The sequence below is a fragment of the Anaerospora hongkongensis genome (genome assembly GCF_004339805.1).
GTDB classification, from domain to species: domain Bacteria; phylum Bacillota; class Negativicutes; order Sporomusales; family DSM-15969; genus Anaerospora; species Anaerospora hongkongensis.
This window is the reverse complement of sequence record NZ_SLUI01000001.1, coordinates 115,344-454,948: the sequence shown is the minus strand read 5'-3', so window position 1 is coordinate 454,948 and position 339,605 is coordinate 115,344. Positions and strand designations below refer to the sequence as shown.

Below are 339,605 nucleotides of genomic sequence, written 5' to 3'. Positions count from 1 at the left end.
GAGGCAATGTACTTAATGGTCGCATTCGCAACACTTGTTGTGCTCATCATAAAACAGAAATAACCGCTCCCACGCCATGGTTTGCGGTTATTTCTTAATAACGTAATCCGGGCTAACCGTTCGGTTAGACAGCCTGTGGGGCTGGCGTGTTAGAGCACGTCAGTCCTTTTCTTATATTATACCCATAGATTGTAAAATATGCAATCGGTCGATGAAAATCCGGCCTTACTTTCCAAAGGTTATTAAAAGCCTCCGGATTTCGGAACGGCCTTTTGACTGTAATTGTAGCCCTTTCAGGCAATTGCACGTCTATAAATCCTGTTCAGTAACAGAGGCAATTGATTGGTCATCGGCAGCTGTAGGCTTTACCTCTAACAGTTGGATGTCATCTTCTTCGCTGAGGGAGATAGAACTTGCAGCATTCATATATGCATCATCCGCTTTGGTTCCTGTGACAAAATTTCCGGTAGCTTGTTTATTGACGAAAACTCGGTATGTGGGCATAATGACCTCCTTGTACGATCAAATTAGCGATGTTTAAAAAAATAACCGGCTATTCAGCCAGTTAAGTGGGTGGATGGAGGAGGAAATGTACAATTACAGTTTTTCCCCGCAGGGAAGGCTGTATGCATCAACCGTTCCGGTAAATAATGGCTGAGCGTCTATTTGTTTTTTGCCTGGGCAATTTCTACCCGGTTTATCGCCTGCGGTGGTTCTTCAAGCCAATTATTGGCAATCATTAAATTAGCGCCATCCTCAGCGTAGAGGCCAATTTCCGCTAAAAGGCGGGCATAGTTGATCGTCAAATCGAGACGCTGGCTTGTTGACATAGATAGCCCATAATTGCCGATTCCTGCCGCGATCATCATTGTTGCATGAAAGAGAATGAGTTTGTCCGAGAAGGGAGCAGTTGTCGAAGGTAAAATCATGGTGGTAATGGGGTCTAGTGCAGGCAGCTCACTGTTTTTTTATGAGGCGGAAAATAAATTAACATGGTTACTGGCAATCTCTTTTCCGCGCAATAAATAATCCCGGACTGTCTGGGAAGTCACTACCTGGGAGAAGGCGGTCATCAAGGCTTCGCCAATGATATTGGCTTGCAAGTTAGAAAAAAGATTACCAATTTCAATAACATTCAGCAGTCTTTTTTTCCCAAACAAGCTGCCTAAATAGCTGGCGTCCTTGACAAATTCAACTTCTTTATCAGGAGGAATATAGGGGGAGCGGATATAGATTCCTTTTGCTAGCATACAGCTAGTTACTTTATTATCTATTTCTACTGTGGCATAGAGACAGTTTTGATAAAATTTCCGGATATCCTCTCGGGCAGCAAGCGATACGGATAAGGAATAAGCTGCCAGACCCAGGCGGGCCATATGCTTTAAGTAGTATAAATAAAAAGCATCTAAAAAGATTCGAGGTGCATGCAGATTGACATCTTCCTGAGTAAAGCCCTGGGGAATGGGGAACTTTGCTTCCGAGAGGATTAGCGTAATCGTTTTAATATTGTTTTCAGCAACACGCAAACCAGTTTGAACGATACTTTTAATATCTTCATCTTCGATATTCTGGAGGAAATGTGACAGAAGACAAATTGCTAAACTGTCATTTTGATATTGAGTCCATAAGCTGCCAATTTCTGTTGAGGTTAGGGGGAGATGATTATGCAGTGTCATATTGTGCCCTCCGCTTCGTTCTTGTTAGCTATACTATTTGTACGAACTAATGAAATCTATACACTGATGAAAGCTTCCCTATAAATTGATTCATTCGGAGATATATCACTTTATTCTTAAGGGCATTTTAATAAAACAGCGCTAGTATAGTAAATAAGGCCATATGGTCTGCTGTAGTGAAAATGTGGTTAAGGAGGATTTATGGGATTGACGTCTAAGCAGCTTGAGCTGGCACTTACTGTTCCGGCAATTGTCGGCCTACTGCCGGCAACGCGGCAGGAGCTGGTTTTACATGCCGGAAAAGAAGCGGCTGCATTAATTGCAGCAGGATTAACGATTCATGAACAAAAAACGGCAATGGCAGTGGCCGATTTATTTTTGCAGTTCAGCCGGGAAGATCCAAATCATATCAAATGGAGTGAATTGATGGAGGCGGCTATTGAACGGGAGGATCAAGAGCGATATTTAAAATAATGCAAAACCCTATATTGTGCCGGAGCCATTTTCTAAAAAACAGCCTTCTCAATGGAAGGCTGTTTTTTATGCTAAGTTTTTCTAAAAAAATTCTAAAAGATGGCAGCTATAATTTGATTATCAGGTTAGACGAAAAGTGCGAAGGGGCGTAGCTGCAATAGCTATCAGGCTGCTTTCCCTCGTTGATATAGAATGGTTTTCGCCAAAAGGGGGTAGTACACGAGCGGGATTATTGTATACATAATTGACTAATCAGTCATTGTTGAGATAGATTGCATTCTAAATAAAAAGGAGAGATTCTCTATGAAGAGTATTGCCAAGAAAATCGTAATTTTTTCAATGATCGGCCTTATGCAAGTTGGTTTGGGAGCATCTGTTATTGAAGCATCTCCGCGGCACGATGACAAGCATCAGCGCTATGAACAGCGGGAGAGAGACCGCGACCGCGATCGTGACCACCGTATACGGGAAGAACAAAAGCGTCATGAGCGCGAAATGCAGCGACGGGAAAATGAACGGGAACAAGACTGGAAAGAGCGTCAGCAACGGGAAAAAGATCATCACGAGGAAGTGATGCGGACGCTTGGCGGGATTGCCATATTGGCGCTGATTTTAAGCAACAACTAGCAGAGAGGAACGTCTGTCTTTTAAGGCAGGCGTTTTTTACATATGGGGAGACGATTACAGCAAAAGCAGGCTGAGCAGCCTGCTTTTGACCTTGTGATTAGTCTTACTGTTTATCCGGGTTATCCGCATCATCATTCTTTTTAACCGGCTTCATTGCCGGAACGGCAGTTAGGTTAGGCCTGCGAAGGGCTGGGATTGAGGAAAACTGCTTAAGGTAGAATGCTGAGCCGAGGCCAAAAAGAAAAGCGGCTATCAAATTCGAAACCACGGTTCCTACTGATGCCGGCACTGTGCCAGGAACCCGGAATAATCCGGTTATGCCATAAATGAAAAACCAAACTGCGGCACTAAACACTAAGCCTTTAAAATATAAATTTTGGCTGGCAATCATAGGGATGAGAAAAGCGAATACCACTCCCAGAAAACCTGAAAATCCTAACTGTAAACCTAAAGCGACGATGTTTTCCAGCAGCGTAAATGGAGGCGTATGGCCAAAGAACATAATTCCGGCCCAGTCCACCATGCGAAGATGTGTAAACTGAAGGTAGCCAGAGATAAATGACCAGATATTCATGATAATTCCGCCAATGACGCCGGCAATAAATCCGCGTTCAAACCGATCTTGCAACGATAACACCACCTTTGCTGCTAATTAGTATTGTATGGTGTGGCAATTTTTATACGATTCGCAGTCTGCTTGTGGCTGTCGGGGAACTATACTATAATATATAGTTAAAGTCGGCTACTCATTGCTGATAAATAAGAAAAATAAGCAGGTGAAGCAAGTGGCAAATGCAGCTTGGGCGGACATCGTATTAAGCAATGGTGTGGTCTATACCGCTGATAAACAGGATCGTATTTATGAGGCGGTTGCAATACAAGGAAAAATAATAGTATTTGCCGGTAGTAATGACGAAGTACGGCAATATGTCGGCCCCCAAACCACAGTATACGATTTAGCAGGTAAAATGGTTATACCGGGTTTAATTGATACGCATATTCATCCGCCAGGCTTATCGCTGTTAGAACTATATGAGGTGCAGCTGGCGGATATTAGCACGTTAGAAGGGTATATGGAAGCGATTAAAGCCTTTTATAGTCGTAATCCGGCGGCTAAGGCCATTTATGGCAGAGGCTGGTCCTGGGATGCGTTGACTGGCCGGGAAGCAATCAAAGGGCCGCGCAAGGAATATCTTGATGAGGTTTCAACGGAAATTCCCATCATCCTCAGAGCAAGTGACGGGCATACGCTATGGGTCAATTCCAAAGCCCTGAGCAATAGCAGGATAACACCTGATACCGAGGTTCCTGTAGGCGGAATCATCGAGCTGGATGAAAGCAGCGGTGAAGTGTGGGGGACGTTGAAGGAAGGCGCTATGTGGCTTGTTCCATTGCCGTCTTATAGTCTGGAGCAGTACACTGAGGCACTGACTGGCTTTCAGAAGAAAATGCACAGCTTTGGGATTACGGGTATTTTGTGCATGGCCAGCCAGCTGTTCAAAATCTTGTTCACCGCTTTTGCCGATATGGAAAAGCGCGCCGAGCTGCAGCTCCACGTCCGGGGTGCAATGGCAGTCAATCAAGCAGATGATATTGATGAGCAGATCACCGCTATACATAACATCCGCAATCAGTATCAATCACCGCTTTTGCAGGTGATTTCTACGAAATTTTTTACTGACGGTGTTATTGAAGGCGGCACCAGTCATTTACTTGCGCCATATACGCCAAAGGCTGGCAAAGGACAGAACTACTACGGGGATTTCTTATGGGACATGGAGAAGCTGAAGCAAGCTTTTTATAGAGCTAACGCCGGCGGGCTGCAGATTCATGTGCATTCTACGGGCGACGGTTCTACCCGCAAAGTGCTGGATGCACTGGAGGCGGCTGCCGCTATGCTTCCCCCGGGAGATTACCGCAATATTATTACCCACTTGCAGCTTGTGGACAATAGTGATATTCCAAGATTTAAAGAGCTGCAGGTTATTGCCAGTGTTCAGCCTTACTGGCAGTTTAAAGGACCGAAATGGTGGCATAATGTAGACTACCAATATTTAGGGGAACGTGCTCAGGCCGAGTTCCCTTTACGATCGTTTTTTGATCAGGACGTTGTTGTGACTTCCTCTTCGGATTATCCCGCGACACGGGTGCCTAATCCGTTGTTGGCGATTGAAATCGGTGTTACCCGCAACCTGGCTAATGGCAGTTTTTATGGCGTGGAAGATATTGAACATATGGATGACGAGCGGTACTTGTTAAACAAGCCGGAACGGGCCACCGTACTGCAGATGCTGAAAAGCTTTACCAGTAACAGCGCGTATGCTTTGTTCATGGAAAATGAGACTGGGTCTATCGAGGCAGGCAAATTGGCTGATTTGGTAGTACTGGATCAGAATTTACTGGCAATCGATCCTATTCACATTGAAAAGGCGAATGTGGTTATGACGTTCTTTGGTGGTAAGGTCGTTTACGAACGCCCGTAATACAGAAAATACAAAACAAGGCATAAAGCGCCGGTCAAGGATGGGTGGCGCTTTATGCCTTGTTTCTTTATACTTTTTAATCGCGCTTTTCTTGTTTGATAGAGAGGATTCCCTCAAGTGCTGTCAGTTCTGCTATGATTTGCTCCATTTTACATTTATCGGGCAGCTTGATCGAAAGGGGGATTAGAATTTTTTTGTCTTCACAATCTTCAATATGAATCTGAATAATACTTACACCCAGAGATCCCAGCAATGATCCGACGTGGCCGATTTGTCCGGGCTTATCCTGTGATTTAATGACCAGATCATAGACAGAGGGTGTACTGCATCCGTAGAGTTTGTCAATTTGGGGCAGCACTTCTAATACAATAACAACGAGAATGCTGGTTGTAACTGCTCCGGTAAGCGCACCGACACCGATTGCCAAACCAACGCTTGCTACCACCCAGAGGCTGGCGGCAGTCGTTAGCCCTCTGATCATCGGACCTTCTTTCATGATAGCACCTGCGCCGAGAAAGCCGATGCCACTTACCACCTGCGCGGCCAGCCTGGCTGGGTCGGCATTGGTAAAACCCTGAACGCTTACATATAAGTTAACGGATAAGATGGCAACGAGGCAGGAACCAAGGCACACCAGGATGTGCGTGCGCAAACCTGCCGTTTTCCCCCTGTGCTGTCTTTCAAAACCAATAATTCCACCTAATAGTACAGCTATGATCAAGCGATAGATTGTCGTAAAATCATCAATCATCATTCCATATCTCCTCACTGTAGGTAACTGTTTTTAAGGAGCAGCCATGAACAATGTAGTAGACCAGCTCGCTGATATTAGTGGTCCGGTCGGCAACCCGTTCTATATAGCGGATAGCAACGTGATAATCCATAATCACTTCTTGTACCCAGGGATGCAGGGAGCCCAGGCACAGCATTTCTCGAAAAAGCAGTTTGTTCATTTTATCGACGGAAGAATCTTTTTCAATTGTTGATTTCGCAAGTTCAACGTCAATTTTATCATAGCTTTCCAGAGAGAGTTTTAACATTTCCAGCGTTTGATCCCTCATTGCAGATGTTGAACTAATGATTGTCTTTAAGCTGTCGGTATTTTGCTGGGACAATTTTTTTTGTACCAATTTCGCAATTTGATTGGCATAATCGCTGATTCTTTCCAGCTCCATTGCGATTTTTAAACTGCTGATGATAAAATTAATCTCATGGCGGGGGAACTCTCGGGAAGACAGTGTAGCCAGACAATACTCATTAATACCGTGATACATGGAGTCAACTAAGCGTTCTAACTGCCGGACTTCTGTTGCCAACTGGATATCGTTAGTTAGCAGCGCCTGAATCGATTTGTCTACTGCCAGCAGCGTTTTACTGCCTAAAATTAAAACAGCGCTTTTTAGCCAGGGAAGCTTTTTATGCATAATAAACGCGCTCCTTTATTAAAGTCGGTTTTTATTGATGAACTATACCCAAAGGAATATTGTCTTATTTTATAGTTTTTTCTGAATATTGACAGGCCTTTAGAGTCCTAACGGTGCCCTCCACTATAAAAATAAGCAGCAGAACGGGATAGAAAAAAACCGTATTGCTATATTATACTTCTTTAAGGGGGACTTTTGTGAAAAAAAGATAGCGTAAAGTAAATAAAAGCTCTATGCCTTGTAAGCATAGAGCTTTCATTGTTACCCTACATTAGATTAAGCCAAATAAACGGAATAGATTCTCATCGGCGAAGGGATCTACGCCGCCGAGACTTTCATTAATTCCGCCGACATGAGAAATACCGCATGAAGAAGTGTCTTGCTGGGGAACAGCTGATAGCATAATCATCACAATCCTTTCTGTATAATGAATACACTGGAGCCGAAAATAAAAAAACAAAACAAAGTTACAGTAATAAAATTCCGCATGTTTTATAATGTATATATTAACGACACTTTAGTTCAATGTCAATGGAAAAAACGAAAAAGCGGTGTCTCGAACTGGTTTTTTCAACCTATTTGAGACACCGCTTTTTCTCTAAACAGAAAATCGGAATGATTATGCTGGACTGGCCGCTAACAAGCGGTCAATACCTGTGGATCTTAACATTTGCAGGACAGAGCCGCTGGCACCTGTCATTGATATTGACTTATTTTTCCGCCGGCCTTCATATACCATGGCAGCAATCACACCAACACCGGCGGCATCAATGAAACGGGTTTGAGAAAAGTCAAGACAGATTTCCTGATTCGATGTGGTAAGAGCGTCAAATAGACTCTCTCTAAGATCATTTGAATTTAAAGCCAGGCATTCAAGACCAATCAGTATAATCAGCCTATGACCCTCTATCCTGGTATCAAGCATGCTGTCACCTCCAGCTTTATTGTACTGTACGAGCTTGTTTTTTTCCACACATACAGGATTTAGTCGACAAAATATAGGTAAAACTTAGCAGCTTTTTTTGGTATTCAAGAAGCCAATATGAATATACTGTATATTACCGATGTTATTTCATTGTTAAGAGGGAGGGTCGACAGTAATTATGGATCATCAGATTCAAGAATTATTAAGGAACTTAGTTATGCTCGGTTATAACTCTATTCAAGTACGCAATATTATTCAAGCGGCACTTGGTGATCGTGATATTGCTGACGTAAGCCATGCTGAACGCCATCAGCTGGTGAACACATTAGAGGAATATGTCCGGCGGGGCCAGGAATTTGTATTGAGTTACAGCAAGTAGCCTCTAAGATGTGGTACGGCATAGTTACGTAATTAGCAGGATAGGCTGTCTGTATGACGAATAAATAATAGTAAAATATGGATAGAAGAGGTATTAGAATGAATTTTGAAGATAGAAAGACAATTCATGGATTCCGCTTGCTCGATGAGCAGATGGTTAGTGAAGTGAATTCGAATGCAAAGCTTTTTGAGCATGAGAAAAGCGGTGCCCGTTTGTTGTTTTTAGAAAACGACGATGATAACAAAGTGTTTTCCGTGACATTTAGGACACCGCCGACAGATAGTACCGGTGTTGCGCATATCGTGGAACACTCTGTCTTGTGCGGATCCAGAAAATTTCCACTGAAGGAGCCTTTTGTGGAATTGGTGAAGGGCTCATTAAACACTTTTTTAAATGCTATGACTTATCCTGATAAAACGATGTATCCGGTAGCCAGCCGCAATGAAAAAGACTTCCGGAATTTAATGGATGTTTATTTGGATGCCGTTTTTTTTCCGAATATGCTAAAGGACCGGGAAATTTTAATGCAAGAAGGCTGGCATTATGAGCTGGATGATATCCAAGGTGAACTGACCTATAAAGGCGTAGTCTATAATGAAATGAAAGGCGTTTTTTCATCTCCTGATGCAATATTGGATCATAAGATCCTCGAAGTGCTCTTCCCGGATAATACGTATGGCTTTGAGTCAGGCGGAGACCCTGAAGTTGTGCCGGAGCTCTCCTTTGAACAGTTTTGCGAATTTCACAGCAAATACTATCATCCCTCCAATAGTTATATTTTCTTATATGGCAATATGGATATTGCCGATACCTTACAGTTTATTAATGAGGAATATCTAAGCAAGTTCACGAAACAATCCGTTCAGTCTGCTATTTGTCCTCAGCAGGCGTTTGCCAAGCCGGTTGACAAGGTTTTTCCTTATGCGGTTTCGTCAAATGAGCCGACAGATGAGAAAAGCATGCTTAGCTTAAACTTTGTTGTTGGCAGTGCTAATAATGCGCAGGCGTACCTGGCATTTCAAATGCTGGCCCATCTGCTGCTTGATACTCCGGCAGCTCCACTCAAGAAAGCCTTGATTGACGCTGGTGTCGGCAAGGAAGTTTTCGGCTACTTCACAGAAAGTTTGCTGCAGCCTACGTTCAGCATTATTGTTTCCGGGGCAAATCAAGATAAAAAAGATGAGTTTGTTGCTATTGTTAACAAAACTTTTCAGAGCCTGGTCAGAGAGGGGATTAACCCTAAATTAGCTGAGGCCTCTGTAAACAGTATTGAATTTAAGCTGCGTGAAGCGAACTACGGCGGCAGACCTAAAGGGCTGGCTTATAACATAAAGTGCATGGATAGCTGGCTGTATGATGCAGATCCTTTACTGCACCTGGCTTATGAGCCGACTCTGGCTAAAATAAGAGCCGGTTTGCAAGAAGGCTATTTCGAAGCTTTGCTTACGGAATACTTCTTGGAGAATCCCCATCAGGCGGTTGTTACCCTGGTGCCCCAGCCGGGTTTGGCTGAGGAGAAGGCAGAAGAAGGAAAGGCTGAGCTGGCTAAGTATAAACAAAGCCTAACAGAGCAGCAACTGCAAGCGATTATTGAGCAGACTAAAAAATTAAAACTGCGCCAAGAAACGCCTGATACAGAGGAAGCTCTGGCGGTGATACCGCTTTTAAAACTAACGGATCTGGAACCGAAGGCCGAAGTGCTGCCGATAGTGGAACAGGCAGTAGATAATATACCGTTGCTGTATCATCCTATTTTTACTAACCAAATTGCCTATGTCAACCTGCTGTTTGATACAAGGCAGGTACCCCAGGCTGACATACCGTATATTCACTTGCTGGCGGAAATGCTGGGCAAAATTAATACGAATAAAAATGACTATGGTGAGCTGGCAAATGAAATTAACCTGCATACGGGCGGTATCTTTTATGATGTTCTGGCGTATGCCGATAAAACTAGTGATGATGTGTATTTTCCCAAGTTCCGTATTCGCTCGAAAATGCTTGTGAACAAGCTGCCGCAAGCTTTGCAGCTGCTGGGAGAAGTGGCCGGAAGTTCAGCGTTTGACGATAAAAAACGTTTACGTGAAGTGATACTGCAGACAAAAGCAAACTGGGAAACCAGCTTATTCCGCCGGGGACAGCAGATTGCCGCCAGCCGGGTATTGTCTTACTTTTCGCCGTCCGCCAAATATAATGAAACGGGACTATTATCTTTTTATCAGTTCCTGACTGATCTGGAAAGAAATGTCGGTGCCCGTTTGGATGAAATTAGTGCGAAATTAGAACAGGTTGCCCGTTTGATCTTTAATAAAGATAATTTGCTGATCAGCTTAACGTGCGAAGAAGACGGCCTGCTGCAGTTCAAAAGTCAGCTGCAGGGATTAACTGGTCAACTGGGAAATCTGCCGTTTCAGGCAAATGCGTATCAATTTGAGTTTAGCAAATTAAACGAAGGCTTAATGACCTCCGGGAAGGTTCAATACGTAACAAAGGGGGCAAACTTTAGGCGCGAAGGCTTTGAGTATCAGGGCAGCCTTAAGGTGCTGGAAACCATTCTGCGGTATGAGTATCTTTGGAATCGCATTCGTGTTCAGGGCGGTGCTTATGGTGCGTTCGCCCAATTTGAACGGACGGGAAATATGGTGTTCGGTTCTTACCGTGATCCCAACTTAAAGGAGTCTTTACAGGTTTACGATGAAACGCCCCGCTTCTTACGTTCGTTTAACGTTAGCGACCGGGAAATGACAAAATATATTATTGGTACAATGAGCCAGCTGGACTCCCCCTTGACCCCGCAGATGAAGGGAGAACGGGCCACGATGCAGTACATCCGCAATATCACGCAAAGTGATGTCCAGCGGGAACGGGATGAAATTATTGCGACCAAACGGGAAACGATTCAAGGTATTGCCGATATGATCGAGCGTACGATGCAGCAAAATTATATTTGTGTTATGGGCAGTGAGCAAAAAATTAAAGCGAACAAAGAACTGTTCGGTAAATTAGTGGCGATGTTTGAATGACGCTGGATTCGATTCGCGGGCGCTTTGCACCTAGCCCGACGGGTGAAATGCATTTGGGGAATGCCTGGACCGCTTTGCTTGCCTGGCTGCATACACGCAGCCAGCAGGGGCGGATGGTGCTGAGAATTGAAGATCTTGATCCAGACCGTTCCCGCAAAGAGTTTGTAAAGCAGCTCCTGGAAGATATGGCCTGGTTAGGCCTGGATTGGGATGAGGGGCCGGATATCGGCGGGGACTATGGCCCCTATTGCCAGAGCGAACGCCGCGATTTATACGAAGCTGCGCTTAAGCGGCTTGAGGCGGCAAAACTTATCTATCCCTGCTATTGCACGCGGGCTGAACTGCATGCTGTGGCGTCAGCTCCCCATCTGGGCGAACAGGAATTTGTTTACCCGGGGACCTGCCGGCTGATGAGCAGCCAAGAGCAGGCCGAACGGGAAAAACAGCCGCGGCGAAGCTCGCTACGGTTGACTGTTCCTGATGAAGCAGTTTCTTTCCGTGATGGCCTGCAAGGGGAATACACCCAGAATGTTAGACCGAGCTGCGGCGATTTCGTGGTGCGCCGTTCGGATGGCGTTTTTGCCTATCAGCTCGCTGTTGTTGTTGATGATGGTTTAATGGCGATCAATCAGGTGCTGCGGGGAGCAGATTTACTGGCATCAACTCCGCGTCAGCTGCTGTTATATCAACTTCTGGGGCTTAAGGCGCCTGCGTTCATTCATGTGCCGCTGCTATTGGGGAAGGACGGCAGCCGCTTGTCTAAGCGGCACGGCAGCTTGTCCCTTGCCAGTATGCGCAGCAGGGGGGTTAAGGCGGATACGATTATCGGATACCTGGCATGGAAGGCAGGACAGATTGATACTTGGGAACCGCTATCTGCCCGGGAGGCAGTCAGCCTGTTTTCCCTGCAATCTATTCCTGCCATGCCGGTTGTGGTAGATGATGCTCCTTAATGGGCCGTAATGGTGACTGGCGTGCCAATGGGGATGACTCGGGCAATGGCAACAACATCACTGTTGTGCAGCCGAATGCACCCTTTAGAGACCATGCCGCCAATGGAAGCTGGATTATCGGTTCCGTGGATTCCGTACGTAGGTCTGTTAAGCCCCATCCAGATTGCCCCATAGGGGCCGCCGGGGTGTGGCATTATATTGACGATTCGAAAGTTGCCGGTCGGAGTAGGCGTGCCTTTTTTTCCGATGCCAACTGGACAAGTCATCACTACACGGCCGGAATGAGATAGCTGCAAACGCCTGGAGGCCAAAGAAATGGTTATTGCGTATGCCAAGTTTAATCACCTCTTCCTATTGTATTCAACAGCATGCTGAAATGCGAATTACTGCTTGATTTATGTGAACATAGGTATATTGGCAAAGCAGTTGACTCACAATATGAGCAGGAATATAATGTTAATAACACTGAAATGTGGGAAAAGGAGGATGCGACTTGGATAAGATTGCTGAAGCACTTCAATTAAATAACTGGGCAGTCGTAGGAGCAACCGACAACCGGGAGAAATATGGCTATAAAATCTTTAAGTTTATGAAAGAAAATGGTTTTAATGTCTATGCCGTTAATCCTGGTGTGACTGAAATTCTAGGTGAGAAATGTTATCCCACTCTTGGTGACTTACCAGTAAAACCAGATGCTGTTGATGTTGTTGTTCCACCGCGTGTTGGCGAACAGGTAATGCGTGATTGCGCCAAGCTGGGAATTTCCACAGTATGGCTTCAGCCAGGGGCAGATGCTGCTTCGGTTGTGCAAACCGGAGAACAGTTAAATTTAAATGTAATCCACAATTCATGCATAATGGTACAGGCTCGGTGTAATCGTATAGCACAGAAGGAAATTTAAATTGACAGGGGGAATCGTAATGGCAAATGTTCAAAGTGTAAGTGAAGCAACTTTTCAGGAAGAAGTAGTTGAATCGCAAAAACCGGTACTAGTTGACTTTTGGGCTCCTTGGTGCGGGTATTGCACAAAGCTTTCGCCCGTGATGGACGAGCTGGCTGATGAAGTAGGGGATAAACTGAAAATCGTAAAACTCAATGTTGATGAGAACCGTGCCCTAGCGCAAAAATACGGTGTTATGAGTCTTCCCACTATGGTTGTCTTTAAAGAAGGCGAAGCTGTTGAACGATTGATGGGGTATATGCCGAAGGCTGGCATTACCGCTAAAATTAATCCGCTGATCTAATGATAAGACGCGTACTCTCAGGAGTACGCGTCTTTATTAATTACTGCGCATATTTACCGGATGCCGGGAATAAAGAATAGCGTCGACTATTTCGTTAGCTATTTCCTATTCAAGCGGAGGATGGTGTATGAAGCAAAAACTGCCTAAGATCGTTCTTGTCGGCGCCCCCAATGTAGGGAAAAGCGTTATTTTTAATTATTTGACAGGTGCGTATGTCGTTGTTTCTAATTATCCCGGCACTACGGTCGATATTGCCAGAGGCCAGGCCAAGCTGAACGGCAGGATGTATGAAATTATTGATACGCCAGGCGTTTATTCCTTAAGTGCACTTACTGATGAAGAACGGGTGACACTGGACTTGCTGCGCACCGAGAAGCCGGATTTGGTGATTCATGTAATTGATGCGAAGAACATTCGGCGCATGCTCATGCTGACATTGCAGTTAATGGATGGCGGCTATCCTCTGCTGCTGGATCTGAATGTAATGGATGAGGCCGAGCAGCATGGTATTCACATTCAGATCAATAAACTGTCGGAGCTGCTGGGGGTACCGGTTGTAGCCACTGCGGCAGTCGGCAACAGAGGCATGAAGAACTTAAAACAGGCAATCAGCGGCTTTGTGCCGAGGGTGCCTGAGCCTTTGCTTTTCTCAGAGCAGCTGGAGAAGGCAGTTCAGCATATCGCAGGTAATTTGAACGCGGAAAAAGGGTTTGCTAAGAGACTGACCGCACTGCTGGTATTGCAGGGGGGGCGAGCTGCAGAACAGGTGCTGGCTGGTGAGCCTGAGGCCCAGGAAATCCGGCGATACCGGGAGGCGTTTCAGAACAAACTGGGAAAAGAACCTGCTTTGCTTCTGGCAATAGAGCGGCAGCATAAAATTGGTGAACTGCTCGAGCAGACTGTTACCTATGGTAAGAGCCGCCGCCAATGGCGGACAGATTTGCTAGACCGCCTTACCTGTGAACCGCTGACCGGCTTACCAATCTTGTGCATGGTCATGTATTTCGGACTATATCAGTTTGTGGGACTGTTTGGAGCAGGGGTATTGGTTGATTATCTGAATAATACGCTCTTTCTAAAAAATATTATGCCTGCAGCAGAGGCTGTGGTAAATCAATATGTTGGATGGGGCTGGCTCCAATCCTTTCTTATCGGTGAGTATGGCGTTTTTTCATTAGGCATTAGATATGCCGTTGCCATCATCCTGCCAATTGTAGGTACTTTTTTTATTGCTTTCGCTCTTTTGGAAGACTGTGGTTATTTACCCCGTCTGGCAATGCTGGTTGACCGGTTTTTTAAAGCCCTGGGTCTGAATGGACGTGCTATTATCCCGATCGCATTAGGCTTTGGCTGCGGAACTATGGCCGTTATGGTAACTCGTACGCTGGAAACCAGACGGGAAAGAATCATCACCACTTTTCTACTTGCCTTGACAATTCCCTGTTCTGCTCAGCTGGGAGTCGTTTTATCTTTATTGGCTCATAATGAAACAGCCCTGCTGATCTGGCTGGGGTATATAGTGGTTATTTTTGCGTTTTCCGGGTGGCTAAGTGCCAAACTTACCGGCAGTAACGGCAGTGCTTTTTATATGGAACTGCCGCCGCTCAGAGTGCCGGCAGCTGCAAATGTGATCAAGAAGGCCTATTCCCGGATGTTTTGGTACTTTGTTGAAATTCTGCCTGTTTTTGTAGCAACCAGCTGCCTGCTGTGGATCGGCGATAAGACAGGGCTGCTTGGCCGGTTGGTCGCCCGGGTCGAGCCTGTCATGAATTTTATCGGCTTGCCGCGTGAAGCGGCAGAGGCGTTTTTGCTGGGCTTTTTCCGCCGCGATTATGGAGCTGCAGGTTTGTACGATATGGTCACGAGCGGCCGTTTATCGGATTCACAGCTGGTTGTAGCCGCAGTAACGCTGACTCTTTTTATGCCTTGCGTTGCTCAATTTGCGGTGATGATAAAAGAAAGAGGGCTGGCAATTGCCGTTATTATGGGCATATTCATTACCGCAACAGCGGTAGCTTCCGGCTGGCTGGTGAACCAGGGGGTGATGCGGCTGTGGATGATGTAATGCCGCTTACCTTGCTCAAACGTGGGGATAAAGCGATTGTTGCTTCGCTGGAACCGTTGACTGCTGCACACTTTTCCAAGCTTAGTGCTTTTGGAATCCTGCCGGATGTTTTGGTGTGCGTTGTCCAAAGCTCGCCGGCGGTGATTTTACAAATTGATTACACAAAGGTAGCGTTGGACCGGAGGATCGCCCAGGGGATTATGGTAGTCAAACTAAGGAAATAGCAACATTTATCACTGGTAATTTTCAGTCGTCCAATGTAAAATACTAATGGAATAGTTATGATACAGGAGTTTACATGGGGAAAATAGCTTTTTCATTAGGTCCTTTACACGTATACTGGTACGGAATGATTCTGGCCCTGGCGGTCCTGGCGGCCATTGGCTGCGGGATGTGGCAGGCTCGTCTGCGCAGGCAGCCAACAGAGCGCATCTTGGATATTGCTTTGTTCGGCATTCCTCTGGCTATTATCTGTGCACGGCTGCAGTATATTGCTGCCAATTGGTCTTTATATGCCGGACAGCCGGGGGAAATGGTTTCTTTATGGCATGGCGGAGTTGCTGCCGGCGGAGCGGTTGTGGGGCTGCTTCTTACGCTTGGTTTATATAGTAAATGGGAAAAGATCAGCTTCTGGTACTGGGCGGATATACTGACTCCAGGCCTGGCCTTGGGGCAGGCTGTTGGCTGTCTGGCCAATCTTGCGAGTCAAGATGGCTTTGGGATGCCGACTAATCAGCCTTGGGGTGTCTATATTGATTTTCTCTGCCGGCCGGCAGGGTATGAGCAGTTTGACTTTTTTCAGCCGCTGTTTCTTTATGAAGCGTTCGGCGCCTTTTTATTTTTTGTGGCAGCTGCAATTATGGTTATATTTCAGGTTCGCTGCGGCACGTTCAGAACGGGAACCCTTTTTTTAGCATATTTGCTCTTTTGGGCTTCCATTCGGTTTGTGTTGGACGAGCTGGAGCTTAATCGGATTTTAGTAATTGGACAGTTAACGGCTGATCAAGTACTTAGCGTACTGGCAGTTGCAATCTGCCTGTGCCTGCTGTTCGTTAAATTGAAAAAATAGGAGTGAGTGTTTTGCCTTTACAGCGAGTAAAAAAAGTTCTTGAACAATATGAAGATTTAAAGATTGTGTTGTTTGACGATAGTACGCATACTGCTGAACTGGCAGCGCAAACCCTCGGAGTAACAGTGGGGCAGATCGCTAAGACTTTGGTATTTATGGCTGATGATTCTGCGATTGTAATCGTTACCTGCGGGGATAAAAGAGTGAATACTAGGCAGCTGGCGAAGGCGGTTGGCTGCAAGAAAATCAGATTTGCCGACAGTTTGACTGTTGAGGCTGTGACCGGCTTTGTTCCGGGAGGCGTTTCACCAGTAGGGCTGCTGGAAGAACTGCCTGTATATGTTGATCAGAGTTTATACGAATATGATATTGTTTACGCTGCCGCTGGCACAGCGAATTCCGCTTTGCCGATTAGACCGGCCCGTTTAAAGCAAATTACCGGTGCGCAGATTGTGGATGTTTGCAAATAATGTTTCGGCGCGATCGATAACGGAAGGAGATCTGAGATGAGAACTGTTTACCGGCGTTTGGCCATTATTGTTTGTTTGGCTCTTATGCTCGGACTGATTGCCATTTCCATAGCAGGCACAGAACCCAAGGTTGTTTCGGGGAAAATCAGTACGACAGGTCATGAGATTGCGGATGTTCCGGTTTTAAACTATCATAAAATTGATTATTTACAGCATGCTTTATCTTTATCTCCGGAGGAATTTGACAGCCAGATGGCTTATCTTGCGAATAATGGCTATCACACGATCAGCCCTGATCAGTTGATGGCCCATTTAAATTATGGCAAGCGGCTGCCCGACAAGCCTGTGGTCATTACGTTTGATGATGGCTATCTGGATAACTACACGCACGCTTATCCGATATTAAAAAAATATGGTTTTACAGCAACGATATTTGTCGTTACCGGTCTGATCGGGACAGATGAGCGCTTTATGAACTGGGATCAGGTACGGCAGATGCAGCAGGCGGGCTTTGTATTCGGCTCTCATACGGAAAATCATGTTGCCTTGGATCAGATCAGCATGGAACAGGCGAAAGTAGAACTGGCTAAGTCACGGCGGGTTATCAAGGAGCAGACAGGGCAAACGGCACGGTATTTTGCTTATCCTACCGGCGCTTATAATTTGCAAATTGAAGAGCTGGTACGCGAGGCTGGTTATCGTGCAGCTTTTACAATTCGCTATGGACAAGCAGGGCCGGATAGCGATCCTTATGCACTGGAGCGCATTCCGCTATTTAAAAGTGAGCAATCGTTCCGGAGTTTTTTCATTCGTCTGAATGGTGCTCCTGTTCTGGAAAGACTTGGTTTGATTCGTAATTAAACGTATAGGAAAAAAGTCCCGGAATTCTAGTTCTATAATCTTAACTTGAAAATATTTGAAAATTCTTCATGCAACTTGAAGGATTTTTTTTATTTTCCCAGAAATTAGAATTAAAGTGGTGAAAAGTGGTGTAAAGTGGTAGGTTATTTAAGCAAGGTGGTGATGAAGACGTGTTGATGGGCGAATATCTGCATACGATAGATGCCAAAGGACGTCTTATCCTGCCAGCTAAATTCAGAGAAGAATTAGGCGAAGCCTTTATTGTCACCAAGGGTTTAGATAACTGCCTGTTTGTATATGGGAAAGAAGAGTGGGCCATCCTAGAAGGAAAGCTCAAGCAGCTGCCGCTGGCTAAGCCGGAGGCCCGTGCTTTTGTGCGTTTTTTCTTTGCCGGTGCCGCTGAAGTGGAATGTGATAAACAGGGGCGGGTTTTACTGCCTACTAATTTACGGGATTATGCCCAGGTAGAAAAGGATGTTGTCGTCCTTGGGGTATCTAACCGGGTAGAAATCTGGAGTAAATCTGTCTGGGATCAATACAATGAACAAATTAGTCCAACGGTTGCCAGTATTGCAGAAAGTCTGGTTGATCTAGGAATTTAATGGAGTGAAAAACGTGGAATTTCATCACACCAGTGTGTTACTGGAAGAGAGTGTTGATGCTCTGATTACAAATGAAGCGGGCGTTTATATAGACTGTACCTTAGGGGGAGCGGGGCATTCGACTGCGATTGCTGCCCGTCTGTCAGCCAAGGGGCATCTGATCAGCATCGATCAGGACCCAGTGGCCATTGCTACGGGCAGAGAGCGACTAAAGCAGGCGGCCTGTACAGTTACCGTTGTTCATGATAACTTTCGCAACCTTGATGCAATTTTAAATTCGTTGGATATTGAGCACGTAGATGGCGTATTGTTTGACCTTGGCGTTTCTTCTTATCAGCTTGATACTGCGGAACGGGGTTTTTCTTATATGCAGGATGCTCCGCTGGATATGAGGATGGATCCACGGCAGGAATTGTCGGCTTATCAGGTAGTCAATAATTATTCTGAGCAGCAGCTGGCCAAAATTATTATTGATTATGGTGAGGAGCGCTGGGCCCGCCGCATAGTCCAGTTTATCTGTAAAGCCAGAGCTGTTAAACCAATTGAAACGACCGGGCAGCTTGTAGATGTGATAAAACAGGCGATTCCGGCTGGAGCGCGCCGGGAGGGTCCTCATCCGGCGAAACGAACATTTCAGGCGCTGCGCATAGAAGTCAATAATGAATTGGGGATATTGCGCAGTACCTTTGAGGCAGCGGCGAAGAGGCTGAATTTAGGCGGTAAATTATGTATCATTACCTTTCATTCGCTGGAAGACCGCATTGCCAAACAAACTTTGCAGGATTTGGCGAAGAAGTGTATTTGTCCGCCGCAATTGCCGATTTGTGTTTGCCAAAATAAGCCAACTGTTAAAGTTATGGGTAAGCCCGTCCTGCCGGCGGCAGAGGAAATTGAAAGTAATCCACGTGCCCGCAGTGCTAAACTGCGCGTGGCCTTGCGAGTATAAATTGACATGAATTGTTCTAATTTCCAGGGAGGGAAATAGATATGTTAGTAAGCAGAAAGCAAGATTGGATCGTTCAGGAAGAGATCGTTATCCCCTCACTTCCCGCCAAGTCCACGCCTAAGGTTAATAAAAATCTTCGCAGTAAGTGTCTTATTCTGGCGGCGACGCTTGCGGTTATGGCGATGGCGGTCACTTTACAGAGTGAATTTATTGTCCGTTCAGGCTATAACCTTGTTCAGCTAAAGGCCCAGGCAGCCAAATTGGAGAAAGAGAATGAAATTCTTCGCCTGGATGTTGCCAAGTTGAAGTCGCCGCAGCGTATTCAACAAATTGCTACCAGCCAATTGGGCATGGTTATGCCGCAAACAATGCTGTATGCCAGCAGTAACGGGCAGCCCTCCACCGAAGTTGTAACCGGACAGGGCAAGACCGTTGCTGAAAAGGTTGCCGGCATTTTTAAGGCGGGGACCGCGGAGGCAAGTAAGGGGCGCTAAATTCTTCGTAATGGGGGATGAATTATGGCGTCAGCTTCGCATGTCACTATTCGTAAACGAGTGACAGTTTTTTTACTGGTAGTAACCGTTGTAATAGGCGGCTTAATTTGCCGTCTGGGGTACCTTCAATTTTATAGGAGTGCGTGGTTAGCCGAGAATGCTACTGACCAACGGGTACGTGATATTCCCGTAGAGGCAAAACGCGGTATTATTTATGACCGGATGGGGCGTGAATTAGCAGTCAGCGTAAGCGCCGAGTCGGTGTATGCAATACCGGCTGAAATACGCAATCCAGAGGAAACAGCAGCCAAATTGGCTGCTATTTTGGCGTTAGACCCTAATAATCTGGCAGTAAAGTTGAAAAAACGGCAGGCTTTTACCTGGGTAAAGCGCAAGCTTGATGCCGAAACGGCACGGCAGGTAAAGCTGTTAAACCTGCCCGGTATTGGCCTTACCCAGGAAAGCCAGCGCCACTATCCGAACGATAATCTGGCGGCTCATATTTTAGGATTTACCGGAGTTGACAGTCAGGGCCTTGATGGTGTGGAAATGACATTTGACAGTTATCTTAAAGGCCGATCGGGAAGTATTGTGGTGGAATATGACGCAAGAGGCCGGGAAATTCCGCATGCCAATCATCGCTATGTACCGCCTGTAGACGGTCAGAATATTTATTTAACCATTGATTTGGTTATTCAGCAAATTGTGGAGCGTGAGCTGGAGCGCGTCATGAAAGAAACCCAGGCTCGGGCCGCTACGATTATTATCATGCAGCCCCAGACAGGGGAAATTCTGGCTTTGGCAAATAAGCCGGATTATAATCCGAATCGCTTCGCCGAATATGCTCCCAAATTATGGCGCAACAATGCAGTGTCTAATGCATACGAACCTGGATCAACCTTTAAAATCATCACAACGGCCGCTGCTTTGGGAGAACGGGTCGTTAAACTGGAGGACCGGTTCTTTGACCCCGGCTCGATTGAAGTACAGGGAAGAAATATTCATTGCTGGAAGCATGGTGGTCATGGCAGCCAAAGCTTTGTGGAAGTGGTACAAAATTCATGCAACGTAGGCTTTGTTACAGTTGGCTTGCGCCTGGGGACAGACCCGTTTTATCAATACATTGACAAATTTGGCTTTGGCAAGCATACCGGAATTGACTTGCCCGGCGAGGCTAAAGGGATTATGATTGATAAAGCGAAAGTGAAACCTATCAATATTGCTACCATGTCGATCGGTCAAAGCATTGCGGTAACACCAATTCAACTCGTTACGGCTGTTTCTGCTGTGGCGAGTGACGGCAAGCTCAACCGGCCGCAGATTGTTAGAGAAGTAAAAGATAAAAATGGTCAGTTGATTCGTGAATTCCAACCGGATGTTGTGCGGCAGGTCCTGGAAGAGGCTGTAGCAAAGCAAGAAAAAGGAGTTTTGGAAAAAGTTGTTGAAGAAGGATCTGGAAAAGGTGCTCAAGTTGAAGGTTACCGGGTGGCCGGTAAAACAGGTACAGCGCAAAAAGTGGGTGCCGGTGGTTATCTGCCCGATAAGTATGTAGCCTCTTTTGTGGGGTTTGCACCTGCTGATAATCCGCAGGTGGCGATGCTGGTAATTATTGATGAGCCGGTTGGACTGTATTATGGTGGTCAGATTGCCGCTCCGGTATTTGGTGCGGTAATGAAAGATGTATTGCCCTATATTAAGCTGACTCCGCAGATTATGATGGCAGCGAAAGATGGCAAGGAAATGCATGCCGAGGTTCCGCAGGTTATTAATTTACCGGTTGCCGAAGCAACGAAAGCGTTGCAGAAAGCAGGACTGACAGTTAGGCTGGAAGAGACCGGTGAAAGGGTGACCGATCAGATTCCCAAGCCGGGCAGCCGTGTGCCGAAGGGCACGAACGTATTGCTGTATACGGATAATTCCCGTTATTTAAGTGGTGAAGTTACGGTTCCTGATTGTGTGGGACTCTCGCTTACCGATGCGGCAAATGTTTTGACAGATGTAGGGTTAATGATCAGCCCGGCCGGTACCGGCAATAGCATCGTGCGCCAGGAGCCGGCGCCTGGCAGCAAAGTGGTGCCGGGAGTGTCTGTGCATGTTTTCTTCGAGTAGCTAAATGGGTTAAAAATGGTAAAACTGGTGATAATAGGTAAGAAAAGCGAGGGGGAACTGGTATGTCCAAGAATTTGACTCAATTGCTTGCTTTACTTCCCGGGGCCCAGGTTTCGGGGGAAGCAGCTCAAAAAATAGAAGGTATTACGGCGGATTCTCGTAAAGTAGCTCCAGGAACGTTATTTGTCTGCTTGCCGGGTGCCCGCGTTGACGGACACAATTTTATTGCACAAGCACATAAACTGGGCGCAGTTGCTGCTGTAGTCGAAAAAGATGTGCCTGTCCCGGCAGGAATGACCTTGATTAAGGTTGCTGACAGCCGTGAGGCTATGCAGGCAGTCGTTCCTTTCTTCTATGATTACCCTGGTCGTAAAATGCGGATGATCGGCGTAACCGGTACAAATGGAAAAACAACAACGACGCATCTAATCAGAAGTATTTTTATGGAAGCAGGCTATAAAGTCGGACTTATTGGCACGATTCATATCTTAATTGGTGACAGAATGCTGCCGGTACAGAATACCACACCGGATGTTGTTGACCTGCAAAGCACATTAGCAAAGATGGCAGACGAGGGGATTGATTATGTCATCATGGAGGTTTCCTCTCACGCCCTGGAGCTGGGGCGTACTGCAGGCTGTGAATTTGATGTCGGTGTATTTACTAACCTGACCCAGGATCATCTTGATTTTCATATTACCTTTGATAAATACCGTGATGCCAAAGCAAAGCTGTTTCGCCAGCTAGGCAATGAGTTGTCCGTGAAAGAGGGTAAGCATGCCGTCATTAATACCGATGACGCTTCTGCTCAAGCTCTGATTGACAACTGCAGCTGCCCTGTTTTGACCTATGGAACAGGCGAGACGGATACCATTAAAGCGCAGGATATTACCATCAAAGCCGACGGCGCCAGGTTTACCGTTCATGGTCCTTTTGGCCTTATGCCCCTGCAATTAAAAATTACCGGCATGTTTAATGTCTATAATACGCTGGCGGCAATCGGAACTGCCTTAGCAGAAGGAATTTCCGCTTCTCTTGTGAAAAAGGCGCTGGAGGAATTCCGTACCGTTGCCGGCCGCTTTGAACTGGTAGATGAAGGGCAGCCTTTTGCCGTTATTGTGGATTATGCTCATACGCCTGACGGGCTGGAGAACATTCTCAAAACAGCGCAGCAATTTGCGGAAAACCGCATTATTGTTGTCTTTGGCTGTGGTGGGGACCGAGATAAAACCAAACGTCCGATCATGGGACGCTTGGCTGCTCAGTATGGTGATGTGATTATCGCTACATCTGATAATCCCCGTACGGAAGACCCTGTTGCCATTCTTGCCGATATTGAGGCAGGCATCCGGCAGGGGTTGAAGGATGGCAAAGGGTATGAAGTGATTATTGATAGAAAACAGGCCATAGCCAAAGCACTGCAGCTTGCTGAGCCGCAGGATATTGTGATTATTGCCGGCAAAGGCCATGAAACCTATCAAATCTTAAAAGATAAGACAATTGACTTTGACGATCGCGAAGTAGCCCGTTCGGTTATTCGGGAGATGAGATAATGGCTGAGTTTACAATAGAGGAAATTCGTACAGCGACTGGTGGCAGTGTGCAAGGGGAGGCAGCGGGGGTTCAGTTTCAGGGGATCTGTACGGACACCCGAATGGTTCAGCCGGGCGATCTGTTTATTGCCTTAATTGGTGAACGGTTTGATGGGCATGAATTCGTAAAGCAGGCATTGGCAAAAGGCGCTGCCGGTGTGGTTATTAGCAATAAACCGGCTGAGATGCCTGCCGGAGCAGTTGCCGTTATGGTTGAGAATACGCTCAAAGCCCTGCAGGATATCGCTCAGTTTCATCGCCGCCGCTTTTCCATACCGGTTATAGCGATTACCGGTTCAAATGGCAAGACGACAACGAAGGATTTGACTGCGGCCATTCTGGCAAGCAAGCTGACCGTTCTCAAGACAGAAGCTAATTTTAATAATGAAATTGGGCTGCCCCGCACTTTGTTGCATTTAACGAAGGAGCACCAGGTGGCGGTTGTTGAAATGGGAATGCGTGGGTCCGGTGAGATTGCTGAATTGGCAGCAATTGCAGAACCCACTGCCGGTATTGTTACTAATGTCGGTGAAACACATATTGAGTTATTAGGATCGTTGGCTAATATTGCAGCTGCAAAAGCCGAATTGGTAGAAGCGGTGCCTTCACAGGGATTTGTTATTTTAAATGCTGATAATGCCTATGTAAAGGCAATGAGCAGCAAGGCTGCCGGGAAAGTTATTTTTTATGGGATTGAACAGCCGGCGGATATTCAGGCGGACCAGATTCAAGTAGAAGGTCTGTATACCACATTTACATGCCGCTGTTACGACGCAGCCTTTCCCGTAAAATTGCCAATGATTGGACTGCATAATGTTTATAATACGCTGGCTGCTGTAGCCGCCGCCTGGGAGTTGGGCTTAAGCGCTCAAGACATTCAAACAGGGCTTGACCGGTTTCAGCCGAGCTCGATGCGGCAGCAGATCGAACGCGTAGGAGAATACATTGTGATTAATGACGCTTATAATGCCAGTCCGCTCTCGATGTCCGGCGCAATTACTACACTGCAGCAGGTGGCCGCAGGCAGGTCTGTTGCCGTGTTGGGAGATATGCTGGAATTAGGGGATGTTGCAATTGAAGCTCATCAGAGAATTGGCCGGACGGCAGCTCAAAGCGGTGTCAATGCAGTTGTTACAGTCGGTGCTTTAGCTGAACATATCGTAATTGCAGCACGGGAAGCCGGTATAAAAGAAGCGATAGCGTGCCAAAACCACGAAGACGCCGCAATGGCATTACAGAAAATACTGCAGCCGGGAGATACAATTTTGCTGAAAGGCTCCCGAGGTATGAAAATGGAGAAAATTTTAGAAATGCTTGGTTAGTAGTTGGGGAGGTTTACCATGCAGGAGTTATTATACGCAGCAGGCTTAGCTTTTTTGATTGCACTACTTGCTGGTCCAATTGTCATACCGGTACTCAGAAGGCTTAAATTTGGCCAGAGCATCCGGCAGGAAGGGCCGGAGAGGCATCTGGCTAAGGCGGGTACCCCTACCATGGGGGGCGTGATTATTTTAACAGCGTTGTTAGTGCCGGTACTGTTGTTTGTCGGCAATGACCCGGAGGTTATTCTGGCCTTATTTGTCACCTTTGGCCATGGGGTGATTGGCTTTATTGATGATTTTATAAAAGTAGTACTGAAGCGTTCGCTGGGCTTAAAAGCAAGACAGAAACTCTTAGGTCAGATTATTATGGCAGTAGCTCTGGCCTATATTGCCACTACTTATTTTGGCCGTGGTACGGACTTATGGCTGCCGGTAATTGGCGTTACAGTTGATTTTGGCTACTTGTACTATATTTTGATTTTCCTGGTTTTAGTCGGCACAACCAATGCCGTAAATCTGACAGACGGCCTGGATGGCCTTGCTGCTGGTACAACGACGGTAGCTGCCACTGCTTATGCGGTAATCGCCATGGCGTTTGCCAAACCGCATTTGGCAATTTTCTGCGTTTCCCTTGCGGGAGCCACTCTTGGTTTTTTACGGTATAATGTGCATCCCGCTAAAGTGTTTATGGGAGATACCGGTTCGCTGGCGTTAGGCGGAGCGCTTGCCGCAGTGGCCGTATTGACGAAAACGGAGCTGTTGCTGGTGCTGGTCGGCGGAATATTTGTGTTAGAGGCGCTTTCCGTTATTATTCAGGTTATTTCTTTTAAAGCTACCGGTAAAAGGGTGTTCAAAATGAGTCCGATTCATCATCATTTTGAATTGTCCGGCTGGTCGGAAACAAAAGTTGTTACCGTATTTTGGTTTGTCGGTTCGTTGTTTGCCGTATTGGCATTAATTGTGTTAGTTACTAGCCGGTCAGGAGGAATGTAACATGGAATTTCGTAACAAAAAAGTTGTAGTGCTGGGAGCGGGGATCAGCGGCCGTTCGGTTGCTCAAGTACTGGCTGGCCGGGGAGCCTGTGTTACCCTAAATGATCGTAAAGCAATTGATATACAGAACGAAGAGTTTCAGCAATTGCAGCAGGCGGGAGTCAGCCTGATCTTTGGCCACCAGGAGGAAAGCTTGCTTGATGGCACTGATTACGTTGTACTTTCACCGGGAATTTCCATCTACATACCGTTGATTCAAGCTGCCCGCAGCCGCAATATTACTGTTATGAGTGAAATTGAGGTAGCGTATCAGTTGTGCAAAGCACCGGTTATTGCTGTTACGGGAACGAATGGTAAGACGACAACAACAACATTAATTGGCGAGATGATGAAGGCAGGCGGCAGAGCAGCTGTTGTTGGCGGCAACATCGGCCTTGCGCTGTCCCATGAAGTGATGGGAGTGGATGCAACCGGCATTGTTGTTGCGGAAATCTCCAGCTTTCAATTAGAAAGCATTATTGATTTTAAACCTCATATTGCTGCAGTTTTGAATATTACGCCTGATCATATCGACAGACATCGTACCATGGCTGAATATCAGAGTACCAAGGAACGAATTTTTGCAAATCAAGGCAAGGATGATTATCTAATTCTCAATTATGATGATCTTGCCGTCCGAGATATGGCAAATCGTACATTGTCGCAGGTTTTCTATTTTAGTGCCTGTCAGGAATTGCAAGAAGGAGCGTTTGTTAAGGATGGCTTACTGCAAATCAACTGGCAGGGCCAGCATTATCAGCTTTGCTCTGTCAAGGAAATGAAGCTGTTTGGCCGCCATAATGTAGAAAATGCCCTGGCTGCCTGCTGTGCTGCCTTACTAATGGGGATCAGCACGGAAGCGATGAATGCTGTTTTAAAGAACTTTACTGGAGTGGAGCATCGCATCGAGCCGGTAGGTACCGTGAACGGCGTTGCTTACTATAATGATTCTAAAGCAACGAATCCTGAATCTTCCATTAAGGCACTAGAGGCATTTGACGGTCACGTGGTGCTAATTGCTGGCGGGCGTGACAAAAATACGGACTTAACGCAATTCATGACTTTGATAAAGGAAAAGGTTGATCAGCTTATTTTAATAGGTGAAGCGCAGGAGCGGTTCGCAGCAAATGCTCATACCCATGGTATTTCTACTATTCATCGCGTGGATTCAATGGAAGAAGCTGTGCAGCTGGCTCACCGGATAGCCCGTGCTCCCCAGATTGTTCTTTTGTCACCGGCCTGTGCCAGCTATGACATGTTTGCCAACTATGAAGAGAGAGGGAGAGTTTTCAAACAATTAGTATGCCGTTTAGCGTAGGGGGGGAGAGCTTTGACGATTAAGCCAAAATCACCCGATTATATTCTAGTCTTTGCGGTTATGGGCTTGTTAGGGCTTGGCATTGTTATGGTATACAGTTCCAGTGCTGTCTCGGCAGCAGTTAACTTTGATGACAGCTACTATTTTTTGAAGAGACAGCTTATCTGGGCTTCCTTAGGCTTGTTTGCAATGTTTTTGACGATGAACATCGATTATCATACATGGCGTCCACTAGCAAAACCTGTTTTAATTACCACGCTTGTGCTGCTGATTATGGTTTTAATTCCGGGACTTGGCAAGGTAGTAAACGGGGCTCGCCGGTGGCTGGGGTTCGGTTCCGTTTATTTGCAGCCTTCTGAAATTGCTAAATTGGGAGTTGTTTTGTTTTATTCTGACAGTCTGGTTCGTCATCAGGAAAAGCTGACGAATTTTGTAAAAGGCCTAGCTCCTCAGTTAGCGATCTTAATGCTGGTTTTTGGTTTAATCTTAAAAGAGCCCGACTTAGGTACGGCGCTGGCCATTGGTGGAACGATTTTTATCCTGTTTTTTGCGGCAGGTGCGAAAATCAGTCACCTGGGTGGGTTGGGGGCGGTGGGAGTTGTCGGCATTATTGCCGCCATATTATTTGAACCTTATCGCTTGCGCCGGCTGCTGGCGTTCAGCGATCCCTGGTCGGATCCCCTCAATAGTGGTTATCATATTATTCAATCGTTATATGCGATCGGCTCAGGCGGTTTATTTGGCGTAGGGCTGGGCCGCAGCAGAGAGAAATTTCTGTATTTGCCTGAGCCGCATACCGATTTTATTTTTGCAATTTTAGCGGAGGAATTAGGCTTTATCGGGACGGCCACTGTGCTGGTTTTATTTTTCCTGTTTGCGTGGCGGGGCTTACGAGTAGCCATTGCTGCTCCCGATATATATGGCAGTATCCTGGCAACAGGCCTGACAACGATGATTATTTTGCAGGCGCTTATGAATATTGCTGTCGTTACAGCATCCATGCCAGTTACCGGCATACCGCTGCCTTTTATCAGTTTTGGCGGATCGGCATTGATTTTTACTATGGCAGGAGTAGGCGTACTCTTAAATATTTCACGATATGTCAGTATGAAATAGGGGGTACATATTTTGCGAGTTATTTTATCGGGCGGGGGAACAGGGGGACATATTTATCCCGCTGTTACCATAGCCAAGACTATTGCCGGCTTGGAAAAGTCGGATATTTTATTTGTTGGAACTAAGCAGGGCTTAGAAGCAGATCTTATCCCCAAAGAGGGTTTTCCCATTACTACAATTGAAGTGCGCGGCCTAGAACGGCGCCTGTCATGGGCGAATGTTGTCACTGTTTATAAAACAATGGGAAGCCTTTGGCATTCCAGGCGGATTATTAAGGAATTTAAACCGGATATTGTCATCGGTACAGGCGGATATGTGTGTGGACCTATATTGCTTGCGGCAAGTTTATCGGGAATTCCCACGATTATTCAGGAACAAAATGTCATACCGGGCATAACGAATAAAATTCTGGCTCATTTTGTTGATAAAATTGCTGTTGGTTATCCTGAGGCCGGCCGGTATTTTGCCAAGCCCGGCAAGGTAGTGGCAACAGGCAATCCTGTTCGCGCAGAAGTTGTAACAGCCAACAAGGCTGAGGGGTTGGCCCAGCTGGGGCTGGACCCGGAGAAACTTACCTTATTGGTAGCCGGAGGAAGTCGCGGTGCCCGCAGTATCAATACGGCGATGCTTGCGGTGCATAAACATTTTGGCGGACGATCGGACATACAAATCTTGCACGTTACCGGGCAGAGCGAGTATAATAGCTTAGTTGGCAATTTTCAACAGCAAAGTATAGATATTTCCAGTTTTGGTAATATTATCATTAGACCTTATTTGTATAATATGCCGTATGCCCTGGCAGCGGCAGATATAGCGGTATTTCGGGCGGGAGCAATCGGCCTGGCCGAATTGACGGCCCGTGGAATCCCGTCTATATTAATTCCCTATCCTTATGCTGCGGAAAACCACCAGGAATTTAATGCCCGCGTTCTAGCGGAACAGGGGGCGGCTGAGGTCATCCGGGATGCAGAGCTTACAGGTGAACGGCTGATAGCGGCGATTGAAGATCTGGTGAATAACCGGGCGAAGCTTCAGGCCATGGCTGATGCAAGCAGAAGGCTGGGGCGTCCACAGGCAGCAGAGGCAATAGCCCAGCTGGCCATTCAATTAAAATCCGGTGCAAAAAAGTAACAACTCGGGTTTAAGGTGCATACTATGAGATACGTTCCGGGTATGCGCGAGAAAGGGGAGAGTCTAGTTGTTGAACAATATAAAAAAAATTCACTTCGTAGGTATCGGAGGCGCTGGTATGAGTGCCATTGCCAAAGTCTTGCTGGCAATGGGATTCAGTGTTTCAGGGTCAGATATTTCTAAGTCAGAAACAACATACAAATTAGAACAACTTGGTGCAAGGGTTTGTGTCGGACACTGCAGTGAGAATATTCAAGATGCACAGGCAATTGTAGTCTCGACAGCCATCCCCGAAAGCAACGCAGAGTTGACAGCTGCCCGGGAACGCGGATTAACGGTATTCCATCGGGCCGATATTGTGGCGGCTATTATGGAAAATCGGGAAGGGATAGCAATCGCCGGTGCGCACGGAAAAACGACAACAACTTCCATGATTGCGATTATGCTGGAGAAAGCCGGTCTTGACCCTACAATACTTATCGGTGGAGAATTAGACTATCTTGGCGGCAACGCTAAAATGGGCAAAGGGAAGCATGTCGTTGCCGAAGCCGATGAAAGTGATGGATCTTTCTTAAAACTGTCTCCTAAAATTGCCATTGTTACCAATATTGAAAACGACCATATGGATTTTTATGAAACAATGGAAAATATTTTAAACACCTTTCAGAAATTTCTACATAAACTGCCTGTAGAAAACGGTCTTGCTATCTTGTGTTTTGATAATCCTTTTGTTAGGGATATGGCAGAACAATTAGACCGTAAGTATGTGTCCTATGCTGTTGACCACGAAGCGGAGTATACGGCCCGCAATATACGCATTAATGGATCGGAAACGATTTATGATGCGTACTGTGAGGGCCAGCTGCTGGGGTCAATCAGTTTGAATGTTCCCGGCAGGCATAATATTGCCAACTCTTTGGCTGCAATTGTAACAGGCGTGAAATTAGGCCTGTCGTTTGCCCAAATTGCTGATGGTTTGGCAGCTTTTCAGGGAGTAAAGCGGCGCTTTCAAACGAAAGGCCGGGCAAAGGGCGTTTGGATAGTGGATGACTATGCTCATCATCCTACGGAAATTGCCACTACACTTAGGGCAGCCAAGGATTTGAAACCCAAGCGGCTTATCTGTATTTTCCAGCCGCACCGCTACTCGCGGACTAAGTTTTTACGCCAAGAATTCGGAAGCGCCTTTGTTCCGGCGGACCACTTGATTCTTACCGATGTGTACTCCGCAGGTGAACAGCCCATCCCTGGCATTACAGGGGAAGTAATTAAAGATGAAGTTGAACGTCAAACATCACAGACCGTAACGTACATTCAGGATAAAAGTAAAATTTCGCGATATTTGTTAGAATTTGTTGAACCAGGTGATCTGGTGATGACAATGGGAGCTGGCGACATTTACCGTTCTGGTGAAGAATTGGTTGAAAAGCTGGCTCAGAATTAAGTATTTGGTCAAACCTTTCCAAGGTCTGACATTGCTGTGAAAGGGTGATTGTACTTTTCTAGGAGGGTTGACGATGGAGAAATTTATCGTCCAGGGAGAAGTACAACTAAACGGTACGGTAAAAATCAGTGGCGCCAAAAATGCTACATTGCCGATTATGGCTGCTACGCTTTTATGTACCGGTATAAGTGTAATTCATGATGTACCCAGGTTACGGGATATCAGTATTATGCAAGACATCATGACTCTTTTGGGAGCACGAATTAAACGGCAGGACAGTTCACTGATCATTGATACGACGAATGTAAATAAGGCTGAAATACCAGAACATTTAATGCGCGAAATGCGGGCATCGGTATTTCTGATGGGGCCCTTGTTAGGCAGATTCCGCAAGGTTCGTCTTTCTTACCCTGGGGGATGTGCGATTGGTCCCCGGCCAATTAATTTACATATTAAAGCGTTAGAGAAGATTGGTGCTACCGTTAGCGAGAGTTTCGGCTTTATTGAGGCAGAGGCGGAAGAGCTGGCAGGTGGTGAAATTCATTTTGATTTCCCCAGTGTCGGAGCTACTGAAAATGCAATGATGGCTGCCGTTTTAGCCAAAGGCACAACGATTATCCGTAATGCGGCAAGAGAACCGGAAATATGTGATTTGCAACAATTGCTGAGTAAAATGGGTGCAAAAATTTACGGTGCAGGCACAGACACAATTCGCATTGAGGGCGTAACAAAATTAAATGCCACTGAGCATACGGTTATTCCTGACCGTATTGAAGCAGGCACATTTCTGGTAGCCGGTGCAATGACCAAAGGGGACGTGACAGTCGAGAATGTTTGCCCTGAACATTTATTTCCGGTGATTGATAAGCTGCAGGAGTTGGGAGCATCTGTCGTTTGGGGAGCGAATAATATCCGGATTCGGGCAGGGGAACTGCGCGGCGTGGATATTAAGACACTGCCTCATCCGGGCTTTCCTACCGATCTGCAGGCACCGATGCTGTCGATGCTGGCTATTGCCAAAGGAACCAGTATTATTACCGAGACTATTTTTGAAAATCGTTTTAAGCATGTTGATGAGATGACCCGTATGGGGGCAAGAATCAAAGTAGAAGGACGTACCGCTGTCATACGAGGCGTGCAAAAGCTAACCGGTGCAGTGGTGGATGCTCCTGATTTGCGGGCCGGAGCAGCGCTTGTGTTAGCGGCGTTAACGGCAGAAGGCCTGTCGGAAATTGAACACGTGTACCACATAGACCGCGGTTACGAAGGTCTAGAGAATAAATTGCAACACTTGGGAGCATCCATCATTCGCCGCAAAAGTGAATAGGGGGAATTACCACCGTGAAAAACAAGAAAATTGCTGTACTAATGGGAGGACCTTCGACAGAACGTGAGGTTTCACTCAACACGGGCGGGGCTATTTTAGCAGCTCTTCAAGAAAAGGGTTACCAGGCAATTGCTATGGAACTCGCTCCGCTACAATTTGTAGAACAGATTAAAGCAGAAAACATTGACGTTGTATTCAATGCTGTTCACGGTAAGTTTGGAGAAGATGGTACAATTCAGGGAACGCTTGAGCTTCTGGGGATTCCTTATACGGGCTCTGGTATGTTGGCAAGTGCTGTCGCTATGGATAAAGTAATTTCCAAACGCTTGTTTATGGCTGACGGCATTCCGACTCCACGTTCGCTCTTCTTCGCGCGAACCACAGAAACAAAAGCGGTTCTGGCAGAAATAAGCCAACAGTTTTCCTTGCCTGTAGTTGTAAAAGCTGCCTCGCAGGGATCGAGCATAGGCGTCAGTATTGTAAGTGAGCAAGACTTATTGGAAGCTGCTGTAACAGAAGCATTTGGCTACAGCGAACAAATCGTTGTAGAAGAGTTTATTAAAGGAAAAGAACTTACTGTGGCAGTAATTGGCGATGAGAATGTGCAGGCTTTGCCGATCATCGAGATTGTTCCCCATTCGGGGCGCTATGATTACCGGTCAAAGTATACTAAGGGGTGCACAGATTATATCGTGCCGGCCCGATTAGAAAGCAAAGCTGCCGAACAAATTCAAAGCCTTGCAGTGAAGGCCTTTCAATTATTTGGCTGCCGTGGAGTGGCACGGGTCGACTTTATGATGGATGAAGCCGGTCAGCCTTATGTCCTGGAGATTAATACCATTCCCGGTATGACGGCTACGAGCCTTGTGCCGAAAGCCGCTGCTGCTATCGGGCTTTCGTTTCCGGATCTGTGCGAACGGATCCTCAAAATGGCAGGAAAGTGATAAAAAACAGGCAGAAGATAAAAACTGCCTGTTTTTTTTAGTTTTGCTTATGGTCAAGTTAGTGTATAATTACGACAGAAGGTTGACCACGAGGTGTTAAAAGTACATGCGAACAACCGATAATTTATGGTCAGGTAAGCAAGAACGCAAGTCTCTGCCGCCACGTCATTTTATGTATTTACTGTTGATTCTGGTTACTTTAGTTGCATCGTTTCTGTTTGTCAACTCTCCTTATTTTATTGTTGGCGGGGTGTTGGTAGAGGGAAATAAATATGTTTCGGTAGAAGAGGTTTACCGCATTGCCGGTATTCCTGAATCAGTTAATATTTTCCGGCTTAATACGGACGATATTAAACACCGTTTGACAAGTGATTTGCGCTTGTCAGATGTGGAGGTTTCAAGAAAGCTGCCGGCTTCTATTGTTATTCGCCTAAAGGAAAGACAACCTTTAGCGTATATCGCGAGCAGTTATGGTTTTGTAGAGGTGGATAAACAAGGCATTGTCCTTGCGGCTTTCCGTAATCTAAAACAGGTAAACGTTCCGTTAATTACGGGAATCCGCCTCGGCAATGTTTATGTGGGAGATCAAATCGAAAATAGCCAGATAAAAAGCATTTTAGCTTATTTGGCAGCACTTGACGAGGTGACAATTAATCAACTTTCGGAGATTAATATAAAATCACCGCAGCAGTTAGTGGCCTATACAACGGATTCGATTGCCATACGGATTGGCAGCAATGACAGAATGGAAGAAAAATCGAAACTGACACAGGCTATCATCCAGGAGATACATGATAAGCATTTAACAGTAGAGTATGTTGATCTGAATTATGCTTCTCCTTTTGTGAAATTGAAACAATAAGTGAAAGGGGCGAGACTATTGCTTCCTGTAAAGCAGGGTCAGATGGCAATTGCTTTGGTTTGTGTCGTGTTAGGCATTATGATTGCCGTGCAGTTCAGGACAACACAAGATATCCGGGCAAGTATACCGTTTCAACGCGTTGAGGATTTATCCCAGCGTCTTAATCAAACAGAGAAAGAGCGGGATGCGCTTTTAAAGGAAGTGCATCAACTCCGCCAGGCCACTGAAAAAGAGACAGTTTCGCGCGAAACCGAGACCTTGAAAATGGGTGCGGGGGTTGTTGCAATGCAGGGCGCGGGAATTATTGTAACGATTGATGACAGCAAGCGGCCTACCAAACCCGGGGAAAATCCTAATTTGTATCTGATTCATGATGATGATATTTTAAAGGTAATTAATGAGTTATGGGCAGCAGGTGCCGAAGCGATGGCCATTAATGAGCAGCGCCTGATAGCCAGCTCGGAAATACGTTGTGCCGGTCCCACCTTATCGGTAAATAATACCCGCTATTCACCGCCTTATGATATCCGGGCCATCGGTGATCCCCAAACACTGGAAACCGCTTTAAAGATGCGAGGCGGCGTAGTGGAAACATTGCAATTCTGGGGTATACAGGTGACTGTGAAAAAGCAGGATGAAGTGATTGTTCCCGCCTACAAAGGCACCTTCCGGTTTGAGTTTGCCAGTCCGGTCAAGGAGGGGGGAAAATAAGATGACATTGCCGATTATTGGACTTATTATTGGTGTTTTAATAGGAACCGTTTTTCCCATCAGTATTCCTGCAGAATATGCCAAATTCATGTCGGTAGCACTGCTGGCATCCCTTGACTCTGTTTTTGGCGGGCTGCGGGCCGGAATTGAAGAAAAGTTTGACAATACTATTTTTATTACCGGCTTCTTTACAAATGCTCTGCTGGCTGCAGGTCTGGTATATATCGGTGAGCGACTGGGCATCGATTTGTATTATGTGGCGCTGTTGGCCTTTGGGGTGCGTGTTTTTCAAAACCTTGCTATCATTCGTAGATATTTCCTTAAAAAATAAGATGAGGCCGATAACTTTCTTTTTTGAAAAGTTATCGGCCTTTTTTGGGTCTTTGGTCATATATTTATTGAAATCATCGCATTTTCTATGGAATAAAAAAGGGAAAATGCTACTTCTGTTGAAACATATGGAAAGAACATAATGTAGTGCTATGAGGAGCGGGCATGAAGAACCAGTATCTGTTTGCGACTGATGTGGGAACAAGCTCTATAAAGGTTATCGTCGGACAGGTAAAGCCTGATGGCTTGGTTACTGTCCTTGGTATAGGGACTGCACCTGCAGAGGGTTTTGTTAAAGGAGTTATTACTGATATACAAGCGCTGGCTAAATCAATTCGCCAAGCCCTGGACTGTGCGTCTGTTGCGACTAATGTTGCAATTGGGCCGGTGCATCTCGGGATAAGCGGTGATGCAGTCCGCTTTTATACCTGCCGTGGTAGTGTATCACCTGTGTTTCCTGAGAGGATATCCCAGGAGGATATCAATCGTGCTTTGCGCGCTGCTATCGTCACGGGAATACCGGAGGAATCGACTATTTTGCATACTGTACCAATCGGCTATTGGCTTGACGGAGTTAAAGTAGAGGATATGACTGCTCAGCACAAGGGTTCACGATTGGAAGTGGAGGTTTGTATTGCCGCTCTGGATAAACGCATTGAATTTCAATTGGAAAGAGCTTTGCAGGACAGAGAGGTAATGATTGCCGATATTCATGCTAACGCATTCGCAGCTTCCAATTTCAGTTCTGCAGCTAATCAATATATCGTAATAGACATGGGGGCTGGTACTACCGATTTAGCATTTTACAGTAAGCAGCATTTAGAAACTGCTGCCACTTTACTGCTCGGCGGCGATTATATTACGCATGATATTGCTCAGGGCGTAGGAGTCAGCCGGGCTCACGCCGAAGAAATAAAGCGTTATTATGCGAAATTGAATTCTGACCTTTATGGACAGGATGTTATACTTGATTGCAATGATTATGGCACAACGGACAAGCATGTTGCCTATGATTTTCTTCATCATATTGTAGAAAGCCGGGTCCAGGAAATTGTCGAGCTTGTTTATGAACAGGCTGCACCTGTGCTCCAAGGGCATGAAGAAATCATCCTTACCGGCGGCTGTTGTTACCTGCCAAGTCTTAAGGCACGTCTGGAATTGCTATTTGGTATTCCGGTGCGCCTGGCACCGCTTGAAGCTTTATTACCCGAATATGCTTTTTATACGAATACGGCAGTATATGGCCTGGTGGAATATGCGGCAACCCGTAAGCTGCCGCAAGATGTCCCAAATGAAAATGTACCGTCAGGTATGCTTGACAGCTTTTGGGAACGAGTTAAATCTTTCTTCTAATAACACAGCTAGACAATAAGGAGGAATATCCATGCTTGAATTTGATATGGATTTAGATCGCTTCGCAGCCATCAAAGTTATTGGTGTCGGCGGTGGCGGTAATAATGCCGTTAACCGGATGATTGCCGGAGGTCTTCAGGGAGTAGAGTTTTTAGCAGTAAATACAGATGCACAGGCTCTATTGCTGTCTCAGGCACCCAATCGTATTCAAATAGGCGGCAAGTTGACAAAAGGGCTCGGAGCTGGAGCTAACCCGGAAATCGGGGAAAAGGCAGCACAAGAGAGCCGTGAAGAGATTATTAAAGCATTGAAGGGTGCTGACATGGTATTTGTTACTGCTGGTATGGGGGGCGGTACTGGGACCGGTGCAGCGCCTGTTGTTGCCGAATGTGCAAAAGAAGTTGGTGCACTTACTGTTGGCGTAGTAACAAGACCTTTTGGTTTTGAAGGAAAACGCCGTCAGACCCAAGCTGAGCGGGGAATTGCCAAGCTAAAGGAAAAAGTGGACACGCTGATTACAATTCCCAATGATCGTTTGATGCAGGTTGTAGATAAAAGAACACCGATTATTGAAGCTTTCCGTATTGCCGATGATGTGCTCCGCCAAGGTGTACAGGGCATATCGGACTTAATTGCTGTTCCTGGCTTAATCAATCTGGACTTTGCTGACGTAAAAACAATTATGGTTGAACAAGGCTCGGCGTTGATGGGAATCGGTATTGCCACAGGCGATAACCGGGCAATGGCGGCTGCAGAAGCAGCTATTAAGAGTCCGCTGCTGGAAACATCCATTGAAGGGGCAAAAGGCGTTCTCCTAAATATTACCGGCGGATCGACGCTTGGCTTGTTTGAAGTAAATGAAGCGGCAGAAATTATTGCCCGCGCCGCAGATCCGGAAGCCAATATCATTTTTGGTGCAGTGATTGATGAAAAGTTTAGCGATGAAGTCCGGGTTACTGTAATTGCAACCGGGTTTGACCAGCAGCATCGTAAAGTTGTTGCGGAAAAAGTAGATACACCGGTAATTGAACGATTCAAAAAGCCGGATTTAGATATTCCCGCATGGATGCGCCGCTCATAAAAAGTACTTATATTGTTGAAAACCAGTCGATAAAAGACTGGTTTTTTTATTTTTTACTTCCATGAATTTACAATTTTTTGAAAATCAGCCTGTTATACTAGTACTAAAATTGCCTTGCTGGCCATACATTTTTATGTACGTCCCAGATGTAGTCAATATTACACTAGGCAGGTAATGATAATGGTTGTTTACGGAGATATCATTGTAGCAGTCAATATTGTCATGAATGCCATAATTTTATGGCTAACGGCATTAGCGGCGGGAACTACGGGAAAGGGATGGCGGATTGGAGCAGGCTCATTAGTTGGAGCCTTATATGTATTAATCAGTGTATTTTCTTACACGACAGTTTTTTATCATCCGCTCGTTAAAGGGATTGTATCAGTTATCATTGTTTATATTGCTTTCGGCTATTCGTCATTGCGAATGCTCTTTTTTCAGGTCGGCGTATTTTATCTTGTTTCTTTTATTCTTGGCGGTGCTGTTTTAGGGTGGCTGTATTTTTTGCAGCAGTATTCCCTGCCCTTGCTGAATACGACGCCTATTGCCGTACCGTGGCACTATTTAATCGGCGGGCTGATATTGGGAGTAAGCCTGATTGTATTGCTTGTCAGGCGGTGTTTAGGCCGAATGTACAGAAAGCAAACGATATATCCGGTGACGATTGAGTATGCCGGTAAGACTGTTACAACATCCGCCATGCTCGATACAGGAAATGGGCTGTATACCATCGTGGGGCATAAACCGGTCATGCTGGTTGAATATGCGGTGATTAACTGTTTGCTAAGTCAAATGGCGGCGGACTTCTTGCAGTGCTGTCAGGCGGAAAACTGGCTGGGTAATTTGCATGAATGCCAAGACAATGAATGGCTGGGCAGGGTGGAAATTGTCCCTTACCGGGCGGTGGGGACTAAGAGTATGCTGTTGGCCTTCAGGCCTGGCAGCCTGACCATAACAACCGATTCAGGCAGTTTGACTGTAGAACAGGTTGCTGTGGCAATTTACAGCGGCAGCTTATCTAATGATGGTACTTATCATGCGCTGTTGCATCCAGATTTGTTTCAGAGCGGCAAAGATATAGGGGAGGCGAATTTATGCGCTTAAATTGGCATATTATTAAACTTTATTTTAAATTAAAAGTGATCGCAGTATTGCAAGCGCTTGCTATATTGGAGCCGGATGAGGTCTTTTATGTTGGCAGCACCGAGATTCTTCCACCGCCCTTAAGCAATGATGAAGAAGCTTTTTTGATGATAAGACTTCAGAAAGGTGACAAGGCGGTCCGCAGCGTTTTTATCGAACGGAATCTCCGGTTAGTTGTGTATATTGCGCGGAAGTTTGAAAATACGGGTGTCGGGATTGAGGACTTAGTCAGCATCGGCACAATCGGGCTGATCAAGGCAGTGAATACGTTTGATCCTGTTAAGCGCATCAAGCTTGCCACTTACGCTTCCCGCTGTATTGAAAATGAAATATTAATGTATCTCAGACGCAATTCGAAAACCCGGGCAGAAGTATCCTTTGATGAACCGCTGAATATTGACTGGGATGGCAATGAGCTGCTATTGTCCGATGTCTTAGGGACAGAAAATGATATTATTTATAAATCCGTTGAAGAAGAAGTTGATAAAACACTGCTTCACACGGCCATGAATAAGTTATCGGGAAGAGAACGCCGTATCATGGAGCTGCGCTTTGGTTTAAATGAAGAGGGTGTGGAACGGACACAAAAAGAGGTTGCCGATATGCTGGGAATATCCCAGTCCTATATTTCCCGGCTGGAAAAACGGATTATCAAAAGGCTGCGTAAGGAAATTATCCGTATGGAATAAAGACAAAAATGGAGATGCTGAAAAGCATCTCCATTTTTGTCTTTATTCCGTATAAAACAGCACGCCAGTGGCAATAATTCTCATAGGTTATTAACTAACTATGGAAACTTATGGGAGGGTACAACATGATTGTAAATAAAGTTGAAATATGCGGTGTGAATACAGCAAAACTCCCGGTGCTTTCCGCCACAAAGATGCGCGAGTTGTTTGAGGTCATGCAGCGGGGAGAAATAGCAGCCCGTGAGCAGTTGATTTATAGCAATTTACGGCTCGTTTTGAGTGTAATTCAGCGCTTTAACAATCGTGGTGAATATGTGGATGACTTATTTCAAGTAGGCTGTATCGGGCTGATGAAAGCAATCGATAATTTCGATCTTTCGCAGAACGTCAAGTTTTCCACGTATGCAGTGCCGATGATTATTGGTGAAATCCGACGCTATCTTAGAGACAATAATCCAATTCGTGTTAGCCGCTCCATGCGGGATATTGCTTATAAGGCTCTGCAGGTAAGAGATTCTCTTGTCAGCAAATTCTCACGGGAACCATCGATTAACGAAATTGCGGCTGAGTTGAAATTACCGAGAGAAGAAATTATTTTTGCTCTGGATGCCATACAGGAGCCGATTTCTTTATTTGAGCCGATTTATCATGACGGAGGCGATCCGATCTTTGTTATGGATCAAATCAGTGATGATAAGAATTTGGACATGAATTGGCTGGAGGGAGTGGCAATTAAAGAGGCTCTCCGTAAACTCAGTGACCGGGAAAAGCATATTCTCACGCTGCGTTTCTTTGAAGGAAAAACACAAATGGAAGTGGCTGAGGAAATCGGAATTTCCCAGGCACAGGTATCGCGATTAGAAAAAGCCGCTTTAGGGCATATGAGAAAGCATATTTAACTTGAATTTTTTGAAGATTAGGGGATGCCAAATGAGGAAAAATTTACTTCGGTTAAGTATTGTATTGCTAATTGGATGTTTTATTATTGCCGGATGGGGCATGTTAATTTGGCAGGCCAGGCAGTCGGCCGCTGTTTCAATACCCAATGGAGATTTAATCCGCCTTCACGTTCTGGCAAACAGTGATAAGCCACAAGACCAGCAGTTAAAGTTAAAAGTGCGGGATGTCGTTATTGCTTATCTTGCGCCGTACTTAGGAAAAGCAGAAAGCACGGAAGAAGCTCGCAGCGTCATTCATTCCCGCAAAGCGGAGATTATTGCAGCTGCCCAGGCCGTGGTAAAGGAAAATGGTGCTGCCTATAGCGTTGATTTACAGGAAGGAATGTTTGAGTTTCCTGTAAAGGCATATGGCGATCTGGTGCTTCCAGCAGGAAAGTATGAGGCGGTGCGCATTTTGTTAGGTGATGCACAAGGAAAAAACTGGTGGTGCGTTTTGTTTCCTCCTTTATGCTTTATTGACGCTGCAAACGCTACTGCTGTTCCAGGCGTGAAAATGGAAAATGATAAAAAAGCGGACGCTGGCAAAGTAGAACTCCGGTGGAAATTTGTTGAGTGGCTGAATAACTAGTCACGTTTATCACTTGTCCCTCATATACTGTATCGAGGAACAGCAGGGGGGCGGAGTAATGCTTAAGACAAGCGATTTAAAACTGAAAGAGGTAGTTAACGTACTTGATGGCAAACGGCTTGGCGGTATTACGGATATCGAAATTGATATTGAAACAGGCCGGCTGACAGCTATTGTAGTACCTGGTCAAGGTAAATTCTTAGGATTATTCGGGAGAAATGAAGACATTGTCATTCCCTGGGAAAAAATAAACAAGATCGGTATGGATGTCATTTTAGTGGAAACGGCTTCTTTTACTGAATTGAAACACGACTAAAAAAAATCTGCTCACCCTATAATCGGGTAAGCAGATTTTTTTTTTGCTCTAACAGGAATTATACATTATATAGCGTATATTACATTGAGTAAATACAATATATTGTAATGATGTTGTTGTTAAGACAAGCCATTTCCATTATAGCAATAGAATCATTTTTGTGTAAAGGGGGATTTTGTCGAATGCGTTGTCCCTTTTGTTATTTTCCTGAGACCAAAGTGACGGACTCCCGGGGGGCCGATGAAGGCAATACGATTCGCCGCCGGCGCGAATGCCAACAATGCAATAAACGGTTTACTACATATGAAATGGTAGAAGAATTGCCGCTGATGGTCATAAAGAAAGATGGGCGCCGGGAGCTGTTTGATCGGAATAAGCTCATAAACGGATTATTAAGAGCTTGTGAGAAACGGTCAATTTCGGTAAGTGTGATAGAAGACCTTGTCACCAATGTAGAGCGAGAAATCCGCAATACCCTGGACCGGGAAGTCACGACGCAGCGGCTGGGAGAGACAGTCATGCGCCACCTAAAAGAAATTGATCAGGTAGCCTATGTACGGTTTGCTTCCGTATACCGCCAGTTTGCTGATATTCAAAACTTCATGCATGAACTGGAAGTACTGATGAAGCAGGTTAGCAAGCCGGAGCATTCTAAATGAAAAGCGAGGAGAACTAGATGTCAAGTACAATTAAAAAACGGGACGGTCGGGAAGCGTTCTTTGATGAAAGTAAAATAACAGAAGCTATTTTTAAAGCGGCTAAAGCAGTTGGCGGTGCGGATAAGCAGCTGGCAATGGAACTGACGCTGGATGTGCTGCGGTATCTGAAGCAAACCTGTACCAATGAAGCGATTACTGTCGAAGATGTCCAGGATGCTGTGGAAAAGGTATTGATTGAAAAAGGACATGCCAGAACGGCAAAGGCGTACATCCTGTACCGGGCGAAACGCACACAGATGCGGGAAGCTAAGTCGGACCTGATGGATACTGTGGCGGAAATTTTGGTGGAAACCAACAGGGAAAACGCCAATGTATCCAACTCACCCTCTGCTAAGATGCTGCAGATTGCCAGCGCTGCGAGCAAGGCGTACTACCTGAACCGTCTTATTCCGGAAAAAATGGCGCAGGCCCATACACGCGGCGATATTCATATTCATGATCTTGATTTTTATGGAAAAACGTTGACCTGCCTGCAGATCCCGTTAGGAAAGCTGCTGGCCAAAGGGTTTAATAACGGTCACGGTTTTATCCGGTCCCCGAAAAGGCCGGCATCATCAACGGCGCTAGCGGCTATTATTTTACAAAGCTCGCAAAACGATATGCATGGCGGGCAATCTTTTGCTTTTTTTGATTCCGATATGGCGCCTTATATGGCAAAAGCCAGCGACGAAGAAGTTTATCAGGCGATGGAAGCGTTGATTTATAATTTAAACAGCATGCATTCCCGGGCAGGGGCACAAGTTCCTTTCTCCAGCTTGAATTTAGGCACGGATACAAGCCCTGCCGGGCGGTCAGTCATAAAAAATGTACTGCTGGCCTACGAAAAAGGTTTGGGACGCGGCGAAAACCCGATTTTCCCCAATATTATTTTTCGGGTAAAAGAAGGGGTAAACTTAAATCCCGGTGATCCAAACTACGATTTGTTCAAGCTGGCAATCCGCGTGGCTGCGCAGCGGTTAAACCCGACGTTTGCCTTTATGGATTCTTCTTTTAATAAGCCTTACGGTGATCAAGTCGGCTATATGGGCTGCCGTACGCGGCTCATGGCAAACAAGTGCGGCCCGGAAGTTACTGATGGGCGGGGCAACCTTAGTTTTACAACCATCAACTTGCCCAGACTAGCCATAAAAGCAGAAAAAAACGTAATGAAGTTTTACCAAGGGCTTACGGAATTGATTGATTTGACTTGTGAGCAGCTCTATCACCGTTATCAAATTCAGGCCAAGCTCAAGGTTAAGGATATGCCTTTTGTGATGGGACAGGGGCTGTATCTTGATTCAGATAAGCTTGATCTTAATGATTCGATTGAAGAGGCGATTAAACATGGTTCGCTGTCAGTCGGGTTTATTGGCCTAGCGGAAACACTGATTGCTCTTACCGGGCAGCATCATGGACAAAGCGGCGACTCTCAGGCGCTGGGAGAAGAAATTGTTGCGTTCATGCGCAATATGATGGATAATGCCAGTGAAAAATACAACTTGAACTTTACACTGCTGGCCACTCCTGCAGAAGGCTTGTCCGGACGGTTTATAAAAATGGACCGTGCCGAATACGGCGCTATTACCGGAGTGACGGACAAGACATTCTATACCAATTCATTCCATATTCCAGTCAACTATGCCATCAGTGCGTACGATAAAATCCGCCTGGAAGGTGTTTACCATAAATATTGCAATGCCGGACATATCAGTTATGTTGAGTTTACGGCACCGCCGGTAAATAATCTGGGAGCGGTAGAGGATATTATCCGTTTTATGAAAGAGTGCGATTATGGTTATGCCGGGATCAATTTCCCGATTGATTTTTGTGATGGCTGTGGCTATTTGGGGGTTATCGACAGCGATGATTGCCCATCATGCGCGACTTCTTCCATCCGGAGAATTCGCCGGATTACCGGCTATCTTAGTACAGTTGAACGTTTTAACGATGCTAAGACAGATGAACTTAGGCAGCGAGTCTCGCATACGTAAAGGAGTGGGTTTAGATGCAGCTGAGGGTTGCCGGCATTACGCAGGAAAGTGTCGTCGATGGACCAGGCTTGCGTGTTGTTATCTTTACACAAGGCTGTCCCCATCATTGCCCGGGATGTCATAATCCCCAGACCCATGATCCAAATGGCGGGCACCTGAATACGATAGAACAAATTTTAACCGTAATAGAAAACTCACGGCTGATCAGGGGCGTTACGTTTTCCGGCGGCGAGCCGTTCTTACAGCCGAAACCGCTAACCTATTTAGCTAAGCAGATCCATAAGCGGGGACTTGATATTGTTACCTATACCGGCTTTCGTTTTGAAGAACTGCTTGCGCTTGGTCTCAGGCGTCCGGAAGTAAAAGAATTACTGCAGCATACCGATATTTTGATTGATGGACCTTATCAGGCTGCTGAGCGTGATTTGCGGCTTGCGTTTCGGGGGTCGCGCAATCAACGTCTGATTGATGTTCAGCGCTCATTAAGAGCTGGACGTGTCATTTTATGGGAAGATCCGGCAGCGAGAATTTGGGCGTAACTATTGCAAACAGCTCACCTAAGTGGGCTGTTTTTTATTTATGAGAATGAGCCGGGCAGGAAAAACTAGAAGTGCGTGTAAATTGTTAATGTGAATACAATTTGGAGTGATGTTGTTGTCCTGGAATATAAAAGAGAAGTTACAACAGGTATTAGCCCGCGAGCAGGGAACGATTTTGTATGCTCCCGGCGCGCGGAATGGATTTGCCCTGGTTTATCCCAATTCTTATCATGTGGGCATGTCGAATCTAGGCTTTCAAATTATTTATCAACAAATTAATAATCGCAGCGATACCGCATGTGAGCGTGTATTCTTACCTGATAAAAAACTGGAGCAGGAGTATGTCCGCACGAATACGCCGCTGTTGACGCTGGAAACGCAGCGTCCTTTATATGAATTTGGTCTCATTGGCGTGGCCATGACCTTTGAAATGGACTATTTTAATTTATTATCTATTCTGGAGCTTGGCAAAGTTCCCTTGCTGGCGGCAGACAGGGATGAAAGCGATCCCTTTGTTATTATGGGAGGCCCTTGTGCCACCTTTAACCCTGAGCCAATGGCAGAGTTTATTGATGCTTGCATCATAGGCGAAGGGGAAGAGGTCATCCATGAGCTGCTTGATGCCTATTACCGTGGCAAAGCAGAACAGTTATCCCGCGCCGAAATGCTGGCATCTTTTGCTAAGCTGGCTGGCGTATATGTTCCTAGTCTCTATCAGCCTGTTTATGGAGAAGACGGCATTATCGAAGAAATTATCGCCCATGAGGATGTACCTGTATGCGTTGGCCGGCGGTGGATTGCTGATTTGGATGCCTACCCGGCTCAAACGGTAATCGTAACGGCTGACACAGAATTTAAAGGACTGTATCTGGTGGAAGTAGCCAGAGGTTGTGGACGGCATTGCCGGTTTTGTATGGCAGGCTATTGCTTTCGCAGGCCCCGTTCACGATCGCTGCCTAAGCTGAAAAATGCTGTGGAAGCTGCAAAAGAATACGGGCTTAAAGTTGGCCTAATGGGAGCTGCGATCTCCGATTATCCTGAAATTGATGAGTTATGCCAGTATATTGTCAATGAAGGGCTGGGATTGTCGGTTGCCTCTTTGCGGGCCGATTCGCTGTCGCCGCTGCTGGTTGAGTCACTGGCCTCAAGCGGACTGAGGACCATTACGCTAGCGCCTGAGGCGGCAAGCGAAAAGATGAGGCTTGTTATTAATAAAGGGATAACCGATGAACATTTGTATGGGGCAATTGATTTGGCTGCTCAAGCCGGAATCATGAATGTCCGCTTATATATTATGGTGGGACTGCCGTATGAAGAGGAGCAGGATATTGAGGAAATTGTGGAGATGGCCTTGCGAGTCAAGCAGCATATGGAGCAGCAAGGCAGCAAAGGAACGCTGACATTGAGCATTAATCCTTTCATTCCCAAGCCGTTTACTCCGTTCCAATGGCTGCCGATGGCTGATGCCAAAATGGTTGAAAGGCGGCTGCAGTATATTCAGTCATCTTTAAAGGGGCATAAAAAAATCGAAGTGCTGATTGAGTCTCCCAAGGAAGCGTATATTCAAGGCATACTAGCTCGTGGAGACAGACGGGTCTCATCCCTGCTGCTGGCTGCGCATGGTTATGGCGGCGTAAAGGGCTGGAAAAAGGCACTGAAGGAAAGCGAGCTTGAAGAAGAATTTTATCTTTATCGTGAGCGCAAAACAGAAGAGGTTTTGCCGTGGCAAACCCTGGATATGGGCCTACATCACCGGTACCTTGCGACAGAACTGGAAAATGCGAGCTTACTGAAACAGACGGCATCTTGCAGGGAAGGCTGTAAACGCTGCGGGGTCTGCAAATAAAAGGGGGAGTGGAAATGGACCAGTTTGTTCTGCGCCGTGGCAAAAATAACATATGGTATGGAATATTTCCGTCCTTCGCCCGCTTAGGAATTAAGCATGGGGTGTCTACCAGACTGGGCGGTGTCAGCGGTACTCCGTTTGCTTCGCTCAATCTGGGACTGCATACTGGCGATAAGGCTGAGGATGTAGTAGTAAACCGCCAGCGTTTTTGTGAGGCAGTGGATGTCGACTACACAAAGGTTGTTACAGCTGAACAAGTTCACGGCGATGAAATTCGCATTGTCGGCCTGAATGAGGCCGGACGCGGAATGAAGAGCTACGTACAAGCCCTGCCCGGTACGGATGGTCTGATAACAAACTGTAAGGGACTGCCGCTGTTATTGCTGTTCGCCGATTGTGTACCTGTGCTGATTGCCGATCCTGTGCGCGGGGTAGTCGGTATCAGTCACGCCGGCTGGAAAGGAACAATGGCCAAAATTGCGGCAAAGACAGTTACAGCGATGCAAGCAAATTTCGGAACTAACCCCTCAGACTGCGTTGTTGCCATCGGGCCATCAATTGGCTCCTGCTGTTACCAAGTAGATGAGACAGTCGTCAATAAGCTTCAGTCAGGCTTTCGCGAGTGGCAGCGGTTTGTTACCAGCCAGCAAGATAAATGGCTGCTCGATTTATGGGAAGTAAACAGGCAGCAATTGCTGGATATTGGTGTCCGGCAAGAACAGATTAGTATCAGCGGTGTATGCACCGCGTGTAATACAGATGTCTTCTTTTCCTATCGGCAAGAAGGCGGTCAGACAGGTCGAATCGGAGCTATTATTACGCTTTAAAGGGAGAGAAGACAATGCCTGATAAGATTCTGGTTGTAGATGATGAATTGCATATCCGTGAATTGGTAAAGTTCAATTTAATGAAGGAAGGCTTTGAAGTTTCGGAAGCAGGCGATGGCCATGCGGCGGTAAAAATGGTCCGTACAGAAAAACCGGATTTGGTTATTCTCGATTTGATGCTGCCCGGCTTGGACGGCCTCGAGGTTTGCCGTTCTTTAAAGGGCAGAAGGGAAACGGCGGCGATTCCAATCATTATGCTGACAGCGAAGAGTGAGGAGATTGACAAAGTCATCGGTCTGGAATTAGGCGCCGATGACTATTTAACCAAACCGTTCAGCACGCGTGAACTGACTGCCAGAGTAAAGGCTGTTTTGCGGCGAAGCCATAAGGATACTTCACAGGTAGGGGAAATGGTAATTGGGGAACTGCGGTTAAACTTCAGTCGCTATGAGGCCTATTTGGGGAAAGAAAAGCTTGAATTGACGCCTAAGGAATATGAACTGATTAAACTGCTTTCCACGAATGTGGGCAAAGTTTTTACACGTGATCAATTATTGGAAAAAATCTGGGGCTATGAATATTTCGGTGATACCCGTACGGTTGATGTGCATGTTCGTCATTTGCGGGCCAAGCTGGCACAAGATACGGAAATTGCCGATGCCATTGAAACCGTGCGTGGAGTTGGCTACCGGTTTCGTGATATTTAACTAAATAAAACCGTCACATCGAGAATGAAAGAAGCAAATAGAAAAGCGCTGCTTACTTTAATTGGCAGGCGATATCTTCCCCAGATTTTAATCTGGGGAATTTTTTATATTCCGAAATACCAGGACAAATCTTAATGCAAAATTAACATAGAATTAACAATGCTCTTACGGGAGTATGGTATATTGCAATGGTAATGGTGCAATAGCGATTCCCTAGGGAGGGTAAAAATATGGAATATAAAATTCAAGTAAATAAATTGAAATTATATTATGGTGATTCACTGGCATTAAAAAAGATCTCGATGAATGTTGTGCAGAACAGCGTCTTAGCGCTGATTGGTCCGTCGGGGTGCGGGAAATCGACCTTTATCAAGACGATTAACCGGATGAATGATTTGATCGATAATGTAAAAATTGAAGGCGAGATTTTTATTGACGGCGTAAATATTTATCATCCTAATATTGATGTGGTCATGTTACGCAAAAGAATTGGTATGGTTTTTCAGCGGCCTAATCCCTTTCCAATGTCTATTTATGATAATATTGCCTACGGGCCACGCATACATGGCACAAGCAGCAAAGCGGTTCTTGATGATATTGTGGAAAAAAGCCTTACCGGCGCTGCACTATGGGGGGAAGTAAAAGATCGTCTTCATAGTTCGGCGATGGGATTATCAGGGGGACAGCAGCAGCGGTTGTGTATTGCCAGGCTGCTGGCAGTGGAACCGGAAGTCTTGCTTATGGATGAGCCTTGTTCGGCACTGGATCCGATATCGACGATGAAAATCGAAGAGTTAGTGACCGAACTGAAGAGCAAATATACCATTGTTATGGTTACGCATAACATGCAGCAAGCGGCACGGGTATCTGACTATACAGCTTTTTTTCTGAATGGTGAGTTAGTAGAGCACGATAAAACAGATGCTATTTTTACGAGACCTCAGGATCAACGAACAGAAGATTATATTACGGGCCGCTTTGGTTAGACAGGGGGAAATAGTATGACGACTAGACATAATTATGATCAAGAGCTGGAAGGCTTGCGGGGCGAAATTCTCAAAATGGGTGAAGCCGTTTCTGCTGCTATTAGTGATGCGGTTCAGTCCCTCGCAAAACAAAACGAGGAGCTGGCCCGCAAGGTCATTGCCAATGATGACATCATCGACAAAATGGAAATCGATATCGAAGATCACTGTATGGTACTCATTGCACGTCAGCAGCCTTTAGCCCGTGATCTCAGGGTTATCGGCACGGGAATGAAAATCGCTACTGATCTGGAGCGTATGGGAGACCATGCTTATGATATCGCCAATGTAACGCTCAGAATTGCAAATCAGCCGTTGTTAAAGCCCTTAGTCGATATTCCCCGCATGGCGGAAATGGCGCAAAAGATGCTGAACGACGCTTTACGCGCTTATGTCAATCTGGATACGCAGTTGGCCGAAGCAGTGTGCCATGCCGATGATGAAGTCGATTACCTGTACCAGCAGGTGTTTCGGGAGCTGCTCACCTATATGTTTGAAGATCCACGAACAATCAGCCAGGCAACCCAATTAATCTTTGTTGCCCGTTACCTGGAACGGGTTGCCGATCATGCCACAAACATTGCGGAATGGATTATTTATTTGGCAACTGGTCAACGCCTTCGAACCAAATAGCATAAAGCAGCACTGCCGGTTTAAAAAGCGGCAGTGCTGTTTTTATACTATTGACTGATAATTATTTCATGTTGGGTAATTAGTCTGAGAGGAAAATTTTGTTTATAGGCGAATATTCCATAAGATGGAGGGATTGCCATGTCTATTGCCCAACATATTGCCCAAATCAAGCAGAATATGGAACAAGCCAGTCTAATTCGGCAGCAGCGGAATTTAGAGATAAGGGCAGTTAAACTGGTTGCCGTTACAAAAAATCATGCACCTGAAATGATTCAAACAGCAATTGATGCCGGAATTAACGCAGTTGGTGAAAACCGGGTACAGGAAGCGTTAGCAAAGCAGCCTGTCTTAGGGCGTGAGCTGGAGTGGCACCTTATCGGCCATTTGCAGACCAATAAGGCGCGGCAGGCAGTACCGGCCTTTGATCTGATTCATTCAGTTGATAATGAGAAATTAGCCTTGGAAATAGATCGTGTTGCTGCAAAGTGCGGTAAAAGGCAGGATATTTTACTCCAAGTCAATGTGGCTGGTGAGGAGACGAAGTTTGGCATTGCTCCGGATCAGCTTCCGTCACTGGTGAATTTTGTTATCGGACTTGAACATGTGCAGCTTTGCGGTCTGATGACAATCGCTCCTTTTTATGAGAATACGGAATCGGTTCGACCGGTCTTCCGGGAAATGAACAACCTGTTTTTACAGTTGCGGGAAGCCCGGCTGCCGAACACGAGCATTCAATGGCTGTCCATGGGGATGACCCATGATTTTCAGATTGCTATCGAAGAAGGTGCAAACCTTGTTCGCATCGGTACAGGAATTTTTGGTTCACGTCAATAGCAGAGGGAGGAAAGACTATGAAATTTATGGAAAAAGTCTGGGGAAGTATTGGCTTATTTGAAACGGAAGTAGAAGAAGAAAAAACAAAACCTGTGGATGAGCCGGCGGCGGAAAATAAACTGAAAAAGTCAGCTGCAAGCAATATTGTGAATTTGCCGACAGCTCAGCAGCAAAAGCAAATCAAAGTAATGGTCGTGGAGCCCTTTTCCTTCGATGATGCCCAGCATGTGGCTGATCATTTAAAAAACAGAAAACCTGTTGTGGTGAACTTTGAAAACACAGACAAAGATGTAGCGAAACGCATGATTGATTTCATAAGTGGGACAACCTATGCTTTAGGAGGAAATATCCAAAAAATTGGGCATGATATTTTCCTATGTGCTCCTAATAATGTGGACGTAGCTTATAGTTCACGTGAAGAGGGAGTGGACAAGGCTTTCTTGCCATGGATTAACAAACCGTAAGTGATGCTCAGGAGGTCATATGTTTACTAATCAATACGTTGGATTTATCGGCGGTGGTGCAATTGCCGAAGCGTTAATTCGCGGGATTTTGCAGGCAGGTTTGTTACAGCCGGCGCAAATTCTGGTGAATGATGTTAATGAGAACAGGCGTGCATTCTTAGAGGCTTCTTATGGGGTGACAGCCATTGCCGATAGCCAGCTGCTTGCGGCGAAAGCCGATATTTTATTTCTAACTGTAAAACCAAATGTCGTAGAACCTTTATTAACCACAATTGCCAAGGCTATCTTACCGCAGACAATTGTCGTTTCCGTAGCAGCCGGAGTCCGGCTGGCCGCATTGGAGGAAAAACTACCCAATAATCCGATTATCCGGGTTATGCCCAATACGCCTGTGGCAGTTGGTGAAGGGATGTCAGTGCTTGCGCTCGGCAGCCGCTCCTGTTCGGAGCATGGGGAGAAGGCGGCAGCTTTATTTAATGCCGTTGGCAAGACGGTTATGGCTGGTGAAGAGTTAATGGATGCCGTAACGGGACTCTCCGGCAGTGGACCGGGCTATGCCTTTGTATTGATTGATGCACTGGCAGATGCTGGCGTAAGAGTAGGACTGCCGCGGCAGATGTCGATCCTGTTAGCCGCGCAGACATTGCTGGGTGCTGCGAAAATGGTGTTGGAAACAGGGGAGCATCCTGCCAAATTGCGCGATGCCGTCACGTCTCCCGGAGGAACGACAATAGCCGGCATTCATGTGATGGAACAACGGGGAGTAAGGGCTGCACTCAGTGATGCTGTAGCTGTTGCTTGTGAAAGGTCTCGTGAAATGGGGAAACGTAAGTGAGCGAAAGAGAAAAGATTATCCGATATTATCGCTCCAGCGGTGATGCAGAACTGGCTGCAAAGCTGATTGATCTGGCCGATAATGCCCTTCGCAGCCGGAAATACCGGGTTAGCGAATTTCTTGATCCTTATGGTTATAGTATTGCCGAAACGATTGCTGCCCATTATCCGGGACTTGCTTTACAGAGCGAGGGTGGATATAACGGAGCAGAAAGGGTACGTGTCGTTTTTGCCGAGCCTGATTTTCCCGGCAGGATAGATTTTGCCATCACTGCCCTGGCTGTTACCTGGGACGGCCGGCATCACCAGCTCGGGCACAGGGATATATTAGGGGCACTCATGAGTCTGGGCGTAAAAAGAGAACTGTTTGGCGATATTATTTTAAAAGGTGATAGCTGCCATATTATTGCCGATACAACAATAGCGACCTATATCACCCAGAATTTACTGAAAGTAGCTGCTGCGCCTGTAAGTATACAGGTAGTTGAACTAACGGCTATTGAACCGCGTGAAGAGAAGATGAAAGAGATCCGGTCAACGGTAGCTTCTCTCAGGCTCGATACGGTCGCAGCAGTCGGGTTTGGCATTTCGCGTACTAAAATGACTTCGGAAATAGAGGCAGACAAGGTGAAGGTCAATTGGCAGCAAGCGAAAAGCGCGTCGCAAACGGTTAAAGCAGGTGACATCATTTCTATGCGGGGGCGAGGCCGGGTAGAAGTATGCGAAATTATCGGACAGACTCGTAAAGGCAGGATCAGCCTCTTATTGAGGCGATTTTTGTAAGTCAGCATGCAGGGGAGGCAGGAGAAATGCTAACACCTTTAGATATCCATAATAAAGAGTTTAAGCGCAGTTTCCGGGGTTACAGTGAAGAAGAAGTCGATGAATTTCTAGATCGTGTTATAAAAGATTATGAGCAGTTGTACCGCGACAATATGGAATTGAAGGAAACGTTGGAGCGGATTAACAGCAAACTGGAACATTATCAGCACATGGAGAATACCTTGCATAATACGCTGGTTATTGCCCAGGAAACTGCTGAAGAAGTCAAGCTCAATGCCAAGAAAGAAAGCGAGCTGCTGATGAAGGAAGGCGAAATCAGGGCGCAAAAGCTGGTAGATGAGGCGACTCTTAAAGTACGGCGTGCTCTTAGCGAATACGATGACTTAAAGAAGCAAACCAGTGTGTATAGAACACGTATGCTGACGCTGATACAAGCGCAGATGGAAATGCTGAAGACAAGTCAGGAAGAGGAAAATTGACGGACTCGATTTGACTTCCTTTATCTGGCTCAGTATAATAAATAAGAGTATAGCAACGAAGAGTTATGAGGGAGCCAGTAGTTACAATATCTGTTCTACAGCGAGCCGGAGATTTGGTGGAAGTCCGGTGAACGTTTGCAGCGAATATCACTCCTGAACTGCAAGCTGAACTGCAAATTCGGCAGCCAGGCTTTGCCGGTAACGACCGTTATCCGTTACACGAGTGACTTTTGTCATTAGGGTGGTACCACGGGAACAAACCTCTCGTCCCTTACTAGGGATGAGAGGTATTTATTTTGGAGGTGTCTTTTTTGGATTATAGTAAAACCCTTAATCTGCCCCAGACTGAGTTTCCGATGCGGGCTAATTTGCCTGAACGGGAACCGCAAATGCTGTCTTACTGGTCTGATGAAAATATTTATGCAAAGAAAGTAGCGCGCAACCAAGGTAAAGCTAAATTTGTTCTACACGACGGACCGCCCTATGCGAATGGAAATATCCATATTGGAACCGCATTAAATAAAATTCTCAAGGATATCATTGTTAAGTATAAGTCGCTTCAGGGCTTCGAAGCGCCCTATGTGCCCGGCTGGGACACACACGGACTGCCGATCGAGCATGCGGCAATCAAGATTCTGGGACTTAACCGCCACGAGTTAAATCCGCTGGATTTACGCCGTGAGTGCAAACAGTATGCGTTGAAATGCCTGGATATGCAGCGGGAAGATTTTAAGCGGCTGGGTGTCAGCGGTGATTGGGAAAATCCTTATGTCACGCTGTACCCGGAATATGAAGCCAAACAAATAAAAGTTTTTGGTGAAATGGCTAAACAGGGCTATATCTATAAAGGACTTAAGTCGGTTTATTGGTGTACCTCTTGTGAGACTGCCCTGGCTGAAGCCGAAATTGAGTATGCTGAGAAAAAGTCCCACTCCATCTATGTTAAGTTTCCAGTGATTGATGACAAAGGCAATTTGCCGGTGGGAGTGAATCCTGAACAGGTTTTTGCCGTAATCTGGACGACGACCCCCTGGACAATGCCTGCTAATGTTGCGATTTGCGTTAATCCCGAGCTGGAGTATGTCTGGGTACAAGCCGGTCAGGAGATCTATCTGCTGGCTGCCGGTTTGGCGGAGTCTGTCATGAAGGCGGCGAAGATCGAGGAGTATACAATTCTAGCAAAACTAAAAGGCGCCGATCTGGAAGGAATGATTTTTTCTCATCCGTTCATTGAACGCGAGTCTCCTATTGTACTTGGCGATCATGTTACGCTGGAACAAGGGACGGGCTGCGTGCACACTGCCCCCGGACATGGCCAGGAAGACTTTGAAGTGGGCATGAAATACGGCTTGCCGATCATTAATCCGGTTGATCATGCGGGACGCTTCACCGCTGAAGGCGGCAAATTTGAGGGCCTCTTGGTGCATGACGCCAATGTTCCGGTCATTAAAGAACTGGCAGAACGGTCTATGCTGCTTGGCAAAGGTTCGGTCAAGCATCAATATGCTCACTGCTGGCGCTGCAAAAATCCGATTATCTACCGGGCAACTGAACAATGGTTTGCATCAGTCGATGGCTTCCGTGATGCTGCGCTGAAGGCAATTGAAGAAGTCCAGTGGATTCCCGAGTGGGGTGAAGAACGCATCCGGAATATGGTTCGTGACCGGCAGGATTGGTGCATATCGCGGCAGCGGGTGTGGGGACTTCCCATTCCGATTTTCTATTGCACAAAATGCAACGAGCACATTATCAATGATGCGACCATAACGGCCGTTTCCGATTTGTTTAAAGTGGAAGGCTCTGATGCCTGGTGGGCCAAATCAGCAGCGGAAATATTGCCTGCAGGCTTTAGCTGCCCGCATTGCAGTCACACAGAATTCCGCAAAGAAACGGATATTATGGATGTCTGGTTTGACAGCGGCTCAAGTCACGCTGCCGTATTGGAAACCAATCCTGCCCTTAAGTGGCCTGCTGATTTGTATTTAGAAGGCAGTGATCAGCATCGCGGCTGGTTCCAGTCTTCCCTCTTAACTTCAGTGGCTACCCGTGGGCGTGCGCCTTACAATGCCGTGCTTACCCATGGCTTCGTAGTTGACGGTGAAGGCCGCAAAATGTCCAAATCCGTGGGGAATACTATTTACCCCCAAGATGTAATCAAGCAATACGGAGCAGATATTCTGAGATTGTGGGTTGCTTCGGCGGATTACAAGGCGGATATCCGTATTTCCAATGATATTTTGAAACAAATGTCAGAGGTGTACCGTAAAATCCGCAATACTTTCCGGTATATCCTCGGTAACTTAGCCGATTTTAATCCGGGAACAGACCGGGTTTCCTATGATCGTCTGTTGGAAATTGACCGGTGGGCACTGCTTCGCCTGGAGCAGGTACGGGAAAAAGTAACACAGGCGTATGATGCCTATGAATTCCATACCTTATATCATACGGTACACAACTTTTGTGCAATTGATTTAAGCTCTATTTATCTGGATATTCTCAAAGACCGTGTTTATACGGCTAAACCCGATTCTGTCGAGCGGCGTGCCGCTCAGACGGCAATGTACGAGATACTGGATACACTGGTGCGGCTTGTTTCGCCTGTACTGACCTTCTCGGCGGAAGAGGTTTGGCAGCATATGCCGAAAGTGGCTGGAAATCCTGAAAGCATTCAATTGGCTGACTGGCCAGCGGCCCGCAGTGAATATTTAGATAAGCAGCTTGAGGACAAATGGAACAAATTATTAACTGTTCGCAGTGAGCTAACCAAGGCGCTGGAGCAGGCTCGCCGTACGAAAGTAATCGGACATTCACTTGATGCCGCAATTGCTATCTATGCTTCCGATGACGTTTATGAGCAACTGAATGCCCTGGGTGAAGAACTTGCTACACTTCTCATTGTTTCGAAGGCCAATGTGAAACAAGGGGTGCAGCAGGCTCCGGACAATGCCTACCGCTCCGCGGAATTGCCGCTGGCAGTAGTGGTAACTCCTGCGCAGGGAGAAAAATGTGAACGGTGCTGGATTTACAGTGATACAATTGGTGAAGACTCTGAGCATGGCACTTTATGTGAACGTTGTGCCGGCGTTCTTAAAGCGTAAATAGCAATCAAGCCGTTAAAAAGTTGTCATGACTTTTTAACGGCTTGATTTTTTTTGCCGGTAGCGGAGATACTAGGTGAAGTGGAGGCCGATTGCATGGATAAAGAGTTTAAGCAGGCTGAATTTATGGCTGTTCAGCTGGAAAAACTAGTCAGACAGCTGGAAGCGATGCGTGTAGCCCAATATATGGAACTCCTGGAAAAACCGGCCCGGCTGATTTTTATTAATTTTGTGGCGGGAATATCCCGGGGCTTAGGGATTGCAATAGGTGCAACGCTTGTGTTTGCGCTGATGATTGAAGGGCTCCGGCAGTTAATTCTGCTTAATATTCCCGGCATAGGGAATTTTATTGCCGATATCATTCGTATTGTTGAAAGCAAAAATGGTGGAACATTTTAGATTATTGACTGGGAGTGAGCAGCCTTTGAAGCAGGAAAAAGTAGAAGCGTTTGTTAAGCAGCTGCAAAATGAAAAAAAGAGATTGATGGAAGAAATTGACGCTCTCGAAGAAGGGGGACTGGGTGATACCCTCTCCTATTCGGTAGGTGAGCTTTCCGTGTATGACAATCATCCGGCAGATATCGGTGATGAGTTGTTTGAGCGCAGCAAAGACGTTGCGTTACGGGACAATGCTCATGTTTTGCTGGAAAAGGTAGAGGCCGCTCTTGCCAAAGCGGATAATGGTACGTATGGAGTATGTGAGGGATGCGGTGAGCATATTCCCCTTGAACGCTTAGAAGCAATGCCTTCGGCAGCACTGTGTATCCAGTGTCAGCAGGCGGCAGATGATGTCAGACCAATACCGCGTCCCCTGGAAGAGGCTATACTGGAGCCGCCTTTTCAACGGACATTTATGGATCAGAGTGAAACGGAAGCAGTAGGGTTTGACGGCGAAGATGCCTTGCAGGCTGTGCTGAAATTCGGCAGTTCTGATTCACCGCAGGATATTCCGGGGTCATATGATTACAAAGCTCTCTTTCCCAATAGTAATGAACATCAGGGCATTGTAGAGAAGACCGATGCCATTCCCCAAAATACTAACGCTGTTGAAAACAAAACCGAGCGCTAGCCGTGCTTGGTTTTGCGTTTCTTTGTAGGCCGATATATTTTGCTTTTGTGCAGTACCTGGCATTGCTATAATGAAAGTATGGTAATGAGGGAGGGAGCTTAGTGTCAGATCCGGCAACGACTAAATCTTATGTAGTGAAAATAGGCGTGTTAGCACTGGCTCTTGCCGCCTATTTTTATTTGCCGGGGATACAGGAATTTATCTCGAGTGGAGTAGCCTACCTGCGGCTTAGAAATTTTGAGGGTTTGCGGCAATTTATCCTCTCTTACGGTGTTTGGGCTCCTGTCACCAGTATTTCCTTAATGGCGATTCAATCCATGGTTCCATTTGTTCCGGGAATTGCCATTACCATTACAAATGCCTGGATATTTGGCTGGGAATTAGGCGCATGTTATTCCTGGATTGGCGCGCTGTTAGGGGCTACTATTGATTTTGGGATTGCCCGCTGGTATGGCAGGCCGGTGGTCGAGAGATTCATTAATGGAAAAATGCTGGATAAAGCAGATGGTTTTTTTAAAAAGAATGGTGTTTTAGCTGTGTTTATTACCCGCTTAACGCCAATTGTTCCTTTTAAGGTAATCAGTTATGGCGCAGGGCTGACCCAAATGCCGTTTAGCCGCTTTGCCGTCGCAACCGGAGTCGGACAGACACCTGCTATTGTTTTGTATTCCTTTATCGGGCAAAATCTAACCCGCAGCTTGCGGGCAACGGTCACAGTAACGTCTTTGCTTATGATATTGGGCATAACTGCCTATTATTATCGGGATAGACTGGAAAAATATTTTTTTTCTCAGAATGATGAGGAGTCGTAACGGGATAAAAAGTAGAATATCTGCGATATTAATAATGTCGTGAACAATATTTTTTTTATCACTGTTCATTGGCAGTTTATGTTATAATATAGTTAACAAAATATGGGGGGTGAATTAGCCAAATGTACATAATTAATAGCGACTGTATTAAGTGCGGCGCATGTGCTTCGGTTTGTCCCGTAGGTGCGATCTCCGAAGGTGATGCCCAATACAACATTGATGAACAGTGCATCGACTGTGGTTCATGCGCAGCTGTGTGCCCCGTAGGAGCCATCAGCCCCGGCGAATAAATAATAAGTCCAGCCTTATGCTGGACTTATTATTTTTTTGTGAGAGCGAAAATAACCGCCGTAAAGATAATGCTTGTCAGCTGGTTATGAGCAATGCTTAGAAATAGCGGAATTGAGGCATGTTATAGCAGTATGGATTACAAATAGGTGCGCGAAACTTTTTCTGCAGATTGGCTTTTTGTATCCAAAAAGCCGTTTGGATAGAGTAAAACATAAAGTTTAGGCGCAGCAGCGAGCTGCGCTTCTTTACGTTTGCAAAAATATTGAGTATCATGTAAATAATACCAGGAAAGCAGGTGAAAAAATTGAAAACAATTGCACTAATTGCTCATGACCGGAAGAAAGAAGAAATGGTATTATTTGTTGAAGAGCATTTGTCTGTTTTGCAAAAACACAAACTGGTGGCGACTGCTACTACCGGCAAACTCATTCGGGAAAAAACAGGCCTGGAAGTTACGACTTATTTATCCGGACCGCTGGGCGGAGATATGCAGATTGGGGCACTAATTGCCAGCCAAGCGATTGATTTTGTTATTTTCTTGCGTGATCCGCTGACAGCACAGCCTCATGAACCGGATATAACGGCGCTGCTGAGAGTGTGCGATGTTCATAATGTTCCTGTGGCTACTAATGCATGCTGCGGCCATATGCTGCTTGCAGGATTGCAGCAGGAAGCCCGCTAACCGAATTAGTTTTATTTTGGATGGGAGCGAAGATATGTGCCGATATTAATATTGGCAATGGCAGTTGTCGTCATTGATCAATGGTCTAAATATTATGTGCAAACGCATATGAGCCTGGGAATGTCTATTCCACTGATTCCTTCAGTTTTTCATTTAACTTATATTTTGAATCCAGGTGCGGCTTTTGGAATATTGGAAAACCAAAGGACATTTTTTGTAATCGTCGGTCTGCTGATGATTGGTGCCGTAGTGTATTTATACCCGCGTATTCCTGCTAACATGAGACTGCTCAGGCTAGGAACCGGCCTGATGATGGGCGGCGCCGTCGGCAATGTTATTGACCGGATTCAAACTGGTCATGTAGTAGATTTTTTTGATTTTCGTATCTGGCCAATATTCAATATTGCCGACATAGCGATTGTTGTTGGCGTGTCATGCATTATTTATACCTTGCTATTTATTGCTGAGAAAAAGGATGAGACAAATTGACCACGGAAAAGCAGTATTGTCTGCAGGTTTCAGAAACAGAAGAAAACCAACGGATTGATATTTATCTGGCACAGCATATGGGAATATCCCGTTCCCATGTGCAGAAAATCATAGCTGCAGGCCAGGTTTGGGTAAACGCGAAAATCGTAAAAGCTAATTATAAAATGGCCTGCAATGATTGTGTCAAAGTGATATTGCCTGAAGTGCAGCCAGCTGAAATCAAGGCTGAAGCCATTCCTTTGTCCGTTGTATATGAAGATAATCATATGATTATTATCAATAAACCGCGTGGTATGGTTGTTCATCCTGCGGCGGGAAACTACAGCGGGACACTGGTTAATGCGCTCTTGGAACACTGCCGGGATTTATCGGGCATTAACGGGGTAATTCGCCCGGGGATTGTTCATCGTCTGGATAAAGATACTTCCGGGGTGATGGTTGCCGCCAAAACTGACCAGGCGCATCTTAATCTGGCCTTGCAGATAAAAGATCGTCAGGCCAGTCGTAAATATATTGCTATCGTCCATGGCAACATTAAAGAAGAACAGGGTGTAATTAATGCGCCAATCGGCAGGCATCCTGTGGATAGAAAAAAAATGGCTGTTGTGTTTGCCAATAGTAAAACGGCAATTACCAACTTTAAGACAGTCGAACGGTTTGGCAATTATACGGTAGTAGAATGCAAGCTGGAAACGGGGCGTACTCATCAAATCCGGGTACATATGGCTCATATAGGTCATCCGGTTGTGGGCGATCCTAAATATGGACCGGAAAAGCAGCATTTCAGTATTAATGGGCAAGCGCTCCATTCTGCACAGCTATCGCTTTCCCATCCTGTTACCGGCGAGAAAATGTGTTTTTCTGCACCATTGCCGGCCGATATGGAAACGATTATTACCAGTTTACGAAGAGTCAAGTAAAGAGGGGAGAATGAAAGATGACGGTTTTTGCCGACAAAACGGTGATTATGGACGCTCAGGCTATTCGCAGGGCAATTATTCGTGTCGCGCACGAGATCATTGAAAAGAATAAAGGGGTTCAGGATGTGGTGCTGGTAGGTGTCAGGACCCGGGGCGTACCGTTAGCGGAGCGCTTAGCGGCCGAAATTGAAGGCATTGAGGGCATTCAGGTACCCGTAGGAATTTTGGATATTACCTTATACCGGGATGATCTATCCACGCTGGGGCATCAGCCGATTGTTCATGAAACACAGATTGCTGTAGATATTAATGGCAAAAAAATTATTCTGGTAGATGATGTCTTGTATACGGGCCGCACTGCGCGAGCGGCTCTTGATGCTATCGTTGATATTGGCCGTCCGGAAGTCATTCAATTGGCAGTCCTGGTTGACCGCGGTCATCGGGAATTGCCGATTCGTGCTGATTATGTCGGTAAGAATGTGCCAACATCACGCAAGGAAATTGTTAGTGTCCAATTAGCAGCTGTTGATAAGGCTGAGCAAGTTGTCATTAAAGAGATCGTAGAATAAAAGAAACCCGGTGTCACTTCACTTGGAAGGTGCACCGGGTTTTTTGCTAATATGATTCAGCTTTTCGCATAAGAATAAAGCGTTTTAATTAAATTGAGGGCAATGGACAGCATAATTAATATACCAAACAGCAATAAAAACTGATAGAAAACCTGTTCCGTTCTGGAGGCCCACGAGGTCCAGGAGTTTGCACTGCTGATGGTATAAGCGGTGGGGACTATTAAAGACTTTGTGACTTCCTGGGCTGGACCGAGCAGCAAAAAGGTAAGAACAGCTGCAAAGACGGCGTGGAGAAAACGTGCCACCATGTAAGGCCCCATACGAATGCCGGATTCAATAACAATACTTGCTACCTGTCCGTGAACGGATAAGCCGCTCCAGGCGATAATGGCACTGGCAATGGCAACTCTTTGCGCAAGCGGTGCATCTGCCTGGCTTGCTACCATGGAGCCAATATCCAGTTCGAATAAACCGCTTACCAAAGCGGGGGCCAGAGAGGTACTCAGCCCAATAAGGTGCAGCCAGAATGAAAAAAAGGCAGTGAATATGTCAGTTAAGCCAATGACGGAAATAATACGCAAGAATACGGAAAACAATATAATAAATCCGCCAATGAGTAAGATGGTATTCATTGACGTTTTGACGGAGTCTCCCAGTAATTGACCTAGCGAGCGTTTATCTTCCTGCCGGGCTTTATAGAGTGCCCGAAAAGCCCGGACGATAATATTCACCTGGTTTTTTTTCTGGCTGGTGATCTCCAGCTGATCGCGGCTTCGCCCGTGAAACCGAAAGATAATGCCAACTAAGAAGCTCGCAAGATAATGAGCAAGGGCAATGGTGGGACCCAGTTCTGGCATGGCAAACATACCGACTGCCACAGCGCCAAACATAAACAAGGGATCTGCGGTATTCGTAAAGGAGAGAAGGCGTTCTGCCTCCACGGCAGTGCATAGCTGGCTCTGGCGGAATTTACAGGTGATGACGGCGTCCATCGGATAGCCGGAAGCAAGGCCCATTGACATGGCAAAAGCTCCGACACCGGGAACATTAAAAATCGGACGCATCAACGGTTCCAGCAGTACTCCAATAAAGTGGACAATGCCAAAGCCCATTAAAATTTCGGATAGAATGAAAAAAGGGAGCAAAGAGGGGAAAACTACATTCCACCACAAATTCAGTCCCATAATGGCCGAGTCGAAAGCTTCTTTTGGATATTTGACCATTGCAACTGTGATAAATAAGATGCAAAAGGCCATACAATATGTTAGAAAGCGGGAACGGTAGTTTCTTCCCTTGCTCCAGCCACTCATAAAAATAATCTCCTCCTTTGCCAGGCGTCTGTTACTATATATATGAGGAGACAGAGGTAATATAACTACTTAAACAATTTCCAAAGGAGGGTATTATGAGACCCAAGATTGGTTTAGCTCTTGGTGCGGGAGGCCTTAGGGGGCTTGCGCATGTTGGCGTTTTACGCGTACTGGAACGGGAGAATATCCCGATTGACTATGTTGCCGGCTGCAGCATCGGCAGTTTGATTGGGGCCTTGCACTGCGCAGGTCTTGATTCGGAAACCATATATAAGCTCGCTAAGCACTTGAAGCGGCGGCACTGGATCGATTTTGTCATTCCGAAAATGGGGATCATATCGGGTGACCGCGTACTGGCAATGCTAAGGCTGCTGACAAAGCAAAAACAATTTGAAGAGTTAGCCACGCCGCTGGCGGTTATTGCCACAGATCTGGGCAATGGGAAGGAAGTGGTTTTTACCGAAGGTGATGTGGCAACTGCTGTTAGGGCAAGTGTGTCTGTTCCAGGAGTGTTTGTACCGTATCAGCTGGGAGATATTATGTATGTTGATGGAGCGGTACTCAATCCGACACCGATCGATATAGCCCGTAAGATGGGGGCGGATTTTGTCATTGCTGTCGATTTGGCGCACCGAGGCGAAACAGGCCCGATTACCAATCTGTTTGACGTTATTATCCAGGCTATCAATATTATGGAAAGGCAGATGTTTAAGCAGCGTCAGGAAGAATGCGACGTGCTGATCAGGCCCAATGTAGCCCATCTCTCACCAAGCTCATTTGAAGCTATTGACGAATGCGTCGCACTGGGAGAGCAGGCTGCAGAGGCACTATTACCGGAAATTAAACGGATTTTAGACGACAATATCAGGGAAGAAAGCTGGGAGAGTGCAGAAAGTCAAGACCACCAATTCGAAATTCAGGATTAGGATAACCTAAGGAATAGATATCACTGGCTACTGTATCTAAGGCAAGCATTTGCTGAAGCAGCGAGAGGCTGGCGGAATTTCGCCGCTGGCTGTCCAACGTTTTCGTTGTTTTGGTAATGAGAGGCAGCTGAGCATTCTGCTTCAGGTGACGCAGAATTTCCTGCCCTTTGCTGTTAAAGGCCAGGACCCTTGCATAAAGCGGACCAGCAGCATCAAAGTGTGCTAAAGCGTGCTTGGTGGTCCCCAGTAACGTGTGGACAGCAATGCGCTGCAGCCGTGTCCGGGTATAGCGCTTGCTTTTTATCGATGTCAGCAGTGTTTCCAGGCTGGTTGCCTGAAGAGCACAGGATTGAATTTTATAGTGCAGTCCTTCCGTAACTTCGGGGACTGCTTCCAGTTGACTCAGTGGAAGGGTGCGGAGCTTCGCTAATAACATATCACCGAAGAAATTAGCCGCTACAGGACCTTTTTGAATGTTGAGCTGGCGGTGAAGCACAGCGAGGCTGCTCTCGGGCAAGGCGGCCTTAATTTCGGGGATCAGTGCCTTGTGTGTTAGCAGGGCACTGCGGATGGCGGTGGCACTGGCAATCGGCCCAGAGATGACCGGCTGATGGTAGGCGGCTTGTTCACGGGCAACTGCAGCGGGAATCATCTCTGGCGCCCAGTGCCGTATAGCCCGGAGATACTCAATAGCCAGAATATTATTTGGCGTCAGCAAGAAATCTGACGCGAGTCCCGTTTGCGCGGCTACGGCATTGGATAAAGCTTTGGCATAAGGCAGTCCTGCTTGAATGCTGGTACGAAAGACTTCGGCAGTATCGGGCTGCCCGAATGCATTTGCAGCGGCAGACAGCCTTTCTAGATCAGCTTGTTCAGCGCCGAAGCAGAGATATTGGACACCCAGCGCTGCAAGCAGCCGTACGCTGCCTGTGGCAAAAAACTGAGCGCTGCGGACTGCAAAAGCAAAAGGCAGTTCGATGACAAGATCGACGCCTGAGGCCACGGCCATTTCGGCGCGGGACCATTTATCAAACATAGCGGCTTCGCCCCGCTGGACAAATTGGCCGCTCATGACAGCGATAACGTGGGTACAGTTGGTCAGTTCACGGGCTCTGTCAATATGAAAGGCATGTCCGTTATGAAATGGATTATATTCGGCAATAATACCAGTTAGTTTCATGGTTGCACCTGCTGTTTAATAAGTTTCATTTTCTGCTGAATAGACACATTTATCTATATTTTACAACATTTTGATAAAGCGGTAATACTTATTTTAAACGGAAGGGAAAATAATAGAAGTGTCGAAGATAAAATTTTGTAATAAACTATCGGATGTTTGTCTGACGAAGGAATAAGGGGGAAATACAGTTCATGAAAGTTTTAGTTGTCAACTGTGGAAGCTCGTCGATTAAATACCAGTTATTTAATATGAGTGACGAGAGTGTACTTGCCAAAGGGTTGGTAGAAAGAATTGGTCTGGAAGGAGCTGTCCTGACTCATCAGCCTGCTGGTAAAGATAAAGTGGTCATTACCGGTGATATCAGCAACCATAGTGTCGGGATTAAATTAGTGCTGGAAGCATTGGCTGATGCCAATCATGGTGTTATTGCCAGCATGAAGGAGATTGTAGCCGTAGGCCACCGCGTAGTCCATGGTGGTGAAAAGTTTGCCGACTCCGTATTAATTACTCCTGACGTTATGCGGGCGCTGGAAGAGTGCATTGAAATGGCTCCGCTCCACAATCCACCTAACATTCTGGGTATTAATGCCTGCGCAGAACTTATGCCTGGCGTTCCTCAAGTAGGGGTATTTGATACTGCCTTCCACCAGACAATGCCGAAAGCTGCTTTCCTCTATGGCCTTCCCTATGAAGCGTATGAAAAATACGGCGTCCGCCGTTATGGCTTCCATGGAACCTCACACAAATATGTGTCCCAAAGAGCAGCTGAAATGATGGGGCAGCATATGAGCAACCTGCGGATTATTACCTGCCATTTGGGCAACGGCTCCAGTTTGGCAGCGATTAAATATGGTAAAGCAATTGATACCAGCATGGGCTTTACTCCTTTAGAAGGTCTGGTTATGGGAACACGCTGCGGCGAAATTGATCCGGCAATCATTCCTTTTCTAATGAAGAAAGAAGGAATGTCTCCTGATCAAATGGATGAATATCTCAATAAAAAGTCGGGTGTACTCGGTATTTCCGGGGTTTCCAGTGACTTTAGGGATATTGAAGATGCAGCCGGTGAAGGAAATGAAAGAGCCCAGCTGGCATTAGATGTATTTGCCTATAAAGTACGCAAATATGTTGGCGGTTATGTAGCATCCATGGGTGGCGTTGATGCCATTGTTTTCACTGCCGGACTGGGTGAAAACTCCATTGAAATGCGGGATAAAATTTGTAATGGTCTGGAATACCTGGGAACGCGCATTGACCATACTAAAAATAACGTTCGTGGCAAAGCGCAGGAAATCAGCGTAGACGGAGCCAAGGTGAAAATCTTCGTTATTCCGACAAACGAAGAGCTGGTTATTGCCCGCGATACGAAAGCGATTTGCGGCAGCTTAATCTAGCTAAAACAAGGGCGGCATTTGCCGCCCTTTATTTTTGAAAATTTGTGTTGCTGCTCTTTATTTGGCGAAGCCTCGAATTTCTTGACAAACCATAATGGCGTGGCTATAATAGATTAAGGTCGAGGTGGAAAAAGATGAAAATAAATATTGCCCAGGCCAAACAGGAGATTGGCAGTACGTATCAGTTTCAATTTGCCGCTTGCAGTGACGAACTTGGCTTTGATGAGGATGTTCCGTGGAAAGGAAATGCCATTACCGTTGCAGGTCAACTAACAAATACCGGTCGTGTTCTAGAAGTTCAAGGTGTTATCAAGACATCCGGAACGTATAGCTGCGGTCGTTGTTTGGAACAGTTCTGCACCGATATTGAGGTTGCTTTTTCAGAGAATTATCTGGCAGCCGGTTCTGAGGCAGAAGGCGAAGATGCTCTTTTCTATGAGGGCGATGAAATTGATATTACTGATTTGGTTCGTGAAAGCATCTTGCTTGCCGAGCCGCTTAAAATTGTGTGTAAAGAAGAATGCAAAGGGTTATGTCCCGTTTGCGGCACAAATTTGAATGCAACCGCCTGTTCCTGCGACAGAGACTCTGTTGATCCTCGATTGGCAGTGCTTCAGAAACTGTTGCAAACGAAATCATAATCCGATATTACATGTCTTGCAATTGTCTTGTTAAGGAGGTGGATACTAATGGCAGTACCAAAGCGTAAAATGTCCAAGGCTCGTCGTGACAAACGTCGTGCTAACTGGAAATTGACTATTCCTGGTTTAGTTGAATGCACTCAATGCCACGAAAAGAAAATGCCTCATCGTGTATGTCCCGAGTGTGGGTATTATAAGGGCAAAGAAGTTGTGAAAGCAGCAGCTGAATAAAATGGCGTATGGTGAGCATGATAAGGGCGATTATATCCCTTACCAGCTCACTTTTTATTTTTTCGTGATTTGACTTGAATTTTTACTATCTGGTGTTATAATATTGATTAGCATTTGGTATTATTACTTGCTTATAAAAATAGGTGGTAGAGTTATGGCGCGAATCCAAAAGAAGATTAGGCAGGAACGGCTGAAGGAAAAACTACATAATAGCCCTTTTCTAACCGATGAAGAACTGGCGGTTTTTCTGGATGTCAGCGTTCAAACTATTCGTTTGGATCGCCTGGAATTAGGAATACCGGAACTGCGTGAGCGCGTTAAGGCTATGGCAGAAGAGGCACAGACCAAGTTGAAAGCGATTGCCAGCGGCGATGTTATTGGTGAGCTGATTGATTTGGATTTGGGGAAAAGCGGTATTTCGATTCTTACTGTAACACCGGAAATGGTTTTGGAAAAAACGAAAGTAGTAAGAGCTCACTACATTTATGCGCAAGCAAACTCTTTGGCACTTGCGGTTATTGACGCACCTGCGGCAGTCACCGGTGTTGCTAATATAAAATATAAGATTTCAGTACATCTGGGGGAAAAGTTAGTCGCAAAAGCAGAAGTAATGAAAAAACGGGGCAATAAATATTTTGTTTGGGTTAAAACTAGGAATGAAACGCAAGAAGTATTTCGGGCCAAGTTTATTATGGCGTCACTGGACTAACGAGGGGAGAATGTATGAAGATTGCTGTTGATGCAATGGGCGGCGATTTTGCACCTGAAGAGATTGTCTTAGGCGCAATTGAAGCTGTTAAGGAATACGATCTGGATGTCGTGCTTGTTGGCGATGAAAATAGAATTAATCCCTTACTGCAAAAGCAAGATGGGATTGTAAGCGATCGCATCAGTGTTTATCATGCGAGCCAAACCATCGATATGGATGAACATCCAGGCGTGTCGGTGCGTAAGAAAAAAGATGCGTCGATTGTTGTAGCAACGCGATTGGTTAAAGAAGGGGTATGTGATGCGGTAGTGGCGGCAGGCAGTACGGGCGCCGCGGTAGCGGCAGCCATGTTTGGCCTGGGGCGGATCAAGGGTGTAGCCCGGCCGACCATTGCTACGCCAATCCCCAATTTAACGGGGACGACGATTTTGCTTGACTCAGGAGCAAATGTTGACTGTAAACCCAAGCATCTTGTGCAAAGTGCGGTAATGGGTTCCATATACTCCGAATATGTGCTGGGGATAGCAAAGCCTAGAGTCGGTCTGCTAAATATCGGGGAAGAGGAAACCAAAGGAAACGAGCAGACGCTGACAACTTTCCCGCTATTAAAGCAGCTTACGACAATTAATTTTATCGGTAATGTTGAAGGCCGCGACATCCCGAAAGGTACGGTAGATGTCGTTGTTTGTGATGGTTTTGTCGGCAATGTGGTATTAAAGCTTGGCGAAGGACTTGCCAGTGCTATTATGCAGCTTATTAAAGAAGCGATAAAAGGCAGCGGGTTCTTGACAAAGATTGCTTCGCTGGCGGTTTTGCCGGCGCTCAAGGGCTTAAAGAAGAAGCTGGATTATGCCGAATACGGTGGAGCACCTTTGCTGGGTGTCGATGGTGGCTTTATTATCTGCCACGGCAGTTCCAAAGCAAAGGCAATCAAAAATGCCATCCGCGTAGCGCATGAAATAGTGGAACAAAAAGTGATAGAGCATATTCGAGACAGTATTGCTAAGGAGGGAATTGTTACCAATGACAACGAATGACAGAAGTGTCGGTATTTTAGGAATTGGCAGTTGTGTGCCGGATAAAATTCTTACCAACAAGGATTTAGAAGCAATCGTTGAGACATCTGACGACTGGATCGTTGACAGGACAGGCATACGGGAACGGCGTATTGCCGATGCTGCTACAGCTACCTCTGATCTTGCAACAGGTGCGGCGCAAAAAGCTTTGGCTGATGCCGGAGTTGACGCGGCTGATATTGATTTGATTATTGTAGCAACCGCTACTCCGGATATGTTTTTCCCTTCGGTAGCTTGTCTGGTACAAAATAATCTGAAGGCAACCAAAGCTGCTGCTTTTGATTTGGCGGCGGGCTGCTCAGGTTTTGTCTATGGACTTGTTACCGGCACTCAGTTTATTAAAGCAGGCCTGTACAAAAAGATTCTGGTCATTGGGGCCGAAACACTATCCAAAATACTGAACTGGGAAGACCGCAATACCTGTGTATTGTTTGGTGACGGAGCAGGCGCAGTAGTTCTGGGAGAAACGGCTCCAGGTTATGGTGTTCTAGGGGCCAACTTAGGGGCTGACGGCTCCGGCGGGGATCTGCTTAAGCTGCCGGCAGGGGGATCACGGTTGCCTGCTTCGGCTGAATCTGTCAGCCAAAAATTGCATTTTGTGCATATGGATGGGAATGAAGTTTTCAAATTTGCCATTAAAGTAATGGGTGAAGCGGCCAATGCGGCCCTGGCAAATGCCGGGCTGACTGCCGCTGATGTTGATTTACTTATTCCGCATCAAGCCAATATACGTATCATCCAATCAGCTGCAAAGCGGTTGAAGCTGCCCATGGAGAAGGTTTTTGTCAATGTCCATAAATACGGCAATACTTCTGCGGCCTCTATTCCTATTGCGCTTGAGGAAGCATTACATTCAGGTCAAATTAAACAAGATGACATACTTGTTTTAGTCGGGTTCGGTGCAGGATTAACATGGGCTTCTTGCGTCATAAAATGGTGCAAGGAGGATAAAACTATTGTTTAATAGCAAACTATGCCAATTATTGAATATTAAATATCCCATTTTACAAGGTGGAATGGCTTGGGTGGCTACAGCCGAGCTGGCTGCTGCCGTTTCGAATGCCGGTGGGTTAGGGGTAATCGGCGCCGGACATATGCCTGCAGACGTTTTACGCAATGAGATTCAAAAGACAAAAGCGATGACGACAAAACCTTTTGGTGTCAATATTATGCTGATGTCGCCTTTTGTCAAAGACGTTATGCAGGTTGTAATTGATGAACGGGTGCCTGTTGTGACAACCGGTGCCGGTAATCCGGGCGAATACATTCCCCGCCTGAAAGAAATTGGGGCCAAGGTCATTCCGGTCGTAGCTTCAGTTGCACTAGCTAAACGTTTAGAAAGAATTGGCGTAGATGCAATAATTGCAGAAGGAATGGAAAGCGGCGGCCACGTAGGTGAGGTTACAACCATGGCGTTAGTACCTCAAATTGTGGATGCCGTATCCGTACCCGTTATTGCTGCAGGTGGTATTGGTGATGCACGGGGAATTGTTGCTGCTTTTGCATTAGGCGCACAAGGCGTCCAAATCGGCACACGTTTTGTTGCATCCACCGAATGTATCGCACATCCTAACTATAAAGAAGCTATTTTACGGGCCAAAGAGCGCTCTACAGTTGTCACCGGCTTATCTACCGGGCATCCGGTACGGGTTATTGCCAATAAATTGACAAAAGAATTTTTCCGCATGGAAAAAGAAGGAGCTACGCCTGAGGAACTGGATAATCTGGGAGCAGGAAAGCTGAAAATAGCAGCCAGAGAGGGCGATGTGCAGCATGGCTCGGTTATGGTTGGTCAAGTAGCCGGTTTAGTTAATGATATTAAGCCAGTGGCAGACATTCTTGATGAAATTATTCAGGGTTTACCAAAGGTGATTACGGGTATCAATACCAATATTGATGCAAAGTGAGAGGGTGAAACTATGAGTCAAAAAGCATTTGTTTTTCCAGGTCAGGGATCACAAACAGTAGGAATGGGTAAAGAACTGTATGAACGCTTTGAATCGGCCAAGGCAGTATTTGATTCGGCAGATGAAGCGTTAGGGTTCTCGATAACAAAGCTGTGTTTTGAGGGGCCTGAAGAAGAATTACGCAAGACTTATAACACGCAGCCTGCTATTTTGACAATGAGTGTCGCTTGTTATCAGGTATTGAAAGAGCATGGCATTGAGCCGGATATTGTGGCCGGTCACAGTTTGGGTGAATACTCGGCCTTAGTAGCTGCAGGTTCACTTGAGTTTGCCGATGCTGTACGCTTAGTGCGCAAGCGGGGACAGTTTATGCAAGAAGCCGTTCCCCTTGGTGAAGGCAGTATGGCAGCAATTTTAGGGGTAGATCGTGATCTTGTTGTCGAAATATGTCAAAAAGCGCAACAGGAAGTCGGTGCTGTTCAGGCTGTTAATTTTAATTGCCCAGGACAAATCGTCATTGCCGGACAGGCCGCTGCTGTTGAAAAAGCGGTTGAGCTCTTAAAGGCAGCTGGGGCCAAACGGGCAGTTATGCTGCCGGTAAGCGCGCCCTTTCACAGTACCCTGATGCAGCCTGCAGCTCAACGTCTCGCAGTCGAACTTGACAAGATAACGGTTAAGGATGCCGCCATTCCTGTTGTAGCCAATATTAACGGTCAAATTATAAAAACAAGTGAAGAAATTAAGGCTTCGCTTGTTGAGCAAGCAGCTAATCCTGTTTTGTGGGAAGATTGTGTTGCTCAAATCGTCAATCAGGGGGCTTCGCAATTTGTTGAGGTCGGTCCGGGCAAGGTTCTTTGCGGCTTTACCAAGAAAATTGCGAAGGATGCAACGAATCTCAACGTAGAAGATCTAGCATCTTTACAAAAAACCCTTGATTATTTCAAGGAGGTTCGTTAAAATGCATTTAGACAGTAAGGTGGCAATTGTTACCGGAGCATCACGCGGTATCGGCCGAGCTGTGGCCTTTGCCTTAGCAAAGAGCGGTGCGAAGCTGGTTGTGAACTATGCCGGTAATGCCAAAGCCGCCCAGGAAGTCGTTGATACGATTGTTGCTCAAGGCGGTCAAGCTGTCGCCATCCAGGCTGATGTGGCGGATGCCGATGCGGTGGAATCGTTGGTAAAACAGGCGATTGAGCACTTTGGCCGCATTGACATATTGATCAATAATGCCGGCATCACCCGGGACACATTATTGATGCGCATGAAAGAATCTGACTGGGATGCAGTGATGAACACGAACCTAAAGGGAATTTTTCATTGTACCAAAGCAGTTTCGCGCGTTATGATTAAACAAAAGGCCGGCAAGATTATTAATATGACGTCGGTCGTCGGAATAACCGGCAATGCCGGGCAGGCTAATTATGCAGCTGCTAAGGCCGGTGTTATCGGTTTCACAAAATCAATGGCGAAAGAACTGGCTTCCCGTAACATTACGGTAAATGCAATTGCGCCGGGCTTTATTGCCACTGATATGACCGATGTTTTATCTGAGCAGGTTAAAAATGATTTGGCTCAAAGCATCCCGCTGGCTAAATTAGGAGCTCCGGAAGATGTTGCTAATGCGGTTGTTTTTTTAGCATCTGATTATGCGAACTATATTACTGGGCAGACTTTAAATGTTGACGGCGGTATGGTAATGTAAGAGTGAAAAGCTCATTTTTGGAAGGAGGTGAATTTGATGACCACTTTTGATAAAGTGAAAGAAATCGTAGTTGAACAGCTTGGCGTTGATGAAGCCGATGTAGCTATGGATTCCACGTTTATTGACGACCTTGGCGCCGACTCTCTGGATATCGTAGAGTTGATTATGGCTTTTGAAGAGGAATTTAACATTGAGATTCCTGATGAAATAGCTGAAAAGATCAAGACTGTTAGAGACGCTGTCGAATACATAGACAAAGAAAAGCAAGGCTAAACGCATTACCGTAAAAGAGAAAGTCCCGTGGAATTGTTTCGCGGGACTTTCTTAAAGGTAAGGGCTGCATTGAATGGAGGAGTTGTTCTTGAAACTTCCGGAATTGAAAATAGGTCATCTTGTGGCCAAAGTACCTATTATTCAAGGCGGGATGGCTATTAGAATATCCACTGCCCGTTTGGCCGCTGCTGTGGCGGAACAAGGGGGCATCGGTTTAATAGCTGCATCCGGTATGCCTTTTGATGAACTAAGGCACGAGATTCGTTTGGCACGCTCATTGACAAAAGGTATTATTGGCATTAACGCAATGGTTGCTGCCAGAGAGTTTGCCGGACTTGTCAGAACTGCAATTGAAGAAGGTATTGACCTGGTTGTAGCAGGTGCTGGTTTTTCTCGTGATATATTTGCTATTGGTAAAGAGTCAGGTACTCCCATCGTTCCCATTGTGTCATCTGCAAAGTTGGCAAGAATTTCCGAATCGTTAGGCGCTTCAGCCGTTATTGTTGAAGGTAAAGAAGCTGGTGGACATCTGGGTACTGATCAATCGGTCCGTACTTTACTGCCTGAGATTAAAAAGGCGGTGAAAATTCCGGTGATTGGTGCAGGCGGTGTAATCAGTGGACGAGATATTGTTGAACTTCTCTCTTTGGGCGCTGACGGCGTTCAGATGGGAACACGGTTTGCTGCTAGTGTCGAGTCTAATGCTGCTCCGGCCTTAAAAGAGTTTTACTTAAAGGCTAAGCCGGAAGATGTAGTTTTAATTAAGAGTCCGGTCGGTCTGCCTGGGCAAGCTGTAAAAAATCCTTTTGCTACGAAAATTCTTGAAGGTACTGCCCCGTTGCCTGATTCCTGTGATGCTTGTTTAAAACATTGCGAGCGCAACTTCTGCATTATTAAGGCACTTATTCGTGCGCAGCAGGGTGATGTGGAAACAGGCCTTGTTTTCACAGGCGAGTACATTCATAAAATAGATGAAATTCTTCCTGTAAAAGAAATTTTTTCCAGGCTTCTTAAAGAAGTGGAAGAGATAAAATAACCGCGAGGTGGAAAAAGTGAAGAAACGTGTTGTGATTACAGGACTTGGCGCAATTACTCCGATCGGAACCGGTAAGGATGAGTTCTGGAATGCCTTATTGGGCGGCAAGTCAGGTATTACTCGTATTACCCGTTTTGACCCAAGCGAATATGCTACGCAGATCGCTGGCGAAATAAAAGATTTCGAGCCAGGCAAATTCATGGACAAAAAAGAAGCCAAAAGAATGGATCGTTTTACTCAGCTTGCAGTTGCTGCGACAAAACTGGCTTTTGAAGATTCCGGTATGGATTTGGAAGCCGAAGATAAGAACCGGATTGGTACCTTGATTGGTACAGGCATTGGCGGAATGGATTCGCTTCACGATCAGTATAAAGTGCTGTTTGATAAGGGGCCGAACCGCATTAGTCCGTTCTTTGTTCCCATGATGATTGCCAATATGGCCGCAGGCCAGACTTCGATTACCTTTGGCCTGCAAGGACCCTGCAGCTGTGTGGTTACGGCTTGTGCCACAGGTACAAATGCAATTGGTGATGCCTTCAAAATTATTCAGCGCGGCGATGCCGATGTAATGGTAGCAGGTGGTACGGAGGCTGCAATTTCACCTAGCGCTGTTGCAGGCTTCTGTTCGATGAAAGCAATGTCTACCCGCAACGAAGAGCCTGAAAAGGCTTCCAGACCATTTGATAAAGACCGCAGCGGTTTTGTAATGGGCGAAGGCTCAGGAATCGTTATTCTCGAAGAGCTTGAGCATGCGCTTGCCAGAGGTGCCCAGATTTATGCCGAATTAGTGGGATATGGCAGCAATGCCGATTCCTATCACATTACTGCGCCTGCTCCTGAAGGGGTACAGGCGGCAAAATGCATGGCGATGGCATTAAAAGATGCCGGACTAACACCGGAGGACATTGATTATATTAATGCTCACGGTACTTCTACTCCGCTGAATGATAAAAATGAATCGTTGGCGATCAAGAGCTTATTTGGTGAGCATGCAGCAAAATTAGCGATTAGCTCCACCAAATCTATGACCGGTCATTTATTGGGAGCAGCTGGCGCTGTCGAATGTATTGCTACTGCCTTGACAATTTATACTGGTAAAGTTCATCCTACGATAAACTATGAAACTCCTGATCCTGAGCTTGATCTTGACTACGTACCGAATGTGGCGCGTGAGAAAACGGTTAATGCAGCACTTTCCAATTCCTTTGGCTTTGGCGGGCACAATGCGACTATTCTGTTGAAAAAATATGAAGTGTGATTGTGAACGGTAAAAAGGGAATTGATAAGCAGCGGCTTGCTCAGTTACAAGAGCTTTCTAGCATTTTGCAAATACCTTTTGGCAATTACGAGTTGCTGCACCAGGCGTTAATTCATACCTCTTTTGCTAATGAAAGCAAAGAGGCTGGCGTACAACATAATGAGCGATTAGAGTTTTTGGGAGATGCGGTGCTTGATCTGGTGGTTGGTGAGGTACTGTTTAAGCAATTTCCTCAACTTCCGGAGGGGGAGCTGACAAAGGCGAGGGCTCGCATTGTCTGCGAACCTACGCTGGCCAGCAGTGCTACCAAACTTTGCCTCGGCAGCTATTTGCTGCTTGGCAAAGGGGAAACTGCTTCGGGTGGACGTCGGCGGATATCCATTCTCGCTGATGCCTTTGAAGCAATTATTGGCGCTATTTATCTGGATAGCGGCTATGCCAATGCATACCGGTTTATTGTTGAGCACTTACAGGGAGAACTGAATCTGGTCAAAAGCGGTGAATATGCTAATGATCATAAAACCTTGCTGCAAGAGGTTATTCAGCGGCAGGGAGAGCAGAAAATTTCCTATGAAGTTGTCAATGAAGAAGGACCGGATCATGACAAAACGTTTATGGTAGCAGTTTGTGTGAATAGCAAGCTCTTAGGCTCAGGGCAAGGTAAGAGCAAGAAGGAAGCCGAACAGAATGCGGCCAAGCAGGCATTGGAAAAATTCAATGGATCGAATTAGCGGGAGTGGCTGATGCCACTCCTTTTTTATTAAGCGCATGTGCATAATTGTAAGTGCGGGACAGTAAGCTAATCATGCTCCTGCAAATTACTGGCAGCTGTTAGACGAGAAGGGGGATGAAGGGAATCAAACACTATATTATTCCGGTTTTTATTCCCCACTACGGTTGTACTCACCAGTGTATTTTTTGCAATCAGCAGAAAATTACCGGTGCTGCAACTCCGGTAGACGCCGGTTATGTACAGCAAACGATTGACCTGCATGTAGAGCGGATAACGGAACCCAGATATATTGAGGTTGCTTTTTATGGCGGCAGCTTTACAGCCTTGCCGATTAACGAGCAGCGGCAGTTGCTGCTGCCGGCTTATCAGGCTTGGCAGGGCGGCAAAGTCAATGGCATTCGCTTATCAACCCGGCCGGATTGCATAAGTGAGGAAATTATTGACAATCTGCTGGCATATCAGGTTACAGTTGTTGAGCTTGGCGTACAGTCGCTTGATGAACAGGTGCTTGCCAAAGCGCAACGGGGGCATACTGTTGACGATGTGACAAGCGCCGTGCACCTGTTAAGGGGGCGGCAAATTCCTTTTGGGATACAAATTATGCCGGGACTGCCGGGGGAAGATCAGCTTAGTCTTCTGGTTACAGCCAATAGAGCGGTAGCGCTCAAGCCGCACTTCGCCCGTTTGTATCCCACAATTGTTATTGATAAGACCGAATTAGCGACGCAGTACCGCCAAGGTCAGTACCAGCCGCTGACCTTGGAAAAGGCGATTCAACATACGGCATTTTTAAAGCTGTTTTTTGAGCAGCATTCCATACCGGTTATCCGTACCGGACTGCAGGCAACAGAAGAACTTGACAAGGGGACAACGGTACTGGCCGGCCCTTATCATCCTGCTTTTGGCGAGTTAGTGGATGGCTATTTGTTTTATCAGATGGGATTAAAAGCGCTGGAGGCGGCCAGGCCATCGACGGAGCCGATCATTATTCGTCATCATCGCCGGGATCATTCCAAGATCCGGGGGATTAGCAATTGCTATTTTACAAAGCTGCAGCAAGCTGCACAACGGCCGATCAAACTGCTGGAAGGAAACCTGCAGGAAGGGGAAATTTCCCTGGAGGAGGGCCTTTCGCAGCAAATTATTAGCCGAAAGATGTTATTTTTCACGTAAATGAAGATTAGCAGGAATTTTTAGGAAATGCGCTGAATATTGTATAGCATTAGCCCTGACCATCAAAGGAGGTTAAGTAATGGAAGTGCTTAAAGTATCAGCGCAATCCAATCCTAAATCTGTAGCAGGCGCGCTGGCTGCAGTGCTCAGAGAAAAAGGTACAGCAGAAGTGCAGGCAGTAGGCGCAGGGGCAGTTAACCAGGCTATTAAAGCAGTTGCCATCGCTCGCGGTTTCGTTGCTCCTAACGGTATTGATCTGATTGCAGTTCCTGCATTTGCTGAAATTAACATCGATGGCGAGGAACGCACGGCAATTCGGTTTATTGTTGAACCACGGTAACTATCAACTGTTCGGAAACCTGTTTGCTTTAAGCAAACGGGTTTTTTTATTGTAACCCTATGCAGGACGTGGTAAAATTTTATAGATAACATTGTATGTGGGGGAATCGGATTTGCTGCTGCGCAGATTAGAGACGTATGGCTTTAAATCTTTTGCTGAAAAAACGGAAGTGGAGTTTGGCTCTGGCATAACGGCAATTGTTGGACCTAACGGCAGCGGAAAAAGCAATATTTCCGATGCGATTCGCTGGGCCTTAGGGGAGCAAAGCATCCGTACTTTGCGGGGGACTAAGGCGGAAGATGTAATATTTGCAGGCAGTTCAAAGCGCAGATCACTTGGTGCTGCGGAGGTTTCACTGGTTTTTGATAATAGTGACAATCAGTTGCCGCTTGATTTTAACGAGGTGACGATCACCCGGCGGATTTTTCGCTCCGGCGATAGTGAATACTACATAAACAAATCGGCCTGCCGGCTGAAGGATATTCATGAGTTATTGGCAGATACCGGTCTTGGACGGGATTCCATGTCGGTTATTGGGCAAAATAAGGTAGATGAGGTATTAAACAGTAAGCCTGAGGAAAGACGGTCCTTCTTTGAAGAAGTAGCAGGAATAACGAAATATAAGCTGCGCAAGCGGGAAGCCCTGCGTAAAATGGAAGAGACCAGCGGTAATCTTAATCGCGTAGATGATTTAATGAGCGAAATCGAGTCGCAGTTGGAGCCTATGGCCCAAAATGCCGAACGTACCCGTACGTATAACAGTCTGCATCAGGAGCTTGTTGCTTATCAGGCTACTTTGCTGCTCAATAAGCTGACAAAAGCAGAGAAAATGATCACGAGTGCCCAGCTGGAAGAGGCGGAAATTACCGACCGGGAGCTCGCTGCTGCGGCTCAGTTAGCTGGAGCGGAAGCTGATAAAGAGCGATTGGCCAGTGAACTGCTGGCTGTCGATGATCGACTGACTAAAGTTGATGCAGAGATCGCAGCACGCAGCACGGAATTAGAGCGGGTAGAAGGGAAAAAAGCGGTTCTCGAGGAACGGATCCGTCAGTCTGAGAAAGCGGAAGAACGGCTAAACCAAGAGGCGGCACGGCTGATCGAACTGCAGCAAGAACTAAAGGAAAAGCTGCGGCAGGAAGAAATGAATGCCGCAGGCAAGGCTGAGGAAAAGAATCAGCTGGAAGAGCGTCTGGGTCAGCTGAATGCCAGCTATGCTGCAACAGCCGAAGCGGCTCAAGTGTTGGGCAGGCAGATTGAAGAAGGCAAAGAACGTACGTTTACCCAGCTGCAGCGCATTGCCAATGAACGCAATGAGCTGCGGGCCGCTGAACGTGACCAGGAGAGATTACTGCTGCGCAAGGCCACTCTGGAAAAAGAACAGGGCCAGTATGCCGCGCAGCTGAGTGAAACCAAACAAAGCAGCAAAAGCATAGAAGAAGAGCAGCAAAGGCTGAACAGCGGCAAGCAAGAACTGATTGAGGCTCTTCGGCAGGCGGACAAGCAGAAGCTTGCGCTCGATGCGATACTGCAGGAGACGGTAAAGGCAGAGCGAAGCATAACCGGACAATTGCAGGAGACGGCTTCGCGCTTAAAGATACTGACGCACATGCAGGAAGATTACGATGGATTTGGGCGTGGTATTAAGCAATTGCTGAAAGCGAGTACCCCCTGGCGCAATCAACTGTGTGGCGCGGTAGCCGAACTTTTTACCGTTAACGACCAGTATGTGGTTGCCATTGAAACGGCTTTAGGCGGTGCCTTGCAGCATATCATCACGGAAAATGAAGGAGCGGCGAAGGCTGCTATTGACTTTTTAAAGAACAATAAGCTTGGCCGGGCAACATTTTTACCGCTTACGACAATCAGGCCGTCCGCTCCCCGGGCGATGGAACTTGCTGCTGCCGAGCAGTCGGGAGCTGTTGGTTTAGCCGCTGACCTGGTCAGCTGTGATGCGAAATACAAACCAGTTCTTCAGTATTTGCTGGGCCGTACGATTGTGGCAACCAATATTGATACCGGACTGGAGATTGCCCGCAAATCATCCTTTTCGCTCAGAATTGTAACCTTAGATGGTCAACAGATTAATCCGGGAGGTTCATTGACAGGGGGGAGTGTCAATCGCCGCGAAAACAGTTTTTTGAGCCGCGGGAACGAGATTGATTCGCTACAACTCCGTCATGCTGAGCTAAGTAAAAAATACGAGGCCGTGCGAGCGGAGGAAGCTGAATTAAAAGGTAAAGTCCAGGAAGCAGAGATGCAAATCAGCTCCCTTGTACGGCAGCAGCGTGATGCGGATGTGCGGCAAGCAGAGCTGGCTGTGCAACTAGAGCGGTCAATTAGCGACAGCAACCGGATGCAGCAGGCAGTTATGACGCTGCAACAGGAACTAGCAGCTGTTGACAAAGAAAGTGAACAGCTGCAAAAGCGTCTGGCAGATCTCCAGCTAAGCGTACAGGTGCTTGAGACGGATGACTCAGACTACAAGGGGCAAGTGCAAGTATGGCAATTACAATTTAATGAGCTGCAGGCAGCGAAAGAGGCTGTGACAATTGAAGCAACTGAAATCAAAATCGCACTGGCCGGTTTGCAGCAGCAAATAGAAGCGCTGGTTGTTCAGTGCCGCGGGTATAATGAACAGCTGCTGCAATTGCAGCGCCAGCAGGAAGACTCAGCCAATGAGCTGACGAAAACCACAGTGGAAATTGCGTCAGCCGCACAAGAGATCGCTGTTCTGGGGACATTGCGAAATGAGGTTGCTGAGCAGAAAGCTGCCTATCAGACTGAGCGGCAGACTCTGTACGGCAATAAAATGAATATCTTATCGCTAGTGCAAAAGAATGAAAAGGATATCCGTGATTTCCGGCGCAAATACGGTGAGCTGCAGACCCGACTGCATGATATGCAGCTTATGATGACAAAATATCAATTCGAGGTTACGCACAGTCAGGAACAGCTGGAGCAATTCGGCTTGACTGAGGATGATGCCAAATTGCTATTGCGCTCAGGCTCTCATGAGGAAGTGGCCGCCTGCATCCGGCAGCTGGAAGGGCAGATCGCGGAATTGGGACCGGTTAACCCGGGAGCAGTGGAAGAATATGAGCGATTAGCGGAAAGACAGCGGTTCCTGCATACACAAAGCGAGGATCTGCGATCAGCCAGGGATTATCTCGTATCCATCATCCGTGATATTGATGCAACCATGTCAAAACAGTTTACTACGGCTTTTGCCGTCATTAATGAACGGTTCGGCGAAATATTTTCCCGTCTTTTTGGCGGGGGAACTGCCAGCCTGCAACTGCTGGAACCGGCGAACGTGCTGGAAACAGGTATTGATATACTGGTACAGCCGCCTGGTAAGAAACAGCAAAACCTGTCGCTCCTATCCGGAGGCGAGCGCGCTTTAACTGTTATTGCACTGTTGTTTTCTTTTCTTGCCTTTCGCCCTGCCCCATTCTGTGTAGTTGATGAGATTGATGCAGCCCTGGATGAAGCCAACGTTGAGCGCTTCAGCACCTTTTTGCGCGATTATGCCAAAGAGACGCAATTTATTGTTGTAACTCACCGTAAGGGAACCATGGAGGCCGCTGATGTCATGCAGGGAGTAACGATGGAGGAGTCGGGAATTTCCCGGCTGCTGTCCGTCAAATTTATGGATAAAGCTGTTTAGTCACATTAAGGAGGGTACAACTTGGGCTTTTTTGATAAACTCAAACAAGGATTAGAGAAAACCCGGAAAAGTTTTACAGAGAAAATTGAGCAATTAGTCACCGGGTATGCCAAAATTGATGATGAATTTTTGGAAGATCTGGAAGCGGTATTGCTGTCGGCTGATGTAGGTGTACAAACGACGAACAAGTTGATGGCTGATATCCGTTCCGGCATTAAAAATAAGGAAATAGAATCCCCGGAGCAGCTCCGGCCATTTCTCAAGCAGCGAATCAGTGCGCTGCTGGAAGGCGATTTAGCCGAGCCGCAGCTGGCAGATCAGCCGCCGACGGTAATTGTTGTTGTTGGCGTAAACGGTGTGGGGAAAACCACCACAATCGGTAAGCTCGGACAATACTATCACGGACAGGGGAAAAAAGTACTCTTTGCTGCTGGTGATACGTTCCGGGCGGCCGCGATTGATCAGCTGGATATCTGGGCAACCCGCATTGGGGCGGAAGTCATTAAACACAGCGAAGGCTCCGATCCGGCAGCAGTGGCTTATGATGCCGTACAGGCGGCGCGGGCCCGCAAGGCGGATGTCGTCATTATCGACACTGCTGGGCGGCTGCATACGAAAGCTAATTTGATGGAAGAACTGAAAAAAATACGCCGGGTGGTGTCGCGGGATATTCCCGAAGCGCCCCATGAAACGCTGCTGGTGCTTGATGCCACTACCGGTCAAAACGCAATTAACCAGGCGAAAATCTTTGGCAATGCCGTTCAATTATCGGGGGTTGTTTTGACGAAGCTTGATGGTACGGCTAAAGGCGGGGTGGTGATTGCCGTCAAAGCAGAACTGGGAATTCCGGTGAAATGGATTGGTGTCGGTGAAGGGGTAAATGATTTGCGGCCATTTGAGCCGCAAGAATTTGCCGAAGCTTTATTTGCTGACAAGTAAATATACTTGACAAGCATCAAGAAGTTCTTTATAATCATACCTGTAAAGTATTTTTGCTTGTCAGAGAAGGTTGGTAATTCATGCTGGATAAAATATTCCGCATCGGTCTGTTGTTCGATTTTTATGGCGCATTACTCACTGATAAGCAGCAATATTGTCTGGAAATGCATTATCTCCGTGATTTATCCTTATCGGAAATTGCCGATGAGTTAAACGTATCCCGCCAGGCAGTGCATGATATTTCGCGGCGTGCCGAACAAAGCCTGGAAGAGTATGAAGCAAAGCTGAAGCTGGTTGAGCGGCATCAGCGGGAACGGAATTTACTGCAAGAAATGCACGGTTTATTACATAGTCTGCCGCCAGAGGCGGCTAAACTATCGCAGATACATCTTACCCTCGAAAAACTGGAACAATTGCTGGATTAAGAAAGGCGGGTACGCATGGTTTTTGAAAGCTTGGCCGACAAGCTGCAGCAAACATTTAAAAAGCTGCGGGGACGGGGAAAATTATCGGAAAGCGACGTAAGTGAAGCACTGCGGGAAGTCCGCATGGCCTTGCTGGAAGCAGACGTCAATTTTAAGGTAGCCAAAGAGTTCGTTGCCCGCGTGAAAGAGCGTGCCGTAGGGCAGGAAGTTCTGGGAAGCCTGACTCCGGCTCAGCATGTTATAAAAATTGTTAATGATGAGCTAACGGAGCTGCTAGGCGGTACGCAGAGCCGGATTACTATTTCTTCCAGACCGCCAACCGTGATTATGCTGGTCGGCCTGCAAGGGGCCGGTAAAACTACAACAGCCGGTAAATTGGCCAATCTCCTGCGTAAGCAAAACAAAAAGCCCTTATTGGTAGCAGGTGATATTTACCGCCCTGCAGCAATCAAACAGCTGCAGGTTTTAGGTGAACAGTTAGATCTTCCGGTTTTTACCCTGGGGGATAAGGAAAGCCCTGTAACGATTGCGGAAAAAGCAATACAGCATGCAAATGCTTATGCCCGCGATGTCGTTATTATTGATACTGCCGGCCGTCTTCATATCAATGAAGAGCTAATGGATGAATTAAAATCTATTAAGAAGACGGTTAAGCCTCATGAAATCCTGTTAGTGGTAGATGCGATGACCGGGCAGGATGCTGTAAATGTAGCCGAGTCCTTTAATGAGGCTTTGGGCATTGACGGTGTAATCCTCACCAAGCTGGACGGCGACGCCCGCGGCGGTGCTGCCTTGTCGATTAAATCTGTTACCGGAAGACCGATTAAGTTCGCCGGTATGGGTGAAAAACTCGATGCTCTGGAAACATTCCATCCTGACCGGATGGCGTCCCGTATCCTGGGGATGGGAGATGTTCTCAGCCTTATTGAGAAAGCGCAGACATCCATCAACTTAGAACAAGCGCAGGAGATGGAAAAAAAGCTGCGAAAAGATTCGTTTACCCTTGACGATTTTCTCGATCAGCTGCAGCAGGTTCGCAAATTAGGGCCGCTGGATCAAATTCTTGGCATGCTGCCTGGGATGGGAAACCTGAAGAAGCTGCAAGGCATGGAATTTGATGAAAAAGAATTGAAGCGCGTTGAAGCCGTCATTCAATCGATGACCAAAAAGGAACGCCGTGATCCGTCCATTATTAATGGCAGCCGCCGTAAGCGTATTGCCAGCGGCAGTGGCACCAAAGTTCAGGATGTTAACAGGCTGCTTAAGCAATTTGTGGAAGCCCGCAAAATGATGAAAAAGTTTCAGGAAATGCAAAAGTCCGGCAAGAAACCCGGTGGTTTTAAATTGCCCTTCATGCGATAGGCAGGGCAGCTATTTTGTAAAGGAGGTGATTGTAAATGGCAGTTAAAATTCGTTTAATGCGTATGGGTGCTAAGAAAAGCCCGTTTTACCGTTTGGTTGTAGCTGATTCCCGTGCTCCTCGTGATGGTCGTTCCATCGAGACTTTGGGTCACTATGATTCAACTACTGAGCCCGCTGTAATCAAAATTGATGAAGAAAAAGCTATCAACTGGCTGCAAAAAGGTGCTCAACCTACTGATACTGTTAAATCTTTGCTCAGCAAAACCGGTATCATGAAAAAATGGGACGAACTGAAGCGTAATAAGAAAGAGGCGTAATAACTATGAAAGACTTAGTGGAAGTTATCGCCAAAGCTTTAGTAAAGAATCCGGAGCAAGTCAGTGTAACAGTTGTTGAAGAAGACAACTCTACTGTTCTTGAATTGCGGGTAGCTTCTGATGATATGGGAAAGATCATTGGCAAGCAAGGCCGGATCGCCAAAGCTGTCAGAACTGTAGTTAAGGCTGCGGCTACCCGTGAAAACAAGAAAGTGACAGTGGAAATTGTCTAAGAAGGTGGAGCGGACATGGATAATATGACCTTGAAATGCCCGGTAACTATTAAAGCAAAAGTGACGGAAGATCTGAAAGCGCGCTTGGCCGCTGAAATTCAGGATGGTATTAAGAAGGCTGACATTGAGTTGCAGCAAATTGAATTTCATGCTAAACGGGTTATGGCCGAACAGGCTAAACAGGATGCACAAGGACTTGTAGCTTTACGTCAGCAAATCGAAGAGGAAAAGCAGAAGCGCTTTGAATTTAAAAATCATATGACGGAAAAATTGAAAGAAACTGCGCAACTCGAGATTGGTGCTGAAATTGTTCAGGGAACTATGGAGCGTTTTATCACCGTGAGTGTTGGTGACGATTTGCATAAATTAATGGGCAGTGAGATTTTACTGGAAGACGGCAAAGTCATTGCCTTTCGCAGCTAATCGTGGCTGATAACCAAGTCATTATCGGAAAAATAGTTGCCCCGCACGGCGTGCGGGGTGACGTCCGTGTTATTCCGCTTACTGATTTTCCCGAACGGTTTCACCAGCTGGAAGCGGTGTATACTGATGACGGGGCCAAACTGACGGTGGAAAGTGCCCGTTTTCATAAGCAGTTTGTGTTGATTAAATTCCGCAGTATTCAAACCATGAATGATGCAGAGCAGCTGCGGGGTAAACTAATAAAGGTAAGACGTGAAGATGCAGTGGTATTGCCGGAAGGGCATTACTACTTTTTTGATATTATCGGCTTAGCGGTTTATACCGAATCCGGTGACTATTTAGGAGAAATAACGGATATTCTGCAAACAGGCAGCAACGATGTTTATATTGCTGAAAAAGCAAATGAAAAACCGTTGTTGATTCCAGCATTAAAAGAAGTAGTACGTCAAATTGATATTCCCGGGAAAAAAATAGTTGTAAAGCTCCAGGAAGAATGGGATGATGACAGTGAGAATTGACATTGTTTCCTTGTTTCCCGAAATGTTTGACGGCCCATTTGGACATAGCATTATTAAACGAGCCCGTGAAGCAGGAATCTTAGAAACGGTTGTTACAAATCCCCGGGACTATGCCAGAGATAAACACCGCATTGTTGATGATACTCCTTTTGGCGGAGGCGCGGGTATGGTTATGAAGCCTGATCCGCTGTTTTTTGCTGTTGAGGATATTATCGAAAAGAGCGGACGGGAGAAGAGAAAAATTCTCCTCATGTGCCCAGGCGGTGCAACCTTTACGCAGGATAAGGCAAAAGAGCTGGCTCAGTATGAACAGCTGATTTTACTGTGCGGTCATTACGAAGGTATTGATGAGCGCGTCCGGGAACATCTGGTTGATGAAGCATTGTCAATTGGAGATTTTGTGCTAACGGGTGGCGAGTTGCCGGCAATGATTGTGGTTGATGCGGTTGCCCGCATGCTGCCGGGAGTCTTAGGTGCTAGTGCTTCCGCCGAACAGGATTCTTTTTATGATGGGCTGCTTGAGCATCCTCACTATACAAGACCGCGCGACTTCCGCGGCTGGCAGGTTCCTGATATCTTAGTCAGCGGCGATCATGCCAAAATTGCCCGGTGGCGCCGCAAACAGTCGCTTAAAAATACGCTGCTGCGACGGCCTGATTTGCTCGAGTCAGCAACATTAGAGCCGCTCGATCAGCAATTGCTGGCAGAAATACGGGAAGAACAATTTGGAGGCTAACGTGTCGGCACGGTTATATATTGGATTAGTTCATTATCCTATTTATAATAAGCGAGAAGAGATCGTTACAACAGCAATCACTAATTTTGATATTCACGATATTGCCCGGACCGCCAGAACCTACGATGTGAAGAAATACTTTGTTATTCATCATATTGAGAGTCAGGTAAGTTTGGCGCAGGAAATTATTGATCATTGGCGTAAAGGATACGGTAGTCAGTATAATCCTGACCGGCGTGAGGCGTTCAGTATTCTGGAGACTTGTCCGTCTATCGCTCAAGCGGCAGCTGAAGTAGAACGATTGGAAGGTGCAGCACCTTTTATTGTCACAACTGACGCGAGAAAGTATGCCAATACGATTTCTTATCCGGCAATGCGGCAGGTCATTCAGCAAGGAGAACGACCAGTATTGCTATTGTTTGGTACTGGCTGGGGTATTGAACAGTCGGTAATGGAGCAATTCGATTATATTCTGGAGCCTATTTATGGGCCGGGAGATTATAATCATTTGCCTGTACGGTCTGCTGTAGCTATTATTCTCGACCGGCTTCAGGGGGAAGCCTGGTGGCAGAATTAGCTCAGGGCTTGTGCTCTTCTTAAGTATATGTTACAATAATTGACGTGTAATACGGATGGTCCGCTGCCTGCCGACAGGAGCTAGGTACGAACATCAAGTATAAGGAGGAAATATAGTGGATATTATCAGAGCTCTCGAACAAGAACAACTTCGTCAGGACATTCCTTCTTTCAGACCAGGAGACACCGTTCGTGTCCATGTAAAGGTCGTCGAAGGAAACCGCGAACGTATCCAGGTATTTGAAGGTGTTGTCATCAATCGGAAAAGTGGAGGCGTTCGGGAAACCTTTACTGTAAGACGCGTATCTTATAATGTTGGCGTTGAGCGTACATTCCCGGTTCACTCTCCGCGTATTGACAAAATTGAAGTAATGCGCAGAGGTATTGTACGCCGGGCTAAATTATACTATCTCCGTAACTTAACCGGTAAAGCTGCACGTATTAAAGAAAGACGTTAGTATCATAATAGGGACTGTATACAGTCCCTATTCTTCATTTGATAAGGAGGATTAATTTGAATAACAGTGCATTAGGCCAGGAAATTAAAGATTGGGTTATTTCCATTCTTATTGCCGTTGTGCTGGCCTTTTTTATCAGATACTTTATTGTTGAGCTTTATATGGTTGAAGGTCCTTCTATGCGTCCCACGCTGGTAAACAGTGAACGGCTGGTTGTCAATAAGTTTATCTATCATTTTAAACAGCCGGAAAGAGGAGATGTATTGGTCTTCAAGTATCCCCGGGATCCCAGTCGTGATTTTATTAAACGAGTCATTGCGGTTGCCGGTGATACGATTGAGCTTAAAGATGGACGGGTATTTCTCAATGGGCAGCTTTTAAATGAAACGTACATACTGGAAAAGACCCGTGGATCCTATCCGCTGGCTACCGTTCCGGAAGGGACGATCTTTGTTATGGGAGATAACCGGAATAACTCAGAAGACAGCCGGTTCCGCGATGTTGGATTTGTGCCGTTAGATATGGTTAAAGGGAAAGCGGTCATGGTTTTTTGGCCGATTGATCACATAAAAACCCTTCCTTAACTGCACACTAGTGAAATAAGCGTTAAGGGTGGAGGAAGCGTTCCGTGCATATAAATTGGTTTCCCGGCCATATGGCCAAAGCTCACCGCATGATCCGGGAGCATTTAAAACTTGTTGATGTGGTAGTAGAATTACTGGATGCACGTATCCCAATCAGTAGTGCAAACCCGGTAATTGATCAGGTTGTGGAACACAAGCCACGGATTGTGGCTTTGAATAAAGCCGATCTGGCGGAGCCGGAAGAGCTGGAAAAGTGGATACGTTATTTTCGCGGGCAAGGGTTTCAGGTTGTAGCATTAGAAGCCGTCAGCGGTAAAGGCGCTAAGATGCTGGTGAATCAGGTTGAGGCTGCAGCCAGTGCCAAGATAAAGGCCTGGGAAGCAAAAGGGATGCGGGCACGAGCGGTACGTGCGATGATTCTGGGGATTCCGAATGTGGGCAAATCTTCCTTAATTAATAAATTACTGGGGACTGCTACTGTACGAACCGCTGATAAGCCGGGCGTTACCCGTGGAAAGCAGTGGATCAAAATAGGCAGGAATCTCGAATTACTCGATACTCCCGGTGTCCTTTGGCCCAAGCTGGAAGATCAAGATGTAGCGTTTAAGCTGGCAGTTACAGGGGCTATTTCGGATGACGTATATGACATGGAAGATGTTATTGTTCGCTTGCTGATGCTGCTGCGTGAGCAGTATAGCGAGCGATTGATTGAACGATATAATCTCACAGCACCGCTCCCCGAGGATGCTGAAGCCTTATTGACGCTGATCGGTGAGCGCCGGGGATGCTTGCGGGGCGGCGGCATCGTTGATTTTGAAAAAGTGCGCCGGATTATTTTAAATGAATTCCGGGCAGGAAAGCTCGGCCAATTTACCCTGGATAAAGTAGATCCGATTGAGTGACAGACTGGCAGTTACTGCCAGTCTGTTTGTTTTTTTGCTCTGAAAAAGGATTTGCCGATTAAGCCAAGAATATAACTAACTTATAGTTGCCCAGGCCAAAAATGGAGGAAGAATTTGAATATTTCGAATCTAACTGTTAGTGAAGTTACCCGGTTGCTGCAGCAGCAAGAGTGTAGTGAAGAACTGATTCATCAATTAAAAGCTGATACGCGCAGTTCCATAGCTAAGCTGGTCAACCGCTGGCAGCAAAAAAGAGAACAAGCCGCTGCCGAACAAGAACGTATTCGTCAGTTATATGTTTTTGAACGTGAATTTTATGCGCAAGGCTACCAATATGTTGCCGGTGTAGATGAGGCAGGGCGGGGGCCGCTTGCCGGTCCGGTAGTTGTGGGGGCAGTCGTGCTTCCGGCTGAGTGTCAGATACCGGAGCTGAATGATTCCAAACAATTAACACCGGCGCGCCGGGAAGAGTTATATACCACAATTCATCAGATTGCCTTAGCCGTGGAATATGCGGTCATTGATGTCAATATCATTGATGAAATCAATATCTATCAGGCGACGGTCCAAGGAATGTATCAGGTCTTAAGCAGCCTTGCGCTGCAGCCGGAAGCCGCGCTGATTGATGCCGTTCCGCTGCGGAAATTATCCATTCCCTGCCAGTCGATCATTAATGGTGATGCACTTAGCGCTTCCATCGCAGCTGCTTCTATTATTGCTAAGGTTGAACGGGATCGATTGATGCTGGAGTATGATAAGCTATATCCGGAATACGGATTTGCCAAAAATAAAGGTTATGCCACAAAAGAACATCAGGCAGCACTGCAGCAAGTTGGCCCTTGTCCTATCCATCGCACGAGTTTTGAGCCGATAAAATCGATGCTGACAACAACGCAGGAACTAGCACTTTTTTAGTTATTACCGGTAGGGAGTGAGGGCTGCCAAAATGGAAACGGAAGATAAAAATATTCCGAAACCGAAACAAGCAGTAGCGGTGCGCTACAGGGAGGATAAGGACACGGCTCCCCGCATCGTAGCAAAAGGCACCGGTTTTACTGCCGAACAAATTATTAACACAGCAGTACAGCATTCAGTCCCGCTGTATCAGAACAGTACCATGGCAGGGATGCTGATGGCTGTCGAACTTGATAGAGAAATTCCCCCTGAATTATACAAGGTTGTTGCTGAAGTCTTGGCGTACATATTTCGCATTGATCAGCGACTAGGTCAACAAACCTATAGGAGGTAACAATGCGCCGGATTTTACTGGAAAATATCACTGCCGGTATGAAGCTTGCGAAGCCTTTATACAATGCTGACGGACAAATACTGCTCAATGCCGGAGTGGAACTGAAAGAACATTATTTGGCTCGCTTACAGGAATTGGACCTTACCTATGTGTATGTAGATGATGATTTAACAGCAGATATTGATATTCCGGATGTAGTCAGCGAAAAAGTCCGTATGGAAGCTGTCATGAATTCGAAAGCTATCCTGGAAAAGATCCGGGTGGGCAAAGGTGTGGATGCCACGCAGGCCAAACAGGTTACCAATATGCTGGTTGATGAGCTGAGTCTTAATGCGGGAATATTGCTGAACTTTATTGATATGCGTTCGAAAGCGGATTATCTATTCACTCATTCGGTCAATGTTTGTATTATTTCGATCATGACCGGAATCAGGCTGGGCTATGATGAACTGCGCCTGAGGGACTTAGGGATAGGCGCGCTGCTGCATGATGTAGGAAAAATAGAGATCTCAGCGGAGATCGTCAATAAAACAGGCCGTCTGACGGCTGCAGAAAATGAGGAAATAAAAAAACATCCTCAGCTGGGCTTTGAGATCCTTAGAAAGAATCCGGATATCAGCCTGTTATCTGCTCACTGTGCGTATCAGCATCATGAGCGGCTGGATGGCTGCGGCTATCCACGCGGCTTACAGGGAGAACAAATCCATCCTTTTGCACAAATTGTTGCGATTGCCGACGTATATGATGCCTTGGTATCCGATACTGCTTACCGAAAGGCGATACCGGTCTATGAAGCGCTAGCGATTATTCTCAAGGCAGGCGGGAGCTATTTTGATGCGGAGATTGTGGAAAAATTTGCGGAAAACATTGCGGCTTATCCGATAGGGACAGTTGTTAGATTGAATAATAATCAAATCGGAGTGGTTGTTGATATTTCCCGCGAATCGAAGCGTCAGCCGGTTGTACGCATCGTCATTGACGAACATAAACAAAGAGTAACGCAATTGCTGGAGATCGACCTGTCCAAACATCCGCAGCTCTATATTGCTGATGTAGTAGAACGGTAAAATTTACCTGAAATTGTCTAACCAACATCCTGATTTGGCAGGATGTTGGTTTTTTTTAGGGAATTATCACAAAAGGAGGCATAACTATGAATCATCTTAAACTGGGAGAACAAGGTGAAGATCTGGCTGTGGCTTTTCTGCAGCAGCAAGGCTATCAGCTGCTTGCCCGCCGGTTTCGCTGCAGGATCGGCGAGATTGATATTATCGTCAAAAAAAGTGGCATGATCGTGTTTGTAGAAGTAAAAACACGGCGATCTGTGCTTTTCGGCACTCCGGCTCAGGCTGTTAACCGAAAAAAGCAAGATAAAATTATTAATACTGCCTTGAATTATCTGAATTATACAAACAATACTCGTTTACCTATACGCTTTGATATCTTGGAAGTGATGATTGCAGGCGAAGGTAAGCCTGTATGCAATCATATAATAAATGCCTTTGGTCGATAAATAGAGCGCATAACGTCGTAAAGGAAGACTGGTGGGTTTTATGTTTGCACAAGTATTTGGGTCAACTATTTTAGGCTTAAATGGAATGCTGATTACCGTAGAAGTGGATATCTCCAATGGGATTCCCGGTCTCGATATTGTCGGGCTGCCTGATGCGTCCGTGCGTGAATCACGCGAACGCGTAAAGGCGGCAATAAATAATTCAGGATTTGAGTTCCCTACCAGGAGAATAACGGTTAATCTGGCTCCGGCAGATATAAAAAAAGACAGCTCCGGCCTTGATTTGCCAATTGCAATCGGCATATTAGCAGCCAGTGGACAAATACCGGCAGCCAGCTGTACCCGCACAGCGTTTGTTGCGGAATTGTCACTGGAAGGCAAGCTGCGGGGCGTTTCCGGCTTATTGTCGATGGCGATGAACAGCATTGCTAACGGGCTGGCTGAAATGATGGTGGCACCCGACAATGCAAAAGAGGCACTTATTGCAGGCAAATTTACGGTTTATGCGCCAGCCACGCTGGAACAGATTGTCAGCCATCTACGGGGAGAGAGCCGGCTTGCAGCCGTTGCAAACAACAGGGAAGTAGTGGAGGAGCAATGGCATAGTGAGGATTTCTCCGAGGTCCAGGGGCAGATGACTGCTAAACGGGCATTGGAGATTGCAGCCGCAGGCGGCCATAATGTATTGATGATCGGACCACCAGGTTCCGGCAAGACGATGCTGGCCCGGCGTATCACCACTATACTTCCCCCCATGATACGGCAGGAAGCTTTAGAAGTAACTAAAATATACAGCGCAGCGGGATTGTTTAAAAACCACAATATTATTACGATCCGGCCCTTCCGCAGTCCGCATCATACTGTTTCGCAGGCGGGTATGATTGGCGGCGGAACGATTCCCCGTCCAGGCGAGGTGACGCTAAGCCATAATGGCGTACTATTTTTGGACGAACTGCCGGAGTTTCCCCGGGCGGTTCTGGAGGTATTGAGGCAGCCGCTGGAAGACGGCGAAGTACACATATCACGTGTTAACGCATCCTTAGCCTATCCTGCGGAGTTCATGCTGATCGCCGCTATGAATCCCTGTCCGTGTGGCTATGCAACGGATACCGAAAAGCAGTGCACTTGCAGTCTGAATGAGATCCGCCGTTATATCAAAAAAATATCCGGTCCATTATTAGACCGGATTGATCTGCATGTCCATGTTCCGCGGCCAAGCTATACGGAGCTGACGGCAAGTATACCTGCGGAGAACTCAGCACAAATAGCAGAACGGGTAGCAGAGGCGCGCAAGATTCAACTGAAGCGGCTGGAAAAGTTCTCAATTGCCTGTAACGCCCAGATGGGACATAAGCATTTGAAAGCAACTTGCCAGCTTACTGACGAGGCACAATTACTATTGAAGCAGGCATTTACCAAAATGAATTTAAGTGCGCGCAGTTATGACCGGATGGTGAAAGTAGCCCGTACAATTGCTGACCTTGGTCATGCAGACAAGATAGATGCAGTTCATATTTCAGAAGCAATTAGTTTCCGGAATCATCTGCAGCCTTTATAGATTGGGAAGCGTAAAAGAGCCGACAAGGCTCTTTATTTATTGTACATGTCTATTTTATAAATACATCGGGCTAGGGAATAAAGGTCAACAGTGGTAGTTAGCATATGAGAGTTCTGGAAATATAGCTTTAGTTTTAAATGGATGCCGGCTGGATTGTCTGGATAGTTGGTACTGCTGGTGGAGCGTATATGCTGACAAAATAGAATAGAAACTATATAGGCTTACTAACCCCAAATCCCTGCGGCCTTCCCTAACGGATGGCTGCAGGGGATTTTGTTGTTGTTCCGTTCTGTTTTCCAGAATTAGTGAACTATTTTTTGCTTGTTAGATATTTCTAAAAAATTTCAAAAAAATGTTTAATATACTAAATTTGTGAATTACCTTATATAGAAAGGAGTATATAATTATGAAAAAAATCTTTGTTGGTGTTTTAGCCTTAGTAATGTTTTTGATTCCAGGACTTAATGTCTCCGCTGCCCATGCTTCAGATATTTCACCTCTGTATAGGTATTACAATTCGACAACCGGTGATCACTTCTATACGACAGATTTACGTGAACTCGGAAAGGGCAAGGATGGCTATAAGCGTGAGGGTATTGAGGGACGTGTTTTCACCCAACGTAGCCCTGGAACCGTTCCACTACATAGATACTGGAATGGCGGAATAGGAGATCATTTTTATACAACTGATTTAAAAGAACTTGGCAAGGGTAGGGATGGTTACGTATACGAGGGAGTTGAATGCTACGTTTACAGCAAACAACGTCAAGGAACGGTCCCTTTGTACAGATATTACAATAGTTCGACTAATGATCACTTCTATACTACCGATTTTCGTGAGCTTGGAAAGGGTAGGGGTGGCTATACATACGAAGGAATACAATGCTATGTTTTAAGATAATCGTTTCAATGTTGCCGCTCATCCTTCGGGTGGGCGGCTTTCTTATGACCAAAACTAAGCAAATAACACGAATATCGGCTTACTAGTGGCAGAGGAGGCTATGAAATGTTTGGGGTGATAATAGATTTTTTTTAGTTTATCTTTATGCGGACTTTGCGGCGATGGATATAGCATGTCGGACATGGAACAGACGGCGCATTATAAGAACTCAAATCCATATCTACCCTTACATACTAAATATTACATTGTCATTTCTAAATAAAAACAAAAGTTTGTGAAATATATTAAATTAGTACAAGAACTTAAAAAAGAGGAGGAGACTGATTGAAAAAAGTAGTTCGCAATATATTTATGGGGTTTCTTGGCACTACTATCGGATTATATATGATGGTAACACCTGCAGCAGTTTACGCAAAATCGCAACAGACTCCGAACACCGTTGGCAAGATAACTAATTTGACAGCGCAAAACAATCAATCTCCTTCAGTTAGCCAAGTCACGCAAGATCCGGTGGCTGTGGTTAAGGCTTCCGCAGGTAAGCTGGGGTTCAATGCCAAAAAGGATTCATTTTCCTTGGCTAGCAAATCTGCCAATCAGGCAGTTGTTTCTGTACGGCATGAAAAAAATATATATAATGTCACCCTTAAATTAAACAGTGCTAATTCTCAATGGGTCATCACGTCCGTTAATAAAGCGAAGGGTGCAGAATCCAATTCTTCAGCCAACAATAATGGTACTGTAAATAGCGGTAGCACCACTACAGGAACAACTAGTAGTACGAGTTCTGCCAATGTAGCCACTGCTGAGAAAAACGCAGTTGAATTGATGAATGCCGATCGTCGTGCAAACGGGTTGTCGGATCTAAAAGTGAGCTCTGCAGTGACTGCAGTCGCCCGCAGTCATGCCCAAGATATGGTTAACCGTAAATTTTTCTCGCATAGCAACCCGGATGGAAAAACACCTTCCGACCGTTTAAAAGCTGCCGGCATTTCTTATAGTGCCGTGGGTGAAAACATTGCGGAAAATACAAGTGTTCAGGCTGCGGAAACCGCTTTTATGAATAGCTCAGGTCACCGCGCCAATATATTGAATTCGAATTATACCACGGTAGGCATTGGCGTTGCTTATGACAGTGCGGGAAATGTGTACGTGGTTCAAGACTTTATCAAGTAAATCAATTTTTATCCAACCGCACCTACGGGGTGCGGTTTTTGTATTATATTACCACTTTACACCACAGGACATTTGTTCTAAAATGGGCATACTGAACATATGTTCTATATCGAGGTGGTAAATGTGTCAGATAAAAAATTCGTGGATGTAACAGCGGAGCATAGCCGGGACGGTAAAGTAAAGCCACTGTCAATAACGTGGGAAGACGGACGGGTGTACAGTATTGACAGGGTGCTGGATGTAAGAATGGCAGCAGCGCTTAAAGCCGGCGGCCAGGGCATACGCTACTCTTGCCGGGTCCATGGGCGGGAAGTATATCTTTTCTGCGATGAGGGTCGTTGGTTTATTGAAAGTTGAAGGTCACATTATTTAGATGTGGCCTTTTTATTCATATTCTGTTCGAGGAGGGATCGGATATGAGCCGCACTATTCTCCATGTCGACCTAAACAATTTCTATGCCTCCGTTGAATGCCTGTACAATCCGGAAATCCGCGAAAAACCGGTCATTGTCTGCGGCGATGCTGAAGCCCGCCATGGCATTGTGCTGGCCAAGAACGGCCCAGCAAAGGCACTCGGCGTTAAAACCGGCGATTTAATTTGGCAGGCTAAGCTAAAGTGCCCGGGCCTCATTGCAGTACCAGCCGACTTCCGAAAATACCTGCGTTTCTCCCGCCTGGCCAAAGCAATCTATGCTGACTATACCGATCGAGTCGAAGCATTTGGCGTTGACGAGTGCTGGCTGGACATTACCGGCACGGAGCAGCTTTTCGGCGATGGCGAAGCCGTGGCTAATAAAATCCGTCAGCGCTTCAGGGAAGAGTTAGGTCTCACGGCTTCAGTTGGCGTATCATGGAACAAGATCTTCGCCAAGCTCGGCAGTGATATGAAAAAGCCCGATGCAACCACAGTTATCACTAAAGAGAACTTCCGTGAAAAGGTGTGGCCGCTGCCGGTCAGAGAGTTGCTGTATGTTGGGCGATCTACACGCACGAAGCTGCAAAACCGGGCTGTACTCACCATCGGTGATTTGGCTAATCGCGATATACATAGCCTGCGTTTGCTCCTGGGCGTATGGGGAGAGACGCTATGGCACTTTGCAAACGGGCTTGATACGACGCCGGTGAAGTTTGTTGGCGAGGAAAGCGTAGTTAAGTCTGTTGGCAATAGCACCACTGCGGTTCGAGATCTGCAGAACTTTGAAGATGTAAAAATGATTGTTTATGTTTTAGCTGAAAGTATTGCAGCACGGCTTCGGGATCACGGGCTTAAGTGTACGACTGTGTCAATTAGCGTTCGTGACAAGGAGCTGCATTCGTTTGATCGGCAAGGTAAGTTGTCTGTACCGACGTTTCTTTCTGGGAATATTGCGACAAAGGCGCTGGAATTGTTTACGGCCAATTATCGGTGGGATAGGGCTATCCGGAGTATCGGCGTTAGGGGAGCCGATCTGGTGACTGCTGATGGGCATATTCAGCTTGATTTGTTTGATAGGGATAAGACGCAGATTGAGGGCTTGGAGTCTGCAATAGATAAGATAAGGCATCGGTTTGGACAGTATAGTCTGCAGCGCTGTACGATGCTGTTCGATCGAAAGTTGACCGGGTTTAACCCAAAGGATGAGCATGTGATTCATCCGATTTCTTATTTTAAGTAAAGGAAGAATCGGTAATGTTATGCACACAATCAAAAGGTAATTGATATAGAATATCCTAAATAACCTGCTAAAAGTATCATCCTCGTCTTCGGGCGGGGCAATCTCCTTCATACCCGCTTCGGCAGGTTATTAATTATTTGAAATAAGAATTAAAGAGTTTAGGAAGAGCTTTAGAATAAAAAACGCCAAATAGGCGGTTAAGTTTAAAAATGACTCATCACTCTGCAATGCGCATCAAACACATATGCTCTACTTTTCCTTGGGAGCAATTTTTATAATACAATTCTGTTTTAGCGCAGTCTGTGCAAATGTAGCTAACATTGTTGCAAATCAAAAAGGTCTACGCATAGGTGGTTACAAATCGAGCATGAAATTAACTTTCATATATTAGTGTAAAAGATAAAGGGGACAGAAGTATTAATATTAAACTACATCTCAATGATTCGATATATATTGCGTGATGCAACCGTTGCGGGATACAATATAACTATGATGTGCGGACTGTCGAAGGTGAAGCAGCGAAAGAACACTATAATTTTTATAGGGAGTGCAACTCATGAAACTTGTCATTATTGGCGGGGTGGCTGCAGGAACTTCGGCGGCCGCCAAAGCAAGACGGAATGACGAAGCAGCACAAATTACTATTTTTGATGCCGATCAGGATGTTTCATATTCGGGCTGTGGCTTGCCTTATTATATCGGTACGGATATTGAGGAACGGGAGCAGTTGGTTCCACGCAATGCGCGGTTTTTTAAGCAAAAATACAATGTGGATGTGTTGACTGGCCACCAGGTGCTGGCGATTGATTCTCAGGCCAAAACGCTGATCGTGGAGAACTTGGCGACCGGACAGCAGTTTAGCGATAACTACGATAAGCTGATTATCGCCACAGGGGCGCAGGCCGTGCGTCTGCCGATTGCAGGCAGCGACAAAGGTAATGTGTTTCTTTTGCGCAATGTGGTAAGCGCCGACCGCATCCGTCAGAAGGTATTGGCAGCCAAGCCAGAGACGGCGGTGGTGGTCGGTTCTGGATTTATCGGTATGGAAATGGCAGAGAATTTGACGGCTCGCGGTATCCGGGTGAGCGTGGTGGAAGTAGCGGAGCATGTCATGCCAGCGCTAGATGCAGATATGGCTGTATATGTGGCTGACTATTTACAGCAGCAAGGTGTTGAACTTATTGTTCAGGATGCTGTGACACACCTGGAGGGAACACCTTTAGTCAACAAGGTAGTGCTGAAAAGCGGCCGGGAATTGGCTGCTGATTTGGTTATTCTGGCGGCAGGTGTCCAACCGAATGTGGAGTTGGCCCGTCGGGCGGGTGTTGAGCTAGGGCCTACCGGTGCTATACAGGTTAATGAGCGGATGGAGACAAATATCGAGGACATATATGCCTGCGGCGACTGTGCGGAAAGTTACTCTCTCATTACCGGCAAACCTTTTTATCGTCCGCTAGGCTCAACGGCCAATAAGATGGGCCGTATTGCCGGTGATCAGGCATCCGGTGGAAATTTAACCTTCCGAGGCGGTCTGGGCACAGGTATTTTTAAAGTGTTTGACCTAGCAGTAGGCCAGACTGGATTGACGGAGAAAGAGGCTAAGCGAGAAGGTTATGAGGCCGTAGTTTGCCATATTATCAAGCCGGACAAGCCGGAATATTTTCATGGGCAGGAAATGGTCATTAAAGCGGTAGCTGACCGGGTGAGCGGCAGGGTGCTAGGGGCGCAGGTCATCGGAAAGGCTGGCGTAGACAAGCGGCTGGACGTACTGGTAACTGCTATTACCTTCGGGGCAAAGGCAGAGGATTTGTTCCATCTGGATTTGTCCTATGCGCCGCCTTTTGCCACAACTAAAGATCCGGTTATGTATGCTGGTATGGTGCTAACCAATGCGTTGGAGCGGCAACGGGGCCTAATTACGGCAGCCGAGCTTAAAACAAAACTGGAGCAAGGGGAAGCGGTGCAAGTGATCGATGCCCGCGCAGCCAAGCAGTATCAGGCTGGTCATGTAGCCGGAGCGCACAATTTGCCACAGGAACGCATCCGTGAAGAATTGGCAACGCTTAATCCGGCCGCTCTGACGGTCACCTATTGCAATAAAGGGGTGACTGGCAACGCCACGCAGAATATTTTACTGAATCACGGTTTCCAACAGGTTTTGAATTTGTCAGGCGGCTACAGCCAATATTCCAGGCAGTTCAAAATAAAAGAGGATGAAGATGATCGCGCCTAAATGCAATACAGCGAACGCCGGGAGGTTATCCCGGCGTTCGCTGTGTTTATTTAATCGGTGATTTTAGCTATTTATAAGGTCAACAGCAATTCATCCTTAATATCGGCAGCGCTCCAGGCAATGACGGCAAAGTGACCGTTAGCATGCTGATTGACCTTGTTAATCCATTCAATTTCATGACTGGCCTTGGCTGCCAACAGGCGGTTAGTCGTTCCGGTACGGTAGAGAGAGGCATTAATGACCCACCACTTGGTGGCAATGCCTGCCCGCTTTAAATCTTCCTCCAGGCGCAGTGATTCATATACTGGCGTGGCTTCGGCCAGGGTAATAATGATGACTTCAGTTTCAGCGGCATTGCGCAGCCGGGGCAGCAGTTTTTTCACCTCTTCGGGGATGTCTCCATGGGTACGCTCAATTTCCTTGTGGTAGCTTTGGGTGGCATCTAAAAGCAGCAAGGTGTGACCGGTCGGTGCGGTATCAATGACGACGATTTCGTCTTCCGCCTTTTCTACAATCTGGGCAAAGGCCCGAAAGACAGCAATTTCTTGGGTGCAGGGGGAGCGTAAATCTTCCTCTACATAGGCAACGTCTTCGGCAGACATGGTCTCACGAGCTTTTGCCAGGATTTCCTCCTGGTATTTTTTGAGTTCGGTTTGTTCATCAATACGGCTTGTAGTAATATTCGTGCTTTTGCTGATTACAAACTGTAGGTGGGCTGCCGGATCAGTCGTGGTAAGGTGGACATTTTTTCCCTTGGCAGCAAGGCCCAAGGCAATAGCTGCGGCCATGGTGGTTTTACCGACACCGCCTTTGCCCATAGTGAAGATTACTTTTTTATTGGAGCGGTAAAGGTCTTCAATCACGTCGCTGAGTTTCGGAATGGACTGGGATTGGATGACTTCGTCGCGCAGTGTAGCATGGTCTTGGGTAAGGAAGGCTCGGACGTTGTCGATACCGGTAATGTTATATGCCCTGAGTGGTATATGGTAGGTGGTAAGGGAGACTAAATCCGGGGGCATGGTGGCTAACGCCTGTTGTTGTTTGCGGTACAAGCTTTCCGAAATACTATCGTCATAGGCAGCTAATACACCGTTAATCACCATGGTCTGATTAGTAACACCAAGCTCGGCCAGTTCCTGGGAGGCCCGTGCCGCTTCTTTAAGTGGGGAGACTTCGGGTCTGGATACCAGGATGAGGGTAGTCTGGAGGCTGTCGGCCAGTGTTTCTACCGCTTGCTTATACATGGCCTTTTTGCTTTCCAGGCCAGCTAGCTGACCTAAGCAGGATGCGCCGTGTGTGTTCTCACTGATGAAGTTGCTCCAGGCGGAGGGCAGTTGCAGCATGCGCAAGGTATGACCGGTCGGTGCGGTATCAAAGAGAATGTGATCGTATTGCTGTGCTAATGCTGCATCCGTAATAAAACGGGAGAATTCGTTGAAAGCAGCTATTTCTACTGTGCAGGAACCCGAAAGCTGTTCTGCCATATGGGCGAGCACAGCCGCGGGGAGTTTGCCCTGATAAGGGGCAAGGACGCTTTCGCGATATTCGGCTGCCGCCTGGATAGGGTCTAAGTTGGCGACTACCAGACCAGGTACTTCCGGGATGGGAACACCCTGTCCGGTCAGTTCCCTGCTGAATACGTCCTGCAGGTTGGAAGCGGGATCGGTGCTGATGAGCAGTACTTTTTTGCCGCTATCAACCAGTGCGACGGCAGTGGCACATGCTGTTGAAGTCTTGCCGACACCGCCCTTACCGGTATAGAAAAGATATTTGGTTAAAGGAATGGTTTGGGGATTGAATAGGTTCATAGGCTTTTACCTCCGTCGGTTTACGAATGAGTCGCGTGAACTGTCAAGGACAGACAGATCAGCAGCAGTCTCCACCGCTGCAGCAGCAACCATCGTTTTCCGGTTTCGCTTTTTCTGTGGTAGAAGCTTCACTCAGCAGAGAAGCCGGTATTTGCAGCAGGTTGACAAAGTCCTCGTTGGCCGGGTAGCGGCCGGTGATAACAATTTCGCCGTCTACAACGGTAGCTGGGAGTTGCTCTATGCCATGTTCATTAATAAATTGGTTAATGACTGTATGATTGATAAATTCCATAGGGGCGTCGGTCAGGTTGAAGCGGTCTACGGTGATCCCGTTTTTCTTTAGGGTATTGAGCACCGTGGAAATTCTAAGCAGTTCGGGATCTATGCTGACGCCGCATAGGCCGGTGGGGCAGCACATGGCCGGTTCAAAAATTTGCATTTTTTTCATACATACATCGCTCCATTTCGTTAATTTTTTTTGCAGGCAGGCACTGGTGACAGGGCAAGTTGTGGCGAGTGCCGAGGCGGTCAACAGGTCAGCCGGAATATCGCCTCGGGTAATGGGGGTAAAGCCCCAGCGGGTGACAAAGGACTCGGCGGTGTTGGTTAAGAGATAGGCGGTCGTGGCTCCGGCCTGACGGGCTTGGCTAATTGCCTGTTTAAACAAGGCGTTGCCCAGCCCCCTTTTGCGCCATTCGCCGGTTACGGCTAGCGAGCGCAGCAGGACATTCTGGCCGGACAGTTCCAGGCCGATAACGCCGGTTATGCCATTCGCATCGGCTACTGTGAAGGCGGAAAGGTGTTCGGCCACACCTGCGGTGGGTAAGCCGCTATGCAGTAGAAGAGTTTCGATGGTGCCCAGGTCGTTTGGGCGAGCCGGGCGCAGGTAGTAGTCAACACCGGACTGGAGAGGCACAGCCGTCTTTTTTGCCCGGATGAAAGCGCTAATCAGCGTGCCGTTGAGCGCCTGCCGCTCTTCTGGTTGCAGGTCGGGAAGAAACTGTGCGCTCCACTCATCGGTAAAATCATAGACTCTGGTGATAACTACTTCCAGGTTGCTAAAGCCGGCTGTTGTCAGCTTGCTGCAATAATCCGCCTCGTTTAACGCTCCGGCGACACAGCCTGACCAAGCGGAGAGATTTTGCTGAACGCTGGACGGCAGTGGCCGGGTTAGCACGATGTCAGATATGGCTAGCCGACCGCCGGGCTTTAAGACCCGGTGGGCTTCGGCGAGCACTTGATCTTTATCGCCTGAGAGATTGATAACACAGTTGGAGATAATGACGTCAACGGAATGGTCAGGCAGAGGAATGGCTTCAATATGGCCCTTAATAAATTCGGCGTTGCTTGTACCGGTACGCTCTTGATTAACTCTGGCTACCGCCAGCATTTCATCAGTCATATCCAGACCATAGGCTTTCCCGTAGGGACCAACCCGTTTAGCGGAGAGCAGCACATCCAAGCCTGCGCCGCTGCCTAAGTCAAGTACGATTTCGCCAGCATAGAGGGGGGCCAGCGCGGTTGGGTTACCGCAACCGAAAGAAGATGCCACTAAATCTGCTGGTAGGCCGTCCAGTTCATTGATCCGGTAGAGGTTACCTGTTACTGGATTGCAGGAGCGGTCTGTGCTGCAGCAGCTTTTGGTTTCGGTGATGGCAGCCGCATATTTTTTCCGTACTTCTTCGCGAATGGCTTCCATTGCTTTTGCCTCCTAGATGTCGTTTCCGATTAGCACCAGCGGCCGGCAGGGATGGCTGCCAGTAACAATTCAAGGCTTTCCAGTATCTGACTCCGTTTGTCGGCTGGAAGGGCATTGTAGAATGTTTCGTAGAACTGAGTCATGCTGGTTTCGACTTGCATAAAGAGTTTATTACCTTCGTCAGTTAATGTGATGGTTACGGCCCGCCGATTGTCCGGGTCGATTGTTCTGCTTACTAAGTTGCTATTAACCAGAATATCGATATTGCGGCTCATGGTGCTCTTATCCACGCCCAGACGTTCGGAAAGGGTATTGAGCGAAGCCGCGCCTGCCCAGCCAATTTCCGTCAGGAGGTGGCATTGGGTTAAGGTGATACCGCAGCAGCTAGCTTCGCCTTTTGTCATGAGCTCCATTTTACGGGCTAGAAGCCTCATATCATGGCGTAAGGTTTTAATTTGTGATGTGTCGTTCATGATGAGTTCACCTCCATAATTTAATTGTATGCTACAATGGTTGTATTATGCAATTGAAAATTATAAGATGCAGCATGTTTTTGCGAAAAGTATTACAAAAGTATTTGTGGAGGCAATTTGTGTTGGTCTCGTCAAGGTTTTCAATGACATACAGGAACAATGAGCAATGGCTAAAGTGGTGTATTACTACTAGTAGTTAGGTAGGCAGCCGAGCATAAAAAGAAAATGGCCAAATAAAAATCCGCTCATTGATATGGGCGGATGAAAACAAGCAGGATACTATGTGTCCTAAGTTTAGTGAACTATATGATAAGCTATGACTCGGTTATCGTGCCACCATTCACATGAAGTACTTGCCCCGATACGTACCTAGAATCGTCACAGGCTAGATAGACATACGCCGGAGCTAATTCAAACGGCTGGCCCGCACGTTTCATCGGAACTTCTGCGCCAAAATTTTTAACCCGGTTAGCCGGAAATGAAGCGGGAATTAACGGTGTCCAAATTGGTCCGGGTGCCACGGCATTTACACGTATTTTTTCGGAAACTAAATTTAATGATAGTGATCGTGTGAAACTAACAATTGCTCCTTTCGTTGACGAGTAGTCGAGCAGTGTTTTTTCTCCTTGGTATGCTGTTACTGATGCCGTATTAATAATTGAACTATATGGGCTCATACAGGGAACGGCAGCCTTTACCATAAAGAAAAAAGAAAAAATGTTGGTTCGGAATGTTATTTCTAATTGTTCTTCAGTAATATCCATAATTGATGCCTGGGGAAACTGCACAGCATGGTTATTTACTAGTATATCTAACTGTCCAAAAGCTTTCATCGTTTCTTCTATAACATAAAACGATTGCCCTTCAGTACGAAGGTCGCCTGGTAAAAGAATGCACCGCTGCCCTAATTGGGAAATTCGCATTTTTGTTTCTTCGGCGTCACGATGTTCATTCAGATAGGGTATTGCTATATCGGCGCCTTCTTTAGCAAAAGCATAGGCTACCGCTCTTCCTATGCCACTGTCCCCACCAGTAATAATTGCAACTTTACCGCGTAATTTTCCGTTACCTTCATATTCGGGATTTTCTGATAGAGGACGGGGTTCCATCAGATATTCTAGACCTGGTTGACAATCTTGCTCTTGTGGTGGAAACGTGATTGGAATATCTTTGCACTTTTTTTCCTGTCCCCAGTAAGAAAATTTAGGATACATGCACTCACATCCTTAGTACTACTACTGTATCCTATTCGCATAGAGAAAAAAATGTTATATATTATGTGACTAGATTTGTTTTTATAGGTCTATTTGCTAGTCTTTCCTATGGTTCATCTTCCTGATCTTTAGCCAGTGGCTTGCTTGCGGCGGATTGTAAGTTTGGCGCAGTTGCGAATACAACTTTACCTTCCTGCCACAGCTGATAACCATAGATAAGGATAGCGAGCAAGGTAGTAATCAGTAATACTTGAAAATAGGATATATAAAATTGACAAACTCCGCGCTGAACCAACCAGTCGAGTATGAAAAAGATCAAGATAAAATCTAGAATGATATTAGTGGCAAGATAAGTCCAAAAGCGTCCATAGGTATACTTAAAAATCCAAATCGTGCCGATAAGGTAAGATCCATAAACGAATAACGGCATATTTACTAGTGGAAAGGCAGCTTCCATTATTGCCCACCAATGTAAGGTAATACCGGCCTCAAGGATGAAGGTGAAAACAACCATGCAAAATAAAGCAACTGGCATAAATCGCCTCATGTCTTCCCTTTTTAGAAAGAGTGTAGAAGCCCATGCGATTACAAAGCTTGCCCAGAACATAGTTTGATTGCTCAAAAGTTACTCATTTTAAAAACTTTATAGTCATTTCAGGGACGTATTTCATCTTAGTAGCGATTGGATCTTTAATAAAGTTTTCTTCGTCTGCAAGTATCTTTTCCACCGTGCTCTTTTCCATGATCACATACGGTTTAATAATACCAAACGGTGTGTGCAGCTCTGAGTAAAGTACTCCGCTTTCAAGTTCAGGAACAGTTGCTCCATTGAAGTGCAGGGTATATTCACCAATTGTACTTCCGTTTGAAGTAATACGCATCCCTATGTGATTCTTTCTGTTAGACAGAATTTTTTCGACAACGGAATATAGCGAGCTATGGTTTTTTATAAATGCCTCGAATGTGCGTTTATAAAAGGGCATGAGTTCTTCCTGCATGAGTTTGTCGGCTTCGGCCATATTTATCCCTCCATAAATTGATGCTTTTCTTTATTATAACTGGAACTAGATTAAATTTAGCGCACTATTTTACGGAAAACTCAGGCGATGTTTTCATAATGCAAAACTCTCAGTTTTGATTAGCTTTTATATACCTCGCTTAGGTTAATGATCATGGTCATTATTATCATTATTGGGTAAAGGTTTTGTTGCTGGCTGCGCTATAGAGTCATATCTGCTTACAGCGGCATTTTCTGTTCGACTAGCTCTAACAGTTTGTAGTATGTGGAGAATCACAACCCTGGCTATTGCTGCCATTGCAATATCACCGAGGAAAAAGTAAATAAAGTTCCAATCAAAATAGCTCATTATGCCAAAGTATAGGAATGATGGGCCGATAATAAAGCTTATGAAAGCTGATGATAAAGAAGAATTGATGATATAAGTTAACCAGCTACTGCTGTATTGATAAGAAAGCATTAACAGTATAGGAATTACAGAATAATCGAATGGAAATGGTGCAAGCTGAAATGGGAGTAATCCAATGTTGTATTGCCACCGAGCTGCTGATATGCCCCAAAGATCAAATAAAGTTGACATTACAGTCACAAAAGAGCCAAATAGTAAAATTTCAATCAATCTAGTCTTATCAACTAATTTCCACCAAATGGTATAGACAATAATTAGAAGGGCTACGATTCCCCACCACTGATAAGAAAATAATGATTGGTTTATGTAGTCGGAATAGGAAATATTCCATAGCTGGATTCTCAGTTGATGTATAGTCTCTACATTATTCAATGCTATTCCTCCTAAAAAATGTAATGCATTTGGCTTGAATAATTAAGCTGTATAGGTATTTTGCACAATCGGCACTGCAACAATACTAGATCAATCATAATTGAATTAGGAGGGAGATGCTGAAAGCATAACCATATTGCTATGGATAAGTCTTATTGCCCAGGCCACTAGCAATTCACACAGGACGGATCGTATCGAGTTGTCGCATTTGGTTACTTTGAACCCGAACGTTACACCTGGAGTTCTTGCTAATGTGCAGCGGATTAAGCCGGTAATAGCTAAGTTATTCGAACCATCAATTGCCGTTATATTTTAAAGAACCAGCGGTAATACATTCTAGAAATATATAACGTTAAGAGAAGCGTTACCCAAGTTAAATAGCCTGACCAATAGATATATTTGATAAGTTGAGTATATCTTTCGAGTATAAGTTCAATAGCTGTTAAAGCAGAAGAGCAGCTAAGGAAGTAGGCAATTTTAACCAGCTTGCTTTTATTTTCAGGATAGTAGACATTAAAAAAAGCACAAATAACAGGATAGGCCAAAAATTCAAAAGTAAAGCTGGCCCTATTTACAGCAGGGAAAAAACGTACAGGATATTCAATTAATCCCAGGCTAGCAACGACCAATCCTGAAATCCAAGTGAGAAATTGTTTAGAAAGAAAAGCGACTTGGGCATGACGTCTTTTATTGATAGGGATGAATTTCCAAAAGAGAAATGGAAAACCAATTGTAACAGAATATAAGATTATTTCTTCTAGAAACATAAAGAGTCCCTTCAGTAATTATTTTTCCGAAAGCTTCTTTAAATTCGTGACAACATAATATTTGTAAAAAATCCAAAATAAAAACCAATCCGAAAGATAGGAATACATCATATTCCACCAAAGATGATATTCAATTTTTGATAAATACCAATGAACGAATTCAAAGACTATTGCAAAGCCGGTCCACAAAAAGAAATAGAAAACTAGTTTGCCGATCGTTCGCTCAACAGGAAGCCATTGAATAAAAAAATAGGGAACGACTAGATAAATCCCAAAGGCATTTCCGAATAACGGAAATAATACTGGTCCAGAGTAGGACCACAGATTATAAAGGTATTGTATTAATGCCTCGACACCAAAAGATAGCCATGATGCAAATATAGATACAGGCAAGATCTCTCTCCAACGTTTTTTAGCGGCAAAGAAAAACCAAAAAAGCCAGGAAAGAACGAAACTAGTTAACCAAAACAAGAACATCACCTCAGCACTAGTGTATCCAACGAGTAGGACTTGGAGTCATAGAGTACGTGTGGCATATGGCAATAAAGGAGTACTAGTAGTTCAGCCCTTTTACAGAGTGTGCTTTTTCATTGTCTAGCTGGCTGGAAGCTAAGTCGTCATCAGTAAACGAGGTTTGCGATAGTCACAAAATCATAAAAAGTAGATAGGCTAAGGAATGAAAGTCAAGTGCCTTAATCAGCAAATGACCTTCCCGGTTTCCTTAGCCTAGAACAAATATATCGTTAATACATACGAATTATAACTAAATAATCGACGCTACTATCTTTTAAGAGAGTTAACGGTCGACCTGTTGACTTGTTAAGATTTTTTTCTGTCACCTTTAATACCTGGGAAACATATTATGTAATATAAGGGGGTGTTAATTGGTGCCAGACAGAATATGCAATCAGGGCGAACTTGGACTTACCGCTAGAGTAGAACGTTTAGAATTTGAAGTCGTAGAATTAGCAAGACAATTGAACGAGATTCAACGTCTAGTCCGTCAATTAATTGCAGCAGACAGTTGTAACAACTAATTTTATTATCGCCTATCAATATAACAGGTGCATTCACTCGTTTTTAACTCTTGCCCGGCAGTAGCGACTACCGGGCTTTTTGTTTTGCGATACTTCAATTGATTCAGCAGAGTGACTGCCAAAAGCCTGGTGTCCTAGAACAAAATTTCGTATGAAGATTTAAGTGTTTGCTTTAGTAGAATAGCAATTAATATTTTTATTTACCCCCTTTTTTTGAGAGGATAATTAATATTATTAGAGAATAATATTATCAAAGCTAATTTGAAAGATTTTAATGAGGTGCAGCCATGCAACGGTTTGGTTCAGAACATTATGTCCTTAATACGTCATCAACTAATATATGGAATGTTGAATCCAACTTGCGTAAAGCGCGTCGTAAGTCAGGATATGGTATACAGGAACTTTCAAAATTTGCGGGTATTCCGCGAAGCCGCCTTTATGCAATCGAAAATAAACAGACTGGGATAACGCTGTCAGAGATTGCGTTACTTGCTCAGTTTTTAGAAGCTGACGCAGAGTATATCAGGGATGGGTTGCTAGTGACCCATCATAATCGCTACTTACTAAAGAATAAAAAAAGCCCCGCTTGTAGCGGGGGCGGGAAGGTTAAGTCGCAGCAGTATCGATCATGAGCGATGGTCGTATATGGTTGTTTCTAATTTGCCGATTCTTTGTTCGAGATCATTAAGTATTGCGGCTAAATCCTTTTGAGCTCTGAGATTCTTTTTATTTTCTCTTCTTTCACAACGTTGAGATAACAATTCGGCACCAAATCCAATAATATGTCCCAAAATGGTAACGGCAATAGCTAAAAGTATTAAACCGTCAATCGCATCACATTTCATGAAAACACTAGCTCCTGTAATTTTTCTACAGTTTATGTTTGAGTAGGTTCTTTTGTTAAAGAAAGAGGAAGACAGCTTTTTAACAAGATAATAGCCGCCTTTCAATTAGGCGGCTATTATTTAATGATGCCGTACTTCAGCCTTATGGGTTAATGCCAAGTGTTCTTTTTGGCATAGAAGATACTCATTTTTATATTCTGGGGTTTGCGTACACCGGTGGCAGATGCACTCGATCTGATGAAGCCGGCGTTCGTCGAAAGTGGTGTTAGTGGTTTTAGCCAGTGTTAATTGCATTTCATACAGGTCTACACATTGTGGGTGTTTGCACATTGTACATGGAATTAACTCTTTCACAATAACCCCTCCCCTTTACATAGTTAAATTATAGCAAATATGTCGTATTTTTCTAGTAGATATTTGTATTTTTCTGGAAAATAATTGTGGAATATTGAGACGTCTTGAGGGCTGTCAATCGGTACAGCAGTGCATAGGGCAGCCCTATTTACGACAGGTTTAAACTAATTGTGAACAGGATACTAGTTTGACAGAATGCTTGTTTTTTGATATGGTATTAATAGTTTTATATCGATCAAACCGGTTGGACAGGAAACTGTTTTCAAGTCGTCTGGGTCACTCAGGGGGGAGGACCCAGACTTTTTGAAAGCAGTTTTCTTTTTTTCTGCGCATACAAAAGGAAGTGGCTGCAAAGAGTAGGGGAGTAAATGATAGGAAGGTGTTGACAGCAGTGTTACTAGTCGTGCAAATGTTGATCATATTAATAACAACTAAAATTGGTGGGGCGCTAAGCGTTAAATTAGGGCAGCCAGCCGTATTAGGCAAGCTTATTAGTGGCATTGTTATCGGTCCAGCAGTCCTGGGGTGGATTGCTCCGTCCGAAATGATTACGCAGCTTAGTGAGATCGGCGTGCTGCTTTTGATGTTTATTGCCGGTTTGGAAACAGATGTTGAGTCGCTTAAACAAAATCGCAATTCATCCATTGCTGTCGCGGTAGGTGGGGTTATAGCACCTCTTGTCTGTTTTTATCTGGCTGGCTTAATAATCGGTATGGAGCAAAGACATGCGCTATTTCTCGGCTTGTTATTTTCAGCGACCTCAGTCAGTATCTCTGCACAGACCCTTAAAGAGCTGGGGCAATTGAAAAGCAGAGAAAGTGCAACTATCTTAGGAGCAGCGGTACTGGATGATATTTTAGTCGTTATCGTGCTGGCAGTTATGATGAGTTCACTTACAGTGGCGCAAGTCAGTCTTAGCTTAATTATCGGCAAGAAACTATTGTTCTTCGCAGCAATTACTTTGCTTGGCTGGAAAGTGGTGCCGTGGATGCTAAGAATATTAGCTCCATTGCCGGTATCGGAAGCAGTTATAAGTGCAGCGCTAATTATTTGTTTTTCTTTTGCTTATCTGGCAGAATTTCTCGGTGTAGCAGGAATTATTGGGGCCTTTGCCGCTGGCCTGGCTATTTCACAAACGCAGTTTAAACAGCAGGTAGAGCACAAAATAGAACCTATCGCATATGCCTTTTTTGTCCCGGTATTCTTTGTGAGTATAGGCCTTTCTGTTTCGTTTGCCGGAGTGAATAATCAAATCGGCATTATCGCGGGACTTACAATCATTGCTATACTTACTAAGCTGGTTGGTTCAGGAATTGGCGCCAGATTAACAGGATTTCATAACCGCTCTTCGCTTGGTATTGGGGCTGGTATGATATCACGCGGTGAAGTTGCGCTAATCATTGCAGCGATTGGGCTGGAGGCAAATTTGCTGGAGGAAACGTTTTTTACAGCTAGTGTCCTGGTTGTAATCCTCACAACGCTAGTAACGCCTCCGCTGCTAAAAGTATTGTTTGCGCAAAAATAGTACATATTGCTATTCGGTTATGGGAATAAAATTAGTAAAGTATGATTCGTCTAACAGCTAAGCATAATATATGCGGAGGTGTTTTCTAAAATGGGTAGTTTAATCTGGTCCTTGCTTATTGGAGCTATAGCTGGCTGGGCAGCAGGTAAAATTATGAGTGGTCATGGATTCGGTATATGGGTAGACATGATTGTAGGGATTGTCGGAGCATTCATTGGCGGATTTGTGTTATCTTTATTTGGGTTTAATGCCTATGGTATGGTTGGACAACTGATCACCAGTATTCTTGGAGCTGTGATTCTGTTGTGGGTCGTCCGGATGTTCAGCAATAATCAAGCTAAGCCCTAGTAAGCGCAGATTGCGCTCGTTTCCTGCTTATAGAATAAAAAGCCTGCCCTGACGGCAGGTTTTTTTTGTCCTCGATTGACGAGGACTTTTCTTTTGCCGTTAATCAGGCAGTGAGCTTGCTAAATCTACGGTTATAGAGATTTAAGGAGTTGAATTATGAGTAAAAGCATATATTGTTTTAGGTTTGTTCATGATCAGATAGGGCTGTCAAATCATTAACTTGAAAGAGGCTGATAATATGAAAGGAATAGATGTAAGCTATCACAACGGCAAAATTAACTGGCAATCCGTTTTGGATGCCGAATGTGAATTTGTCATAATCCGGCTTGGCTACGGCAATCGTCATCTAGATCCTAAATTCATTGAAAATGTTAGGGAGGCATTGGCTGCTGGCTTGAAAATCGGCATTTATTACTACAGCTATGCTCTAAATGTGGATTCTGCCAGAGCGGAAGCCCAATTTGTTCAGGAAACGCTGCAGCAGGAGGGGATCGATCCGGAACTGGGTATTTGGTTTGACATGGAAGATGCGGATGGCTACAAGGAGCGTAACGGAATGCCGGACAAGGAAACGATTACGGCAATGTGCTCTGCCTTTATCTGCGAACTCAATAACAATGGGTATTCCTATGTCGGTATTTATGCTTCCTATTCATGGCTGACCGAAATAATTGATACGGCACAGCTGGCAGATTACGTACCGTATTGGAATGCTCAATGGGGAAGTTGTAATAATTTCACGCGTGCTAGAATGTGGCAGTATACCGATCGGTTGAAAATTGGTGGTCAGATCTTTGATGGAAATATTTATTATGAGTAATGGGTAACGCCATCTTTCGAAACTACTGGAAATGAAAGCTGATGCTGATAACTGAATATAGAGTACTTGAGCCTGCCATTATGGCGGGCTTTCGTTTTAAATATAGTATGACTTGGGTGAGGGGCAAATGAGGCTAATTGAAGGATTAGAGGCAATAGGATTGAGCCGGGATTTTACAAGAGTCTGGAGGATGTGATGCCTTAGAAAATGCTAACTGTAGTGAAAGATTGAAGGCTGTGCTGGGAAACCTAGTCAAGAGGTGATGAGAATGGCCAAAACGGTAGTTTTTGATTTTGATGGTGTAATTAATAGTTATACAAGCGGGTGGTGTGGAGTGGATGTTATTCCCGACCAGCCTGTTGAAGGAATCAAAGTTGCAATAGAAGAGATCCGCAGGAATTATAGAGTCGTTGTTGTGTCGACTCGCTGCTTTCAGGAAGGCCGGGCTGAGGCAGTTAAAGCTTGGTTGAATAAATACGGGATTACGGTTGATGATGTGCTGGCGTATAAGCCGCCGGCAATCGTATATATTGATGACCGGGCGTTAACATTTGATGGAAATACCAAAGATTTATTAGTTAAAATAAAGAAATTCAGGACATGGCAAAATAGATAGAAGCTTGATAGCAGGAGGGAAGCCAGCAGCTAGAGAAGTAAAGCTCCATAGTAAAGAATTCTCTTATTGTACTGAGGATATGGGAGGCTTAATGGTGCTGGTTGTAGTTGAAAATTGTGGGATTAAGCGAAAAATCGTAAAGGGGTTTAACCTCAAGTGTGAAAAATGCGGATCAGAAGAGGTTGAAATCATCAATCATCGCGCTTGTGAAATGGCAGGGGAATGTGGCAATCAAACGGTTGAGGCTCATTGCCTGATTTGTGACAGCACAGCACTTATACTAGAATGAGCTTACACAATAGTGATTGCTAAAAAAAGCATTCGCTATTATTTTTTATGTTTCCGAAGGCTGCAGCAGCCAAGGTCTTTAAACTTAATCGCGCTTAGGTAACAGAAATGGTATAATACAAGATTAAAGGAGGCAATATACAAAAAAATTCATTCGCAGCAGCAGACTGATGATTGACGTTGAAAATAATGAAACAGCGGAAGAGGTAATCATGGATTCCCTATTAGATTCAATATTTGATTCAGATTATAAGAACGTGAAACCGATTTACTCCATACAGGATGTAAAAGCAATATTCCCTACAGGCAAAGCCAATGCTGAGAACTGGTTGCTTCTCTCAACAAGTGGAAGCAATGGTGTATATACGACCTTAGACGATATTGAAGCCGGGGAGGGTCAAGGAATAACGGTACTAATTATTCAGCCGCGTTTGGTTTGTATATACCAGGGACATATTAAGATTGAAAAAGAAGACATTACGTATTTACGTAAATTAGTTTCTTCCACAATCCGGGCGATAGCCATCTCCCAGACCGGGAATGTGGAATAGAAAATATCCGGTATTTTTTGCAAGAAAAAAGCAGCTCATGTCAAGATGAGCTGCTTTTATTCATTACAGTATCAATGTCCACTTTCTGAGCAATTTTAATAAATTCTTCCATTGCCTTGGTAATATATTTGTTTTGTTTGTTATAAAAAAATACGCTGCGAAAAGTATGCGGGCTGTCTAATTTGTAGTAGTGCATGCTGGTATTGGGAGTCGCCTTCTGGGCAAGCGTATCACTGATAATTGTGGCCCCCAAACCATAACAGCAAACATTATAGGCTGTAGCCAGCTGATCTAATTCTAAGACAATCCTAGGGATAAGCTTATTTTCCAAAAAAATCTTTTCTGCACGCACCCGTGTATCGTTTCCGCTTCTTAAAAAAATAAATGGTTCCTGAGCAAAGAGGGATAATGGTACTGATTTCGTTGCTGGATTTAAGTGTTTTCCCTGGCGGATATCATCTATTGATAGTTGATATTCCCGGGCAGGTATATTGGAAGATAGTTTGGGAGGTACGGCGAGAAGTAAACACTCGCGACAGAATAAATGTTTTTCGTAAATCGTTTCATCTAAAGAATAATTATCAAGCACAAAATCAAGCGCTCCGGAAAATAGCTGCTCTTCTAAGTGGGCAGTGGTGGATTCTATGAGATTTACTTTAATAGCCGGATATTGATCTGTAAATGCTGTAATGATCGCCGGAAGAATAAAAGAAGCAAAAACATTGCTAGCCCCGATAGCCAGGCGCCCTATTTTTAATTGATTCAAGTTGTTAAGGTGGTTTGCAAAACGAGTTTCAATATCCATGATGCTTTCTATTGCTTTTATATACTCTATACCACCTTCTGTCAGGCGGATCGCTTTGCTGCTGCGATCAAACAGTAAGCAGCCAATGCGGCTTTCAATTTTTTTGATTGCGGCGCTCAGCGCCGGCTGGCTAATATACAAATTCTGTGCTGCTCTGGAAAAGCTTTTTTCTTTATAAACCTCGTAAACATATTCTTTGCCCTTAAACATAAAGTCTCCTATATAAACAAATGATTATATTATATATATTAATAGATATATTTGCTTATAGTATACGCTGAATTTATAATAAAGCAAACAGAGTCAACATTATTTTAGCTGAGGGATGAGAAATGAAAAAATCAATTGGAATTATTGGCGGAATGGGAGCAGCAGCTACTTGTGATTTATTTAATAAGATCATTACCCTGACAAATGCCAAATCGGACCAGGAGCATATTCATGTAGTGATAGATTGTAATACAAATATCCCGGATAGAACAAAAGCGATCATTGGCAAGGGGGAAGATCCTGTTCCTGAAATGGTGAGAAGCGGTATCCGTTTACAAGCGATGGGGGCGGAGGCCTTAGTAATGCCGTGTAATACTGCTCACTATTTTTATGATCGAATTACCCCCTTTTTTGATATTCCCTTACTTAATATGTTGAAATTAACAGCTCAGGAAATAAAGAGAAAAGGCATAGCTAAAATCGGCTTGCTGGCAACCGACGGAACAATTCAAGCAGGCGTTTATCATCAGGTACTGGCCGAGGTAGGAATTGATGTAGCCATACCGTCGTCTGCAGGGCAGGAGAGTGTAATGAATGTCATTTATCATGGGGTAAAGGCTTCGAATTGGAATATGGACCTTACGGATTTTTACAAAAGCTTGGATGATCTTTATGAGCAAGGGGCGGAAATTTTAATATTAGGCTGTACGGAACTGCCGGTAGCCTTTGACAGGTTTCATATCGACCAGCCGGCGATCGATCCTACCTTGGTATTAGCCGGGGCCGCAATTCAGTTTGCCAAGGACTCGTTAGGGCGAGAGGTTAGCTGATTTCATCGCAATTACGACAAAGAAGCCCGGTAGTTGTGCACCGGGCTTCTTTGTTGTTGGGCAGCTTGTTAAGATTTTTAATTTACGTGATCCACTAATGGTAGTATTGCATATATTATAGTATTGGCAGGCAAATAATTAGTTGAGGTGTGCCTTATGAAGGTAAGCAAAGGGAGCGTAAGAGTCAAGTACGATCAAGAAAAGGATGTTTTTCATATTACCGCCGATACTCCTCAGGGTACTCCTTTGGACCAGGTTATCGACGGCAGTATGATTCGCAAAATTAATTTTCCACCGCTACAGCTTCTGGCCTTAAAAATGCAAAAAAAACAAATGGAATAACAGTTGCAGCATGCTTGCACGGCTAATATTATTTTTGAGTTTGCTTATTCCTGATGAACAAAAGTGAAATAGAAAGATGAATTCCCGTTATTGTTAGCAGTATAATTCCAATTGCGGTAAGATCAATAAGCCATTTAAAGTTCAGGCCGTTTAGTTTTCCCTCATGAAGTTGTTTAGCGATCCCCAAGGGGCTTGTCGAGCGGTTTATACCATCAGAACGCTGGGACATATTTGAAGCACCTTCTATGCTGTGCGGCGGGTTGATTCGTGATTGTCCCACTAGCCATGGTTCTGCTAAAATTAAACCGGTTATAGCCTCAATAAGTAAAAAGACAGCTAATATAAGACCAACCCATTGATGGAGTTTTCGGACGGCGATATACATGAAACGATCCTCCTTGCGTAGACTGCTGGAGTTAGCTTTGCTTATAATCCGGATATTATACCAAGAGGAGGATAAAGCGTAGAAATTGGGAGGTATGAATTGTGTCGGATGAACAACGTGATATCATTAGTTCGTTTAAAAAACGATTAGAAAAATTGGAAATTCAGATAGCGGAAATTGATCGAAACGTTTCTGAGATTCTGCAAATTGTTCGCAGACGAGAAGAAGAAAACTGATAGTTGCTTTATTTCAGCTTCGCAATAGCGAAGCTTTTCTATTTGTGTCTAGTCTCTTTATTGTGCATATGATAATAGCAAACAATCCAGAAGGAGGCCGTTGCATGTTCGGCAGTTTCGGTAATCTGCATTGCGTTCATAACCATTCCAATCATACTATCTGCAGCCATAATCATTGTCATAGAGGAGGAATCGTTTTTCTCTTCATTATTGCGTTTTTATTGTTTTTTTGGTGCACGGATGATTGCTGCTTTGATTATTATTATTAAAAAAACAACAGCGAGAGCATTCCGATCCGCTCTCGCTGTTGCCGCCACTTCCCAGCACTGCTATGTCACCACACATAACAGCTCCCCTCATATAAGATACACTATTTTAATGTAAAAAGCAAATTCTCAAAGACAAAATTTTGGAAACTTTACTGCTCGAAGCTAGTTCTAGCTTTCCTGTTGAACGTATATATTTTTACAAGCAACTTAGGGAGGTCGGGAAAGTGTGGCTTGATGGATCCGATGTTCCGAAACTAGTCATAATTCTTGTCGGAATTATTGCCTTATGCATATATTGGCTGATGCATTCAGATCATGCGTAATTAAAATCGATTTTTGTAATTGTTGCCCGGCAGCTTGAACTGCCGGGTTTGCTTTTTTAAGTACTTGGCTTAGGGGCGATAAACAGCGAAAAATCTCTCTTATATAATAGAAGGAAACGTTAAATTTACGTTAATTTTTTATGCGTCTACTCTTTTCCATTTAAAGGTATTTTATGTTAAAATATAGAATGTTTTACAAAAAATGAGCTAGTGCTGGCATTTTGAACAATAGAAGGCATTGCGTCCGCCCACGCGCTGTGTTTGAATAGGCGCTGAGCATTCAAAGCACGGTTTACCTGTACGGTAAGCAACTTTGAGCTGGGCAAGGTAGCCGCCGGTAAGCTGATCTGCTTGAGAGTACGGAATATCATAAACCCCACCCAGCTGAACTGCTTGGCTCAATAATCTACGCAGGCAATGATAAACGGTACTCAGTTCGGCATCATTCATGTCTTTTACTTTACGGGTAGGCAGAATCCGACTGCAAAATAATGCTTCATTCGAATAGACATTGCCAATACCGGCAATGAGCTTTTGGTCCATGAGCAATGGTTTAATCATGCCTTTGCGTGATTTAAATAGCTTCAGAAAGTACGAGAGTGTGAATTCCGCAGATAACGGCTCAGGACCTAGCTGATTTACGTCTTCTATATCCTGCCAGTCGACAGTGGGAAATAAATGAATATAGCCTAAATTTATCTTAAAAAGCGTAAGTGCCTTGCCGGAGGCTAGATAAAATATCGTTGATGCCTGCTGCAGCCGAGGCTCATGGTCTTCCAGCAATTGCGCGTAGCCTTCCAGCATGAAGTGAATGGTTATCGTATGCTGATTTGACAGTGTGAATAGAATGATTTTAGCACGCCTGCCGACAGCAATAATTGTCTGTCCGGTAACAAGACGGACAAACTCATCGGGTTCTATATTCAAGTTTTTAGAACGGTTTAGGGCAATGCTGGTAATGGGAGTAGCAAGGACTGAGTTGCGCAAATGATGGCATACAGTTTCAATTTCCGGTATTTCTGGCAAATGCATCATTCCTTATTGCTTATTTTTGCTTAGTATGCACCTGATGAAAGAATAAAATAGAAATCCAATTGAAAATTAAGATAGTGAGGGTGTGGGAATATGGAGCAAACCGGGATGTTAGAGTGTTTCATGCGAACGGCAAAGTATATTCCGCAATTGGTTAGCGGCAAAGTCGGTATCGTGATCAGCAGTAAGGAAAAATGGCTATTGTCTCTCTCCATTCCAGAGATCGCGAATCAGGTTGTGGTGGGAGAGCCGATTAAAGAGGGCTCGGCTGTGTATCAGGCGATGAAGAAAAAGCAGCGTGTCGTAGTCGAAGTGGCAAAAGAAGTATACGGTATCCCTTATATTGCAATCAGCATGCCGATTGTGGATGAGAGCGGCTTGGTAATTGGTGCGGTTGCTGTTCACGAGTCACTGGAGCGCAAAGAGACGCTCCTTGCAGCCGCCGGGCAGCTGTCGAAATCAGCTGGAGCGCTGGCAGCCTCAACCCAATCCATATTAGCCCAGGCTGAAGAACTCGCTGCAAGTTGCAGTTTTCTAAAAAACTTAGCAACTCAAGCGAATAAAGAAGTAAGCGAGACGGATACTGTTGTAGACTTCATAAAAAATGTAGCGAAGCAAACAAATCTGCTGGGATTGAATGCTGCCATTGAAGCAGCCCGGGTAGGGGATCAAGGCCGGGGTTTTGGAGTCGTTGCCGATGAGGTGAGAAAATTGGCAATTGACAGTGCCGGTTCAGCTAGTCAAATAACGGCTACTTTAGGAAAGATCAATCAATCGATCCAAAAAATTGTTGCAGAGATTGAGCAAGTGGATTCTGTTTCTCAGCACCAGGCGGGTACCATTCAGCAATTAACGGCTCATACGCAGCAATTAACGGCGATGTCTGAGCAGCTTGCAAAACTAGCTGCCGATTTGAATAAGCAATAGCACCAAAACCTGCGCGCTGACGGCGGCAGGTTTTTAAGTTTCGTATGAGCAATGCAGGTTTCGAAATAAATATTTTAAACTGCTGTTTAATTGTGATACAATAATAGAAGTTTTGTTATCATTCGCCGATCACAATCAAAAAGCGAAGCTGTGAGTGGCGAAAGGAGGCATTTTTTTGCGACCGCCGAGAATTCTTTTTCTGACAGCACCAATAGGAGCAGGTCATACTCGCGCTGCACAAGCGGTAAATAAAGCCATAGGCCGCTTATATCCCGGGTGTGAAATGCGCATTGCCAATATATTTGATTTTTTTCACCCTGTAATCGGGAAAATGATTCTGGGAATCTATTTAAAAATACTCAGTGTAGTTCCTAGTCTGTACGGTTCCATGTATGGCTGGGGGAATGACAGCAGATGGGCATTAAAGACCCGGGAATTGATTAACTCTTATCTTGCCGGGAGGATGAGGCGTTTTATTACTGAGTACAATCCTACCGCTATTGTATGTACTCATGCTACGCCGGCAGGGATTGCATCCTGTCTCAGGAAAGATGGCAGTATTGATGCGCCTGTCTTAGCAGTCGTTACTGACTTTGTCGTACATAAATTGTGGATTTATCCGACCATTGATTATTATTATGTAGCCGGTCAGCCATTACGGGACTATTTAAATAGTAACGGTATTCCTTATAGTAAATCATTATCGACAGGAATTCCTGTAGACTCGGATTTTTTCTCTCAGCGTCACGCTAATGCTGATTCAACGCCTGCCTGCGGCTTAGCTGCAGATGTTCCCGTTATTCTTATTATGGGCGGCGGGGCAGGAGTATTGCCGATGGAAGAGATTATTATGGCCTGCCAGAATATTGAACGGCCGATTCAAATTATTGCTGTTGCCGGACAGAATAAAGCGTTGTTTAATCAGCTGACAGCCAGACAGAAGGATTTCAAGCAGAGTGTCCGTATTTTGGGATATGTGAATAATGTTCCTGAATTAATGGCAATGGCTCAAATTATCATTACCAAGCCGGGGGGCATGACCTCGGCAGAGGCCTTGTGTGCCGGTGTTCCCATGATAATTTACAAGCCGATTCCGGGGCAGGAAGAGGCCAACACCAGTTATTTGGTCAAACAGCAAGTTGCTGAACAGGTTGATTCCCTGGCTGAACTAGAGGCTTCGCTGAATCGTCTTCTCTCTGAAAAAACAGAAGCGCACAGTAGCCGGCGGCAGCGTTCGCTATTGCTATCCCGGCCGTTAGCAGCTGATGAAATTGCCAGTCATATCTTAAAGTTAACAAAAGGCGGTCAGGCTTAGTCTTGACCGATCTTTTTTTGACAGTTATAATACCAATAATTACAAAATCTGAATTGCGTTCAAAACTTGGAGGCAAGAATGAAGAACATACATCTGGCAGCTCTGCATATGGTGCCGGGAGTGGGGCATGCCCGTATGAAACGCTTAGTGGAGTATTTCGGCAACGCTGAACAAGCCTGGCTGGCCAGCAGGGATGAACTGATTCTTTCAGGATGTCTGGATGAGATGTTATGTAATAAAATATTGAATTGCCGGGAAAAGATAGATGTAAGTGCATTGGCAGAAGGCTGGGAGAAGAAAGGAATCGGTATTGTTTGCTTAGGGGAAGCTAGGTATCCTGTTTTACTGGCAAATACGTACAATCCACCTGCCATTTTATACTACCGGGGTACACTTCCTGCTGATGACAAACTGATTGCCATCGTGGGTGCTAGGCGGGCTACTGCTTATGGACGCAGTGTATGCAAAATGCTAGCCAGTCAGCTGGCTGCTGCAGGAGCAGGTGTTGTCAGCGGTGCGGCAAGGGGTATTGATTCAACGGCCCATATGGGAGCGCTAGAGAGCGGCTATACGATAGCGGTTCTTGGCAGTGGAGTTGATATTTGCTATCCACCCGAAAACATTCACCTGCTGGAGCGTATTGCAGAAAATGGAGCCCTCATTTCTGAATACCCGCCGGGGACCCTGCCACTGCCCCAATTTTTTCCGGCCCGGAATCGCATCATTAACGGACTTTCACGGGGCGTAGTTGTTGTCGAAGCGGCAGAGCGCAGCGGCTCCCTGATTACTGCAGATTTTGCCTTAGAGGAAGGCAGGGATGTTTTCGCCGTTCCTGGCAGCATTCTTTCGGCTACAAGCAAAGGAACACATTATTTAATTAAGCAAGGCGCTAAATTAATTGATTGTGCAACAGATATATTGGATGAATATGGCTGGAATGAAAGACCTAGCGCATGTAAGCCGCAATTACTGTCAGAAGACGAACAGGCTGTGCTTAATGCTCTTCATCCGGATTATCCAGTAGGAATCGATGAAATTCTTTGTCAAACCCAACTGCCGCTTCCTACTGTTACTCATATATTATTGCAACTGGAATTACAAGATTTAGCAATTGGATATGGCGGACAGCGATATATGCGGACCGCCAGGGAGGGAACCAGGTGAGCAAAACGCTCGTTGTAGTTGAGTCTCCGGCAAAAGCCAAAACAATAGAAAAGTTTTTAGGAAAAAACTATATTGTGCGAGCCTCTATGGGACATCTAAGGGATTTGCCCAAAAGTCAGTTCGGGGTTAATGTAGAACAAGACTTTGAGCCGAAATATATCAATATCCGCGGCAAAGGCGATCTGATTAAAGCCTTGAAAGAATCTGCTAAAACAGCAGACAAAGTATTTCTGGCAACTGACCCTGACCGGGAAGGGGAAGCGATTGCGTGGCATTTAGCGCATATACTTGCTATTGATCCGACCCGGGCTTGCCGTATTGAATTCAATGAAATAACTAAATCGGCTATCCAAAATGCTGTTAAGCATCCGCGTCCTTTGGATATGTCAAAAATTGATGCTCAACAGGGGCGACGGATTTTAGATCGTATTGTGGGGTATAAATTAAGTCCGCTCCTTTGGCGGAAGGTGAGAAAAGGTTTGAGTGCAGGCCGTGTACAATCGGTAGCAGTCAGGCTGATATGCGACCGCGAAAAAGAGATTCAGGCTTTTATTCCAGAAGAGTATTGGACTGTTACCGCTAAATTACGGGAAAAGCTGAAATCCCCTATCTTTGATGCCGAACTGGTCACAATTGAAGAGCAAAAAGCGCAAGTAGCAAATGAAGAGCAGGCCATGACGATTACAGCTCACTTAGAGGAAAGTGAGTTTACTGTAACCGAGGTTAAAAAAAGAGAGCGCCGCCGTAATCCAATACCGCCTTTCACTACGAGCAGCCTGCAACAGGATGCATCCCGCAAGCTGGGCTTTACTTCGCGGAAAACAATGATGCTGGCGCAGCAGTTGTATGAAGGTCTTGAAATTGGCAAAAGCGGACATGTTGGTTTAATCACGTATATCCGTACGGACTCAAACCGGGTTTCCGAATCGGCTCAAAGCGAGGCTCGTACGTTTATTACAGAAAAATACGGCTCCGAGTATCTTCCGGAAAAGGCACCTGTCTATACGTCCAAAAAAAATGCCCAGGATGCGCATGAAGCAATCCGGCCAACCAGTCTGACCTTGCCTCCGGATAGTGTGATCGGACATTTGTCTAAGGATCAATACAAGCTGTACTCGCTGATCTGGAGCCGGTTTATTGCCAGCCAAATGACTGCAGCAATTTATGATACGTTAACAATCGAGATTAAGGCTGGGCAGTATGGCCTCAGAGCAACAGGATCGCATCTTAAATTTGCTGGTTTCATGGTTGTTTATACGGAAAGTAGAGAAGGCGATGAACAGGATAAAGATGTTGATCTGCCCGAACTGACTGCAGGTCAAACTCTCAAAACATATAAAATTCTGCCAAAGCAGCATTTTACTCAGCCGCCACCCCGCTACACGGAGGCATCACTTGTCAAAATACTGGAAGAGAAGGGGATCGGGCGTCCCAGTACCTATGCGCCGATTATCGATACCATTGTTACCAGGGGATATGTAGAGAAGATCGAGAAGAAATTCCAACCGACAGAGCTTGGCTGTTTAGTGGTCGATTTATTAAAACAGTATTTTGAAAATATTGTCGACGTGGAATTCACAGCACATATGGAAGACCGGCTTGATGACGTTGCTGAAGGCGAAGTACCGTATAAGCAAGTACTGAAGGATTTTTATCAGCCTTTTGCGGAAACGTTGACGCATGCTGAAGCCGAGATTGGTCAAGTGGAATTGCCTGTCGAGGTTTCAGACGTCCAGTGTGAAGCTTGTGGACGCTTTATGGTAGTGAAGAAGGGGCGTTATGGCAGTTTTCTCGCTTGTCCCGGATTTCCGGCGTGCCGGAATACGAAGGCTATTGTAAAAGAAACCGGTGTTGCCTGTCCGAAATGCCAAGGTGCAATTATTGAGCGCCGGACGAAACGGGGAAAAGTTTTTTACGGCTGTCAACGCTATCCTGAGTGCGATTACGTGACCTGGGATACTCCTTTAAAAGAAGTATGCCAGACATGCGGCAGCTTTATGGTGCGGCGCGGGTTTAAAAAAGGCGGAGCCGCAAGCGTTTGTGGGAATCCGGCATGTCCGACCCAAGCGGCAAATGCTATCAAACCAGCTGCAACAGCAAAAACGACAAAAACTACGAAGACGGTAAAACCGGCTAAACGGAGGAGTAAGAGTGGCTAAAGTTACGGTTATTGGTGCCGGACTTGCAGGCAGTGAAGCCGCATGGCAGATTGCTGAGCGAGGCATTGAGGTCGATTTATATGAAATGCGACCTGTACATTCTACACCAGCTCATCACAGTGATTTATTTGCTGAGCTGGTTTGCAGCAATTCGCTGCGGGCCGCAAATGTAGAAAACGCAGTAGGCTTGCTGAAAGAAGAAATGCGGCAATTAAATTCGCTGATCTTAAAGGCAGCCGATTTAAATAGAGTTCCCGCGGGAGGGGCGCTGGCAGTAGACCGGGAGGGCTTCAGCCGGTATATTACCCAGATGCTGACAGCCCATCCCCGTGTTACGGTCCACCATGCTGAAGTAGCGGCAATTCCGGAGGAAGTTCCGGCTGTTATCGCCAGCGGGCCGCTGACATCTCCTGTACTTTCCGAAGCAATTGCCGAGCTGGCCGGTCATGATTATCTGTATTTTTATGATGCTGCTGCGCCTATTGTTGTGGGTGAATCGCTGAATATGGACAAGATTTATCGCGCTTCACGATATGGAAAAGGCGACGAAGACTATTTGAATTGTCCGATGACCAAGGAAGAATATGAACTGTTTTGGCATGAATTAGTTAACGCTGAGCGTACGGCCGTCAAGAACTTTGAAAAAGCAATATTCTTTGAAGGCTGTATGCCTGTTGAAGAAATGGCTTCGCGAGGTATTGATACATTGCGGTTTGGTCCATTGAAGCCGGTAGGTTTAAAACATCCGGTAACAGGAGAGACGCCGCACGCTGTTATCCAATTGCGGCAAGATAACTTTGCAGCGACACTTTACAATATAGTCGGTTTTCAAACTCACTTAAAATGGCCGGAACAAAAAAGAGTTTTTCAATTAATACCGGGTTTGAAAAAAGCGGAATTTGCCCGCTATGGTGTCATGCATCGGAATACTTATATCAACTCACCGCGGATTCTGCAGTCAACGTTAGAAACAAAAACTCGGTCGGGCTTGTTCTTTGCCGGTCAAATTACTGGAGTCGAAGGGTATGTGGAATCAGCAGCATCCGGCCTTGTGGCAGGAATCAATGCCGCTCGCTTAGCAATGCAGCAGCATCCCGTCGAGTTCCCGGCCGATACAGCTCACGGTGCGTTATGCCGGTATATTACCCAGGCATCTCCTGACGGATTTCAACCGATGAATATTAATTTTGGTCTGCTGCCGCCACTGGAGTACCGGGTAAAAGACAAAAAGCAAAAGAACGGTTTAATCGCCGAACGGGCATTAAGTTCATTAAAAAAATTAATAGAAAAATTAGACAACGGTATTGCGCAAAATTAATTGCTGTGCTACTATAAATAAATAAATTTAGTCCATATTTCGACAAAAAATGGATAAAATGAATGATATTAAGCATAACCTTGACAACTTTGTCGTATATTTGCAAGTAGAGAAGCGGGTTTCCCAGAGTACGATTCGCTATTACCGTTCTGATATAGAGCGGTTTGTTGCTTTTGCCCAAGAGCAGGGGGACGGTGATGTGTTACTTGGCAATGTTACGCAGATGTTGATCAGAAGTTATCATAGTGCAATGCACAGGCAAAATTATTCACACGCTACGATAAATCGCAGTTTGGCTGCCTTGCGGGCTTTTTTTCGCTACCTTTGCAAGCGCACTATCATTGCTGATAATCCCTGTGTAACTATGCGCTCCCTAAAAAATCAACAAACGATATCCGTTTTAACAGAAGCTGAAATTGACGGTTTGTTAAGGCTGCCTGACCAGAGCGATTTGGGCAGACGGGATTTAGCGGTGCTGGAATTGTTGTATGCCACCGGCATCAAAGCTCGTGAACTGGTTGGACTGTTGTTAGCTGATTTAGACTGTTTCGCGGGATGTGCTGTGGTTTCTGACAGTGAAGGCAGAAAGCGTGTTGTACCGATAGGGTCCAGCGCAATTGCCGCACTGGAACAATACGTCAGGCAGAGTCGTCCTCGATTGTACGGAAAACACACAGGAGCACCTCATGATTATGCTTTTGTAAATAGCAAAGGTAGCCCTTTAACTGACCGGAGTATTAGACGCATCCTCATGAACTACATTAAGATGCTTGCTTTGGAACAGTCCGTTAATCCTACTACTATTCGTCAAACCTTTGCGGTACATATGCTGAATAACGGCGCTGATGTTTGTTCGGTACAGGAGATATTGGGGCAAATAAATTTTTCACAGATTTTACCTTCCATCAACAAAGAGCGGGTTAGATCGGTTTACAAAAGCGCACATCCCCGTGCGTAGGAGGTGTTGTTTATGTTTCATGCTACGACGATCGTAGCAGTTCATCATCAAGGGAAAACCGCGATTGCCGGCGACGGACAGGTGACTTTTGGTGGAAATACAGTTATGAAGCATAATGCCAAAAAAGTTCGTCGTCTATATCATGGCAAGGTTTTAGCGGGCTTTGCCGGCTCAGTAGCCGACGCATTTACATTATTTGAGAAGTTTGAATCTAAGCTGGAAGAATTTAATGGCAATATGATGCGGGCTGCAGTAGAGCTTGCTAAAGACTGGCGGCTCGACCGCGTATTGCGCCGGCTGGAAGCATTGCTCATTGTAACCGATACTCAGCATTTACTGATCATCTCTGGCAACGGTGAGGTGATTGAACCTGATGATGGTGTTACCGCTATCGGCTCAGGGGGAGCTTACGCACTGGCAGCGGCCCGGGCTCTTGTGAGAAACTCGAATCTCCCTGCACCGGAAATTGCCCGTCAGGCGCTGGAAATCGCCTCTGAGATTTGTGTCTATACCAATTCGCATATTACAGTGGAAGAATTATAATGGCGAGGAGGGTGTGGCAATGGAATTAACTCCGAAACAAATTGTCGGTGAACTGAATAAATACATCGTCGGTCAGCACCAAGCTAAAAAATCGGTGGCGGTAGCACTGCGCAACCGCTGGCGGAGCAAGAAACTGCCGGCTGAACTGCAGGATGAAGTTATTCCTAAGAACATATTAATGATTGGGCCGACTGGAGTTGGCAAAACGGAAATTGCCAGGCGTCTCGCAAAACTAGTGAATGCTCCTTTCGTTAAAGTCGAGGCAACTAAATTTACTGAAATTGGCTATATAGGCCGTGATGTCGAATCAATGGTGCGTGATCTCGTTGAAACGGCAATTCGAATGGTTAAGTCGGAAAGCATGCTTGCCGTAAACGATAAAGCATATGAACTTGCGAATGAACGGATTCTGGAATGCTTAAAACCCTTGCCTAAAAAGGATTCAGTCCGCAATCCGTTTGAACTTTTGTTCTCTTCTACCATGAATCCACCCAAGGAAGAGCCGCCTGAACCGCAGCCGTTGATTGAAGACGAACGGCTGCAGCTCTTAAAACAGCTGCAAAATGGTGAGCTTGATGATGATTTAATTGAGATTATCGTCGAAGATAATGCTCAGCCTATGGCAGGGATGTTTGCCGGATCGGGCGTAGAAGAAATCGGCGCCAACATCCAGGATATGCTGGGGAATCTGCTGCCGAAGAAACAGAAGAAAAGAAAAGTAACTGTGGCCAATGCGCGTAAGATCTTTATCCAGGAAGAGGCGCAGAAGTTAATTGATATGGATGAGGTTATCGCTGCTGCTATTAAACAGGCTGAAAACTACGGGATAATTTTTCTCGATGAAATAGACAAAATTGCTGGTCGCGGGAAATCTAACGGACCAGATGTTTCGCGGGAAGGTGTTCAGCGAGACATCCTGCCGATTGTGGAAGGCTCCACAGTCGTAACGAAGTACGGACCGGTAAAAACAGATCATGTCCTGTTTATTGCCGCCGGTGCATTTCACATTTCAAAACCCTCAGACCTGATACCCGAGCTGCAAGGCCGCTTTCCGATACGGGTAGAATTGACGAATCTAAGTAAAGAGGATTTTCGTCAAATTCTTACAGAGCCGGCCAATGCGTTAATTAAACAGTATGTTAGCTTATTGGAAACTGAGAGTATAAAAATCAGCTTCACCGACGATGCTATTGATGAGCTAGCAGAAATTGCCTGCACAGTAAATACCCAGACGGAAAACATCGGGGCCCGCAGGCTGCATACCATCTTAGAAAAACTACTGGAAGATTTAGCTTTTGATGCTCCTGATCTAGAGGAGACATCAATAGTAATTAATCGTGATTATGTAAAAACTAAACTTGATCATATTGTAGTTAATCTAGACTTAAGTCATTACATATTATAATGGAGTTTGAAAGGCAGGAGTGATTGTAGTGTTAGCTTTGTTAGAACGTACTCGAAAAATTAATAAGATACTGCAAAAATCGGAGAATGTCGAATATGGTGAAATTTCCCGTGTGTTAAGTACGGTGATGAGCGCCAATGTTTATATTGTTGGTAAGGAGGGCGCCGTCCTGGGCTTTGCTCTATTGGACGATTTTGAATGTGATTTAATGCGTGACAAAGTTCTGCAGCAGGGAATTTTCCCCGAACGCTATGTAGACTGGCTGCTTAGAATCACCGAAACATCGCCGAACTTGCGCTTGGACAGCGGTAAATGTGCTTTCCAGGAGGGTACGGCTTGTATTTTCCAGGATAAGTTTACGACAATCGTCCCTATCCATGGCGGCGGACAGAGAATTGGTACATTGCTGGTAGCAAAGTTCCATGAAGAATTTACTGATGCTGACCTGATATTAGCCGAATACGGCTCAACCGTAGTCGGAATGGAAATATTGCGGGACCGCAGTGAAAAAATTGAAGAAGAGGCCCGCAAAAAAGCAACTGTTCAGGTTGCGCTGGGGACCTTATCTTACTCAGAACTGGAAGCTGTTATGCACATCTTAAATGAATTAGAAGGAAATGAAGGCTTGTTAGTAGCGAGTAAAATTGCTGATCGTGTAGGGATCACCCGTTCGGTAATCGTAAATGCGCTGCGCAAGTTTGAGAGTGCCGGGGTAATCGAGTCTAAGTCTTTAGGGATGAAAGGGACTTACATTAAAGTATTAAATGAACGCTTGCTCGAAGAACTGAAAAAACTGAAGAAATAACAATGTTAACAAAAACAACCACTCGACTGGAGTGGTTGTTTTTGTTATATTTTTAATGAGAAGAAAAAAATCATAAACTGGAAAAAGCGTAGAGGATTTTGTAGTTTTTTGTAGAATGTAGCCTAAAGCTTTTTACACAGTTTAAATTTTCAAGAAAATGCAGGGGGGGTTTTTCGTGATTCAGTCAATTACGGGGTCTGCGCAAGCTTATGTTTTGGAAAAAGCCCTTTCAGCCTCGTCACTGCGGCAAAAAACAATTAGTAACAATATAGCCAATGTTAATACTCCTAAATTTAAACGAAGTGAGGTTTTGTTTGAAGATATTCTTCAGCAAAAAATGTCTGGCTCCCAGCAGCTGGACTTGGCTAAAACAAATGAAAAACATATTTCAACTCAGTCGCAGGCTTTAGCGCCAACAATGCGCATGGTGGCGGATAATTCCTTTCGGACTGACGGTAATAATGTAGATATTGATATTGAAATGGCAAACATGGCTAAGAACAGCATTTATTATGATGCTCTGGCCCAGCAGCTCAGCCGATACTTTACTACATTAAAATCTGTTATTAAGGAAGGGAGAGGTTGAGGATGCGCATGTTTGGTGCGATTGATGCCGCTGCTTCAGGGCTAACTGCCGAAAGACTGAGGATGGATGTAATTTCCAATAATATTGCCAATGTCAATACTACCCGCACGACCGAAGGCGGACCTTATCGCCGGCAGATGGTAGTGTTTCAGCCCAGAGAAGGGCAAAGCGGGTTTTCACAATTGTTGTCGCAGCAAATGGAGGCCGGTAATGGAGTTCGCGTAGTGGGGATACAGAAAGATAATTCACCTACACGCAATGTTTATGATCCCCATCATCCCGATGCAAATCAAGATGGTTACGTAGAGATGCCGAATATTAACATCGTTTCGGAAATGGTGGATATGATAACGGCTACTCGTGCGTATGAGGCCAATGTTACAGCGGTCAATACCGCTAAAAGTATGGCTGCAAAAGCATTAGAAATTGGAAAATAGGGGGCTAGTTAAATGCGTGTTGATCCAATAAAATTAACGCCTGTTTCTTTTAGCGGCGGATTGGACAAGTCGTCGGAAGCTGCAGAAGCCGGCAAATCGTTTTCCGAAGTATTGTCAGAGGCTTTAGGCAATGTGAATAAGCTGCAAACCGAGTCCAAAGAGGCTTCAATGAAATTAGCAGCCGGACAGGTTGAAGACATATCGGAAGTGATGATTGCATCGGAAAAGGCTTCGATAGCACTTCAATTAACCATGCAGGTCAGGAATAAGGTAGTAGACGCTTACCAAGAAGTTATGCGTATGCAAGTGTAAATACTCCTATTACATAATCGGTAAGATTATTTGTAACTGAAAGGTTGGAGACCATGGCCGACTGGAAGGAACAGCTGCTGCGCGTATGGCGAAATGTTGGTAAAAGAGAAAGGTATATGATACTCGGTTCCGCAATATTGCTTTTTGTTGCTCTGTTAGCGTGGAGCTATTGGTGGGGCGGACGTCCGGATTATGTACCCTTGTTTACAAATATGGAAGCAAAAGATGCCGGCGAAGTTGTAGCTAAATTAAAAGAACTGAAAATTGACCATAAGATTGACACTAACGGCACAGCGATTTTAGTATCGGCTAAAGATGTTCACCGTGTGCGTTTAGAATTAGCGAGTCAAGGATTGCCGCGTGGGTATAAGGGCTTTGAGATATTTGATCAAAATAAGTTCGGCGTTACGGAATTCCAAAACAAAGTCTATTATTTGCAAGCGCTGCAAGGAGAACTGACCCGTACGATTGAACAAATGGCTGAAGTCGAAAAAGCTCGTGTACATATTGTGATGACGGAAGACAGCTTATATAAGAAGAATGAAAAACCGGCAACGGCTTCTGTTATGCTAAAGCTTCGTCCTTCTACGCAACTATCAAAAGAGCAGGTTAAAGGGATTGTTAATTTAGTGGCTCACAGCGTTCAAGGCCTAAAGCCGGAAAACGTTACCGTTGTTGATCAACTGGCTCGTGTGCTTAATAATGATCAAGCCGACACTCCACAAGCAGCTGGAGCGGCAACAGTAACGCAAATTGAACTTACGAAGAAAATGCAGGACGATATTCAAAAGAATGTCCAAACCCTGCTGGAACAAGTGTTAGGGCCAGGCAAGGCAGCGTCAAGGGTCAGTGTCGAATTAAACTTTGACCAGCGGATGCTGGACCGGCAGGTCTTTGAACCGGTTGTTGATGATAAAGGGATTGTCCGGAGTTCCCAGGAAGTGAATGAATCTTTTAAGGGAACATCAGGTGCACCAGGTGGTACGCCGGGGACAACTTCCAACATTCCGGGCTATGTTACTGCAAACAACGGACAGTCGAATTATGATAAAAAAGAAGTCACCCGCAATTATGAAATTAATGAAACAAAAGAAAAAGTAATCAGTTCTCCCGGTTCTATACGGCGTCTTACTGTAGCTGTTCTTGTTGACAACAATGTAACGAGAGCGCAGCAGGACAGCCTTACAAAAGTAGTCGCTTCCGCTGTAGGTCTTAATCCTGCCAGAGGAGATGCCATTTCCGTTGAAAGCATTCCGTTTAGCACGGAAATTGCTGATAAACAAAAAAGAGAAGAAGAGCTTTACGAGCAGCAGGCCCGGCAGAATCTGTGGATGAAAATTGCAGCTGTTGTTGGTGCTGTCGTACTGGTCTTGTACTTAATTCGTCTTTTTGCGCGCCGCAAACAGGAAGCACAAGAAGAGGAAGAACAGCTTGCCGCTGCTCTTTCGACTGTTGAGGAATTAGAAGAGCCGACCCAGAAAGAACTTTCGCAACAGGATAAAGAACGGGCGCAGCAGCGTGAAGTGATTGAAAAATTAGCAAAATCACGGCCGGATGATGCGGCTCAATTAATTAAGATGTGGCTGGCTGATGAATAATGACAGGGGAGGTGAGGTGCCGTGTACCAATCTAATGAACTGACAGGCAAGCAAAAAGCGGCTATCTTGTTGATTTCCCTTGGACCGGATATTTCTGCCCAGGTTTTTAAGCACCTGAAAGAAGAGGAAATAGAAAAGCTGACTCTGGAAATTGCCAATCAACGCAAGATACCACAAGAGCAAAAAGATAAGGTGTTATCTGAGTTTCATCAGATGTGTATTGCTAAAGACTACATTTCGTCAGGCGGTCTTGATTATGCGCGAGAAATCCTTGAGAAGGCGCTGGGGGCTGAAAAAGCGGTTTTAATTATTAACCGGCTTACATCGAGCCTGCAAATCAGACCTTTTGATTTCGCTCGTAAAACCGACCCTGGTCAACTGTTGAATTTTATTCAAAACGAACACCCTCAGACGATTGCTCTCATTATGGCTTACTTGCAGGCCGAACAATCGGCGGCGATTTTATCTGCTTTGCCGCCTGACCGGCAGGTAGATGTGGCAAAACGCATCGCTACAATGGATCGTACATCACCTGATGTAATTAAGGATGTTGAACGTATTCTGGAACGCAAGCTCTCGTCGCTTGTTACGCAGGACTTCACTGCTGCCGGCGGTGTAGATTCGATTGTTGAGGTCTTGAACAGAGTTGACCGTACAACCGAACGCACAATTATTGAAAATCTTGAAGTTCAGCATCCGGAGCTTGCGGAAGAAATCAAAAAACGGATGTTTGTATTCGAAGATATTGTGCTGCTTGATGATCGTTCGCTGCAACTGGTGCTGCGTGAAATTGAGTCGAAAGATCTGGCACTGGCGCTCAAAGCTTCTTCAAGTGAGGTTGCTGAGAAAATATACCGCAATATGTCCAAGCGGGCTTCCGAAATGCTGCGTGAAGAAATTGAATATATGGGACCAGTGCGCATTCGTGATGTAGAAGAAGCACAACAAAAAATTGTTAATGTAATACGCAAACTTGAAGAATCAGGTGAAATTATTGTTTCCCGCGGTAAAGGGGACGAGATAATTGCCTAAGATTATCAAAAAAAATGACATTAGTGATGCACCGATTCTCTGCATAACGGTATCAAGTCCGAATTGTGAAGAGCAAGTCGAATTACCGGTGGAAGAGATTGAAGCGGTGAATGAGTTTGATCAGGCTGCAGTCCAACAAGCCCAGACGATTCTTGCCAGTGCGCAAGAGGAGGCGGCTGCATGTCTGGCTGCAGCATCGCAAACTGCTCAATTGCAGCGCGAGGAAGCGCACAAAGAAGGACATCAGCAAGGATATGCTGAGGGACGGGAAGAAGGCCTTGAGGCTGGTTATAAGGAAGGTATGGATGCTGCCGTTCAGGAAATGCAGACAAAGCTGCAAGATGCTATTGCAAAAGCTGAACAAATTTTAGTCACTGCCGAGCAGCAGGCCAAAGATATTGTCATCGGCGCTGAACGGCATATCATTGATATCTCGATGGCTATGGTCAGTAAAATCCTGGCAAGAGAAATAGAGGAAAACCCAATGGTAGTATTGCCGATAGTCACAGCAGCCTTAAAGAAAGTTCGTGATCAGGAACAGATTGAAATCCGCGTTAACCCAGAGGAATATCACTTACTGTTGCAGGCGCGTAAAGACTTGCAATTAGTATTGGGGCGTGAGCAGGCCTTGCAAATTGTAGCAGATCAGACAATACCGGCAGGCGGCTGTATCATCGATACTGCCTATGGCAGTGTAGATGCCCGGATTGATACTCAGTTTGACACTTTGCGCAAAGCACTGGCAGAAGTAATACCATGAGTACAATCGACTTTAATAAGTATTTATCAATTATTAAGAATACTGCTTCTATGAAATTCAATGGGAAAATAACGCAAATTATTGGTTTGGTCATTGAATCGCAAGGGCCGAATGTTAATCTGGGGGAACTTTGCTATATTTATCCAAGATCGGGACAAGAGGCGATTCCTGCAGAAGTTGTGGGATTCCGGGAGGGAAGGGTTCTCCTCATGCCAATTGGTGAAATGCATGGCATTGGACCGGGCTGTGATGTTGTTGCTGCACAGCAGACCTTAAAAGTACCCGTAGGAATGCATTTGCTGGGCAGGATTTTAGATGGACTGGGCAACCCGATAGACGGGCGTGGCCCGCTGCTAAGCAATGCTACTTATCCGCTGAATGCAATGCCGCCGCCGCCGCTCAGCCGCCGCCGCATAACCGATAAGCTTTCAGTGGGTGTTAGAGCGATAGACAGCCTGCTTACGCTTGGCCGCGGTCAGCGTGTGGGAATTATGGCAGGCAGCGGAGTTGGAAAAAGCACCTTGCTGGGAATGATTGCCCGCAACACAGAAGCGGATATCAGTGTAATTGCCTTAGTTGGTGAACGTGGCAGGGAAGTACGTGAGTTTATTGAGCGAGACTTAGGAGAAGAAGGCTTGAAGCGCTCGGTAGTAATCGTAGCGACATCGGATCAGCCTGCTTTGGTCCGGCTTAAGGGTGCTTTAACGGCAACCTCCATTGCCGAGTATTTTCGCGATGAAGGCCTTGACGTTATGTTAATGATGGATTCGGTAACCCGCTTTGCTATGGCGCAGCGGGAAGTGGGCTTAACGGTTGGCGAACCGCCTGCGACCCGTGGCTACACACCGTCCGTTTTCGCTATGCTGCCGAAGCTTTTAGAACGGTCTGGAACCGGATCGCGAGGTTCCATTACAGGAATTTACACGGTTTTGGTAGACGGTGATGATATGAATGAACCGATTGCTGATGCTGTAAGGGGCATACTGGATGGGCATATCGTTCTATCCCGGGATCTTGCTGCACAAAATCACTATCCGGCAATTGATGTTCTAGCGAGTGTCAGCCGTGTTATGCTTGAAATTGTTGAGGAAAGCCACTGGCAGGCCGCGCAAAAGCTGCGGACTGTTTTGGCCACTTACCGGGAAGCCGAAGATTTAATCAATATCGGCGCATATGCCAAAGGCAGTAATGCCAATATCGATCAGGCAGTGAATTTAATTGGTGAAGCTAAGCAGTTTCTGCAGCAGCAAGTATATGAAAAAACAACGCTGCAGGCCACTATAGAACGTTTGCGGTCTGTTGTACAGTTCCAGTAATGGAGTTGGGTAAATGAAGCAGTTTAAATTTCAGCTGGAAACGTTATTGCGAATGAGGCGGTTGCAGCAGGAAGAAGCACAAATGCGGCTTGTCCAGGCAACCAGCCGGTACCAGATAGAGTTAACAGCTCTTGAGCGGCTCGAAAACGAGCAGAAAATGCAATTAGCTCAATTCCGGGCTGAGCAGAGTAAAAGGCAAACGATAGATACGCTTAAGAATTATTATTTTTACTTCGATAAACTCAATGTAAGCATTACTGTGCAGCAGGAACAGGTAGAAGCGGCCGATCAGCAGCGGTGTCACTGTCTTACTGAATTAGCGGCGGCAACTACTAAGCTTAAATTGGTAGAAAAGCTAAAGGAAAAACGATTAGCCGAATACAAAGCAGAAATGCTGCAACAAGATCAAAAATTGCTTGATGAACTTGGCATGCAAGTTTTCATGCGGAATCGGCAGGTGTGAGATGGATAGTATAAGCCGTGTTTTACAACGTATTGACGCAATTGAACAGCGCTTTAGTAAACCCACGCAAGCTACTGGCAATTTTCCGTCTGTCTTATCCCAGGCAGAGCAGAAGCATAAACCGGTAACTACAGGTCCGGGATCAGGAGAGATTGCCAAAATGGTACAGGTTGCCTCGCAAAAATATGGTGTTGATCCCAAGCTGGCGCTTGCAGTTGCCCAAACGGAATCAAATATGACTGCAGATGTGGTGTCTTCAGCCGGCGCAGTCGGCGTCATGCAGCTTATGCCGGATACGGCACGGGCGATGGGAGTGCGCAATGTCTATGATCCCCGTGAGAATATTGACGGAGGCGTGAAATATCTAAAACAAATGCTGACAACTTTTAATGGTGACATTGAAAAAGCGGTTGCAGCGTATAACGCCGGGCCGGGTGCGGTAACAAAGTATGCCGGCGTACCTCCGTATTCAGAAACCCAGGCCTATGTGGGGAAAGTACTCGCTTTATATAGTTAATGATAAGTAAGATAATACGAGTAAAGGAATTGCTATGGCTGAGAAAATAAAAAAAACACTACCTCCTGCTCCCAAACAAATCCTTCCACCTCCAAAACCGAAGGGGAAATTTAGTCTCTTAAAAGTAATCGTCATTTTACTGGCTCTTCTGGTAATTGGAGGCGCTGGCTTTGCCGCCGGAGTATATTTGAATGTTATTGATGTAAATAAGCTTGCAGCCAATTGGAAACTGCATCAATATCCAGTGATTGGTCAGTATTTTCCTGCTCCGCCGCAGACTAATTTTGAAACTGTCGACCTAACCGAGGCCGATTTAGAGCAGCCTGGCGAAGCTGTCCAACAAGTGCCGTCAACCCCGGTACAGACAAACCAGGTTACGAAGCCGGAGGTGATGGCACAGCCGGAGGTGCCGTTGACAAGCGAGGAATTGCAAAAGCTGGAAAAGATGAAGCAGCAGGAAGAGGCAAAACGGATAGGTAAACTGTCGCGTTTATATGGTACGATGAAGCCTGAAGAAGCCGTACCGATACTGAATCAGCTTGCCGATCAGGAAATACTTGCGATTTTCAGCAAAATGGAAGAAGAGCAAGTCGCTAAACTATTAGCGGGTATGGACAGTAATCGCGCTGCCAGATTAACGCAGGCTATGTTGAAAAACAAGCCTTTGTAAAAAGTTAGTTCAGCGAAAGGAGGTGAGAAAATGAATGAAATGAGTTTAGCCTTACCGCAAACCGATATGATGCCAAATGCTGCACTGCCAGCCAGCGGGAAAAATAGCAAAACCAGCCCGGGAAAAAAAGCCGGAGCCTTTGGAGCGATACTGGACTCTGCAACCGAAGCAGGGGGGGAGCCGGGAAAAGGCCAAGCTAAAAATACAGTCAATGATAATTTGGCTTTTTTAGCGCTTAATGGAATTGTCCTTGCTGCTTTGCCTGTAAATACACAGGATCAAGTAAACTGCGTACAGGAGACCGAGCTACCGGCTGCGATTGCACCTGTTAATTCCGGTGAGATGACTACTGCCGGGCAGACGGCAGCCGTTAATGCCTTTACTGACATCGGCGGCAATGAATCTAATGGTGCTGGCGAAACGTCAGTTGTACCTGGTTTTGTACAAACTGTGCCGATGCCTGCGGGCGTGCAAACATCCGCTGCCACCAATATGACGCAGCAAGTTTTGCCTGCTGCTCCGGAAGTGGCGGCTGTCAGCCAATCGGTTCAACCTGAAATGGCAGGGAATGAAGCGACTGTTTCTTCCCAGCAGACAGCTATTGTGAATGAGTTGCTTCGTGCCGATAAGGGCCAAGCTGCTGGAAATAGTAACGGTGATGAGCTGGCGGTACTTGCTGCTAAAGCAAATCCGGTAGTCGTTCAGACAATTCGAACAGCAACAGCTGAGGCGAATCCAGTGAAAAAGAATGAGGACACAAAAAAATCTCCAGCGAATGAATCTGCTGCTTTACTGCAAGACGATGGCCTGCAAAATATGGCTGCTGCAGTCACTGCAAAGGAAGCTGCAACGCCGGGCAAGGATGAGCAGCAGGATAAGCCGGCAGATGCAAAGCAAGCTGAACTGCCAGTTGGTTTGCTAGCTGATGATTCTTCTGCTGATTTTGGTAAAGTGGAGTCAGTTGTCAATAGGCAAGCAACCGTTGTTGACCATATTCAGCCTGTCAGTCTTGCTAAAGCGGTTGAAGCTGTAAGTGTTCAGCGTGATAGTGGCGTGTCTCAAGACCCTCATAATATTGCCGGTCAGATTGTTGAACAGGCCAGAATGATTAACCGGGTTAATAATTCAGAGATGGTAGTGAAACTGAAGCCGGAGCACCTGGGAGAACTGACGCTGAAGGTAACGGTTGAAAATGGTGCTGTTAGTGCATCTTTTCACTCCAATAACCAGGAAGTGCGGACTGTTATTGAAGCATCTTTGACGCAATTAAGGCAGGAATTATCCAATCAGGGCTTAAAAGTGGATAATGTTGGCGTCTATGCCGGACTCAACCAGTTTTTCTCTAATGACCAACAGCAGCAAACTGCTCAACAGCAGCAAATCAAATTAAAAAATCGACGGCAAGATGACAGCTTTATTGATGCAATTGAGGCGGCAGCTGTTTTGCCAGTCACTTCAGATGCAGGTGTAGATTACCGTATTTAAAAAGGAGGCGCAATTATGAGTACAACAGTAACCAATAATGAACAAGCGTTTAGAACTGCTTCTAATACCAGTTCGGTTAAATCAAATAAGTCTAATGACGCTCTAGGTAAAGACGATTTCTTAAAAATGCTTGTGACCCAGCTGCGTTACCAGGATCCGCTGCAGCCAATGGAAGATAAAGAGTTTATTGCCCAAATGGCGCAGTTTTCCAGTCTCGAGCAAATGCAGAATATGAATACTGCCATGATAACAACACAGGCGACGAACCTGATTGGCAAAGAAATACATTGGCTTGATGACCAGGGAACAGAAAAATCCGGTGTTGTTACAGCCGTTACGACATTTGAGGGTGTTTCAAAATTAATGGTTGGTGATGTTTCCGTAGGTATGGATAAAGTTTTTAAAGTCTCTGCAAAAGCATAGGTAGCGGAAATGGGAGACAATCGCATTTATTACCCGCAAACCCCTCTCATACAAACACCACAGGTCAATAAAAGCTCAGTAATCAAGCCGGGAGCTTCGGCCGCAAATTCGGGGAAATCCTTTACAGAGATACTGGAAAAACAGCTGAGCGGCGAAGTCAAATTTTCGCAGCATGCCTTACAGCGCCTGCAAAGCCGTAATATTAAGCTCGATGAGACTGCAATGGACAAACTCAGCGGTGCTGTGGATAAAGCAGCTCAAAAGGGTGCTAAAGAGTCGCTGATACTCATGAATAATTTAGCGCTGGTCGTTAGTGTGAAAAACCGGACCGTCATAACGGCAATGGATGAAGCCAGTATGAAAGAAAATGTGTTCACAAATATTGACAGTGCCGTAATTGTGTAAGGGCTGGACCTCTTGAGGAAGCCCAAACCGCGGAATGACTGATGCGGTAAAAAATCAAATGAAATTATAGGAGGTCGATTTATTATGATGCGTTCCCTATATGCAGGTGTTTCCGGCCTGCGCAACCATCAAACCCGGATGGATGTTATCGGCAATAATATCGCCAACGTAAATACAGTTGGTTATAAAGGCAGCCGTGTTACTTTTCAGGATGTGCTGAGCCAAACGGTGCGGGGAGCTTCAGCCGGTAATGGCGCTAGAGGCGGTACTAACCCGATGCAGGTGGGCTTGGGCATGGGGGTCGCCAGTATTGATACGCTCTTTACTGACGGCAGCTTCCAACCGACAGGCAAACCGACCGATCTTTCTATTCAGGGTGCCGGTTTCTTCATTCTTACTGATGGTACGAACCAAATGTATACACGTGCTGGTAACTTTGACTTTGATAATGAAGGTAATTATCTGGTACCGGGAACGGGCTATAGAGTTGCTGGCTGGGTGGCCGATGCTTCCGGTGTAGTCAATGCCAATGGTCCTGTCACCGGCATTCAAATTCCTGTTGGCATAACGATGGCAGCAAAAGTAAGCACACTGACGACTGGCAAGGGGAATTTATCCGCCGATGCTCCTGTAGGGACCACCGTTCAGGCGCCTACTGAGCTATATGATTCCTTGGGCATTGCTCATAAAATGAATACAACGTATTATAAAGTCGACAATACGACCTGGCTGTCTAAAACCACAGTTGCTGACGGTTCAATCTCAACAACCAGTCAGTGGCAGCAGATTTCCTTCAATACAGATGGTTCCTTTAAAGGGGCTGTTACAGTAAACCCACCCACAACTACAGCAACAGCACTGACCATTCCGAGCTTGCAAATGGATACCACTCCTAATGCGGTACATACCGCAAACCACACAATAATTGATGCCGATGGGACTCCTCATGCTGTCTCTATGACGTTCACAACAAATGCAGCAGGTAATGGCTGGACGTATAAGATTTCTGAATCAGGTGTAAAGAACCCCGTTGTTGTTGAAGGGACAATGGATTGGGATATTGCATCTGGCAAATACGTTGAAACTCCACATTCTACACCGCTCACCCCGGTGACAAGCCCGATTTCGGTTTCTGTTGGCGGTACAAATTATGATTTTGCGTTTACACCGACAGCACCGGGAACGTCCTTTACTGCCGCTCTTGCAGGCCCTACTTATACTGCAAAAACAACTCTGGATAATTTCGAAATAACACCGACAACCGGAGCAACTCCGATGTCAATTAAATCGGATTTAAGTGCGATCACCTCTTATGCCGGTGAATCTACAGTGCAAATGGCAAAAGATGGTTATGGTGCCGGTACGCTTGACTCCAAATACATTGACACGACCGGTGTCATTGTAGGAACATTCACAAATGGGCAAACCAAAGTTCTTGGGCAGGTGGCATTGGCTACCTTTAATAATCCTTCCGGGTTAAATAAGGTTGGTGATAATCTTTTCACTAAGTCTGTGAACTCAGGTGACGCAGAAATCGGTACTTCCGGTTCAGGCGGCAGAGGCACGTTTAACCCAGGGTCTCTCGAAATGTCGAATGTGGATTTGGCACAGGAATTCAGCAATATGATTATTACGCAGCGTGGTTTCCAGGCGAATTCGAAGATTATTACGACTACTGACCAAATGCTGGAGGAACTGGCTAATCTTAAACGCTAATTTTAAATAAGGAAGAGGGGGGAAATCCCCCCCTTCATCCGATTTTTATGGAGGCTACATGATGATTAAGTTGACTCGTCTCAAAAGTCCTGACGAATTCGTTTTGAATGCCGAATTAATAGAAACAATTGATGAAACTCCCGATACGGTAATCACCTTAACAAGCGGTAGAAAAATTATTGTCGAAGAGTCCATGGATGACGTCGTTCGCAGAATTATGGATTACCGCCGCGCTTTAAATCGGAATTTTCGCTGATAATCTCATTTTTATGTAAAATAAAATAGCGAAAAAAAGAGGATTATCAGCTTTTAGCGAGAACGTACAGGAAACGGATTTCGCAAAATAGATGCTGCATATGATCGAATACAAAGGGATGCGAGGTGTGGAAAGTGCCGGAAGGAGAAAAAAAGTTTCCCCTAATGCTGGTAGTCAGCCTGGTGGTTGTTGGTTTATTGCTCGCTGGCGGAATCTCTTATTTTATTGCAACAAAAATTGTTGCTGATAAAGGAGATAAAAAGGTAACTCGTGAACCAGGGGTATTTATCAAGCTTGGTGATGCCAAGGATGGCTTGGTGCTTAATATTGGCGGTGTCAATAGTGGCAGATACTTGAAAATAGGTTTGATTGTTGAACTGAAACCGGTCCAAAAAGAAGTTGCCAAAGAGGGCAAGATGCCATCTGCTGAAGAAATTAAAATATTAGATACCGCTGTCCATGTTTTGCGTTCACAAAAGATTGAGGATTTTGAACCAGGCAAGCAGGAAGCGCTAAAAGAAACACTGAAAAGTAGAATCAATGAAGCATTAGGGCAGGATCGTGTCTACGAAATCTACATTACTAACTTTGTTTTACAATAATTAAACATAGCTTCATTGTTATAGAATCAGTTATAATAAAATAGCAGCACGAAAGGGGGGACGGAAGTTTGGCAGGACCAGAAGTTTTATCACAGGCTGAGATTGATGATTTATTATCTGCGTTGTCTACGGGCGTAGTTTCAGCCGAGGAAATCAGGAGCGAGCAAAAACAGAAAAAAATTAAAATCTATGATTTCAAACGTCCTGATAAATTTTCCAAAGACCAAATTCGTACCCTTTATATGCTTCATGAGAACTTTGCTAGACTGTTGAATACTTATCTTTCGGCACACCTTCGCACATTGATTCATATTAATGTTGCTTCAGTTGACCAGTTGACATATGAAGAATTCATTCGTTCATTACCTAATCCCAGCGTGATTAATGTGTTTCAAATGAGGCCCTTAAAGGGAAATGCCATTCTGGAAATAAACCCGAATATTGTATTTTCCATTATTGACAGGCTTTTTGGCGGACCCGGTCTGCCGCCTGCTAAACCGCGTCCTTTGACTGATATTGAAGAAGCAATTACGCGCAGGGTCATCAACAAAGCCTTGGAATCTCTTCAGGAAGCCTGGAAACAGGTTGTGGCAATTGAGCCGCGTGCTGATGTCATTGAAACAAATCCTCAGTTTACCCAGATTGTGCCTCCCAATGATATGGTTGTTATCATTACGCTGCAAACGAAGATAGGCCAGGCTGAAGGATTGATCAATATCTGCATCCCTTATTTGGTTTTAGAACCAATTATGTCCAAGCTTACGACAACGTTCTGGGTTGCTTCCTCAATTGCGAAGCAGTCTTCTCAGGAAAATGTTGCTGCTTTGCAGCGTAAGCTGGAAAGAGCTCCTATTCCGGTTATTGTTGAGATGGGGCGGGTAACTGTGACTGTGCAGGAACTGCTGGAATTAGCAGTTGGTGATGTTATGCAGCTGGAGACCAAGGTAGAGGATGAGCTGAATATTATTATTGGCAGTAAAGAAAAATTCAAATGTAAGCCTGGGCTTGCAGGGCATAAACTGGCAATTCAAATTACCGAAGTGTTAGCAGGAGGAGATGAAAACGATGAATGACGGATTTCTCTCACAGGAAGAAATAGATGCATTGCTGCGAGGAGATCAACTGACATCTCCTGCTCAACCGGATTTGTCCGATATGGAGAAAGACGCACTAGGCGAGATTGGCAATATTTCGATGGGAAGTGCGGCTACCACTCTGTCCATACTTCTTGGCAGGCGGGTATCGATAACCACGCCCCGGGTTTCTATATCCAGTTTAAGTGAAATTCAGCAGCAATACCCAATTCCGTATCTGGTTATCGAAGTTGGTTATACCCAAGGAATTGTTGGCACTAATTTACTGGCCATGCGGGAACAAGATGCACTGATTATTGCCGACTTAATGATGGGTGGTGACGGAGCTAATCCACCGACTGAATTAAATGAATTGTACATGAGTGCCGTTGGCGAAGCAATGAATCAAATGATGGGTTCAACTGCTACATCAATGTCGACTGTCTTTAAGAAAAAAATTGATATTGCTCCACCGAAAGTGAATGTCATTGATTTTGCTGTTGATCCTTCCATTACTGGTACAATTCCGGCGGAAGAACCGATTGTTCGCGTCTCTTTCCGGATGGAAGTAGAGGATCTGATTGATAGTGAAATTATGCAGATCATCTCTGTAAATGTTGCGAAAGAAATGGTAGAAAGCTTGATGAATGCTGTTCAACCAGCTACCTCGCAAACAGCCGCTGCTGCTCCGGCACCTGCACCGGCCGCAAGGCCTGCAGCTGCTCAACCTCAGCCACAGAGAGAACCGGCTCCGGCTTATGGTCAGCCGCAAATTGCAGCGAAACCGCAGGCTCAGCCTAATGTACCCGTCCAGCCAGTGCAATTCGCTCCCTTGAAACCAACGGGACTGCCGGCTATTGATCCCAATATTTCTTTAATTATGGATGTTCCTTTGCAAGTCACGGTAGAGTTAGGGCGGACTCGTAAATTAATCCGCGAAATTTTGGAACTGTCCCCGGGATCGGTTGTCGAACTGGATAAATTAGCCGGAGAACCGGTAGATATTCTGGTTAACGGCAAGTTGATTGCCAAGGGTGAAGTGGTTGTTATTGATGAGAACTTTGGTGTCCGGGTAACTGATATTGTGAGCCCCATAGAACGCGCTAGTAATCTTCAGTAAAATAGAAGTTAAATTATCTGACAGGAGAGATTGATTAATGGCAATTCGAGTTTTGGTTGTGGACGATGCTGCTTTTATGAGAATGATGATTAAGGATATTCTGAGTAAGAATGGCTATGAAATAATTGGTGAAGCAGAAAATGGCTTAAAGGCTATTGAAAAGTTTCAGGAGCTTCGTCCTGATTTGACCACTATGGATATTACAATGCCAGAATTAGATGGTATCAGCGCCGTGAAGGAAATTAAGAAAATGGATCCTTCTGCCAAGGTTATTATGTGTAGCGCGATGGGGCAACAAGCGATGGTTATTGAAGCGATTCAATCTGGCGCCCGTGACTTTATCGTAAAGCCGTTCCAGCCTGACCGGGTATTGGAAGCGGTTCGTAAAGCAGTTGGCTAAGATGCTTAGACTTAAGCCTGTCGGACTGTGCCTGTTGCTGCTGCTGTTGTTTCTTGCTGTGGCAGGTGGACAGGTTTATGCCCAGGAACAGGAGTCTGGTTATCTCAAATATCAAGACCCTACACCGCCCGCTACTTCCATACTGTCAACAATTGCCTATATTTTTACGCTGTTGCTAGCATTTGCCGTTGTAATTGGCCTTGCCTATTTTACTTCCCGTGTTTTAGGACAGAAGCTGGGACAAGGAGCTGCTAGCAACAGCAGAGTTTTGACCACCGTACCATTAGGCACCAACCGGACATTACAAGTAGTTGAAATTGCCGGCAAGGTTCTTCTGCTCGGAGTGACAGAACAGAATATTACGTTATTGCAGGAAATATCGGATCCGGAAGAAATTACGAAACTCCGTAATGCGCCTAGCAGCTTTGCCGGTTCCGCTTTTGATCAGGTCTTTCAGCGACAGTTGACATCTTTGCAAGTAATGTCACAACGGTTTCCTGCGGCTTTCGGTTCTAACCGGCAGCCTGAATCTGAACAAGAACAAGAGAAGAGGTAGTGGCAGTGAAGAGGCTGTTGTACATACTAATTGCTGGCAGTTTTTTTTCCCTGCCAAGCCTTGCTGAAGCAGCGCCTTTGATACCAATACCTAACCTGAACATTGGTGTTGAAGCCGCAAATAATCCGCAAGACGTTGCGCTAAGCTTGCAGATATTACTTACGTTGACCGTTTTATCATTGGCACCTTCAATTTTAATAATGATGACTTCATTTACCAGAATTATTGTTGTTTTGTCTTTTTTGCGCAGTGCCCTCGGGACGCAGCAAATGCCTCCTAATCAGGTCCTGGTTGGCCTGGCGTTGTTTTTAACCTTCTATACCATGTCTCCTTATTGGGATGTGGTGAATACAAAAGCACTCCAGCCTTATCTGGCCAATACGATTACACAGGATGCCGCCATGACGGAAGCGATGAAACCTATGCGAGAGTTTATGCTGAAGCAAACCCGTGAAAATGATCTGGCATTGTTTGTTAATCTTTCCGAAATGGCAAGACCGAATACTCCCGAGGATATTCCTACAACAACGATTATTCCCGCATTTATGATTAGTGAACTAAAAACAGCTTTTCAGATCGGGTTTCTTATCTACATTCCCTTCATCGTTATTGACATGGTTGTTGCAAGCACATTGATGTCCATGGGGATGATGATGGTACCGCCAGTTATGATTTCCCTGCCTTTCAAAATATTGTTGTTTATTTTAGTGGATGGCTGGCATTTGCTTATTCGGTCACTTGTTACAAGCTTTAGTTAGAGGAGGTCTGTTATGTCCGGTGATCTAGCACTACAAGTCGGGCGTGACGCTCTGTATATGGTAATGCTGGTGTCAGCTCCGATGCTGGGATTTGGCCTGCTGGTCGGTGTCTTAGTCAGTATTTTTCAGGCGACGACCCAAATTCAGGAACAAACGTTAAGTTTTATTCCTAAAATTATTGCGGTATTTGTATCGATTTTAATATTTGGACCGTGGATGCTCAGTTTATTGGTAGATTATACGCGCAATATACTCGTTAGTTTGCCACAAATGATCCGCTAGACAGGTGGGCTACAGGTGGATATATATCAACTCTTATCTGGTCAATTAGGTTTTTTTCTTTTAATCTTTACACGAGTCAGTGGTATTTTTACGACGGCTCCTATTTTTGGCAGCCGTAATTTGCCTGTTTATGTAAAAGCAGGCGTATCGCTGCTAATTGCCTATATGGTAATGCCTATGGTGTACACACCGGCAGCTACCATTCCAGATCAATTTCTGCGATATGTTTTAGTCGTAGCTGGTGAATTTCTGCTGGGACTTATACTTGGATGGGTATGCTCTCTAATCTTTTCTGCCGTACAAATGGCCGGGCAGTTGCTGGACATGCAAATAGGTTTTGGGATTGTTAATGTTCTTGACCCGCAGTTTGGCCAGCAGATACCCTTAGTCGGCAATTTTAAATACATTCTTGCATTACTGACTTTTTTAGCAACGAATGGCCACCATGTTTTTTTATCCGCTTTATTTAATAGTTTTAAAATTGTGCCGGTAACAGGAGTTTCCTTTCATGCGTCTTTGAGTGAATTAATTATTGATATGGTATTCGCTATTTTTATTACTGCATTAAAAATTAGTTTGCCTGTATTGGTAGCAATTCTGCTAACGGATGTCGCGCTGGGAATCCTTGCTAAGACAATGCCGCAAATGAATATTTTTGTTGTAGGAGTACCGGGTAAGATATTTGTTGGTTTATTTATATTAGCCTTGGCATTCCCGTTTTATATTGCCTTTCTGGAGGTGGGATTTAATGCCATGTACAAAGATATATACCGTATACTCGGCAACTTCCAGTAAGACTGAAGAAAAAAAGACGCTGCGCTTTGATTTGCAGTTATTCAATCAGGAAAAAACAGAAGAGGCAACCCCCAAACGCAAAAGCGATGCAAGAAATAAGGGGCAAGTTGCAAAAAGTGTTGAAATTAACTCTGCTTTTATTATTTTAGCGGCCTTCTTGGCGTTAAAAGTAATCAGCCCATTAATTTATCTTGAATTATCCAATTACATGCGCTCCATGTTCTCTACGCTTTTCAGAAGTGATTTTACCATAACGGAAGCGCATGTTTTGTTTATAGATTTCGCTATTATTTTTTTAAAAGCGGCCTTGCCGGTTATGATGGTCATATTAATTATATCTCTTGCTGCTAACATGATCCAGGTTGGTTTCCATTTTACGCTGGAACCTATTATGCCTAAACTTGAAAAATTAAATCCCTTAACAGGATTTCAACGGCTATTCTCTAAGCGCTCTTTGGTAGAGCTGGTTAAGTCTTTTATTAAAATCGGCGTGGTTGGATATTTCATTTATCAGTTCATATTAAAAGAAACAATGGAGCTGCCAAAGCTGATTAACTTAGAGCTTATTGAATCGTTACAACTGGCCGGTGGTCTAATCCTTGAACTGGCTTTTCAGATTGGCGCGGTTATTTTAGTTCTGGCAGTAATTGATTATTTTTATCAGTGGTGGCAGCATAATGAAAGCTTAAAAATGTCAAAGCAGGAAATTAAAGAAGAGTTTAAGCAATCAGAAGGGAATCCCCAAATTAAAGGAAAAATTAAGGAACGCCAGCGAGCGATGGCAATGCAGCGTATGATGCAGGAAATTCCTAAAGCTAGTGTGGTGGTAACCAATCCTACTCATTATGCGGTTGCCTTGAAGTATGAGAAAGACATGGCGGCGCCTGTGGTAGTAGCGAAAGGCCAGGATTTTTTGGCACAGCGCATCAAAGAAGCCGCTAAAAAGCACGGTGTTGCAATTGTGGAGAATAAGCCGTTAGCACGCTCCCTATACAGTGCTACGGATATTGGTGAAGCTGTACCGCCTGAATTATATCAAGCTATTGCAGAAGTATTGGCGTATGTCTATCGCTTAAAAAAACGGTTGTCCTAATAGAAGGAGAGAATGATTATGGCTACTCGTACACCCGCATTTAGCAGTTTATTGAAGTATAGTGACATATTAGTAGCCGTTGCCATCATTACAATTGTTGTAATGATGATTATTCCATTACCGACTTTTTTATTGGATATTTTTCTTTCGTTTAACATAACATTTTCACTGATTATTGTGATGGTGGCAATTTATAATACAGAGCCACTGGATTTTTCTGTGTTTCCGTCGCTGCTGTTAATCACAACGTTATTTAGACTGGCGCTGAACGTTTCCTCTACTCGCTTGATTTTGTTGGAAGGCTATGCCGGAGAGGTAATTACGGCATTTGGCAATTTCGTTGTTGGCGGTAATGCCGTGGTTGGCTTTATCGTCTTTGTTATTTTGATTATTATTCAGTTTATCGTTATTACCAAGGGGGCAGAACGGGTAGCCGAGGTTGCTGCCCGCTTTACCCTGGATGCTATGCCCGGTAAACAAATGAGCATTGATGCTGATTTGAATGCCGGACTGATATCTGATTCGGAAGCGCGGCAAAGGCGGAAAAAGATCCAACGGGAAGCCGACTTTTATGGAGCAATGGATGGTGCCAGTAAATTCGTCAAAGGGGATGCAATCGCAGCCATTATTATCATCATCATTAATATTGTCGGCGGTTTTATCATTGGCATGGTACAGCGCAACATGGAACTGACGCAGGCGCTGCAAGCCTATACATTGCTGACGGTCGGCGAGGGGCTGGTTAATCAGATTCCTGCACTGTTGATTTCTACAGCTACCGGCTTAATGGTGACCAGGGCTGCTTCTGAGTCAAATTTAGGCCATGACATAACGGAACAGATTTTAACGAACCCGCGCATGTTCTTTATTGCAGGGGGAGTGTTGCTTCTGCTGGGTTTAGTACCGGGTTTGCCGGGCATTCCGTTCTTTACTCTGGGCTTAGCAGGTATTGGTATTGGCTATGTATTAAAAAGAACTGCCCAAAGTCAGGCCGATGAACAAGTTAACCAGATGGAACAAAAGGAAATGGAAGAAGTACGCAAGCCAGAGAATATTGTTGCGCTTTTGCAAGTGGACCCCATGGAACTGGAAATTGGTTATAGCTTAATTCCCATCGTTGATGTAAGCCAAGGTGGCGATTTACTTGACCGGGTTGTTATGATTAGGCGTCAGTGCGCCTTAGAGTTAGGTCTGATTGTGCCCACTATACGCATACGGGATAATATTCAACTAAAACCTAATATCTATGTTATCAAATTAAGAGGGGTAGAGATTGCCAAAGGCGAATTAATGCTTGACCATTATATGGCGATGAACCCTGGTACTGTATTTGATGAGGTTCAGGGAATTGCAACAGTGGAACCAGCATTTGGGCTGCCAGCCTTATGGATTCAGGAAAGCGTACGGGAACAGGCCGAGTTAAGCGGCTATACGGTAGTAGATCCTGTATCTGTTCTTGCTACCCATTTAACGGAAGTCATTAAATCTCATGCTGATGAAATTCTTGGACGCCAGGAAGTTCAGACCCTGGTTGATGCCGTTAAACAAAATAATCCGGCCGTTGTCGAGGAAGTAGTACCGTCCTTGCTGTCGCTTGGCGATATTCAGAAAGTATTAGCGAATCTGCTGCGCGAACGAATATCCATTCGAGATATGGTGACCATTATGGAAACGCTGGGAGACTATGCGTCTTTAACCAAAGATACAGAATTGTTAACAGAATATGTGCGGCATGGATTAGCCCGCCAGATTTCCCGGCAGCATGTCCAAAATAATACGCTGGTCTGCCTCACGGTAGATCCGCAGCTGGAAAACATGATTCATGGTGCGGTACAACGCACGGAGCAAGGTTCCTATGTGGCTCTCGAACCACAGGTTATGCAGGCTATTGTTGCCAGTTTGACAAACGAACTGCCAAAGTTGACTAATTTGGGGTATCAGCCCCTAGTATTAACCAGTCCGGCGGTGCGGATGCATTTTCGTAAATTAACAGAACGGGTTGCACCTAATCTTACTGTGCTTTCCTATGCAGAAATTGAACCTAAAATTGAAGTGCAGGCATTAGGGGTGGTGAAGTTATAGTATGAAGGTTAAGTATTTTACGGCACCGACTATGCAAGAAGCCGTTGCGCAGGTAAAAAATGATTTAGGCAGAGATGCTGTAATCCTGCACACCAGGCGTTTTAAAAAAGGCGGTATCTTTGGTTTTTTTGCTAAAGAAATGGTGGAAGTTATGGCTGCCGTGGAAAAGCCGGTGCCGGTAGTTGTTGAAAAACCCCTGCCAGTGCCACAGCGGGCAAGTAAAGAGGAAGAAACGAAAGCGGCGGTCGTCCAGCTTGAGCTTGCCAATATGCGCAAGCTGCTGGAACAGGTGCTGGCAAAAATACCGCAGGCGGAAAAGCAAGTATCGCCGCTGCTGGAACTATTGATAAAAAACGATGTTGATGCTGAAATCGCGGGGAACCTCCTTCGGGGATTGCCTGATGAAGTTTCCATTATTGGCAGCGATCAACATATTACCCGCAAGCTGTTACTTGATCGTATCACGAATTACTTGCAAAGAGTTGAGGGGATTACAATACCTGGCTCGGGGTGCAAGACGGTTGCGCTTATTGGACCTACCGGCGTTGGCAAGACAACAACAATCGCGAAACTGGCAGCAAATTTTGCCATAAAAGAGGGGCAGCGGGTAGCCTTGATTACCGCTGATACCTATCGTATAGCTGCGGTTGAGCAATTGAAAACGTATAGTGATATCATTGGCGTACCGATTGAAATTGTCTATTCGCCTGACGAATTAAAAGCAGCTTTGTACCGGCATCGTGATAAAAATCTGGTGTTAATTGATACTGCCGGGAGGAGTCCTCAAAGCCAGTATCAATTAGCAGAATTGCAATCCTTATTAGCAGTTGATCCTTATATAGAGACTCACCTTGTTTTAAGTGCAACGACAAAATACAGCGATTTGCTGGAGATTGTAAATAAATTCAGTGTCTGTTCACCGCAAAAAATTCTACTTACTAAAGTTGATGAAGCCTGCTATTTAGGGACAGTGTTGAATCTTTTATATCAATTTCCCACTGCTTTGTCGTATGTTACTACAGGTCAAAATGTTCCCGATGATATTGAACTGGCAAATGCGCATAAACTGGCAAATTTAATTCTGAGGGATTGACGATGCACGATCAAGCAGAGAAATTGAGACAAATGGTACAAAGCACACAGAATCAACCGAAAAGCGCCATCATTAAGCAGCAGACTGAATCGAGAGCCCGGGTCATTACCGTAACGAGCGGTAAGGGTGGCGTTGGTAAAACGAATTTTACGGTTAATCTCGCGTTAGCTTTGGCTTCATTAGGGCGGAAAGTACTTGTCATTGACGCTGATTTGGGGATGGCTAATGTCGATGTTGTTTTAGGCAGCTCGCCTAGATACAACATGCTGCACTTGCTGCAGGATGGCGTTAAAATTGAAGATATTATTGCTGATGGTCCGCAAGGCATAAAATTTATGTCCGGTGGCTCAGGGATTTATCATCTGGCGAATTTGAATCAAATGCAGCTGCAGCATATCATCAGTCAAGTTACGCAATGTGATAAATGGGCAGATATTATTTTAATTGACACTGGCGCGGGGTTGAGCCGCAATGTTTTAAATTTTGTTATAGCGGCTGATGAAGTGATCATTGTGACGACACCGGAACCTACTGCGATCACAGATGCATATGCGATGATGAAGGCCTATGCCGGACATGCTGGTACTGCGCCTTTACGGTTGGTTGTAAATCGGGTTGTGGAAATCGATGAGGGCCAGATGGTTGTTGATAAATTAATCAAGGTCTCCCAACGTTTTTTAGGAGTACCGATCAGCAGTTTAGGATTTATCTATGAAGACCGCAATATGATTAAAGCAGTCAAAAATCAGACTCCGGTTTTTATCCAATTCCCCAATACAATTTGTTCCCGTTGCATAGAGCATATTGCTCAGCGGCTGATATATGGAGAAAATATACCGCAATCTAAGGGAATTAAAGGATTTTTTAACAAGTTCTTAGAAATGATGTGGTAATACTGAATCGCTGAGGGAGGACGGGACTATCATTTCCCATACTATTTTCAAAGTTAATCAACGATTAAAAATAATATTGAATTCCAATGAGCAATATGGCAGCCGGATTGAAGAGATTATTGGCGATGAAATAGTAATTGCCATGCCTATGAGCAAGGGGTATCCGGTAATGCTTGCTCAGGGACAGTCTTTTACAGGGCAATTCATTATAGATGGAGCAGTATATCAGTTTACGTCAAAACTGCTTCGCAAAACAATTCATCCAATTCCCACATGGGTAGTTTGCCTGCCTCAGGAATTAAAAAAAGTTCAGCTCCGGTCGTTTGTACGGACGTCTGCAATGATTCCGGTACAATTTAAACTGCTTGCCCAGGATGAAGCGGGAGCGGCTGTTGATACGCCAACCTTTAACGTACAGACAAAAGATATTAGCGGTGGGGGGCTTCAGATTGTTGCTCGCCAAACCTTTGAGATTGGAGCAAAAGGACAGCTCATTATCGACATCCCCGGCAGTGACAGTTTTTTAGCAATCGGCGAAGTTGTACGCGTCGAGCAGCCACAGGCAGAAAACCCAATATTCTGGGTTGGCATTAAATTTATTGAAATTCAGGAAAGAGATCGCAGCAAACTGATTAAATACATATTTAAAAAACAATTGGAACAGCGTCAAAAAGGGGTTTAGTTTAGGATGGTGAACGATGACATGATTAATGTGCTGATTGTTGACGATTCTGCTTTCATGCGTAAGCTGTTGTCTGATCTATTTGCTGCCGAATCTGATTTTAAAGTTGTCGACACGGCACGCAATGGAAAAGATGCACTAGATAAAATTAAGCGGCTTAAGCCGGATTTAGTTACACTTGATGTTGAAATGCCGATTATGGATGGCATTAAAGCCTTAGGCCAAATTATGAAAGAAGTCCCTACGCCGGTTTTAATGATTAGCAGCTTGACCCGCGCCGGAGCAGAGGCTACTATGCAGGCACTGGCTTTAGGAGCAGTTGATTTTGTAGCAAAAACGTCGGGATCTATTTCCAGCATTAGTGAAATACGCAGTGAAATTATTGAAAAAGCAAGATCTGCTGTAAAAGCTAATGTTGCACAGCTCGTAAAACCTAAGACAAATACCGCGCTGCTGCCGCCTTTTCCCGTGGCTGGGCAAGGGGGAGCAGCAGGCGTTCAAAATGAGCAAATTATTGCAATTGGAACTTCTACAGGTGGTCCGCGAGCATTACAGGAGGTTCTGGTGCGCTTACCGGGTAATCTGCCTTGTGGTGTAGTAATTGTCCAGCATATGCCGCCAGGTTTTACCAAATCGTTGTCAGAGCGCCTGAATTCACTTGCTTCTTTGACTGTTAAAGAAGCAGAGCATAATGATGTAATTCGTCCGGGAATGGTTTTTATCGCGCCGGGTGACTATCATATGCTTTTCGAGCGGGAAGGTAATAAAACGGTGATAAAGCTTAACCAAAATCCACCTGTAGGCGGACATAGGCCTGCTGTAGATCCCATGATGGAGTCAGTCGCCCGAATCTATGGATCCCGAACCATTGGCGTAATTCTCACCGGCATGGGGCATGATGGCACAAAGGGAATGCAGGCTATAAAGAACCAGCGCGGTCACACAATTGCTGAAGATCATACAACGGCTGTCGTTTACGGCATGCCAAAATCAGCAATCGAATTAAATATAGTAGACCGGGTAGCGCCTCTTCCGAACATCGCGGAAGAAATTGTCAGGGCGGTAAAAAAATAATATAGGGAGGGTATTTTATGGATATCAACCAATATATGGGAATGTTTCTAGAAGAATCCCGCGAACATTTGCAAACCCTCAACCGTTGTGTGTTGGATCTGGAACATGATCCAAGTAATTTGCAGCTGCTGGATGAGATTTTTCGCAGTGCCCATACCATTAAGGGAATGTCGGCAACCATGGGATTTACTACAATTGCCGAACTAACCCATGAAATGGAAAATATTTTGGATCTTTTACGTAAATCCCAACTAACAGCCAATGAAGACATATTGAATACGTTATTTAAATGTATTGATACACTAGAGCAATTAGTGGAAAAGGTTGCAAGTAATAGTGATTCAGAAATTGATATAAAAGCACTGCTGAATAAAATTACCGCCTTGGCCAAAGGAGAGACAGTCGCTGCTCCTCCGGCGCCGGCCCTGCAAGACAAAGCAGCGGCTTTAGCTAGTACAATCACTTTTAGTGATACGGAAACAAATGTCATTCAGGCCGCCCAAAATCAAGGTATGCGTGCTTATGAAATTCAAGTTTCACTACGAACAGGCTGCCTGCTCAAATCGGCTAGAGCCTATATGGTGATGAATGCCCTGGAAGAACTGGGCGATGTGATCAAAAGTATTCCTGCTACGGAAGAGCTGGAAAAAGAAAACTTTGATCATAGCTTCCAGGTTGTTGCCGTAACTGGAGCAGAACCGGAAAAATTGGAACAAACCTTGCTGGCTATATCAGAAATTGATAAAGTTACCGTTCTACCTTGCTCATTGTCGATGAAAGTTCAACCGGCAAATGAGCAGACAGCAGTAGTCTTACCGGCAACTGCCAAGCCTGCAGCGGTGGAAAAGGCAGAGGAGAAGGACAAGCAGCCGGTTGTAAACTCAGCTGTGCCAGTTGAGAAGAAGTTAAAAGGTGGACAATCTGTCCGTGTTGATATTGATAAGTTGGATACCCTCTTAAACCTCGTAGGTGAACTAGTTATTAATAAAACCCGTCTGGAGCAAATCGGATTAACCCACCGGTTAGTTGACTTAGTGGAAACGATTGAGCAAATGGACCGGGTTACTACCGACCTGCAGGCTGTGGTCATGAAAGTGCGAATGGTTCCTGTGGGACAAGTATTTAACCGTTTTCCCCGTATGGTGCGTGACTTATCCCGGGATTTGAACAAAGAAGTTAACTTGATTATTCAGGGTGAAGAAACAGAGCTGGACCGCACCGTTATTGATGAGATTGGCGATCCACTGGTGCATTTACTGCGTAATGCTATCGACCATGGCATTGAGTCGCCTCAGGAAAGGCAGGCTAAGGGCAAACCGGCTATCGGCGAAATCCGGTTAATTGCCCGTCATGAAGGAAATAACGTGATCATCGTTGTTGAAGATGACGGTAAGGGAATAAATCCGGAGATCATTAAACAAAAAGCGGTGCAAAAAGGCCTTATCAGCCAAGCAGAAGCTGAAAAAATGGATGCTGCTGAGGCCGTAAGGTTAGTATTTGCAGCTGGATTTTCGACTGCCGATACCGTTACTGATGTATCAGGCCGTGGTGTTGGTATGGATGCTGTAAAGACTAAGATTGAATCGCTGGGCGGTATGGTAGATGTAGAAACAAAGGTTAATGAAGGCAGTAAATTTAAAATTCGTCTGCCGTTGACGCTTGCCATCATTCAGGCCTTGCTTGTTAAAGTATGCGAAGAAATTTATGCCATTCCATTAGGGTCGATTGACAGTACGATTAATATTCAATATCAAGATATAAAGACGATTCAAAGTCAAGAAGTTATTTTGCTTCGAGGTCAAATTATTCCCATTGTCCGCCTCTCTAATATGCTGAATGTGCCTGAAGCTTCTGTCCAGGCCAATGACGATTTGTTTGTTGTAATAGTGCATATGGGAGATCAACGAGCAGGAATTATCGTTGATACTTTAATCGGACAGCAGGAAATCGTAATTAAATCGTTAGGAAAATTGCTGGCAGGCATTAAAGTAATTGCTGGCGCAACTATTCTCGGAAATGGTCAAGTGGCGCTTATTCTGGATGTAGGATCACTGATGCAGTGAGGGAGGGATCGGTTATGACGGAAAAAACGTACTCGACAAACGAATTACAATTAGTTGTTTTTAAGCTGGGTAAGGAAGAATACGGCGTTAGTATTCTCCAGGTTCAGGAAATAAAGCGAATAACTGATATTACACGGGTCCCTCATACGCCTGACTACATAAAAGGGGTCATGAACCTGCGCGGGAGTGTACTGCCGGTTGTCGACTTAAAGAAACGCTTGAATTTGTCAGCTATGGAGTATACTGACGATACCCGGATTATTATTGTAAAAGTTGATGAGATTACGGTAGGCATCATTGTTGATGCCGTTTCAGAAGTATTAACAATTAACCAGGAAAGTATTGAACCGCCTCAGACTGTTGCTGGCGGCGGCATTACTCATTATTTAAGCGGTGTAGGCAAGTTGGATGATCGTCTGCTTATTTTACTTAATTTAGAGACCATTATCGGTTACAGCCAGGAAACTAGTAAATAATCAAATTGGATGAGGTGGAAACATTGGCCGAAGATATTTTGAAACTTTCATCGTTGCAATTGGATGCACTGCGAGAAATTGGCAATGTAGGAGCAGGTAATGCTGCTACTGCCCTATCCCAAATTATTAATCGCAAAATAGATATGACTGTACCACAAGTTTCTATTTTACCTCTCGGCGATGTTCCTGATGTTGTAGGGGGACCGGATGCAATGGTTGCCGGGGTATATCTGCGGGTTTTTGGGCCTGCTCCTGGCAGTATCTTGTTTTTGCTTCCCCGCGACAGTGCCTTCTATCTGGTTGACATGCTGATGGGACGAGGACAGGGGGCGACAACCTCTCTAAATTCTATGGATGAATCAGCATTGATGGAAATTGGCAATATCCTTGCCGGCGCATACTTAAATGCGTTATCTCATTTTACGAAACTTACGCTGCTGCCTTCTATCCCTGCTCTGGCGATTGATATGGCGGGTGCAATATTGAGTGTAATTCTAATTCAATTAGGTCAAATGGGCGATCATGCTCTAGTAATTGAAACAGAATTCACAACAGAAGCTGATGGTGTCAAAGGTCATTTCTTTCTTATTCCTGACCCCGGTTCACTAAGCACGATTTTGGCAGCAATAGGGGTGAAGGAATAATGACAGAATTAATTAAAGTTGGTATGGCCGATTATAAAGTTGGCCGCTATCCTGCCAGCTTAATTAGCTATGGGTTAGGGTCTTGTGTAGGAATTGCCTTATATGATTCTGTTACAAAAATAGGAGGCTTAGCTCATATTATGCTTCCTGACAGCAAACAGGCCCGCTCTACTGAGAATCCGGCAAAGTTTGCCGATACAGCTCTTCCTAAAATGCTGGATGATTTATTGAAATTAGGTGCTGGTAAAACTCGTTTAACGGCAAAAATTGCCGGTGGCGCTCAAATGTTTTCCTTCACAAATACGACTGATATTATGCGTGTCGGGGAACGCAATGCTGAAGCTGTTCGAGCGATTTTGAAACAGCTCGATATCCGGCTGCTTGCTGATGACACAGGTGGAAATTATGGGCGAACAGTGGAATTGAAATTGGATACAGGCGTCTTTCGTGTAAAGACTATAGATAAAGGGGAAAAGGAACTGTAGTAAGGAGGGGGTAGGATTGTTCAAACTCCGTGTAGCATTGTTCTTAGCGGTTATTGCTGGCTTATTAACATTTATTAGCGGTTTGGTGAATGATACTCGCCCAATAACAGCTTTATATCGTACAGGGATTTCTTTAGTCGTTTTTGGATGTGGTGGTTTTCTGCTTGGAGGAATGGCTCAAACGCTGCTGGCGCGAGCTGCAACCGATACAGCGCTAAAAGGTCAGAATATTGACGTTACCGATAAGCCTGCTTCCAATGAGCAACTTTCCACTGAGCTTGCGCAATCAGATGATGGATTTCGTCCTCTTACTTCTGATATGGTTAAGCGTGTATATCGATCAAGTTAGCGTTTATTAATCTGGGGGTTGCGTGAGAATGATCGAAAAGAACGAAAACCATTCTGCCGAATTAGCGAAATTATGGCTAGAATACCAGGAAACAAAAAAAGATACCGTCCGGGAAAAAATCATTGAAAATTACTTACCGCTTGTCAAGCTGGTTGCGGGCAGGGTTGCAATTAGTCTGCCGCAGCATGTTGACCGTGATGATCTCATTAGCAGCGGCTTCTTTGGTTTGCTTGATGCGATTGAAAGGTATGATCTTAGTCGCAATGTCAAGTTTGAAACCTACGCTGTGACCAGAATACGCGGCTCAATTTTGGATACGATCCGGTCACAGGACTGGCTGCCGGCAACGGTACGGCAAAAAGCCAGGCAATATGAACAAACGCTGGCTGAGTTAGAAAGCCGGCTGGGGCGGTCGGCAACAGATAGCGAAATATCTGAGGCATTAGGGATTTCGCTCGAACAACTGCATACGTTAATTAATCAACTAAATACAAGTACCTTGGTCCCTTTGGAGGATTTTATACAGTCGGAAACTATAGCAGGCAATGTTGCCAGCCCTTCTCAGAATATTGAAGTAGAAGAAGTAAAAAACAGCTTAATGAGAGCGATTGACAAGCTTCCAGAAAAGGAAAAATTAGTAGTAACTCTTTATTATTATGAGGAGTTAACCTTAAAAGAAATCAGTTTGATCCTCAAACTTTCTGAAGCGCGCATCTCTCAACTTCATACAAAAGCGATTTTTCGTTTGCGGGGTGCTTTATCCAGGATAAAGTCCAGCTTATTGTAGCTTTTATCTTACTAAAGAGACTAACATTCTCACAGTGTGAATAAAAACGGTATAGGCTTCACCTGCGTCCGGGAGGACTTGGTGCAAAGCCAAGTCTTTTTTCTAATAAAGGGGGGAGAAAAGTGGAAGATTTTGAACTGATTGCAGATGCCACTGACTCGATCAATGGTTATTTTGAAGTTGCTGTTAGCGATAGCGGTGTTTTCTTAAAAGTATTTCCTCCTAAGGGAGATGGGGAAGCAGTTAAAGAACCGGCAATTGTAACAGAACTGCATAACCGGGATATTAAAGACTATAATCTAACGTTAATTATGCGTACAGTTAAAGAGGCAGCTGGAGTGCCTGTTCAAGTTGCCCCGCCTCCTCAACCTGAGGCTGAGCCGGAAGTACAGGTCTTAGTATCCAGGGATCGTCTGGAAGCAAATTTAGTTATAATAGTGCCCAAAAGAAGCCGCCCTTTACTGCTTGAAGAGGTTTTGGACCGGATTCGGGAAGCCGGAGTAACGTATGGTCTTGACATGGATGCCGTCCAAAAAGCATTCCAGCGCCCCGGTTTACGAACAGTCTGTGCCAAGGGGTTAAGTCCGATAGATGGCAAAGATGCATATATTCAGTATCATGTGGATCTTGAAAATAAAGGTCGGCCGCTTGAGTTGGAGGATGGCCGTGTTGATCATAAAAATTTAAATACTTTTACAACCGTTCGGCAAGATGAGGTTATAGCTGAAAAAATACCTGTCGTTCCCGGAACTGCCGGAATTGATATATTGGGGCAGCCGATTGCCGCAAAACCGGGGAAAGATATTATGCTGCCGATAGGAAAAAATGTCCATGCCGTGGATAATACCAAAATAGTAGCTTCTATTGCCGGGCAGTTGATGATTGTTAATAACAAAATTAATGTGATTCCGGTGATTGAAGTAAAAGGTGACATTGATTTTTCAACAGGTAATATTGATTTTGTCGGTAACGTGATTATCCGAGGATCGGTTCAAGCCGGGTTTACTGTCAAAGCGGAAGGAAATGTCGAGGTATCGGGGACTGTCAGCGGTGGTACGGTTGAAGGGAAAAACGTTATTATCCGTATGGGAATCCAGGGGATGCAGCGTGGTTATGTTAAGGCAAGTGAAAATGTGGTTGCCAAGTTTATTGAAAATGCAACCGTTTATGCCGGCAAGGATATTGTAGTCAGTGAGGTTGTTCTGCATAGTAAGCTTTTTTCCGGCAAAAAGGCGTTGATAGAAGGGAAAAGAGGGCTCATTGCCGGTGGGCAGGTAATTGCCGGCGAAGAAATCCGGGCGAAAGTGGCCGGTACTCAACTGGCTGCTACCACTGACCTGGAAGTTGGCATCAATCCGATGCTGCGGGAAGAATATCAGACTCTACGGCAGGAAATTAAAAAAATCCAGCATAATCTGGAACAAACACAAAAGGCATTATTGATATTAAAAGCAATGGATCAAAGCAGTATGCCAAAAGAAAAACAGGAAATGCTGCTGAAGCTGACAAAAGCGCAGTTTCATCTTGTCGGCCAAACGGAAACCATTCGTAACCGGATAGCAGAGATTGAACTTGCTTTCGAAGAGATGCGTTACGGCAAAATTAAAATATTAGACGTTGTCTATCCAGGAGTAAAAATTGTCGTTGGATCTCATGTAAAACCGATTCGGGAAGTTATGCGGTTCGTAACTTTTTATGCAGAAGACGATGATGTGAAGGTAGGCCCTTACAAATAGATTCCGGTTAAGGAGTGGATCGAGTCCATGAATATACGGTCTATTGATTTGCAAGGCATGATTCCCCGTTCAACTGAGGCCAGCAAGGTACAGCAGCAGCATGATCACCAGCCAATTGTGCAGCAGCAGCAGGCAAGCGAGCAGCTGCAGCACCTTGCTGCAATCAGGCAGCAGCAAGTGCAGGAAATGGAAAAAACGGAGAAGAAGAAAGTGGATCGGGACAACAAAAAAGATCCGAAAGAGCAAAGGGAACATGCACATAAGCGCTCTTTCACGACAACGTCTGAGCAAAAAGAACAAATTGCTGACCCGGTGAGGGGAAAAAATATTGATATTATGACCTGAGGTGTTGGGAATGCTTACCGGCCTGATAATAGTTGTTGTCATATTTCTTTCTTTAGTTGCAGTAGCTGTGTATAAACGGGATATGGTAACGAAAATGTTTTCCTTACATGTTGATGACCAGGCAAATTTATTCCAGGCGCAGCTTGAACAAACGGCTGATAAAGTAGTTGCCAGGTTAGAAGAACAAATTGCCCATCTAGAGGTACTGCTCGAAGAAGCTGATCATAAAATTGCTCTTTTAGAACATAAAATTCAAACGGCAGATGAAGTGGTGAACCGAGCTGTTCAATTGCCGCTCAACGAGGTAAAGAGCTGGGAAAGCGGACCTAAGAAGGAAGAAGATCAAGATCTTGATGAGCTTCCTGGTTTGGACTTAACGGTTAACACTACACTATCTCCTAAACCGGAGACGATCAATAATGATAAAAAACGCTTGATTATCGCAATGACAGATCAAGGTTATAGTGTTACCGAGATTGCCAAAGCTACCGGTTTAGGCAAAGGCGAGATTATGTTATTGCTGCAATTGAATAAACGCTAAAAAAAACAATATACTATCACTGAATTGACAGATTTAATACTTGTTATATTTAGGGATTTATGTTACAATACCTTTTGGTGTTAAAACACACACGCATGCCAATTTTGTTGCTGTGCCGGTTCCCGGTTAAAACAAAAAATGCGGCTTGCGGCGGTAAATAACAGGAGGTGTATCCATGTCAGTAATTTCAATGAAACAGCTTTTGGAAGCCGGTGTTCATTTTGGACATCAAACCAGAAGATGGAATCCCAAAATGGCAACCTATATCTTCACAGAGCGTAATGGTATCTACATTATCGATCTGCAGAAGACCGTTAAAAAGGTAGAAGAGGCGTACAATTTCGTACGTGATCTTGCTGCCGAAGGACAAACTCTTCTCTTCGTCGGCACTAAGAAGCAAGCACAAGAAGCCGTCAAAGAAGAAGCACAACGCTGCGAAATGTTTTTTGTTAATGAAAGATGGCTAGGCGGCATGCTGACCAACTTCCAAACAATCCAAAAACGGATCAGCAGACTTCGTGAATTGGAAGATATGGAAGCGAAAGGCACATTTGACGTATTGCCGAAAAAAGAAGTTATAACCTTGCGCCATGAAATGGACAGGTTGCAAAAATTCTTAGGCGGCATTAAGAGTATGAATAAATTGCCTGGTGCTTTATTCGTAATTGACCCTCGCAAAGAGCGTATTGCTATTGCTGAAGCCCGTAAACTGGGTATTCCTATCGTTGCTATCGTGGATACAAATTGCGATCCCGATGAAATCGACTATGTAATCCCCGGCAATGATGATGCAATTCGTGCCGTTAAGCTGCTTACTGCCAAAGTTGCTGATGCTATTTTGGAAGGAAGACAAGGCGAGCAATTGGCTGAAGCTGAGTAATTAGTAGACATAAAGGTAAGGGGTAATTAATATGCTCCTTACCTTTACTAGTAGACAGGAGGAATTAACATGATAACAGCGGCTATGGTAAAAGAACTGCGCGAAACTACAGGCGCAGGCATGATGGATTGTAAAAAAGCATTAACTGAGACTAACGGAGATATGGAGAAAGCAGTGGACTTTCTGCGGGAAAAAGGTCTGGCAGCTGCTGCGAAGAAGGCTGGACGTGTTGCTGCTGAAGGCTTGGTTGAATCCTACATACATGGTGGCGGCCGGATCGGCGTATTGCTGGAAATTAACTGTGAAACCGACTTTGTTGCCAAAACTGATGGCTTTAAAGCATTAGCCCGCGATATTGCTATGCAGATTGCTGCTGCAAATCCGAGCTTCGTATCTCGCAGTGAAGTGCCTGCCAGTGTGGTAGAACACGAGCGCGAAGTATTCCGTGCACAAGCACTGAATGAAGGAAAACCTGCTCATATCGTTGAAAAAATGGTTGACGGCCGGGTTGAAAAGTATTACAAAGAAGTATGCTTGCTTGAACAATTGTTTATTAAAGATACCGATAAAACGATTACTCAATTAATTAATGAGAGCATTTCGAAAATCGGTGAAAATATCAATATTCGTCGCTTTACTCGTTATCAATTAGGCGAAGGCATCGAGAAAAAAAGCAATGATTTTGCTGCAGAAGTGATGGCTGCTGTTACTAAATAAGAGAACACCTTGTGTTCTCTTATTTTCTAAACAGCCTAATAAATTGATTTTATCCATATTATAGAACGGGGGCTTGTAGCTTGGGAGCCGCAAAATATAAACGGGTAGTATTAAAATTAAGTGGTGAAGCTCTGGCGGGTGACAAAGGGTATGGTATAGATCCGGAAATTGCGGATTCGATTGCCCGCCAAATTAAGGATGTGAGGGATACCGGCCTGGAGGTTGCAGTTGTCGTTGGCGGTGGCAATATCTGGCGGGGCTTAGCTGGAAGTGCAAAGGGGATGGACCGCGCCTCAGCAGACTATATGGGCATGCTGGCAACGGTTATGAATTCATTAGCCTTACAGGATGCGCTGGAAAACTGCGGTGTTGATACGAGGGTACAAACTGCAATCGAAATGCGGCAGGTAGCCGAACCCTATATTCGTCGCAGAGCCATGCGTCATCTAGAGAAGGGCCGGGTGGTAATTTTTGCAGCAGGTACCGGCAATCCGTATTTTTCTACCGATACAACGGCTGCTTTGCGCGCTGCCGAGATAGAGGCAGATGCCATATTAATGGCGAAAAAATTTGCCGATGGTGTGTACGATTGCGATCCTCGTCATAATCCTGATGCTGTAAAATTTACCGAATTAGATTATCTGGAAGTAATTAAGCGTGGCTTAGGGGTTATGGATTCTACGGCAACCACGTTATGTATGGATAATAATATTCCAATTGTTGTTTTTAGTATTGATGAAGTTGGTAATATTTTAAAAGCGGCGACTGGACAAAATATTGGTACTATTGTGGGAGGGGCTAAAAAATGACCGTTAAAGAAATACAAACTTTACACGAAGATAAAATGAGAAAAGCGATAGAAGCTCTCCGCAAAGAATGTGCTTCTATTCGTACCGGGCGAGCTACTCCATCGCTTCTCGATAAAATTATGGTTGATTACTATGGCACACCGTCACCAGTTAATCAGGTAGCAAACATATCAGTGCCTGAACCAAGGACGATTATCATTCAGCCTTGGGAAAAAAACATGCTTGCACCTATTGAAAAATCAATTCAAAAATCGGATTTAGGCCTTAGTCCGAATAGTGATGGTTCCGTAATTCGCCTGAATATTCCCCAGCTGACTCAAGAGCGGCGGACTGAATTGGTGAAAATGGTGCATAAAAAAGCGGAAGATTCTCGTGTTGCTGTTCGGAATCTTCGCCGGGACGCAAATGATGCAATCAAAAAGCTAGAAAAAGACAAAACCATTTCTGAAGATGAAGCTAAGAAATCTCAAGATGATATGCAGAAATTGACGGATAAATATATTAAAGAAGTCGATACTGTTATGGCTGCGAAAGAAAAAGAGATTATGGAAGTGTAGTTTTTTATGAATAGTGAACAGATGGTACAGCGTATTGATGCAGTAGGCCGTCCATTAATGGACGTTACTGCTGAGCTTAACAAAAACGGCTATCGTTACATTCTTAACTATACTCGCCCGCCTCGCATTACATTTTCGCTGGAAGAGGATATTCTTTATATTTTATGCCAGCGCATTGATGCGAACAATACATATCATTTGACTGTTGCGGCCAAAATGGGAAAGGAGGCTTGACTGTGTCCTATAAAATTAATGCTGAGTGTATCGCTTGCGGCAGTTGTGCAGCTACTTGTCCAGTTGGTGCCATAAGTGAAGGCAGCCCGATTTTCGTGATCAGCGAAGATTGTGTTGAATGCGGTGCCTGTGCGGCGGTTTGCCCTGTTGGTGCTATTACAGCTCCATAACTGAAACCCCCTTGCAAGAGGGGGTTTCAAAGTTTGGCTTGGAGGTTTTTAAGTCGTGTGGAAAAAATGGCTCGGTAAGCTTGGCGGAACAGAAGATAAGTCTCATTTGTATCAAGTTCTAAATGAAAAAAGAATTCCCAAGCATATCGCCATCATTATGGATGGTAATGGAAGATGGGCACAAAAACGGGGTATGCCGCGTGCCTTTGGCCACCGTGAAGGGGCAGAAACACTGAAAAAAATAGTTAGATTTTCTTCAGACATTGGAGTTGGAGCGCTTACTGCTTACGCCTTTTCCACGGAAAACTGGAAAAGACCTGCTGAAGAAGTTGGTTTACTCATGAAGCTGATTGCCGAATACCTGGACGGCAATATTGAAGAAATGCATCAGAATAATGTTCGGGTGCGATTCATTGGCAAGACGGAAGAATTGTCAGATGGCTTAAGGCATAAAATTGAAAAGGCCCAGACTCGCACTGCAAATAATACCGGACTGGTATTAAACTTGGCTGTAAACTATGGTGCCAGGACGGAAATTACGCGCGCTGTTCAGCTTATTGCCAGCCAAGTGCGGGATGGATTGATAAAACCGGAAGATATTACAGAGAATACCATACAACAGAATCTTTACACGGGTGACTTGCCTGATCCGGATCTTTTAATTCGACCGAGCGGGGATTTTAGGATTAGCAACTTCCTATTATGGCAATGTGCATATACTGAGTTTTGGTATACAGAAACAAACTGGCCTGATTTTACTCCCGAACTGCTCGTTCAAGCAATCATCGATTTCCAAAATAGGGAACGTAGATTTGGCGGACTGAAAAAGTAGAAGTAGGTGGCTTATGCTTGCAAAACGAATTGCAACAGCCTTGGTCGGCATACCTGTTGCCGTATATGTTATTAATTACGGACAATGGTTATTTGGGATAACAGTCAGCTTCTTGGCCTTGGCAGCATGGCATGAGTATTGTGTAATGGTAGGGCGGGGTGGGCACTATCCGTCCCGTTTGTTAGGATTCATTGGTGTAGCCCTCGTTTTGGGATGCGCATGGATCGGAAATTCACAAGAAACTGTAACTGTTATTACATTTATTACATTAATAGTCTTAGGAAAAACAGTATTTTCTTATGGCAAGTTTTCATTAGTAGATGCAGCATTTACCTTGCTTGGTTTCTTATATATTGCTTTGCCTTTCAGTCATTTACTGCTGCTGCGGTTCCTGGACCCTTCGCTGACCGGCGGCTCATCTGCAGGAATGTCTATGGGTGCACTGTTTTTGTGGATAGCATTTATTGGAACCTGGGCCAGTGATACGTTTGCTTATCTGGTTGGCTCTAAATTTGGCAAGGTTAAGTTATGTCCGGCTATTAGTCCCGGAAAAACCCGGGAAGGAGCTGTAGGCGGATTAATTGGCAGCATTTTGTCGGTAGTGATTTTCGGCTATATTTTTCATATTGAATTGATTCATTTATTTTTCATGGGATTATTTGTTGGCTTGGCAGCTCCGTTTGGTGATTTAGTGGAATCATCATTAAAACGCTTTTGTTGTGTTAAAGATTCAGGTAAACTATTGCCGGGACACGGCGGTGTCCTGGATCGATTTGATAGTATTATGTTTACAGTTCCGGCCGTATATTATTATATCCAATTCTTTTTAATACGGTAACGGTTAAAAGGAGTAGCTCATGCATCATATCGCAATATTGGGAAGCACAGGTTCGATTGGTACGCAGGCATTGGAGGTAATTGCTTATCATCCGGAGCTTTACCAGGTAACTGCTTTGGCTGCGCATCATAATGATCATTTATTGGAAGCGCAAATTGAAAAATTCAATCCCCAGATTGCCGTCTTGATTGATGATAAAGCGGCAGCCCGCCTCAAAAGCCGTTACAGAGGAGCAACCAGGATTCTTGCCGGTGAGGAGGGGCTGCTTGAGGCAGCCACACTTTCGGCATCAAATACTGTTCTTACTGCTATGGTGGGCGCTGCGGGAATTAAACCGACAATCGCTGCGATAGAAGCAGGCAAGAATATCGCACTAGCAAATAAAGAGACTCTGGTTGCGGCAGGAGAAATTGTTACTCGTCTGGCTAAGAAAAAAGGTATTCAATTACTGCCTGTCGATAGTGAACACAGCGCCTTAATGCAGTGTTTGCACGGTGAATCGGCCAAAACGGTCAAACGTCTGCTGATAACAGCATCCGGTGGTCCGTTCCGCGGGTATACGACAGAACAGTTAGCAACAATTACGGTTGAACAATGTCTGCGTCATCCAAACTGGTCAATGGGAAAGAAAATTACGGTTGATTCGGCAACCTTGGTTAATAAAGGTCTGGAAGTAATTGAAGCCAAGTGGCTTTTCGGCATTGAATATGACAATATCGATGTAGTGGTTCATCCCCAGAGTATCGTTCACTCCATGGTGGAATTCGTTGATGGCAGTACGATTGCTCAATTAGGAAAACCGGATATGAGGCTGCCTATCCAATATGCCTTTACCTATCCTGAGCGCCTATCTTCACCTGCTCCGGTAATGAACTGGACCCAGCTGACCAGTCTGGAGTTTATGGCGCCGGATACAAAGACATTTCGCGGTCTAGAGTTAGCTTATCATGTCGGCCGGTGCGGCGGAACGCTGCCATGTGTTTTTAACGCTGCCAATGAAATTGCCGTGAATGCGTTCCTAGCAGGAGAATTACCTTTTTTAGAGATCGTTACTGTCATTGAAAATACGGTTAGTCGGCATCAAAACGTGATAGCACCCTCATTACCGGCAATCTTCGCAGCCGATTTATGGGCGCGTGAGTATGCTCAAGAGCTTGTACTCGGTATGAAAGAGAAAATACATAGGTAGGTGATTGTATTGTCCACCACTGTAATAGCGACTATCTTTGTTTTCGGTCTCTTGGTTTTTGTTCACGAGTTAGGGCATTTTATGACTGCCAAAATGGTAGGAATGCGAGTAGATGAATTTGCTATCGGATTTGGTCCTAAAATCTTTAGCAGGCGATATGGAGAGACAGTTTATTCTCTCAGAATTATCCCTTTAGGCGGCTTCAATAAAATTGCCGGAATGGATCCTGATGAAGAGCAGGATGAACGCTCTTTCTCTGCAAAACCCATTTGGGCGCGAATGCTGGTCATTATTGCAGGCTCGGCAATGAATTTTGTGTTACCGGTACTGCTCTTCGTCATCGTTTTTTTAGGGTATGGCATTGAAATGCCCTCCGAACAGGCAATAGTAGGCAGTATTTTACCGGACAAACCGGCTGCTGCTGCCGGTTTATTGCCAGGTGACCGCATTAAGGCCGTTAATGGCTCGGCTGTTACTACTTGGCAGCAATTTGTTGCTACTATTCAGTCCAATGCGGGCAATCAGCTGACGATCAGCATAGAACGCAGTGGAACTGCCCGTTCAGTTACGTTAGTTCCCGAATATGATCAACGGGCGAACAGAGGGATTATCGGTGTTACACCGGAAATTATTATCAAACGCCCTGGCATTATTGAGGCAGTAAGCATAGCGGTGAAGCATACCTATACCGTTGCCGCCAGCATGCTGGCTGGTTTAGGGCAAATGGTAACCGGAAAAATTGAAGCAGATGTGGCTGGGCCAATCGGAGTTGCCCAAATGGCCGGACAGGTAGCACAAAGTGGCTTGATTCCTCTCCTGCAGTTCGCTGCTTTTTTGAGTATTAATCTGGGGTTGATTAATTTACTGCCAGTTCCTGTGCTGGATGGCGGACACGTTGTTACCTTAGCTGTAGAAGGAATACGCGGCAAGCCGTTAAACCGCAATAGCCTTCAGTTCGTACAAATGATTGGTTTTGCTCTGTTGATGTTATTATTTGTCTTAGCTACATTTAAAGACATTAGCAGACTGAAACTGTTTTAGGGTGAGAATATGGATCGAAAAAAAACCAGAACCATTCAAATCGGCAATAGGGGTATTGGATCGGATGCCCCTATTTCTGTCCAGTCAATGACAAATACCAAGACTGATAATGTAGAAGCGACAGTCAAGCAGATCCAGGCATTAGCTGCTGCAGGCTGTGATATTGTCCGTTTAGCTATTCCTGATATGGCAGCTGCCCAAGCTGTTGATAGGATTAAGCAGCTCGTTACCGTACCGCTGATTGCTGATATCCATTTCGACTACCGGTTGGCCTTGAGCTGCCTGGAGCGGGGAATTGATGGTCTGCGGCTGAATCCAGGCAATATCGGACAGGAAGAGCATGTAAAAAAAGTTGTTAAAGAAGCGCAAAAAAAGCGAATTCCTATTCGCATTGGTGTAAACGCCGGTTCTTTGGATAAAACTTTATTAGCAAAACATGGTGGACATCCTACGCCTGCTGCGATGGTGGAAAGTGCATTGCAGCATATTGCCATTTTGGAGAATCTTGATTTTTATGATATTAAAATTTCATTAAAAGCAAATGATGTTCCTACAACTATTGCGGCTTATCGATTGATGTCGGATACGAAGGATTATCCTTTGCATCTGGGAATTACTGAGGCCGGCACGGTAAACTCGGGGGTCATTAAATCGGCAGTAGGGATCGGCGCGCTGTTATCACAGGGAATTGGTGATACGATACGAGTTTCTCTTACCGGAGATCCGGTAGAAGAAGTGAAGGTTGCCAATGAGATTCTAAAATCATTGGGACTGCGTGAATATGGACCAACCCTTATCTCCTGCCCGACTTGCGGCAGGTGCAATATCGATCTGATTTCACTTGCTCATCAGGTGGAAGACCGTCTCAAAGGAGTAAAAAAACCAATAAAAGTAGCTGTAATGGGTTGTGTTGTGAATGGCCCGGGTGAGGCGAAAGAGGCGGATATCGGCATTGCCGGTGGTATGGGACAGGGTATCCTTTTTCGCAAGGGTGAGATCCTTCGCAAAGTACCGGAAGAGGAACTGGTAGCTGCGTTATTTGTGGAACTAGATAAGCTTATCGTGGAGGGAAGATAATTATGCGTGCTTCTTATTTATATGCGCCAACTTTGCGGGAGACTCCGGCTGAGGCGGAAGTTACCAGTCATCAGCTGATGCTTCGCGCCGGCATGATCCGTAAGGCGGCGGGGGGTTTTTATACATATTTGCCGTTAGCCCTGAAAGTATTAAAAAAGATTGAGACGATTGTCAGGGAAGAAATGGATGCCAAGGGCGGCCAGGAGTTATTAATGCCAATTGTTCAGCCTTCTGAACTCTGGGAAGAGACAGGACGGTGGGATGTTTACGGAGATGAAATGTTCCGTTTGAAGGATCGTCACGGACGAAACTTTTGTCTAGGGCCAACCCACGAAGAAATGATCACTACGGTGGCCAAAACTGACGTACGGTCTTATCGGCAGCTTCCGTTAATGTTATACCAGATCCAGAATAAATATCGCGATGAAATCCGTCCACGTTTTGGTTTGATGCGGGGACGCGAATTTATTATGAAAGACCTGTATTCGTTTGATCGCAATGAAGAAGGCTTACATGAAAGCTATACGAAAATGTATGATGCCTATACGACAATTTTTCAACGGTGCGGATTAACCTGCCGGCCTGTTGAGGCTGATTCCGGCGCCATTGGCGGCAGCGGTTCCCATGAGTTTATGGTTATAGCCGATTCAGGCGAAGATGCTATTGTGTACTGCTCGGAGTGTAACTATGCTGCTAATGTGGAAAAAGCGGAGCTATTGCCTTTAAAAGCGGCACCGGAAGATCTGAAACCAATAGCGGCGGTTGATACACCTCAGGCTAAAACTATTGCTGAGGTAACGGCCTTTTTACAGGTCAGTCCTGAGCGGCTGATCAAAACAGTTGCTTATCAGACCGAAAAAGAAGTTGTTTTGGCATTAGTTCGCGGTGACCACGAAGTAAATGAAATAAAGGTAAAAAATGAGTTGAACTGCCTGGTGCTGGAGTTAGCCACTGAGCAAACTATTAAAGAATTAGGAAGTTCAAGTGGCTTTATTGGACCTGTGGGCGTAAAAAATGTCACAATTATTGCCGATCATACGGTTATGGAACTGATCAATGCCGTTTGTGGTGCTAATAAACCGGATCAGCACCTGGTGAATGTAAATCCCAACCGCGATTTCACTGCTAATAAAGTTGCTGATATACGCCTCATTCAGGAAAACGATCCCTGCCCCCGGTGCGGACAGGCTGTAAAAAAGGCAAGAGGTATTGAAGTTGGACATATCTTCAAGCTTCGTACGAAATATAGTGCGGCCTTATCGGCTACCTTTCTTGATGAGAATGGCAGGGAACAGCCAATGGTCATGGGCTGTTATGGAATTGGTGTAAGCCGGACAATGGCAGCATCAATTGAACAAAATAATGATAAAGACGGAATTATCTGGCCTGTACCTATCGCTCCTTATCATGCAGTTATTGTCCCTATAAGCACGAAAGATGCAGAACAAATGAAACTTGCCGAAGAGTTCTATCTGGCTCTGAATAAAGCCGGAATTGAAACAGTGTTTGACGATCGCAATGAGCGTCCCGGTGTCAAATTCAAAGATGCTGATTTAATTGGCTATCCACTAAAAATTACAGTGGGCCCAAAAGTGATGAATGAAGGTGTTATTGAAGTTAAGTCGCGGCGCACAGGTGAAGTTCGCCTCATTAATAAAGAACATTACATTGAAGAGATTCGTACATTCTTAGCGCAGGTATAGGTAAAAGGAAAAAAGCGTGAGTTTACACGCTTTTTTCCTTTTTTATGGGACGTGCATTTCCTGAAGTCGGTATGTTACAATAGAGATTGTCCCGAATTGTGTAAAGGAGAGAAAGTCATGAAAAATTACTGTATTATACCTGAAAACCAGCAGAATTTTATGGCTTTTGTCCATGACTTGGAAATCGATAGGGCTCATAAGGCTGCACTCCAAAGTGCGAAAGTCAGCCGGGTATATGTTGATATAAATAAGAAAATCTGGAACATACATATTGCCTTTACGCAGCCAGTTCCGGAAAATATCATCAATCTTGCCGGGCAAATGCTCGCCAAGCAATGCGGGCTGAATAAAGTTGCTTTTATTGCCGCCAGACAATCAGTAGCGGAATACTTAAAATCTCATTGGACGGATTTTGTTGGTAAAATTGCTGGTGATAATCAAACTGTTCGCTGCTTGCTGGCAAGCGCACAATGGGATTTTAACGGTAAAGTGCTGGCAATTGAAACAGTTGGTGATTTATCGTCAGAAATGCTGACCGAACGGGGCATTCCAGAAATCATAGCCGCTACAATTTGGAATGAATGCGGACAACGTGTTACTGTTTCTTTTCAAAGCAGTAACGCTGACTTACCGCTCAACTGTGAGGCGGATTTATTAACTCCTGAATATCTGGAAGCATTGACGGAGAGCGCTGTTTCTGAGAACAAGGAAAAAGATGAAAATCCCCTGATTTTCGGCCGCAATATCAAGGATATGCCGCAAGTCATTTCCGCTGTCCAAGAAGAAGGGCGAAATATTGTCGTGGCAGGAGAACTGCTAAACTTTGAAATGAAGGAATTAAAGTCAGGGCGCTTTTTACTTACCTTCGACGTTGTAGATGCAACAGACGGCCTTAGCGGCAAAGCCTTTTTTGATACGCAGGAGCAGTCGAAAAAAGTCGCCGAAGCTCTTAAAGAAGGCATGCCAATTAAAGTAAAAGGCACTGTGCAGTATGATAAGTTTGCCAACGAATTGGTTTTATTTGCCGACAGCATGTACCGGACAGAGCGTCAGCCGGAGCGGATGGATACCAGTGAAATTCCGCGAGTGGAGCTTCATGCGCATACGCGCATGTCCAATATGGATTCTGTCGTGTCAGTAAAAAACCTGATAAAAACGGCAGCAAAATGGAAGCATCCAGCGGTTGCGATAACGGATCATGGTGTTGTGCAGGCATTTCCGGAAGCACAGGAAATAGCCAGCAAAGAGGGAATTAAAGTTATCTATGGCATGGAAGGCTATTTATTTGAAGACGATATTAATAAAGCTTATCATATCGTTATTTTAGCAAAAAACTCGATCGGCTTGCGAAATCTGTACCGCTTAGTTTCGATTTCCCATTTAAAATATTTTCACCGTACCCCGCGGATACCCAAAAATATATTGGCTGAGCACCGGGAAGGCTTGGTATTCGGTTCTGCCTGTGAAGCAGGGGAATTGATCCAGGCAATTGTAAACGGGGCAAGTGAAGAAGAATTAATGGAAGTTGCAGCATTTTATGATTATCTGGAGATACAGCCGACCGGAAATAATGAATTTATGCTGCGTAAGGGGCTTGTCGCCAACGAAGAGGAGTTGCGGCAAATTAACCATAAAGTTTGTGAGCTGGGAGAGAAATTAAATAAATTAGTAGTAGCAACCTGTGATGTTCATTTTATGAATGCTGGTGACAGTGTTTACCGGCAGATTTTGATGGCTGGCAAAGGTTTTGCCGATGCGGAGCATCAGCCGCCTTTATTTTTCCGTACGACAGAGGAAATGCTGACTGAATTTGCGTACTTGGGAAAGAAAAAAGCCTATGAGACGGTAGTGGAAAACACCCGGAAAATTAGCGAATTAATTGAAGTGTTTAAACCGATACCGGATGAATTGTATTCACCGAAAATACCGGGGGCCGAAGAAGCAATCCGGGATATGTCTTATGAAAAAGCGCGATCCTTATACGGTGAAGATCTGCCGGAAATCGTTTCGGCAAGATTGGAATATGAATTAAAGTCTATCATTAATAATGGCTTTGCGGTTTTATATTTCATTGCTCATAAACTGGTGAAAAAGTCGCTTGATGATGGTTATCTGGTTGGTTCACGGGGCTCCGTAGGTTCTTCATTTGTTGCAACGATGACCAGCATTACGGAAGTTAATCCGCTGCCACCGCACTGGCGTTGTCCTGAATGCAAACATAATGAATTTATTACTGATGGCACTTATGGCGGCGGGTTTGATTTACCGGATAAACAATGTCCTAAATGCAATAGCCCGTACATTAAAGACGGACATGACATACCTTTTGCCGTCTTTATGGGATTCCATGGAGATAAAGTACCTGATATTGATTTGAACTTCTCCGGAACCTATCAGCCGGTTGCCCATAAGTATACGGAAGAACTGTTTGGCAAGGATAATGTATTCCGCGCCGGTACAATAGCCACTATTGCCGAAAAAACCGCCTATGGGTACGTGAAAAACTACTTCAGTGAACGGGGGCTTACTGTTCGTAATGCCCATATCAATAAATTAATTGCCGGCTGTACCGGTGTTAAACGGACAACCGGCCAACATCCCGGCGGCATAATGGTAGTGCCCCGTGATATGGATGTACATCACTTCACGCCTATACAGCATCCGGCTGATGACAAAAATTCGTCTACGATTACGACACATTTTGACTATCATTCCATTAGCAGCCGTCTGGTCAAGCTTGATATTCTGGGCCATGACGATCCGACAGTCATTCGTATGCTGCAGGATGTCACGGGGCTTGATCCGCTGCAAATTCCTTTTGATGATCCGGAAACAATGAGTTTGTTTTCCTCAACTACAGCACTTAAACTGACTCCCAGCCAACTGGGAAGTACAGTAGGCACCTTTGGAATTCCCGAATTTGGTACCAAATTTGTCCGTCAAATGCTGGAAGACACCAAGCCGAAAACCTTTAGTGAATTGGTGCGGATCAGCGGTTTTTCCCATGGTACTGATGTCTGGTTAAACAACGCGCAGGATTTGATTAAGAATGGGACAGCCAAACTGTCGGAAGCTATATCGGCCCGGGATGACATTATGGTATATCTCATTCATAAAACGGTTGATCCTCAGCTTGCTTTTAAGATTATGGAGAGCGTCCGGAAGGGAAAAGGGGTTAAAAGCGAAGATGTGGAAAAAATTCGCTTGAAGAATGTACCGGAATGGTATATTGAGTCTTGTCAAAAAATTAAGTATATGTTTCCAAAGGCACATGCTGTCGCCTATGTTATGATGGCGGTTCGGATAGCTTGGTTTAAAATTCATCGCCCCTTGGCTTTTTATGCAGCCTATTTTACTGTCAGGGCAACAGAGTTTGATGCCCATTTGATCGTGCAAGGGGAAGCTGTTCAACGGGCAAAATTAACTGAGTTTGAACAAAAAGGCAATACATTGACAGCAAAGGAAAAAGGCTTGCAAACGATTCTTGAGATTGCGCTGGAGATGAATTTGCGGGGGTTTGTCTTTCATAAAGTTGATTTATACCATTCTGATGCCACTAAATTCCTGATTGTCGATAATGGCTTACTGCCGCCATTAGCCTCGCTGCAGGGGCTTGGTGATACGGCTGCGCATAATATTGTTCTGGCCCGGCAGGAACGGCCTTTTTTATCGGTAGAAGACTTGCGCAACCGATCGCGCATTTCCAAAACGGTAATCGAAATACTGAAGGAACATGGTTGTCTTGATCAACTGCCTGAAGACGATCAGATTATGCTGTTTGCCTAAAAAATACACTTTTCTGTTGTAATCGCCTGTATGCGGTGCTATACTAGAAGTAGTACAATTTTCCGCGTTTCACAAGAGTGGGTTTTACACCCACTCTTTCATCTTGGTGTGGCAGAGTTGCTTTACATATATGACCACTTCCAGATATAGGGTATAAGGTACTATAAGAATCGGTAACAATAATAGTAATTGGATTGACGGAGGTGTAAGCATGTCACGGGAACAAACAGAGAAGTTTGTGGAGAAGCTGGTGTTAGACATCACCAATGGCACTAACTTGGAATTGGTAGATGTAGAATATGTAAAAGAGCGTGATTGGTATTTGCGCGTGTTTTTAGACAAACCGGAAGGAATCGAGATGGATGACTGTCAATGGGTCAGTGAGCGACTGGAAGCTAAATTGGATGAATTAGATCCAATTAAAGAAAGTTACTATCTTGAAGTATCTTCTCCCGGATTAGACCGGGTATTGAAAAAAGAAAAGGACTTTATTCGTCATATCGGTGATGAAGTCGAAGTACATACTTTTGCACCAGTTGATGGTGTCAAAATGATGGTAGGTACGCTGAAGGGCCTGATGAATGATGGCGAAATCCATTTGGATATCGAAGGCCGGGATGTGGCCATACCAAGAGAAAAAGCCTCGCAAGTTAGATTACATCTTACATTTTAGATAGGAAAAATTGAATAGGGGGAATATGGGTGAACGCAGACTTCATGCAAGCGTTTGAACAATTGGGAAAGGAAAAAGGAATAGCGTCGGAAATTATTTTTGATGCTATTGAAGCAGCTTTAATTTCAGCTTATAAGCGGAATTTTGGCTCTGCACAAAATGTGCATGTTTCATTGGATAGACTTACCGGTGAAATTCATGTATATGCCCGCAAAACGGTAGTGGAAGAAGTAAAGGATTCCCGCTTGGAGATGTCTTTAAGTGAAGCACGGGCAATTGATCCGCGTTATGAGCTTGAAGACGTAGTCGAAGTGGAGGTTACTCCGAAAAATTTTGGCCGTATTGCTGCCCAAACTGCTAAGCAGGTCGTTGTCCAACGCATCCGCGAAGCTGAGCGGGGGATCATTTATGAGGAATTTTCTAACCGGGAAAGCGATATTGTAACAGGTATCGTTCAACGTATTGAGCAAAAAAACGTCTTTGTTGATCTGGGGAAAGCCGAGGCTATTCTTGCTCCGCTTGAGCAGATTCCAGGAGAAACGTACAAACACGGCGATCGTCTGAAAACATACATTATTGAAGTAAAAAAGACTACTAAGGGACCGCAAATCTTGGTGTCCCGCACTCATCCCGGACTTTTAAAGCGTCTTTTTGAATTGGAAGTTCCCGAAATCCATGATGGTGTCGTTGAACTGAAATCGGTTGCCCGCGAACCGGGACTGCGTTCTAAAATTGCTGTACACTCGCGTGATGAAAACGTAGATCCTGTTGGCGCCTGTGTCGGACATAAGGGAATGCGCGTTCAGACCATTGTTAATGAACTTAGAGGCGAAAAAATTGACATAGTAAAATGGAATGTTGACCCTGCTAAGTACATTGCAAATGCACTAAGCCCTGCTAAAGTCGTTTCCGTTGAGGCAAATGAAGCAGAAAAAATATCTAAAGTTATCGTTCCTGACTATCAATTGTCGCTGGCAATTGGAAAAGAAGGTCAAAATGCCCGTTTGGCGGCTAAATTGACAGGGTGGAAAATTGATATAAAAAGTGAGTCCCAAGCACAAGCCAACGATTAGGAGGGATTTAAATGAAGCAAAAGAAAATTCCTCAGCGTATGTGTGTTGGTTGTCAGGAAATGAAAAACAAAAAAGAATTAATACGGGTGGTCCGGGCTCCTGATGGTACAGTTTCTCTAGATCCTAGCGGCAAGAAGGCTGGACGCGGCGCGTATGTCTGTTCAACCGAGCAATGTTTTACAAAAGCCTATAAGGAAAAAAGGCTGGAACGAGCTTTAAAGCATGCTGTTGTGCCGGAAGTATACGAATCCATCCGTAATGGTCTTATTCAAAATGGATAGAAAAAAAATTGCCGATTTACTCGGCCTTGCACAAAAGGCAGGACGGATTGTTTCCGGAGAATTTGCAGTTGAAAAAGCAGTTCGATCGAAAAAAGCAAAAATAGTATTGCTCGCAACTGATGCATCAGTAAATAGCAAGAAAAGCTATCATGATTTAACCTCCTATTATGAGGTTCCGATATATGAAGTTCTTTCAAAACAAGAAATGGGTGAAGCAATCGGGAAGGTTCAGCGTGCTGCTATTGTTCTAACCGATGAAGGATTTAACCGGGCTCTTGTTAAGCTTCTGTCTGATGTTTGATTTGGGGAGATAGAAATTTGGGGGTGGATCAATGTCCAAACATAGAATATATGAATTAGCAAAAGATTATAGTACAACCAGTAAAGTGATTATAGATATATTGAGCCGCAATAGTATTACTGCCAAGAATCATATGAGCAGTGTCGACGATGATGCCAAGGTAGTTCTAGAGAGAACGTTTGCCCGTAAAACCGGTAATGAAGATCAGGGCGCGAAAGTTTCCAAACCTGTCGGAACAGATACAGCCGAGAAAGTCAATAGACCCATTCAGACAGGCGCCGATCATCCAGCCGCACACAATGCACAGCATCAATCAAAACCGCCTGTGCAGCGTGAAGGGCAAAATAACAGACCGCCCTACCAGCAGCAACACCAGGGGATGAACCAACAGCGTCCCCAGCAGCCGCAAGGGCAGAACAACAGACCGCCCTACCAGCAGCAGCAACACCAGGGGATGAACCAACAGCGTCCCCAGCAGCCGCAAGGGCAGAACAACAGACCGCCTTACCAGCAGCAGGGTATGAATCAACAGCGTCCCCAGCAGCCGTATGGCCAGAACAATAGACCGCCTTACCAGCAACAGGGGATGAACCAACAGCGTCCCCAGCAGCCGCAGGGGCAGAACAACAGACCGCCTTACCAGCAGCAGGGGATGAATCAACAGCGTCCCCAACAGCCGTATGGCCAGAACAATAGACCGCCTTACCAGCAGCAGGGGATGAATCAACAGCGTCCCCAGCAGCCGCAAGGGCAGAACAACAGACCGCCTTACCAGCAGCAGGGGATGAATCAACAACGTCCACAGCAGCCGCAGGGTCAGAACCGGCCAGCCTTTCAACAGCAATCCGGCAATAATCAACAGCGGTCCAACTTCTCTGGAAACCGGTCGGCGGGGCAGTCTTCACGGCCTCAGCAGGGACAACAGCAAAAGGGCAGACCGCAATATGGCCAGCAAAATAATCAAAACAGAAACCGCGGTAAAGACCAAGGCAGGCAGAATCAGCCTGGCCGGCAGCAGCCAGCGCAACAGCCCGTTCAACCGGCTAAACCAAAAGTAATAAAACTGGGCGGATCGCTGACTGTTAAAGAATTATCGGCCAAAATGGGCCGTGAAGTCAGTGAGATTATTAAGAAGTTAATGATGCTGGGCGTTATGGCTACCATTAATCAGGAAGTCGACATGGATACGGCCACTATTTTGGCAGAGGACTTTGGGATCATCGTGGAAGAGCTGCCGCCGGAAGAGGATCCTACCGAAATACCGGAAATCGAAGATGAAGCAGACACACTGGTACTTCGTCCACCTGTAGTAACGATTATGGGTCATGTGGATCACGGCAAAACATCTTTATTGGATGCTATCCGTCAGACAAGTGTTACTTCTCAGGAAGCTGGCGGTATTACACAGCACATCGGTGCTTACCAAGTCAACTATAAAAATAAAAAAATCGTATTTCTCGATACACCGGGTCACGAGGCGTTTACCGCTATGCGTGCAAGGGGAGCAAAAGTAACCGATATTGCTATTCTGGTAGTAGCGGCTGATGATGGTGTTATGCCACAGACGATTGAGGCTATCAATCATGCCAAATCAGCCAATGTACCGATTATTGTCGCGGTTAATAAAATGGACCGTCCCGGAGCAAATCCGGACCGTGTTAAACAACAATTGTCAGAACATGGTCTGATTTCAGAGGAATGGGGCGGGGAAACGATTATGGTGCCGGTTTCTGCTCAGCAAAAGACCGGTTTAAGTGATCTGCTTGAAATGGTTCTTCTCGTGGCTGAAATGCAGGAATTAAAGGCAAATCCGGAGCGCAGCGCTCTCGGAACTATTATTGAAGCTCAGCTCGATAAAGGGCGTGGACCGGTGGCCACTGTACTTGTTCAGAAAGGCACACTGCGCATTGGTGATACCATCATTGCCGGTACTGCCCATGGTAAAGTACGGGCAATGGTAAACGATAGAGGGGAAAAGGTGAAGAAAGCCGAACCCTCAATGCCAGTTGAGGTCCTGGGCTTATCCGATGTACCTCAGGCTGGTGATATCCTTGCCGTAACCGATGAAAAGACGGCAAGAGCAGTAGCTGAAAAACGCATCGCGAAAAAGAGAACCGACGAGATGCAGCAAATGCAGAAAGTCACTCTGGATGATATCTTTAAGCAAATTCAAGACGGAACACTGAAAGACTTGAATATTGTTATTAAGGCTGACGTGCAGGGGTCTATTGAAGCACTGCGTCAATCGCTGCTGGCATTAAAGAATAAGGAAGTTCGGGTAAATATCATTCATGCCGGCGTCGGTGCAATTAATGAATCAGATGTTATGCTTGCTTCCGCTTCCAATGCATTAATTATGGGCTTTAATGTTCGTCCTGATGCTAATGCGCGTAAGGCTGCCGAAAGCGAGAAGGTAGACCTTAAGACTTACCGGGTAATTTATGAAGCCATAAACGATGTGGAAGCAGCTATGACGGGTATGCTTGCACCCGAATATAAAGAAGTGATTCAAGGCCGCTTGGAAGTTCGTAAAGTGATTTCCATTCCGAAAGCTGTTGTTGCCGGATCTTATGTTTTGGAAGGCAAAATCACGAATTCGTCGCAAGTCCGTCTTATTCGCGATGGTGTTGTGGTGCATGAAGGAAAAATTGATGCTCTGCGCCGTTTCAAAGATGATGTAAAAGAGGTTGCTACCGGCTATGAATGCGGTCTATCAATAGAAAAATTCCGTGATATAAAAGAGGGAGATATTATTGAAGCATTCGCAATGGAAGTGGTTAAGCCTGGTAGTTAGTGCAAAATCGGAGGGGTTATAATGGGTCAGCTGCGAACAGAAAAAGTCCAGGAATTTATTAAGCAAGAAGTAAGTAAGATGATTCTAACTGACCTTAAAGATCCACGGATTGGTTTTGTGACTGTTACCAGGGTTGAAGCCACAGGGGATTTGCGTCAGGCAAAAGTATATATAAGCTTGTTCGGAAGTAAGGAACAAAAAGAAGATACCTGGCAAGGGTTGCAAAAAGCGCTCGGCTTTATCCGCGCAGAAGTTGGAAAACGCTTAAAGATCCGTCATTCGCCGGAATTGCTGCTGCAATTGGACGAATCGCTTGATCATAGCGTTCATATTCAAACGCTGCTGGATAAACTAAAGCAGGAAGAGGATCAATAGGCATGGAAATATCATTGCCGCAGGCAGCTGAAATGCTGCATAGTGCAAATACAATCGTGCTAACTGCACACGTACATCCTGACGGAGACTCATTGGGCTCCATGCTGGCTCTATATGCGGCATTGCAGGCAGATGGTAAGAAGGTATGCATGCTGCTTGATGATGTCGTTCCGGCAATGTATCATTTTTTACCAAATTGGAAAAAAATCAGTAAACCGGTCGATAATGACCGGTTTACTCCAGATTTACTTGTTGTATTGGATGCAAGTGATATTGAGCGGATTGGTAAAGTACAGAATATTGTTAAGGCGCCTATCCTTAACATGGATCATCATATATCAAACACTAAATTCGCAGATTACTACTATATTGACAGCAAAGTGGCGGCTACAGGTGAAATTATCCTTGCCCTGCTGAAACTAATGAAATCGAATGTTACAGCGGATATCGGAACCTGCCTGTATACTGCGATAGCGACTGACTGTGGTTTCTTCCGTTATGCCAATACATCAGCGGCTACTTTACGTGATGCGGCTGATTTGGTCGAAGCCGGTGCACAGCCGCAATGCATATCAGAAGCATTGGAGCAGCGGTCGATTGCCAATTTGATAACGCTGACAAAAGTGTTGCAAACAATTGAGACTCATCATGAAGGTAAAATTGCTACAATGACGATTCTGCCTGATTTACTGAGTGATCCTGATGAAAATACAGAAGGATTCATCAATTATGCCCGTTCAATTGAGGGGGTAGAAATTGCTATTTTATTCCGGGCAATTGACGAGCGGACGGTGCGCATCAGCTTCCGTTCGCACCGGGCGGATGTGAGTCAGGTGGCATTGAAGTTTGGCGGCGGTGGACATATTCGGGCTGCCGGCTGTACCGTTCATGATACGTTGGAAAACGCAATGGCGCAAGTATTGCCTGTTGCTGTTGCACAAATCAGGTGATGAAATGAATGGCATCATAAATGTTTTAAAACCGCCTGGGATGACATCACATGATGCAGTAGCTTATATTCGACGGACTTTTGCAATGAAAAAAGTAGGGCATGCCGGGACACTTGATCCGGCTGCGGCAGGCGTTTTGCCGGTGTTTTTAGGTTCTGCGACTCGACTGATCGAATATTCGACCGATGCAGCGAAAAGTTATCGGGTAGAAATTACATTTGGTTTTGAAACTGATACCGGTGATGATACCGGCAAAGTGACGCAGACCGGTCCGTGTGAAATCCCTGCCCGCCAGCGACTTGAAGAAGTGCTGGCGACTTTTATTGGATCGATTACGCAAATTCCTCCGATGTATTCAGCGATCAAGGTTGATGGGAAAAAAATGTATGAATTAGCTCGAGCTGGTATTTCTATTGAGCCGAAAGCACGTCAGGTTTTTATTCACGATATACGAATTTTGCAAGTACAGCAATCAAAGCTTTTGCTGGATGTGGACTGTTCAAAAGGAACGTATATTCGTTCGCTTTGCCAGGATATTGGCAGAAAACTCGGCTGCCCGGCTGTAATGAGCTTTTTAATTCGCACTAAAGTGGGAGATTTCACGCTGGAACAAGCAATTTCTGTTGAAGAGATTGGTCAGAAGAAAGAGTCGGTACTGCTGCCGATGGATTTTGCTGTTATGCATCTGCCGTTAGTCAGCCTTAAGCACGCTGAGTGTAAAAATCTTCAGCAGGGAAAAATGGTTTTTTATCAAGCGTGCCCAAGCACGTTAGTAAGGATTTATGACCCTAACGAGTGTTTAATTGGAATAGGACAGTATGACAGGACAACTTCGTTGCTAAAGCCGCTAAAAATATTGTCAGCTTATTCTAATAACCTATAGGTATGTGAGGAGAATGGTATGGAGCTGTTTACGGAACTCGCGGATATAAGCTTGCATCAAAATATTGCGATAGCTTTGGGGACCTTTGATGGCATCCACGCCGGACATCAGCAAATTATTGGACAGGCGGTACAACTGGCCAGGCAGTCATCCGGTACCAGCGTAGTGTTTACCTTTCGCAATCATCCTCTAAGCATAATTGATCCCGAACGTTGTCCGCCCTTTATTATGGCGGAAGAAGAAAAGGTAGAAGTTATTGCAGGCATGGGAGTCGATATTTTGATGTCCATACCTTTTGATGTAAAATTTCTACAGCTTATGCCTGATGAATTTATCCAGCTGCTAATACACTATTTCCGTCCCGCTCATGTAGTGGTTGGACCTAACTATACGTTTGGTTATCAGGGAAAAGGAAACCCCGAGATTTTGCGAAAAGCTGGAGCATCGTATCATTTTGATGTTCAGGTCCCTGAGGCAGTATTAGTTGATGATTCCCTGGTCAGCAGTACGCTGATCAGGCAGCTGATTGCGAGCGGAGACGTGCAGCAGGCGGCGAAGCTGCTTGGTCGTCCGTTTGTAATGGCTGGCATAGTAATGAGTGGCGATCAGCGGGGAAGACAACTGGGCTATCCGACAGCCAATATTCCTGTGCCGCCCGGGATGGTGATTCCGGCTGACGGTGTTTACGCCGTACAAGTTATGACAGGCAATACTTGGTTTAATGGATTAGCAAATGTCGGGGTAAATCCCACGTTTAACGGACAAAGCCGCAGGATAGAAGTGTTTATCTTAAACTTTAATGATGATCTGTACAATAAAAAGGTCCGGGTATCCTTTTTAGCCCGTCTCAGAGGTGAGGTAAAGTTTGCCGGCGCAGAGGCCTTAAAAGAACAGATTGCCCGTGATATTACTGAAGCACAGGTTTTTTTCTAAATTTGAAATAATAGCCATTAGAAACTTTACAGTAATTATTCCTTGTGGTAGAATAAATGAGTATGAAGATGCGCAGCATCTGACATGAACTGTAGCGAGGATTATCGACTCTCCGACGATCATCTTGGCTATAGGGATACAAGAGAAGGAGGTGACCGTCATGCTTACACCAGAACAAAAACAAATGCTGATTGAACAGTACCGTGTTCATGAAAATGATACCGGATCGCCGGAAGTGCAAATTGCAATTCTGACTGAACGTATTAATTACTTAACTGAGCATTTGAAAGAACACAAGAAAGATCATCACTCTCGTCGTGGTCTTTTGAAAATGGTTGGTCAACGTAGAGGTTTATTGAACTATCTTCGTGACAACGATTTAGAGCGTTATCGTACAATTCTTGAAAAACTGAACCTCAGAAAATAATGGAAAAGCGGGATATTCCCGCTTTTTTATTTATTTTCGGGTTAGGCAGAAAGAAAAAAGGGAATACTAAAAAAAATGTCGAAGTGTTAATCTTTGGTAGAAAAAGAAGAGTGTTTAAGAGGAGGAAGACCTGAATGCATACTTTCCAAATGCTATTGTCAGGCAGACCGTTAGTCATTGAAACGGGTAAATTAGCTAAGCAGGCCGGTGGTGCGGTGCTGGTTCGATATGGTGATACTGCAGTCTTAGTAACAGCTACAGCATCCGCTGAACCAAGAGAAGGAATTGATTTTTTCCCGTTAACGGTTGATTATGAAGAACGCTTGTACTCGGTTGGTAAAATTCCCGGTGGATTTATTAAGCGGGAAGGACGCCCCAGCGAAGCTGCAATACTCTCCGGGCGCTTGATTGACCGGCCTATTCGGCCCTTATTCGCTGATGGATTCCGCAATGATGTACAAGTTATCGCAACAGTTCTGTCAGTGGATCAAAACAATTCACCTGAAATCCCGGCAATGATTGGGGCTTCGTGTGCATTGTCCATATCGGACATTCCATTTAATGGTCCTATTGCCGGTGTAAGAGTTGGCCGTATTGACGGACAGCTGATTGTTAATCCGACAATAGAGGAACAAGCTAAAAGTGAAATGAATCTTGTTATCGCCGGTACGCGCGATGCGGTACTCATGGTTGAGGCAGGCGCTAATGAATTATCGGAAGCGATAGTCCTGGAAGCAATAACCTTTGGTCATGACGTAATCAAACAAATTGTTGCTTTCCAAGATGATATTGTGGCCCAGGTAGGCAAGCAAAAGCGGGAAATCAAACTGTATAAAATCCCTGCAGAGATTGATACTGCTGTTCGTGAGTATGCAACAGAAAAAATGCGTATTGCTGTCACGAATCCTGATAAATTAGCGAGAGAAGAACAAATTAAACAACTTAAAATAGAAGCAATGACTCATTTTGCAGAGCTTTTCCCGGAAAATGCAAAAGATATAAGCAATTGTCTGCAGAAAATTGTCAAAGAAACTGTTCGCAAAATGATTACTGTAGATAAAATTCGTCCCGATGGCCGCAAAGTAGACGAAGTTCGTCCTGTAAGCAGCGAAGTTGGGATATTAGCGCGTACACATGGTTCTGGCTTATTTACGCGTGGACAAACTCAGGTTTTAACGGTTACAACGCTGGGAGCCATTGGTGACGAACAAATTCTTGACGGTTTGGGTGTAGAAGAGTCAAAACGCTACATGCATCATTACAATTTCCCTTCCTACAGTGTTGGCGAAACCAGACCTTCCCGCGGACCCGGCAGACGGGAAATTGGCCATGGAGCATTGGCAGAGCGCGCATTAGTACCTGTACTGCCTTCCGAATCGGAGTTTCCCTACACGATCAGACTTGTTTCAGAAGTTCTTGAATCGAACGGATCAAGCTCAATGGGCAGTGTATGCGGCAGCACTCTTTCCCTTATGGACGCCGGGGTGCCGATAAAAGCACCGGTATCCGGTGTAGCTATGGGCCTAGTCAAAGATGGCGATTATTACACAATCTTAACTGACATACAGGGGATGGAAGATGCCCTGGGAGATATGGACTTTAAGGTAGCCGGAACGGAAAAGGGAATTACAGCTATCCAAATGGATATTAAGATAGCCGGGCTCACTAGAGAAATATTATCGGATGCCTTAGAACAGGCTCGGCTTGGCAGAGCGCATATTCTTGGGAAAATGCTTGCTGCAATTCGCGAACCGCGTAAGGAGTTATCGCCATTTGCACCTCGGATCATTACGATGGAAATTGATCCTGACAAAATTCGCGATGTTATTGGGCCAGGCGGTAAAACCATTAAGAAAATTATTGATGAAACAGGTGTCACCATTGATATTGAAGATGATGGCAAAGTTTTCATTGCAGCTGTTGACGGTGAAGCAGGTCAAAAGGCAGTTCGGATTATCCAAAACCTTACCCGGGATGTAGAAGTTGGTGCAATTTATCTGGGCAAAGTAACACGGTTGATGAATTTCGGCGCTTTTGTTGAAATTATTCCAGGAAAAGAAGGCCTTGTCCACATTTCCCAGCTTGCCCGTGAACGGGTTGCCAAAGTGGAAGATGTCGTAAAAATCGGTGATGAAATTATGGTTAAAGTCACGGAAATTGACCGGCAGGGTAGAGTTAACTTGTCCCGCAAGGAATTATTGAAAGAAGAGCCGCCGCGCGAAGCGGAATAGCCTAAAAAACATAAACCTTTTGGTTTATGTTTTTTTATTTTTCATGAAAGGAGGCACTCGCTAATATACTAGTAAAAATACATATTGGCGCAGAGGTGATAATATGCGTCTGCTAATAATCCGACGCTTTCCCCAGTGGTATGTTTTTTTTGCAGCCGGTGTTTTTCTTACGGTTGCAATGCTGTCCGGCATGCTTCAGCCTTATTTAGGAGAGCTGGTGCCCCCGGTAAAACCCCAGCCTATATCGCGTGGTAATACCAATAATCCTAAAATTGCCTTCGCTTGCAATGTTTTTTGGGGGGAGGAATTCTTGCCGGATATGCTTAATACGCTTGATCAGGAAAATAGCAAGATTACCTTCTTTATTGGTGGAAGCTGGGCAAAGCGCTATCCGGATATGCTGAAAGATATTGCCAGCCGCGGACATGAATTGGGAAATCATACGTATAGCCATCCGCATCCTAATAACTTGACTAAGCAACAGAATCAAGAACAAATTACTCGAACCGAGGAACTAGTCAAAGAACTGACCAGTGTAAAAACCACTTTATATGCTCCACCTTATGGTGAATATAATGACAATGTCCTGGCAGCTGCCGCTGATCTGGGATATACGACAATTATGTGGAGCATTGATACGATTGACTGGCAGCGACCGCCAGTAGAAGTGCTGAAGAATCGGGTATTAAAGAAAATCCACAATGGTGCTATCATATTAATGCATCCAACCGATCCCACAGCAAAAGCATTACCGGAATTAATTAAGGAGCTAAAAAGCAAAGGGTATACGATAACTACTGTAAGTGATATACTGAATTGATGTAAATAGGCATATGTATGTCTATTTTTTTATTGCTAAATTATCTTGTTTATGTTAACATGTTGACATAATGTTTATGGAGTAGGAAGGAGTTTGCTGTGCGTGACTATAAGAAACAACTCTCTGGGTTGCTTGTGGCGGTCATAGTAATGACGGCTATGTTACCCGCTGCTCCAGCTTATGCTTTTTCTTTGCAGGATTTGATGGGACAAACAAGTGGAACCAGCAGCCAAGGCTTTGTTGGACTGATTGGAACATTGATTGACAATCTGTTCGGTAAACTAGCCAATATTCTTCCTGCAGTACCGAGTAATACTGGAACTGGAGTCCAAACTCCGAAGCAGGGAAAAGAGATTGTTGGCTTTTATGCGGAATGGTGGGGCCAGGATACTTCCTCGTTTAATTCGTTAAAAGCAAATTCTGACGTTATTGGAACAATTGCTCCTTTTTGGACAACGCTGCAAAGTGATGGTTCTTTAACGAATCGCGGCGGCGATGACCATGCGTCAGTCGTGGATTTTGCACGTAAGAATAATGTATCGACCCTATTGCTTGTGAATAATGCCAAAGAATCCAATGGGCAAATACCAATTCATACGCTGTTGTCAAATCCGGATTTACGTACGCAAGCTATTGGCAATTTAGAGGCGTATATAAAACAATATAAACTTGATGGGGTTAATATTGATTTTGAAATGGTTCCAGCCGATGACAGGGATAACTTAACGGCGTTTATGAAAGAGCTTTCCAGCCGGTTAAAACCGCAGGGGTATCTAGTAACAATCGATGTTTTTCCTAAGCAGGATGAATCGAATGATGTTGCAGCTGCCTATGATTATGCCCAGTTGGCCCAATTCGCTGATAAGATCATGATTATGTCTTATGATAACCATGGGATGTGGAGTAAGGCCGGGCCAATAGCCGGTATTGACTGGGTGGAAAAAAACTTGAATTATGCGTTGAAGCTGATTCCTAAGAACAAACTGTATCTGGGTATTGCCGCATATGGCTATGAATGGTCAACTAAAGGCGTCAATTCACTGGAATATAGTGCCGTAATGGATTTAGCAAAGCAATATAATGCTGAAATAAAATGGGATGACGCTGCAAAATCTCCGCACTTTGCCTATCGAGATATGGATGGCATAGATCATCAGGTTTGGTTTGAAAATCAGGAAAGCCTGAAGTACAAACTTGATCTTGTCAATCGTTACGATATAGCTGGTGTAGCTATGTGGAAATTAGGAGAAGAAGATCCAGGATATTGGCCAGTCTTCAAAAATAAGCTTACCATTAAAAAATAATGAAATGAAAGTTCAGTGTCAGGAGGTAGCAATGGTGAATAATAAAAAAGTTCTTGCGATTGCGATGTTGGTATTTATGGCAATATCCATTTTGATCCCGACGCAAGTCTCTCATGCAGCTGCTCTGGATGAATTGGTAGGAAGCCTGGCCACATCAACCATGGCGGCATCTTCTGGCAATAATGCTGCAGACGGGGGATTCTTTTCTAATATATTTGGCCTGTTGTTTGATAAAATCTTGGGTCCAATTTTCAATATATTTGGCGGCGGCAAGAGTGATCCATCCACGCCAGGCAAGGTAAATCCTTTGCCTGATCCCGGAGCAAATCAGAACTTGGGTTCGCTCAAAGGAAAAACGATTGTTGTAGACCCCGGTCATGGCGGCAGTAATCCAGGTGCAGTAGCTAACGATACCCGTGAAGCGGATAACAATTTAGCCGTTGGCCTAAAAGTACGGGATAGATTGGTACAAGCTGGTGCAAAAGTTGTTATGACGCGCAGTTCAGACACAACGGTAGCTGCCGAAGGAAGTTCTTTAGGCGAAGAGCTGCAGGCCCGTCTGGATATGGCTCAAGCGAATAACGCCGATTTATTTGTCAGTGTTCATTCTAATAGCAATCCGGATACGTCAATTGCCGGTGCGATGACCTTTTATCCGAGTGGTAAATCGAGCGACTTGGCATTGGCAGTGCAAAACAATATTATTAAGCGGACAGGTGCTGTTGATAAAGGGACTTCGCCGGCTACTTTCTATGTTTTGCGTAATGCCTCTATGCCGAGTATTTTAGTAGAAATGGGATTTGTAACAAATACGGCGGAAGCGGCCCGCTTACAGGAAGATTCTTACCGTAATCAAATGGCACAGGGTATAGTGGAAGGGCTTGCTGCATATTTTAAATAGCAGCTGTTCTTTTACTGAAGATGGGCAGGGGCCGTTAGGCCTCTGTTTTTCTTCATTACGCAGCATTTCGCTCAATAGCACGGTTTTAACCAGCAGGATTTCTTAGATTGCGACAGAAATGTATTATTATATAGCAAAAAGGAGTATGACATGTATCATAAATCAGTATTACCTAATGGGATTCGGGTTGTAACAGAGGAAATTCCCTATGTAAAGTCGGTAACATTAGGTGTTTGGGTCGGCACCGGTTCACGCAGTGAACAACAACATAATCATGGCATTTCCCATTTTATCGAACATCTTCTGTTTAAAGGTACCACCACCCGCTCGGCAAAAGATATTGCCGAAATAGTAGATGAAGTAGGCGGCCAATTAAATGCTTTTACCGCAAAAGAGTATACGTGTTACTATATAAAAGTTGTTGACTCTCATATTGAGCTGGCAATGGATATTTTAAGCGACATGCTGCTCAATTCCCGGTTTGACCCTGAGGACATAGCCAGGGAACGGGAAGTGGTTTTGGAAGAAGTCAAAATGTATGAAGACTCACCGGATGAACTGGTACATGATATCCACCTTGACCGTAATTGGGCAGGTCATCCCCTGGGCCGGAATATTTTAGGCACAGTCGATTCCATAAACTCGTTTGACCGTACCTTGGTCCTGGATTATTACCGTGATTTTTATACACCTGATAATATGGTGATTGCAGCCGCCGGTAATTTATCACATGAAGCCCTGGTAGAGCTGACGAATCGTTTTTTCAGTAAATTAACCAGTAAAAAGGCAGCCGTTCGCCATCAGATACCTGCCTTAACTCCCACGCGCATATTTCAGGCAAAAGAAACAGAGCAGGTTAATTTGTGTCTGGGAACGGTCAGTGTAGCACAGAATGCTCCGGAAATTTATCCTGTCCACCTATTAAATAATATTTTAGGCGGGGGAATCAGCTCACGGCTTTTTCAGGCTATTCGTGAAGAACGGGGACTGGCGTACTCTGTGTATTCCTATCAGACCAACTATAGTGATGCGGGCCTTTTAACTGTCTATGCAGGTACAAGACCGACAAATACGGAGCAGGTCATTGAACTCATTCTCGCTGGCATCGGCGAATTAAAGCGCGAGGGAATTAGTGAAAAAGAACTGAAAAGAGCGAAAGAACAGATTAAAGGCAGCATGCTGCTGGGCTTAGAAAGCTCAAGCAGCAGAATGTCCCGTATTGGCAAAATGGAGATAACCTTAGGAAAATTTATCTCTCTTGATGAGGTTGTCGCAAAGATTGAGCAAGTAACAATACAAGATATACAGGAAATGGCTGAGCGATTATTCCGTCCGGAGACTTTTTGCTTTACCGCATTAGGGCCTATTGACGAGAGAGTGCTGCCTGCCGATAGGACCTTTTAAAGGAGAGAAGGAAAATAAAAAAGCGTGGATTTGAACAAATAAGCGGTTATGGTTATATTAGCCTGCCGGAACGCAAAACTGCAGCCAGCGCCGGTTACGATATTGCTGCAGCGGAAGATATTGTTTTGAAAGAAGGCCGTGTAACACTGGTACCTACAGGCCTGAAGGCCTACATGCAGGAGGATGAATACCTGGGTATTCATATCCGGTCAAGTATGGCAATTAAACACGGGCTGTCACTGATTAACGGTCAGGGAATTATTGATGCTGACTATTATAATAACAGCGATAATGAAGGACATATTATGATAGCGGTAATGAATCATGGCAAAACTGCTGTTAAAATTGATAAAGGCACACGCATTGCCCAAGGGATATTCGTTAACTATTTAAAAGCAGATGATGATCAAGCACAGTCCGTTCGTACTGGTGGAATGGGAAGTACCGGCAGATAGATAACATAGCATAGAGTAAGACCTGGTTGGAATACGCTATAAGGCCGTATTCCAGCCAGGTCTTTTCTGCTATTATATTCATATATTTTTTTGGCAGGCATATCTTTAAATAAGGAAATACGGAGGGATGTCCATGATTGCTGTTTTGGCATTGCTCTTATTGTTAATTGTGACGGCGGTGTCGCTTTGGCTCAGAATGGACAGATACCGCAACACACTGGAAGAATTGGCGCCCAAAGCATCCCCTCTGGCTTTAGCGCTGCAGGAGCTGGTTGCTACAGCTGGCGGCCTGTACCTATCAATTGTAATGTTAATATCTTTTTTGAAAATTGACTTACCTGCCAAAGTAACTCTTTATACGATTGCACTTGATCCTCTCGCATTACTCTCTATGGGGCTGGCTATTCTACAACCTTTCTTCTTTCGTTTATTGAATAAATAAGAAAAAGCAGGTGAAGCAAAATGCGTTTAAGCGATTTATCCGGTAAGGAAGTTATTAATCTGGGCGATGGTTCGCGATTGGGCGTAGTAGATGAGTGTGAATTAACCTTTGATGATCACACAGGCCGCATCCAGTCCCTTGTATTACCCGCCAAAGGAAGTATGTTTAGTTTTTTTAGTGAAAATCGTCACTCGACGATTCCCTGGACTGCAATTAAGCGGATTGGCGATGAGGTTATTATCGTTGATTTGAATAATGCTTATGATAGAATGTATAGTGCCTACCGCCGCGATCGACGGGAAAGTGAATATTAATTTTTCCCAGGGATAGACTAACATTAGTTTTTAATGTTAGGGGGAATTAATAGTGATGCAGCAAAATAATGAAACAAATCAAGCGAATGCGGTTATTACCAGCTATTCGGGCACTCAGCAAAGTGGCTCGGCAACAGCCAGCACGACAAATGCCTCTCAGGGAGCAAACCAATCGGGTGGAGGCGTTAAAGCAGTGATTGGCGTTTTTTCGGACAGGGATAGTGCCGAAAAAGCAGTGAGACAGCTTCGCAGCCAGGGTTTTAACACGGAAGAAATCAATATTATCTCTAAAGGACAAAATAATAGCGGGTCGAAAACTTATGAAGACGACATTACAGACGGTGCGTTGACCGGAGGAACTCTTGGCGGCATTGGCGGCTTGCTGGTAGGTGCCGGAGCGCTGGCAATTCCGGGAATTGGCCCGATCATTGCGGCAGGACCTATAGCAGCAGCTTTGAGCGGCGCAGTAGCGGGAAGTATTGCCGGGGGCTTGATTGACTGGGGGATTCCTGCAGAGACGAGCCAAAAATACGAACAGAGTGTGGCACAAGGCAACATCTTAGCTGTGATTCGCTCCGATGCTGCTAAGGTTCAGCAAGCGGCTCAAATTCTCAGGCAAAACGGTGCTTCCGATGTTGAAAGTCATACTTCTAAATAAATTATAAAATCCGGACATTTTTTGTCCGGATTTTTTTATGTCTGCAAAGCAGTAGCTGAAAACTCTGCCGGACAATCTGTCCTGCAGGATTTTTCTTACAAATAATGAATAACATTTACAAAGACAGGGGAGGGATACTATGGCTAATGAATATGCAGTTTTAGCGATTAATCCAGGGTCAACTTCCACAAAGATTGCCGTGTATAAAAATGAAAGCTGTCAGTTTGAGACGACTATTCGTCATACCAATGAAGAATTACAAAATTTTGCTAGAATTAATGACCAGTATGAGTTCCGGCTTGAGTTGATTGAGCAAACGCTGGCACAGCATAGCATCGCAGTAAAAGAATTAAGTGCTGTTGTAGGGCGGGGTGGACCGCTAAAGGCACTGGACAGCGGTACTTATATTGTAAACGAAATGATGTGTGAAGATTTGCGGATTGGCATACAAACGGAACATGCGTCTAATTTAGGTGGTTTGCTCGCTCGTGCTATTGCTGACCAGGCCGGAGTAGCTGCATTTATTGTTGACCCTGTAAGTGTTGATGAACTTCAGCCATTGGCTAGAATAAGCGGACTTCCTCAAATCAAGCGGCGCAGTTTATTTCACGCCCTCAATTTAAAGTCTGCTGCACATCGTGCGGCAAAGGAGCTAGGGCGGGATTATCATGAGTTAACACTGCTGCTGATCCATTTGGGCGGTGGAATTTCTGTCGGTGTTCAGCAGCGGGGGAAAATGATTGATGTTGCCAATCCCAATGAATCGGGACCGTTTTCTCCGGAAAGAGCCGGTGCTCTTCCTACGGGTGATCTAATAAAATTGTGTTATTCCGGTCAATATACATTGGACGAAATGAAGAAATTGATAAACGGTAATGCGGGACTGGTGGCTTATCTGGGGAGTAACGACGGACGGGAGATTGAACACCGGATAACAGCTGGTGATGAAAAAGCAGCGTTAATTTATGAGGCAATGGCCTATCAGGTGGCAAAGGAAGTCGGTGCAATGGCTGCTGTAGTTAATGGGAAGGCTGATGCGATCGTTCTTACTGGCGGGCTAGCCCATTCCAGGCTGCTGGTCGATTGGATTACGAAAAGAGTGCAGTTTATTGCCGGAGTGCTCGTCTATCCGGGAGAAGATGAGCTGCGTGCCCTGGTAGAAGGAACGCTCCGCGTGCTTAGAGGTGAGGAACCTGCTAAGCTTTATCAATAGGAGACTGCTATGAAGAAAAGGATACAACAACAACTATTATCGACGAAAAGAATTACAATTTTTGTTGGCGAATTCGGCAGTGGAAAAACAGAACTGGCCGTAAACTATGCTTTGTATTTACAAGCAAATGGTTATTCCACAGCTATTGTGGATATTGATATTATTAAGCCTTATTTTCGTACCAGAGAAAATCGTGATCTGCTGGAAGCTCAGGGGGTACAGGTTATTGCGCCTGAGTCCAGATTGGCTCATGCTGATCTGCCTGTTTTGCCGCAAAATTTATTTCCTGCGCTTCATGATTCGGCTAGGCAGGTCGTTATGGACGTTGGCGGAGGAGAGTCATCCATTGCATTGGGACAAATTAATGCACAGTTAACTGCTGCCGGTTATGAGGCGCTCCTTGTCGTTAATACCTGCCGTCCTTTTACAAAGACCCCGGAGGAGATTGTTGAGACAACCCGCCGTATTGAGCAGGCATCCAAGCTTAGGGTTACCGGATTGATCAGCAATACAAATCTAGCGGATGATACGAATGGAGAGTTGGTGCAAAAAGGGCTTGCCATTACAGAAGAGGCAGCCAGACTGTTACATGTAGCTGTACGGGCCGTAGTCGTACCCGAAGGCTTGTCCACAGACTTTGCGATACCTGTGTTTGTTTTAAAAAGATACACTCATTATCCATGGATGGAGTAAGCCTTGCTAGTTCAATTCAATTTCTGCTTTATTAATTGCGAAAGTGTGAGTTGTTCTTGCTGCAGCCGTGCCAATAGAATTTGCAGATCTTTTATTTTACCAGAAAAGAATACGCCGCCGTCTACATAAATTAACATACAAGCATCCCTCCTATAGTAGATGTATATGTGATTTATGATGAGATATTCAGGAGGATTTTATGAATACATTAGTTGAACAGCATGTACGGTCGGAGCAATTGTTTACTGGCCGTGTTATCAATGTACGCCGTGATACCGTTTTATTGCCCAATGGCAAGGAGGCTACCCGTGAGGTAGTGGAACACCCGGGCGCTGTTGCCGTTGTGCCGGTGCTGGATGATGGTCGCATTATTATGGTTAGCCAGTATCGCCATGCGGCCGGCAAGATTTTACTTGAAATACCTGCAGGGAAACTGGACAAAGGGGAGCAGCCAAAAGAGTGTGCGCTCCGTGAATTGGAAGAGGAAACTGGCTACCAGTGCCGGCATTTGCAAAAACTGGCGTCCGTTTATACGACTCCCGGCTTTTCCAATGAAGTTATTCATATTTATCTTGCCGAAGGCCTCATTCGCACCCAGCAGCGCCTTGATGAAGACGAATTTCTTAATATGGAGTGTTATACGAAAGAACAACTGCACAGTATGATAACAGATGGTTCGATCTGTGATAATAAAAGCATTACAGGCCTGTTATTGGCAGGAGTCTAGCAATGAAGTACTGTTTTGCTGATCTGCATATCCATGTTGGAGCAACAGAGGCAGGGAAGTGGGTTAAAATACCCACTTCCCGCCGTCTTACTGTCCGGAATATTTGCGAACACGCAGTCCGGCAAAAGGGGCTGGATATTGTCGGGATTGTTGATGCTATGTCACCGCTGGTCCTTGGCGATATCGCGCAGTTAGTAGCGGAAGGCAAGCTAAGGAGTCTGCCAGGCGGCGGCTATCAGTACAACCGGTCGCTTACCGTTCTGCTTGGTGCAGAGATTGAAACGGTTGAGCCACAGGGCAAAATGGCTCATACGCTGTTATTTCTACCGGATATGACTGCGATGCAAAATCTCGCATATTATATGAAAAAGTTTATTAAGAATATCAATTTGAGTACGCAAAACGCACATATGTCCTTAGCTCAGTTAGTGGAAATTGCTGCTCTTTTTGAAGCAATTATCATCCCTGCCCATGTTTTTACACCTTATAAGAGTATTTATGGTGCTTGCACTGAGCGCATCAGTGCGATGTTAACGGCTGCTGAGATGTGCAAGTTGTCAGCAGTGGAATTAGGCCTGAGTGCTGATAGTGAATTGGCTGATCGCATTGGAGAGCTGGCTCCCTATACTTTTCTTACAAATTCAGATGCTCACTCTTTAGATAAAATTGCACGGGAATATAATCTTTTCTTATTGCAAGAAGCGGATTTCGGTGAAGTTTATCAGGCTATCCTCAGGCAGGGTGGCAGAAAAGTCATTGCGAATTATGGCTTAGATCCCCGTTTAGGAAAATATCACCGGACGTTGTGTGAAAGCTGTGGTTTTACAGAGCAAACCGGAAGGCTAGAGTCAATTGACAAATGCATAAGTTGTGGCAGTCCGAAGATCGTTAGGGGAGTACTTGATAGAATCAATGCTATAGCCGATTATCGCATACCTATCCATCCTGATCATCGGGCACGCTATTATTATCAGGTACCTTTAGAGTTTATTTCCGGCTTAGGAAAAAAGGGAATGGAGAAATTGCTGGACGTGTTTGGCTCGGAAATGAATGTGCTTCACCGGGTGAGTGAACAAGAACTGATACAGGCAGTGGGAAGCAAAATAGCAGCCGGAATTGTCGCTGCCCGATCGGGTACTGCACAAATTCTTTCCGGCAGCGGCGGGATTTATGGAAAGATCATAAAAAATGTGGACAAATAAGGCATAGTGATATCTGAACCGGCATAGATTGGTAACAGGCTATATCGGGGAGGAACACGCATGCTCGGGTATTTACGGCAACATATTACCGATTACTTGAAAGCAAATATTGTTGCTTATTTCTTTATGATCCTGATTTTTATTATTGGCGTAGTTGCGGGCTCTTTAGCAGTCAAGACACTGCCAGATGAACAAAAGACAGAATTGCTGAGCTATCTGCATGTTTTTTTTCAAGGCCTGAGTACGGGCGCGGAAAATATGCAGGACGCCAAATTACTGAACAATGTGTTATTTAATAATGCCAAGACGATCGGACTGATCTGGCTGCTCGGATTTACGGTGATCGGTATACCCTTTATCTTATTTATTATTTTTACCCGGGGCTTTATTATTGGGTTTACCGTAGGCTTTCTGGTGAATGAATACATTATGAAGGGACTGGTCTTTTCCTTAGTCTCTGTTTTGCCTCATAATTTTTTTGCAATGCCTGCTTTACTGGCTGCCGGCGTTTCTGCAATTTCTTTTTCTCTCCTCCTGGTGAGACAGCGAGCACGCAAAACAAGTCTGTTTTATCAAACCCTCAGTTATACCCTGTTTTGCGGGATTAGTCTCTTGTTTATGTTGTTAGCCGGCTTTATTGAAGTTGTCATTTCGCCGGTATTTATGAAACTTTTGGCAGGTATTTTAATGAAAGAATGAAGGCTGAATAGAGATACGGCAAGGACTTGGCAAAAAGCCAAGTCTTTTTTATTTTTTCCAGTATTATGGAATAAACACGATAATTGGTGAATAAATATGTTATTAAGCGAAACCAAATAGGAAGTGGGAAGATGGTTACAATCGTTTCGGTTCGAGCAATTGCTAAAAAGACAAAAGTAGTAAGCCGGATCATCTTGCTGGCATTCATTGTATTGTATATCTTGCCCAAATTGGTTAGCCTTTTTTGGGACACGCAAAAAATGGATCAAAAGGCACCGGATCAGCACCTGTTAGAAAAGCCGCTTAGAGTTCAAATTTTAAATTCCTCCAAAATATTCGGCAGTTAACAAAAAAAGAATAGTTTTCGACAGGGAAACAAAGGAAATTGAATTTTTATGTGGAATAACAACCCACATACGACACCTGTGATGTAAACCGGAATTTGGTGATAAAAAAGGGTGGGTAGAAGGAAATGGAAAGTTACGTTAGTCAATTTATTAACTACCTTGCAGTAGAGCGCGGTTTAGCGCAAAATACGCTTGAATCCTATGGTCGCGATCTGCGTCAGTTTCAATCGTACTTGCAAAATAGTCAGATGGATATCCTAAAAGATTCTAGTCGTAATACCATTCTTACCTATTTGAACAACCTGCAGAGTAAGGGCAGGGCTGTATCAACCATTTCACGAAATTTAGCGGCGATTAAGTCTTTTTATCAGTATTTAGTCCGGGAACGGTACTTAGAGAAAGATCCAGCCGCTAATTTAGAGTCACCGAAATTAGAAAAAAAGCTGCCTAAGATTCTCACAATTGCTGAAGTCGAAGAATTACTCAAACAGCCAAATGCTTTTCTTCCGGCTGGACTGCGTGATAAGGCTATGCTGGAATTACTCTATGCCACGGGGATCCGTGTGTCGGAATTAATATCGTTAAACATTTCTGACGTAAATCTGGACATGGGCTATATAAAATGTTTTGGCAAAGGAGCTAAGGAACGAATTGTTCCATTAGGGTCAATTGCGGCTAAATGTGTCCAGGAATATATTAATAAAGGACGTTCTAAGCTTGTTCGTACTTATGATGAATCGGCTTTATTTGTTAACCATCATGGTAACCGGCTGACGCGTCAGGGTTTTTGGAAGATCATAAAAAAATACGCCCAGGAAGCAAATATTGTCAGGGAGATCACGCCTCATACTCTCAGACATTCTTTTGCTACGCATTTATTGGAGAATGGGGCGGATCTGCGTTCCGTACAGGAAATGCTTGGTCATGCCGACATTTCTACTACTCAGATTTACACGCATGTGACAAAAAATCGCCTAAAAGAAGTGTATGATAAAGCACATCCACGCGCATAATTAAATGGTAGAATACGATAGACAAGGAGCGGCGTCAGTCGATGTTTCAAAGAATTATTGTCCTTGTTATGGATAGTGTAGGGATAGGCGCATTGCCGGATGCCGGTCAGTACGGTGATGCTGGAGCCAATACCTTGGGAAATATTGCTCGCTCATTAGGCGGGCTTTTTTTGCCTGCTATGAACAAATTAGGATTAGGTGCTGTGGCTGAAATAGAAGGATTAAAACCAGTAGAGCAGGCTATGGGGTTTTACGGCAAAATGGCGGAAAAGTCTCACGCTAAGGACACCACAAGCGGACACTGGGAAATGGCAGGAGTGCCGATTTTCTCGCCTTTTCCTGTTTATCCTCATGGGTTTCCTAAGGAAGTAATTGAACAGTTTACCCGCTTAATTCACCGGCCAATACTCGGGAATAAAGTTGCCTCCGGAACAGAAATTATTGCTGAGCTTGGTGCCGAACATATGCGTACCGGGTACCCTATTGTGTATACCTCAGCTGACAGCGTCTTTCAAATAGCGGCACATGAGGAAATTATTCCCTTAGAAGAGCTTTATGAAATGTGCCGTATTGCCCGCGAACAAGTGTGTGTTGGAGAACATGCCGTAGGCCGGATTATAGCGAGGCCGTTTATCGGGGCGCCTGGTAATTTTACACGTACGGCGAATCGGCATGATTACAGCCTCGAGCCTGGCGGCACCACCGTTTTGGATTCCCTGAAAAAAGAAGGCTTTAGCGTTATTGGAATTGGCAAAATAGCCGATATTTATGCCCATCGGGGGATTACTAAATCGTACTCAAGTAAATCTAATGATAATGGCATGGTGATACTTTTGGATTTAGTTCGGTCCAATACCGGTGCCGGGTTGATTATGGCTAATTTAGTCGAATTTGACAGCTCCTTCGGTCATCGTAATGATGTTACAGGCTATGGGCGTGCTTTGGAGAGGCTTGATGGGCAGCTGGCCCTGCTGCTGGAGTCATTGCAGGAACAGGATTTGCTGATTATTACGGCCGATCACGGCTGTGATCCTACTTTTCCGGGAAGTGACCACACTCGGGAATATGTACCTTTGCTTGTCTTTTATCCGAACTGTTCCGGCGGTGCGCTGGGAGTCAGGGAAACTTTTGCCGATGTTGGACAAACTATTGCCGCAAATTTCTCGCTTGCTAAGCTTGATTATGGCAACAGTTTTTTACACCAGCTTGTGAGGTGATAAAATGCGCGCATTAGACATTATTGCGAAAAAGCGCGATGGTCACTGCCTAACGGACCAGGAAATACACTATTTTATTCGCGCTTATCAACAAGAAGAAATTCCTGATTACCAAATGTCTGCATGGCTCATGGCTGTTTTTCTCCGTGGAATGAACAGTGAAGAAACTTCTTCGTTAACCTTAGCCATGGCTGGGTCGGGTAAAACAGTTGATTTAAGCAGGGTAAGCGGGATAAAAGTAGATAAGCATAGTACAGGCGGTGTCGCAGATACGACGACCTTAATTCTGGCGCCGCTGGTAGCGGCTGCAGGTGTCCCAGTGGCCAAGATGTCAGGGCGGGGGCTGGGTTTTACCGGTGGTACAATTGACAAACTGGAGGCAATCCCAGGCTTTTGTGCTACTTTGACTGAGCACCAGTTTATTGCTAACCTGCTCCGGCATAATATTGCCGTAACCGGCCAGTCACAAGACATTGCACCGGCAGATGGCAAATTATATGCTTTGCGGGATGTAACGTCTACTATTGAAAGTATCCCGCTGATCGCGTCATCGATTATGAGTAAGAAAATCGCTGCCGGGGCGGATAAAATTGTGCTGGATGTTAAAGTAGGCCATGGCGCTTTTATGAAAGACCTAGAGCATGCTATTCAACTCGCGGAAGCGATGGTCCGGATTGGTGCGCTGGTTGGCAGAGAAACGATGGCGGTTTTAACCAGCATGGAACAGCCGTTGGGGCAGGCGGTCGGTAACAGCCTGGAAATTCGTGAGGCTATTGATGTATTGAGCGGGAAAGGACCGGAGGCACTCCGGGATGTGTGTTTGCTCTTAGGTGCGCACATGCTGGTGCTAGGCCAAAAAGCGGCAGATGTGGCAGCCGGAAAAGCCAAATTACATGAGCTGTTACAAAATGGTCAGGCCCTGATGAAGTTTACAGAATTCGTTTCAGCTCAAGGTGGAGATGCTCAAATCGTCCACCAGCCATCACGCTTGCCTCAGGCAGAATTTAGCCGGCATATTTATAGTTCCCGCTCAGGCTATGTTCAACATATTTATGCGGATCAAATTGGGTATTCCGCTATGCGGCTTGGTGCGGGGCGGGAGAAAAAAGAGGATACGATTGATTTGTCTGCAGGTATTATGCTGCATTGCCGGGTTGGCGATTATGTGGATCAGGCTCAGCCTATCGCTACCCTGTATGGCAGCCAGCAGGAAAAATTAACAAGCATGGTACATGATGTAGCAGCAGCTATCGCAGTTGCTGGTGAACCAATACAGCCACCGGCATTGGTTCTGGGAATTGTGGACAGCAATGGATATCAACCCCATAAGTGATAAAAACCAGCCAGTTTGGCTGGTTTTTTTATTTGATGTAATTACCAGTGTAAGGTGATATTGCGGCGGAAAAACTACTTAATAAATGTTTGAAAGGGGTGTTTAATAAAATGAGCCAACTGCGCCGTATCGCCTGGATGGTACTAGTAGCGCTGATTATTTCCTGTACGGGAAATGCATTTGTACTGGCTGCGGAACCAAAAGCATCGACACATTTGGAAACGACTGCCCAATCAGCAGTACTAATGGACGGCAATGGTACTGTCCTTTATGAAAAAGATCCGCACAAACCGCTTCCACCTGCCAGTGTAACCAAAATTATGACACTTTTGCTGGCAGTAGAAGCAGTTGAGCAAGGTCGTATTAAGTTAACGGATGATGTTTATACCAGTGAAAACTCCTGGCGCCAGGGTGGGTCTCAAATTTGGCTTGAACCAGGGGAAAAAATGACTGTCCGTGAAATGTTAACAGCGATCGCAGTGGTAAGCGCCAATGATGCCGCAGTAGCGATTATGGAACATATTTATGGCAGTGAACAAGCTGCTGTTGATGCCATGAATAAAAAAGCGGAAAGTCTCAATTTAAAAAATACTCATTATGCCAATGTAAATGGATTGCCTGCGGCAAACCATTTTATGAGTGCTTATGACGTGGCATTAATTGCTAAAGAGGCGGTTAAGCATCCGTTATATATGGAATTATGTGCTATTAAAGAATATTGGCTGCGGGATGGTAAGAATTGGCTGGTTAATACCAACAAGCTTCTATGGTGGTATAAAGGTGCAGATGGCTTGAAAACGGGCTGGACGGAAGAGGCTAAATATTGCTTTGTCGGTACGGCAAAACGGGATGGCCTGCGACTGATTTCCGTAGTTTTTGCAACTCCCGAGCCGCGTTCCCACTTGCGTGAAAGTATGAAGCTGCTGGACTGGGGCTATGCAAATTATACAGCTCTGCCAATTGTTGATAAAAATGCCGTGATTGAGCGTATAAAAATCAATAAGGGAGCCGAAAAAGAAATTCAGCTCGTTGCTGCTGACGATTTGGTTTTGTTGATTGGAAAAGGGCAGAATAAAAATATTCAAAAGAAAGTAATCGCCGAACCCTCAATCAACGCTCCCATCAATGAGGGTGAAAAATACGGTGAATTAGTCGTAACCAGAGATGGCAAGGAAATTGGCAAAGTCGATTTATTAGCAGAAAAAAATGTACCTAAAGCTGGTTTCTTTCAAATCTTTCAAACGATGATTTCCAATTTGTTTTCGATTACGCGCTGATCCATGAACTAAGTAGCGTGAGAATTTTTATTCTCACGCTACTTTTATGCTTCCATTAGCAGGAAAAAATTTCCTTATACAGAATAACCACATTATGTTAGTTTGGGAGGGATGAGTTTGAAGTTACTTACGGATATGAAGCAAGGCGTTTTATTAGTTCGTATTGAAGGTGAATTTGATATGCATGGCGCGGATGAATTCCGCCGTCAGGTCGATGATGCACTCGATGTGAGCGGCGTTAGGAATATTCTTCTCAATCTGGAAAATGTCTCTTTTATTGACAGTTCCGGATTAGGGGTAATTTTAGGCCGCTATAAACGAATTAGCACTGCTGGTGGACAGATGATGGCAGCTCATGTGCAGCCACAAGTAGCCCGTATCTTGGAAGTATCCGGCCTGTTTCGCATCATTGGACTTTGTGATACCGAAACTGAAGCGTTAAGCCGCTTTTAGGAGGACAGTAATGGGAATGAAAAATCACTTAAAAATGTCTTTTCCCAGTCTCGGGGAAAATGTCGGGATTGCACGTATTACTGCAGCTTCTTTTGCGGCGCAGCTGGATTTAACCTTAAATGAAATAGAGGACATTAAAGTTGCGATATCAGAAGCGGTTTCGAATGCTGTTATCCATGGCTATGCACAGACCAGCGGACAAGTTGAAGTGACGATGAACCTATATGAGGACAAGCTGGAATTTATTATTGTAGATCATGGCCACGGTATTGCAGACATTGACCAGGCTCGTCAGCCCGCTTATTCCAGTGATCCCGAACGAATGGGGTTAGGCTTTGTATTTATGGAATCCTTTATGGATCAGTTGGAGATTGAATCGGCTGTCGGTCAAGGAACCAAGGTGCGCTTGGTAAAAAACTTTGTAGCCAACAGTTCACATTAGGTGGGGATGTCATGCTAGGTGACGAAGAACTACGGGAACTTATCAAAAAGGCGCAGCAAGGTGACAAAGAAGCCAAAGAAGAGATTGTAGAACATAATATTAATTTAGTGCGTAGTATTGTACACCGCTTTACGAACCGAGGGTACGAGTGGGACGATCTGTTTCAGATTGGCTGCATCGGGTTGATAAAAGCCATAGAGCGCTTTGACTATAATTTTTGTGTCAAATTTTCTACCTATGCTGTTCCGATGATTATGGGGGAAATCAAACGATTTATGCGAGATGACAACCCCGTCAAAGTCAGCCGTCCACTGAAGGAATTAGCTTACAAGGTTCACCGGATGCAAGAGAAGTTGCAAGGGGTATTAGGACGTGAACCTACCATTACGGAGGTTTCCAAAGAATTAGCCCTGGCGCCGCAGGAAATTGTATCCGCCCTTGAGGCGATGCAGCCAACGGCCTCTTTATATGAGCAGGCCTTTCATGATGATGGAGATCCGATTCATCTGCTTGATCAGATTAAATGTTCCGATGATCCTAACAATACTTTTTTCGATAACTTAGCATTAAAAGAAGTGATGAGCAGATTGCCGGTTAAAGAGCAATTGGTTATTCAGCTGCGTTTTTTTGAAGATAAGACGCAGGCTGAAATTGCAGCCATCATTAATGTTTCGCAGGTCCAGGTATCGCGTATTGAAAAACAGGCGCTAAAGCTGATTCGTCAACTAATGGAGACCCCATAAAGGGGTCTTATTTTTTTGTGTCAGGGGCATACTAGCGTTGAGGTGAAATGCATGGCAGTAAGAAAATGCATATTTCTTTTGTTTATAACGCTTCTTACGCTGATCGGCAGTACTGCAGCCTGGCTGTACCTAGGGGAGAGTCCTAAAAAATCACCGATCAGGGCAAAACAAGTTTATCTACTGCCAATCGGTGAGAAATTTATTGTTCAGCAGCTGATTACGTGGCATAACGAGCGGGTGAATTGAGCAAAATAGGACTGAATCTCAATCATGAAAATCAAGGAGGCAGAACGAATGGGTGTTGTAAAAGTTATTGAATTGGTAGGAACATCCCGCCACAACTGGACAGACGCAGTGGATAATGCGGTAATGGAAGCTTCTAAAACTCTGGATGACATTCTTGGTGTTGAAGTAACTAATTTTACAGCCAATATCGATAATGGCCGTATCTCAGAATACAAAGCGGACTTGAAGGTTGCTTTCAGCGTTAACAATTAAGTGGTTTTAAAGAGTGCCCCAGGGGCACTCTTTTACTTTGGCAGGCAAATGAATTATTTTTGCAGCATTGGTAAAAATAAATCAGGGAGGTGGAATAGTGGCAGGCAATCAACAGCAAGATAAAGTGGAACAAGATTTCCAGAAACAGGTGGATCAGGCTACACCCAAGCCGCCAATTCTAAAAAATATTGTATGGGCTTTCGTTGTTGGTGGCTTAATTTGTACATTTGGTCAATTTATCATGAATACCTTTACTGATTTCGGATTGGCGAAAAAAGATGCTGCCGGTGCTACAGGCGCGGTACTTATTTTTTTGGCAGCCTTTTTTACCGGGTTAGGCATATATGATGAATTAGGCAAGCGGGCAGGAGCGGGTTCCATTGTCCCGATAACAGGTTTTGCAAATTCAATCGTTGCACCAGCTATGGAGTTTAAGCGGGAAGGCTATATTTTTGGGATTGGGGCGAAGATGTTTGTTATTGCAGGGCCTGTTTTGGTCTATGGCATGTTAACTGCTTTTATTATAGGACTTCTACACTGGTTATTGCACTGAGGAGCATGGAAATGAAAAAAAAATTAGGACTGCAAAGTATTCGCTTTGAACAACCCCCTGTCATTACGAGCACTGCGGCCATCGTAGGGCCGATGGAGGGAGAAGGTCTTCTAACCGGCTTTTTTGATTATGTGATGGAAGATAATATCCATAGTTACGCCAGCTGGGAAAAATGTGAATCGTATATGATTGAATGGGCTGTTCGCAAGGCGGTTGAAAAAGACAATAGTACGTTGGAAGATGTTGATTATATATTAGCTGGCGATTTGTTGAATCAATTAATGGCTACGCATTTTGCCATGCGGTCATTAGGGCGTCCGTTTTTAGGCTTATATGGGGCGTGTTCAACGTTAGCGGAAAGCTTGTTGATTGGCTCTACGCTTATTGACGGAGGGTTCGCTCAAAAGGTAGCGGTTGCAGTATCCAGTCACCATGATGCAGCAGAGCGGCAATATCGTTTTCCAACAGAAATGGGAGTGCAGCGGCCGCCAGGAGCACAATGGACTGTAACCGGGTCCGGTTCGGCAGTCGTAACTGCCAATGGCACCGGGCCGCGAGTAACGGCAGCTACTGTAGGCCGTGTTATTGACTTAGGGATTAAAGACCCTAATATTATGGGACCGGCAATGGCGCCGGCAGCTGTTGATACGTTGTGGAATCACCTGAATGATACCGGGCGAACACCAGATTATTATGACATGATTTATACCGGAGACTTGGGGAAAGTCGGGAAACAGCTGGTTGTTGATATGATGCAGCAAAAAGGGGTAGATGTATCGGCTAATTATGAAGACTGTGGCTGTATGATCTACCGCGAAGATCAGGATACACATTCGGGCGCCAGTGGGTGTGCCAGCTCAGGAATTGTCTTTGCCAGCTATCTTTACCCGCTGCTCCGGCAGGGAGACCTGAAAAAGATTTTGCTGATTGGAACAGGCAGCTTGCATAGCCCCACCTCCTATCAGCAAAAAGAATCCATTCCCTGTATTGCCCATGCGGTTTCAATTGAACAATGAAGGCGGTGTCTCCATGCAAATGTATCTGATGGCATTTTTAATTGGCGGATTGATTTGTGTTATCGGCCAATTATTAATGGATTTGACTCCTTTAACTCCTGCACATGTTTTAGTTTTATTTGTCGTCTTAGGTGGTGTATTAAGCGGTCTGGGTCTTTACCAGCCGCTTGTTGATTTGGCGGGAGCCGGTGCTTCGGTACCTCTGCCCGGCTTCGGCCATGCATTAGTTTCCGGAACAATTGAGGAAGTCGATAAAGTTGGTTTCCTGGGCATTTTCAGCGGAGCATTAAAAGCAACGGCAGTAGGCATAATGGCTGCTGTTATTTTTGGTTTTACCATGGCGTTGTTATTTAATCCCAAAGGATAGGGTGTCACATGCTGGCAGTTGATATGATTGGTTTAACCATGACCATATGTTTGATCGGGCTGCGTTATCCCCACCTGGTTTTGGGAGCAGCTATCATTCACGATATGGGCAGAGTCTTAATGGCACTTTTTTTGCACGGCAATATTGAGACAATTGTTGCAGCAGGGGCTTTTGGCACAGCGGATGTTAGTAATTTAAATTCTGTTTTAAAAAATGCCTTGATTGTCTTAAGCGGACCATTAGTTAATTACATGGTAAGCGCTACTGTCGGGGGCATTGAACGGGAGAGGACAGGTAATCTCCTCAATCCCTGTGCTGTTTTGACAAGCAGTTTTGCCGTAATTAATCTTAGAATGGCGATACTTTCTTTTCTGGTAAACATTTGGCACTTTTTTTAATAAGGAGGAATCGGTAGATGGCCAGACGTATTCAAGGCCGAGCTGATCAGACCGGCCAGCAGAATAATGAAACAGGCGGCGGACAAGATGATCAGAAAATTGTAATGCTATTGCAGGAAATAACCGAGCAGCTTAAACAACGACAAAACTGCCAGAGCCAGAACCAAAATCAACAAAATTCCAATCAGGCTACTGCGGGGCAAGCGCCACCCAACTCCTCAAATCAGTCCGGCGGTCAGTCCAATCAGTCCGATACGCAAGATACTCAGCAATCAGAGGTGATGCAGTCACAGGAATTGCAAAGCTTGTTTAGTCAGTTATTGCAAAATAACGCGCAAGAAAAAACTGCTCCTAAGCAAAATAAACAGCAAAATCAATCTCAGCAAGGGCAGGCAGGTAACAAACAGGGAACTGCAGCCGTGCAAACTGCTGCGCAGGTATTGGCGCAAGCTCAGTATGAACTGGCGAATGAGCTGGAAAACAGTTTAACAAAACTAAAGCAGGTCATCAGCGAAAGTGAAAAAATTGCTGATAAAATCAGCAATTTACTGGATCAAGAAAATACCAACAAATGATGAGGTGAAGATATGCCACAGCCAGTTAAAGTGGTTTTAATTACTGATGGTGACAGGTGTGCGCAGCATGCTGTTGAAAGCATTGCGAGTGAGCTAGGCTTACGATGTATCTCCGCTTCAGGTGGAAACCCAACTCCAATTTCGGGCGAAGAAATTGTTCATTTGTTAAAGGAAGTTCCCTATGATCCTGTTTTGGTTATGTTTGATGACAGGGGCAAACCCGGTAAAGCCCAGGGCGAGACTGCTATGGAATATGTAGCAAATCATCCTGATGTACAAGTTCTTGGCGCTGTGGCTGTTGCATCCAATACCACTGGTATTCAAGGTGTAAAGGTAGATGCGTGTGTTTGCGGCGATGGTGACCTCGTGGCCTCATCGGTCGATAAAAATGGCCGGGTAGGCGTACACAAGGAAGATGATGAAATGATCATAACCGGGGATACAGTAGATGTATTGAATGATATGGAAATCCCTTTTATTATTGGTGTTGGCGATATCGGCAAAATGAAAGAAGCAGACAGTATTGATAAAGGAGCTCCGGTAACGCGCAAAGCAATAGAAGAGGTTTTAAAACGGAGTGGCGTGCAATATGGCAGAAAAACGAAAAATTGACAAAGATATTGATAAAAATATTAATTATTTAAAGGATCTCCTGGGGATAGGAGAGACTTTTGATGTCATGTTTCGCGAATTTCGTATCGGGCATAAACGGGCAGCTTCTTTTACAATTAATGGCATGACGAATGATTTGTTAATTGCTGATTTGTTTACAGAAATGGTTGCCGTTGATCCTCAAGATTTATCAATGAATACGCTGCAAAAGCTGTTTTATACTAGGGCGGTTCACACGCAGACAAAACAGTTGGATGACATGAATGACGCAGTGACCAGCCTGTTGTCTGGTGAAATGCTGTTTTTCGTCGACGGAGCGGCTCAGGTGCTGGTGATTGATGCCAGGGCCTATCCGTCCCGGTCACCATCAGAGTCGAATATAGAAAAAGTTACCCGTGGTTCACGGGATTCTTTTGTTGAAACCATTGTTTTTAACACGGCACTGATCCGGCGGCGGCTGCGTGACCCTAATCTGCGCTGTGAAATTACCAAAGTCGGCATCCGGTCGCAAACCGATATTGCTGTTTGCTATATTAAAGATATTACGAATCCCAAGTTAGTAGAGACAGTGAAGAGACGGCTGAACAATATCGATATCGATGGTGTTCCAATGGCGGAAAAAGCAATTGAGGAATTTATCGTAGGCGGCAATAAGTGGAATCCCCTGCCGAAGGTGCGGTATACAGAACGGCCCGATGTAGCTGCAGTGCATCTCTTGGAAGGTCATGTTTGTCTTGTAGTTGATACATCCCCGGATATTATGATTTTGCCGACTACATTTTGGCACCACGTCCAGCACGTGGAAGAATACCGTCAAAATGTAATTACCGGTACATTTTTACGCTTGGTTCGTCTGGGAGCTGTTTTATTCTCTTTACTACTGCCGCCTGTCTGGCTGGCGTTAGTTTTACAACGGCAGCTGCTGCCGGAAACACTGGCATTCCTCGGTCCTCAGGACACAGGGATTATTCCATTAGGTTTGCAATTCCTGCTGGCCGAAATTGGCGTCGAGATGGTAAGAATGGCAACTGTGCATGTTCCTGCGGCACAGTCAACGGCACTTGGCTTTATTGGCGCATTTATGCTGGGTGATTTTGCTACAAAGGTTGGACTGTTTGGTAATGAAACGATTTTTTACACAGCAGTGTCAGTAGTTGGAACCTTTGCTACGCCAAGCGTTGAACTGGCTTTGGCGATGCGGTTTTTCCGCATTGTATTAATTGCGCTGGTTATGTTGTTTAAGCTGCCGGGTTTAATTGGTGGTCTGGCTGCGGTACTGTTGATTTTTGGATTTACAAAATCCTTCGGTGTATCCTATTTGTGGCCGGCGCTTCCTTTGAACCTTAAGGCAATGCGGGGCGTGCTATTCCGTCTGCCCATTCCGAGTAAACTGCTGCGGCCGGCAGCATTGAGGCCAAAGGATAATGACCGGCTGGAGATCATTCATAATAAAAGTAAGCAGGACAAGGATGACGAGGAATAATTACAAAGCGGACTCTCTACAGATACAACAACTGTAGAGAGTCCGCTTTGTGTTATCGTCCATAATAAAACTGACGGATTTGTCCCATGCTTTCATTGATTTTTGCCAGGTTTTCTTTAACAGAAGCCTTGTTTTCGGCATTTACAGCATCTTTTAACTGCTTAATATCGGAGTGAGTTTTAGTTAGCTCTCCTAAAATACCAACCTGCTCCATACTGGGCTTTACCTGCTGCCAGGTGCCTTGCAGTTCTTTTACCTTGGAAGCCGCCTTGCTCCAGTCTTTGTCATCAACATAGAAGCCCACATTACGAGCTGCATTCCCTACAGCTACAATATCGGCGAGAGGGGAGAGCTTAAAGGATTTTCCAATGTCGCTGATACTGCCCATGAATTTGCCGAGCGTTTCATAGGAACTGGTGAGTTCCCTGGCAGCAATTGCTTCGTTCAGCTTCTCGAGTGCTTCATCCGCTTCCTTAACGCCTTTCTTTTCACCTAACAACGGTTTTGCCTGCTGCCAGGTTGTCTGGAGAGTGGTCAGCCCTTGTTGGGCCTGATCCCATTTCTCGGTGGTAAAGCCTTCGAATATAACACCGGCAGTAGCTTCAAGATCGTATAGTTGGGTAGGTGGTGATTGAAACCGTTCCATTAAAGGGGGATTTGGTTTGGATTCTACCGGTTTACCGGTTGGACCTACTTCTGGCTTTGGTGCTGGTGTAAAAGCAGCACAACCACTAATCAGGGTTGACGCAAGAATAATCGTAATTGCTGACAGGAATTTGCGATGCAGCAAAAAAAATCGCCTCCTTTAAAACTTAGCTTTTGCCAGCTTTCGTGTATTTATTCTTTGGCGGAGATTTGCTTTTGCTTTTACCTGTATAATCCATTATAATGGATTATGGTAAAATATATGGCTGGAGGAACAGACATACGTGATAGGCTTAGACCCTGATATGATATTTCGCATACCTGCACTTTTGATTACGCTAACCGTTCATGAATATGCTCATGCCCGTATGGCGGTTGCCCTGGGCGATCCAACGCCGCGCGTCTTGGGCAGATTAACATTGAATCCGATCGCCCATCTTGATCCGGTAGGACTGATCATGATGTGGCTGTTTAAATTTGGCTGGGCCAAGCCTGTACCCATTAATCCCGGTAATTTTGCAAACGTTCGTCAAGGAACTATTTTGGTTTCGCTTGCCGGACCGGTTTCGAATATTTTACTGGCATTAGTGACAGCAATTGTTATTGTCCTGCTGTCTATATTTGATTTGGTTAAGGGCGAATGGCTTAAGGTTTTATGGCTTACCTACAGCTATAATATTGTGTTTGCTGTTTTCAATTTACTGCCATTACCGCCATTGGACGGATCTAAGGTAGTTGCCAGCTTACTGCCTGGCCGGCAGGCATATGCTTATGAACGGCTGGAGCCTTATGGTCCTTGGATATTGCTGGCACTTGTTTATTTAGGGGTCATCAGCGTCGTTACCAGACCGCTGGAATATGCATTATCCAGCTTTATTAATGGCATAATTAGACTCATTTTCTAAAAGGAGTAGATAGCAATGACGAAAGGTCGCATTTTTAGTGGCATGCAGCCATCCGGGAAATTTCATTTAGGCAATTACTTTGGTGCCTTGGAAAACTGGGTACGGTTGCAGCATGAATATGAGTGTTATTTTTCTATAGTCGATTTGCATGCCCTAACTTCATCGTACGAAGACACTAAAAAACTGCCTGAAAATATTCAAAATATGGCGCTTGATTGGCTGAGCGGGGGACTTGATCCAGAGAAAAATATTATTTTTGTGCAATCCCATGTAAAGGAACATGCTGAATTGCACTTACTGTTGTCGATGATTACGCCTTTGGGCTGGTTAGAACGTGTGCCAACTTACAAGGACAAGCTTCAGCAGCTTGGTCAGCTCAATACCTATGGATTTTTAGGTTATCCGGTTCTAATGACCGCAGATATTCTCCTTTACAAGGCTGATACTGTGCCGGTGGGAGAAGATCAGCTGCCCCATTTGGAGCTGGCCCGCGAAATGGTGCGGCGTTTTAATAATATGTATACGGACATTTTTCCTGAGCCTCAGGCTAGATTGAGTCAGGCAAAGCTCCTGCCGGGCATTGATGGCCGTAAAATGAGCAAATCCTATGGCAATGAAATTCCCTTTGCGGCCAGTCCTGATGAACTGCGGGCAAAAGTGCGCCTTATGGTTACAGACCCGCAGCGCGTAAAAAAGACCGATTGCGGTAATCCGGATGTTTGTACCGTGTTTGCCTTTCATAAAATATTCAATTCCGGTGAGGTGGCAGAAATTGATGCTCAGTGCCGCAGTGCTTCCATTGGCTGTGTAGACTGTAAGAAACGTCTGGCCGAACACATGGTTACTGCTCTTGCTGATAATCATGCCCGGCGTCAGGCTCTGGAAAACAACCCCGGCCGGATAAAAGAAATTCTTGTTTATGGCGCTGAACGGGCTCGGACAGTGGCAGCGGCTACGATGGCTGAAGTTCGGGATGCGATGCATTTATAACAGACATGTCTGATTATAAAATTAAGCTTGAAGTTTTTGAAGGACCGCTTGATTTGCTGATGCATCTCATTGAGAAGCATCAGCTGGACATTTATGATATTCCCATTGCCGTTATAACAGAGCAGTATCTCGATTATATCAGGCAAATGGAAGAATTTAATGTGGAAATCGCCAGCTCCTTTTTGGTTATGGCAGCAACCCTGCTGCAAATCAAATCCCGGATGCTGCTTCCCAAGCCTCCTAAAGCCGCTGAACTTGTTGAAGAAGAGGCAGATCCACGCCAGGAATTAGTGGATAAACTTTTGGAATACCGCAAGTTTAAGCAGGCGGCATCATTATTTGAAGATTTGGCGCGGCAGCGGGAACAAGTATTTACACGTCTGCCTCAACAGTTCCCTGCGGCATTTTCTTTGCCTGAGGGGCTGAGCTTGGATGACCTGCTGCGGGCGTTTACTGCGGTTTGGGAAAGCGCTGGTGATGATTACGCTCTGGTTGCCAGAGAAGAGATTAGCATCCAGGATAAGATGTATGATATTATTCATGTCCTCAGACAACGCGGCGGCCGTACCGAGTTTAGCCATACCATTATTCGATCAGGGATGAAGAATGAGGTGATTGCCGCTTTTTTGGCGCTTCTTGAGCTAATCCGTTTGAATCGTGTATGGATTAAGCAACAGGCCCCCTTTGAGCCCATTTATCTTATGCTGCGAGAGTGATATAGCGTGTTTTTTCAACATTTGAAAGGCCCTCTGGAGGCCTTGCTTTTTGCAAGTGGTGACCCGGTTCCTGGGGACCGGCTGGCGCAGATTTTAGAAGTTCCTGTAGGCCATGTAGAATCCATGATCGCTGAAATGCAGCAGGCTATGACCGCTGATGAGCGGGGATTAACTATTGTGGCAGTTGCAGGAGGGTACCAGCTGTGCACCAAGCCGCAGCTCGCGGATACGGTAGAAAAGCTGGCTGAAATTCAGGATAACCGGTTATCATCTGCAGCACTGGAGACCTTGGCGATTATTGCTTTTAAGCAGCCGATAACCAGGCAGGAGATAGAAAGCATCCGCGGTGTTAAGGTTGACAGGGTAGTCCATACATTAACAGAACGACAGCTTATTAAAGAAATAGGCCGCAAAGATGCAATTGGCCGTCCAATTCTTTATGGAACAACTACTGAGTTTTTAAAATGCTTTGGTTTAAAAACATTAAAAGAATTGCCTGATCTTGCCGGTTATTTGAATGTAATGGAAGAGCAGCAAGAGAAACAGCCCGATTAGGGCTGTTTTTTTGTATAATTTCCAGATAGTGGGTAACAATAAAAAAATGTCAATTTGCAGGTGGGAGGTAGGGCATGAGTAATTGGTTGATTATTCTTCTGGCTGGTTTTATTGTTGCTTATGCATTTTCCCGGATTGGCATTCACATCAATATTACTTACCAGCGTTCCGCATCGGATGATGATTTATGGGTTCGTATTTATCTGCTGCAGCGTTTTTTGGTATACAAGCTTCATGTACCGGTTATTGAAGTGACGGATAAAAGTAAAATGCCCTGGCTAAAATCCGAGCTGCATACGCATGACGAAAAAGTAGGTACTCACCCCAAGCGCGAGAGACGCTTTGTCATGCGTGTATTAAAAATTTACCTGCATCATCCTAAAAAATGGCGGTCGCTAATGCAAAAGTTCCGTCAATACCGGGATCTATACTATACGTTTGCCAATCAATTGGCCAAATCAGTGCATTGCGAAAGATTGAAATGTAAAATTACCTATGGTTCGGAAGATGCAGCGCAAACGGGGATAATGGTGGGAGCCTTTTGGGCAGTCAGCGGCCTGGCAATCAAGGTTTGCAAAAGTCATCTTGCTTTTCTGCGTCAGCCGGAAATTTACATCATTCCCTTATTTGGGAAAAACAGCTTTGATATTGATTTCCAGTGTATATTCAGACTTACTGTTGGTCATGTTATTATTGCCAGTCTAATATTACTAAATGTTAAATACAAGGGGGCGGCAGGAGATGGCTGAGCATCCGATTCAAGGTCTCATGAAAACTGCGATGGAAAGTATTAAAGATATGGTGGATGTCAATACCATTGTTGGCGATGCAGTAGAAACGCCTGATGGTACTGTCATTATTCCGATCTCGCGAGTGACTTTTGGCTTTGCAGCTGGCGGTGGCGGCGGCGAATTTGACGGCCAGGACAATGATAATGATCAAATGCCGGAGCAGGCTTTCGGTGGCGGCAGTGGTGCAGGTGTTAGTGTAAAACCGGTCGGTTTTTTGATTTGCTCCTCTGTCAGCGGAGTCCGCTTTATACCTGTTGAAGGTCATATTCTCTACGATCGTATACTGGATATGGTTCCTCAGGTACTTGATCGTCTGCAGCAAATGGTTAGTGGCTGTAAAAAGGCCGGCCAGGGTGATAAATTTGATGAACTGGCAAAAACCGCTGAAACGCAAGCCCAGGGTCAGTAAATTATTTTAACGAAATAAAAAACCCGCACACATGACTGTGCGGGTTTTTACATATTATATAGAAATGTTTATTTAGTGAATAGAATCAAGAGTCTCTTTGATTTTAGTTGCATGAAGAGCCTCGGATTCAGCAAAATGACGGTACATTTTTGAGACTTCCGGGTTGTTTATTTGGGATGCAAATGTTTGATAATCCCGTACCAATTCCTGCTTTTGTGTTAAGGTGCTCCGTAAAGCTGTTTTTACATCTAATGTTTCCAAATTTGTCACCTCCCTTTTATTATCGCCATTAGTATGCTCCTAAGTACTTTTTCTCATGTATGGAAGCTTTGACGAGAGGGAAAAACAAATATATAATAGTTATGTTCAGAAATGAATTCGGAAAGGGATAATTATGCTACATAAAATATGCAGATTTGTCACACTGTGCTTGTCTATCAACCTGATTAGCCCCGCTTTTGCCCAGGCGGCGCCAGGCTTACCTGATCTGACTGCTAAAACAGCAATTGTTATCGAGGCATCTACGGGCAAAGTGCTATATGAAAAACAAGCGGATGAAAGGCGCTATCCAGCCAGCACAACAAAGATAATGACGCTAATAACCGCACTGGAGCACGGAAATATCGAAGATGTCGTTACAACCAGTGCAACTGCGGCAAGTACGGAAGGCTCATCACTTTGGTTAGCTCCTGGAGAAAAATTAAAAATGCTGGATATGCTCTATGGGATCATGCTGATCTCCGGCAATGATGCTACTGTTGCCGTGGCAGAGCATATTTCCGGATCGGTTGGCAATTTTGCCAAATTAATGACGGAAAAGGCCCATGCGATAGGTGCTGTCAATTCCAACTTTGTGAATACAAGCGGTTTGCCTGATCCCAATCACTATAGTACAGCTCGTGATTTGGCGCGGATTACCGCTTACGGTTATAAGAATCCCCTCTTTTCACAGATTGTCGGTACAAGACATAAAGTAATTCCCTGGCCGGGAAAAGATCATGACCGAGATCTGTATAATGAAAACAGAATTTTGACACTAGTGGATGGCGGCAATGGTGTTAAGACTGGCTATACGGAAGCAGCGGGACGCTGTTTAGTGTCAGGTGCCAAACGGGATAATGTGCAGATTATCGCAGTCGTCCTTGATAGCGATCATATGTGGGATGATTCCATAGCACTGCTTGAATATGGCTTGAAGCAAATTAAAACAGTACCGATGTTCAATAAAGGAGATGTCCTGAAAACCGTTCAGGTTGCTAATGGGAAATCACAGGGAGTTCAACTTCTGATTAATGAGGATGTTAGTATTCCTGTTTCTGATAATGACCGGGAGGAATTTAAGACAATCATTGATGCTCCTGCGAAAGTAGAGGCGCCCGTCGCGCCGGGGCAGAAAATCGGAAAAGTCAGGATTTTGTACAAAGATAAAGAATATGCTTCCGTCGATTTGGTATCTGCCAATCCGGTTGAGAAGAAGTCTCTCTTTGGTTTCTTATGGGGATCGGTATGGAGCTTTTTTACGTTCGTTATTCGTAATTTTGCATAAGAAGGCTGTGAATTGACAATTCACAGCCTTCTCCCGTTCTAGCATAATGACTGCCATCATACCTTTCTTAAGGGGGGTTGGCAGTGATTAACATAGTTTGGTTGGCTTTTCTAGTTAGCGGCATTTGTTATGGTGGCTGGAACGGGCGTATTGAATTGATTACGCAGAGTGCAATTAGCGCCGCGGAAGGTGCAGTTGCACTGTCTTTTAAGTTAATTGGTGTCATGTGCCTATGGCTGGGAATTTTAAAGATTGCAGAAAAGGCCGGGATTGTTAGTTTCTTTTCGTGGCTGATTGGCCCTGTAATTCGCTGTTTGTTTCCTTCCGTTCCGAAAAATCATCCTGCTATCGGTGCGATAACCATGACAGTGAGTGCGAATATGCTGGGATTAGGCAATGCTGTAACTCCTTTTGGTATTAAAGCGATGCAAGAATTAAAAAAGTTAAATCAGGACAGGGATACGGCATCTGCAGCCATGTGCACATTATTGGCATTATGTACGACCGGATTTACCCTGGTGCCGGCAACCATTATTGCCATACGGTCAGCAGCAGGTTCGACGAATCCTACCGAAATAGTGGGGACTACCCTAATTGTCAGCTTATTGGCTACGGTCATTGCACTCCTCGCTGACCGGATCTGCCAACTGTTCGCGAAAAAACCGACGAGGAGGAGGCCTGGATGATGGAAATGCTGGGAGCGGTATCAGTCTGGATTATGCCGCTGTTAATTTTAGTCATTCCGGTAATCGGCTTTATCCGCAGAGTAAAGGTCTATGAGGCCTTTGTAGAAGGGGCCAGTGAAGGCTTTCATACAGCGGTAAGGATTATGCCGTTTTTAGTTGCAATGATGGTTGCTGTTAATGTATTTCGCATTTCTGGTGCCATGGATTTGTTTGTCGATAGTTTAGCGCCGCTGCTGAGCTATATCGGAGTCCCGCCAGAATTAGTACCGCTGGCGATTATGAGGCCATTATCAGGTACAGGAGCACTGGGGTTGACAACGGAATTATTACATACATACGGTCCGGATTCGATGACCGGCAAGATTGCATCTACCGTGCTGGGCAGTACAGATACAACTTTCTATATCCTGACGGTATATTTTGGTGCAGTTGGCATTCGTAATCCCCGGTACTCGGCTGCAGTAGGACTGCTGGGCGATTTAGCCGGATTTTTACTCTCTGTTTCCATTTGCTATTATGTTTTTCATGGGTAAGACCGGTAACAATTGTTACCAGTCTTATTTTTTTGCGATACAGTGACACTTAAGTGGCCTGCGAATACACTGTACAGTGTAAAACAAGGTGAAGTGGAGGGAAGTCCATGGTTAAGGTTGTTGTTATCGGTGGCGGCTGGGCAGGCTGTGCAGCTGCCATTTCTGCCGCAAAGGCTGGTGCCAGTGTAACACTGTTAGAGCGAACGGATTTATTGTTGGGGACCGGGCTTGTCGGTGGAATTTTTCGCAATAATGGCCGGTTTACGGCGGCTGAGGAAGCAATTGCAATGGGTGGAGGTGACTTGTTTGTTGCAATGGATGCTAATACCCGGCATAAGGGAGTGAATTTTCCGGGACATCAGCATGCTTCCTTGTACGATGTAACCACCATGGAACCTTTAGTGCGTAAAATATTGCAAAACTATAATATTGAAGTGCTGTTCCAAACCCGCGTGATTAACACAGTGAAGTTTGGTAAGCAGCTGCAGGCAGTCGTGATCGACGGGGATGAAGTTTTGCCAGGCGATGTATTTATTGATACAACTGGTTCAGCTGGACCCATGGGGAATTGTATTAAATACGGTAATGGCTGTTCCATGTGTGTTTTACGGTGTCCTTCCTTTGGACCGCGTGTCAGTGTCACAGCCAAGGCCGATATAAAAGAGATTATGGGCCAAAAAGCAGATGGCACTTTTGGTGCTATGAGCGGATCCTGTAAAGTAAATAAAGATTCTTTATCCCAAGAACTAAGAGAAAGGCTGGAAGAAACCGGTGTTGCTGTAATTCCCATTCCGGAAAGCTTAATAAAATCGGGTGGACTGGGGAAAAAGGCGTGTTCGCAGTATGCTTTAGCAGAATACGAGGCTAATATTGTACTTCTCGATACTGGTCACGCAAAGCTGATGAAGCCGTTCATGCCAATTGATGAATTGCGTATGATTCCCGGTCTCGAAAGAGCACGTTATGAAGACCCTTATTCGGGCGGCATGGGAAATTCAGTTAGATATTTGGGGATTGCACCTTGCGATGATTCCCTTAAAGTTGAAGGGGTTGAAAATCTTTTCTGCGGTGGTGAGAAAGCAGCGATTCTTGTCGGCCATACGGAGGCTGTTGTAACAGGTCTGCTTGCCGGCAATAATGCGGTGCGTCACTGCCTGGATATGCAATATCTTAAACTACCACGTTCGCTGGCTACCGGCGATTTTATTCAGCATGTACATGAGCAGATGGAAACGCTTGAAGGGATTCGGCTGAGATATACGTTCTCCGGCTCGGTCTATTTCGAAAGAATGAAGAAACATGAACTTTACTCTACGAACCGGGCAGAAATTCATGAACGGGTAGCGAATGCCGGGCTGACCGATATTTATAGCCGGTGTTTGGTTTAGGAGGGATAAGGATGATTAGCAAATTTGCTTCCCGGTGTATTGATATTAATACGGAATACTGCCCCTGTATGCTGGCCGAAACCAATCATTGCGTATTCTGCAGTCACTTAAAAGGTGAACAGGTATGCAATTGTAATTGGACTGGATCATGCATATTGTATGAAAAACAATGGAATTCTAAGAAGCAGGATTTGCCAGGCGAGGAAACGAAAGTACGTATTGAAATCGAGAGTCCGCTGACTGTAAAAACAGAAATAGGGAAGAATACGTATCGACTAGAATTTACCGTTACGCCTGAATTAGCCCAGGGACTTAATAAAGCAGGCTCTTTCGTCTTTATGCGCCGCGCAGGGGACCCGGAGTTTTATAACTTTCCGGTAGGGATAATGGGTGTCGAAGATACACTTGTGCAAGTCGTAATTGAAGCAATTGGGCCTAAATCGGTACGGCTTTTGACAGATGATACATGTTCGCAAATTATTGTTCGTGGGCCGTATGCAAATGGAATTTTTGGGCAGCCCTGGATTGACAATACCAAATCCAGTAAGGTAATATTAGTTGCTGGAGGATTAGGTCAGCCCCCTGCGATGCCGATTGCGCGAGCTCTGGTGAACAATGGTAATCAAGTGACTGCGCTGGTAGCACCAGGCAAAGTCGGCAGGGCCTTTATCGAGTCCGAATTGCGCGAGCTTGGTATAGAAGTAATTTCAATTCCTTCACTTCGTCAAAACGGACTGCCATTATTGCGGCAGATTTTTGCCAGTGAAGAGCGTCGTCCTGATTTAGTGGTCAGTGCGGGGCCGGATGAACAGCATTATGCGCTGATCGCCGCGATGCAGGCTGTGGATATCAATCTGCCAATGGCGGCAACAAACAATGCCACGATGTGCTGCGGTGAAGGTATATGCGGCAGCTGTGAAAAGCTTACCCGTGATAATAAACGGGTCAAAACTTGTAAAGTTCAAACTGACTTTACCGATTTTATTTGCGATTAATCTAAGTTAGGGGATTCGATATGCCGGAACGTTTGCAGAAAGTGATTAGTCAGGCGGGAATTGCCTCCCGAAGAGAATCTGAAGAATTAATTAAAGCTGGACGGGTTAAAGTAAATGGTGTTGTCGTTACGGAGCTGGGAACGAAAGTGGAGCCAACCCGCGACAAGGTTGCAGTGGATAACAAGCCTATTCGTACGGAGAAGTCGGTGTATATACTGCTCAATAAACCGCGGGGCATTGTAACAACGCTTCATGATCCTGAAGGTCGAAAGACGGTGGCCAGTTTGCTGCCGGATATTAGTGAGCGAATTTATCCTGTTGGCCGTTTGGATTACAATACCGAAGGGTTGCTCCTTATGACAAATGATGGAGAACTGACACATGCGCTCACCCATCCCAGTCACGAAATAGACAAAACCTACCGTGCCAAGGTATTGGGTAGACCGCCTGAGGAAAAGCTTGACCGCCTGCGTGCCGGTATTAAGCTGGAAGATGGGCTCACAGCACCCGCTAAAGTCAATGCGGTTGAGTATGATCGGGAAAAAGATCTTACAACCGTTGAAATTGTTATAACTGAAGGGCGTAATCGTCAAGTTCGCCGTATGTTTGAGGCTATTGGTCACCCAGTACGTCAATTAAAACGCGTCAAATTTGCCTTTTTGACTCTCGTGGGAGTACGCCGGGGTGCCTATCGCCACTTGGAAGCGGATGAAGTAGAAACCCTGAAAAATATTGCCCTGAAGAAATAATTTTTTCGTATAAGCCCTTACTCTCAGTGGAGATGAGGGCTTTTTCTGCGAATACTAATAAAGCTGTACTATTTTAATTAAAATATTAGGTGATGAAATGAAAAATATAATTGTCGTCGGTGGCGGTGCTGCCGGTATGATGGCTGCTTATCAAGCTGCTGGTGAGGGATCACATGTTATACTTCTGGAAAAGATGCCGTCACTTGGCCGCAAAGTATTAATTACCGGCAAAGGGCGCTGCAATATAACGAATGCCTGCGATACGCAGCAATTGATAAAAAATATGCCGGGAAATGGACGATTTTTGCATAGTGCCTACCGCGAATTTGACAATACGGATATGATTGGCTTCATTGAGCAATGGGGTGTTCAAACGAAAGTCGAGCGGGGCGGTCGTGTTTTTCCGGTCAGCGACAAAGCAAAAGATGTGATCGATGCTTTTGCTCGAGCATTGGCAAAAAAACAAGTAGAAGTGATTACTAACCAGCCTGTGAGGAAACTGCTTGTTGCGGATAATCAGGTTGTGGGCGTTGCTACCGATCACAAGCAATATCTGGCGGATGCGGTCATTTTGGCGACCGGTGGAGCATCTTATCCTGGCACCGGATCAAGTGGAGACGGGTATAAAATGGCTAAGGAACTGGGACATGCCATTATTCCGCTGAAACCTTCGCTGGTTCCTCTTGAGGTCACAGAAGACTGGATTAAGGAGCTGCAGGGACTTTCCCTGAAAAATGTTACCGCAACCGTACTGGTAGGCGGTAAAAAGCAAGCTGATGATTTTGGCGAGATGCTGTTTACTCATTATGGTTTATCGGGACCGATTATTCTTTCGCTGAGCAAGGTTGTTGCTGAAGCACTAAACGCGGGCAGTAAAGAAGTAATGCTGGAAATCAATCTCAAACCGGCCTTAAGTGAAGAAGTTCTTGATAAACGCATTCAGCGCGATTGGGAGAAGTTTAGCCGTAAGCAATTAAAAAACAGCCTGAATGAGTTACTGCCAACAAAATTGATCCCGGTTATCATTGATTTGGCGTTTCTCGATCCTGATAAATTTGTCAATCAAATAACGAAGAGTGAACGGGCCAGACTGCTAAGGCAGCTGCAGCATTTAACTTTTACAATTCAGCGCACCCGGCCGGTGAGTGAAGCGATTGTTACCGCTGGAGGTGTCAGTACTAAGGAAATTAATCCTGCCACCATGGAATCGAAACTGATTAAAAATCTTTACTTTGCTGGTGAAGTTATTGACATTGACGGCTACACCGGCGGTTATAATCTGCAGGCAGCTTTTTCTACCGGCTATGTTGCCGGTAAGGCGATTTCTGAGTGAAATAATCTCAATAGCGAAGGTGAATGTTAGATGCATAGAAGTTCAGAATGGGGAGAAAAATGGTTGATCCGTTTGATCCTGCTAGGTGTTTCTATCTTGTTGTTAGCACAAACTGCTATGTTTACCGAGGAAGCACGTCACTATTTATCCAGAGTGGACAGGCTGGAGGGGGAAAAGGTAGCTCTTGATTCTAATTTGTATGCAAATAACTCACTTACCATTTCAGAACGTACGGCAATAAGTAAGCAAATCCCGGCATTTCGGGAAAGCCGGACTTTAGTTGTTCGCATGATTAAACCCACTAGTGACAAGCGCGTTTTTGCCACCATCAATGGTGCTAAAATAAGTGATTTTTCCCGTGGAGAGGTTAATTTGACCGTTTATGACGGAGATTATGTTGAAATCGACTGCAGTGAGCTTAAAATTCCGGCTCAATTCGTTGTCAATGTGTCGGGAGGCAGCCTGTCGGCGCCTGTTGATGGCCTGCTGATTGAAACAGAAAACAATATTGGAACCATTGGGAAAATTAAGTTTAAATAAAAAACGGTATTAGGTAAAGGAATATACGAAACCGATCCGGAATATTTCAGTATGCCGATTGCCGGGTGGAAAGGAAGCATATGATTATTGTACTAAATGCTCCGACAGGTCAACAAATAAACACGGTATTGGATGAGCTTAAGCTTTTGGGAGTGGAAGGGCAGCGGGTAGCATGGTTTGACAAAACCGTGATTACCGCCGAAGGCGATGCTCTACAGCAGCAGGCTTCTTACTTCAGAGGGTTACCCGGAGTAGAAAATGTTCTATTCATAACGTCGCCTTTCAAACTGGTCAGCCGTCAATTTTCTTCGCATACCAGCATCGTTTCTGTGGGGGACGCAGCCTTTGGCAGCACAGCTATTCCAGTCATCGCTGGTCCCTGTGCGATCGAGAGTTACGAGCAGCTGTCAGTTACAGCAGCTGCAATTAAAAAAGCCGGAGCATGTATCCTGCGGGCGGGTACTTATAAGCCACGGACATCTCCTTACAGTTTTCAGGGACTGGAGCGGGAAGGACTCGCAATCTTACAGGCTGTCAGCAAAGAATGTGGTATACCTGTTGTATCGGAAGTGACTGATCCTCGCTTAGTTGAGGTGTTTTGTCAATCAGTTGACATATTGCAAATCGGTGCCCGTAATATGCAAAATTTCGCTTTACTAAAAGAAGTTGCCCAAAGTAAAAAAACGATTTTGTTAAAAAGAGGACCGGCATCAACCATTGAAGAATGGTTATTAGCTGCGGAATATATACTCGCTGGCGGAAATCCGCACATTATTTTATGCGAACGCGGCATTCGTACGTTTGAACCATATACGCGCAATACACTGGATTTAAACGCAGTTGCGCTGGCTAAAGAACTGAGTCATTTACCGGTTATTGTTGATCCAAGTCATGGGACAGGCCGGTGGAGTCTGGTGGGCCCCATGGCGAAGGCTGCTGTTGCTGCCGGAGCAGATGGCTTGGTAATCGAAGTACATCCCTGCCCGTCGGAAGCATTGTCTGATGGTCCCCAGTCACTGACACCGGAGCGGTTTACGGTATTAATGAGTGAACTGAAAATGCTGGCGAATGCGGTAAACAGGCAGATATAAACCGCAGGATATTGAGAAGAACCGGAGGAACGAATGAAAAAATTAATTATTGCAATTGACGGACCGGCTGGTGCGGGAAAAAGCACGGTTGCCCAGATTGTTGCCCGGCAGCTAAAGTATACGTATATTGATACCGGAGCAATGTACCGGGCTGTAACCTGGCAGGTGATGCAAAGCGATGTTGATGCCGGCGATGCTGAAGCAGTTCAGAAAATTGTATGTGCAATGCAAATCGGACTGCAGTACGTAAATGGTAAGATGCGGGTTACCGCCAATGGTGTAGACATAACAGAAGAAATCCGTCTCCCGGAAGTTTCTCGAGTGGTATCGGAAGTAGCAAAGCTTGCTGTAGTGCGTACAGCTATGCTTACTTTGCAACAGCAGATGGCGCTGCAAGGGGGAGTGGTTATGGATGGACGCGATATTGGTACGCATGTTTTACCCAATGCTGATCTCAAAATCTTTTTAACCGCCTCGATAGAAGAACGGGCGAAAAGAAGATGGCTTGAACTGGCAGAAAAAGGGGTCAGCGTTGAGTTAAAAGACTTGCAGGAGGAAATTTACCGGCGGGATAAAGCGGATTCAGAAAGAACTGTAGCACCCCTTGTGCAAGCAAAAGATGCAATTCTGCTGGATACAACCGAGTTGTCTATCGACGGAGCTGTAAATGCAATTCTAAGATTATGTGAGGAGAGGAGCAGAAGTGTATAACCTGGTTCGGGTTTTATTTTGGTTTATTTTTTCTGTTGTCTTTCGCTGGCGAATTGTCGGAATAGAGAATATACCTGCAGCTGGCGGGGCAATTGTAGCGGCGAATCATATCAGTAACTGGGATCCGCCGGTAATTGGGACTGCCGTTAATCGACCGATGCACTTTATGGCTAAAGAAGAATTGTTTAGAAATGCGATACTCAGGAACATAATCAGTAAGCTGGGCGCTTTTCCGGTTAAGCGGGGTGCAGCTGACCGCAATGCAATTCGGACAGCGATGAGCTTGCTGGAAGCAGGAAACCTGGTAGGCTTGTTTCCCGAGGGGACACGAAGCAAAAACGGGATGCTGGGTGAGCCGGAACAGGGCTTAGCCATGATTGCTATCAAAACGGGAGCTGTGGTAATTCCTACTGCGGTGATCGGTACCAATAAAGTGTTTAGTGCCAGCTGCTGGCTGCCACGCTTTGAAGTTCGTTTTGGCAAGCCGGTACCTGTTGTCCGGGGAAAAGCGACTAAAGAAGACATTGCTGAGTTAAGTAGTTTGATTATGAGAGAAATTGATGCGTTATTAAAACAAGCCTCGCCATTATAAATACAATTAATAAATAAAAAAACAGTGGTAAACGATGCCGCTGTTTTTTTATTTTGCATATTGTTTAACGGGTTCAAACGCGATATACTGAAAAATAAGAATAATAAGAAAATTAAGGAGGGGACGGTGAGAAATTCATAATTTGCAGTTCTGCATAGTTTTATTTTATGGAAAGGGGACGATCAAGTGAATTCAATTTGGTTACTTGTTACTTCGGTCTGTGTGTTCCTGCTGGCCTACCGGTATTATTCCGCTTTTATTGCGGCAAAAGTTCTGGCACTTAATGATTCTTATACAACTCCCGCTTATCGATGTGAAGACGGCCGGGAATTTGTTCCAACCAACAAATGGGTTTTATTTGGTCATCATTTTGCAGCAATCGCCGGTGCCGGACCACTGGTAGGGCCGGTTTTAGCGGCTCAGTATGGCTGGGGTCCCGGATTCGTATGGATTTTGCTTGGCTCTGTTTTTGCCGGTGCTGTACATGATTTTATCATTCTTTTTGCATCTGTCCGTCATAATGGTCAGTCTCTGGCAGTTATTGCCCGCCGGGAAGTTGGCACACTAACAGGCATTACGACATCACTTTCTATCCTCTTTATCATTATTGTCGCTCTTGCGGGGTTAGCAATCGTTGTGGTAAATGCGCTCTTTAAAAATTCCTGGGGTGTGTATACTATATTCATGACTATTCCGATTGCAATTGTCATAGGCCTTTATATGTTTAAAATTTCTCCCGGCTCAATCCGCTCCGGTTCTATTGTCGGCTTTATCCTGGTCATGCTTGCCGTTGTCACAGGCAATTATATTCCCAATTCCTCGCTTGCAGGCATTTTTACTTTGACGAAGGAGCAGTTATCGATTGCGCTGCCGTTATATGGTTTTATTGCTGCCGTACTACCTGTATGGTTATTGCTGGCTCCCCGTGATTATCTCAGTTCCTACATGAAAATCGGTACCGTGTTGGCGTTAGCATTAGGGATTATTATCGTTCAGCCGACCGTTAATGCCGGAATGACTCAGTTCATGAACGGGGGACCCATTATTCCCGGTCCGTGGTGGCCTTATGTCTTTATTACGATTGCTTGCGGTGCAATATCCGGCTTTCATTCCCTGATTAGTTCCGGCACCACACCGAAAATGCTTGAACTGGAAAGTCAGGCAAGGCTTATTGCCTATGGCGGAATGCTTACAGAAGGTTTTGTTGCCGTTATGGCATTAATATCGGCAGTTGTATTACTGCCGGGAGATTTCTTTGCCATCAATACTCCTGCAGCCGTTTTTGCCAAACTCAATATGCCAATTGTAGAATTAAATCAGCTTTCGGCACTTGTGGGAATGGATGTGGCGCATCGCCCGGGCGGAGCTGTATCGCTAGCTGTAGGGATGGCACATATCTTCTCCAGCATTGGCGGGATGAGCCACTTAATGAGTTACTGGTATCAATTTGCGATTATGTTCGAAGCCCTGTTTATTTTAACTACGATCGATGCCGGTACCCGCGTGGCCCGGTATATTCTGCAAGACATACTGGGCACTTATGTTTATGCACCATTGAAACAAACAAATTGGTGGCCGGGAATTCTGATTACAAGTGCACTTGTTACCTGGGCCTGGGGTTATCTGCTCTACAGTGGTGACGTTGCCAGTATTTGGCCGCTTTTTGGAGTTGCCAACCAGTTATTATCTGTTATTGCCTTGGCGTTAGGCACGACAATTATTCTTAAGGTCGCTCCGAAAAAATCCTATGCCTGGGTAACGGCCGCGCCGCTCGCTTTTTTAGCCGTAACCGTAATTACGGCTGGAATTCTCAATGTCGGGATGTTTTACCGGCGGGGAGACATGCTGGGAAATATTAACGGTACCGTGAGTATCGTTTTAATTGTTCTCGTCATCATTACGCTGCTTGATTCGTTTAGAGCCTGGAATCAATTGCTGAAGAAAGATAAGCCTGAGGGGATGAATACGGAAATTCAGCATGTATGCGTATATAATGATACGAAACCTAATATTCCAAGCTGAAAATAGGCAAAATGGGGAGAGAAGCACAGTGCTTCTCTCCTTTTTCCTGTAACTCAAAAGGAATTACTTGGGTTATCAGCGAATAATATACCAGAATTGAAATTTAGGAGGCCCGTTATGCAAATACATTTAGCTGAGCATCGCGGCTTTTGCTACGGGGTAAAACGTGCCATTGAAACAGTAGAGAAATGTATTGATTCAGGTGGTACTGCTCATACCTTAGGACCGATTATTCATAACCCGCAGATGGTTGCTGAATTAGCGAAAAAAGGAATATCTCCAGCTAACGATTTAGGAGAAATAGCTGAAGGTACTGTAATAATACGTTCCCATGGAGTGGGGCCGCGCATTTACCAGGATGCGGAGGCAAAAAACTTAACAATTGTTGATGCAACTTGTCCGCATGTAAAGAAAGCACAGCAAGCAGCTCATGAGTTAATGAAGGAGGGGTACCCGGTAATCGTAATCGGTGAGAAAGACCATCCGGAAGTGAAGAGCATTGTTTCCTGGACACAAGAAGAGGCATTTATCGTAGAGTCGGTAGAAGATGCCTGCCGGCTTCCCCTGTATGACCGGCTGGGTGTGGTTGTGCAGACGACATTTTCGGGGGAGCTGTTTGAGCAAATCCTGGCGGTAATACAACAAAAAGCCGCTGCTGTTGTAGTGAAGAGAACAATTTGTACCGCAACTGACCAGCGTCAGCAAGCTGCTGCCGCTCTGGCAAGTAAAGTGGACGTCATGGTAATTATCGGCGGGAAAAACAGCGCTAATACGACAAGGCTGGCCGATGTTTGCCGTCAGTCAGGCTGCCCGGTTTATCACATTGAGACCGCCAGTGAGTTACGGCCGGAGTGGTTTGCTAATATCCAGCATGTTGGTATTTCTGCGGGCGCTTCTACGCCCGATTGGATTATAGAGGAGGTAGTTCATAAAATGGAACAGTTTGATCAGTCAGTAGCAGCTTCTTTTCAGCAGCTTGAAAAGGGGAGTATCATTAAAGGAAAGGTAGTCAGCGTTCGTCCGGATGAAGTTTTTGTGGATATCGGTTACAAGGGTGAAGGTGTAGTTTCTTTGAAGGAACTGGCTTATCCCGTACCTGAGAGGGCGTCGGATATTGTTGCGGTTGGCCAGGAAATTGATGTATTGGTTCTCGCTACTGATAGTGCCGATGATACCGTGCAACTGTCAAAGTTACAAGCGGATAAAGTCATTGCCTGGAGTAACCTGGAAGAAGCCGAAAAAAATCACACGATTGTTGAGTGCAAGGTTACTGAAGTTGTGAAGGGCGGCCTGGCGGTCTCTGTGAACGGCATTCGCGGCTTTATACCGGCTTCTCAGGTTGCTTTGCGATTTGTCGAGGATTTGACTGGCTACCTGGGCCAGACGCTGGCGATTGTGCCGATCGAACTCGATGCCGAAAAGCAGCGCGTAGTGCTGTCACATCGTAAAGTTTTACAAGATGAACAGCAAAAGAAAGAGCAAGCCATTTTTGCTAAAATTAAGGCTGGGGATGTCATTCCCGGAATCGTACGTAGATTAGTTGATTTTGGCGCTTTTGTCGATATTGGTGGTGTTGAGGGCCTTATTCATATTTCTGATTTATCCTGGCACCGTGTAAAGTCACCGTCAGAGATTCTGCAGGTCGGTGATAAAATAGAAGTTTTCGTTTTGAAAGTTGATCCGGCTTCGAAAAAAATATCCCTTAGTTTAAAACAAATCCAGCAGGATCCTTGGCTGAGTCAAATTAAGAGTTTTACAGAAGGGCAGATTGTACCGGGAACGGTTGCAAAAACTACAAAATTTGGTGCCTTCGTTAAACTTGCCGATGGAGTGGAAGGCTTGGTCCATTTATCGGAGCTGGCTGACAGAAGAGTTGCCACAGCTGAAGAGGTTGTCCATGCAGGCCAAGCGCTTAATGTGAAAATCTTAAGTATAGACCGGGATAATAAACGGATATCGCTTAGTTTGATACAAGCTCTGGAAGAAGCAGAGCGGGCAGAATATCAAGACTATTTGGGGACACAGTCAAGCAGCGGGACGACTATAGGAGATAAACTTGGACATCTATTCGGCCGTAAATAATAAGGAGCTGAAAGGGTTGCGTCAGTCCCGGAAATCAGATCATCTGCACCATACATTGCAGTTACCGGACGGGCCTGGTAATGCGGGTTTTGCCGATGTTACATTAATTCATAATTGTCTACCGGATATTGCCTGGTCCGATATTGCCCTGGATACTTCTCTCGCTGGTATTGCGCTGACGCATCCTGTTATCATTAATGCTATAACCGGGGGAGCGGTAGATGTAACAGAAATTAACAGCAGTCTTGCCCAGGTTGCTAAATTAACCGGTGCGGCCATGGCAGTAGGATCACAATATTCCGCACTGGAAAATGACGCGGTGTGGGAATCGTACCAAATTGTGCGGCGCGTCAATCCCGAGGGAATCATTATTGCGAACTTAGGCGCTCATGCCAGCAGTGAACAAGCCCGAATTGCCATAGATATGATTGGTGCGGACGCATTGCAAATTCATTTAAATGCGGCTCAGGAAATTATTATGGCAGAAGGTGATCGCGATTTTTTCGGCTATCTTGATAACATTGCCCGGATCGCCAGTGAAGTGAATGTGCCGGTAATTGTGAAAGAAGTCGGATGCGGCATTGCGCGAGAAGCTGCTGCCCGGCTTGCCAGTACTGGTGTTCAAGCAATCGATGTGGGTGGCAGGGGTGGCACTAACTTTGTGGCAATAGAGGCTGCCCGCAGTCAGACCCAATTGCCGGAAGAAATGTTACAATGGGGCATTCCAACCGTTGTGAGTGCACTAGAGGCAGTGTCAGTCCTGCCTGCCTCTGTTCAACTCATTGTTTCAGGCGGCATTCGTTCACCGCTTGATATGATCAAATCGATGGCTTTTGGCGCCAGTGCCGTAGCCATAGCCGCACCGGTGCTGCGTATTGTTTGTCAGCAAGGAGTAGCGGCAGCAGTTGACTGGCTTCAAAATTTTCTCCACACCGGCAAGCGTTATATGATGCTTGTAGGAGCAAAAGATATAAAGGACTTGCAAACGGTACCGTTTATTATCGGCGGTAACAGCCGCGAGTGGCTTGAAACCCGAAAAATTGATATAACTCATTACGCGAATCGTAAAAAGCATGGTTGAGAAACCATGCTTTTTGCATTATTTTTATTTCGCAAGGGCAAGATAAACCAAGAAAGGTAGCAACCTAATCGAATATAAGAGGTGACAATCTTATGAGTATGCCGGTAGGAATGATTGTTTTATTGGTCGTAGGTGTACTGGTTTATTTTGGTATCGCCCAGCGTATTTTAGACCGGATGCGTTTAACAGACAAGCAGGCATTGCTTTTTATTGCTGCAATTGTTGTGGGAAGTTTTATTGATATTCCGCTAATGAGCAGCCCGGTGGAAGTAAGTATCAATGTGGGCGGGGCTTTACTGCCTGTATTGTTATCGCTCTGGCTGATTGTTAAAGCAGATGAAACAGCAGAACGTGTCCGGGCTGTTGGTGCGGCAGTTTTAGTAGCGGCAGCTGTATGGCTGGGCTCACGTTATCTGCCTTATGAGCCGGAGAACATGTTTCTAGATCCGAAGCTGATTTATGGCTTGTCAGCAGGTATCATTGCCTATTTGGCTGGGCGCTCCCGCCGCAGTGCTTTTATTGGCGGCGTTCTTGGGATTGTCCTCAGCGATATTGTGCATATGGTCACATTACTGAATGCGGGAATCCCCGGCCGGACAGATATTGGCGGGGCAGGGGCATTTGATGTTGTCATCATTGCAGGTATTGTTGCCGTTATGGTTGCTGAGCTAGTCGGCGAAACAAGAGAAAAGCTGCAAGGCGGACCTGTGCTTGGCCCTAATCGCCCAGAAGGATTATTTGAATTTAGTGAAGAATTGTCCGAAACGCGCAAGCAAAAAACCTCTTCTGAGAACGATGCAGAGCCGGATAATGCTGCCCAAAGCAGAGGTGAAAAAAATGACTAAGCGGCGGGTTGTAATTGCCATTTTGCTGGCCGTTTTGCTGAGCTGCTTTACCGGACTCGCTTATGCTCACGCGCAAAACGACGGCAGCTATTTTACAATCGTTGATGAAAATGGCGTAACTGTATATATAACCGGCTGGAGTGTAAAAGCGGGTGATCAGTTTCTTACCGATAAAAACGTCCGCTATGAAATTACATCGGTAGAGGGCGATATTGCTCACGCGAAAAAAATCGGTGAAGTAAACTTAGGGCAATATCTGCCGCCAGAGGAAGATCAGCCCGGATTATTCTCTTCACTGCTCAAGACAAGGATAGCAAAAGCGCAAGGCGGCAAAGTAGCTGTCTATCATACTCATTCTGATGAATCATACGTTCCTACCGACGGCAAGGAGAGCATCCTTGGAGCAGGCGGGATTTATAAGGTGGGCGATGCCTTTACGAAATCGCTTCAGTCCAAAGGCTTGGAAGTGATTCATTCTCAGGCTAAGCATGATCCTCATGACGACATGGCGTATGAGCGGTCGCGGCGTACCGCAATGGATCTGGTTAAACAGCAGCCTGCGGCGATTTTTGATATTCACCGTGATGCTGTGCCGCCACAGGTATATAAAGCGACGATTAACGGCGAAGATGTAACTAAGGTACAATTAGTTGTTGGAAAATACGGGCCCACTGGCAAGCAAATTGAAGACTATGCTTTGCAGATTAAAGCGGCATCCGATAAGCAGCACCCAGGACTGGTGAAAGGTATTTTCTTTGCCAAGGGCGGCGATTACAACCAGGACCTGCATCCGCGATCAATGCTGCTGGAAGTGGGCGCTCACACAAATGACCGGGCATCAGCCGAGCGTGGGGTGGCACTCTTTGCCGACGTAATCCCTACCGTATTAGGGACGAGCTCAGCAGCACCGACTGCGCAAAATGGTGCTGCCGATGTAGGAACAGCGGCTACGGGACCGTCAGGTGCCATGAAATCCATTGGCTGGATCGTAGGCTTGCTGGTAGTCGGAGTGGTGGCTTTCCTGTTTCTGAGCACAGGCAGTTTAAAAGAGGCCGGAGCAAAAGTGAAACAATTTACGTCTACGGAATTTGCCAACTTCCTTGCACCGAAAAAAAAGCAGCCAGAGCAAGTAAAGAATAACGAACCTCAAAAGCGGGAAGATCAGGACTAACGTGATTATTGTATATCAAGGCAGACAAAGCTATTTACCGCTTGCAGCCTGCAAGATGCATCTCAACCAACCGTTGGAATCGATAAGGGACTCAGGGGCTAAGGCGGCAGTGCCGTTAGCTGTTGTCGGAATCGATCAGGAAGGCAATACCGTTTGTTCATTGGTAAGTGGTAAGTACGGTGATATTTATAACCGTGCTATTGAAGGGATAGCAGAAATATTTGGCCTGGAAGTGGAACTGGTGAATGTAGACCATTCTATAGAACGCAGCCATTTTACAGGAAGCAGAAATTACCTAAGACATATGGCGGTACGCTACTGCCCGCAGCTGTGCAAAAACGAATGGATTACAGCAGCAATACGTTCAGCAATTAAGCAAAAATAGCACAGGCAAAGGGAGATGAGGCATGAATATTGTCTATTACTGCTTCGCAGGTGCACATGCCTCGGTAGTGGCATCGGCTATCCATTGTGGTATGCTTCCTATAGACCGGATTCCTACAGCACAAGAGTTTTTAAGTATTCCGTTTTATGACAGGACCCCGCCACAATTCATTGGTAAACCTTATTTAATGGGATGCGATGAAAAAAAACATCAAGTATATTTTATGGGAATGTGGAATCAGCGCGAAAAAATTACGAGTACCATCCAAAGTCTGCTGGATATAGCCGGATGGCAGCAATCGTCTTTTATTCTGCAGGATGCTTTTCCATTAATCAACTTTTCGACAAAGTGCGGCGGGTTGCTGTCAAAACGGTATAGTTTTACTCGCGTGGGCCGTTCGTTGACGATCTGGGGGATGCAGCGTCAATATCCGGAGTTTGTTAAACTGGTTCATAGCGTTAAAAATCGCTTAGAGTGATGTTTTATCACTCTTTTTCTTTATTTGCAGGAAAAATAAGAGAGAAACGGGAATATGTAGAAATAGGAGGGAGTTTGATTTTGACACAGTAGCTTATCGATCTCAGTTTTCTCATGGCAGTGAGTCTGTGGGGGCTGTATAGTATATACTAGTGAGGACCACGGAAAAACTATACTAGCTTAATTTTAAAGACATCCCGTAAGGGCTGAAGTAATGAATATGTATGTGCAAAGGTGATAAAAATGAGTAAACCACTTGTAGCCGTTGTTGGACGCCCCAATGTCGGTAAATCAACATTGTTTAACAGTATAGCCAAAAAGAAAGTATCGATTGTCGAAGATATGCCCGGTGTTACCCGAGATCGGATTTATATTGATGCCGAATGGCTTGACCAGGAATTTACGCTTGTTGATACAGGCGGCATTGAATTCGAAACAGGGGATGACCATATTTTGACCTCGATGCGCCATCAAGCCAGGCTGGCCATTCAGGAAGCTGATGTTATTCTGTTTGTCGTAGATGGAAAGACAGGCATAACAACCGGTGATGAAGAAGTAGCCGCTATTTTGCGGGGATCAGGCAAACCGGTCATTCTAGTAGTCAATAAAATTGACAGCTTAAAAAATGAGCATGATATTTATGAATTTTATAACCTGGGACTAGGCGATCCTATCGGCATTTCCGCGGTTAACCTGCTGAATATGGGCGACTTGCTGGATCTGGTTATCCAAAGCCTGCCCAAAGAATCTACGACGGAAACTAATGATGATGAGATCCGGGTGGCTGTTATTGGACGCCCTAATGTTGGCAAATCCTCGCTGGTTAATGCCCTTTTAGGCGAAGAGCGAGTGATTGTCAGTGATATTGCCGGGACAACCCGTGATGCTATCGATACCCGTTTCGTACGCGACGATACATCGTTTGTACTGATTGACACAGCCGGTATGCGGCGCAAAGCCAAAATTGAGCTCCCGGTAGAACGTTACAGCGTAATCCGGTCGCTCAGGGCAATTGATCGTGCCGATGTCGTTTTAATGGTCATCGATGCCGTAGACGGTGTGACTGAACAGGACAAAAAGATTGTTGGCTATGCCCATGAAGCCGGTAAAGGAACAATTATTGTTGTTAACAAATGGGATCTTGTAGAAAAGGATAGTAAAACATCGCTTCGCTACACCGATATCATCCGCGAAGAGCTGGGTTTCTTACAATACGCACCGGTTTTGTTTGCATCAGCGTTAACAAAACAACGGGTGCAGCGCGTTTCGGAACTGGTAAAATTCGTTGCTGATCAGCACGCGATGCGCGTATCGACAAGCGTTTTAAATCAGGTTATGGAAGACGCTCAAGCGATTAATCCACCCCCTTCCAGCGCAGGTAAAAGACTTAAAATTTACTATACGACACAGGCCGATGTAAAACCACCAACGTTTATCTTGTTTGTGAACGATCCGGAGATTATGCATTTTTCTTATTTACGCTTTTTAGAGAACAAGCTGCGGGAAGCCTTCGGTTTTGAAGGAACCCCCTTAAAGCTTATTGTCCGTGGGCGTAAGGAAAAGGAGGATTAGTATGTCCGTGGGATTAACGATACTCTTAGCCTATTTGATAGGCTCAATCCCGAATGGACTGATTGTCGGCAAATATATGTGCGACGTAGATATCCGGCAATTCGGCAGCAAAAATATCGGGGCTACTAACGCTTATCGCGTTTTGGGCCCCTGGCCGGCTTTCTGGGTTTTTCTTACCGATGCCTTAAAAGGTGTAGCCGGCGTTATGATGGGGCAATGGCTTGACGGCAGCACAATCGCGTTATTGGCTGGCGGCATTGCCGCCATGGCAGGTCATAACTGGTCGATTTTTCTAAAGTTTAAAGGAGGCCGGGGCGTAGCTACCGGTCTGGGTGTTATTGCCGTTTTGGTACCCAAGGTTACTGCAATTGTATTTATTGTATGGGCACTCATTGTTTATACTACGCGTTACGTGTCATTAGGGTCGATCGTAGCGGCCGTTTTAGTTCCGCTGTCAATGTGGTTTTTTAACGAAAGCATAGAAATATTAGTTTTCGGTATTGTTGCCGCCTTATTTGTTATTCTTCGTCATAAGCCGAATATAGAACGCTTGCTAAAAGGGGAAGAGTTAAAAATCAAAGCAGGAGGATCAAGCGCCGACAGCACCAAGGAGAAGTGATTGAGTAATGAAGATTTCTGTTATAGGCGCAGGCAGCTGGGGCACTGCTTTGGCCAGTCAGCTCGGGCTTAAACATGAGCAGGTTTTTCTGTGGGCCCGCAGCAGTGAACTAGCGAAGTCAATGCAGCAAACCAGGCAAAACAGCGCATATCTGCCAGGCGTTTCACTGCCTGAGCGGCTAATCTGCACATCTGATCTTGAGCAGGCCGTTAGCGGTGCTGAACTGATCTTACTTGCTACTCCTTCCCATGCCATCCGGGAGACTGCCCGCGGAATTTGTCCGCACCTGCAAAATGAGGTGATCATTGTATCGGCTGCTAAGGGCTTAGAATCGGGAACTTATAAGCGGATGACTCAGGTTATCGCAGAAGAAATACCACAATTAGCCGACCGGGTAGCCGCTTTGTCCGGTCCTAACCATGCAGAGGAAGTTGGTCGTCAGCAGCCCACTGCTTCCGTTGTGGCAGCTGCATCTTTAGCTGTCGCTGAGGCGGTGCAGGATGCATTTATGTTACCTTTTTTTCGTGTCTACACCAATCCTGATGTCGTTGGTGTTGAATTAGGCGGTGCCTTAAAGAATATTATTGCTTTAGGGGCAGGAGCTGCTGAAGGATTGGGTTTTGGCGATAACACAAAGGCTGCATTAATGACCAGGGGATTGGCAGAAATTGCCCGCCTGGGGCTGGCGTTAGGAGCTAATCCCCTCACTTTTGCCGGACTGGCCGGAGTGGGTGATCTGATGGTTACCTGTACAAGCAGGCATAGTCGGAATCGCCGGGCAGGTATGTTGTTAGCTGAGGGTAAAACGGCAGAGCAAATTCAACTGCAAACCAATATGGTCGTTGAAGGTATTCGGGCCACTGGAGCGGCTTATGAGCTGTCCCGCACCTCTCAGATTGAAATGCCGATTACCGAGCAAATTTATCAGGTATTGTATGAAGGAAAGTCACCGAAAACCGCAGTATTAGAGCTAATGACCAGAGGCAAAACTCACGAAGTGGAAGAAGTAGCACTAAACGGTGTAATTGCTTTTCGATAATACAAATCACAAAAAGAGTACAGAAAATCCATTTTGGATTTTCTGTACTCTTTTTTAGTACTATTCTGAGCGGCATGTCAATATATTTATAATGCTTAATTTGGATATTCTTGCAATTTTTTTAGTTCAGTTTAATACAAGGGGAGGGATGGATCAAATTTTTGAGAGCCATGCTCTTAACATTTTAGGCATTCAGCATAGTATAGGAGGGAAAAAGTATGGAAAAATTTGATCTGTTTCGTGATATTGCCGAACGGACAGGCGGCGATGTCTATATTGGAGTCGTAGGTCCGGTTCGCACAGGAAAGTCCACCTTTATTAAACGGTTTATGGAAACGATGGTATTGCCAAATATCGCTGACCCTTACGAAAAAGAAAGAGCAAAAGACGAACTTCCTCAAAGCGGTGCAGGCAAAACGATTATGACCACCGAGCCTAAATTTATCCCCAATGAGGCTGTCGAAATCAGTGTAAAAGAAAATGTTGCCGTACGGGTACGCGTTGTAGACTGCGTTGGTTATAGTGTGGAAGGGGCTCTGGGCTACGCCGAAGAAGATGGTCCCCGGATGGTGCTCACACCGTGGTTTGACCATGAAATTCCTTTCCAGGAAGCGGCTGAAGTAGGAACCCGTAAGGTAATTGCCGAACATTCTACTATCGGCCTGGTCGTAACTACAGACGGTACGGTAACTGACCTGCCGCGTGAAAAGTATTTGCCGGCCGAAGAACGGGTGGTTGAGGAACTGAAAGAACTGGAAAAACCGTTCTTAATTATCCTCAACACCAATCAGCCCACAGCTAAAGAAACGCGTGAACTTGTGGCTAAGATGGAGAATAACTATGACGTTCCTGTTATTCCCGTGGATTGCGCACAATTGAATCATGATGATATATATGCGATTCTGCAGGAAGTACTGTATGAATTCCCGGTAAAAGAAGTAAATATCTCGCTGCCCAAGTGGGTAGAAGAGCTGGAAACCGAGCATTGGCTGCGGCAGAAGTTTGATGGTGCCGTACAGGAAGTCGTACAGTACATACGCCGATTGCGGGATATTGACCGCGCGATTGATGATTTGTCCAGCTATGATTTTGTTGCTGATGTTATTCTCCATGATATGGACTTAGGCAATGGGATCGCTGTCATCGAAATGACAACCAGAAATGATTTGTTCTACTCGGTGCTGGAAGAACTGACTGGCTTTACTATTAGTGGTGAACACCATCTGCTGCGTTTGATGCAGGATTTATCAGTAGCCAAACGGGAGTACGATAAGATGGCTCCTGCCTTAGAACAAGTAAAACTTACCGGCTACGGTGTGGTTACACCACAGGTTGATGAAATGGTACTGGAAGAACCGGAAATTATCCGCTCCGGCAACCGCTTTGGTGTTAAACTCCGCGCATCGGCACCATCGCTGCACATTATCAGAACAGATGTCCAGGCGGAAATTTCACCAATCATTGGCACTGAGAAACAAAGTGAAGAGCTCATTCAATATTTAATGCGTGAATTTGAAGGCGAGCCGGAAAAAATCTGGCGCACAAACCTATTTGGCAAATCGCTGAACTCGCTGGTACGGGAAGGTATCCAAAATAAAATCACCAGTATGCCAGAAAATGCACAAAATAAACTGCGCGAAACACTGCAAAAAGTCGTTAATGACGGCAGTGGCGGCCTAATTTGCATCATTTTTTAAATAAAAGCAGTCAGTCTGTAACAGACTGACTTATTTTTTTGCTTTTTTGCTTTTTTACTTGTTTTCTGTTGTAAATTAATGATATAATGTCTTCTATCTAAAGATAATAATCCACCAGTACTATACTGGAGGGAGGAGCTAACATGATAAATAATCAGAAATCAGTTTTTTACCTCGTAAGGGAAGAAATTCTTCCGGAAGCGATCAAAAAGACAATTAAAGTAAAAGAATTGCTCAAAAGGGGCGAGGCCCGGACAATTAATGATGCCGTCGATAAAATGGAATTAAGTCGCAGTGCCTATTATAAATATAAAGATTATGTATTTCCGTTCTACGAAGCAAGCAAGGAAAAGATTGTGACACTCGCGCTGCTGCTTGAGCACAAACCGGGTGTTTTATCGCGTGTGCTGAATACCATTGCCAATGAAAAAGGCAGTGTCCTGACAATCAATCAAGGAATCCCGCTTCAAGGTGTGGCAAATGCCACCGTTTCGCTGGAAACTGCCGATTTGGCGATTGATCTGGAGGCGTTGCTTGATAAGTTAAGGCTGGTAGACGGTGTGAAGCGGCTTGAAGTTTTAGGCCAGGCTTAACCATAAGGAGAGAATATCATGAAGCGTGCTATTCAAATAGGCCTGTTAGGTTTGGGAACTGTCGGCGGTAGTGTAGTAAAGATAGTGCAGGAAAATGCCGCTAATATTTCACAAAAAGTAGGATTGCCGCTGAAAATTAGCCGGGTCTTGGTACGGAATAAAGAGAAACAAAGAACCGTTGATACAGGCGATGCAATCGTTACCACCGATATTAACGATATATTGGCCGACCCTGCTATAGATATTATAGTAGAAGTCATGGGAGGAGAGCAACCGGCTAAAGAATATATTTTGCAGGCTCTTAATGCCGGTAAGCATGTTGTGACTGCCAATAAAGATGTCATTGCTAAATATGGCCGTGAATTATTTACTGCTGCTGAAGACAATCATGTGGACCTGCTGTTTGAAGCCAGTGTTGGCGGTGGCATTCCGATTATCAGACCGTTGAAGCAATGTCTTGCCGCTAATCAGATTACGGAAGTAATGGGCATTGTTAATGGTACAACCAACTACATGCTGACCAAAATGATGAATGAAAAAATGAGTTATGCTGATGTTTTGGCGGAAGCTCAGGCTAAGGGATATGCTGAAGCCGACCCTACGGCAGATGTAGGCGGCTGGGATGCAGCCCGCAAAATTGCTATTTTATCATCCATTGCTTTCAGCAGCCGCGTTACGCTCGACGATGTGTATGTCGAAGGGATAACGAATATTTCGGTGGAAGATATCGAATATGCCCGGGAACTGGGATATGTCATCAAGCTTGTTGCTGTTGCTAAAGATAGTGAGCACGGGATAGAAGTTCGGGTTCATCCTGCCTTTATACCCAATAGTCATCCTTTAGCCGGAGTGAGCGATGTATTCAATGCGATTTACGTAAAAGGACATGCGGTTGGCGAAGCCATGTTTTATGGCCGCGGTGCCGGCGGACTGCCGACTGCCAGCGCGGTGACCGCAGATATTATTGATGTTGCCCGTGATATTAAGCATAATACCAGCAGCCGTATTCTCTGCACATGCTTTGAAAATAAACCATTATGTCCGGTAGGCAAAACCGAGTTGCCTTATTATATCCGCCTATTAGTTGAGGATAAGCCGGGGGTATTTGCTGCTATTGCCGGTGCATTTGGTGCCCAGCAGGTCAGTCTGCACTCGGTTATCCAAAAACGTAAAATAAATAATTGTGCTGAGATTGTACTCATTACCTACCCTGTAAGTAATGACAACATTAAACTGGCCATGAATACGCTTGATGGAATGTCTGTAGTAACGAAAGTACGCAGTGTGATCCGAGTGGAAGCAGAGGAAATTGCATAATACGGAGGAAATAGCATGTCCAAGGTGACGGTGCGTGTACCTGGGACGACTGCTAATTGTGGTCCCGGATTCGACGCTATTGGTATGTCCTGCACGATATATAATACCCTGGAATTAGTATTGTCACCTGAAGGGCGAACCGTAATCGAAATTGAAGGTGAAGGAAGCAGTCAGATACCGAATGATGATCGCAATATCGCTCTTCAGGCCGTTAAAGCGGTACTGGAGCATCACCGGATTACTGATGCGGGGATTTACATTCGCCTGAACAATACAATCCCCCTTGCCCGCGGCCTTGGCAGCAGTGCTGCGGCCATTGTTGCCGGCCTTATGGCGGCGAATGCCGTTACCGGCAATCGGTTATCCAAGCAAACCCTTTTGGAAATGGCAACCTCCATTGAAGGCCATCCCGATAATGTAGCTCCAGCAATCTACGGGGGAATTTGCTTAAGTGTGATGCACGAAACAGGCACAAAATGTTTGTCTTTTTTACCGCCGCCCAATCTGGGGCTTGTTGTGGCAGTACCTGAGTTTACTTTGTCAACTAAGGTTTCCCGTCAGGTCTTGCCGAAAACAGTACCACTGAAGGATGCCGTGTTTAACGTCAGCCGGACGGCACTGCTGGTAGGGGCCTTAGCAAAGGGCGATCTCACCTATTTGAAGTATGCCCTGGAAGACAGGCTGCATCAGCCCTACCGGGAAAGGCTAGTGCCTGGTATGGAGGCGGTGTTTGCCGCCGCAGTCAATGAAGGGGCGCATGGTGTTACGATTAGCGGGGCAGGACCGTCGTTAATTGCATACACGACGGAAAACCATCTGAAAATCGGTCAGGCAATGGCCGCCGCCTTTGAAAAGCACGGCAGTATGGCCGCTTATCATGTTCTGGAAATCGATACAGTTGGTGCAGAAATTATTGAATTTATTGCTTGACAGACTACATAAAACGGTGTAAAATAATGTTTGTCGGTGCGGGGGGCAAGCCAAAAGTCCTCGTGCGACAAACAATGTCGGGGCGTAGCTCAGTTTGGTAGAGCGCTACCTTGGGGTGGTAGAGGCCGCATGTTCAACTCATGTCGCTCCGACCAATTGAATAATAAGGGACGGCGAGGCTTTTTTAAGCCTCGTTTTTTTTGTCATTTACTGCAACCGTACTGCAACCCGGAATTACTGCAGTAATTGCAGTATTAAGTGTATTAGCTACCCCTTGTTGGCCTTCTAGGGTGGTATGCTGATATCTGGATGTAGTCCGTGGGTCAGCATGCCTCATTTGGGCCTGTATTAGCCGCTGATGAACATTTAAAGCTACAAGTTGACTTGCATAGTTATGGCGCAAATCATGGAACCTGAGGTTTTCTACGCTTAATTCACCGGAATTATATAGTTTGTCCACTTTAATTTTAAAGTCTCTCCTGAAATTATTGGGATTAAGAGGCTTTTTATCTTTTTGTGCAAAGACATATTCACTTGTTCTTTCAAGATTTTGGAGATAGTCAATAACAAAATCCGGAACTGCAATCACCGCTTTGGATGATTTACTCTTAGTCTTGTTCTGAATTGTAGCCTTGGACTTTACTCTAACGTAACTGCGTTTAATACTTACGGTTTTATTAGCGAAATCAAAATCCTCCCATTTTAGGGCTAAGATCTCTGATCGCCTGAGCCCAGTACCATATTCAGTTAAAACGACTGGATATAATCTTGTTCCGAAGCACACTTCCAAGATTTTAGTCATTTCAGCTTCTGTTAGAGGATCAAGTTCACGCATTTCTATAGTTGGAAGTTCAATTCTATCAGCAGGGTTTTTTACTATTAAGTCGTTATCAATTGCATCATTGAAAACTTGCTGGAGGATAAGGTGCAGTATTTTTACTGTTGCAGGGGCCAATGTTTGGGCTTTTATGCCAATAAATTTTTGAACATCGGGCTTCGTAACTTCATTTATTTTGTCGTCCTTAAAGTAGGAGATGACATGTACTCTGGCATTTATTTCATACTTGTGCCAAGTACCGGCTGAAACAGATAACTTCTTTTTCTGCAAGAAAGCATTAATAGCTGTCTCCATAGTATCGGTACTGCTCTTGACTAATGCTGCCTGGTGATTTTGGATTTGCAATTGAAGTAATTTGTCTTTAACAATTTCGCGTGTTTTTCCGTAGACTGTTTTACGGATCAACTTACCTTCGTCGTTTCTACCTACGGTTATTTGAGCAGCATAACCGTTTTTATATTCATAAATTGTACCTTCGCCATTACCTCGTTTAGTTTTCTTTTTCTTTTTCTTTTTTACTTTATCGGTGTTTTCAGTTTCCATGGTACCTCTCCATCTATTAATTGTTCGTTTAAAAAAAAGAGTGTATTTTGTAAGAATTTGTTGGAAAATTATTACTTAATTCTGCAGGAATATTTCAAATTTGACGAGAAGAAATAATGTTCATGACTTACAATGTCGAACATATGTTCTATTTTTTTATCTTTTTAACAGGAATTGTAGTCATATATGGCGAATAATGGTATGACGATCAAGGTGGGAGCGTGGAACATGGAGCCAAACTACATTATCAAAGATCTTTTTGAAGCTGCTAAATGGCTCAGGAAGGAGGATGGAAGTTACATAGTTGATCCTAACTATTTACAGGAATTTCTAAAGGAATTTTCGATAACGAGGTAAATAAAAATAAGTAGCCACCAAATTCCGGAAGGCTACTTTTTTATTTCCAACCATAGCTCTAAGAGTTTGTCGAATTGTTCTGGTGTTAGGCCGTTTTTAGCTGCTTTTTCTGTAAGAACAAGAAATGGTACATTTCGTCCATTCATTATGAAGTTACGTGTTTCTTCCGGCATTTCTGGAATTAAGTCTGTGGGTAGGCGTGAATCTTCAAGGTAAAAATAAGTTTCAGGTACTTTAAGTGCATCACATATGAGTTTGACAGTGGCTTTTCGTGGGTTTTTTGTTTCTCCCGTCTCAATATCGGAAAGAGTGGAAACGCTAATACCTGTAATTTCCGATAAATCTTCAATACGTAAATTTTTGCCCTCTCGTAAACTTCTAAGTTTTGAGCCGATAAAATGCACGATAATTCTCCTTTCGATTCCATATTATATGCGATTTTCATGTCGAATAATACCTGTAAACTTTGGTATTATTCGATTTTTTTATTTATAAACCTTTTCGGAAATACCGAAATATTTTGTAGTAAAATGTGCAAAATAGTATTGACTTGTATCGGAATATCCGATAGAATTAAAACGTCGCAGCAAGTCTTTTTCGGAATAACCGGAAAGGAAAGATGTAGTAATGAAAATAAAAAGACTCCGAGTTGAAAAAGGTTGGAGTCAGCAACGACTTGCAAATGAAGCTGGTGTGCCGCGATCATCGTTAGCCGATTTGGAAACAAGGAAAACCTTGCCAAGTCATAAAGATCAGTTGGAAAGAATTGCTAAGGCATTGGGGGTGAGTATAGATGATTTGTACGACTGAAAAGAAAACCGAGCCATTGATGAAAATAAAAGAAGTAGCTGAAAGGCTTAATGTTTCTCGTACTATTGTATATGAAATTATTCATTCAGAAGGGTTTCCGCTTGTAAAACTCGGTCCCAAAAAGTATCGAGTGTATCGGGATAAATTAGAAAGATGGATCGCTAATAGCGGTAGATCGGTTTAGGGTGGAGGGTGTATGAGTAATTTGTCGATTTTAGAGCACCGTGGGCAACGAGTATTGACAACTCAGCAATTAGCACAAGTTTATGAGACTGACAGCAATAACATCAAAAATAATTTCTCTAATAACAAAGATCGTTTTGTTGAAGGTAGAGATTATTTTTTTCTACAAAGCGAGGAGTTGCAAGAATTCAAAAGGGTAGTCAACGATATTGACCAGCCCTTTAAATTTACATCGCAGCTGTACCTTTGGACTGAGCGCGGCGCTAATCGCCACTGTAAAATTCTCGACACCGATAAAGCTTGGCAACAGTATGATATTTTGGAAGAATCGTACTTTAGAACGAAACAAGCTCAATTGCTCATTGATTATTCCAAGCTATCACCAGAATTACAAATGTTTAAGTTAATTCTTGATAACACAGCTAAATTGCAACTTGATTTGGTAGAAGCTAACTCAAAAGCTACTGAGGCTATCGAACGGACCGGCTATATTGAGCAGCGGTTAGAAGTCGTTAAAGAGACTATCATTCAGCGTGATGATAACTGGCGTGATTCAATTAATACTATGGTAAATAGAATCGCGAAATGCAGTGCAGATAAGAATTATCAGGCCATTCGTTCAGAAAGTTATATGTTGCTTGAAGAAAGAGCAGCTTGTGATCTAAATACGCGGATTCGTAATATGAGACAGCGCCTTGAAGATACTGGCGCCACAAAGACAAAAATAAACTCTATTACCAAAATGGATGTTATAGAGTCAGATAAGCGGCTGAAAGAAATATATACCGGTATCGTAAAAGAAATGTTGATTAAATATGTGGCTTAGGAGGGGATTAAAACGTCTGAATATGGCGATCTGCTCGATGAGCTCATAAGGTTACGCGCGATGGCCCTTCAATTATGCCGTAACCTTACTGATGGAAACATTACAGCAGCAGAAGGCTCATGGAATCCAGCTGATTCTTTGCTTATTAAAAAACAATTGGCAGAGCTTCGTGAATATTTGGGAGAGCCTAACAATCACATTGAAGGGAAGGTGTAAGTTATGTTTTGCGATTGTTGCGGCGTTTGCTTTGACGACGTAACCGGAAGAAATATAGTTGATCATAGCAAATATGTTGAGGTTTGTAACCCGTGCAAAGATGAAATAAAGGAGGATATAAATATGGCTTTATTCGAACGAGTTGAAAGTATGGTAACTGCGATGAAAGAGGTTTTTGAAGAAACTAAAGCGATGTCCATAGGCATTAACCATAAGAAAGAAATTGAAATTCACTTAACAAACGGGATGTTTGCACGAATAATTGGCACCGATTTTGATATAGTTGATTTTTCTGCAGGAAAACATCCTTTTAAGGCAACGCAAAGGCTTGGAGGTGCTAATTGGTTCACTCTAATTGATCGTGAACAGTTGAAACACGGCCTTACGCTTGAAGATCAGCATAAAATAGTAAGAAAGTATATTAATTCGCTTATACCAAAAGAAAAAGCCGCTCCTGTTGGCGCAGAAGCGGTTAGCAATACAGCATATCAAAATAATGTTAGTACCTATGTTACCACAGAAGTGGAGGCGGGGCAACAATGCAAGATGATATAAAAAAGAAACTGCAAGAGCCTTTTCTTCCAAGTGAAGTGGAGTGGCGTGTAGGTGCTACAACGGCCGATAAATTAAAAGGAATTGCATTGGCGTATGTTACAAACCGCGCAATTCAGACTAGATTAGACGAAGTTTTTGGCCCCTTCGGATGGAAAAATGAGTATCGTGAGTGGAAAGCCAATAGCCAACTTTGTGGTATATCCATTTTGCATAACGGAGAATGGATTACAAAATGGGATGGAGCAAATGACAGTGCAACAGAGGCTACTAAAGGCGGTTTAAGCGATTCTATGAAACGTGCTGCCGTGCAGTGGGGGATTGGACGATACTTGTATGAATTGGAAAACGAATGGGTTCCAATTGAGCCGTATGGGAAAAACTCATTTAAGTTAAAATCAACTCCACGCTTACCGTTATGGGCGCTGCCGGAAGGGTTTTCCTATGATAAAAAGCCTGTCCATAATTCAGCACTTGCGGTAACAGCGGCAGCAACTCCCATATTAACGAATAAAGCAAGTTCTGCACCAACAACAGCCGGTGACGTGGCCATATCGAATAAAGGTACCATGACTAAACTATCGGATTTAGATATTGATCAGTTGCGCTGGTTAGCAAATAATGCGAAGAACGAAGTTGTCCGATCTGCAGCAAAAGCTTGCTTAGCAGAATTGAATGGCAAAATGGATAATTCCAAACCTACAGTTGAAGCAATATTTGGAGGCGAAGCAGTATGAGTAAATTAACTGCCATTGAGTTTAAAAATATGAAAGGGCAAACAGCTGTGCAGGAGCTAACTGGTATGGATATCTTTACTGGCCGTAATGGAGCCGGTAAAACTACTCGAATTCAGGCGCTTGGTTATGCCATGCTTGGTTATGTTCCTGGGCAAAAGAAGACAGCTACGGATACTTTTAAAATGTCCACCGGCGACAATATGAGTGTTGGGCTTCGGACAGAATCTTTTAGCCATGTGCGAACTCTAACAAGAAGCGAAAAGCGTAATGCTAAAAATGGTGAGACTACTGTAACGATTAAAGAAAGCATTTCTGTTTCACCGAGCGCCGGTGAACGGACTGATACAGATAAAAGTATCCGGATTGGGACAGAGATTGGGAATTTCCCAGTGATGATGGACTTTAGTGAGTTTTTATCAATGTCCGATGCAAAACGACGGGATTTTATTTACGGCCTTAGTCCAATCACATCCGACTCATGGAACCGTGACCGGATTGAAGATTACCTTTCTAAGAAACTGCTAACAGATGAATTGCAGATCAATAATCCCGAGCAGTTTAGCGTGATGCAAGAACTCATCACAAAAGCAATTGCAGAGTATCCAATCGGATTTGGAGTAAGTGAAGGACTACAATCCATGCTTGGCTGGCTGGAAACGGAAAAAAAGTTCTGGTCCAGTAAGCAAAAAGATGCTCAGGGAGCGGTTCGCCAAATCAGTGAGTTAAAGAATGATCTCGAAGAAACTGAGCGGGGTATTGTAGCCAAAAAGCAAGAACTTGAGCTATTGCAGAATAGCCTGATTGATATTGAAAAGCAACTTACAGCTGGTGAGGAAAAACAGAAAGCGGCCGATAAAAAAAACGCACGTCTTGCCATGTTGAATTTAGAAATAGCGAAACTGGAAGAATTACCAGTGCATGACCTTATTGCGCTTGATACCAAAATTTCTGAACATCAAGGCCAATTGGTAGATCCACCTAACAATGACAATGAGTTAGCAACCATCAAAACTAAGATTTCTGATATACGAGTGAGCCGAAAAGAACTTGAAGATAAAGCCCGAGGCGTAAAGAGTACAATTAGCACAATCAAAACTACTGTAGCAACTTTAGAAGATGCTCTCAGGAAGGTTGGTGAGCTCTCCGGCAGGTGCGTAGCTCATCACATGGTTAAATGCCCGAAAGACTTTTCGGACCCTGCACTGGTGGATGGCGTTAAACGGAATAAGGTTGCGGCAGATGCTAAAGTTGCTGAACTAGAAAAAGAAGTGGCTGGCATAGAAGGCCAGATTAAAATTCTCGATGAGCAGGAGACAGACCAGCAAAACAGGCAGGCGCAACTGGCTAAAGAAGCGCAGGAAATTAACCAGCGCAATGCCTCCATTAACAAGTCGATTACTGAATTGACTAATGAACGGAATGGGTATGTCCAGAAAAATGCAGACCGTGACAGCAAACTTAAGGTGTATCGGGAAGAATTGAACAGACTGCAAGCGGAGCCGGATGAAGTAGTGATAGATATAGGCCCCCTTAAAGAACGTGCTGAGAATAGCCGAACTGCAATAACCAGCTTAAAAGCAGTTGTTGATCAAAAAGAGAAAGCAAGGCAGGCTCTTATTATGGTGCAACAGTCCATGATTAATAACCGTAAGGCTGAATATAATGCTACTTGCTCAAAACTTATTGCGGATACCTTGGGGGCAAAAGGCGTACAAGGGGAACTTGTAAAGGAAATTTTGCAGCCTATCAAAGAGGATATTGGTGCAAACCTGGCGTTAATGGGATTCGATTATGAACCGTTTTTCCAAACAGAGAGTGATACCGGTAAAGAGATATTTCAATTTGGATGGATTAATGCGAAAGGCCACTATGTTAACTTTGACGCTCTTTCTACAGGGCAACAAACGGTTTTCTTAGCGGCTATGATGGTCACAATTATTGACCGTGCGAAACCTAAACTGCGACTGTTGGTAATGGATAACCTAAACCACTTAGACAAAAAGAACTTTCAACTGCTCCTAAACGGTTTAGCTGAAGTAAGAGGTAAGCTGGATAATATCATACTGGCTGGCGCGATTGAATTTGATTTTACAGCTGATAACTGGACGGTATGGAATCTCAGTGGCGCGGAGGATGGTAATGATGCCAGAATTGCTTAATGGCCTTAATGAACAACAAGAAAGAGCGGTAATTACTACCGCTCCTGTCATTCTCTGTATAGCAGGTGCCGGTAGTGGCAAGACAACAGTGCTAACGAAGAGAGTCGCCAATCTGGTTTTAAATCATGGAATCAAAACATCCAACATACTTTGTTTAACTTTTACCCGACTTGCTGGCCTGGAAATGAAGGAACGTGTCATAAAACTGATTGGTGAGGATGCGGCAAAGGAGTTGTTCTCTAATACGTTTGATGCTTTTGCGGTGTCAGTACTAAAAGAGCATGGTCATTTATTAGGCATTGAAGAAAACTTTTCCATTTATGATCAAGAGGACCGGAATGAGCTATTTAAAAAGATTATTGCTGACTTGGGGAACCGCACAACTTTAAGCAAGGTTGTAGAGCGTCATAAAAAATGTGGTGATGTGCGGGAAGAACGTCGAGCGTATCCGGAAGAATGTAGAGTACTTGAAGAATACGGATACCGGTGCAAGCAGAATAATGCAGTGGATTTAAACCGGCTGGTGGATTTAGTTATTCGGTTGTGGGAATTACATCCGACAATACTTGCCCATTATCAAAATCAGTATTCGCATGTTTTTGTTGATGAGTTTCAAGATACTGACAAAGAGCAGGCGTATATGGTGGATCTGCTTAGAGCGCGTAACTTGTTTATAGTAGGTGACGCGGACCAGAGTATTTATGAGTGGCGGGGGGCAAAAGTTGATTTTATAGTGAACTTCGAAAAGAACAATCCCGGTTGCGAAGTTATCAAACTGGAGGACAATTATCGATCGACTGAACAGATTGTGGACGTTGCTAATCGATTAATCAGGTTCAATGTCAAACGAGTTGACAAAAAACTGATTGCTCACAAGTTCGGCTGCGCTGTTAGTTTGGATCGGTATGAAGATGCTTATAAGGAAAATGCTGCAGTTGCAGATTCTATAGCGGCTATGTCTCAGGACATGCCATATAAAGAAATTGCGGTACTGGCCAGAACAAATGCAAAACTGGATAGTATCAAATGGGAGTTGGAACGGCGGGGATTGCCGTGTCTGCGAGTAGGAGGGCAAGAAGATCCTTATAAGGCTCCCATGGTTAAGCGAATCATAGACTGGATGTATTTCATGCAAAACAACGCTGATGATATGGCTTTTAAACGGGTATTTAAAAACTTTGCTATTAACAGTATCAAAATGGCAGAAATCGAACTATATGCTTTAAACATGGAAGTATCGCTTTGTCAAGCAAGCCTAAAATTTTCTGTTGGGCAAGTATTTTTTGAAAGTGCAAGTCTCCCGATAAATGAGGCGATAAGTAAGGTCGAAGATTCGCCGCTTGCCCATGTTAATGCTATTCGCAATGTGATAGTTGGCTCGCAAAGTGAAGTAGATCGAGCTATCCCTGTAATTGAACGCTGGCAAGCATCTAAGCAACGAGTTAATGAGGATTATTCCGTGAAAGCGTTTCTGAAGCATTTGCGCTTCAGGGATATCCAAGAAAAATTAACTGAGAAAAAAGATGCCATAAATTTAATGACCATACACGGCAGCAAAGGGCTTGAATTTGACACAGTTTACCTTGTGGGAATGAACCAGGGCGTATTTCCGTCAAAACGCGGTGAGATCGAAGAGGAACGTCGGCTTGCTTATGTGGCTGCTACAAGAGCGAAAAACAGGCTTCATTTAACGTATGCTGATGCTGTGTCCGATTGGAGCGGAAACATGGTAAATGCGTCGCCTAGTCAATTTTTAGATGAATTTGGATTAGATTAGAGAAGGGGCGGTAGATAAAAATGACATTAGAAAGCAGCATTAAGGATGTAATTGCAAAGAAGTTAGAGGATGGCACTGTCGAGAAGATGGTCGAAGAGCAATTGCAAAAAGGTATAATTAACGCTTTAGATAGCTTGTTTGGTAGATGTGGGGTCGTAACGAAAGTTATTGAAAAACAAATCACATCCGTAATGGTTCCCTACTTGGAGAAATATGATTACGGCAGGTATATTGTTAAGCTGGATGGAGTTTTAGTAGATGTGCTAAAAGAGGTATCAGCTGACAATAAAACTGTGTTGCAAAACTTTAAAGAACTAATGTTGCCGATAGATAGAGATTCAATTAAAGCATCTGAGATATTTGAGGCTTGGTGCAAGTATGTAGCAAAGGGAGTAGCAACGCAAGGCTTGGATGTTATATGTGAAGACAGTGTATCTTACGAATCTGTAGAAGTCACATTAGCTGTAAGTTATGATGACGAAAGAGAATGGAGTCCTTTTCAGTATGCAACATTGACTTTTGAGTGTGAGCATGATAACGAAATGAATTTTGCAATTAGATTGCATCACTACAATAGAGACAAGGAAAATGAATGGTCAATGTCTTACGATTATATAAAAGATATTAAATCGTTGCGGCGTGTGAACGACTTTGAAATACTGCTTATGCGATTGGATCAAGCGCAAACAAAGATAATTCTTGATACTGACAGCGAATGTGAGGATGTTACTCCAGATAAGGAACCTGAGGTAACATACGGATAATCGCTTTAACTCGCTGTTGCGCAAATATTATTAAGACGACGGTATTTTCTATTAATGATATTGCCAAAAATGACAATAAAGTAGAATAAAATAGCAATGAATGGGGGAGAAGAAATGAAGTTTTTAGTAAGTCAGGAAAATTTCTTAACGGGCCTTAAAGCAATAAGTAAGGTCATTAGTAAAAAGTCTCCACAACATGCAGGAGTGCGTATTACAACATCTTATGAAAAAAATGCAGTTGAGCTTAGTGCTACTAACTTTCAAGATGCGATTTTCTATGTAATTGACAATAATCATAGCTATGTTGAATTTGGAGGGAATGTATTTATTCAAGGCTCAACACTTCAAACTGCTGCAAGATCATTGCCGGAAGGGTCCTTAGCACTGTCTTTAGACAATAAGCAGCTGCAAATTAATTCCGGATTAATACAGTATAGTCTTTATACAAATGACGGTGCAGAGTATAAGCAACATAAAATACCGGACGAAAACCTTGCTGTTTTGACCGGTAAAGAGCTTAAATGTTTGCTAAAAAATGTAGACTACGCTGCAGCTACAGATAATTCACGGCCTATATTTCTAGGGGTATTGTTTGAATTTGACGGAGAATCTGCGACTGCGGTAGCTACAAATACTCATCGTCTTGCGCGTAAAACTATAAATCCGGTTATAAAGCCGCAATGTCAAGGGCGAGTGGTTATACCCAAAAGTCTATTAAAACACGTTTCTACATTTATTGAGGATGAATCATTTGTACATTTGAGATGGAATGAGTCTATTGCTGTAATTGGTGATAAGAAAATCATTTTGCATACCGTAAATTGCGGTAAGTACCCCGATTGGCAAAAGATAATACCTCAAAATTTTTCTACTGCTATTGAAGTATCCCGCATCCAACTGTTGCAAGCAGTAACGAGGATTACCGGCATAGTTAAGGGCTACGACTACAGCATTATAAATATTGAGTTTGGTCAGGAAAACCTGAAGTTATCAGGTAAACATCCGGATATCGGCCAGGTAACGGAAACGATACCTGTGGGATATGAGGCAGGGCCAACATTGCAAGGGATTTCGTTTAATGTCGTTTATCTTCAAGATGCACTAAAAATTATAAACGAAGACATGATAACACTGTCTTTTAATACTCCAACATCACCTGCTTGTATTGCTTCCAAAAATAAAAATGATTTTATGCATATTATCACTCCGGTTAGAACTAGCTTTTGATGAGCAAAATTTTAAAAAATGCGTAGACTTCTCCTGATATGTAGTTTACGCAGCTGTTATTCATAATATGCATTGGAGAGTGAAAAATATGAAAAGAAAAGTAGCTAAACTGTTTCCTATCCCTGGTTGCCTTGGCTGCTCAAAGTTTTGTAAATACCGTGGCAATGCAATGGGTGAGTTAGCCGCAAAAGAGGCAGTTATTGATACTGCGAAGCCGCATACTTGCAACAATGTACGTTGGTGGAAGTGGCCGTTTTTGATGAAAGAAATGCAAAGGGCGGTAAAAGCATGAGTGGGTTGCCGATTAAAATGTGCCGTAGAATCACGCCAGCTTCCCGTAAGTCGGCCAATTGGCTTTGGTTGGCATTACTTATCCTTGTTGCCGTCTCGCCCCTATCCTGCGGCAATTCTGCCAAAGCAATTCAGGTAACTGAAGTTTATACAGTGGAAAAGGGAGATACCCTTTGGAGTATTGCTGACCGGTACATAGCCAAGAACACATATGGCAAGCGGGACATACGTGAGTTTTATCACGGAATCATTGAAAGAAATTACGAAACGGTGTTTAAAAATAGAGCTCCCTATTACTTTATTTATCCGGGCGATAACCTTGAAATCAACTATTGGATAAAAGTGGAGGAATAAACGATGCAGATAATTCGCGTAGGTGATTATGTAAGATGGACAAGCCAGGCTGGAGGATATGCAAAAACAAAAGAAGGGGATGTAATAGCAATCATCCCCAAACTGGATGATGCCAGTAAATATATTCCTCCTGGTGCTCCGCGCTGCCGTATGAAATTTCAGTACGTCAATATGGCATTTGATCGCGTTTTAGTTTCAGTAAGGCGTAAAAGCGGTTCTTATGACTACTATGCACCGTCAATCAATCTGGTTAAGGTGGTGGATTAGAATGGCGGTTGATTATAAAAAGCTTCAAAGGGATTTGGACAAAGCCAGGTTAGCGGCAATAGATGCAATGCCAGGAGACGATGGCGGTTCTTGTAATCTGGATACATTGGTGCTGCGCGTACCAAAGGGAAGAGAAAAGCTTGTCCTAAAAGCTATCAAGGCGGCTGGACTACATTGCCGGGGTAAAAGTGACTGGTTGGGACCTTGTTACTTTGTTTCGGGTCCTACCGGTGGACAGGGAAATGGACGAACCAGGACAGTTACGGCAATGGAAAAAAGTTTAAAAGGCAATGGCTGGGATGCAAGTGTGTTTTATAAAGTTGATTAGGAAGTGAGAATGTGTCTAAGACAAAAATCGAGTGGGCTGATAAGACATGGAATACCGTTACTGGATGCACGAAAGTCAGTGAAGGATGTTTAAATTGCTATGCTGAGCGTGTGACTAATAGGTTTTACCCTGATCGTAATTTTAGCGAGATAATGATTCACGACAGTCGATTAAATCAGCCTCTTAACTGGAAGAAACCGAATAAGATATTTGTTTGCAGCATGTCAGATTTATTTCATGGCCTTGTGTCGTTTGACTTTATAAGAGAAGTTTTTGTGACGATTACAAAAGCGCCTCAACACATCTTTATAGTACTTACTAAGCGTCCGGAGCGGATGAAGGAATTTTTCGATGCTTATTACCGTGATAAACAGCCATTGATGAATGTTTGGCTTGGTGTCACAACGGAGAATCAACAAACTGCTGAAGAACGGATTCCGTTGCTCTTGGAGATTCCGGCAGCTAAAAGATTTATAAGTGTGGAGCCTATACTGGGGCCAATTAATGTGAGTAGATATTTAAAATGGCCGCTTTGTAAGTACTGGAAAAAAGTAGGTCTTGACTGGGTTATTTGCGGAGGCGAGAGCGGCCCCGGCGCGCGGCCGATTCATCCTGATTGGGTACGTGGATTACGTGATCAGTGCCGAGAATCAGGAGTGCCGTTCCTGTTTAAACAGTGGGGTGAGTGGGTGCCGCCACAAGCTGTCAATAAACCTACCGCTGGATATGATGAGGATTGGATTAACAATATTCGTCGGTTCCCTCGCGCTGATGTTGAAGCGGAAGCCAATTGTGCTTGCCCTGTCTACCGTGTAGGTAAAAAAGCTGCCGGCAGGTCACTAGATGGAGTTATACATGATGAATATCCGGGGGACATAAGTTATGCTGACTAAACGGCAAAGTGAATTTTTAGCAAGCCTTGCTGCGCTTTTGATTGCATTATTCTTTGGATCTCTGATATGTTACAACACCATAGATATTGAGAAGTTGCAGGATGATAGGAAACAACTAAAACAGGAAATTGTTCGGCTCAGACAACTAATTGAGGATCGGACGCATCCGGGAACGATACAGAAACGCCAAATAGAATATTTGCTCCATGAAGGCGAATTTAAGGAGTGATCTTATGACTTTGGCAAAAGAAGAGTTGGAAATGATTCATAAGCTACAAAAAGATGGCTTAACCGCGAAAGCAATTGGACAAAAGATCGGTTGTGCAACATCTACTATCGAGGATCGCTTAAAAATCATGGGTTATACATGCAATGGTGGCAGTGGGCATGGTGGTAAGCGGCCTGGCTGCGGGAGGAAGAGTTCCAAAAGTAAGTCAGAGATTCGTTTAAGATCCTATCAAAAAGAGGCATTAAGTTACTTGTTAAGTGGAGAAAAATCCTTACCATAGGAGGATGGAGATTGGACTATAACGATTTTTTAGCTAATAAAATTATTCTCGCTGAAGATACCGGTTTTATGGTTAATGAAAACGATATACATCCTGCTTTGAAGCCTCATCAAAGGGCAGCTGTGAAGTGGGCTGTTAAAGGTGGTAGAAGAGCTCTATTTGAGGCATTTGGATTAGGTAAGACTGTGCAGGAATTGGAATGGTCTAGGCTTGTCATTGCGCGGGAAGGCGGTAAGGCATTAATTGTACTGCCGCTTGGTGTGAAGCAAGAATTTACCCGGGACGCAGTTGAGTTGTTGGGAATGGAAAAGCCTGCATACTGCCGTACAATGGCAGAGGCTGAGGCAGCTAAGACGGATATTATCATCACTAATTATGAGCGGGTACGGGATGGCGATATAGACCCTCTGTATTTTACCGCGGCAAGCCTTGATGAAGCTTCATGTCTAAGGAGTTATGGTAGTAAAACATATCAAACCTTCTTAGATAAGTTCAGGGGAGTGCCTTATAAGCTGGTGAGCACGGCAACGCCTTCACCAAATAAGTATAAGGAACTGATTCATTATGCCGGTTATTTGGAGATTATGGATACCGGACAAGCTCTTACTCGTTTCTTCCAGAGGGATTCTACAAAGGCCAATAACCTAACATTATATCCTCATAAGGAAAATGAATTTTGGCTTTGGATGAGCAGCTGGGCGTTATTTATCACTCATCCTTCTGACTTAGGGTTTGATGATACCGGATATACATTGCCTCAACTGAAAATTAACTACCACATGGTACAGGTAGATAACTCAACGGCTGGTGTGGACCGGGACGGGCAAGTGAAACTAATTCGGGATGCTGCAATATCTCTGGCTGATGCGGCAAAAGAAAAACGGGATAGTATTGATTCCAGAGTTGAAAAGATGATCGAAATAATCAAGGCAAGTCCGGATGATCACTTTATCTTGTGGCATGATCTGGAAGCAGAGCGGCATGCAATAAAAAAAGCGCTACCTGAGGTAGTGGAGATATACGGTAGCCAAGAGTATGAGCTCCGTGAGCAGCACGTAATTGATTTTTCTGAAGGTCGTACTCAGTATTTAGCGACAAAAAAAGAGATAAGCGGTCAAGGCTGTAACTTCCAAAAGTTCTGCCACAGAGCAGTCTTCTTGGGCATTGATTATGAGTTTAATGATTTCATTCAAGCTATACACCGTATTTACAGGTACTTGCAAGTTAACGAAGTGATTATTGATATCATTTGCACCGAAAGTGAGCAACAAATATTAAAGGCGCTCATGGAGAAATGGAAGCAGCATGATCATATGCTTGAAAAAATGGTTGAGATAATCAAGAAGCACGGCCTTTCAAGTACCTCAATGGCAGAAAAAATGGCAAGGACAATAGGAGTTGAGCGTGTGGAGGTAAGTGGAAAACACTTTACGATAGCAAACAATGATTGCATTTTAGAGACGGCACAAATGGAATCAGATAGTATCGATCTGATTGTTACTTCGATTCCGTTTAGCAATCATTACGAGTATACGCCTAGTTACAATGATTTTGGTCATAATCAAAGTACGGAAAAATTCTTTGAACAAATGGATTACCTTTCTCCCAATTTATTAAGAGTGCTGCGGCCAGGTAGAGTATTTGCCTGCCATGTAAAAGATCGAGTGTTGTTCGGTAACGCTACTGGCACCGGAATGCCCACAATTGAACCATTTCACGCTTTATGTATCGATCACTATATGAAGCACGGTTTTCACTATTTTGGCATGATTACAGTGGTTACAGACGTAGTTAGGGAGAATAATCAAACCTATCGTTTGGGCTGGACAGAACAATGCAAGGACGGAACTAAAATGGGTGTTGGTTGCCCTGAATATATCTTATTATTTCGGAAGCTGCCAACTGATACAGGTAAGGCGTATGCAGATGTGCCGGTGGCTAAAACAAAGGGAGAGTATACCCGGGCTCAGTGGCAGATAGATGCGCATGCGTTTTGGCGATCCAGTGGTAATCGTCTTTTGAGTAAAGATGAGCTTGCCTCTATCCCGGTTGAAAATTTACAAGCTGTCTACCGGAAATATTCGAAAGAATATGCTTACAATTATGAGCAGCATGTTGAGTTGGCCAAGCGTTTAGATGAAAACGGCAAGCTACCTGCATCCTTTATGGTAGTTGCCCCTGGATCATGGACTGATGAAGTCTGGGATGATATTAACCGAATGAAGACTCTTAATACTTCTCAAAGTAGAAAACGACAACAGATGCACGTATGCCCATTGCAGATTGATATTGTGGAGCGGATTATAAACCGCTATAGCAATCCTGGTGAGGTTGCCTACGATCCCTTTGGTGGGTTAATGACAGTCCCTTTGGTGGCCATAAAAAAAGGCCGTTATGGGCGAGCGTGCGAACTCAATTCGGATTATTTTAGGGATGGGTTAGGCTATTTAAAAGTCGCAGAGGCAGAAAGAGAAGAACCGACACTATTTGATTTTATTGAGGTGAGCTAAATGGTAATTGTCGATGATGCATTTTTAGTTGCAGAGATAAAAAATATCATTACCTCATTGCGGAGTCCTGCTTGTAATGTTGCTGACAAAGCTGAAAAAGAACAAGTGTTGTGGCAAGCAATACGGGATATTGCTGGTCAAAATAATCACCTGGTAGATCAGGCGACTTTTGAGCGATTGTATCATAAACACTATGCAATGAAGTACGCTTTTTTAGAACGACGGCAACGAAGTAGAACAAGCGGTTAAGGAGGGGGACTATGGCTTGTGGATATGATGATACCTACATACTGCTATACCGCAAGCTCTTACACAACGGTCATTTCTCCTTACCGCATATTGCTTTTAAGATATTCATTTATTTATTGTTAAAAGCAAACCGATTTCCAGATACAAAATGGAAATTAGGGATTGGCGAATGTTGGGTTAGTTATTCAGACATTCAAACTGATTGCGCAGAGGGAGATGGAAATGTTCTCAGTAAGGCTACTGTGGCAAAAATGCTAAATTTGCTAGAGCATGGAGGATATATTAGGCGCATTGTTACGGAAGGGGTTGGTATGAAAGTGAAAGTGAAAAATTATGGGGCTTATCAACTAAAAGATACCAGTTCATTTAGTGAACCGGTAGGAATAAACGACCAGTTAACCAGTTCATTTAATGAACCGCCTACCAGTTTAGTAACCAGTTCATTAAATGAACCGCTACATGCAGAAAAAAACTTGCAAAGCCTTGAAGAGTCTGTGAGTGATGCCAGTTCAACGTATGTCGGCTGTTCATCTACCGGTTCACCTACCAGTTCACTAACCGGTTCACCTAGTGAACACATACAAGAAAGTAATAAAGAAAGTAAAAGAATAAAGAAACATACTGTGATGGATCATTATCATGATTTATTTTTTGAGAAGTTTGAAGAGAAGCCCTTTATTAATGGTGGTAAAGATGGCGCCTTGCTCAAAAAGGTGATAAATACTTACGGAGAAGAAAAGACAAGATCGTTGCTAACAACTTTTTTTAATAGTGAAGATAAATTTATTAGGGATAGCGGTTACTCAATAGGGGCTTTTATCAGTCAGATTAATAAGTTAGTAATAGCCGCAAGGGAGGTGGAGAATTGTGGAAAAAATCAGCAACATCACAATCCTGGGCGAGTGGCAGGAAAGAGCAAAACAAGTAACCAAAATTTCCTCCCATTCGGTGTCCGTTGTGCAGGTGAAGACGATTGAAGTGTGTCCTTGGCCAAATCGAGATTGTAGTATTTGTGATAATCGGGATGTAACTGATAAAGGTGTATTGACCCGTTATATAACAAACGAGTGTAAGGCTGCTCGAATGAGAGAATCGTTACTCGCTAAAAGTGGTCTGGAAGGAGTAGATATTCGGCAGACTTTTAGCAGTGCAATGGTGGACAAGTATACCAGGCGATTGTATCAATATCTGCAACATGAATGGGATCGAAAACAATGGATTTATATTTACAGTCCCAAGGATATCCAAAGTATAAATCCGACTGGTAATGGTACAGGGAAAAGTTACACTGCAAATGCTATTGCTAATATGCTAATCGACGAAGGCATACCTGTTTTGGTAAGTAGAGAGATTGATATGGCTTCTCAAATACAGGATACGTTTGGTGATAAAACAGGCGAAACTGAATACGCTCTGATGGGAAAGTATAAGGCCATTCAAGTTTTAATTATTCAAGATTTTGGGAAACAAGGTTGCAAGACTGAATGGTGGCCCATGAAACTATATGACATTATTGATAAACGGGTTATCAGTAACAAGACAACAATTTTTACAAGCAATCACGACATAACCAACCTTCGTGTAATGGAAGATCGTTTTGGTGATAACCACGGTCCAGCTATAAGATCAAGAATGGTGGGTAAGTGTGGTAGTCATCAAAACATCTGGAGATTAGAAGGTCCGGACAGAAGACTACAAACTGGGGGATGATGAAATTGAAAACTATATGCATTATGGGAGATAAATGTGATTGTTCGTTTAATCTAAATGGCTGCGTAAGGGAGCCGCAATTGCTAGACCTCGGGCTTGGCTGCATAGCGGTATGCGGGAAATATCAACAAGGAAAGAGAGGTAAGTAATATGCAATTCGCTATTGAAATTTTGGTTTCGTTGTTGGTAGGAGCCTTCTTAGGTTCGATGATTACAGATATGCAATCGGAAAAGCGAATAGCAAAACTTGAAAGCAAATTAAGAGACGTTCGCATGTACTCTGTATTGTTAGGATTTGCTGCTGAAAATTTAATTAATCATGAGTACAAGCCTGTTTTTCACAGAAATTTATTAGAGGCTGCAGTTGAAAAATTAAGTGAATTTCTAAATATCCCGTTTTCCAACAGAAAAAATGCAGGTGACAAGATAGCCGGTACTGCTGTAATTGTCAGTTTGTTTGACGAAGAAGAAGCGGGTGAAGAGAAGTGAGCGTCGTATCGAAAGAATCGATCATAGCTGCGAAGGATGGTAACGTAGAAAAACTAGAAGAAATCCTATCACTGTTTTATCAGCTTGGCATGGATACAGTTGTTTTTATGGGGCTGCCGCCCTATGAGTGGGAAGACGCAAGGCAATCCGGAATCATTCGAGTTGCTGCAGCAATAAAGAGATATGATTCTAGTCGAAGTATGAAGCCGATAAACTACTTATTCATGGCATTAAAGGCTGGAATCAACTCATATCTACGGGGGCTAAATTTCCAAAAAAATAAAATAATGAGTGGTGCTTTACGCTTGGATTCGGCCATTGATGGGGATACGGTGAAGCAAACTACATGGATGGAAATTATTAAAGATCCAAATGTAAATGTTTTTGAAAGTGTTGCCCATAATTTGGACTTTGAAAGTTTTTACCATGATTTGAAACTGTCGCTATCTCCGCTTGAACGTAAAGTGCTTGATTTGCGATACCAGGGAATACAGCCACGGGATATTTGCTCAGCTTTAAACCTAAGGCAAAAGACAGAGGACAATGCTTGGTGGCGTATTCGAAAAAAGGCAGCGTCTTTAAAGCATAAAGTAGCTATATGAAGAGGTCGGAAATAAAGGTCGGGGGCATATATCGAGGTTGCAATAGAAAGCTGGTAATTGTAACTGATATTTATTGCCCCGGCCCCGGGGACCGGCGTAAAGATGATATCGTGGTATACCAAGTTATTCAGATGCATCATAATCGTGGAAGTCGGCAGCGAGTCGGACAAGAATATGAAGCCCAAATGCTGAGCTTTGCTTCATGGGCTATGAGAAAAGTTGAGTTTGAGCTTGGTAAATTACAGATTTGGGATGGATACATGTGATAAAGGAGGTTTGAAAGATGAGCGAGTGTGAGCATCTTTGGATAATAAACATGCACGGATTAAATTGTTGTATAGAGTGCATAAATTGCCGTGTTGGTATTATTGGTGCATATGATCGATTATGCGACAAGCTAGCAGCAGAGCAGGCCACTATAGCCGCTATGCGCGAAGCTTTACAAGAAGCACATTTGGGACTTAAAGCTTGTGAAGTATACATGTATGACGGGATTATCGACCAAGCCCTATCCAATACAGCCGGAGCCGAGTATAGCAGGGTAAAGAAGCTGGAACAAGTCGCAGACGATGCTTGCGCAATAATGGACGAACTTGCTAGGGGCGATGCGCCAAGTGAAGCGGCATATGAAGCATTAAGGGAATCTATTGACCTGGTAGGATGGGATGCTGATAACAAAGGTAATGACCAAACGCAAAGACTGCGGAAGATGGAAGAGGCAGCGCGTAGTTTAGTTGCGGTTTATAGCACCCCGGCAGAAGAGTTTGCTCATTATGGCGATTATGAAACACAGGTGCTTGACAAGGTAAAAGACCTACAGGCCGTACTAGGGGAGGGTAAGCAATAATGCAAGGTTTATATAGGGGTAAGAGGTTTGACAACAATGAGTGGATATATGGCGATTTATTGCAAGACGGAGATACAGACGCATTTATTGCCGAAAGATACACTTCCTACTCAGATGGGTTTTGCCAGGTTTTTGGCGAAGCAGTTGATCCCGAAACAGTAGGACAGGTGCTACATGTACTTGACGATACAAAACTATATCATGGCGACCTCTTGCACATTGCGATTAAGTGCCATTGGTCCGGGAAGGTAATCGCGGAAGCTACTGAAATACTGCAGGTTAAAAATTGCAAGATCGGTGTAGAGTGGGGCCACAGGCGGGAATTTACGGCGCTTAGTGGGTTTACAGACACAACATCAATTACTCTTGTCGGCAATATATGGGATAACCAAGAGCTATTGGGGGAGAGGTAATGCTACTAGAAAACACGCTATGGTATGGCGTAGTAGATAAGGTTCAGGTAGCCGTAGACCGCCTGAAGCAATTCGAACCAGAGGAAGGATACTGGATAGCGTTTAGCGGTGGAAAAGATTCAATGGTGATTCTTGACTTAGCTAAAAAAGCAGGAGTTAAATATGAGGCTCATTATCGTATTGGTGGTTTTGACCCACCTGAGTTAGTGAGATTTATTAATCAGCATTACCATGATGTAATAAAAGATTATCCCAAAGTTAGTCAGTGGTTAGTAATGTCAAAAAGGGGTCCTGCAAACAGGCGAATGCGTTGGTGCTGTGACCACAAGGAAAGTGGCGGTAAAGGTCGCTTAGTGGTAACGGGTGTAAGGTGGGAAGAGTCGGCAAGGCGCGGCAAACGCAAAATGGTTGAACAATGTTACCGTGATAACAGTAAACGACTGCTAAACTTAATTATCGACTGGACTGAACAAGAGGTTTGGCAATATATAAAACAAAACAACCTACCGTATTGCTCGCTTTACGACGAAGGATTTACCCGGATCGGCTGCGTGATGTGTCCATTAACTTCTGTAGCTAACAGGATCAAAGAAGCAGAAAGATGGCCTGCATACGCTCGTAATTATCTAAAAATGTGTGAAATGGCATTTGACAGAAAAAAACCACTTGGACACAAAATGCCGGAAGAATGGAAGTCGGGAGTAGATATGTATAATTGGTGGGTGTATGACGATGGGAGAGGCGAAAAAATAGACCCAAACCAAACCGTAATTTATGAGTAATAGCCCGTCATTAGGCCATTAACACACCAATACATGTAACAAAACAAATATATAGATACGGTATGTAACATAGTGGGAGGGGAAGAGGTTGAAGCCCTTAGAGGACTTGTTTAGAGAAATCCTAGTTAGTAACTTTTGCGGCGGCGGCGGAGATTCCCAGGGAGCAAAGCAGGCTACAGGCAGAGAGGTTGACGTTGCTATAAACCATAGCATAGCCGCAATAAGGATGCACAAGGCCAATCACCCAGGTACAGAACATTACCTTGAATCGGTTTGGGATATTAACCCCTTAACGGTAACAGGGGGCAGGCCAGTTGGATTGTGCTGGTTTAGCCCAGATTGTAAACACTTCAGCAAAGCCAAGGGCGGGAAGCCGGTAGAAAAAAATATTCGCGGTTTGGCGTGGGTTGCTGTTCGGTGGGCGGCAGTGGTGAAACCAAGGGTAATTATGCTGGAAAATGTGGAAGAGTTCAAAACATGGGGGCCGTTGCTGAAAAATGGAATGCCCGACCCGGATAAAAAAGGCCATACGTTCAAAGCTTTCGTTAATGCCTTAAAACGGCATGGCTACCATGTAGACTGGAAAGAACTTAGAGCCTGTGACTTTGGATCACCAACTATTCGCAAACGCTTCTTTCTAGTTGCCAGACGCGATAATATGCCGATTAGCTGGCCCAAACCAACACACGGCGACCCAAAGAGCGAGGCGGTCATTTCCGGCAAACTGAAGCCTTGGAGGACGGCGGCAGAGTGCATAGACTGGTCGTTGCCTTGCCCATCGATATTTGAGCGGAAGAAGCCGCTGGCTGAAAACACAATGAAGCGGATAGCCAGGGGGATACAAAAATTCGTAATAGAAAATCCCGAACCTTTTGTGATCAAAGTCAATCATCATGGCCTTGACTTCCGGGGGCAGAGAATAGACGAGCCGCTGCAAACTGTAACCGCAAAAAATGGATGGGGAATAGTTACCCCCTACATTGCGAGAATCGGACAGACTGGGTTTGGCGCTGATAGGATGCAATACAGCATCGAGGAGCCGTTAACAACCATCGTAACAAAGGCAGAACACTTACTGATTACACCAACTCTTATGGTTAATACAACGGGCCATCCAGGTAGTGGCGTCGACACACCGACAAGAACTATCACAACGGGAAATCAGCAGTTTCTTGTAACACCTACACTTATACAGTACCACGGCGAACAATCGGACAAAGAAACGCGGGGGCAAAGCCTTGGAAGGCCGCTTATGGTGGTTGATGCGTCGCCCAGGTACGCCCTGGTAGCTAGTTTTCTAGCAAAGCATTACGGCGGCAATTACACTGGCCCTGGCTCAGGAATGGATAAGCCAATACCTACAGTAACAACAGTAGATCATAATGCCCTGGTCACAAGCCATTTAGTTAAAATGAAAGGCACAAATATAGGGCAGAAGGTAACGGAACCAATTCAAACCATAACAGCCGGCGGGTTGCACTTTGGAGAGGTCAGGGCCTTCCTCATGAAATATTACGGAACTGGCGAAGGGCAAGCGGTAGATGAACCGATGCACACAGTAACCACAAAAGACAAATTTGGCCTTGTCACCATACACGGCGAGAATTACCAAATAGTCGATATTGGCATGCGAATGTTAGAACCGCGTGAATTGTTCAATGCCCAGGGATTCCCTGAAGACTATATTATTGACCGGGATTGTGACGGCAAGAAATATTCTAAAGCTGACCAGGTAGCCAGGTGCGGAAATGCGGTCCCGCCTCAGTTCTCCGAAGCCCTTATAAGAGCCAATTTACCGGAATTGTGCGTACCACAAGAAAAGGTTACTAAACGCTATGCGAGAGGATAGGGAGGGTCAAATATGAACGACCTAATAAGCCAGATAGAGCGGGGAGACTTAGCACTCTGCAAATATCACGAATGGGACAATGGAGATTATTACACAAAAGAGCCAGAAGCGAACGGAGAAATATTGCGCCTAGCCAAGTTAGGCCAGCAAAGGGACTGGATACCGGTAACGGAAGAGCCGAAACAAGCAAGGTTACTGTTGGCCTATAAGTATGGCGTGATGGAAGGAGTTTATTATCAGCAGCAATATCTAACAAAAGACTTTGAACATGTAGTGCCGGGTGTAACTCATCATATGCCATTACCGGCACTACCAGAGCAGGAGGGGAGATAAGAAATGGAGTTGAGCATCTTCGAGGTCGCTGGTGAAACATTTACAAGGTTTAAAGTGCTAAAGTCTCAATATCCTTTGTATAAAGGCTTGTTGAATAAATACGGCATTACAACACCGGCTAAGCAGAGTAGTAGATATATTTACTTCGAGGCAAAGGGCGACTACCTTAATTCGAAGAAGGAGGGGTGAGCAGAAATGAGTTGTAAATGTGCCAGCTATGATCCTGATAGCGGTAGATGGGATTGCTCGGTATCCGGCAGTGGGTGCATGTATATGGTACCGAACTCCAAGAGGTGCGCTAAAGATTATGGAGAGGGACCGGACGCTGAAAGCGGGGGGCGTGACTAACATGCCAACCATAGTAATACAGTGTCCTTCGGATAAAGCGTGCGAATATAAATGTGAAACGTGCGGTGAGCATCCAGCAAAACAGGTTATAAAAAATAAGTTCAACGGAAACGAGTTGCGGATCTGTGATGACTGCAGGGATTATATTAAATCGAAGGGGTTGGAGAAATGAAAGCTATAACAATCCTGCAGCCGTGGGCAAGTCTCATTGCACGTAAAGTGAAGGGGATAGAGACAAGAAGCTGGTCTACAAAATATCGGGGGCCGATTGCAATTCATGCAGGAGCGAACTGGTCACTAGCAAGGCGTGAAATTACGTACCGCGATCCATTCCACTCTGCACTATGGCCTAGCATGACAAAAGAAGAATTAGCAATGAACGGATACGGCAGAACGCAGCTTTTGCCAGTCGGCGCAGTTATAGCGATAGCTGATTTAGTTGATTGCCTGCAAGTCGTAGATCGTTATATGGGTCTTGTATCCGGTGTTATTACAGAGAAGGTGAGGCTGTTAGATGGGCGTGTAATCTTCGGCCATGAACTGAAATTTGGGGACTATACCCGTGGCCGTTACGCATGGATACTAGCAAACGTCCGCCGGATAGATCCGGCTCCAGCCAAGGGCATGCAGAGGCTATGGGAATGGCCAGTAGAAAAATGGAGGGTTGGTAATGATTAATCCTATATTAGCGCTTGCAAGTAGTTTTTGCGGCCCATATTCTACTCTGGATTCATTACAATTTACGGCAGCGATGCTTGCTCCAGCAATTAAAGAAGCATCTAAGCCTAATCAACCTGGCGTTGTCCGTTGTGCAACGTGCAATGCCCGCGGCGTTACGCTAAAGAAGGTTGCAACGAATAACTACGTCTGCAAGAAATGTTTGCCTAAGTGGTATGAGGAAGATTATGAGTAATAAAAAGATTTATTTCCGCTTAACACTCAAAAAGGCCTATATTGTAAAACACGCTTTGCGCGATAAACCACATGAGAATGAGGACGAAGAAAAGCTTTTTGAAGAGATAACCGAAAACATTAATGATTTTAAGGCTAGAAATAATATTCCTGACAAAATCCAAAGTGCAGCAAATAATATTGAGAGCCAGGAACGCTATATAGTTTTAGGGAAAATATTTCAGGCTGATTTGGACCGGTGTGCAAAATGGCTGAGAGATAGTCATGGTGAAACGTGGACTTGTGGAGATAACAGCTGCTCCGGTCATAAGTATTGTAAAGCTTATAAACCAGATTTTGAGGAAGGGGGAGAATGATGGCCGGTAAGCAATACGGCGCTGCTGCCGCTTATGAAAAAAAGCTGAAGCGTGTTATGGAGCGGTTTAAAGTAACGGAGTATGACTGGAACTATGACCGGCATGGTGGATATGTAGACGTAACCTACATGGGCGAGAAATACCGTTTTGAACATACTGTGGCTAAGGCTGTAGAAAAGGGGCAAAAGATCAGTTTTGGCAGTGATGCGTTTGCTCAGGTAGTACTCGCATTAGAAGCTCTCGCAAGATTAAGTGAGCGCGGGATATATGATTTTGGACAATTATCACAAGGATTTAAAATGCTGCCGGCCGCTATTGTAATTCCGGATTTTTTCAAGACATTGGGCTTTGCGCAAATTCCGACACTTGAAGAATGCAAGAATCAATATAAAGAGCTTATAAAAACTGCGCATCCGGATGTTGGTGGTAGCGTAGAAGAGTTTAAAAAGCTGACTGAAGCAAAAAGGTTAGCTGAAGATTATTTTAAGGGGGAACAGAATGAATTCAGTTAAACTCATTGGCCGCTTGGCACAAGATCCAGAAGTGCGATATACCAAAACAGGAAAGGCGGTATGTTCGTTTACCATAGCTGTTTCTCGCAGTTTTGGAGCGCCTGGGCAAGAACAACGGGAATCAACGGACTTTATCCCTATTGTGGCATGGGGAAACTTAGCTGAGATGTGCGGCAATAACCTGGCGAAAGGACACCGGGTATTTGTGGAAGGCCGTCTGCAGGTTCGTTCGTATGAAACTACGGATGGACAAAAGCGACGGGTAACTGAGATAGTCGCCAATTTTGTCGCTCAAAGCATGGAGTCATCTAATAGTAATAGCTCTTCGAGCTCCAGCAAGCCAGTTGATTTTGGGCAATTCGGACGTGACGTAATCGATGAAGAAATTCCGTTTTAGGAGGATAATCAGTGGAAGATAAAAACGTAACAAAGCAGCATGCGCAAGCAGTGGTTGAAAAAGCTATTTTGATTTTTTACGGACCGGGAAGAAGCCATGAACTGTACGATATGGCTGAAAAGATGTTATGTGAAATTGGAGAGAAGTACAAATACTACCTAACCAATAAGTTGTTTCGCCGGGGATACTTGCAGCGAGATTACGCTGGTAAAAAGATTAAACTATCATCCAAAGGCGAAGAAGCATTAACAATGATGGATAAGGTTTACGCCGGTGAATAATTTGTAATTGCTGCGGGGGATGGTTTTTTGTGGCACTGCCATCCCCTTGTGATTGCTAAAATTAGCAATATAGTTGGCTATAATATCAATGATAGGGGTGCTATAAGTGAATGATGCTATAACGGTGGAACGTCTTGTTACTGACAACATTAAGTTGCCAGTTTACATCGTCACAAAGAATTTCTTTACACAGCTTAATCATTTTGAATTTGACGAATTAGTTGCGGTAGGGAATGTTGGCCTGGTTAAAGCTGCAAAAGGTTTTGATGCATCGAAAGGGTTTAAGTTTAGTACATATGCAAGCTTAACAATATGTGGTGAAATTAAGCATTTTGTGAGAAATTCAACAGACTTAATTACTTTTGCAAGGCCTTCAAAAGAGCTTTACAAAGCTATATGCAAAAAGGGCTTAGATAAATTAGAGGTTACGGAAATAGCTAAGAAAATGAAAGTATCAGTTAAAAAGGTTAAAAGGGCTTTTGAGTATTCACGGCTGCGCTATACATCTTCTTTGAATGAAGTTGTTTACGACAGCGGCGATGGGGAGCCTGTTACTTTAGGAGACTGCGTTAAGTCGTATGAAGACTTTGAATCACCAGTAATGTATCGCGAAATCTTTGAACTTCTTGATGGTCATGAACGAATAGTGTTCACTGGGCTTTACATTGAGAGTGCGACGCAAGCAACGATTATTAAGCGATTAGGACGTAGCTGGCGGGTATATGAGAAAGTGTCCCAACAAGTAAATGAAAAACTAAAAAGATATTTTTTGGAAAGCAGGCTTATTTCGTAATTAGCGGGGTGATTCAATAGTGCTTCGATTATCACCGGCAGAAGCGAGGAAACTCGGCTTAATTGTAAATAAAAAAAATGGCCGCGCTAAGAAAAAGAGCAGGCGGCCAGACTCTGAAGTCAAAAATGAACCTGGCAAACTGACCATTATTATCTATGATGTGCCTCCAAGTTTAAATGATTGGGATAAGTGGCACTACATGAAAAAAGCTGAGACTAAGAAACAATGGGAAGAGTTGATAGGAGCGCTGCTGTCCGGGAAAAGAAAAGTGAAGCGGGTATTTCACAAGCCCATTGTGAGGATAAACTTTTATTACAATATTGACCGTGACCGAGATAAAGATAATATGGCTCCTAAGTGGATCATGGATGGGCTGGTTAAGGCTGGTGTGCTTAAAGATGATAACAGTAAAGAAGTGGATTTGGATTGGCGTGTAGATCCTGGTACTTGGGAGTGGTGCCGCACTGAAATTGTTGTTTGGGAGGGGAAAGGGGTATGAAGGGTTTTTTCTATAATTGCTGCCGTGAACGCATGTCTTTTAGTTTCGTAAATGATACTGATGAAAAGCATGACTGGGCAAGCCGTAATAAATATAGTCACTATGTAATTCTGCATAGATTGCTCAATTACATGAAAGATCGAGGGTTTGATATTCGCTATGATAAGGATGTTGCAAAATGCATAAGAAAAGACTATTGGGTAGGTAGTAAGGGGGAATTAAGATTTGCCGTGGATAGGTACCCCCGGGGGTTTAAATTTCAATTCTATCAGGAAATTGTTACAGAAAATAAAAATGGTGGCCGTTACGATTTTGATAAATATGAAAAGTGCCCTTATTTAATCAGGCTTTCATGGATTAACGAAACTAATAAAATAGCAATGTTTTTGGAATCTTTGGGGGCCAACAGTAGATCTGATGAAAAATATAAATTTGCTGAAGATAAGGTAAAAAAACATTTAGTTGATAATTGTCATCGTCCCCAAAAGGATATGAACTTCGATTTAAAAGATTTACACGGTACCACGTGTGAAGGCAGTTATAACAACACTGATAGGGATGGAAAAACAATTTGTAATGGGCAGGTTAAATATTTTAGATATCGTGGTAGATTGATGCGCGGAATTGTCTATCACAATATCAACAACATGTGGTGGGTAATCATAAACAAGTTTAAGTACACCAATGAGGCTGATTTTGAATTATTTGACCCAACTGAGGAAGATTTTAAAATACGCCGTAAGGTTAAGGACAGAAAGCCTAAAGCGTATCTTCAAAAAATAGAAAATCTAAGCAAGTTGAGTGATAAAGACTTGTTAAGGGAAATGAACAAGCGGAGGTTACATGCTTAAAGGCAAATAGTAATACTGGGTTTTGATGGGAGGGATAAGTATTACTGGAATAGTTCCTGTCGAGCAGCGTTTAGAAGAAGTAATTGCTGCCGTTACGCGAATAAGAATACCTAAGATTATAGAAGAGTATCAGCTTCAAGACATGATTAATGTTGCGCTCAAAGAACAAGGATTGACATGCAAAAAAGAATATCGCTTGGGGCCGCGAAACAGAATTGATTTTCTCTGTAATGGCGGTATTGGAATAGAAGTAAAGAAGGGTAAGCCGAACAGCACAAGTATTCTGAAGCAACTTGAACGATATGCGATGCATGAGCAAATTGAGGCAATTATTTTGGTTATTGAAAGAAATATTGCTTATTTACCTTCGGAGATTAACGGTAAGCCATGTCGATCTATAGGGCTCAATAAGTTGTGGGGGATTGCATTATGAATGTTCCTGCATATCTTTCCGCTCCTGGTGAAGCAGATTATTATTATGGCACTTTATCATGGGATGAAGGTAAAAAGGATTGGGTAATAGAGGGTGAACCTTGTGTAATTGAAATGGCACAGCGGCTTTTCCCTGGGTGCAAATCATTGAATAGAACCAAAGCACGTTTTATGCTTAATAAGCGTACAAATGGCGATCTCAATTGGCTAATGCTACGGTATCCGCTTAGGATAAAGGACCAGGAACAGTGGAATAAGACACATCAAGAAACTGTAGCTCATGTTTTAAAGCGACAAGAAATAAATGCACGGCCGAATAAGATAGTACCGCCACCGACGTTTACCGGTGTGCTGCGAGAATTTCAGCAAGAGGGAACTGCGTTTCTGTTGCATAATCGGCGTACACTGTTAGCTGATGACATGGGGTTAGGTAAAACGCCTCAGGCGCTTGCTTTTTTAGCTGCAGCAGAGGGATGGCCAGCTTTAATTGTGGTAGTTCCCCACATGATAAAAGGCTGGATTCATGAGTCGGATAAATTCTTAGACTTACCGGTGTCAGTAGGGGATAATACAGAGTTATTTAAGAACGGGAAAATACCTTCGTATATTCATGTAATTAAAGGGTTGAAGCCATATCCTCTTCCTGACGCTAAGATTTATATAATCCATTATCTTTTACTGCGCGGGTGGAAAAATTACTTGCCTCAAGTTGGCTTTAAATCAGTCGTATTTGATGAAATCCAGGAACTGCGTCATCGGCTAACAGAAAAGTATAGTGCAGCATCGTTAGTGGCTTGCAGCGCTGAGAATGTTATAGGGCTAAGCGGTACGCCAATTCATGGCCGGGGTGGAGAAATGTGGAATGTCATGAACATTATTGATTTCCACTGCTTGTCAGATTGGGAGAGCTTTTCACGTACCTGGTGCTATGGCTACGGTTCTGATGTGGTTGTTGATCCGGAATTGTTAGGTGAGCACTTAAAGCGAGAAGGTTTGTTATTACGTAGAACTAAGGAAGTGCTCAAAGATGAACTTCTACCTAAACGAAGGGTAATACAGCCAATCGATTTGGACCAGGGAGTATTTGGGGATTTAATTCAAAAGGCTATTGAAAAGGCAAAAGGTTATGATGCAATTGAGGATTATTTGGAGCGCGGCCGTTTAGGTCGGGAGATTGTAAATGATACACGTATGGCTACCGGCATATCAAAAGCTGGACATGTATGTGCTTTTGTAAAAATGCTTTTAGATGCTGGTGAGAAGGTGCTGCTGTTTGGGTACCATCATGCGGTATTCGACATTTACATGAAGGAGCTTAAAGAGTACAAGCCGGTAAAAATAACCGGTAAAGAGACTGGACAGGAAAAGGATAAGGCGATTGAAACATTTATGGATGGTTCAACAAGCTTGGCTTGCATATCGCTCAGAACTGCAGCTGGACTGAATGGGTTACAGTCTGCGACGTGCGTAGTTTTCGGGGAGCTTGATTGGTCACCGGCTGTACATGCTCAGTGTGAAGATAGAGCTCACCGTATCGGACAGGAAAACTCTGTGTTGGTGTATTACCTTGTGTGCGAAGAGGGGTCAGACGAAAACATTCAAGAATCGCTAGGGTTAAAGGTCAGCCAATTTGTGGGATTGATGGGCGATAAAGCTGAAACCAACGATGATCGAGCGGTAGCCCAGAATGTAGCAACCGATCACATGAAGAAAGTAATTGATAAGATTAAGGCTATGAAACCAGGGAAAAAGAGGGTAGTTTGATGGATAAATTGGAGAAACGGAAACTGCCTCTTATAGCAGTAATTGTTTCCACTAGTCTACACAATTGCTGTGAATTTCTTAGGTTTAATAAACTCAATCCAGAATGCTTTAAGATGGTATGTAGTATCGAAAAACTTAAGGGAATATCGACAGACACGCCTATTATCTTTACTCACTCTCCCGATAACCACTACGAACCATATTTTGAGTTGAGGAAATTTGCCACTACACGATTCAAGAGTGTTAGATTTATTGACTATTGAAGGGGGAATGTAAGTGGATCAAATCAATCTTAACTTACTTAATCAGATACCTATTGGCATTGGTCCGCAAGAGGAAGCGGAAATATACAAAGAAAAGCATAGAATTCTCCAAGCATTAATGGTTAAGTTAATTGAAAAATATGGGGAACAATTGATATCCATGTCTATGTGGGACGCAATTGCCAATGAGCCTAGTAAAATAATTATAGCTGAGCAATACGAAGATCATTACCAGTTTGAAATGTATTATCGGTTTAAATTGTTGCCCAAAAATAAGCAGGGGTATTATATTGCGGATTCTAAAATGGAGCGTGGTTAATATGGCTGAACGTTGCCCTTACTGCGGATCGCTAATGACGGCCCCGCATCTTAAAAACTGTAAGCTGGTAAAAAGTAATCATCTTATAAAGGACAAGCCGACTCCGGCCATGATTGAATTTGCGAAAGACTTAATTCAGCAATTGGGTTATGACCTGGAAAACTATAACGTTGACAATATGAGTTATTCGGAGTGTGCAAAGCTACTGGATGAATTAAAAGAAGAAAGGGGTTAGTAATATGGCTAAAAAGCAATGCCCGAATTGCGGGATAACCTGGTTAGAACTTTCAATACCGGTAGAAGGGCAAAAGACATCTTGTATGTGCGAAAAGACTTTTGTTTTCCAAAATGGGAATTGGCATGAGGGCTTTCCCTATTTCGAAGAATATCAGCGACTTGCTGAACGAACTGCTAATAATGGGCAAGGTGCCATGCAAAGGTTGGGGAACTTTGGGATGGGAATAGCGGGAGAAACGGCAGAGTTTATTGATGCAGTTGTCAACTTTGAAATTGCTGGTGGAAACCATGAGGCAATGATCAAGGAGGCCGGTGATGTGAATTGGTATTGCGCAACACTCTGTACGACGGCAGGGATTAGTTATCAGGTAGTTGTAGAGGCGGCTGAAGAAGCTGCACCGGCTTTATTGTATGTGTGTATCGGAAGGTTGAGTAAAGCCTCTGGTGATGTTACGGAATATCTAAAAAAGGTTGTGTATCACGGCCATGAATTGGATCAGGCAAAGTTAGGAAAACTCATTGGCAACGTTCTATCTTGGATGAAACTGTTTTGTAAGCGCTACAATCTTAATATGCAGGACATATGTGATACCAATATCGCTAAGTTGAAGCAGCGATATCCTGAAGGGTTTAATAGTGCCGGCAGCATTAATCGGACAATATAGCATGAAGGGCAAAGAGGAATTAGCACGTGGATTGCAAAAGCTAATTGACGAGGCTATGTATGATGTTTTACAAGGGAAGGACCCGTTAGATCGAAGAAGGACAACGGACGGTATGTGGTTATGCGCCAATGGACATAAAGGGTACTGGGTGGACGTTAGTTGGAATACAGACTGTGGATTACAAACAAGCATGGCAGACTGGTATCCGGCATGCCCGATATGCAAGGGTAATATTGATATGAAAAAGTCGGCACCAGGTGGCTGAGGGGGATTTTATGAAACAGCGTGAGTTAAACGCAATCGGGCAACGCAACTTACTTGTTAAAAAGGTGGGGCTAGATAGTCCTAGGGGCTTTGTACGGGTAGAGGGTGATATACGTGCTGAAGTTCTAACGCTACTAATTCAACATCAATTAAAAACAGGAGTAGATACATTCAATCAAATTGGTCAGGATAATATAGCACTCGTTGATGAATGCTTTCGATTGCGCAATGTATTGGTTAAAATTGCAGAAACCGAAAGTTGTGGTTGCCCTGGACCGTGCGATTGCAACCATTGGACTTATTTCGCTAAATTGGCAAAGGACGTATTAGGTGGTGAAGAATTTGAGCAAAGCAAGAGCTCTTGAAAAAGAGTACGGCCAGCCGATACGAGGGATACTTGTTGATGCATTAAATAAGTACGGAAGTGTTGAAATAGCAGCTGAAATATTGGGCTATTCAGATAGGCGTATTCGAACTTTGGTGCGAAAGCTTGGCATAAGTAGGAAATGGGTATAAAAGAAATAGCTGCTAAGGCAGCTATTTTTTATTTAAAGTATGAAACAGGATGAATAACATGTTCCTCACGGGGATTAAAGCCAGTTAGGCGCTTGTCGAACAGCATTGTACAGCGCTGCAGACTGTATTGTCCAAAGCGTCTGCGGATTGTATCGATCGTGGCTTCCAACCTTTCCATTTGTCTTTGATCCTTGCTAAATAGGTCTAACTGAATATGGCCGTCAGCCGTTACCAGGTCGGCTCCCCGAACACCAATGCTCCGGATCGATTTATCCCATCGGTAGTTTGCAGCAAACAAATCGAGCGCTTTTTGGGCAATGTCCCCAGAAAGAAACGTCGGCATAGATAACTTACCCTGACGGTCAAACGTATTGAGTTCTTTGTCTCGGACGCTGATCGATACAGTTGTACATTTTAGTCCATGCTCCCGGAGGCGAGCCGCAACGCTTTCAGCTAAGACGAAAACAAGCATTTTGACATCTTCATTATTCTGTAGATCTCGCACAGCAGTGGTGCTGTTGCCAACAGATTTAACAATGCTTTTTTCGCCAAGAAATTTCACTGGCGCCGTATCAAGTCCGTTCGCAAAATGCCAAAGTGTTTCGCCCCATACGCCCAGCAGCAGGCGTAGGCTATGTATGTCTCGATTCGCTAAATCGCCAATGGTTAATATCGCACGGTTCTGGAGCTTCTTTCGTGTGGATCGGCCGACATATAATAAATCGCCCACCGGCAGAGGCCATACTTTTTCACGAAAGTTCTCCGGAGTAATGACAGTAGTTGCATCCGGTTTTTTCATATCGCTGCCGAGCTTAGAAAAAATCTTGCTCCAGGAGACACCGACTGAAGCCGTGAGGCCCAATTCTTCTTTGAAGCGGTGTCGTATTTTATTTGCCACAGCTTCACCATCCCCGAAAATCTGCTCCGTACCTGTTATATCCAGCCAACACTCATCAATGCCAAATGCTTCGATGCGGTCTGTATAGTCAGCGTATATTGACTTGGCCAGGCGAGAAAAACGCAGGTACTTGCGGAAGTCTGCCGGTACCGCAATTAAGCCTGGGCATTTGAGTTTGGCCTGCCAAATTACATCGCCGGTTTTAACTCCCATGGCTTTTGCCGGTCCGTTTTTGGCAAGGACAATGCCGTGCCTGGCTTCTGCATCGCCGCATACGATTACTGGCTTATCACGGATTTCTGGGTTATACAGGCATTCGACGGAGGCGTAAAAGTTATTTAGATCGATATGGAGAATGGTACGGCTCATATTGCGATTACCCCCTCGAGCAAACATAGAATAAAAAGGCCACATCTATAATGTGACCTTCAACTTTCAATAAAAAAGCGACCTTCATCGAAGAACAAGTAGACTTCTCGACCATGAATTCGGCAAGTATATCGCATGCCCTGGCCCCCAGCTTTAAGAGCAGCAGCCATTCTCACATCCAGCACCCGATCAACACTGTATTCCTTCCCATCTTCCCACGTTATTGACAGTAGCTTTACTTTACCGTCCCGGCTATGCTTCGCTGTTACGTCCACGAATTTTTTATCTGTCACACTTACCACCTCAATAGAACATATGTTTTAGCATTGTCATTTTAGAACAAATGTTCTCCTTTGTAAAGTGGTAATAAAATACAAAAAAACGCCCACCCCGAAGGATGAGCGACATTACCCCGGCTATTGCTGGGGTTCTTTTCTTACTATCACAAAACCCATTTTAAGCAAAGCATCGTATTTTTCTATGCCAATGAGTTCAATTATCATCATTTCATCTATCTGCCCCTGACTTCGGGGTAGTTTTTTTATTTCGTTATTTAGGCTCATCTTTCTTCCTCCCGTTCCCATTTGATCTTAAAACCCAGTACCTTAGCAATGCGATTTTGCTTCCATACTGGCATTGTACCATTCTTTAGCTGTTGAGTTACGGCCTGCGGAGTTTCTGTGGTGCCGTATTCTTCATTTAAGCGGCGTACAGTGTCGGTAACATTGCTTCCGGCAGCATTTATATGCTTTTTAAATTCAAATTCAATTTGCAAGGCTTCTTCTTTTGGCACTCTTGGCGATCTTGGCATCATATCCCCTCCAACTATCATACTACAATATCTTAATTTATAAATCAATAAAAATATTTATAAGAATTATTGACATTTATAAATATCTTAGTTTATAATTAAATCAAGATAAATAAACGGAGGCGGTAACGATGGTATACAGAGCAGTTGCTAACCCAAGCTTGTATCATTGCGGATATAGATGGGTAGTCGTTGACGTAAATTACAACACGGAAAGCAGGCACCACACCCGCGATGACGCGGAACGAGCAGCCGAAAGGCTGAACAAGATTAAAGCAGAGTGAGCCGGGTTATCCCGGCCTAATGCTGGCAGGCAGACGGTCACAACCACAGCCAGACGAAAGGAATGATAGCGATGACACACACCGAATTGGCTAATATGTTTACCGGCCAACGCAAGCCGGATTGTTACGGTACTGCAAGAATGAAACTTTCGGACAAACAATTAAACTGGCTGTTAGGTCTTATTCGTAAGTCAGGAATGGAGCGTTATCGCAGTAGGACAATAGATTATAACCAGTCATTGGTTTACAAATGGTCAGAAGGAAATTATGAATATGCAGTTTTTGCAGGCAGTCGCACTTTAGCCAAAACCGATAAGGCCATTTACTCAAAATCAGTATTAGGCTACACCTATAACGCAGAGTGACGGCCTCCGGGGCCGGTAATGCGGCAAGCGGGGTCAACTAAGGAGGATGAATATGAAAAAGGGATATAAATGGATGTCGTTACGCGTTTTCCTGCAATGCCGCGAAGAGTGGCGTAAATATAACGCAGAGTGACAGGGCTAACAGCCCCGCCACAAGGAGGAATAATAAGTGCGTAAGATAACACGGAAATATAAAGGCTGGGCAATCAAACAGGATATTGAGCGCAGCGGCGACGGTGTTGAACACATAATTTTCCGCTGCTATACCCCGGAGGAATTGGATTATCCCGCTAACCTAAGATCATCTGAATGGGATGCTGGTTCGTTACAGGAGGCAATGGATTTTATTGATAACTATTAAAAATATGAGAATATGCAGCAGTCGCCTAACACAAGGTTGGGCGGCTTTTTTTATATTATCATTTTTTAAAAATATTGTTTCGGAATTTCCGAAATAGGAAATGGACTTGTTTTATAATAGGTTCAACGCAAAAATAAGGGGGAGATAAAGTGAGAAATGAAATACTAGGTGCTTGCGGCATAGGTAATTCAGGCCCAATAAGCACGAAGGTGGCTACGGTGGAATCGTTTCTTAATCAACTCAGAGATCGTGTTATTAGAAATCGGCAATTATCACGTGATTTGATGGATTCTGTCGCCAGGCCTGAACCTATAAAGTGTCAGGCGGCGAATTGCGATACTACGCAATGTAATACGCTTGAAGAAAATTTGCGAGAGTTAATAAACGACGTTGAGGCAAGCAATATCCGACTCGAAGAAGTATGTTCAATTATTGAAAGCCAGCTTGGCAACTTGAAGTTAGTATGATCTTGGTACGTAAAATAATCTGCCTGATATTAGGGAATAAATACCCGCCTTACCGGTTCTCGCAGTGTAACCGCTGCGGCAAGTGGAGTAAATGAAGCAAACTCCATTGAAAAGGCGAAGCTCGCTGCAAGCTAAAACCAGGCTGAGCAGTCGAGCTTCGTTAAAGTCCCGGGGAAGGATTAAAGCCAAAAGTAAAAAGAAGAAACCGGGGCGCTTATATGGTGATGAGTTAATAGAACTCTATGAATTCATTTGGAAGAGGGATAAAAAGCGCTGCATTTATTGTGGCCGGCCGATTCCGCAAGGTACGATACCACACCATGAGAAGCCAAAGGGCCGGGGTGGTAAGGACCGGAAAGAAGACATGGTAATGCTATGCCAGGATGCGCCGGTGAACCCGTGCCACTACCGGCGGCATAATGGGCCTGATAGCCAAGAGCTACGGCAGTTTTGTTTGGATTATCTTTATAAACGGTATCCGGATACGAAGTGAGGATTGTTTCTATGAAAGCAAGGGTATTAGTAACATTGGACTGTCCGCGTTCCTGTGAGGGATGCTGCAATGATAATTTGACTCTAAATAATATAGCGGCGCTATCAAGCATTGATCAGCTGCTGCAGTACGATGAAGTGATTATATCAGGCGGGGAGCCAATGCTTATACCTGAAAAGGTAATTGAATTTTGCCAAACTCTGCGCGGGATGAATTATTCTGGGCTGATTTATATGTACTCTGCATTGTATAATCATACGTTGCGCGAGGTGTATGTTGAACTGCTAAGGCGCTCAACTGGAGGGTTTAAGGCGCTATTAAATGGTTTGCATTTCACGGTTCACAACGAAGCCGGGGATAAGGAAATAAACGAATTAAAGCAGCTATCTAAGTTCTTGCAAATATTCTCTGATAGGCAGCTGCGGCTTGCGATTGATGGCCGGTTATATGAACGATATGACTTTTCGAATATTGATTTTTCGGCATGGGATGTTGTGCGGAAACTGCAATGGAAAGATGATTGTCCGTTACCGATAGGGGAAGAGTTGTTTTTATACAAGTTATAGCGAGGGCAAAGTATGACACTAGAAGAAGTGCAAAAGTCAGTTATGGCGCTCCGTGGAGTCTATGCGGCAATAGCAGCGCTTGAGAATCAAACAATTACATCGAAAGAATTTATATTAAAGAAACTGCAATATATTTCAGCTGTGAAGGTTAGAGTTGGCGAGTTGGCTGGTGAAGCACTGGAAATAAGTAAAATGGCAGAAGGAGATCGCAAATCTGATACTGCCAGTGAATGGACTAAAAGGCACTTAGATTATATTGAAACAAAAAAGTCTTTTACTGCTAAGCAGCTGGATATGGAAGCGGAAGCGGCAATGCGACAAAAGCGCCGGGATGAGGCTGCTGCTGCCGGAACATATGAGAAACTTAAAAATCTCCGAGCAGACCTTGAAGCCGTGGAAAACACTTTGAAATTCAAAGGGCGTATGCTTTACGGGGATTGGAAAGATTCAAATTAAGGGGATTTCGACGTGCTGGATAATCAAATTTTAAGAGTATGTGGTACCTGTAAGTATTGGAAAGTGCCGGTGCTGGGCGAAGTAATGCCAAGAGTACCTTCTTGCTTAAAGTGTGGTTCCAATATAGAACGTCCTGGATGGAAACCAAAGGAGAAAGGAGTTAGATAATTGTGGAATGGCCGACGGCAGTTACTATTGTTGGACTAGCAATAAGTTCTCCTGTTTGGGTTGGCACTGCTTTTTTTCTGATTATGTTAATTATTGCATTTTTAATCGTAATATGTGCTTTGCCGGTATACGCATTTAAGAGGCTAAAAGATAAGTACATTAAAAAGAAAGCCCAGAATAAGGCAGAGGCCAAATGAAACCGTTAACATGGGATGAAATGAATGAACAAGATAAGCAGGCTGCTGAATGGTTGCTTAATTTCCCTGATAAGCGCAAAGCTTATTTTGAAAGCATGGCAAAGATGTACAACACGAATGGTGAATATGCAAGCGAAGTGGCTGCAACATTGTACACCGGTATGCCAAAAGGTTCAGATGTTGGCCGTCCAGCCGAGGATAAGGCAATTGGCCTGGTTGAATTAAGTCAGCAAAACATTTGGATCATGACGATTGAAGATGTATATAAGGTGCTCTCACCTAAAAAGCTTATATTTCTGGAAGCTCGGCGTCAGGCTGAAATAACCTATTATGATGCAAAACAGGGGCGGCCGGGATGGGTTGCTGAGACGGCAAAGCAATATTGCAACTTGATCGAGAAGCAATATGGTTATTATCATTTGCCAGCTGAGAAGACGGTCAAAAGCTGGTGGAAGGATGTCATTAATATCACGGTTAGAGTTGCGCAACGTAGGGGGTGCCTGTAATGCCGAAGTGTTCAAGATGCGGTGAGGACATTAATTTAACTCCTGAATACCGGTATGCCAATGATCAGATGTTCCGTAGTGTAGTAGATGTTCTGGTGGGACTGATTGAATCGAATCAACTTACTCCCGTTGAAATAAGAGAAGCAGCTAATCATGCTGCGTACCGACATGAATGTCTAAAAACGGCAAGGTGGCATCAAGAAACGATGAGGCCAATAAAATACTGATGGAGGAACAGCATATGCAAAGGTTTTGGGCCAGCTGGTACTCTGGTAATTATGCTGATGAAGGTTGCACTAAGCCTCCTTTTAAATTCTGGATAAGCGGATACAGTGATCGAAACGACGATTCCGGCCGTGATGATTGTGCAATTTGTGCGGTAATTGATGCGACAGATGAGGAAGCAGTGTGGAGGGTAGTTGAGAAACACTTCCCGGATTTCAAGAAGCGGTTCTGTGATAAAAAGGAAGCTGATTATGTTCCAGGTGGAAGATTTCAATAAAAATGTTTTAGGGTACCCCAAAACCCCTATGTAACTAAGATATACTGGGTTTGTGAGAGTATAGCCGATAGCTTATTTCGCTTTCGCGGGGATTGAGCAGCCTTCGTGAAAGGTACCTCCTCCTTTTTTATATATGGTGCCAGTAGGGGATGGCTGGCACCGATGTAAGTTGCCGAAAGGATGATATATATGAATACGTTTGAAAAGGTAAGAGAAGTTATAGTCGATTGCCTTTGTGTGGATGAAGTAGATGTGACTATGGACGCTAAACTTATTGAGGATCTTGGTGCCGATTCACTGGATCTGGCGGGGCTCTTCATGGAGTTGGAAGTAGTGCCGGATGAAGAGGCCGAAAAACTTAAAACAGTTGGCCAGGTTGTTGAATATATCGATAAGCGGCAAACCTCAAAATGATAAGGTGTTCAAAAGTGCAGGATGGTCTGTATCTTGTCAAAGAAGATGATAAACTAATCGGCATTATCTTTTTAGCTAATGAGGCGCATAGAGAACGCGGTGACAGATATGTCCTTGATGTTCCGGTGTACAACCTCGGGGCCATGGTGCAACTGAATACCAAGAAGATACCGGGGAGCCTGGAACAAGTTGCTGTAAATGATCTTATGGCCTGGTTGGAAGCAAAGATAAATCCAGACCAATAAACAGTAAGCGCCCCATATGCCGTGTATATCTGCATTGCTTTGAAGCCTCAGGTTTAGGTCTGGGGGGAAGATGTAGAAGCAGCGGATAAGAAAGTCGCGGCATATGCTGCAAATAAAGCGCCGGACAATGAGAGAGTGTACATGCCGGTACCGCTCATTCCGGCGAACCCCTTGGGGGTTAAGAATGTAGGGATATAGCCAAGCAAGGTAAGGCAAGCGGCTGTTAACCGCTTATGCACTGGTTCGAGTCCAGTTATCCCTGCCAAATGGAGTGATGGTGAAATGGTATCACGCTCGGCCGTAACCCGACAGTCCTAGGTTCGACTCCTAGTCGCTCCACCAAAACATTTAACGGAGGTTAAAATGAACGTAGCGTCTAAGCAGCAAGAAAAAACTGATAAGATCAAAGATCCTGTTAAAAAGCAAAGGATCATAAGCCCAATGATATTCAAGCATTTTGAGTATGTGCCGTCCGAATAGGGCGGCATTATTATTTATCGGGGGAAAAAGAAATGAGCGAACGCACATGTTACGACAAGACTTGCCCGTATTACTCTTCTGATTATCATGAATGTGGCCGGCAGCATCATATGCCGTGTAAAGATAGGAGGAAAGAGCCTAATGGAGCAAGTGCAAGGGAGATTTCAAGTCGTCGGGAATCGAATCGGCCAACTGGTAGATCAAAAGGATAAAGCCTACGGTGAGGCCATAACGACGGTAGAGGGTATACTGTGCATTCTGTACCCGAACGGGATAAGCTTAGACCAATTCAAAGATGCTCTAATCATAGTGCGCATCTTAGATAAGTTCAGCAGGATAGCCAAAGGGGACATTAGGGCATTCGGCGAGAATCCTTGGGCAGATTGTGCGGGGTATTCGCTACAGGGTGTGGCCCGTTATGAGGCAGACGATAAAGCATAAGGATGAGCGCTTATGTTCGATAAAGGGGACCATGTAATTGTACCGGTAAAGGGAGTAATCTTAAAAAGACGCAACAAGGCCCAAATGGAAGCAGCAGGAAAAAAGCGCTTCGACATAAAGCTCGAGCTTAACTTGGTGTATGAAGATGATACTCCCTGTGACATTGAGACTATTATCATAAAAGACTATGACACTGAAGATATACAGTGTTATGACTGTGAAATATCTCCGGCGCTGCGGGAATTAGCCAGCAAGGTTATCTCGAAGATGCCGGATTTGTGGTTTATAGATGAGTATATAGGCCGCGAGAACATTGCTTATGTACTCAGTTACGAGCCTAAAACGGACAGGGCAACAGGCAAGATGGTTCATGCTGACTGTCGTAAGGTAAAGCCGCCTTTCAGGGCATTTATGGATTATCAGTACATAATTACGGTGTACGAGCCGCATGTAGATTATATGAGTGAGGCACAGATGGCCTTATTGATGTGGCATGAGCTCAAGCATATACCGATGTCCGGCAAGCTGGTACCGCATGATGTCGAAGACTTCCGTGCAATTATTGAAACATATGGAATACATTGGTCAGCGCCTGATGCTGATATTCCGAACATATTGGCAGGTGATGATGATGACAAAGCAAAAGGTAGAAGGTCAAGAAAAGGTAAGCAAGGCTAAGCGGAAGAAGCCGGGGAACACAAGAAATACCCGAAAGAAACCGGCAGATAAGGTTGCTGCGGATACTCCGGTTGACGTAATGAAAAGTAATGAATGGGTTCCTCACGCGAAGCAAATAGCGATTGCTCGATTACTTGTTAATCCTGAAAATCGCGGGACCAAAGAGCAAAAAGCGAAGGATGCCGGGATTACCTATAAAACTTTGTGGGTTTGGATGCAAGATCCGAACTTTGTTGCTTATCTCAACAGCCTTATTAATCAGTATACGGATGCCGAGACGGCAGAGGTTTGGAAAGCGCTTATTCGTAAGGCGAAGATGGGCGATGTTTCGGCTATTAAGCTGTTTTTTGAAATGAAAGGCATGTACAAGGAGCAGAAGAAGGTCGAACATACTGGTGAGGGCGGTGGCCCTATTGATACTGAGCTTAGAATCGTAATTGATTACGGCGATGGTGGGGACGATGGCTGAAACTGTCGTTCAGTTTAATCCTATATTTCGGGAATTTAACAGAACGCGGTGCCGGTATCGATGCGCTAAAGGCAGCGCCGGTAGCGGTAAGTCGGTAAATATAGCGCAGGATTATATACTGAAGCTCATGGACCCAAAGAACGCTGGTGCGAATTTACTGGTAGTCAGGAAGATCGATGAATCACACCGGGACAGTACCTATGCTGAGTTAAAAGCTGCAATCAACAGGATTTGTGGCAAACTTGCATCTGTATTGTGGACCGTTCGGCAAAGTCCAATGGAAATTGTCTGTAATCGGACAGGTAATAAGATCATTTTTCGTGGTATGAAAGATGATAGCCAGCGTGAAAAAATTAAGTCAGTAAGCTTTGAATTTGGCAAATTAGTTTTCATATGGGTAGAAGAAGCAACGGAGCTCGATGAGTCCGATGTTGATATTTTAGATGATCGGCTGCGCGGCATTTTGCTTAACCCGAACCTATATTACCAGATGACGTTTAGCTTTAACCCAGTCAGCGCTTCGCATTGGATTAAAGCCAAATACTTTGATATAACCAGTCCTGATATATTCACTCATCACAGCACTTATAAGGATAACCGGTTTATTGATGAAGCGTATTACCGGCGTATGGAGCTTAGGAAGCTGCAAGATCCAGAAGGCTACAAGGTATATGGTGAAGGCGAATGGGGAATCACCGGCGGCCGCTTTTACGATATGTGGTCAAGTTCCCTGCATGTTTGTAAGCCTTTTGCCATTCCGCGAGAGTGGACAAGATTCCGAGCGATGGACTGGGGCAGCTATCATCCTTATTCTGTTGGATGGTATGCGGTTGATTATGACAGTCGCTTGTGGAAATACCGTGAGCTATATGGGTATGGAGGCAAGGCCAATGTAGGTACCAAAGAAACGGCTAAACAGGTTGCATTAAAGATTGCTCAAGCTGAAAAAGAAGATTTGCCTATGTCCTATGCAGTATTGGATAGTGCTTGTTGGAATAAAACCGGCACAGAGGGTCCGACAGTCGCAGAGGAAATTAACAACGTCTTGTCTGAAAAGAGCAAGACTCTTTTTATTCCCTCTACTAAAGGTCGTGAAGCTGGCGCTGAGCAGGTAAAAATCCGTCTAACCGGTTACACCGATAAAGAGGGTAAGCAGATACCGGGGATTACTTTCTTTGAAACCTGCTTCCATACAATCAGGACATTTCCAATGCTGACACATGATAAGCATAATCCTGAAAAGGTTGATACCAATGGTGAGGATCATGCCTTTGATGAAACGATGTATGCATGTACATCCCGGCCGTGGACTCCGGATAAACCGAAGGAAAAAGAGAAACGCGATAAATACCGCGGTGAATCAGAATCGCGCAGCTGGATGGCGGTTTAATTCATTTTGGTGCATAAAAGTATCAAAATTCCCGACGTAGTAAAAATTCATTAGTATAAATATGCAAAAGGAAGTGGTTGTTCGTGCCAAAGGTTTTCAAAATTCCGGTTGAAGTGGATGCAGAACTTTATCAACTGGGGATGGAGGATGGTTTTAAGCCAGAAGAAGGTTGTTATAGTGAGTTTGGTGTTGATCTTAGTGGGTGTTCTCGGCAGGAAAACCAGGGGTGCGGGGGATGTAAATGTTTTCGTCCGTATATTGCAACGCGTGAGGGGCCTATTTTTATTAGTCCAGATGACCATATCATTACCGGAGTAGAAGGTGAACGTTATGCTATTAAGCCTGGTATCTATGCAAAAACATATCGGGAAGTTGGCGATAGGCCAATTTTAACAGTTCGGGTCTGCTGGCATGATAACAATGTAACTGATTTTGATTGCAAAAGTGTTGAAGATTATTCTGATTGCTATGTTTTAAAAGGCGATAATGGCTACCAGACAAGCGTACCTAAGGGTGGCGTTCGGTATATAACGCAAAAAGAGAAGGTGAAGAAAGTTGAATCCGATCCTACATGAGCGTTGCGGCATGTGCAGCCGGAAGCTGAAGACACAAAAGTCGAAAGAAGAAGGGCTTGGCCCGGTGTGCGCAAAGAAAGCTGCTGAGCGTAAGGCAAGTGAGCAAGCTGCAGATGGGTAAACGTCGGGAGTTATGTTGTACTAGGGAGCAATGTGCAAGGTATGCTCCTAATTCCGGCTTAGAAAGATGGCCGGATAATAATCATGTGTGCAAAGTGAATAGGAGCCCTAAGGTAGCAAATTGTCCTCAAAGGGTTAAACAACATTAAGCCGCTCCAATATTAGGGCGGTTATTATATTTCAACAAAGGAGCGAAAATGAATGTCTGAAGAAAAGCATGTTAAACTGCAACATGACCTGCTTACGAGCAAATACACTGAGGTTTATCACGAACCTACGGAATTGATGCAGTTTGGAGCACCCCATTGTTTTACTGTAATTGCAAGCAATAAGGATGGTTCAGGTACTCCGTTAGCGGAGATTCACTTCCAAGAAGGTCCTATTAAAGAACGTGGAGTTAATGGTGTCAACCATGAGGATTTGATTGCAATGATCATCTGCCGACTGGAACATTACCAGAAGGGGCCGTTTGCCTGCCGGGATAACGCAGTAGCCATTACTAAACTGGAAGAGGCTTTGTTGTGGTTGCGCAAACGTACAATTGGCCGTGAGAATCGCGGAGTAGAGGGAATGAATAAGGTATAACGCAATAAAGGGTGATGAATATGCAAAATGATGGAAACACACGAAACCCTTTGCATCATGGTGACTTAATTATCACAGTGGGATTACCGTTAAGCGGGAAAAGTACACTAGTCGAAAAATGCTCACGCTTTACGGCCAAAGTTGCGGTTGTTTGTCCAGACACGATCAGGTTAGCTATGCATGGTAATCAGTTTATTGATTTAGCTGAACCGTTTGTGTGGGCTACAGCCCAGATCATGGCCAGAACACTACTAAAACAAGGATACACAGTCATTATTGATGCAACTAATACTACTGTTGAACGGCGTAAGATGTGGCGGCACATAGCCTGGGAGTTTGGTAAGACTCTGGTTATTTATAATGTTGATACGACGGGAGACGTTTGCCGCGAAAGGAATCGAGCCATTTCACGGCTGGATGAAAAAATTATTAATCGGATGGAGAAGCAATTGCAAGTACCAACTTCTGATGAGGGAATTATGTTTTCGTCTGAGGATGTAGAAAAACATTTGCGGTTGTTTTTAAAGTGACAGGAGGAATTACTATGAAATGTCCAAAGTGCCAGGGTGTTAGGGTATCTACCGAAAGAAGGCCTAATGGAAATAATATCTGCGGCAGCTGCGGTCATACGTGGCCAAATGGTCCAGCCGCTGCCGTAAGTTTAAATGCAAGCAAAGTAAGTTTAACTCAGGAAGATATCGACAAGGCCATTGTATCTGAAGAGTATATCAAAATGGGGAAGAAAACAGTCGTGTGCTTGTTAACCCTTAAGAATGGTTTTGAAATCGTCGGTACCGGCAGTTGTGTTGATCCGGCCAACTTCGATATGGCGATTGGCAAGACATATGCAAGGGAAGATGCTGCCAGTCAAATTTGGAAGTTAGAAGGTTATCATTTGCAGTGCCAGCATCCGGCTAGTCGGTAAATGAAAGATTTAGAGGTTAATTTAATAAGCGGACATGTACTGTATTTTACCAATGTAAAAGATGAAGAGGCTAAAGCGGTATATGACAAGTTTATTAATAAAATTGATGGCCTCATTGAGCTTAGGGATTGTGAGGGCAAAACCGGCTTTGAAATGAAAAATGTAAATGTTGTTTGTGTACTGGAGCCTAAGCTGTTAAACAAAATAGGTTTTCTTTCATGAAATAGACCGTCAAAGATGGTTTATATTTTAAACGCAAATTAAGGAGTGAAACAAACATGGAATTGATTAAAGTATCGTCTAATTCAGTACCTGGTAAAGTAGCTGGTGCAATTGCTGGTGCAGTGCGTGGGCAAGGAAAGGCAGTGGTGCAAGGAATCGGTGCTGGTGCAGTAAACCAGGCGGTCAAAGCAATTGCCATTGCGCGAGGTTTTTTAGCGCCGCAAGGAGTTGACTTGGTGTGTATCCCGGGTTTTGCTAACACGGAAATTGACGGCGAAGAAAGGTCTGCAATTCGCTTTACGGTTAAAAACGGCTAATAGGCCGTTTATTTTATTTTGTGGGTGGTGGTCTGGGTGGTAACGTTAAATCCGGAAGAAGAACAGGCTTTTAGGAAATGGTACGGTGATACTATCAATGGTATTGCGATAAAGACTGGCTTTCAACTTGATCCTAACCCTGATAGCCCAGACCATCATTACGATTACCGTGGATTCTATAAAGCGCAACAGGCTGGAGATCCTGCTGCACAAACATCCGTTCAATCTGATGGCTTGGTGCATTTCACATCACCATGGAAACTGCCGGACCATCCCACCTATAAGTACAAAACACTTCTTGACCTTTTCATACAAAGCAAGTACGATCCTGCGGCTTCTGATAACGAAGTGCAGGAGGTCAGTAAGCATAGCATTGTAAATCCTGAACTGGTTCAGGAGTATTTGCGGTCCAATAATCGTAAAGGTGGAGGTGGTTGAGTTTGTTTGCTGTTCCTATGGAAGATACAGTAGAAAGTGACCATAGCCCGGAATTTATGCGATACCGCGACGAATTTAGAGCGAGTGTCGATAAGGATAGAGACTGGCGAGTTGAGGCCAGAGAAGACATTGAGTTTTTCTGCGGCAAACAGTGGGATGATCGAGATCGGCAAATCCTTAATGAACAAGGCAGGCCGACGCTGACGATTAACCGGATAAAGCCGCTCATCAATTTGCTTTCTGGTTATCAAAGGCTGAACCGGTTTGAACCGGAGTTTTTGCCGAGAACTAAGAATGACATTGATCTATGTTCAGTGCGCAAGGGTGTCACCAAGTACATTATGGACCAGTGCGATTATGCCAGTGTTGAGTCGGCCGTATTCCTTGATGGTTCGATTTGCGGGCGTGGCTGGTTCGAGGTATGTTATGACTGGGATTATGCTTCGCTTGATGGTGATATCAAGATAAAGCGTGTTTCCCCTATGGATATATATCCAGATCCTGAATCTGTGGCGCCGGATTATTCCGACGCTAAATTTCTTTTCCGGTGTAAATGGGCAGACAAAGACGAGCTCAAAGCTGTATACCCGCAGCATGCCGATATCATTGACTTTACGACGAATGAGTATGACCGGGCTGAAGATATTACATTAGTGGGCTTGGAACCGTTATGGTACCAAAAGAACACGCATAAACTGAGGCTGGTTGAACGCTGGGGGCGGCGTACTGAATCTCAGCAATACTACTTAGTCGTGATCGATGGGAAAGAAAGTTTGCTCAAAAAGGAAGAGATCACGGTTGATCATTTTGTTTCCGGTCAGGTAAAACGGCCGGTGAGCTTGCCGATTACAAAGACTTATTGCACCGTGTTTATAGGTGAGCATGTTCTTGAAGAAAAGGAATCTCCTTATGAGCATGGCATGTTTCCGTATGTTCCCTTTATTGCTTATTATCTTGGTGAGGGTGATATTCCGGCCGGTGTTGTTCGTGATATTAAGGACCCACAGCGAGAAGTAAATAAGCGCCGTAGTCAATCCCTACATATACTCGGTACTCAGGCTAATAGTGGCTGGATTCATGAAGAGGGCGTTTTCGATGCTAAACAAAAATCGAACGTCCGCAAATTCGGCTCTATGCCTGGTGTCATGATCGAAACGAAGCCGGGGATGATGACTAAGCTGCAGCGTATTAATCCTCCGAATCCACCGGTGGGGCTGTTTCAAGCTGAGCAGGAAGCTGTGCAGGATATACGGGATATATCGGGCATTAATGAAGGAATGCTTGGTACTGATATCTCGCAATCGGCAAGCGGCAAGGCGATCGAGCTCCGGCAGAGACAGGCTGTTACTCATATTGGAGCGCTCTTTGATAATCTTCGCCGTGCAAAACAGCAGATACTGTTCATTATGTGGGGCAAGCGTGGCAAGAAGGGGTTAGTGCAACAGTACTATACGGATGAGAAAACGTTTAGAATCGTGGGGGATAATGGCGAACAGGATTTCATTACGATCAATCAAAGGGTCCAAGTAGAAGATCCTATATTGGGTGTCATACATAAGACGCTCAATGACCTGAGTGTAGGCGAGTTTGATATTGTTGTGTCTGATACGCCAAGCACTGCTACACAGCGCCAAAGCCAATTCTGGGCGCTTGTTGATGCTATATCTAAGCTTGGTATACCTGGTGATATGGTATTTGACATGCTGATTGATATGTCCGATATTCCGAATCGGGAAGAAATTAAGAAGCGCTGGATGGAAAGGCAGCAAGCTCAACAAGAGGCTGGCCAACAAACTCCAATTAAGCTAACTGGGAATATCAACATAAAGGACATTCCTCCGGAAGCGCAGGCTCAAATGCTTGCTAGGATCGGCATTGAATTACCTATACAGCAACAGAATCCGTTTGTTCCTGTTCTTCAGCAGTTGCCGCCTCAAGTGATAATGGCCATAAGCCAGATGGGGCCGCAAGAATTGTATGGGGCGATTAAAATGTTATTTGGACAGATGCCGCCAGAAATACAGGCTCAGGTCGGGCAAATGATTCAAGGAATACCCCCTGAGCAAGTCATCCAGATGTTCCATGATGCTGCCGTGCAGGTAAGTAGTGCTGCCGGTGGAAGCCAACCGCAGGTGCCGCAACAGGTGCAGCAGCGTCCCAACCCACAAACCATGACTCAGCCGGCCGTCAGGGAAATGCTAAGCGCGGCCCAAATAGGTATGTAAGTATTGACGGCGAATAGCCGTTATTTTTATTGCAGGAGTGATTCGAATTGGACAGAGTGCTTAACTCATCTACGGTCAATCAAGCCGGTTCAGTGATTCGAGATTTGCAACTATACGGTGCTGCAAATCCGTTTACATTGCTGGCAAAAGCATCTAGCGATGAGCAAGGGTTTATGAAAACGACTAAAGTTATGAATCTTCCGGGAGGTTGTCTCGTTCAGACGGAGACGCAACAGCGTAATTTTGACGGCAGCTATGCCTTGTCACAGGCACTATGTTTTGTGCCCTTCGTTCATATTGATAAAGATGCCGAACCTCGCCAAATGGTGGCGATTGAACCTTTTGGACTGCCTACTGGGGGAATGGGTCCCGGTAGTATTACGTTAAGTGGTGAAGAAGGAGTGAATAGTGTTGAAACAAAACGGTCAGGAAAAAACACCGGTAAAGAATCGGCGGCGCGGAAACAGCGAGAAGCCGAGGCTGGAGGGCAAACAGGATCTACAACCGGAACCGATACAGCTGGAGAATCAACTGAAGGAGCAAGCAACGCCAAATAATGAAGAAGTAAACGAATGTTTAGCAGATATTGATGCTTCGCGGTTCAAAGCTATCCGCGATTGCGGTACAGCCTTGACATTCATTACTGAACGCCTGGCAAAAGGCAGCGCGGTAGATCATCCATTGCTTGGACAGGTGGAAAAAACCATTGAGATGTGCGATAAGTTTAACCTTATTGCTGTGAGATATTGCTCACTGGCTGAAGCGGTTGAAACAGAAACAAACGAAGAAGTGGCGATTGAAGAGACTGACAAATAAGTTAGTCTCTTTTTATTATGCGATAGTAGCGGCGTTACAGCAACGACATGGCTTAGTATACCCCGTGACTAAGCCAATATCTTTAAGCGGGAATTTCGTGCCGCCGACGTTATGGGCGCAAGGAGGATTTGAAATATGCCTAATGATGATGTAGTAATACCTGAAGAATTGGAAGGTATCTCAAGGGAAATAGCACTTGAAATTATGCAAGAAGCTGCAGAGTTGAAATCTTCAACAAAAACGGAAACCAAACAACCTGAAGACAAACAGTCAAATGTGGCTGCGCCTGCTGCCACTACGTTAACTGAAACCAATGTTCAGACCACTCAACCTGAGGTAAAAGCGCCGGAATCCACCGGGGCCTCTGCTCCCGTTACCACGCAGAGTACGGATACTGGCGATGATAAAGACAAAATGGTCCCATTGGCTGCGCTTCACGATGAAAGACGTAAGCGCCAGGAAAACGATAAGAAGTTAGCAGCATTGGAAGCCGAACTTCAGGAATTAAAAGCTGCGAGAGTTCAACAGCCGCAAGTTCTTCCATCACAACAGCCGGTGCAGACTCCTTTAAGTGGGCAACAAACGCCCGGGCAGCAGCAACCGGTTACAGAAGATTCAAAGCAACAATCTAGTAACTATCGTAAGCAATTGATCCAAGCTGCAAAAGAACGATTTAAAGAAGAAAACGGCAGAGAACCTGATATTTACGGCAATGAAGATGACAATGCAGAAATATCGATCCTGGTTAACGAGTTGCATAGCAATGTTATGGCTGAGGCAAATCGTTTGCAAAGTGAACGTCAATTAGTTGTAAATACCTATCAGGAATTTGCCACAAGGGAAACTGCAAAGCCTGAATATAACGATGTTTGGAATTACATGGTTAATCAAGTCGCCAAGATGCCGCCAGCGCTGCAGCAATCCTTTACACAAGCCTTTGAAAAGGCAAGCAGTGGTACGGGTACGATGTCAGATGTTATGGCTGTGCAAACTCTTTGGAACAATTCCAAACTGATGTGGGAAGCCGAACAAAAGGCAAAGGCTACTGAGTCGGCTACAACCGAATCTGCACCGACTCAACAAACGACTGCTGCACCCGCCCCGGCACCTGCAGCACCTTCGCCAGCGACCACTACAACCGCACCGGTTACGGTCCCGGCGCAACCACAAGCAATGAGTCTTGAACAAAAATTAAATGAAATTGAGAAGCACCCCAGAGTGAATCAAGTCAATGGTGGTAATTTGCAAGCCGGTCCGTCTGTGGCCGACTTAGAGCGAATGCTCCAAGAGACTGATTGGGATAAAATACCGTCCGAGTATCGCGATATGCTGCTTGGTGGATAACCAATCTTTGATTCCTCCGCGTGGTGCATTTTTTATTACCAAATTTGTATTTAACGGAGGATGTTAATATGGCTGAAACTGTAATTCCTGCGGCGCTTCGAGAGAAAGCGTGGGCAAAAGATACCTGGACGGCAGCAATTAAAGAAAGCTTTTTCGCTAACTTTATGGGCAAAACGTCTGATTCCTTAATTCAAATTAAGGAAGAATTGAAGAAAGAAGCTGGTGACCAAATCACCATTTCCCTGCGCATGCCGCTCTTAGGTGCTGGCGTAGAAGATGATGATATGCTTGAAGGTAATGAAGAAGCTATGCAATACTATGACTTCTCTGTGCAGATTAAGCAGCTTCGTCATGCAGTAAAACTGAAAGGCAAGATGGAAGAAAAGCGAACGGCGAAGAATTTACGTGCAGAAGCGAAAGATGCACTGAAAGACTGGTATACCGAAAAGATTGACAGCATGATTTTTGCTGCATTGGCTGCAAGCCCTTCGGCTCGTCGGACTATTTATGCTGGCAGTGTAACGGCTGAGAATGCCATTACTGATGCAGATAAATTCAGCACAGCTGTTATTTCTAAAGCAAAACGTTCAGCATCCAAACGCGTTGTTTATAACACGACGCATGTACTTCCTAAAATTCGGCCATTAAAAGTTAATGGTAAAAAAGCGTATATCATGCTCATTACATTGGAGCAACTGCGCGATCTTCGTAATGATCCTGTTTGGATTGCCGCGCAAGAAAATGCAAATGTCCGCGGCGAAGACAACCCCATTCTATCCGGATCTGAGGGTATCTATGATGGCGTAATTATTTATGCACATGAGAGCGTGCTGGTAACTACGACTGGTGCCTCCGGAGCGAATGTAGGACATGCTATGCTGCTTGGTGCTCAGGCCGGTGCCTTTGCTGTCGGCGGCGAACAAGAGTGGAATGAAGAAACATTCGACTACAAAAACAAGACTGGATTTGAAGTTGGCTCTATTTTTGGTATTGCAAAATCTAAGTTTGATTCTGAAGACTTTGCAGTTATCCATGTGCTTACCGGTAACAAAGCTGACTAGTAATGAAAATGGCCAGGGTTTAAAGCCCTGGCCTATTTGCTATATAGGTGGTGAAAACATGTCTATAATTAAAACACTAGTAATTAAAGTACGATTGAAGCTTAGAGATATGGATGCTGCAAAATATAGTGCGTATGAAGTAATGGATGCAATAAATGAGACAATTAGCGAACTGCGGCAAGTGGTGAAGCTTTATTATAAACAGATGACCTTTCCTATTCCGGATGCTGTTAAGTTAAAGGAGTCAGATGAGACTGGATGGCCAGATGATTTTGATAGTCTTATCATTGATCATAGTCTTATATTGTTGTCTGCTGGCGATTATGCTACTAAAGAAGAGGCAAAATCGTATTGGAAAAGTAAAGTGATTAGCCTGGCCGGCACGTTTAAAAAGGAAAAAATCATGCAGGCAGATTGTTGGAACCTCAGATATAATGATGAAATTGAAGATGATGAAGAGGTAGGTGAATCTGGTTAATGAACTGGAATAAGCTTCCCGCTTTTATTGACGATGCCTTGACAACTTTAACCTCCTTGTGGAGTAGCAAAAAAATCAATGATGAAATTGAGAATGTAAAATCTCACATAGATGAACATTCGGCAAGAGTGGATAACCCGCATGCTGTTACTGCAAGTCAGGTAGGTGCAGAAACCCCGTCCGGGGCCCAAGCCAAAGTCAATGTTGTACAGGCAAATTTAACAAATCATACTGAACGCACGGATAATCCGCATATGGTGACGGCTGCTCAGGTCGGAGCGGAAACTCCGACTGGAGCTCAGGCCAAAGCGAATGCTGTGCAGGTTAACTTAGCAACACATATTGCTACCGGCACGCACAGTTTTGTTACTGGGGTATCGGATAAGCCAACTACATTGGCAGGGTACGGCATATCGAACGCTTACACAAAAACTGAGATGACAAATTTGCTTGCTGCTAAGGCAAGCCTTGCGGCAACTTTGGCCGGGTATGGGATAACCGATGCCTACACTAAGCCACAAACAGATGCCAATATAGCAGCGGCAGTCGCGGCTCTTGTGAATAGTGCTCCCGAAACATTGAACACCATTAATGAATTAGCTAATGCTATCAACGACGATCCTAATTTCGCGTCTACAATGCTGAATCTTGTTGGTACTAAGCTTAATGCTTCGGATGTGGTTGCATCTGCTGCTGCTAATAAGGTGCTGCGCTTAGATGCAAATGGAAAATTTCCGTGGGCAGTATTGGCTAACGTGCCGAGTTCCTTCACCCCGGCGGCCCATAACCAGGCGTGGAGTACTATAACCAGTACGCCTACAACACTGGACGGGTATGGTATTACTGATGCCTACACTAAAGCTGCACTTGACGTAGTAACCAATAACCACTTAAACAGCACTACGGCCCATGCCGCAATGAATATTACCAATGCGCCAGGAAGTATTGTTAAGTCTGTAAATGTACAAAATGCAGTTGATGAATTAGCGAATTATAATGGATTTGCCGCTACTCAAATTGGTGCAGAACAAGGAGAATTAGGCGTAGAGATTAAAGGCCGTACTTTGGTCAATTTGCTTGGTAAGGATGGGAATTTTGAAGTAGATACTGACGGAAACGGAATGGCAGATGGGTGGGGCTTGGGTTCTACAGCGCATTGGTCTACTACAGCATTAGATACTGACGCATACATAGGTACAAAAAGTCAAAAACTAGTTGGCTCTGGAAATGGGTCTTATACTTCGATTGCCAAAAACTACGCTATATCAGCTAGTAAATATTATGTCTTACTAGCTAATGTGAAAAGCCCTAATGCGACTGTATGCTACACAAGATTTGGATCGGATTCCGGGGGACTTACATTTGCTGCTCATCAAATATCCTCCTCCTGGTCTACAATATGTCGCAAATTGAATCCAACTATTGATGCTACTATGGTCCAGTTTTATACTGCACAAGCTACACCAAACACCAATACTTTTTACTTCGACGGAGCAAGGCTATACGAAATATCTCAAGCAGAGTTCAATGCTATTGATTCTATGACTGCAGATCAAGTAGCAGCTAAATATCCCTATGTAGATTCAGTACAGTTTAAGAAGGATGTTTTAGTTACCCAGATAGGGAAAAACTTGATTCCTGCGTTTAATTCTGGAGAGTGGACTTTACATGCTAACGCCGTTGTGAATAGTGCATATAACTTAACTTTGAATGCGACCACAATTTCCCAAGTATCACGTGTTCCCGTTTCACTAAAGCCGAACACTAATTATGTTCTAAGTGGAACCGCAACAGGGGGAAACTCTCGTTTTGTTGTTCAAACTGTAAAAGCAGATGGAAGCTCCAATTATTTTACATTGGTAAATACCTATAGTAGCCTACCGTTTACAACACCTACAGACTTTGTATCAGCTTCAGTATTTATTACAAATGATACTACGACATCAGGAACATTCACCTTTACTAATCCCCAGTTAGAATTAGGCTCTACCGCTACAGCCTTTGAACCACAAGTAAAATCATATGCTCATACACCTATGCAAATAGCCGATGGAGAAAGCGTATGGCTAACTCCTAATACTTCTGTGTATAAAGAGGTGTGGAAGAAGAATGTACAGCTACCTGAGAACTCATCATCAATAGCCGGAGTAGATGTTAGTTATACAGGGGCTAAACGAGTGTTAATGCATGTTTCAACAAAATTTATAACCGACTCTGAGGTTGTTGTAAAATATGATGGAAAACCACTGACTCACACCACCCAGCTTGGAAACACTTGGAATGCAGGAGATATGAGCCGTATCCACACTGATATAGAATTAGGCATTTCTGTCTATGATATCGATTCTGGATGGAATAGCTCATTTACCCCTACTATCGCCGAAATAAAAGCTTATTTTTATGGCTGGAAAATGTGTGCTTCCGATGGTGGTACTTATGTATCTGGCACGAAATACTGGAAGAAGATAACTGATGGAACCGGAATAACTTCTACTCTACCTACAGCAAGTTATTCTGGATATACACCGTATGTTTTGCATTATAAACTTGCTACTCCTGTGTATCACATAAATTACTATAATAACGATCCAACTAAGCCAATAATGAGCGCAGGTAGTGTAATAAATATTCCACAGGGAGTAACGCAGATAGAGCAGAGAAATGGGGTAGTGTGGAGGGAAAAATCTAATCCTAAACTATACTCTTCTGCATATTATATAAATTCCTCTGGATTAGGTTCTTTATTAGCCTATAGACCTAAGTTGTACCTCGCGTGTTTTAAAAACGGGATAGTAGATATAACATGGAATACACACGCGTCAGATACCTTGGAATATTATACAGCACAATCTAATTATGATACTACCGCAATCTACACTGTAACCTATGAACAACTCGACAAGTATCTGTATGCTGTAGATACCTTTGCTATTGATAACCCTGTTCCTACTCGCCAACGTAATTTTGCCTTAGACTCCACAGAACAAAAGATAGCTTACTTTAAGATTAATCCTGTTGATCTTGTAGGAGCTACAGCTAATCAACATCCTAAGACATTAGCTGATTATGGGATTCTGGATGCTTATACGAAAGATATTGTTGATGCGGCGATAAATACCAAATTAAATTCCTCTAATTCTTTGGCAAACGGAACAGTGTATAAGTATCGGGATGTAACGGCCTATCATCTTTCTGGTACCACTACAGGAACAGTTAAAATAATGTTACCTACATCTTGGCTATCTACTACTCTGGTATTGAGTATTGAAGGTTGGAGTTCTGCTGGAACAAATGTTAGTCATTGGGATGCGACCGTGTCAGGCTACACCCAAGGATCAGGTAATTGGATATTGACCGCTGCCACACTACACCCTAACTGCCCTTTTAGTTCTGTAAGGTTTGGATACGATTCTGTTGCGGGTAAATGTTGCATTTTACTTGGCACGGCTACCACGGCATGGGATAACATCAAAATAGTGGTAGAAGCGTTTATAGGAAACAGCAACGTAGCATCTTACGGAGCAGGATGGAATATATCTGTAATAACTGATGAATCTAGCATTACTAATATAGTTACTCCTACGGTAAAAACACTTGCTACAATAGAAAATCCTGTGTTTATTAATACTACTGCTATCAATAATTCATCTGGTAATCCTACGTTAAACTTTCGAAGATCGTCTATATTTACTGCGAATTCTACACTAGGGTACCTTGCTTTCTATGGAGGAAATGATGTTAGCGCAAGCGATGTACAATACGCAGGAATATATGCTACAACAACTGGCTATACCGCAGGAGCAGAGTCAGGGGCCTTAGTTTTTCTTACACGCTCATCTGGGGCAGTATCATCAAAATTTGTTGTAGATTCAGGTAGTGCAAGGCCATATACAGATAATTCCCTCACTTTGGGTACATCTGGTGCTAGATGGAGTCAAATTTACGCTGTTTCAGCCACTATCAATACCTCAGATCGCAACGCCAAAAAGGATATTACCGATTTAGATTTAGGCTTAGACTTCATCAATTCCCTTCGCCCTGTAGAGTTTAAATACAAAGTAAGGCAGAATGAAGTGGCTTCAGAACAATGCGGAGTAGAAACAGTAGAAATTGAACCAGAGCGTACTGAGATACAGGAAGTTTCTCCAGCCATATATGAGACGGTAGAAGTATCTCCCGCAATCTACAGCACTATTGAAATTATTCCGGCAGAATACGATGAAGAGGGCAATCTAATCACTGAAGCCGTAACTGAAACTATCTTAGAGAAAGAAGCCGTAGTAGAGCAGCGATTAGTTTCTGCGGTTGTAACGGAAGACGTAATGATTCCTGCTGTTACTGAAGAACGTCCCGTATATAAAGAAGTCGTAATACCATTGCCTGGCGTAAGAACACATGCTGGCCTTATTGCTCAAGAGGTAGAGGAAGCATTAAACGGCAAGGACGTAGGAATATTTACGGTTGACGAGCAAGGGAACTATGGATTGCGCTATGAAGAGTTTATAGCACCACTTATTAAAGCTGTCCAAGAGTTATCGGCTAAAGTGGAGAGGCTGGAAAGACAACAGCAAAAGGAGGAATTGAGTCTGTGAATAAGTTAATACAGTTGCTAAAGAAGATCCCGCCTGATAAGCTTATACACTTATTAGGCGGGTATTTTATTGCCTCGCTGTTTCCGGGGGATATTGGACTGTTTGCGGCAATGTTAACTGGCATAGGTAAAGAGGTGTATGACTATAAAACCAAAACTGGCACGCCCGAATGGAAAGACGCTGCTTGCACTATTGCAGGCGGCGTTTTATATTGCGCAAAAGTAGCGCTGTGGAGTTTATTATGATTATCAGCAGCAATAGCGGTACTGGTAATCATACAAAGGCGCTGCAACAGTATGCCACCCGTGTAAATATTATCAATGACGGAGCAACTGAATTAACTGTGTCGGTGAATGGCCAAATAATTAAAGTGCTTGGGCTAGAACAGTTTGAGGGAAATTTCTCTCCATTTAATTTGATTAGCATAATTGCTACTGGGCCTTGGCGATATGTGATTGAGGCCTCTGAAACATTTATTGGTGACACTACTGCAACTCCTAATGGTGAGATTATTAAGCGTATACGAGCATTAATTTCAGATAAAGATGGTATTGAATTTGAAACAAGCGATTTAGTAGGATTTCTTAACAATGCTATAGACTGGTTGAGTTTACAGCTTATCCAAAACGGCGATAAGGAAATGATGAAAGAAATTATTATAACGGACGGGATGAATATTCCTAATGACTTTATCAAAGCGTGTGGGTTATATCCGATAAAAAGAAATGGTAACACTTTTCGTATCTTAGATGACTCTGAAGCATTTGAATTTCAATACTTTGCGAACCGTTCGCATATAACCGTAAATGAAGTGGATGTTTACCTGCCCACGTATTCTGTATTTAAGCCAATATATGATGGCGTGCTAATTCAGAAAACTGCTATCATTGCGCTCAATCGTGATGAGTATGACATTACACAAGATGAGGCACTATTAGCTCAATCTCTACAGGCAATCGGGGTGATAGGTAGTGCCTAAACGCTCATCTAAACATGCTAATGTGCAACCCCTTTCGATAGATGATTATTCAGGTGGTTTGAGATTAGATATTGCGCCAGTATCAAATAAGTTCTTGCCGAACATGTTACAAAAGGCTATGAACGTTGAACTCGATTATGTTTCCGGGAAGCTAAAGGTTGTGGACGGTTTAGTGCCGATAATAAAGCTGCCGGCAAATGCCGACACCCTGTTTTACAATTATAAAGATAATTATTTTCTAACTAATTGTGGTCGTAGTCTTTATCGCTTAAATGGCAACCTAACGCCTAAAACAGTGCCTGTCTTAACTGGTTCGCTAAACAGTATTAAACGCCCGAGCTATGCCGTCTACGGTTCGTATACAGCTGTTGTATCTGGTAGTAGAGTACAATATATCGACTATGAGAATAACTTCAAGGAGGCTACTGCTTCTCCTATAGCCGATATGTGCTACGTTAGGTCTGGTAGATTAGGTATTTGTAATACTGGAAGTGACATCATCAACTGGTGCGGAACCGGTGACATTGAAAACTGGAACTTCAAAACCGACAATGAACAGGACGCATGGTATGCAGAAATAGGATACCAAGACGGAGGCGGTATTGTTGCGGTCAAAGAGCTATTTGGCAATATCGTCGTTGTAAAGCGTTCAGGGAAGACATTCAGGCTCACGGGTGATTATTATTGGCAAGCTTATGATGGACCTAGCGGAGTATATACAGTAGGGCAAAACGGTGTGATATTCGCCGGTAATGGCTTGTACTATGTTGGCAAAGATGGATTTAGTGCCATTGCCTTTAATAGTGGCGAATACGGGACCCTTCGATCAAGTGAGGTAGGCGCTGCTGTCAACCAACTCCTGTTGCAAGGTGTCAGCCAAAATGCTAAGTTATGGGATGTACAGCCTAAAAAACAAATATGGATTCGTGCTGATGAGATGGGGACAACCTATCTCTTTCATTATTTTTCGGGGGCTTTTACGGTACGTAAGTTTAGCGTTCCTATTTCAGATGTTTGCCTTGTTGGTAATACGGTTTACGTCTTGGCCGGTGATACCATTTACCGGATGGACGAAAACGCAGACACGGAAGTAGACGGTAATTTAATTCAAGTTGATGTGGAAGGCAAACTGTACACCACCTTAGATGAGTTTCTTATTAAGCGAATAGCGGCTTCTATCGATGCCCGGGGTGACGTAGATGCAAAGGTTCTAATAGGTGATTTGGAATTACCTATTAGATATGCATCTTACAGCCCATATGTTGCAGACTGTAACGAATATTTAGCTGATGCCGAGTATCCTTTATGGACACTCACAAGACTTACTCCAGAGGCAAAACGGCAGACTTATCGTATAAAGGAATTTTCTATTAAAATTACGTCCACCAAAGGTGCTTTTTCGCTAAACAATATAAAACTAGAATTGGTGGAGGTGTAGTATGGCTCAGCGACTAGATACACGAGTTACCCCGGAGAGTTTGGAGAGGAACTTTGAACAACTGAATCGTATTCTGGATGCTAATGCGAAAACACTAACACAATTCGAAAATGTATTGTCTGATGAGCAAAAAAAGAGAATTGCAGCAATGAACGAGGCTATAAGAAAGGTAAATGAGTTTATTGAGCAGCGAATTAAGGCTTTAAACGATTACATCACTGAATTGTTGATATCACAGCAGGAGTTAGCCGTCAATATTGATACTGAAATTCGAGAGACTATTGCGGCAGTCGAAGCCAGTATTAATAGTACGATCGATGAAGTCAAAAACGTCGATATCCCTAGTATCCGAAATGCGATTGCTGAGGCTGAAGATATTCTGAGAGGGGAGATTGATGAGGTCAAAAATGTCGATCTTCCAAACATGCAAGAGGGTGTTAATCAAGCAATTGCAGCACTGGATCAGGCGAAAGTTAGTCATGCCACGTTCAATGATAAAGTTAATGAATTAGCACAAGCTGACGGTGAAAACAGATCATTAATTACACAAACGGCCAATAACATTTCTTCTGTTGTCGGCAAACTCAATCAAGCCCCGGGAGCAGAAGACCAATATATTGCGATTTCAAGCTTAAAGCAAACAGCAGATTCAATATCTACAATCGTATCTGCAAACAAGTCAGATGCTGATGGTAAAATAACAAATCTCACCAGCCAGCTAACTCAGACGGCAGGCGAGATTTCTTCTGTTGTAGCTGAGCTGGACAAAGATCAGCCTGGCTACGTATCTTTCACTAAGATCAAACAAACCACGGATGGTATCGCATCAATCGTATCTGCAAACAAGTCAGATGCTGACAATAAGTTTCAGCAGCAATCTTCTTCTATTACCCAAAACGCTGATAGCATTACGGCTGTAGTTGGTAAACTCAACCAGGCTCCCGGTGCAGCTAGTCAGTATACTGCGATTTCAAGCCTGAAGCAGCAAGCTGATAGTATAGCTTCAACTGTCTCGGCCAATAAAACCGATACGGATGGCAAGTTATCTCAGCAGGCTAGTCAAATTACGCAGACGGCTGGTCAGATTTCTTCTGTTGTGACCAACTTAAATACTGATCCATTCACAAATGTTACGCAGCCTTACATCTCGTTTACGAAAATTAAACAAACTACGGATGCTATACAGGCTACTGTTTCGGCAAACAAAACGGATGCTGACGGGAAAGTATCCACACTGAACAGTCAGATTAATGCAGTACCCGGGCAGATAACTGCAGCAGTCACATCCGCTAAAAATGACATAGCAACTACTCAAATTAACCCTCTGACAACACGGCTTGCAGCGGTTGAAATTGATGTCAATGGAATACATCAAACAGTCGTGGCGAACAAAGCTGATGCTGATGGCAAGGTGTCACAGCAGGCTACACGAATTGACCAATTACCTGATCAGATAAATTTGGCTGTTACTCAATCGCCGACGGCACCCTCTAATAAGATGCCAAACTTAGCGAATTTAAGGGTAAGTATTGAAGGCTTAACCTCTACGGTTAGTAATCAAGCCGGACAGATATCGGCCGTAAACCAAAAGGCAGATAGCATTCAAACAACAGTAGCTTCAAAAGCTAGTACTGCAGATCTTCAAATAACCAACAACAGTATATCCGCAATCGTTACAGAATTAGAAAAATCCCCAGAAAACTGTGCATACTCAGCAATTACCGCTTTAAAGGATCAAATAGATCTTGTGTCGCAAGGCAACGATGATTTAACTGGTGAGATTATTGTTTCGCGGATTAATTTAAGTCCTGCTGGGGTTAAGTTAAAAGGCCGGATGATTGAGATTGATGGAAATACAGTCATTTCTGGCAATCTTGATATAACCGGGAAGCTTACAGCCAGTAATCTCGGAGCTCTCTCGGGCGGGGTTATAGGAACGCTGCGTACTGCTACTACAGGGGCGAGGATAGAGATAAAAGATAATTTGATCATAGTGTATGATGAGAATAATGTAATACGGGTAAGAATGGGGGTGTGGTGATGCCACAGGGATTGCAATGCTTCGATGCAAACGGGAATGTTATTCTAGATGTGACTGGAAGAATAACTAGGGTACTTGGAAGGTTCAATACAGGTACTTCTCCTGGCAGCTTAGTAGATGTCAATCTTTTAATGGGAAATCCGTGGTATTTTACACAGATTCCAAGTAGCAGTGTTAGGGATTACTGTAGACAGTGTGTTGTAAGCTTTCAAGGAGAAACATTATCATGGACTTTTTCTGTAACAAATGCTTCAGGAATATCAACTCATAATGTTCCTTACATCGTAACTTACGGGGTGTACTGATATGAATTACGGATTGCAGGTTTTTAATAACGATGGGATTATACAGATTGATGGTCTTTATAAGAACTTACAGCTTATTAGCGTAGGAACTACTACAAGTGGAGGAGCGGTTACAGTTGGGCCAGATGAAGTAATAGCTATACGTGCTGCTCCTGGTAGTTGGGCAAACGTATACACTTATAATTCAGCCTACCTTGCAGGAACACCGATAGCAACCTCCACTGCAACTGAATATAGATTTATTGGCAACGGAACTATATACTACTATGTGTTCGGATACCCCTCTACTGACAACGGACTATTTACTGTGTATGATCCAAGTGGAGTCCCGGTTTTTTCAGCAGGGAAAGGGTATATGAATGTAGTATTGGCAAACTCTGGATATGATAGTTTAAGCACTACACACTATGGCGAGGATTATAATGGGAGGGGAATTGCTTCTCATAGCATTCCCCCAGAAAAAACTTATGCTATTTTGCCTGGAGTTTGCACTAGCTATGTTATGCCTCATTATGCAGGTGACACGGTCTATATCCAAGTGTTTAGTTTTAGTGCAGGAACAATAAACTCCTATTATACAAGAATCACATCGTATCACGCCTATATAGCCCAGTATAAACACGCTTTTTACAATTATTTAATCCTAGACGTAACTGGATTATAGATACACTATCGAGGACTAAGGTAATTCTTAGTTCTCTTTTATATTGAATGGAGGTGGAGATTAAATGACCTATGGTACTGGATTTCCGGTAGACACAAGACCAGGGCCAAACGGCGATACAGTCAAGCAGGCTGCTGAAAAATTCATACTCGAATTTGCAAAAGCTTACGGCGATCTGTCTAACTTCGAACAGCAGGTCGCTATTTTAATTCAGCATGGTGATGTAGATACTGTTGACGGCAAGCACGCAGACGGAACAGCAAATAATCTTCCCTTGCTTAATGGTAGCATCAGACTTACAAACGATACCGAGGGAACAGCCTGGAACATACCTACATCTGACGTTGGCGGCAATATATGGATTGCGAAGTGATAATATGGCAGTGAGTGATTATAAGCTTTATACCCGTAGGATAGATGATACGTTAGGTGCTGTGACTACTGTTCACAAACTGTATACCTCTACTGACGATATTGCGGATGGGAATTTCATTGAACTAAAAGATGTAGCCGGTAATCCGGTCTATTTGCCAGTAACAAAGAATCTAAACAGCTATTTTGCTTCGGCGTTAACCTTTAGGGGGCAAGACAATACGATCTACAAGGCTAAAACAGAGTACTCACCATTCGATGCCTCGCAGGATATCGAATCTAATGCCTATCTGTACAACCTTAGCGGGAGCGTACCGGGAAAATATTATTACTTCGGCAGTATCCCCTTTGTATCGCAGGACAAAGACAAACCCTTACTTATCACGCTAAGACTCACCGGCCATACCGATACAGGCGGTGGGTGGGCCGATCAGGTTTATACCAAAATAGGCCTACATATTGATAACACACCTTACATGATTAGGGAGTATGCTTCTTACGGTAAAACAGGTACTGTTACCTATACCAATGAGTTAATAGCCGATGAAAAAGCCTATACGGTAGATGCTGGGCCTCACACGGTAGGGCTTTGTATATGGGCTAAATGCACGTCAAAGGACCATAACTCATGCTACATTGAGTCTATTTCAGTCAGTATTGAACAGGAGGGATAACATGGGACTCTTAAGTGGACTATTCGGGTCAAGCCCGAAGGTTAAAAGCGTAGCTGCACAAATTCAACCTGAAACCGACTATGAGAAAGCTATGCGAGAGCAGCTTACGGGAGTTGCTTCAGGGCTTCTAGGGTCAGCAAGCGGTTTGATCAATCAAGGGACGGACTTAATGTCGCAAACCGCTAATGGGCAAGTAAATGGTGATGTCGCAGCTAATCTGCAGCGCCTAAGCTTGGATAACTACAATAAGCAAGTCGGATCAATTGCTAATAATATGGCCTTTCGAAATCTTGGGGCAAATTCCATGACACAAAATGCATTAGCACAGGCCGGTACAGATGCTAATAATTGGGTAATGGATAATCTGCAGTCGGTTCTGAATCAGCAGGCACAAAATGCACAAAGCCTATATAGCATGGGTCAAGGCAATACTGCTCTGGGAAGTGGCCTGTACGATAATTGGTTAGGATTTAGGCAAAGTATGAGTCAGCCTGCTCAAACTGCAGTTACGCAGGGGAGTAGTGGTTTATTAGGTTCTGCATTAAGCGGGTGGGCATCAGGTGGCTTTAAAAAGCCACAGTGGTAGGAAGGAGGATGAAACATGGCTATTCTTATACCTGCAGATAATCGTTGGGGAGAAATCGGCGGTTTAATAGGGAGTTATTTGGCTCATCAAGGAGCTCAAAAAAGAGAAAGAGAAGGGATGAACCAGCTTCTGGCTGCTTATAATGCCAAAGAACAGGGCATTCAAAAGCAACAGCAAGAGCAATCTGCAGCTATAGATAATACCTACATTGGAAATGTTCCCTCATTGGATGATGGAATGACTGCAATCTTGGGGGATGATAACGCTGGTGAACAAAAGGCTGTTGCGCAGCAATCGCAACAGGCGCGAAATCAATATACAACGCAAAAACGTAATGCAGAAATAAATCCGCAAAAACTCAGTGCTGCTGATATCCTTTCTATAGCAACCACGGGAGCAAAAGCAGGAATGTCGCCCGACCAGGCTTATAAGCTCGCGGGTACGATGGCCGGTGATTTTAATGCAAAACAAGATCAAGCAAGGCAGGCATATTTACTGAATGGCTTTTTGACAAAATATCAAGGTTCACCTGACTATAATTCACGGAATAACGCACTCGTTGAGTATATGGCTCTTACCGGTAATACAAAAGAATTACCTGATATTTACAAGGCAGGTATTGGAGATTATGCCATAAAAGAAGATGATCTTGGCGATCGAGTAGTACAAACAATGTATGATAAGAAAGGTGGTCCGTATGGCAAAGTTTCCATGCAGCAATTCGGCAAAGGTATAGATCCTACCAATAAATATACTGCCGATATGGGATATAAAGGCAGAATTGATACGGCTAATATTAATGGGCAGTATGGGTTATTACGAAAACAGACCCCTAGTGCGGGTAGTTCTGGCAAATCAGGCAAGGGATCTGGTTCTAACAGCGAAGAAAAATATTATACTGGCCCAAGCACTAACCCGAAAGATGTTGATACCGCTAAGACAATGTTGGCAAGTATAGCGAGCATGAATGATGCGGGTGAGATACGCGAGAACTTGGAAGCATATGAAAACTTTTTTAAGAAAGCGTTAGGCACTGAAGCTGCCGAAAATCACATTGCGTATATATTGATGGAATCTGAACGCAGAGGGTTGCCTAATTCGTATGTGAGTAGCACCTCTGGGGATGGATGGCAGGCAAAGAATCGTTAGGGGGTACGATGTCATATGAGCTTTACACGTAATTTTTCGCAGGACTTGCAGGCTGCAATAAAAGAAAATGAACAAAAAATAATGGATGTCCAGGCAGAACAATATGCAAATATCCCATTAACATTTGAAAGGCCGTCGCTTGACGGCCTTTCTTCTAGCCATCCAGAGGATATTCAAGTTGACTTTGGTGGGTTAGAGCCATGGGAGCTTTCTTCTGAAGCTAGTGTTGCAAATGATGGGCCGCCCAAGTTTTCAGGAGTCACTAAGGCAATCTCTGACGCAATCCCTTATGGTATTGGTACTGCAGTTTCGCTTATCAATAACGCTGTTAAAACGATGCACAAACCTCAATATATGACGGACCAGGAATGGAATGAAAAACAAACTCCTTTAATTAAGAAGATTGATAATATCGGTGATGGATTACAAAAATTAGTACCCCAGCAGAAGTATGAGAGCTATTCTCCTGAGTGGTGGGGTCAGACTTTAACTACTATGGCTCCTACCAGTGTTGGACTTGGCCTGGCCGCATTAACAGGATTAAAGTCAAGGAATCCATCTGCATTATCGCAATCAGGAGAATATGCAGCGATGAATGTACTTGGCCGTGGTATCGGCGCTGCCAAGAATGTTCCGGCTGCAGTAAATGCTTTTGAAAAGTTGTCAGAGCTTTCTCCTACAGCTGCTAAAATTGCTGCGAACGCTCCGGCAGTGTTATCAAAATATGCAGGCAATGTATTAAGCGGGGCTTATATACAAGCACCTGCTGCCTATGCTGAAGCGCAAGTTGAGGGAAACGATGCCTATAATGAGGCAATTGAGTCCGGACTTTCGCATGAACAAGCATCCCAGATTCGTAATAGGGTTGTTGAGTTAAACATTAAGCTTTTGACTGGATCTAATGCATTCGAAATCGCAACTGCTTTTACTGAATTGCCTTTCAAGGGACCACAGCGAATTCTGAGAAATGTATTGGGTGAATCTGCCCGTTATGGAATCGCGGGATTACAAAACGCCGGTGAGGAAGTCGGGCAAGAAAACGTCAAGCGTTCGGCTTTAATTGAAGCCTTGGATAAGGAAATCCAGATGGCAGACGCTACGACACCTGAAGGTGAACAGAGGCGCAAGAATTTAATGGAAGCCCGTAGTAAAATTCCAGAAGCACAAATAAATCCCTTAAACTGGGATGATGATTTGATGGAGCAAGCTGCCGGTGGTTTCGGCGCTGGGATTCTGTTTAATGTACCAGGTACGATTTCGCGTGTTAAAAACGGAGATTTCTCTAAAGAAAAGCCTGCAGAGAATATTACTTCCGAGAAGAACGGGACCCAAAGCGAACAGCCAGTGATCAATGGCAATTCGGATCTGCCTCAAATGAAAACACCTGCTTTTAGATCGGAAGAAGATCTGAACAATTTTGAAGTCGAAGCAATCATGCAAGCTATTGATAGTGGAGATATTTCTGCTGAAGATGGAATTACACCAATTACGCCTAAAGGTACGGAACTCCTTTTAAATCTTGAGCAGCAACGTAACGCTTTTATAAATAGTATTCAACAAACTACCTTGCCGGCCGATAATATGCCTCATGAATATTCTGTCCTGCAACGGCCGGATTTGCCAAGTGTTGAACCAATACAGCCGTTTATGACGCAGGAACAAAAGCAGCAAGAGTTAGAAAGACAGGATTCAATAAAGCAAAAGGAAGATAGGCTGCAGGCAGAGAAACAGTTGCTTGATATTACTGGGCAAAAACCAGCAAATATCATCACTCCGGCAGCCCAGAGCGATGTCAGTATTGTATTGCCAGGTCAAGATGGACCTAACGCAGCCGGTATTCAGGCATTAGCCGAATTGAGGCAAAGACTTATTCCTCAAAAAGCAGAACCTCTACCGGATTCTTGGCAAGCCGGGATGCGTAGGCGTTTAGCGAATGCTGTGCAACGCCAAGATTTAGCTGCGGCTGCTAATATTGCCCGGGATCTTGGGTTTGGCAGTAGAGTAAAACTTTATGAAAACTCGGTTATTCAACCGAATGTCCGTGAAAGACTAACGATCGATGAACTGAAACGGGCAGATAATTATAATAAGCTTAATGATTTGAGCAAGCTATTTGTAGATGTATTGGATCATCATAAAGCCCCGATTAATCTTGTCCAAAGCGAAATTGAATCTACCCGTAATCGCATGGTGGCTGATTATATAAACCTTTTGCGTGGACAAATGAAACAGGGTGTTGTTAGTCGCGGTGGATCTATGAATTATAAATGGTACCGTGATGCACTGGAAACCTACAAGCGCCAAATGACCAGCGGAAAAACTGGTAAGGAATATGTCGGATATCCAAAGAAAGAGGATTGGGAGTATATCCTACGGCAGACAGCCGAAGATCATTTGCGTAATGGGTATACTGACCCAACATATGGGCCACAAATATCTGAGCAAGATGTTGACTTTTATAACGATATGGAGGCAGCTTTAAATGGAATCAAGCAAATCAGAGAAGAAGTTACCCCGGCCCTCGACGAATATTTACGAGCAAATGAGTCCAGTGGCACAAAAGACTCTCGAAGTATTCAAACAGCAGCAAAAGATGCAATACCGGTTGCCAGAGAAATTGGAAAACCAGTAAATGATGTTGCTCCAATTATTCAGTCAAGTGAAAAGGCCTCGGTTATAGATCAAGCTGAGGATGTACGGCCGGAAATAGTTGATAAGAATGCCGAAGTTAATCCGGATGAAGCAGCTAAAGAAGTGCGTAATGATTCTCCCGAAGCACTGGCACAAGGTGAAGGTAAAGGTGGCTTTAATGGCAGTGAAGATAATCGTAATCGCTTAAAAAATAAATTGCTTGAAAAGGCTGGTAAGAAACCGAAGCAATCTAAAAAAATGAATATCGTAGATGATTCGGATGCCGCATTGCAAGATGCACTTAAAGAATTACAAAAAGAGTTGCAGAACATTTCTTCGAATCCTGTATTTAATCCAGCCCTGATGAGTGCCGCGTTTAAGGTGGGCGCTATTCACATGCAGCGTGGAATTAATTCCTTTACATCCTGGTCAGAAGTTATGCTGCAGACGGTTGGTAATAAAATTGAACCTTTTTTAAATAGTGTCTGGAAGTCAATTACATCATGGCCTGTTGATGTTAAGTACGACAGTGATTTGGCTAATACCATGTTTGAATACGTTGGTGTTTTATATCAAGATGGTATTACCGGTAAAGAAGAGGTTAAGCGCCGTATAAATGAAGATATAGGTTCTGAGTACGATAATATAATTGATGCCATTTATAATGGCGTATCTGAGTGGCCAGGATTTAAAAATGATGTTGCGGAAAAAACGGAAGCTGAAGTACAATCAAAGAAAGAAGGTGAGGTTAATGGTAGGGATAGCAGCGCGGATATGGAACGAAATAGCACAGACTTGTCCGATCGAGACGGAATGGGGTCAGCAATACTTCCCGATGGACCAGCAGGAAATAGCCGAAGCGATGGAGGAAGAGGCGACGAGGCTAGAAGCGACGGGGCTGGATCAGATCGTCGTGCAGGCGTACTTGACAGTGGCTCCCTTGGTAGCGGAAGCGAAGGGAATAAGGGAATACGCTCAAAATCATCCTTGGATAAGAAACGCCATTCCGGAAGTGACCTCTTTGGAGGAAGCGATAATACTGGCCTCCCGGGAGTACCTTCTGACCCAAGAGCAGCAGAAGCAGTTATTGAATCTTCTGCAGACAGAACCGAAACTTCAGAAAAATTAGCTGCGCAGAAAAAAGCTGATTCTATTAGTGTCAAGGTAGCAGACCTGGATAACATCCGGGATACGCTGCCTTTTTTGATGCCAGAACAACAAGAAGATGTTCATTTTGCTGAACAAAGATTTAAACTGCCCGATGGATATGGTGTACTGTTTACAAATGGTACCGGTACCGGTAAAACATACTCTGGCCTTGGTGTCGTAAAGCGATTTGCCATGCAAGGCAAGGATAATATTCTTATTGCTGCACCTAACAGCAAAATTATTGATGGGTGGGTTAATTCGGGGAAAAATCTAAACCTGACGATATCAAAATTGGATGATACCAAATCTGCAGGTACCGGTATTACTATTACAACATACGCAAATCTTAATCAAAACCAAGAGCTTACGAGTCGCAATTGGGATTTGATTGTTACTGATGAATCACACTACTTGGCAAGTAGTCAAAATGGTGGCGTTACAGGGGCTGCAGATAATCTCCGTGCAATTGCTTTTCATAGAAGAGGTTATTACACTCGTTTTAATAATATCGAAAAAGAACTCAAGCAGCAGGAGCATGATGCTTGGGAAGAATTAAGGCTTCTTGAAAAGTCTGAAGATGAAAAAAGTCTCGCCAAAATACCTGTTCTTGAAAGTAAGGCGAGAGAAATATCGGCAAAAGTTAATTCGTTACGGGAGAAATATTTCAAAGAATGGGATGCAATTAAGCCGCAAGATAGACCGCGAGTTTTATTTTTATCTGCTACGCCTTTTGCTTATGTCGAGAACATTGACTATGCTGAGGGATTTCTCTTTAACTATGGAGAAAGTTCAGATTCTCAAGCTTATAACGCTCCTGATGCACGGGAAAAATTCTTTATTAACCATTTTGGTTATCGCATGAGATACAATAAGCTGACAAAACCAGATGCACAAGTTGATAATGAAGTAATGGAACAACAATTCCATGAATGGCTGCGCAAGCAAGGCGCTCTTTCGGGCCGAATGCTTTCTGTAGATAAAGACTACGATCGTAAGTTTTCGCTGGTAAATGATGCAATTGGTGCTAAAATTGATGAAGGCCTTCAGTGGTTATGGGAAACCGATGGAGGTGAGTACCGTGAGCTATATGACTTTGTAATGGAACGCTTTAAATACCATGATCGAATGTATCTTTTAGAATCAATTAAATCGCGGCATGCCGTGAATATGATTAAAGAACATATTGCGCTAGGACGCAAGGTAGTGGTATTCCATGATTTTAACAAAGGCGGGGGGTTCCATCCGTTTAAGTTTGATTATGTACCAAATGATATTCGGGAACAATACAATAGCTTTTCAGCAAAGCGACGTGATTTAATCAATCTGAATTTTAGTGATTTGAAGTCTCCAATTGCTCAAATGAAGGCTTCCTTTGGGGAAAAAGCTCTATTCTTCAATGGTACAGTTCCAGATAAGGTGCGCAGGAATAATGTTGATGTATTTAATCGGGATGACGGTGAAAAGAGTTTACTTGTGGTTCAGTCTGATGCTGGCCGGGAAGGGATTAGTTTACACGATACTACTGGCAAACATCAAAGAGTACTCATCAATCTTGGCATGCCTGTAAAACCGACAGCAGCAATACAAATTGAAGGACGTATTTACCGAGTAGGACAAAAATCGGATGCTATATTTAGATATCTGAATACAGGAACGAGTTTTGAACGTTATACATTTGCGACTAAAATAGCTGAACGTGCTACCACGGCTGAAAACCTTGCATTAGGGCAAGATGCACGAAGGTTAAGAGAAGCTTTTATTGATGCATATCAATTGAGTGATGATTATCCGGCCGGTGCCCCTGGAGAGGGTAAGGGTGGAAAGGCCGGGGATCGGGCAAGTCGGCAGGAAATGACCAATTTCAAAAGAGCTATATCATACTACTTTGGTCAGCAGAAGAAGACAAGCAGAAGTAAGGCGGCTGAGGGAACGGATTATTTTGCTACTCCTGAGCCAGTCGGTTTAAAAATGGTCGAGTGGGCAGATATGAAAGAAGGAGAAAGGGCGCTTGAACCTTCAGCTGGTCATGGAGCTATTGCTAGATTTTTTCCGGAAAAAGGCGATCATGTAATGATTGAGCCAAGTTATGAGCTTGGCCCATTAGCTGCGATGAACAGTCCGGCAAGGCTTGTTGCTGAGCGATTTGAAAACTATCACATAATCAATAAGTTTCATTCAATCATAATGAACCCGCCTTATGGCCATGGTGGCAAAACAGCAATAGAACATGTAGCTAAAGCATTTCAGCACTTATATAATGGGGGTAGAATTGTCGCGTTAATTCCCGATGGTGGACTAGCTGATAGGCGATTTGAGCGTTGGATGGAATCAGATGCAGCTGAAGATGCTTATCTTGTTGGGGCGGTTAAACTTCCTGCTGTTACATTTGAACGAGCCGGTACCAGTATTAGAACGAAGATTGTCATTATCGAAAAGTATAGAGAGAAAGACAATGAACAGCTTAACAAATTGCAGCAGCGAAATATTGACCTTTCTAATGCCGATAATATTAATGAGTTATTTGACCGGTTAGAAAACCTTTCAATGCCTGAGAGAGCTATTAAGTCAGAACAATCTCAGCTTGAAGTTGTGCAGGATCAAAATGTCGAAACTGTAAACTTCGATCTTGGCGAATTTAAGCATACGAAAACCTTAAAAACGTTGTATGTTGCTACTCCCACGAAGCATTTGGGTGATGATTTCAGTAAAATATCTAAAATTGCTAAGCAACATAATGGCTGGTACAACAGTTTTAATAAAGGTGGAGCACTTAAAGGATTTGCATTTGAAAATGCTGCAGATAGAAAAGCTTTTTTAGACGAATTCGCTCAGGATAAAAAGCAAGATATAGGTATTGATAAGCTGGCGGTAGGGCTTGATCCTACTTTCGGGAAATTTGATGACGTTGACATCGAAGCAGCACTTCTTCCCTACATCAATAAAGCAAAAGAAGCAATTCCGCGTTTAGTCCGATTAGGCCAGCATTTAATGGAGCAAGGTAATACAACCGGTAAAGAGTGGATGGCGAAGATGCGTGAAACTCTTGGTCATATGTGGAATAACTTTAGATCTGTAATCGGTAGTGTATGGAAGGAAGTGCGGGATACCGCGGCTAATAAACGTACAAGTGATGTTGCTGGAGGTGGCAATGGTGGACAAAGCGGAAAACAAGAGCCTGGAGGAAGAGGCCCGGAAAAAGATAATCGAAATAACCGGGGAAGATCCAATGGAATCGGAATGGGCCGAAACGAATCTGAGAAATCTTTTGATGAAAGGGCAAGAGTACGAGAACGCTTTGAGAGCAGCTTATCAAAAGAACAAGTAGATCAAATTTTAAATGCGATTGATGAATTTCATGGTGAGTTAGCTCAACAAATTATAAAATTCATAGCGGCCGGCAAGGTTACTTATGCACTTGGAACTGTAGAGGATTTTTCCGGAATTCGATCTTTGCAGATGGCCAGATACCTACCTCTTGAGAGAAAGGTTATCTTTAATCCAAGTCGTTTTGGTGATGACTTAGCTCAAATATTCGTTCATGAAACTATTCATGGAATGGACCACAATGGTGTTTTCGATAATGAAGTGCTTAGCTATATTAAAGAAAAATGGATAGTCGAAGGAAATACCGTACTTCAAGGGCTTCGAGGTAATGACAAACTCACATACGAAAAGCTCATTGACATCATTAGAAGTGAGCGGAATTTAGACAAGTTGATAAAACGGTTTATTCAAAATCAAGATAGTGATATTCGTGAAATTAACTCTAATTTGCGGCGCCTCGGTGATGGTGATAAAACATATTCTGATTTGGTTGCGCTTTATGCTTTAGCAAAAGATACTTTAAGCAAGCAGCAATTTAGCTTATTCGATAAACTTTTTGAGCAAGAGGGATTGGCCTATTATTTATCAGAGAATCCTGATGTTTTTACAGATGTACTAAAGCAAACACAAGGGAGAAGTCAGTCGAACTACATGGAGCCAAAGGCTGCGGAAGATAGAAAAGCTGAAGCAAAAGGTCAAATGACATTCCGGCCTGCTGCCAAAGATGGAAAAACCGACTTTACAGAACAAAACAAGCGTATGATGGCAGGGCTTGAAAAACGTGGCTGGAAGCGGATTGAAAACCAAGATGGCTCAATAACTTATCAGCAAAACGAACAGCAGCCCCCAAAAGCTGCAGATGTAATTTCTGCAACAAACACACAGGTAAGAGCAGGAGCCGCTTCAGAAAAAGTGCCGGATAAGTTGGAGTTTAAATTTACGAAACCCAATGTTCAAAAAATTAGCCGTAGATCGATACGTGACAAGATTACGGAGTTATTTGCACCGGTACGGTGGGGTAGAGCAGCATCTTCAAATGAATTTAAAGAATTTGCAAATGTTATCCGAAGCCAAAAAGCTTATGATTTCCCTGGGCTGCTAAAGTCAATTGGAGAACTCTTAGACAATCAGTTTAGACTAAGTGAATTGCCTCATGCTATTGAACTCAAAGGCGGCGTAGGGCAATTTTTTATTGATTATGTTACTGGCAATACTGCTCAGTACCCTAACTTTACTAATGAGTTTGAGAAGGCAATTGGTTCAAAAATTCGCGATGTAAGATTGATTCAAGATATGATGTATCGATGGTATAACCAAACTTCCAGGGAAAGAGTAAGTGGGGTTATTTCTTGGGATCAAAAAGAAAAGCTTACGCTGCGATCCCTGTCTGCTAAAAGTAAAGAACAGGCTGGTAAAGCGTTGGCTTATGTTTATCGGCAATTAGTTGAGCGGCGTTTTCCAATAAAACAAGCAATTGACCAGGTGGAAAAGCTGATTGGTAAAAAGCTCCCAATGGAACAGAATCCTTATATTCAAGCCTTATTAACCCGCGGCTTAGCAGGGAAGGCTAATGCCATGCTTGGTATCGGCAAAAATAAAAGCACTAATGCCCAGGCTGTACGTGATGGCCTCAAAGCAGTCCATCCGGGTGTAGATTTCAGTAAGTTTGTCCCGTTGTCTGACATCATGAGCTCTATCGGTGCAGATCGAAATGAAGAGGTTTACCAAGAGTTATTTGAGTATGTTGTTTCTAAACATATGCTTACCGTAGCAAACAAAAAAGAAGCACCGCTTGATTATGATGATTGGCTAAATACAGTTGAAGATGCACGGCCGGAAATAGTAAATGCAGGAAGGCAAATTGTTGATTTTAGTAATACTCTAATGGATATCATGGTTGACTATGGCGTTGTGTCAAAGGGAAAAGCGGAAGGCTTGAGAAAGGCATATCCGAACTATGTGCCCTTAATGCGTGTTTTCGAAGAAGCTGCATATGAAAAGTTGGGCGATAGTTTAAAAGAAATGGTAGGCAGTGTACGCGATATTGTGAATCCGGCAGAGTCAATAGTACACAATGTCTTCAAGATGCTTGAACAAGCTGAACGTAATAAAGTTAAGCAGCTGTTTGCTGATATTGCGGACAACCATGCCAATATGGGATGGTTAATTGAAGAGGTTCCAGAAATAGCATATGCAGAAAAAGAGGTTGCTCTTGAAGATGTTGCTGAAACCATTATCAAAAAGGGCGAAACTTTTGTTGAATATGATAGCAAAAACGAGCCTAAGTGGTTGAATACCGACAAGGATGGAAATCCGGTAGATGAAAAAGGCAATGAGCTTATTATTACCCATAGCGATAATGGCAAGATAGAATCTATCATTGCAAAACGCCCTGTAAGAAACGGAGCATCAGACAAAGATAGTGTATTTAAGGTATTGGTTAATGGTAAGGCAAAGTTTTATCAAATAGGCGTGCCGGAAGTATACAAGTCTATGATGGAGCAGGAAGTCGATACATCTAACCTATTCTTGAAGTTTTTAAGTATGGTAGTACGAGTTGCCCGGGCGGGGTTTGTTTCTCTTAATCCAGCGTTTCTAGCCGTGAACGTTTCGCGTGACTTGGTTACAAGCTACGTTAACTCTCCATCCGGATATATGCCTAAAGGGGATTTTTTCAGAGGGATGATGGCTATTGCAAAGCAGGATAAGCTATGGTGGGAATATGTATCATCCGGGACGGCCATGGCCGATTTTTATTCTACTGACCGTAATTTCGCCCAAGAGGCAATAAAAAAGATACGCAAACAAACTGCCTTAGGGAAGTTTAGCCCGATGCACATGATTGAGTTATTGGAACGTGTGGGGCAAATGGTAGAGTCTGCGCCGCGTGTCGGTGAATATATTCGTGAGAAAGAACAAGGATTCAGTCTACCGGAAAGAGCTTTTAATGCAAGAGATTTAACGATAGATTTCTCAAAAGGTGGCCCTGCATCCGTTGTATGGAATCGAGTGGCGGTATTTAGTAAAGTAACTATTCTTGATTGGGATAAAGTATTTAGAGTCTTATTTACTGGCGGTAATGAGTTAAAAGAAAAAATTAATGATGTAGCTGCGGGTAAAGGTAGTGTTAAGGATGTTGTGTATGATCGAACCATGCAAGCGTGGGTTAAGCATATAGTCTTGCTTACAATCCCTTCACTGCTATTATGGTGGATGTATAAAGATGACGATCGATACAAGAAACTACCGCAATGGCGTAAAGATATGTTCTGGAATGTGCCAATCAATGACACTTTCACTTTCAGTGTGCCAAAACCGTTTTTGGCTGGAACAATGTTTGCAACGATGCCGGTTCGGTTTATGGAATGGGCCGTACAAAATAATCCTGACGCTTTCAAGCAAGTGGGAAAGCTGCTTACCAATCAGTTGCCGACTCTTTTACCTACGGCCATAACACCTGTGTACGAACACATGTCAAATTACAGTCTGTTTTCGGATAAAAGCATTGTTCCTCAGGGTGAAAAAACTTTACCGCCTGAACGTCAATATGGCCCCAGTACGACATTGATCGCTAGAAAAGTCGGTGAAATTTTTGGCGTATCTCCCCGGTTTGTAGATAACTACATTCGTGGTTATACCGGTGGTGTTGGTACTACAATAACTGAATCCATCGATCTCGCTTATGGTAAATACGAAAATGCCCCAATGAGATACTGGCAGGAATGGCCGGTGGTGCGTCGTTTCTTTACTCAAAATTATCGCAATGCGGATAATATCGGTGACTTCTATAAGCAGTTAGAGGAACTTGAACAGGCCCATAAAGTGCAATTAATGGATACAGCTGCAGCAACAGGAAAAAGCACAAAAGAGCTTCGCGATGAAGTTCCTGTTCCACCGGACTTAAAAATGTATCGGTTGGCAAGTAAGGCACTGCAAGATAACAGGGATCAATCACAGACCATACTGGTATCTCAAACAATTGATTCTAAATCTAAGCGAGAGCAAATTGACCAACTAAACCGGGAAGCCGTTATAATCGCTGATCAAGCACTTAAAGGCGAATTTCTACCTGAAAAGAAAACTCAGACTAAAAATAAAATCAGTACCGGTAGTATTTTTGAAAAAGCGCAAAAGCAGCTGCAAGAAAAGCAAGGTGGAAAAAGTATTTATAAGCAAGCAACTGATAATGTGTTGAAAAAAGAAAAGAAGTAAAAAAAAGGAGAGCCTGCTAAATTAGCGGCTCTTTTCTTTATTGCGGTATTGTTCGTATAACCATTTGAAGAAACGATATGGCCATATGATGAATACCCACACAAAACATGAAATAGCAAGGGCAATAAATAGGGCTTCAACAACGAACTGGTATAGGAAGATCACTAGCGGTATTAGAGGCAATGTAAGTAACCAGAAGCATAGACCTTTATGGCTTTCTTTGGAAAAAATCAAAGGCATCCCTCCCTAAATAAATTTCTCTTTGTGGAGGTGGGCGAAATACCGAGAGAACCGTGTGAAAGGTAAATGTAGTTATTAAATATTTTTGGGGGTGAAGTCTTGGGGGAAGAGAAAACGTTTGAGCGTGAGGTGCTTGATAGATTAATCATCATTGAGACAACGCTAAAAAACCTAACTGTTCAATGCCCACGATGCCAGGAAGAATTGATATTTTTAGGTAAAGCAGTTGTTAGTCTTGAGGCAAGCACTAAATCTGCTCACCACCGAATTGACGGTGTTTATAAGACGGCAGGAGTAATTAGCGCTACGGTGGGCTTGTTAGTGTCGTTTTTGAGCTTTTTATTTAACAATATCCCGAAGGGAGGACACTAATGTTCTGGCAGAATGTACGGCAGGTTGTATCTAACCTACCATTAGTATTATGTGAGAGCTACGATGCTAAAGACGTATCTTTAAATCGCGTTATTATTGCTATGTTAGCTGTTACGGTGTTGGTAATTGTTTATCGAATGCTCTTGTATCCAGATACGGCCATAAACCTCACGGACATGCTGGATAAGGTTTTAACTGCGCTGGGACTGCAATTAGCAAGTAACACGGTTAAACGCGGCTTAGACACCTGGCGGCAAGTAAAAGGAGGGAAAGAAATTGCGGAAAATAACATTAGCGGAGCTCAGGCAAATTGCACTGCAGAGCAAAAATAAACTCTGGTTAGCTGCTAAAAGTTGTGGGAGAGACGTTAAATTATACTTACATTGGAGTGCTGGCCATTATGGCCAGTTTTCTCCTTCTTATCACATTCACATTGATCATGATGGGAGTATCTATGTCAATGGTAACGATCTATCACAAATATTGTCACATACCTATAAACGCAATACCGGTGCAATTGGGATATCGCTTGCATGTTGTGCCGGAGCCACAACTAATGATTTTGGATCTGAACCGCCAACTGAAACTCAATTAGAAGTTATGGCGCAAGTAATAGCGGTGTTGGCGGGAGTCTTAGATTTGACGATCGATGTAGGTCGAGTTATGACACATGCTGAAGCAGCTAATAATGCTGATGGAATTAATCCGGGATACGAGTATAATGGTCATCCTAACGGCATGTATGGGCCTGGTCATAGTTGCGAACGTTGGGATTTATGGTTTTTCCCTGGTGTAGAACCGGGAGAAGGCGGCAATGTTCTTCGCGGAAAAGCAAATTGGTATAGGCAACGCGGTTTATAAGATGGACATGCTAATAACCGGTATACCGGTAACCGCGGACCCGCAGATAACACGACAAGAGATTGAGAGTATTATCGCAGAAGAGAGGCTTCTCTGGCTGTCAGCAGGCAAGCAAATTGCCCGGGTTGAACTCAGTTTGGAAGATGAAGAAATTATAGTCAAAACTGTTGAAAAATCGCCAATTTGCCGAGTGCGTCGCATAACAGGCTATCTTTCCAATATGGAGAACTTCAATGATGCTAAACGTGATGAATTGAATGCCAGGTATAAAAATGATATAAGGGGGTTAATTAATGATTAAGCAGTTCATAAAGGACAATTGGAAACTTATTATATGCAGTATATTAGTTGTAGTACTGGGATGCTTTATTTATAGCGAATATCAAGAATGGAAGCAACATAGCAGGAGTCAAAACACCACTCCGGTTATAAATGTAAATACAAATGGAGAAGCAGCAAAGCCAGGTGAAACACAAGTAGTATATGTACAGGGAGAAACTGTCCATACAAAAGAACTCGTATACGTGCCGAAAGAAACGAATGCCGCTACCGGTATTACCGAAAAAACGGATGTCCAGTTTGATAAGCGGCAGGGAATAATCTATGTCAAAGTAAACGGCAAAGAATTTGAAGTTCCAGCCAATGTTAAAGAAGACAGCAAATTTGAGAACGGTAAATTTGTTGTTACCGAACAAACGGAAATGCATATCAATCTTACTACGCCCAAGCCTGCGGTTAATTTGGGAGTAGGCTGGGGAATCAATGGGCCGGCTGCTCAGGTAAATGGTCCATTATATAAAAACGTATCTTTTTGGGTGTATGGTGATCAGAAAACAGCTGCAGGTGGGCTGCAGTTTCCAATTATGAAAAGATAAATGTGAAGCGGCCGTCTACCTTTTTAGGTGGACGGCTTATTTTTTTATTTTCTTTACGGGGAGCGTTTTAAAAGCATCTTCAGTAAGCTTTTTCATTGATTGTTCTGGACTTGCTTTTTTAAATGCGCGAGATTGATCACTTTTATAATCGGAATATCCCCAAATTAATTTAATATCCTTCAAATCGTAAACTGATATTGCCATTGATGCAGTTGCAAAATCTTCAAATCCACCTGGTATAGTTACTTGATTTGTTTGTGGGGTTTGGACAAAAGCAGAAAAGTTAGTTCCCTTACTATTATACCCATTTATATACGAAGTGTTGTAGCTGGTATAATTAAATGAACTGGGGGGAATATATTGTTTAACCCAGCCCATTTGATATACATTGATTTTAATACCTGCATCTGCGTATTTTGATATATTGGTGGCTATAATATCGAAAAACTGATTTGGATTTTGTTTTTTGATTGCTGCCATATCAATGTTAAGATCCTGGCCTATTTGCTTAATAACTTGATCGAGCGTTAAAAACTGGACATCTTGCTTCGCAATTTCTGCAGCAATATACTCAGATGTTTTTTGACTGGCGAATGGATCAAGGATATCTTGGTCGAATGAATATGTCATGATAACTATTTTTTGTATGCTGGAGAAATCAAAAGAGTTGTCTTTCCAGTGATTCGCTTTAGCAAATACCACCGAATTGAGCATTAATGATAGGATTAACGTGATAATTGGAACTAGAATCTTTTTTCTCATTAAATAGCCTCCCTAAAGGTAAATTAACTAATTTGTAGAAATACCATAAATAACCAAAGTATTCCTGCTGTCTGGTAGGTGAAAGAATGATAAAAAATAATTTTCGCTATTGGCGGCTGCAATTAGCTGCCCAAACGGGAAAAGAAGTTACACAAAAGGAAATGGCGAAGTTTTACCAGGTAGAATATACCATGTACTGTAAGTGGGAGAATACCGGTCATATTCCTAACGGTAACCAATTGCTAACTATGTGGTTATTCTTAGTAAAATTCTTTCCAAATGCCAATATGCAAGACCTCCTTATATACCCTAAGGAATAGGGTATTATTTTTTTTGCCCATTTAATAGCTAGAATATGCAACTTTATTGCTAATGATACATATATTAAACCATCGGTTAAACCAAATATTTAATGGAGGTGGTTTATAGTGTTGGCCGGACTTAATGGGGGTAATCACTATGGTAAGGCCGTTGCGAATGGCAGGGAAATTACTATTCCAGCGTTTGTTGCTCCCGGACGTGAAAGAACATTGGTTAATGGCAAAGAGCATCTCGATGATTTAGACGTAACCATTAATGATTCATGGTCCTTTGTCGGCAATTTAGCGAAAAAGTATTCTGATACGCTTATAGGTTACGAAAAGAAAAAATCGACAGATGATGTAACGAAGACTGTGTTGTTAACCATGGCTGCATATTTATCTGATCGTCAATATCTTAGTTGCTCACCGGTCACTTGCCTGCCCATATCCGACTATCGCGTGCAAAGAAAAACGTTTGCACGAAACTTAGAAGGTGTATACCGGATAAAGTTCCCTTTTAAAGTAGTCAACTTAGAAGTGGTAGACGTGACTGTTGCTCCGGAAGCTGGCTGCGCGGCGTGGGATTTGTTTTTAGATAATAAAGGCCGGGTCATAGATGGCTATTCGTTCAAGAACATTGGTGTGATTGATATCGGAAGTCGAACAACTAATGTTACGGCCATGTACCAAATGACTTATCAGGATGAGCTATCTGATACACTTGCGCCGCTTGGTATGTGGGCTGCCTACAATGACATGCAAAAAGAAATTAAATTACAGAAAGACATCCTTATTCATCAAGTAGAAGATAATTTGGATTTAATAAATCCGGCACCGTATTATAAAAACCTCGCCAATGCAATTGTCCAACAAATTATGATCGGCCCCTGGAAGTCTCAACCAAGATTTGATGCTGTTGTTATATGTGGCGGTGGAGCTATTCCTCTATTTCCTCATTTCAAGGCTATATGGTCTAATGCTATATTGCATCCTCGGCCGATTACGGCAAACGCATGGGGTTGCTATAAATTGGCGGTGGCGAGAAATGACGAAATTAAATGCGTTCATCGGGTTTAAATGTACGCAGGAACAGAAGGATTTCTTTGATTTAAATGGAGGGAGTGAGTATGTTCGTAATTTACTGGATCTAAAGATGGCCAGTAAATATCAAGAAGAAACCATAGAGGAAATTGTTCTTAGATATTTAACGGCTCACTTACCAAATGGTTCAAATACCTCGCCTGTTGCCATACGTGAAGACGCTCAACAACAGGCGAAGCAAGCTATGAGTGTTTTATTTGCGTAAGGAGAGTGAGAGTAAATGATCGGGCTGTTTAAATGTCTTAATCCCCAGTGTGGTGAGTGTTGGTCTATTAATGAAAAGAATCAACTGGTTCCTGGGCTATATGAGCAAAACGCTTTGAGCGGTGGATGGCAACAAAAAGAGGAATCACTAAGCTGCCCTTCGTGCTCAGATGACTGGAAGTGGGATAATGATTGAGATTCCCATTATGATCGCAAGGGAGGGTTCAATGTGCTTGAACTACCAATTACTTTTAAAGTAGTACCGGTAATAGCAGCTGCCATAATTGCTCTTACACCTGTTTATGATGTGGCTAAAATCCAAAAGGATAACAGCAGCAATATCGTAGATAAATCCAATGATAGCTCAACTACAGCAAACGATAAAACTAGTAATCAAACAACTAAAATAATTACAATTCGAGAGGGCTTTAAGGGTGTTTTGCTTGATGGAAATGTATTTCAAGTTCCTTTTTATCAAAAGACAACGGTAGAGAAAACCTATGTTGAAAAAGAGCAAGAGATCGGTCAGCGTAATTCTAATTCTGATAAGGAACAAAGTTCCAATTCTAAAAGCATCACAGATGTCCCAGGCCAACAGACAACTATTATCTCAAAGGTAGTAGATGGAGGAAAGGCAATAGTTAGTAAAATGTGGCAGAGGTTAAAATTATGAGCCAATATAATTATTTGTTAAAGCCAGTCTGCAGGAAATTAGAAAACTGGTTTTATAAAAAAATTGGATATGAGATCCCGTGCAGCGTGCGACATACGATTAATGCTTTGTGGGAAGAGACTGATATTAGGCCCAAAATATATCAAGAACGAAAGTCCTGGGGGTGGGAGTTCAAAATATACGTTGCTCCCGGCGATTCACATTCAGATATTATAAAATGTAGTGGTCATTTTGAATCTATAACCGGCTGTGAATGTGTTTTCTTTTCAAAGGGAAAAGCATTGATAATGCGAGTAATTGAAAAGCCAATAGGTAAGCATTACAAGTTTAATCTTGAAGACATCGGAATAAATGATTATGAGATTAAACTGCCTATAGGCTATGACGTACATGGAGAACTTCAAACCTTTTCACTTGATAATACCTACCATGTATTAGTCGGTGGTCCGACTAGAACCGGAAAAAGTAATACACTAAGTGGTTGGATTTATACACTGCTTAACAATCCATTGCAGCCGGAAATTATAGTTGGCGATTGTAAAAGATGTGAGTTTAGCTATCTGAAAAATAGAATTAAGCTATTTACCACAGTGGAAGAGATCGAAGGTGCACTAGAAGCAGTTGAATTAGAAATGCGGCGTAGAATGGATTTGTTTTACGACGTTGAATGTGAGAACTTTAAGGAGTATCGCAAATATTATGGCGAGATAAAAAGGATTGTTGTTATCATAGATGAGCTCGGAGAAGTTAAGTCAAAAAAAGCCATAGCTCATATCGACGCCTTGCTGAGATTAGCAGCTGCAACCGGCATACATCTTATTTTAGCAAGTCAACGTCCTAGCAGTTCGTTTCTGGGGAAAGAATCAAAGTTCGGAGACTTGAAAAGTAACTTGATAGGTCGATTGGCATTCAGCTGTTCAAGTAAAATTGATACAAACATGATCTTAGATCAGTATGTGACAATGAAGAAGATACCAGGACGTGCATTATGGAGAACTACTGATGATGCTTTAATAGAAATACAGGCTCCGCTCTTTGACCGGAGGGCTATGACATGAATAATTTCAAATATGCAAAAAAGCGCGATCGAGAAATTCTAGAGGCGTTGGAGAAATATCATTGCTTGGACACCTTTCAATTGGCCCTAATGTTTTTCCCTTCTCAGCGAATGGCCAGAAAACGCATGCTTGAGCTTTATAAGCGAAAAAAGGTAAAGCGTGTAAGGTTGGAGATTGATCAGCCTAATGTATACTACATTAATGATGTTGATGAAAACAAAGTCAAAATTAACTGGGTACGCTTGTACTTAGAGAAAAAGTGTGCATATGGTGATACGCCAATAAGTTTTGATTACAATACATTGATCTTGACATACGAGAATCAGCTGAACCGAAATAAGCGATACACCAGAATTGAAGTGGGTAAGAAAAAAATTGACTTTGGAGGCAGTGTTTTCTATTTGGATGATAAAAAAGTTTGTGAAGTGAGGGAGGTTTTATTATGCGGACGTTAATAATTTGTTTGGTAATTTCAAGTCTGCATTTATCGGTATGCTTTGCTGGACTTACTGCAGTAATTCAATCTGCTATCGGATATAATACACCCGGATTTGCAGTAATTATTTTGATTGGGTTATCAATATCAAGATGGATACTTACTACCCTTTGTAATAATTTTGGTCACGAAACAATGTCCGGTGGAATAGATCTGGTTCTTAAATGTGTTGCGGTAGGCTTGGTGTTAGATACTGTTTGGAAATTAGTTGATGGAACTTTTACAAGGATGGGATTCTAATGATAACTGCAGCTAAAACTATCATGAAGACTGCGACTACTGATTTGTATACTTTGTTTATGATTAGTTTAGTAGTATATGTGTTATCGTTTATGAGTCAATGGTATGAGAGAAGTTTAATACGGGTGTTGGTGCTTGTTATAGTAGTAGATGGGATTATGAAAATATTATCTTATCTTTTGGAGTAGTAGTATGCCTGGTAGTATGCTATATTTTAAATAAGTGGCATGGTGCTACAAGAAAAATGGTTAGATTGCAGTAATCTTGCAAAAAGCAGTTTTAAGCACTACGAGTTTTATTAGTTTTATAGATTTAAGTACTCACTAATTAACCTTTTTGCAGCAAAAAAACGTACTGCAATTATCACTGCAACCTACCCGATATAACCCGATACAACATGGCACAAAACGCAAAAGAGAAATTGACATAATAATCGGCATGCGTCTAGGTAAATCAAGGGTGAACGAGTGTTTTAGTTTACGATAATGAAACTGCCGCGCTACCTTGGGGTGGTAGAGGCCGCATGTTCAACTCATGTCGCTCCGACCAATTAAATACAGCAAATACGCAGGTTGGCGAACCTGCGTATTTTTTATTTATGTTAAGTTATTCTCTGGATTGTCCCCTAAGGTATTATAGAGTAGACAAATTAAGAGAATGTGTGCGTAAAATGGACAGGTTATTTGGCCTGTCCTTTTTTTATTTTGTTAAAGCTAACCTATTCTCAATTTGGTAGGCAGCTTATTTTATTGTCTGAAAGGAAGAAATTGCCTTTTGTTGAATAATTGAGACATGGAGGTAATTTATGTATAAGTATGAGTTAATAAATTTATTGGTTGAAGTATTGAGAAAACATCCTAAGGGACAATTTGAGTTTTACGTCAATGAAGTTACAAAGTTGATTAATATTTATAAAGGCATTCCTCTGATTAACGGAATGCCTATTCCGGAAGATGGAATTTTTCTTAACAATCAAGAGATAGAGCTGGTACAGGAAATCATTTGGGACTTGATTATTCAACGGGTTGTTACACCTGGAACGGATCGAGTGAATAATACATGGCCATTTTTGCGTGTTACGGATGTTGAGAAGTTAAATATGATAAAATAATGAGTCTTGCGGCTGTTTTTCCTTTTGACATTCATTTTGATAAAATGTAACAGAGAGAATTTGGTAGCAATTTTATTTGCCGTTGGAACTTAGGAGTAGCTGTAGGGCAGAAAAATCATTCGCAGCAAAATGAGGCACGGAGGCACAGATGAATAAAGATAGAAACAATATCAGCATGAATAAGCTAGCCGAAATTGCCGCGGCTTGGGCAAAGGCGAAACAGGTTGTGGTGTTTACAGGAGCCGGAATGAGTACCGAGTCGGGCTTGCCTGATTTTCGCTCAGCGCAGGGGTTGTGGAAAGTTCATCCCGAGAGTCTCGCAACATTGGAAGCCTTAAAATGGCAGCCTGATGAGTTTTATTTTTTTTCCAGTGGAGAATAGCGAAGCTTTGGCAGGTCATACCAAATCCAGGACACCATGTACTTGCTGCCCTGGATTCAACTGGGAATATGACTGTTATCACACAGAATGTCGATGGTCTGCATCAACGGGCCAATTCGGGGAATGTTATTGAGCTGCATGGCTCATTGCGCACTGTACGGTGCCTGCAATGCTGCAGTGTCTATGACAGCAGAACGCTGCTGCCGTTAAACCCGGACTGGGAAGAAGAGTATAAGCAAGGACGCTATCATTTTGGTGATGAGTGCCGGTGCATAAAATGCGGCGGCTTGTTACGACCTGATGTCGTTTTGTTTGGAGAAAACTTACCGGACCTGGCGTGGGAGAATGCTGTAACGAATAGCAGCAATGCGGATTTTTATGTGGTGCTTGGATCATCATTAGTCGTATCGCCAGCCAACTATTTGCCACAGTTGGCGCTGGAAAACGGGGCGAAGCTTCTGATTATCAATCAGGAGCCAACACCGTTGGATCATTCGGCTGACTGGGTTATTAACGGCAGTATCGGCAGCGTATTAAGTGCGATAAAGGATAAAATCGTTGGTCAGGCCCATGGCGCAGAGCGCTAAGCACGCTAGCATTGACTGTGCAAACAAAAAGGATTGCAATTTAGCAATCCTTTTTGTGTTTGTATAAAATGATAGTGAAAAATTGGCAACAATTACAGCTTGTTTTGCCCTGCAGCAAAACGTATGATGTTATTATAAAAATGCATAGAAGAGGGGATTGTTCAAAGTGTCACGTTTACTGCTTGCTCTTTTCGTATTACATATTGCACATGGACAATATACGATCCCGACCTGGGAAGAATCTGCCGCCAAACCGGTGCATGCCGTACCTGCCGATGCCGTATCCAAAGCGGTGATGAATGTACAAAATTATCTTACCCGCAATAACCTGGTCGTCAGCACGTCACTGGCTGATGGCAGCATTCGGGTATTATATAAAATGAATGAAATTTAGCCGGACCGTTATTAAGCGGTCCGGTTCCTTTTCCAGGGAACCCCAATGCTCCTGTAAGCATAACATAAAGCAAGGGAGCGTGATTTGGAGTGAAAATTGCAATTAACGGCGGACATTATCCGGGACTTGATTCTGGAGCTGTCGGTGCTACCGGTCTGCAGGAGGCTGCAGTTACCCAGGATCTTATGAAACGTGTGGCCCGGTATTTGCGGGCTGTTTGGTATGATGTAACGGAAATACAGGAAAACGAGCTTTATCAAATAACGGAAGCCTCAAATGCCTTTGGGGCGGATTTATTTATTTCGATCCATTGTAATAGTGCCACAAGTTCTTCAGCCCGCGGAACAGAGACCTACTGTTTCCAATTGGGCGGAACCAGTGAAAAGCTGGCTAAATGCATCCAGTCCCAAATCGTTACTAGCTTAAAAACTGTAGACAGGGGAGTGAAAACGGCTAATTTTGCCGTTATTCGCGATACGGACTGTCCGGCAGTGCTCGTGGAAACTGCTTTTATATCGAACAAAAAGGATGAGAAGCTGCTGGCTGACAGTGCAACAAGAGATGAGTTTGCCAGAGCAATTGCAAGAGGCATTACCGATTTGGTCGCACAGGGAATATAGAGGCAAAAGCAAGGGGCCGGCAGATGCCGGCCCTTTACTGTAGATACATATGGCAAATGAAGGAGAACTAGTTTGAAAGAGGGGCTTTCGGAGTGGTAGTCAGAGCTTGAAACTCCTTGATAAATTCCGGCAGCGGATACCCGAAGGTTTTCTTAAAGGCATCATTACTGCTTAACCCATTGCTGATATGCTGCATGTACTGAGTTACCGAACGAAAGCCGTGCTTTTCTGTCAAAAAAAGTACTGCGAGACCGGCTACTTTATGTGTGAGCGTTGAACCGTACTCTGACGTTGCCTGTGTCCAATCGTGTCCATCAGTGAGCTCCTGTAAATCCGGTTTGCTTGTTGCTGCTTTGAGGTCGGCAATAGTTTGATTGCGGTAGTATTTCAGGGTAACATAGCCTTGTCTTTCCACAATATTGGCACCGACAACCTCGGCCATGCCTTCTATCAGCCAGAAGGGCTGTGGCCTGCTGGGAGACACATTCTGACGCTGATATTGGTGCGTTATTTCATGGGCCGTAAGGAAGATTTGCTGCTGGGGTGTCGGGATATTCTGCGTATTAAGGATGATCAGGCCGTTACCTGCCTGTACATCAATATCCCTTGTTGCCTGAGCGGCTTCTTTATCAGAGATTTTAAAGCGGGAGCGGACTTCCTGCTGAAATGCATTTTTGTTTGCCGTCAGGACAAAGGTTACAGATCTTGTCAGATTAAAATTAGACCTTTCACAGAAAAAGTTCATGGTATCAATTGTTGCCTTTGTAATTTGCTCGTTCGTCTCTTCGGCAACCCCGTTAAGGCTTTCAACCTGAAGTTTTACATCTTTTTCGGGAAGCCCGGCAAAAGAGGGGGCATTAGGAAGGTAATAATAGATGAGGCAAAAGGCTAACAAAAAGAGAATGATTAAATCTGGTCGAATCCGTTTCCACATGCTATCACCTTCCTATATCGTTTAACCTATTTTTAGACAAAATACCACTAATAGCTGCAAATTCCTGCCTGCTGCCAAAATAAAAATCTCCTTAGCATCTTATGCGCAAGATAAGTTTTGCTGTATAAGAGAGGAGTTTTCCTGTCAAGACTAGAAAATAATACCAATCAATATAGGATAGTCAGGAGGAATAAGCGTGGAAAAAGAGCGAGTTGTTGAGGAAACAATTGAAAAATACGAGAAGTATATCAATCCAGCTGTTGCCCGGTTATTTCGGTTTATGGGATTATCGGCAATTGAGCAGCAGGCTGACGGAGTCGTGATTACGGATAATGATGGAAAAGAATACATAGATTGCTTGGGAGGTTACGGTGTTTTCAGTCTCGGACACCGTCATCCCCGTGTGGTGGAAGCGGTAAAGGCCCAAATCGATTGCATGCCAATGTCCAGTAAGGTGTTGTTTAATAAACCGATGGCTGACCTGGCAGAAATAATGGCGAAGATTACACCTGGTGATCTGCAATATTCTTTTTTTGGCAATAGCGGAACGGAAGCGGTGGAGGGCGCATTAAAACTGGCAAGGGCACACACCGGCCGGAATAAGATCATCTCTACCGTCAATTCTTTTCACGGTAAGACACTCGGCGCATTAAGCGCAACAGGACGTGATCTTTTCCGGGATCCTTTTCAGCCTCTGTTAAGCGGCTTTACTCATGCTCCTTTTGGTGATGCCGCTGCTATTGCAGAGATTATTGACAGGGATACGGCTGCCGTTATTGTAGAACCAATCCAGGGAGAAGGCGGTATTATTGTTCCGCCTGATGAGTATTTGCCCTATCTCAGACAATTGTGCGATCGTCATGGGGCATTGCTGATTTGTGATGAGGTGCAGACCGGACTTGGCAGAACAGGCAAGATGTTTGCCTGTGATCATTACGGGATAACGCCTGATATCATTACGACCGCCAAAGCGCTGGGCGGAGGTGTTATGCCGATAGGTGCATTTACGGCACGGCCGCAGATCTTTGCCGAATATATTACAAGTCCGTTTTTGCACACTTCTACTTTTGGCGGTAATCCCTTAGCCTGCGCCGCGGCAGTCGAAACGATTACAGTCATTCACGAGGAGAACCTTGTGGAGAAAGCGGCAGTAAAAGGACAATATTTTATGGATCGCCTAACGGCGGTAGCAGATCAATTTCCGGGAGTTATTCGGGAAGTACGCGGTAAAGGGTTAATGATCGGTGTTGAGTTAACGAAAGAAGGAATAGGCGGACTCCTGATGTCCGAATTAATCAATAAAGGCGTATTGGTGGCGTATACCTTGAATAATCCCAAGGTTATCCGCATAGAACCACCGCTTATTATATCAGAGGAAGCGATTGATCAAGTCATGGTTGCTTTTGCTTATGCCATTGAGCAGGCCTATGAAATGCTTGAGGATCTATAAAGGAGGAACCGTGCTATGCCGTATGTAGAAGTAACCCTGCCTGTACGATGCTCCCGTGAGGAGATTTATCCGATATTGAAAGAGATGGAACAGTATCCTGTTTTTATGGAAGATCTGGTTAGTGTGACTGTTATTGAACGTAATGGGAATACTACCATTACCAAATGGGTATCTAATGTCGATGGGCGTATCATTAAGTGGACCGAGCTGGATACGTTTGATGATGAGCAAATGCATATTGCTTACTCGCAAATTGAGGGTGATTTAAAAAAGATGGAGGGTGAATGGATTCTGACCCCCCTTGCGGATGGAACGGAGATCAAGTTGACGGTTGATTTCGAATTCGGGATTCCGATGATTGCAGGTTTGTTAAATCCTATTTTAAAAAAGAAGGTCCGCATGAATAGTGAGAACATGTTGAAGGCCATCAAAGAACGTGTGGAAAAGCCCTTATAATCCTGGTGATGCTCTTTGGTCTGAATGAATAAGGAGTGTTATTTTTGCGCATTTCTCCCGATTTCCGGCTATTGTTAATTATAAGTAAATCACTTATAATTAAAACAGGAAGTAAAGGAGGAGGAGTGACAAGAAAACTCATCTTTTTGTAAATACAATGCAATAAAATAGACCTAAGTATGCTATCACGGAGGGAAAATAATGAGTACTTTAAAAACAACAGTTCTTCTGGCGGCGTTGACCGGTCTGTTGATGGCTGTGGGCAGTTTCTTCGGCGGCGCTAAGGGAATGACAATTATGTTCGTTGTTTCCATTTTGATGAACTTTGTCAGCTACTGGTACAGTGATAAGATTGTTCTTAGTATGTACGGTGCCCGTGAGGTTACGCCGCAGCAAGCACCAGACCTCATCCGCATGGTTTCCAATTTAGCACAACGAGCTAAGATTCCTATGCCAAAAGTGTATATTATTGATACGGATGTACCCAATGCCTTTGCAACAGGACGTAATCCCGAGCATGCTGCAGTTGCTGCAACTACCGGCATCATGCGTGCGCTCACGTATGAAGAGCTGGAAGGGGTTATGGCTCATGAATTGTCGCATGTTAAGAACCGGGATACGCTGATCAGCACAGTTGTAGCATCGATCGCCGGTGTTATCACAATGATTGCCAATATTGCGCAATGGTCAGCGATTTTTGGGATGGGACGAGGCAGCGATGATGAAGGAAATGGTATTTCCGGTATCCTTGAATTTGTGTTTCTGGTAGTACTGGCGCCTCTGGCGGCAACCTTGATTCAGCTGGGGATTTCACGGTCCCGTGAGTATCTGGCCGATGAAACGGGCGGCAGTATTTCAGGTAATCCGCTGGCGCTGGCCAGTGCATTGCAAAAAATCGAGTACTATGCCAAACATCAGGTACTGCCTGACGCTACCCCGGCTACCTCGCATATGTTTATCGTAAATCCGCTTACAGGGGCCGGCAGCTGGATGATGAGTCTGTTCAGCACTCATCCGCTGACTGAACAGCGTGTTGCCCGTCTGAAAGAACAAGCCAAACGCGTTCGCTAAGAAACAAGCACTTTGCTGTGAAGGCAAAGTGCTTGTATTTCTTTTTCTTAAAGTTATCAGATTAGCGGTAATTTTGACAACTATTCCACTATACCATATAATGGTATAGTGGAATAGTTGTATCACCTTTGCCGTACACTAATACGTGTAGAATAGGGAGGGATATAATTTTGGATAAGACAATGGAATGGTTAAAGCAGATTAGTGAGGCTCCGGGAGTTTCCGGCTTTGAAAAGCCGGTTAAGCAATTGCTGCTGAATAGGTTAAGCGGCTGCACTGAGACAACCTATGATAAATTAGGCAGTGTTATCTTTAAAAAACAAGGCAGTCAGCAAGAGCCGCGGATTATGATTGCCAGCCATATGGATGAGATAGGCTTTATGGTTAAGTTTATTACCAAAGAGGGTTATTTGAAGTTTACTACGCTTGGCGGCTGGTGGGAACAGGTTATGCTTGGCCAGCGGGTTACGGTTATTACCGCCAAGGGGGATATTCCCGGTGTAATCGGCAGCAAACCGCCTCATATCCTGACACCGGAAGAACGGAAAAAGATTGTTCCCAAAAGAGAAATGTACATTGACATAGGCGCATGTGACGAAAAGGAAGCAAGAGAGACTTTTGGCGTAAGGCCGGGCGATGCTGTTGTGCCTTTTAGCACGTTTACTGTTATGGCCAATGAAAATTTTCTTATGGGGAAAGCCTGGGATAACCGGATTGGCTGTGCTATTATGGCTGATGTTATGCAGGCATTGGGAAATGAGCTGCATGCCAATACTGTTTACGGTGTAGGCACTGTTCAGGAAGAGGTTGGCTTAAGAGGTGCGAAAACCAGCGCAGCCGTTATTGATCCGCACATCGCGTTTGCCATTGATACATGCGTAGCCGGAGATACTCCAGGTGTTTCCAATGATCAGGCTTCCAGCAAGTTAGGAAAAGGTGTAGCCATATCCATTTATGACTCCAGTCTTATTCCGCATACAGCACTACGAAATTATGTAATCAATCTTGCCGAACAGCATCACATACCGCATCAACTGGAATTTACAGAAGGCGGCGGTACCGACGCAGGGCGTATCCATTTGCACGCACAAGGAGTACCCAGCCTTGTTCTCAGCATTCCTACCCGGTATATTCATAGTCATAACAGCATTATTCATCGTGACGATTATGAGTCCGCTGTGAGACTGCTGGTAACGGTAGCTAAGAATTTGGACTATCCTGTTTATCAGGAATTACTAGAGTAGTTTTGGCTGAGACCGTCTTTGTTGCAAGTGATGCCTGTGTAATCGGTGATGTTGAAATCGGATCTTCCGCCAGTATCTGGTTTAAGGCCGTCCTCCGTGGCGAAACCAGCTCTATCGTTGTTGGAACCTATTCCAATATTCAAGATGGATGTACGGTACAGGCCGGCGAAAATGCCCCTTGTTATATTGGGAATTATGTAACAATTGGTCATAGCGCTGTTCTTCAAGGCTGTACGGTTGGTGACAATTCCTTAATCGGCATGGGATGCATGATTGGAAATGCTGTAAGAATTGGAGAAAATTGCATTATCGGTGCAGGAGCGACTATTGCCGAGAGACGGATTATTCCTGCAAAGTCATTAGTGGCGGGCCAAACAGGCAGAATCATCCGTAAAGTTACGGAAGCGGAAATTGCCGCTATCCGGGATTCGGCACTGGGATACTACAAGTTGTCATTGCAATATTACTTAAAATAAAGGTAGAATGGGAAGGACGATTTATAATGGAAAAAACGTTAGTATTAGTTAAACCAGATGGGGTAAACAAGGGATTATGCGGCGAAATTATTGGCCGTTTTGAAAAAAGAGGCTTGAAAATTGCCGGCCTGAAAATGCTGCAGATGTCACGAGAGCTGGCACAGAGACATTACGGTGAACATGAGGGAAAACCCTTTTTCAATGGCTTAGTGAATTTTATTACATCAGGTCCTTTGGTGGCTATCGTTGTGCAGGGAGAAAATGCCGTACCGGTTGTTCGTGCAATGATGGGCGCAACGAATCCTGTTGACTCGGCACCGGGAACGATCCGGGGCGATTTTGCTCTGACTATTGACAGCAACATTATTCATGGTTCTGACAGTGCGGCGAGCGCGGAGCGGGAAATCGGCATTTTCTTTACTGCCGGCGAGATCTATAATCGCTAGACATTCTTTGTAAGGAGAACGGTTATGAAAGTTTACACAAAAACAGGTGACAAGGGCCAAACCGGATTGTATACAGGCGAACGGGTTGATAAAGACAGTGTTCGCGTAGAAGCATACGGGATGGTAGATGAGGCGGATTCCGCACTTGGCATGGCAAGAGCGATTGCCGTCAATCCTGAAGTAAAAACAACAATCTATGATTTACAAAAACTGCTCTGGAGTTTGATGGCAGATGTTGCAAGTGTAGGAGCTGAGCCTCGTATTACCGGCAAAGAAGTGCAGCAGCTGGAAGTTCTTATCGATAAGTTTGACGCCGAGCTGCCACCGCTGACCAGTTTTCTAGTGCCGGGCGACACTGCTTCATCGGCTGCACTCGACATTGCCCGTACTGTTACCCGTCGGGCGGAGCGTCAGCTCTGGCGCTTATCCCGCCAAGAGGAGCTTTCCGGAGAAGGCCTGGTGTTTCTGAATCGCTTGTCTGATTTGTGTTTCGTATTGGCTCGTGTGGAAATAAACGGTAAGTAACGAACCTTGGGAAGATATTATACACCAAAATCACTTTTGAGCATACACTGTAGCGAGAAGTGCTACGCAGTATGTGAGGAGGCGAAGTGGGTTGAAATTGAAATGGTATGTTCTTTCTGTTCCCACACCGTTACGAAAATTGATGCGATTATTTTGTAAAAATTGCTAAAGTGGGTATAATAACCGCCTAAGAGGGCGGTTATTTATTTTTTAAAATAAACTGAAAAGAAGGAAAATTTGGGCTTTGCAGAGAAAATGGAAAAATAAGTTTCCCGCTAGCAGTTACAGTGTGGTAGAGAATCGACAAACCAGGAGGGATTCGCGATGAAAGAGTTTAAATGCGAGAAGATCAGAAATGTATCTATTGTATCCCATGGTGGAGCTGGTAAGACCTCACTCACGGAAGCGTTGTTATTTAATTCTGGTGCCGTTAATCGATTGGGGAAGGTGGATGATGGTTCTTCAACTACTGATTTTGAACCCGAAGAGATAAAGCGCAAAGTAACAATCAGTACTGCACTTGCCCTTTGTGAATGGAAAGGCCATAAAATTAACGTATTGGATACTCCTGGTTATGCGGATTTTGTTGCTGAGGTAAAGGGAGCTCTCAGGGCTGCCGATAATGTGTTGGTAACATTGTGCGCCGCAGCCGGAATAGAAGTTGAAACAGAAAAAGTGTGGCAATATGCGGAAGAACTCAATCTGCCGCGTATTGCCTTCATTAATAAAATGGACAGAGAAAATGCGGATTTTGATAGTGTCGTGGACAGTCTCAGGACTAAATTCGGTTCGGGCATTGTACCACTGCAGCTGCCGATTGGCAGTGAACAGACATTTAAAGGCATTGTTGACTTAGTTAGTATGAAGGCTTATGCCCCGGCCCTTATGGAAATACCAGAGGATATGCTGCAAAAGGCACAGTCTGCCCGTCAGGCTTTAGTGGAAGCGGCTGCTGAGTCGGATGATGATCTGCTGGCTAAATACCTGGAGGGAGAAGAATTAAGTGAAGAAGAAATCCGGCTGGGCTTAGTCAAAGGAATTGGGCAGGCCGCTATTTTCCCTGTATTATGCGGTTCGGCCTATAAAAATATTGGGATTGTTCCCGCACTGGATGCTATTGTTGATTATCTGCCATCACCAGAAAACAGAGTGGTTAAGGGGCAGCATCCGCTGACAAAAACGGCAGGTGAAAGAAAAGGGACTGATCCTTTTTCTGCGTTGGTTTTCAAAACAACGGCGGATCCTTTTGTAGGACGCTTGAGTTATATCCGTATATTTTCAGGACAGTTAAAACCGGATAGTGTAATTTATAATGCATCGAAAGAAAAAACGGAAAGAATCGGTAATGTTTATACGCTGCGTGGTAAGCAGCAGGAACCGATGAGCGTCGCTTATGCCGGTGATATTGCGGTTGTGGCAAAAATGCAGGAAACCGGTACCGGCGATACCTTGAGCGATAAAGACAAGCCGATCCTCTTTGATCCGATTTCCTTTCCCAAGCCAATGTTTACGATGGCTTTGGAAGCGAAAAATAAAGGCGATGAAGATAAGATCGGTAATGCTCTGCACCGGCTGATGGATGAAGACCAAACGTTTAAAATGCTGAAAAATACGGAAACCCATCAGGCGCTGGTCTACGGAATGGGAGAGCTTCATCTGGACATCATGGTGGAGCGCATGAAGCGCAAGTTCGGTGTTGATGTTAAACTTAGTCAACCCAAAATTCCATATCGCGAAACCATTCGCGGCAGTGTAAAAGTAGAAGGCAAGCATAAAAAGCAGAGCGGCGGACACGGTCAATACGGGCATGTGTGGCTGCAGCTTGATCCGCTGGCTCCAGGAGGCAATTTTGAGTTTGTAGATTCTATCTTCGGTGGTTCAGTACCTCGCCAGTATATTCCGGCAGTGGAAAAAGGGGTACGTGATGCCCTTGGGGGAGGAATTCTGGCTGGGTATCCGATGGTCGATGTAAAAGTAACGCTCTGCGACGGGTCCTATCATGCGGTAGATTCATCAGAAATGGCTTTTAAAGTAGCTAGCGCAATGGCATTGAAGAAAGGGGTCATGCAGGCAAAACCAGCCTTGCTTGAGCCAATCTGCAATGTAGAGGTAGTTGTTCCGGAAAGCAATATGGGCGATGTTATTGGCGACTTAAACGGCAAGCGGGGCCGGATACAAGGGATGGAGCCGATTGGCAAAGGGTTGGGCGTTGTTAGGGCTCAGGCACCCATGGCGGAACTGTTTACTTATGCAATGAATCTGCGTTCCATTACGCAGGGACGGGGATCGTTTGATATGAGTTTTTCTCATTACGAGGAAGTACCGCAGCGCATGGCTGAGCAAATTATTGCAGGTGCCAAGAAAGATAAAACAGAAGAAGAATAGCAAAAAAACAAGCACACTATTTTTTAATAGTGTGCTTGTTTTTTGGTCGGGGCGACAGGATTCGAACCTGCGGCCTCACGGTCCCGAACCGTGCGCTCTACCAAACTGAGCTACGCCCCGTGGCTACATTAAAAAGTATACACATTGAAAAGATTATTGTCAACCCATTAGGCTGAAACTAGAAAATTTTTATGGAAATAAATTGACAACAGGAATATGAAAACTTATGGCGAACGTAACCTTTCAGTAAAGAAAATTTCCAAATATTGGAGGGATGGTATGGAGAAACGTTTTCGCTGCGCTGCTATGACTATTTGTTTCGTTGTTTCCCTTGTTTTACTGATAGCTCCTGTATCCGTTAATGCTTCTTCTGCCGAACCAGTCGTTCTCAAAGTGGGGATGTGCAATGAGCTTGTAATGAAAATGCAAATGATCCTCAGTGAACATGGTTACTATACCGGTGATGTTGATGGCCAATTTGGCAGTGAGACCCAGAGAGCGCTCATCAATTTTCAAATAGATTATAAGTTGACACCTGATGGTGTCGCAGGACAGCAGACGCTTGCTGCACTACGGGATACCGATATCCGTCCCAGCCGGGATCAGGCGCCTAACCGCCTGGCAAGACAGGTGACAACGCTTGCCAAACAATTGCGCAGTACTCCTTATGTGTGGGGTGGAAATTCGCCGAATGGCTTTGATTGCTCCGGTTATATTTATTATATTTTTCATTATTTTAATCTTGAACTGCCACGTATGGCAGATGAGCAGTATGAGGTGGGAATTTCCGTGAAACGCTCTGAGCTGCAAGAAGGAGACTTGGTTTATTTCAGTACCTATATGCCGGGACCATCTCATGTAGGCTTGTATATAGGAGAAAATAAATTTATCCATGCCAGTTCAGCCGCAGGAAAAGTGATTATAACTCCCCTAACTGCGGAATATTACCAAACTAATTTTATAGGTGCCCGCAGGGTAATAAAAGGATAAAAAGAGTGACAACCAAGCTTTCACTTGGTTGTCACTCTTTGCTTATCACCTGCACGATGGACAGCTCAGGCGCTAATTTTATTTCAAATGTACGATCCCAGGGCAGTTGGGCTTGAATATGCAGTTCTGTCAACCGGTAATCCCGTTTGCCTGCTGGGGAATCGAACACAAGAGGGCGGTAAGCCATATTGTGACGAAAGAAATGCTGAGCCCGATCCTTTAGCAGACGATCAATTAATTTAGTAGTTTGTGCATGGTATTTGCCGAGCTTATATGGGTCGGCCTGTAATTCCCGCAAATTTGTGTTGACCACGAATTGGACATCCTTCTGATAATACCAGTCATCCACAAAGCGCTCGCTTAAAAAAGTAAGCTGGGTGACATAGAGGTTCAGCCAGTTTGTTTCATCCGCACGCGCCAACGCGCCGACGAACAAAGAACTCTGTGTGACGGCAGTTCCTATCGAGTTGCTGGTTGTATTCCAGCCGGCATAAGCTGCCAGCTTAGTTAGATCGGCATTAGCAGTAATCAAATAAGGAAGTAATGTTTCACTTGCATAATAGTTTTCTGCTAAATCTACTACGGCCAGTTTATAACCTTGGGCTATTAATTTTCCAATGTTTTGTGCTGCGGCAGTTAATGCACCGGCGGTGGTCTTACGGCTGCCGGCATGGATGTAAAGAATAAAATCTGCGTCTTTTTCACTGGCTGCTTCCACACCGTTTACCAGCGCGATTTTTTCCTGTACTGTCCGGCGGATTGTATGAGGCATATAGGGCATTACCATTTCCGGCACAGCTGGCTCCGAATACATGACATAAATGCGCGGGCGGTAGTGATTCATTGCGTTGGCGAAGCGTCCGAGTAAGGTCAACGCCACTTCGTCGGTTCCTCTGGTTATGATGACTTTATCAGCTAAGGACGGCCTTTGGTCAACATAATAACTTAGCCGCCGTTTTTCCATATTGGGAAGTCCGAATGGCACTCCGTCATCTTGTCCCAGAACCAGGCCTTCAAAAATATTTTGCTCGGCAAGTTCAAGCAGTTGAAGATTTACCTGCGTGTTTTGCCGATATAAAGTAAGATAGTTTTCCAGTATACGGGCAGGGATTTTTTTCTCAAGCTCACTTAGCATCTCAATATCCAAAGGGTTTTCAAATAAACTGACCTGATCTTTCAATATGGAATATTTTGCTGCTAATTTTTGATAAGTTCCATTTGTAAGGCTGTCGGATAATAAAAGCCGGGGAATAATAGAAAAGCCGTATAGCTTAACTTGAGGGTTTTCCTGATGGATTCGCTGCAACAAACTGAGCGTTTCCGTAATATCCTGTGAAGTTCCGCGTGAATTCCTGGATGCGAGTAATCCGCCGTGAATCAGCATATCGGTTGAAATGATTGCTGCGTCAGCCTGGGAGATTGCCCCAGACAGCCATTCCCGGAGCGCCCTTTGCTGGGCGGGTTGATTATAGTTGTCCAATAATTCATTTGGTGGTAAAATTAACTGAATTTGGGCCAGAGCAGCAAGCTGTTCTACGTACTGAATACAGGGAGGACGGCTGTCAAGGGGAATTAGTAGAACTTTGCTCTTTGCCGGTAATTGTGTAGGATATACTGGATATCCGGATATAATAGTGCCAAAATAGAAATTCAGGCCTACGGCTGCTGTGGTACAGACAGCAATGAGTGTGAGGTAAAGAAAAGTACGCTTAATCATTCGGCACCTCTTTTTAAACTACTGAATCTATTCGACATTCTCCAGGCAAAATCCTGTACAGCTGTGATTGGCCTAAGCAGATGCAAGGGATTTTATTAGCTAAAAAAATAGCAATTTCTAATTTTTTCTGCCCAAAATCGTCAAAATAATGTATAATAATTGAGGTACATATGAGAATTATTACTGGCAGTGCGAAGGGCTTGCAATTAAAAGCACCGCGCGGTCTCAATACAAGACCGACTGCAGATAAAGTGAAGGGATCAATTTTTAATATATTAGGTACACTGGTTGTAGATGCAATCGTTCTGGACCTGTTCGCTGGCACCGGAAATCTGGGGCTGGAAGCACTTAGCAGAGGAGCGGATACAGCAATATTTGTTGATAACACCAGTACCATTATTATTAAAGAAAACGCTATTCATACCAAGCTGATCGACAGATGCGAGATTTACCGGGCTGATGTAGTACGGTCCTTAGAAAAGTTGATCCTGCAAGGGAAGAGGTTTGATCTCATTTTTTGTGATCCTCCTTATAATCAAGGATATGTGGGACAAGTTCTCAGTAGAATTGATGGGTCAAATATCTTAAAGGACGGGGGAGTTGTGATTTTAGAGCATTCCCGTCACGAATTAATTGATTGTCACTGGCAAAATATAAGCGTTATCCGCAGCGAGCGCTATGGTGAAACAATGGTCAGCTTTCTTTCCCAAAAACAGGAGTAGCAGGAGGTAGTCAAAGTGCGAATTGCAGTATGCCCCGGTAGCTTTGATCCCGTTACAAACGGGCATGTGGATATTTTTGAAAGATCGAGTAAAATGTTTGATCAATTAATTGTGGCTGTTTTTCATAATCCGAATAAAAAACCGTTGTTTGCTATGGAAGAGCGGGTTGAAATGCTGAAAATGGCTACCGCTCATATCCCTAATATACGGGTAGATGCTTTTTCGGGGCTGTTAAACGAGTATGTCCTGCAGCAGCAAAGTACAATTATTGTCAGGGGACTGCGGGCACTTAGCGATTTTGAATACGAATTCCAGAGAGCGCTGCTTATCAAAAAAGTGGAGCCGGCAATTGAGACGGTTTTTATGATGACGAATAGTGAGTATTCCTTTGTTAGTTCCAGCGGAATTAAAGAATTGGCAAAATTCGGCGGCTCGGTCAGCAGTTTTGTACCTCCCTGTGTCGAAAAGAAACTTTTTGCTCGAATGCGCGAGGCTTAGAATACGATGGGAGAGGAATTTATGAAAACAAATGAGATTTTAGAAGAAATGGAAACATTGTTGCTAAATGCATCCCGTGTGCCTTTCACAAACCGGAGGGTAGTTGAGGAGGATGATTTGCTGCGTTTAATTGATGCACTGCATGAGTCGCTGCCTGTAGAGCTGATGGAGGCCGGAAGGATTGTTACGGAGAGGCAGCGGATTTTAGATGAAGCTCAAAAAAATGCACAGGAAATTGTTGAACAGGCCAAAAGCTATATTACAAAATTGACGGATGAAAATGTAATTACCAAGCAGGCCCAGGAACAGGCACAGGAAATCCTGAGCTGTTCCCGTCAGTCAGCTGAAGATTTAAAGCAGGATGCTGTAAGTTATGCCAGCGATGTTTTTAAACATTTAGAATGCAATCTCGAAAAAACGCTGGAGATTATTCGTCAGAGTCATGCCGAATTAATGCAAAGCAAACCGGAAAAATAGGTAAGAGCCCTCCAGTTAATGGGGGGCTCTTTTCGTTATAGCATAGTCCGGATGCCAGGATTTTATTCAACAGCCAACAACGCTGTAAGCAGTGCTTTGTCTGGAGTTACCTGCAAGGTGCGCTGCTGTTCATAAATAACAAAGCCCGGCTTTGCTCCTGATGGTTTTTTTACGTTGCGCCTTCTGGTATAGTCAACCGGAACTGATGAAGAACTGCGTGCTTTGCTGAACCAGGCAGCACATTGGGCGGCGGTATACAGGACCTTTTCCGGAATGTCCTCGGTTTTGCAGCGGATAATTACATGGGAACCGGGGATGTCTTTGGTATGCAGCCACAAATCATCGGGCCGTGCCTGCTTAAAGGTAAGCCAGTCGTTTTGACGGTTATTCCGGCCAATGAGAATTGGGATACCGTCAACGACTACTTGCGTCGGCTTACCTGCCGCCGGCGCAGCTTGTTTCCGTGGCTTACCTTTTAACTGCAGATAACCAGCCTCACCCAGTTCTTGCTGAATCTCGTTAATATCGTCGGCACTGCCGGCGGCATCCAAGCTAAAAAGTACGCTTTCCAGATAATCGATTTCCCGGATACATTGCTCTAGCTGCTGCTGCGTCATTTGCTGACGCCGCTGCAGCTTATTGTATTTGGAATAATAGTTTTGTGCATTAGCCAGGGGCGAAAGCAAAGGGTCCAAAGGAATAACCAGCAGCTCGTTCCCGCTTTCGCTGAACAAATCCGGCAGCTCGGCCTGTATGGAATTGGCAGGGATATCGTGCAGGTGGATCATGAGAGTATCGGCAAAAAGCCGGCAGGAATCAGCTTGCAAAGCTTCTTCCCATTCCGTTTCCAACAGGCTTTTTTTTCGCTGCAGCCGGGTAAGCTCGGAATGCAGCAATTTATCCAGCACTTCTTTGGCAGGAAGCTTTCTTGGTCCTTTCAGCGTTTCCGCGAACTCCAGCGCCAAGCTCATGGTAGGGAAGGTGAGCTGACGGGCTTTTGTTAAATGGCCGAGTGAAAAAGCGGCAACGGCGAGTAATTCATTTTGTTCACTGACTGCCACAGTAGGCTGAACCGCTGAGGGGGCAAGCTGAGATGTAAGCTCAGCAATCGTTTCAACAAGGGATTGCTTGTCGGCACTATCCAGATCATTCACTGCAGTTTTCTCAGGAAGACCGGCACGCCAGATGATTTCTCTCGCAGCAACCGGACCCAGACCGTTGACTGTCTGGATAAGTCCTTTGGCAAGCAGGGCATCTTGCTGCAGCATTAGGAGCTGTTCCACAACTTCGCTGGCAGCTGTATGAAATAAATTGAGCTTTTCCTGTCCCGGTGGCAAGGAATAGGGACGACCTGGAAGTACTTGCCGCTGACGG

The 339,605-nt window shown here is 44.4% G+C and carries 388 protein-coding genes, 4 tRNA genes, 1 pseudogene and 1 other annotated feature (1 of these 394 only partly in view); of the genes and pseudogenes, 356 read left to right on the top strand and 37 right to left on the bottom strand.

Annotation, left to right across the window (positions count from 1 at the left end; genetic code table 11):
• Positions 1–309: 309 nt before the first annotated feature.
• Together EV210_RS02435 and EV210_RS02425 are read right to left on the bottom strand one after the other, a co-directional pair.
• Positions 310–504 carry a hypothetical protein gene (locus tag EV210_RS02435; RefSeq protein ID WP_132075031.1) on the bottom strand — a complete coding sequence of 65 codons (195 nt, stop codon included), beginning with the start codon at positions 502–504 and terminating at the stop codon, positions 310–312.
• A 158-nt stretch (positions 505–662) separates the two neighbouring features.
• Positions 663–1,676: pseudogene (locus tag EV210_RS02425) on the bottom strand (DUF3231 family protein).
• Positions 1,677–1,877: 201 nt separating this feature from the next.
• Here EV210_RS02425 and EV210_RS02420 point away from each other — a divergent pair.
• Both EV210_RS02420 and EV210_RS02415 read left to right on the top strand, forming a co-directional pair.
• Positions 1,878–2,150, top strand: coding sequence for a hypothetical protein (locus EV210_RS02420; RefSeq protein ID WP_132075022.1), 273 nt, complete (start codon positions 1,878–1,880; stop codon positions 2,148–2,150).
• A gap of 303 nt (positions 2,151–2,453) precedes the next feature.
• Positions 2,454–2,777, top strand: a complete 324-nt coding sequence (locus EV210_RS02415; protein WP_132075019.1) for a hypothetical protein — start codon at positions 2,454–2,456, stop codon at positions 2,775–2,777.
• A 103-nt stretch (positions 2,778–2,880) separates the two neighbouring features.
• On the opposite strand, the gene EV210_RS02410 is transcribed toward EV210_RS02415, so the two are convergent.
• On the bottom strand, positions 2,881–3,405 hold the full coding sequence (locus EV210_RS02410) for a hypothetical protein (RefSeq protein WP_132075016.1): 525 nt from the start codon (positions 3,403–3,405) through the stop codon (positions 2,881–2,883).
• A gap of 157 nt (positions 3,406–3,562) precedes the next feature.
• Between EV210_RS02410 and EV210_RS02405 the strand changes: the two genes are divergently transcribed.
• A complete protein-coding gene (locus EV210_RS02405; RefSeq protein ID WP_132075013.1) occupies positions 3,563–5,260 on the top strand; it encodes an amidohydrolase in 1,698 nt (565 codons plus the stop codon).
• A gap of 76 nt (positions 5,261–5,336) precedes the next feature.
• Here the strand turns inward: EV210_RS02405 and EV210_RS02400 are convergent, their stop codons facing one another.
• The 4 genes from EV210_RS02400 to EV210_RS02390 all read right to left on the bottom strand — a co-directional run bounded on the left by EV210_RS02400 (position 5,337) and on the right by EV210_RS02390 (position 7,609).
• Positions 5,337–6,011, bottom strand: a complete 675-nt coding sequence (locus EV210_RS02400) for an MgtC/SapB family protein (RefSeq protein ID WP_416334009.1) — start codon at positions 6,009–6,011, stop codon at positions 5,337–5,339.
• Positions 6,004–6,684 (bottom strand): phosphate signaling complex PhoU family protein, encoded by a 681-nt coding sequence (locus EV210_RS02395; RefSeq protein ID WP_132075009.1) that lies wholly within the window; start codon positions 6,682–6,684, stop codon positions 6,004–6,006. The genes EV210_RS02400 and EV210_RS02395 overlap by 8 nt, the downstream gene beginning before the upstream one ends.
• Positions 6,685–6,955: 271 nt before the next feature.
• Positions 6,956–7,093, bottom strand: coding sequence for a hypothetical protein (locus EV210_RS22455; protein ID WP_165898753.1), 138 nt, complete (start codon positions 7,091–7,093; stop codon positions 6,956–6,958).
• A gap of 210 nt (positions 7,094–7,303) precedes the next feature.
• Positions 7,304–7,609, bottom strand: coding sequence for an STAS domain-containing protein (locus tag EV210_RS02390; protein WP_132075006.1), 306 nt, complete (start codon positions 7,607–7,609; stop codon positions 7,304–7,306).
• A gap of 178 nt (positions 7,610–7,787) precedes the next feature.
• Between EV210_RS02390 and EV210_RS02385 the strand changes: the two genes are divergently transcribed.
• The 3 genes from EV210_RS02385 (at position 7,788) to gluQRS (ending at position 11,964) form a co-directional block, all read left to right on the top strand.
• Positions 7,788–7,988: a hypothetical protein gene (locus EV210_RS02385; RefSeq protein ID WP_132075003.1), complete on the top strand. Its 201-nt coding sequence runs from the start codon at positions 7,788–7,790 to the stop codon at positions 7,986–7,988.
• 98 nt (positions 7,989–8,086) lie between these two features.
• Entirely contained in the window at positions 8,087–11,011 is a 2,925-nt protein-coding gene (locus tag EV210_RS02380) for an insulinase family protein (RefSeq protein ID WP_132075000.1), read from the top strand.
• Complete coding sequence (gluQRS, locus tag EV210_RS02375) at positions 11,008–11,964, top strand: tRNA glutamyl-Q(34) synthetase GluQRS (protein WP_132074997.1); 957 nt, start codon at positions 11,008–11,010, stop codon at positions 11,962–11,964. The genes EV210_RS02380 and gluQRS overlap by 4 nt, the downstream gene beginning before the upstream one ends.
• Here gluQRS and EV210_RS02370 read toward each other — a convergent pair.
• A complete protein-coding gene (locus EV210_RS02370; protein ID WP_132074994.1) occupies positions 11,961–12,299 on the bottom strand; it encodes a L,D-transpeptidase in 339 nt (112 codons plus the stop codon). The genes gluQRS and EV210_RS02370 overlap by 4 nt on opposite strands.
• A 158-nt stretch (positions 12,300–12,457) precedes the next feature.
• Between EV210_RS02370 and EV210_RS02365 the strand changes: the two genes are divergently transcribed.
• From EV210_RS02365 to pyrR, 52 genes are all read left to right on the top strand, one after another.
• Positions 12,458–12,865 (top strand): CoA-binding protein, encoded by a 408-nt coding sequence (locus tag EV210_RS02365; RefSeq protein ID WP_132074991.1) that lies wholly within the window; start codon positions 12,458–12,460, stop codon positions 12,863–12,865.
• Between the two features lie 19 nt (positions 12,866–12,884).
• The gene (gene trxA, locus EV210_RS02360) at positions 12,885–13,208 is read left to right on the top strand and encodes a thioredoxin (protein WP_132074988.1); all 324 of its coding nucleotides are present in this window, start codon (positions 12,885–12,887) and stop codon (positions 13,206–13,208) included.
• A 127-nt stretch (positions 13,209–13,335) separates the two neighbouring features.
• Positions 13,336–15,273, top strand: a complete 1,938-nt coding sequence (gene feoB / locus EV210_RS02355; protein WP_132074985.1) for a ferrous iron transport protein B — start codon at positions 13,336–13,338, stop codon at positions 15,271–15,273.
• Entirely contained in the window at positions 15,261–15,497 is a 237-nt protein-coding gene (locus EV210_RS02350; protein ID WP_132074982.1) for a FeoA family protein, read from the top strand. Before feoB ends, EV210_RS02350 begins: the two co-directional genes overlap by 13 nt.
• 74 nt (positions 15,498–15,571) lie before the next feature.
• Positions 15,572–16,342: a prolipoprotein diacylglyceryl transferase gene (lgt, locus tag EV210_RS02345; RefSeq protein WP_132074980.1), complete on the top strand. Its 771-nt coding sequence runs from the start codon at positions 15,572–15,574 to the stop codon at positions 16,340–16,342.
• An 11-nt stretch (positions 16,343–16,353) separates the two neighbouring features.
• Positions 16,354–16,812: a YbaK/EbsC family protein gene (locus tag EV210_RS02340; protein ID WP_132074977.1), complete on the top strand. Its 459-nt coding sequence runs from the start codon at positions 16,354–16,356 to the stop codon at positions 16,810–16,812.
• A gap of 36 nt (positions 16,813–16,848) precedes the next feature.
• Positions 16,849–17,673, top strand: coding sequence for a polysaccharide deacetylase family protein (locus EV210_RS02335; RefSeq protein WP_132074974.1), 825 nt, complete (start codon positions 16,849–16,851; stop codon positions 17,671–17,673).
• Between the two features lie 170 nt (positions 17,674–17,843).
• A complete protein-coding gene (gene mraZ / locus EV210_RS02330; protein WP_207900626.1) occupies positions 17,844–18,275 on the top strand; it encodes a division/cell wall cluster transcriptional repressor MraZ in 432 nt (143 codons plus the stop codon).
• A 13-nt stretch (positions 18,276–18,288) separates the two neighbouring features.
• Positions 18,289–19,221 (top strand): 16S rRNA (cytosine(1402)-N(4))-methyltransferase RsmH, encoded by a 933-nt coding sequence (gene rsmH, locus EV210_RS02325; protein WP_132074971.1) that lies wholly within the window; start codon positions 18,289–18,291, stop codon positions 19,219–19,221.
• Positions 19,222–19,262: 41 nt separating this feature from the next.
• Positions 19,263–19,715, top strand: coding sequence for a septum formation initiator family protein (locus tag EV210_RS02320; RefSeq protein ID WP_132074968.1), 453 nt, complete (start codon positions 19,263–19,265; stop codon positions 19,713–19,715).
• 24 nt (positions 19,716–19,739) lie between these two features.
• Complete coding sequence (locus EV210_RS02315; RefSeq protein ID WP_132074965.1) at positions 19,740–21,824, top strand: stage V sporulation protein D; 2,085 nt, start codon at positions 19,740–19,742, stop codon at positions 21,822–21,824.
• A gap of 62 nt (positions 21,825–21,886) precedes the next feature.
• On the top strand, positions 21,887–23,377 hold the full coding sequence (locus EV210_RS02310; protein WP_132074962.1) for a UDP-N-acetylmuramoyl-L-alanyl-D-glutamate--2,6-diaminopimelate ligase: 1,491 nt from the start codon (positions 21,887–21,889) through the stop codon (positions 23,375–23,377).
• Positions 23,377–24,738 (top strand): UDP-N-acetylmuramoyl-tripeptide--D-alanyl-D-alanine ligase, encoded by a 1,362-nt coding sequence (locus EV210_RS02305; protein ID WP_132074960.1) that lies wholly within the window; start codon positions 23,377–23,379, stop codon positions 24,736–24,738. Before EV210_RS02310 ends, EV210_RS02305 begins: the two co-directional genes overlap by 1 nt.
• An 18-nt stretch (positions 24,739–24,756) precedes the next feature.
• Positions 24,757–25,731 (top strand): phospho-N-acetylmuramoyl-pentapeptide-transferase, encoded by a 975-nt coding sequence (gene mraY / locus EV210_RS02300; protein ID WP_132074956.1) that lies wholly within the window; start codon positions 24,757–24,759, stop codon positions 25,729–25,731.
• A 1-nt stretch (position 25,732) separates the two neighbouring features.
• Positions 25,733–27,088: a UDP-N-acetylmuramoyl-L-alanine--D-glutamate ligase gene (murD, locus tag EV210_RS02295; RefSeq protein ID WP_132074953.1), complete on the top strand. Its 1,356-nt coding sequence runs from the start codon at positions 25,733–25,735 to the stop codon at positions 27,086–27,088.
• 12 nt (positions 27,089–27,100) lie between these two features.
• The gene (gene spoVE, locus EV210_RS02290; protein ID WP_132074950.1) at positions 27,101–28,204 is read left to right on the top strand and encodes a stage V sporulation protein E; all 1,104 of its coding nucleotides are present in this window, start codon (positions 27,101–27,103) and stop codon (positions 28,202–28,204) included.
• 12 nt (positions 28,205–28,216) lie between these two features.
• On the top strand, positions 28,217–29,335 hold the full coding sequence (gene murG, locus EV210_RS02285) for an undecaprenyldiphospho-muramoylpentapeptide beta-N-acetylglucosaminyltransferase (protein ID WP_132074947.1): 1,119 nt from the start codon (positions 28,217–28,219) through the stop codon (positions 29,333–29,335).
• A gap of 67 nt (positions 29,336–29,402) precedes the next feature.
• Positions 29,403–30,779: a UDP-N-acetylmuramate--L-alanine ligase gene (murC, locus tag EV210_RS02280; protein WP_132074944.1), complete on the top strand. Its 1,377-nt coding sequence runs from the start codon at positions 29,403–29,405 to the stop codon at positions 30,777–30,779.
• Positions 30,780–30,852: 73 nt separating this feature from the next.
• Positions 30,853–32,106 carry a UDP-N-acetylglucosamine 1-carboxyvinyltransferase gene (murA, locus tag EV210_RS02275; RefSeq protein ID WP_132074941.1) on the top strand — a complete coding sequence of 418 codons (1,254 nt, stop codon included), beginning with the start codon at positions 30,853–30,855 and terminating at the stop codon, positions 32,104–32,106.
• A gap of 14 nt (positions 32,107–32,120) precedes the next feature.
• Entirely contained in the window at positions 32,121–33,050 is a 930-nt protein-coding gene (locus EV210_RS02270; protein ID WP_132074938.1) for a D-alanine--D-alanine ligase, read from the top strand.
• Between the two features lie 106 nt (positions 33,051–33,156).
• Entirely contained in the window at positions 33,157–33,912 is a 756-nt protein-coding gene (locus EV210_RS02265) for a cell division protein FtsQ/DivIB (protein ID WP_132074935.1), read from the top strand.
• A gap of 18 nt (positions 33,913–33,930) precedes the next feature.
• Positions 33,931–34,623, top strand: coding sequence for a DUF881 domain-containing protein (locus EV210_RS02260; RefSeq protein WP_132074931.1), 693 nt, complete (start codon positions 33,931–33,933; stop codon positions 34,621–34,623).
• A gap of 1 nt (position 34,624) precedes the next feature.
• A complete protein-coding gene (locus EV210_RS02255; protein WP_132074928.1) occupies positions 34,625–34,954 on the top strand; it encodes a small basic family protein in 330 nt (109 codons plus the stop codon).
• Positions 34,955–35,118: 164 nt separating this feature from the next.
• Positions 35,119–36,306, top strand: a complete 1,188-nt coding sequence (gene ftsA, locus EV210_RS02250; RefSeq protein ID WP_132074925.1) for a cell division protein FtsA — start codon at positions 35,119–35,121, stop codon at positions 36,304–36,306.
• A gap of 31 nt (positions 36,307–36,337) precedes the next feature.
• A complete protein-coding gene (ftsZ, locus tag EV210_RS02245; RefSeq protein ID WP_132074922.1) occupies positions 36,338–37,387 on the top strand; it encodes a cell division protein FtsZ in 1,050 nt (349 codons plus the stop codon).
• 180 nt (positions 37,388–37,567) lie between these two features.
• Positions 37,568–38,491, top strand: a complete 924-nt coding sequence (locus EV210_RS02240; protein WP_165898752.1) for a sigma-E processing peptidase SpoIIGA — start codon at positions 37,568–37,570, stop codon at positions 38,489–38,491.
• Positions 38,482–39,219 (top strand): RNA polymerase sporulation sigma factor SigE, encoded by a 738-nt coding sequence (gene sigE / locus EV210_RS02235; RefSeq protein WP_132074916.1) that lies wholly within the window; start codon positions 38,482–38,484, stop codon positions 39,217–39,219. The genes EV210_RS02240 and sigE overlap by 10 nt, the downstream gene beginning before the upstream one ends.
• Positions 39,220–39,344: 125 nt before the next feature.
• Positions 39,345–40,118 (top strand): RNA polymerase sporulation sigma factor SigG, encoded by a 774-nt coding sequence (sigG, locus tag EV210_RS02230; protein WP_132074913.1) that lies wholly within the window; start codon positions 39,345–39,347, stop codon positions 40,116–40,118.
• Between the two features lie 31 nt (positions 40,119–40,149).
• Positions 40,150–40,746: a stage II sporulation protein R gene (gene spoIIR, locus EV210_RS02225; RefSeq protein ID WP_132074910.1), complete on the top strand. Its 597-nt coding sequence runs from the start codon at positions 40,150–40,152 to the stop codon at positions 40,744–40,746.
• A 58-nt stretch (positions 40,747–40,804) separates the two neighbouring features.
• On the top strand, positions 40,805–41,062 hold the full coding sequence (locus EV210_RS02220; RefSeq protein ID WP_132074907.1) for a YlmC/YmxH family sporulation protein: 258 nt from the start codon (positions 40,805–40,807) through the stop codon (positions 41,060–41,062).
• A 182-nt stretch (positions 41,063–41,244) separates the two neighbouring features.
• Positions 41,245–41,721, top strand: coding sequence for a transcriptional regulator NrdR (gene nrdR / locus EV210_RS02215; RefSeq protein ID WP_132074904.1), 477 nt, complete (start codon positions 41,245–41,247; stop codon positions 41,719–41,721).
• Positions 41,722–41,738: 17 nt separating this feature from the next.
• Positions 41,739–43,751 carry an anaerobic ribonucleoside-triphosphate reductase gene (nrdD, locus tag EV210_RS02210; protein WP_132074901.1) on the top strand — a complete coding sequence of 671 codons (2,013 nt, stop codon included), beginning with the start codon at positions 41,739–41,741 and terminating at the stop codon, positions 43,749–43,751.
• 14 nt (positions 43,752–43,765) lie between these two features.
• Positions 43,766–44,290 carry an anaerobic ribonucleoside-triphosphate reductase activating protein gene (nrdG, locus tag EV210_RS02205; protein WP_132074898.1) on the top strand — a complete coding sequence of 175 codons (525 nt, stop codon included), beginning with the start codon at positions 43,766–43,768 and terminating at the stop codon, positions 44,288–44,290.
• A 115-nt stretch (positions 44,291–44,405) separates the two neighbouring features.
• The gene (locus tag EV210_RS02200; protein WP_132074895.1) at positions 44,406–46,136 is read left to right on the top strand and encodes a TIGR03960 family B12-binding radical SAM protein; all 1,731 of its coding nucleotides are present in this window, start codon (positions 44,406–44,408) and stop codon (positions 46,134–46,136) included.
• Positions 46,137–46,150: 14 nt separating this feature from the next.
• A complete protein-coding gene (gene pgeF / locus EV210_RS02195; RefSeq protein WP_132074892.1) occupies positions 46,151–46,963 on the top strand; it encodes a peptidoglycan editing factor PgeF in 813 nt (270 codons plus the stop codon).
• Positions 46,964–46,977: 14 nt separating this feature from the next.
• The gene (locus EV210_RS02190; RefSeq protein ID WP_132074889.1) at positions 46,978–47,670 is read left to right on the top strand and encodes a response regulator; all 693 of its coding nucleotides are present in this window, start codon (positions 46,978–46,980) and stop codon (positions 47,668–47,670) included.
• Positions 47,671–47,900: 230 nt separating this feature from the next.
• On the top strand, positions 47,901–48,656 hold the full coding sequence (pstB, locus tag EV210_RS02185) for a phosphate ABC transporter ATP-binding protein PstB (RefSeq protein WP_132074886.1): 756 nt from the start codon (positions 47,901–47,903) through the stop codon (positions 48,654–48,656).
• Between the two features lie 15 nt (positions 48,657–48,671).
• On the top strand, positions 48,672–49,328 hold the full coding sequence (phoU, locus tag EV210_RS02180; RefSeq protein ID WP_132074883.1) for a phosphate signaling complex protein PhoU: 657 nt from the start codon (positions 48,672–48,674) through the stop codon (positions 49,326–49,328).
• A 138-nt stretch (positions 49,329–49,466) separates the two neighbouring features.
• Entirely contained in the window at positions 49,467–50,162 is a 696-nt protein-coding gene (locus tag EV210_RS02175) for a YggS family pyridoxal phosphate-dependent enzyme (RefSeq protein ID WP_132074880.1), read from the top strand.
• Between the two features lie 17 nt (positions 50,163–50,179).
• Entirely contained in the window at positions 50,180–50,626 is a 447-nt protein-coding gene (locus EV210_RS02170) for a cell division protein SepF (RefSeq protein WP_132074877.1), read from the top strand.
• A 19-nt stretch (positions 50,627–50,645) separates the two neighbouring features.
• Complete coding sequence (proC, locus tag EV210_RS02165; protein WP_132074874.1) at positions 50,646–51,461, top strand: pyrroline-5-carboxylate reductase; 816 nt, start codon at positions 50,646–50,648, stop codon at positions 51,459–51,461.
• A complete protein-coding gene (locus tag EV210_RS02160) occupies positions 51,458–52,243 on the top strand; it encodes a YlmH family RNA-binding protein (protein ID WP_132074871.1) in 786 nt (261 codons plus the stop codon). The genes proC and EV210_RS02160 overlap by 4 nt, the downstream gene beginning before the upstream one ends.
• Positions 52,244–52,269: 26 nt before the next feature.
• Positions 52,270–52,722, top strand: a complete 453-nt coding sequence (locus EV210_RS02155) for a DivIVA domain-containing protein (RefSeq protein WP_132074868.1) — start codon at positions 52,270–52,272, stop codon at positions 52,720–52,722.
• Positions 52,723–52,778: 56 nt separating this feature from the next.
• Positions 52,779–52,997 (top strand) — a binding site (T-box leader).
• A gap of 36 nt (positions 52,998–53,033) precedes the next feature.
• A complete protein-coding gene (gene ileS, locus EV210_RS02150; RefSeq protein WP_132074865.1) occupies positions 53,034–55,820 on the top strand; it encodes an isoleucine--tRNA ligase in 2,787 nt (928 codons plus the stop codon).
• A 96-nt stretch (positions 55,821–55,916) separates the two neighbouring features.
• Positions 55,917–56,219: a DUF5665 domain-containing protein gene (locus EV210_RS02145; RefSeq protein ID WP_132074862.1), complete on the top strand. Its 303-nt coding sequence runs from the start codon at positions 55,917–55,919 to the stop codon at positions 56,217–56,219.
• A 25-nt stretch (positions 56,220–56,244) separates the two neighbouring features.
• Positions 56,245–56,889 carry a TraR/DksA C4-type zinc finger protein gene (locus EV210_RS02140; protein WP_243650396.1) on the top strand — a complete coding sequence of 215 codons (645 nt, stop codon included), beginning with the start codon at positions 56,245–56,247 and terminating at the stop codon, positions 56,887–56,889.
• Positions 56,890–56,990: 101 nt separating this feature from the next.
• Positions 56,991–57,701, top strand: coding sequence for a TVP38/TMEM64 family protein (locus EV210_RS02135; protein ID WP_132074856.1), 711 nt, complete (start codon positions 56,991–56,993; stop codon positions 57,699–57,701).
• 122 nt (positions 57,702–57,823) lie between these two features.
• Positions 57,824–57,991 (top strand): DUF362 domain-containing protein, encoded by a 168-nt coding sequence (locus tag EV210_RS02130; RefSeq protein ID WP_132074853.1) that lies wholly within the window; start codon positions 57,824–57,826, stop codon positions 57,989–57,991.
• Between the two features lie 305 nt (positions 57,992–58,296).
• Entirely contained in the window at positions 58,297–58,674 is a 378-nt protein-coding gene (locus tag EV210_RS02125) for a methylglyoxal synthase (RefSeq protein WP_132074849.1), read from the top strand.
• A 36-nt stretch (positions 58,675–58,710) separates the two neighbouring features.
• Positions 58,711–59,163: a signal peptidase II gene (lspA, locus tag EV210_RS02120; RefSeq protein ID WP_132074846.1), complete on the top strand. Its 453-nt coding sequence runs from the start codon at positions 58,711–58,713 to the stop codon at positions 59,161–59,163.
• A complete protein-coding gene (locus EV210_RS02115) occupies positions 59,160–60,083 on the top strand; it encodes an RluA family pseudouridine synthase (RefSeq protein ID WP_279388468.1) in 924 nt (307 codons plus the stop codon). Before lspA ends, EV210_RS02115 begins: the two co-directional genes overlap by 4 nt.
• A gap of 17 nt (positions 60,084–60,100) precedes the next feature.
• Complete coding sequence (gene pyrR / locus EV210_RS02110; protein ID WP_132074843.1) at positions 60,101–60,652, top strand: bifunctional pyr operon transcriptional regulator/uracil phosphoribosyltransferase PyrR; 552 nt, start codon at positions 60,101–60,103, stop codon at positions 60,650–60,652.
• Positions 60,653–60,708: 56 nt separating this feature from the next.
• On the opposite strand, the gene ylbJ is transcribed toward pyrR, so the two are convergent.
• Positions 60,709–61,962, bottom strand: coding sequence for a sporulation integral membrane protein YlbJ (gene ylbJ / locus EV210_RS02105; RefSeq protein WP_132074839.1), 1,254 nt, complete (start codon positions 61,960–61,962; stop codon positions 60,709–60,711).
• 95 nt (positions 61,963–62,057) lie between these two features.
• Here ylbJ and EV210_RS02100 point away from each other — a divergent pair, with 95 nt between their 5' ends.
• Entirely contained in the window at positions 62,058–62,888 is an 831-nt protein-coding gene (locus EV210_RS02100; protein ID WP_132074836.1) for a patatin-like phospholipase family protein, read from the top strand.
• On the opposite strand, the gene EV210_RS02095 is transcribed toward EV210_RS02100, so the two are convergent.
• A complete protein-coding gene (locus EV210_RS02095; protein WP_132074833.1) occupies positions 62,827–64,068 on the bottom strand; it encodes a nucleotidyltransferase in 1,242 nt (413 codons plus the stop codon). The two genes, EV210_RS02100 and EV210_RS02095, sit on opposite strands and share 62 nt — an antisense overlap.
• Positions 64,069–64,259: 191 nt before the next feature.
• On the opposite strand from EV210_RS02095, the gene EV210_RS02090 reads away from it, so the two are divergent.
• The 38 genes from EV210_RS02090 (at position 64,260) to EV210_RS01905 (ending at position 97,963) form a co-directional block, all read left to right on the top strand.
• Complete coding sequence (locus tag EV210_RS02090) at positions 64,260–65,462, top strand: acetate/propionate family kinase (protein WP_132074830.1); 1,203 nt, start codon at positions 64,260–64,262, stop codon at positions 65,460–65,462.
• 134 nt (positions 65,463–65,596) lie between these two features.
• The gene (locus EV210_RS02085; protein ID WP_132074827.1) at positions 65,597–66,103 is read left to right on the top strand and encodes a YceD family protein; all 507 of its coding nucleotides are present in this window, start codon (positions 65,597–65,599) and stop codon (positions 66,101–66,103) included.
• A gap of 48 nt (positions 66,104–66,151) precedes the next feature.
• Positions 66,152–66,334, top strand: coding sequence for a 50S ribosomal protein L32 (rpmF, locus tag EV210_RS02080; protein WP_132074824.1), 183 nt, complete (start codon positions 66,152–66,154; stop codon positions 66,332–66,334).
• Positions 66,335–66,488: 154 nt separating this feature from the next.
• Complete coding sequence (gene fapR / locus EV210_RS02075; RefSeq protein ID WP_132074821.1) at positions 66,489–67,043, top strand: transcription factor FapR; 555 nt, start codon at positions 66,489–66,491, stop codon at positions 67,041–67,043.
• 14 nt (positions 67,044–67,057) lie between these two features.
• The gene (plsX, locus tag EV210_RS02070; RefSeq protein ID WP_132074818.1) at positions 67,058–68,080 is read left to right on the top strand and encodes a phosphate acyltransferase PlsX; all 1,023 of its coding nucleotides are present in this window, start codon (positions 67,058–67,060) and stop codon (positions 68,078–68,080) included.
• Positions 68,067–69,083 (top strand): beta-ketoacyl-ACP synthase III, encoded by a 1,017-nt coding sequence (locus EV210_RS02065; RefSeq protein WP_132074815.1) that lies wholly within the window; start codon positions 68,067–68,069, stop codon positions 69,081–69,083. Before plsX ends, EV210_RS02065 begins: the two co-directional genes overlap by 14 nt.
• 52 nt (positions 69,084–69,135) lie before the next feature.
• Complete coding sequence (gene fabK / locus EV210_RS02060; protein ID WP_243650399.1) at positions 69,136–70,026, top strand: enoyl-[acyl-carrier-protein] reductase FabK; 891 nt, start codon at positions 69,136–69,138, stop codon at positions 70,024–70,026.
• Positions 70,027–70,038: 12 nt separating this feature from the next.
• Positions 70,039–70,983, top strand: coding sequence for an ACP S-malonyltransferase (gene fabD, locus EV210_RS02055; RefSeq protein ID WP_132074809.1), 945 nt, complete (start codon positions 70,039–70,041; stop codon positions 70,981–70,983).
• Between the two features lies 1 nt (position 70,984).
• Positions 70,985–71,728 carry a 3-oxoacyl-[acyl-carrier-protein] reductase gene (fabG, locus tag EV210_RS02050; RefSeq protein ID WP_132074806.1) on the top strand — a complete coding sequence of 248 codons (744 nt, stop codon included), beginning with the start codon at positions 70,985–70,987 and terminating at the stop codon, positions 71,726–71,728.
• A 36-nt stretch (positions 71,729–71,764) separates the two neighbouring features.
• Positions 71,765–72,001: an acyl carrier protein gene (locus EV210_RS02045; protein ID WP_132075109.1), complete on the top strand. Its 237-nt coding sequence runs from the start codon at positions 71,765–71,767 to the stop codon at positions 71,999–72,001.
• Positions 72,002–72,089: 88 nt separating this feature from the next.
• Positions 72,090–73,037 (top strand): NAD(P)H-dependent flavin oxidoreductase, encoded by a 948-nt coding sequence (locus tag EV210_RS02040; protein ID WP_132074803.1) that lies wholly within the window; start codon positions 72,090–72,092, stop codon positions 73,035–73,037.
• Between the two features lie 16 nt (positions 73,038–73,053).
• Positions 73,054–74,295, top strand: coding sequence for a beta-ketoacyl-ACP synthase II (gene fabF, locus EV210_RS02035; protein WP_132074800.1), 1,242 nt, complete (start codon positions 73,054–73,056; stop codon positions 74,293–74,295).
• 2 nt (positions 74,296–74,297) lie between these two features.
• Positions 74,298–75,026, top strand: coding sequence for a ribonuclease III (gene rnc, locus EV210_RS02030; protein ID WP_207900625.1), 729 nt, complete (start codon positions 74,298–74,300; stop codon positions 75,024–75,026).
• A gap of 116 nt (positions 75,027–75,142) precedes the next feature.
• On the top strand, positions 75,143–76,201 hold the full coding sequence (locus EV210_RS02025) for an elongator complex protein 3 (protein ID WP_132074797.1): 1,059 nt from the start codon (positions 75,143–75,145) through the stop codon (positions 76,199–76,201).
• Between the two features lie 79 nt (positions 76,202–76,280).
• Entirely contained in the window at positions 76,281–76,541 is a 261-nt protein-coding gene (locus EV210_RS02020) for a stage V sporulation protein S (RefSeq protein ID WP_132074794.1), read from the top strand.
• 112 nt (positions 76,542–76,653) lie between these two features.
• Positions 76,654–80,208 (top strand): chromosome segregation protein SMC, encoded by a 3,555-nt coding sequence (gene smc / locus EV210_RS02015; RefSeq protein ID WP_132074791.1) that lies wholly within the window; start codon positions 76,654–76,656, stop codon positions 80,206–80,208.
• 21 nt (positions 80,209–80,229) lie between these two features.
• Entirely contained in the window at positions 80,230–81,147 is a 918-nt protein-coding gene (gene ftsY, locus EV210_RS02010; RefSeq protein WP_132074788.1) for a signal recognition particle-docking protein FtsY, read from the top strand.
• Between the two features lie 80 nt (positions 81,148–81,227).
• Positions 81,228–81,572, top strand: a complete 345-nt coding sequence (gene ylxM, locus EV210_RS02005) for a YlxM family DNA-binding protein (RefSeq protein WP_132074785.1) — start codon at positions 81,228–81,230, stop codon at positions 81,570–81,572.
• Between the two features lie 15 nt (positions 81,573–81,587).
• Complete coding sequence (gene ffh / locus EV210_RS02000; protein ID WP_132074782.1) at positions 81,588–82,934, top strand: signal recognition particle protein; 1,347 nt, start codon at positions 81,588–81,590, stop codon at positions 82,932–82,934.
• A 35-nt stretch (positions 82,935–82,969) separates the two neighbouring features.
• Positions 82,970–83,251, top strand: a complete 282-nt coding sequence (gene rpsP, locus EV210_RS01995; protein WP_132074779.1) for a 30S ribosomal protein S16 — start codon at positions 82,970–82,972, stop codon at positions 83,249–83,251.
• A 5-nt stretch (positions 83,252–83,256) separates the two neighbouring features.
• Positions 83,257–83,484 carry a KH domain-containing protein gene (locus tag EV210_RS01990; RefSeq protein WP_132074776.1) on the top strand — a complete coding sequence of 76 codons (228 nt, stop codon included), beginning with the start codon at positions 83,257–83,259 and terminating at the stop codon, positions 83,482–83,484.
• A 15-nt stretch (positions 83,485–83,499) separates the two neighbouring features.
• Positions 83,500–83,907, top strand: a complete 408-nt coding sequence (locus tag EV210_RS01985; RefSeq protein ID WP_132074773.1) for a YlqD family protein — start codon at positions 83,500–83,502, stop codon at positions 83,905–83,907.
• Between the two features lie 2 nt (positions 83,908–83,909).
• A complete protein-coding gene (gene rimM, locus EV210_RS01980; RefSeq protein WP_132074770.1) occupies positions 83,910–84,425 on the top strand; it encodes a ribosome maturation factor RimM in 516 nt (171 codons plus the stop codon).
• The gene (gene trmD, locus EV210_RS01975; RefSeq protein WP_132075103.1) at positions 84,415–85,161 is read left to right on the top strand and encodes a tRNA (guanosine(37)-N1)-methyltransferase TrmD; all 747 of its coding nucleotides are present in this window, start codon (positions 84,415–84,417) and stop codon (positions 85,159–85,161) included. Before rimM ends, trmD begins: the two co-directional genes overlap by 11 nt.
• 1 nt (position 85,162) lies before the next feature.
• Positions 85,163–85,738, top strand: a complete 576-nt coding sequence (locus EV210_RS01970; RefSeq protein WP_132074767.1) for an RNA methyltransferase — start codon at positions 85,163–85,165, stop codon at positions 85,736–85,738.
• A gap of 115 nt (positions 85,739–85,853) precedes the next feature.
• A complete protein-coding gene (gene rplS / locus EV210_RS01965; protein ID WP_132074764.1) occupies positions 85,854–86,195 on the top strand; it encodes a 50S ribosomal protein L19 in 342 nt (113 codons plus the stop codon).
• 56 nt (positions 86,196–86,251) lie between these two features.
• Positions 86,252–86,779: a signal peptidase I gene (gene lepB, locus EV210_RS01960; protein ID WP_132074761.1), complete on the top strand. Its 528-nt coding sequence runs from the start codon at positions 86,252–86,254 to the stop codon at positions 86,777–86,779.
• A 44-nt stretch (positions 86,780–86,823) separates the two neighbouring features.
• Positions 86,824–87,681, top strand: a complete 858-nt coding sequence (ylqF, locus tag EV210_RS01955; RefSeq protein WP_279388467.1) for a ribosome biogenesis GTPase YlqF — start codon at positions 86,824–86,826, stop codon at positions 87,679–87,681.
• A 114-nt stretch (positions 87,682–87,795) separates the two neighbouring features.
• Positions 87,796–88,596, top strand: coding sequence for a ribonuclease HII (locus EV210_RS01950; RefSeq protein WP_132074758.1), 801 nt, complete (start codon positions 87,796–87,798; stop codon positions 88,594–88,596).
• Between the two features lie 31 nt (positions 88,597–88,627).
• Positions 88,628–88,930, top strand: a complete 303-nt coding sequence (locus EV210_RS01945; RefSeq protein ID WP_132074755.1) for an EscU/YscU/HrcU family type III secretion system export apparatus switch protein — start codon at positions 88,628–88,630, stop codon at positions 88,928–88,930.
• A gap of 2 nt (positions 88,931–88,932) precedes the next feature.
• Positions 88,933–89,997 (top strand): HD-GYP domain-containing protein, encoded by a 1,065-nt coding sequence (locus tag EV210_RS01940; RefSeq protein WP_132074753.1) that lies wholly within the window; start codon positions 88,933–88,935, stop codon positions 89,995–89,997.
• Positions 89,998–90,083: 86 nt separating this feature from the next.
• A complete protein-coding gene (locus EV210_RS01935) occupies positions 90,084–90,443 on the top strand; it encodes a YraN family protein (RefSeq protein ID WP_132074750.1) in 360 nt (119 codons plus the stop codon).
• A gap of 40 nt (positions 90,444–90,483) precedes the next feature.
• Positions 90,484–92,001 carry a YifB family Mg chelatase-like AAA ATPase gene (locus EV210_RS01930; RefSeq protein WP_132074747.1) on the top strand — a complete coding sequence of 506 codons (1,518 nt, stop codon included), beginning with the start codon at positions 90,484–90,486 and terminating at the stop codon, positions 91,999–92,001.
• Between the two features lie 406 nt (positions 92,002–92,407).
• On the top strand, positions 92,408–92,902 hold the full coding sequence (locus EV210_RS01925; RefSeq protein ID WP_132074743.1) for a hypothetical protein: 495 nt from the start codon (positions 92,408–92,410) through the stop codon (positions 92,900–92,902).
• 324 nt (positions 92,903–93,226) lie between these two features.
• Positions 93,227–94,075: a CAP domain-containing protein gene (locus EV210_RS01920; RefSeq protein ID WP_243650395.1), complete on the top strand. Its 849-nt coding sequence runs from the start codon at positions 93,227–93,229 to the stop codon at positions 94,073–94,075.
• A gap of 123 nt (positions 94,076–94,198) precedes the next feature.
• The gene (locus tag EV210_RS01915) at positions 94,199–94,432 is read left to right on the top strand and encodes a hypothetical protein (RefSeq protein WP_207900624.1); all 234 of its coding nucleotides are present in this window, start codon (positions 94,199–94,201) and stop codon (positions 94,430–94,432) included.
• A gap of 59 nt (positions 94,433–94,491) precedes the next feature.
• Complete coding sequence (locus EV210_RS01910) at positions 94,492–95,730, top strand: DNA polymerase Y family protein (protein WP_132074737.1); 1,239 nt, start codon at positions 94,492–94,494, stop codon at positions 95,728–95,730.
• A 556-nt stretch (positions 95,731–96,286) separates the two neighbouring features.
• On the top strand, positions 96,287–97,963 hold the full coding sequence (locus tag EV210_RS01905; RefSeq protein WP_132074734.1) for an FAD-dependent oxidoreductase: 1,677 nt from the start codon (positions 96,287–96,289) through the stop codon (positions 97,961–97,963).
• A gap of 71 nt (positions 97,964–98,034) precedes the next feature.
• Here the strand turns inward: EV210_RS01905 and arsA are convergent, their stop codons facing one another.
• From arsA to EV210_RS23405, 9 genes are all read right to left on the bottom strand, one after another.
• Entirely contained in the window at positions 98,035–99,771 is a 1,737-nt protein-coding gene (gene arsA / locus EV210_RS01900; protein ID WP_132074731.1) for an arsenical pump-driving ATPase, read from the bottom strand.
• Between the two features lie 58 nt (positions 99,772–99,829).
• A complete protein-coding gene (gene arsD, locus EV210_RS01895; RefSeq protein WP_132074728.1) occupies positions 99,830–101,470 on the bottom strand; it encodes an arsenite efflux transporter metallochaperone ArsD in 1,641 nt (546 codons plus the stop codon).
• A gap of 29 nt (positions 101,471–101,499) precedes the next feature.
• Entirely contained in the window at positions 101,500–101,943 is a 444-nt protein-coding gene (locus EV210_RS01890; protein ID WP_132074725.1) for a MarR family winged helix-turn-helix transcriptional regulator, read from the bottom strand.
• A 314-nt stretch (positions 101,944–102,257) separates the two neighbouring features.
• Complete coding sequence (locus EV210_RS01885; RefSeq protein WP_132074722.1) at positions 102,258–103,157, bottom strand: SDR family oxidoreductase; 900 nt, start codon at positions 103,155–103,157, stop codon at positions 102,258–102,260.
• A gap of 106 nt (positions 103,158–103,263) precedes the next feature.
• Positions 103,264–103,692, bottom strand: a complete 429-nt coding sequence (locus EV210_RS01880) for a hypothetical protein (protein ID WP_243650393.1) — start codon at positions 103,690–103,692, stop codon at positions 103,264–103,266.
• A 94-nt stretch (positions 103,693–103,786) separates the two neighbouring features.
• Positions 103,787–104,176 carry a hypothetical protein gene (locus EV210_RS01875; RefSeq protein ID WP_132074716.1) on the bottom strand — a complete coding sequence of 130 codons (390 nt, stop codon included), beginning with the start codon at positions 104,174–104,176 and terminating at the stop codon, positions 103,787–103,789.
• Positions 104,177–104,320: 144 nt separating this feature from the next.
• Positions 104,321–104,956 (bottom strand): CBO0543 family protein, encoded by a 636-nt coding sequence (locus EV210_RS01870; RefSeq protein ID WP_132074713.1) that lies wholly within the window; start codon positions 104,954–104,956, stop codon positions 104,321–104,323.
• Between the two features lie 305 nt (positions 104,957–105,261).
• On the bottom strand, positions 105,262–105,723 hold the full coding sequence (locus EV210_RS01865) for a CBO0543 family protein (protein ID WP_132074710.1): 462 nt from the start codon (positions 105,721–105,723) through the stop codon (positions 105,262–105,264).
• Positions 105,724–105,741: 18 nt separating this feature from the next.
• The gene (locus tag EV210_RS23405; RefSeq protein ID WP_424218029.1) at positions 105,742–106,200 is read right to left on the bottom strand and encodes a CBO0543 family protein; all 459 of its coding nucleotides are present in this window, start codon (positions 106,198–106,200) and stop codon (positions 105,742–105,744) included.
• 847 nt (positions 106,201–107,047) lie between these two features.
• On the opposite strand from EV210_RS23405, the gene EV210_RS01860 reads away from it, so the two are divergent.
• On the top strand, positions 107,048–107,392 hold the full coding sequence (locus EV210_RS01860) for a helix-turn-helix domain-containing protein (RefSeq protein WP_132074706.1): 345 nt from the start codon (positions 107,048–107,050) through the stop codon (positions 107,390–107,392).
• Here EV210_RS01860 and EV210_RS01855 read toward each other — a convergent pair.
• A complete protein-coding gene (locus EV210_RS01855; protein ID WP_132074703.1) occupies positions 107,387–107,605 on the bottom strand; it encodes a hypothetical protein in 219 nt (72 codons plus the stop codon). The genes EV210_RS01860 and EV210_RS01855 overlap by 6 nt on opposite strands.
• A gap of 745 nt (positions 107,606–108,350) precedes the next feature.
• Here EV210_RS01855 and EV210_RS01850 point away from each other — a divergent pair.
• From EV210_RS01850 to EV210_RS01825, 6 genes are all read left to right on the top strand, one after another.
• Positions 108,351–109,484: a cation:proton antiporter gene (locus EV210_RS01850; protein WP_243650392.1), complete on the top strand. Its 1,134-nt coding sequence runs from the start codon at positions 108,351–108,353 to the stop codon at positions 109,482–109,484.
• A 90-nt stretch (positions 109,485–109,574) separates the two neighbouring features.
• Positions 109,575–109,832 carry a GlsB/YeaQ/YmgE family stress response membrane protein gene (locus EV210_RS01845; RefSeq protein WP_132074700.1) on the top strand — a complete coding sequence of 86 codons (258 nt, stop codon included), beginning with the start codon at positions 109,575–109,577 and terminating at the stop codon, positions 109,830–109,832.
• A gap of 238 nt (positions 109,833–110,070) precedes the next feature.
• On the top strand, positions 110,071–110,652 hold the full coding sequence (locus tag EV210_RS01840; protein ID WP_132074697.1) for a GH25 family lysozyme: 582 nt from the start codon (positions 110,071–110,073) through the stop codon (positions 110,650–110,652).
• A 268-nt stretch (positions 110,653–110,920) separates the two neighbouring features.
• The gene (locus tag EV210_RS01835) at positions 110,921–111,268 is read left to right on the top strand and encodes a hypothetical protein (RefSeq protein ID WP_132074694.1); all 348 of its coding nucleotides are present in this window, start codon (positions 110,921–110,923) and stop codon (positions 111,266–111,268) included.
• A 91-nt stretch (positions 111,269–111,359) separates the two neighbouring features.
• A complete protein-coding gene (locus tag EV210_RS01830; RefSeq protein WP_132074691.1) occupies positions 111,360–111,557 on the top strand; it encodes a hypothetical protein in 198 nt (65 codons plus the stop codon).
• Between the two features lie 169 nt (positions 111,558–111,726).
• On the top strand, positions 111,727–112,107 hold the full coding sequence (locus tag EV210_RS01825; RefSeq protein WP_132074688.1) for a hypothetical protein: 381 nt from the start codon (positions 111,727–111,729) through the stop codon (positions 112,105–112,107).
• 40 nt (positions 112,108–112,147) lie between these two features.
• On the opposite strand, the gene EV210_RS01820 is transcribed toward EV210_RS01825, so the two are convergent.
• Positions 112,148–113,122 (bottom strand): LysR family transcriptional regulator, encoded by a 975-nt coding sequence (locus tag EV210_RS01820; protein ID WP_132074685.1) that lies wholly within the window; start codon positions 113,120–113,122, stop codon positions 112,148–112,150.
• A gap of 122 nt (positions 113,123–113,244) precedes the next feature.
• On the opposite strand from EV210_RS01820, the gene cuyB reads away from it, so the two are divergent.
• Positions 113,245–113,952, top strand: a complete 708-nt coding sequence (gene cuyB, locus EV210_RS01815) for a cysteate racemase (RefSeq protein WP_132074682.1) — start codon at positions 113,245–113,247, stop codon at positions 113,950–113,952.
• 156 nt (positions 113,953–114,108) lie between these two features.
• Positions 114,109–114,294 (top strand): hypothetical protein, encoded by a 186-nt coding sequence (locus tag EV210_RS01810; protein WP_132074679.1) that lies wholly within the window; start codon positions 114,109–114,111, stop codon positions 114,292–114,294.
• Between the two features lie 28 nt (positions 114,295–114,322).
• On the opposite strand, the gene EV210_RS01805 is transcribed toward EV210_RS01810, so the two are convergent.
• A complete protein-coding gene (locus EV210_RS01805) occupies positions 114,323–114,679 on the bottom strand; it encodes a PepSY domain-containing protein (protein WP_132074677.1) in 357 nt (118 codons plus the stop codon).
• Positions 114,680–114,780: 101 nt separating this feature from the next.
• Between EV210_RS01805 and EV210_RS23230 the strand changes: the two genes are divergently transcribed.
• Entirely contained in the window at positions 114,781–114,915 is a 135-nt protein-coding gene (locus EV210_RS23230; RefSeq protein ID WP_279388465.1) for a hypothetical protein, read from the top strand.
• Positions 114,916–115,714: 799 nt separating this feature from the next.
• On the opposite strand, the gene EV210_RS01800 is transcribed toward EV210_RS23230, so the two are convergent.
• Positions 115,715–116,542 carry an Fpg/Nei family DNA glycosylase gene (locus EV210_RS01800; protein WP_132074674.1) on the bottom strand — a complete coding sequence of 276 codons (828 nt, stop codon included), beginning with the start codon at positions 116,540–116,542 and terminating at the stop codon, positions 115,715–115,717.
• Positions 116,543–116,632: 90 nt separating this feature from the next.
• On the opposite strand from EV210_RS01800, the gene EV210_RS23225 reads away from it, so the two are divergent.
• The 81 genes from EV210_RS23225 (at position 116,633) to EV210_RS01395 (ending at position 191,996) form a co-directional block, all read left to right on the top strand.
• Complete coding sequence (locus EV210_RS23225) at positions 116,633–117,466, top strand: methyl-accepting chemotaxis protein (protein WP_132074671.1); 834 nt, start codon at positions 116,633–116,635, stop codon at positions 117,464–117,466.
• Positions 117,467–117,641: 175 nt separating this feature from the next.
• The gene (locus EV210_RS01790) at positions 117,642–118,781 is read left to right on the top strand and encodes an MGDG synthase family glycosyltransferase (protein WP_132074668.1); all 1,140 of its coding nucleotides are present in this window, start codon (positions 117,642–117,644) and stop codon (positions 118,779–118,781) included.
• Positions 118,782–118,859: 78 nt separating this feature from the next.
• Positions 118,860–119,945: a DNA-processing protein DprA gene (dprA, locus tag EV210_RS01785; RefSeq protein ID WP_132074665.1), complete on the top strand. Its 1,086-nt coding sequence runs from the start codon at positions 118,860–118,862 to the stop codon at positions 119,943–119,945.
• A complete protein-coding gene (gene topA / locus EV210_RS01780; RefSeq protein WP_132074662.1) occupies positions 119,942–122,104 on the top strand; it encodes a type I DNA topoisomerase in 2,163 nt (720 codons plus the stop codon). The genes dprA and topA overlap by 4 nt, the downstream gene beginning before the upstream one ends.
• Positions 122,097–123,422 carry a methylenetetrahydrofolate--tRNA-(uracil(54)-C(5))-methyltransferase (FADH(2)-oxidizing) TrmFO gene (gene trmFO / locus EV210_RS01775; protein WP_132074659.1) on the top strand — a complete coding sequence of 442 codons (1,326 nt, stop codon included), beginning with the start codon at positions 122,097–122,099 and terminating at the stop codon, positions 123,420–123,422. Before topA ends, trmFO begins: the two co-directional genes overlap by 8 nt.
• Positions 123,423–123,480: 58 nt before the next feature.
• Positions 123,481–124,380: a tyrosine-type recombinase/integrase gene (locus tag EV210_RS01770; RefSeq protein ID WP_165898751.1), complete on the top strand. Its 900-nt coding sequence runs from the start codon at positions 123,481–123,483 to the stop codon at positions 124,378–124,380.
• Between the two features lie 12 nt (positions 124,381–124,392).
• Positions 124,393–124,923 (top strand): ATP-dependent protease subunit HslV, encoded by a 531-nt coding sequence (gene hslV, locus EV210_RS01765; RefSeq protein ID WP_132074653.1) that lies wholly within the window; start codon positions 124,393–124,395, stop codon positions 124,921–124,923.
• 19 nt (positions 124,924–124,942) lie between these two features.
• Complete coding sequence (gene hslU / locus EV210_RS01760; RefSeq protein WP_132074650.1) at positions 124,943–126,328, top strand: ATP-dependent protease ATPase subunit HslU; 1,386 nt, start codon at positions 124,943–124,945, stop codon at positions 126,326–126,328.
• 28 nt (positions 126,329–126,356) lie between these two features.
• Complete coding sequence (gene codY / locus EV210_RS01755) at positions 126,357–127,133, top strand: GTP-sensing pleiotropic transcriptional regulator CodY (protein ID WP_132074648.1); 777 nt, start codon at positions 126,357–126,359, stop codon at positions 127,131–127,133.
• 175 nt (positions 127,134–127,308) lie between these two features.
• Complete coding sequence (gene flgB / locus EV210_RS01750) at positions 127,309–127,719, top strand: flagellar basal body rod protein FlgB (protein ID WP_132074645.1); 411 nt, start codon at positions 127,309–127,311, stop codon at positions 127,717–127,719.
• Between the two features lie 2 nt (positions 127,720–127,721).
• A complete protein-coding gene (gene flgC / locus EV210_RS01745) occupies positions 127,722–128,156 on the top strand; it encodes a flagellar basal body rod protein FlgC (protein ID WP_132074642.1) in 435 nt (144 codons plus the stop codon).
• 12 nt (positions 128,157–128,168) lie between these two features.
• Entirely contained in the window at positions 128,169–128,468 is a 300-nt protein-coding gene (fliE, locus tag EV210_RS01740; RefSeq protein ID WP_132074638.1) for a flagellar hook-basal body complex protein FliE, read from the top strand.
• Between the two features lie 53 nt (positions 128,469–128,521).
• On the top strand, positions 128,522–130,066 hold the full coding sequence (fliF, locus tag EV210_RS01735; RefSeq protein WP_132074635.1) for a flagellar basal-body MS-ring/collar protein FliF: 1,545 nt from the start codon (positions 128,522–128,524) through the stop codon (positions 130,064–130,066).
• 21 nt (positions 130,067–130,087) lie between these two features.
• Positions 130,088–131,098, top strand: coding sequence for a flagellar motor switch protein FliG (gene fliG, locus EV210_RS01730; protein ID WP_132074632.1), 1,011 nt, complete (start codon positions 130,088–130,090; stop codon positions 131,096–131,098).
• On the top strand, positions 131,091–131,858 hold the full coding sequence (locus tag EV210_RS01725) for a FliH/SctL family protein (RefSeq protein WP_132074629.1): 768 nt from the start codon (positions 131,091–131,093) through the stop codon (positions 131,856–131,858). The genes fliG and EV210_RS01725 overlap by 8 nt, the downstream gene beginning before the upstream one ends.
• On the top strand, positions 131,855–133,174 hold the full coding sequence (gene fliI / locus EV210_RS01720) for a flagellar protein export ATPase FliI (RefSeq protein ID WP_132074626.1): 1,320 nt from the start codon (positions 131,855–131,857) through the stop codon (positions 133,172–133,174). The genes EV210_RS01725 and fliI overlap by 4 nt, the downstream gene beginning before the upstream one ends.
• Before the next feature lie 13 nt (positions 133,175–133,187).
• Complete coding sequence (gene fliJ, locus EV210_RS01715) at positions 133,188–133,637, top strand: flagellar export protein FliJ (protein ID WP_132074623.1); 450 nt, start codon at positions 133,188–133,190, stop codon at positions 133,635–133,637.
• 1 nt (position 133,638) lies between these two features.
• Positions 133,639–134,154, top strand: coding sequence for a lytic transglycosylase domain-containing protein (locus tag EV210_RS01710; RefSeq protein ID WP_132074620.1), 516 nt, complete (start codon positions 133,639–133,641; stop codon positions 134,152–134,154).
• A 34-nt stretch (positions 134,155–134,188) separates the two neighbouring features.
• Positions 134,189–134,824, top strand: a complete 636-nt coding sequence (locus tag EV210_RS01705) for a MotE family protein (protein WP_132074617.1) — start codon at positions 134,189–134,191, stop codon at positions 134,822–134,824.
• A 30-nt stretch (positions 134,825–134,854) separates the two neighbouring features.
• Positions 134,855–136,309 carry a flagellar hook-length control protein FliK gene (locus EV210_RS01700; RefSeq protein ID WP_132074614.1) on the top strand — a complete coding sequence of 485 codons (1,455 nt, stop codon included), beginning with the start codon at positions 134,855–134,857 and terminating at the stop codon, positions 136,307–136,309.
• 15 nt (positions 136,310–136,324) lie between these two features.
• Positions 136,325–136,732: a flagellar hook assembly protein FlgD gene (flgD, locus tag EV210_RS01695; protein ID WP_132074611.1), complete on the top strand. Its 408-nt coding sequence runs from the start codon at positions 136,325–136,327 to the stop codon at positions 136,730–136,732.
• Positions 136,733–136,741: 9 nt separating this feature from the next.
• On the top strand, positions 136,742–137,137 hold the full coding sequence (locus EV210_RS01690) for a TIGR02530 family flagellar biosynthesis protein (RefSeq protein ID WP_132074608.1): 396 nt from the start codon (positions 136,742–136,744) through the stop codon (positions 137,135–137,137).
• Between the two features lie 84 nt (positions 137,138–137,221).
• Entirely contained in the window at positions 137,222–138,853 is a 1,632-nt protein-coding gene (locus EV210_RS01685) for a flagellar hook protein FlgE (protein ID WP_132074605.1), read from the top strand.
• A 61-nt stretch (positions 138,854–138,914) separates the two neighbouring features.
• Positions 138,915–139,109 (top strand): flagellar FlbD family protein, encoded by a 195-nt coding sequence (locus EV210_RS01680; protein WP_132075091.1) that lies wholly within the window; start codon positions 138,915–138,917, stop codon positions 139,107–139,109.
• A gap of 134 nt (positions 139,110–139,243) precedes the next feature.
• Complete coding sequence (locus EV210_RS01675; protein ID WP_132074602.1) at positions 139,244–139,711, top strand: flagellar basal body-associated FliL family protein; 468 nt, start codon at positions 139,244–139,246, stop codon at positions 139,709–139,711.
• A 68-nt stretch (positions 139,712–139,779) separates the two neighbouring features.
• On the top strand, positions 139,780–140,784 hold the full coding sequence (gene fliM / locus EV210_RS01670) for a flagellar motor switch protein FliM (RefSeq protein WP_132074599.1): 1,005 nt from the start codon (positions 139,780–139,782) through the stop codon (positions 140,782–140,784).
• Complete coding sequence (fliY, locus tag EV210_RS01665; RefSeq protein ID WP_132074596.1) at positions 140,777–141,904, top strand: flagellar motor switch phosphatase FliY; 1,128 nt, start codon at positions 140,777–140,779, stop codon at positions 141,902–141,904. The genes fliM and fliY overlap by 8 nt, the downstream gene beginning before the upstream one ends.
• 37 nt (positions 141,905–141,941) lie before the next feature.
• Positions 141,942–142,304 carry a response regulator gene (locus tag EV210_RS01660; protein WP_132074593.1) on the top strand — a complete coding sequence of 121 codons (363 nt, stop codon included), beginning with the start codon at positions 141,942–141,944 and terminating at the stop codon, positions 142,302–142,304.
• A 1-nt stretch (position 142,305) separates the two neighbouring features.
• On the top strand, positions 142,306–142,860 hold the full coding sequence (gene fliO, locus EV210_RS01655) for a flagellar biosynthetic protein FliO (protein ID WP_132074590.1): 555 nt from the start codon (positions 142,306–142,308) through the stop codon (positions 142,858–142,860).
• A gap of 5 nt (positions 142,861–142,865) precedes the next feature.
• On the top strand, positions 142,866–143,618 hold the full coding sequence (fliP, locus tag EV210_RS01650) for a flagellar type III secretion system pore protein FliP (RefSeq protein WP_207900620.1): 753 nt from the start codon (positions 142,866–142,868) through the stop codon (positions 143,616–143,618).
• Positions 143,619–143,630: 12 nt separating this feature from the next.
• Positions 143,631–143,900: a flagellar biosynthesis protein FliQ gene (fliQ, locus tag EV210_RS01645; RefSeq protein ID WP_132074584.1), complete on the top strand. Its 270-nt coding sequence runs from the start codon at positions 143,631–143,633 to the stop codon at positions 143,898–143,900.
• A 15-nt stretch (positions 143,901–143,915) separates the two neighbouring features.
• Positions 143,916–144,695 carry a flagellar biosynthetic protein FliR gene (gene fliR / locus EV210_RS01640; RefSeq protein ID WP_132074581.1) on the top strand — a complete coding sequence of 260 codons (780 nt, stop codon included), beginning with the start codon at positions 143,916–143,918 and terminating at the stop codon, positions 144,693–144,695.
• Positions 144,649–145,788, top strand: a complete 1,140-nt coding sequence (gene flhB, locus EV210_RS01635; protein WP_132074578.1) for a flagellar biosynthesis protein FlhB — start codon at positions 144,649–144,651, stop codon at positions 145,786–145,788. The genes fliR and flhB overlap by 47 nt, the downstream gene beginning before the upstream one ends.
• An 18-nt stretch (positions 145,789–145,806) precedes the next feature.
• Positions 145,807–147,870 (top strand): flagellar biosynthesis protein FlhA, encoded by a 2,064-nt coding sequence (gene flhA, locus EV210_RS01630; protein WP_132074575.1) that lies wholly within the window; start codon positions 145,807–145,809, stop codon positions 147,868–147,870.
• Position 147,871: 1 nt separating this feature from the next.
• Positions 147,872–148,963: a flagellar biosynthesis GTPase FlhF gene (gene flhF / locus EV210_RS01625; RefSeq protein ID WP_132074572.1), complete on the top strand. Its 1,092-nt coding sequence runs from the start codon at positions 147,872–147,874 to the stop codon at positions 148,961–148,963.
• Positions 148,964–148,965: 2 nt separating this feature from the next.
• Positions 148,966–149,856, top strand: a complete 891-nt coding sequence (locus EV210_RS01620; protein ID WP_132074569.1) for a MinD/ParA family protein — start codon at positions 148,966–148,968, stop codon at positions 149,854–149,856.
• A 10-nt stretch (positions 149,857–149,866) separates the two neighbouring features.
• Complete coding sequence (locus EV210_RS01615) at positions 149,867–150,538, top strand: flagellar brake protein (protein ID WP_312201412.1); 672 nt, start codon at positions 149,867–149,869, stop codon at positions 150,536–150,538.
• Between the two features lie 21 nt (positions 150,539–150,559).
• Positions 150,560–151,612, top strand: a complete 1,053-nt coding sequence (locus tag EV210_RS01610) for a protein-glutamate methylesterase/protein-glutamine glutaminase (RefSeq protein ID WP_132075088.1) — start codon at positions 150,560–150,562, stop codon at positions 151,610–151,612.
• Between the two features lie 17 nt (positions 151,613–151,629).
• Positions 151,630–153,675, top strand: coding sequence for a chemotaxis protein CheA (locus tag EV210_RS01605; RefSeq protein WP_132074563.1), 2,046 nt, complete (start codon positions 151,630–151,632; stop codon positions 153,673–153,675).
• A 14-nt stretch (positions 153,676–153,689) separates the two neighbouring features.
• The gene (locus EV210_RS01600; RefSeq protein ID WP_132074560.1) at positions 153,690–154,151 is read left to right on the top strand and encodes a chemotaxis protein CheW; all 462 of its coding nucleotides are present in this window, start codon (positions 153,690–153,692) and stop codon (positions 154,149–154,151) included.
• 23 nt (positions 154,152–154,174) lie between these two features.
• Positions 154,175–154,795: a chemotaxis protein CheC gene (locus EV210_RS01595; RefSeq protein ID WP_132074557.1), complete on the top strand. Its 621-nt coding sequence runs from the start codon at positions 154,175–154,177 to the stop codon at positions 154,793–154,795.
• Positions 154,795–155,280 (top strand): chemotaxis protein CheD, encoded by a 486-nt coding sequence (locus EV210_RS01590; RefSeq protein ID WP_132074554.1) that lies wholly within the window; start codon positions 154,795–154,797, stop codon positions 155,278–155,280. Before EV210_RS01595 ends, EV210_RS01590 begins: the two co-directional genes overlap by 1 nt.
• A gap of 16 nt (positions 155,281–155,296) precedes the next feature.
• Complete coding sequence (locus EV210_RS01585) at positions 155,297–155,629, top strand: hypothetical protein (protein WP_132074551.1); 333 nt, start codon at positions 155,297–155,299, stop codon at positions 155,627–155,629.
• Between the two features lie 28 nt (positions 155,630–155,657).
• The gene (locus EV210_RS01580) at positions 155,658–156,416 is read left to right on the top strand and encodes a FliA/WhiG family RNA polymerase sigma factor (protein ID WP_132074548.1); all 759 of its coding nucleotides are present in this window, start codon (positions 155,658–155,660) and stop codon (positions 156,414–156,416) included.
• Between the two features lie 122 nt (positions 156,417–156,538).
• Positions 156,539–158,152, top strand: coding sequence for a FapA family protein (locus tag EV210_RS01575; RefSeq protein ID WP_132074544.1), 1,614 nt, complete (start codon positions 156,539–156,541; stop codon positions 158,150–158,152).
• 27 nt (positions 158,153–158,179) lie between these two features.
• Positions 158,180–158,497 (top strand): hypothetical protein, encoded by a 318-nt coding sequence (locus EV210_RS01570; RefSeq protein WP_132074542.1) that lies wholly within the window; start codon positions 158,180–158,182, stop codon positions 158,495–158,497.
• 10 nt (positions 158,498–158,507) lie between these two features.
• Positions 158,508–159,038 (top strand): DUF6115 domain-containing protein, encoded by a 531-nt coding sequence (locus tag EV210_RS01565; protein ID WP_132074539.1) that lies wholly within the window; start codon positions 158,508–158,510, stop codon positions 159,036–159,038.
• A gap of 175 nt (positions 159,039–159,213) precedes the next feature.
• Positions 159,214–159,918 carry a 30S ribosomal protein S2 gene (gene rpsB, locus EV210_RS01560; protein ID WP_132074536.1) on the top strand — a complete coding sequence of 235 codons (705 nt, stop codon included), beginning with the start codon at positions 159,214–159,216 and terminating at the stop codon, positions 159,916–159,918.
• A 69-nt stretch (positions 159,919–159,987) separates the two neighbouring features.
• Complete coding sequence (tsf, locus tag EV210_RS01555) at positions 159,988–160,635, top strand: translation elongation factor Ts (RefSeq protein ID WP_132074533.1); 648 nt, start codon at positions 159,988–159,990, stop codon at positions 160,633–160,635.
• A gap of 80 nt (positions 160,636–160,715) precedes the next feature.
• The gene (gene pyrH / locus EV210_RS01550) at positions 160,716–161,444 is read left to right on the top strand and encodes a UMP kinase (RefSeq protein WP_132074530.1); all 729 of its coding nucleotides are present in this window, start codon (positions 160,716–160,718) and stop codon (positions 161,442–161,444) included.
• The gene (gene frr, locus EV210_RS01545) at positions 161,441–162,001 is read left to right on the top strand and encodes a ribosome recycling factor (protein WP_132074527.1); all 561 of its coding nucleotides are present in this window, start codon (positions 161,441–161,443) and stop codon (positions 161,999–162,001) included. The genes pyrH and frr overlap by 4 nt, the downstream gene beginning before the upstream one ends.
• A 6-nt stretch (positions 162,002–162,007) precedes the next feature.
• Positions 162,008–162,235 carry a hypothetical protein gene (locus EV210_RS01540; RefSeq protein WP_132074524.1) on the top strand — a complete coding sequence of 76 codons (228 nt, stop codon included), beginning with the start codon at positions 162,008–162,010 and terminating at the stop codon, positions 162,233–162,235.
• A gap of 2 nt (positions 162,236–162,237) precedes the next feature.
• Positions 162,238–162,405, top strand: a complete 168-nt coding sequence (locus EV210_RS01535; RefSeq protein WP_132074521.1) for a DUF362 domain-containing protein — start codon at positions 162,238–162,240, stop codon at positions 162,403–162,405.
• A gap of 55 nt (positions 162,406–162,460) precedes the next feature.
• Positions 162,461–163,237 carry an isoprenyl transferase gene (locus EV210_RS01530; protein ID WP_132074518.1) on the top strand — a complete coding sequence of 259 codons (777 nt, stop codon included), beginning with the start codon at positions 162,461–162,463 and terminating at the stop codon, positions 163,235–163,237.
• A gap of 13 nt (positions 163,238–163,250) precedes the next feature.
• Entirely contained in the window at positions 163,251–164,075 is an 825-nt protein-coding gene (locus EV210_RS01525) for a phosphatidate cytidylyltransferase (protein ID WP_132074515.1), read from the top strand.
• A gap of 19 nt (positions 164,076–164,094) precedes the next feature.
• The gene (locus EV210_RS01520) at positions 164,095–165,264 is read left to right on the top strand and encodes a 1-deoxy-D-xylulose-5-phosphate reductoisomerase (RefSeq protein WP_132074512.1); all 1,170 of its coding nucleotides are present in this window, start codon (positions 164,095–164,097) and stop codon (positions 165,262–165,264) included.
• A gap of 9 nt (positions 165,265–165,273) precedes the next feature.
• Positions 165,274–166,305, top strand: a complete 1,032-nt coding sequence (gene rseP / locus EV210_RS01515) for an RIP metalloprotease RseP (protein ID WP_132074509.1) — start codon at positions 165,274–165,276, stop codon at positions 166,303–166,305.
• A gap of 9 nt (positions 166,306–166,314) precedes the next feature.
• Positions 166,315–167,382 (top strand): flavodoxin-dependent (E)-4-hydroxy-3-methylbut-2-enyl-diphosphate synthase, encoded by a 1,068-nt coding sequence (gene ispG, locus EV210_RS01510; protein ID WP_132074506.1) that lies wholly within the window; start codon positions 166,315–166,317, stop codon positions 167,380–167,382.
• Positions 167,383–167,384: 2 nt separating this feature from the next.
• Positions 167,385–169,085 (top strand): proline--tRNA ligase, encoded by a 1,701-nt coding sequence (locus tag EV210_RS01505; protein ID WP_132074503.1) that lies wholly within the window; start codon positions 167,385–167,387, stop codon positions 169,083–169,085.
• A 117-nt stretch (positions 169,086–169,202) separates the two neighbouring features.
• Entirely contained in the window at positions 169,203–172,871 is a 3,669-nt protein-coding gene (locus EV210_RS01500) for a PolC-type DNA polymerase III (RefSeq protein WP_132074500.1), read from the top strand.
• 211 nt (positions 172,872–173,082) lie between these two features.
• A complete protein-coding gene (locus EV210_RS01495; protein ID WP_132074496.1) occupies positions 173,083–173,544 on the top strand; it encodes a ribosome maturation factor RimP in 462 nt (153 codons plus the stop codon).
• Positions 173,545–173,573: 29 nt separating this feature from the next.
• Positions 173,574–174,617: a transcription termination factor NusA gene (gene nusA / locus EV210_RS01490; RefSeq protein ID WP_132074493.1), complete on the top strand. Its 1,044-nt coding sequence runs from the start codon at positions 173,574–173,576 to the stop codon at positions 174,615–174,617.
• Between the two features lie 11 nt (positions 174,618–174,628).
• Entirely contained in the window at positions 174,629–174,898 is a 270-nt protein-coding gene (gene rnpM / locus EV210_RS01485) for an RNase P modulator RnpM (protein ID WP_132074490.1), read from the top strand.
• On the top strand, positions 174,891–175,199 hold the full coding sequence (locus tag EV210_RS01480; protein ID WP_132074487.1) for a L7Ae/L30e/S12e/Gadd45 family ribosomal protein: 309 nt from the start codon (positions 174,891–174,893) through the stop codon (positions 175,197–175,199). Before rnpM ends, EV210_RS01480 begins: the two co-directional genes overlap by 8 nt.
• 31 nt (positions 175,200–175,230) lie before the next feature.
• The gene (gene infB / locus EV210_RS01475; protein WP_132074484.1) at positions 175,231–177,993 is read left to right on the top strand and encodes a translation initiation factor IF-2; all 2,763 of its coding nucleotides are present in this window, start codon (positions 175,231–175,233) and stop codon (positions 177,991–177,993) included.
• A 21-nt stretch (positions 177,994–178,014) separates the two neighbouring features.
• Positions 178,015–178,368 carry a 30S ribosome-binding factor RbfA gene (gene rbfA, locus EV210_RS01470; protein WP_132074481.1) on the top strand — a complete coding sequence of 118 codons (354 nt, stop codon included), beginning with the start codon at positions 178,015–178,017 and terminating at the stop codon, positions 178,366–178,368.
• A gap of 2 nt (positions 178,369–178,370) precedes the next feature.
• Positions 178,371–179,318: a DHH family phosphoesterase gene (locus tag EV210_RS01465; protein WP_132074478.1), complete on the top strand. Its 948-nt coding sequence runs from the start codon at positions 178,371–178,373 to the stop codon at positions 179,316–179,318.
• A gap of 4 nt (positions 179,319–179,322) precedes the next feature.
• The gene (gene truB / locus EV210_RS01460) at positions 179,323–180,201 is read left to right on the top strand and encodes a tRNA pseudouridine(55) synthase TruB (protein WP_132074475.1); all 879 of its coding nucleotides are present in this window, start codon (positions 179,323–179,325) and stop codon (positions 180,199–180,201) included.
• Between the two features lie 18 nt (positions 180,202–180,219).
• Positions 180,220–181,134 carry a bifunctional riboflavin kinase/FAD synthetase gene (locus EV210_RS01455; protein ID WP_132074472.1) on the top strand — a complete coding sequence of 305 codons (915 nt, stop codon included), beginning with the start codon at positions 180,220–180,222 and terminating at the stop codon, positions 181,132–181,134.
• 160 nt (positions 181,135–181,294) lie between these two features.
• Positions 181,295–181,561 (top strand): 30S ribosomal protein S15, encoded by a 267-nt coding sequence (rpsO, locus tag EV210_RS01450; RefSeq protein ID WP_132074469.1) that lies wholly within the window; start codon positions 181,295–181,297, stop codon positions 181,559–181,561.
• A 134-nt stretch (positions 181,562–181,695) separates the two neighbouring features.
• Positions 181,696–183,792, top strand: a complete 2,097-nt coding sequence (locus EV210_RS01445) for a polyribonucleotide nucleotidyltransferase (protein WP_132074466.1) — start codon at positions 181,696–181,698, stop codon at positions 183,790–183,792.
• Between the two features lie 103 nt (positions 183,793–183,895).
• Positions 183,896–184,612 carry a polysaccharide deacetylase family protein gene (locus EV210_RS01440; RefSeq protein WP_132074463.1) on the top strand — a complete coding sequence of 239 codons (717 nt, stop codon included), beginning with the start codon at positions 183,896–183,898 and terminating at the stop codon, positions 184,610–184,612.
• Between the two features lie 149 nt (positions 184,613–184,761).
• Positions 184,762–185,916, top strand: coding sequence for a glycosyl hydrolase family 18 protein (locus EV210_RS01435; protein ID WP_243650391.1), 1,155 nt, complete (start codon positions 184,762–184,764; stop codon positions 185,914–185,916).
• A 31-nt stretch (positions 185,917–185,947) separates the two neighbouring features.
• On the top strand, positions 185,948–186,817 hold the full coding sequence (locus EV210_RS01430) for an N-acetylmuramoyl-L-alanine amidase family protein (RefSeq protein WP_243650390.1): 870 nt from the start codon (positions 185,948–185,950) through the stop codon (positions 186,815–186,817).
• A gap of 150 nt (positions 186,818–186,967) precedes the next feature.
• The gene (locus EV210_RS01425; RefSeq protein ID WP_132074457.1) at positions 186,968–188,221 is read left to right on the top strand and encodes a M16 family metallopeptidase; all 1,254 of its coding nucleotides are present in this window, start codon (positions 186,968–186,970) and stop codon (positions 188,219–188,221) included.
• Positions 188,222–188,235: 14 nt separating this feature from the next.
• Positions 188,236–188,676, top strand: coding sequence for a dUTP diphosphatase (dut, locus tag EV210_RS01420; protein WP_132074454.1), 441 nt, complete (start codon positions 188,236–188,238; stop codon positions 188,674–188,676).
• A gap of 133 nt (positions 188,677–188,809) precedes the next feature.
• On the top strand, positions 188,810–189,118 hold the full coding sequence (locus tag EV210_RS01415; protein WP_165898750.1) for a hypothetical protein: 309 nt from the start codon (positions 188,810–188,812) through the stop codon (positions 189,116–189,118).
• A 20-nt stretch (positions 189,119–189,138) separates the two neighbouring features.
• Positions 189,139–189,432 carry a YlmC/YmxH family sporulation protein gene (locus tag EV210_RS01410; RefSeq protein ID WP_132074448.1) on the top strand — a complete coding sequence of 98 codons (294 nt, stop codon included), beginning with the start codon at positions 189,139–189,141 and terminating at the stop codon, positions 189,430–189,432.
• A gap of 55 nt (positions 189,433–189,487) precedes the next feature.
• The gene (locus EV210_RS01405; protein ID WP_243650397.1) at positions 189,488–190,090 is read left to right on the top strand and encodes a general stress protein; all 603 of its coding nucleotides are present in this window, start codon (positions 189,488–189,490) and stop codon (positions 190,088–190,090) included.
• A gap of 139 nt (positions 190,091–190,229) precedes the next feature.
• A complete protein-coding gene (buk, locus tag EV210_RS01400; RefSeq protein WP_132074442.1) occupies positions 190,230–191,303 on the top strand; it encodes a butyrate kinase in 1,074 nt (357 codons plus the stop codon).
• Positions 191,304–191,312: 9 nt separating this feature from the next.
• Positions 191,313–191,996 (top strand): tyrosine-protein kinase family protein, encoded by a 684-nt coding sequence (locus EV210_RS01395; protein WP_132074439.1) that lies wholly within the window; start codon positions 191,313–191,315, stop codon positions 191,994–191,996.
• A gap of 11 nt (positions 191,997–192,007) precedes the next feature.
• Here the strand turns inward: EV210_RS01395 and EV210_RS23220 are convergent, their stop codons facing one another.
• Positions 192,008–192,133, bottom strand: a complete 126-nt coding sequence (locus tag EV210_RS23220) for a hypothetical protein (protein WP_279388464.1) — start codon at positions 192,131–192,133, stop codon at positions 192,008–192,010.
• Positions 192,134–192,195: 62 nt separating this feature from the next.
• Here EV210_RS23220 and EV210_RS01390 point away from each other — a divergent pair, with 62 nt between their 5' ends.
• The 20 genes from EV210_RS01390 (at position 192,196) to EV210_RS01295 (ending at position 206,951) form a co-directional block, all read left to right on the top strand.
• Positions 192,196–192,723 (top strand): NUDIX domain-containing protein, encoded by a 528-nt coding sequence (locus EV210_RS01390; protein ID WP_132074436.1) that lies wholly within the window; start codon positions 192,196–192,198, stop codon positions 192,721–192,723.
• Positions 192,724–192,725: 2 nt separating this feature from the next.
• Entirely contained in the window at positions 192,726–193,925 is a 1,200-nt protein-coding gene (locus EV210_RS01385) for an endonuclease Q family protein (protein WP_132074433.1), read from the top strand.
• A 60-nt stretch (positions 193,926–193,985) separates the two neighbouring features.
• Complete coding sequence (gene spoIIM, locus EV210_RS01380) at positions 193,986–194,624, top strand: stage II sporulation protein M (RefSeq protein ID WP_132074430.1); 639 nt, start codon at positions 193,986–193,988, stop codon at positions 194,622–194,624.
• A 131-nt stretch (positions 194,625–194,755) separates the two neighbouring features.
• Entirely contained in the window at positions 194,756–194,971 is a 216-nt protein-coding gene (locus EV210_RS01375) for a hypothetical protein (protein ID WP_132074427.1), read from the top strand.
• Positions 194,972–195,096: 125 nt separating this feature from the next.
• Positions 195,097–195,984, top strand: a complete 888-nt coding sequence (gene xerD / locus EV210_RS01370; protein WP_132074424.1) for a site-specific tyrosine recombinase XerD — start codon at positions 195,097–195,099, stop codon at positions 195,982–195,984.
• 41 nt (positions 195,985–196,025) lie between these two features.
• Positions 196,026–197,201, top strand: a complete 1,176-nt coding sequence (locus EV210_RS01365; RefSeq protein ID WP_132074421.1) for a phosphopentomutase — start codon at positions 196,026–196,028, stop codon at positions 197,199–197,201.
• A gap of 4 nt (positions 197,202–197,205) precedes the next feature.
• Positions 197,206–198,534, top strand: coding sequence for a pyrimidine-nucleoside phosphorylase (locus tag EV210_RS01360; protein ID WP_132074418.1), 1,329 nt, complete (start codon positions 197,206–197,208; stop codon positions 198,532–198,534).
• A gap of 110 nt (positions 198,535–198,644) precedes the next feature.
• The gene (locus EV210_RS01355; protein ID WP_132074415.1) at positions 198,645–199,811 is read left to right on the top strand and encodes a D-alanyl-D-alanine carboxypeptidase family protein; all 1,167 of its coding nucleotides are present in this window, start codon (positions 198,645–198,647) and stop codon (positions 199,809–199,811) included.
• 117 nt (positions 199,812–199,928) lie between these two features.
• Positions 199,929–200,264: an anti-sigma F factor antagonist gene (spoIIAA, locus tag EV210_RS01350; RefSeq protein WP_132074412.1), complete on the top strand. Its 336-nt coding sequence runs from the start codon at positions 199,929–199,931 to the stop codon at positions 200,262–200,264.
• A 10-nt stretch (positions 200,265–200,274) separates the two neighbouring features.
• On the top strand, positions 200,275–200,706 hold the full coding sequence (spoIIAB, locus tag EV210_RS01345; protein WP_132074409.1) for an anti-sigma F factor: 432 nt from the start codon (positions 200,275–200,277) through the stop codon (positions 200,704–200,706).
• Positions 200,707–200,717: 11 nt separating this feature from the next.
• The gene (gene sigF, locus EV210_RS01340) at positions 200,718–201,449 is read left to right on the top strand and encodes an RNA polymerase sporulation sigma factor SigF (protein WP_132074406.1); all 732 of its coding nucleotides are present in this window, start codon (positions 200,718–200,720) and stop codon (positions 201,447–201,449) included.
• Positions 201,450–201,500: 51 nt separating this feature from the next.
• Entirely contained in the window at positions 201,501–201,695 is a 195-nt protein-coding gene (locus tag EV210_RS01335) for a hypothetical protein (RefSeq protein WP_132074403.1), read from the top strand.
• A gap of 48 nt (positions 201,696–201,743) precedes the next feature.
• Positions 201,744–201,947 carry a dodecin family protein gene (locus EV210_RS01330; RefSeq protein ID WP_132074400.1) on the top strand — a complete coding sequence of 68 codons (204 nt, stop codon included), beginning with the start codon at positions 201,744–201,746 and terminating at the stop codon, positions 201,945–201,947.
• A 97-nt stretch (positions 201,948–202,044) separates the two neighbouring features.
• Positions 202,045–202,500: a stage V sporulation protein AC gene (gene spoVAC / locus EV210_RS01325; protein WP_243650388.1), complete on the top strand. Its 456-nt coding sequence runs from the start codon at positions 202,045–202,047 to the stop codon at positions 202,498–202,500.
• Between the two features lie 11 nt (positions 202,501–202,511).
• Positions 202,512–203,516, top strand: coding sequence for a stage V sporulation protein AD (gene spoVAD, locus EV210_RS01320; protein WP_132074397.1), 1,005 nt, complete (start codon positions 202,512–202,514; stop codon positions 203,514–203,516).
• A gap of 13 nt (positions 203,517–203,529) precedes the next feature.
• On the top strand, positions 203,530–203,883 hold the full coding sequence (spoVAE, locus tag EV210_RS01315) for a stage V sporulation protein AE (protein ID WP_132074394.1): 354 nt from the start codon (positions 203,530–203,532) through the stop codon (positions 203,881–203,883).
• An 8-nt stretch (positions 203,884–203,891) separates the two neighbouring features.
• Complete coding sequence (locus EV210_RS01310) at positions 203,892–204,281, top strand: hypothetical protein (protein ID WP_132074391.1); 390 nt, start codon at positions 203,892–203,894, stop codon at positions 204,279–204,281.
• Positions 204,282–204,298: 17 nt separating this feature from the next.
• Positions 204,299–204,856 carry a hypothetical protein gene (locus tag EV210_RS01305; RefSeq protein WP_132074388.1) on the top strand — a complete coding sequence of 186 codons (558 nt, stop codon included), beginning with the start codon at positions 204,299–204,301 and terminating at the stop codon, positions 204,854–204,856.
• Between the two features lie 12 nt (positions 204,857–204,868).
• The gene (gene spoVAEA, locus EV210_RS01300; RefSeq protein WP_132074385.1) at positions 204,869–205,468 is read left to right on the top strand and encodes a stage V sporulation protein SpoVABEA; all 600 of its coding nucleotides are present in this window, start codon (positions 204,869–204,871) and stop codon (positions 205,466–205,468) included.
• Positions 205,446–206,951 (top strand): spore germination protein, encoded by a 1,506-nt coding sequence (locus tag EV210_RS01295; RefSeq protein WP_132074382.1) that lies wholly within the window; start codon positions 205,446–205,448, stop codon positions 206,949–206,951. Before spoVAEA ends, EV210_RS01295 begins: the two co-directional genes overlap by 23 nt.
• 52 nt (positions 206,952–207,003) lie before the next feature.
• Here EV210_RS01295 and EV210_RS01290 read toward each other — a convergent pair whose 3' ends face one another.
• Entirely contained in the window at positions 207,004–207,741 is a 738-nt protein-coding gene (locus EV210_RS01290; RefSeq protein ID WP_132074379.1) for a YdgH/BhsA/McbA family protein, read from the bottom strand.
• 139 nt (positions 207,742–207,880) lie between these two features.
• Here EV210_RS01290 and EV210_RS01285 point away from each other — a divergent pair, with 139 nt between their 5' ends.
• The 6 genes from EV210_RS01285 to ytfJ all read left to right on the top strand — a co-directional run bounded on the left by EV210_RS01285 (position 207,881) and on the right by ytfJ (position 211,962).
• Complete coding sequence (locus EV210_RS01285) at positions 207,881–208,501, top strand: site-2 protease family protein (RefSeq protein WP_132074376.1); 621 nt, start codon at positions 207,881–207,883, stop codon at positions 208,499–208,501.
• A 15-nt stretch (positions 208,502–208,516) separates the two neighbouring features.
• A complete protein-coding gene (gene trpS / locus EV210_RS01280) occupies positions 208,517–209,491 on the top strand; it encodes a tryptophan--tRNA ligase (RefSeq protein ID WP_132074373.1) in 975 nt (324 codons plus the stop codon).
• Positions 209,492–209,496: 5 nt separating this feature from the next.
• A complete protein-coding gene (locus EV210_RS01275; RefSeq protein WP_132074370.1) occupies positions 209,497–210,207 on the top strand; it encodes a segregation and condensation protein A in 711 nt (236 codons plus the stop codon).
• 6 nt (positions 210,208–210,213) lie between these two features.
• Entirely contained in the window at positions 210,214–210,762 is a 549-nt protein-coding gene (scpB, locus tag EV210_RS01270) for an SMC-Scp complex subunit ScpB (protein ID WP_132074367.1), read from the top strand.
• 74 nt (positions 210,763–210,836) lie between these two features.
• Entirely contained in the window at positions 210,837–211,511 is a 675-nt protein-coding gene (locus EV210_RS01265; RefSeq protein WP_132074363.1) for a DUF2953 domain-containing protein, read from the top strand.
• On the top strand, positions 211,504–211,962 hold the full coding sequence (gene ytfJ / locus EV210_RS01260; RefSeq protein ID WP_132074360.1) for a GerW family sporulation protein: 459 nt from the start codon (positions 211,504–211,506) through the stop codon (positions 211,960–211,962). Before EV210_RS01265 ends, ytfJ begins: the two co-directional genes overlap by 8 nt.
• A gap of 72 nt (positions 211,963–212,034) precedes the next feature.
• Here ytfJ and EV210_RS01255 read toward each other — a convergent pair whose 3' ends face one another.
• Positions 212,035–212,232: a rubrerythrin family protein gene (locus tag EV210_RS01255; RefSeq protein ID WP_243650387.1), complete on the bottom strand. Its 198-nt coding sequence runs from the start codon at positions 212,230–212,232 to the stop codon at positions 212,035–212,037.
• Between the two features lie 124 nt (positions 212,233–212,356).
• Here EV210_RS01255 and EV210_RS01250 point away from each other — a divergent pair, with 124 nt between their 5' ends.
• The 26 genes from EV210_RS01250 (at position 212,357) to EV210_RS01125 (ending at position 238,111) form a co-directional block, all read left to right on the top strand.
• Positions 212,357–213,508, top strand: a complete 1,152-nt coding sequence (locus EV210_RS01250) for a D-alanyl-D-alanine carboxypeptidase family protein (protein WP_132074354.1) — start codon at positions 212,357–212,359, stop codon at positions 213,506–213,508.
• A gap of 83 nt (positions 213,509–213,591) precedes the next feature.
• Positions 213,592–214,194: a nucleoside recognition domain-containing protein gene (locus tag EV210_RS01245; protein ID WP_132074352.1), complete on the top strand. Its 603-nt coding sequence runs from the start codon at positions 213,592–213,594 to the stop codon at positions 214,192–214,194.
• Positions 214,191–214,727 (top strand): spore maturation protein, encoded by a 537-nt coding sequence (locus tag EV210_RS01240; protein ID WP_132074340.1) that lies wholly within the window; start codon positions 214,191–214,193, stop codon positions 214,725–214,727. Before EV210_RS01245 ends, EV210_RS01240 begins: the two co-directional genes overlap by 4 nt.
• Before the next feature lie 107 nt (positions 214,728–214,834).
• Positions 214,835–216,115, top strand: coding sequence for an FAD-dependent oxidoreductase (locus EV210_RS01235; protein ID WP_132074337.1), 1,281 nt, complete (start codon positions 214,835–214,837; stop codon positions 216,113–216,115).
• Between the two features lie 11 nt (positions 216,116–216,126).
• Positions 216,127–217,110 (top strand): hypothetical protein, encoded by a 984-nt coding sequence (locus EV210_RS01230; protein WP_243650385.1) that lies wholly within the window; start codon positions 216,127–216,129, stop codon positions 217,108–217,110.
• A 20-nt stretch (positions 217,111–217,130) separates the two neighbouring features.
• Complete coding sequence (locus tag EV210_RS01225) at positions 217,131–217,859, top strand: pseudouridine synthase (RefSeq protein WP_132074334.1); 729 nt, start codon at positions 217,131–217,133, stop codon at positions 217,857–217,859.
• Between the two features lie 97 nt (positions 217,860–217,956).
• Positions 217,957–219,192: a BaiN/RdsA family NAD(P)/FAD-dependent oxidoreductase gene (locus EV210_RS01220; RefSeq protein WP_132074331.1), complete on the top strand. Its 1,236-nt coding sequence runs from the start codon at positions 217,957–217,959 to the stop codon at positions 219,190–219,192.
• 30 nt (positions 219,193–219,222) lie between these two features.
• Positions 219,223–219,732, top strand: coding sequence for a hypothetical protein (locus tag EV210_RS01215; RefSeq protein WP_132074328.1), 510 nt, complete (start codon positions 219,223–219,225; stop codon positions 219,730–219,732).
• An 80-nt stretch (positions 219,733–219,812) separates the two neighbouring features.
• Positions 219,813–220,823, top strand: a complete 1,011-nt coding sequence (gene aroF / locus EV210_RS01210; protein ID WP_132074325.1) for a 3-deoxy-7-phosphoheptulonate synthase — start codon at positions 219,813–219,815, stop codon at positions 220,821–220,823.
• A gap of 33 nt (positions 220,824–220,856) precedes the next feature.
• Positions 220,857–221,534 (top strand): (d)CMP kinase, encoded by a 678-nt coding sequence (gene cmk, locus EV210_RS01205; RefSeq protein WP_132074322.1) that lies wholly within the window; start codon positions 220,857–220,859, stop codon positions 221,532–221,534.
• Complete coding sequence (locus EV210_RS01200; protein WP_132074319.1) at positions 221,527–222,126, top strand: lysophospholipid acyltransferase family protein; 600 nt, start codon at positions 221,527–221,529, stop codon at positions 222,124–222,126. The genes cmk and EV210_RS01200 overlap by 8 nt, the downstream gene beginning before the upstream one ends.
• A 186-nt stretch (positions 222,127–222,312) precedes the next feature.
• Positions 222,313–224,148 (top strand): carbon starvation CstA family protein, encoded by a 1,836-nt coding sequence (locus tag EV210_RS01195; RefSeq protein WP_132074316.1) that lies wholly within the window; start codon positions 222,313–222,315, stop codon positions 224,146–224,148.
• Positions 224,149–224,265: 117 nt separating this feature from the next.
• Positions 224,266–226,230, top strand: coding sequence for a bifunctional 4-hydroxy-3-methylbut-2-enyl diphosphate reductase/30S ribosomal protein S1 (locus EV210_RS01190; RefSeq protein WP_132074313.1), 1,965 nt, complete (start codon positions 224,266–224,268; stop codon positions 226,228–226,230).
• The gene (gene fni, locus EV210_RS01185; protein ID WP_243650384.1) at positions 226,205–227,311 is read left to right on the top strand and encodes a type 2 isopentenyl-diphosphate Delta-isomerase; all 1,107 of its coding nucleotides are present in this window, start codon (positions 226,205–226,207) and stop codon (positions 227,309–227,311) included. The genes EV210_RS01190 and fni overlap by 26 nt, the downstream gene beginning before the upstream one ends.
• A gap of 92 nt (positions 227,312–227,403) precedes the next feature.
• A complete protein-coding gene (locus tag EV210_RS01180; RefSeq protein ID WP_132074310.1) occupies positions 227,404–228,156 on the top strand; it encodes a DUF1614 domain-containing protein in 753 nt (250 codons plus the stop codon).
• Positions 228,149–229,327, top strand: a complete 1,179-nt coding sequence (gene spoIIP / locus EV210_RS01175) for a stage II sporulation protein P (protein ID WP_132074307.1) — start codon at positions 228,149–228,151, stop codon at positions 229,325–229,327. Before EV210_RS01180 ends, spoIIP begins: the two co-directional genes overlap by 8 nt.
• A 1-nt stretch (position 229,328) precedes the next feature.
• Positions 229,329–229,712: a DUF3189 family protein gene (locus EV210_RS01170; RefSeq protein WP_132074304.1), complete on the top strand. Its 384-nt coding sequence runs from the start codon at positions 229,329–229,331 to the stop codon at positions 229,710–229,712.
• A 22-nt stretch (positions 229,713–229,734) separates the two neighbouring features.
• A complete protein-coding gene (locus EV210_RS01165) occupies positions 229,735–230,190 on the top strand; it encodes a DUF3189 family protein (protein ID WP_132074301.1) in 456 nt (151 codons plus the stop codon).
• 242 nt (positions 230,191–230,432) lie between these two features.
• On the top strand, positions 230,433–231,761 hold the full coding sequence (gene der / locus EV210_RS01160) for a ribosome biogenesis GTPase Der (protein ID WP_132074298.1): 1,329 nt from the start codon (positions 230,433–230,435) through the stop codon (positions 231,759–231,761).
• Position 231,762: 1 nt separating this feature from the next.
• A complete protein-coding gene (gene plsY, locus EV210_RS01155) occupies positions 231,763–232,380 on the top strand; it encodes a glycerol-3-phosphate 1-O-acyltransferase PlsY (protein ID WP_132074294.1) in 618 nt (205 codons plus the stop codon).
• A gap of 7 nt (positions 232,381–232,387) precedes the next feature.
• Positions 232,388–233,419, top strand: coding sequence for an NAD(P)H-dependent glycerol-3-phosphate dehydrogenase (locus EV210_RS01150; protein WP_132074291.1), 1,032 nt, complete (start codon positions 232,388–232,390; stop codon positions 233,417–233,419).
• A 218-nt stretch (positions 233,420–233,637) separates the two neighbouring features.
• Positions 233,638–235,116: a stage IV sporulation protein A gene (spoIVA, locus tag EV210_RS01145; protein ID WP_132074288.1), complete on the top strand. Its 1,479-nt coding sequence runs from the start codon at positions 233,638–233,640 to the stop codon at positions 235,114–235,116.
• A gap of 146 nt (positions 235,117–235,262) precedes the next feature.
• Entirely contained in the window at positions 235,263–235,709 is a 447-nt protein-coding gene (locus tag EV210_RS01140; protein WP_132075074.1) for an ACT domain-containing protein, read from the top strand.
• A gap of 18 nt (positions 235,710–235,727) precedes the next feature.
• Positions 235,728–237,026, top strand: coding sequence for a homoserine dehydrogenase (locus tag EV210_RS01135; protein WP_132074285.1), 1,299 nt, complete (start codon positions 235,728–235,730; stop codon positions 237,024–237,026).
• 15 nt (positions 237,027–237,041) lie between these two features.
• Positions 237,042–237,956, top strand: coding sequence for a homoserine kinase (gene thrB / locus EV210_RS01130; protein ID WP_132074282.1), 915 nt, complete (start codon positions 237,042–237,044; stop codon positions 237,954–237,956).
• 78 nt (positions 237,957–238,034) lie between these two features.
• Positions 238,035–238,111, top strand: a tRNA-Pro gene (locus tag EV210_RS01125).
• Positions 238,112–238,140: 29 nt separating this feature from the next.
• On the opposite strand, the gene EV210_RS01120 is transcribed toward EV210_RS01125, so the two are convergent.
• Both EV210_RS01120 and EV210_RS01115 read right to left on the bottom strand, forming a co-directional pair.
• A complete protein-coding gene (locus EV210_RS01120; RefSeq protein ID WP_132074279.1) occupies positions 238,141–239,337 on the bottom strand; it encodes a tyrosine-type recombinase/integrase in 1,197 nt (398 codons plus the stop codon).
• Between the two features lie 389 nt (positions 239,338–239,726).
• On the bottom strand, positions 239,727–240,098 hold the full coding sequence (locus tag EV210_RS01115) for a helix-turn-helix domain-containing protein (protein ID WP_165898748.1): 372 nt from the start codon (positions 240,096–240,098) through the stop codon (positions 239,727–239,729).
• 223 nt (positions 240,099–240,321) lie between these two features.
• On the opposite strand from EV210_RS01115, the gene EV210_RS01110 reads away from it, so the two are divergent.
• From EV210_RS01110 to EV210_RS00895, 44 genes are all read left to right on the top strand, one after another.
• Positions 240,322–240,504: a helix-turn-helix transcriptional regulator gene (locus EV210_RS01110; RefSeq protein ID WP_132074274.1), complete on the top strand. Its 183-nt coding sequence runs from the start codon at positions 240,322–240,324 to the stop codon at positions 240,502–240,504.
• Positions 240,488–240,688 carry a helix-turn-helix transcriptional regulator gene (locus EV210_RS01105; RefSeq protein ID WP_132074271.1) on the top strand — a complete coding sequence of 67 codons (201 nt, stop codon included), beginning with the start codon at positions 240,488–240,490 and terminating at the stop codon, positions 240,686–240,688. The genes EV210_RS01110 and EV210_RS01105 overlap by 17 nt, the downstream gene beginning before the upstream one ends.
• Before the next feature lie 12 nt (positions 240,689–240,700).
• Positions 240,701–241,513: an ORF6N domain-containing protein gene (locus EV210_RS01100; RefSeq protein WP_132074268.1), complete on the top strand. Its 813-nt coding sequence runs from the start codon at positions 240,701–240,703 to the stop codon at positions 241,511–241,513.
• A 339-nt stretch (positions 241,514–241,852) separates the two neighbouring features.
• A complete protein-coding gene (locus EV210_RS01095; RefSeq protein WP_132074265.1) occupies positions 241,853–242,284 on the top strand; it encodes a hypothetical protein in 432 nt (143 codons plus the stop codon).
• The gene (locus tag EV210_RS01090) at positions 242,269–243,018 is read left to right on the top strand and encodes a Rad52/Rad22 family DNA repair protein (RefSeq protein WP_132074262.1); all 750 of its coding nucleotides are present in this window, start codon (positions 242,269–242,271) and stop codon (positions 243,016–243,018) included. The genes EV210_RS01095 and EV210_RS01090 overlap by 16 nt, the downstream gene beginning before the upstream one ends.
• Positions 243,015–245,177, top strand: coding sequence for an ATP-binding protein (locus EV210_RS01085; RefSeq protein WP_132074259.1), 2,163 nt, complete (start codon positions 243,015–243,017; stop codon positions 245,175–245,177). Before EV210_RS01090 ends, EV210_RS01085 begins: the two co-directional genes overlap by 4 nt.
• Positions 245,158–246,954: an ATP-dependent helicase gene (locus EV210_RS01080; RefSeq protein ID WP_165898747.1), complete on the top strand. Its 1,797-nt coding sequence runs from the start codon at positions 245,158–245,160 to the stop codon at positions 246,952–246,954. Before EV210_RS01085 ends, EV210_RS01080 begins: the two co-directional genes overlap by 20 nt.
• A gap of 20 nt (positions 246,955–246,974) precedes the next feature.
• On the top strand, positions 246,975–247,718 hold the full coding sequence (locus tag EV210_RS01075; RefSeq protein ID WP_132074254.1) for a hypothetical protein: 744 nt from the start codon (positions 246,975–246,977) through the stop codon (positions 247,716–247,718).
• Between the two features lie 114 nt (positions 247,719–247,832).
• Complete coding sequence (gene dnaN / locus EV210_RS01070; protein ID WP_165898746.1) at positions 247,833–248,945, top strand: DNA polymerase III subunit beta; 1,113 nt, start codon at positions 247,833–247,835, stop codon at positions 248,943–248,945.
• Between the two features lie 88 nt (positions 248,946–249,033).
• Complete coding sequence (locus tag EV210_RS01065) at positions 249,034–249,237, top strand: hypothetical protein (RefSeq protein WP_132074249.1); 204 nt, start codon at positions 249,034–249,036, stop codon at positions 249,235–249,237.
• The gene (locus tag EV210_RS01060) at positions 249,234–249,590 is read left to right on the top strand and encodes a LysM peptidoglycan-binding domain-containing protein (protein WP_132074247.1); all 357 of its coding nucleotides are present in this window, start codon (positions 249,234–249,236) and stop codon (positions 249,588–249,590) included. Before EV210_RS01065 ends, EV210_RS01060 begins: the two co-directional genes overlap by 4 nt.
• A 3-nt stretch (positions 249,591–249,593) precedes the next feature.
• On the top strand, positions 249,594–249,857 hold the full coding sequence (locus EV210_RS01055; protein WP_132074244.1) for a hypothetical protein: 264 nt from the start codon (positions 249,594–249,596) through the stop codon (positions 249,855–249,857).
• Between the two features lies 1 nt (position 249,858).
• On the top strand, positions 249,859–250,185 hold the full coding sequence (locus EV210_RS01050) for a hypothetical protein (RefSeq protein ID WP_132074241.1): 327 nt from the start codon (positions 249,859–249,861) through the stop codon (positions 250,183–250,185).
• An 11-nt stretch (positions 250,186–250,196) separates the two neighbouring features.
• Complete coding sequence (locus tag EV210_RS01045) at positions 250,197–251,078, top strand: DUF5131 family protein (RefSeq protein WP_132074238.1); 882 nt, start codon at positions 250,197–250,199, stop codon at positions 251,076–251,078.
• Positions 251,068–251,307: a hypothetical protein gene (locus EV210_RS01040; protein WP_132074235.1), complete on the top strand. Its 240-nt coding sequence runs from the start codon at positions 251,068–251,070 to the stop codon at positions 251,305–251,307. The genes EV210_RS01045 and EV210_RS01040 overlap by 11 nt, the downstream gene beginning before the upstream one ends.
• A gap of 4 nt (positions 251,308–251,311) precedes the next feature.
• The gene (locus tag EV210_RS01035) at positions 251,312–251,587 is read left to right on the top strand and encodes a hypothetical protein (protein WP_132074232.1); all 276 of its coding nucleotides are present in this window, start codon (positions 251,312–251,314) and stop codon (positions 251,585–251,587) included.
• 11 nt (positions 251,588–251,598) lie between these two features.
• Entirely contained in the window at positions 251,599–254,097 is a 2,499-nt protein-coding gene (locus tag EV210_RS01030; RefSeq protein ID WP_132074229.1) for a DEAD/DEAH box helicase, read from the top strand.
• Entirely contained in the window at positions 254,098–254,346 is a 249-nt protein-coding gene (locus EV210_RS01025) for a hypothetical protein (RefSeq protein ID WP_132074226.1), read from the top strand.
• A gap of 11 nt (positions 254,347–254,357) precedes the next feature.
• Entirely contained in the window at positions 254,358–255,323 is a 966-nt protein-coding gene (locus EV210_RS01020; protein WP_132074223.1) for a helix-turn-helix domain-containing protein, read from the top strand.
• Positions 255,214–256,056, top strand: coding sequence for an ATP-binding protein (locus EV210_RS01015; RefSeq protein ID WP_243650383.1), 843 nt, complete (start codon positions 255,214–255,216; stop codon positions 256,054–256,056). The genes EV210_RS01020 and EV210_RS01015 overlap by 110 nt, the downstream gene beginning before the upstream one ends.
• A gap of 150 nt (positions 256,057–256,206) precedes the next feature.
• On the top strand, positions 256,207–256,545 hold the full coding sequence (locus tag EV210_RS01010; protein WP_132074218.1) for a hypothetical protein: 339 nt from the start codon (positions 256,207–256,209) through the stop codon (positions 256,543–256,545).
• Positions 256,542–257,147 (top strand): hypothetical protein, encoded by a 606-nt coding sequence (locus tag EV210_RS01005; RefSeq protein ID WP_132074215.1) that lies wholly within the window; start codon positions 256,542–256,544, stop codon positions 257,145–257,147. Before EV210_RS01010 ends, EV210_RS01005 begins: the two co-directional genes overlap by 4 nt.
• Before the next feature lie 283 nt (positions 257,148–257,430).
• Positions 257,431–257,994, top strand: a complete 564-nt coding sequence (locus tag EV210_RS01000; protein ID WP_132074212.1) for a hypothetical protein — start codon at positions 257,431–257,433, stop codon at positions 257,992–257,994.
• Positions 257,994–258,407 (top strand): YopX family protein, encoded by a 414-nt coding sequence (locus tag EV210_RS00995; RefSeq protein WP_132074209.1) that lies wholly within the window; start codon positions 257,994–257,996, stop codon positions 258,405–258,407. Before EV210_RS01000 ends, EV210_RS00995 begins: the two co-directional genes overlap by 1 nt.
• A complete protein-coding gene (locus EV210_RS00990; protein ID WP_132074206.1) occupies positions 258,407–259,189 on the top strand; it encodes a phosphoadenosine phosphosulfate reductase family protein in 783 nt (260 codons plus the stop codon). The genes EV210_RS00995 and EV210_RS00990 overlap by 1 nt, the downstream gene beginning before the upstream one ends.
• Positions 259,190–259,277: 88 nt before the next feature.
• Positions 259,278–261,038 (top strand): DNA cytosine methyltransferase, encoded by a 1,761-nt coding sequence (locus tag EV210_RS00985; protein WP_132074203.1) that lies wholly within the window; start codon positions 259,278–259,280, stop codon positions 261,036–261,038.
• 12 nt (positions 261,039–261,050) lie between these two features.
• A complete protein-coding gene (locus tag EV210_RS00980; protein WP_132074200.1) occupies positions 261,051–261,371 on the top strand; it encodes a hypothetical protein in 321 nt (106 codons plus the stop codon).
• A 195-nt stretch (positions 261,372–261,566) separates the two neighbouring features.
• On the top strand, positions 261,567–261,719 hold the full coding sequence (locus tag EV210_RS22445; RefSeq protein WP_165898745.1) for a hypothetical protein: 153 nt from the start codon (positions 261,567–261,569) through the stop codon (positions 261,717–261,719).
• A gap of 168 nt (positions 261,720–261,887) precedes the next feature.
• Complete coding sequence (locus EV210_RS00970) at positions 261,888–262,397, top strand: ASCH domain-containing protein (RefSeq protein WP_132074194.1); 510 nt, start codon at positions 261,888–261,890, stop codon at positions 262,395–262,397.
• Positions 262,390–262,632 carry a hypothetical protein gene (locus EV210_RS00965; protein WP_132074191.1) on the top strand — a complete coding sequence of 81 codons (243 nt, stop codon included), beginning with the start codon at positions 262,390–262,392 and terminating at the stop codon, positions 262,630–262,632. Before EV210_RS00970 ends, EV210_RS00965 begins: the two co-directional genes overlap by 8 nt.
• A complete protein-coding gene (locus EV210_RS00960; RefSeq protein WP_132074188.1) occupies positions 262,625–262,987 on the top strand; it encodes a hypothetical protein in 363 nt (120 codons plus the stop codon). Before EV210_RS00965 ends, EV210_RS00960 begins: the two co-directional genes overlap by 8 nt.
• Positions 262,984–263,499 carry a J domain-containing protein gene (locus tag EV210_RS00955; RefSeq protein WP_132074185.1) on the top strand — a complete coding sequence of 172 codons (516 nt, stop codon included), beginning with the start codon at positions 262,984–262,986 and terminating at the stop codon, positions 263,497–263,499. Before EV210_RS00960 ends, EV210_RS00955 begins: the two co-directional genes overlap by 4 nt.
• Positions 263,486–263,896 (top strand): single-stranded DNA-binding protein, encoded by a 411-nt coding sequence (locus EV210_RS00950; protein WP_132074182.1) that lies wholly within the window; start codon positions 263,486–263,488, stop codon positions 263,894–263,896. Before EV210_RS00955 ends, EV210_RS00950 begins: the two co-directional genes overlap by 14 nt.
• 11 nt (positions 263,897–263,907) lie before the next feature.
• On the top strand, positions 263,908–264,177 hold the full coding sequence (locus EV210_RS00945; protein ID WP_132074179.1) for a hypothetical protein: 270 nt from the start codon (positions 263,908–263,910) through the stop codon (positions 264,175–264,177).
• 106 nt (positions 264,178–264,283) lie between these two features.
• Entirely contained in the window at positions 264,284–264,970 is a 687-nt protein-coding gene (locus EV210_RS00940) for a sigma-70 family RNA polymerase sigma factor (protein ID WP_132074176.1), read from the top strand.
• Between the two features lie 19 nt (positions 264,971–264,989).
• Positions 264,990–265,469: a RusA family crossover junction endodeoxyribonuclease gene (locus EV210_RS00935; protein ID WP_132074173.1), complete on the top strand. Its 480-nt coding sequence runs from the start codon at positions 264,990–264,992 to the stop codon at positions 265,467–265,469.
• Positions 265,466–266,320, top strand: a complete 855-nt coding sequence (locus EV210_RS00930) for a hypothetical protein (RefSeq protein ID WP_132074170.1) — start codon at positions 265,466–265,468, stop codon at positions 266,318–266,320. Before EV210_RS00935 ends, EV210_RS00930 begins: the two co-directional genes overlap by 4 nt.
• A 25-nt stretch (positions 266,321–266,345) precedes the next feature.
• On the top strand, positions 266,346–266,753 hold the full coding sequence (locus tag EV210_RS00925) for a PDDEXK family nuclease (protein ID WP_132074167.1): 408 nt from the start codon (positions 266,346–266,348) through the stop codon (positions 266,751–266,753).
• On the top strand, positions 266,750–268,516 hold the full coding sequence (locus tag EV210_RS00920) for a DEAD/DEAH box helicase (RefSeq protein ID WP_132074164.1): 1,767 nt from the start codon (positions 266,750–266,752) through the stop codon (positions 268,514–268,516). Before EV210_RS00925 ends, EV210_RS00920 begins: the two co-directional genes overlap by 4 nt.
• 276 nt (positions 268,517–268,792) lie before the next feature.
• Positions 268,793–269,098, top strand: a complete 306-nt coding sequence (locus tag EV210_RS00915; protein ID WP_132074161.1) for a hypothetical protein — start codon at positions 268,793–268,795, stop codon at positions 269,096–269,098.
• Between the two features lies 1 nt (position 269,099).
• Positions 269,100–269,333, top strand: coding sequence for a hypothetical protein (locus EV210_RS00910; RefSeq protein ID WP_132074158.1), 234 nt, complete (start codon positions 269,100–269,102; stop codon positions 269,331–269,333).
• A 4-nt stretch (positions 269,334–269,337) separates the two neighbouring features.
• A complete protein-coding gene (locus tag EV210_RS00905) occupies positions 269,338–270,000 on the top strand; it encodes a nucleoside triphosphate pyrophosphohydrolase family protein (RefSeq protein ID WP_132074154.1) in 663 nt (220 codons plus the stop codon).
• A complete protein-coding gene (locus EV210_RS00900) occupies positions 269,972–270,265 on the top strand; it encodes a hypothetical protein (protein ID WP_132074151.1) in 294 nt (97 codons plus the stop codon). Before EV210_RS00905 ends, EV210_RS00900 begins: the two co-directional genes overlap by 29 nt.
• Before the next feature lie 10 nt (positions 270,266–270,275).
• Entirely contained in the window at positions 270,276–270,629 is a 354-nt protein-coding gene (locus tag EV210_RS00895; protein WP_132074148.1) for a hypothetical protein, read from the top strand.
• A gap of 179 nt (positions 270,630–270,808) precedes the next feature.
• Here the strand turns inward: EV210_RS00895 and EV210_RS00890 are convergent, their stop codons facing one another.
• The 4 genes from EV210_RS00890 to EV210_RS00880 all read right to left on the bottom strand — a co-directional run bounded on the left by EV210_RS00890 (position 270,809) and on the right by EV210_RS00880 (position 272,861).
• Positions 270,809–272,047, bottom strand: coding sequence for a DNA polymerase Y family protein (locus EV210_RS00890; RefSeq protein WP_132074145.1), 1,239 nt, complete (start codon positions 272,045–272,047; stop codon positions 270,809–270,811).
• Positions 272,048–272,106: 59 nt separating this feature from the next.
• On the bottom strand, positions 272,107–272,340 hold the full coding sequence (locus tag EV210_RS00885) for a hypothetical protein (RefSeq protein WP_132074142.1): 234 nt from the start codon (positions 272,338–272,340) through the stop codon (positions 272,107–272,109).
• A gap of 123 nt (positions 272,341–272,463) precedes the next feature.
• A complete protein-coding gene (locus EV210_RS22440) occupies positions 272,464–272,610 on the bottom strand; it encodes a hypothetical protein (protein WP_165898744.1) in 147 nt (48 codons plus the stop codon).
• A complete protein-coding gene (locus EV210_RS00880) occupies positions 272,607–272,861 on the bottom strand; it encodes a hypothetical protein (RefSeq protein WP_132074139.1) in 255 nt (84 codons plus the stop codon). The genes EV210_RS22440 and EV210_RS00880 overlap by 4 nt, the downstream gene beginning before the upstream one ends.
• A 128-nt stretch (positions 272,862–272,989) precedes the next feature.
• On the opposite strand from EV210_RS00880, the gene EV210_RS22435 reads away from it, so the two are divergent.
• The 48 genes from EV210_RS22435 (at position 272,990) to EV210_RS00655 (ending at position 316,910) form a co-directional block, all read left to right on the top strand.
• Positions 272,990–273,142 carry a hypothetical protein gene (locus EV210_RS22435; protein WP_165898743.1) on the top strand — a complete coding sequence of 51 codons (153 nt, stop codon included), beginning with the start codon at positions 272,990–272,992 and terminating at the stop codon, positions 273,140–273,142.
• Positions 273,143–273,213: 71 nt separating this feature from the next.
• Positions 273,214–273,507, top strand: coding sequence for a hypothetical protein (locus EV210_RS00875; RefSeq protein WP_132074136.1), 294 nt, complete (start codon positions 273,214–273,216; stop codon positions 273,505–273,507).
• A 169-nt stretch (positions 273,508–273,676) separates the two neighbouring features.
• Positions 273,677–273,868, top strand: a complete 192-nt coding sequence (locus tag EV210_RS00870; protein ID WP_132074133.1) for a hypothetical protein — start codon at positions 273,677–273,679, stop codon at positions 273,866–273,868.
• A gap of 149 nt (positions 273,869–274,017) precedes the next feature.
• Positions 274,018–274,335: a hypothetical protein gene (locus EV210_RS00865; protein WP_132074131.1), complete on the top strand. Its 318-nt coding sequence runs from the start codon at positions 274,018–274,020 to the stop codon at positions 274,333–274,335.
• Between the two features lie 91 nt (positions 274,336–274,426).
• Positions 274,427–274,828 (top strand): HNH endonuclease, encoded by a 402-nt coding sequence (locus EV210_RS00860; RefSeq protein ID WP_132074129.1) that lies wholly within the window; start codon positions 274,427–274,429, stop codon positions 274,826–274,828.
• Positions 274,829–274,839: 11 nt separating this feature from the next.
• Complete coding sequence (locus EV210_RS00855) at positions 274,840–275,394, top strand: 4Fe-4S cluster-binding domain-containing protein (protein ID WP_132074126.1); 555 nt, start codon at positions 274,840–274,842, stop codon at positions 275,392–275,394.
• A 12-nt stretch (positions 275,395–275,406) separates the two neighbouring features.
• Positions 275,407–275,850, top strand: coding sequence for a hypothetical protein (locus EV210_RS00850; RefSeq protein ID WP_132074123.1), 444 nt, complete (start codon positions 275,407–275,409; stop codon positions 275,848–275,850).
• Between the two features lie 361 nt (positions 275,851–276,211).
• Complete coding sequence (locus EV210_RS00845; protein ID WP_132074120.1) at positions 276,212–276,721, top strand: hypothetical protein; 510 nt, start codon at positions 276,212–276,214, stop codon at positions 276,719–276,721.
• The gene (locus EV210_RS00840; protein WP_132074117.1) at positions 276,721–276,948 is read left to right on the top strand and encodes a hypothetical protein; all 228 of its coding nucleotides are present in this window, start codon (positions 276,721–276,723) and stop codon (positions 276,946–276,948) included. The genes EV210_RS00845 and EV210_RS00840 overlap by 1 nt, the downstream gene beginning before the upstream one ends.
• Positions 276,949–276,962: 14 nt before the next feature.
• Positions 276,963–277,223, top strand: a complete 261-nt coding sequence (locus EV210_RS00835; RefSeq protein WP_132074114.1) for a hypothetical protein — start codon at positions 276,963–276,965, stop codon at positions 277,221–277,223.
• A 189-nt stretch (positions 277,224–277,412) separates the two neighbouring features.
• Positions 277,413–277,637: an acyl carrier protein gene (gene acpP, locus EV210_RS00830; protein WP_132074111.1), complete on the top strand. Its 225-nt coding sequence runs from the start codon at positions 277,413–277,415 to the stop codon at positions 277,635–277,637.
• A gap of 14 nt (positions 277,638–277,651) precedes the next feature.
• Complete coding sequence (locus EV210_RS00825; RefSeq protein WP_132074108.1) at positions 277,652–277,882, top strand: hypothetical protein; 231 nt, start codon at positions 277,652–277,654, stop codon at positions 277,880–277,882.
• Positions 277,883–278,070: 188 nt separating this feature from the next.
• A tRNA-Asn gene (locus EV210_RS00820) sits at positions 278,071–278,147 on the top strand.
• 3 nt (positions 278,148–278,150) lie between these two features.
• Positions 278,151–278,224 (top strand) — tRNA-Tyr (locus tag EV210_RS00815).
• A 279-nt stretch (positions 278,225–278,503) separates the two neighbouring features.
• Positions 278,504–278,803 (top strand): hypothetical protein, encoded by a 300-nt coding sequence (locus EV210_RS00810; RefSeq protein ID WP_132074105.1) that lies wholly within the window; start codon positions 278,504–278,506, stop codon positions 278,801–278,803.
• 12 nt (positions 278,804–278,815) lie between these two features.
• Positions 278,816–279,481 (top strand): putative metallopeptidase, encoded by a 666-nt coding sequence (locus tag EV210_RS22430; RefSeq protein ID WP_165898742.1) that lies wholly within the window; start codon positions 278,816–278,818, stop codon positions 279,479–279,481.
• Positions 279,435–279,950, top strand: a complete 516-nt coding sequence (locus EV210_RS00805; RefSeq protein ID WP_165898741.1) for a phBC6A51 family helix-turn-helix protein — start codon at positions 279,435–279,437, stop codon at positions 279,948–279,950. Before EV210_RS22430 ends, EV210_RS00805 begins: the two co-directional genes overlap by 47 nt.
• The gene (locus EV210_RS00800) at positions 279,943–281,340 is read left to right on the top strand and encodes a PBSX family phage terminase large subunit (protein ID WP_132074099.1); all 1,398 of its coding nucleotides are present in this window, start codon (positions 279,943–279,945) and stop codon (positions 281,338–281,340) included. Before EV210_RS00805 ends, EV210_RS00800 begins: the two co-directional genes overlap by 8 nt.
• 83 nt (positions 281,341–281,423) lie before the next feature.
• Positions 281,424–281,915, top strand: a complete 492-nt coding sequence (locus tag EV210_RS00795; protein WP_132074095.1) for a hypothetical protein — start codon at positions 281,424–281,426, stop codon at positions 281,913–281,915.
• The gene (locus tag EV210_RS22425) at positions 281,896–282,036 is read left to right on the top strand and encodes a DUF6011 domain-containing protein (RefSeq protein ID WP_165898740.1); all 141 of its coding nucleotides are present in this window, start codon (positions 281,896–281,898) and stop codon (positions 282,034–282,036) included. Before EV210_RS00795 ends, EV210_RS22425 begins: the two co-directional genes overlap by 20 nt.
• A 200-nt stretch (positions 282,037–282,236) precedes the next feature.
• A complete protein-coding gene (locus EV210_RS00790; RefSeq protein WP_132074092.1) occupies positions 282,237–282,620 on the top strand; it encodes an Acb2/Tad1 domain-containing protein in 384 nt (127 codons plus the stop codon).
• Positions 282,621–282,640: 20 nt separating this feature from the next.
• Positions 282,641–283,150 (top strand): ATP-binding protein, encoded by a 510-nt coding sequence (locus EV210_RS00785; protein WP_165898739.1) that lies wholly within the window; start codon positions 282,641–282,643, stop codon positions 283,148–283,150.
• A gap of 14 nt (positions 283,151–283,164) precedes the next feature.
• The gene (locus EV210_RS00780) at positions 283,165–283,545 is read left to right on the top strand and encodes a Gp49 family protein (RefSeq protein ID WP_132074086.1); all 381 of its coding nucleotides are present in this window, start codon (positions 283,165–283,167) and stop codon (positions 283,543–283,545) included.
• Entirely contained in the window at positions 283,546–283,767 is a 222-nt protein-coding gene (locus EV210_RS00775) for a hypothetical protein (protein WP_132074084.1), read from the top strand.
• 56 nt (positions 283,768–283,823) lie between these two features.
• Positions 283,824–284,084, top strand: a complete 261-nt coding sequence (locus EV210_RS00770) for a stage V sporulation protein S (protein WP_132074081.1) — start codon at positions 283,824–283,826, stop codon at positions 284,082–284,084.
• 36 nt (positions 284,085–284,120) lie between these two features.
• A complete protein-coding gene (locus EV210_RS00765; protein WP_132074078.1) occupies positions 284,121–284,522 on the top strand; it encodes a hypothetical protein in 402 nt (133 codons plus the stop codon).
• The gene (locus tag EV210_RS00760) at positions 284,519–286,747 is read left to right on the top strand and encodes a portal protein (RefSeq protein ID WP_132074075.1); all 2,229 of its coding nucleotides are present in this window, start codon (positions 284,519–284,521) and stop codon (positions 286,745–286,747) included. Before EV210_RS00765 ends, EV210_RS00760 begins: the two co-directional genes overlap by 4 nt.
• Positions 286,748–286,794: 47 nt before the next feature.
• Complete coding sequence (locus EV210_RS00755; protein WP_132074072.1) at positions 286,795–287,304, top strand: hypothetical protein; 510 nt, start codon at positions 286,795–286,797, stop codon at positions 287,302–287,304.
• Positions 287,305–287,377: 73 nt separating this feature from the next.
• On the top strand, positions 287,378–287,563 hold the full coding sequence (locus tag EV210_RS22420; protein ID WP_165898738.1) for a hypothetical protein: 186 nt from the start codon (positions 287,378–287,380) through the stop codon (positions 287,561–287,563).
• A gap of 135 nt (positions 287,564–287,698) precedes the next feature.
• Complete coding sequence (locus EV210_RS00745; RefSeq protein WP_132074066.1) at positions 287,699–288,907, top strand: hypothetical protein; 1,209 nt, start codon at positions 287,699–287,701, stop codon at positions 288,905–288,907.
• A 68-nt stretch (positions 288,908–288,975) separates the two neighbouring features.
• Positions 288,976–289,968 (top strand): N4-gp56 family major capsid protein, encoded by a 993-nt coding sequence (locus EV210_RS00740; RefSeq protein WP_132074064.1) that lies wholly within the window; start codon positions 288,976–288,978, stop codon positions 289,966–289,968.
• Between the two features lie 58 nt (positions 289,969–290,026).
• Positions 290,027–290,446, top strand: a complete 420-nt coding sequence (locus EV210_RS00735) for a hypothetical protein (protein WP_132074061.1) — start codon at positions 290,027–290,029, stop codon at positions 290,444–290,446.
• A complete protein-coding gene (locus EV210_RS00730; RefSeq protein ID WP_132074058.1) occupies positions 290,446–295,038 on the top strand; it encodes a tail fiber domain-containing protein in 4,593 nt (1,530 codons plus the stop codon). Before EV210_RS00735 ends, EV210_RS00730 begins: the two co-directional genes overlap by 1 nt.
• On the top strand, positions 295,035–295,283 hold the full coding sequence (locus EV210_RS00725) for a hypothetical protein (RefSeq protein WP_132074055.1): 249 nt from the start codon (positions 295,035–295,037) through the stop codon (positions 295,281–295,283). Before EV210_RS00730 ends, EV210_RS00725 begins: the two co-directional genes overlap by 4 nt.
• A complete protein-coding gene (locus EV210_RS00720) occupies positions 295,280–296,017 on the top strand; it encodes a hypothetical protein (RefSeq protein WP_132074052.1) in 738 nt (245 codons plus the stop codon). Before EV210_RS00725 ends, EV210_RS00720 begins: the two co-directional genes overlap by 4 nt.
• On the top strand, positions 296,010–297,455 hold the full coding sequence (locus tag EV210_RS00715; protein ID WP_132074049.1) for a hypothetical protein: 1,446 nt from the start codon (positions 296,010–296,012) through the stop codon (positions 297,453–297,455). The genes EV210_RS00720 and EV210_RS00715 overlap by 8 nt, the downstream gene beginning before the upstream one ends.
• 1 nt (position 297,456) lies before the next feature.
• On the top strand, positions 297,457–299,496 hold the full coding sequence (locus tag EV210_RS00710) for a hypothetical protein (protein ID WP_132074046.1): 2,040 nt from the start codon (positions 297,457–297,459) through the stop codon (positions 299,494–299,496).
• Positions 299,497–299,802: 306 nt separating this feature from the next.
• The gene (locus tag EV210_RS00705; protein ID WP_132074043.1) at positions 299,803–300,465 is read left to right on the top strand and encodes a hypothetical protein; all 663 of its coding nucleotides are present in this window, start codon (positions 299,803–299,805) and stop codon (positions 300,463–300,465) included.
• A gap of 64 nt (positions 300,466–300,529) precedes the next feature.
• Positions 300,530–300,838 carry a hypothetical protein gene (locus EV210_RS00700; protein ID WP_132074040.1) on the top strand — a complete coding sequence of 103 codons (309 nt, stop codon included), beginning with the start codon at positions 300,530–300,532 and terminating at the stop codon, positions 300,836–300,838.
• Complete coding sequence (locus tag EV210_RS00695; protein ID WP_165898737.1) at positions 300,828–301,511, top strand: hypothetical protein; 684 nt, start codon at positions 300,828–300,830, stop codon at positions 301,509–301,511. The genes EV210_RS00700 and EV210_RS00695 overlap by 11 nt, the downstream gene beginning before the upstream one ends.
• Before the next feature lies 1 nt (position 301,512).
• On the top strand, positions 301,513–302,097 hold the full coding sequence (locus EV210_RS00690; protein WP_132074034.1) for a hypothetical protein: 585 nt from the start codon (positions 301,513–301,515) through the stop codon (positions 302,095–302,097).
• Positions 302,098–302,112: 15 nt separating this feature from the next.
• Positions 302,113–303,246 (top strand): hypothetical protein, encoded by a 1,134-nt coding sequence (locus EV210_RS00685; protein ID WP_132074031.1) that lies wholly within the window; start codon positions 302,113–302,115, stop codon positions 303,244–303,246.
• 15 nt (positions 303,247–303,261) lie between these two features.
• Positions 303,262–314,562 carry an LPD38 domain-containing protein gene (locus EV210_RS00680; protein WP_132074028.1) on the top strand — a complete coding sequence of 3,767 codons (11,301 nt, stop codon included), beginning with the start codon at positions 303,262–303,264 and terminating at the stop codon, positions 314,560–314,562.
• A 339-nt stretch (positions 314,563–314,901) separates the two neighbouring features.
• Entirely contained in the window at positions 314,902–315,174 is a 273-nt protein-coding gene (locus tag EV210_RS00675) for a hypothetical protein (protein ID WP_132074025.1), read from the top strand.
• Positions 315,174–315,506: a hypothetical protein gene (locus tag EV210_RS00670; protein WP_132074022.1), complete on the top strand. Its 333-nt coding sequence runs from the start codon at positions 315,174–315,176 to the stop codon at positions 315,504–315,506. The genes EV210_RS00675 and EV210_RS00670 overlap by 1 nt, the downstream gene beginning before the upstream one ends.
• A complete protein-coding gene (locus EV210_RS00665; protein ID WP_132074019.1) occupies positions 315,451–316,035 on the top strand; it encodes a peptidoglycan recognition protein family protein in 585 nt (194 codons plus the stop codon). The genes EV210_RS00670 and EV210_RS00665 overlap by 56 nt, the downstream gene beginning before the upstream one ends.
• A 1-nt stretch (position 316,036) precedes the next feature.
• The gene (locus EV210_RS00660; RefSeq protein WP_243650380.1) at positions 316,037–316,336 is read left to right on the top strand and encodes a hypothetical protein; all 300 of its coding nucleotides are present in this window, start codon (positions 316,037–316,039) and stop codon (positions 316,334–316,336) included.
• The gene (locus tag EV210_RS00655; protein WP_132074016.1) at positions 316,329–316,910 is read left to right on the top strand and encodes a hypothetical protein; all 582 of its coding nucleotides are present in this window, start codon (positions 316,329–316,331) and stop codon (positions 316,908–316,910) included. The genes EV210_RS00660 and EV210_RS00655 overlap by 8 nt, the downstream gene beginning before the upstream one ends.
• Before the next feature lie 36 nt (positions 316,911–316,946).
• On the opposite strand, the gene EV210_RS00650 is transcribed toward EV210_RS00655, so the two are convergent.
• The gene (locus EV210_RS00650; protein ID WP_132074013.1) at positions 316,947–317,672 is read right to left on the bottom strand and encodes a hypothetical protein; all 726 of its coding nucleotides are present in this window, start codon (positions 317,670–317,672) and stop codon (positions 316,947–316,949) included.
• Between the two features lie 86 nt (positions 317,673–317,758).
• Between EV210_RS00650 and EV210_RS00645 the strand changes: the two genes are divergently transcribed.
• The 12 genes from EV210_RS00645 (at position 317,759) to EV210_RS00595 (ending at position 324,840) form a co-directional block, all read left to right on the top strand.
• Entirely contained in the window at positions 317,759–317,992 is a 234-nt protein-coding gene (locus EV210_RS00645) for a hypothetical protein (RefSeq protein ID WP_132074010.1), read from the top strand.
• Positions 317,993–318,100: 108 nt separating this feature from the next.
• A complete protein-coding gene (locus EV210_RS00640; RefSeq protein WP_132074007.1) occupies positions 318,101–319,051 on the top strand; it encodes a ParM/StbA family protein in 951 nt (316 codons plus the stop codon).
• Positions 319,020–319,280: a hypothetical protein gene (locus EV210_RS00635; RefSeq protein ID WP_132074004.1), complete on the top strand. Its 261-nt coding sequence runs from the start codon at positions 319,020–319,022 to the stop codon at positions 319,278–319,280. The genes EV210_RS00640 and EV210_RS00635 overlap by 32 nt, the downstream gene beginning before the upstream one ends.
• Positions 319,281–319,508: 228 nt before the next feature.
• A complete protein-coding gene (locus EV210_RS00630; RefSeq protein WP_132074001.1) occupies positions 319,509–319,952 on the top strand; it encodes a hypothetical protein in 444 nt (147 codons plus the stop codon).
• Positions 319,949–321,010, top strand: a complete 1,062-nt coding sequence (locus EV210_RS00625) for an FtsK/SpoIIIE domain-containing protein (protein ID WP_132073998.1) — start codon at positions 319,949–319,951, stop codon at positions 321,008–321,010. Before EV210_RS00630 ends, EV210_RS00625 begins: the two co-directional genes overlap by 4 nt.
• Positions 321,007–321,465, top strand: a complete 459-nt coding sequence (locus tag EV210_RS00620) for a hypothetical protein (RefSeq protein WP_132073995.1) — start codon at positions 321,007–321,009, stop codon at positions 321,463–321,465. The genes EV210_RS00625 and EV210_RS00620 overlap by 4 nt, the downstream gene beginning before the upstream one ends.
• Positions 321,453–321,746, top strand: a complete 294-nt coding sequence (locus EV210_RS00615) for a hypothetical protein (protein ID WP_132073992.1) — start codon at positions 321,453–321,455, stop codon at positions 321,744–321,746. The genes EV210_RS00620 and EV210_RS00615 overlap by 13 nt, the downstream gene beginning before the upstream one ends.
• Before the next feature lie 805 nt (positions 321,747–322,551).
• On the top strand, positions 322,552–322,857 hold the full coding sequence (locus tag EV210_RS00610; RefSeq protein ID WP_132073989.1) for a hypothetical protein: 306 nt from the start codon (positions 322,552–322,554) through the stop codon (positions 322,855–322,857).
• 148 nt (positions 322,858–323,005) lie between these two features.
• Entirely contained in the window at positions 323,006–323,239 is a 234-nt protein-coding gene (locus EV210_RS23215) for a Sir2 family NAD-dependent protein deacetylase (RefSeq protein ID WP_207900618.1), read from the top strand.
• Positions 323,236–323,826, top strand: a complete 591-nt coding sequence (locus tag EV210_RS00605) for a Sir2 family NAD-dependent protein deacetylase (RefSeq protein ID WP_207900629.1) — start codon at positions 323,236–323,238, stop codon at positions 323,824–323,826. Before EV210_RS23215 ends, EV210_RS00605 begins: the two co-directional genes overlap by 4 nt.
• Positions 323,827–323,992: 166 nt before the next feature.
• Complete coding sequence (locus EV210_RS00600; RefSeq protein WP_132073986.1) at positions 323,993–324,220, top strand: hypothetical protein; 228 nt, start codon at positions 323,993–323,995, stop codon at positions 324,218–324,220.
• Positions 324,221–324,309: 89 nt separating this feature from the next.
• Entirely contained in the window at positions 324,310–324,840 is a 531-nt protein-coding gene (locus EV210_RS00595) for an N-acetylmuramoyl-L-alanine amidase family protein (RefSeq protein ID WP_132073983.1), read from the top strand.
• Positions 324,841–324,907: 67 nt separating this feature from the next.
• Here the strand turns inward: EV210_RS00595 and EV210_RS00590 are convergent, their stop codons facing one another.
• Positions 324,908–325,774: a hypothetical protein gene (locus tag EV210_RS00590; protein ID WP_132073980.1), complete on the bottom strand. Its 867-nt coding sequence runs from the start codon at positions 325,772–325,774 to the stop codon at positions 324,908–324,910.
• Positions 325,775–325,970: 196 nt separating this feature from the next.
• Between EV210_RS00590 and EV210_RS00585 the strand changes: the two genes are divergently transcribed.
• The 8 genes from EV210_RS00585 to fusA all read left to right on the top strand — a co-directional run bounded on the left by EV210_RS00585 (position 325,971) and on the right by fusA (position 333,827).
• Entirely contained in the window at positions 325,971–327,224 is a 1,254-nt protein-coding gene (locus EV210_RS00585) for an aspartate aminotransferase family protein (protein WP_207900617.1), read from the top strand.
• A 15-nt stretch (positions 327,225–327,239) separates the two neighbouring features.
• Positions 327,240–327,680, top strand: coding sequence for a type II toxin-antitoxin system RatA family toxin (locus tag EV210_RS00580; protein ID WP_132073977.1), 441 nt, complete (start codon positions 327,240–327,242; stop codon positions 327,678–327,680).
• Between the two features lie 201 nt (positions 327,681–327,881).
• Positions 327,882–328,751 (top strand): zinc metalloprotease HtpX, encoded by an 870-nt coding sequence (gene htpX, locus EV210_RS00575; RefSeq protein ID WP_132073974.1) that lies wholly within the window; start codon positions 327,882–327,884, stop codon positions 328,749–328,751.
• A 170-nt stretch (positions 328,752–328,921) separates the two neighbouring features.
• On the top strand, positions 328,922–329,995 hold the full coding sequence (locus tag EV210_RS00570; RefSeq protein ID WP_132073971.1) for a M42 family metallopeptidase: 1,074 nt from the start codon (positions 328,922–328,924) through the stop codon (positions 329,993–329,995).
• A 2-nt stretch (positions 329,996–329,997) separates the two neighbouring features.
• Positions 329,998–330,471, top strand: a complete 474-nt coding sequence (locus EV210_RS00565; protein ID WP_243650379.1) for a gamma carbonic anhydrase family protein — start codon at positions 329,998–330,000, stop codon at positions 330,469–330,471.
• Positions 330,472–330,497: 26 nt separating this feature from the next.
• Positions 330,498–330,917, top strand: coding sequence for a nucleoside-diphosphate kinase (gene ndk, locus EV210_RS00560; RefSeq protein ID WP_132073964.1), 420 nt, complete (start codon positions 330,498–330,500; stop codon positions 330,915–330,917).
• A 24-nt stretch (positions 330,918–330,941) separates the two neighbouring features.
• A complete protein-coding gene (locus EV210_RS00555) occupies positions 330,942–331,442 on the top strand; it encodes a cob(I)yrinic acid a,c-diamide adenosyltransferase (protein ID WP_132073961.1) in 501 nt (166 codons plus the stop codon).
• Positions 331,443–331,766: 324 nt separating this feature from the next.
• Positions 331,767–333,827 (top strand): elongation factor G, encoded by a 2,061-nt coding sequence (gene fusA, locus EV210_RS00550; protein ID WP_132073957.1) that lies wholly within the window; start codon positions 331,767–331,769, stop codon positions 333,825–333,827.
• A gap of 43 nt (positions 333,828–333,870) precedes the next feature.
• Here fusA and EV210_RS00545 read toward each other — a convergent pair.
• Positions 333,871–333,947 (bottom strand) — tRNA-Pro (locus EV210_RS00545).
• Between the two features lie 159 nt (positions 333,948–334,106).
• Here EV210_RS00545 and EV210_RS00540 point away from each other — a divergent pair.
• A complete protein-coding gene (locus EV210_RS00540) occupies positions 334,107–334,817 on the top strand; it encodes a C40 family peptidase (protein WP_165898736.1) in 711 nt (236 codons plus the stop codon).
• A gap of 31 nt (positions 334,818–334,848) precedes the next feature.
• Here the strand turns inward: EV210_RS00540 and EV210_RS00535 are convergent, their stop codons facing one another.
• Complete coding sequence (locus EV210_RS00535) at positions 334,849–336,534, bottom strand: DUF4127 family protein (protein WP_132073952.1); 1,686 nt, start codon at positions 336,532–336,534, stop codon at positions 334,849–334,851.
• A gap of 170 nt (positions 336,535–336,704) precedes the next feature.
• On the opposite strand from EV210_RS00535, the gene rsmD reads away from it, so the two are divergent.
• Genes rsmD through EV210_RS00520 form a run of 3 tightly spaced genes read left to right on the top strand, consistent with a single transcriptional unit; the run spans position 336,705 to position 338,231 of the window.
• Positions 336,705–337,256 carry a 16S rRNA (guanine(966)-N(2))-methyltransferase RsmD gene (rsmD, locus tag EV210_RS00530; protein ID WP_132073949.1) on the top strand — a complete coding sequence of 184 codons (552 nt, stop codon included), beginning with the start codon at positions 336,705–336,707 and terminating at the stop codon, positions 337,254–337,256.
• Between the two features lie 15 nt (positions 337,257–337,271).
• Positions 337,272–337,754 (top strand): pantetheine-phosphate adenylyltransferase, encoded by a 483-nt coding sequence (coaD, locus tag EV210_RS00525; protein ID WP_132073946.1) that lies wholly within the window; start codon positions 337,272–337,274, stop codon positions 337,752–337,754.
• 21 nt (positions 337,755–337,775) lie between these two features.
• The gene (locus EV210_RS00520; RefSeq protein WP_132073943.1) at positions 337,776–338,231 is read left to right on the top strand and encodes an ATP synthase subunit B family protein; all 456 of its coding nucleotides are present in this window, start codon (positions 337,776–337,778) and stop codon (positions 338,229–338,231) included.
• A 62-nt stretch (positions 338,232–338,293) separates the two neighbouring features.
• Here the strand turns inward: EV210_RS00520 and EV210_RS00515 are convergent, their stop codons facing one another.
• Positions 338,294–339,605, bottom strand: partial view of an Rqc2 family fibronectin-binding protein gene (locus EV210_RS00515; RefSeq protein ID WP_132073940.1) — the 3' portion only. 446 nt of this gene lie beyond the right edge of the window; the window shows 1,312 of its 1,758 coding nt (coding positions 447–1,758); the start codon falls outside the window, past its right edge — the gene reads right to left on this strand; its stop codon occupies positions 338,294–338,296.

Bases quoted from the DNA above. Each gene is read 5' to 3' on its own strand.
- EV210_RS02435 (WP_132075031.1), bottom strand. From the start codon at position 504: ATGCCCACATACCGAGTTTTCGTCAATAAACAAGCTACCGGAAATTTT.
- EV210_RS02420 (WP_132075022.1), top strand. From the start codon at position 1,878: ATGGGATTGACGTCTAAGCAGCTTGAGCTGGCACTTACTGTTCCGGCA.
- EV210_RS02415 (WP_132075019.1), top strand. From the start codon at position 2,454: ATGAAGAGTATTGCCAAGAAAATCGTAATTTTTTCAATGATCGGCCTT.
- EV210_RS02400 (WP_416334009.1), bottom strand. From the start codon at position 6,011: ATGATTGATGATTTTACGACAATCTATCGCTTGATCATAGCTGTACTA.
- EV210_RS02395 (WP_132075009.1), bottom strand. From the start codon at position 6,684: ATGCATAAAAAGCTTCCCTGGCTAAAAAGCGCTGTTTTAATTTTAGGC.
- EV210_RS22455 (WP_165898753.1), bottom strand. From the start codon at position 7,093: ATGATTATGCTATCAGCTGTTCCCCAGCAAGACACTTCTTCATGCGGT.
- EV210_RS02390 (WP_132075006.1), bottom strand. From the start codon at position 7,609: ATGCTTGATACCAGGATAGAGGGTCATAGGCTGATTATACTGATTGGT.
- EV210_RS02385 (WP_132075003.1), top strand. From the start codon at position 7,788: ATGGATCATCAGATTCAAGAATTATTAAGGAACTTAGTTATGCTCGGT.
- EV210_RS02380 (WP_132075000.1), top strand. From the start codon at position 8,087: ATGAATTTTGAAGATAGAAAGACAATTCATGGATTCCGCTTGCTCGAT.
- gluQRS (WP_132074997.1), top strand. From the start codon at position 11,008: ATGACGCTGGATTCGATTCGCGGGCGCTTTGCACCTAGCCCGACGGGT.
- trxA (WP_132074988.1), top strand. From the start codon at position 12,885: ATGGCAAATGTTCAAAGTGTAAGTGAAGCAACTTTTCAGGAAGAAGTA.
- feoB (WP_132074985.1), top strand. From the start codon at position 13,336: ATGAAGCAAAAACTGCCTAAGATCGTTCTTGTCGGCGCCCCCAATGTA.
- lgt (WP_132074980.1), top strand. From the start codon at position 15,572: ATGGGGAAAATAGCTTTTTCATTAGGTCCTTTACACGTATACTGGTAC.
- EV210_RS02335 (WP_132074974.1), top strand. From the start codon at position 16,849: ATGAGAACTGTTTACCGGCGTTTGGCCATTATTGTTTGTTTGGCTCTT.
- EV210_RS02320 (WP_132074968.1), top strand. From the start codon at position 19,263: ATGTTAGTAAGCAGAAAGCAAGATTGGATCGTTCAGGAAGAGATCGTT.
- EV210_RS02315 (WP_132074965.1), top strand. From the start codon at position 19,740: ATGGCGTCAGCTTCGCATGTCACTATTCGTAAACGAGTGACAGTTTTT.
- EV210_RS02310 (WP_132074962.1), top strand. From the start codon at position 21,887: ATGTCCAAGAATTTGACTCAATTGCTTGCTTTACTTCCCGGGGCCCAG.
- EV210_RS02305 (WP_132074960.1), top strand. From the start codon at position 23,377: ATGGCTGAGTTTACAATAGAGGAAATTCGTACAGCGACTGGTGGCAGT.
- mraY (WP_132074956.1), top strand. From the start codon at position 24,757: ATGCAGGAGTTATTATACGCAGCAGGCTTAGCTTTTTTGATTGCACTA.
- murD (WP_132074953.1), top strand. From the start codon at position 25,733: ATGGAATTTCGTAACAAAAAAGTTGTAGTGCTGGGAGCGGGGATCAGC.
- murA (WP_132074941.1), top strand. From the start codon at position 30,853: ATGGAGAAATTTATCGTCCAGGGAGAAGTACAACTAAACGGTACGGTA.
- EV210_RS02265 (WP_132074935.1), top strand. From the start codon at position 33,157: ATGCGAACAACCGATAATTTATGGTCAGGTAAGCAAGAACGCAAGTCT.
- EV210_RS02255 (WP_132074928.1), top strand. From the start codon at position 34,625: ATGACATTGCCGATTATTGGACTTATTATTGGTGTTTTAATAGGAACC.
- ftsA (WP_132074925.1), top strand. From the start codon at position 35,119: ATGAAGAACCAGTATCTGTTTGCGACTGATGTGGGAACAAGCTCTATA.
- ftsZ (WP_132074922.1), top strand. From the start codon at position 36,338: ATGCTTGAATTTGATATGGATTTAGATCGCTTCGCAGCCATCAAAGTT.
- EV210_RS02240 (WP_165898752.1), top strand. From the start codon at position 37,568: ATGGTTGTTTACGGAGATATCATTGTAGCAGTCAATATTGTCATGAAT.
- sigE (WP_132074916.1), top strand. From the start codon at position 38,482: ATGCGCTTAAATTGGCATATTATTAAACTTTATTTTAAATTAAAAGTG.
- sigG (WP_132074913.1), top strand. From the start codon at position 39,345: ATGATTGTAAATAAAGTTGAAATATGCGGTGTGAATACAGCAAAACTC.
- spoIIR (WP_132074910.1), top strand. From the start codon at position 40,150: ATGAGGAAAAATTTACTTCGGTTAAGTATTGTATTGCTAATTGGATGT.
- EV210_RS02220 (WP_132074907.1), top strand. From the start codon at position 40,805: ATGCTTAAGACAAGCGATTTAAAACTGAAAGAGGTAGTTAACGTACTT.
- nrdR (WP_132074904.1), top strand. From the start codon at position 41,245: ATGCGTTGTCCCTTTTGTTATTTTCCTGAGACCAAAGTGACGGACTCC.
- nrdD (WP_132074901.1), top strand. From the start codon at position 41,739: ATGTCAAGTACAATTAAAAAACGGGACGGTCGGGAAGCGTTCTTTGAT.
- nrdG (WP_132074898.1), top strand. From the start codon at position 43,766: ATGCAGCTGAGGGTTGCCGGCATTACGCAGGAAAGTGTCGTCGATGGA.
- pgeF (WP_132074892.1), top strand. From the start codon at position 46,151: ATGGACCAGTTTGTTCTGCGCCGTGGCAAAAATAACATATGGTATGGA.
- EV210_RS02190 (WP_132074889.1), top strand. From the start codon at position 46,978: ATGCCTGATAAGATTCTGGTTGTAGATGATGAATTGCATATCCGTGAA.
- pstB (WP_132074886.1), top strand. From the start codon at position 47,901: ATGGAATATAAAATTCAAGTAAATAAATTGAAATTATATTATGGTGAT.
- phoU (WP_132074883.1), top strand. From the start codon at position 48,672: ATGACGACTAGACATAATTATGATCAAGAGCTGGAAGGCTTGCGGGGC.
- EV210_RS02175 (WP_132074880.1), top strand. From the start codon at position 49,467: ATGTCTATTGCCCAACATATTGCCCAAATCAAGCAGAATATGGAACAA.
- EV210_RS02170 (WP_132074877.1), top strand. From the start codon at position 50,180: ATGAAATTTATGGAAAAAGTCTGGGGAAGTATTGGCTTATTTGAAACG.
- proC (WP_132074874.1), top strand. From the start codon at position 50,646: ATGTTTACTAATCAATACGTTGGATTTATCGGCGGTGGTGCAATTGCC.
- EV210_RS02155 (WP_132074868.1), top strand. From the start codon at position 52,270: ATGCTAACACCTTTAGATATCCATAATAAAGAGTTTAAGCGCAGTTTC.
- EV210_RS02145 (WP_132074862.1), top strand. From the start codon at position 55,917: ATGGATAAAGAGTTTAAGCAGGCTGAATTTATGGCTGTTCAGCTGGAA.
- EV210_RS02130 (WP_132074853.1), top strand. From the start codon at position 57,824: ATGTACATAATTAATAGCGACTGTATTAAGTGCGGCGCATGTGCTTCG.
- pyrR (WP_132074843.1), top strand. From the start codon at position 60,101: ATGACGGTTTTTGCCGACAAAACGGTGATTATGGACGCTCAGGCTATT.
- ylbJ (WP_132074839.1), bottom strand. From the start codon at position 61,962: ATGAGTGGCTGGAGCAAGGGAAGAAACTACCGTTCCCGCTTTCTAACA.
- EV210_RS02100 (WP_132074836.1), top strand. From the start codon at position 62,058: ATGAGACCCAAGATTGGTTTAGCTCTTGGTGCGGGAGGCCTTAGGGGG.
- EV210_RS02095 (WP_132074833.1), bottom strand. From the start codon at position 64,068: ATGAAACTAACTGGTATTATTGCCGAATATAATCCATTTCATAACGGA.
- EV210_RS02090 (WP_132074830.1), top strand. From the start codon at position 64,260: ATGAAAGTTTTAGTTGTCAACTGTGGAAGCTCGTCGATTAAATACCAG.
- EV210_RS02085 (WP_132074827.1), top strand. From the start codon at position 65,597: ATGAAAATAAATATTGCCCAGGCCAAACAGGAGATTGGCAGTACGTAT.
- rpmF (WP_132074824.1), top strand. From the start codon at position 66,152: ATGGCAGTACCAAAGCGTAAAATGTCCAAGGCTCGTCGTGACAAACGT.
- fapR (WP_132074821.1), top strand. From the start codon at position 66,489: ATGGCGCGAATCCAAAAGAAGATTAGGCAGGAACGGCTGAAGGAAAAA.
- plsX (WP_132074818.1), top strand. From the start codon at position 67,058: ATGAAGATTGCTGTTGATGCAATGGGCGGCGATTTTGCACCTGAAGAG.
- EV210_RS02065 (WP_132074815.1), top strand. From the start codon at position 68,067: ATGACAACGAATGACAGAAGTGTCGGTATTTTAGGAATTGGCAGTTGT.
- fabK (WP_243650399.1), top strand. From the start codon at position 69,136: ATGGCTTGGGTGGCTACAGCCGAGCTGGCTGCTGCCGTTTCGAATGCC.
- fabD (WP_132074809.1), top strand. From the start codon at position 70,039: ATGAGTCAAAAAGCATTTGTTTTTCCAGGTCAGGGATCACAAACAGTA.
- fabG (WP_132074806.1), top strand. From the start codon at position 70,985: ATGCATTTAGACAGTAAGGTGGCAATTGTTACCGGAGCATCACGCGGT.
- EV210_RS02045 (WP_132075109.1), top strand. From the start codon at position 71,765: ATGACCACTTTTGATAAAGTGAAAGAAATCGTAGTTGAACAGCTTGGC.
- EV210_RS02025 (WP_132074797.1), top strand. From the start codon at position 75,143: ATGAAGGGAATCAAACACTATATTATTCCGGTTTTTATTCCCCACTAC.
- EV210_RS02020 (WP_132074794.1), top strand. From the start codon at position 76,281: ATGGAAGTGCTTAAAGTATCAGCGCAATCCAATCCTAAATCTGTAGCA.
- ylxM (WP_132074785.1), top strand. From the start codon at position 81,228: ATGCTGGATAAAATATTCCGCATCGGTCTGTTGTTCGATTTTTATGGC.
- ffh (WP_132074782.1), top strand. From the start codon at position 81,588: ATGGTTTTTGAAAGCTTGGCCGACAAGCTGCAGCAAACATTTAAAAAG.
- rpsP (WP_132074779.1), top strand. From the start codon at position 82,970: ATGGCAGTTAAAATTCGTTTAATGCGTATGGGTGCTAAGAAAAGCCCG.
- EV210_RS01990 (WP_132074776.1), top strand. From the start codon at position 83,257: ATGAAAGACTTAGTGGAAGTTATCGCCAAAGCTTTAGTAAAGAATCCG.
- EV210_RS01985 (WP_132074773.1), top strand. From the start codon at position 83,500: ATGGATAATATGACCTTGAAATGCCCGGTAACTATTAAAGCAAAAGTG.
- EV210_RS01945 (WP_132074755.1), top strand. From the start codon at position 88,628: ATGGAAACGGAAGATAAAAATATTCCGAAACCGAAACAAGCAGTAGCG.
- EV210_RS01940 (WP_132074753.1), top strand. From the start codon at position 88,933: ATGCGCCGGATTTTACTGGAAAATATCACTGCCGGTATGAAGCTTGCG.
- EV210_RS01935 (WP_132074750.1), top strand. From the start codon at position 90,084: ATGAATCATCTTAAACTGGGAGAACAAGGTGAAGATCTGGCTGTGGCT.
- EV210_RS01930 (WP_132074747.1), top strand. From the start codon at position 90,484: ATGTTTGCACAAGTATTTGGGTCAACTATTTTAGGCTTAAATGGAATG.
- EV210_RS01925 (WP_132074743.1), top strand. From the start codon at position 92,408: ATGAAAAAAATCTTTGTTGGTGTTTTAGCCTTAGTAATGTTTTTGATT.
- EV210_RS01910 (WP_132074737.1), top strand. From the start codon at position 94,492: ATGAGCCGCACTATTCTCCATGTCGACCTAAACAATTTCTATGCCTCC.
- EV210_RS01905 (WP_132074734.1), top strand. From the start codon at position 96,287: ATGAAACTTGTCATTATTGGCGGGGTGGCTGCAGGAACTTCGGCGGCC.
- arsA (WP_132074731.1), bottom strand. From the start codon at position 99,771: ATGAACCTATTCAATCCCCAAACCATTCCTTTAACCAAATATCTTTTC.
- arsD (WP_132074728.1), bottom strand. From the start codon at position 101,470: ATGGAAGCCATTCGCGAAGAAGTACGGAAAAAATATGCGGCTGCCATC.
- EV210_RS01890 (WP_132074725.1), bottom strand. From the start codon at position 101,943: ATGAACGACACATCACAAATTAAAACCTTACGCCATGATATGAGGCTT.
- EV210_RS01885 (WP_132074722.1), bottom strand. From the start codon at position 103,157: ATGTATCCTAAATTTTCTTACTGGGGACAGGAAAAAAAGTGCAAAGAT.
- EV210_RS01880 (WP_243650393.1), bottom strand. From the start codon at position 103,692: ATGCCAGTTGCTTTATTTTGCATGGTTGTTTTCACCTTCATCCTTGAG.
- EV210_RS01875 (WP_132074716.1), bottom strand. From the start codon at position 104,176: ATGGCCGAAGCCGACAAACTCATGCAGGAAGAACTCATGCCCTTTTAT.
- EV210_RS01865 (WP_132074710.1), bottom strand. From the start codon at position 105,723: ATGTTTCTAGAAGAAATAATCTTATATTCTGTTACAATTGGTTTTCCA.
- EV210_RS23405 (WP_424218029.1), bottom strand. From the start codon at position 106,200: ATGTTCTTGTTTTGGTTAACTAGTTTCGTTCTTTCCTGGCTTTTTTGG.
- EV210_RS01860 (WP_132074706.1), top strand. From the start codon at position 107,048: ATGCAACGGTTTGGTTCAGAACATTATGTCCTTAATACGTCATCAACT.
- EV210_RS01855 (WP_132074703.1), bottom strand. From the start codon at position 107,605: ATGAAATGTGATGCGATTGACGGTTTAATACTTTTAGCTATTGCCGTT.
- EV210_RS01845 (WP_132074700.1), top strand. From the start codon at position 109,575: ATGGGTAGTTTAATCTGGTCCTTGCTTATTGGAGCTATAGCTGGCTGG.
- EV210_RS01840 (WP_132074697.1), top strand. From the start codon at position 110,071: ATGAAAGGAATAGATGTAAGCTATCACAACGGCAAAATTAACTGGCAA.
- EV210_RS01835 (WP_132074694.1), top strand. From the start codon at position 110,921: ATGGCCAAAACGGTAGTTTTTGATTTTGATGGTGTAATTAATAGTTAT.
- EV210_RS01830 (WP_132074691.1), top strand. From the start codon at position 111,360: ATGGTGCTGGTTGTAGTTGAAAATTGTGGGATTAAGCGAAAAATCGTA.
- EV210_RS01825 (WP_132074688.1), top strand. From the start codon at position 111,727: ATGATTGACGTTGAAAATAATGAAACAGCGGAAGAGGTAATCATGGAT.
- EV210_RS01820 (WP_132074685.1), bottom strand. From the start codon at position 113,122: ATGTTTAAGGGCAAAGAATATGTTTACGAGGTTTATAAAGAAAAAAGC.
- cuyB (WP_132074682.1), top strand. From the start codon at position 113,245: ATGAAAAAATCAATTGGAATTATTGGCGGAATGGGAGCAGCAGCTACT.
- EV210_RS01810 (WP_132074679.1), top strand. From the start codon at position 114,109: ATGAAGGTAAGCAAAGGGAGCGTAAGAGTCAAGTACGATCAAGAAAAG.
- EV210_RS01805 (WP_132074677.1), bottom strand. From the start codon at position 114,679: ATGTATATCGCCGTCCGAAAACTCCATCAATGGGTTGGTCTTATATTA.
- EV210_RS01800 (WP_132074674.1), bottom strand. From the start codon at position 116,542: ATGATGCATTTGCCAGAAATACCGGAAATTGAAACTGTATGCCATCAT.
- EV210_RS23225 (WP_132074671.1), top strand. From the start codon at position 116,633: ATGGAGCAAACCGGGATGTTAGAGTGTTTCATGCGAACGGCAAAGTAT.
- dprA (WP_132074665.1), top strand. From the start codon at position 118,860: ATGAAGAACATACATCTGGCAGCTCTGCATATGGTGCCGGGAGTGGGG.
- EV210_RS01770 (WP_165898751.1), top strand. From the start codon at position 123,481: ATGAATGATATTAAGCATAACCTTGACAACTTTGTCGTATATTTGCAA.
- hslV (WP_132074653.1), top strand. From the start codon at position 124,393: ATGTTTCATGCTACGACGATCGTAGCAGTTCATCATCAAGGGAAAACC.
- hslU (WP_132074650.1), top strand. From the start codon at position 124,943: ATGGAATTAACTCCGAAACAAATTGTCGGTGAACTGAATAAATACATC.
- flgC (WP_132074642.1), top strand. From the start codon at position 127,722: ATGCGCATGTTTGGTGCGATTGATGCCGCTGCTTCAGGGCTAACTGCC.
- fliE (WP_132074638.1), top strand. From the start codon at position 128,169: ATGCGTGTTGATCCAATAAAATTAACGCCTGTTTCTTTTAGCGGCGGA.
- fliF (WP_132074635.1), top strand. From the start codon at position 128,522: ATGGCCGACTGGAAGGAACAGCTGCTGCGCGTATGGCGAAATGTTGGT.
- fliI (WP_132074626.1), top strand. From the start codon at position 131,855: ATGAGTACAATCGACTTTAATAAGTATTTATCAATTATTAAGAATACT.
- fliJ (WP_132074623.1), top strand. From the start codon at position 133,188: ATGAAGCAGTTTAAATTTCAGCTGGAAACGTTATTGCGAATGAGGCGG.
- EV210_RS01710 (WP_132074620.1), top strand. From the start codon at position 133,639: ATGGATAGTATAAGCCGTGTTTTACAACGTATTGACGCAATTGAACAG.
- EV210_RS01705 (WP_132074617.1), top strand. From the start codon at position 134,189: ATGGCTGAGAAAATAAAAAAAACACTACCTCCTGCTCCCAAACAAATC.
- EV210_RS01700 (WP_132074614.1), top strand. From the start codon at position 134,855: ATGAATGAAATGAGTTTAGCCTTACCGCAAACCGATATGATGCCAAAT.
- flgD (WP_132074611.1), top strand. From the start codon at position 136,325: ATGAGTACAACAGTAACCAATAATGAACAAGCGTTTAGAACTGCTTCT.
- EV210_RS01690 (WP_132074608.1), top strand. From the start codon at position 136,742: ATGGGAGACAATCGCATTTATTACCCGCAAACCCCTCTCATACAAACA.
- EV210_RS01685 (WP_132074605.1), top strand. From the start codon at position 137,222: ATGATGCGTTCCCTATATGCAGGTGTTTCCGGCCTGCGCAACCATCAA.
- EV210_RS01680 (WP_132075091.1), top strand. From the start codon at position 138,915: ATGATTAAGTTGACTCGTCTCAAAAGTCCTGACGAATTCGTTTTGAAT.
- fliY (WP_132074596.1), top strand. From the start codon at position 140,777: ATGAATGACGGATTTCTCTCACAGGAAGAAATAGATGCATTGCTGCGA.
- EV210_RS01660 (WP_132074593.1), top strand. From the start codon at position 141,942: ATGGCAATTCGAGTTTTGGTTGTGGACGATGCTGCTTTTATGAGAATG.
- fliO (WP_132074590.1), top strand. From the start codon at position 142,306: ATGCTTAGACTTAAGCCTGTCGGACTGTGCCTGTTGCTGCTGCTGTTG.
- fliQ (WP_132074584.1), top strand. From the start codon at position 143,631: ATGTCCGGTGATCTAGCACTACAAGTCGGGCGTGACGCTCTGTATATG.
- flhB (WP_132074578.1), top strand. From the start codon at position 144,649: ATGCCATGTACAAAGATATATACCGTATACTCGGCAACTTCCAGTAAG.
- flhA (WP_132074575.1), top strand. From the start codon at position 145,807: ATGGCTACTCGTACACCCGCATTTAGCAGTTTATTGAAGTATAGTGAC.
- flhF (WP_132074572.1), top strand. From the start codon at position 147,872: ATGAAGGTTAAGTATTTTACGGCACCGACTATGCAAGAAGCCGTTGCG.
- EV210_RS01620 (WP_132074569.1), top strand. From the start codon at position 148,966: ATGCACGATCAAGCAGAGAAATTGAGACAAATGGTACAAAGCACACAG.
- EV210_RS01610 (WP_132075088.1), top strand. From the start codon at position 150,560: ATGATTAATGTGCTGATTGTTGACGATTCTGCTTTCATGCGTAAGCTG.
- EV210_RS01605 (WP_132074563.1), top strand. From the start codon at position 151,630: ATGGATATCAACCAATATATGGGAATGTTTCTAGAAGAATCCCGCGAA.
- EV210_RS01600 (WP_132074560.1), top strand. From the start codon at position 153,690: ATGACGGAAAAAACGTACTCGACAAACGAATTACAATTAGTTGTTTTT.
- EV210_RS01590 (WP_132074554.1), top strand. From the start codon at position 154,795: ATGACAGAATTAATTAAAGTTGGTATGGCCGATTATAAAGTTGGCCGC.
- EV210_RS01580 (WP_132074548.1), top strand. From the start codon at position 155,658: ATGATCGAAAAGAACGAAAACCATTCTGCCGAATTAGCGAAATTATGG.
- EV210_RS01570 (WP_132074542.1), top strand. From the start codon at position 158,180: ATGAATATACGGTCTATTGATTTGCAAGGCATGATTCCCCGTTCAACT.
- EV210_RS01565 (WP_132074539.1), top strand. From the start codon at position 158,508: ATGCTTACCGGCCTGATAATAGTTGTTGTCATATTTCTTTCTTTAGTT.
- rpsB (WP_132074536.1), top strand. From the start codon at position 159,214: ATGTCAGTAATTTCAATGAAACAGCTTTTGGAAGCCGGTGTTCATTTT.
- tsf (WP_132074533.1), top strand. From the start codon at position 159,988: ATGATAACAGCGGCTATGGTAAAAGAACTGCGCGAAACTACAGGCGCA.
- frr (WP_132074527.1), top strand. From the start codon at position 161,441: ATGACCGTTAAAGAAATACAAACTTTACACGAAGATAAAATGAGAAAA.
- EV210_RS01540 (WP_132074524.1), top strand. From the start codon at position 162,008: ATGAATAGTGAACAGATGGTACAGCGTATTGATGCAGTAGGCCGTCCA.
- EV210_RS01525 (WP_132074515.1), top strand. From the start codon at position 163,251: ATGCTTGCAAAACGAATTGCAACAGCCTTGGTCGGCATACCTGTTGCC.
- EV210_RS01520 (WP_132074512.1), top strand. From the start codon at position 164,095: ATGCATCATATCGCAATATTGGGAAGCACAGGTTCGATTGGTACGCAG.
- ispG (WP_132074506.1), top strand. From the start codon at position 166,315: ATGGATCGAAAAAAAACCAGAACCATTCAAATCGGCAATAGGGGTATT.
- EV210_RS01505 (WP_132074503.1), top strand. From the start codon at position 167,385: ATGCGTGCTTCTTATTTATATGCGCCAACTTTGCGGGAGACTCCGGCT.
- EV210_RS01500 (WP_132074500.1), top strand. From the start codon at position 169,203: ATGAAAAATTACTGTATTATACCTGAAAACCAGCAGAATTTTATGGCT.
- EV210_RS01495 (WP_132074496.1), top strand. From the start codon at position 173,083: ATGTCACGGGAACAAACAGAGAAGTTTGTGGAGAAGCTGGTGTTAGAC.
- rnpM (WP_132074490.1), top strand. From the start codon at position 174,629: ATGAAGCAAAAGAAAATTCCTCAGCGTATGTGTGTTGGTTGTCAGGAA.
- EV210_RS01480 (WP_132074487.1), top strand. From the start codon at position 174,891: ATGGATAGAAAAAAAATTGCCGATTTACTCGGCCTTGCACAAAAGGCA.
- infB (WP_132074484.1), top strand. From the start codon at position 175,231: ATGTCCAAACATAGAATATATGAATTAGCAAAAGATTATAGTACAACC.
- rbfA (WP_132074481.1), top strand. From the start codon at position 178,015: ATGGGTCAGCTGCGAACAGAAAAAGTCCAGGAATTTATTAAGCAAGAA.
- EV210_RS01465 (WP_132074478.1), top strand. From the start codon at position 178,371: ATGGAAATATCATTGCCGCAGGCAGCTGAAATGCTGCATAGTGCAAAT.
- truB (WP_132074475.1), top strand. From the start codon at position 179,323: ATGAATGGCATCATAAATGTTTTAAAACCGCCTGGGATGACATCACAT.
- EV210_RS01455 (WP_132074472.1), top strand. From the start codon at position 180,220: ATGGAGCTGTTTACGGAACTCGCGGATATAAGCTTGCATCAAAATATT.
- rpsO (WP_132074469.1), top strand. From the start codon at position 181,295: ATGCTTACACCAGAACAAAAACAAATGCTGATTGAACAGTACCGTGTT.
- EV210_RS01445 (WP_132074466.1), top strand. From the start codon at position 181,696: ATGCATACTTTCCAAATGCTATTGTCAGGCAGACCGTTAGTCATTGAA.
- EV210_RS01440 (WP_132074463.1), top strand. From the start codon at position 183,896: ATGCGTCTGCTAATAATCCGACGCTTTCCCCAGTGGTATGTTTTTTTT.
- EV210_RS01435 (WP_243650391.1), top strand. From the start codon at position 184,762: ATGACGGCTATGTTACCCGCTGCTCCAGCTTATGCTTTTTCTTTGCAG.
- EV210_RS01430 (WP_243650390.1), top strand. From the start codon at position 185,948: ATGGTGAATAATAAAAAAGTTCTTGCGATTGCGATGTTGGTATTTATG.
- EV210_RS01425 (WP_132074457.1), top strand. From the start codon at position 186,968: ATGTATCATAAATCAGTATTACCTAATGGGATTCGGGTTGTAACAGAG.
- EV210_RS01415 (WP_165898750.1), top strand. From the start codon at position 188,810: ATGATTGCTGTTTTGGCATTGCTCTTATTGTTAATTGTGACGGCGGTG.
- EV210_RS01410 (WP_132074448.1), top strand. From the start codon at position 189,139: ATGCGTTTAAGCGATTTATCCGGTAAGGAAGTTATTAATCTGGGCGAT.
- EV210_RS01405 (WP_243650397.1), top strand. From the start codon at position 189,488: ATGCAGCAAAATAATGAAACAAATCAAGCGAATGCGGTTATTACCAGC.
- buk (WP_132074442.1), top strand. From the start codon at position 190,230: ATGGCTAATGAATATGCAGTTTTAGCGATTAATCCAGGGTCAACTTCC.
- EV210_RS01395 (WP_132074439.1), top strand. From the start codon at position 191,313: ATGAAGAAAAGGATACAACAACAACTATTATCGACGAAAAGAATTACA.
- EV210_RS23220 (WP_279388464.1), bottom strand. From the start codon at position 192,133: ATGTTAATTTATGTAGACGGCGGCGTATTCTTTTCTGGTAAAATAAAA.
- EV210_RS01390 (WP_132074436.1), top strand. From the start codon at position 192,196: ATGAATACATTAGTTGAACAGCATGTACGGTCGGAGCAATTGTTTACT.
- EV210_RS01385 (WP_132074433.1), top strand. From the start codon at position 192,726: ATGAAGTACTGTTTTGCTGATCTGCATATCCATGTTGGAGCAACAGAG.
- spoIIM (WP_132074430.1), top strand. From the start codon at position 193,986: ATGCTCGGGTATTTACGGCAACATATTACCGATTACTTGAAAGCAAAT.
- EV210_RS01375 (WP_132074427.1), top strand. From the start codon at position 194,756: ATGGTTACAATCGTTTCGGTTCGAGCAATTGCTAAAAAGACAAAAGTA.
- xerD (WP_132074424.1), top strand. From the start codon at position 195,097: ATGGAAAGTTACGTTAGTCAATTTATTAACTACCTTGCAGTAGAGCGC.
- EV210_RS01365 (WP_132074421.1), top strand. From the start codon at position 196,026: ATGTTTCAAAGAATTATTGTCCTTGTTATGGATAGTGTAGGGATAGGC.
- EV210_RS01360 (WP_132074418.1), top strand. From the start codon at position 197,206: ATGCGCGCATTAGACATTATTGCGAAAAAGCGCGATGGTCACTGCCTA.
- EV210_RS01355 (WP_132074415.1), top strand. From the start codon at position 198,645: ATGAGCCAACTGCGCCGTATCGCCTGGATGGTACTAGTAGCGCTGATT.
- spoIIAB (WP_132074409.1), top strand. From the start codon at position 200,275: ATGGGAATGAAAAATCACTTAAAAATGTCTTTTCCCAGTCTCGGGGAA.
- sigF (WP_132074406.1), top strand. From the start codon at position 200,718: ATGCTAGGTGACGAAGAACTACGGGAACTTATCAAAAAGGCGCAGCAA.
- EV210_RS01335 (WP_132074403.1), top strand. From the start codon at position 201,501: ATGGCAGTAAGAAAATGCATATTTCTTTTGTTTATAACGCTTCTTACG.
- EV210_RS01330 (WP_132074400.1), top strand. From the start codon at position 201,744: ATGGGTGTTGTAAAAGTTATTGAATTGGTAGGAACATCCCGCCACAAC.
- spoVAD (WP_132074397.1), top strand. From the start codon at position 202,512: ATGAAAAAAAAATTAGGACTGCAAAGTATTCGCTTTGAACAACCCCCT.
- spoVAE (WP_132074394.1), top strand. From the start codon at position 203,530: ATGCAAATGTATCTGATGGCATTTTTAATTGGCGGATTGATTTGTGTT.
- EV210_RS01310 (WP_132074391.1), top strand. From the start codon at position 203,892: ATGCTGGCAGTTGATATGATTGGTTTAACCATGACCATATGTTTGATC.
- EV210_RS01305 (WP_132074388.1), top strand. From the start codon at position 204,299: ATGGCCAGACGTATTCAAGGCCGAGCTGATCAGACCGGCCAGCAGAAT.
- spoVAEA (WP_132074385.1), top strand. From the start codon at position 204,869: ATGCCACAGCCAGTTAAAGTGGTTTTAATTACTGATGGTGACAGGTGT.
- EV210_RS01295 (WP_132074382.1), top strand. From the start codon at position 205,446: ATGGCAGAAAAACGAAAAATTGACAAAGATATTGATAAAAATATTAAT.
- trpS (WP_132074373.1), top strand. From the start codon at position 208,517: ATGACGAAAGGTCGCATTTTTAGTGGCATGCAGCCATCCGGGAAATTT.
- EV210_RS01275 (WP_132074370.1), top strand. From the start codon at position 209,497: ATGTCTGATTATAAAATTAAGCTTGAAGTTTTTGAAGGACCGCTTGAT.
- EV210_RS01265 (WP_132074363.1), top strand. From the start codon at position 210,837: ATGAGTAATTGGTTGATTATTCTTCTGGCTGGTTTTATTGTTGCTTAT.
- ytfJ (WP_132074360.1), top strand. From the start codon at position 211,504: ATGGCTGAGCATCCGATTCAAGGTCTCATGAAAACTGCGATGGAAAGT.
- EV210_RS01250 (WP_132074354.1), top strand. From the start codon at position 212,357: ATGCTACATAAAATATGCAGATTTGTCACACTGTGCTTGTCTATCAAC.
- EV210_RS01240 (WP_132074340.1), top strand. From the start codon at position 214,191: ATGATGGAAATGCTGGGAGCGGTATCAGTCTGGATTATGCCGCTGTTA.
- EV210_RS01235 (WP_132074337.1), top strand. From the start codon at position 214,835: ATGGTTAAGGTTGTTGTTATCGGTGGCGGCTGGGCAGGCTGTGCAGCT.
- EV210_RS01230 (WP_243650385.1), top strand. From the start codon at position 216,127: ATGATTAGCAAATTTGCTTCCCGGTGTATTGATATTAATACGGAATAC.
- EV210_RS01225 (WP_132074334.1), top strand. From the start codon at position 217,131: ATGCCGGAACGTTTGCAGAAAGTGATTAGTCAGGCGGGAATTGCCTCC.
- EV210_RS01220 (WP_132074331.1), top strand. From the start codon at position 217,957: ATGAAAAATATAATTGTCGTCGGTGGCGGTGCTGCCGGTATGATGGCT.
- EV210_RS01215 (WP_132074328.1), top strand. From the start codon at position 219,223: ATGCATAGAAGTTCAGAATGGGGAGAAAAATGGTTGATCCGTTTGATC.
- aroF (WP_132074325.1), top strand. From the start codon at position 219,813: ATGATTATTGTACTAAATGCTCCGACAGGTCAACAAATAAACACGGTA.
- cmk (WP_132074322.1), top strand. From the start codon at position 220,857: ATGAAAAAATTAATTATTGCAATTGACGGACCGGCTGGTGCGGGAAAA.
- EV210_RS01190 (WP_132074313.1), top strand. From the start codon at position 224,266: ATGCAAATACATTTAGCTGAGCATCGCGGCTTTTGCTACGGGGTAAAA.
- EV210_RS01180 (WP_132074310.1), top strand. From the start codon at position 227,404: ATGAGTATGCCGGTAGGAATGATTGTTTTATTGGTCGTAGGTGTACTG.
- spoIIP (WP_132074307.1), top strand. From the start codon at position 228,149: ATGACTAAGCGGCGGGTTGTAATTGCCATTTTGCTGGCCGTTTTGCTG.
- EV210_RS01165 (WP_132074301.1), top strand. From the start codon at position 229,735: ATGAATATTGTCTATTACTGCTTCGCAGGTGCACATGCCTCGGTAGTG.
- der (WP_132074298.1), top strand. From the start codon at position 230,433: ATGAGTAAACCACTTGTAGCCGTTGTTGGACGCCCCAATGTCGGTAAA.
- plsY (WP_132074294.1), top strand. From the start codon at position 231,763: ATGTCCGTGGGATTAACGATACTCTTAGCCTATTTGATAGGCTCAATC.
- EV210_RS01150 (WP_132074291.1), top strand. From the start codon at position 232,388: ATGAAGATTTCTGTTATAGGCGCAGGCAGCTGGGGCACTGCTTTGGCC.
- spoIVA (WP_132074288.1), top strand. From the start codon at position 233,638: ATGGAAAAATTTGATCTGTTTCGTGATATTGCCGAACGGACAGGCGGC.
- EV210_RS01135 (WP_132074285.1), top strand. From the start codon at position 235,728: ATGAAGCGTGCTATTCAAATAGGCCTGTTAGGTTTGGGAACTGTCGGC.
- thrB (WP_132074282.1), top strand. From the start codon at position 237,042: ATGTCCAAGGTGACGGTGCGTGTACCTGGGACGACTGCTAATTGTGGT.
- EV210_RS01120 (WP_132074279.1), bottom strand. From the start codon at position 239,337: ATGGAAACTGAAAACACCGATAAAGTAAAAAAGAAAAAGAAAAAGAAA.
- EV210_RS01110 (WP_132074274.1), top strand. From the start codon at position 240,322: ATGAAAATAAAAAGACTCCGAGTTGAAAAAGGTTGGAGTCAGCAACGA.
- EV210_RS01105 (WP_132074271.1), top strand. From the start codon at position 240,488: ATGATTTGTACGACTGAAAAGAAAACCGAGCCATTGATGAAAATAAAA.
- EV210_RS01100 (WP_132074268.1), top strand. From the start codon at position 240,701: ATGAGTAATTTGTCGATTTTAGAGCACCGTGGGCAACGAGTATTGACA.
- EV210_RS01095 (WP_132074265.1), top strand. From the start codon at position 241,853: ATGGCTTTATTCGAACGAGTTGAAAGTATGGTAACTGCGATGAAAGAG.
- EV210_RS01090 (WP_132074262.1), top strand. From the start codon at position 242,269: ATGCAAGATGATATAAAAAAGAAACTGCAAGAGCCTTTTCTTCCAAGT.
- EV210_RS01085 (WP_132074259.1), top strand. From the start codon at position 243,015: ATGAGTAAATTAACTGCCATTGAGTTTAAAAATATGAAAGGGCAAACA.
- EV210_RS01080 (WP_165898747.1), top strand. From the start codon at position 245,158: ATGATGCCAGAATTGCTTAATGGCCTTAATGAACAACAAGAAAGAGCG.
- EV210_RS01075 (WP_132074254.1), top strand. From the start codon at position 246,975: ATGACATTAGAAAGCAGCATTAAGGATGTAATTGCAAAGAAGTTAGAG.
- dnaN (WP_165898746.1), top strand. From the start codon at position 247,833: ATGAAGTTTTTAGTAAGTCAGGAAAATTTCTTAACGGGCCTTAAAGCA.
- EV210_RS01065 (WP_132074249.1), top strand. From the start codon at position 249,034: ATGAAAAGAAAAGTAGCTAAACTGTTTCCTATCCCTGGTTGCCTTGGC.
- EV210_RS01060 (WP_132074247.1), top strand. From the start codon at position 249,234: ATGAGTGGGTTGCCGATTAAAATGTGCCGTAGAATCACGCCAGCTTCC.
- EV210_RS01055 (WP_132074244.1), top strand. From the start codon at position 249,594: ATGCAGATAATTCGCGTAGGTGATTATGTAAGATGGACAAGCCAGGCT.
- EV210_RS01050 (WP_132074241.1), top strand. From the start codon at position 249,859: ATGGCGGTTGATTATAAAAAGCTTCAAAGGGATTTGGACAAAGCCAGG.
- EV210_RS01040 (WP_132074235.1), top strand. From the start codon at position 251,068: ATGCTGACTAAACGGCAAAGTGAATTTTTAGCAAGCCTTGCTGCGCTT.
- EV210_RS01035 (WP_132074232.1), top strand. From the start codon at position 251,312: ATGACTTTGGCAAAAGAAGAGTTGGAAATGATTCATAAGCTACAAAAA.
- EV210_RS01025 (WP_132074226.1), top strand. From the start codon at position 254,098: ATGGTAATTGTCGATGATGCATTTTTAGTTGCAGAGATAAAAAATATC.
- EV210_RS01020 (WP_132074223.1), top strand. From the start codon at position 254,358: ATGGCTTGTGGATATGATGATACCTACATACTGCTATACCGCAAGCTC.
- EV210_RS01010 (WP_132074218.1), top strand. From the start codon at position 256,207: ATGCAATTCGCTATTGAAATTTTGGTTTCGTTGTTGGTAGGAGCCTTC.
- EV210_RS01000 (WP_132074212.1), top strand. From the start codon at position 257,431: ATGAGCGAGTGTGAGCATCTTTGGATAATAAACATGCACGGATTAAAT.
- EV210_RS00995 (WP_132074209.1), top strand. From the start codon at position 257,994: ATGCAAGGTTTATATAGGGGTAAGAGGTTTGACAACAATGAGTGGATA.
- EV210_RS00990 (WP_132074206.1), top strand. From the start codon at position 258,407: ATGCTACTAGAAAACACGCTATGGTATGGCGTAGTAGATAAGGTTCAG.
- EV210_RS00980 (WP_132074200.1), top strand. From the start codon at position 261,051: ATGAACGACCTAATAAGCCAGATAGAGCGGGGAGACTTAGCACTCTGC.
- EV210_RS22445 (WP_165898745.1), top strand. From the start codon at position 261,567: ATGAGTTGTAAATGTGCCAGCTATGATCCTGATAGCGGTAGATGGGAT.
- EV210_RS00970 (WP_132074194.1), top strand. From the start codon at position 261,888: ATGAAAGCTATAACAATCCTGCAGCCGTGGGCAAGTCTCATTGCACGT.
- EV210_RS00965 (WP_132074191.1), top strand. From the start codon at position 262,390: ATGATTAATCCTATATTAGCGCTTGCAAGTAGTTTTTGCGGCCCATAT.
- EV210_RS00960 (WP_132074188.1), top strand. From the start codon at position 262,625: ATGAGTAATAAAAAGATTTATTTCCGCTTAACACTCAAAAAGGCCTAT.
- EV210_RS00955 (WP_132074185.1), top strand. From the start codon at position 262,984: ATGATGGCCGGTAAGCAATACGGCGCTGCTGCCGCTTATGAAAAAAAG.
- EV210_RS00950 (WP_132074182.1), top strand. From the start codon at position 263,486: ATGAATTCAGTTAAACTCATTGGCCGCTTGGCACAAGATCCAGAAGTG.
- EV210_RS00930 (WP_132074170.1), top strand. From the start codon at position 265,466: ATGAAGGGTTTTTTCTATAATTGCTGCCGTGAACGCATGTCTTTTAGT.
- EV210_RS00925 (WP_132074167.1), top strand. From the start codon at position 266,346: ATGGGAGGGATAAGTATTACTGGAATAGTTCCTGTCGAGCAGCGTTTA.
- EV210_RS00920 (WP_132074164.1), top strand. From the start codon at position 266,750: ATGAATGTTCCTGCATATCTTTCCGCTCCTGGTGAAGCAGATTATTAT.
- EV210_RS00910 (WP_132074158.1), top strand. From the start codon at position 269,100: ATGGCTGAACGTTGCCCTTACTGCGGATCGCTAATGACGGCCCCGCAT.
- EV210_RS00905 (WP_132074154.1), top strand. From the start codon at position 269,338: ATGGCTAAAAAGCAATGCCCGAATTGCGGGATAACCTGGTTAGAACTT.
- EV210_RS00895 (WP_132074148.1), top strand. From the start codon at position 270,276: ATGAAACAGCGTGAGTTAAACGCAATCGGGCAACGCAACTTACTTGTT.
- EV210_RS00890 (WP_132074145.1), bottom strand. From the start codon at position 272,047: ATGAGCCGTACCATTCTCCATATCGATCTAAATAACTTTTACGCCTCC.
- EV210_RS22440 (WP_165898744.1), bottom strand. From the start codon at position 272,610: ATGAGCCTAAATAACGAAATAAAAAAACTACCCCGAAGTCAGGGGCAG.
- EV210_RS00880 (WP_132074139.1), bottom strand. From the start codon at position 272,861: ATGATGCCAAGATCGCCAAGAGTGCCAAAAGAAGAAGCCTTGCAAATT.
- EV210_RS22435 (WP_165898743.1), top strand. From the start codon at position 272,990: ATGGTATACAGAGCAGTTGCTAACCCAAGCTTGTATCATTGCGGATAT.
- EV210_RS00875 (WP_132074136.1), top strand. From the start codon at position 273,214: ATGACACACACCGAATTGGCTAATATGTTTACCGGCCAACGCAAGCCG.
- EV210_RS00860 (WP_132074129.1), top strand. From the start codon at position 274,427: ATGAAGCAAACTCCATTGAAAAGGCGAAGCTCGCTGCAAGCTAAAACC.
- EV210_RS00855 (WP_132074126.1), top strand. From the start codon at position 274,840: ATGAAAGCAAGGGTATTAGTAACATTGGACTGTCCGCGTTCCTGTGAG.
- EV210_RS00850 (WP_132074123.1), top strand. From the start codon at position 275,407: ATGACACTAGAAGAAGTGCAAAAGTCAGTTATGGCGCTCCGTGGAGTC.
- EV210_RS00845 (WP_132074120.1), top strand. From the start codon at position 276,212: ATGAAACCGTTAACATGGGATGAAATGAATGAACAAGATAAGCAGGCT.
- EV210_RS00840 (WP_132074117.1), top strand. From the start codon at position 276,721: ATGCCGAAGTGTTCAAGATGCGGTGAGGACATTAATTTAACTCCTGAA.
- EV210_RS00835 (WP_132074114.1), top strand. From the start codon at position 276,963: ATGCAAAGGTTTTGGGCCAGCTGGTACTCTGGTAATTATGCTGATGAA.
- acpP (WP_132074111.1), top strand. From the start codon at position 277,413: ATGAATACGTTTGAAAAGGTAAGAGAAGTTATAGTCGATTGCCTTTGT.
- EV210_RS00810 (WP_132074105.1), top strand. From the start codon at position 278,504: ATGGAGCAAGTGCAAGGGAGATTTCAAGTCGTCGGGAATCGAATCGGC.
- EV210_RS22430 (WP_165898742.1), top strand. From the start codon at position 278,816: ATGTTCGATAAAGGGGACCATGTAATTGTACCGGTAAAGGGAGTAATC.
- EV210_RS00805 (WP_165898741.1), top strand. From the start codon at position 279,435: ATGACAAAGCAAAAGGTAGAAGGTCAAGAAAAGGTAAGCAAGGCTAAG.
- EV210_RS00800 (WP_132074099.1), top strand. From the start codon at position 279,943: ATGGCTGAAACTGTCGTTCAGTTTAATCCTATATTTCGGGAATTTAAC.
- EV210_RS00790 (WP_132074092.1), top strand. From the start codon at position 282,237: ATGTCTGAAGAAAAGCATGTTAAACTGCAACATGACCTGCTTACGAGC.
- EV210_RS00785 (WP_165898739.1), top strand. From the start codon at position 282,641: ATGCAAAATGATGGAAACACACGAAACCCTTTGCATCATGGTGACTTA.
- EV210_RS00780 (WP_132074086.1), top strand. From the start codon at position 283,165: ATGAAATGTCCAAAGTGCCAGGGTGTTAGGGTATCTACCGAAAGAAGG.
- EV210_RS00775 (WP_132074084.1), top strand. From the start codon at position 283,546: ATGAAAGATTTAGAGGTTAATTTAATAAGCGGACATGTACTGTATTTT.
- EV210_RS00770 (WP_132074081.1), top strand. From the start codon at position 283,824: ATGGAATTGATTAAAGTATCGTCTAATTCAGTACCTGGTAAAGTAGCT.
- EV210_RS00745 (WP_132074066.1), top strand. From the start codon at position 287,699: ATGCCTAATGATGATGTAGTAATACCTGAAGAATTGGAAGGTATCTCA.
- EV210_RS00740 (WP_132074064.1), top strand. From the start codon at position 288,976: ATGGCTGAAACTGTAATTCCTGCGGCGCTTCGAGAGAAAGCGTGGGCA.
- EV210_RS00735 (WP_132074061.1), top strand. From the start codon at position 290,027: ATGTCTATAATTAAAACACTAGTAATTAAAGTACGATTGAAGCTTAGA.
- EV210_RS00730 (WP_132074058.1), top strand. From the start codon at position 290,446: ATGAACTGGAATAAGCTTCCCGCTTTTATTGACGATGCCTTGACAACT.
- EV210_RS00720 (WP_132074052.1), top strand. From the start codon at position 295,280: ATGATTATCAGCAGCAATAGCGGTACTGGTAATCATACAAAGGCGCTG.
- EV210_RS00710 (WP_132074046.1), top strand. From the start codon at position 297,457: ATGGCTCAGCGACTAGATACACGAGTTACCCCGGAGAGTTTGGAGAGG.
- EV210_RS00705 (WP_132074043.1), top strand. From the start codon at position 299,803: ATGAATTACGGATTGCAGGTTTTTAATAACGATGGGATTATACAGATT.
- EV210_RS00700 (WP_132074040.1), top strand. From the start codon at position 300,530: ATGACCTATGGTACTGGATTTCCGGTAGACACAAGACCAGGGCCAAAC.
- EV210_RS00690 (WP_132074034.1), top strand. From the start codon at position 301,513: ATGGGACTCTTAAGTGGACTATTCGGGTCAAGCCCGAAGGTTAAAAGC.
- EV210_RS00685 (WP_132074031.1), top strand. From the start codon at position 302,113: ATGGCTATTCTTATACCTGCAGATAATCGTTGGGGAGAAATCGGCGGT.
- EV210_RS00680 (WP_132074028.1), top strand. From the start codon at position 303,262: ATGAGCTTTACACGTAATTTTTCGCAGGACTTGCAGGCTGCAATAAAA.
- EV210_RS00670 (WP_132074022.1), top strand. From the start codon at position 315,174: ATGTTCTGGCAGAATGTACGGCAGGTTGTATCTAACCTACCATTAGTA.
- EV210_RS00660 (WP_243650380.1), top strand. From the start codon at position 316,037: ATGGACATGCTAATAACCGGTATACCGGTAACCGCGGACCCGCAGATA.
- EV210_RS00655 (WP_132074016.1), top strand. From the start codon at position 316,329: ATGATTAAGCAGTTCATAAAGGACAATTGGAAACTTATTATATGCAGT.
- EV210_RS00650 (WP_132074013.1), bottom strand. From the start codon at position 317,672: ATGAGAAAAAAGATTCTAGTTCCAATTATCACGTTAATCCTATCATTA.
- EV210_RS00645 (WP_132074010.1), top strand. From the start codon at position 317,759: ATGATAAAAAATAATTTTCGCTATTGGCGGCTGCAATTAGCTGCCCAA.
- EV210_RS00635 (WP_132074004.1), top strand. From the start codon at position 319,020: ATGACGAAATTAAATGCGTTCATCGGGTTTAAATGTACGCAGGAACAG.
- EV210_RS00625 (WP_132073998.1), top strand. From the start codon at position 319,949: ATGAGCCAATATAATTATTTGTTAAAGCCAGTCTGCAGGAAATTAGAA.
- EV210_RS00620 (WP_132073995.1), top strand. From the start codon at position 321,007: ATGAATAATTTCAAATATGCAAAAAAGCGCGATCGAGAAATTCTAGAG.
- EV210_RS00615 (WP_132073992.1), top strand. From the start codon at position 321,453: ATGCGGACGTTAATAATTTGTTTGGTAATTTCAAGTCTGCATTTATCG.
- EV210_RS00610 (WP_132073989.1), top strand. From the start codon at position 322,552: ATGTATAAGTATGAGTTAATAAATTTATTGGTTGAAGTATTGAGAAAA.
- EV210_RS23215 (WP_207900618.1), top strand. From the start codon at position 323,006: ATGAATAAAGATAGAAACAATATCAGCATGAATAAGCTAGCCGAAATT.
- EV210_RS00590 (WP_132073980.1), bottom strand. From the start codon at position 325,774: ATGTGGAAACGGATTCGACCAGATTTAATCATTCTCTTTTTGTTAGCC.
- EV210_RS00580 (WP_132073977.1), top strand. From the start codon at position 327,240: ATGCCGTATGTAGAAGTAACCCTGCCTGTACGATGCTCCCGTGAGGAG.
- htpX (WP_132073974.1), top strand. From the start codon at position 327,882: ATGAGTACTTTAAAAACAACAGTTCTTCTGGCGGCGTTGACCGGTCTG.
- ndk (WP_132073964.1), top strand. From the start codon at position 330,498: ATGGAAAAAACGTTAGTATTAGTTAAACCAGATGGGGTAAACAAGGGA.
- EV210_RS00555 (WP_132073961.1), top strand. From the start codon at position 330,942: ATGAAAGTTTACACAAAAACAGGTGACAAGGGCCAAACCGGATTGTAT.
- fusA (WP_132073957.1), top strand. From the start codon at position 331,767: ATGAAAGAGTTTAAATGCGAGAAGATCAGAAATGTATCTATTGTATCC.
- EV210_RS00540 (WP_165898736.1), top strand. From the start codon at position 334,107: ATGGAGAAACGTTTTCGCTGCGCTGCTATGACTATTTGTTTCGTTGTT.
- EV210_RS00535 (WP_132073952.1), bottom strand. From the start codon at position 336,534: ATGATTAAGCGTACTTTTCTTTACCTCACACTCATTGCTGTCTGTACC.
- rsmD (WP_132073949.1), top strand. From the start codon at position 336,705: ATGAGAATTATTACTGGCAGTGCGAAGGGCTTGCAATTAAAAGCACCG.
- EV210_RS00520 (WP_132073943.1), top strand. From the start codon at position 337,776: ATGAAAACAAATGAGATTTTAGAAGAAATGGAAACATTGTTGCTAAAT.